This window comes from Candidatus Leptovillus gracilis (assembly GCA_016716065.1).
Taxonomy (GTDB): Bacteria; Chloroflexota; Anaerolineae; order Promineifilales; family Promineifilaceae; genus Leptovillus; species Leptovillus gracilis.
Genome location: JADJXA010000002.1, coordinates 634,387 through 1,023,828, shown reverse-complemented (window position 1 = coordinate 1,023,828; position 389,442 = coordinate 634,387). Strand labels below are relative to the sequence as shown.

Here is a 389,442-nt window from a genome sequence, read left to right as displayed (position 1 = left end):
GAACTGGTGCGAGTTGACGATTACCCATGAATTACTGGCGAACGCCTTTATCAAAACAGCTTTGTGACCAGTTTACGCCTGGACGCGCCTCTGGTCCAAGCTGTCCACTCCACGCTGGACGCGCCCGCTGGAAACATGAAAATGAGGGACATAATGTCCTGACCACCCACGGCTATCATATTAAGCACAATTTTGGTCATGGGCAAGAACATTTCGACGACCGTCATGTCACGCTTAATCTACTCGCCTTTTTCCTGCACACCTTTCTGGAGTTGGTGGATACGACCTACAAACGGATTCGTGCTGCTCTAGGTGCGCGTCGCCTTCTTTGAGATGCCCGGTCACTGATGCGTTGGCAAATCTTTTGAAAATTGGGAAGCCCTGATTCAATTTATGGCCGAGGGTCTAGAGAGCGGAACCCGCCCCTGACTAACTGTTTCGTTTCTTACGATTGGGCCATTGTTACTGGATGCTCACAAGTCGCCTCGGCAGAGGTGGCTAAATGCCGCGTTGCTATCATCTGGGTAATTACCTGGTTTTGAGGTCGTTACTGTACTCCGGAACCGTGCCACATAACACTGCACTTTAATCTGATTAGCGCAGAGTGCGACTCCTCGCTGATACATCGGCATTGCGCCGCTATTTTCCCGATACCCGTTTTCTACATTTAGAATTGCTGTACCGCCAGCACCGGCTTTTTGTAAAAAACGGCCGTGTGCTATAATCACAAGCTGGCTTTTCAGCTTCGGCTTTTCAAATAAATACTTATTGGCACTGAGGACTGAGGAGTGGGCTTTATGATGAAAAGCGCAATTCTCAGTCCTTCACTTTGAACAAACATGAAATTATCTGTCATCATCTGCTGCTACAACGAAAAAGCAACCATCCAGGAAGTTATCCACCAGACCCAGGCGGTGGATTTAGGCCCCGGTTGGGACCGCGAAATTCTCGTTGTGGACAATTTTTCCACCGACGGCACACGGGAAATCCTGCAACAAATCGCCGACCCGGAAATCCGCATCTTCTTCCATGAACGCAACATGGGCAAAGGCATGTCCATCCGCACCGGCATTGAAAACATGACCGGCGACTACATGATCATCCAGGATGCCGACAAAGAGTACGACCCGGCCGAACACGCCCGCTTCTGCCGCAAAGTGGAAGAGACCGGCGCTGCCGCCATTTTTGGTTCGCGCATTTTGGGTGGCCGGGCCATTTACGAATATGCCCACGCCTATTGGGGCATCCGCACCCTGACGGCCATGACGAATATTCTCTTTGGCGGCCACCTCACCGACGTGGGCACAGCCACCAAAATGGTCCGCGCCGACGTGGTAAAATCGCTCAACCTGACAACCACCGACTTCAACCTGGATTTTGAACTGCCGGACAAAATTTTGTTGGCCGGTTACGAAATTCTGGAAATTCCCATCAGCTACGACCCGCGCACCTACGCCGAGGGCAAGAAAATTACCGTCAAAGATGGCTTACGCGCCATGTTGACCATGCTGCGGGACAGGTTGGGGGTAACGGCCGTGCTTAAGAGCGACGTTAAGCCCCAGGCGCATAATAAGGTTGTCACCAGCCAGGCCAACCTGCGTGACTGACAAATTCCGGCCATAAAAGAAGTAAGTAACATGAAAATTGTCATCACCGGCTCCATCGCCTTCGATTATTTGATGCACTTCCCGGGCAAATTCACCGACTCCCTCGTCGCCGAAAGTCTGCACAAGGTCAGCCTGAGCTTCCTGGTAGACAGCATGAAAAAGCATCGCGGCGGCACAGCCCCCAACATCGCCTATACGCTGGCCTTACTCGGTTCGCGGCCCAGCATCTTAGCCACCGCCGGCCAGGATTTCGGCGATTATCGTCAGTGGCTGGATGGCCTGGGAGTGGATACGTCCCCCATCATCGAAATTCCCGACGATTTCACCGCCTCTTTTTTCGTCAGCACCGATGACGCGCAAAACCAGATTGCCACCTTTTACACCGGGGCGATGGCTCATGCCAAAAGCCTCACGTTTGCCCAATACGCCGCCGACGCCAACCTGGCGATCATCTCGCCCAACGACCCGGACGCCATGCGCGCCTATGCCCTGGAATGCAAAGCGTTGGGCATCCCCTACATTTATGACCCCAGCCAACAAACCGCTCGCCTGAACGGCGACGATTTGGCGCAAGGACTGGATGGCGCGGCGCTCCTGGCTGTCAACGATTATGAATACGACCTGATCCGTGACAAAACTGGCCTGAGCGACGCCGATATTCGGCAGCGGGTGGGTGGTTTGCTCATCACCAAAGGTAAAGATGGCGCTTATCTGCTGGCCGATGGGCAGGAGTACCTTGTGCCGATTGTGCCGCCGCGCCAGGTGGTGGAGCCAACCGGCGCCGGCGACGCCTTCCGCGCCGGGTTGATGCGCGGTATGGAATTGGGGCTGCCCTGGCCGGTAGCCGGGCGCATGGGCGCATTGGCCGCCACCTACGTGCTGGAACAAGTCGGCACGCAAAATCATTATTTCACGCCGGCCGAATTTGTGGCCCGTTATCGTGAGCATTTCGATGACGAAGGGGCGTTGGATTTGTTATTAGGAATTGGGGGATAGGAACAGGGGGTAATCTACAGCCCCTTCTCCCAATCCATTATGTTTTTTAGGAGAGTATTTACAGATGGACTTTGATATTAAGAATCCCGATTTAGCGCCCGGCGGGCGGCATCGCATGGAGTGAGCTGAGCAAGAGATGGCTGTCTTGCGCGGCATTCGTGATCAGTTTGGCGTGGAACGGCCGTTTGCCGGTATTCGCGTTGGGGCCACCATGCACGTCACCACCGAAACCGCCAACCTGATGATCGCCTTGCAAAGCGGCGGCGCTGACGTTGTTTTGTCGGCCAGCAACCCCCTCAGCACCCAGGACGACGTAGCCGCCGCCCTGGTGAGCTATTACGAAATCCCCGTTTTTGCCATCAAAGGTGAAGATAACGCAACCTACCACAAACATCTTAACGCCGTGTTGGATCACAAACCCCACATCATCATGGATGACGGCGCCGACCTGGTCAGCACCCTGCACAAATCGCGCCGCGACTGCTGCCCAACATCATCGGCGGCACCGAAGAGACGACGACCGGCATTGTGCGCCTGCGGGCCATGGCCAACGACGGCGCCCTGGAATTCCCCATGATGGCCGTCAACGACGCCATGACCAAGCACCTGTTTGACAATCGCTACGGCACGGGCCAGTCCACCATGGATGGTATCATCCGGGCGACCAATTTCCTGATTGCCGGGCGCACGGTGGTCGTGGGTGGTTACGGCTGGTGCAGCCGGGGCATCGCCATGCGCGCCAAGGGTTTGGGCGCGAATGTCGTCGTCACCGAGATTGACCCGCTGAAGGCGTTGGAAGCGGTGATGGATGGCTTCCGCGTGATGCCGATGATTGAAGCGGCTCCCATTGGCGACATTTTTGTGACGGCGACCGGCGACATTCACGTCATTGACGAGCGCCACCTGGCGGTGATGAAGGATGGCGCCCTTTTGGCGAACTCCGGTCACTTCGACGTGGAAATCAACAAAGTGGCCTTGCGCGCTTTGTCTGTGGACGACCCGAAGCAGGTACGGCCGTTTGTGCAGCAGTACACCACCAAAGACGGCCGTAAACTCAACCTGCTGGGCGAAGGCCGCCTGATCAACCTGGCCGCCGCCGAAGGCCACCCGGCCGCGGTGATGGATATGAGCTTCGCCGGGCAGGCGATGGCCGCCAAATACCTGCTGGACAACCAGGGCAAACTGGAAAACCGCGTCTACACAGTGCCAGAAGAGGTAGACCAGACCATTGCCGCCATCAAACTGCAATCCATGGGCATCCAGATTGACACCCTGACCGATGAACAGGTGAAATACCTGAACTCCTGGGAAGAAGGCACGTGAGATAAACGGGTGGCTGGGTGACAAGGTGAAACTGTCACCCAGCCACCCAGACACCCAGCCACCCAGCCACCCAGCCACCCAGTCCCCATGAGTACACCCCGCGACCACCACGAAGCCGACCGCACCGGATGGGTGCAAACTGCCCGCCTTTTTTCCAACATCGTCAGTCCGCCGGTGATGTTTGCCATTTTGGGGTTGGCGTTTGCCCTGTATGAACGGCCGTCTCTGGAAGGTTTCTTGTGGGCGGCCGTGTATGGTTTTTTTGTCGCGCTGCTGCCCATTCTCATTGTGCTCTTTTTACTGCGGACCGGCCGGATTGCCGAACTGCACATGAGCAACACCAAAGAGCGGCATCTGCCGTATGTGACGGCCGTTTTGTCTACCCTGCTGCTTTATTACCTCATCATCACCTTCGATGGGCCGGAACTGCTGCGCTGCCTGACGCTATTTAATGGCATCGAGCTGGTCTTATTGGGCCTGATTAACATCTTCTGGCTGGTCAGCATCCACGCCACCGGCGTGATGGCGACCATGCTGCTGGTGGGTCTGGTGTTTGGCTGGGCGGCCGGGCTGCTTATCCTGCCGTTGGTGGTGTTGGTGTGTTGGGTGCGGCTTTATCTGAAGCGTCACACGCCGGCGCAAGTTTTGTCCGGCCTGGCGTTAGGCGCAGGCGTCGTCTATGCCATGACGATGATGGGCTGTTTCTAGCCCAATCGTCAATGTCTCTGCCCGACAGCTTCGCCCCTGCCAATCGCCAATTCGAAATCCGAAATCGCCATGTTTGAACAAGATCGCGTCATTGTGCGCTTACAACAACGGGTGCTGACCGAATCAGATATAGTGGTCTGCTTTTTGGCCGGGTCATACGGCCGTCGCACTGACGACGCCTATTCTGACCTGGATGTGGCCCTGGTGTTCGCCGACGATGCCCGGCGCGAGAGCGCCTGGCGGCAGCGGCGCGAATTCGTCAAATCGGTGACGCCTTACGTACCCTGCCAATCGTTTGACGCAGCGCATGTACGGCCGTACTTCCACATCACCCTCTACAGCAACGGGACCAAAGCGGATTATCGCTATGAGACCAAAGAGGGGCTGACGCCCAACCCCTGGGACCGCGACCTGCGCATCCTGAAGGACGACAAAGAGGGGTGGGCCGCGGCTTATCAGGCACGCTGCGCCCAAACCGTGCTAACCCGGCCGCAGATGACCGCCGCCGAACTGACCGCCCTGGATGAACGCTTTTGGGTGATGTTCTGGGACGTGTACCGGCAGGTGCTGCGCGGCGATTATGACAAACCATTTACCGTCTACATGGAACTGCTGCATTTTTCGCTGCCACCGCTGCTGCACGTGCTGCCGCCGGAAGACCCGGTTTACCAGGGTATGCTGGCCGCCTTCTACTCAGCCGATACGAAAGCGACGGCCGTTCACCTGCGCCATTTGTTGGATGCGTATCTGGCGGCGCGTACGGCCGTTGTGCGGCGGCTAAATCTGGCGTTTATGCCCGACAGCGCCTTTGAAAACCAACTCAAGCGGTTGGTAGAGCGCACGAGCCGCTAACAACGAAGATTTGTCCAATCTTAAAGATTGGACAAATCTCACACCCACACCCACACCATGACACCCAAAGCAGTCATCTTCGATTTAGGCAGCGTGCTGGTGGATTATGACCACGAAAGCACGTGGACGGCCGTTGCCGCTGTCTCCCAGGCTTCTTTCAGTGAACTCGATAGGTTGGCTTCCCATCTGGCCGAGGATGCGGGGAAAGGGATTGTGAACGGCCGTCAACTACACCAAACCCTGGTCCAACAAGCCGGAACCACCCCCGATTACGACGAATTTGCCCGCGCCTTTTGCCGCCACATTTACCGCGACGAGGTGGCGCTGGCGTATGCAGTGGGATTGACACAACGGCCCAATCTGCGCCTGGGCATCATCAGCAACACCAACGCCGTGCATGTGGACTGGCTGCACATCCTCATCCCGGAGTTTACCCACTTCCAAAGTGTCATCCTAAGCAGCGACGTAGGGCTGCTAAAGCCGAACCCGGCCATCTACCACCTGGCCTTGCAGCAGCTAGGCGTGCCGCCCGAAGCGGCGTTGTTTGTGGATGATATTGTGGAAAATGTGGCGGGAGCAACGGCCGTTGGCCTACACGCCATCCACCACAAAGAGTGGAGCCAGACCCGGCCGGCTATCGAATCCTGGTTAAGCGCTTAAAAGAATTGGACGCGGATAAACGCGGAATAGACGGATTGGCGCGAATAATTTGAAAAATCTGCGCTAATCCGCCGACCACATCCACGTTTATCCGCGTCCTGTTTTTTACTCCGCTGCCGCCGCCAACATCATAAGCTGCTCAATGCGTGGCAGCATGGCTGTGGGATTGGGGTGCAGTCCTTCCTGCACCAGGGCGCTGTCGTACAACTGCTCAATGGACAGCTTCACCAATTCGCCATCCGGCTGCTCCATTGCCAGCCGGGCCAGATTGGCGATGAGCGGGTGCTGGCGGTTGACCTCCAGAATCTTCTTCGGCACTTCATACTCCTGGCCCAGCATCCGGTAGATGCGCTGCATCTCGCGGTTGGGCGCGTCCTCCGGTGAGACCAGCCGCACCGGGCTGTTTTTCAACACTTTAGACTGGCGCACTTCCACCACTTTATCGCCCAACGTAGTCACAAAACGGCCAACAAGCCGGTTAAAGTCGGCATCGGGCACGGCCGTTTCCTGTTCGTTAGCGGCTTCGTCCTGTTCCAGTTCTGGCAGTTCCAGGCCGGCGTCATCAATATTACGGAACTGTTTACCCTTATAGTCGGCCATCATCGGCGCGACAAATACATCCAGTGGGTCCACCCAGTACAACACTTCCAGATTACGCGCGCTTAAACGGGTCCAGATGCGGGCTGTTGGCCACAGTCCGCTTGTCGTCGCCCAGGACATAATAGATGTCGGTTTGGGATTCAGGCATACGCTGCACATAAGCGTCCAGCGAAATCGGCTCGTCTTCGGAATTGGACGAATGGTAGCGGAAAAAGGGCAGCAGCTCTTCTTTGGCCGCTGGGTCGGTGGCGATGCCTTCTTTGAGGGCACGGCCGTATTCGCGCCAGAAAGTCTGATACTTTTCCTGATCCGTGTCGGCCAGCTTGCCCAATTCGCGCAGCACCCGCTTGCGAATCGTCTTGCCCAGGTGCATCATCAACCGGTTGTTTTGCACCGTTTCCCGGCTCACATTTAGCGGCAAATCCTCCGAATCCACCACACCATCTACAAATCCCAACCAGTTCGGCAGCAAATCGGTGCAGTACTCCTGAATCAGCACGTTATGCGAATAGAGCATCAACCCCGGCTCTTTGCGCAGCGCCAGAATGTTCGGCTCCCGTTTGGCTGGGACAAACAGCAGCGCCCGCACCTGCACCGGCGCATCCGAGGTAAAATGGATGGTCGCCAATGGCTCTTCAAAATCCATCGTCATCTGCTGGTAAAAGCTCTTGTAATCTTCCGGCTTCACATCCGATGGGTTTTTGCGCCAGAGTGATTCCTGTTGATTGGCCTGCTGCTCGCCGACGTACACCGGGTAACGGACAAAGTCGGAATGCTTCTTCACAATTTGCCGCAGCTTCCACTCGTTGGCAAATTCTTCAGCCTCTTTTTTCAGGGTAATGTGGATTTCCGTGCCCCGGTCGCTCTTTTCGGCCGATTCGATGCGAAAACTGTCGCTGCCGTCAGACACCCAGGCGGCCGCTTCGGCCCCAGGCTGGTAGCTGCGCGAGACGACGCGCACTTCATCAGCCACCATAAACACGGAATAGAAGCCCACGCCAAACTGCCCGATCACGTCGCCAGGGTCCACGTCGCCGGCGCTAATTTTGGCTAAAAACTCGCGCGCCCCAGATTGGGCGATGGTCCCCAGGTTGCGGATCAACTCATCCCGCGTCATGCCCAGGCCGCTGTCTTGGACGATAATTTTCTTGGGTTCGCCTTCATCGGTTTGCGGCACGCTGATGTGAACAGCCAATTCGGCGTCGGGATCCAAAAAGTCACGGTTGGTCAGGGTTTCAAAGTGCAGCCGCGTCAGCGCGTCTGAGGCGTTGGAGACCAGTTCGCGCAGAAAAATGTCCTGGTCTTTGTACAAGGAGTGGACCAAAATATGCAGCACTTGCTTCACTTCGGTCTTAAAGTTAAATGCTTCGGTTGCCTGATGTTCTTCTACTGTCATGGTTACCACCTCTTCCTTAGAAATTAGAAAATAGAGATTAGATAGCGGTTAATTGTAGGCTCAATGTCGCTGTTCCGGCCAATTGTTTGGTTGTTTGTAAGACAAGATGATTTTAACGGCCGTTATCATACCCGCCTTCCATAAGAGCTGCATAAGATATTTTACCCAGATTGCCCGGACACAGGCTGCTGCTCACTTTACAACCACATTCGTTGACCACCAGCTTACCCTCATGTTACAATCGCCCTGTGACGTTTTTCACAGATATTAACCCGCTTCAGTACAGACAATCACTGCAGGGAGGCAGGCAAAAACATGGACTTTGACGAATTGACCGACGTAGATGACCCTTTTGGCGACATTATCAAAGGTAAGCAGCCTGGCAAAATTATCCACAAAGACGAAAAACGGAGTTTTGCCCTGATTGAAAATATCCGCCCGGAAGCGGCTGTTCACTGGTTAGCCGTGACTTTTGAAGGAGACGGTACAACAGAAGAGTTAAAACAAAGCGACCGGGAACGGTTTATGGACCTGATTGACTACGCCATTGAAACAACCAAAGCCCACATAAGCGAGCATCCTATCTTGCAAAGCGGCTTTACTATCAAATTCCATTGTGGGGCCTTTGAAACCATCCCCCACGCCAAACTGCACATCTTATCGGCCGAATAGTCGGCCACAGATTGACGGAAACACCGATGATAGTTCCCACACCGCCATTGTTTCCCCACATCTGGCAAAGCAAAAATCAAATGACGGCGAGACAAGAAAGCGCATAAAAGTGCTTGTCCGGGTCTCGCCGTTTTTTTATCCATCCCATTTACAGGAGACAACAAACCCACTATGTCCCACAAGTTACAAAACCTGCTAACCCCCGTACCCAGCGATATTGACATCGCCCAGGCGGCCGAACCGCTGCCCATCGCCCAGATTGCCGCCGAGGTTGGCCTGCTGCCGGAGGAGTTGGTTCCATACGGCCGTAACAAAGCCAAAGTCAGCCTGGCCGCGCGCGACCGCCTCCGCGACCATCCCAACGGTAAATACGTGCTGGTCACCGCCATCACCCCCACCCCCCTGGGCGAAGGCAAAACGACGACGACCGTCGGCGTCAGCCAGGCGTTGGGCGCGCATTTAGGCAAAAACGTATTCACCTGCGTGCGCCAACCCAGCCAGGGACCCACCTTTGGCATTAAGGGCGGGGCGGCCGGCGGCGGTTACAGCCAGGTCATCCCCATGGAAGATTTTAACCTGCACCTGACCGGCGACATCCACGCCATTTCCGCCGCCAACAATTTGCTGGCCGCCGCCATAGACACCCGCATCCACCACGAATCCTACCAGTCGGATGAATCGCTGTTCAACCGGCTCTGCCCGCCGGACAAAGAAGGCAGCCGCCGCTTTGCACCGGTGATGCTGCGCCGCCTGCGCAAGTTAGGCATTCACAAAACCGACCCCAACGAACTAACCGCCGAGGAAAAGGGGCGCTTTGCCCGGCTGGATATAGACCCGGCCACCATCACCTGGCGGCGCGTGGTAGACACCAACGACCGCTACCTGCGCGGCATCACCATCGGCAAGGGGCCGGAAGAGAAGTTCACCCGCGAAACCGGCTACGACATCGCCGTCGCCAGCGAGATCATGGCCATCCTGGCCCTGACCACCGACCTGGGCGACATGCGCGAACGGCTGGGGCGCATGGTCATCGGCGCCAACCACGTCGGCGAACCGATCACCGCCGACGATCTGGGCATTGGCGGCGCGCTGACGGTACTGATGAAAGACGCCATCATGCCCACGCTGATGCAGACGTTGGAAGGCACACCCGCTTTCGTCCACGCCGGGCCATTTGCCAACATCGCCCACGGCAACTCCTCCATCATCGCCGACCAGATCGCCCTGAAATTGGTGGGGCCAGATGGCTACGTGCTGACCGAAGCTGGCTTTGGCGCAGACATTGGCATGGAGAAGTTCTTTAACATCAAATGCCGCTACAGCGGATTGGTCCCCAACGTGGTGGTGTTGGTGGCGACGATTCGCGCCCTGAAAATGCACGGGGGTGGGCCAAAAGTGGTGGCGGGACGGCCGTTAGACCCCGCCTACACCGAAGAAAACCTGGAACTGCTGGAAGCCGGTTGCAGCAACCTGCGCGTCCACATCCGCAACGCTGTGCGCTTTGGCGTGCCGGTCGTCGTCGCCGTCAACCGCTTCAAAGACGACACCGACGCCGAAATCGAGCTGGTGCGCCGCATCTCCAAAGAAGCCGGCGCGTTGGACGCCGTGATGACCAACCATTGGGCCGAAGGTGGCAAAGGTGCGGTGGCGCTTGGTGAAGCGATCATCGCCGCCTGCGAACAGCCCAGCGACTTCCACTTCCTCTATCCGCTGGAGATGAGCATCAAGGAGAAGATCGAAACCATCGCCAAGAATATCTACGGGGCCGATGGCGTGGAATATTCAGCCGAAGCTGAAGCGAAAATTGCTCTATACACGAAAAATAGCTTCGATGATCTGCCCATCTGCATGGCAAAAACGCATCTCAGCCTCAGCAGCGACCCCAACCTGAAAGGCGCGCCCACCGGCTTCACCATCCCCATCCGTGATTTGCGGGCCAGTGTGGGGGCGGGGTTCCTCTACCCGCTGTTGGGCACGATGAGTACGATGCCCGGCCTACCCACCCGCCCGGCCTACTACGACGTAGACCTGGACCTGGAAACAGGCAAGGTGGTTGGTTTGTTCTAAATTAAAACGCTCCCGGAGGCGACCAGCTTCCGGGAGCATTTGCTTTCATTTTTGGCTCGGCAGCGATCTTTGGCGGCATGGAACGGCCGTAAACTCCGGGGCTTTGTGAACAAGTTCAGCATCCAGCAAAACAGCCGCCGCCGCAATCCAGGCGTCTGCCAAAGAAATGGCATAAGTAGCCTTTAATTCAACCGCCTTTTCCAGTAACCGCACATCTTCATGGACCCAGGTTATAGGCAAAGCCTGGCATTGTTCGTTGGCCAAACGCCCGGCTGTTTCTCCTTCATCTTTCCAGACACGATAAAATAACTCCATCAACGTAATAAAGCAGGCAAAACATTGGACCTGCCCTTGCTGTACCCGGTAGAGTAAATCAGCTACCTCCTCAGCGCCAGCTTCATCATCGCGCAGGGTAATCAGAGCCGAAGTATCCAGCAGGTAACGATTCATTCGCGGCTTTTATCCTGGTTTCGTTCGGCCAACAGACGGTCCACAGCCCCGCCGCGTCCCTGACCGCGAAAAGCGGCTACGGGATCCGCCTGAACAGGAATAATCCGAATGGTGTCATTTTCAATGACCCATTCCAACCGATCAGCCGGTGAAAGTTTAAATTGTCGTCGAATGGCGGCCGGAATAACAGTCTGGCCTCGTGCTGTAATGGTGCTAAGCATATGCCTGTCTCCCGTGAAAATGGGAGCGCGGACGTCCCGTCCGCCCCAGCAGGCGAGACGCCTGCGCTCCCACGGTTTTCATTCGTGGTGGCGGGTGCAGCCCACTCATGATGTCTCCTGTTGAATTACCTATTCCTGTAAATGGTAATTCATTTGGTGGGAAATATCAAGCAGACAGTCACGGCATCATGTTATGCGAATGCCTGATGAAAATGACACCGACCTCTGGCGCTAGATCACAATGTGGCGCAAGGTGTGTCAGGTGAAAGAGGCAGTTCAATGACAAACGTTGTGCCAACGCCCCTGGCGCTTTCCGCCCAAATAGACCCGCCGTGCATGGTCACCAGCGAGCGGGCAATCGCCAGCCCCAGTCCTGACTCACCTTGCGCCGCCCGCGACGGATCCGCTTTGTAGAAGCGATCAAATACGCGGGGCAAATCATCGGCGGCAATGCCCTGGCCGGTGTCGGTGACGCGAATGGCGAGCTTGTCTGGCTGAGTCTGAGCGGCGGCGAGGAGAATCTGGCCGCCTGATGGGGTATAGCGCAGGGCATTGCTGACCAGATTGCCCAACACCTGCTCCATGCGTCCTGGGTCCACTTCGATGGTCGGCAGCCCTTTGTCGGCGGCGACGCGCAGAGCAATGGTTTGCTGGTCAGCCTGGTGAGTGTATTTGGCGGCCACGCCGCGCAGCAAATCGGCGGGAGCGACAGTGTCGAACGCCAGGGAGAGTTCACCGGCTTCGGCCAGCGACAGGGTGCGCAAGTCTTGGACCAGCCGGTTCAGGTGCTGCGCCTCGTCGTGCAGAATGTCGAACGTGGCGGCGTCGGGGGACAAAATGCCATCGCGCAGCGATTCGGTGTAACCGAGAATGATGCTGAGGGGGGTGCGCAGTTCATGGGCGATGTCGGCGGTCATCTGGCGGCGCTGGCGGCTTGAATCTGGTTAAGTACGGCCGTTACTTCGGCCTCGGCGGCGGTGTCGCTGTTTGCCAGACCAACCGCTTCCAGCGCGGCCATCGCCCGTTCTTCCCGCGCCTTGGGCGAAAGCTGCCCTTCGCGCTTGTAAACCAGAGGCAGCATCACATTCCGCAAAGCGTCGGTGCGCGCGAGCAAGTTAAAAGATTGAAAGATAAAGCCGATGCGCCGGTTGCGAATGGCGGCAAGCTGCCCTTTGTTCAGGCCGCTCACGTCTTCACCGGCCAACAGGTAACGGCCGTTTGTCGGCCGGTCCAGGCAGCCCAAAATATTCATCAACGTACTCTTGCCAGAGCCAGACGGTCCCATCACGGCCACAAACTCCCCTTCGCCAATGCGAATGTCTACCCCGGCCAGGGCCTCTACTTGAATATCGCCCATACCATACACTTTGTGCAGGTTTTCGGTTTGGATGATTGTTTGGGATTTCGGATTTCGGAATACGCTACTTCGTCTGCACAATCCCGGTTGTCACTTCTTCGCCGGCGGCCACGCCAGAGATGATTTCGGCATAGGTGAAGTCCATGATGCCCACCTCGACCAGCCGCAGCTTCGGTTCACCGTTTTCCATGACAAAGACGGCATAGTCACCGACCGATAGTTCGCGCACCGCTTCCACCGGAACCAGGAGAGCGCCCTCAGCCCGGCCGCTAATCACTTCCACGGTGGCATTCATGCCTACCGGCAGGGTTTGGGGCTTGGCAAAGGAATCGAGTTGGACCAGGGCGCGCACGGCCGTTACCCCACTGGTATTGGTCAACTGCGGATCAACCAGGATAACTCGACCGGTGAACGTCTCATCCGGCAGGGCGTTAAACACCACATCCACCTCGTAATTCAACCCAACCATCGCCAGGTCTGTTTCGTCCAGGTACACCTCCAGCAGCGGCTGCGACAATTAGAATCTGTCAAGAAGCTGTGAAGAAAATGTTAAGATTTTGGCACGGTTCAAAAAACTGAAGCTATCCTTTACCTAGTAATATTCTGACTATATGGAATATCCTGGAATAATGTTGAAGTAAAGGGGCCTTTTATGCTAATATATTTATCATGAACGATCTTGATGAAGTTGACAGGCAAATCCTGGCGGCGCTGCAACAGAACGGCCGTATCAGCAACGTCGAATTGGCGCAAACCATCAACCTGTCCGCCCCCGCCACCCACGCCCGCGTCAAACGCCTGACCGACCAGGGTTACATCCGCCAATACACCACACTGCTGGACAAGAAAAAATTAGGCTACGACATAACCTGTTTCATCAGCGTCTCGCTGCAACTGCATCAACAAGAGGGATTAGAAGCATTCCGCGCCCGCGTCAGCCAAATGCCCGAAGTTTTGGAGTGCCATCATGTCACCGGCGAGTTTGACTATTTGCTCAAAGTCCTCATTCGAGACCGCCAAGATTTGGAACGTTTTGTCGTCAAAGGGCTGACGCCCATTCCCGGCGTCGCTCGCATCCATACCAGCCTGGTGCTGTCAGAAGTCAAATCCACCACCATGCTGCCCGTTGTAACCCAATTTCCCACCGGCGAGGCGCAGCCTTAAGAATAGCGGGCGACGCAAATTTCCCGCTGCGTCGCCGCGCCTCTCCGTTAACCCATTTCCCAGGAGGAACCAATGACCCGTAAAAAAGTAACTCTGACGACGTTGTTCAAAAAAGTAGCCGATGGTGAGCAGATCACCTGGCTGACCGGCTACGATTACCCGACCGCCCATTTCCAGGATGAGGCGGGCATAGACATGATCCTGGTGGGCGACAGCCTGGGCATGACGATGCTGGGCTACGACAGCACCCTGCCAGTGACCATGGATGATATGATCCGCCACACGGGGGCTGTGCGCCGCGGCGCGCCAAACGCATTTGTGATTGGCGATATGCCCTATATGAGCTACCAGCCAAGCGTGGAAACGGCCGTTCGCAGCGCCGGCCGCTTCATGGCCGAAACAGGCTGCGACGCCATCAAGCTCGAAGGGGGCCGCGAGATGGCCGACCGTATCGCCGGCATCGTCGCCGCCGGCATCCCGGCCATCGGCCACCTGGGGCTGACGCCGCAAAGCGCCAGCGCCCTGGGCGGCTTCCGCTTGCAAGGCAAGAGCGCCCTCCAGGCCAAAAAGATCGCCGACGACGCCAAAGCGCTGGAAAAAGCCGGCGCCTTCATGATCCTGCTAGAATTGGTCCCCGACCGGCTCTGCCAGCTCATCACCGAGCGGGCGGAAAACTGCATTATCATGAGCCTGGGGTCCGGGCCAAACGCCCACGGCCAACTGCTGATCTATCACGATTTGTTCGGCCTCTACCCCAAATTTACGCCACGCATGGCTAAAGTATATGGCAACGCCGGCGAAGTGATTCTGAACGGGGTAAAGCAGTACGTGGCCGAGGTGAGCGACGGCCGTTTTCCCCAACCGGAAAATTACTTCGGCATGAAGGACGACGAGTACAACGAACTGCTGGGGATGCTTGATTGACACTCTGGGAGCACAGGCCGCCCGCCGCTCCCGATGTCAGAGGAACAAAAGATGAACGACGACTTACGTGAACGATTACGAATTCCCCCAGACCGCTTAGAGACCATCAACGCGGTCTTGCTAAACCCCGACATGCGGGTGATCAATGATTTCCTGGCGGTGGTGGCGAAATATGGCACACCCGAAGAGATTAACGCCAAAGCGGCCGCGGCGCGCGCTATGCCTGCCCTGCGGGCCAAAGTGGCCGCCACCCACCCCGAATTCCTGGCCGACCTGGACTGGCTGGCGGAACAGCGCGACAACCGCGCCTTCATCAGTGTGGCCGATTATCGGCGCAGGGTGTTGGGCGACAAGGCGAACCAGATGACCTTCACCGATGACTTTGCCGTGACCCTGGAGGTAAGCGCGGCGCAGTATTTCCCCTGGCTGATAACGGCCGTGCGCCGCGCCATCGCCAACCAAGACCTGCTGCCTGGCCGCTTCATCCGCGTGCGCAAAATGAAAGAGCAAGAAGCCGACGGCGACCTGCCTGCCTTCGCCGCCGCCATGCAGATCATCGGCGCCAGCTACGTAGAAACCCTGGACACCAAAGGAACCGACGGCTCCAACATCCACCTCAATGGCCCGGCAACCATCACCGGCTACTTCGGCGGCATCGGCCAGCCCAACACCCACGCCCTGAAATGGCTGGATGAATTCCTCTACTACTACACCAATTACGGCGTGCGTCAGGTGTTAAACATCAATCCTGGTACCGTGCTGCTCGGCTATCTGCTGCACCGCCTGGGCGTGGACAACGAGTTCAAAATCTCTGTCTTCATGGGCAACGACAACCCCTACGCCGCCCTCTGGACCCTATTGGCGGCGAAATTGTTCGCCCGCGACGATGGCGCCTCGCCCCTGATCGGCTTCAACTGGGGCAACTCGATCAACAACGAGAGCATGGAGATCACCGCTCAATTCCGCCAGGAGCTGGGCTTTGAGGACGTGGTGCGCTTCGAGCATCACATCACCGAGACATGGAAGAGCATCGTGCGCCAACCCTACAATCGGCGCGACGAGTTGGTAGCGTTGGCCGACCATGTGGGCAACATCTCCGCCAAACACGAAGGCGGCGACCCGGAAGTAGACCAGGCTCGCGAGCATCCTTCAGACATCCTCGACTATTTCCGCGACAAAATGGAGATCATCGAATCGGGCGATTGGGCGCATCTGGAGCAGAATTTTCTGGACAAACTAGACGCCACCAGCCGCACGGCCTGGGCGCTGACGGAACACGGGCTTTCCTTCATCGCCGCGCAGAATTTGCACTGACAATATTCCAGACCCGCATTGAATTTGGGTGCGATTCATTGCAATTTTGGGCATGGTTCATCAAGCGAAACATCTTCTTTACAAATTTACGCTGAATTGTCATTCCTTCGGCGTTGCTCAGGACGAGGTCTGAGCGGAGTCTTCGGCCCTGAGCAACGTCGAATGGGGAAGCATCCCGCTCCCACCAGAAGATGGGAAGCTTCGGGGGATGCTTCGGCAAGCTCAGCACAGGCTCTCAGCATGGCGCGCTTTCTTGCCAAATTCGTAAAGCACATATCGCCTGTAATGAACCATGCCGAATTTTGTCATGTTATTGAACCGGATCCTCGGCCAGGATTTTGTCCAGGGTGTCTGCCAGATAATTGGCATCGGCATGGGTGAAGACGAGGGGGGGCTTGAGTTTGATGACGTTGTGCAGCGGACCGTCCGTGCTGAGCAGGATACCCTCTTCTTTCATGCGTTCAACGACGTAGCTGGCTTCCCAGGCGGCCGGTTCCAGCGTCTCGCGGCTGCGCACCAATTCAATGCCGATGAACAGCCCCAAACCACGCACATCGCCGACCAGCGAGTATTTGTCCGTCAGGGTGGTCAGGCGGGCCAGCAAATGGTTGCCCACGTCCAGCGCGTTTTGCTGCAAATTCTCCTCGACGATGACGTCTAGCACGGCCGTTCCCACCGCGCAGCTCACCGGATTCCCGCCAAACGTATTGAAATACTCCATGCCATTGGCAAACGAGTCGGCGATGGCCCGCGTGGTGGCCACGGCGGCCAGCGGGTGGCCATTGCCAATTGGCTTGCCCATCGTCACGATGTCTGGCACAACGCCCTGGGTCTCGAAGCCCCAAAAGTGGCTGCCCACCCGGCCAAAGCCCACCTGCACCTCGTCGGCGATGCAGACGCCCCCGGCGGCGCGCACGGCCGTAAACGCTTCTGGCAAATAGCCCTGCGGCAGCACAATTTGCCCGCCGCAGCCCAATACCGACTCCACGATAAACCCGGCCAGGGCAGGTTTTACCGCGGAGAGCGCGGAGGAAGAAGGAGAAACTCTGCGTTCTCCGCGCCCTCCGCGGTTTAATTCTTCCACAATTTCGGCAACATGTTGGGCGTAGGCGTGGCCGGCTGCACGGCCGTACCCCTTGTAAACACCGCGATACGGGTCGGGCATGAGCGCTTTGTGGACGTGGGGCGGCGTGCCTCTCCCACCAGGGCCATCATGCTTGTATGGGCTGATTTCGATGAGCGCCTGGGTGTTGCCGTGATAAGCCCCATCCACCACAATAAAATCGGCCGCGCCGCTGTGGGCGCGGGCCAGGCGCAGGGCCAATTCATTGGCTTCGCTGCCGCTGCACACCAAAAAGAGTACGCTCAGCGGCGGTGGCAGGGTGGCCAGCAGCCGTTCGGCGTAGGTGATGATGCTGTCGTGCAGGTAACGGGTATTGGTGTTGAGAACGTAGGCTTGCCCGGCCAGCGCCTGCACCACGCGGGGATGGCTGTGGCCAACGTGGCAAACGTTGTTGACCACATCGAGGTAGGCACGGCCGTTTTCATCATACAAATACTGCCGCCAACCGCGCACAATCTTGAGCGGCTGCCGGTAGGACAGGCTCAGCGACTTGCCCAGCGTCTCGCTGCGACGCGCCAGAATCTCGGTTTTGCTTCGTTCGGGCGAGGGGAAGATTTCGGCCGGCAGCCGGGCGATCAGGTTCGGGTCAGGGCTGAGGCCGCGCCAGACTTCGCGCTGGCTGGCCGGAGCCACGCCGGGGAAGTCGGTCCCCAAGTCGAGCAAATCGGTGATGATCTGGAAGTGGAGATGAGGCGGCCAGCCGCCGTTTTCGGCGCTGTCGCCCAGAGCGGCGATGGCTCGCCGGGCTGCACGAGGCGGCCAACCTGCCAATCGGCCATGGCGGCGCGGCTGAGGTGGCCGTAGAGGGTGTAGAAGGGACGGCCGTCATCGGTCTGATGGGCCAGGATGAGGACTGGGCCGTAATCTTGCGCGGCGCGATTGTCGGCGAAACGGTGGATGGTTCCGGCGAGGGGGGCGGTGACGGCCGTTCCCGCCGGCGCAAACAAATCCAGCCCCAGGTGGATAGTGCGCTGCTCACCCGTCTCGGTACGGAAGAAATCGGCCGTGTAAATCAGCCGCGCCTCGTCGTAGCGGCCAACACCGACGGCCGCGCCGGCTTCGTCGAGCAGGGTTTGCACACGTCGGCTGAATTTCTGCGGGTCGGCGAAGTCGGCCGGGCTGCCCAGCGTCTGGCTGCCGACGCTGAGGTCGAGGACCAGCGCTCCCCCGTCATGCTGAGAGCCTGTGCTGAGCTTGCCGAAGCATCCTCCGAAGCATCCCGTTCTATCCGTCTCATCTTGGCCATCGGGATACTTCGCCGCGCGCAGCATGACAGGGGCAAAGGTGGATTGGTTCGCGCGGAGGTGTTGGGTGATAAAGGCCGTTTCCGGCACAGCCGCCCATCCACAAGCAGCGCGAAAGGTGTAATGGGCCAGGCGCGGCTGGACGCGCTCCAATCGCGCCAACAGCGCCCAGGCGGGTTTCTCACTGATAACGATGTACGGGTCATCGGGGTGCAGGGTTTGCTGGTAGGCGGACATGACCACGCTGACGCAGATGCGGGCCAGGATGAGCGGATAGAGCAGTTCCAGTTCCAAATCAGCCAGGGGCAGGGCGGCGTGATAGCCAGCAACCAGATGACCGGCGGCGGCCAATGGGTCCGGCTTGTCCATCATCACGTAGGCGGCGGCGATAGCCAGCTCAAACAGGGTGCAGGAATGGACCATGTCGCCAAAATCTATCAGCCCGGCCAGGCGGCGTGGCCGACGGGTATCGGCCGTCACCAAGATATTGTAATCGTTGCCATCGCCGTGAATGGCGCTGCGGCGCAGTTCCGGCAGGCGCGGGGCGACATGGGCGACAAAATCGGTCAGCCGCCGCTCCACCAGAGCGCGGTGGTCAGGGTCGGCGATGTAATCCAGGTGGCGGCTGATGGTGTCGGCGGCGTGAGCCAGGTCCCAGGGCAGCGTGCGGCCCATGGCCGGATGGCTAAAACCGAGCAGGGCGGCATCCACTTCGCCCAAGACCCGGCCAACATCGCGCAGCAAGTCAGGGGTGTGAGGATTGACTTTCGCCAGGGGCGCGCCGGGTAGGTAAGTGACCAATCGCGCCAGATAGACGACGCCATTCGCGCCCATTACCGTGGGAATGGCCTCCCCATTCAACGCCAGGCGCACATTAGGCAGCAGGGGAGCCAGGTTCGGCTGGCGGCGCAAGTGAGCGAGGGCCTGATTTTGACAGTCCAGCGCGTCCTGCTGTTCGGCCGGTCCGGCGATTTTGAGGACGAATTGGAAGTCGGCGGTTGTGAGCAGGAAATTTTGGTCGCGGTCGCTGGGGAGGGAAACGGCCGTTCCCGCCAGACCATACACATCATAAACCAACTGCCCGGCTTGCACAGCCGAAAATTGGGGACGCAGCGCCATAAAACGCTCTCCTTCATACCAAATTTAGCCACTAATCGTATTGGCTAATAGGAAAGTTGACAAACAAGAACGCCTGTTCTAATATTAATGCCTGGGGTTTGCCAATAAAATGGGTGATGATGCGTGATAAAGCATCAACCACAGCCACGCGAATTCAAATAGACAGGTCAAGATAGGAGGCTAACATGAGTCAGGTAAAGGTGTTGGTAGGCACGCGCAAAGGCGCATTCATCCTTTCGTCGGACGAACGACGGCAGCATTGGGCGGTTAGCGGTCCCCATTTTGCCGGCTGGGAAATCTACCATCTCAAAGGCTCGCCGGTGAATCCCAACCGGTTGTATGCGGCGCAATCCACCGGCTGGTTCGGGCAGTTGATTCAACGCTCCGACGATGGCGGCCAGACGTGGCAGCCGGTGGGCAACGAATTTGTCTACGACGGCGTCCCCGGCACACACCAATGGTACGACGGCTCCCAACACCCCTGGGAGTTTCAGCGCGTCTGGCATCTGGAACCATCACCCAGCGAACCGGACGTGGTGTACGCCGGAGTAGAAGACGCCGCTCTGTTCCGTTCGCAGGATGGTGGATTAACATGGCAAGAGCTTCCCGGACTGCGCGCGGCCAAAGGGCATCTGTGGCAGCCGGGGGCCGGGGGCATGTGCCTGCACACCATCATTTTGGACCCCGCCAATCCGCAGCGGATCGTGGTGGCAATTTCGGCCGCCGGCGCATTCCGCAGTGACGATGGCGGCCAGACCTGGCGGCCGATCAACCAGGGCTTAAAGTCTGACTATGAACTGCCCGATGCCCATGCCGAGGTCGGGCATTGTGTCCATAACATCGCCATGCACCCGTCGCGCCCGAACGTTTTGTTTATGCAAAAGCATTGGGACGTGATGCGCAGCGACGACGCCGGGGCAATGTGGCATGAGGTCAGCGGCAATTTGCCCAGCGATTTTGGCTTCCCCATTGCCGTTCACGCCCATGAGCCGGATACCATTTACGTGGTTCCCATCAAGAGCGATTCCGAGCATTATCCGCCGGAAGGGAAGCTGCGTGTGTATCGCAGCCGCTCCGGGGGCAACGATTGGGAGGCGCTGACGAACGGCTTGCCACAAAAAGATTGTTATGTCAATGTGCTGCGCGATGCTCTGGCGGTGGATTCGTTGGATTCTTGCGGCATCTATTTTGGTACCACCGGCGGTCAGGTGTACGCCTCGGCCGATTCCGGCGATAGTTGGACGCCGATTGTGCGTGATTTACCGGCCGTGCTATCGGTGGAGGTATTGACAACGCCATGATCCGGGTTGTGCTGCCACACATTTACGGACGCTGGCGGGCGTTGGACGCGAGGTGGAACTTCAGGTTGAGGAGGTAGTAACGCCGCGGGCAATTTTGGATGCATTGGAAGCGACGTACCCGGTGCTGCGCGGGACCATCCGTGACCATGTGACGCAGCAGCGACGGCCGTTTATCCGCTTCTTCACCTGTGGGCAGGATTGGTCGCACCAGCCGCCGGATGCCCGGCTGCCCGACGAGGTGGCCGCCGGGGCAGAGCCGTTCCGCATTGTCGGGGCGATGGCCGGTGGTTAGCGCAGGGTCAGCGTACCCCAGGTGGTGGGATTGGTGAAGGTGCGGGTGGAGACGTGAGACTTCATCACTTCTTGCACGGCCGTTCCCGGCGTGTCGTTGTCGTTGGCGTTCAGCGACACACCCAGCACCAGGCCGCTAAATGGGGTAATGCTCAAATCGGCCCAGGGGATGGCGGCCTCCAGGTTGTAGCCAACGGCCGTCTTCTGCGCCGCCAGCGTGATGCGATGGCCGCCGGGCGCGTCTAAAATTTGCCCCTGGCTGGTCCCCTGAAAACGAAAGGCCGATGGGGCTAACCCGACAAAATCGCCTGGCGAAAAGGTAATCTGAAAATTGGATGGCCCCAACTGGCTGCTAGCCCGCGCCAGATTGGTTTCAAACTGCATGTCCACGCTGTCGCCGCGGAAAATTTGGTTACCCGTCTGGGTCTGCACGTGTACGTCATCGCTGACGGCGACGGCGATGTAGAGATTGGCCGCGTCCCAACCCAACCGCCAGACGGCCGTTAAGTCATCCGTGCCATTCCAGCCAGGGGCGCTGAATACCCGGTAGGTGGACTCATACGCGCCGATCCCCGCCCATTCGCTCAGGTCGCCGTTAATGGTTGGTGGGGAGGAAAGCGGGGCGGCCTGGACGCTGCCGGTAGGCGGTGGGATGGTGGCGACCGTAACGGTCGCCACCGTAACGGTGGCGGCCAGCGGCAGCGTGGCCGTAGCCAGAATAGGCAAGGTGACGGTGGCGGCGGGCAGGTTGGTGGATGAGGCGGGAACGGCCGTATTCGTCAACACAATCAATGGCGTAGGCACACTTGGTGTGCCTAGGCCAGGTGCGCCCACAACAGACGTAGCCATGCCGGGCGGCGGCAAAGGTGTAGACGTGCGCTGGTTAAACTGCCGCAGCAAAACAAAGAGGCTCGCCAGGCAAACAAAAAGCAAAATCACCCCGCCGATGATCCCCGCCCATACCAGCCCAGACCGCTGTTTGGGTTGCTCCGGTTCTAATCCTTGCCATTCATCGTCCAGGGACGGCCGTTGGTAGCCCATGGTTCACGCTCCTTCTAAAACCGCGAAGATAGTTTTTTGTCTGCCACCAGTATAGCGTGATTTGGTAAAGGATGTGTTTTATTTCGGCTAGAGGGACAGTCGCATCGGTCAGGGTGAGGGCGCCATTGTTGTAGATGCCGCCGCCGTAGCTGGCGTTATTGTTATCCAGGGTAACACGGCTGAGAACGGCCGTTCCCCCATCAATGCGCAGCCCGCCGCCAACATTGATGGCTGTATTTGCCGTGAGATGGCTGTCTGTCAGGGTCAGACAGCCGCTGGCAGACACCTGAATCACCCCACCCAAGTCCGCCTGACCTTGTGTCAGGGTGAGATGGCGGATTTCCACCGGATTGCCCGCTACCAGAAACGGCCGTACCGCGCCGCCGCCAGACAGAGTAATCAGATCGCCGCCATCTATGATAATGTCATCGGTCAGCGATTTGGTGCTGGTGAACTGGATGGCATGGGGATTTGCGCCGCAGCTAAACGTAATCGCGCCGCCCCTCCCCCAGCCGCTGCCAGCGCACTATCAAACACCGCTTCCGTACAGCTTGCCGGCGAGCCATCCCCCACCACCGCGTCCGCCGTGCCCTGCGGCCCAGGCCAGCATGAGTAAGAAAATGAGTGTCATGACTAAAAGTTGATTGTGTTTCATGTGTCTCCAGATGTTTTCGTAATCGGTGTTCCGTATTCCGTATTCCGTAATCCGTAATCGGTTCACGGCCGTACCGCCATCGGCAAATACACCCGCATCACATCCGCCCCATACTCCACCGCGCCCAGGTCGCACACCCCCACCCGGCCGCCGCCGCGCTGATCGGTAGCCCAGCAGGCAGTGGGGTCGCCGGCGTCAATCAGCGGGCTGCCAGCTTGAGGCAATAGGGTTTGCATGGCAAAATCGCCGCCGTTAAAAGCCAGCGAGCCGAGCAGCAGATCGCCGGAGTAGGCATCCTGGTCGGTGGGATGGCTGAGCGAAGCGCAGCTGCCCTGGCTGAGATTATGCCCCAGCGATTGGAACAAACCGCCATCACAATTGACCGCCTGCCCGAAGATGACGCTGTTGACAAGCTGCACCACGCCGGGTTCGGCCGGAGTCTGCGGCGAATCTTCATAAATGGCGTGGCCGGCGATGCCCGCCTGGTTATTGGCCAACGTGGCATTGGTCAGCACGGCATAACGGCCGTAATGATACAACCCACCTCCCAGCCCCGCCGCCACATTCCCGACGATGGTGACATTGGTCAACACCAGGTTGTCGTCGGACGCCTGGTAGATGCCGCCGCCGTTGCTGGTCGCATAGTTGCCCTGGATGGTGGCGTTGGTGATAAATGCTGTGCCACCGGCATGGTACAGGCCGCCGCCGTGCGGCGTGCCGCTGAGGCCGTTGGCATAATTGTTCACCAGGTTGACGTCACGCATTTCCAGCGTCGCGCCATAGCTGTTGACGCCGCCCCCTTCGTAGGCGAAGTTATTGGAGAAGGTACTTGTTTCGATAACGGCCGTCCCCCCATATTCCACAGCCCGCCGCCGCTGCCCGATGTATTGTTGCCGTCAAACAGGCTGTGCGTCACAGTTAATGCGCCGCTGTTTTCCACACCGCCGCCATAACCGGCCGTATTTTCGGTAAAGATGACGGCCGTTAACCGGGCAGTTGCGCCGCTGTCGTTATACAGGCCGCCGCCATCGAGGGCCGCGTTGGTCTCCAGGCGTGTATTGGTCAGCGTCAAATCCCCCAGTGGGCGATTCTCAATCGCCCCGCCCCGGCCGAAAGCGCCCAGCGCCTGGTTGCCCCGCAAGGTGGAGCCGCTGATCGTCATGGCGCAGCCATCGTTAAAAATGGCCCCGGCCGTGTCCGAGGCGTTGTGTTCCAGCAGGCTGTTGGTCATTGTCAGCGTGCCGTCGTAGCAGTAGATGGCGCCGCCGGCGACGGAACTGTAATTGTTGAGTAAGCGGACGTTTTGTAAAATCACCTGCGCCCCAGAGGCTTCAATGGCCCCGCCGCTAACCAGCGAATTGCCATCGCGCAGGGTGATATTTTGCAGGCGGAAGGTGACGCCGCTGCCGACAAAAAAGTGACGGTCGTTGTTGCTGCCGCTGAGGATGATGCGGTTCGCGCCGTCTATCGTCACGTTGCCCAGGTTCACAATTTTGCTCAGGCTAAAGGGGATGGTTGTCTCGGCCGCGCCACAATTGAAGGTGATGGTTCCGCCACCGGAAACGGCCGCTGCCAACGCCGCATCAAAGGCCGCCTCCGTGCAACTTGCCGGGGAGCCATCGCCCACCACTGCGTCCGCGGCGCGAGTCTGCCCCGCCCCCCACGCCAGCGCCAACAGACAGAATCCGACAACAAACCAAAAGAGGTGCTTTTTCATAAATTATTCCTTTGTTGCATGAAATTAAGAGCCGCCGGTTGAAAATTGACAATTGCCAATTGCCAATTAGCCATTGGCAATTGACTGTTTAGGGTTCCTGGCACGTCCAGGTTACTGTCAAATCCACCTGCGCGTCCGGGTCGGGGCTGCTGTTTTGCATAGAGGCCACTTCCACCAGGCCGGTAGCGGTGAATGCGCCGGAGCCATCGGCGGCGACTTGGGCAACGGCCGTTGCCCCCTCCCCGCGCTCAAACGTCCGGTCGCCAATTGACAGCACCGGGAACATATCCGGCAAAGCGCCTGTTTTGGTGTGCTGCATCGCATACTGACCCGGCCCGGTGTATTCGCCCAGCGCCGTTAACGCCACGATGACCACCGGCGTCTGCTCAAACGCCTGCACCATCGGCAAATCCAGGTGGCGCGACGCGCCCCCGGCGGCCCATTCGGCGCAGCTGGGAATATTGCCGCCGATGCCGCTGGTAAAATCGGCCGTGATGCTGCCGCTGATCTGGACATGGGTGCAAAAGGGGAAGTACTCTTCGCAGCCGGCGTCGGCGACCGGTTCAGGGGCGGCGGGTTGGGTGGTGGGAACGGCCGTTGGTGGGTTAACGGCCGTCTGGCTGCTGGCCTCCTGACCGCCCACAGCCTCCTGGCCGCCCATGGCCTCCTGGTCGCCACTGGCCTCCTGACCGCCCATGGCTTCCGAGCCACCACACGCCACGCCAGCGATCATGCTGCACAGCAACAAACACAAAACGAGAACTTTTTTCATCAGGCGTCACTCCTTGTTGGTTAATGGTGATCGTGGTCGTTTCGATTGTTTCAATCGTCAAAATCACCCGTTTCATTTCCATCGCGTTAAAATAACTGCTCCTTGCGTGACAAAGGTGACATTTTGTGACAACTGGCAGAGAAAAGATAGAATACGCGCCCAATGACACGACCAACCGGTAAACGGCCGTCTTTCAGGCAGTGCATCTCATCCAGCAGGTACACAAGAATATGACGCAAGATGTTTCTTCTATCATTCAGTCTATTGAACGGGGGCAAATAACGGCCGTTGCCCGCCAGGCCACCCAACGTCCCAGCCTACACGTCCAGGATTGGAAAGTGCGCCAGCTTGGCGGGGGTTTGGGCAACCCGGTCAGCGTGGGACTTTATCGCTTTGTCGGTGTGGGTCAGGATGGCGACGAGCCGGTAGACTGGTCGGTTGTGCTCAAAATCGTGCAGTCACCGGCCAATGTGGGCTGGGAAAACATGGGCGAAGGAACCGACCAGAGCCACTGGAATTATTGGCGGCGCGAACTGCTCATCTACCAGTCCGACCTTTTGCAGAGCCTGCCAGACGGCCTGGCCGCGCCGCGCTGCTACGGCACGGCCGAACTGCCCGGTCACATCGCCCTGCTCTGGCTGGAAGACATTCAAGACGCTTATGCCGGTGAATGGCCGCTGGCGCGCTATGGACTGGCGGCGCGTCACCTGGGGCGGTTGAATGGGCAATACGTGGCAGAACGGCCGTCTTACCCCTGGTTCGGCCGCCAAATCACCCGCCAATGGGTGACGATGCTCTCCCAATGGCAGACGATTCCCTGGCAGCATCCAGTCGTCTTGCGGCGTTATCCCCCGCCCGATACCAACTCATTCCGCCGCCTGCTGCTGGAAAACAAACGCTTTCTGGCGGCGCTGGACCAACTGCCCCACACCCTTTGCCACGGCGACACCTATCCCACCAACTTTATGTCGCGCCGTCTGCCGGATGGTCAGGAGCAAACAGTGGGGCTGGATTGGGCGCTGATGGGCATTGAACCGGTGGGTTACGACCTGGGCCAGCTTGTTTTTGGGGCGCATCTGAATTTAACGGCCGTGCCGCCAGGAGACATCACCGAAACCCTGTTTGCCCACTACCTGGATGGCTTGCGCGATGCGGTCTGCACCATTGATCCGCAGCAGGTGCGCCTGGGTTTTACCGCTTCAGCCGCCTTCCGTATTGGCCTGTTCCAGGTTTATTTGCTCAGCCAGACGCTCCACGATGCGCCTGAAGAAACGCCGGTCACGCTGCCTCCTGACTGCTTTGAACTGCTCATGGCCCGTGAGGCTTATAACCTGCTGTAAATCCGAAATCTATGCAACCAGCCGCTAACTTGCCTGACACGTTTGGCGCGGCGCTGCGCTTTTTGCGCAAACGCGCCCGCCTGACCCAAGATGAACTGGGGCGCGCCGTTGGCTACAGCCGCGAGCAAATCGCCCGCCTGGAAAACGGCTCCCGCCTGCCCGACCTGACCCTCATCGCGGCGCTGTTTGTGCCCGCGCTGCTGCTGGAACGGGAACGCGCCCTGGTGGAGCAGTTCCTGGCGCTGGCCGGGCAAACCCGGCGCGACCGGCAGATCACCATCACCCACACCAAAGAGACGCGCGTCCAACTGGTGCAGGAAACGATCACCACTTCCGCGCCCGGCCACACGCCGCCCGCGCCGCTGCTGCCGCTGCTCGGTCGGCAGACAGAGGTAAACGATTTAGCCCTTCGCTTGCAGACGGCCCGGCTCATCACTCTGGTGGGCGCGCCGGGCATTGGCAAGACGCGCCTGGCGCTGGAGGTGGCCCACGCCACTCTGGGGCAGTTTGCCGATGGGGTGGTCTTTGTGTCGTTGGCGGAGGCGCAAACGCCGGCCGACATTCCCTACGCCGTGTTACGCCAATTGGACATCGCCCCTGCGCCGCAGCAAACGGCCGTCGCCGCCCTACTTGCCTACCTTGCCCCCCGCAGCCTGCTGCTGGTGCTGGACAACTGTGAACATCTGCTGGAAAGCGCCACCCTCTTCACCGATTGGCTGGCGCAAGCGCCGCGCCTGAAGCTGCTTTGCACCAGCCGCACGCCCCTGGATTTGTACGGCGAACAGGAGTGGCCGCTGGCCCCGCTGCCTGTGCCCGATCTGGCGCAACGGCCGTCGCCCGCCTGGGCAGACACGGCGGCGATGCAGCTTTTGCTGGCGCGGGCGCAGGCCATAGACCCCGCCTTCGTCCTGAGCGACGATAATTTGCTACCCCTGGCAACGTTGTGCGCCGCGCTGGATGGGCTGCCGCTGGCGGTGGAATTGGCCGCCGCCCGCCTGCGCGATCATGATCCCGCCAATCTGGTGCAGCAGCTTCTCATGCTGCGCGGCAACAATCAACTCGCCTCTACCTGGTTGCAGCAGACGCGGCGCAACGTGGCCGAACGGCATCGCACGCTGCACGCGGCCATCGCCTGGAGCGCCCACCTGCTGCCGGCCGTCGCCCAAAACGCTTTTTATCGCCTGGGCGTTTTTGTGGGCGGGGGTGTGGCCGCGGCCGCCGAAGCCATTGCCCAGGCGGACGCCGCTTTGCTGGCGCAGTTGGCGCGGGCGAATCTGGTGTGGGTGAGTAACGGCCGTTTCCACCTGCTAGAAACCCTGCGCGCCTTCGCCCTGGAACAACTCGCCGCCGCCGGCCAATTGCCGGACTGCCAGCAGGCGCACGCCCATTACTTCGCCCAATTCACCCAGGAGGTGTTTGCCGGGCTGTTGGGCGATGAGCAAGGGGTCTGGATGGCACGGGCGCTGGCCGAACAGGATAACTTTTTGGCGGCGCTGCGGTGGGCGGTGGCGGTGGGGGATGGAGAAACGGCCGTTGCCATTGCCGGAAATCTGTGGTGGTTCTGGTATCGGCGCAGCCTGTTTGCTCTGGGGCGGGAACTGCTCACAGCCGCTTTGCAGCTTCCTTCCACCGACCTGTCGCAGCGCGCCCGCGCCCTCAATGGCCTGGCCTCCTTTTGCATGGAGCTGGGCGATTACGCCGCCAACCTGGCCTACCACGAGGAAGGGTTGGCCTTGCGCCGCCAGCTTGGTGACCGCCTGGGCATTGCCACGGCGCTGCATAACCTGGGCCTCAGGGCCTACAGCATGGGTGATTATGTCCTGGCGGCCGAGCGGCTGACAGAAAGCATGGCCGTTTACCCGGAAGGCGATCACGCCTCCGAATTGGCTCACTTGGGGCTGATTGCCCAGGAAACGCTGGATTTGGCCGGGGCGCGTGATTATTTGCAGCGCGCTTACGACGCGGTGCGAGAAACAGGCGATAGCTGGCTGCACGCCTTTGTCAGCAATTATCTGGCCGATGTGCTGCGCGAATTGGGGGATCTAGAGGCCGCAGAGCAGTTAGCGCAGGAAAGTTTGCGCATTTTCAGCGAGTTGGAAGACAGCCATTTCCAGCCCGACGCGCATCTGACGCTGGCGCAAATTGCCATGAATCGGGGGACGTATGACACGGCCGTTTCTCTGGCAGCGCTGGCATATGCGCAATATGCGGCGCGGGATGATGCCATCTTGATGGCCGCCGCCCTGTTGGTACAGGCGGAGTTAGCATGGGAAATAGGCGAGGCTGAAGAAGCGACGGCTTCATTTACGCGGGCACGGGCGCTGCGCCAGACGGGGAAACGGGACATATCCCCACACGAACGGGCGCAGTACACGATTCTGGCCGCGAAGTTGGGAGTGGCGGGTTAGCCATTTCTAGCAGCCTGTCGGAAAGAGAATTTTGGGACGCAGATTTGGCAGATTCACCCAGATTTTTGTCGCTTCTTGCCCCAAAATCAGCGTTTTTCAGCGTTTATGTGCATCCTATTTCGACTTCTCCGATGGGCTGCTAAGGCGACGGCGTGGACGACGGCCGTGGCGTGGGGGTAAGAGTAGGCGTCGGGGTGGGTACGGCCCCTTCCCAAACAAAAAAAGCGTCCCGGCTGCTTTGCCCGCTGTAAGTGTAAATGGGCAGGCCGTCAGCGCGCCAATCGGTAACGCGCACAATGCTGACCCCCCAGCGCAGACTGTGGGGTTCCGCCACGGGCGGCCGCCAGCTTGACGGAACTCGGAACGCATTGTCGCGCGTAAAGCCGCGATACGGCGCACTATCTAGCGCATTCAGATCGGTCAGCTCCACCATGTACCATTCATCGGCGGCCAGGTCCTTGACGGCTACCCATTGCAGCGCGACCGGGCTGTCGGGCGGGGAGATGACGGCATTCTGCACCGGGTACAACAGCCGAGGGCCGGACGGCGGTGGCGTCAACGATGGCGTCGGTGAGGGGCCGGGCGTGGGCGGCAAGGTAGCGTTGTAGACAATGGTCGGCACACACACAGTATCACCCGGCTGAATGATGGATTGGTTGGTAAGACGGTTGACCAGCAGGAACAAGTCGTAGTCCACGTCGAAACGGGCAGAGATGGCCGACAGCGAATCGCCAGAGACCACTTCATACCGCTGGCAGTTTGTCGGATCGGCGATAACCAGTTCGCCGTTGACCTCCACCCCCACGGGAATGAGCGGCGGCGTGGGCGTAGGATAAGGGATTTCCAGGGTTTGTCCGGCCAAAATGGGCGATTCGGGCGAGAAATTATTGGCGCTGGTGATAGACTCAACCGAAACGCGGTAACGCAGCGCCAGACCAAACAGCGTATCGCCGCTGTTGACGGTGTGCAGGCGCGGCGGCGGCGGCGTGTCGGTGGGGGCCGGCGTGTGGGTGATGGTCGGCGTGGCGCTGGGTGGCAGGGTAGCGGTAGGCAGCGGCGTGCTGGTTGGCGTGGTGGTGAACGTGGGCGGGATGGGCGTGGGGGTGGGAACGAGAGCCAGGACGAGGTTAGGGTCGCGGTACTGCCAGACCAGGCTACCCAAGACGAGAATGATCACGGCGAACACGGCCGTTAACCAAAACAGCGCCGACGACGGCCGTTCACGCAGCACCGATTCAAACACGTCGGGGATGGGCGCTGGGGCAGCGGGCGCTGGGGCAGCGGGCGCTGGGGCAGCGGGCGCTGGGGCAGCGGGCGCTGGGTCAGCGGGCGTTTCCGGCGCAGGACGCGCAGTCGGCGCCGTCGGTGGCTGCGCTGTGGTCGCCGCCGGACGGGCCGGAATAGCCGCGCCACACATCAGGCACACTGTCGCTTCGCCGGCCACCACACTGTCGCACCGGGGACAGCGGACCACTGGTTGGCTCACCGCCCCCTCGTTTTTATCACGCATACCAATCCTTTTTTCACTCAAAACAGGGCATTATACCCAACGTTGGGTGGGGTCACAATAACGGCCGTCCAATGCTTATGGGAACCTTATGCAGCGATGAACAAGCGATAAGCAAACAACGGCCGGGAACGCTGGCTGCCGCAAGCTGCCTTATACTACAGCCATGATGAAAGAACAAACAGATAACGGCCGTGCTGCGCAGCGCATCACCTACGTCGGTCACGCCACGGTGTTGATCGAAATGGACGGCGCGCGTCTGCTGACCGACCCAGTTTTACGCGGCCATCTGGCCCATCTGGCTCACCGCACGCGGCACATGCCACTGGCCGATTTCCAGGACATAGACGCCGTGCTGATCTCCCATCTGCACTGGGATCATCTGGATTGGCCGTCGCTGGACCGCCTGGGGCGGCACATACGGCTGATTGTGCCCGGCGACAGCGCGGTTTATTTTGCCCGCCAGGGATTCACCAACGTGGAGGAGCTGCGGGCGAATGAGGAAACGGCCGTAAACGGCCTGAAAATACGGGCAACCCCTGCGGTACACGACGGCCGTCGTCATCCCAAAGGCCCATCCGCTCAGCCCAATGGCTACCTGGTAGACGGCCGTCGCACCATCTACTTTGCCGGCGACACCGACATCTTCCCGGAAATGGCCGACCTGAGCGCGCAGCTAGACGTGGCCTTGCTGCCAGTGTGGGGCTGGGGACCCACATTGGGCAAGGGGCATCTCGACCCCGAACGTGCCGCCCTGGCCCTGACCCTGCTGCGGCCGCAAATCGCTATCCCCATTCATTGGGGGGCGCTGCACCCCATCGGCATGGGGCTGTTTAACCCCGCCTTCCTCCGACTGCCGCCGCTGGCCTTCGCCCGGCGCGCCGCCGAGTTAGCGCCTGAAGTCCATACTCACATTTTGTCGCTGGGGGATACACTTTCGCTGGTTGGCATTAACGCGGCAAATAACGGAGCGCCGGTAGGCTGACAAACGCCGCCAAACCGCTGATTAAAAAGGCTGTCGTCAGGCCATAACGGTCGGCCAGCAGACCAACCACCCAGATGGCGGCGGCGCGGATGAGGAAGTTGACAGCCAGATAGCTGCCATTTGCCAGAGCGCGGTGGTTGGGGAACTGGTCTTGGACAATAGCCAGGAAAACGGGCGGCGACGATAACACCGTCAGGCCAAGGGCCAGCAGCAGGGGCACAGCCAACCAGGAAGGGCCATACAAAAAAGCCAGAAGCAGCAAAGGCGAGACGGCTAACACGATGAAGAGGATGCGTTGACGGCCGTATTTATCACTCACCGTGCCGGAAATCAGAGCGCCGACCACCCCGGCCGCCTGCAAAATGGTCAACGAGGCGGCCGAGAGCCATAAGTTTGCACCCAATACATTGCTCATAAACAGGGGCAAATAGGTAGTCAGGGCCGCCTGAAGCAGCATCCCACCGGTGACAATCCAGGTCAGCGGCCAGAATATACGGCTGGCGGCCGGCCACATGTGCGAGACGGCCGTCAGCGCCGGATCACCGGCAGGCATCGCCGCAACGTGACGCAGGCGAAAATACAAAATCAACGACACCACCCAGCCGACAAACATCAGCCGCCACATGCCTTCCAGCCCCCACCAGGCGACAGCAGCGGCGGCCACCACCGGCCCCACCGTGCGGCCCAATTCGCCGCTGGCCATGAAGATGCTCATCCCCTTGCCCATACGGCGGCCGGAAATGTTGGCGATCATCGCCGGGGCGGGCGCGTGGAACGCGGCAATGCTGACGCCAGAAGCCAGCAGCAGCAGCGCCAGCGAAAGGTACGTAGAGGTCAGTCCCATGCTGCTCATCAGGGTAGCTGTTGCCGCCGGGGCCAGGATGATAAACCAGCGCAGGTTGGCTTTGTCGGCCAGGTAACCAATGAACGGATTGAGCAGACTGGGCAGTTGGGCGAAGATGGATAGGCTGCCCACCAGAGCATATCCCACGCTCAACCGCTCTTGCAGCACCGGCAGCAGGGGTGAGATGAAAGCCGTGTAGGTATCATGAACAAAATGACCACCGGCAATGGTCATCACCTGATCGGTTTGAAAGGCGTCGGCTGCGGCCGTTTTTTGCCCAACAATTTCGTCTATCGGCGCATCTAATTCCATGAGACATCCTTTTCCCAGGGCGCATTGCCGGGGGAGGGGAGTGTATCATAGACCGGATAAGCCTGGTAACGATTTGGTCGGCGCAACAACCTCAATGGCGGTCACCGGGCGTTTGCCTTGCACCTGCTCCAGGTGGCGGTTAGAATTTAAGCAACCCCTCAGAGTTCTCCGCAACCGCCCGGAGGAAAGACAAAGCGCCAGCAGGTTACAGGATTGCCTGACGGCCGTCTATCAGCCCAAGGAGATTAGCTCATGGATGATTCGGTAGAAACGCAACTCACGTCATCACCGAAAGAGAATATAACGCCAACTGATCTGAAAGGGCCACAAAGCAGCATACGTCCACCTATTTGGCAGCGAATCGCCTGGGGCAAAATTGGCCTCTTCATCGTCAGCTTGTTCCTCTTCATTTTAGGCATCACCCAAATGAAGGAAGGCGCACGCGACCTGGCGCCGCTGGTGCAAAACCAATTCGCCGTCACCAATGCCGTCAACAGCCTCGGTTTTGGTTGGCTCTTTGCCTACATAGTCATGAGCGGTTCACCGGTGGCTGCCGCCGCCCTAACCTTTTTCGACGCCGGGGTATTGGATGAATTGGGCACATTTACAATGATTACCGGCAGCCGGTTAGGCGCAAGTTTTATTGTGCTGTTTATCGGTTTCATTTACGTCTTACGCGGCCGGAACAAACGCGATAGTCTGGGAATGGGTTTGTTGTCGCTTTCGGTTACGGGCAGCACGTACCTGGTTGCCCTGGTTGTAGGCATTTATTTGCTGCAATCTGGTGTGCTGCATTCGTTTCAATTGCAATCTGGCGCACTTTTGAATTCTGTAACAGACCTGATTTTTGACCCCATGGTGAATTTTCTGCTGGCCCTGCTGCCGCGTTGGGCGCTGTTTCTGACTGGCCTGGGAACCATCATGGTTAGCTTCAGCCTGTTTGATCGCTGCCTGCCGCAGATGTCGGTGAAGGAAAGCCAGGTGGGCCAGATATCGCGGCTGATTTACCGGCCCTGGGTGATGTTTTTGCTAGGAGCTTCTATCACGCTCATCTCCATGTCGGTGAGTGTGTCGCTAAGTATTTTGGTTCCGTTGAGCCACCGCGGATTTGTACGGCGGGAAAATGTGATTCCCTATATCATGGGAGCCAACATCACGACGTTTGTTGATACCTTGTTGGCGGCCGTTTTGTTGAACAATCCCCCGGCTTTCACGGTGGTGCTGGCAGAAATGATCAGCATTACCATCGTATCTATTATCATATTGGCCTTTATCTATCAGCGTTATGCGCGGGCGATGTTGAATTTCTCTGGCTGGGTAACGAGAGATAACCGCAATTTAACATTTTTTATGATGTCTATTTTGATTATTCCGATTGTCTTGTTGTTGGTTTAAGGCGATGGGGTTGTTGGTTGGTTGACCAACGAACAAGTGAACCAACGACCTTGCCCGGTAATGGAGGAACACAACGTGATGCATATGTTGATTGCAACAGGAGGCGCACCCCATTCTGATACGGCCGTGCGCCTGGGTGGGCGGTTGACGGCAATGATGAATGGATCGGTTACGCTGCTGACTGTGGTGAAGCATGATAACAAAAGGGCGCAAGGCGCGGCCATTTTGGCCAACGCGGCCAATCTGCTGCCACAAGAAGGGATTACGGCCGTCGCCAGCAAAATTCGCATCGGCCGTGCCGTTGACGAAATCGCCCTGGAAGCCAGACAAGGAGCTTACAATCTGGTGGTCGTTGGGTCGCGCCCCATTCATCAACTGGTCAAACGCATGATCGGTCCGGTAGCCCAACGGGTGATGCTGCGCGCCGGCTGCCCGGTCCTCATTGCCAAAAGCGAACCGACCAGCCTGAACCGGCTGCTCATCTGCGAAAGCGGCCGCGAACCATCCCTGTTGCAGCGGCTTATGACACACCTGCCTAACTTGCTCCAAACAGGAGCAGACATCACCGTTCTGCACGTAATGTCCCAGATTGTCGCCGGGCCAGGCATTCCAGAATGGCAGTTGTATGCCAGCGCCGCCGAATTAATAGCCGAACACACTCCAGAAGGTGAACTGTTGAAAAACGATGTGGCGCTGTTAACGGAAAGCAAAAACGCGCCTCAGGTTAAAATTCGGCATGGATTGGTGGTGGATGAGATCGTCGCCGAAGCCAACTCAGGTGATTATGACCTGGTGGTGATTGGCACGCACATCGGCTCTGGCTGGGAGCGGCTCTTGCTAGACGACGTGAGCCACGCCGTGGTGACTCAGGTGAACCAGGCGTTGTTGGTCCTATAGGCGAGATGGGTCCAATCTGCGCAATTGGACTTATGGTTAAGCGTTGAGCCAACGGCCGACAGCGGACAGCACGGCCGTTTCCACCCCCACAGCCCCCATATCAAACCAGGTAATCGCCGGGTCATCTGGACGGAACCAGGCGCCTTGCTGCCGGGCAAAGCGGTGGGTCTCGAATTTGATGCGCTCGACCGCCGCCGCCAGATCCATTTCGCCATCCAGATAGGCCGCCAACTGCTGGTAGCCCAACCCACTCATCGCCGGAAGGGAACGGCCGTAGCCTTTTGCCCGCAGCGCCGCCACCTCGGCCAACAACCCATCGGCCATCATCTGGTCTACGCGCTGGTCAATACGCCGATACAGTTGATCCCGCTGGCGCGTCAGGCCAATGTGGTAGATGGCATAGGGTGGCGGCGTTTTGCGCTGCAATTCGGAGATGGGGCGGCCCATCACCAACGTCACTTCCAGGGCGCGAATCACCTGGCGGACATTGCGGGCATCTATGCGCACCGCCGCTGCCGGGTCTAACACGGCCAGCCAACGGGCCAATTCGGCGGCGGGCACGGCCGTTAACGCCTGGCGCAGCGTCGGCTGCGGCGCGACGCGAGGGATGCCCCACCCTTCCACCACCGCCCGGACGTATTGGCCTGTGCCACCGACCAGAATGGGCAAACGGCCGCTGCCCAATACCGCCTCAATCGTGCGATACGCCGCCTGCTGATAGTCGCCCAAAGTCATTGTTTCGTCCGGTTCACAGATGTCTATCAGGTGGTGGGGGACGATGGCGCGTTCGGCGGCGGTTGGTTTGGCCGTGCCCACATCCATGCCGCAGTAAAACAGGCGCGAATCGGCGGAGATGATTTCGCCGCCCAGCGTCTGCGCCAAACGCAGGGAGAGGGTAGTTTTACCAACGGCCGTTGGTCCCACAATGACCAGCAATCTGCCCTGCACCATCACCACCCCAACACCGCATTGGGCACATGGTCGCAGCGCAGCAGTTTGCCCGCTTTGTCCAGCTCCACTGCCACCAGATCAATACGCCAATCCACATCCAGATCATGGGCCAAAACATATGCCTGAGCGACGGCCAACAATTTTTTTTGTTTAACGGCCGTCAGCCCTTCTTCCGGCGTGCCCATATCATAGCCGCGCCGTGTTTTCACTTCGACAAAAACCCATTCCGCGCCCGCTTTGGCGACTAGATCCACTTCCCCATCACGGCAGCGCCAATTGCGGGCCACAATCTGGTATCCCTGGGCTTCCAGATAAGTCGCCGCCACCGATTCGCCCCATCGTCCCAACTTCTGTCGCTCATTCATAGGTCATCGTCTTATCCGTGGAAATTAGACCTTATGGGTTTTCTGAAGCCCTTAAAATCTTGCCCTACCGGGGCCAGCAGCAAACGATGCGCCAAACCGGCGATGTCTTCGGCCGCATGTGGCCGCGCCAACTCCCGACAAAGAGCGCGCATGGCCGCCAACTGGGCCGCATCAGTCAACAAGTCGGCAATCTGACCAGCCAGATGGTCAATTTCGGCAGCGCCAATCGCCGCGCAGCCTTCACCGGCCAGCCAAGCGGCGTTGGCCCGTTCCTGGCCGGGGCCAATGCCGGCCAACAGCAGCGGCAGGTCGCAGCTTAACGCTTCGGCCACTGTCAGGCCGCCGGGTTTGGTCAACATCAGGTCACTGGCGCGCATCCAATCGGCAACATTTTGCACAAAGGGCAGCAGCGTCACCGCCACCGGCAGCCGCCCGGCCAACCGTTGCAGCGCCGCCAGATTGTCCCGGTTTTGCCCGGTAATGACCACGATTTGCCATTCGGCGGCCAACGGCCGTTGTCCTCCAGCCCAATACTGAAACAACTGCCGCATCAGGCTGGCAATCTGCTCGTATGGTTCAATGCGCCAGCCACCGGTGATGGCTAACAAAGTTGGTTTGTCGGCCAGGGCGAACTGCCGACGCAGCGCGGCTCGCGGGCGCACCGCGCAGTGGAAGTGGTCGGCGATAGGGATGCCCAACGGATAAACCTGGTCGGCCGGAAAGCCGCGGGCAATCAGGCGACGGCGGGCCGCTTCGGCGGCGACCACGTAAGCGGCCATGCGCTCCACCGGCCAGAGGCCATTGACCATAAAATCGGTAGCGACATTAAGGGTGGGCAGAGAACGGCCGTCTTTTAGCCACAACAGGCTCAAAATCCGCGCCGGCAGGGCGTGGGTACACACACAGATGGCTGGCTGCATTTCGGCCAACATCTCGCGCATCAGACCTGGCAAATCGGCCAACAGCAGCAGCCGGTCCACGCCGCGCAGCGCCTCGTCATCGGCCCAATATTGATCGTAAAACGAGGCGGCTATTTTCAGCAGCAGGGCGCTCAGGCTGTTCGCCAGGTCGGGCAAGCGGGGTGACACAACCGATAACAAGTCTACTGTGTGGCAGCGCCAGCCAAACTGCCGGGCGAAGGTGTCGGCCAGGACTTCTGCGGCGCGCCGGTGACCGGAGCCAATCGAGACGTAGAGGATGAGCGCGTTCAAAAATAGGACCGGATGGTGATGAGTTGGTTGGTCACCAGGCAGATTCTGCCACAAAATCAAACATGGGTCAGCAGCCAGCGGTAGAGATGGGTCAACGCCAGGGTGCTGGCCCATTGATGAATATGTTCCGGGTGGCCGCCAAAGGAACGTTGGCTGACTGAAACGCCCTGCGCCGAAGCCAGATAGACGCTTAGCTGCACCCCACCGGGCATTATATCGTTGTAGATGAGGAGGGAGAGGTCAACGGCCGTTTGTCGCAGCATCATTTCCACCGCCCCACGACACCACTGAGACAGAGCCACAGCGGCGTCTGGCGCGGCGATGCCGATGGCCGCCGCCAGCTCGGCCGGGTGGGTGATTGGCAGGAATGTGACGCGGGGGGAGGGAACGGCCGTCTCTTCCCTCATCGCCTGCGCCAGCGCCTGGTCGGTGTGGCATTCGCCAATGGTCAGCGCGTAATCGCCTTTCGCCAACAGCGCCAGAACCACCGTTTCTAATCGGTCGTGGTTCTGCCCATACACATGGTCGCCTAAACGGGCCGATACTTCCTCCTGTAACTGGGCCAACTGCGCCTGTACCGCAGCCGGACTTTCGGCCACAACTCGCAGGCGCACATTGGTTTGCCCGGCGTAAGAATCAAAGCCAATCCATTGGTTCGGTTGCAGTGGTAAATCGGCCAACTGCTGGCGAAGGCTGCTCTCCATGACGCCGGCGGTGCGCAAAATGCGCAGGCCAGACTGCAAGTTGATTCGCGCCTGCAAATAAGGCAGCACTTCCGTTTCCAACAAATAAGACATCTCGCGCCGATCGCCAGGTAGGCAAACCAGTATGCCGGGCGCATGTTCCACAATAAAACCAACATTTCTGGAAGAAACCACGCCCAACTGGATGACGCCCACCAACGTCTGTTTTTGTGGGTCTATACGAATTTGAACGGCCGTTGCCACCGCCTGAGTCGTCAATTCATCAGGGCCATCCGCCAGACCGCCGGTGGTCAGCACCACGTCGGCGCGCGCCAGGGCAATGCGCAGCGCATCGGTGATGCGCTCCAGGTCATCACCCACTGTAACCTTGTAAATTAGCTCAACGCCCAATTCTTGCAGGCTGCGGGAAATATAAGCTGCATTGGTGTCCAAAACGTCGCTCATAAGCAGCCTGGTACCAATGCTAATGATTTCAGCTTTCATGGCCCCCTTGAAAATAGCTAGCAGCTTGTCGGAGAAGATACGTTTCTCCGAACAAAAATGATTTCGGTGTAAACTTTGGGTATGGCAAGAAAATTCAGAACTGCTGATTACGAAAAGACCCTGGACCTGCAAATCACCTTGCGCGATGTCCTGCCACCCGACCATTTGGCTCGCTTCATTGTCGCTGTCGTCGCCCAACTTGATTTGGGGATCATGTATAGAAAGTATAGCGAGCAGGGTGCGCCACCATACGCCCCGGAAGTGATGTTGGGATTGCTGTTCTACAGCTATGCCAGCGGCGTATTCAGTTCGCGCAAGATTGAACGCGCCACCCATGAGGTGATTCCCTTTCGTTTCATTACCGGTGACATGCACCCCGACCATGACACGATTGCGGCTTTCCGCCAACAATTTCTGGCTGAACTGAAAGAGTTGTTTGTCCAGATACTGTTGATTGCCCAGGCGATGGGCTATTTGCAATTGGGTAACGTCAGTCTGGATGGCAGCAAAATCCATGCCGATGCGTCCAAGAGCAAAGCGGTCAGTTACCAGCGGCTGTTGGCTATCGAAGCCTATCTGCAAGCCGAAGTCGAGGAGTTGTTCACTTTGGCTGAAGTTGCCGATGGAGGACAACTGCCCGAAGAGATGAACATTCCCGATGAGATTGCCCGACGCCAGCAGCAATTGGCGCGGCTGGCCGAAGCCAAGAAGGTGCTGGAGGAACGCGCCCAGGCCCGGTATGAAGCCGAGCAAGCCGAATACGAGGCCAAGATGCAAGCCCGGGCCGAAAAGACCGACCCACAGGGAAAAAAGCCGCCGGGCAAACCACCGCAGCCACCCACTCCAGGACCCAGAGATAAAGACCAGTACAACTTCACCGACCCCGAATCGCGCATCATGAAAAACGCCACCAACAGCGGCTTTGACCAACATTATAACGTCCAGGTAGTGGTTGACCATGACAGTCGTCTGGTAGTGGGCAATTGGTTGTGTGACCATACCAACGATAAACAGGCCGCCCTGCCAACTCTCGACACCGTACCACCAGTCGTGGGTCAGCCGAAAAAGGTCAATTTGGACACCGGCTATTTCAGCGAAAACAACATCGCCAGCTTGGAAGCGCGCGGCATTGACCCCTACATCGCCACCGGTCGCAGCCCACACCATCAGGGTTGGCGTGCCTTTTTCCTGGACAATCCCAACCCGCCACCCAATGATGCTTCCGTCAAAGAGCAAATGGCTTACAAACTGCAGACCACCCTCGGCAAAGCCACCTACCGTTTGCGCAAATCGACGGTTGAACCGGTTATCGGTATCATCAAGGAAACCTTGGGTTTCCGTCAGTTTTCTCTGCGAGGCCTGGTTGCTGCCGGTGGCGAATGGACATTGGTTTGTCTGGCTTACAACTTGAAACGATTGCATACCTTGCAGGTTGGTTGATGGGGGCGTTATTGCCCCCTGCCTGATGCCCGAAAACGGGCTGTAAAACCGTGCAAAATTCATGGTAATGAGGCCAATATGAGTTGCAAACTGCTTGTCTTGATGCTTTGAAATCGTTATTTGTCTATCATCGGGCCTTCAGAAGATATTTTTCCGACAGCCTGCTAGAGCTAGAGCTAGAGCTAGAGCTAGAGTATTGCCCGAATTCTTCTTCTCGCTCCAGCTCTTCCTCTCGCTCTCGCTCTTCCTCTCGCTCCAGCTCTTCCTCTCGCTCTCGCTCTCGCTCTCGCTCTCGCTCTCGCTCTCGCTCTCGCTCTCGCTCTCGCTCTCGCTCTCGCTCTCGCTCTCGCTCTCGCTCTCGCTCTCGCTCTAACTTTTCATTTTGGATTGGGAGAGCATTAGCTGCAATTGGCGCACCGTCAGATCGGTGTTGCGGATTTTGAAGGCCAGGTCGGCGGCCAGATTTTTCATCAGTTTATAACCCAATTCGGGGTATGTATCGCACAACAGCATCAGCCGATGGCGGGCAATTTTAAGCAGGTAGGTATCGTCGCGGCTGACCCGCACCGTAGCCGAGCGTGTGCCCTGGTCTACCAGCGCTACCTCGCCTGTCACCTGGCCCTGGCGCAGTTCTGCCAGTTTGATTGCCTCCAGGCCAGGCTGCGGGGCATCGCCAACCAGGTCTGGGCTGACGTAAATCTCCACACTGCCACGGGCGATGACGTATAAAGCGCTGCTGTTTTCATATTCGCGCAGCAGCACTTCCCCCTGCCGATACGTCCCCGGTTCGCAGATAGCCGCGACCAGTTCTAATTGCGTGGGGGTGAAGCTGTCAAAAATGTCGGTTACGGCCAGGATTGCGACAATACTTGGTTGCATGTTCTACCACCTTTGCTGCCCGGCAGACGAGCGAGCTATAGCTGACAAGATGACATCTGACAAGGTGACAAAAATGTCAGATTATGACCCTTGCGAGTATAACAGCCTATACCAGAAAAGATTGTAGCATAGGCCCATAAGCGGGGGCAATTCACATTCGGGCACTGCCAGCACCAGGGAATAAATTCCCGGGCTAAAACAGAAAGTACGCCGAAGCATACTCTGGTGGCGCAGCTAATTTGCGATGGCTGGGCGGCGTTTGCTGGCAATGGCGTCCATGAGTTGGCTAAAGGAGTGGGCAAAGGCGTCTACGCCTTTTTCTTGCAGTTGCTCAGTAACCTGGTCAAGCGAGATATTTAGTCTGTCCAGGTGGTCTAAAACGGACTGGGCGGCCGGCAGGTCTTGTTCCAGGGTGTAGGCCACACGGCCGTTGGCCCGAAACGCATCTACTGTCTCCGGTGGAATGGTGGAGACTGTCTGTGGTCCGATCAATTCGTCTATATACAGGGTGGGTGAATAGGCGGGGTTCTTGGCGCTGGTGGAGGCCCACAGCAGGCGCTGCACCATCGCCCCGGCGGCGGCCAGGTCGGCAAAGGCCGGACCGTGAAACAGTTCCTTAAAGCGCTGGTAGACGATTTTGCTGTTGGCGACGGCCGTTTTGCCCATCAGCGCCGGCACAGCCGGATCATCACGTTGGTTCAGTTCGGCGTCTACGGCCGTATCCACCCGGCTGACAAAAAAGGAAGCCACGGACGCCACTTTGCGCGGGTCGCCGCCTTTGCCCACCAGGTGGCGCAGGCCGTCTATGTAGGCATTGGCCACTGCTTCATAATGGGCCAGGCTGAACATCAGCGTCACGTTGACATTGATGCCTTCACCGATCAATTGGCGAATAGCCGGGATGCCCTGGGGCGTCGCCGGGACCTTGATCATCAGGTTGGGGCGGTTGACGGCCGTAAACAAACGCTGCGCCTCAGCCACCGTACCGGCCGTATCGCGCGCCAGGTAAGGCGACACTTCCAGGCTGACATAACCATCTTCCCGCTCCGAGAGGACGTACAATTCGGCAAACAGGTCGCAGGCGGTTTGAATATCAGCCAGGACCAGGGCTTCGTAAATAGCTGTTTCGTCGGCCCCATCGGCCACGAGCTGTCGCAGTTGGGCATCATAATCATCGCTGCCACCAATAGCTTTTTCAAAAATAGATGGATTAGAGGTCATGCCGCGCAAGCCATCTTCCACAATTAAATGCTGCAACGTGCCATCTTGCAGCAGCCTGCGACGGATATTGTCATACCAAAAACTTTGTCCGTAAGCGTGCAGTTCTACCAGGGGATTTTCCATGTTGTTTGTTCTCCTTGCATGAGGTGCAGTCAGACCTGGCAGATTTCTGAAAACCTATCAGGTCTTGATCAACGAATGGTTACGGTGCGTCAACGCGCAGCAGCGTCAGGGTTAAAAAGTCGTCTTGGGTGATACGGCCGTTCGCCGTCACCAGTTGCAGCCGCTGAAACTGCCCATCTTCCAGCGTGTACAAGCCAATAATGATGGGATACACATCGGCCGGCGTGTCGGCCGCCAGCGTGAGGGACATTAAGGTAGATTGTACCTCACCCACCGGCCACTGCGACGTGGGTTTAGGCAAACTTTCAGACGGCAAATCTTGCGCCGCCCAGCGGGTGGTGTCCGGGTCTACCACCTGAGCGAAGAAGGTGTAATTTTTGCTCAACGGCCGTATCGCCCGCCAATACAGCGTCAGGTCCACCGTCTGCCCTGGCAGCGCCCGGCGCGGCGCCAATGCAAAACCGACCAGTTCTAGTTGATTGCCAAAGTTAACCGATGTGGGGTTGGGATATGCGCCAGGCACGGCCGTTAACGCCACAGCGCCAATCTGCGCCGCGTTCTGGTTTGTCACCACTGACGGCGCGGCGGCGGTGATGGGCAGCCGCTGGCAGGCCGGGCAGGTGGCGTAATCATACAGACCGACCATCACCTGTAAATCGGCCGGAGCAACGGCCGTTACCGGCACGGCCAACCGGTAGCGGTTGACGATGCGCTGTCCCGGTTCCAACAGCCGCGTCGCCAGCAGCCCTTGTCCGGGATACATGTCACGTTGGGCGATGGGACGGCCCAGTACGGGGTCGTTCAGGTGGACAAAAACAGTCCAGTCCCGGTCCAACGGGGCCAGCGCTTCCCATTCCAACGTCAGCCACACCGCGCCGCCAGGGGCAGCGGCCGTGTCTTCCACCGCATACCCTACCAGCCGCAGCGCATCGCCAAAGGTGACGGCCGGCGCGGCCGGCAAAGCGGCCCAAACGGGCGGCTGGTAAGCCGGTTGAATCCACAACCAGGGGGCCAGCGCGGCCACGCCAAACATGAACAGGCCCAGGCCGCCGACGGCCCAACGCGCCGGGCGGCGTGGCAGCCAGCCCACCAAACCTAAGACCAGTAGAATAGATAGGGCAGAAACGGCCGTAAACACCAGCCGCCCCTGCGACGACCAGGTGGTGGTGGCCCACTGCACCAGGCCAAAGACCACCGCGAAGGCGAACAGCAGGCAGACCACCAGGCCAAAGCGGGAAGCGACGAAGTAGAGGAGATTGGCGATTGGCAGGGGCAAAGCCGTTGCGCAGCGACATTGGCGGTTGACAGGGGCGAAGCCGTCGCGCAGCGACATTGACGATTGGTCCTGAGCTTGCCGAAGGATTGACGATTGGGGATTGCGTTTTTTTGCGCCGATTTCCAACCGCCAACTGCGCAGCTCTTGCCCCAGATAGACCAGGAAGCCGAATACGGCCGTTAGCAATACGCCATTCAGCACGGTGTAAATCCACAGCGGCATCGGCACATTCACGCCGCCAAACAGGCCCCAAAAAGACATCATAAAACCGACGCGCTCGTCCCAAAGTTGGGCCAGGGAGGCGGGCTGGGCGCGGGAACCAAGCACGGCGATAAAAGCGTTCCAGCCCAAAAAGTCACCATACAAAACGATGTTGCGGTAATACCACCAACCGGCAATAAGCAGCACCGGAACCAGGAGCAAGGCAAAGTGCAGCAGCGAGCGGACCAATAGGCTGGCAAGCTGGCGGATGGAGAGGGTACGGCCGTTCTCCCCCACCTGCGCCAACCACAACGCCATAAAAGTCGTGCCCCAGGCCAACGGCAGCAGCGCAAACGTCCCCTCTTTGGTCAGCAGCGCCAGACCAATAACCACGCCGAGAAGAAGTTGGTAACCGGGCGCGGCCAATTTGGCCTCAGGCGTTGAACGCCGCAGTCCGCAGTCCGCAATCCGCAATCCACAATCCGCAATCCTCTTCACCATCAGCCATACGGCCAGCGAAGCCAGCAAAATCGCCAGGTTGTCGTTGTTCACCGCCCCGCTGATGAAGAGAAACATAGGTAAAAAAGCGTTCACTGCCGCTGCCCCCAACGCCACTTCCGGCCTGTCCGGGGCAATGGTTTTGGCGATGAGATACGTCAGCAGCACCGTGCCGGCGCTTAAGAACACCGAAAAAAGGCGCACAATGCGCACCGCCAGCAGCGTGCCCTGCCAGGGGTTCCAGGATGGGTCATGGATCGCCAGGTTGATGTTGCCGTCTTCGGTGATGATGCCGTTGTCCACATGGGGATTCAGCCAGCGCACCTCGGCCATGTCTGAGGTGTCTAGCCAAAAGGTGAGGGCCGCGCCGAGGTAGTAATAGAGCGGCGGCTGGCTGGCTTCCTGCTTCCACGGCCCGGCCAACGCCGGGTCGAACACCTGCACCGGCAGCGGATTGCCGTTCGCCAGATGTTGGATCATGGGGTAATGCCACAGTTCGTCAGACGCTTCAAACACCGGGGTGACGATGGCGTAGGTGACGCCGAGCAGCATGAACAGGCCCAAAATGACGGCCAGCAGTCGTTTTTCACTCATAAGCGCCCGATTCTACCGACAACTGCCCAAGTTGCCACCTGTGGAATTGACACGTTTTACCTATAATCAGGTTGCAGTCTATTGAATATAATGAGGGCTTGAACAATTTTTCACAATCAAACGCGGTGTTGGCGGAGCCGATTGAGCAGCCAGCTAACTGCAAAATTAACAAGAGGAACCTGATATGACTTTAGAAGCCTGGCTGGTTCTGGGCATTTTAATAACGGCCGTCATCCTGTTTTTGACGGAAAAACTGCGGGTGGACGTGGTCGCCATCGGCGTGGTTGTTAGCTTAATGGTAACCGACGTTCTGACGCCGGCCGAAGCGATTTCTGGCTTTTCCAATACGGCCGTTATCACCATTGTCGCCCTTTTTGTTGTTGGCGGAGCCATACTGCAAACCGGGCTGGCCGGCATGATCGGCCGGCGGGTGTTAGCCGTTGCCGGGACAGACGAGAAAAAGCTGACCATTGTCCTGATTTTGGCGGTAGCGCTGTTGTCTAGCTTCATGAGCGATACCGGCACAGTGGCCGTGTTGTTACCGGCGGTCATCATTCTGGCCCGCTCGGCCCACATCAGCCCATCCAAACTGTTAATACCACTGGCTTACGGCTCGCTGTTAGGCGGGGCGGTCACGCTCATTGGCACACCGCCCAACATTATTGTTAGCGAACTGCTGCAAGAAAACGGTTATCGCCCCTTCACTTTCTTCAGCTACACGCCGGTGGGTGTGGTATTAGTGGCCGTCGGGGCGGTCTACTTGCTGTTTGTGGGGCGTAAACTGCTGCCGGCGCGGTTGAAGCCGACAGCCGAACCAGAGCGAGAATCCACGACAGAGTTGGTGGAACGGTATCGTCTGCCCAACAACATCTTTCGTTTGCGCGTGCGGCTGTGGTCCCGGCTCATCGGCAAATCGTTGGCCGAGGCCCATTTGGGCGACCAATCGCACATCACCGTGCTGGAGGTGCTGCGGCGCGAAGAACCACGCCCGGCCTTACGCATTGTGCGCGGGCGCAACGGCCGTAACAGTCACCATCAGCCCCAAGAAATCCGCCGCCGCGCCCTGGTTCCAGAGGCCGACACGGTGTTGGAAGTGGATGACATTCTGGTGGTTCAGGGGGAAGGACGCCATGTGGGACACGCTGCGGCCGTCTGGAGTCTGGGCGTCCAGGCCATCAACAGCGCCGGCAGCGGCGAACACGAGTCGCACCTGGACGAGGAAGTCGGCGTGGCTGAAGTGCTGCTGCCGCCGCGCTCCAACCTGATTGGTCATACCCTGGTAGACACACGCTTTAGCAAAACATATGGCCTGAAGGTGTTGGGCATCAAATCGGCGACGGGTCAGGATGAGACCGACCTGCGCGAGCACAAAATGGAGTTTGGCGATACGCTGCTGGTACAAGGGCGCTGGCAAGACATCGTTGCCCTGCGCGACCGGCGGCGCGATTTTGTCGTCGTTGGCCAGCCGGAGACCATGCTGGCCCAACCCAAACGGCAAAAAGCGATGATCGCTCTAGGGGTGCTGCTGCTGATGCTGGTCTTTATGATTGGCGAAGTCTTGCCGTTGGTGACGGTAGCCCTGGCCGCCGGTCTGGTGATGATTCTCACCGGCTGCCTGACGATGGATGAGGCGTATCAGGCGATTGATTGGAAAAGTGTGGTGCTGATCGCTGGGATGATTCCGATGAGCGTGGCGCTGCAAAAAGTGGGGTTGATCAGCCTGGCGGCCACTGGGCTGGTAAACGCCTTCGGGCAATTTGGCCCGCTGGCGATTATGGCCGGGCTGTTTCTATTAACTTCGTTGTTTACCCAGTTTATCTCTAATACGGCAACGGCCGTTGTTGTGGCCCCCGTCGCGTTAGCCTCTGCCCAAACATTGGGCGTGGAGCCTTATGGCTTTCTGATGGCTGTGGGCATTGCCGCTTCGATGGCCTTTGCCACGCCGGTCGCCTCGCCGTCCAATACGCTGGTGATGGGCGCGGGTGGGTATCGTTTTTTTGATTATGTAAAAGTGGGTGTGCCGCTCATCTTCCTGACGCTCATCGTTACCCTGCTTATTTTGCCGCGGCTGTACCCATTTTAGCGCCGGCCGCCCTACCTGAGGAGACTTCATTCATAAGGAAGGAAAATCAAACAATAGACGTCCAGATTGGACCAATCTTGAAGATTGGTCCAATCTGGGCCATGTAATTTCTAGTTGATCATAAGTGGGCTGAACCCACCACCAGGAATGAATATCCACAGATTTCACAGGTGGACACAAATTTTTAATCTGTGAAATCGGTGTAATCTGTGGACTATTTTCAGGATAGAAAGCATTTAGCGGCCGACGAGCAGCGCGGCCGCGTTGTGAACCTCTAAACCGGCGCAGCGGCCGTGTCCTGCATACAACTCGCGCTCATGGCCGCCTTCCAGGGCGCAAAGCTGCACGTCTATGGCGGCCGTCAGGGTCTCTTCGACTCGTTTACCCATTTCTACCGTGGTCGGCCCTTTCAGCAGGCCGTACAAACTGGCCGCACCGCGCCGCGCCAGGATAGACAGTTGATGGCGTTTGTCGCGCAAGACCCACTGCACCGTCTCATCCGTCACGGCCAGTTCGGCCACGTGGGCGCCGGTGTAGGTGGCAAAACGATAGAGACGGCCGTCCAGCCACAGCCCCACGATAAAACCGGTAAACGTCGCCCGCTTCCAGGGAATAATGGCAACAGACCCGGTCAGGCAGACGCCTTGCCGCTCGAAATGGTTGCTTTGCAGCCACACCCACGCCTGCGGAAACGACTGCCCCCAATCCTTCTCAATATAGCCGCGACCGCCGTTGAAATCCACCCGTTCGCCATCCACCTCCAGGCCACCATGCAGCCCATGGTCCAGGCTGATGACGCCGTGATAACATTCCATCGTCGGGACCCAGGCATACCAGCCCATAATACCCGGCGCAGTCAGCGCCACCGGCCAGGGGACCAGGTCGCCCAGGCGTACCTCGCCGCGAATGGTCTGCGTGGGCGTGTCAACAGCCAGCGTCAGCCCATCGGCCGCAAATCGGCTGCCGCCAATGTGAATCTCAAAGCGGTTGTCGGACGCCCAAAACATCTCCAGGGGAAAGCGGTGATAATGGGCGGCGCCTGTTTGCCCGTTGAGCACCTGAATGAAGGCGTGGGGGTCCTGGCTCTTAAACACGCCGGGGATGATGGCATAACGCTGCTGCGTGGCCGCGTCTACCAGCTTAAAATACCACCCCTCAAAATAAGGCGCGCGCCGCCGAAAACCTTGATACCAGGCAGGATTTAAAATGGTGTGCATGTGTTTTAACATAGACAACGGCCGTCTCGACTACTGGTTTTTATGGGTCTCTGATGAATTCTGTGGCAGCCACAGGAAAGCTCAGAGAACCATTTTTATCTACAGTATGATACCAAACAAACCCCAATCCGCCCCCTCTCCCCTTCTCCCTGTCCCCTTGTCACCTTGTCTGCTATATTCTCGCCGTATGACAAAACCCACCTACCAGATACGGCCGTTCCACCCTACCGACCAACCAGCCGCCCAACAGCTCATCCTGGATGGTCTGCACGAACATTGGGGCACGCTGGACCCCACGCGCAACCCCGACCTGAACGACATCATGACCAGCTACATCCACGCCGGGCACGCCTTTTTTGTGGCCGAAGAGGCTGGCGTGTTAATTGGGACTGGCGCGCTGTGGCTGGAAGCGCCTGGCGTCGGACGCATCGTCCGCGTTTCCATCCGTCCGACCCACCGGCGGCGCGGGTTGGGCCGGGCCATTTCCGAACACCTCATCGTCGAAGCGCAGCGCCGCGGCTGCCACGAACTGCTCGTCGAAACCACCGATACATGGACGGCAGCCATTCGTCTCTACCAGGGATGCGGCTTTACCCCTTACGCCTGGGTGGATGGGGACGTGCATATGAAACGGCCGTTATATGCGCAAAGGGTAACATCTCCATAATCTGGGGAGCCTCTGAGAGGCTTGTCGTTACCATCACGGTCGTCTCTAGCCCCGTTTACGGGGCGTCGTTTTTTAGCCTGGGGCTTTAGCTCCAGGCGCAGCGAACAACCGGCGACGACCAGCGCTAAAGCGCCGGTCTACAAAACAAAGCCGGGTAAACCCGGCTTTTACCCCATCACCTTGCCAAATGTCACCTTGTCATCTTGTCAGGTATAGTTTAAGGAGTTGGTAAGAGTCTGCCGGCAGCCTTTGGGCGGTTGGTTGACTGCGCTATAATGCCCCAGGTTGGACACAAGGCAAATGAGCAGAAGAATCATCCTCCTACTAATCCTGATGGGAACTGTTTTGCTTGGCATACTGGTTACGCCAACGGTTTTGCGCGCTGTGCCGCCGCGCTATCTGGCCCGGCTGCCCAAACCGATTCAAGACATCGGTGCGCCGCCGCAGAAAGTCGCCATCCTGCCCACCGTCGCCATCACCGCCGACCTCAGTTTGCTGCTGAACCCCATCGCCACACCCGCCCCGCCAGCCACCCTCCTGCCGCCGACCAACACGCCGTTAGCCAACGCCAGCCAACTCTTGGCGACGGCCACGCCACCCGCCAGCCCTACCCTGCCGCCGACTCTGCCGGCCACCTTCACCCCACCACCGCCCACGCCAACGCTTATACCCATTCCCAGAACGGCCCGGCTGGAAGGCATCACCCATCAGTTTCAAGAGTGGAACAACTGTGGACCGGCGACTCTGGCGATGACCTTGAGCTATTTCGGCATCCGCATCAATCAGAACACAACGGCGGCCGTGCTGAAGCCCAATCCTGAAGACCGCAACGTAACGCCGCAGGAGATGGCCGCCTACGTGCAGAACCAGACCGACGTGGAAGCCATCACCCGCGCCAACGGCGACGCCTTCACTGTCCGCCGCCTCATCGCCGCCGGCTTCCCGGTGATCCTGGAAATTGGCATCGAGCCGCCAGGCGAGTTTCGCTGGATGGGTTGGTACGGCCATTACATGCTGGTGGTTGCCTACGACGACGACCGGCAGCAGTTCTGGGTCTACGATTCCTGGCTGGGCACGAGTGATGAACCTTTGCAAAACGCCGATGTAGACGGCCGTGACCTGCCCTACAGCACCGTCGCTGAATTCTGGCCGCACTTCAACCGCAACTACATCGTCCTTTACCCGCCGGAACGCGCCGCCGAAGTCGCCGAAATCATTGGCGAAAACATGGATGACGCCACCATGTGGCAAAACGCCCTGTACGCCATTCGCGCCGAAACGGCCGCCAACCCGGACAATGCCTTCAACTGGTTTAACCTGGGCACAACCTACAACGCTTTGGGCCAATACGCCGAAGCGGCCGCCGCCTTCGATCAGGCGCGGGCCATCGGCCTGCCCTGGCGCATGTTATGGTACCAGTTTGGCCCCTACGAGGCTTATTACCAGACCGGCCGCTACGACGACATCATCTTGCTGGCCGATGTGACGCTGGAAAATCGTCCTTATTTTGAGGAATCTTTTTACTACAAAGGTCTGGCTGAAGAAGCATTGGGCAATGTGCAATCTGCCCGGCAAAACTTGCAGCAAGCGGCCAACTTCAACCCCAACTTCGCTCCGGCCGCCGCCGCCCTGTCTAAAATCGAAAACGGAGGTAGTTGATTTACAATCGTCAATCCTTCGGCAAGCTCAGGACCAATTGTAAATCCTTCACGCTTATGAAAAATCGTACACGAAATCTTATTCTATTGATTGTTGGTATTCAGTTTGTGGTGATTATGGGGTTGTTGGCCCTACCCCGCGTGGTCCAGGCAATTCCTGGCCGTTACCGGGTGGCTTTGCAAGAACGCAGCCCGTTCCTGGGCAGCATCAGCGAAGGGGTGATTAAGCAGGTTGCGCCGGTGGCCGCGGCGCTGCCGGCCCCGGCGGCCGCCGACGCGGCCAGCCAGGTAGACATCAGCGCCCTGGTTGCTGCCAGACCAACGGACGCGCCGGTGGAGGCACCAACGGAAACGGCCGTACCCACCCAACCACCGCAAGCCGACACGGAAACGGCCGTAGCCGCCACCCCCGAACCCACCCAACCACCCACCGCCACCCCAACACCCACCCTCACCCCGACGCCCGAACCACTGCCGGAGCGGGTACTCCTGCCCGACATGGGTGTCATCAAACAAAGCTTTAACAACTGCGGTCCGGCCAACCTGACCCAGGTCCTCAACTGGTATGGCAACCCCGTCACCCAAGATCAGGTTGCCAGCTACCTGAAACCCAATCCCGAAGACCGCAACGTCAGCCCCTGGCAAATCGCCGATTATGTCAATGAGTTTACACCCGGCTTTAACGCCATCGCCCGCTCCGGTGGCTCGCTGGAGATGGTCAAGCGGTTCCTGGCGGCCGGCTACCCGGTAGTCGTCGAAAAGGGGTACGAACTGCCGGAATCTGGCTGGTGGGGTCACTATCTCACCGTCTATGGCTACGATGATGTGCGGCAAGAACTGTACAGCCAGGACAGCTATCTGGGTCCCTGGGATGGCAGCGGCCGCACCGACAGCTACGACGAATTAGTCGGCTATTGGCAGCAGTTTAATTACACTTTCTACGTTGTCTACAAACCAGAGCAAGAAAGTGAAGTAGCCGCTATTCTGGGCGAAGTGATGTTTGACGATCTGAAGATGTGGCAGTACGTCGCTTCCCTGGCCGAATCGGAAACCAAAGCCACCCCCGACGACCCCATGACCTGGTTCAACCTGGGCACAGCCCTGACACGCATCGCCAGCCTGACCGGCGATCAGCAATATTACCAGGGTGGCGCGCAGGCGTATGATCGGGCGCGAGAAATTGGGCTGCCGCCGCGCATTCTGTGGTATGAATTCATGCCCTACCTGGCGTATTGGAAGGCTGGTCGCGGCCAGGACGTATTGGACCTGGTTCAAGCGACATTGGATACGCAGGGGGGCCGCAATGTGGAAGAAACCTACTGGTATCAGGGGCACGTCCTACTGGAGTTAGGCCGCATTTCCGAAGCGCGACAGGCGTATCAATCGGCTCTGGCCGTCAACGAAAACTTCTACCCAGCGCAGATTTCGCTGGACTACATTGATTCCTTAGGCGGATAGTTTCAGTGTTCAGTAATCAGTGTTCAGTAGACTGAACACTGATTACTGATTACTGATTATTGATTACTGAACACCGTCCCCCCGCCCTACTCCAGCCCAATCGAAAACATCGCCGCCAGATCATGTTCGGAAAAGACGCGGAAGGCGATGAGCGTTTCCGAGTTGGTGATGCCGGGCACGCTGTGCATCTTTTCCGTCACCAACTGGGCCATTGTGTCATTGTCTTTGACGCGGATGATGGCTACCAGGTCATAACGCCCACCCACCGAAAACACCTCGCTAATGCCTTTCAACTCCGCCAGACGCGCCCCCACCTCGTTCACCTGTCCTGGTTCTACATTCAACAAAACCACTGCGCTTACCATATTGTGCCCTCTTTTATAGTTAATAGTTATTCGTCGTTTGTCATTCCTCGTTCAATGTTGATTATACCTCTACAAACGGCCGTTTCCCCAATCCCCATTTTGGCTATAATTAGAAAGATACGGGGCAGCCGCCCAAATTGCACACCAGAGGAAAGCGGCCAACACTTTTCAATCCGAAATCCGCAATCCACAATCCAAGATTTCACAAGAGGTAACGCATGACCCAACTATTTGACCCCTTTGGCGCGCGCGCCAAACTCCCTGGAACCGACGTTTATTACTATCAACTCAACAAACTAGGCGACGTCAGCCGCCTGCCCTTTTCCATCAAAGTGCTGCTGGAAGCGCTGCTGCGCACCTGCGACGGCTACCAGGTGATGCCGGCCGACGTGGAAAAGCTGGCAAAATGGCGCGCCGACCAGCCGGCGCAAGACGAAATCCCCTTCAAACCCGGCCGCGTCATTCTGCAAGACTTCACCGGCGTGCCGGCCGTGGTAGACCTGGCGGCGCTGCGGTCGGCCATGGCCCGCCTGGGCGGCGACCCCAAGAAGATCAACCCCACCGTGCCGGTGGACCTGGTTATTGACCATTCTGTGCAGGTGGACCAGTTCGGTTCCGCCGCCGCTCTCTTTTTCAATGTGGAGCGCGAATTTGTGCGCAACCGTGAACGCTATGAATTTCTGAAATGGGGCAAAGAAGCGTTCCAAAACTTCCGCGTTGTGCCCCCGGCCACCGGCATTGTCCACCAGGTAAACCTGGAATACCTGGCCAGCGTTGTCATGACCAAACCAGAGGGCGACGGCATCGTGGCTTTTCCCGACAGCCTGGTGGGTACCGATTCGCACACCACCATGATCAACGGCCTGGGCGTGGTGGCCTGGGGCGTGGGCGGCATCGAAGCCGAAGCGGTGATGCTGGACCAACCCATCTACATGCTCACTCCCGAAGTGGTTGGCGTGAAGCTGACCGGCAGCCTGCCCGAAGGGGCTACGGCCACCGATCTGGTGCTGGTCGTCACCCAACTGCTGCGGCAAAAGGGCGTGGTGGGCAAATTTGTGGAGTTTTACGGTCCCGGCCTCAGCAACATGACCCTGGCCGACCGGGCGACCATCGCCAATATGTGCCCGGAATATGGCGCGACTGTCGGTTTCTTCCCCGTAGACGCGGAAACGCTGAACTACTTGCGCAGCACCGGCCGCTCTGAGGAGCTGGTGCAGCTTGTAGAGACGTACACCAAAGCGCAGGGCCTCTTCCGCACCGACGACATGCCCGACCCGATTTACACCGACACGCTGGAACTGGACCTGGGCACGGTGGAACCAAGCCTGGCCGGCCCCAAACGCCCTCAAGACCGCATCACCCTGGCGGACATGAAGCAGCAGTACCGCGAAACGCTGTTGGCCCCCATGGGGCCGAAGGGGTTGGGCTTGAAGGAGGAAGATTTGGACAGAACGGCCGTAGTCGCCAACAACGGCCGTACCACCACCATCGGGCACGGGGCTGTCGTCATCGCCGCCATCACCTCCTGTACCAACACCTCCAACCCCAGTGTCATGATTGGCGCCGGGCTGCTGGCCAAAAAAGCGGTTGAAAAAGGGTTAACTGTGCCGCCTTACGTCAAAACCAGCCTGGCCCCCGGCTCACGAGTGGTTGAAGACTACCTGAACAAAGCCGGGCTGATGCCCTACCTGGAAGCGCTGGGCTTCCACATCGTCGGCTTCGGCTGCACCACCTGCATCGGCAACTCTGGCCCGCTGCCGGAACCCGTCGCCAACGCCATCAAAGAAGGCGACATCGTGGCCTCGGCCGTCCTCAGCGGCAACCGCAACTTTGAAGGGCGCGTCAGTCCCCTCACCAAAACCAACTACCTGGCCTCGCCGCCGCTGGTAGTGGCCTACGCCCTCGCCGGAGCCACCGACGTAGACCTGATCAACGACCCCATCGGCACAGGCAACGCCGGCGAGCCAGTCTATCTGCGCGACATCTGGCCCAGCAGCGCCGAAATTCAGGCGACAATGGCCGCCTCGCTGACGCCGCAGATGTTCAACGAGCAATACGCCAATGTCTGGGACGGCAGCGAAGAATGGAACGCCATCCCCGTCAGCGGCGGCGAGATTTATGATTGGAACGAGGAATCTACTTACATCCAAGAACCGCCTTTCTTCACTGACCTGACGCCGGAGATCAAACCCATCAGCAATATCGCCGATGCGCGGGTGCTGGTAAAAGTGGGCGATTCGGTAACGACGGACCACATTTCCCCGGCTGGCAACATCGCCCAGAGCAGCCCGGCCGGCCAATTCTTGCTAGAGCGCGACGTGGCGCCGCAGTATTTCAACTCCTACGGCTCGCGGCGCGGCAACGACCGGGTGATGACGCGCGGCACGTTCGCCAACGTGCGGCTGCGCAACCAGATGGCCGCCGGCACGGAAGGCGGCTGGACCACCTATCTGCCCAGCAGCGAGGTGATGACCATTTTCGACGCTTCCTTGCGCTACAAAGATGACGGCACGCCGCTGGTGGTGCTGGCCGGCAAAGATTACGGCATGGGCAGCTCGCGCGACTGGGCCGCCAAAGGGGTCTATCTGCTGGGCGCGCGCCTGGTCATCGCCGAAAGCTACGAGCGCATCCACCGCAGCAATCTGGTGGGCATGGGGGTGCTGCCGCTGCAATACAAAGCGGGCGAAAACGCGGCCACGTTGGGGCTGGACGGCACAGAAGCATTCTCCACCCTCAACCTGACCGATGAATTGAAACCGGGGCAGGAGATTACGGTGCAGGCGGTGAAGGAGGACGGCACGGCCGTTACCTTCCAAACTGTCTGCCGTGTAGACACGCCGGTAGAAGTAGATTATTATCGCAACGGTGGGATTCTGCACACCGTGCTGCGGAATTTTTTGAAGAAATAGCGGGTTCAATCGTTAATCGCCATGACTGAACAAGAAACGGCCGTTACCCAACTGTGTCACCAATACCAGGTGCAAATCCTTTACGTCTTTGGCAGCCGCGCCAAAGATGTGCGCGCCTGGGTGAAGGGGGAAACGGCCGTTCTTTCCCCCGACGATTCAGACGTAGACATCGGTGTGAAAACGGCCGTGTCTCTTACAGTCAGGCAAAAGGTCTTGCTCACCCAGGCGCTCGAATCGTTGTTTGGCGTGCCGCGGGTGGACCTGGTCATCCTGAACGATGCCGACCCGTTCCTGGCCGCCAACGTGATCCGCGGCGAACAGATCTTTGCCGACGATGAGTACCTGGCTGCCGAATATGATTTGTACGTGCTGCGCCGCGCCGGCGACCTGATACCATTAGAGCGTGAACGTCAGCAGCTTATCTTACAGGCCAAACGATGACGCCAAATTTCATTCTTAAGCGCTTGGTAATTGACCGACTCGATTGGGTTCAGAAAATGGTGGTCGAGATTCAAGCATTACCCTTGCACGATCCACAGCAGTTCTTTGCCGACAACCGCAACATCTGGACGGCCGAATCCTGTCTGCGCCGTGCGCTGGAAGCGCTGCTAGACGTTGGCCGTCACATTCTGGCCAAAGGATTTGCCAAAGGGGTCAGCGAATACAAAGAGATTGCCGATGAGCTGCAGCACGCTGGCGTATTGACTGATCACCAGGCAGGTTTACTACGCATGATGGCCGGGTATCGCAACCGAATGGCCCATTATTACCACGAAATCACGTCCGATGAAATTTACGAGATAGTCGCCAACCACCTTGAAGACCTGACCATCGTTCAACAAGCTTATTTGGCCTGGCTTGAGGCTAATCCTGACAAATTGGATGATCGGCTGTAACGGCCGTGTAAGCGTTCAGTCTCTTTTGGAATAGTACACAGATGAACACAGATTTCGGCTGACTTGAATCTGTGTTCATCTGTGAAAATCTGTGTCCCATTTATTTTGAAGTGAACGGTTACATGTCCGTTTGCTCAACCTATCTAACCTGACCACAGACGGATAAGCGCACGGTTTATCGCTTATCCGTCTTGTTGTGAAAACCGAAATAACGAGGGAGTTCTATGCGTAAATGGAGTTTACTGCTTCTGCTGGGCCTGGTGGTACTCACCGCCTGCGGCCGCAACCGGGATGGCGACCCGCAGGCCGCAGGGCCAGAAGCCTTTTTTAGCGCCAATTTGCGGCGAGACGGGGTGGCCGAGACAACGGCCGTAACCAACCCCGCCCCACCCAAATGGCAGTTCACCACCAACGATTGGGTCTTCACCGCCCCAGCCGTCGTCGAAAACACCGTCTACTTTGGCAGCTACGATGGCATCTTTTATGCCGCCGACGCCAGCACCGGCGCAGAAATCTGGCAGGCTGCCATCGGCGCAGCCGGCGACCCGATTATCTCCTCCCCGGCCGTATCCGGCGATGTTGTCTACGTGGGCGGCATGGATGGCGCGCTGTACGCTCTCAACCGCGCCGACGGCCAGGAAGTGTGGCGTTTTGCCACCCAGGGCAGCATCACCGCCTCCCCGGCCGTCGCCAATGGCCTGGTTTACGTCGGCAGCGAAGATGGCAACTTGTATGCCATCAACGTTCACAACGGGCAAGAAGCGTGGCACGTCGAAACCGGCAGCCCCATTTCCTTTGAAGCGGCCGTGGCCGACAACCTGGTCTATTTTGGCAATGGCGCTGGCGTCCTGACAGTCGTCAAGGGGATTACCGGCGAAAAAGTCTGGGAGTTCGTCGCCGACCAGGCCAGCTTCACCGCCGGCCCGGTGTTGGGCAGCGACGCCGTCTACTTCCCCATCTCCAACGACATGTTGATTGGCGAATTGCTCGCGGTTGATGTGGCTTCGGGCGAATTACGCTGGCGCATCCAGATGGGCGCCGAATCTTACGCCTCGCCGGCCGTGTGGAATGGCCTGGTATATGTGACCAGCCTGGATGGCAAGCTGTACGCCTTTGAGGAAAAAAGCGGCGTGGAACGCTGGCAGTTTCCCACCTCCGGCGTGGTCTTTTCGTCACCGATTATTGCCGAGGGTATTGTCTACTTTGGCAGTTGGGACCAAAATTTGTACGCGGTAGACGGCCGTAACGGGCAGCAGCGTTGGCTCTTCACCGCCAGCGGCGGCGTCTCCTCCCCCACCATCGCCGATGGTGTGGTCTATGTGGGCAGCGATGGCGGCGTGTTGTATGCCATACCGCAAGCAGAGCAGTAACCCATTTTGTGAATGCAAAGCACGGACTGTGGAACGTATGACAGATACATTAACAGCTATTAAACAGGCGGCGGCGGGGTTTAACGGCCGTTTTGCCCTCTCCGCCCTGAATTTACAGACCAACGAAACCATCCGCCTGCGCGCCGAGGAGATTTATCCCACGGCCAGCATCATCAAGCTGCCGCTGCTGCTGACCCTGATGCAGCAGGTGGAAGCGGGTCTCTACAGCCTGGATGCACCGCTGATGCTGCGCCGCGCCGACAAAATCGGCGGCAGCGGCCTGCTGCAACACCTCACCCCTGGCCTGACCATGCCCATCCGTGACTGGGCCTTTCTGATGATGAACATCAGCGACAATCTGGCGACCAATGTCCTGATTGACCATGTTGGGCTGGAAGCTGTCAATGAGTGGCTGCGCGAAAATGGCTATGAGGATGTACGGCTCCAGCGCAAAATAGATTTTGGCGCACTCGCCAAAGACCAGCGCAACCTGGGCACTGCCTCGCCAGAGAGCCTGACGCGGATGATGACGGCCGTTTTCCGCCGCCAACACGTCTCCCCGGCCGCCTGCGACGAGATGCTGCGGCTGATGGATGGCGTGGGCGCGGACCGGGTTGGCCGCTATTTGCCGTTCTCGCCCTATAGCTCAGAGGAACCGGAAGAAGAGAAGCTGCGGCTGGCGGGCAAAACGGGGTCGCTGATGGGGATGCGGGCGCAAACGGCCGTTGTCTGGCGCGGTTCCGGGCCTCAGGCGCAAGGTTTCGCCCTCACCGTCATGGCCGCCGACGACCCCACCCCGGAACGCTGGACCCCCGACGCCCCCGGCGTGCTGCTCATCGGCCGCATCGCCAAAGTCATCTACGATGTGGTTTGCGGAATTTAATATAGTGGAGACAAAAGCACAACGGGACAAACAAACACACAATAATCAACAATCCAAATCACGGTTAGGAGGTCGGTTTGAATAGACAAAGCAAGGGTGTTCTTGTGATTTTGCTGGCGCTGGGTATGGTATGCGGTCTAGCCGCTTGCGGCGGTGAAGAAGCGTTTTACGACGCAGACTCCACCGCCGACTGCCTGCCGGGCGACGAATTTGATCCCGATGAACAGGTCTGTTACGTGGGCGAGGCGACGGACGGCGTTGTGGCAGCAAGCAGTGAGTGGTGGGCAGACTACGCCGAATCGCCAGAAGATTGTTATGAAGATGAAGTGTACGATCCCGTTGACCAACTCTGCTATCTGGCTGATGGCGCATCGGCTGATGCATCGGCCGAATATGGCAGCCTGTTCGACGACATCCTGGCGACGTTTTGGGGCGACGAGCAAGATTATGCCGACATGGAAGAACTGGGCGAGAATGTCATCATCACCTATGAAGTGAACGGCAACACCATTGGCAGCCCGCAGGAAACGGCCGTTACCAGCGACCTGCGCCCCTACCAAACTGATACCGCCACCCACGAAGCCATTTGGATCTATTTTGCCAGTCTCATCCCCGTCGAACAACGCACCTACGTCAGCAAATACGCTATCTTCACCGATGGGCCAGAAAACGTCTACGCCGCCGTCACCCAAGACGGCGACAACCCCAACAGCTGGGTGCTGGCCATAGACATCGTAGACGCCACCGACCAGCAAGAATTGACCTACAGCCTCATCCATGAATTCGGCCACCTGCTGACGTTGAACGACTCACAGGTCAATCTGGACCCCACCCTCTTTTATCAGCAAGACGACGAAGCGCTGTACAACGAAGCCTACGCTGCCTGCCCCACCTATTTCCCCGGCGAAGGGTGCAGCCGCCCAGACTCTTACATCAACCTGTTCTACGACCGCTTCTGGGCCGATTTGGAGGACGAGGTTTGGGAGCTTGAGGCGATTGACGATGAAGGGGAATATGAAGAGGCTGTGTTCGCCTTTTACGAACGACACGCCGACCAGTTTGTCACCGACTACGCGGCGACCAATGTGGGCGAAGACATTGCCGAGTCGTGGACGGCATTTGTGCTTCAGAGTCGGCCCACGGGCCGCAGCATTGCCGAGCAGAAGGTATTATTCTTCTATGAATTCCCCGAACTGGTAAGACTGCGCAGTGAAATTAGCGCGCGCACTTTTTCGCGCTTGCGCCAACGGTAACTGCCTCAGGACCAGGCAGGTTCACGAAAGCCTGCCTGGTCTAATCGGGGCGCCTTACGGCCGTGCCGCAAACCAGCGCCGCACCAGTTCAACCTGGAAGCAGTAACCATCCCCGACAGCTTCGATGAGTTCACGCCGCTGCAAATAGACAAGTGATTCTTCCAGGGCCATCAGGCTGGGCACATAGGCCACCAGCTTTTGTCGCGGCGTGACCTCACCCTCGCCAGAGGTCGCCATCAGGCGCAGCACCTCCCGCCCCACCACATCCACCTGGTTTTGTTCGATGTCGGCAAAGAAGAAGCTGCCATGCTGCAACGCTTCGGATACGGCCGTTTCCACATCCGCCACCCGCGCCAACCGGCGCATCTCCGGTGGCTGCTCATTCTTCAGCGCCACAATCTCCGCGCACAACAACTGCACCAGAAACGGATGTCCTCTGGTCAGGGCGATCACCCGCTCTTGCGCCGCCGCTTCGTAGCGTAAGGCAAAATCACTCACCGGCTGGGTCACCAACTGGCGCGTCTCCGCCGGACTCAGGTAGCCGATATGGACTACCTGGACATTGATGAGATAACCCGCCCAACGCTGAAACTCATCCAACGTATGTGAGCCGGAAAGCAGCACCTTAAAACGGCTGCGATGTTGGATCAGATGGCGCACCATGCCCATGACGGTTACTTCGTCAAAACGCCTGCGCTCCAACGCATCGGCCAACACCTCGAACTCGTCCAGCATCAGCAGGGCCAGGCTGTCACCCAATGCCAACTCCACTGCGTCCAGCCATTCCTCAAACTGCGAAAACGGGTCAACCGCCAGATCATCGCGGGTTAGGGGTGGCAGCGCCAGGTCGCGCTGCCCGGCCGAGCGGACCAGAGCGCGGGCCAGGTTATACAAAAAACCGGCCTCGTCGCTGGCTCTGGTGGCCGGCCCTTGCAAATCCACAAACAGGGGGATGATGGTGCTGGGCAGCAGGCGGCCCAGGTTGTTCAGCAGCGAGGTTTTGCCCACCCGCCGCTGGCCGTAGAGCAGCAGCGGCGGCTGCCGCCGGTCCAACAAAAGCTGCTCAATGCGGGCGCTGACATCAGCGCGGCCAACAAAAATGGCCTGCCGCTCTGTCAGCGGCACGCCAATGATGTAAGGGCTGTCAATTTCCTGGCGCAGCTCGGCCTCGGCCACCAATTGTTGATGGGTCCCGGCGACCACTGCACGCCAGGCGGCGGCGATGGGGCGAAAACGGTCGGCGTAGCGCTCGCTGCTGCGGGTTAGTTCACGCAGCAGGCCATCCAACCGGTCTTCGACGGCATTGAGGGCCAGCCGTTGGTTGTAGGCGCTCTCCTGGTTCAGCGCGGCGGCGACGTCGCGGCTGATGCGGCTGAAGCTGCGCAGCAGGGCGCTGGCCGGGCCAGAAAGCTCGCCGGCAGCCAGAGTCTGGTATACCGCGCCAATGGACTGAATGTCCTGGCACGCGGCCAACTGGCGAGCGTCGGTCTCGATCTGCACCGCCTGGGCGGCCCAACGCTGCCGGCCATGACCGAGAAACTCCATTACGGCCGTGCCCTCGGCCGGGTCATACTGCCGCAGCAGCAAAATGTGCGTATCCAGGCCAGACAGCGGCAGCCGCTGCAACTCATCCCAAAACGCCGAATGCCAGCGAATGAGCGACGGCCGTCCCTGGGGCAAACGGCGCTCATCCAGGCGCAGCAGCAGCATATTCCACCCGGCGATAAAAGGATAACCCACCACCGGCCGCCACCAACCGAGCGTCAGCCCCAATAAAATGCCGGCCAGCGTAAACAACACAATGGGACCATACGCCTGGGTAGACGAAGCCAGCAAAAACAGGCCGCTGCCGCTGCCCAAGACCCCGGCCAACGCCCCAGCCCAGGGACCGGCGATGCGCTCGGCCAGCACATAGGGCAGGGCAAACAACGCCAACATCGTCGCCCCCAGGCGCAGCACGATTAGCGCCGCCCCCCAAAGCCCGGCTTCGGCCGGCGACAGTGCCAGCCCGGCGACCAGAGCGACGGCCAGACTGAGCAGCGCGCCCCACACCAATCCACGCCGCCAACTACGGGTACGCCAGCCAATTGCCAGGGCAAAGGGCAGCCCCAGGGCCAACCCGGTCAGCCATGATTCCGTCAGGCCACCCACGATAAAACCGCCGGCCATCCCCACAAAAACGCCCACGATGACGCCGCTAATCTGGCGCGGCAAGGAGTAAGCGGGGGCAAGATCGCGTAAACGGCCGGTAACGCCCATCGTTACGCCATAGGCCAGGCCGCCAGACAGCCCGCTGGACAGGCCAATCACCGTACCCAGCACCAGATCGAGGGAGAAGTTGGGCACGGCCGTCAATGGATTAGCCGCCTCGCCCAAAACTAGACCGGCGGCGATACCCGTCACCACGCCGGTTCCCAGGCCAACGGCCGTGCCGATGACCAGGCTGCCCACCAGACTGGCGGCCAGACTGGCCAGCAGCGCCACCCCCACGCCAACAATCACGCCCAGAGCAATGCTCTGCGTCGGCAGCCCCAACAGCCACAGGCTGGCAGCCACCAGCAGCATCAGCAAAAAAGGCCAGGCCAGAAACAGCATCACCATCAGCCGCCAAAAAGCGGGCCGCCGCCATTGAGCGCGGCTCAGTTCAGCCATACAAAAATCGGGCGACAGATGCGGATCAATAGCGGCGATGTGGGCGCGCCAGGCGGCCGGGTGAAAAAACAGCCAGAACAGCAGCCGCCAACTACCCGGCAGCAACCCGCCCGACAGCGCCGGCTCATCGGAATAGGCGAAGCGCGCCTTCATATTCAATCGGCCACTCTGGGAGGGCCGTCTGGCTCTTGCTCGCGGCGAAACGGGGCAATTTGGTACAGGGCATCGGCGCGCCAATCGTCGCCTGTTTCACCTTCGGTCAGGGAGAGCAGGCGCTCGCGGCAGAGAATTTGCAGCAGCATGGGCCAGCCGCCGCTTTCGGCCAGCATCCACTCCACGTCGGCGGGTGGGAAGGCGCGGGGCGAACTGGCAATAAGGGCGCGGGCTTCCTCTTCCTTGAGCGGGCCGAGGTTGGCGACGTAGCCAAAAATGTTAAAGAATGGGGAGCCGTGGCCGCTTTGGTTTGCCAGTTTGTCCGGCGTTTCAGCGGCGGACAGCACAAAAGCCAATTGGCCGCCAACCTGATTGGTCGCCAGGGAACGCAGGCTTTCCCAAAAGGCATCATCTAGCTGCGGATAGCGCTGCAAAGCGACGCCAATCTCGTCGAACAAGATGACGGTAGGGGCGCGCAGTTCATCGCTCACGATATCTAAAAATTGGTCCAGACCGCATTTTTCCGGCGCGGGCAGCTCCATTTGGGTGAGCAAGCGGTGCATGAGGGCCTGAGGATCGCCGAGGCGAGTGTCCTGAAAATCTATGAAGACCCAGCGGTAGAGTTGGGGCTGGGGCAGCCAGGCCTGGGTCTGGTCGGGGCGAAGTTGGCCGGGAACGGCCGTGCCGATGCTCTTCAAGTAATGGAGCAGGGAGGTTTTGCCGCTGCGGCGCGGCCCGATGATGGCCGCGTTTTGCATGGGCGCGTGGCGCAGCAGGTTAAACAGGCGCTTCAATTCCCGTTCGCGGCCAAAAAAGCGCGCCGGGTGGGTGATGGGCGGCCCGGCAATAAAGGGCGGCGGCGTGGCCGGGGGAGGCGGGGGGGACACAAAGACAGAGAGACCAGGCGCAGTGGAGAAGGGGAGCAAAGTATCGGTGCGGATTTGATCGCGCAGGAAAATAGTTTCGGCGGCCGGTTCAATGCCCAGGTCGGCTTGCAGGAGGTCGCGGCAGCGGTCGAACTGGTTGAGGGCGGCGCTGCGCTGGCCGCTGAGGGCCAACAGGCGCATGAGCTGGCGGTGGGCGGCTTCGTCGGTGGGTTCCAGGTTGAGGTGCAGGTGGGTAGCGGCAATACCTTCTTCATAAGCGGCTGTTTGCAGGCAAACGGCCGTCAGGGTTTGCAGCGCTTCCAGCATCAACTGGCGCAGCTCGGCGCGCTGCTGCATGACCCATTCTTCAAATGCCGGAGCCTGACGCAAATGAAAATCCTCCAGGAAGTCGCCCCGATAGAGGCCAACCGCCTGGCGCAGCTTTTCCGGCTGAGGCCGGGAACCAGCCGGCCGGGCCAACAGCGCCCGAAAAGTCTCCACGTCCAACGTATAGGCGCTGTCGCGGTTAAAGGCCAGACTGTGATGGCTGATCAACAGGTGGGGGTCTAAGTCCTGGCGCAGTTTCAGCACCACGCCGCGCAGGTTGCGCCGGGCGTCGGCTTCGGGCAGGTCGCCCCACAACAAACCGGCGAGAGCCTGACGGGAATACGGCCGTGCGGCCACCGCCAGGTAACAGAGCAACGCCTGCGCCTTCACCGAGACCAGTTCATGCAGCGGCAGGGCATCCTGGCTGATATGGATCGGTCCCATGACCGATAGGTTTAGTACTTTTGTCATGTGGCGATTTACCCAAACTCTACAAATAAACGCTTGATCAACGCCAGATCAACACACAAGCGACAGTGACTTGTTAAGATAGTATTCAGGTGAAGTTATTTAATAGCTTAAATCTAACACGCATCCAGCAAATAGGAAAAATTATCTATTCAACAACACTGGTTATCAGACTGAATTCATATATTATCATGGTAGCGAACAACTCTGCTGCACTCACAATGCCCACATTCGCGCCAAAAATGGAAACCCTATGATTAAAAGACACAAACACCCACGTTTTAGAGGCCAGGCTCTTGTTGAATTTGCGGTGATTGCCGCCGGGTTCCTCATGCTCATTTTTTTGATCATTGAGGCGGCGCGCATTTTATGGGCCTGGGGGACTGTACAGGCGGCGGCGCGCGCTGGCGCCCGTTACGCCGTTACCGGCAATTTTGACCCCACCTGCTCCACCAGCGGCATTGCCAAATACGCCAATCTGTGTCCAAACGTTGAATTACGCCGCCCCGCTTCGGTAATTAGAGCCGCTCATGACAGTCTGGCCGGTTTGCCGCTGAACGAGAGTACAACGGCCGTGTTTGAAGACATGGAATTTTACAACATCGAGGTGTTTGGCGTGGATCGGGTGGGGCAAATCCGCGGGACCAACCTGGCGCCGCCGATTGGGCCGGAACCATATGCCGGCGCGCCCAACCAACCGGTGATCGTGCGCGTGACCTATCGCGTGCCAATTATCACGCCGTTTTTCAGCCCTATCCTGCCGTCCATCCCCGTGTTTGGGCAGACGGTGTTGTACAATGAACCGTTTGGGCAGTTGGGGGGAACTGGGCAAAGCGCCGGCGTGCCACCACCCATCCCGCCGCTGCCAACCCCTGGCGTAACGCCATCGCATACACCCACACCGACGCCGGGAGCCACCAGCACCTCGACGCAAACAGCCACGCCCACGGCCACGGCCACCGTAGAAGCATGTCCCGTCCGGTACGTGTCTAGTCTGGTAGCTACCGTGCGGTTGGCGAACGTCACCGGCTTGTATGCCAACGGCGGTGTGCCTTATACCGTATCGTTTTATAACCTGACGGTGAATCCGAACGTAGTTATTGGTACGGCCGTGATGGTCCCCGATACCGGCAATATCCACGCCTGCGATGGGTTTGGCTCGACGGTGCTGCCTTTAGGCAGCATCAGCGGCGGCCACGTGGTGGAAGTGCGCCACCCGGATGGCAGTTCGGCGACCATCATCGTCCAGGCCGACCCGGACACACCCACGCCTACGCCTACTAATACAGCAACAGCAACCGTTGGCCCCACGCCCACCAATACACCTACCATTACAGCCACGCCGAACACGCCTTTTATTCAGGTTATCCCCAATTCTTGTGCCGTCGTGCCAGACGGAGGGGCAATCCCCGTGCAGGTGTTTGGTTATAACTGGGGAGCCGGTGCATCTGTTTCCGTCTTCATGAATTCGCAGTTGATTCAGACAATCGCCGCTGATTCGGAAGGCACATTTACGGTTTCCTGGACGCAAAGCATTGCCAACGGCAATACTTATACTATCCTGGCGCAAAAAGTGGGCGCTTCTAACACAAAATCCTTTTTTGTGCCCTGCCTGAACGTGACGCCGACGCCGGTTCTGGTGCCGCCAACACCCACACCTGTGCCGGCCGATCTGGTCATTGGCGAGTTGGTGATTGTCAGCACACCGCCAATTGTGGAATATTTGCCGGTGGATTTCCAGGTGGTCATCACCAATACCGGTGAAGTGGATGTCAACAATCAGTTCTTTGTGGATGTGTTTATTGACCCACCGACCGTGTACCCCGAATATATTCCCATTGGCGACAACCCGGCTTATATTGCGGTGGATGCGCTGGCGGGTGGGGGAACGGCCGTTCTCAACATCACTTCCTTCAACGGGTTTACCGGTGGCGCGACAGACCGGCAAGTGTACAGCATGGTGGATTCTTTGCGGGCCAACGGTGAGTCCAGCGAAACGAACAACATCGTGGGTCCGCTAGATGTGTCGGTCATCCCCTCGACGCGGCAGCCAACACCGACGCCCAATGGCAACCAGATCATTAGCGGCATTGTGCGTTCGTTTGTGGGGCAGGATTATGTGCCGCAACATCGGGCCATCGTCTGGCTGAAAAACGACACGACGGCGCAGTTGATTGCCGCCACCTCTACCAATGGCATCGGCTATTACCAATTCGCCAACGTGCCATTGGGGTCCACGTATACCGTGATTGCCTGTCTGCCACGCACGGCAACGCCGGATCACCCGGAGTTGTACTATGCCGGTGAGCGGCCGGGCGTCACGCCGCCATATACATTTGCCAGAGTGAATATGAATTTGTCGTTTGTTTGCTCGGCCAATTAGTACCGTATTCGGTAATCCGTTAGAAATTACATGGCCCAGATTGGACCAATCTTGGAGATTGGTCCAATCTAAAAAACAGGAAGTTATTCTTAGACGATTACTAAGGGTTCATTTGCAATTAACTTTGGAGTTTCCAGATTGGTCCAATCTCACCAAGTTAAAAACATATGAACCCTAAGATGAGGAAAAGTCTCTTGATAAACCAGGCGAAGTTTAGAGTACCGGCATGGCCAATCGTTTTGGCGTTGGGGCTGTTGGTGGCCGTATTGACCACCTATCGGACGACAACGGCCGTGCCTGCCGCGCCCGAAGCCAACCCGGTTTGGGGAAACGCCACGCTCCTTTCGGGAACCGGGCAGGATGGGCGCAAGCCGCGCATCGCCGCGTCGCCGGATGGCTCGCGCGTCCTGGTGGTTTACATCAATGAAAACGATGATGACCCCTATTACACCATCTCCACCAACCAGGGACAGACCTGGCCGCCGGCGACCAAAATAAATGCTTCCATAGATGTCTCGGCCCAGGTCATTGGGGCCTTTGATGGCAGCAACAAAGCGTTTGCCATATGGGTCGAAAAAATTACGCCGCAGCTAAATCGGCTGGTGTTTGCCAGCAAAACAGGCAGCAACAATTGGACAAGCCCGGTGATTATCACCACATCTTATGAGATTATCGATCCCAGTGTTTTTCTCGATCAACGGAACACGCTGCATCTGGTGTGGGTGCAAGAACAGCCGGCGCGGGTGCATTATGCCTATCTGACAAGCGGGTCCAGCAGTTGGTCTACGCCGATCAGCGTGGAAAACGTGCCGGGCGGCGACTCCAGCGAACCGGCGGTGGTGGTGGACCGTAACGACCGTCTCTATCTGGCCTGGTCTAATGACGCCGGAACCTTCGGTGACGAGCAAGAGGTTGTTTTTTCGCGCGGCACAGTCAGCGGCACGCCGGCGGCGCCGGTCTGGAATCCGCAGATTCAGAACTGGCCGCTGTCGCCAGCCGACATGCCCATCGCCGCCCACGCCGTCATGGGCGCATCCGGGAACAACCTGCATATCGCCTACACGCGCAAAATAGACATCCCAGACCCGACCGCCAATGACAAACAAGACATTTTTTACGCCACCTGTGCCATGCCCTGCGATACATTAGACAGCAGCGATTTCCGCACCATTTCCGGCGCTCTGGTGGAAGTGAACGGCAGCGATCCGTCTGAAGTGGTGGCGGCCCTGGCCGTTGACAGCCAGCGGGGAGCCGCGTATATCACTTTCAGCGGTATTGTCACGACCCTACTAAATCCCAATGAGGTGATTCAGGGGATACAAAGCTGCGATGGTTGGGCGAGCGGTTCTCTGCCTTACATCATTGAAAACAACCCGGATTACCGGTTTATCAAACCGGCCATGACCATCAGCCAGGGATGGATGCACCTGGTGTTTGATCGGATTAGCAGCGATACGACGCACGAAATTTTTCATCGGCGGGCGTCTGTTAGCTGTCCGGCTACGCTGTTACTGCCGATAATACGTAAATAAGAAGCGAGCTATGAGCCGATTTGAATGGATTTTAGGTGGGTTATTGGTGGTGCTGCTGGTGTTTGTGGCCGGGCTGGCATTTACGCTGTGGTTACGGCCGTCGCCAACCAATACCACCATCCAGCCAGTGCCGGGGGCGACAACCGGCGGGCAAACAGCGCTGGCGGCCCTGGCGGCGGCCAACAACCAGGCAGCCGCCTGGCAGCCCGACGCCCAACTGCTGAAGGCGACGGCCACCTGGTCGGCGCTTGACGGCCGTGCTTACATCAGCGGCGCCTCTTCCTGGGCATTTACCTATTACTCGCCAGGGGAAACGGCCGTCGCCCAAATCACCGTCGTGGAAAACAAACCCAGTCCACCGCTGGTTAGCCAGACAGATGTGCCGCTGACGCCCATGGACATCAGTGGTGGTTGGCGCATAGACAGCCCAACGGCCGTCAGCCAACTGCTAGACAACGGCGGCGCCGCTTTCCTGAACGGCCGCGGCGACACATCTATTACCCTGTCGCTGAATACTGTGACGGATAACGGCCGTATGGAATGGCTCGTCTCCTTATTCGATGACCAATCAGACGATTTTGTCGCCATGCGATTAGACGCAACCTCCGGGGAAGTATTAGAAATTGTACAAAAACCGTGAGTTATAGAAGGCAAAGATATGAACAAACAATCTCACCACCCCTCAACCTTTAGCAAAAGAGGACAAAGCCTGGTGGAACTGGCTCTGGTCCTACCCATCCTGCTGGTGCTGATCGCCGGCACAGTCGAGGTGAGCAATTTATTGATCACCAAAAACCGCATCGAAACGGCCGCGCGCGCCGCCGCCCGTTTCGCCTCCGATGGTGGCGTGGACGTGCATATCATCGCCCTCAACTCGGTCACCCAAACCCTGGACCTCAGCGAAGGGGTGTGGGACATCTTCACCATTCGCGGCCGTATCAACAACCAGGGGACTGCCTTCGACAACGCCAGTTGGGAAGTGGTGCATTTTGGCCTGGGGCAAACACGAGTCTACACCGATGTCTTGGCCCGGATAGAGGCTTCTTGCACCACCGACTGCCTGAAAGCCGAGATGATCGCCGAACTGCAAGGCAACCGGCAGGGAGTGCAATCTCAGGCCCTGGCCGCCGGGCTAGAAGTTGTCGGCGTCTACGTCATTCACGACATTGACTCCATTCTCGGCCTCAACGCCTTGCCCGGACTGGCGGGCATCAATTCCGTGCAGGGCTTCGGCGTTATGCGCCGCGCCAGCCTGACCAACATAGATCAGACCAATGGCTGCACGGCCGTTTTCCCCCTGGCCGTCAGCAATGGCATCCGCTCGATCACGCAGGCAGAATATACCACTGCCTTCAACAACATGACGTACCCCGTCCCCAAACCCACTTACGCCAGCTTCACCCAACATCGTCCCAACATCGCCCTGTCCGACGCTACCGAAGGGACCGTCTTCTTGTACGACATGGACCCGCTGCAGCTTGTCTTTCCTAAATGGAACAGCGGCATCGCCTCTGGCAACACCACCCTGAGCAACAGCCTGGTCTGGCCGGGCAACATAGCCAATTACACCAATTACAACGACCCCGGCGTGCCCATTCCCGGCATCGGCCATGTCGTGCGCGGTTTCGTGGAAGTGGGCGATCCCACAGATAGAGCCATCCACATTGCTGACCGCGTGGCGGTAAACGGCGATATCAGCAACTTAAATGGCATTACCACCCCCTTACAAAATCACATCACCAACCGTCGGACGCTGCGCCTGCTGGTGCTGAACAATACGGCGGAACAATATATCGGCGGCGTACCCTTTTACCAGGTGGATGGCTTTGCTATCTACCGGATCAGAGGCTACAGCCTGACCGAAAACTGGCTGCTGTTGGAGTTTATCCGCTGGGATCGATCTTGTGGTCAATCGTAGCGCCATTCGTCACGCGCGGTTGTAAAACGATTTGAAAAATCGTTTTGTGGGCGGTTTGGACAATCGCCTTACAAGCTGATTGCTGTAGTTGCAAAGAAGCGCACAAACGGAACAACCGACGTTCGCAGAACAAGGTGAAATTATGAATGAGCAAGAAAAACGCAGTAACAAAAAACGGATTGGTAAAGAGGAAGGACAAAGCATCGTCCTGGTCGCCCTGATGATGATTGGTATTTTGGCCTTTGTGGGCATCGCCGTGGACGTGGGTCTGATTTTTGCCCGGCGGTCACAGTTGAGCAAAGCGGTAGATTCGGCCGTGTTAGCGGCCGTTACCGAAGTGGAATCGTTAAGCTTGCTTAGCCGGGCCGACGATAAATCCGCCCAATTCCTGAATTCCAACCTGCCCCTGAGGAGTTCATTGGCCACCGCCCCGTCCCCGGCGCCTATCACTTTTGTCAGCGGCGCCGAAATCAATGAACTGGGGGCGTACCAATACTCTCTGACGGCAACCTGGCCGGTTGACCTTTATTTCCTCTCGGTCATTGGCCTGGATAACTTCGATGTGATGGTGTCGGCTGCGGCCGCTTATTTTCCTATCACCGATGTCTATGCCAGCCGCCGCGTTGAAGATGGCGCTCTTTCTACGTCGAATCAGGCTGTGTTTGGGCCGAAGATTTGCAGCGCCAATGGCGACCCGTTTTCACCTGATCTGCCCAACTGGACGCCGCTCAGTGAATCGGCCAAGTACAATGGTCTCTATTCTTACGAATACCGCATTCTCATCCCCGCCGATTACCCCAGTGATATTGTGCGGGTCGAGTTGTTCGATCCCGATTCCATCAATAAGCCCAACAACAATGGCAGCAGCTACCGCGCCGATGTGTCCCATACACAAGTATGGATAGATTCAGGAAGACCGGCCGTCGAAAATCTGACTTGTAGCAGTATTCAACAAAACCCCTGTCTGATTAACACAGGCGAAGTCGCTCAATTGGGGCTGCCCCTGGACATGGTCAACCCCTGGTGGTTTGTCCGCATTGATGAAAATCGTCGGCCCCGTTCTGACTGCGGCGCCGGCGGTGCTTACTCTGCCGCGGTGAACACCCAAACCACTTACGAACTGTTTTATTACCGGGAAAACATCTCCGATGGAACGATTATCAAAACCGATCTGGCGCGTTACACCGGTCAGACCGGGGATGGGGTTCGGGACAATGGCGGACACCTGACCGACATGCACTGGGTATCTCCTGGCGCGCAGATGATTTATGATCAACCGGCCAACGTGCCCACAACTGGTCCTGGTTCGACGGCTGGTGATTATGGCAGTTTTGAGATCAGCATCAGCAACGATCTCGTCAACATTTTGCGCGACCCAGACACAGGCTACCGCTATATTTACCTGGACGTCACAGCCATCACCGGTTCCTCGGAAAACGGGTTCGAGATTTGGGCCGGCCCTCCCGACTATGTTAATACCATTTCTAGCAATGTGAACTCGCGCAATGTGCAGGTTATTAACAATCCTGGCTCACATAGCTCCAGAGGGGTGACAGTATTTGGGTTAGGCAATTTGCCCATGAACTCCAACTATACGGCGCCGGTGGATATTCCATTGATTTACGTGCCGGCGGAATATGCCGGGCAGGAGATCAGCGTCAGCCTGTTCGATTCAGATTCGGGCGCACAGCCGCCGGTGGTCTTCTTCTTTGACTCTGTCTCTGAGGCGGATTGGAGCCTGACTTTTTCGGCCACCAGCAATCCAACCCAAGACCCGGACCATGACCCGGTGAATTATCCGACCAACGGCCGTTGCCGCATTGGCGCCTGCCAGAATGTGTGGATAGACCCACCTTACAAAATTATGGTGCCTACCTACGACCCGGCGCTGTGCAGCGCCAGCCCGACGAACAAAGCAGTGTGTACGCCATTTTTTGGCGGTCGGCTGGTAGCCCGCTACAAAGGCGGCCAGGACGACACCTACGGCTGGCAAATTCGTCTCAAAGGTTTGCCCTATCTCATCCGTTAAGTTTTGGACAAAAGACCCTGAGGGTTTCAGAAACCCTCAGGGTCTAAAAGATTCGGTTCTTCAGGATTTCACGGGGTAGACACCAGATGTAGGGGCGGGTCTTGTACCCCACGAGATCCGAAAGACCCAAAGACCACCTTCCTAGGGGACAAATGGGGCATAGGCAATCATCGTACAATTTTTTACACTTACGGCAGAATTCATTCAATCAGGTGTAATCTCATGGATAATCATTGCAAGTCCAAATCAAACCAGAAGTCGTCAGGACGAAATAGGGATCGTGGGCAGGGTCTGACTGAGTACGCGATACTGCTCTCACTGGCCGGTCTGGTCGTTTTTGCTATCATCACCCTGTTGGGGCCACAAATTCAGGGCGTGTTTTCGCGGTTGGTGCGCCAGGCGCCGGTGGGACCACCGTCGCTCATCTCTTACACCCCGCCACCCACCGCCACGCCAACCAACGGGCCGGGCACATATACGGCCACGCCCACCATCACCCAAACTCCCACCCAAACCAACACGCCAACCGTTACGAACACACCGACGCAAACGCCCACATCCACCAACACACCGACAAGCACGGCGACGGGCACGGCCACAAACACGCCAACCAATACGGTTACCAATACACCAACGAACACGCCCACGAACACGCCAACTAGCACAGCGACCAACACGCCGACCAGCACGCCGACCAGCACAGCGACAAATACCCCCACGAGTACGTCAACACCCACCAGCACGCCCACGGCCGCGCCGGTAACAATCGAAATCACAGGCAATGCCACCAATGATGGGTATATAAGAGCGACAAATAACACCAACACGACCGGCGGCCCAGTTACCAATAACAGCACCGATATACGGGTGGGTGATGACAGCAGCAATCGGCAGTTCAAAGGTATTTTGAGCTTTGATATGTCGGGTATTCCCGCCGGAGCGACCATTATAAGCGCGCAGTTAAGCGTCACCCGTAGGGGCACCAGTGGCACGCCGTATAGTTTGGGCAGCATACGGGTAGATGTGGCCCCTCTTGCCGGCTTTTTCGACAATCTAGCGCTGCAAGCAGAGGATTTCCAGGCAGCGGCCGCAGTAACCAACGTGTGTACCCTGTCAGCGGCGAATAGTAATAACGCGGCGGCAACCTGCACATTGGTCAGTGGCGGCATAGGCGCAATTAACAACACGGGCGCCGGGCATACACAACTCCGCCTTTATTTCTCAACTGCCTCAGACAGTGATAATGGCAATGATTACATTAACTTTTACCCGACCGAAACTGGTACTGCCTCGCGACGGCCGAAATTAACCATTGTGTATCAACCGTAACAACGGCCGTCTCCCCTCCTCCCACCATCTTCAATAAAAAAGGGCCGCTGGATAGAAATCCAGCGGCCCTTTTTAGCGCCTGCGCTAACTGGCGCGGCGCTGCCACCATACAACACCCCACAGCAAAACCAGCACCCCCAGCGCCGCCGCAAAGAACCAGTATGACGACACACCAGGCACGGCCGTTGGCGCAGCCGATGGGGCAGGTACGGCCGTTGCCATTATTTCTGTCGCCGTCGCCGCCGGCGCAGCCGTCTGGGTGGGCAGCGGCGTTTGGGTCGCCGTGGGCGTCGGCGTCTCGCTCGGCAGCGGCGTAAGCGTTGGCGTGCTGCTGGGCGTGGGCGAGGGCGTATCCACCGGCGTCGGCGTACTGCTCACCAACGGCGTCGGCGTAATTGTCGCCAGCGCCAGCGGCGCGGTCAACGCCGGAACATTGGTGATGGGCGCGCGCTGGTCGCGCTCCACCAGATAAACCGGCGGGCCGCCGATGTCGCACTCGCTGCGATAACATTTGCCGCCTTCCAATGTGAAGGTGTAGGCCCCATCTACGGCCGTTACCCCCAGCCGATGCCCCATATGCCCCACCAACTCCGCCTTGTCGGCCTGCGCCGGGATGTTGACGGTGACGGCCGTTGGCCCCTTGGCCCACAGCAGCCGCACCAGCCCATCGGGCATGGGAAACGCCACCTGGAAATAACCGCTGCCGCCGCCCGCCGCCTGCATCGTCACCGGGCCGACAAAGCCGCCCAACTCCTGCACCATCACCTGATAGGCGCGGTAAGCGGGACGCTGGCTCTTATCCGGCCGCAGCAGCCCCCACGATTCACCGCCCGGCGGCAGGTGAATATCAATCAACTTATAAAAGCCGGCCCGCTCGGCCCCGGCGGCAAACGCCAGGCCAAACGCCTGCGGCGTGTACCACGCCTGCTGCTCTAAATCCACAAAGAAGCGCACAACCTCCACCGGCCACGCCGGGTCCAGGCTGGGGCGGGCGTTGGTCTCGTTCATCCACACCGGTTTGGGCGGGTCTATGCCCAGCCCGGCCTGAATGTCATAGGCTTCTTCAATGAGGGTGGTGATGGTCTGCGGCCGAAAGTAGATGTGCAGCGTTAAGATGTCGAAGTAGTAATTGTTGGCTGCGGCCGTTGGATCAGCCGCCACCATCGTCAAAAATCGGCGCAAAAAAGAAGGGTCGTGCCAATAGGTCAGCGCTCCCAGGTGGATGACAGCTTCCGGGTCGGCCTCTTTCATCACCAGATAGGTCACTTGCAGCAGGCGATAATAGTCGGCCATGCTGCCGCCAAACTCGTGGCCGTAAGCATCGGCGGGGATGTCTGGCTCGTTCCACACAATCCAGTTGTGGACGCCCAGCGGCCCGTAATAGTCGGCGACGCGGCGCACGTAGTTGGCCCACAGGTTGTCGGGGTCGTCTATGGGCAAATCGAGGCCGCGCGGCACGCCGGCGTAGGCTTCGCCATCGGCCGCCCAGGGGGGCGTGCTTTTGAGCAGGCCAACAACGGTACGGCCGTTCTCTTGCGCATCCACCAGCCACTCTTCCAACACGTGCAGGGTGTTCCAATCATCCGGCCCGGTGGGCTGAATCTCATGCCATAGAAAGAGGATGCGGTCCCAGCCCACTTGTAAATCGGCGGCTTCGGCCGGTTCCCAGAAGGCTTCGACGACGCCGAAGCGATTGTCCGGGGGGACGGCCGTTGCCGTTGCCGCCACGCCAGACTGAGCGTTCGCCGGACGAGCCAACGCCAATCCACCCCACAAAAGCAGCGCCATGCCGCTAAATGCCAATACGCTTTGAAATCCTTTCATAGTATGCCACATCCACCAAATACAGAAGATTGGACAAATCTCAGGAGATTTGTCCAATCTAAACGTGTAAATTATTTAAATCTCGTTCCTTAGCCATGCGTTCGCAAAGAAGTGGCATTATAATACGAACAAACAGCAAGTGGTAAACGTTGCTAATGGAAGCAGCAATTCTCGATGGGATGTGTTTCAAATGAGTTGAGCAGGTAGGGGCGAGACAGGCGGGACGACATCTTTGCCAATCACCAATACCTCGCCCCCGCCTGTGTCGCCCTCTTCTTTGCCCGGCATAGGTGTTTGTTGGACGAGATGGCGCGGAGAAAATGCCGTCCGCTGCGGCGAATACCATCCCGCCCCAACCCAAGACATCACTGAAATGAAACACACCCAATGGCAAATCTGACATGATGAACTTACGTCCCGCCCAAGCCGATATTCTAACTTACCAGAACGGCCGTCTGGCCATCAGCGCCGTCCCTGGCAGCGGCAAAACCTTCACCCTCTCCCTGTTGGCGGCGCAAATCATCGCCGACGGCCGTATCACCGCCAGCGCCGGGCAGCAGGTCCTCATCGTCACCTACCTCAACAGCAGCGTCGACACCTTCCGCGCGCGCATCCGCAAACGGCTGGATGAGATAGAGCTGCCACCCACCGGCTTCGACGTGCGCACCCTGCACAGCCTGGCCCTGGAAATCGTGCGCCTGGCCGAAAGCGGCCTGGGGCAAGAGAACCCCGGCCCGGAGGTCTTAGACGACGTGCGCAGCGGCAGCGCCCTGGCCCAGGCGGTCAACCAATGGATCGAGAGCTATCCCGACCAGTGGTATGCCTTCCTCGATGAAGACACACCACAAATGCGCGCCCGCTGGCGCGACGTCACCGAACGCACCGCCCGCGCCTTCATCCGCGCCGCCAAAAACGAACGCTACCACCCGGAAGACATCTTGTCCCGCCTCTCCCCCTCTCCCAGTCTCCCAGTCTCCCCCTCTCCCCTACTCTTCATGATGGCCGGGATTTACGGCCGTTACCAAACTCTCATCACCCGCCAAGGGGCGTTGGACTTTGATGACCTCATCTGGCAGGCGGCCGATTTGCTGCAGCACCGCCCTCACTTCGCCGACGAACTGCGCCGCCGCTGGCCCTACGTCTTGGAAGATGAAGCCCAAGACAGCGTGCCGCTGCAAGAAGTGCTGCTCAACTTGCTCACCGGGCCGCAGGGCAACTGGGTGCGCGTCGGCGACCCCAACCAGGCCATCACCAGCACCTTCACCGCCGCCCACCCCCGCTTCTTCAACGCCTTCATAGACCGGCCAGACGTCGTTGCCCGGCCGCTGCCCAACAGCGGCCGCTGCGCCCCGCTGATCATGGGCGCGGCCAATGCCATGCTCCATTGGGTGCTGGACCATCATCCGGTGGACGAAGTGCGCGCCCACACCTTCCGGCGGCAAGACATCTTGCCCACACCGCCCGGCGACGCCCAACCCAATCCGCCGGACAGCGAAGCCCACATCGAGTTGAAGGTTTACAAACACCGCGAAGACGAAGAGCTGCCGGCCGTCGCCCAAAAAGCGCTGCGCTACGCCCAGGAACACCCCGACCACACCCTGGCCGTCCTGGTCCCCACCAATCAGACCGGCTACACCCTGGCCGACCACCTGGACGAACTGGACGCCGACTACGACAACCTGCTGCGCGGCGGCGGCCACGAACGAGAAATCGCCGCCGCCATGCACGCCATCCTGGCCGTGCTGGCCGAACCCCTGAGTACCAAAGCGCTGCTGGCCGCCCACGCCAGCCTGCACGAACTCCAGCACCCGGCCGCCTTATGCCCGGAGGAAGACCTGCCCCGCCTGCACACCATCCTGCGCAGCGTCCACCGCCCGGAAGCGCTGCTCTTTCCCTGGGATGGCGAGGATGTGGGCCGCGCCCTGCCGGCCGGTGTCGCCACAGAAGATGACCTGACGGCCGTTACCCGCTTTGCCACCTTCTTACAACGCATGTTTGCCCTACGCGCCCTGCCCATAGACGATCTGGCCCTCTCCCTGGGCGACGAACTATTCGCCAGGGGCGATGTTCACGAAGTAGATTTGGCGATTGCTTACCAGATTGCCACCATTTTGCGCCGCTGGCGCGACGAGCAGCCAGATTGGCGGCTGCCTGACCTGGTGGCCCAACTGGAGGATGTGGTGCAGGGTCGGCGCGGCCTGCCCATCACCGCGCCAACCGACATGGGCTACGAACCCAGCCCCGGCCGCATCACCCTGACCACACAGCACAGCGCCAAAGGGTTGGAATGGGACGCGGTGTTTCTGGTGGGTATTGATGGCTTTTGGATTCCTGGCAGTCTGGAGGCCCCTTTCCTGGGCGTGCATGATTTTCTCGGCGGCGACCCGACGGCCGAAGCCGTCGCCCAACTGCGTTATTGCATGGCCGGAGACGCGGGGATTTATGACGGCCGTTCGGCCACCGAGAGCGCTCACATCGAAATTATCAGCGAGCGGCTGCGGCTGCTCTATGTGGGCATTACCCGCGCCAAACGCAGCCTTTTCCTCAGCCGCAGCCGGGCGACGCGCCAGTTCAATAAGGACCGCGACGCGGAACCGGCGACGGTGTTGGGCGTTATCTACCGCTACCTGAAGACGCAAGCATAACGACTAACCGCAAGACACAGAGAGCGCAGAGAAGAAAAACGGATAACGGACGACAGATAACGGATAACGCCAGCGCATTTTACGAAAAGCGGGAAGCGCATTAAAATAGGATGCATGAGTACAGTCAATCCCTTTTACCATCGTGGCGCAATCCGGCAGGCAGCCCACTTTCACGGCCGTCACAACGAAGTCGAACAAATTTTAGGTCTGCTGCGCAACGGACAGAGCGTCTCGCTGATTGGCCCGCGCCGTATTGGCAAAAGCTCGCTGCTCATCCACCTTTGCCGCCCAGAGGTACAGGCCCAATGGAGCCTGGACCCGGCCAAAAGCTGGCTGATTCTAACCGACTGCCAGGAACTCGGCGGATCGCCGCCGGAAGAGGTGTACGAGACCCTGCTCAACGGCCTGCACCACGCCGCCAGAGAAGCAGGCATCGAGCTGGATGAGATGGGCGACGGCCCTGGCACATACCGCGCTCTGGACCGGGCGCTGTATCAGGTCAGCCAGAAACAGGTCAACGTGGTGTTTTTATTAGATGAGTTTGAGCTGCTGGCGGCCAACGAACACCTGACCCCCTACTTCTTTGCCCGCCTGCGTGGGTTAACGACCAAATACGGCCTGGCTTATCTGACAGCCAGTCAACGGCCGTTATTTGCCATCACCGCCGCCGAAGAAATCCTCAGTTCCCCCTTCTTTAACATATTTGTCACCCTGCCGCTGGGGCTGTACAGCGACGACGAAGCGCGCACCTTGTTCGACGCCCGGTTGGCAAACACCGACATTACCTTTAGCCCCATGCTGCGCGATTATCTACGCTTTCTGGTAGGGCCACATCCGTTTTTCCTCCACATTGCCGGTTATCACGCCTACCAGGCCGCGCTGCAAGACGCCAACCTGGAATCACCCGAAGCCCTCAGCCAGCTAGACCCCTCCATTGAAATGGAAGCCGACTCCCACCTGGGCTATCTGTGGCAAAACCTGACCACCGAAGAGCAGTACGTCCTGGCGATTGCCGATGGCTCCATAGACACCCTGCGCCTGTTGGAACAACAATGTTTGCTGGTCCATCAGGACGGCAAATATGGTTATGCCAACGAAATTCTGCGCCGCTACGTGCGCCGTCAGGAGGTGCGCGGCCTCATTCAGGCCGGGCCATTTGTCATAGACCAACAGCGGCATCAGGTATGGGCCGACGGCCAGGAGATCAATCTAACCACGTCGCAGTTTAATGTTTTGATCCGCTTGTGCCAGCATCCCGGCCAGGTGGTGCATGGCGACAGCCTGGAAACGGCCGTCTGGGGCGATGTGCTGGTAGATGACCCAGACCGCCTGAAGACCCTCATCAAACGCCTGCGCCGCGCCGTTGCCCCCTACGATGCCTGGATTATTAGCGAGCGAGGGGTGGGTTATGCGCTGCGCCCCCCGGATTAACCTCCTGCTGCCGCCTGTTTTGTCTTCCCGGCGCTGGCTGACGGCCGTTCCCCTCTTGCTGCTGGTCCTGCTCTGGCACAGCTTGCCGACTGTGGCGGCGCAGACGCAGGATGAGATCGTGCCGTATTGGCAGTATGCCGCTTCTGCCCGCCTGAGCCATCTGTGGCCGCTGGACGTGAACAACGACGCCAGCGATGAGCTGCTCATTGTAGATGAAACAGGGCGCGCCACCTTGCTGCAAGCCTCTGGCACGCGGCAGTGGACGTATGAGGCACAGGGGAGCGTAACGGCCGTTGGCGCAGTCCAGGCCGGGCGCAACAAAGCCATCGTTTTGGGCGGACCCAACCGGCTGATTCTGCTGTCCGATTCCGGCACAGAGGTATGGCAAAGGGAGCTGACGGCCGTCACGCCGCCGCTCTCCCTGTTCACCGCCGCTGGCGAAGAAGCAGCCCGCGTCTGGCAGGCGCAATATCCGGCCATCCCGGCGGCCATCCTACCGCTGCAATGGCTCCCGGCAGACAGTTCGTCACCTGGCGCTGCATCAACTGAGGAAACGCCACCCAATACGCCGCCGACCGCCGCGCCATTAGGCGAAACCCCGCAAAGCGACGCCAGCGAATATATTTTGGTCGTTTTGCAATCTGGTCAGATGCAGGTATGGGATGCCCTGGGCAACATGCAGTGGCGCTACACCCGCAACACCAACCCATCGCTGGATGCTTCGCCCCATGTCCTGGCAGCCGATATGAACGGCGACGGCCGTTCGGAAATCATTCTGGGCAGCTTTAACCCCCGCCGCTTCAGCCAACTAACCATGTTAGACGCACAGGGCAAGTTGATGTGGGAGCAGAACATCTCCGGTCGCATCACCGCGCTCACCACCATCCACTTCAACGGCGTGCCCTACGTGGCCGCCAGCACCTCGCGCGGCGAAATTCTGGTCTACAACCAGGCTGGGCAGCGCCTCTGGCTGCGCACGCTCAACAAACCGATCACCAGTCTGGTGACGATGAACCTGCCGCAAACGGCCGTGCTGCTGGCCGGTACCGAAGTCGGCACAGTGGTCGCCTTCACCGACGAAGGGCAGCGCCTCTGGACGCGCAGCCTGGCCCCTGAAGCCAATCGCCCCATCATTGCCCTATCGGTGTCGCCCACCGTTTCCGCGGAAGGCCAATCGCTGTTGTCGGTTATTCTGGGAGGGGCAAACAGGAGCAGCAGCCCGGCCGATGTGCTGCTGCTGAACCAGGAAGGGCGCGCCCTGACCCAATTGTCGGCTGTAGACACCACCGGCCTGACGCAGTTGGTAGACGTAAACCACGATGGACAAAGTGAAGTGCTGCTGGCCCGGTTTGCCACAGTGGAGCTGTTGGGGTTGAGCAGCGGGGCCAGCACCATCGCCAATGAATGGAATTATTCGGCGCTGTTTGCCGCGCCCAGCGCTGTGTTGGTGGTGGATTTTGACCAAGACGGCAGCGATGAAATTTTTATTGGGGCGCGTGACGGCCGTCTGCACCGGCTGGACAACGATGGCTCTTTGCGCTGGATTGCCGAGCCGGGCGGGGTGATCGTCCACCTGGACGCCATCGTGCAAAACAATGGAGAGCCGCCGCTCATCGTTGTCATCCACAACGACAGCCAGCCCGGCCTAAACAGCCAGGAACGCATCAAAGGGGTGATTGAGCTGCGCCAGGCCAACGGCGACAAAACGTGGCAGCACGAAGTTCCGGCGGAGATAACCGCCGTTCTCGTGGCCCAGCTCCAGGGTGACGATGCGCCGGAGATTATCATCGGCACGGCCGCCGGCAGCGTTTATATTTACGACCTGAACGAGCAGCGTTTATGGTCTACGGCCATAGACGGTCTGGTGAACCAATTTGTTGTGCAAACCAACCCCAACTTGAAAGCGCCAGAGCTGTTGGCCGTCAGTCAGAATCTTATCTATCGCCTGCGCGAAGGGCGGATTCCGGACATTATCACCGCTTATCCGGCCAATATCAGCCAGGTTTATCCAGCCAATCCACTAGCACCGGCGGTCGGCGCTGCCCTGATAGCCATAGGGCAAAATAACACCGTCAGCGGCCTCGATTGGCGCGGCGTTCCGTTGGCTCAGTGGCCCATTCATCTGTCCAGACGGCCGTCTGTCAGTCTGCCCATCACCATCCCCCCGCCAGACACCGACGAAAGCGTGGGGGCCAGCAGCGAAGCGCTGCTGATTGCCACTAACACCGGTGAGCTTCTGTACCTGGCGCTCAGCCCGGACACACCGCAAATAGCCTGGCGGCTGCCCGATTTGCCGGGTATCACCGCGCTGCATTGGGGCGATTTAGACAGCGACGATTTGCCAGAAATTGTCGTGGGCGACAGCAGCGGCAATATCTCCTTGTATACCACCACCGGCAACCCCACCCTTGCGACACGGCTCAACGTCCTCAGCGGCGTCCACAGCCTGAAAGCGCTGCAATCGGCCAGCCGACAAAGCGCCGACCTGCTGGTGGTGACGGAAAACGGCCTGGTACAGCTTTTCCGCGCCAAAGAAAACCGGCCGCCATTGCTCACCCATCCCCGCGTAGACCAATCGCAGACGTTGTATAACTTTAGCGTCGCCGTGCAAGACGTGGAACGGGACAACGTGGCCGTGCGTTTAGAGCTGTTTAACGCGGCTGATGATAAGTGGACGGCCGTTACCACCCAGAGCGTCAGCGGCAGCGGCACATTGTTCTGGCAAGGCGTGGACCCGCCGGGCAAAGAAACTGGCGTTCAGTACCGCCTGGTATACGACGATGGCTACCATGTGGGCGTTCTAACACCCCCACCGGCGTCGCCGCCGCCGGCCATCGGCAGCCCACCAGCGGCATCCCCTTTGGGTCTTGTTGCGCTGGGCGTTGTCCTGAGCGGAGGTATATTGTTCTATGGAGTACGCCAATCACAAACGGCCGCTGCCCGTGCCAGCCGCTTTTACCGCCAGCTGCAGCAGCAGCCCACCCAAACCCTGCTGCTGTTGGAAAACCAGTACACCCACAACAGCAATTCCACCGAGTTTCTTTTGAATTTGTCTAACCAGGCGCGCCAGGACAAAAACCCACTGCTTACCAGTCTTAGTGAAGGGCTGTACTTATTGTCGAACCGTCCCCAAACAGGCATGTCGCTCATTAACGTCTCCCTGGAGGACATTGCCCAACAATCGCCCCCGTGGGCGTGCTGCGCGCGCTGGACAGCCACCTTTAAGACCGGTCAGGCGTTGTTAGATGCGCCCACCATCACCGAATTGAGTCTGTTACAGCCGCAGTTGGTGGCCTTACTCGACGTGCTGGAAACAGCAAAGCGTCCATCACCGGTGATGGACGCCCTGCTGCCCATTCTGACTAACCTGCGCGACAGCCAGCGGGTGGAACGCAGCGATGACCGCCTGGTTTACCTGAATGAAGCCAACTTGCTGGTAGGGCTGCTGCGTGAGCAGCTGCCTGATTTTTCGACGACCATCGAGTGGATGCTGGCGCGGGCCATCGTTAAGCGCTGGTCTGGGCTGCTGAGCGCGGAGATTGAGGAGCTGCGTGGGCAGGCCGACCTGACGGTGCAGCTAAAAACAAAGCGGCTGGCGCCTAACGGCCGTACCGACATCGTCCTGCAAATCAGCAATAACGGCCGTGCCCCGGCCGAAAATATCCTGGTCATGTTAGACGAAAATCCGGCCTATCAGGTGCTGAGCGACCCGCGCCTCATTTCCAATTTACTGCCCGGCCAGAACTGGCAGGTCAGCTTCAACCTGGAACCGCGCGTCAAAGACCGCTTCCGCCTGGCCCTCAGCATCACCTATAACGACCGCAACAAGCGCGACAAACAAGTCGCCTTCGCCGATATGGTGCAGCTAATCATCCCCCAACGCAGCTTCAGCGCCATCCCCAACCCCTACTTGCCGGGCACGCCCCTGCGCCACGACAGCCTGCTTTTTTTTGGGCGTGAAGAGCTGTTCACCTTTGTCGCCGAAAACGCCGGGCGGTTCTCGCAGCGCAACGTGCTGATCCTGATCGGTCAGCGGCGCACCGGCAAAACTTCCTTCCTGCTGCGTCTGCGCCAAAATTTGCCGCAGCATTTGCTGCCCGTATATCTGGACTGCCAATCGTTGGGCGTCATCGCCGGGATGCCCGCATTCCTATACGAATTGGCCTGGCAAATTGCCGACGCCCTGGCGACGCGCCAACTCCAGATCAGCGTACCCGAACCCCATGTCTGGCAAGACGACCCGACCATTCATTTTCAGCGCCGTTTTTTGCCAGAGGTGCAGGCGCTGCTGCCGCCGGGAACCATGCTGCTGCTGGTGTTTGACGAATTTGAAGCATTCGAGAATCTGGTCAATGATGGGCTGCTGCCGCCGACCTTTTTTACCTACATGCGCCATCTGATGCAGCACAGCGAAGGTTTGAGTTTTGTGTTTGTGGGCACGCGCCACCTGGAAGAGATGAGCGCCGATTATTGGTCGGTTTTGTTTAACATTGCCCTGTATCAGAAAATTGGCTTTCTAAACGACACGGCCATGACGCATCTGATCTGCGACCCAGTGGCGCCCAATCTGGTATACGACGACCTGGCGCTGGACAAAATCCGCCGGGTAACGGCCGGACATCCCTATTTTTTGCAGTTGGTCTGTTATACGCTGGTCAAGCAGGCCAATTCGCGCCGCGCCAGTTACATCACCATTTCCGATGTGAATGCGGCGCTGGATGAGATGATGCGCCTGGGGGAAGTGCATTTTGCTTATTTGTGGCAGCGTTCTAGTTTTGCGGAACGGGCGGTGTTAACGGCCGTTGCCCATCTGATGGACGTGGAAATGCTCTTCCGCCCGGAAGACCTGATGCACTACCTGGGGGTGTATGGCATTGACCTGACGCCGACCGAAGTGACGACAGCGCTCAATTCGCTGGTAGAACGGGAAATCCTGGCCGAAGCGTCGGCCGGCGTCACGACACAGTATGAGCTAAAAATTGGGCTGGTGGGTTTGTGGGTGGCCCAACACAAGAGCCTGAGCAAACTGCACGCGGAGAAAGAGGCCAACCGCGCCCCTCTCACAGCTCTTTAGGCAGCCAGGTGGCTTTTAGTTGAGCCTTCAATTCGACCGTCGCTTCAGGCGCTACGTCTTGCCAGCGATCGACATGCAGGGCCACGTGGGCCAGCGCGGCCGTCGCCATGCGGACAAACTCGCCGGTTAGCTCTTCCACCAGCTCTTCCATGCCCGGATTATGCCCCACCACCATCACCCGTTGGTAACGGTCATCCAGGGTGGCCAGGACTTCCAGGTAAATCTCCGGGTCGGCATGATAAAAGTCCCGCGTTACGACAATTTCGTTCTCATAATCGCAGTTGCCGGCGACCAATTTGGCCGTAGCCAACGCCCGCGCCGCCGACGACGAGATGATCAGGTCGGGGACCAGTTCTTCGGATTGCAGCAGCCGCCCTATGCGCGGCGCGTCGGCTTTCCCTCGTTCGTTTAACGGCCGTTCATGGTCCGCTAGATAGGCGCTATCCCAACTCGACTTGGCGTGGCGCAAAATCAACAAACTTTTCATGGCAACTCCGTCAGACATCGTTTAGCAACCGGTAAGATTGGGCATGGTTCATCGGGCGAAACATCTTCTTTACAAATTTACGCGGCATTGTCATTCCTTCGGCGTTGCTCAGGACAAGGTCTGAGCGGAGTCTTCGGCCCTGAGCAACGTCGAACGGGGAAGCATCCCGCTAACGCCAGAGGAACGGGATGCTTCGGAGGATGCTTCGGCTTCGCTCAGCACAGGCTCTCAGCATGACACGCTTTTTTGCTAAATTTGTAAAGCACAAATCAACTGAAATGAACCATGCCTAAGATTGTAACATTGATTGCTGTTTTCGACAGAGCAGGCGGGTTGTAGTAGGAGGGTTGGCATATGGAACGGCCGTGTGATAGGTGGTATATTGGACGAAATTGCCGCCTATTATGCTTTAAAAAATAACCCGGTAATCGCCGCTCCACCCGGACGTAAACATCCGGGTATGAAACAACGCCGGGTAAACCCGGCTTTTGAGCCTTATTCTACAGATGCCAAAGCTTCTGTAATATACCGGCCCTCCTGATACCGGTTAAAGAGCAATGTCATGATTGAAGAATTAGCCAACCCAGATGACGCTATGCGCCGACAAGCGGAAGCAGCAGCCGCAGTTGCACTCCCCCAAATACCCACAGACCCGGCGGCTCTGTCGCCCGAAACGCTTTACCAGCTTCTGCACGAGCTGCAAACCAACCAGATGGAATTGCAGTTGCAAAACGAAGAGCTGCGCCGGACGCAGATGGAACTGGATCAGTCGCGGGCGCGTTACGCCGAACTGTATGATCTGGCCCCAATTGGGTATGTCAGCCTGAGCGAACAGGGGGTGATTTTGGAGGTCAATCTCACCTTCGCCAATTTGTTGGGGGTGGCGCGCGAAAGTTTAGAGCAACGGCCGTTTAGCCAACTCATCCTACCCGCCGACCAGCACATCTACTTCCAGCACAGCCGCCAGTTTTTTACCACGGCCACGCCCCAGGTCTGCGAACTGCGGCTGGCGCGGGCCAACAGCGATTTCTTTTGGGCACGGCTGGAAGGCGTGCAAGCACAAAGCGCCGACGGTGCGCTGATATGTCGCGTCGTCATCAGCGACATCACAACGCACCGGCAGGCGGAGCAGGCGCAGCGCGAAAGCGAAGATCTATTTGGCGAATTCCTGCAGCACAGCCCTATCTACGTCTTTTTTAAAGACCAGGAGATCAGAGCTGTCAAGTTGAGCCAAAATTACGAACACCTGCTTGGCAAACCCATCTCCGAGTTGTTGGGGAAAACCATGGACGAGCTTTTTCCATCTGCTCTGGCAAAAAGCATGGTGGCCGACGACCTGCGTGTGCTGCACGGAGGGAAACAGATAGAAGTCGAAGAAGAGCTAAATGGACGCTATTATTCGACGGTCAAATTCCCCATATACCGCGATGGGCAGCCGCGTTACCTGGCTGGCTTCACCAAAGACATCACCGAGCACAAGCTGGCAGAGTGGGCCATTCAGCGCAGCGAAAAGCGGTTGAAGGAGGCCGAAGCCGTTGCCCATGTTGGCTATGGGGAGATGGACCTTATCAGCGGCAAAACCTTCTGGTCTGAAGAAATCTTCCGCATCTTTGGTCTGGACCCGGCCGGCGACCCGCCCCCCATCACCGAATACCCGTCGCTTATCCACCCAGAGGATGTTGATGGGCTGTTTGCGACGTTTGCGGCATGTGTCCACACCCAACAGCCGTATGATCTGATCTACCGTATCTATCATTCCAGCGGCGAGATTCGCACTGTTCACAGCGTTGGCTACCTGGAAACCAATCCCACCGACGGGTCCATCAAACTATTCGGTACACTGCACGACATCACGGCGCAAAAACGCAGCGAGATGGCCCTGGAACAAAGTGAAAAACGGTTCCGGGCGCTGATCGAAAACGCGCCCGATGGCATCAATTTAATCAGCGCCGATGGACAACTGACCTATGCCAGCCCGGCGGCGCTGCGCATTCTGGGGTATACGGCCGACGATGTGCAAAACACCAATATGGCCGCCCTGACGCATCCTGAGGACTTACCGTCTCTCTTCCCCTTGCTTGCCGATTTAATCCATCATCCGGGCAAAGTGATTACCACAGAGTACCGCTTCCACCACAAAGAGGGGGATTGGCGCTGGCTGGAAAGCACCATTACGAACCTGCTCGCCGAACCGGGTATCGAGGCCATCCTCTTCAATTTCCGCGACATCACCCGGCGTAAACAAGCTGAAGAGACAGCCCAGCAGCAGCGCGAACAGATGCAGTTTCTCTACAGCGCCAGCCAGCGGCTCAACCGCACCCTGGACCTGGATGAAATTTACCGCACGATTTTTGACTTTTTAACGGCCGTTGTCCCCTGCGATAGTCTGCTTATCTCCGCCTTCGACCCGCAAACCGGGCTGATTACCTGCCGCGCCCATTGGCTGGAGCAGGGAATACGCAAGGATGTCAGCCAATATCCCCCCATTCCATTGGAAGCGGAAGACCAGGGCACGCAGAGCCGGGTGATTCGCACGGGGCGGGCGATGGTGGTCAATGATTATCAGGCGCTGTTAAAGAACACTCAGGCTATTTATTACATAAACGACGACACCAATGAGGTCTTGGTCGAAGCCGACCCGGAAGAGGAAGCAGCCCGTTCGGCGCTCATTGTTCCCATTAAAATTGGCGAACAGGTAATCGGGGTCGTCCAGGTGACAAGCTACCGGCTGAACGCCTACACGGAAAATCATTTGCAGTTTGTGGAGGCGTTGACACTGCATATCAATTCAGCCCAGACCAACGCCCTGCTGTATGCCCAGGTACAAAACGAGCTGAACGAGCGCAAGCAGGCCGAAGAGGCGCTGCAAAGAAGTTACGGCCGTCTGGAAAACGTACTGGACGAACTGCGCCAGACACAGGCGCAGCTTATTCAGCAGGAGCGGCTGGCGGCCGTGGGCCAACTGGCGGCGGGAATTGCCCACGACTTCAACAACATCCTGGCGGTTATCGCCCTCTTTGTGGAAATGAGCCTGGACACCCCTGATCTGTCTCCCCAACTGCACCAACGCTTAGAGACCATTAGCTACCAGGCCAAACGCGCCGCCCACCTGGTGCAGCAAATCCTGGATTTCGGCCGCCGCGCCATTCTACAGCCCGATTCGCTAAGCCTGACATTGTTCTTGCAGGAGCAGGTTGAATTGTGGCGGCGCACCATACCGGAATCTATCAAGATTCATTTCGATGCCGGGGCCGCCGATTGTGTCATCCATGCCGATGCGACGCGCATCCAACAGATGTTCACTAATCTGGTGCTGAATGCCCGCGACGCCATGCCTCAGGGTGGCGATTTGCGCGTCAGTCTGGCGCAGGTGCGGTTGAGTGACCAGGACGCCGCGTCCATGGCTGGGATGCCGGGCGTAGGCGATAACTGGGTGCAAATTATCGTCAGCGACACAGGCACAGGCATTGCCCCAACCATTTTGCCGCGTATTTTTGAACCATTTTTCACCACCAAAGAGCCAGGGCTGGGCAGTGGGCTGGGGCTGGCCCAGGTGTATGGCATTGTCAAGCAGCATCAGGGGCATATTGATGTGCGGACGGAAGAAGGCCAGGGCACAACCTTCATCATTTACCTGCCAGGGCTGGCAGTGGCGGCGCAGAAAGAAACGGCCGTTCCCACAACAAAACCGCTCCAGGGCCAGGGCGAGACTATCTTAGTGGTGGAAGACAACCCGGACTTGCGTGAAGCGCTGACCAGTGTGTTGAATTTGCTGAATTATGAGACATTGGCCGCAGCCAACGGCCGTGAGGCGTTGGCAATTCTGGAACAACAAAGCGTGGCTCTGGTGCTGAGCGACCTGATCATGCCAGAGATGGGAGGCAAGGAACTGCTGCAAGCGCTGCGCCAACGGGAGTTGAATCTGCCGGTGATCATCCTCAGCGGCCATCCGTTGGAAACCGAACGACAAACGCTGCAAAACGAAGGAATCGCCGACTGGCTGACAAAACCTCTGGACATGAACGATCTATCCCTCTCGTTGGCTCGCGCCTTGCGGGCAGACGAGAAACTATAGCGGCCGAGTTTCGAGTTCCGTTTTACGGATTACGGATTACGAACTACCGAATCAAAAAAACCGCCGAGGTCTAGTAGACCTCGGCGGTTTGTGCGTCAGCAGCTTATTGGACGCGCACGATGTTGGACAGAATGACCGGGCGCGATTGCGTCTTGTGGTAGAAGAAGTTTTGCAGCGTCTCGCGCACGGTGTCGTCGTGGTTACGGCCGTTGCGCTTCAACTCTCGCTTCAACTCCTGCCGCGCCGATTCCATCAACGCCATAGAGCTGTCCATGTGCAAGAATCCACGGCTGATAATAGTCGGCTCGCCAACCAGCTTTTGCTTTTTATCCACCGGCACGTAGACCACCACAAAGCCATCTTGTGCCAGCCGTTCACGGTCGCGCATCACCAACTCGCCAATTTCGCCCACCAGCGAGCCATCCACGTACACATCTTTGGCCGAGGGATGGAGCTTTCTTGCCACGCTTTGTCGCCATCTGTCACCCAGGTGGCCCCATTGTGCAGAATAAAAACATCCTCTGCCTGCATGCCATTGTCCTGCGCCAGACGAGCGTGCAGATGCAAATGGCGACCTTCACCATGCACAGGAATTAGAAAGCGCGGTTTGACGGCTTCCAACATGATGCGCATGTCTTCGCGGCTGCCGTGCCCGGAAACATGGACCGTCGCCAGCGAACCATAGATGACATTGGCGCCGCGAGCGAACAGATTGTTCAACATGCGTCCCACGTCTTCCTCGTTGCCGGGGATTGTGCCGCCAGAGACAATAATGGTATCGCCCTCATGAACCTGAATCTGGCGATGTTCGCCCTTAGCCATGCGGTTGAGCGCGGAGCGGGGTTCGCCCTGCGAACCGGTGGATAGGATGACCAGTTTGCCATCCGGCACGTTGTCGGCCACATCCACCAGCAGGTTTTTCGGCACTTTCATGTAGCCCAAATCGCGGGCCAGTTCCACATTTTGCTGCAAACTGCGGCCGGTGAGGGCGACTTTACGGCCGTATTTTTCCGCCAGCCGAATCACTTCTTGCAAACGCGCCAGCAGCGAAGAAAAGGTAGCGATGATAATGCGCGAGCCGGTCGCCTGGGCAAACAGCGTGTCCAGGGTATCGGCCACCAATTGTTCAGTGGGGGTACGACCGGGGCGGTCAGCATTGGTGCTGTCGCCCATCATGGCCACTACGCCATTGGGGGTTAATTTCCGCAGCCGCTTAAAGTCGGTAGTCCGGCCGCCGGTAGGCGTCTCGTCCAGCTTATAGTCGCCGGTATGCACCACCGCGCCGACGGGCGTATCTATTACCAACCCGACGGCCGCCGGAATGGAATGGGCGACGGCAAAGGGGCTGACGCGAAACGGCCCCAGGTGTAGGGTTTGTTTATCGTCTATTACTTCCAGGGTAGCGCGTTGGCGCACCCCGGCTTCTTCTAACTGGCGTTCCACCATGCCGATGGTTAAGGCAGTACCATAAATTGTCGTTTTGATGCGCTGAAGCAGGTAAGGTAAGCCGCCAATGTGGTCCATGTGTCCGTGCGTCAGCACGATGCCGCGTAGAATGTCCTGGTTTTGAACCACGTAGTCGAATTGGGGCAAGACCAGGTCAATGCCATACATGTCGCTTTCGGGGAACATGACTCCGCAGTCAATGATGATTTGGTTACGGCCGTATTCCAACAATGTCATGTTTTTGCCAATTTCTCCCAGGCCGCCCAGGGGAATGATCTTCAAATTTTTCGTCATAGTAAATGTACTTCTAAGTTTTCCTTTATCGTTTATGATTTTTTATGTTTCGTTTTAGCGTGCCCCGTCAGGGCACGGCCGTTTTTCAATGTGCAGCCCAGGCAAACAGGCAAAACAAATGGACCTGGGGCCTGGTTAATCAAAAGTTAAATACCTTTGCGGAACTATCGTTGGGTGGAATCAACTTGCGTTTGCGGAAGGCACGTTTTGGTACAACACGTAAAGGACTATACCACAAAATGATAAGTGTGGCATTAGCAAAAGAAAACGATAAGCCAGCGCCGCCAGGCCGCCGCCTAAGACCAACCAGACAGAATTGAGCTTAAAACGCAGCAGTAGAATGGCGGCCAGCAGCGCCAGCAGCGCGGTAAACCAATCCACAACGGCCGTGCGCCCTAACTGCCAGGTGACAGCGGCCATCAAGCCCAGGGCGGCCACATTCACGCCATCCAACAGCGCCGCCAACAGATCAGAGCGGCGCATTCGGGGGATGAGAGGGTTTAGCAGGGCGACAAACAAGAACGATGGCAGGAAAATCCCCACTGTCGCCACCACCGCGCCGGGAAAACCGGCCACCACATAGCCGACAAAGGTGGCTGTGGTGAACACTGGTCCCGGCGTAAATTGGCCGATGGCGATGGCGTCTAAAAGCTGTTGGTCGGTCAGCCAACCCAGGTTAACCACCAAATCGTTGCGCAAGAAGGCCAGCAGCACGTAACCGCTGCCATAGAGCAGCCCGCCAACTTTGAGAAAGACAAGAAACAAACGCCCCAGACTCACCGGCGCGTTTTGGGCCAACACAACCGTCGCAGCAGTCCCTAACCAGAGCATTGGAGCCATCATCGGCAGAGAACCCCGCGCCGCCAGGCGACGGCCGTACTGAACGGCCGTCACCAAAACCCCCGCGCCAAACAGCAGCAGCAGTTCATTCAGGCCCAACAAATACAAGACAAAAACAGCCACACCGACCGCGCCTAAAAATGGCCCCTTCACCGCCTTGCGCCCTAAACTCCACAGTGCCTGAAGCACAATGGCAATGATGACCGGCTTGATGCCATACAACAGCCATTCGGCGGTTGGCGTGGTCCCGTACCTCACATACAGCCAGGCCAGCGCCAGCACAATGGCAAACGCCGGAGCGATAAATCCGACGCCGGCAGCTATCAGCCCGGCATATCCGGCGCGAATATGGCCGACGTGGATCACCATTTCGGTGGAGTTGGGGCCGGGAATGAGATTGGTCGCCCCCAACAAATCCAGAAAGCGCTGTTCGTCCAGCCACCGCCGCCGCGTCACCACCTCGTCGTGCAGCATGGCGATGTGCGCCGCCGGGCCGCCAAAGGCGGTAAAGCCCAATTTCAGCGCCAGCCGGGCCACTTCGCCCACGGAGCCATCTGGCAAAGGAGATAAGTCATCTTCTGGCCGATATTCGATCATGAACTGTCCTCCGCAAAAGTGATGCAGGCATTTGGTAATTTGGCAATAGTACCAACAACAACCAATTCTACAACCAGTCATCGCGCATGATACAGCGCGCATGATACAACGCGCATGATACAGCGCGCATGATACAACGCGCATGATACGGCGCGCATGATACGGCGCGCACGGCCGTTGCCACTGCCCCATACGCTTAAGGGGATATGAAGCCGGACGGGACGGATAAGCCCGAAAGGTCAATTTGTGGGATAATGGCATTAGATACCATTAGTCTTGAACCAATTCTGGAGAAAACAGATGAGTCGTGACCCAAATGACATCCCCGAAGTATTCCGCCGAGCCATGCGCGACGCGGGCTGGGATTATGGCAATGAAGAAGATGAGGGCGGCCGGCCGCCATTTCCACCTCGACCTGAACGCCCCAGCGAACCGCTGCGCCCGAATCGCACGCTCTGGATTCTGGGGATCATCTTCCTTTTGATTATCAGTTTCAATTGGATAGTGCGCACGTATACGGATTGGCTGTGGTTTGGCGAAACGGGGTACACCTCCGTCTGGCTGACGCAGTTTGGTTGGCGCGTGGCCTTGTTTGTTATTGGCATGGTAACGGCCGTACTCATATTGTGGGGCAACTGGCATCTGGCACGCCAACGAGCCATCCGCAGCACATCCCCCTTGCAGCCGCAGCTTCTGAAAATCCCCGGCGCGCGCTGGGTTATTGCCGGCTTCGCCCTGTTTTTAGCTTTTGGCTTCGCCTCCAGCCTGTCGGCGCAGTGGGAAATGTTCCTGTTGTTCCTCAACCGCGTGCCTTATGGCGCCAGCGATCCAATTTTTAACCGGGACATCAGCTTCTACCTGTTTGTACTGCCCATTTACCAGCTGTTTCAGGGCTGGTTTGGCTCGCTGCTGTTTATGACACTGCTGGGCACAGCCGCCTTGTACGCCGGTAACAGCCTGCCCGATATTCAGCAAGGACGCTGGCGGCCGCAGAATATTCCGGCGGTGCGCCAACATGTGGCTATCCTGGTGGCTCTGTTGTTGGCCGTCTGGGCCGCCGGTCATTGGCTGAACATTTACCAACTGCTTTACTCGCCGGGCGGCGCTGTGTTTGGGGCGACGTATACGGACATCAATGCCAACCTATGGGCGCTGCGGGCGCAGCTGTTGTTCATGGCGTTGGCGGCTGTGGCGGCGCTGTTGAATGTGGTTCGCTTTCAGACACGGCCGCTGCTGGCGGCGGCTGGCTTGTGGCTGGCGGCGACGGTCATATTAGGCGGCCTGTATCCCGGCCTGTTGCAGCGCTATGCGGTCGAGCCAAACGAGTTAGAACGAGAACGGCCGTACCTGGCCTACAACATCAATTTCACCCGCATGGCCTATGGCCTGGACAGCGTACAGACGCAGCCGTTCGATACAGTGGCTATTCTGGACGAAGAGATATTGCGCGAGGAGAAAACGGCCGCCATTTTAGACAATATCCGCATTTGGGACTACCGTCTGCTGGGCACCGCTTACGAACAATTACAGGCGTTACGGCCGTATTACCAGTTTGGCGAACCCGATATTGACCGCTACCAGGTGAACGGCGAAACCCGTCAGGTAATGCTGGCAGTGCGCGAACTGAACAAAGCCAACCTCAACAACCCCACCTGGGTAAACCGCAACCTGGAGTTCACCCACGGCTTCGGCCTGGTGATGAACCCGGTAAACGAGACCACCACTGAAGGGCAGCCGCGCTTTTTCATTCAAGACATCCCCCCGGCCAGCGTAGCCGAAGAACTGGTGGTCACGCGGCCCGAAGTATATTATGGCGAGTTAATGAGCGATGTGGTGTACGTCAACAGCACCCGCCCCAGCTTTAGCTTTCCCAGCGGCAATGAAAACGTAGAAACCATCTACACTGGCGACGGCGGCGTGCCGCTGAACTCTTTCGTCAAGCGGCTGGCGTTTGCCGCCCGGCTGACCGACACCAATGTCATTCTGAGCGACGAAATAGACGTCAATTCGCGGGTGATGCTCTATCGCCAAATCCGCGAGCGCGTTACCAAGATTGCGCCGTTCCTGTCGTTGGACCGGGACCCGTACATTGTGCTGGATGATAACGGCCGTCTCTTTTGGATTTTTGACGCCTACACCCTCAGCGACAAATTCCCCTACGCCACACCCACCGCCCAGGGGCAAAACTACATCCGCAACGCCGTCAAAATCACCATAGACGCTTATAACGGCACGGTGACGTTTTATATCGCCGATCCGGCCGACCCGATCATTCAATCCTATGCCGCCGCCTTCCCCAACCTGTTTCAACCGTTGGAAGCCATGCCCACCGACCTGCTGGCTCACGTCCGGTATCCCGAAACGTTGTTCCGCATCCAAACCCAACAATATCTGAAATACCACATGACCGATGTGCGGGTTTTTTATAACCAGGAAGATTTGTGGGAAGTGCCCAACGAAATTTTCGATGGCAAACAGCAGCCGATGGAGCCGTATTATGTCAACATGCCCTTGCCGGGCACGTCGGAAGCCGAATATCTGCTGATTCAACCCGTCACCCCGGTAGGCAAATCCAACATGATCGCCTGGATGGCCGCCCGCAACGACTATCCAAATTACGGCCAGGTGCGGGTATACGAACTGCCCAAACAAGAACTGGTATTTGGCCCGCTGCAAATCGAAGCCCGAATTGACCAGGACCCGCAAATTTCGCAGCAGTTTTCGCTGTGGGACCAACGCGGGTCGCGGGTGATTCGCGGCAACCTGATTGTGATCCCCATCAACAACAGCTTCCTATACGTCGAGCCTGTGTACCTGCTGTCGGACAACAGCGCCTTGCCCGAACTCAGGCGCGTCATCGTGGCTTCAGACACGCGCATTACTATGGAGCCGACCATTGAGCAGGCATTGGCCGCGCTGCTGCGTGCTGCGCCGGGCGAAGTGGTGGTGGATGAGAGCGGGGAAATCGTGGCCGTGCCGGTTGAAGAAAGCACAGAACCGGGCCAGATTCAACTAGACGGCACGATAGAGGAATTGATTAGCGCCGCCGACCGCCACTTTGCCGCGGCCGAAGAGGCGCAGCGCAATGGTGATTGGGCAGCTTATGGACAAGAGCTAGAAGCGCTGCGGCAAACGCTGGATCAGTTGATGCAGCTATCGGAGCAGTAAAGAGTTATGCGTCATACGGCCAAAGATGTGACGTATGACGCATAACTTTATTCGCCCATAACTTGCAAGACCAGTTCGCGGCGGCGGGGGCGGTTGTCGAAATCTATAAAGATAATTTGCTGCCAGGTACCCAGGGTAAGACGGCCGTCTACAAACGGCACACTCAACGACGGTCCTAACAAGGCCGCCCGCACATGGCTGTGCCCATTGCCATCCCCCCAACGCGCATTATGCGCGTACTCCCGTTCCGGGTCTACAATCTCATCAAACAAGCGACGCAAATCGAGCAAACAGCCTGGCTCATATTCAATCGTTGTTACGCTGCTGGTAGCCGAGGGTGAAAAAATAGTCACCACGCCCTGCCGCAGCTTGGTTTGCTGCACAGACATCACCACTTCGTTGGTAATGTCCAATATATCGCCATGTCCTTTGGTGGGAAATTGAAGCACGTCAGTTTGCACAGTCATAAGAACCTCCTGAAAGAATTATCATCCACCTACCACATCCTGACAATGCAGACGTGACATGTTACCTATTTTCCGGTGACATACCTCACTACTCTTTTCAAAGGCCGCCTAATAATATAATGTCTCAATTGGTCGCCGCGAGGCAGCAGAGAGACGGCCGTGTCTCTGTTTCGAGGAGCCGTAAACCATAATCCGTTTTCCGTAATCCGTTTTCCGTGAACCGTTTTCCGTTAGCAGTTACCCGCAGCCGTGGCCCACGGACTACGGATCACCGATTACCGATTACGTACCAAGTCTTTCTTTTGTGGTTCATATGTCCCTGGAGGCATTCATATGGATGTAATCACCCTGGCTAGAATGCAGTTTGCCATCACCACCGTATACCATTTCTTTTTCGTGCCGCTTACGTTGGGGCTGTCCATCATCGTCGCCCTGATGCAAACGTTGTACGTGCGCACCAACCGCGATGTCTACAAACAGATGACCAAGTTTTGGGGCAAGCTCTTTGTCATCAACTTTGCCATGGGCGTTGTCACCGGCATTGTGCAAGAATTTCAGTTTGGCATGAACTGGTCAGAGTATTCCCGCTTTGTTGGCGACATTTTTGGCGCGCCGCTGGCAATTGAAGCGCTGATGGCTTTTTTCCTGGAGTCCACTTTCCTGGGCCTGTGGCTGTTTGGCTGGGACAAATTGTCCAAAGGCGTACATCTGGCGACCATCTGGTTAGTCGCCATCGCCTCCAACCTGTCGGCGCTTTGGATTCTCATTGCCAATTCCTTTATGCAGCAGCCGGTTGGTTATGTGTTGAACAACGGCCGTGCCGAAATGACCAGTTTCTCCGCTGTTGTCTTCAACCCCAACATCTGGACCCAATTCCCCCACGTCATCGCCAGCGGATTGAGTACGGCCGCTTTTTTTGTCCTGGGCATCAGCGCCTACCATCTGCTGCGCCCCTTGGCTAACAAAGACCTCTTTCGCCGCTCCTTCCAGATTGCCACCGTCGTCGGCTTATTGGGCGTAGTGGGCGTGGTGATGAGCGGCCACAGCCAGATGCAGCACCTCGTCGGCAGCCAGCCGATGAAAGTAGCCGCCGCCGAAGCGCTGTGGGAAACCGAAGACCCAGCCGGCCTCTCCGTGCTGACCATCGGCAACTTGCAAGGGGAAGAGGTTTTCTCCATCCGCGTCCCCAATCTGCTCAGCCTGCTGGCGCTAGACCAGGTGCAAGGCGAAATACGCGGCCTAAACGATTTACAGGCCGAGTTTGAAGCGCGTTATGGCCCCGGCGATTACACGCCACCTGTGTTTATCACCTACTGGAGTTTTCGTAGCATGGTCGGCGCGGGCGTGGTCATGTTGTTGGCGGTTGGTTACGCTTTGCTGCTAACCATGGGTGAGCAGCTAGAGGAAAAGCCCAAATTCCTGCGCGCCTTCATCTGGCTCATCCCCCTGCCCTACATTGCCAACACGACCGGTTGGTTCCTGACCGAGTTTGGCCGTTATCCCTGGATTGTGTACGGCCTGATGAAACTGGAAAGCGGCGTCTCGATCAGCGTGTCGGCTGGCATGGTCGCCCTGACACTAATCGGGTTTACCCTGCTCTACGGCGCACTGATGGCTGCCACCATCTACCTGCTGGCAAAGTATGCACGCTTACCCGGCCAACCAAAACTGGCCGACGAGATGGCGCCAGGGCAAACGGCCGTTGCCTTGATTGGCGAGTAGCGGCCGGCCGTAAGCCGTAACGGAACACGCACACAAACGAGGTCTCTCATGGACTTAAACGTACTCTGGTTCATTCTCATCGGCGTATTGTACGCCGGGTTCTTCCTGCTAGAAGGTTTCGACTTTGGCGTGGGCATCTTGCTCCCCTTCCTGGGCAAAAACGACAAAACCCGCCGCATGATGATCAACACCATCGGCCCCCATTGGGATGGCAACGAGGTTTGGCTGCTGACGGCCGGTGGCGCAACTTTCGCCGCTTTCCCCCATTGGTACGCCACCCTATTCAGCGGCTTCTACCTGGCCCTCTTCCTCCTGCTGCTCACCCTGATTGTGCGCGGCGTGGCCTTTGAATTTCGCAGCAAAGACGCCAACCTCAGGTGGCGCGCCCTGTGGGATTGGAGCATCTTCGTCGGCAGCCTGGTCCCACCGCTGCTGCTGGGCGTCGCCTTCGCCAACATGATACGCGGCATACCCATAGACGCCACCATGACATACACCGGCGGCTTCTTCAATTTGCTCAACCCTTACGCCCTGGTCATTGGGCTGATGGCGGTAGGCATTTGCGTGCTGCACGGGGCAATCTTCCTGTCGCTGAAAACGGCCGGCCCACTGCAAGCCGCCAGCCAAAAAACCGCCTGGCGCGTCTGGCCCGTCGCCGTTGTGTTGGTGGCGCTGGCAATCATCGGCACATACCTCTCCACCGGCATCGTCGCCAGCCTGGGCGTCAACCCCGGCATCGAACCTATTGCGGGAATGATAGCCCTCTTGTCGGCCGGCTATTTCATTCGCAAGAAACAAAACGCCTGGGCGTTTGTCATGACCGGCTTAACCATTGTCCTGATAGTGATGACCGCCTTCATGATTATGTTCCCCGCCGTGATGGTCTCCAGCACCGACCCGGCTTACAGCCTGACCATCTACAACGCCTCGTCCACCCCCTACACCCTGCGCGTCATGACCATCATCGCCCTGATTTTTGTGCCCATTGTGGTGGGTTATCAGGCGTGGAGCTTCTGGGTTTTCCGCGAACGTATCACCGAACAAAGCGCGCTGGAATATTAGCCAGCAGTTAGGCCAGGGGCTGGAGAGCAACCGCCCCAGTCCCTGGTCCCCAATCTCCGGCTCCCATCACCATGTTTGATCGGCGTTTGTGGCAAGAGGCGGAAAACGGCCGTTTCCTCCTCTTCCTCACCATCCTGCTCAGCGCTCTGGGCGGCGCGGCCACCATTCTGCAAGCCTATGGGTTGAGCCAGGTGGTGGCCCGCGTCTTTTTAAGCGGCGCAGCTCTGGCCGACGTGCGCGGTCCGATGGCGCTGCTGCTGACGGCCGTCATCGGGCGAGCGGCGCTGGCCTGGGGGCGCGAATGGGCGGCCAACCGGTTGTCCAGCGATATCAAAACCGACCTACGCGACCGGCTTTTTACCCACCTGCGCGCTTTAGGACCGGGCTATGTGCAGGGGGAGCAGACGGGGGAGTTAACGGCCGTTCTCACCCACGCCCTGGACGCCCTGGACGCCTATTTCAGCCAATACCTGCCGCAACTGTTCATCGCTGCCCTTGTCCCGCTTTCCATTCTGCTGGTCACGCTGCCTGCCGATTGGCTCTCAGCGCTGGTGCTGCTGCTGACCGCGCCGCTAATGCCTCTGTTCATGGTGCTGATCGGCCGTTACGCCGAGACGTTGACGCAGCGGCAGTGGGGACTGCTCAGCCGCATGAGCGCCCACTTTTTGGACGTGCTGCAAGGTCTGACCACGCTCAAACAGTTAGGTCAGAGTCAGCGTCAGGCAGCCAACATCGCCACAATCACCGACCGTTTTCGGGCGACGACGTTGGGCGTGCTGCGCGTGGCTTTCCTGTCGGCGCTGGTATTAGAACTGTTCTCGACCCTCAGTGTGGCGATTGTGGCGGTCTCTTTGGCGCTGCGGCTGCTGAACGGCCGTTTCCCCTTCGAGACCGCCCTATTCATCCTCATCCTGGCCCCAGAGTTTTACCTGCCGCTGCGCCAATTGGGACAGCGCTTCCACGCCGGCATGGATGGCCTGGCCGCCGCCGCCCGCGTATTTGCGTTATTGGCAGAGGGTTCACCACGGAGGCACGGAGAACACGAAAGGGAAGATTTTAAGAGCCTCGGTGCCCTCCGCGCCGCCGTGGTGCAAATCTCCTTTCACAACGTCAGCGTGACGTATGCCGGGCGCGGGCAGGCAGCGCTGCAAGAGGTGAGTTTTACGGCCGTGCCCGGCCAGACCACCGCCCTGGTGGGAGCCAGCGGCGCCGGTAAATCCACCATCGCCGGGCTGCTGCTGGGTTTTGTGCCGCCATCCGCCGGGCAGATTATGCTAAACGACAAGCCACTGGAATTGTGGGACACGGCCGTTCTCCGACAACAGATCGCCTGGGTCCCACAGCAGCCTTACCTGTTCGACGATACCATCGCCAACAACATTCGCCTGGCTCACCCCAGCGCATCGCTCGACGAGGTGATAGCCGCCGCGCAGCAGGCCCACCTGCACGATTTCGTGCAAAGCCTGCCTGACGGCTACGAAACGCGCATCGGCGAACGTGGGGCGCGTCTCAGCGGCGGGCAGGCGCAGCGGCTGGCTCTGGCCCGCGCCTTCCTCAAAGACGCTCCGCTGCTCATCCTGGACGAGCCTACGGCCCATCTGGACCCGCGCACCGAGGCCGACATCCAGACCGCCATGCGCCGCCTCATGGACGGGCGCACTACCCTGGTCATCGCCCACCGCCTACCCACCATCCGCCACGCCGCCCAAATCATCGTGCTAGACAACGGCCGTATCCTCGAAAGCGGCTCCCACGACGAACTGATGCAGCGCAACGGCCGTTACGCCGCCATGCAAACAGAAAATGCAGAACACGGAACGGGGAACACGGAACCGAGAACACAGAACGCGGAATCTTCCCCGCCTCGCCCCGCCTCCTTGTCGCCCGTTCTCCCCCTCTCCCCCATTCCCCTCTCCCGCCTCCTCCGTTTCCTCACACCCCATGCCCGATGGGTGGCCCTGGCGGTGCTGCTAGGGGCGCTGACGGTGGGCAGCAGCGTGGCCCTGCTGGCGACTTCGGCATACCTGATCAGCGCGGCGGCCTTACGGCCGTCCATCGCCGATTTAAGCGTGGCGATAGTCGGCGTGCGCTTTTTTGGCCTTAGTCGCGGCGTGCTGCGCTACCTGGAACGGCTGGTGGCCCACAATACCACCTTCCGCGTGCTGGCGCAGATTCGCGTCTGGTTCTACCAGGCCATCGAACCGCTGGCCCCTGCCCGTCTCCAGTCCTATCGCAGCGGCGATTTGCTCAGCCGCATCGTCGCCGACGTAGAAACGCTGCAAGATTTTTACGTGCGCGTCGCCGGGCCGCCGCTGGTTGCCGTCGTGGTTACAGCGGCAATGATGCTCTTCATGGCCGCCTTCGATCCAATGCTGGCACTGGCGCTGCTGATCGGATTGCTCCTGGCCGGGGCAGGCGTGCCCTGGCTTAGTCACCGTCTCAGCCGCGCCGCCAACGAAACGGCCGTTTCCCTCCACGCCGACCTGCAAACCAGCCTCATAGACGGGCTGCAAGGCATGGCCGATTTGCAGGCTTATGGGCAAGACCATGCCTGGGCCGACAAAATCCACCGGCAGGGCACAGCCCTGGCGCAAACCGAAAAACGGCTGGCGGCCGTCAGTGGTCTGCAAACGGGGCTGTTGGAACTGCTGACCCAGGGCAGCATGCTCCTGATTGTGGCGCTGGCCGTGCCCCTGGTTGCCACCGGACAGATCAACGGCGTTTACCTGGCGGCATTAGCAATGGCCGCCGTCGCCAGCTTCGAGGTGACGCCACCATTAGCCCAGGCCGCCCAGCAGCTGCCAGCCAGCCTTGCCGCCGCCCGCCGCCTGTTCGCCCTGGCCGACGCCTCTCCCGCCGTGCAGCCACCCGACAAACCGGCAAACCCGCCGATCGATCCGATCCACCTCAGCCTGCGTCATGTCGCTTTTCGTTACGAGACGGCCGTCCACCCCACCCTCCAAGACGTCAGCTTTGATTTGTCACCGGGCAAGCGGCTGGCCGTCGTAGGTCCCAGCGGGGCGGGCAAATCTACCCTGGTAAACCTGCTCCTGCGCTTTTGGGAGTATGACGATGGCGAGATTGTACTGAACGGCCGTTCTCTGCACGACTACAAGCCAGACGACATCCGCGCCTGTTTCGCCGTCATCCCGCAGCAGCCCTACCTGTTTAACGCCTCCATTTGGGACAACATCCGCATCGCCCGCCCCGAAGCCAACCCGGAAGCCATTATCGCCGCCGCGCAGCAGGCGCAGCTGCATGAGTTTGTCGGCCGGTTGCCGGCGGGCTACCAGACCAATGTCGGCGCGTTGGGGATGCAGTTGAGTGGTGGCGAGCGCCAGCGGTTAGCCATCGCCCGCGCTATTTTGCGCGACGCCCCCATCCTGCTGCTGGATGAACCAACCGCCAACCTGGACCCAGTGACCGAACAGGCGGTGCTGGACACAATTTTCCGGCTGGCAGAAGGCCGCAGCCTGCTGCTGATCACCCACACTCAAGCCGGGTTGGCGCAGATGGATGAAATCGTCAGGCTTTGATGCGGGTCATCGGGCTGCTGAGGACGGGTCAGAGGTTCGAGTTGGTGGCGCGGACATCAGGGCTGCAAAACCAGGCACGCCTCGCGCTGGAAACCAACAACAACCGTATCGCCGATGTTGGGCAGCGCGAGATGGGGATTGTTAAACTCGTCGAGGAAAAGGGCATTTTCTTGTAACCGCACCTGAATGCGCACAATAGACCCCAGGAAGGAGATGTTTTCCACCTGACCAGTGAGTTGATTTTCGGTTGGGGCATGACCGTTCAGGGAAAGCATTTCGGGGCGCAGGGCCAGGGAGAGACGGCCGTCATGCTCCATCTCCCGCTCCACCGGCCGGGCCGCGTGAATCTCCTGCCCATCCACCCGCACCAGGTCAGTGCCCGGCTGCACAATTTCCCCCGGCAAAATGTTCAGCGTGCCCACAAACGAGGCCACAAACAACGTAGACGGAAAATTGTAAATCTCAAAGGGCGTCCCCACTTGCTCGATACGACTTTCATTCATCACCACCACCCGGTCAGACAGCGACAACGCCTCTTCCTGATCATGGGTTACATAGATGGTGGTGATGCCCAACTGCCGCTGGATGGCCCGGATTTCCGTGCGCAGCGACAGGCGAATTTTGGCGTCCAGCGCGGAAAGGGGTTCGTCCAGCAGCAGCAGCTGCGGCCGAATTGCCAGGGCGCGGGCCAGAGCCACCCGCTGCTGCTGCCCCCCGGAAAGTTGATACGGATACCGGTCACCAAACTGCTCCAGTTTGACCAGGGCCAGCATCTCGGCCACCCGCGTCTGAATGTCGGCGCGGGGCTGCCCGGCCACTTTCAGGCCAAAGCCGATGTTTCCGGCTACCGTCATGTTGGGGAACAGGGCGTAAGATTGGAAGACCATGCCGATCTGGCGTTGATTCGGCCGTTTGTGGGTGATGTCCGCGCCGTTCACCCGGATTTTTCCCGATGTGGTCGTTTCAAAACCGGCGATCATGCGCAAGGTGGTGGTTTTGCCACAGCCGCTTGGCCCCAGGAAGGAGATAAACTCACCGCTCTCCACACTGAGGTTGAAATCGGTAACGGCCGTTACCTGCCCATACTGCTTGTTCACCCCACTCAACTCTAACGAACTCATGTCCTTTCCTTACGTAAAACCAAACAGGTTTGGGCAAACCTTGTAGGTTTGGGCAAACCTGCCAGGTCTAAATCCTCTTAATGTGTGCCGGCCAACTGGCTGCCCGCCTGACGGCCGCGCCCCAATAAATAAATCAGCCCCATCGCTACCCATGTCAGAGAAAAGCTCATAATCGCCAGGGCCGCCGGTTCATAAGCCCGGTCTTGCCCCAGCAGCGCCATATAGGGGCCAAAGGCGGGCCAGGAAAGCAGCGACGCCAGCGTAAACTCGCCAATGACAATCGCCACCGTCAAAAACGCGCCGCTCAACAGCGCCGCCCGCAAATTGGGCAAAATAATGCGGAACAAAATCGTCGGCCAGCCTGCGCCCAGGCTTTGCGCCGCCTCTGTCAGGCTGCGCACGTCCATGCTGCGCAGGCCGGTATCTACCGCCCGGTACATATAGGGCAGCGACAATACCACATACCCGGCCACCAACAGCACCGGGCTAGTTACCAACGCAAACGGCCCGCGGCTGTAGGTGCGAATCAGCCCAAAGACCAGCACCACCGCCGGAATAACAAAGGGCATCAGGGTGACTAATTCCACCACCGGTCGCAGCCGGGGCAGGCGCAAATGGACCCAATAGGCCGTCGGCACAATCAGCAAAATGCTGACAATAATGCTGATGAACGCCATTTCCAACGAAAAGGTGAAAGTGCGCACAAAGCGGGGGTCGCCCAAGACATTTTCATAAGCCAACAGACTCAGGACGCCGCGGCGCGCTTTTAGAGAAAACACCAGGGTAGCGTAGAGGGGCAGCAAAAAATAGAGAACCCCCAGGGCAAACCAGAACCAGGACCAGAGCCGCGCCCGTCTTGTCATGCCAGCCACCTTGCCGTGCGCCGCTGTAACAGCGAGTACAGGGCGATAGATACGGCCATAATCACCACCATGCCCAGGGCCAGCGCATACCCCAGACCGGGATTATGCAGCACATCGCCGCGAATTTGCGCGCCGATGAGAATAGGAACCAGGTTGAGCGAGCCGCCGGTGAGGGCATAGGCGGTGGCATAAGCGCCAAAGGCGTTGCCGAAGAGCAAAATCATGGTCCCCAGCAGAGAGGGCAGCAGCACCGGCAGGGCCACATGCCGCCAATATTGCCAGTTAGACGCCCCCAGGTTTTCGGCCGCTTCGCGCCATTCGCGCTTTAATCCCTCCAACGCCGGCGAGATGATGAGAACCATCAGGGGGAATTGGAAATAAAGATACGTCAGGCTGAGGCCGACAAAACTGTATAAATTGAAGCCCTGGTCGTAAATGTTGAAGCCAAACCACTGCTTAAACAGCGTGGTCACCAGACCAACCCGCCCCAGGGTAGCGATGAAGGCAAAGGCCAGGGGCACACCGGCAAAGTTGGAGGCCACGCCAGAGAAGGTAAGCAGCGCGGTGCGCGTCCAGCGGGGCAGGCCGCCCAAGACGGTGGCGTAAGCCAGCAAGAAGCCAAAGAGGCCGCCAAAAACGGCCGTTACCGCGCTAATCTGAATCGTCACCCAATAAGCCCGCAAAATGAACGGCTGCCCCAACGCCCGCACGTTGTCCAGGGTGAAATTACCCTGCGTATTCTGGAATGCCCCCACAAACAGCGATGTTGTCGGGGCAAACAAAAAAGCCAGGGCAAACAGAAAAAACGGAACCACCCCCAGCCACGTCCAGAGAGACTGAACGGCCGCAGGGCGGTTCATTTGGTTTCCTTCAACTGCTGTTGTTGCCATGCACAATAGCCTGTAATGAAGATGGATGTGCGACGCACTACAGAAAATGCGTCGCACATCCAGGTTTATCCAGGATGTGATTTTACTCGGTTACGTTGACGTTTACCACGCTGTCCCACTGTTCGGTGATCAAAGTTTTAGCCGTGTCGAGCTGGGCGATGGTGGGGAAAACCGCCTGGGCGTACAGTTCCGCCGAAGGCAGACGGTCGGCTATATCCTGTGGGATTACATTGCGGGCGACCAGGTCGTTGTAGCGGATGGGGTGGCAGTAGCCTTCCAACCAAATCAACTGCCCTTCATCAGAATAGAGGTATTCCATCCACAATTTAGCCGCGTTGGGATGGGGCGCGTAGGCGCTGATGGCCTGTACGTAAACGCCGCCCATAACGCCACTGGCCGGGACAACGATTTCCGTGTTCGGGTTGTCGCCAAAAGCGTCCTTGTCTGTCAGAACCAGGTAATCCCAACGGATAACGATGGGCGTTTCGCCGGTAGCCAGAGTTCCCTGTTTAGCGATCACCGGCACAAAGTTGCCCGCCTGATTCAGATCGCCAAAGAAGGCCAGCCCCGGCGCGGCATCGTCGAGAGACCCCCCATTCGCCAGCGCAGCCGCATAAACGGACAAGATGGCCTGGTTAGATGTGCGGGGATCGCCGGCCAGGGCTACCTGGCCTTTATATTCCGGCTTCAGCAAATCGTCCCAATCTTGGGGCAGTTCAGATACTACGTCTGTGTTTACCTGGAAGGCCAGGACGCCGTAATAGTCGCCATACCAATAGCCATCCGGGTCTTTGAGATCGGCGGGAATGGTGTCCCAGGTGGCGACCTTGTAGGGCTGGATCAAGCCTTCGGCCTGGGCTTGCGGACCAAAGGCAAAGCCTACGTCAATCACGTCTGGAGCCTGGGGGCCGGTGTTGTTTTTGTTGGCGCGAATGGCTTCCAGTTCATCACCCGATCCGGCGTTGGGGTCCAGTTCGTTGATGGCGATGCCATACTTTTCGCTGAAGGAACTAATCATCTCGCCATAGTTGCACCAATCATGGGGTAGAGCGATGGTGGTCAGGGTGCCTTCTGCCTGGGCAGCTGTGATGAGGGCGGCCAGGGCGTCTTCGGCGACGGGAGCGGTCGTTTGAGTGGTTGCCTGGGCAGCCGGTTCGCTGGTCTGGCTGCCGGAGCAGGCGACCATAATCGCCAACAGCGCCGACAGCAGGGCCAAACGGCCCAAAACGGACAATAGTTGTTTGGACATAGTTCTTCTCCTACAAACATAGAATTTAAGTTAAGGTTAACGGCCGTTACTATACCCCACCTTGACAAAAACGTGTCAACAACAGGTTAACTAATTGTTACGTTCCTGTTAACACCGGGGCAAGTCCTGGCTCATTGGTCGCAGCGCCAGACAGCCTTGATCTGGCTGGTTGACAGCTTAAATCCCGCTGTGCTATCCTGCCCCAGGTAAAAAGCTCACCAATTCCCCAAAAGGAGACCCCATATGCAAACAATTGATTGTCTGGAAACCTTAAAACATGGCCTGCCGACCACCGGCGCGCCGCCGCGCCATGTCATTGTGGTGGGTGCGGGCATGGCCGGGTTAACGGCCGCACTGCTGCTGCAAGAAGCCGGCCATACCGTCACCATTTTGGAGGCGCAAAATCGGCTGGGCGGCCGGGTCTATACCTATCACGGCTTTCCCGATAAGTTGTATGGCGAATTTGGGGCGATGCGCTTTCCGCGGCAGCACCGGCTGGCGCAGCACCTGATTCAAGAACGGTTTCGGTTGGCAACACGGCCGTTTCCCATGTACGACGAAGACACCTTCATCCACGTCAACGGCGTCAGTCTGCGCCGCAGCCAGTTTCACCCCGATATAGTTGATTTTAACCTGCCAGACCACGAAAAGGGCAAACTGCCCGACGAACTGCTGCGGACCGCCATGCAGCCCCTCTTCGACCTGATGGCCGGGCCGGACGGCTGGCAGCGGCTGGTCAACGAGTACGACGCGCTTTCCCTCTTAAACTACCTGCGCCAGAGCAACCTCAGCGACGCCGCCCTGGCGATGATCGGCCCCTTGCTAAATTTGGAAGGGCGCTTCCACTTTTCACTGGTGGAATGGTTTGCCCATTACTACGAAAATGTTTTTGGTGACCTGGTATTCATCGAAGATGGGGCAGATGCTTTGCCTTACGCCTTTGCGCCCTATCTCATGCCCACCATCCGCCTGGGCGCGGAAGTCCACGCCATCGAGCAAGACGAAACGGGCGTCACCGTCCACTTCCATGACCGCACCGGCTATTCCCAAAGCGTGCGCGGCGACGAATGTATTCTGACAATCCCTTTCACCCTGCTGCGCCATATGGAAATCACCGGGTTGGACCCCAACAAGTGGTACACTATCCGCAATGTCTATTATGACCGCGCTCACAAAATCTTCATGCAGTTCAGCGAGCGCTGGTGGCAAACCAAATACCAGATTTCGCACGGCGTCACCGTGACCGACCTGGCGATCCGCAACGTGGTCTATACGCCGGCCGGTCAGGATGAGCGTTTTAACCGGGGTGTGCTGATCGCGTCGTATGGTTGGGGGCAGGACAGCATGGCTTACAGCATGTTGAGCGAAGAACAGCGCATCAAACAGGCGCTGCAAGATCTATGCAAAATTCATCCAGAGGCGCGGGCAACATTTGAGTTTGGCATCTCCCACGATTGGGCGCTGGACCCTTACGCCGGGGGAATCGGCCCGCTGTTTCGGCCGTATGAGACCAGCGGCCGTTTTTACGACCACATCGTCCGCCCGGTTAACCGCGTCTGGTTTGCCAACGACGCCTGCGACCGCCGCAATCGTCGCTGGATTGAGGGCGCGCTGCTGTCGGCCGTCAAAAACGCTTATGCCATTCACCTGGGGATGCGGGACGAAGTGCCAGTGGATGTGAAGGAATAGATTGGCGGCAGGCGGTTGGGTGGTTGGTTAGTTGGATCAGATTCAGCCAACCAACTAAGTGATCATCTAGAAATTACATGGCCCAGATTGGACCAATCTTGGAGATTGGTCCAATCTAAAAAACAGGAAGTGATTCTTAGACGATTACTGACCAACCTCATCCCAACCAGCGTTTACGCCGTTTGTAATGTTTCACGTCGCGGTAGCTTTTGCGTTCCCCCACGCTGGTCAGCCCCAGGTAAAACTCTTTGATGTCGGCGTTTTGCGCCAGTTGGTCGGCGGAACCATCCAGGACGATACGGCCGTTTTCCATCACATACGCATAATCGGCCACATTCAGGGCGACGTTGGCGTTTTGCTCCACCAGCAAAATTGAAACGCCCGACTCCTGGTTGTAGCGGCGGATCATGGCAAAAATCGCCTGCACCAACAGCGGGGCCAGGCCCAACGATGGTTCATCCAACAGCAGCAGCCGCGGCCGGGCCATCAGCGCCCGGCCAATCGCTACCATTTGCTGTTCCCCGCCAGACAAATAACCGGCCGTGCGCTGCCCAAGCTGCACCAGCGGCGGAAAATATTCATACACCTGTTCCAACGAATGTTTAATCTCCGTTCGTTGATTGGGATGAATCAACGCGCCGGTCAGCAAGTTCTCTTCCACAGTCAGATGTTGGAACAGGCGTCGTCCTTCCAACACCTGGGCAATACCCAGGCGTGTAATCTCTTCGGCCGGCAGCCTGTCCAAGCGCTGTTCGCCAAACTCAATGCCGCCGCGTGTCACCGCGCCATTCTCGCGCAGCAGCAAGCCGGAAATAGACTTAAGCGTCGTCGTTTTGCCCGCGCCATTAGCGCCCAGCAGCGCTACAATCTGCCCCTCTTCCACCTGGAAAGAGATGCCGCGCAGCACAAGAATCACATCGCTGTAGACAACTTCAATGTTGTTGACTTTTAACATCATGAAAATAAGAGCGTGGAGATTCGATCAATCTCCACGCTCAATTGGCTGGTCTTATTCTTCGGGGCGCAAGTCGGGCATTTCTGTCCAATCTTGCAGCACGTTAAAGGCGTCTGGCCCGCCCTGAATCTGGCGAAGCTGTGACTGACGCGGCGCACGCACGCCATCAGAATAATCTACCCGCACCACACCCTCCAATGGGTCAATGGGACCCATGGTGGTCAGGGCGTTGTAAATGGCTTCACCGGTCAGGTTATCGAAACCGACTTCATCAATGGCCGTTTCAATGGCTTTAACGGCCATGTCTATCCCGGCGATAAGCAGCAGATAGCCGACGTTGTGCGCCCCGGCCGGCCGCTCGTTGGCCGCGAAAAGCGATTCGGCGTACTGAATGCCCGGATGGTCCGCATCGTTCCACCAGAGGTAGGGGAAGGGCGAAATAAAACCAACAGCCAGGGCGGGATCGGAGACAAAGGCGTAGGTCGCCAGGTCCATCGCCCAGTTGCAGCCGCCCAGGATAAATTCACCCTGCAAACCCAACGCGCCCAGGCCGTTCATCAACGCCGCCGGACCAAAAGCCAGGGAATTGGTCCAGATCACGTTGGCCCCGGCCGCCTGCGCGTTCAAGAGGGCAGTGGTGGTATCGGCCGTCGGCGACAGGTCGTAGGTCTCTTCGGCGACGATTTCCACGCCCAGGCTGTCGGCATAGGCGCGGGTTTCGGCAGTAAGCGCGCCTTGCCCAAATGCGCCCGGCCAGCTCAGATATGCCAATTTGACGTCATCGCCGGCGCCGGCCGGTTTGATTGTGTCCCAATTGGCCGTGACGTAATCGAGGAAAAGGCCAAACTGGTCGGTATAGATGGGACCCAGGCCAAACGTATAGCCGGATTCGGGGCCATAGAAGGCCAGGGCGCTGAGGCCGGCCGATAGGTTGACGATTTTGTCTTCGGCAAAGCGGCTGGCCAGAGCCTCGGCCTCGCCAGAGCCATAGGTGATCATGAGCATGGCGTTTTTGCCAGCGCCGGTGAAGCGTTCGTAGGCGGCAACGGCTTCATCCACGTTGCCTGCGGTGTCGGCAAATTCCACTTCAATCGTCGCACCGCGAATGCCACCGTTTTCATTGATGGCTTTCACGGCGTCTTCCATGCCAAATACCAGCGGGCCGGTGATGGACGCATACGGACCGGACAAATCACCGAAATGGTAGAAGGTGATGGTTTCGCCTTCCAGGTTTTGGGTGCGCAGTTCGGGTTCAGGGGCGGGTTCTTCGGTGGGCACGGCCGTTGGTGCGGCGGCGGGGGCTTCGGTGGGGGCGGTGGCGGGGGCTTCGGTGGGCGCGGCGGCGGGGACTTCTGTGGGGGCGGCGGCCGGGCTGCCACAGGCGACGAGCAGAAAGACGCCTAATAACACAAACAGTAACGACCAACGTATTCTCTTCATTTCCTCAATCTCCTTCTTGTTTATGGGACTATTTGTTTGCACTTACGGGATGGATTGACACAGCTGCCAGCGAGAAAAGGGTTTTTTGTGTGCTGTTTATCACCTCCTTTGTGGATAACCCAGGCTCAGACCCGACGGTTTTCAGCAAGCCTACCGGGGCTGAACTGCTTGTTAGCGGGCATACGGCCGTAACCGCCACGACGCCTTGATGAGCGTCCAACGGTAGGCCAGGCCACGCGGTTCAAAAATGAGAAAGAGCATCAGCGCCAAACCGAAGATTAACGGCCGTAACGCGGCCGTTACCCCCGCCGCCGAAGTCGGCAGCAGCGCCATTACCACCGGCGTCAACACCGTGGACAACTCCTCCAGCAGCGTCACCAGGGTGGCTCCAAAGACGGGACCCAGGTTACTGCCTAATCCTCCCACCACCAACATACCCATAAACAAAATCGAATCTACCAACCCTACCGTCTGCGAATTGATGTGCCGTAAGTTGTGCGCCAGCAGCGCCCCAGCCACCCCCGCATACACGGCGGCAATAAAAAAAGCGCGTAGTTTGTAAGCAAACAGATTCACGCCCAACAGTTCGGCCGCCAGGTCATTATCACGGATGGAAATCAACGCCCGGCCAAACCGGCTGCGCGAGATGTTCAACGCCACAACTGTGCTGATGATCAGCACCACCAGTGTGATATGCCAAAACTCCCTGGCTGTGGCAAACCGATAGACACAATTGCCCATCTCAGGAACATAGCGCGTACCTAAAAAGCAAGACCCGGCAAGCACAGGCAAAGAAAGCGTAGGAACCGGCACATTGATGCCTTGCGCCCCACCCAGCAGCCCAGGAAAGGTGTTACGCGCCAGCCAGGGAATGATAAACTGAGCGCTCAACGTCGCCATTACCAGATAAAAGCCTTTCACCCGCAGCGATGGTAGTCCAAACAACAAGCCGACCAGACCGGCGCCGAGTCCGGCCATAGGCAGCGCCAGAAAGAAATTCCAACCTGCCCGTTCCACCAACAGAGCCGAAATGTAGCCACCCACTGTCATGAACGCCGCCTGCCCCAAAGAAATCTGGCCGGTATAACCAGTGAGAATGTTTAAACCCTGCACAGCAATAAGGGCAATGCCGATGCGATTAATGAGCGAAACGGCCGGCTGCGGCGCAAAATAAGGCAAGGCAAACAACACGCCTAAAAGTAGGAAGAGCGCCGCCCAATGCCAGCGCTGCCGCAGCACAGCCATGTCGTGGGTATAACTGGTATCAAAATCACCGGCAGGTCGTAAAACGGCCATAAGGTATCTCCATAAAAGTAGATGGCTGAATGGTTGGTTCGCCAGCCAACGCGCAGCCGTAAACCGAAGCCCGTATGCCGTTTTCCGTTGGCATTTACCAAAGGTTGCGCCCTACGGAATACGGATAATTACCGAATACGTGTCCTAGATTCTCTCAATCCGCTTCTGCCCAAACAAACCATCTGGACGGATAACCAGAACAATCAACAACAAGACATAAGGCACTATTTCCGCCGAATTGCGGATGGCCTGGGCTGCCTGTGGTCCTAGAACAAAATCGTTGTTGGGCAGCCCTACCAGCCCTTGCACCAGCCCTACAATCAGGCCGCCAACGATTGCGCCGGGAATGGATTCCAGACCGCCCAGCAGCACGGCCGGGAAAGCAGCCAGCGCCACAAATGACAGGCTCAGGTCCAGACCACTGGCGGTAGCGATGAGAATACCGCCAACGGCGGCAATCATCCCGGCGATAGCCCAGGAAAGGCCGAATACCTGGTTGATGCGAATGCCCACGCTTTGCGCCGTCTCATGGTTTTCGGCCGTTGCCCGCATCGCCAGACCGGTGCGGGTATATTGGAAAAAGAGAACCAATAAGGTGACGCAGATCATGGCAACGACAAAGGACCAGACCAGATTTTGCTTGAGGATAACGACGATGGGGTTGTCGTTGTAGGTAAATGGCAAGGTAATGCGGTAAGGGTTGGTGATGGAGAAGATGACCGGGAAGTTGCGCTGGGTCGTTCCAAACGTCAAAATCGTCAGCCCTTGTAGAAACTGTCCTAAAGCCAGCGTCATCAGGATGATGGAGAGCAGTGGTTGGCCGGTCATGGGACGCAGGGTAAAACGTTCGATGAGCAGCCCCAGCAGCACGGAAACAGCCAGCGCTGCCACAACAGCCGCCCACAATGGCAGCCCCAGGCCATCTGGCGAGTTGAACCACCAGGTCGCCATCGCGCCAATGAGCAGCATTTGCCCATGGGCAAAGTTGAAAATCTCCGACGACTTAAAGATGAGGACAATGCCCAGGGCAATGAGGGCGATTGGCCCGCCGTTCAGCAGGCCGGTAATTGCAAATTGAGGAAGTAGCTGCCAGTTCATATGATTTCGGATGGGGGATTTCGGATTGCGGATGGAGAGGGTATTTATTCCGCAATCCGAAATCCGATATCTAAAATTAATTCAGGGATGCAATTTTGATGGAGGTTTCCATGCTGCTTTCGCTGCCGTCCTGGTAACGGACGGTGGCGCGCACGTCTATTGTTTCCTGACCGGCGTACATGGCTTCGATGATGTCGGCGTATTTGTCGTAGAGTACGTTGCGGCGCAGTTTGCGGGAGCGGGTCATTTCGGCTTCGTCGGCGTCGAATTCTTTGTGCATGAGGACGAAGCGGCGGACACGGCCGTTTTCCGGCAAGCTCCCATTCACCTCAGCCACCGCCTGGCTCACCAGGGCATACACCTCCGGCTTTTGCGACAGGTCAATAAAGGTGGTATAGCCCAACCCACGCCGTTCAGCCCAGTTGCCCACGTAGCCAAAGTCCATGACAATAAGCGCCGTCACCATGTCGCGGGTAGGGCCGCCAACGGCCATCACGTCACGGATATACGGATTAAACTTCAGCCGCCCTTCGATGAACTGCGGCGAAAAACGTTCGCCGTTTGCCAGGGTGATCATGTCCTTTACCCGGTCGAGGTAGATCAGATGGCCGTCGTCGTCCACGTAGCCGGCGTCGCCGGTGCGGAACCAGCGCTGATTCTGTTCGTCCACCCAGATCGCTTTGTCGGTGGCCTCCGGGTCCTTGTAATAGCCCTGAAAGACGACCGGACCGGCAAGCAAAATCTCGCTGGTGTCGGGGGCGATGTGAACGGCCGTACCCGGTACCGGCTGCCCCACGCTGGCAAATTTAATATCACCGTCGCGGTGCATTGTCAGCCCGCCGGTCACTTCGGTGGAGCCATAGATTTGCTTCAGGTTGACGCCGAGGGCGTGGAAAAAGCGGATTACGTCGGGCGACAGGGCGGCCCCGGCGGTGTAGGCGGTGCGGATGCGCGACAGGCCGAGTTTGTCACGTAAGGGGGCGAAAACGGCCGTTTCGCCCGCTTTGTACGCCAGTTTCAGCCCCAGGCCGGCCGGCTCCCGGCTGAGTTTTTTGTCGGCGTAGGCGTAGCCGACAGGTAGGAACAGGTCGAACAACTGGCGGTTCAGCCAGGTGGATTCTTTGATGTTCACCTGCACCATGCCCACCAGCGATTCCCAGAGCCGCGAATTGTATAAAATGCCCTCAGGGGCAATTTCGCGCACATTCTCGCGCACCGTCTCCGGCTCTTCGGGAAAGTTCAGGATAACGCCGGTATAGCAGTGCGGGGCAATGCCCAGAGCATGTTCACCAATCCAGCCCAACGGCAGCAAGCTGACGTGGTTATCGGTGTCGCGGCGAGGGTCTACCTGCTGGAAAAGCTGGCTGCTGGTCATCAGGTTATCATGGCTGAGCATGGCCCCTTTGGGTAGGCCAGTCGTGCCAGAGGTGTAACAGAGAACGGCCGTGTCCGCCCCACTCCCCAACCGCACTTCCGTCTCAAACCGCTCCGGTTCACTTTGCGCCAATTGCCGTCCCAATGCCTGCACATCGCTAAAAGAGACCAGCCACGGCTCATCATAATTCCACAAACCCCGGTCATCCCAATAAATCACCCGCCTCAACTGCGGCAGTTGGCCCCGAATTTCCAACAGTTTGTCGCACTGCTCCTGGTCTTTGGCCAGGGCAAAGGTAGAATCACTGTGCGCCGCAATGTACGCCACCTCATCAGGGATGGCGTCGGTATAAATGCCGACCTGTGTCGCGCCCACCGCCAACAAGCCCAAATAACCCCAAAGATAATGGCGGTCGTTGTCACCAATGGTGCAAATCTTATCGCCGCGCTGCACCCCCAAGACAATCAAGCCCAGGGCAAAGTCGCGCACCTGCTCATAAGATTCCTGCCAGCTATACTCGCGCCAGATACCAAACTCTTTCTGGCGCAGGGCGATTTTGCCCAAGCCGTACTTCTGTACCTGCTGCAAAAAATGTTGTGGAAGCGTCTGCGACTCATTCATAACTGACATTTGCTGACGTTCAATGATCCATCATCGTCAACGCGCCATCCGTTGCCAATTGACCATTGACAATTGACAATTTCTGACGCCCTACGCCTGTCCCAAATAAGCGTGAATCACTTTTTCATCGCTGCGCACCTGTTCCGGCGCGCCTTCGGCAATTTTGCAGCCGAAATCCAACACCACCACCCGATCAGAAATGTCCATCACCAAGCCCATGTCGTGTTCAATAAGAACGATGGTTGTGCCCTGACGTTCATGAATGTCCAGAATAAACCGGGCCATATCCTCTTTTTCTTCCACATTCATGCCGGCCATCGGCTCGTCCAGCAGCAGTAAATCTGGTTCCAACGCCAGGGCGCGGCCCAATTCCACGCGCTTGCGTAAACCATAAGACAGCGCCCCAACGATGGCTTTGCGGATATGGGCAATTTCCAGAAAATCAATGATCTCTTCGACACGGGCACGATGTTGCACTTCTTCGCGTTGGGCGCGACCCCAATAGATGGTGCTGGCCAGGCTGCTCTGCCGCATGTGGATGTGGCGGGCAGCCATCAGGTTGTCCAGGGTACTCAGACCGGTGTACAAGGCGATGTTTTGGAAGGTTCGGGCAATGCCCAGGGAAGCGATTTGATGGGTAGGGGTTTTGGTGAGGTCCTGGTCGCGGTAGAGGATGCGCCCATTTTGCGGCCGGTAAAAGCCGCTAATACAGTTGAGCATGGAGGTTTTGCCGGCCCCGTTGGGACCAATAATCGCCAGAATTTCTCCCTGGCAAACCGCAAAAGAAACGTCCAACAACGCCGCATTGCCACCAAAGTATAAACTCACGCCGTCAACTGTTAAAAAGGTGTCGCCACGAACCATGCTGCCTCAAATGGGAATAGGGCGAGACGGCCGTATGCCGTTTCACAGGTTTGATAGAGGCCCCGTCTACGTTGGCTCCCCCAGCCACGCAAAGTCGGTTCCCCTGATATATTCAACTATCCTCCGTGTTATTTCACGGTTCTAGAGTTTGAGGTACGGATGTGGGAATAAAAGCTATCATAATTAAACGTATCTGGCAAGACTATTTTGTACAAATTTTGCAATAGTCAAGAATCAATTGAAACGCAAAGAGCATAAAGAACGTACAGAACAAAAGAAAAACTTTGCGCCCATTACGCCTTTGCCATTAATAGTTAGTTACAGCGGGCAGCCAGCACACAAGACCAACATCTCACCCGGACAAAGGGTAGGCGAAATGGCAAAACAAGATAAGATGTAGGCTGATTTGATTATTTACTCAGCAAAAAGGAGAGTGACACGATATGAGTACATTTTGTCCCGGTATCTTGCTCGGCTTCCTCGGCTGGTTTTTCCTGCGCTACGTCATCAACGGATTCTACACTGTAGACCAAAACGAACGCGCCGTTAAAACCCGATTTGGCCGGGCTGTCCGCCTCAGCAAATCCACTACCCTCGATGATCCCATTTCCGAATCTCTGAACGAAAAAGACCGAGAGCGCTACAGCTATCCGCTGGTGCGTGTCATCCCGCCTGGTGGTCCCTACTTTCGCTGGCCCTGGGAAAAAGTCTACAAAGTCTCTGTCGCCACTGAAACCATTAACATGGCCCTGGACCTGGAAACACCTGAAGCCAACCATGCCGGAACTCAGCTAGACGCCGTCACCAAAGATCAACTCAACATTTCGCTCAACGGACAGATTCGGTATCGCCCCTCAGAACGCAATTTGTATGCCTATCTGTTTGGCGTCAAAACCCCCATCGTCCACGTGATGGGCTATTTCATTTCCATATTGCGCCAGCGCATTGCCAGCTTCGAGGCCAAAACAATAGGAATCGCCGAAGACGAGGTGGACATCAGCCTAATGAGCGGCGTGTCCATTAATGATCTGCGCAAGAATCTGAACGAGATCAACAACCACATGGAAATGGAATGCGCCTCGGCTGCCGCCCGCTATGGCGTAGAGCTAGATGCTTCCCTCATCACCGGCATTGAACCGCCCCATGAAGTCGAATCGGCGCTGGCGGCCATCAACACCGCCCACAACGAAGTGTCGTCGGAAATCAGTCTGGCGAAAGCGCAAGCCGACCAAACCATCGTGCAGTCCAAGCGAGCCGTTGAAATCGAGACCTTACGCGCCCAGGCAGAGGTAGAACCGCTTTCCGCCATGGCTGAGCAGCTTCGGGCGATTAAAAGCCATGGGCCGGAAGCGCTGGATGCCTATCTGCGTAACGTGCGGCTGGCGCTTTACGCCCAGGCCAAAAACGTCATTTTGGAGGTGCAAGAATGAACATAGTCACGATCATCGCTACTGCGGCGCTTTTCTTTGTCTTCTTTTTTATTGCTGAGCCGATTGTGCGCTTTTTGCTGCGTCTGTTTGGCGTGTATGCCATTGTGCAGGAAGGAACATGCCACGTTTACGTGTTGTTTGGCAATGTGGTCGCTATTCTGCAAGAGCCAGGTTTACAATGGCTGTGGCTGAAGATGGGGCCAAGCGCGCTGGTGGTCAACTGGTTGGGCACGCGGCGTATTTTGGATATGCGCCTGGACCAACAATATCTGCGCAGCCTGCCGGTTAACTCGGAGGAAGGCGCGCCGATGGGCATTGGCGTATGGTACGAGATGCAAATCAGCGATCCGGTGGCTTATTTGTTCAAGAACACGGATCCGCGTGGATCGCTGTCGGCCAATGTCAGCAATGCCAGCGTGCGCACGTTAAGCAACATGCCCCTGGAGGATATGCTGGAAACGCGGCACATCATGAGCCGCACCGTGCGGGCAGAAGTATCGCCCAAATCGGAAGAATGGGGCTACCGGTTGGGGTCGGTGTATATCCGCAAGGTTCATTTTCGGGATCGGGGCATGACCCGGCAAATTGAGGAAAAGGTGGTCAACCGCTTGCGACAGGTGACGTCGGCCATCCGGCAGGATGGCGCCAACCGGGTGAGCATCATCACCAACTCGGCCGAGCGCCGGGCGGCGATTGAGTTTGCCCAGGCCCAGGCCATGCGGCCCAAAATTGTTGGCGAAGCCCTGAAGCAGATCACCACCGACCCAGACGTGGCCGAGGCTATGTTTGATATTCTGGAGATCGAAAATATCTTGAAGGGTGACACCAAAATCACCCTGCTGCCCAAAGGCCAGGAACTAATGACGCAGTTGTTGGGCGCGGAATCAGTTCAGTAATTGAGTCTCCTGAAAAAAGCCTTTTTAACCGCGGAGAGCGCGGAGTTTTCCTCTGGAGATTTCAGCTCTCCGCGTCCTCCGCGCCCTCCGCGGTTAGTTTTTTTCAGCAGGCTCAGTAATTGGAGTGGAGCATGGTTGGGTGGTTGATACAGTAGCTAACCAACTAACCATGCTCTGACAAACCAACCAACTTTCTTCTGGGGTCTGAGTTATGGATCAACATGCAGATGTGATCATCATTGGCGGTGGTATTCATGGGGCCAGTCTAGCGTTCCATTTAACGCGATTGGGCGTGAAGCCATTGGTGTTGGAACGGTATTTCATCGCTTCCGGGGCGACGGGACGGTCCAGCGGCCTGGTGCGGATGCACTATGACCTGGAACCGGAATCGCGGCTGGCCTGGGCGTCGTTTGCTTATTTTCGTCATTGGGCGGAAATGGTGGGCGGCGAGTGTGGCTTTACGCGCACCGGTTTTGTGCAAATTGTCGCGCCAGAGTACAGCGAGCAACTGCGCGCCAATGTGGTGATGCACCAGGAAATTGGCATTCCGTCCTTCCTGGTGACGCCAGATGACGTGGCGCGGCTGGCGCCATCGTTTGTAACGCATGATTTTGACGCCGCCGCCTATGAGCCGGAATCGGGGTACGCGGACCCATCGGCGACGGTGAACAGCCTGTTAACGGCCGCGCGTCAGCGAGGGGCTGTGTTGGTGCAAGAATGCCAGGTAACGGCCGTTCACACCACCGCCAGCCGCATCACTGGCGTGCAGACCAACAAGGGCGACTTCCATGCCCCCATCGTCGTCAACGCCGCCGGTCCCTGGGCCAAACAGGTCGGCGACATGGTCGGCCTGAACCTGCCCATAGATACCTGGCGGCACGACACCCTGTTCATTCGCCGCCCGGCGGCCATCGGTCCCAGCCACCCGACGGTGATTGACATGGCTAATTCGCTCTATTTCCGGCCGGAAACCGGCGGCCTGACCCTGGTAGGGCTGGAAGACAACAACCCCATTGGCCTGTCGCCCGACGGTGACGCCGACCACGCCGCGCCGGGGTTTGTGGCGCGGGCGGTGGAACGCATTTGCCGCCGCGTGCCCCTGATGGAGCAGGGATCGCTGCACAGCGCCCACAGCGGCTTCGATGGCCTGACCACCGACCAACGCGCCATTTTGGGCGCAGCCGGCCCCGAAGGCTTTTATCTGGCCTGCGGGTTTAGCGGTACCGGCTTCAAAATTGGCCCGGCTGTGGGTGCGTGTATGGCCGAATTGATTGTGGAGGGGGCGGCGCGGACGGTAGACATTACGCCGTTCAATCTGGCCCGGTTTACGTCGGGTCAACTACTAAAGGGTGACCATGCGTATGCGGACGTCTGGCATTAGCAGCCGTATTCGGTAATCTGAAATCCGTATTCGGTGTTCATAGACGGCCGTTTGGAATTGATGATGTCAACTGTATCTATTTCTTCTATTCGTAAAAACTTTGGCCGCGTCGAGGCGGTGAAAGATGTTTCCTTTGAGGTGTACCCTGGCGAGATATTTGGTTTGTTAGGACCCAATGGCGCCGGCAAAACCACCACCATTCGCATGATGCTGGATATTTTTAAGCCGGATGCCGGGCAAATACTGGTGTTCGACGGCCGTATTGATGAAGCCCAGAAGCAGCGCATCGGTTATATGCCCGAAGAGCGCGGCCTGTACAAAGACCTGCCCCTGGAGCAAACTCTGGTCTTCCTGGCGACATTAAAAGGGCTGAGCGAAAGTGAAGCCAAACAGCGACTGGAAGGCTGGCTGAAGCGGTTGGACCTGTACGACCACCGGCAAAAAAAAGTCCAGGAACTCAGCAAAGGGATGCAGCAAAAGGCGCAGCTCATCGCCACGCTGCTGCACGAACCAGATCTAATCGTGGTGGACGAGCCATTTTCGGGCCTGGACCCGGTGAATACCCGCCTGGTGAAAGATATTATTGAAGAGCAGCGGCAGGCGGGCAAAACCATCATTATGTCTACACACCAGATGTACCAGGTGGAGGCGCTGTGCAACCGGATTGTGCTGATTGATAACGGGCGTACCGTCCTCTACGGCGAAGTGAGCAAAATCAAACGGGAGTTCTCCGGCAACGCCATCCTGCTGGAAGGGCAGGGCGACTTCGACGCTGTGCCTGGCGTGCTGGAAGCGCGCCGCCAAAATGGCGCCTGGCATCTGGCTCTGGGTGGCGGCGTCAACCCGCAAGACGTTTTTCGCCATCTGGCTGTGCAAGAAAACATAATGGTGGAACGTTTTGAAATCGCCGAGCCATCCCTGGATGACATTTTTGTGCGGGTGGTACAGGAAGGCAAAGAGGCCAGGGAGGCGGGTAATGCGTAACTTCTGGCTGTTAGCCCGTCATGAATACCGCAAACTGGTAGGCAAACGCAGCTTTCTGGTGGGCACGCTGGGCTTTCCCTTGATTCTGGTAACGGTGATGACCCTCAGCATCGTCATTGCCGTGCGCGGTGAACAGAACCAACCAATGGGTTACGTGGACCATGCGGGCATCATAGACCCGACCCTTGCGCCGCTGACCGCCCAGGGAGAAGAATTGTTGGCGCTGCGGCCGTTTTCCAATGAAACGGCCGTGTCCCAGGCCCTCCGCAGCCAGGAAATCCAGGTGGCCTTTATCATCCCCGCCAACTATCCACAAAACCTGGTGATAGATGTGATCACCTGGCAAGACCCGCCCAGCAACCGCGCCTACCGCGACTTCAACCGCTACCTGCGCGCCAATCTGGCCGCCGACTACCCGACAGACCTGCAAACCCGTCTGATCAGTGGAACCAGCCTCATCGTGCGCGCCGCCGATGGCAGCCGCGAATTCAACGAGCGCAACATCTTCAGCTTTTTTATACCCTTCATCGCCGCCTTCTTTTTCATCTTTGTGGTCATGAGTTCATCCGGCTATCTGCTCCAGGTGGTGACCGACGAGAAAGAAAACCGCACCATCGAAATCATGATGACCACCGTCTCCCCCGGCCAATTGATCGGTGGCAAAGCCCTGGGACTGCTGGCCGTCTCGCTGACCCAGGTGTTGATTTGGGCAGCAACCGGCGTCGCCGCCATTGTCATCGGCGCATCCTTCTTTGACAGTTTGCGCTATGTCAGCGTGCCCTGGTCGCTGCTGTTGGTGGTGGCGTTGTTTTTCGTTCCCGCCTTCGCCTTCATCGCCGGCCTCATGACGGCCATCGGCAGCGCTGTCAGCGAAGTGACCCAGGCGCAGCAGATTGCCGGGGTGCTGAATCTGCTGTTTTTGCTGCCCTTTTTCTTCATGGTCCTATTCATCAGCAATCCCAACAGCCCCATCCTGGTTTTTATGACCTTTTTCCCCACTACGTCGTTTATCACTGTGCTGCTGCGGTGGGGGATGAGCACCATTCCTACCTGGCAGCTGCTCCTTAGCTGGCTGCTGCTAACCGGATCGGCCGTGTTGAGCATCTGGGTAGCAGCGCGCATTTTCCACATGGGCATGCTGCGTTACGGGCAAAGCCTGTCGCTGCAAGATGTGGCTGCGGCCGTGCGCCCCAGGAGTTAACCTCATGCGCAAAATCCTTATCGTCATCAAATACGAGATTGTCACCACCCTGCAAAAGCGCTCTTTTTGGGTTATGACGTTTTTGTTTCCGGGGCTGATCATCGTTTTTAATCTGGGCATACAGGTGATGGCCCAGAATACCTTTGAGCAAGAAGACCTCCAGGGCATTCTAAGCGACATAACCACACAGCCCGAAACCACCGCCTATGTGGACCAGGCCGGCCTGCTGCGCCGTCTGCCAGCTTCGCTGCCGGCCGAGACGCTGCACGGCTTTGCCAGCGAAGCCGATGCCCGCGCCGCTCTTGCTGCCGGGCAGTTTGACTATTTCTTCCTGGTGCCGGCCGATTATGTCAGCCAGGGGGACTTGATCCTCATCACCAAAGATTTTCGGCCGTTAAACACGCCTAACGCCGAACTGCTGACCTTTGTGCTGACCTACAACCTGACCGGCGACGAGGCAACGGCCGTTGCCCTGCTAGACCCAACAACGGCCGTGCAGCCCCACGCCCTCGCCCCCCCAACCGACAATGACCAGAGCAACCCACTGACCTTTTTTGTCCCCTTTGCCACCATGTTCATCTTCTTCTTCCTCATCAGCATGAGCAGCGGCTTCATGCTGCAAAGCGTGACCCGCGAAAAAGAAAACCGCACCGTCGAAGTGCTGCTGCTCAGCTTACAGCCGCGTGAACTGATGTTGGGCAAAGTGTTGGGTCTCAGCGTCGTCGCCCTGATCCAGATGGCCGTCTGGCTGGGTGGCAGTCTATTGGTCCTCAACCGCACCCAGTCTGTATTCGCCTCCGTCAGCGCCTTTACCCTGCCGCCTGGTTTTGTCGCCTGGGCCTTGTTGTATTTTGCTCTGGGCTACTTGTTGTATGCCTCGCTGATGGGCGCGATCGGCGCGTTGGCCCCCAACGCCCGCGAAGGCGGCCAGTTCACCTTCTTTGTTCTGCTGCCGCTGCTCATCCCCCTGTGGCTTAATGCGCCGCTCATCCAATCGCCCCATGGCCCGCTGTCCACCGCGCTAAGCCTCTTCCCCCTCACCGCGCCCACCGCCATGATGACGCGCATGGCCTCTGGCGGTGTGCCCACCTGGCAGCTATTGACCAGTCTGGGCGGCCTGGCCCTCACCACCTACCTGTTTGTCAGCCTGGCCGCGCGCTTCTTCCGCGCCGACACCTTGCTGTCGGCCGCGCCGCTAAAATGGCAGCATTTCTTCACCCAACTGCGCCAGAGCTGACAGGTTCAAGAAAACCTGTCGGGTCTCAAGATTTTTTGGCAAATTGCCGCGCTTATGCTAACATACTTTCCCGGTGTGTAATCTTGGCGTAAGGAGAAATTAGCAATATGCCCAAATTCACCTGGGAGTGGCACAACAAAATAATCCGTTTGCTAATGCCAAATCTGGGCAATCCATAGCCTGATCCTTTTAGGGATCGGGCTTTTTTTTTGCCTGGGAGGAAATCAATCAGACGAATAGTCGGCTCCAAATCAACCGGCTAACCAACTGCAGGACTAACCATGACTACAATCACTTTGCCCGGATTGATTGACGTTCATACCCATTTGCGCGTGCCTGGCGGGGAACACAAGGAAGACTTCGCCAGCGGCACAGCCGCAGCCCTGGCCGGCGGCGTGACGATGATTTTGGGCATGCCCAATACCAATCCACCCCTGACAACGCCGGAAGTGCTGCGGGCCACCCGCCAACAGGCACAGGCCGACATCCGCTGCGACGTGGGCCTGTATGCCGGGGCCAGCGCCGAAGACGTGGCCCATCTACCGGCGCTGGCCGAATACGCGGTAGCCCTGAAAATCTATCTCAACGACACTTTTGGCAAGCTGCGCGTCGAAGATCTGCCAACGCTGGCGGCCTGCTTCAAAAGCTGGCCGCGCCACAAACCCATCGCCCTGCACGCCGAAAAACAGAGCGTGGCGGTGAGCATTGGGCTGGCGGCGACGTATAACCGTCCGGTCCACATTGTCCATGTCAGCCGCCGGGAGGAGATTGAGCTGATTGCCGACGCCAAAGCGCAGGGGCTGCCGGTGACCTGTGAAGTAGCGCCCCACCACCTGTTTATGGACCAGTCGGACGCGGCGCGGCTGGGGCCGCTGGGTGATATGCGGCCGGTGTTAGGCACGCCAGACGACGTGGCGGCGCTGTGGGCGCATATCAACAGCACAGTAGACTGCATCGCCACCGACCATGCGCCACACACGCTGGCGGAGAAACATTCGGCGGCGCCGCCGCCGGGGGTATCGGGCCTGGAGACGTCGCTGGGGCTGATGGTAACGGCCGTTACCCACAACCGTCTCTCCCTCGCCCGCCTCATCGAACTGATGCACAGCAATCCGCGCCGCATTTACAACCTGCCAGAGCAGCCAGACACCCACATCGAAGTGGACATGACCCCCACCACCATCCGCAATGAAACCCTGTTCACCAAATGTGGCTGGACCCCTTTCAATGGCGTAGAGGTAGCCGGAAAAGTAAGCCGCGTGGTGTTACGCGGCGAGGTGGTGTTTGAAAACGGCCGTGTTCTAGCAAAACCGGGGAACGGCCGTTTCTTAACCTGATCCGTTCCCAATTCACACTTCACAATTCAAAATTCACAATTCACAATTTTTAAAAGGAGACCCCATGACCATTCAAGAATTACCCTCCCTCTTCAACCTGGACGAGATGACGCAAAAGGTTGCCAACGCCAACCCGCTGCTCGGCCAGGACATTTTGTCGGTAGACCAGTTCGACCGCGACGCTCTGTCCTTTATTTTTCAGCGGGCGCGGGAAATGCGCGAGATGGTCCAGCGCGTCGGCGGCGCCGATCTGCTGAAAGGCTACGTGCTGGCCTGCCTGTTCTACGAACCCTCCACACGCACCAGTTCGTCGTTTATTGCGGCGATGGAACGGCTTGGCGGCAGCGTCATCCCCATCACCCAGGGCGTGCAGTTTAGCTCGGTGAGCAAGGGCGAAACCCTGGCCGACACGGTGCGCACGTTGGAGCAATACGCCGACGCCATTGTGCTGCGCCACCCGGAAATCGGTTCGGCCAAGCTGGCCGCCGATTATGCCAGCGTGCCGGTGCTAAACGCCGGCGACGGCCCCGGCGAACATCCGACCCAGGCGCTGCTGGACCTGTTTACCATCCGCGAAGAGTTGGGGCGGGTAGATGGCCTGAAAGTGGCGATGGTGGGCGATTTAAGATACGGCCGTACCGTGCAATCCCTCACCAAACTGCTGCTGCACTTCGACGTCAGCCTGCGCTTTGTCTCGCCAGAAATTCTGCGCCTGCCGCTGACCACCATGAACCATGTGATTGACGCCGGCGTCAACGTGCGCGAGACCCACGACGTGGCCGACGTCATCGAAAACGCCGACGTGCTGTATGTGACCCGCGTGCAAAAAGAGCGCTTCTCCGACCTGGCGCAGTACGAGGAAGTGAAAAACTACTATGAGATCACCCCAGAATTGATGGAAAAGGCGAAAGAAAAAATGGTGGTGATGCACCCGCTGCCGCGGGTGGGAGAAATTCATTACTCGGTGGACAAAGACCCACGCGCCGCCTACTTCCGCCAGGTGCAGAATGGCATGTACATCCGCATGGCGTTGTTAGCAGCCGTATTAGGCCGGGCGTAGACTCGGTTTTTACTGGAGTCTGGCGGCGTTATTGTCGCCAGGCTCCAGCAAATCACATTACAGCCCGGCCAAATCCACCGGTTCCAGTTCCGGGTTGTCGGCCGGGGCGCGGCCAATTTTAGCCATATCCACCCAACGGCCGTCTATCTTCACCCGAACCACATCGGCCGTAAAATCGTTGTTGGTTTCCTTGTCGTTAGACAGCAGCGACGACCCAACACCATAGATGTCTACCGGCACGTTAAGCTGCTCAAAGCGGGTGATTTTTTGCGGGTTAAAACCGCCGGTCGCCACAATTTTTACGTCGCGGCAGTAGCGCCGGGCCATTTGTACCTGCTCCGGACGCAAATCCCAGGATTCCCAGGCCGCGTCCAACGCCTGGCGCACGTTAAACACCAACCGGGGCGTCACGCCCAGGTCCAATGCCGGGTCGCCCAGCGGCGGCACGCACACGTCGCGCAGCGTGCCGCCGGTGTCCAGGCGCACGCCGTACAGCACGTAACGCTGCGCTTCCTCGCTGCGCCCTTCGGCCAGCAAATCGGCGCACCGGGCAAACATGGCGGCCATCACGCGCAGGCTGTCGCTGATGGAGTCGTTGTTGAAGTCCACCAGGGCAATGCGGGGAATTTCCGGCGGAACGTGTTCGGCGAAAGCCATCATGGTAGCGGCGGTGTCGCTGAGGAAGCAGGCGATGGCCGCGTGGGCCACCGTGCCACCGCCAGCGCCACCCCACCAATCACCCTGGGCATCGGTGGAGACAAAAGAGCGCAAGGCGCCGGCGAAGTCGTGGTTGAAGCGGGCGACAGCGATGTCGTAGGCGTAACCGTCGGCAGCCTGGACTTCGTGCAGGTCGAAGCGAGCGGGGAAAAAAAGGACCGGCTTACCCTTGGCGGCGCGCAGGGTTTTGTAGACGTTGGTGGCGATGCGGCTGCCCCGGCTGAGGATGCCGAGCATGGGAGTTTCCAGGAGGGCAAAATCACGGTAACGGCCGTGTACGCGAATAACCGGCTGCACATGCAGCGGGTCGCCGTGGTATTCGGTGATGGCGCCATCATGAACGGCCGTAACCGCCAGATTTTGCCACGTCTCCACCCACGCGCCGCTCTCGTCAAAATAACCGGTACAGTGGCGCAGCATTGCCAACGCCTTGTCCACACCCACGATCACCGTTTTGCCGGCGCGACGGGTGAAAAACTGCATCTCCACTTCAATGTCGCCGACGTTCAGGCCGGTTGCGTCCACGCCTACGTCACGCGCATACTGCCCCTGGAAGCCATTCGCCTGGCTGACGCCGCGCAGCATTGCCAAAATGTTGGCGAAGTATTGATCAGAATACCAGCCGCGGCGCATTCGCTCCACGTCTAGCTTAAACACCTCATTGGTCAACCGCTCGCCGTTAAATAAGCTCATAAAGTATTAACCTCCAACCGGAATGCGGTGCATCATTTTCTTATGCTCATTAGCCAGAATATGCTATCATAGCAAACGGTAGCTATCCCATCACACGTCCTGGAGAGTCAAGCTAACGCGCATGATCAAAATCGCCGCTTCTGCCCGTTTTTCTTTTATATTCCCTGCTGATCGTGTCACCACATACGAATTTTATAGCGACATTAACCGTCTGGTCAGATATCTGCAACATATTGACCTGGTGGATTCTAGCGCGGAGCATCAATATCGTCTGTATTACAGCACGGTTGAATTGGGTACTTACCACATTCACGTCTACGCCGACGTGCGTTTGGACCTGGTACCGGGCCACCACACCATGCGCATGGTCCCGATTGAAAACCTGCCGCCCATCGAAACAGAAGTCACTTTCAACTCGACCAAAACGCGCGGTTATTACAGCAGTGAAGCCTTTTTTCATGATGAAGGCGACCAGACCCGCGTGGAGTATTTGCTGAAAATGCAAGCCAAGCCACCGCGCCCCAAAGGAATGCGCTTCATGCCCGGCACGCTGGTGGATAAAATCGCCAACAACATCACCAACAATCGAATGCGAGAGATCGCCGAATATTTCATTGAAAGCTCGGTAGCCGATTACCCTAACTGGCTGGACGAGAAGGCTGCGCCGGCCGGTGATGATGCCTGATGGCCGGGAGACGGCCGTCACCCGGCCTCATACACTCCCCATCTCATCATCAATCCTTATAAGCCCACATCTCTAAAAAACGGGCACGGCAAGCATTACCGGAGCAGCTGCCTTGCCGCCTCCCGACGGCTGAAACGGCGGGAGAACAAAAGGCCAGACAGGTTTTTAAGACCTGTCTGGCCTGCTGCTTCTATTGCGCAAATTTTTGCCGCAGCACGTCAGTCAGAGTGGGCTGGCCGATCTCTTGCAATTCGTAGCGCACCCGCTGGTTGGGCAGTTGAATGTCAATCAGTTTTGCCAGGTCTATGGGGGTGGCGATAATGACCATATCGGCCGGGACTCGGTTGATGGTTTCGGCTAAATCGGCCATTTGTTCACGGCCGTAGCCCATGGCCGGCAGCACTGCGCCGGTAGATGGATATTTGGCATACGTCTCGGCGATGGTGCGCACGGCATAAGGGTGCGGGTCAATAATCTCGGCCGCATCAAAATACTGCGCCGCCACCACGCCCGCGCCATAGGCCATTTCGCCATGCGTCAGGGTGGGACCATCTTCAACCACCAGCACTTTTTTGCCCCGAATGGCTGCCGGGTCGTCTACAAAAATAGGCGAGGCGGCTTTGACGATAACGGCCGTTGGATTCACCCGCCGAATGTTTTGCTGGACGATCACCACATTGGCGTTATCGGCCGTGTCCACCTTGTTAATAACCACCACATCGGCCATGCGCAGGTTCGTCTCGCCAGGATGGTAACGCAGTTCGTGCCCCGGCCGGTGCGGGTCTGTCACCACAATGTGCAGGTCTGGCTTGTAAAACGGCACGTCGTTATTGCCACCATCCCAAATGATCACATCCGCTTCCTGCTCCGCCTGGCGCAGAATCGCTTCATAGTCCACCCCGGCATAAATCACCGCGCCCCGCTCTACGTAGGGTTCATACTCCTCGCGTTCTTCGATGGTGCATTCGTGCCGGTCCATGTCTTCATAGCTGGCGAAACGCTGCACCGCCTGCGCCGCCAGATTGCCATAAGGCATGGGATGGCGCACAGCGACGACGCGCTCAAACCCCAATTCGTTCTGTAAAATTTGCAGCACCCGGCGCGAGGTCTGGCTCTTGCCACAGCCGGTGCGCACCGCCCCCACCGACACCACCGGCTTGCTGGAACGGATCATCGTCTGCGCCGGGCTGAGGAAACGGAAGCCGGCGCCGGCCGCCAATACCCGTGAAGCCAGGTGCATCACATATTCATGGGACACATCTGAATAGGAAAAGAGTACTTCGTCTACCTGCTCGCGGCGAATCAGTTCGGTCAGTTCGCTTTCCGGTTCAATGGGGATGCCTTCGGGATACAGTTCACCGGACAGTTCTGGGGGGTAGCGACGGCCGTCTATATTCGGAATTTGGGTGGCGGTAAACGCGACTACACGATAATTCGGATCATGGCGAAAGGTCGTATTAAAGTCATGGAAATCGCGCCCGGCCGCGCCGGCGATAATAACACGTCGTGCATTTAAACTCATGGGATAAAAGTCTCCTGGTAAAGTGGGATTTTGGGGATTGCGGATGATTCATCACCCGACAAGTAGATCATAACAGCATTTCCCTGTTTTGCCAGATTCTTACTGTTAGCCCTGTTTGAGCGCCGGTCAGGACAAAATAGAGGTTCCGCTAATTCGTATAGGCCGGAAAAACCGCCAAAACAATGGATTATGTTGATTCATATTTGATCTTATGAAAAGTAATGCTATAATGCTTTTACGTTTAACTTACATAATCTTTTAACACCTTTAGCACAACGACCTTTCCGCCAACGGTCGTTCAGACCCAAGACCAGACTACATGATGCATAGGTCTTCGTAACACCCCATTTTGCTATTCTGTCAACAAGAGCGCGTACAGGGAAACTTCAAGAGCGTTTGTTGGCTATACGCAAAATGAGTCTTTAGGCCGATAGGAGCGGTTGGCGATGGAAGAGCAATTACAAGCCTTTCTGGACTTTCTACAATACGAATACAAATATTCAAGTAACACCACAGCGGCTTATCGCAACGACCTGGGTCAATTTATGTCATTTCTGAGCCGCAGCTACCCTGGGGTGACCAACTGGAGCGATGTGACCGTCGCCATTGTGGACAGTTACGTAGACTCTATGAAAGAGCAGCCCTATGCGTCTTCGTCGGTGGCGCGTAAAGTGGCGGCCGTTAAATCATTTTTTAATCATCTGTTTTCCCGCAGCGTGATTCATGAAAATCCAACGACCAACATAGATTCGCCAAAAGTAAAAAAGCGGCTGCCTAAAACCCTGAGCGCCGAGGATATTGAAAAGCTGCTGCAAGCGCCAAAACAGAAAAAACCAACGCCCAAACAACTGCGCGACATGGCGCTTCTGACAATGCTTTATAACACCGGAATGCGGGTGACGGAAGTGGTGTCGCTGACATTGGATGACGTGGACCTGGTGGATGATGTGCTGATTTGTCAGGGTAAAGACGAAACTTCCCGCGAACTCCCGTTGGATGAAGAGACCAAAGAGACGGTGGTGAACTACCTGGAAAACGGCCGTCAATATCTGGTAAAAAACAAAGATGAAGCGGCCTTGTTCCTCAACCATCGCGGCCAGCAGCTTACCCGGCAGGGGCTGTGGCTGATTATCAAAGCGTATGCCAAAAAAGCAAAACTCAGCGGTGAAGTGACGCCCCACACGCTGCGCCACAGCTTCGCCGCGCACAAATTGGATGGCGGCTCCAATCTCCAGGAAGTCCAACGACTGCTGGGACACGCCAATATCTCCACGACGCAGATTTACACACAGGTAAAAAGTGAGGACGAAGATGACCTGGAAGCCTCACCCGATTTTGCGCCAACAGACCTGCACTCATAAAAACCAATGATGACACACCCCCCCGAGCTTGACCTGCAAACGGCCGTTGCCACCATTCGCGCCCGCACCCAATATACCCCTAAAATCGGCCTGGTTCTTGGTTCTGGCCTCAGCGGCCTGGCCGACGCCGTGCAAAACGCCGACATCATCCCCTATGAAGAAATTCCCAACTGGCCCGCTTCCACCGTCATTGGGCACAGCGGGCGGCTGGTCATCGGCCAGTTGCAAGGGCAAACTGTCCTGGTGCAGCAAGGACGCGCCCACTTTTACGAAGGGTATTCGCAGGCGCAGGTTGTCTTCCCGGTGCGGGTGATGCGGGCCATGGGCATTCACACGCTCATTGTCACCAACGCTGCCGGGGGCATCAATCGCCGCTTCACACCAGGCGATTTGATGCTGATCACGGACCATCTGAACTTTGTCGGCATGGCCGGCAGCAACCCACTGCGCGGCCCCAACGATGAACAGGTTGGCCCCCGCTTCCCCGACCTGACCCAGGCATATGACCCCACTCTACGGCAAATGGCGCGGGCTACGGCCGTTGCCCAGGGACTAACCCTGCAAGAGGGCGTCTACGCTTATGTTGCCGGTCCCAGTTTTGAAACACCGGCCGAACTGCGTTTTTTGCACGCGGCCGGCGCGGACGCCGTCGGCATGTCTACCGTCCCCGAAGTGATTGTGGCGAAACATGGTGGGATGCGCGTATTGGGCATTTCCTCCATCACCAACAAAGCGATTCTGGACCCAACTCCAGAGGCGATGGTCTCCCATGAAGAGGTTCTGGAAACGGGCAAGCTGATAGTCCCCCGCCTGACCCAACTCCTCTACGGCATCCTGCCCCAGTTGTGACAATAACAAAGCCAGATACAATGGGGGGTGATGGAACGAGTCTACGTCTTCATCCTGCGCAATGACGTCTGGATATATATCCTCGTTGTATTGGGGCTGTTTTGGTATGGCAGCCAATACTTGCAGGCCCGGCGCAAATTACAGCAGGCCATGTTTGGCCTGGAACGAGAGCGCGGCAGCCAGATGCGCAACACAGCCATTTTTTTTCTGCTGTTCTTCTTCGGTTTGGGCGGAATCGTCTATTATGTCAATACCAGCATCGCCCCCACCCTGCCAGCGTCACTGCTGAAGCCGCCCACCCCCACGCCCAACATTTTCGCCACGCCGCTTTCATCGCCTACGCCGCTGGGCACGGCCGAAATTCGCCCACCAGAACCAACACCAGCCCTGGTTCCTACCATTACATTAGCCAGCCAACCAGGCGGCCTGACCGTCAGCGAAGCGGAAGCCACGGCGCGCCCCAATGCGCCTCCCACCCCCAGCGGGCCAACACCGACCCCCTTTGTAGATTGCACAGTCAATTTGAACATCCGTGAGCCGGCCAATGGCTCGGTTGTTTCCGGGTTGATCAACTTCACCGGCACGGCGGCCACGCCAAATTTTGGCTTCTATAAGCTGGAAGCCAATGGCCCAGAAACGGCCGGTTCCTGGGCGTCGCTGCTAGGGCGCACGGTAGACCGACCGGTGCGGGACGGATTCTTGGGCAATGTGAATTTGAGTGAATGGAGCGGCGGACCGTATCTGCTGCGGTTAACGGCCGTAGACATCAACGGCAGCGAGACAGGCCAATGTGTGATTCAGGTGACGCTGGACAATCAGTAAACAACCAGCTCGAAAAACAATAATTGGGTGTTGCCGTAGACACGCTGATCCGCCAGGGCCAAGTTGTGCAGCGACAATTCCTTGTACTCTTTGGGGTCTATTTGCACGACGACAAGGCCATCGGAGGATAAGAAGGTAGACGGCCGTTCGTCCAACAGCGCCAACACCTCCAGCCACAGCCCAAGATACTGCGGCGGGGCGACGTAGATCAGGTCGTAGGGCGCAAAGCTGCTTTGCCGCAGATAAGCAAACGCATCAGACTGGAGAACCTTCGCTCCGGCAGACAGCCCGGTACTTGCCAGATTGGCCTGAATCGTCTGAATCGCCGGCCGCACCTTGTCTACAAAGACAACGGCCGTTGCCCCCCGACTCAACGCCTCGATGCCCACCTGCCCCGTCCCGGCGAACAAATCCAGCCAACGCGCACCCACCACATCCTGGCCCAAGATGTTGAACAGGTTTTCCTTCACGCTGTCCATAATCGGCCGGGTGGTATCACCGGGAACCCGCTTCAGTTTTCGACCCCGCGCCTGACCGCTGATGACACGCATCGGAGAAGCCTTTTGTTAGTATTCAGTGTTCAGTTAACAAAACCTGAACACTGTTTACTGAACACTGAACACTGAACACTGTCTACTGCACCACCAGGTCCACTATATTATCCGGGTTGTCGGCCACCTGGACGCCAGCCTGGTTTAACGCCTGGATTTTGCTTTCGGCCGTGCCGCTTTTGCCCTCGACAATGGCCCCGGCATGGCCCATGCGCCGTCCTGGCGGGGCTGTACGCCCGGCGATAAAGGCCGTCACGCGCTTGCTCATATGTTGGGCGATGTAGGCGGCCGCTTTTTCTTCCGCATTGCCGCCAATTTCGCCAATCAGAATCACCTGCTCCGTTTCCGGGTCCTCTTCAAACATTTGCAGCACATCAATGAAGTCCGTGCCCTGGATAGGGTCGCCGCCAATGCCTACACAGGTAGATTGGCCGATACCCCGCTCCGTGAGGGCGTAGACCACTTCATACGTCAACGTACCACTCTTGGACACCACGCCAACATGGCCCGGCTTAACAATGCTGCCGGGAATAATGCCCACTTTGGCCTGTCCGGGGGTGATCAGACCGGGGCAGTTGGGGCCGATTAGGCGCGTATGCTTGCTGTCCAGGTAACTGCGCACCGCAATCATATCCAGAATAGGTATATACTCGGTGAGGCAGACAACCAGGGGAATGCCGGCGTCGGTCGCTTCGTAAATGGCGTCTACCGCAAAGCGGGCGGGGACAAAAATAATGGAAACATTGGCCCCGGTAGCCTCAACAGCCCCTTGGACAGAATCAAAAATCGGCACTTTCTGGCTCTGATCTTCAAACCATTGCCCGCCCTTGCCGGGCGTTACCCCAGCGACGACATTGGTTCCAAAAGCCAACATCTGTTCAGTGTGAAAGCTGCCCTCACGCCCGGTGATGCCCTGGACGACTAAACGTGTGTTTTTATCTACAAGAATGCTCATGGTTTACTCCTGTGTGGTTTTGTGGGTGGCTTTGGCGGCGGCAGCGACCGCTTTTTGGGCGGCGTCGGAAAGGGTTTCGGCCGTTTCCATCGCCGCATCAGCCAGAATGGCGCGGCCTTCTTTGGCATTGGTTCCGGCCAGGCGCACGACCATGGGCACGGCCGTTTCCACCTGACTCAACGCCTGCAAAATCCCTTTGGCGACCTCATCGCCGCGGGTGATGCCGCCAAAGATATTAATCAACACCGCTTCCACACTCGGATCAGACAAAATCAGGCGCAAACCGGTTGCCACCTGATCCGCTTTGGCCCCACCGCCGATGTCCAGAAAATTAGCCGGCTCGCCGCCAAACAGTTTGATAATGTCCATCGTCGTCATCGCCAGACCGGCGCCGTTGACCATACAGCCAATGTTGCCATCCAATTTGATGAAGTTGATGCCAGTCAGCCGCGCTTCACGCTCCGCTTCCGGCTCTTCGGCCACATCGCGCATTTCCGCCAGCCGAGATTGGCGGCTGAGAGCGTTGTCGTCAATGGTCATTTTGCCATCCAGAGCCATCAATTTACCCTCGCCGGTGATAACCAGCGGGTTGATTTCGGTCAGGGAGGCATCGTTGTTTTTGAAGCATTCGTACAGACTGAACACAATTTTGTGAAAATCGCGCCACAGGTCGCGGGGCAAATCAATCTGCGAGGCGATATAGGTAGTCTGGTAGCCACGCACGCCCAAAACAGGGTCTACATGAGCGGTAATGATTTTTTCCGGCGTTTTTTCAGCGACTTCTTCGATGTCCATGCCGCCGGCGGCGGAAGCCATAATCATGGGCAGGCGACGGCCGCGATCAATCAAAACCGCCAGGTAAATTTCTTGCACAATACCGGGGGATTGTTGGTCAATGAGTACGCGGCGCACCTTGAAACCCTTGATGTCCATGCCCAGGATTTGCTTGGCGTGGGCTTCGGCTTCGTCGGCGCTGTTGGCTAATTTGATGCCGCCCGCCTTGCCTCGCCCGCCGGTTAGCACCTGGGCCTTAACGACCACTTTGCCGCCCAATTCACGGGCAATCTGCCGCGCTTCGGCCGGGGTAGAGGCGACGTCTCCCTGAGGGATGGGCACGCCCTGTTCGGCGAACAAACGTTTGGCCTGATATTCATGTAGATTCATGCGCTCTCTCCTTGTGTCGTGGGAATTTCACAATGAAAAAGGGCGAACAGAATGCGTTCGCCCTTATGGATATTTAAAGTTCAGTGTAGCTGCTTACCACAGAGACATGGAGGGCACAGAGATTGAACCTGTAAAACTCCGTGTTCTCCGTGCCTCCGTGTTGAAATCTCAGAGAGGCTTGGTAGTTACAGTTCAGTGAAAAATTATAACATGCTCACGCAGCAGCGGCGACAAGTAACAAACGCAAACGCCAGATAATCAGCGGGTGATTATCTGGCGTTTGGATCACGTTAGACGGCCGTTTATCGGCTGTTATGGGCTTGGTACGGCCGTTGGCAGTTCCGGAGTTGGCGTGGCAGGGGTAAAGAACTTAGTGTCCAGCGCTGGCTGCAGCGGAACCCGTCCGCGCCAGGAATCCGACAGCGTCACATTGCTTTCGCGTAAATCGGCTAACAAAGCAGTTACCAGTTCCTGCGCATTGGCGTCAAAGGTAGACTCTGCCAGAGGCAGACGTTCGCGGCCGCTGGGCACAGCGATGAAGTAGCTGGCCGCGCCATCTTGCCCGATGACCTGCACGACAGGCGTGGGCGTGTTAAGGCTCTGGTTGAACACAGCCGTCGCAAATTCCGGGCTAAACGTCTGCGCCAGATCATCCTCTGTGCGGCGGAACAATTCCGAGGCAAAAGCGGTGGAAGTGGTATCCGGGTTGGTCTGTTGGCTGCTGATGCTGTTCCACACCCCCAGGAAGTTATCGGCCGTCAACCCGGCAGCGACCTCGTCGGCCTCGGCCTGGTTGTCAAAAACCAATACATAGAAGTTGATGTGGTCGGCCTCTCTGGACAGTTCTTGTTCCACAGCCAGCGCGTCCGCCAGACGTTCGCGGTACAACTGGCTGCGCACGCCGGCGCGGTACGCCGAGTCGGCGATGCCCAGAGCGCGGTACTGCTGCAACAATTCATCCAACTGCTGTTGGAAGGATTCGGCCGTCACCGGGGTGGCGGTTGGCGGTGGCGTGCTGGTTGGACCAAGCGTCGGCGTGGGGAAAGCGGTGGCAGTGGGCAGGAATTCGGTGATGACGGCCGTTGGAATAGGCGTCACCGAGGGCGTTGGCACGGCCGTTTGCGTGGCTGTGGGGAATGGCGTGGGCAGCCCACCATCAAAAAAGTTAAACGACCGCCCGATTTCCGCATCCACTTCCGCTTCAGACACGGTGATGCCCCGCTCCGCCGCCGCCTGCTCAATCAAATAGTCGTCCACCATTTGATTAAGCACCGTTTCGCCAAAAGCCTCGGCATTTGTCGGGTACAAATCTACCAGCAGTTGGTTGGCGAACTGCTGGATAATGCCAACATCACCGCCAAAGGCCGCCAGTTGATCTTCTAACAATACCACCCGCCGCGCGCGTTCATAGGCAACGCGCTCTTGAAACGTTTTCAGGCTGATTGTATCGTTATTGACGGTGGCGACCGTGCGGTTGGGCACAATCAAAAATTCATTAATGACCGCCACAAGCAGCACGATGGCAATCAGACCGCCGACAAAACCGAGGGCGATGCGTAATTGGCGCGTTTGCTGCGCCTGCTTTCTGGCAATCAGAACTTCTTTACGCGATTGGCGTAATTCTTCTTCTTTCGCCTTTATTGTCGTATTTTTTTTGCTCATGGCCTGGTTGTTGGGTGCAGATTATTCGACAGCAAAAGGCAGCAGCGCCAGATGGCGGGCGCGTTTCACGGCCACAGCCAGCCCACGCTGATGTTTGGCGCAGGTGCCGGTCTGGCGGCGCGGCCGCATCCGGCCAAATTCGGTCACGTAACGACGCAGATTTTCGGCGTCTTTATAATCAATAAAATCGCCGCCTTGCACGCAAAATTCGCAAACACGTTTGCGCTGAACAAACCGTTTGCGGTTTTGTCCCTGGCCTTGTCCCTGGCCTTGATTTTGACTCTGACCTTGATAAGTCATGGCAAACCTCCAATCGCAGCCAGCCTCTCACGATAACAGACTGCGTATGTTTTTATGTCACATCAATTTGATAAAGTGATAAGCTCCTGGGCAACAACTTCGGTGCGGAAATGCTTGCGGCCGGCCGTATCATCCCAACTGCGGGTCTGCAGACGCCCTTCGAGGTAAACCTGGCTCTCATTGCTGATTCGTTTTTCACAAATCTCTGCCAGGCCCCCCCAGGCCACAATGTTAAACCATTCCGTTTCTTCAAAGTGTTCCCCCTCGGTCGAGGTCCAATTACGGGGCACAGCCAGGGTGAACGCGGCAACCGGACGGCCGTTGGGCAGTCGGCGAATTTCCACCTCCCCATCCACCTGACCGATTAACAGAACTTTGTTTAAACCTTTGTTCATACCCTGCGTCTGTGCCAGGCCAGACAGGTTTTCAGAAACCTGCCCGGCCTAACCGATCCATTACGCTTCTTTGCGAATGACCAGATAGCGCAAAATGTCTTCGGCAAACTGGAAGTTGCGTTCCAGTTCCGTAATCTGGGCGGGATCCATCTTGGCTTCATAAAAGACGTAGTAGCCTTCTTGAAAATCCCTGATGTCGTAAGCCATGAAGCGTTTGCCCCAATGGTTCACAACCGGTGGCTCGGCGTCTTCCTGACCGTTGGTGATCCAACCCAAAACACGCTCCAACAATTCCTTGCGGGGCGCCTCCTCTAACTTTGGTTGTAAAATAAGGGTGATCTCGTACTCGCGCATGTTGCTATAAACCTCCTTTCCGTGGAATTACTCGGGCGAGTGATGCCCTTGATCAAGTCAAGAGCGGAAAGCAGCGAACATTCAATTTTTTGCTGCTGTGCAACGAGTGCGGGATGATAGCACAGTTTAAGAATTGGACAAGTTTTCTTTGCCCTTCGGGGTTCAACGATATAATGAGTGTCTTAAGGGTTCGTATGCAATTAACTTTGGAGTTTCCAGATTGGTCCAATCTCACCAGGTTAAAAACATATGAACCCTAAGATGAGGAGACAACGATGACAGATTTGAACGATATGCCAGAGGAAGCACCTGCCGTATTCACCGCCACACCACGACGAGCCGCCCGAACGCCCCAGGACACGAGCAGCCGCACCCCTTTTTGGGTGTTGATCGGCGTGGTGGTGGGCTTTATGCTGCCTATGTGCAGCTTTGTTGTTTTGTTGGGTACGGCCGTGCTTGGCAGCAGCATATTGGGCGCGGGCAGCGCGTCGCGCTTGAGCGGCCTCAACACCACCGACGCGGTCGCCGTCGTGCGCATCGAAGGGACCATCCTCAGCGACGACCGGTCTACCTCGACCAGTGACGCCGTTAGCAGCCGCGTCATCGCCGACTTGGAGGCCGCCGCCGCAGACCCGACCGTGAAAGCCATCATCCTGCGCGTTAACAGCCCTGGCGGTTCTGTCACCGGCTCGGCGCAAATTTGGGAAGCGCTGCAAGCCATCGAAAAGCCCATCGTTGCCAGTATGGCCAGCGTGGCCGCTTCCGGCGGCTACTACGTCAGCGCCCCCGCCGACTACATTATCGCCCGCCCGGATACCCTCACCGGCAGCCTGGGTGTTATCCTGACCCTGTATGACGCGACGGAACTGCTGGACACAGTTGGCGTCAAAGTGGAATACATCACCAGTGGACAGAACAAGGCGATGGGCAGCTCTTATGCCGAATTGACCATCGAACAACGCGCCATTCTCCAGGCGATTACCACCGAATCGTATGAAGAGTTTGTGCGGATCATCGCCGACGGCCGTCAACTGAACGAAGAAGAAGTGCGGCAGCTGGCCGACGGCCGTGTCTATTCTGGCCGGCAAGCGCTGGAAAACGGCCTGGTAGACCAGTTGGGTGATCTCCAAGAAGCCATTGACAAAGCGGCCGAACTGGGCGGCATCAGCGGCGAGCCGCGCCTGGTGGAATATCATGAACGAACACCCAACTGGCAAGATTTGCTGTTTGGCTTCTCCCGCCAACTGAACAAAACAGAAGCTGAACGCACCCTGGAACTGCTTAACACACTGACCACCCCATCACTGGAATACCGTTATGTAGGGCCGGGAGCCGAATAGCGGCCGTGTCCCATCCATTGCCTATGAACAAACAATTGACCCTTCTCTTTCTTATAATATGTACCCTGCTGTTGAGCCAGACGCAGCGCCCGCCGGTGGCCCAGGCTCAGGGGCAAACTCGTCTGGTGCTGGCCTTCTATTATGCCTGGTTCAGCCCCGATTCCTTTGGTGTGGGCCGAACCCCCTTCCAACCTGTCAATCCTTACTACTCCACCGATGCCGCCACCATCCAGCGCCAGGTCTCCGAGGCGCAGTCAGCGGGCATTGATGGCTTTGTGCAAAGCTGGTACGGACCAGAAACCAGCAACAACCAGACAGAAACCAACTTCCGTACCCTGCTCAACGTCGCTGGCGGCAGCGGGTTTAAAGCGGCCGTCCACTTTGAAGCTGGCAGCCCCTTCTTCGCCAACAACGACGACCGCATCGCCGCCCTACGCGCCCTCTTTGCCACCCATGCCACCCATCCCGCCTACCTGCGCGTAGACGGTAAGCCGGTGGTCTTCTTTTGGGCCAATTGGCTGCTCTCGGCCAACGATTGGGTGACAATTCGCAGCGCGGTAGACCCGGACCGCAACAGCATTTGGATCGCTGAAGGCGGCGACACCAGTTACCTGGGGGCGTTTGATGGCCTGCATCTGTACAACATCGCCTGGTCGGCCAACCCGGCGGGCACGGCGGCCAGTTGGGCGGCCAATACCCGCGCCGCCGCCGCGACCTATGGCGGGTACAAATATTGGGTCGCCACGGCCATGCCTGGCTGGGATGATACCCTGTTGGGGCGCGGTACAGCCGCGTTCTCGCGCAGCCGGGCCAACGGCGACTTTTACCGCGCCACGTTTGGCGGCGCGGCGGCCAGTTCGCCGGATATGCTGATCATTACCTCGTTTAACGAATGGAAGGAGGGCAGCCAGATTGAGCCGAGCCTGGAGTATGGCAACACCTTTTTGCAGCTTACGGCCGAATTGAGCGCCGGTTATAAAGCGGGCAATCTGGCCGCACCGCCGCTGCCGGTTGTTCAACCAACGGCCGTTGGCGCATCTTCCGGCGGCAGCCAGCCGCCGGACCAGACCCAACCCAGTGCCCTGTCTACGCCAGGACCTACCCTGGAACCAACCATTCCACCACCACCCACCGCCAGCAGCACGCCCATCGCCTCGCCCACGGCCATGCCCGACGGCCGTATCCTCTACACCGTAGCGCCTGGCGACAGCTTCTTGTACATCGCCAATCTGTTCAACGTGCCGTTGGGCGACCTGTACGCCTTCAACAATCTTGGCGAAGACGCCCTGCTGACCATCGGCCAGACATTGATCATCGGCTATTCGGTGCTGCCAGATGGCTCCACGCTGCTGCCCGGCTTCCCCCAGGCGCGGGTGAAACCAGACGGCCGTATCGTCCACATTGTGCAAGCTGGCGACACGCCCATCGGCATCGCCACCACCTATAATCTAACGATGGAAGCCTTTTACACAATCAGCGAACTGTCCGAAACCAGCGTCTTGCAGTTGGGTCAGGAAATTGTCGTGGGGCGCCAACCGCAGCCTGAAGAGGTGGGCGGCTCCACCAATCTACCGGCAGAACTGGCAACGGCCACGCCAACGGCCAGCCCGCCGCCCACCGCCACCTTGCCACCCACCGACACGCCTGCGCCGCCAACGATGACGGCAACGGCCGTTTCCGCCACCCCCGCCGCCATACCCACCAACGCCTTTGCCGGACCATCCACCGGACCATCGGCGTCTTTGCCCGGCATCAGCACCCTGGTATTCATCGCTGTGGGTATCATCCTTTTCATGGCTTTGTCCGGCGTGGTCCTGCTGCTGTTCAGCCGCCGGGGATAGAGCCTAAATCTTCATCGGATAAATTCCCTTCCCAACCCTCTCCCGGTGGGAGAGGGTTGGGGAGAGGGAAAATATGCTAAAGACCTATGCCAAGTTGTACTAAGCTGGCAGCAGCGCCGCCTGAATGGCTTCGGCCAGCGTGCGGCAGCCAATGACCTCCAGGCCGGGCGGCGTAGTCAGGCCGCTTTTACGGGTGGGGCGAGGCACGACGCAGCGCTTAAAGCCGAGTTTGGCCGCCTCGCGCAGCCGCACTTCGAGCTGGCTAACGGCGCGCAGTTCACCGCTTAGACCCACTTCACCCACAAAAGCCATATCGGCGTGGATAGGACGGTCTTTGACGCTGCTGGTCAGGGCGATGGCGATGGCTAAATCGGCGGCCGGCTCATCAATTTGCAGCCCGCCGATAACGTTGACAAACACGTCTTTGTCATACAGCGGCACGTTGACGCGGCGGGTAAGAACGGCCGTCAACAGCAGCAGCCGGTTATAATCAACCCCATTGGCCGTGCGGCGTGGGTTGGAAAAGGTGGTGGCGCTGGCTAAGGCCTGAACTTCAACCAGTAACGGCCGTGTGCCCTCAATTGTCACGGCAATCGCCGAACCAGGCGCATTCACCTGCCGCTCCGCCAGAAACGCCTCTGATGGATTCGGCACTTCCACCATACCGCGCTCAGCCATTTCAAACACCCCCACTTCGCTGGTCGCGCCAAAACGATTCTTCACGCTGCGCAGCAGGCGGTAGCGATGAAACGGGTCCCCCTCCAAATATAAAACAGTATCCACGATATGTTCCAACACGCGCGGCCCGGCGATGGCCCCCTCTTTGGTGACATGCCCCACCAGAAAAACGGTCACGCCGTTCAGTTTTGCCAATTCCTGAAAACGGCTGGCGCATTCGCGCACCTGGCTTACGCTGCCGGCCGTAGAGGTCAGGGCGTCATCATAGGTCGTCTGGATGCTGTCCACAATCAGCAGCGTCGGCTTCAGCCGCTCCACATGCCCCAACATCACCGACAGGTTGGTTTCTGTGACCAGGAACAAGTCGTGGGCCTGGATTGCCATGCGGTCGGCGCGCATTTTAATCTGGCGGGCGCTCTCTTCGCCGGAGACGTAGAGGGCGGCGCCGTGTTGGTTGGCAACCAGGGCCGCGACATCCAGGAGCAAGGTGGATTTGCCAATGCCTGGCTCGCCGCCCAATAAGACCAACGAGCCAGGGACCAGCCCGCCGCCCAGCACCCGCGCAAATTCGGTGATGGCGATGGACAGGCGGTCCACGCCGTCGGCTGTCACCTCGGCCAGGCGCTGCGGCTGGTCCTGGGTGTAGGTGTAGGCGCGGCGGTTTTTGGGGGAAACGGCCGTGTTCTCGGCCAGCAACACCTCTTCTTCCATTGTGCCAAACTCGCCGCACTTAGGGCATCGGCCCATAAACACAGGCGTCACCCGCCCGCAAGCGCGACAAATAAATTGCGATTGTTTTTTTGCCATTGGTCCTCAAACATTCCTTATGGAATCGTGTAATACAAATTGTAAACAAAACCTTCTACGCTACCGTTGGCGCCAACGCAGCGGCTAAAATGGGCAGCGCATAAAAGATTGCCGCGGCGAACAGCGGTGGTTTTGTGCCCATTTTAGCATATGCTATACTCAACGCTTGTGATCAACTGGTTTTCTGTCTTCATCAACAGCTTCTGGATAGTCGGATTGGCTCTGCTGTTGGCCGCTTTTAGTTACCATTATTGGTTGGCCGGCGACAGCCAACGGCCGTTGCGCACCCAGCTCGATGCACCCTCATTCCTGAAACCCTTCTGGCTCGGCATGGCCCTTGTTGGTATCGGCCTGGCCGGGACAAGCCAGCCGCTGTGGGAAACGGGTATATGGACCTTTTTCGCATTGCTCAGCCTCTACAACCTCTTTACACTTGTTAGAACAACCTGAATTCATCCAACTCACTCACTTAATTCCGATAGGAGCTGTCGTAAATCATGGTTATCAAAGATTATTTTTTGTTGGTCTGGCGCTGGGCATGGCTGATTATACTGGGTGTGGTGGTGGCCGGTGCGGCTGCCTTTATCGTCAACCGAAACACAACCCCAGTCTACCGCGCCTCGTCTCGGCTGCTGATTGACCAACCGCCGGGCAGCAATGCCGGCAACGACTATTCAAAAGTCCTGTTTGAACAACGTCTGGCGCAAACCTATGTAGAAATTCTGACAACGACGCCTATCCTGGAAAAAACCATTGAGCAGCTTGGTCTGCCCTTTACCGCCGGGCAGCTGCGCGGCAAGATCACCGTTTCTGCGCCGCAAGATACCCAGATTATCGCCATTAGCGTGGAAGATACAGACCGGGAACGCACTGCTGCAATTGCCAACACTCTGGGGCAGGTCTTTATCGCCGAAAACCAGGCCCGCGACCGGCTGCGCTATGCCGAACCCATTGCCAATTGGGAGAGTCGCTTAAGAGAGATTGGCGACACCATTCAAACGTTGGAAACGGACATCAATAACCTGAGCGGCGCCGAAGACGCCAGTGACCTGGCGGTGCGTTCGCGGCTGGAAACGCAGCTTAACGAGGCGCAAATTCGCTATACCGAAGCCTTTAACAATTTAAACGGTTTGCAAATCAACCAGGCCAAAGAGAGCAGCAACGTAGTACCCATCGAACCGGCGACCACGCCCATCGCGCCGATTCGTCCCCGTACCGTGACAAATACATTATTGGCGATGGTGGTTGGCGGTATGATAGCGGTTGGCCTCATCTTTTTGATTGAGTATCTGGATGACTCGATTAAATCGCCGGAGCAGATTTTGGAAGATACCGGGCTGACAACAGTGGGAGCCATCGCCAACATTAAGGCCGACAGTTTACCACAAACACTCATCACCCAATTGGCGCCGCGTGACCCCATTTCGGAGGCGTATCGGGTGGTGCGCACCAATCTCAGCTTTGCGGCGGTAGACGAAGGGCTGCACAGCATTCTGGTAACCAGTTCATCGCCGGGCGAAGGCAAATCTACCTCGGCGGCCAACCTGGCGACGGTGATGGCCCAAACCGGCAAACGCACCATCCTGGTGGACGCGGACCTGCGCCGGCCGGTGCAGCACAAAATTTTTGAAGTTGCCAATAATCATGGGCTGACAACGGCCGTGCTCGACAGCGAGTCGTCAGTTTTGCAGCATGTGCAGGACACACATATCCCTTATTTACGCATCATGTCCAGCGGCCCTATCCCCCCCAATCCGGCCGAACTGCTCAGTTCCCAACGCATGGTCCAGTTGATCCAACAACTGCAACAAGAAGCCGACATCGTCATCTTTGATACGCCGCCAGTGCTGACTGTCACCGATGCTTCGATCTTGGGCGCTCTGGTCAGCGGTTGTCTGCTGGTAATAGACACCGGCAAAACAAAACGCAATTCCTTCATCAACGCCACAGAACGGCTGCAAAGGACAGGCGCGAATGTGTTTGGTGCCATCCTGAACAAACTAAACCCTGACCGACGCGGTTATGGTTACTATTATTATTACAGCGCCTATGAATACAACAACCAGACCAAAAAACGGCGCTTGCATAAAGACGGCCGTACCAGCAAATTACCAAACTGGCTGGCCGGCCTAACAAGAAGATAAAATGGACCATACCATCGCCGAACCAAAGAGTAAATCAGCTTCGCTCATGGTGATGATGGGCATATTCTGGCTTTTTCTGGCCGGGGCCTTGCTGTTTTACCAACTTGCCAGTCCTGTAACGGTTAAAATCGAGTGGGATACGGCCACTGAATTGGATACGGCCGGTTTCTATCTTTATCGCAGCCAGACGGCCGATGGCGATTTTGAACGGGTGAACGATGTTCTGATTGACAGCCGGGGCAGCGCGGTGTCTGGCGCGGCTTACTCTTTTGTAGACCGAAACGTGGAACCGGGTAAAACCTATTATTACGTTTTGGAAGAAGTGCAAACCAATGCGGCGGTGAATCGGTATGAAGACGACATGTTTTCTTATACTGTGCCGCGAGTAACCTGGTGGGCAGTGGTGCTGACCGCGCTGACAATGGTGGTCGGTCTGGCGTTGCTGGTGTTTGGATTACGGGAAGGGCGGATATGAATGTAAAAACCCATAACGGCCGTCTACAAATTGACACTTCTTTAACCTGGCGTATCCTGGATGGCGACGCGGTCATTGTCTCGCCGCAAACAGGCAAAATCCGGGTTCTGAACCAGGTGGGCGCGTTTATCTGGCAGCGGATCGTCAACGGCTGCACGCTGGCCGATATTCTCGACGCACTGGTAGACCACTTTGGGGTTTCACCCCAACAAGCCCAAAGAGACCTGACGCTCTTTATTGATGATTTGATGCAGCGGAAACTGGTTTTCTGGGAGTCAGCCAGTTAACGTTACTTTGCTCCATGCCGCGTTGTCTGATCCTGGTTGTAAGCTAATTACGAGGAAAATGAAGATATGAAAATCAGGCGAATGATTCGCTTAGCGCTGGCTGCTGCTATGCCTGCTGCCATGCTGCTTTTTGTTTTTTGGCAGGCGCAAGCCTGGATGCCTCTCCCGGCGAACCAGACAACGGCCGTTTCCCTTCCTCTGATCAGCCAATTCACCCAGACAGACAAGGGCGTGAGCTTTGTTTTGCACACGGCCGTTTTTCAATCCACCGCCGACGGCCAAATCAGCGTGGGCGGTTTAGAGGACAATCTTAGCATTCCCAACGCGCCTATCCTGCCCTATTACACAACCTTTATCGCTGTGCCGCCGGGCGCCGCTGTATCCATCCGTGTGGAACCAGGTCAGACGATCAACCAACAGATGTCCGCACCTGTGCCCACCGCCGCCGAGCCATTTTTGGCATTTTCCAACGACGAGCAAAATTCGCTGCTGCCAGACACGCCTGCCGATGGCGCGCTAAGCGAATGGGTCCCGGAAACCGGCTACAGCCCGGATGATTGGTTCCCAACGGCCGTTTACCAACTCTCCGAGCCTGTTTATTACCGCGACATGCGCCTGGCGCAGTTGCAGCTTTTCCCGCTGCGCTACCGCGCCGCCGACAACCAGATGGCGCAAACAACTGAACTGCGCGTGTTTATCACCTTTGATGGGGCGACTGAGAACCAGTTACGGCCGTTAGCCGGTGACAACGACGCCTATTATCAAACCCTGCGCCAGGACATCCTCAACTTCGACCAGGGCAAGACCTGGCGCAGCCTGCCAGAAACCGCGCTAGACTGGACCGGCCCCGGCCTGCCTTTAGACACAGACACCTACAAAATCCACGTGGACAGCGACGGCCTTTATGCCATCACCGGCGCCGAGTTGGCCGCCGCAGGCATGAATCTGGCCCAGATCGATCCCAATACCATCCAGATGATGCACCGCGGCCAACCCGTCGCTTACCAATTCATCGGCGACCCCAACAACGGCTTCCAGCCCGGCGACGCCGTCCGCTTTTATGGGGCCACCTTCACCGGGCCGCGTCTGGAAACGCAGTTTGTCGGCGACAATATCTACTGGCTGTGGGGCGGCGGGACGCCCACCCCTATTACCCAGCGGGCCAATACGGCCGGTCAGGGCCAGCCGGTTGTCACCACTTTCCGCAGCACCATCACCCGCGAACCAGAAAATGTCCACCACAGCACCTGGACAAACCAGTGGAACCAATATCCCAACGAGCCAGACGCCTGGTACTGGGAACGGGTGACCCAAAATGTAAACATCCTCACCCGCACCTACCCCATCACCCTGCCCCACCCGGCACTGACCGGCGCCAGCGCCTATTACGAGGTGGAGCTGCTGCCCCGCGAAGCCAATACCTCCCCGACCAACTTCTTGTACGATGTTCGGGCGACGATCAACAATTACCCGGTGCAGGGGCAAGTGACCTGGCAGCGCCTGCGCAGCATCAACGTGACCGGGACTCAACCCATCACCACCTTGTTAGCCGGGGTAAATACCGCCAGCGTCATCTTTGCCACAGACCGCTCCGCCAGCCCCGGCGATCCCATTGTCTTCCTGAATCGCATTAGCGTATCTTATGACCGGCGGCTGACAGCCGATAACAACCAACTGTTGTTCGACAAGCAAAACAACCCTGGCGTTCAGCAGTTTGAGGTGAACAATTTCAGCCAAAACCAACTGTCGCAGATTTTGGTCTGGGACATTTCAGATCCTTTACGACCAGAGCAAATTAACCTGAGCAGCAGCGATATTTCTGGCAGCGGTCCTTATACCTACACCTTCACCGGTCTGGATGCAGCTGACGGCCGTTACCTGGCCACCACCTCCGCCAACGTCCGAAGCGTCAAACAAATCAGCCAATACATCCCCCACAGTCTGCAACCGGCCGGCGGCGCTGACTGGATCGCCATCAGCCACAACCTCTTCATCACCGAAGCGCAGCGCCTGGCCGCCCACCGCGCCGATCCCCAATTTGGCGGCCTGGCAGCCCACGTCGTAGACATCAACGACCTCATCAACCAGTTTGGCTATGGCCTGCCGCTGCCGGAAAGCATACGTCATTACCTGGGCTACGCTCTGGCGACCTGGCCCACTGCCCCCAGCTACGTCGTCCTTGTTGGCGGCGGCACCATTAACCCGCGCAACCTGCCCTGCCCGGTCTCAACGGCCGGCTGCCGCGCCCAGTGGGACCCCAACCAGCCCAATTTTGTCTTAACCGACATTGTGTTTACCGACCGCTTTCAGGGAGCCGTTCCTTCAGACCACACCTTCGTCACCTTAATTGGCGACGACCTGGCCCCCGATATAGCCATCGGCCGTCTGGTAGCCAACACCACCACCGAAGCCAACGCCATCGTCTCCAAAATCATTCGCTACGACCAAAACCTGCTCACGCCGGCCGACCCCCAACGTCATTTGCTCTTTGTCGCCGACAATGCCGACACCGGTGGCAATTTTTGCCTGGAAAATACCAACCTCGGCGCCAACCTTCCCCCCAGCTTGCTGCAAAGCCACGTCTGTCTGGACGTAGCCACCGAGGCCGATACCAACCGCGTGCGCGATGAGATGAAGTCGCATATTGATAGCGAAGGCGTCAACATTCTGAATTACCGCGGCCATGGCGGCGTGCAGTTCTGGGCTTCGCCGCCCATTTTCAACGTCAATCCTCTTTCCGGCGGCTATGCCGGTCTGGTTTACATCACCACGACAACGCCCATCTCTGGCTTTTGGGCCAATGTCACCCGGCCGCTCATCATCATCAGCGCCGACTGTCTGGATGGGCATTTTGGTTTCCCCGGCGAACCGGCCCTCAGCCGCACCTTCATGGCGATGGGCGGCGTGGGCGCGGCCGCTCATTGGTCCTCCACCGGTCTAGGTTTCACCTCCGAACACACCGTTCTGCTCAACAACCTGTATGCCGGCGCATTTGAACTAGGCTTACCCAGTCTGGGGCAGGCCATTAACCACGCCAAAATGGTCTACTATACCAACGGACAACATCCGTCGGAGTTGTACAGCTTCACCCTCCAGGGCGACCCGGCGATGCAGTTGTATCGCCCCGATCTCAATCTGGAAAAAAGCTCGCCGCAAAGCGCCCTGCCGGTATACCCCGGCGACGCGGTGACATTCCATCTGACGGTGCAAAACAATGGCCTGTACGCCAGCAGCATCAACCTGACCGATTCTTTGCCGGAAGGGCTGATATACCAAACCTACAGCGCCTCGGTCCCCGTCAGCCTGACGATCACCGGCAATGAGCTGAACTTCAGGCTGGATACGCCTCTGGCGTGGCATGAAAGCGCGGCTGTTACGGTGACGGCCGTTGTCACCAACGGCGTAGATGGGCTTGTCACCAACAGCGCCGCTGTACAAAGCGCCGGTTGGGACCTGAACCCGACCGACAATGAAGCCAGCGCTTCGATCCTCATTCGTGATTCGGAGGTGCGGCTGAGCAAAAGTTCGCCGCAAAGCGGCACAGCGCTCTACCCTGGCGACGAAGCGATTTTCCAACTGGTGGTGGGCAACAACAGCATTTACACCAACACCATCACCCTGACCGACTCGCTGCCGCTGGGTCTGGCATATCGGAGCTACAGCGCCACTGCGCCGGTTAGCCTGACACTACAAGGCAGCAACCTGACCTTTGTCCCGTTCAACCCGCTATCCGGGGGCGAAAGCATCACGGTCACCATCACCACCCAGGTAACCGGCAGCGCCGTAGGGCTATTAACCAATACGGCCGTTGCCGAAGGCGCAGCCGGCGATCTGGATGAAGCCAATGCCTCCGTTATGGTGTATTATCTCAATATGCGGCTGGAAAAAAGCTCGCCACAGAGCAATACGCCTCTGTATCCTGGCGACGAAGCGGTTTTCCACCTCGCTGTTTACAACGAAGGGATTCATGCCGGCCACATTACCCTGACCGACACCTTACCATCGGGCCTGCAATACCGGGCGTTTAGCGCATCGGTCCCGGTGAGCCTGACGGTCAACGGCCAGGATTTAACATTCACGCTCGACAACCCATTGACCAGCGGTGAAAGCGTCACCGTAACGTTGACAACCGATACTATGGATAACGCTGTAGGCGTGTTAACCAACACAGCCATCATTACCAACAACGACTGGATTCTGAACCCGCAGAATCAACAGGCCAGCGCGTCGGTGCAGGTTTTGCCAACACCGCCTCGCCTGGTTTATTTACCGGTCGTCATCAGAAAATAAGATGCAACAGAAATACCCTTTTATTCTTCCGTTTATTATTTTTATGGCGCTGGCGCTCATCTGGCCGGTGGGCGGGGTGATGTCGCAAACCCCGACGCCGAACAAACCAACCAGCGTCGGGTTGGTCAGTTTCACGGCCGTCACCCACAGCAGCGGCGTCCTGTTAACCTGGGAAACAGCCACCGAGCTGAACACGGCCGGATTTGTAATCCATCGGCGTACAGGCAGCGGCAATTTCACCTATTTAGAGGAAATTGGTTTTGTTGGCGCAGAGGGCGGTCCGGCGCAGGGGTATATTTACCAGGAAATAGATATAACGGCCGTTCTCGGCCAAACCTACACCTACCGCCTGATAGAAGTGGAAAACAGCAGCAATGAACTGACTCTGGGTGAAGTCAGCATCACTGTGGGGGCAACCGCGACCCCAACGGCGACCAACAGCCCTACGCCCACAGCAACCACCCAGGCCATCAACCCCACCAGCACCACCGCCTCGGGCGTCGCTACCGTGACCCCCACCCCAACGGCGACAGCGACAACAACAGGCAGTGCCGCGCCGCCAACGGCCGTTACCCAACCCACCGCCACCCGCATTATCTTCGCCACTGTCACCCCGGCCGCCGCCCCACCCACCACTCTCTCTACCGCAACACCCTCTGAGGCCGATTCAGCTGCCCAGCCCATCAGCCAGCCGGGCAGCCAACAGCCAACCGCCGAACCGACGCGCCCCGGCGCCACCGGCGGCCCAGGGGCATTTGCCCCCTCCTCTGCCCTGGCCCAGCCAGCAGAAACAGCAGCGCCGGTTCAGGACGCCCCGGTTGACAACAGCGCCAATGACAGCGCTGCGGACCCGAACTCACAAATCAACACCGGTTACCCGGTTGACGCGCAGCCATCGCCTGCGCCCAGCCCGACAACCAGCGGCGTGGCCGTCATCGGCAGTTCGCAGGGATATACCGGCGCTAATTCCGGCGCGGCAGCCGACCAGACAAACGAAGGCCCAGGAACCTTATTCCTCTGGCTCGGCTTTATTGTCGCTCTGCTCATCTTCATCACCGGCATTATCGGGTCCATTATTTTGTACACCCGCAAATCGGGGTAAGCCGCTCGATGTCACTTCTTGACCACATACGTTTACACCAGCCAGCCCGGCCGGGCCGGCTGCTTCTTTTGTTGGCCGGGCTGTTGTGGCTGACGGCTGTTAGCTGCCGTCCGGCCAGGCAGCCAACCGTTATCCCCAACAACCTCGCCACAGACCGCGTCAAACTGCTCGTCGAGCAGGATGGCTTCGTCCGCGTCAGCCAGGCGGAACTAGCCGCCGCCGGGCTGGAAATGCCCGCCTTCAACGCCGCCAACCTCCACCTCAGCCAGGGCGAAACGGCCGTGCCCTTCACCATTCAAAACGACGCCCTCATCTTCTACGGCCAGGCTCCCACCAGCCGCTACACCGCCCAACGCGCCTACCTCCTGTCCAGTGGGCAAGCGGGCCAGATGATGGGCGAAACGGCCGTGCTGCCGCCCACCACGCCGGCCAGCCTCACCGCCATCAGCCGCACCCTACACCTGGAAGAAAACCTGGTCTACAAATCCGAAGCGCGGCAGTTCCTGGACGACGCAGATCCATCCGCCGACCTCTGGTTTTGGCAGCCGCTGCGCCAGGGCAAAACGCTTCCCTTCGATTTTAACCTGCCCGCCACAGCCGATGGCTCCGGCCAGATTCGTATCCAGATGAAAGGGGAAACCTACAACGTCGAAGTCGAAAACGACCACGATTTCGACATCATCCTCAACGGCCAGACCATTGGGACCATCCGCTTCGATGGGCAGATTTACCACACCGGCAGCGTGATTGTGCCGCCTGGCCTGCTCAAAACCGGCGCCAACAACCTGATACTCGACAACGCGGTAGAAGGCGCGGCGTTTTTGGACATCATGGACCTGAACTGGATCGAAATCACCTACGCCGCGCCGCCCACGGCCATCCATGACGAACTGACCATCACGGGGCAAAGAGGCATTGTCCAACTCTCCGGCTTCAGCGGCGCGCCCGACTTGTATGACACAAGCCAGCCAGAACAACCACAGCGGCTCACCGGCCTGCCAGCCAACGACCCCACGCTGGCCGTGCAAGAGGGGCAAAGGGTGACGGCCGTTGGCCCGACCGGCTATCAATCAGCCACCATCCAACCCATCCGCGCCACAACCTGGCGCAGTCCAGACAACGGCGCCGATTTGCTCATCATCACCACCGACGCCCTGATCCCCGCGCTGCAACCCCTGGTCCAAGCCCGCCAGGCCGAAGGGCTGCGCGTGGCCGTCATTCCCACAGCCGAAATTTACGATGAGTTTGGCGCCGGCGCGGCCTCGCCCGACAGCATCCATGCTTTTGTCGCCTATGCCTATGAAAATTGGCAGCCGCCACAACCCCAATATCTTTTCCTGGTCGGCAGCGCCACGGCTGATTATCGCAACTACCTGGGCCTGGCACCGGTCAACATCGTGCCCGCGCCAATGGTCCCAGTGTCTTACAGCGGCGAAACGGTCAGCGACGCCCGGCTGGCCGACGTAGATGGCGACACACAGCCAGACCTGGCTGTTGGGCGCTGGCCGGTGGATTCGGCCGCGGCCGTCGCTTCCCTGGTGGCGCGCACGTTAGCTTATGAAGACGGCACGGCCGTTAACCAAATCCTCTTCGCCGCCGATGGCACCGAAGGCCAGTTCACCGATCTGGCCCAACGTCTGGTGCAAAACAGCGGCCTGGACGAAACGAGCGTCACTCTACTGACCGGCCCCACCGCCGACGAAGTTGTCACCCATTGGAACGATGGCGCCTGGCTGGCGACTTACGTCGGCCACGGCAGTCTGGCGCAGTGGGGCAAAGACAACGTCTTCACGTTGGACGCCGTGAACAGGCTGCAAAACAGTGCGCCGCCCATCGTCGTGCAGCTTACCTGCCTCACCGGCCTGTTCACCCACCCGGAGCAGCCCTCCCTCACTGAGGTGATGTTTAACCACGCCACCGGCCCGGTGTTGTCCATCGCCGCCACCAGCCTGACGCTTTCTTCGAGCCAGGAGCCGTTCGCTGCGGCGCTGCTGACTCAGTTGAACGATCCGGCCGTCAGCCGCATCGGCGACGCTTTTCAGACGGCCAAACGCACCCTGCCCGGCGCGACCAACACCAGCCTGCAAGAAATCAGCGACACCTTTACCCTGTTTGGCGACCCCAGCGCCCACATTGCCCGGCCCGAACACACCGCGCCGCCAAATTCTTGACACATGACCTGTCTCGTTGTAGAACCGGCGCTGAACTTTACACGCAAGGGGGTATTTTGATCGCTAAAGAACAGGAGCGCGTTTCCGGCCCACCACAACCCAATCCGGCTAAAAAGCTGCTCTCCTGGCTCAATGCCGCCGTTGGTCTGGCGCTGCTGGTGTGGGGCGTCTGGTATGTGCTGCGGCAAATTACCCTGGCGGAAATTGGCCGGGCGTTGGCGCAGGCGGAACCGGTGTTTATCGGTCTGGCGTTGCTCGTCTTTTTGCTGACGCTGCTGGCTAAGGCGTGGCGCTGGCAGCTTCAATTTGCGCCACCGTCGCCGCGCCCCACGTTTGGCGCGGCGTTTTGGGCATTGATATTGGGGCAGTTTGTGAATACGGCCGTCTCCTTCATGCGCCTCGGCGATCTGGCCCGCGTTTACGCCCTGCACCAACAGAGTGGCATCAGCAAAATGGCCGGTCTGGGAACTCTGGTGCTGGAAAAAACGCTGGACCTGATCATGCTGCTGCTGACGGTGGTTGCCATTCTCCCCTTTGTTATTGTGCCGGATTTTATTACCCAACAGGGCCTGGTGCTGGGCGTGGCCGCGCTGTTGGCCTTTGCCGTTTTGTATCTGATCGCTTACCAGAGCGAATGGGTGATACGGGTGGCGGAGGGGGTGTTACGGCCGTTCCCCCCCACTATGCAGCGCCGCCTGCGGCAATTTATCACCTCCGGCCTCACCGGTCTGGCCGCCATGCGCAGCGCCAAAACCTTGTTAGGACTGCTGGCCCGTTCCATTCTCATCGTCGTCTTGTCGGTGCTGATGCCCTACGCCTTGTTTCCGGCGTTCCACCTGCCCTTTGGCCTCACCGAAGCCGTCTTGCTTAACCTGGGCGTCACCGTCGCTGCCGCCCTACCCGTGCCCACGCCGGCCAAAATTGGCGTCTTTGAATTTGCCGTTGTTTTTATGCTGCGCCAATTTGGCTACACGAATGAAGCGGTTGCTATCAGTTACGCGGTGGTCTTTCATTTGCTCATCATTACGCCGCAGCTTCTATTAGGGGCCATCGCCGCCTGGCGCACAGATTGGCGATTGAGGTTTGGCGATTGACAGGGGCGAAGTTGTCGCGCAGCGACAGCGACATTGACCATTGACCATTGATTTCCAGACTATGATTTCCATCATCATCCCTGCCCACAATGCCCAGGCGATCATCGCGGAGTGTGTGACGGCCGTTTTGCAGCAGCGCGGCGTGCCGCAGCCCTATGAAGTCATCGTCGTAGATGATGGCTCCGACGACGAGACGGCACAGCGGGCCACCGCCGCCGGGGCGACGGTGATCCAGCAGCCGCCAAGAGGGCCGGCCGCTGCCCGCAACAACGGCCTGCGCGCTGCCCAGGGCGACATCATCTGCTTCACCGACGCCGACTGCGTGCCCCAGCCTGATTGGCTGGCGGCGCTGGTTGCGCCGCTGCTGGCGGATGAAGGGACAACGGCCGTCAAAGGCCGCTATATCACCCAGCAAAAAGAGCTGACCGCCCGCTTCGTCCAGTTGGAATACGAAGACAAATACGACAGGCTGCTGAATTACGACGCCATCAGCTTCATGGATTCTTATTCGGCCGCCTGCCGCCGCCAGGCGCTGCTGGACAACAATGGCTTCGACGAGCAGTTCACCACAGCCTCAGTCGAAGACCGGGAGCTGTCTTACCGGCTGGCTTCGCGGGGCTACAAAATGGTGTTCCAGCCCCGCGCCGTCGTTGCCCACACCCATGCCCATACGCTGCCGGCCTACGGCCGTAAAAAATTTTTCAACGGCTACTGGAACGCCCGTGTGGTGCGCCAGTTCCCCGAACGGCTCATCGAAGACACCTACACGCCCCACTCCCAAAAATTGCAGATTGCCCTGATGGGTGTGATAGTCGCCAGCACGGCCGTTTCCCTGCTTTTGCCGTTTGTCTGGCTGCTCACCTTCCTGCTGACAGTCATCTTCCTGGCCTCCACCCTGCCCTTCCTGGGCAAGGCATGGCGGCGCGATAAAGCGGTGATGTTTATCGCCCCCTTCATGTTGGGCTTGCGCGCTCTGGCCCTGGGGTTTGGTTACTTGTGCGGCCTGCTACAGATCGATCTGGGTTAGCTGACGCGCCGAATTGGGGCGCGGCCGTCTGGCTGCCAGCCATTTTCACCACGCTGGCGGCCCTGGTTGTCTACGGGCTAACGCTGGCCCCTGACCTGACCTGGGCCAACCATGGCGTAGACGGCGGTGAATTGATGACGGCCGTCTACACGCGCGGTCTGCCCCATCCTCCCGGTTACCCCCTGTATCGGCTGCTCGGCCAGATTGTCGTCTACCTGCCCTTCGACCCGGTCGCTTACCGCTTCAACCTTTTTTCGGCCATCACCGTCGCCCTGGCGGCCGGCGTGTTAACCCTGGCGGCCGCCCGCTGGCCGCTGCCCACCGCCGCCCGCCCGCTGTCGGCGATAACCGCTGCGGCCGTTGGCCTGACCTTTGCCTTCTCCAGTCTCGTCTGGAGCCAGGCGACCATCACCGAAGTGTATGGGTTGGCGCTGCTGCTGCTGGCTCTGTTTTTGTGGGCGCTGTTGACGAAACGGCCGTCCTTGCTGACCGGCTTTCTTCTCGGACTTAGCCTCACCGCCCACCCCACCGGCTGGTTCATGCTGCCGCTGGCCCTGGCCCAGACGCCGCGCGCCGGTTGGCCCCGCCTGCTGTTGGGCGGGCTGGTTGGGCTGCTGCCCCTGGTCCTGCTGCCCTGGCTGGCCCACCCCGCCAGCCCCGTCGTCTGGGGCGAGCCAACCACGCTGCGCGGCTGGTGGTGGCTGGTAAGCGGGCAGTTGTATCGCGGCTACGCCTTCGCCCTACCCCTGGCCGATTTGCCGGTGCGGCTGGCTGCCTGGCTGCCTATTTGGCTCAGCCAATTCACCTGGGCGGGCATCCCCCTCATTGCCGCCGGGGTGTGGCTGCTGCCCCGGCCGGAGCGACAGCAAGCGCTGTGGCTGGGAGGCACGGCCGTTCTCTACCTCTTGTTCGCCCTGGCCTATCTGCCCGACGACGCCATCATCCTGGCGCTGCCCGCCTGGCTGCTGCTGAGTCTGCTGCTGGCTCCGACTTATCATAAACTGGGCATCCTGGCGCTTTGCTTGCCCCTGATCCTGCTTTTGGTAAACTTTAATGAGCAAAATCTACGCGCCGATAAGCAGCCGATCAGGGGGCGCGCCGAAGCCTTGCTGGCCGCCATCCCGCCAGGCGCCGTCGTGTCTACACCGGGCGACCCGACGATTTTTGCGCTGTGGTACTTCCAGCACGTCGAGGGGCAGCGCCCGGACGTGATTCTGGTGGACGAAAATTTATGGGCTTTTGATTGGTATCGGGCGCGGCTGGCGCGGCTGCATCCGGGATTGGCCGGTCTGGAACAGCCAGACGCGGCCAATTTTGCGGCGCTGAATATCGAGGAACGGCCGTCCTGCCGCGCCAGTTTGAACACCCATTTTACCATCCCCTTCAATCTGACTTGCGCCGAGGAAATAGATTCATGACAACCGCCGACACAGGCGTCCCCACCGGGCGCAGCAAACGCAAATTCATCGGGATCACCATCCTGCTCGTTGGGCTGTTGGTGGTGGGCTGGTTGGGCTTAAAGGCCTGGCGCATCAATCGGGCCACCCAATCGCTGCTGGCGCAGCGCCCGCAGTTGGAAAGCCTGGCGGCCGCCGGGCTGACCGGCCTGGACCCGGACGCCGCCGAACAACTGGTGCTGGATGTTCGCCGAGACGTGTTGACCTTGAAAAAGGAAACGGCCGTCTTCATGCCCCTGACACCTTATCTGGGTTGGGTTCCCAGAGTGGGTTCTACACTGGTCATTGCCCCGCAGTTGCTGGAGATGGCGACAGCCGGGCTGGACACGGCCGCTTACAGCGTGCGCGGCCTGAAACCGGCGCTGACCATCATCCAGCAAGGCGGCGGCCCGCAAACCAACACCCTGGCCGCGTTGGTCCAGGTGGTGGCGGCCGCCGAACCGGATTTACGCGCCGCCAACGACGCCTTTACCAGGGTGGTCGCCGCCCGCGCGGCTGTTGGCGATACGGCCGTGTTGCCCGGCCAACTGCAAACCCTGTTTGCCCAGGCCGACGTCTATCTGCCGCTGGCCCAAGACGGCCTACAATTCGCCCTCATCGCCCCAGAGATGATGGGCATCAATGGACCACGCACTTACCTGGTGGTGGCCCAAAACGAAGATGAAATGCGGCCAACCGGTGGGTACATTTCCGGCGCCGGGGTGATCGCGGTGAGCGACGGCCGTATCCAGGATTTCGACTTTGACAGCGCTTTTGCCGTGGACAACTACCGGGACAAGCCTTACGACATCCCGCCCGAACCGCTGGAAAAATTCATGGGGCTGGACCTCTTCCTCTTCCGCGACGCTAATTTTTGGCCCGATTTCCCTACTTCAGCCGAGAAGATGATGGATTTGTATAGTTACGGCCGGGATTTGCCCCCCCTTGACGGGGCGGTGGCCGTGGACCAGCGCTTCTTGCACCTGCTCATCGAGGCCATCGGCCCGGTCGCCATCCCGGAAGACGACATCGTCCTCGATCAGAACAACCTCACGGAAGCCCTGCGGCAGGCGTGGGGCGCGGACGAAGGACAAACGGCCGTCGAATGGGTGGGCAATCGCAAAGATTTTTTGGGTCCTTTTGCCGCGGCCATCAAGAGCAAAATCGAAACTGACTTTGGCTCATTGGACCTGGCGCTGTTGGGCAAGAACATGGACACAGCCCTACAGACCGGGCATTTGCAAGTGTATTCGCGCTATCCGCAGGAGGAGGCGGTGCTGGATGAACTGGGGTGGAACGGCCGTCTGACCGCCGCGCCGCGCACCGATTTTCTGGCAGTGGTGGACACCAACGTGGGCTACAGCAAAGCCAACCTGTATGTCGAAATGAGCGCCGATTACCGGGTAAGACTTCAGCCGGAGGGGGCAGCGGCGGCCGACCTGAGGCTGCAATACACACACACGCACCCCAACAACGGCCAGGCCTGCGTCCATTACAACATAGACATCTACGCCCAACTGCCAGATTACCTGACGCTGGCTGACGCCTGCTTGTGGAATTACTTGCGGCTGTATGTTCCGGCCGGGAGCCAACTGATCAGCGCCACCGAACACATTATCCCCGGCGAAGCCCACCGTTTTGGGCAAACGTGGCAGGGAGCGGCCCAAACCATCCCGGAAATGCCCAACCTGACAACATTTGCCACCTATTTTCTGCTGCCCACCGGCCAGACAGTGAACAGCCAGTTTCAATACACGCTGCCCACAGTTGTTGAGGCGAGCGGTGATGGTCGGCAGACCTATCAGTTGAACGTGGTTAAGCAGGCCGGCAGCCGGGCTTATCCGTTGACCATCAGCGTGACCCTGCCGCCGGGCCGACAATTTCTTGCCGCCGCGCCCGCGCCGACGGCCGTTAATGGGCAAACAGTACAATTTCAGATCACGGTAGACACAGACGTGCTGATTACGCTACAGTATCAATAAACAAAAGGGGTACGGTATGTCACGACGATTCCTCATCTTCATTCTCCTGACCGGGTTAGGGCTGACAGTCCTGTATGCGCCGCGTCCAAACGCGCCGCGCGCCGCCAGCCTGCCTAATTTCACCATTCCCACGCGCACGCCGATTCCGCCGCCAACGGCCGTGCCCACCGACCCGCCACCCCCACCACCAACCGACCCACCGCCTGGCGCGACGGCCGTGCCGACCAATCCCCCGGCAGTCACCGCCACAAACACCCCCATCGCGGCGACGCTGGCTGCCTCGCCGGTTGGCGGCTTCTTGCCGACGGCCGTCGCCTGCGGCACACCACCAACTATTCAGACACGCGGCAGCACGCGAGTACGTTCCGGCCCCGGAACCGATTATGCCGCTATTGGCGACCTGCTCTCGCGGGAGGTACGGCCGATTGTGGGGCGCGCCGGCAGTGCCACCTGGTGGCTAATCACTCTGGCGAATGGACAAACCGCCTGGGTGTCTAACGAAGTGGTGCTGGTGCAGGGCTACACCGGCGATGTGCCCATCGTAGACGCGCCCCCCATCAATGGCCAGACGCCAACGCCCGGCGCGATATGGCAGCCAACGGCCGTGCCCGGCTGCCCCACATCCACCGCCACGCCGCTGCCACCCACCGCCACCCAACCGCCCACGCCGTCAACAACGCCAACGGCTGTGCCGCCAACCGCCGTGCCGCCAACCATCGAGCCGACGACCAACCCATTGGGTGCTGCGGCTGTGGCCGCGACGGCTACGTCTGTGGTCCCGGCGGGCGCGGCGACCATCAGCGCCCTGGACAGCAGCGCTGAGCCAACGGCGGCAGCGACGGCCGCACCTCTGGACGACGTCGGAAGCGCCGGCAGCGCTGTGCTGCCCTGCGCCAGCGCCATGATCGGCATGGCTGTCGTCGGTTTCCTGATCGGCCGGCGGTTCTGGTAGTTTGCGTAATTCAGCCGCCTTTACATTTGTGGTGTTTATCGGCCTGGCCTCGCTGGACAACGCGGCTGCCGGTATTTTGCCGCCTCTGTACGCCATCATCGCCCGCGAATTCCAGGCGAACGAAGCGGCATTGGGGGTGGTGACGGCCGTTTACATTCTCATTGCCGGGGCGTCGGCTGTGTTTTGGGGCTACCGCGGCGACCGCAGCAATCGGCGCCGGCTGCTGTTGGCGGGCACGTTGATGTGGGGAAGCGCCATGGTGCTGACCGGGTTGGCGGCGACCTTCGCCCAATTTGTGCTCAGCCAGATGATCACGGCCGTTGGTGTGGGCAGCATCGCCTCGGTTGGCTTCAGCGTGATCAGCGATGTTATTCCGGCGCAGCGGCGTGGTCTGGCGTTAAGTTTGTGGGGCATTTCCCAATCGCTGGGCGCGGCATTGGGGGCAATCCTGGCCGGTACGATGGGCGCATTCAACTGGCGCTACCCCTTTTGGTTCATCGCCGCCCTTGGATTTTTGTTCGCCTTCTTATACTTGTTTGTGCAAGAGCCGCGCCGCGGCCAGGCCGAGCCAGAATTGCAAAAGCTGTTTGCAACCGGACAAACATATGAGTACCGCATTACCAGATCGGACTTGCGCCATATTTTCGGCCGGCGGGCCAATATCTGGCTGACGCTGCAACATGTGTTTGCTACGCTGGCTTTTGGCTCCACCGTCTGGGTTCCACGCTGGGCCATTGCCCGCATAGAAAGCCTGGGTTACTCGCTGGAAGTGGCGACCATCGTGGGCAACTGGCTGGTCATTTTGTTTAGCAGCGGCCTGTTTTTTGGCATCGTCGCCGGACATCTGGGCGACCGTTGGCAGAGGTGGGATCCACACGGCCGGGCCAAACTGGCGATGATCGGCACAATTGGGGCAGTGCCTTTTTTCATCATCACCTTTTTTATGCCCATTCAGAACCTCCAACTGGCGGCCGACGGCTCTGTGTGGCAGTTAGCCTGGTCTGTTGTGGTAGCTCTGGTTACCGATGGCGAAATATTGGCGCTGTTTTTGTTCGCTTTTGTGGCCATGGCTTTGCTGGCAATCAATGGCCCCAATTGGGCGGCGTTGATCACCGAGGTTAATTTGCCGGAACATCGCGGCACAGTGATTGGCATGACCAAAGTGGCTGGCGCCGTGAGCAATGCGGCGAGCATCGCCCTAACCAGCCTGCTGCTGGCCTACCTGACACAGTGGGTTTCCCCGCCAGACAATTACGCCTGGGGACTATCCCTCTTCCAACTGTTCGCCATCCCTGCCGGTCTTTGTTACTATGGCGCCCGTCGGGCTATTCCCACCGACATACACAAAGTCCGCCAGACGCTGCAAGAACGGGCGATAACGGCCGTGCAAGCATAAATCCACATATTCAGGCACGGAGAACACAGAGGGAAGAGAAGTTGAACTGTTTTAAGTAATCGTCTAAGAATAACTTCCTGTTTTTTAGATTGGACCAATCTTGGAGATTGGTCCAATCTCACCAGGTTAAAAACATATGAACCCTTAGGAAATATAGGCTGACTTATGTCTACTCTTCGTTATTGGCTAAACCTCTGTTTGCTGTTGGGGGTGTTGGCGGCCTGCGGACAAGACGCGCCGGCTGGGCCGACGGCCTTTCCCAGCCCATCCCCGGCAGCCACACCCACGCCAGCAGCGCTGCAAACGGCCGTCTTGCCGATTGATCCACCCATTTACACCTACGAAATCATCAACGTCTATCCGCATGATCCGGCTGCTTTTACGCAAGGGCTGGTCTATCTGGATGGCATTTTATACGAAGGAACCGGGCTGTACGGCCGTTCGTCCATTCGCCAGACCAACCTGGAAACAGGCGAGGTTTTGTTGCAGCGAGACCTATCGCCAGACTATTTTGGCGAAGGCATTGCCATCTGGCAAGATCGGCTGATCCAGATCACCTGGCAGTCTGGCGTGGGCTTTGTCTATGATCGCGCCAACTTCGAGCCGCGGCGCAGCTTCAGCTACCCCGGCGAAGGCTGGGGCCTGACCCACGACGGCCAACGGCTGATGATGAGCGACGGGACCAACGAGATTCGCTTCTTAGACCCAGAGAGTCTAGCGGAGAACGGCCGTATCCAGGTAACTGACGCCAACGGCCCCATCACCCGATTGAATGAATTGGAATACGTCAACGGCGAAATATGGGCCAACATCTGGCAAACCAACCGCGTCGCCCGTATCGCGCCAGACACCGGTCAGGTGATCGGCTGGATAGACCTGACTGGCCTGCTAGACCCGGCAAGCCTTACCCAACCCATAGACGTCCTCAACGGCATCGCCTACGACGCTGCCCAAGACCGCCTGTTTGTCACCGGCAAATTGTGGCCCAGTCTCTTTGAAATCAAACTCGTGCCCGCAACCAATCCATGAGTTCCCGCCGCAATCAAACAAACGCCCTGGCGTCCCAATCGGGCAAACTGGCAAAAACAGCCGGATATTACGCCACCCTCCTGTGCATCGGTCTGGCCGCCGCCGTCTTGGGGCCGACGCTGCCTGGCCTGGCGGCAAACACCGGCGTCGAACTCAGCCAGATCAGCATATTGTTCACGGCGCGCTCAGTAGGCATTCTGGTGGGCGCGCTGGCCGGTGGGCGCATTTACGACCATTTGCCCGGCCATCCCACGCTGGCGGTCGGCCTGTTCATCATGGCTCTGACCATCGCCATCACGCCGCTGCTGTCGCTTTTATGGCTGCTGGCGCTGATATTGGTTCTAATGGGTTTGGCCGAATCTATGATAGACGTGGGCGCAAACACCATGCTTCCCTGGCTGCATCACGGCAACGTGGCCCCCTATATGAACGGCCTGCACTTCTTTTTTGGCGTCGGCGCACTGCTGTCGCCGATTATCGTGGCCCAGGTTGTGCTGCGCAGCGGCGAAATCACCTGGGCTTTTTGGCTGTTGGCGCTGGTCATGCTGCCAGTGGCGGCCTGGATAGCGCCGCAGAGCAGCCCGCGGCCGGTGGCAACGGCAACGGCCGTATCCACCACCGCCCGCCCCAATTACGCACTCATCAGCCTGATTACCCTGCTGTTTTTCCTGTACGTGGGCAGCGAAGTCAGCTTTGGCGGCTGGATTTACACGTATGCTGTCAATTCCGGTCTGGCTAACGTCACTGCGGCCGCCTATCTCACATCTTCGTTTTGGGGGGCGCTCACAGTGGGCCGGTTGTTGTCTGTGCCGCTGGCAAACGTGACCCGGCCGCGCAAAATTATCGCTCTGGGCATTGCCGGCAGTTTGTTTAGCATGGGCGTGCTGCTGCTGTGGTCGGCGTCTACCTGGGCTTTGTGGCTGGGCACGCTTAGCCTGGGCTTTTCATTTGCGCCTATCTTCCCTACCACCCTGTCGCTGGCCGAACGCAACATGCCGGTGACTGGCAAAACCACCGGCTGGTTTTTTGCCGGAGCGAGCGTGGGCGGCATGACGCTGCCCTGGTTGGTGGGGCAGTTGTTTGACGCGACCGGCCCTTATGCGGCAATGGTGGCGATTGGGCTGGGGGTGTTGGGCACGGCCGTTGTCTTTGTGGCGCTGCTGCTGTACCTAACGAGGTGACATCTGACAAGGTGACAAACATGTCAGATTGTGCCCTTTACGGGTTATACATGTTTAGATTGGACAAATCTTCTGAGATTTGTCCAATCTTCCGTACCACAGAGGTACGGAATTAAAATTGTAAACCCTCCGTGTTCTCTGTGCCGTCGTCGTGCAACTGCGGGCCGCTGCACCGTTTCGTGAACGATTAAAACCCTTCGGGTCTTCCGCTATCATATGGCGCACCACTTCTAGCAAGTCGCGCACAATATTGCTGGTGCGGCGGCTCTGGTTAACAATCTGGTCCAGGTCGCGCTCTATCTCCGGCGAGACGCCTTTGCGCTGCAATAACTGTGCATAAAGGATCGTCGCGGCAGGGGGTTGTTCGGCCATGCGCGCCAGATAGTAGACTTCGGTCTCTTTGTGTGGCGTGTCCGTGTAGAGGTGAAGAACGGTCGTATCCATGCCGGAAACATTTAGAGCCGCGTTCAAGCAAATGTCTATGGCGTCTTCCAGGCCATTGGCGGAACACAGCGCCAGGCTCAGTTCAAGCTGTTGGCGCAGCAGACGATGGGGGTCACTTTACCATACCGCCACCAATGTGGAGCGCGAAAATCCTGTTCGCCGGTAACGCCAAAAGACGGGTATGCGATTGCCCTGATTGAGATAGGGAAAACTTGACTCTATCGAACATATATTCTATTAGTGCTGCACGAAAACGCTCTAGAAGGGATTACCAGATTGTCTTCTTTTCAGCCACTCTTTCAACAGACCACAGAGCGTAGAGGACATAAAAATCAAATCCGAAAGATGTGTGCCCTCTGTGCCTCTTGGGTGAAATTTCGCAGAGGTCTGGCAGTTATGTTTTTAGGAGGAAACCGATGTCTACCCCCATTCAGTCTGAACATTTCCGCAGCGCCCTGTACAGCCTGCTCGATGAAACCTTCGACAATGTACAGGGAATCTATCTCGACAAAGGCACATCCATGTTTGAAACCCTGGTCGGCATTTCGGCCGCAGAAGCCTCCGTACCGGTAGGAGGGCAATGCGCCACGCTGGCAGCACAGGTCAAACACGTCGCTTTCTATCTGGATGTGCTGGAGAAAAACGTGCGCAGCCAGCAGTTTGAGCGCGTAGATTGGGGCCAAATCTGGCGCGAGACCAGCACTGTCAGCCCGCAAGAATGGGAGGCGATTAAGCAGGCGCTGCGCGAGAGTTACAACCGCATCAAAGCCCTCATCAACGACACGGCCGAATGGCCTACCGACTGGCACATTAGCGGAGCGATTGGCACCGTCGTCCACACGGCCTACCATCTGGGCGAAATACGGCAAGCCCTATGCACCCTAAAATCGGCGAGGTAAACCATAAAATGGACCCATCCACTCCCAAAAACATAGATGAATATATCGCCAGCTTCCCCGCCGATATTCAAGAGATTCTGACAAAAATCAGGCTGATCATTCGTGAAGCGGCCCCCGACGCCGAAGAGACCATTAAATATCAGATGCCAACCTTCGTGCTGAATGGCAATCTGGTCCATTTTGCGGCGTTCAGGCGGCATATCGGGTTTTACCCTGTGCCGTCGGGCATTGAGAAATTCCAGCATGAGTTATCTGCTTATGAAGGGGGAAAGGGTTCCGTGCAGTTTCCATTGAGCAAACCCATACCCTTTGACTTGATCAGCAGAATTGTGGCGTTCCGGGTGGAGGAGAATCTGGCAAAAGCAGCCAAAAAAGGGAAAAAACAAGGTGACGCCAGACAATGAAGACTATCCCCGACATTTTTGTCACCTTGTCAGATGTTACCTTGTCACCTTGTCAGGTATAACGGACCACATGAAGAATACTTTATCGGCGGGAATGTCTCGGCTACGGTCCTCTTTAGCCCCATTTACGGAGCGTCATTTTTAGCCTGGGGAAGTAGCTCCAGGCGCAGCGGACACCCGGCGACGACCAGCTAAAGCGCCGGTCTACAAAACAACGCCGGGCAAACCCGGCTGTTTCCCTTTGCCACCGATTGACCCCAAAATATTGAGAAGATACATTCAACCCATCAAGTCCCCAAGACCCATATTTTCTTTTGCATGGAAGGCTTCTATAATTGTAGGCAGCAACATAGCCGTGTTCAGGAGTCAGCAACCAGTTTGCCAACGCAGACGACCACTCACAAACCCCACCGAACACTGAACACCGAACACCGAACACTAAACACTGAATACTGTGACCCATGACCCGTCCTGAATCTAATTGACACCAAGACATTCCCATGTCACTGGGGGAGAATGATGGCCTTTCACTACGAAAAAGATGAACAAAATATCGTTACGCTGACGGTGGATATGCCAGGACGTTCGGCGAACGTGCTGAATGATGAATTTGGCGCGGGGTTCCGGGTGGCGCTGGACCAACTGGCGGCCGAAACGGAGCTAACCGGCGTCATTCTAACGTCGGCCAAGAAGACTTTTTTGGCGGGGGCGGATTTGGAAATGATTGTGGCGGCGACGGAGGCAACGGCCGTCTTCCACAACAGCCAACAACTCAAAGCCGGCTTTCGCCAGCTAGAGACGCTGGGCAAGCCAGTCGTCGCCGCGCTGAACGGCGCGGCATTGGGCGGCGGCCTGGAGCTGGCCCTGGCCTGCCACCACCGCATCGCCATCAACGATCCGCGCAGCAAATTCGGCTTCCCTGAAGTAACCCTGGGCCTCATTCCCGGCGGCGGCGGGATCGTGCGCCTGACACGCATGATCGGCTTGCAGCCGGCCTTCCCTATTTTGTCTGAAGGCCCACAGATGAATCCAGAGGCGGCCAGAGCGGCCGGCCTGGTTGACGACCTGGCCGCCGACCACGACGAGATGATGGACAAGGCGCGGGCCTGGATTCTGGCCCACCCCCAGGCCAAACAGCCGTGGGACCAGCCGGGCTACAAAATGCCAGGCGGGGATCCGCGACGGCCGTCTATCACCCAAATGCTGGCCATCGCTCCGGCCATCCTCAAAAAACAAACCTACGGCAACTACCCGGCCGCCGAAGCGATCATGGCGGCGGCCGTTGAAGGGGCAGTGGTGGATTTGGACACGGCCGCACGCATCGAATCGCGCTATTTCGCCCATGTCGCCACCGGCCAAACCGCCAAAAACATGATCAACGCCTTCTGGTTCCAACTCAACCAGATCAACGCCGGAGCCAGCCGCCCGGCAGACGCACCGCCACAGACAACACAAAAAGTCGGCGTGTTGGGCGCGGGCATGATGGGGCACGGCATCGCCTACGTCTCGGCTTATGCGGGCATGGATGTGGTGTTAAAAGATGTGGACCAGGCACGGGCGGAAGCGGGCAAGGCGCACATCGAGGCCATTGCCAACAAGCGGGTGGCGCGGGGCAAAATGAGCCAGGCGCAGAAGCAAGAAATTCTGGGGCGCATCACCCCCACCGGCGATGCAGCCGATTTACACGGCTGCGACCTGATCATCGAAGCGGTGTTTGAGGACCGGGAGTTGAAGGCCAAAGTGACGCAGGAGGCGGAGGCGCAGGTGGAGGAAACGGCCGTTTTCGCCTCCAACACCTCCACCTTACCCATCACCGGGCTGGCCGAACACTCTTTGCGGCCGGCCAATTTCGTCGGCCTGCACTTCTTCTCGCCGGTAGATAAAATGCGCCTGGTGGAAATCATCATTGGGGCACAGACCAGCCCGGAGACATTGGCGAAGGCGTTCGACTATGTGCTGCAAATTCGCAAAACGCCCATTGTCGTCAACGACAGCCGGGGGTTCTACACCTCGCGGGTGTTCAGCACCTACGTGCAGGAAGGGCAGGCGCTTCTAGGCGAAGGGCAGCACCCCCGCGCCATTGAGATGGCCGGGCTGCAAGCCGGGATGCCGGTTGGTCCACTGGCGCTGTCCGACGAGGTGAGCCTGGGGCTGATGCTGCACATCCGCGAACAAACGCGTAAGGACCTGGCAGCCGAGGGTAAAACCGTGGCAGCCCACCCCAGTGACCGGGTATTGGATGTGATGACCGGGGAATACGGCCGTTACGGCAAAGCCAAAGGCGCCGGTTTCTACGAGTACCCGGCCAACGGTGGTGGCAAGTATCTCTGGCCGGAACTGCAAACCCTCTTCCCCCTGCAAGGTGAAAAACTGTCGCAAACCGAAATGATCGAGCGCCTGATGTTTGTCCAGGCGTTGGAGACGGTGCGCTGCTACGAAGAAGGGGTGTTAACCTCGGTGGCTGACGCCAACATTGGCAGTATTTTTGGTTGGGGCTTTGCGCCGTTTAAGGGGGGCACGCTGCAATACATCAACGATTACGGCGTGGCAAAATTCGTCGCCCGCAGTGAGGAATTGGCTCAGAAGTACGGCGCACGCTTCCAACCACCCGCCTTGCTGCGAGAAATGAACGACAAGGGGGGAACGTTTTAGTACCCGTAAGCCGTAAGCCGTGACCCGTAGGGCGCTAACTCTGGTGGATGCCAACGGAAAACGGTATAGGGACTTCGGTTTACGGCTTCTGGCAGCCAGAACGTTGCCAGCCTCCGGCGCAGGCACATGCGTGCCCCAGGCCACCCATATTTTCAGGCAACGGCCGTCGCCTCAATCTCAATAGACATTATCCTAAATAAGATCGAGCAGGTTAATGGTCTCAACTGCATGACGGAATGAAACACGTAAATTGTGTAAACCGCAGGCTATGGCCATGACCAGGTCGTCAAAACTTGTTTTCCAATTACGTAAAACATCCTTAACAATCCGGCACCGCTTGACGCCAGCTATCACGTTTTCCACAATGATACGTCCAGAAGCGATAGCCTTATTCAAAAAGCGGGTAGTGGTTAACTGTTAACTGATAACCGCTGAATTATACTCATGAATAAATAGCCTGAGAGCAATTTCGTGATACTCGTCGGACTTAGAAAAGGACAAGGTCTTGCGAACAAAACGGGCCAGTCGCTGCCGTAAGGTATTGTTCCACCTCTCCACATGGGCAGTTTCACCTGTTTCTTTGCCCACTGATTGGTGGTTCTGGCCTAACAGACCAAAGACCGGCTGATAGGTCTCCCAGAAGTCGCTAAAGGTGTGGCAATGACGATAGGCCGGGGGAATCCATTGCCAAAGCCGCCAGCAGCTTTCTTCACCACAGTCGCCAATGAAAAAGGAAACGACCTGACGGGTACGCCGACAGAGGGCAATCCAAATCCAGCGCTTATTCTCTTTCTGGCCGACAAATGACCATAATTCATCCAGTTCCAAGACATCATCAGCTTGACTCTCAACCAGTGATTCAGTTAAAGGAGGCAGTTGCTCGGCTCTTTTTAAGCCATTGGGCGACCGTTTGGCGGCAGACACCAAAGGTGCGTTCCAAGCCGCGCAAGCTGGATCGTTCATGATAGGCCCGCAGAATCTTTTCTCGTCGTTCCGGTGGATATTTGACCTCTGGGTTCAAGGTGCCATAAGCACCACAGACACGACAGTGAAATTTCTGCTTACCCTGCTTCGTCTGACCATTCTTGACAATGTCAAGGCTACCGCAACGCGTACATTCATAAGTTATGGTTTCGTGAATCATACCCACTATTCTACATCTATCAGTCGTAAATTAACCACTACCCCGGGCCAAGCCCGGTATGAGCAAACTACCCTTTACAAATCTATTTCTATCAGGTTGTCACATGGTCCGGGCTATCTCGTCCAACCCACGCCCACAGCGCGGGCGTGGTCTACGTAGGTTTGCAGATGGGCACGGTTGGCTTCATGCATATTGGCCGACTCGTCGGCCGACGAGCCGGCTGCGGACTGGAAAATCTTATACCAACCGACAATTTCAGCCAGCGCTTTTTCCCAGTTGTACACCGGCCGCCAATCCAGCCGGGTGGCCGCTTTGTCCCAACTGAGGCGCAGGTGGCCTGTTTCTGACTTTTCCAATTCAGGATGGGTATGAACCCAGGAGCCAGACCCCCACAATTCAACCAGCCGCTCGGCCAACGCCCCGGCCGTGACTCCTTTTTGCTCCAACGGGCCAAAGTTCCACGGTTCGGCGAAGGCGGGACCTTCTTGCAGCAGTTTGACAGCCACCCACATATAGCCGCTGATAGGTTCTAAGACGTGCTGCCACGGCCGTACACTCAAGGGATTACGAATTTGAATCGCTTCGCCGGCCATCAGGGCGCGCATACAGTCGGGGACCAGGCGATAATCGGCAAAATCGCCGCCGCCAATGACGTTGCCGGCGCGCACGGTGGCGATGGCCACGCCATGTTTGTCATACGTCCGGGCGGGGAAATAAGATTCACGGTAGGAGGCGATGGCTAGTTCGGCCATCGCTTTGCTGGCGCTGTAGGGGTCATAATCGCCAAGGGGGTCGCTTTCCCGGTAGCCCCAAATCCATTCCTGATTGGCGTACACTTTGTCGGTGGTCACGCACACCACCGATTTTACCGAATTGGTTGCCCGCACCGCTTCCAGGACGTTGACCGTGCCCATGGCGTTGGTATCCAGCGTCAATTTCGGCTCGGCCAGCGAGCGGAAGACGATAGGCTGAGCGGCCAGGTGGAAAACAATCGTCGGGCGGTACGTTTCGATGACCGCCTGCACCGCCGCCAAATCGCGGATGTCGCCGCGCACGTCGGTGACGTGTTGGCTGAGGCCGGAGACGACGAAGTTGCTGGGGGTGGTAGGCGCTTCGTCCAGGCTAAAGCCGACTACGCGCGCGCCCAATTCTAACAGCCAGGCAGTTAACCAGGAGCCTTTAAACCCGGTATGGCCGGTAACCAGCACCGTCTGCCCTTCAAACGCATTGGCAAAGAGATCTTTCATGGTTCGTATGCCCTTTGAGATGGATTAAAAAGTAGAGAAAATCCGGCGGACTCTGTCCACGCTCATTTTGCTGCAAATGGTATCATGGTTGGCAGGATTGAACCAACAGGGGAGGATGGGCAACGGCCGTTCCCCATCCCAATCGGTATTATCACCTGGCGGCATTTTCGCAGCAATTTCTAAGACCACAAAAGCTGTTTTGTGATACCCTTATGAATAGTTAAATGGTCAGCAAATTAGTTCCACAGGTGTGGTGTGAAGGAGTAAATAAATGTCACAATCTACAGACAGCCCTGAATTGAACAACGATGCTCCCGAAGAAGAGCGGATGCGCGCACTGGTTGATTCGTTAAGCGCCTATATCGAACATTTTCACGGTGGCGCAGTGAAAATGGTGGCGTATGAAGGGCAGGTTTTGCAAGTACACATGATGGGCGCTTGTGATGGCTGTTCGTTGGCCCCGGTAACGCTGCACGGTTGGGTAGAGGGGACTGTAAGGCAGTTTTTCCCTGAACTCAAGGCGGTTGAGGCTGTTTAGAAATCAAAGTAACTGTTATGTTGAGTGGTCGGTCGGTCGGTTGGCGTAGATTTGAGCCAACACATCGCCGATTGGCGCAGTAATATCTACGCGCAGCGCTTCAGATATGTCCGGTGGCTCTAAGGCCGCAAATTGGCTGCGCAACATGGTGGCCTTCATGTAATGGGCGTCACGCTGCTGCAGCCGCCGCCAGATGAGATCGAACTCGCCGTGTAAGTAAACGAATTTCACCTGATCGGAGATGCGCAGCCGGTCGCGGTACTGTTTTTTTAGGGCAGAACAGGCGAACACGGCCGTTTCCTCTCTTCCTATCTGTTCCCCAATCAAGACCGCCAATTGGTCCAGCCAGGGTTCCCGCTCGGCGTCCGTCAGCGGCGCGCCACCAGCCATTTTGGCCACGTTTTCTGGCGAATGGAAATCATCGCCATCGTAAAAGGGGCAGTTCAACTGCGCCGCCAGCGCCCGCCCCACCGTACTTTTGCCGCAGCCAGAGACACCCATCAGGATGTAAACGGCCGTCATGTCAGGACACCTGAGCCACACGCCTGGGTTTGAGGCGCAGCACAACAAAAACCTCATCTCGCCACGCGGCCAGATCTTCTTCTGCTTTCTCCGCAGATTCGTAATGGTTGGTGATGCGCGCCGCCATGCGGTGGTCCGGGTCGTCTTCCACCGTCAGGTCGCCGTCAATCAGATAACCAGGGCTGCCAGCAGGATCGCCGCCAAGCGAGAGGCAGCCTTTGGGGTTCGCCAGAGCGTTTTTAACTTTGCGCGTACCGCGTAGGCTAAATACCAGCAAATCGTCACCATCCAGCATAAACCAGACCGGTACGGTGTGCGGATAGCCGTCCGGGCGAACGGTGCTGAATCTAGCAATTGTCGGCTGCATTAACAAAGTGCGGAGTTGATCATCAAACATCGTAGCCTCCAGGTTTAAGGGGGTAAGGGACAGCGGGTCGCCCCACTGAACACTGAACACTGAACACTGAACACTGAACACCAGCTTCCACTCACGGCCGCCGTGGCCCAATCTCCACTTGATCCAAAACAATATACTGGGCCGCTTCCCCGGTCTGGTTTGCCACCAGCAGCGGGCCGGCGGTCGTGTCAAAACCCAGGATGAGATCATAAACGCCAGGAACAGCCTCGGCGGGAATCAAAATGGCGCGCTGCTCCACCAGACAATCGCCCACTTCCCAAGAAGCCAGCGGCGCGCCAAAACGAATGGGGCCATCATACCCGTTAATGCTCCCGCCGGCCGAAATCAGGTGGACAAACAGGTGATGATATTCTGGCAAAGGCCCACGACGGCAAATGGAGAGCTGCACCCCCAGCGTGTCGTTGGGCGGAAACTGCTCCTGGCTTAGGCTGAAGCGGTCCAGGCCAAAGCTCTCGCCAAACTGGGCGTTGGCCGGCTGCCAGACCAGTGGCAGGGGCAAATTGGCATAATTTACCAATTCAAAGCCGCCAACCCAACTGCTGTTGGCCCGAAAAATCTGCTCATTTAACCACCATTCCAAATCCTTGCCGGAATTGTCTGGCAAAATGTGAACACGGTCCATGATCAGCGTTACCCGTTGGCCGCTGGTTTTTTGCAAAATCGGCGCAAAACCGTCCGTGGTGGTGGGCGAGTACCAATGATGGGTAAAGCGTCCTTTCAAGAAGCCCAGGTAGAAGTAAATGTGGAACTCGTTGGACATGGTGACCAACGTATAGGGGTTATTGTCGGTTCCGGCGGCCCAGCGGGCCAAAGCGCGCCCCTCGTCGGCTGTCAGGCCAGGATAACCGGGGGTGGCGGCCGAACCCCAGGCCAGCAGGACGGCCGTCGCCCACAGCGGCGGTAGAAGAAGGGTGACGGCCGTTACCCGCCCACGCAGCGCCAACCAGCCCAGGCCCAACGCCAGCAGCACGGCCGTTCCCCATCCAACCGCTAATCGGCCAGAAAAGGCCAGACGGCCGTCCAAGTCTGGGTGCAGCCAAAGCAAATCCAGCGCGTCTGAACCCCAACGCGCCAACTGCACCAGCGGCGGCGACAAGGCCACATTGGCCAACGCTAACCCCGTCGTCTCCTCTGGCCGCAGCGCCGACCGGTACAACGGTTCAGAACCAACACCCCAATCAGCGGTGGACACCGCCGCCTGCAACAACAACCCCAGCAGCAGCAGCCCAACAGTCAGGCCCCGCCAAACCGGATGGCGCAGATGGTCCCACAGAGCCGCCACGCCCAGAAAAAACAACGGCAAGGCCGGCAGCAAAAATCGTGGACCCCAAGATTGGCCGCCATACCAGGCGGCATAACCGCTGTAAGCCACAACCAGGGCTAACAGCGGCAGCCCGGCCGCCAGCGCTGCCGCCCGGTGGCGCGAAGCCAACCACACCAGGCCAAACGCCGCCAGCAATATGCTCGGCGAGTAAAAAATCAGCCCTTTGCCAGGGCTAAAAAGCTGCCCATAAATGCGCAGCAGCCCTCCCTGCCAGGCGTAATTGGTCCAATTTGCCAGGCTGGATGAGCCACCAAACCGCAATAAAAAAGCCGCCTGAAAAAGAACAGCAAAAACGACCATAACCACAGCCAGCACAGCGCCAACTTTGGCCCACTGCCGCTTACCATCCATACCCGCCAATGCCGCCAGCAAAACCAGCGGAATCCCGGCAATGGCTGATGATTTAACCAGGAGAGTCAGGCACAACGCCAAAACCCCGGTCACAGCCCACCGACGCTGCCCGCCATATCGCCAGGCCAGCAGGCCATATAAACCCACCATCCAGCCAAACCCGACCAATGGTTCGCGGTAAAAAGAACGGGCATACGGCCAGGCCAGGGTCGTCAGACCAAAAGCCAGGGCCGCCATAATACTCGCCGGGTGGGAGTAATTTAACAATCGGGCGGCAGCGTAGAGGAACACGGCCGTCAACGCCGTTAACAGCGGATTCAACAACATCGTCGTCTGGATGTTGTTAAAACGTTCACCACGCTGCGCCAGCCAATAAAGCGGCGCCGCCGCGATGGCATATCCTGGCTCGCTTGGCCCTACGGGATTATGGTAAGCGGCAAAATTGAGCTGCGGCGCAGTCCATTCGCCGTGCTGCACCAGGCTTTCGCTGTGTGCGTATAAGGATAGTTCGTCAATGGAGGTGAAACGGCCGTTAAACGTAAACAGATACATGCAATAAAGAAAAGCAAACAATGCCAGGGCCGCAACCATCACCTTCGGGGAACTTGTGGAATCACATTTCATTAACGCTATTTTTAACGGGTTTTACAAATTTGTTCAAATATTATGGCCTAAAAGAGTGACATATGAGCTTGATTAACACCAGAGAGCGCGTATTGCCAATACCACTAAACTCAGTATAATCAAGGAAAATGCTAGATCATATCTGGTACAAGAGAGGGCAAAACATCTTGGCAAGCAATTCAATTGGATCGGGGAGCGGTGTTGCGGAACACCTAATGGACTTCTTGTTACAGACTGATTTTAACCTACCGGTAGCTGGCGAAATCCGCTACGGATATGTTGTAGAACACCGCAACAACGAAGTATTAGTAGACATTGGCGCAAAATCTGAAGGTGTCATCACCAATCGCGAAGTCGAAACGCTCGACGAAAAAATGCGCGTCAATTTAGCCATCGGTAATAAAATCCCAGTTTTTATCGTGGACCCAGAAGATGAATCTGGCAACATTATCTTGTCTTATGTCAAGGCGGCGGCAGAACAAGATTGGCTGGATGCAGAAAATCTGTTGGATACCCAAGAAGTCTATGAAACGGTGGTGGTCGGTTTTAACCGGGGCGGCATTCTTGTTAAGGTGGGGCATTTGCGCGGTTTTGTACCGAATTCGCAGTTGCACCCATCCAATCAGGCTGCTGTCAAAAACGATACTGATCAACCCTCTTTTCACAAGCTGGTCGGCAAAAAAATATTCCTCAAAGTCATCGAAGCCAACCGCGAGCGCAACCGCTTGATCCTTTCTGAAAAGGCGGCCGCGCAAGAAGTGCGTGAAGCGCGCCGCGGGCAGCTTTTGGATTCTATTCAAGAAGGCGACATTCATGAAGGGCGCGTTGTCAATCTAGCCGATTTTGGCGCATTCATTGACATTGGCGGTATTGAAGGATTGGTCCATCTGTCTGAACTGAGTTGGAAGCGCGTCAACAACCCCGCTGAGAAACTAAGCGTCGGCGACACTGTACAGGTTTGCGTGCTTAAAATAGACCAGGAACGTCAACGGCTTGCCCTGAGCATCAAGCGACTAGAAGCCGATCCGTGGACATTGATCAAAGAAATGTACCACGAGGGGCAGTTGACAACAGCAACCATCACCAAACTGACCAAATTTGGCGCATTTGCTCGCTTGCATGACGAGTACGAACTGGAGGGACTTATCCACATTTCTGAGTTGTCGGGCGAACATGTCACCCATCCGCGCGAAGTGGTTAAACCGTCGCAAGAAGTCACCGTTCGCATCATTCGTATAGATTCGGATCAAAGACAGCTTGGTCTTAGCTTAAAACAGGTGGCGTCCGCTGAGTATCTAGAAGCTGACCTGGAGATGCTTAACTCTGCTTAAGTAAATCCGATCTCCTCTTTCAGCAAATTCGAGGTGAAAAACAGTGAACTCGAAAAATTGGGAACGTTTTACGCAACGCGCTCGCCGTGTTCTTAGTCTGGCGCAAGAGGAAGCTGAACGCTTAAATCACAGCTACATTGGCAGTGAACACGTTCTAATTGGCTTGCTGCGTGAAGAAGGTGGCGTGGCTGGGCGTGTACTGCGCGAGCTTGGTTTGGATGTGGTACGTGTGCAGGCCATGGTGGAACGCCTTTCCAGCGGCCCCAGCACCCGAACCCCCTTTACCAAGATTGAATTGTCTCCCAGTACCAAACGGCTGTTGGAGTTGGCCGTTGAAGAAGCCCGCCGCATGGGGCAGCATTACATCAGCACCGAACACCTCCTGCTGGGCATGGCGCGGCAAAATGAAGGCGTAGCCATTGATGTGCTGCGTAAATTTGGCATCAGCGCCGAACAAATACGCCGGCAAACCAAACAAATGTTGAAGGAAAGCCCGGTGGCAGCCGGAGAAACCCAGGTCCCCAGACGCAGCAGCGCCGCTAAAAAAGAAAAAAGCAAAACCCCCATGGTGGACCAACTGGCGACTGACCTGACAGCGCTGGCCGAAGAAGGCAAGTTAGACCCAGTTATTGGGCGTAACATGGAAATCGAACGGGTTATTCAAATTTTAGCCCGGCGTACCAAGAACAACCCGGCGCTCATCGGCGAGCCAGGCGTGGGTAAAACGGCCATCATTGAAGGGCTCGCGCAGCGTATTGTCGAAGGTCGCGTCCCGGAAATTTTGCACAACAAGCGTGTCTTGCAATTGGATGTGGGCAGCCTGGTGGCCGGTACGATGTATCGCGGCCAGTTTGAAGAGCGCCTGAAGCGCGTCATTGAAGAGTTGAAGTCCAGCGACGCTATCTTGTTTATTGACGAGGTTCATATGTTGGTGGGCGCTGGCTCGGCCGGCAGCTCGGTGGACGCGGCCAATATCTTAAAACCATCCCTGGCGCGTGGCGAATTGCAGTGCATTGGGGCGACGACGCTGGAAGAGTACCGCAAGTACATTGAAAGTGACGCCGCTTTGGAACGTCGGTTCCAACCCATTCGCGTGGACGAGCCGTCGTCTGAAGAAACAATTCAGATTTTGCGCGGCATCAAAGGGGCGTATGAGTCCCATCACAATTTATACATTACGGAAGAAGCGATTGAAGCGGCCGTTAACTTATCCACACGCTATGTCACTGAACGCTTTTTACCCGACAAGGCGATTGATCTGATTGACGAAAGCGCCTCGCGGGTGCGGATGTACCGTATGCCGCAGCCGGCCGACATCCAGATTGCTTACGAAGAGCTGCGCGACATCCGCGAAGAACGGGAATTAGCCATTGAGGAAGGTCGGCAGTTGGACATTGACCTTTGGTCTGGGCGCGAACAAGACGTCCAGAAACGTCTGGACCAGATGCGCGCCGCGTCGAGCGCGGAAGCCGGCGTCAACGTGACAGCTGAAGACATTGCTGAAGTGTTGGCGATGTGGACCGGCATCCCGGTCTATCAATTCACCGAACAAGAATCCGCGCGGCTGCTGCGCATGGAAGATGAACTGCGCCAGCATATCGTGGGGCAAGAAGAGGCGATTCAGGCTATCTCCAAAGCGGTGCGCCGCGCCAGAGCCGGTCTGAAAGACCCGGAACGCCCGATTGGCTCCTTTATTTTCTTAGGACCCACCGGCGTGGGCAAGACGGAACTGACCAAAGCGTTGGCCAGGTTCCTGTTTGGCAGCGAAGACGCCCTGGTTCAGTTAGACATGTCTGAGTTTATGGAGCGGCACAGCATCGCCCGATTGGTGGGTTCACCGCCAGGTTATGTGGGCTATGAAGACGCCGGTCAGTTGACCGAGGCGGTTCGGCGACGGCCGTATTCCATTGTCGTCTTTGACGAAATCGAAAAAGCCCACCCGGAAGCCTTCAATTTGCTGCTGCAAATCATGGAAGAAGGCCACCTGTCCGACGCCAAGGGGCAGCGTGTCAATTTCCGCAACACCATCATCATCATGACGTCCAACGTTGGCGCGGACACCATCCGCCGAGGTCCGAACATGGGCTTTGCCTTCCAACGAGACGAAGTGACCGAAGAAAAAGCGCAGTACGCCGAAATGCGCAAAACCCTGACCGACGAGTTGAAACGTCAGTTTCGCCCGGAGTTTATCAACCGCGTAGACAGCATCATTGTCTTCCGTCAGCTATCACCCGCAGACATTCGTTACATTGTGGACATTATCTTGTCTGAGGTAAAGGATCGCCTCATAGACCACGAACTCTCGTTAGAAGTAACCAGCGAAGCGCGGGCCTGGTTGGGCGAACATGGTTATGACGCTGAATTTGGCGCACGGCCGTTACGCCGCCTGGTACAAACAGAAATTGAAGACCTGTTGTCGGACGCCGTTCTATCCGGCAAGTTCCAATCTGGCGAAGTCATCGTCGTGGATGTGATAGAGGACAAAATTGTCCTCCTCCACCAGGAAGAGTTACCAGAAACAGAGTTGGAAGTCGAAGCGTTGCCAGTTATCTAGTGCCCGTAAGCGGTAATCCGTTATCGGTAATCCGTAGGGCGCTGCCTCTGGCAAATGCCAACGGAAAACGAGATACGGACTTCGGCCTACGGATATTAGTACCCCGGAATGTAAGCCAATCAAAAAAAGCCCGCTGTGACAGCGGGCTTTTTATATTGGCAGCTAACCTCGGTTTTACGGTGTAAAGGTGATCGGAATAACCAACGCCTGGCCCACCTTAATCAAATTCTGGTCCTCAATATCATTTACCCGTACCACATCTTCGGCCATTACGCCATAGAGGCGGCTTAGGCCGGCCAACGTGTCGCCAGGACGCACAACGTGAACATAGGTCACTGTGCCATCAGCCCCAGAAACAGGCAGCAAATAGAGATGACCCTGATGCGCCATGATTTCCGGTGTAAATGTCGGTGGCAGTGGTGGCGTAGGCGTCACTGCCACACGCGGGGCCGACGAGGGTACGGCCGTCTGGCTGTCCTCACTACCACCCGACAACGACGAAGGCAGAGTCAGGGAATCTTGCACGTTGCGGCAAGAGACCAACAGAAGCATCATCAATAAAACCAGGATGAATAACCGGCGCATAAGAGCCTCCTTTTTTCAGGACATCCAGTCCCCACTGGCCTTTGTAAGATATGTACCCTCCATTATAACAGAGCGTTCAACTATTTTGAAGGAGCCAGCCCTCACAAGGTAACATAAAGTTCACAAAAAGGGAAGATATTGCCTGAATCCTGGGCACGTAAATAGGAAGTAAATCCTATAAGGCGAACGTGAACAGGGCGCAAATATCATCTTGTAGGGACTTTTGGCCTATTTATAATCCAATGGATGCTACCGCAAACAATTGGCCGTTACCAGATCAAAGCAGAATTGGGGCGCGGTGGAATGTCTACCGTTTACCTGGCCCATGACCCCCACTTCGGGCGCGATGTAGCCGTGAAGCTGCTGCCACGCGAACTATTGCATCATCCCACCTTTCGCCGCCGCTTCGACCGCGAGGCGAAAATTGTCGCGGCGCTGGATCATCCGGCAATTGTGCCGGTGTATGATTTTGGCGAGCAGGATGAGCAGCCATTTTTGGTGATGCGCTTTATGGCCGGTGGATCGTTGAGCGACCGGCTAAAACATGGCCCTATGGCTTTGCCTGAGACGGCGCGTATTCTCAGCCGCCTGGCCCCGGCCTTGGATGAGGTTCACCGCCGCGGCGTGGTCCATCGAGATTTAAAGCCCAGTAACATTTTGTTTGATCAACGCAATGAGCCGTTTATTTCTGATTTTGGCACAGCCAAGTTTACCGATGAGCATACCAAGCTAACGGAAACGGGCGGAGCAGTGGGTACGCCGGCCTATATGAGTCCGGAGCAAATTCAGGGGGAAGTGGAGATAGACGGCCGTTCCGACATCTATACCCTGGGCGTCATTTTGTTTGAGATGCTTACCGGCAAGCATCCCTATCAGACCAGCACACCTATTGGGCTGGCCGTCAAACATATCTACGAGCCAGTCCCTAACCTGCAAGACACCCAACCCAACATCCCGGCGGCCTGCCAACCCGTTATCGTGAAGGCGATGGCCAAGCAGCGGGAAGTACGTTACCAGACGGCCGTCGCCTTTGCCAAAGCGTTGACGGCCGTTGCCCATCCACTTGCCTCAGACAGCCAGCCGTACTATGATGCCGCAACAGAGTTGGTGGTCGAAGACGCGGCCGTGGATCAGGCAATCGCGCCGCTGACTGCGCGGCGCTGGCGCTGGCTGGCGCTTTTTCTGTTGTTGGGACTGGTTATTTTAACGGGCGGAAGTATGGCTCAAGAAAACGGCCGTACTCCTTTAGCTATCTTCGCCCACAATTCGACCCCTGTGCCTGGTGGGGCGGCCACCGGTGGGGCGGCCACCGGTGGGGCGGCCACCGGTGGGGTGTCCACCGGTGGGGTGTCCAGGGCAACACCGTCGCCCACATCCCCGGCCACCCGACCCGTAGAACCCACACGCGCCACGAGCATACCCTCACTTACCTTACGACCAACGGCAGCCACAGCAACGGCCGTACAAACCACCGCCAACCTCACGGCGACCATCACCCTGCCCGCCAGCCTCTTCGCCGCCCCGGACAGCACGTCGGCCGAATTAGCCATCGCCGCTCCCGGCGAAGTGGTCACAATCATCGGCCGCGCGGCGGAAGGGAATTGGTTGTATGTCTTGGACAATCAATACAACCTGGGCTATGTGTTCGGCAGTCGGTTGGAGTGGTCAGGTGATTGGGAAGCCTTATCGGTCATGCCGGCCAACGGCAACGAGGCGACTGGTGGGACCAGGCGGTGCGCGCCGGGGACGTGCGCCGGGCTGACCCTGGACCTCTATCCAGTGAACGGCCGCTGCGAGGCTGGCATTGGCTACCGTACCATTTACTTGCAAGGACAGGGAGGCGACGGCCGTTTCACTTATTTTTGGAACAACACAAAACTGGCCGGGCCAATCAGCAGCGGATTTGGATTTGAGGTAAACAATTCCAGTGCAGCCACTGTTATTGGCACAGGCAAAGTTGTCTCCGGGGACGGTCAGATGGCGGAAAAAGTTCTTTTTGTGGCCGATTTCTCGTGTGGTCCATGACGTAAAGCGTTTGCTCCGTTGGCAATTTCATCTCAGAGAAGCCGTAGAGATAATGGTCTTTGTCTATATGATGCTTCAGCCGTTACTCAAAGAGCTTTGGCGCACAACGAGCGTGGGCAGCAGCTTGATAGGCTCGGCGGTGGGGTGTTCCGGGTTGTTGATGATGCAAATCAACTGCCGCACGCCCTCGCGCCCCATTTCAGATAAGTCCTGGTGGATGGTAGTGAGAGAGGGGTCAAAGTAAGGCGCTTCCGGGATGTCGTCGAAGCCGACGATAGCCAGGTCTTCGGGGATGCGTCGGCCCAATTGGCGGGCGCTTTTCATAGCGCCGAGGGCCATCTGGTCGTTGCAGGCAAAGACAGCATCCATTTCGGGATGCCAATCGAGCAGCATACGAATGCTGCGCTCGCCGCTGCCGGGGGTCCAATCGCCGTGGGTGATGTAACTTTCGTCTACGGAACGGCCGTTTGCCATCAATTCTTCACGCCAGCCCAATTCTCGCTGCCGCGCTTCCCACCAATTCATGGGGCCGGTAATAATGCCGATGTTCCGCCGCCCCTGCTCAAGCAGATGACGGGTCGCCAGTCTGCCGCCATGACGATTGTCAATAACGGCCGTTGTCAACATCGGCCGTGGCTGCACATTCAAAAAGGCAATCGGTACCGTCAGATTGGCTACCTCCTGCTGCACCCAATCCCTGTTTTGCCCAATTTCCGGCACAGCCCATAAAATCCCATCCACATGATAGGCCAAAATTCCACGCAGCAGCTTTTTGGCGTCATACACCTCAGCGTCGGGCAGAATATGCAAAATCAGGGAAAAACCCAACTGCTCCGCTGCTTCCTGAACTCCCTGCAAAACGAGAGACGGACCATACAGCCCTATGCTCGAACTGACAACCCCCAGAGAATAACTCTGCCCCTGGATGAGACTACGGGCAATCTTGCTCGGTTGGTAGTCTAGACTATCTATAACCGCCTGCACATGCTGGCGGGTTTCATGCGACACGTCAGGACGGCCGTTTACCACCCGCGATACCGTTTGCGTCGAAACCCCCGCCGCCTGGGCTACCTCTCTAATCGTGACACGTTTGCGACTCATAGTTTCTCACTCATTTGTCAACTTAGTATGTTAACGTTAACGATTTTCAGTGTAGCACAACGTTTTTTTCATGTCAATGCCAGCTTATTGTCCGCAATCCCGGCCCCACTTGCCAATATGGCGACCAGCCATCATCACAAAAAATCAAAAGTGACCAATGAATTTGGCGAGATTTACGGCAGATTGTACAATAAAAACTGGTTTCAGGGTTGACGGGGGATGTTGTGAATGCTAGAATGTTATCGTTAACGGGAACGATAACAGAGCAAAACTTAACATCCGTACACGAATCTCTGTTATTGATTCTCAAAATTTCAGAAGAAGGCAGTTCACAACTCTAAAAGGAAGAGAAAAAATGAAAAAATCAATCTTGTTTTTGTTGAGCATCCTGGTCTTTGCCTTGATGTTGAGCGCTTGCGGCGGCGACAATACCGCCCCAGCCAGCAGCACCGAAGCCACCAGCGCACCGGCCGCAGAAGCCGCTGCGCCAGAAAGCAGCCAAACTGCCCTGATCGGCATCTCCATGCCCACCAAATCATCCCAACGCTGGATTGATGATGGCAACAACATGGTGAAGTTCTTTGAAGAAAAGGGATACCAGACAGACCTGCAATATGCCGAAGATGACATCCCCAACCAGCTCGCCCAAATCGAAAACATGATCACCAAGGGCGTCAACGTGCTGGTCATCGCCGCCATTGATGGCGAAACCCTGTCTGACGTTTTGCAGCAGGCAGCCGACCAGGGTATCAAAGTCATCGCCTATGACCGCCTGATCCGCGGCAGTGAAAACGTGGATTACTACGCCACCTTCGATAACTTCCAGGTCGGCGTCATCCAGGCCAGCTACATTGAAAAAGCCCTCGGTCTGAAAGATGGCAATGGCCCCTTTAACATCGAACTGTTTGGCGGCTCACCCGATGACAACAATGCCTACTTCTTCTACGATGGCGCCATGTCCATTTTGCAGCCCTATCTGGACAACGGCCAACTGGTCATCCAGAGTGGTCAGCAAGGCATGGACAAGGTTTCTACCCTGCGTTGGGACGGCGCGACCGCCCAGGCTCGCATGGACAACCTGCTGAGCGCCTACTACACCGATGAGACCGTAGACGCCGTTTTGTCCCCCTATGACGGCCTCAGCATCGGCATTCTCTCCTCCTTGAAAGGCGTGGGTTACGGTACAGCCGAACTGCCCATGCCCGTCATCACCGGACAGGACGCCGAAACGCCCTCCGTCAAATCCATCATCGCCGGTGAACAGACAGAAACCGTCTTCAAAGACACCCGTGAACTGGCCCGCGTGGCTGTTGACATGGTGGACGCCATGTTGAAAGGCGTCGAAGTCCCAATTAACGACACTACCACCTACGATAATGGCCTCAAAGTGGTGCCCTCCTATCTCCTGGTACCGATTGATGTGGACATTACCAATTGGGAATCTGTCTTGATTGACAGCGGTTATTACTCCGCCAGTGAATTTGGTTTAGAAGAACGCACTGAAGAAGCCCCGGTCGACGCCCTGATCGGCATCTCCATGCCCACCAAATCATCCCAACGCTGGATTGATGACGGCAACAACATGGTGAAGTTCTTTGAAGAAAAGGGATACCAGACCGACCTGCAATATGCGGAAGACGACATCCCCAACCAACTCGCCCAAATCGAAAACATGATCACCAAGGGCGTCAACGTGCTGGTCATCGCCGCCATCGATGGTGAAACACTGTCCGACGTTTTGCAGCAGGCAGCCGACCAGGGCATCAAAGTCATCGCCTACGACCGCTTGATCCGGGGCAGCGAAAACGTGGATTACTACGCCACCTTCGATAACTTCCAGGTCGGCGTCATCCAGGCCAGCTACATTGAAAAAGCCCTCGGTCTGAAAGACGGCAGCGGCCCCTTCAACATCGAACTGTTTGGCGGCTCACCCGATGACAACAATGCCTACTTCTTCTACGATGGGGCCATGTCTATTTTGCAGCCCTATCTGGACAACGGCCAATTGGTCATCCAGAGTGGTCAGCAAGGCATGGACAAGGTTTCTACCCTGCGTTGGGACGGCGCAACCGCTCAGGCTCGTATGGACAACCTGTTGAGCGCCTACTACACCGACGAGACCGTAGACGCCGTTTTGTCCCCCTATGACGGCCTCAGCATCGGCATTCTCTCCTCCTTGAAAGGTGTGGGTTACGGTACCCCCGAACTGCCCATGCCCATCATCACCGGACAGGACGCCGAAACACCTTCCGTCAAATCCATCATTGCCGGCGAACAAACAGAAACCGTCTTCAAAGACACCCGTGAATTGGCGCGCGTGGCTGTTGATATGGTGGACGCCATGTTAAGGGGTCGGGAAGTACCAATCAACGACACCACCACCTACGATAATGGCATCAAAGTGGTGCCCTCCTTCCTTCTGGTACCGATTGACGTGGACATTACCAATTGGGAATCCGTCCTGATCGACAGCGGTTATTACTCCGCTGATGATTTCAACTAATAGAAACTGATTCTGAGAAGTGTGGGAATGATCAAATTCCCACACTTCTTTTTCTTGTATCTATGCAGGTGCAGCCTGAGCCTGTCGCAGGCGGAGCCGTGCTTCGATAAGTTCAGCCCTCGACTGGTTGTATAGTTAACCGTAGACAGGCTCAGGCAACACGACAAATCGTGAAAGAAGCGGCAAAAAAGGAGAATCAGGGTATGTCAGATGTAATTTTGGAAATGCGCAACATCACAAAGACATTTCCTGGTGTCAAAGCGCTGGATGATGTCAATTTCAGTGTGCAGCAGGGTGAAATTCATGCTCTCGTCGGGGAAAATGGGGCCGGAAAATCGACACTGATGAAGGTCTTGAGCGGTGTTCACCCTTTAGGCACTTACACGGGTGAAATTTATTACCAGGGCGAATTGTGCCAATTTAAAGACATCACTCACAGCGAAAAAATTGGCATCGTCATTATTCATCAAGAACTGGCATTGATCCCTTTTCTTTCGATTGCCGAAAACATCTTTTTAGGCAATGAACAGAAAAAAAGAGGCGTCATCAATTGGAATGAGACCGTTTCCAAAACGCAAGAACTACTCAACCTGGTTGGGTTGGAAGATGAATCTCCCCATACTTTAATCACCGATTTGGGAGTGGGTAAACAGCAGTTGGTGGAAATTGCCAAGGCTCTGGCAAAGGAAGTGCGGCTGCTTATTTTAGACGAGCCAACCGCCAGCTTAAACGAAGATGACAGCGAGGCTTTATTGCAACTGCTGCTGCAATTCAAGGCGCGCGGCATTTCGTCCATTTTAATTTCCCATAAACTGAATGAAGTTTCCAAAGTGGCCGACTCTATCACTATTTTGCGAGATGGGGCCACCATCGAGACCCTGGACTGCCATCAAGATACTGTCACTGAAGACCGAATTATCAGAGGTATGGTGGGGCGTGATTTAACCCATCGTTTCCCGGAGCGGGAACCCAATATCGGTGACACGATTTTTGAAATCAAGAACTGGAATGTCTATCACCCCATCCATCCGGATCGCAAGTCGATTGACAATGTGAACCTGTATGTACGCAAGGGCGAAGTGGTGGGCCTTGCCGGTTTAATGGGGTCTGGCAGAACTGAATTAGCCATGAGTGTATTTGGCCGGGCCTATGGCAGACACATCAGCGGGCAAGTCTATAAACACGGCACAGAACTCGACGTAAGTTCAATTGATAAGGCAATTGATTCCGGGATTGCTTACGTGACAGAAGATCGCAAACAGTATGGCCTGATTCTGATTCAGGACATTAAAAACAACATCACGCTGACAAATCTCAGAGCCATTTCCAAGAGCGCCGTCATTAATGAACCCAAAGAAATGGTTGTTACCAACGAATACCGGGACAAGCTCAACATTAAATGCTCCAGCATCTTGCAAAAAACCGTTAATCTTTCTGGCGGCAACCAGCAAAAAGTGGTGTTAAGTAAATGGCTGTTTGCCAATCCTGATGTTTTGATTTTGGATGAGCCAACACGCGGGATTGATGTGGGAGCCAAATTTGAAATTTACACCATCATCAATCAACTGGTAGCTGAGGGTAAAGGGATCATCCTCATTTCTTCGGAGCTGCCGGAGATTTTGGGCGTGTGTGACCGTATTTATGTCATGAATGAAGGCAGAATTGTTGGTGAAATGCCTGCAGAAAACGCCTCTCAAGAAAAAATTATGGGGTGCATCATGCAACAAGAGGTTGAACAATTATGAAAACCGCGATGACACTTTTCAGGAATAATACTCGCCAATACAGCATGTTGATTGCGCTGATTGCCATTATGCTGTTTTTCCAAATCATGACAGATGGCACACTGATGAAACCGGTGAACCTGACTAATTTGATTTTGCAGAACAGCTATATTGTGATTATGGCCATTGGGATGCTGTTGGTCATCGTTGCAGGTGGGATTGACCTGTCTGTGGGGTCTGTAGCGGCTTTTACGGGCGCTGTGGCGGCCGTGATGATGGTTGAGTACAAGATGAACTTCATTCTGGTCATCATGATCAGTCTGCTGATTGGCGCAGTCATTGGCGCGGCTCAAGGGTATTGGGTGGCGTATCAAAAGGTACCTGCTTTTATCGCTACTTTGGCCGGTATGCTTATTTTCAGAGGGCTGACGCTGGTCATTCTCCAGGGGCGCTCGATTGGTCCTTTCCCCACCAGTTTTCAAAAATTAAGTTCGGGCTTTCTGCCGGATGTTTTTGCCGGTGATTCATTACATATCACGTCGATTGTGATTGGCGTTATTATCTCTGCCCTGGTGGTCTATTTGGATTATCGCTCACGCAAAAACAAAGTGAAATACGGTTTTGACGTGTCTCCTATCAGCATTTTTGTAGTGAAGAATGCCATTCTTGTGGCAGTCATTCTCTACCTCAGCTATTTGATGGCTTCTTACAAGGGTCTGCCAAATGTGTTGGTGATTCTCTTCACTCTGATTGTTGTTTATTCGTTTATCACTAAACAAACTGTGATTGGCCGGCGCATTTATGCCCTGGGCGGGAATGAAAAAGCAGCGCAGCTCTCTGGTGTGAATACCAACCGTCTTAAATTCCTTACTTTTGTCAACATGGGGATACTGGCGGCTTTGGGCGGCCTGATTATTGCGGCGCGGTTGAATGTGGCGTCACCTAAAGCGGGGTCGGGTATTGAATTGGATGTCATCGCGGCCGTTTTCATTGGTGGCGCGTCGGCGTCTGGCGGTATTGGCACGGTGATCGGGGCGGTCATTGGGGCGCTGGTGATGGGCGTCATGAACAATGGCATGTCGATTGTGGGCATTGGCATTGACTGGCAGCAGGCGATTAAAGGTCTGGTGCTGGCATTTGCTGTCTGGTTTGACGTGCGGAATAAGAATAAGGCGTGATCATAAGTTTTCAGGCAACCATTCACCCCACGCCCCTTCGACAGGCTTAGGGGGCGTGGGGTGAACGATTAACGTTTTCAGATTATGTGTTTTCAGGTTATGGAGGATGGACATGAATCGAAACGATATCCAAAAAGCAATTGAGAACGGCAAGACTATTCTTGGCATCGAGTTTGGCTCGACGCGCATCAAGGCGGTGCTGATCGGTGCGGATCATATGCCGATTGCGGCGGGAAGCCATGAGTGGGAAAACCAATATGAAAATGGGGTCTGGACTTATAGTCTGGAAGATGTCTGGGCAGGTTTACAAGAGAGCTACCGGCAGCTCAGCCACGAAGTTTTAAAGAACTACAACACGCCGCTGCAAACCATCGGCGCTATCGGCTTTAGCGGCATGATGCACGGGTATATGGCATTCGACAAGGATGAAACTTTACTGGCCCCGTTTCGTACCTGGCGCAACACCATCACCGGGCAGGCAGCAGAGGAACTCACGGAACTGTTCCAGTTTAACATTCCCCAACGCTGGAGCATTGCCCACCTCTATCAGGCGATATTAAACCAGGAAACCCACGTTAAAGACGTCAGTTTTCTAACCACACTGGCAGGCTACGTCCATTGGAAACTGACGGGGCAAAAGGTGTTGGGGATTGGCGAAGCATCAGGCGTGTTTCCCATTGACAGCCAGACCAACGACTATGATGCAGGCAAGATCGAACTGTTCAATGAACGGCTCGAAGCAAAAAACATTTTGTGGAAGCTTCAAGACATCCTGCCCAAAGTTCTGGCAGCGGGGGATGCTGCGGGCGCACTAACCGCAGATGGCGCAAAACTCCTTGATCCCACGGGACAGCTAAAAGCGGGTATCCCTCTCTGTCCACCGGAGGGCGACGCCGGCACGGGCATGGTCGCCACCAACAGCGTGGCCGTGCGCACCGGCAATGTTTCCGCAGGCACATCCGTCTTTGCCATGATCGTTTTGGAGAAGGCGCTGTCAAAATTGTATCCTGAGATTGACATGGTAACGACGCCCACAGGCAAACCGGTGGCCATGGTCCACAGCAACAACTGCACCTCCGATCTCAACGCCTGGGTTGGTCTGTTCCAGGAATTCGCCGAGGCGGTGGGCGTGGAGATTGACCAGTCCAAACTGTTTGAAACGCTGTACCAAAAGGCGCTGACGGGCGAGGCGGATGGCGGCGGGCTGCTGGCCTACAACTATCTCTCGGGCGAGCATATCACCCACTTTGAAGAGGGACGGCCGTTGTTCGTCCGTACACCCGAAAGCCGTTTCACCCTCTCAAACTTCATGCGCGTCCATCTGTTTTCGTCGCTTGGGGCCTTGAAGATTGGCCTGGACATTCTTTTTGAGCAGGAGCAGGTAGAAATTGACCAGATTCTCGGGCACGGCGGCTTCTTCAAAACCAAGGAAGTGGGGCAAAAGATGATGGCGGCGGCCATGAATGTGCCTGTTACTGTGATGGAGACCGCCGGCGAAGGCGGCGCATGGGGGATTGCTTTGCTGGCGGCTTATTTGCGCCAAAAGGCAGAAAATGAAACCCTGGAAGCCTATCTCTCTAACAAGGTTTTTGCAGGCGAAGCTGGCACGACGATAGCGCCTGAGCCAGCGGATGTGGCTGGCTTTGCGGCTTTTATGGCGCGGTATAAAGAGGGGCTGATTATTGAGAGAACGGCCGTTACTGCCCTAAAGTAGAAGGTTCTTTAAGATTTCAAGGGATGACGCCGTGGCGCACCGCCCCCCTGCCTCGGCACCAAGTAGAAAATTTGACGCTACGGGAAGAAGCGATATGCTTGAAACACTAAAAGAAGAACTCGTGCAACTGCATTTTGAATTACCAAAAATAACCTGGTCGCCTGGACCAGCGGCAACATCAGCGCCCGTGATCCGGAGACCAATCTGGTGGTTATTAAACCGACCGGTATTAAATTTCCCGACCTGACAGCGGAGAGTATGGTGGTGGTGGATTTGGATGGCAATATCGTCGAAGGTGTTTACAAAGCGTCCTCAGACACGGCGTCGCACTGCTACATGTACCGCCACATGCCAGAGGTGAACGGCATCGTCCACACCCATTCGCGTTATGCCACGGCGTTTGCCACCCACGGGCGCGGCATCCCCTGCATCACCACCGCGATGGGCGATGAGTTTGGCGGGGACATTCCCTGCGGCGGCTTTGCGCTGATCGGCGGGGAAGAGATTGGACAGGTGGTGGTGGAAACGCTTAAAGGGAGCCGCAGTCCGGCCTGCTTGCTGCAAAGTCACGGCGTATTTACGGTGGGCGCAACGGCCGAAAAAGCGGTGAAAGCGGCCGCGATGACAGAAGACAACGCCGCTGTTGCCTGGGCGTCGCTGCTGCTGGGCGCGCCTCTAACCATTGCCCAGGCGGACATTGATAAGCTGTATGACCGGTATCAGAACGTATATGGGCAATAAGCCCAACAGATGACGGCTATTTTAGAAGTGACTGTCATCTGAGATCAACACGTTTTGGGCATTTTCTCCTCCTGCGCCAGGGCCGCGCCTTTGCCAAAGCCCTGGGGCGCGGGCCCGAGGCGAAGGTCCGGGAGCTCACCCCCCAGTCAAAGGTTCACATCAAAGGAATAATCAAATGAATACAGATATTTTTGCTCCATTGGAAGTGTGGTTTGTGGTGGGCAGCCAGCATTTGTACGGTCCGGCAGCGTTGGCGCAGGTAGCGGATAACGGCCGTTTCATCACCAACGCCCTCAACGATTCTCATAAATTACCCGTCAAGGTTGTGTTTAAACCCATCGTCACCCGTCCCGAAGAGGTGTATGGCGTGTGCCAGGAAGCCAATTCAGCCCCAAACTGCATCGGCCTGATTTGCTGGATGCACACTTTTTCCCCGGCCAAGATGTGGATTGCGGGCTTGCAGGCGCTGCAAAAACCCTTTGTGCAGTTCCATACCCAGTTCAATGCGGAAATCCCCTGGTCTACCATTGACATGGATTTCATGAATTTGAACCAGACGGCGCACGGTGGGCGGGAGTTTGGCTTCATCGGCGCGCGCCTGGGGTTGGCGCGCAAGATTGTGGTGGGCCACTGGCAGGATGAGGAAGTATTGGCGCGGCTGGACGTGTGGCTGCGCGCCGCCGCCGCCTGGCACGATGCGCAAGGGGCCAAATTCGCCCGTTTTGGCGACAATATGCGCGAAGTGGCGGTGACGGAAGGCAACAAGGTGTCGGCGCAGATGAAGTTTGGCTACTCGGTGAACGGGTATGGCGTGGGCGACCTGGTGCAATACATCCATGCGGTGTCGGAAACGGCCGTTACCGACCTCATCACCATTTACGAAGACAGCTACACCCTCGCCCCCTCCCTACAAACCGGCGGCAGCCAGCGCCAATCATTACGCGACGCCGCCCGCATCGAACTGGGTATGCGCGCCTTTCTGGAAAATGGCGGTTTCAAAGGGTTCACCACCACCTTTGAAGATCTGCACGGAATTAAGCAACTACCGGGCATCGCAGCGCAGCGGCTTATGGCCGATGGCTATGGTTTTGGCGCAGAAGGGGACTGGAAAACGTCTGCCCTGCTGCGCGCCATGAAGGTGATGGGCGCAGGCTTGAGCGGCGGGACTTCCTTCATGGAAGATTACACCTATCATTTCAGCAAAAATGGCGACAGAGTATTGGGCGCGCATATGCTGGAAATCTGCCCCAGCATTGCCGCCGGCAAACCATCGCTGGAAATTCATCCACTCGGCATCGGCGGCAAAGAAGACCCGGTACGGCTGGTTTTCGACTCTCAGACCGGACCAGCGCTCAACGCCTCCATCATTGACCTGGGCAGCCGCTTCCGTTTAATCGTCAACACGGTGGAAGTAGTACCCACGGAGCAGCCGCTGCCCAAACTGCCGGTGGCGCGCGCCCTGTGGACGCCGCAGCCCAACCTGAAAGTGGGCGCGGCCGCCTGGATTTTAGCCGGCGGGGCGCACCATACCGGGTTCAGCCTGTCCGTCACCACCGAACACATGGAAGATTTTGCCGAGATAGCCGGCATCGAATATCTGCTGATTGACGAAAACGCCACAGTTGCCAGCATTAAAAAAGAGCTGCACTGGAACCAGGTCTATTACACATTACGGTAAGTCCCGCTGCTTAAGATGACGCCTTGCGGCGGGGCGGTTCCGGGAGCCGCCCCGCCATTTGCTGCTCATTGAGCTTCATTGACGCTCAATTTGGGCTATGTTACACTGATTTCTTGCTGACTTGCATGGAACTGACGACCGGCAAGGAAAACTGCCGTTCCGTTCTTTCTCCCCATATCTACCAACTCCTGCGACATTGTGAAGGAAGAGGTACTGCATGGTATACAAAGTATTTTTAGTGGAGGACGAGGCCGCTGCCAGAGTGGGAATACGGGACAACGTAAACTGGCGAGCTGCCGGTTTTGAATTTTGCGGCGAAGCCCCTGATGGAGATATCGCCCTTCCCCTCATCGAAACCACCCAACCCGACCTTCTGATCACAGACATCAAAATGCCCTTCATGGACGGTTTGCAGTTGAGCAAACTGGTGCGGCAGCGCATGCCCTGGATCAAAGTGGTCATCCTCAGCGGGCATGATGAGTTTGAGTATGCCCAATCGGCCATCGAACTGGGCGTCTCGGAATACCTGCTTAAGCCGATAACGGCCGTTAAGCTGCACGAAGTCCTCACAAAAATTGCCGCGCTGCTGGACCAGGAACGGGAAGAGCGCGAAAAACTCAAACAACTGCAAAGGCAGCTTCAGGACAATCTGGCCTTACAGAGAGAAAGACTGCTGTTCCAACTCGTTGTGGGCGGTGTGCCGTCGGCCGAAGCCATTGAGCAATGTCAGCAGCTTGGTTTGAACATTATTGCCCCGTACTATCTGGTGGCCCTCATCAGAATCACGGCGCCAACAGCAGCGCAGCATCTCACCTACGCCGAGTACCAACAGATTCAGTCAATCGCAGCAGACCTGATCTACCCCCACCCCGGCACGTTTCTCACCCAAAAAAGCGTGGAAGAACTCCTGCTGATCATCACCGGGGACAGCCTGGACGAGCTGACCCAAGACGGCGCTTTTCTGACCGACTTGATTCAACAAGAAGTAGAAAACGCCGTCTCGTGCCTGGTGACCATTGGCATTGGTTCCCCCTACCAGCGGCTCACGGAAATCTCGCAGTCCTTTGCGGAAGCGCTCGCCCAGGTTAAGAATGCCGGAACCGGCGCCGCCATGAGTGATTGGCATAACGGCCGTGATTCCGTAGAGAAACTAAAACTGGAACAAACGGCCGTTGAACACTATCTAAAAGGGGGCGCCAACGAAGACTTCGCAGCCTTTTACAGCGCCCACCTCCACCCCCTCGCCAAAGCGGCCGCCCACTCCTATCTGGTCAAACATTACTTGTTTGTAGACCTCATCTTAACCACCGCCGAATTCATCAGCGAATTAGGCGGCGATCCCGCTCAGGTGATCCCCGAAATTCAAAATATAGAAAAGCTGCTGGCCGGCATTAAAACGACCGACCAGATAAGAGAAACAATCAGCAAACTCTTTACCCAGGCTTTCGCGTTTCGTAATAACCACACCTCGCACCAAAGAAACCGCAACATCCACGACGTGAAAGCCTTCATTGACGAACACTTTACCAACCCGGATTTGATGCTCAACGATGTCGCCGCTAAAGCAAACCTCAGCCCCAGCTATTTCAGCGCCATCTTCAGCGACGAATTCGGCGAGTCATACAAAGAGTACATTACCCGGCTCAGAATGGAACGCGCCAAAGAGCTGCTGTTAACCACAAATCTTAAATGTTCAGAAATAGCCTACCAAAGCGGTTACAACGATCCACATTATTTCAGCCATGTATTCCGCAAAAACACCGGACTCCCGCCGCAGCAGTTCCGGCAGCAGCCCCAGGCAAAATAAGCATACAGATAGAGGCAATCCTATGAATGCCGAACTGATTTCAAACGACCCCCCGGTTCTAACCCCAGGTTACATGGGCAAATTTGTCGCCTTGTTTGCCAGCGTACAGTTGTCACTTCGCGCCAAAATATTGCTCTCCTTCTTCACCGTCATCCTGCTGCTGTCGGCTGTCAACATCCTGCTCATCATGGAAATGCTGCGCTTTAACCGCCAATACGACGCCATTATCAACAATATCACCACGGCAAACAGCATCAATGGCTTCATTAAGCCAGCCATTGATACCGAAATGTGGGGCATCGTCTCCGGCCGAACAGAATTTGCAGAAGGGCAGCAGTACCAGATCATCGAACAAGTCAATACCCAAATTGATTTCCTCATGGCAAACGCCAATTCCGACAAATCACAAATCAAACTGGAAGTAATCCGGCGCACGATGGGCACGTTGACTTACTATGTAGACCTCATGGGAGAGCAGATTGAGCAGGGAAGCCGTGTCGCTAAAAACGAAGAAGTACTCGACAATATCCGCGGCGTTTCAACGGTTATTGAAGACAGCATTCAAGATTACATGTTGTTTGAAGTCAACGAAGCAGAAAAGCAGTATGACGAGAGCCAGGCGCGGTTTACTCGGCTTTCTGTCCTGTACACGATTTTATTGCCCGGCGTCATCGGTTTTTCCATTTTGGCGGCCTGGATCATCTCCGCCAGCATCTACATTCCCATCAAAAAGCTGCACGATGTCACCACCACCATCACCGGAGCAGACTTGCAAGGGCTGGTCACCAGCAACAACGTGGATGAGATCACCGAACTGGGCATCAGCTTCAACATCATGATCGGAAAAATCCGCGAACTATTGACTGCCAAAATCAATGAGCATGATAATTTACAGAAAGCAGAACTCAAAGCGCTGCAAGCGCAAATCAACCCCCATTTTCTTTACAACACCCTGGACACCATTGTCTGGATGGCTGAGGCAAACAAGAGCGACCAGGTCATAGAAATGGCCTGCGCCCTTTCCAGCTTCTTTCGCATTGCCCTGAGCAAAGGCAAAGACTGGATCACTGTGCAACAAGAAATTGAACATGTCAGGAGCTATTTGGCAATCCAAAAAATGCGCTATGAAGACATTCTGGATTACCAGATCGAAGTAGACGAAACGTTACTGGATCACACCATTCTCAAGCTGACGCTGCAGCCGTTGGTTGAAAACGCTCTCTATCACGGCATAAAAACCAAAAGAAATGGTGGGAAAATTTGTGTTCGTGTGAATCAATCGGCGAATAAAAACATGCTGCTGCTCCATGTGGAGGATAATGGCGTAGGTTTTACTCCTTATAAACTTGCCAAAATCCAGGCGATGCTCGCCGAAGATTCTGGGGAACCTCTGATGAAAGACAGTGGATTTGGCCTGGGTAACGTCAATAAACGCATCAAACTGTATTACGGGATGCAATATGGGCTGTCTATCAGCAGCCAATACCGGGATGGCACCCAGGTGACGATTGCCATTCCCAATCGGTATGAACCAATCGAAAAGAGTGAATGGGAGCCGGCATGATGAGTTTATTTCTGAGGTCATCGGCTAAACTGCTGGCGCTGTTCAGCCTCGGTTTTTTCATGGCAGCCTGCACGGCGGAATCGGGTTCCGACACGACGGAACTTACCCGGCTGCCCGAACAGATCAATGGTAAAAAAACTTACTCAGAGCTGGTTGTAGGGTATTCGCAAATTGGCGCGGAAAGTGAATGGCGCATTGGCAATACGGCTTCAATCTTGGAGTCAGCGGAGGATTTAGGTGTGGAGCTGCTTTTCTCCGATGGTCAGCAGCGGCAAGAAAATCAAATTCGGGCCATTCGCACCTTTATCGCCCAGCGGGTAGATGTGATTGGCGTATCACCGGTGGTGGAAACCGGCTGGGACTCTGTTTTCCAGGAAGCAAAAGACGCCGGCATTCCCATTATTTTAGTAGACAGAAGAGCGGCCGTTTCCGAGGACCTTTACACCGCTTATCTGGGATCTGATTTCCTTGAAGAAGGGAAAAATGCCGGCCGGGTCATGGTAGATTTATTGGGGGGGGAAGGGCATATTATCGAACTGGTAGGAACAGTTGGATCCGCGCCCGCCCTGGACCGTTTCGTCGGCTTTCGCGAAATCATCCAGGAGCATCCAGGGATGGAAATTATCGCTTCGGAATCGGGCGACTTTACCAGAGCAAAGGGCGAAGAGGTCATGGGGGATTTGCTCAAAATATATGGCAGCGAGATAGACGCGGTGTACGCCCACAATGACGACATGGCGATTGGCGCCATTCGGGCCATAGAGGCTTATGGTTTGAAGCCCGGCCAGGATATCAAGATTGTGTCTATTGACGCCATTCGAGATGCGTTTCAAATGATGATAGACGGCAAACTGAATGCCACGATTGAATGTAACCCGCTGTTAGGCCCCCAATTTTTCGAGCTGGCGCTGAAGGTGGCAAATGGAGAACCTGTGCCCAAATGGATCCCCTCTGAAGAAGGGGTGTTTTTCCCTGAAGATGCGGCTGAAATTTTGCCTTCACGCAGATATTAGGCGCCAGAAAACCGCCGGGTTTTATCACTGCGCCAGCCCAGGCCCTCGCGGTTTAAACCCTTTGATTCCAAGCAGTTAAACTATCCAGAAAGTCTTTTCCTGCAGTTGTAGGGCGATTTTCCAAATCGCCCAGTGAACGATTTTCCAAATCGTTCTACAAATTGGGCGAAGATTTCTCTGGACGCCTATATCATAAATTTCTTAACTGCTATCATAAAAATTTTAACCCTCTCAGCAGAGGGTTTTTTATTCCCTATGAAACCGAAATTTTTCCCCTAAAACTCCTGGTGAAACTCCAAGAACTCCCCACAAAAATGGATTGAGTTCAACCAGTCTTACCCAGTACCATTTATCTATTAACCGTTTCAGTTACATCCATGGTCATTACACCCATGGTAAAGGATAAGGAGATGAGAACCATGAAAAAATTTAGTTTAATCATGATTGCCCTGCTTATGTTTGTAGTGATAGTAGGCTGTTCGGGTGGAGAAGCAGAACCATCTGCCCCGGACGCAGCCGCCAAGAAGATGGAAGATTTGGTTGTCGGTTACGCCCAAATTGGCGCTGAAAGTGAGTGGCGGACTGCTAACACAGCCTCTATTCAAGAAACAGCCAAAAACCTCAATGTTGACCTCCGTTTCTCTGATGCCCAGCAAAAACAAGAAAACCAGATCGCGGCCATTCGTTCTTATATCGCTGAAGGCGTGGACGTGATCGGCTTTTCACCTGTTGTCGAAACCGGCTGGGAAACCGTGCTCCAGGAAGCCAAAGACGCCGGCATTCCTGTGATCATGGTTGACCGCCGCGCCGATGTGCCCCGGGAACTTTATGCAACTTACCTGGGGTCTGACTTTGTCGAAGAAGGCAGAAAAGCTGGCAACGAGATGAATAAACTGCTGTCTGATGGCGGCAAAATCGTTGAACTTGTGGGCACGGTTGGTTCTGCCCCGGCCAATGACCGTTATTCCGGTTTCCGGGAAACAGTCAACAGCAATATCCAAATCGTTGATTCGCAGTCTGGTGACTTTACCCGCGCCAAAGGTAAAGAGGTCATGGAAGCCTTCTTGAAGAAATACGGCAATGAAATTACCGGCCTCTATGCCCACAACGATGACATGGCGATTGGCGCCATTCAGGCCATCGAAGAATTTGGCCTGAAACCGGGCGTAGACATCAAGATCGTCTCCATTGACGCTGTGCGCGGCGCTTTTGAAGCCATGATTGCTGGCAAACTGAACGTAACCGTTGAGTGCAACCCGCTGCTCGGTCCGCAGTTCTACGAATTGGCGTTACGGGCGGTAAACGGCGAATCTCTGCCGGAATGGGTTCCATCTGAAGAAAGTGTGTATTATCCTGACAACGCAGCCGAACTGCTGCCGGAGCGCCAATATTAGTTGGACGGCCCGCTGCCATTAACATGGCTCCGTTTAGAATATAAGTAAAAGGTTGGGAGAGTAGCGATTGGCTACTCTCCCAACCTTCCATTATGGATTTCCGGGAATTCATTGAAGAGGAATCTCATGCCAGAAGATACAAGCAACCTTTTAATCATGCAGGGTATCTCCAAGGCTTTTCCAGGGGTGCAGGCGCTCGAAAATGTAGATTTTGACTTGAAGCCGGGCGAAATTCATGCGGTGGTGGGCGAAAACGGGGCCGGAAAATCCACGTTGATCAAAATTATTACCGGCGTGGAAAGACCGGACCGGGGTCAAATCACGCTGGGGGATGAGATCATTCATGTCAAATCACCACAACATGCCCAAACGTTAGGCATCAGCACGGTTTATCAGGAAATAAACCTGTGTGACAATCTATCTGTCGCTGAAAATATATTGTTGGGTCGTGAACCGCGAAAGTTTGGCAGAATTGATTGGCGCTCCATGCGCGAGCAGGCGCGGCAAATTTTGCTGCGCCTGAACGTAGATATTGATGTCAGCCTGGATTTGGGTGAATATTCGATAGCGCTTAAACAAATGACGGCCATTGCCCGCGCCCTGGAAATTTCTTCCGCCAGAATTCTTATTCTGGACGAGCCGACCTCCAGCCTGGATGCCCACGAAACGGAAAACTTGTTTGCGGTCTTGCGCAAGCTCAAAGAAGAAGGGCTGGGCATTGTTTTCATCACCCATTTTATTGATCAGATCTATGAAGTGACCGACCGGGTGACGGTTTTACGCAATGGCAAGTTGGTGGGAACTTTTGAAACGGCCGTTTTGCCCCGCTTAGAACTGATTGCCCACATGATCGGCAGAACACTTGGTGATTTCAACGACATGGCCCAAATCAAATTGAAAAGCGGCAAACAGGCCCAAGAAAAAGTAATACTCCAGGCGCGGCAGTTCGGCCGCAAAGGATCCATCGCTCCCCTCAATTTAAACCTGCACGCCGGAGAAGTCCTGGGTTTTGCCGGTCTGTTAGGCTCCGGGCGCACCGAAACCGCCAACCTGCTCTTTGGCGTAGACAAACCAGACGAAGGCACACTCTCCTTCGCGGGCAGCGATGTCAAGAAATTTTCACCAGCAGACTCCATCGCCAGAGGGGTGGCCTTCTGCCCGGAAGACCGCAAAGCCGATGGCATCGTAGACGAACTCACCGTCCGGGAAAACATCGTCCTGGCCCTGCAATCCAACCGCGGCTGGCTCAGGCAGTTAAGCAGACAGCAGCAGTATGACATAGCCGACAAGTTCATTAAGATGCTTAACATCAGCACACCTTCCCCAGAACAGACCATCAAAAACCTAAGCGGCGGCAACCAGCAAAAAGTCATCCTGGCGCGCTGGCTGGCGACCAACCCCCAGGTACTCATCCTGGATGAGCCGACGCGCGGCATAGACATTGGCGCCAAAGCCGAAATTCAAAAATTAGTGCTGGAACTGGCCGAAGAAGGCAAAGCCTGTATTTTCATTTCCTCAGAACTGGATGAAGTGCTGCGCACCAGTCACCGCATCATCGTCTTACGCGATCAAGAAAAAGTCAGCGAGTTTTCTGACCAGGTGGATGAACACACCATCATGGAAGCTATGGCAGGGAGCAGTGACCTATGAGACCAACTAATATCTCCTGGCAGCGCCTACGAGACAGCCAACTATTTTGGCCGTTGTTAGCGCTGGCTCTGATCATGCTCTTCAATGTATTTTTCACACCGGGTTTTTACAATGTGGAAATAAAAGACGGGCATCTCTCCGGATTTCTGATCGACATCCTCAATCGTGGTTCCATCCTGATGCTGCTCGCCCTGGGCATGACCATGGTGATTGCCACCGGCGGCGTTGACCTTTCTGTCGGAGCTGTCGTCGCCATCTCGGCGGCCACCGCCACCGTCCTGATTAATCCGGCGCTGGCAAAGCAGTTGATCAGTTCAGAAGAATTAATTAAAGATGTCACCTACACCCCCTTGTGGCTGTGCATCCTGACGGCGCTGCTGGCGGCAACCCTTTGCGGTCTGTGGAACGGCTTCCTGGTCTCCAGAGGGAAAATCGAACCGATGGTGGCGACCCTCGTCCTGATGGTCGCCGGCCGGGGCATCGCCCAACTGATCTCCAATGGGCAGATCATTACTGTTTATTACAGCCCTTATTTTTTCATCGGCAACGGATATCTTCTCGGGCTGCCATTTCCCCTCTTTATCGTCGCCTTCATCTACTTCCTGACCTGGCTTTTGGCAAGACGCACCGCTTTCGGCATGTTTGTCGAGTCTGTCGGCATCAACGCCCGTTCCAGCTTCCTCAGCGGCATTAGCGCCAAAAACATCAAACTGATTGTGTACACCATTTCCGGGTTTTGCGCCGGTATCGCCGGGATCATCTACAGTTCAAACGTCAAAAGCGCCGACGCCAACAATGCTGGTCTCAACCTTGAATTGGATGCCATCCTGGCGGTGGTTATCGGCGGCACATTGATGACGGGCGGCCGTTTTTCATTGTTAGCCAGTCTCATTGGCGCCCTGGTTATTCAAAGCACGACCACCACTATGTATGCCCTGGGTGTGCCGGCGATGGCCGCCTCCACCATCAAAGCCCTGGTGGTCTTGATTGTCATTTTGCTGTATTCAGATCAGACAAAGGTGGTTTTAGGCCGGTTGTTTGAAAGAGAAAGGGCCGGAACATGACAACAAAGTTGAAGATAAACCGGAAATTTGTTCCCGTGCTGACGACAATTGGCGTCTTTTTGGTGTTGTACTTTTACGGGTTCCTGCAATACAAAGGGATGCGCACACCTCAGGCATTTTTGAACCTGTTTGTGAACAATGCCTTCTTGCTCATCACCTCTATTGGCATGACATTTGTGATCCTGTCCAAAGGCATTGACCTTTCCGTGGGCGCGATGATCGCCCTGACTTCGGTGACGTCCGCCGCCCTGTTGGAACGCACCGGGCTGAGTCCACTCATTGTCATTCCCCTGATGCTGTTAATGGGCACGCTGTTCGGGGCGACCATGGGCATGATCATCCACGTTTTTAAGGTGCAGCCCTTTATTGTGACGCTGGCTGGTATGTTTTTTGCCAGAGGGATGTGCTTCTTCATCAGCCTGAACGCTATTCCCATCCGCGATCCCCTGTACCGGACGATGGCGCTGTACCGGCTGCAGCTCCCATTTTTTGAAAGAGCGTTCATCAGCCTGGGGGCAGTTACCGCCTTGATTGTTTTGATTGTGGGCATGTATGTGGCCCACTTTACGCGCTACGGCCGTTCTGTCTATGCGGTGGGCGGCAGTGAACAATCCGCCTTGTTGATGGGTCTGCCGGTCGGCCGCATTAAGATTTCTGTGTACGCCCTGAATGGTTTCTGTTCGGCGCTGGCAGGCATTGTCTTTAGCGTTTCGCTGCTCTCCGGGCATGGGCTGTACGCCACCAGTGTAGAACTGGACGCCATTGCTTCCGTAGTCATCGGCGGTACGCTGCTGACCGGCGGACAAGGCTACGTGTTTGGCACGCTGTTTGGTGTCCTTGTCACCGGGCTAATCCAGATGCTGATTCAGTTTAACGGCGAACTCAGCTCCTGGTGGACACGCATCGCCGTAGGCGCGCTGACCTTAATCTTCATCGGCGTGCAAAGCCTGTTTGTCAGCAGCCGGAAACGCCGGGCCATCACCAAACAAACTGTCAAAGAAACCATCCCTATCCGAAGCGCTGAAGGTTTGGCATAACACATCAACTGTGTCTGGAAAATGATTTTGTACAAATCAACCAAAAATCCACCCCTTCTATCGGGCATTTTTTCATCCGGCTGCCGGTTGACGCGCTTTGATCAACCTGATAAGATGCTGACTATGAAATTGCAGCTTGTCAATGGTTTTTACTTTTATTTTTTTGCTAACAAACTCCGGCCGCACCAGGCTGAGGAGGTTGTTTCGCTTTAGGTAAAAGCCAGGCAAACAAACGAACTCAACAAGACGCGGCCCTAACAGGCCGCGTCTTTTTTGTTTTACCCGGTGCGCCAGCAGGATGCTGGCGCTACCACAACACAGGAGGAGATTGATGAAAAACGGCCGTACCCCTACCACCCCCCATCTGCTGTGCCGTGGCGTGCGCGGCGCAACCACCGTCACCGTAAACAGCGCCGAGGCCATCCTCTGCGCCACCCGCGAGCTGCTGGTGACAATGGTGCGGGCCAATGGCATCACGCCAGACATGGTTGCCAGCGCCTATTTCACCACCACCACAGACATCAACGCCACTTATCCCGCCACAGCCGCCCGACAGCTTGGCTGGTTCGATGTGCCCCTGCTGTGCGGCCACGAAATGAACGTGCCCAACAGCCTGCCCCGCTGCATCCGCATCATGCTGCACTGGAACACAGACAAAACGGCGCAGGAAATCATCCACGTCTACCTGCACGAAGCCCACTCACTGCGCCCAGACAAAGAAGATATACCACCTGTACCGACGGAAGAAATCGAAATGATGATGCAGTTGGCTGTAAGCTAAGTGCTTGCAGTTTATAACCCAACAAAAAGGAAGAGGAGAATTATGATCGTCGTGATGCAACCAGCAGCCACCCAGGAACAGGTGGGCGCAATTATTGATCGCGTAGAGGCGGTGGGCTGCAAAACCCACGCCATTATTGGCGTCGAACGCACCGTCATCGGCGTCATCGGCGACGGCCGTGCCATAGATGCACGGCAAATCGGCCGGATGAGCGGCGTGGAGAGCGTGATGCCCATCTCCAAGCCCTACAAAGGGGCCAGCCGTGAGTTTAAACCCCAAGATACCATCATCCAGGTGGGCAATGTGACCATTGGCGGCCGCAGTCTGGTGATGATGGCCGGGCCTTGCTCGGTCGAAGGGCGCAGCCAGATCATCGAAGTCGCCCACGCCTGCCAGGAAGCCGGGGCGCACATCTTGCGCGGCGGCGCGTACAAACCGCGCAGTTCACCCTACTCTTTCCAGGGACTTGGCGAAGAAGGGCTGCGCTACCTGGCCGAAGCTCGCGAAGCCACCGGGATGCCGATCATCACCGAAGTGATGGAACCGGCGCTGGTCCCGCTGGTATGCGACTACGCCGACATCCTCCAGGTTGGCGCGCGCAACATGCAAAATTACGCCCTGCTCAACGCCATCGGCAAATCGGGCCACCCGGTGCTGCTAAAGCGCAGCTTCAGCGGAACGATTGAAGAATGGCTGATGAGCGCCGAATACATCCTGAGCCACGGCAACAACAACGTCATGCTGTGCGAGCGGGGCATTCGCGCCAATGAGACGGAAACGCGCAACACCCTGGACATCAGCGCCGTGCCGGTAATCAAACACCTGTCGCACCTGCCGATCATTGTGGACCCCAGCCACGCCACGGGCAAGTGGGAATACGTGGGCGCAACTTCCAAAGCAGCCGTCGCCGCCGGGGCGGATGGGGTCATTTTGGAGGTCCATCCGCAGCCAGATCAGGCCTGGTCAGACGGCCGTCAATCGCTCAAACCGGAAAAATATGCCGCCCTGGTGCGCGAGATGCGCGCCGTAGCGCTGGCCGTTGGCCGGGACATTTCAACCCCTGAGGCTCACGCCAAGTTGAATGGGCATGGGAAACGGCTTTTGCCGGCGGCCAGCGATTCTCATATTGCAATCCAGCCGTAGGGGCGGGACAGGCGGTACAGCGTCTTTGCCAATCACCAATGCCTTGCCTCCCGCCTGTCTCGCCCCTCTTCAGGGCGAGATGGCGCGGAAAAATGCCGTCCGCTGCGGCTGTTGCCTGTCCGCGCCGTCCCGCCCCTACCAACCACCATGACAAATGGAGAATTGCTGATTGGCAGGCTTGAGGCTGCGGCCGTTTATGAGATAATCAAGCGTCAAACGTCCCTGGTCACGTTTGACGCTTGACCTCTGACGCATGTCAATCTTAAAAAGACCTCCTAAACGCCTGGAACCCTATGTTAGCCGCAACTCAGTTAAGGTCAGCCCTGCGCTGGCTGATTCGGGCCGACCTACCGGCCCCACCACGCACCGACGCCGAAATCACGGCCGAAGTCGAACAAAATTATCGCTGGAATTTCACCGTCAATTTATTGGACGGTGTGGCTTTTTGGTTTGGCGCCAGCTTCATTTCTTCGGCGACCATTGTGCCGCTGTTTATTAGCCAGCTTACCGACAGCGCCTGGGCGATTGGCGTCGCGGCGATGATTGCGCAGGGGTCCTGGTTTGCGCCACAACTATTCACCGCCAACCACGTGGAGCGGTTGGCGCGCAAAAAGCCGGTGGTGGTGAATTTAGGCTTGTTCCTGGAGCGCATCCCACTTTGGTTAATGCCCCTGGCGGCGCTGTTGGCGGTGCGCTCGGCTGGGGCCGCGGTGCTGCTGTTCCTGTTGGCCTACGCCTGGCATGGCCTGGGGGCCGGCGTGGTCGCCACCGCCTGGCAAGATATGGTCGCCCGCTGTTTTCCGGTGGACCGACGCGGCCGTTTTTTGGGCATCACCATGTTCTTGGGGGCCGGTTCCGGCCTGGCGGCGGCCAGTTTAAGCGCCTGGTTTCTGGAACGCTTCCCGTTCCCGCTAAATTTTGCCTATTCGTTTGGGCTGGCAGCGCTGTTTATCAGCCTGAGCTGGCTGTTTTTGGCGCTGACACGTGAACCGGCGCAGCCATCCTTTGTGCCGCGCCAGAGCAGCGGCCAATATATGCGGACGCTGCCAGACATTGTGCGCCGCGATGATAATTTTCGGCGCTTTTTGCTGGGGCGGCTGCTGCTGGCGTTGGGTGGTATGGGCACGGGTTTTGTAACGGTAACGGCCGTACAGCGCTGGCAAATCCCCAACAGCACGGTTGGCTTATACACGCTGGCGCTGCTCATCGGCCAGACCGTTGGCAACCTGTTTTTTGGGCTGCTGGCCGACCGGCGTGGGCACAAACTGTCGCTGGAACTCAGTGGGCTGACCGGCATGGCCGCCTTTGTGGTCGCCTGGCTGGCGACGGAACCGGTCTGGTATTACGCCGCTTTTGTGCTGCTGGGCGTCACCTCCGGCGGCGTTATTGTGTCTGGCATTCTGGTGGTGATGGAGTTTTGCCAGCCGGAAAAACGGCCGACTTACGTGGGATTGGCGAATACGGCCGTTGGCATCATCAGCCTGCTCGCGCCACTGTTTGGCGCCGCCCTGGCCAGCTACAACGCCAATTGGCTGTTTGCCTTCAGCGCCCTGTTCTACGCGCTCTCCTTCATCATCCTGCGCTGGTGGGTCCGCGAACCCAGGTTTAATGATCAATAGTTAATGATCAATGGGTGTGTTTCCAATGAATTGAGATTGAAACGCACCCACTGCCAATTTCACAGATTCGCCACGAAGTAATCGCGGATACGCTGCTCCATGTAGATGCGGTCGGCCAGACCACGGGGGGAATGGCGCTCGTCGGGGAAAAGCAGCAGGTCATACGGTTTGCCGGCGTGGATGAGGGCATTGATCAGGCGGGCCGTGTGGCGGAAATGGACGTTTTCGTCAATCAGGCCATGCACCAGCAGCAGTTTGCCGCTGAGTTTTTCGCTGTGGGCCATCACGCTTGCCTGAGCATACCCTTGCGGGTTGTCCTGCGGCCGGCCCATGTAACGCTCGGTGTAATGGGTATCGTAGCCATCATAATGGGTGACGGGTGCGCCGGCGACGGCAACCTTAAAAGTCTCCGGGGCCTGCGCCAAACACATGGCGGCCATATACCCCCCATAGCTCCAACCATAAATGCCCACCCGCGCTGCATCGGCCAGACCTTGCGCCACCAGCCACCTCACCCCATCCACCTGATCTTGCACCTCAATCTGGCCCATGCGCCCTTTGATCCAGCTTTCAAAGGCCAGACCGCGCCGGGCGCTGCCGCGATTATCTAACAGAAACACCAGATACCCCTGCTGCGCCAGGTATTGGGCGCGCATGTTGGCCGTCAGCAGCCAACTGTCGGTGACGCGCTGGGCGTGGGGGCCACCATAGACGCTGACGATGGTGGGATGGGGGCCTGAGCCAAACAGGCTGGGCGGGCGAAAAATTGCACCGTAGAGCGTTTCGCCGTCGCGGGTAGGCAAGGTGACGATACGCGGCGTCTGGAGGGCTAATTCGGTCAGGCGGGGGTCGTCGTTGGTGTAGAGGGTGCGCAGCGCCGCGCCATCGGCCAGATTACGCAGGGTAACGGCCGTTGCCCGGTTTAGGCTGTGGTGGCTGTCCACGAAGCGGCGCTTTTGCCCGTCTATGACCACGCTGTGGGTTCCGGCCTCGGCCGTCAGGCGGCGGGGGTCGCCACCGCCAAGCGCCACAACGTACAGATGCGTCTCTAACGGGCCATCGGCCGTGCCCAGGAAGTAAACCAGGCCGGCTGCTTCGTCTACGGCGGCGATTTCGGTGACAAGCCAGTCGCCCTGAGTCAACGGCCGTTCCAACCCACCATCACCATCGTACAAATACAAGTGCATAAAACCGGTGCGCTCAGAACCCCAGAGGAAACGGCCGTCGGCCAACGGCCAAAACAGGTTGTGCAGGTTGATCCAGACGTCGCTGCTTTCGCTGATCAGGGTCCGTTTTGTCCCCGTCTGGATGTTAAATTCCACCAGGTCCAGCCGGGTCTGGGCGCGATTTTCGATTTGGGCTGTCAGACGGCCGTTGGGCAGCCAGTTCACCCGCGCCAGATAGATGTCGGCATCTTCGCCCAGGTCCAGCCAGATAGGGTCGCCACCGTCGCGGTGGACCCCACTGCCGCGGTGGACCCCACTGCCGCGGTGGACCCCACCGTCGCGGTGGGCCAAGCCCAGGCGCACTCTGGCGTTGTCCCGCCCGGCAAAGGGGTAGCGGTGGTCTTCTTGGACCGCATCGCCAGTCTGCGCCTTGCCCTGGTGAACGATGCGGTAGATGGGAATATGGCTTTCGTCCACTTCCGTGAAAGCCAGCCATTGGCTGTCTGGCGACCACCAATACCCTTCGCTGCGGCCCATTTCTTCCTGGGCGATAAATTCGGCCAGACCATGCGTTTGGCCGTCGCTGCCGCACGCGCCGCGCGTCAGTTGGCGTGGCCGGCCATCGGCGATGGGAACCACGTACAGTTCGGCGTCTTGCACAAAGGCCACCCACTGCCCATCGGGGGCGAAGCGGGCGTCCAACAAGGGTGTCCCGTTACCGGCGACCAACAGCCGCAGTTCGGTGTCTGGCCCATCTTGCACGTACAAATTGCCGCCCACGGGCAGCAGTAGGCGGCGGCCCTGGCCCCAGGCATAGCGGGTAACGCCCAGCCCATGCTGGCGCAGCCGCTCGCGCTGCAATGTTTCGGCCAAAGAGAGCGTGTCTTCGGCGTCGCCGCGGCCGGGGGGTAAGACCAACGACCGTGTTACGCCGCTGGCAGGATCAAAGGCCATCAATTGGCGGGTCAGGCTGCCCTCGGTGCTGTGCAAATAAGCAACAAGCATGTCATCAGGGCTGAAGGTGACGGCCGTTGGCGCGTTCATGCCCGGCAGCGGATATGTGGCAACATCAGCAGGTAAAATGGGACGATGGTTCATAATAACCCTTAATCCTGTGCATCAATCAGCTCATCGGCGCGTTAAATCTGGCGGCCACGTCGGCAAACGACGGCTTGTCGGACAACAGCAGCAGCGTATCGCCGGCCTGCACCACCGTGCCACCGCCGGGCAGCACAAACTCGCTGCCTCTGGCGATTAACACAATCAGCAGGCCGGCCGGCAGACCCAATTCAACAATAGACTTACCGACGGCCGGCGATCCGGCCGGTATGGGCAACTCCTTGAGTTCGCTTTTCAATCCATCCATCGGCATATACTCGATGGGGTACACCTGTTTGGGTATCGTTGGGGCATCCACCTTCAACCAGCGGGCGACCAGCGACAAAGTCGTTCCTTGCAGCAGCACCGACGTGAGGACAATAAAAAATACTACGTTAAAAATCAGGTCCGCCTGTGGCAGCCGGGCCAACAGCGGAAAGGTTGCCAGGATAATGGGAGCGGCCCCGCGCAGCCCGACCCAAGATAGATAGCTCTTTTCGCGCCAGGTTAATTTACTCGGCAGCAGGCTAACAAAGACACTGACCGGCCGGGCCACAAATATCAGATAGCCGGCAATCAGCAGACCCACACCCATAATAGGAACCACCCGCGACGGGAAAACCAGCAAACCCAGGGTCAAGAACATGGCGATCTGCATCAGCCAAGCCAGGCCATCGTGAAAACGCATCAGGCTGCGCTTATGGATGAAATCGTTATGGCTGAGGACAATGCCCGCCAGATAAACGGCCAGAAAGCCGCTGCCGTTCAGGCCATCGGTGAGAGTAAAGGTCAACAGAACCAGGGCCAACGTCAGAACGGGATACAGGCCCTCGTACCCTAATTTGACATGGTTGATCAAATACAGAATCGCCCGGCCCATCACATAACCCATCGCCGCGCCAATGCCCATTTGCAAGGCGAACAAACCGAGCAGGCTCACCGGAGAGGCATCTGGGTGGGTGAGTAGGTGAATGAACCCTACCGTGAGGAAGATAGCCATCGGATCGTTGCTGCCCGATTCCAGTTCCAACAGCGGCTTCAGCCGTCCCTTGAGGCTCAGCCCTTTGGAACGGAGAATGGAAAATACGGCCGCAGCATCCGTGGAGGAGACAATTGCCCCCAACAGCAGCCCCTCCAGCAGCGAAAAGCCCAGAAGGTAGGAGGTAAACAGACCGACAGTCAGGGCAGTTATCAAAACGCCAACGGTAGACAGCAGCAGTCCTTCTTTGAGGACCGGGCGGATGGTTGTCCAATCGGTGTCCAGGCCACCGGAGAATAAAATGAGGACCAGAGCGATGACGCCTAGGAACTGCGCCAGGGCGGGGTCGTCGAAGTAAATGCCACCCGGTCCATCGGACCCGACAAACATGCCCATGAGCAAAAACAGCAAAAGCGCCGGCACACCAAACCGGTCGGAGACCTTGCTGGCCAGCACACTGATCAGCAGCAGCAGGGATGCACTGATGAGAATATACTCGTTCACACTACCTTCCGGTTTCCGAGAGTTCCAACCAGCGGGTCTCGGCGATTTCCAGGGCGGCGCGCACGGCCGTTAACTCGTCCGACAAGGTTTGCAGGCGGGCATAATCCCCCCCAACCTGGTTGATGGCCGCCTCCAGTTGGGCGATCTGGGCTTCGAGCAGAGGAATCTGGGTCTCAACGGCCGTTAACTCCTGCTTCTCCTTCCACGTCAATTTGCGGACAACAGGCGGAGCGTGGCGCGCGGCCGGCGGCGGGCCGCTCCGCACTGGCCGTTCCTCGCTCGTCGTTCCCCGTTGTTCGTTCAGCAGCCGCCGGTACGTCTCATACGGCGTTGGGTAGCGCGTGCCCAACACGCCATCCTCAAAGCTGGCCAGGAAATCCACATTGCGATCCAAAAAATAACGGTCGTGGCTCACCACCACCAGACAGCCCTGAAAATAGTCCAAAAACTGCTCCAACACCGCCAGCGTTTCAATGTCCAGGTCGTTGGTCGGCTCGTCGAGAAACAGCACGTTGGGCTGGCGCACCAGCGTCAGCAGCAAATAGAGCCGCCGCCGCTCCCCACCGCTCAGGCTGCCGACATACGTCTGCTGGTCGGCGCGGCTGAACAGAAACCACTCCAACATTTGCGCCGCGTCTATACGAAATCCTTCGGCGTTTTTAACCAGCGGCGCAGCGTCGGCAATGGTATCAAACACACGCTGATCGTCGCGCAGACCGGCGCTCAACTGGTCGTAATACCCCAGTTCCACCGTTTCGCCCCAGGTCACTGTGCCGCTGTCTGGCGGCAGCTTGCCGGCCAGGATGTTGAGCAGGGTACTTTTGCCGGCGCCATTGGGTCCTAAAACGCCCACACGGTCGCCGGGGACCAGTTCAAAATCGAGACCGGCAAACAGCGCCAGGCTGCCAAACGCTTTGCTGAGGCCGCGCGCTTCCAGGACGCGCTTGCCCAGGCGGCGGCCGGCCAGCGAGATGGCCACTTGCGCCTCACGCCGGTCGTGGCGCAGGGTTTGCATTTCCTGGACGCGCTGGATGCGCGCTTTTTGCTTGGTGCTGCGGGCCGCCGGGCTGCGGCTGAGCCAGTCTAATTCGCGGCGCAGCAGCGCCTGCCGCTTTTTTTCGGTGGCGGCCAGTTGTTCATGGCGGACAGTGGCGAGTTCCAGGTAACGGCCGTAATTTCCCCCATAGCTCACCAACTGCCGCCGGTCCAGGTCCAGGATACGGTTGACCACCCGGTCCAGAAAATAGCGGTCGTGGGTCACCATCAGCAGCGCGCCGGGGCGATTTTTCAGGTACTCTTCCAGCCAGGCGATAGCCTCGGCGTCTATGTGGTTGGTCGGTTCATCCAGAATCAGCAGATCGGCCGGGGTGATGAGGGCATGGGCCAGGGCGACGCGCTTATGCTGCCCGCCGCTGAGAGTGGCGACCGGCGCAGCAAATTGGGTGACGCCTAATTTTGTCAGAATCGTTTTGGCTTCGGCTTCGGCCGCCCAACCATTGCTGCGGTCCATCACGGCCGTTGCCTCAGCAAAGGCCGCCTGCAATCCGGCGTCAGTCGGATTTCCTTGCAGCCGCTCATTGGCCGCCTCATAGTCACGCAGCACGCGCATCAACGGCGCGTCGCTGTGAAACACCGTCTCCAGCACTGTCAGGGATGGGTCTAGCTGCGGGTCTTGGGGCAGGAATTGCACGCCCACATGACCCCAAACGGTGATCTGCCCGGCGTCTGGCGCTTCCACGCCAGCAATCAGACGCAGCAGCGTGGTTTTGCCGCTGCCATTAGGACCAATCAGACCAATGCGGTCGCCATCGTTAATGAGTAAATTGGCGTTTTCCAGCAAGACGCGCTCGCTGTACTGCTTGCCGACGTTTTCCAGAGTAACAAAGTTCATGCTGCCAATTATCTCCAGACTACCCAACTCTTCAAGCCTTGTTCTGGGAATGAATTCCCAGGCTAAGGACATTGGTTACAAGTTAAGCAAATCCCAGGCATGTCAAAGACAATTGTCAACGAGCGCGGGCCGTAAAAGCCGGGTTTACCCGGCGTTGTTTTGTAGACCGGCGCTTTAGCGTTGGTCACCGGCGGCTATCCGTTGCGCCTGGAGCTAAAGCTCCAGGCTAAAAAACAACGCCCCGTAAACGGGGCTATAGCGTTTCGCGGTGTTTCCGTGCCAATTTTGCGCCTTGACAAAGATCAAAAAAACTTAACTTGTAGCCAATGGGCTAAGGAATGAATTCCCAGACTGAGACAAAAAACGTGCTGAAGCACGTTGAGGCGACACTCCCAACCCGTATTAACGGGTTTTGTGTCTCTCAGACGTCGGTTTCAACCGGTGTCAACAGCGCACCAGTTCCATAATTGGAATTACTGCTGAAGCAAAGGTTGTAATCTGGCATTTTTTGTAATGGTCAAGGGTTAGTAGAATCGTTGTCATTCTGACGAGTCTTCGAGGAAGAATCCCTTTCCCGTATACCAATAGGGATTCTTCGCTCCGAAGACTCCGCTCAGAATGACAATGCGACGCGATGTCCTTAACTTGATGAGTCTGACTAACCTATGACCATTGCATAATCTGGCATTTTTGTCACCTTGCCAGATGTCACCTTGTCACCTTATCAAGTACAAGAAGTTGTCTGAAAGCGGCTCCCCGTTGGCATACCTCGGCGGTCTTACGGACCCGGCAGTTTAGGCCGGGCGCAGGCACAGCTTGTAGATTTATTTGTTGTCATAAAACAACACCGCCAACATGCCCGCCAGATTTTGCGGCCAATCGGTATCGTCGTGGTTGATCAACTCGACCGTTATGGCTGGGATGCCTTGCGTAGTTAACCAATCACTGGCGTCGCCGGTGATGGCATAACTGGTAAATGCCTCAATAATCGGGTAGCCGCTGGCTAAGCCATAAACAGTCGCCAGGTCATAGGATGGCTGATAGGTGGTGGGGCAGCCGGAGGCGATGGCCGCATTGAGGGCGCTGTGCCAAAAAATGACCCCTTTGGGCTGCAGCGCCAGCAAATAATCGCGCAGGGCAATGGTCTCTGGCTCAGAAAACGGTTCACTCCCACCGCTTACCCTTTGGTCACGCCACAAAGCCCACTGCTGCCACTGACAATCCCAATTACGGTTCAGATCCACAGCGTTGCCGTTGAGCCGGCCGGGAAACGTATCACCGGAGACATGGCTTGGCGCAAATCGCCCCTCGCGTCCTGTCACCAAAAACTGCCCGTCCGGGTTAGCCGAAGGGATGATGTGCAGCGTGACGGCGTCGGGAATGCGATCCAGGTTAACCCGAAAATAGTCAATGGCCTCGTATGCCAACAGGATAGTATTCCATTCATACCCGCCGTGTATCCCACCGACAAAAACAACGTGGTTGGGTCCGTTTTTGAATTGATACGCTACGATGGGCCGCCCTTGAGTGGAAAAGCCAATCGTTTGGGTGATGGCGTTGGCCGGGGTGGTGGCCGTCGCCGGCGGCGTGTCGGTGGGGAATGGCGTGGGCGACGGCCGTTGCAGCACCGGCGTACTGGTGGGCACGGCCGTCTCCGTCACTGTGGGAATAAGGGTATAGGTGGGCGTGGGCTGGGGAGTAAACGTGCCCAACAACACGGCCGTCGCCATTGGCGTTGGCAGCAAAATTTCTGCCGGTTGGCAGCCCGATAGGAACAACAAAACCACAACCAGCCAAACGCCAGCAAACAAACCAGATCGCTTCATATGTCATCCATCAATGTGTAGAACGATTTTCCAAATCGTTTACTGGGCGATTTTCCAAATCGCCCGACAACCGCAGAATACAGCCCGACATCAACGGCCAAAATCGCGCAAGACGGCGCGAATCCCGGCCAGATTGTCGCGCCAATCCACCGTCACATAATCCGGCAAAATGACGGCAATGGCCGGGATACCCTGGCCGTCTAGCCAGTTTGTGCCGTCACCATTAAGAGTCTGATTGGTCAGATTCTCAAAATCGGCGATGGGATAACCGGCGGCGATGCCGTATGACTGAGCCAGGGGTACAGACACCTGGCTTGGCCCATCGCACGCGCCGGGAGAGGACAGTCCATTGGTGGTTCTGGCTTCCCAAAAAACCACAGCCCGCGCATCCACCGTCTGTATAAACTCGGCCAATGCCCTCGTTTCTGGCTCGGAGAAGGCGGCCGGGCCGCCCAGCCCGGGCACGGTGCTGCCGCGGAAGGTGGCGTCTTTGACCCAGCGGCAGTCCCAGTTGCGGTTCAGGTCTACACGATTGGCGTTGAGACGGCCGTCTAGCTCCCCTACCGCCGGCGGACTGTCTGGATTGGCGTTCAGGATGATATACAACGTGGCTTCCGGCGGTATTTCGGCCAGATTGGCCGAAAAATGAGTGACGGCCGTCTCGGCCAGGGTCACACTGCCGGGTACGGCCCCGGCATGCAAGCCGCCAATCATCACAATGGCCTGCGGACCGCCGCCCATGCGCACCACTTCAATCGGCCGATTCCCGGCCGAGTAGCCGATTGTCAGCCGCTCCGGACCGGGGTCAGGTGTTTCTGTGGGCTGGGGCGTGAAGGTGGGGTTCGCGGCGGGGTCGGGCGTTGGCGACAGCGTGGCGCTGGGCAGCGTGGCGCTGGGCAGCGTCACGACGGGCAGCGGCGTTTCTGGCGGTACTGTGGGCGAAGCGGGCGTGTTTTCCACGACGATGATGGCGGTGGTGGGCGTGGGCGTGGGCGTAGCCGCAGCTGCCAACCCGCCCCGCACACGCAGCGCCGCATAGCCGCCACCGCCCAGCAGCAGCAGCAAAATGACCACTACCAGGCCAATCAGCGCTCCTTTGCGGCTACCGGCGGCGCGCGGCACAGTCGGCTCGGTGCCTGGCGGCCAGCCGGGCGGCGCCAGGTTGGCCGGGCTGATGGTGTACTGGGCCATCGGCCCTGGCCGCCACGCGCCCGATGTGGAGATGCGCCCCGGTCCACCCTCGGCCTCAATGGCCTGGTCTATGGCATTGATCATATCGGCGGCCGTTTGGAAGCGGTGCATGGGGGTTTTCTGCATGGCGGCCTGCACCACGTAACGGGTGTGGGGCGTCAGGTCCTGGCGAATTTGTTCCAGGGGAATTGGCTCTTCGTAGACATGTTTGTGCAGCACGGCCAATGGGTCTTCGGCTTCAAACGGCCGTCGCCCGGCCAGCATCTCATACAAAATGACGCCCAGGGAGTAGAGGTCGGAACGGCCGTCTAGTCGTTCGCCACGCGCCTGCTCTGGCGACATGTAACTGGGCGTGCCGATGAGCGTGCCGGTTTGCGTCAGCTTGGGGGCGCTCTGCACGGCGGCGATGCCCAGGTCTACCAACATGGGCGTGCCATCTGGGCGCAGCAAGATATTGCTGGGCTTGATGTCGCGGTGGATAATGTCGGCGGCGTGGGCCACCCGCAGCGCGTCGGCCATCTGGCGCACAATCGCCAGCGCCTGCGTGGTGGGCAGCAAGCTGCCCCGCTTTTTGAGCAGCTCCAACGTTTCCCGCAGCGATCCACCCTCAATAAATGGCATGGCGATATACGGCCGTTGGTCCGGCGTCAGCCCAATGCCAAACACCTGAATGATGTTGGGATGTTCCAGCCGGGCGACAGTCTGCGCTTCGCGCCGGAAGCGTTCGACAAACTGCGAATCGGCCGAAAGCTGGGCCAACATCACCTTCAGGGCTACTTTGCGCTGCAACTGCACGTCGAACGCCTGGTAAACGTCGGCCATGCCGCCGCGGGCGATGTGGCTGGTCACTTCATATTGACCAATTTTCTGCCCAATGAGTTGTTTGGGGTCTGATGTCATGATGCCGTCCTAAAAACCGCGAGGGTTTCGCTGTCGCGCTAAGGAACGAAAGTTCAATTAAGTGCGAGACTCGTCATTCCCGCGAAGGCGGGAATCCATGTTTTGCAGGAGTGGATGCCTGCCTTCGCAGGCATGACGCCCTGAGGTTGCGGGGGTCATTTAATCCTGGTTCCTAAGGATCCGGGCAGGCCTGCCCTGGCTCTAGCTGTTGGACCTGGTCTAAAAATACCCAGCCCACCACCAGCGGATCGGCGGCGGATTGGACCTGGACAAACTCATCGGCGAGGCTGCACTGGCCGGGGACAGGCAGGCTGCGCGGTCCATCGCCGATCAGCATAACGCGGTCGCCGCTGACGAAGCTGTACTGGGCAACGGCCGTTTCGCAGCCACCGGCGGCCATCGCCGCATCCGGCCAGACAAACAACAGCCCAGGGGTGATGATGCACGCTTCTGGCTCGGCCGGCAGGGGCGTCGCCGACGGTTCTGGCGTGGGCGAGGGGGTGGGCGCAGGGGTGTCTGTGGCGGCCACGGTGGCGGTGGGTAAGGGGGTAATGGAGGGCACGGCCGTTTCCTGTTCCGCCGCGCTGTCTGTGGGCAAAACAACCGGCGCGTCGTCGCCGCCGCTCGCCGCCGACGGGCGGGTCGTCCACCAAACGCCAAACAGCCCGGCGACCACAGCGACCACCACTACGACAATGAGGATGAGCAGCCAAAGCGGCACGGAACGCCCAGCGGCCGCGGCGGGTGAGACCGAATCGGTCAGCGCGGCCTGAACAACAACGGCCGTTATATTGTCGCTGGCCTGGGCGGTGATGGCTGCCTGCACCAACGCCCTGGCGGCTGCCGGCGGCGCATCACCCTGCGTCAGCAAATCGTACAGGCTTTCTGGCGTCACCACGTCATACAAACCATCGGAACAAAGCAAAAGGGTGGCGTCTGGACCAAATGACTGGGGCTGGGTGATGTGGACGTTTACCTCTTCCCGGTTGCCCAATGCCTGCGTGACCACATTACGAAACTCATGTTTTTCGGCCATTTCTGGCGCGAGCAGGCCGGCGTCTACCTGATTCTGCACCCAAGTATCGTCGCGGGTTAACGGCCGCAGCTTGCGCCCGTCCACCAGATAGGCGCGCGCATCGCCGACGTGGGCCACCGTGACCTGCCCGGCGTCTACGACGGCGGCCACCACGGTAGCCCCCATTTTGGCGTCGCGGCTGGCAGCGTCATCAAAGACAGCCTGGTTGGCCTGTTCCACAGCCTCCTTCAGCGCGGCGGCAACCGGATGGCCTTGCTGTCTGGAACGATAGAAGACATCGGATAAGACGGCCGTTACCATGCGCGCCGCCTCCGCCCCATGTTCCTGCCCGCCAACGCCGTCGGCCACAACATACAGTGCGCCCAACCCGGTTGGCGTGGCCCGGTCTGGAACCCACAGGGCATCCTGGTTGCCCACGCGGGTTGGTCCCTGGTCGGTCACAGCGCCAACCAGGCGGGGATCGTAATTGTTTGTTTGTATAGACATAAAATTTATTAACCTGTCCAGGGTGTTCGGTATTCAGTGTTCAGTGCTCAGTGTGTATTTATAGCGGCAACGCCCACTGATTACTGATTCAACCTACGGCGCGGCAATGACCAGCATGTGGAAGACGGTGCGCCCCAGTTTGATCTGCATATTGTTATTCAAGACGGCCGTATTCACCCGCCGCCAGCTATAATCACCCACTTCCTTTACATAAACGCCATTCGTGCTTTGCAAGTCGTTGAGGGTAAAACGGCCGTTTTCCCAGGTGATAACCGCATGAACAGACGACATGGCGCTGTCCGGCAGGGCGACATCATTGGTGGGATGGCGGCCAATCAAAGTTTTGGCGAACAGGCGGTACTGCGAACCGGCCTGGTCGCCGTCGCGGATGACCAGCCAGGCCAGCGTTTCTGGCACGGCGGCAATCAGTTCGGTTTGTTCGCTGGCTGGGCTGCCCGGTGGTACGGGTGGGAAATCGGCAACGGCCGTTGCTGGCTCCGGTGATAGATCAGGCGTTGGGTTGAGGGCTATTTCCAGCGGGGGCAGGGTGACTGTGGGCTGTGGCTCGGCGTCCAGGTCCGCGGCCGTTGCCTGGCGCGGACGGACAATAGACACAACGCCACCGAGGAGGATGCCGACCAACCCGCCCATCGTCAGCCACAAACCCGGCTCATAAACAACCGTCATCAGCGGCGTGATCGTGAGGCGCAAGATGGCCCAGCGCCAGGCCAACAGCGCCAAACCGGAAACGGCCGTTAACACCACCCCCAAACCCAATAGCCGCGCCCACGGCTGTCTGGCAAAGGCCAAGCCCACCCAGAGCAAAGTCAGCAGCGCCACCCCAGGAACCACAAACAAAAATCGGTCGCCGGGCAGAGCGGGCAACGACGGCACACCCACCGCGTCAGTCCCCACAAACAGCGGCGCGCCAACGGCGAGATCATAGCCGGTAAACTGGCCAAGGGGCTGCCCACTGCAAGACACAGTGACCCAGGGTAAAAAGAAGAAAAGCAGCACCAACAACGCGGCCGGCCCTGAGATAAAATGTCCGCGCATCCTCATCTCCGAGAACAGGTTTCGAGAAATCACCTGGCGGTTGTGCGATTTGCCAAAATCGCGCCCAACGAACAGCAAACTAAACGCCAGGGTCCAGACTATTATACGCCATCGCCCGCATCCTTACAGTCTCCAGCCATTCCAATCAGCAGTTCTCAATTTTTGGTAAGGCGGCGCATTGTTGTTATAGTTGCCGCCATGTTACGTCGAATAATCCTGGCGATCCTATTATCTGCACTTATTTTAGGCGCGGGGAGCCACATCCAAGAAACGGCCGTATCTGCCCAATCCCCCACTGGCGACATTTTAACGCTGGTGAATGCCCTGCGCGCCTCGTATGGCCTGCCACCGTTTGAATACAATCCCACCCTGGCGGCGGCGGCGCAAAACCACGCCAATTGGATGGGGCAAACGGCCGTTTACAGCCACACCGGCGCCGGCGGTTCCTCGCCGCAAACCCGCGCCAACGCCGTCGGCTACCCCGGCTTTGTCAATGAAAACATCGTCGGCGGCACCAAACTCACGCCGCAGCAAGGCGTTACCTGGTGGCGCAACAGCGCCTCCCATTTCAATACGATGATTTCCACGCGCTACACCCAGGCCGGTGTCGGCTTCGCTCAGGGTCACGACCAGAATTTTTATGTCCTGGTAGTGGGCCAACCGGATGGCGCGGCGCTGACCGCCGCCAACCGGCAGGAAGAGGTGGCTTACCCCAACGCCCCGTTGTTTGTGGCTCCCATTGAGGTCAACGCGCCGCGCGAAGATGGCTCCATCTGGCATACGGTCGGCGAAGGGCACACCCTATGGGCCATCGCCGCCCGCTACGAAGTGACCATCGCCGACATCATGCTCTACAACAACCTCAGCGAAAGCTCTTCCCTGCATCCCGGCGACGAACTACTCATTCGGCTGGCCGAAGGGCAGGAACCACCCCCAACGCCAACACCGCCGGCCACGCATAAGGTGCGCCCCGGCGATTCGGCCTGGACGATTGCCGCCTGGTATCACCTGGACCTGGGGGAACTGTTGTGGCTGAACAATATGCAGCAGGATGACACGCTGCAACCGGGGGATGAGATTAAAATCCGGCTGCTGCCGGGGGAAGCCCCACCGCCAACGCCAACGCCGCAGTTGGCGCACATTGTAAAAAGCGGTGATACGCTTTGGGGTATTTCGCTGCGTTACGGACTGACGGTCGAACAGTTGTTGGCTTTCAACAACATCACGGAGAACAGCCTGCTGGCGGTGGGACAGGGGTTGTATATTGTCTCGCCGACGCCGCTGCCCACGCCGACCAGTGAACCTACGCTGACGATGACGCCGGTGATGGCAACGGCCGTTGCCACCACCCCCGCCCCATCAGCCACCTTCACGCCCTCGGCGCAGCCTACAGCCACGCCAACGGCCGTGCCCAGCAACAACACCGAAGACCTGGGTCAGGTCCTCGGCATTGGGGCGATGGCTCTGGCGTTGGGTCTGGTGTTGATTGCCGGGGTGGGGTTTGTTTTTTGGCGGCGGGAGTGAGTCAGGAAACGATTGACAATTGGCGATTGACGATTGGTCCTGAACTTGCCGAGGGATTGGCGATTGCCACCCTGTCAGATGTCATCTTGTCAATTGTCACCCTGTCAACTTGTCAGTTACATTTGGCTAATTGATCAAATCGAACGGGTTGACGTTGGAACGGATGCGTTTGTCGTAGACGTTGAGATGGGTGTGGTTGCCGCACCATTCGCGGTTGTAACAGAGATTGCCCTGCATATCCATGGTGTAGCCCTTATTGCTTTCCACGCCAACAACCTGACCGGCCTTCAGCTCGTCGCCAATCTGTACGCTGTAATCGCCATGCAGCAGCAAAACCACATACACCTCGTTTTCAATCTCCAGAGTAGGATTGCCATATTCATCGGTGTAGAGCGCCGATACCACGCCGTTGATAGGTGACAAAACCGGCTCGCCACGCCCGGCGGCCAGATCAATAGCCATATGGCCGTAAGAATAGCCATGCAGCCCCTGGGTAATCTGATAGTTGGCGTAAGGGGCCACCACAACTGTGGCGTCGCCACTGAGTTCGGGTTTGGGCTGGGGTTGGGGCTGCACGGGCACGGCCGTTGCCTGGCTTTGGGGGATGGCGCGGTTGGGGGTGGAGACGGCCGTGCGGGGCTGAACGAGTACACTATAGAACATAATCAGCAAAACCAGAAAACCGCCAACAGCCATCACATCTATCTGCCGCGAGCGCGGTAATTGCGCCGGAGAGAGGTAGACCATCTCCTCCTGATACGCATTGGCTCCCTCCCACATTTCATCGGCCTGGGTATAGAAGTCCTGGGTGGTTGTCGGTAGTTGAATATTAGCACTCATGTTCTAATTTTAACTGTTTTTCAGGCGCAGGCAACCTTTTGGTACGGCCGTTTTGCTTGAGTCACATGTGTAAACCGGCTATCATAAGCCCTATGATTGCAACTTTTATCATTCTCGCAGTGACCATTGCCTTGTTTATCTGGGACAAAATCCGCTCCGACGTAGTGGCGCTGTTGTCGCTGCTGGCGCTCTATCTGCTGCGCATCATCAATACCGAACAGGCGCTGGCCGGTTTTGCCGATTCGGCCGTGATCATGATTGCCGCCCTGTTTGTCGTCGGTGAAGGGCTTTCGCGCTCCGGCGTTACCGCCTGGGTCAGCCAGCAGATTTTGGCGCTTGCCGGTGACAGTCCGCGCCGCCTGCTGGTGGTGGTGATGCTGGGCGCGGCGCTGCTCTCCGCTTTCATCAGCAATACCGGCACGGTGGCGGCGCTGCTGCCGGCGGTTATCGCCATTGCGTGGAGCGTGAAAAGCGTGCCGTCTAAATACCTGATCCCCCTGGCCTTCGCCGCCAACGCCGGTGGCCTGCTGACGCTGACCGGCACGCCACCCAACATCATCGTCGCCGATTTGCTGACCAGACAGGGGTTGAAGCCGTTTGGCTACTTTGAATTTGCCCTGGTTGGCCTGCCGCTGCTGGCTATAACTGTGATCTACATGGTGGTCATCGGCCAGCGCGCCTTGCCACGCCGGGAGAGCGAAGAACAACCGGTAGACGTTCAGGCGTCTGTGGAAGCCATCGGTGATGTGTTTGCCCTGCAAGGCAAGCTGTACCGGCTGCGCGTATCGTTGGCTTCGCCGTTGGCGGGCAAGACGTTGGCCGAAGCAGCGCTGGGGCAAGAGTATAACATTTCTGTGCTGCGCATTGAGCGTGGGGAGGCTGGGAAACGGCCGTTTCTCAGCCCGGCAGAAGCGACTCGCCGCCAGGTACAGCGGGCGGTGGAGCAGCTGCAGACGGCCGAAATTCCGACGGCCGCTACCCAGCTCCGCGCCAACGATGTACTGCTGGTCAAAGGTACGCCAGAAGAGGTGCAGGCCGTTGTCACAGAACATCAGCTAACCGTCGAAGAGATTGACGTGGCCGAAACAGAGTTGGCCGACATCCTGGTCTCGCACGGTATTGGCGTGGCTGAGGTGCTTATCCCATCGCGGTCGGCTTACATCGGGCAAGACCTGCACGAGAGCCGCTTCAGCCAAAAATATGGCGTCCAGGTCATTAGCATTCGCCGCGAAAACAAGCTGGTGACGCGCCAGGGAACCCGGTTGGCGTTTGGTGATGCACTGTTGGTGCGCGGCCGTTGGGAAGATATTGAACTGCTGCGTAACGAGAGCCGCAACTTTGTGGTGGTGGGCCAGCCGGAGGCGATGTCGCGCCAGATTGTGGAGCTAAATCGGCAGGCGGTGATTGCCACGCTGTCCCTGGGGTTGATGGTGGGGCTGATGGTCTCCGGCGTTTTGCCGACGGTGATGGCGGTGTTGGTAACGGCCGTGATCATGATTTTAGGCGGCTGCCTGACGCCAAACCACGCCTACCGGGCCATCAACTGGCAAAGCGTGGTCCTCATCGCCAGCATGATCCCCATGTCCACCGCCCTGCAAATTACCGGCGGCGCAGACATGGCCGCCAACCTGCTGGTAACCACGTTGGGCAGTTGGAGCAACCTGGCCTTGTTGGCCGGCGTCTTTTTGCTGACGACCGGATTTAGCCAGATGATCAGCAACACGGCAACGGCCGTACTCATTGCCCCCATTGTCCTCACCGCCGCCCTCAGCCTGGGCGTCTCCCCCTACCCATTGATGATGACGGTGGCGATTGGGGCGTCCACCGCCTTCCTGACGCCCATCGCCTCCACCACCAACCTGATGGTCATGTCGCCAGGTGGCTACGCCTTCAAAGATTTCTTCAAAAACGGCCTGCCTCTGGCGATCATCTTCCTGCTCTTCACCTTGCTGCTGGTCCCGCTAATCTGGCCGTTTTAAAGGAGTTACTGTTCAGTGTTCAGTAGGCAGTGTTCAGTAGGCAGCTGAACAGTGACCACTGAACACTGAATAGTGACTACAGGCCGCCAACCCTCTACTCCCCCGCCTCCGCCGCCGGTTCCTCAATCGGCTTCAAGGAAATGCGGAAGTAACTTTCCGCGTGGCGGAAGCCCACCCGCTTACCCGTTTCAGCGCTCCATTCCTTGAGGCGCGGGCTGGGGTCCCAATCGCCCAACTGGCTGACATGCTGCTGCAACGCGGCAATCTTTAGTTCCAGCGTCTCGCTGATGTCTACAAAATAGTTCGGTTTTTGCGACGGCCAGGAGACATACACGTAATTGACTTTGTGCGGCGGCAAACCTTCCGCGTCCAGGTCCGGGTAAAGCAGGTGCATTTCGGCCGCCGGGAACACGGCGTCGATGGCCAACTGGCCGGCGGCGCGATGGTCGGGATGGTTGATATAATCGTCGCTGGGGAAATAAACTGTTGGATCGCCGCAGACCACCACGTTTGGCCGGTATTGGCGGATCAGGCGCACCAATTTTTTGCGCAGCTCCAAAGTGGGCTGCAGCAGGCCATCATGTTCGCCCAGAAACAGGCAAGCTGCGCCAACCACATTGGCCGCAGCGGTTTGCTCGGCGCGGCGAATTTCGGCCAGTTTTTCGGCCGTCATGTCGTCATCATGGCTGCCCACATTGCCATCAGTCAGCACCACGTAAGTCACCTCACAGCCATGTTTGGCCCATAACGCGGCCGTGCCGGCCACGCCAAACTCAATGTCGTCGGGATGGGCATAAATAAACATAGCCCGTTCAGGAATATACACATTGGTCATACGGTTTTGCTTGCCTCCGAAAATTGATGTGCCAGATTATACCTGCTCTTAAACGGCCGTGAACAACAGCCCCTATGGTCACAATAAAACTTATTGATATACTTATTTCTCATTGTTACCTGAAGTACCGGTAACACATGGCACACCAGACCCACAACCCCACAAAACAGGTAGGACGCATAGGTTCACTTATGAGCAATTGGTACACACTAGAACCGGAAGATGTGATTCAGGAATTACAAACTTCAGAGCAAGCGGGGCTGTCTTCCAGCGAAGCCAAACAACGTCTGGAGAAGTATGGACTGAATGAGTTAATAGACCGGGGCACAAAAAGCCCCTGGCTGATTTTGCTCGATCAGTTTAAAGACGCCATGGTGGTGATCCTCTTCATTGCGGCCATCGTCTCCCTGGTTCTGCGCGAATATCCCGACGTTATCGTGATCATGGCGATTGTGGTGCTGAACGCTGTCATCGGTTTTTCGCAGGAATACCGGGCTGAACAAGCCGTAGCCGCTCTGAAGAAGCTGGCTGTGCCCACCGTCAAAGCGCGGCGCGACGACCATATTGTGGAAATTTCAGCGCGGGAGCTGGTTCCAGGCGACATTGTATTGTTGGAAGCTGGCAACCTGGTCCCGGCCGACGGCCGTCTCATCAGCAGCGCCAACCTTAGAATAGAAGAGGCTGCCCTCACCGGCGAATCGGAAGCGGTGGAAAAAATCACCTCTGCCTTGTCCCAGAAAGACCTGGTTCTGGGCGACCAGCGCAACATGATATTTATGGGTACGGTGATTTCTTACGGGCGGGGTACGGCCGTTATCACCACCACCGGCATGAATACCAACCTGGGCGCTATCGCCGACCTCATTCAGGGCGTTGACCAGGAACAAACACCGCTGCAGCGCCGCCTGGGGCGGTTGGGGATCACGCTGGGGTGGGCCTCATTGGTGATCATCGCCGTCGTCATTGCCCTGGGGCTGCTGCGCGGCGAATCGTGGAGCGTCCTGGTCCTCACCGCCATCAGCATGGCCGTGGCTGTAGTGCCCGAAGGTCTGCCGGCCGTCGTCTCCGTTACGCTGGCCCTCGGTTCGCAGCGCATGTTGAAACGCAACGCCCTCATCCGCAAGCTGCCGGCCGTAGAAACCCTCGGCTCCGTCACCGTCATCTGCTCCGACAAAACCGGCACCCTCACCCAAAACCGCATGACCGTCACCATGTTCGACGTCGCCGGACACACCCAGGAACTAGAAGCCCTCATTGACAAGCGCGGCGCCATCCTCCACGCCGAATTGACCCCCACGCCCCACCAACCAACCGCACCCTCAGCCTGCTGATCAAAGCTGGCGCTTTATGCAACGATGCGGTCTTGCAGCAGGAAGATGGCATCGAACGGACCATCGGCGATCCCACCGAAGGCGCGCTGGTCGTGGCCGCGGCGCAAATGGGCTATACCAAAGAAGAATTGGAAGCGACATGGCCGCGTGTGGGCGAAGTGCCCTTCACCTCTGAGCGCAAGCGGATGACAACCATCCATCAAATCACCGGGACCTTCGCTTCCGGCACAGGCATTGAATTCCCATCGCCCTATATCGCCTTCGCCAAAGGCGGTGTAGACAGCTTGCTGGAAGTGAGCACCCACTTGTGGGAAGGTGAGGGCGCTACCATTGTGCCCATTGATGACGACGTGCGCGAGCGCATCCTGGCGGCCAACACCCGCTTTGCCCAACAAGGCCAGCGGGTTCTGGGCGTCGCGTTTCGTCCATTAGACACGCCAGACTATGTCAAAGAAGACGAGATCGAAAACGAGATGATCTTCGTCGGTCTGGTGGCGATGATAGACCCGCCGCGCCCAGAAGTGAAAGCGGCCGTGCAGGTTGCGCGCAAAGCTGGTATCCGACCGGTGATGATCACCGGCGACCATCCCCTGACCGCCCTCAACATCGCCGAAGGTCTGGACATCGCTCATAACGGGAAATACCTGACGGGCAAGCAGTTGACGCAGATGAGCTTGCAGCAGTTGGAAGATGTGGTGGGAGATGTGTCCGTCTATGCGCGCGTTTCGCCGGAACACAAGTTAAACATTGTCAATGCGCTCCAGGATCGGGGCGAGATTGTGGCGATGGTCGGTGATGGCGTCAACGACGCACCGGCCCTCAAAAAGTCGGAAATCGGCGTGGCTATGGGCATTACCGGCACCGATGTCTCCAAAGAAGCGTCCGATATGGTGCTGCTGGACGATAATTTTGCCACCATTGTCGCGGCCGTGGAAGAAGGCCGGGTCATTTTCGACAATATCCGTAAATTTATTAAATACACGCTGTCTAGTAACACCGGCGAACTGATCGTCATGTTGGCGGCCCCTTTCTTGGGCATGCCCCTGCCATTGGTTCCGCTGCAAATCTTGTGGATCAATCTGGTAACAGACGGGCTGCCCGGCCTGGCATTGGCCGTAGAAAAGGCAGAACGTGGCGTGATGGAACGGCCGCCCTTCGACCCCAAAGAAAGCATTTTTGGGCATGGTCTGGGCTGGCAAATTATCTGGGTTGGTCTCTTGATGGGGTTGGTTTCGCTGATAACCGGCTTCTTTTACTACATACCCGGCGTGTCGCTGCCAGAAGGCGATACCTGGCAAACGATGGTGTTTACCACGCTGACACTGGCGCAAATGGGCAACGCCCTGGCGATCCGCTCCAACGTAGATTCGGTCTTTAGCATTGGCTTTTTTGCCAACCGCACAATGGTCGTGGCGGTCACCTCTACATTCCTGCTGCAAATGGCGCTTGTCTATTTGCCGCCGCTGCAAGGTATTTTCCGCACCGTCGCTCTGTCACCCCGCGACCTGGCGATCAGTCTGGCCTTGAGTACGATAGTCTTTATCGCCGTCGAAAGCGTCAAATGGATCAATCGGGTTCGCACCCGGCAGCAGCCGTAAAGCGAAATCCGTCTGCCATATTTCGATACGCAAGATTGGACCAATCTTGGAGATTGGTCCAATCTAAAAAACAGGAAGATGTTCCCAGACGATTACTTAGCCAGCCACCAATTCCACCGGCTCCACCAGACCCCAATCAAAGTCGCCCAGGCGTTCCGGGCCTAATTGAACGACAGCCTGATGGTAGGCGTCGGCATTTTGCCGCAGCCGGGCGACGTTGACACCGCGACAGATGTCTGGCAGCGGCTCTAACCATTGGCGTACCCGCAGCAGCATCTTCACTGCGCCGCGATAATTCCCCCGCTGCACCTGATACAACGCAATGCCCACCTGCAAAATGCCCTGGTACAAATCACGGCCAGGCGTGTCGTCCTGCCGCCAGACTTCTTCCAGGTCGTCGTGGCATTGGTAGTATGCGCCAGCATTGAAGAGGGCAATGCCTGAACGGGCCAGATCGGGCAGGGGTTGGGCGCAGGTTTCGGCCAGGGCGGTGGCGTTGGGGACACGGCCGTATTTGGCAAACAACCCCGCCATGTCGCTGGTAAACTGGGAACGGGCCACCACCGCATCTGCCCCGGCGCTGCGGGCTGTTTGTGTGGCCGACACATCCATATGTGAGCCAAAACACAAAATGGGCAGGCGGCGCGTCGCCGGCGAAGATTTGAGGGCGGCTATCCAGCGCTGCCAGGGAATCGCCGTGTTGTTCAGGTCAAAGAGCAGCAAGGCGGGCTGCCAGGCGGTGATCTGGGCAAATAGCTGGCCGGTCTGGCCGTGTAACTGCTCGCCGGGTGATTCAGGGGTGGTAACGGCCGTATCCCCAGCCACAGCGGCCACATCAGGAATCCATACGATGGTATAACCTAAATGGCGGGCCACGTTGGCGATTCGCGGGGTAAACATCAGGTCGGCCACAAAGCCGACGATGAGTGGGGCATTGGGTTTTGTTTCCATGCCGCCATTGTAACAAAGGTGGGGGATGATCGGTAGAGAAACGGCCGTACCCGTGCTAAACTTACACATGTGGCAGAGCAATTGGCACACACAAGGCAGGTGAGGAACCGCGAAACAAAGGAGTGGCGAATGGCTGAGGATGAAGTATACAATCGGTTAGCGGAACGGTACGCAGAAGGCCGGGTTCCCTGGGACGACGAACTGCCCCCGCCGGAAGTCATTGAGATGGCCGATACATTACCGCCAGGGCGGGCGCTGGACTTAGGATGTGGCTACGGCCGTTCCAGCATCTATCTGGCGCGTCGTGGTTGGACGGTAGACGGCGTAGACTTCATTCCCCTGGCTGTCGCCAGGGCGCTGGCCCGCGCCGAGCAGTCCAGCGTCGCCGACCGCGCTCAATTTCATCTGGGCAAAGTGACCAACTTACATTTTTTATCGGCTCCCTACGACTTTGCCCTGGACGTCGGCTGTATGCATTCCCTCGACGAAGCCGGGCTGCGCCAATACCGCGACGAAGTCTATCGTCTGCTGCGCCCCGGTGGGCTGTATCTGCTGTTTGCCCACATTCGCAGCGATAGCGTCGAAGTGCCAGGACGCGGCGTCTATGAAGAAACCGTCCATCATCTGTTTGGCGACCATTTCACCCTGGATAAAATCGTGCGCGGTACAACTCAGGTGGAAAATCGGCCGCCGTGGGCCTCGGCCTGGTTTTGGTTCCGGCGGAATTAGTGGAAGTGTTCAGTGGGTGTTTACCAGAAGCAGCCCTTACTGAACACTGAACACCGGAACAGCCAAAATGAGCGCTTGTATAAACAGCCCAGTTAACGCTGCCGATACATTGGCAAAACGTGTGCAAATATCTTACAATCCTGGCGTTTGTCAGGCAAAATTAGAAAACGGCCGTTCACAACACAAACAAGCACATGACCGATCCAACATTACCCTTACCGCTTCTCATCATTGGCGCGGCTGCTCTCATTGCTGCCGCGTTTGGATTACCCAACCTCAACCGCCGGTTCAACGTCACCCGACTAAGCTGGCTGCTGACCCTGGCTCCCCTGACCGCCATGCTCCTGCTGCTCCAGCGCGTGCCCCAGGCCAACCAGGGCATCCTCTTCACCTGGCAGTGGACCTGGCTGCCCTCACTCGATCTGCGCCTCGGCTTTTACGTAGACAGCCTCAGCCTGCTCTTTGGCGGGTTAATCACCCTTATTGGCGCGGTGATTGTCATGTACACCGGCCAATACTTCAAAGGCGACCAGGGCGCCTGGCGTTTTCTGAGCTATTTGCTGCTGTTCATGGTCTCCATGCTGGGAATCGTCATGGCCGGAGATGTGCTGACGCTGTTCATCTTTTGGGAAGGGACCAGCATCCTCTCCTATCTGCTGGTGGCCTACAAAACATATGACGAAGAAGCCCGCTATGGCGCGTTCCGCGCCTTGTTCATCACCGGCGGCGGCGGCATCGCCCTGCTGGCCGGACTGCTGTTTGTCAGCTATGGCGCCGGCAGCACCGAATTTGCCACCATTCTCAACAGCGGCGACGTGCTGCGCAGCCACGATTATTACCCGGTGATGCTGGCTCTGGTCGCCTTTGGCGCGTTCACCAAGAGCGCCCAATGGCCGGCGCACATCTGGCTGCCGGGAGCCATGAGCGCCCCCACCCCGGCCAGCGCCTACCTCCATTCGGCAACCATGGTCAAGGCTGGCATCTACCTGATGGCCCGCATGAACCCTGCCCTGGGCTTCACCGATGCCTGGTTCTGGCTGCTGACTATTTTTGGTGGGATCACCATGTTGGTCGGGGCTTACCTGGGCCTGAAACAGCACGATCTCAAGGCGCTGCTGGCTTATTCCACCGTCAGCCAGTTGGGGGTCTTAATGATGCTCATCGGCCAGGATGTGCCGGAAGCGTATAAAGCGCTGGTGATTGGCATTGTGGCCCACGCATTTTACAAGAGCGCCCTCTTCCTGGTGGCCGGGATTGTAGACCATGAGACGGGCACACGGGATATTCGCCGCCTGGGCGGGCTGCACAAGGCCATGCCCTATACCTTTGCCATCGGCACGCTGGCGGCGCTGTCAATGGCCGGCTTGCCGCCCTTGTTTGGTTTCTTGGCAAAAGAGACGCTGCTGGTCACCATCACCAATATGCCGCCGTTGGTGGCCGGGCTGATTCGCTGGAGCGCGGTGTTGGCCGGAGCGCTGATGTTGGCGCAGGCGGGGTTGTTGATTTGGGAGACATTTTTGGGCCGGCCGAAAGATACAACCATCCACGCCCACGAAGCCCCCTGGCCTATGTGGCTGGCCCCCGGCATTCCGGCCGCCCTGTCGCTGATTCTGAGCATTTTGCCCGGCCCTAAAGATGAGGCCGCGTTCCTGGCCGGAGCAGCCCAGGCCGCCTTTGGCACAAAAGTCAAAGTCTCCACCGTTTTGTTTCACGGCCTGACGGTGGAATTAATGTTGTCGCTGGTGGCGATTTCTCTGGGCACGGTCATTTTTGTTTTCCGACGACCGATTCGCGCCTGGCAGCAGGCCATCTTGCCCACGCTGTCGTTTAATGGGTTGTATGCCGCGGTGCTGCGGGCCATAGACACCGCCAGCCAATGGGCGACGCGGCTGCAACAGGGACGGATACGGCCGTATCTCCTCATTATGCTGAGCGCCACTGTTGTATTGGTCGTTGGCTTTAGCTGGCAAAATTTCCACGTCATCCCGCTCGCCTCCTGGCCCAGCCTCGATTTCAGCGGCGAAATCGTCATTTTGCGCCTGTTCGCCTTACTCCTGGTTGTTGGCGCGTCATTAATGTCCGTCATTTTGGTGCGTGATTTCCACGCCATTTTGGCCTTTAACGCCGCCGGATTAAGCATGGCCCTGTTGTTTGTGCTGGAACCAGCCCCCGACGTAGCCCTGGTGCAAATTGTGGTAGACATTTTGGCCGTCGTGATATTGGTGCTGGCCCTGGCGCGCCTGCCCCGCCGCCAGCGCCGCAAAGCGCAGGAAGTGGCGGCCATTTTACGCCATTCGCGCTGGTCCATTGTCCGGGACGCAGTCATCGCCGGGGCGGTAGGCCTGGTGGTGATGCTTATCACCCTGAGCGCCTTACTGGAACAGCCACGAGCAAGCGTTGTGACCCCTTATTACGCAGCCAACGCCAAAACCATGACCGGCGCCAGCGATATCGTGGGCGCGATTGTGGTGGATTTCCGGGCGCTGGATACCTTGATAGAGATTTCGGTGTTTGGCATGGCCGGTTTAGGCATCTATACCTTGCTGCGTTTCGCCGCGCAAAAGCACGGCGACAACCACGCGAAAGACAAATCACCGTCACTCAAAGCGCAGAAGCGCATCACCTATGGCATTAGCGGCCTGCGTACATCGGCCTTTATACGCGCGCCGGCCTACGCAATGCTGCCATTGGCGTTGGTGTTAGCCATCACCCACATCATGTACGGCCACGATCAGCCAGGCGATGGTTTTACGGCCGGGGTCATCATTAGTCTAGCGGTGGCCCTATGGTATCTGGTTTTTGGTTACGAAGAGACCCACCGCCGCCTGCACTGGCTGCGGGCAACCACATTTGTCGGCGCTGGCATCTTGTTGGCCATGGTGACGGGCGGCGTGGCGGCTATCTACACCGGTGATTTTCTGGGTAATGTTGATTTCACGGCCGGTTGGACCATTTTGCCGTCCGGTTTCCACGTCAGCACCTCGTTTTTGTTTGAAGTGTCTATTTGTCTGGCCGTTTTGGGCAGCGCGGCGCGAATGCTGAACTCATTGGGACACCCAGAGGGGAGCGAGGGGACTGACGGACGTGGATAGTGTTCAGTGGACGATGAACGACTTACGGCTCACGACTTACGGCTCACGGCTCAAGGTGACACATGGAATTTCTCACAGCTTTAGCGGTTGGTTTATTATTTGCCATCGGCGTCTTCCAGATGCTGCGGCGCAACGTCATTCGTTCGGTCATTGGCTTGATGATTCTGGCCAATGCGGTAAACCTGTTTTTGTTGAGTACCGGCGCATATGAAGGGACGGCCGCCGCCTACACAACGGCCGTTGGCCTCCGCAGCGACGCCCTGCCCCAGGCCCTGATCCTGACGGCCATCGTCATCAGCATGGGTGGCACGGCATTTGTACTGGCGATGTTGTACATCATCTCGGCCCGTTATCAGACGGCCGATCTAGATGAAGTGAACGGGTTGAAGAACTAAAATGGTCAATAGTCAATTGTCAATTATCAATTGTCAATTGCGGAGGGTAGTGGTAGCTTGTTCGTGATAGCAAATCTGGCGCTGCTGCCGGTGGTGATTCCCCTGATGGGGGCAATGATAGGGCTGCTGCTGCGTAAGCAACGGCCGTTGCAAGCGTATTGGACGTTGGGGGCGATGCTCACATCTCTGGCGGCCAGCTTGGCGCTGCTGTTAACCGTCTGGCAAACTGGGCAGCCCATCGTCTACCAATCTGGCGGCTGGGCAGCCCCCTTTGGCATTGCCCTGGTGGGCGATTTACTCGCGGCCGTGTTTGTGTTCATGACCCAACTGGTGATGGTGACGGGCATCGTCTATGCGATGGGCAGCCAGGACAAAGTGGTGACTTATCCCACTTTTTTCCCCCTTTTCCTCACGCTGACCACCGGTCTTAGCGGGGCGATGATGACCGGCGATTTGTTTAACATGTACGTCTTTGCCGAGTTGTTGGTGATTTCCGGCACGGTGTTAACGGCCGTCTCCGACGACAAATATGGCACGGAAGCCGCCTACAAGTATTTCTACATCAGCCTGCTCGCCGCCTTTTTTATGCTGCTGGCAATTGGCAGCCTGTATGTTTCCTACGGCACATTAAACATGGCCGATATGGCGGCGCGGGTGGCCGTCAACAGCGGCCGACCGCTGCTGTGGCCAGGCATCGCCTTTCTGTTGGCTGCCTTCATGATCAAAAGCGCCGTGTTTCCCTTCCACTTCTGGCAGCCCGATTTCCACACCGCTGCGCCAACGGCCGTCAGCGCCATGTTATCATCGGTGGTGGTGAAACTGGGCGTTTATGGCTTCTTGCGCATGACCACCCTGCTGTTTGTGGCCCAGGCGCCGCTCATTCAGGCCGTACTGCTGGTGGCCGGCGTGGTCGGGGTGATATTTGGCGGCCTTTCGGCGTTGGGGACCCACAACGTCAAACGTATGTTGGCCTACTCCACCCTGGCCCAGGTCGGTTTCATCCTGGTGGGCATTGGTTGGGGAACCAACTTATCCATAGCGGCGGCCATCGTCTTTGCCTTCAACCACAGCCTGATTAAAGCAGCCATGCTGATGCTGGCCGGCTATGTCGCCAGCCGGGCGTCGGTAAAATCGGCCGCTTTTGCCGTGGTGACGGGGGTCGGACGGCCGTTACCCGCTGCCGGCATCCTCTTCTTTATGGGCAGCCTGGCCCTGGCTGGCATCCCCCCCACCAACGGCTTTGTAAGCAAAGCCCTGCTGTTCACCAGCGGCATTGCCGCCGAAGGCATGTGGACCCTGCTGCTGATTGGTCTCACCAGTATGTTTACCCTGGTGTACACCATGCGCGCCTTCCAGCGCATCTGGTGGCTCGCCCCGGCAGAAGGCATTACCACCAAACCCACCGGCGACCGGCTCATCGCCCCGGCGCTGCTGCTAACCATGATCGTCATCTTGGGTGTGTGGGCTGAACCACTGGTGGCCGTAGCCCAGGCCGCCAGCGCGGCAATCGCCGATCCGTCCATCTACATTCGCGCCGTATTGGGAGGTTAACGATGGCTTATTTGGGACGCACTGTTTTGTTTTTGACAATCGTCTACCTGACTTTAACGTCCAGATACCAGTTGAGTAACGTGCTGGTGGGTGGGTTATTGGCAGTGGGGGTTGTGTTGTTGCTGCGGCTGCGCGGCCAGGATAGAGAGGGGATGCGCGGGCTAACGGCCGTTACCGCCCTGGCACAATACGTCCTGGTGCTGGCCTGGGAGTTGCTGGTTAGCGGCGTACAGGTAGCGCGCATCGTACTGGACCCCAAACTGCCCATCCAACAAGGCATCATCGCCATCCCATCTGGCTGCCGGACTGAATTGGGCACAGCCCTCAGCGCCCATGCCATCACCCTGACGCCGGGGGAGATGGTAGTGGAAATTGACGACAATGGCGTGATGTACACCCATGCGTTAGACGTGTCGCAGGCGGAAACGGCCGTGTCCGCTGCCCAAAAACAGCGCAAAGATCTTCTAGACAAGATTTTCCCATAGGACCCAAAGGCAATGATGCTGACAAACATCTTATTATTAAGCGTTTACCTCTCGCTGCTCATCCACATCGTGCTGATTGCCCTGGCCGTCTGGCGCGTCTGGCGCGGTGAAAACGTGGTGGACCGCTTGATCGCTGTAGACCTGGTGGTACACTATTCTTGGCCATTCTGGTCTTATTGGCGCTGATTAACCGCGACAGCATTTACATTGATGTGGCTATTGGGCTGGCCGCGTTAGGTTTTATCGGCACGATGGCTCTGGCTAAATTCGTCGCCGACGAACAGATATTCTGAGGTCGTAAACGGACAATGGAAACTGTATTACAATTGATTACGCCATTCTGGCCATCGTCGTGGGTACGTTTTTTTCGGTGGTCGGTATTATCGGTTATATCCGCCTGCCGGATGTCTATACCAGGCTGCACGCCACCGGCAAGGTGGGGGTGTTTGGCGTGGTGCTGCTGCTGATTGCCGCGGTAGCCTGGACGCCATTGGGGTGGGGCAAGGGGTTGTTGTTGATTGTGCTGCTGATGGTCGCCGGTCCGGTTACCAGCCATGCCATTGCTTCAGCCGCCTATCGCCTTGGTTTGCGCATGCGAACCCGTGCGCGATGATTTGCAGGAAGTTTGATCTGGGCGATCCGTGAACGGCCAACCGCAGAGACACGGCCCACAAATTTTCTATCGGCCGGTATCGTGGACTATTTTCAAGGAGAGGAAACTTTGGATCCGATCAACATCGATGAATTTGAGCAACTGGCGCGGGAAAAGCTGCCGCAGATGGCCTACGATTATTACGCCAGCGGCGCCCATGACGAAATCACCCTGCACGAAAACCACGCCGCCTTCGACCGCATCAGGCTCTATTACCGTGTCCTGAAAGACATAAGCCGGCGCGATACGTCGGTGACGCTGTTAGGCGAAAAGATGGCCATGCCGGTGATGATAGCGCCGACCGCTTTTCATCGCATGGCGCATCCAGAAGGCGAGATTGCCACGGTGAAAGCGGCCGGCGCGGCCTGGGACCACCATGATCCTCAGCACCCTCTCCACGACCTCCATCGAAGACGTGCTGGCCGCGGCGCAGGGACCGGTCTGGTTCCAGTTGTACGTCTATAAAGATCGCGGCGCGACGGTCGGCCTGATTCGGCGGGCCGAGGCGGCCGGCTGCTCGGCGTTGGTGCTGACGGTGGACGCGCAAATCTGGGGCCGCCGCGAACGAGACGTACGCAACCGTTTCCAATTGCCGCCGGGTCTGTCGGTGAAGAATCTGATGCCGGCCGGCCAGGAGCAGTTTCCGCAAGATGTGCAAGATTCCGGCCTGGCGGCTTACGTGACTTCGCTGTTCGACCAGTCACTGTCGTGGCAGGATGTGGAATGGTTGTGCGCTACGAGCAAACTGCCGGTGTTTTTGAAGGGGGTGGTGCATCCGGCGGATGCGCGGCAGGCGTTGGATTATGGCGTAGCCGGCATTTTTGTCTCGAACCACGGCGGGCGGCAACTGGATACCGCTCCGGCGACGATTGAAGCGTTGCCAGAAATTGTAACGGCCGTTGGCGACCGCCTGCTGGTTCTCTTAGATGGCGGCATTCGCCGGGGCACGGACGTGATCAAGGCGCTGGCTTTGGGGGCGAAAGCGGTGGCCGTAGGGCGGCCGGTGCTATGGGGGCTGGCCTACGACGGCCAGCGCGGCGTGGAACGGGTATTGGATATTTTGCGCTTTGAGATTGACCTGGCGATGGGACTCTGCGGCTGCGCCCGCGTGGCCGATATTGACAAAACCCTCATTGCCCCGAATTGGCCTGTCTAAAAGTTCAACTTCTCTGGAGAAGTTGAACTTTTAGACAGGCCGGTGGTATCATCAGACGTTTAGACCCTGAATCGGATGTGGAGGAGTTGCCATGAGCGAATCAAGCGACAATGATACAGAATTGGAAACGGCCGTTCCCCAGGAATCGCGCCTCAATTTTGCCCTGTTACACAAACTGCCCCCTGGCGTCCAGCGTGTCATCATCGCTGCTTTGTTTATCACCACCTTGATTCTGGTGGTCGTCATCCGCGAACGCATAAAAGCAAAAAAACTAACTACGGAGGCCGAGAGCGCTGCCTGACGGCCGTTCTCTGAAACAATCTGCGTGTTTGCCAAACAAGGATATGACAACCTCATGAGCCGACGTAAATTTCTGGCCGCCGGGACACTGGCTGTGGGCGGCGCAGTCGCGGCTGCCGGTTTCCACATCACCCGCAGCGACGAATCCAGGCAGTTGGTCATCGAGCGCCAGACCCTGCCCATCAAAGGACTGGCTCCATCACTGGAAGGTTTCCGCCTGGCCTTATTAAGCGATTTCCACCTCTACCCCTTCACCCAACCCGATTTTGTGCGCGAAGCGGTGGCCCTGACCAACAGCCTACAACCAGACCTGACGGTGCTGACCGGCGACTATGTCTGGCACGAAGTAGACGCCATTTTTGACCTGGCCCCCATCCTGGCTGGGCTGGATGCCAGACACGGCGTCTTTGCCGTCATGGGCAACCACGACCTATGGACCGACGTCAACATCGTTAAAAAAGGCTTCGACGAGGCCCGGCTGCCTTACCTGATCAACCAGGGCGTGCCCATCAGCCAGGGCGGGGGCCACTTATACCTGGCCGGCCTGGATGATGGTTGGGCGGGGCAACCCGACATCGCCGCCGCTCTGGCTGGCGCGCCAGCCGACGCGCCAGTGGTGCTGCTGCTGCACGAACCAGACCTGGCCGACGAATACGCCCGGTATCCGCAAATTGCTTTGCAGTTGTCCGGCCATTCGCACGGCGGGCAGGTGCGTTTCCCGCGCCTGGGCGGAGCGCTCATTTTGCCCCACCTGGGACGCAAATACGACATGGGCCTGTTCCGCGTGCAGGAGATGTGGCTCTACACCAACCGGGGTATCGGCGTCACCAACGAGCCAATCCGCTTAAACTGCCCGCCAGAAATCACCGAAATCACCCTCGTTTCCGCCTGAAATCAGACAGACCCACAACCCACAACAACCCCCAAGCCGTGCCATTGTGGGGCAAAGCTCCTAAATCAGGGCACGTTCCAATGTCGCATCAAGCAATGATGCGATTGTGCTGTCCCCCACCGCCGAACTATTGCGCGCCCGTGGTCCACTCTCTATAATCCAGACATGGCAGCACAAACCCTGATCTCCCCGGACATCTACGAAGAGACCGAACAGGCCGAAGCATTGGAACCACCCTACCGCGTCCTCATCCACAATGACGAGGTAACGCCTTACGAGTTTGTCGTTCTCATCCTGCAAAAAATCTTCCAACTCACCTCGATGGAAGCTGAACACGTTACTTTTGTGGCCCACACCGCCGGCATAGCCTACGTGGCAACTTTGCCGCTTGCCGAGGCGCAAAAACGGGTGGGCAAAGCCCAATTTGCCGCCAACCTGGAAGGGTATCCCCTCCAATTTACCATTGAACCGGAGTAGCAGAGCCAACCGAACATCGTCAATCAGCGGAGAGCAGAGTCCCACCTCTGCGCCTCTGTATCTCTGCGTTAAGTCATTTCTAAGGAGTCAAGTCATGGTCATGAAGTTCAGTTTAAACGGGGCCGGACCCAAAGGGCAGGCCATCATTCAACGTGATCTGGCGAGTTTGTCGCCATCTTATACCCGCGAATACGCCCTGGTGGTAGATCGCGCCCAGGGTTCTGAAGTGTGGGATGTAGACGGCCGTCGCTACATAGATTTTATGGCCGGGGTCGCCGTTCTCAACGTCGGCCACCGCCATCCGGCCGTCGCCCAGGCGGTCCACGAGCAGGTAGACAAATTCTGGCACATCTGCCTGAGCGATTTTTTCTACCCCCAGGCCGTAGACCTGGCCGAAAAGCTGCAACAGATCGCCCCCATGCCCGACAGCATCGTTTACCTGGCAAATTCCGGCACCGAAGCGGTTGAATCGGCCATTAAGCTGGCGATGTACAAGACCGGCCGTTCCAAGTTTATCGGCTTCTTAGGGGCATTTCACGGCCGTACCCTCGGCTCCCTTTCCTTCACCGCCAGCAAAGCGGTGCAGCGCGAAAACTACAAACCCGGCGTCTACGTCCATCACCTGCCCTACCCCAACGACTACCGCCCGCTGCTGTCCGCCCAAGACGGCCAGAACGCCGGCGACGCCATACTAGACTACCTGGAAGAACACGTCTTCCACAGCCTGTTAGAACCAGAAGACATTGCCGGCATTTTGATCGAACCTATCCAGGGCGAAGGCGGCTATATTGTGCCCTCGTCCGGCTTTATGCGCCGCTTGCGAACTATCTGCGATGAATACGGCATCATGCTGATCGTGGATGAAATTCAAAGCGGCGCCGGGCGCACCGGCCGTTGGTGGGCCATTGAACACGAAGATGTGCAGCCCGACGTGGTCTGCTTCGCCAAAGGCGTGGGCAGCGGGCTGCCCATTGGCGGTATCATCGCCCGCAAAGAACACATGATCTGGCGGCCGGGTTCGCACGGCAGCACTTTTGGCGGTAACCCGGTCGCCGCCACCGCCGCCCTGGCGACGCTGAACGTGATCGAGCAAGAAGGGCTGCTGGCCCAGGCTGCCGCCACGGGTGACTGGATTATGCAATCCCTACGCGAAATGCAAGAACGCCACCCCAGCATCGGCGAAGTGCGCGGGCGCGGCCTGATGATCGGCGTCGAATTTATCGAAGAGCAGCAAAACAAAACGCGGGCTGTGGCCCTGCGCAACACCATCATTCAGGATGCGTTTGAAGAAGGGCTGCTGCTGATCCCCTGTGGCCGCAACGCCATCCGCCTGACCCCGGCGCTGAACATTCCCCAGGCGATGGTGGGCGAAGGGATGCAAATTTTTGAAAAATCGCTGACCAAAGCGGAGCAGATGCACCTGCCACTGCGGGCCAGGGTATAAACCAAGATCGGGGAACGGAGAATGGCAAAGTGAAGACGAAAATTGCACGATTGAAGAGCAGGTTGATACACGGCGTAACGCCGGCGATGGCGACGCCCATTGGCAATGATGGCTATTCGGTGAACACGGCCGTTATCCCCGCCCTGGTAGACTTTCTGATTGAACGGGGCGTTGGCGCGGGTGTGGGTGTAGGGGTGAAAGGGTTGTTTGCCGGGGGCAGCACCGGCGAAGGCATTGCCCTGGACCTGGCCGAGCGGCAAAAGCTGCATACGGCCGTCATAGATGCGGTAGACGGCCGTGTGCCGGTGCTGGTCCACGTTGGCGCACTGCGCACCGACCACGCCATCACCCTGGCCCGCCACGCCGAAGAGATCGGCGCGGATGCCATCGCCGCGATGACGCCTTATTTTTATGGCATGGACGATGGCAGCCTGGCGCTGTATTTTCAACAGATCAGCGCCGCCGCGCCCAATACACCGCTCATTCTCTACGACATCCCGCAGTTGGCCGTCAACGGTATCAGCCCGGCGCTGCTGGGCAAATTGGCCGACACCCTGCCCAACCTGGCAGGCATGAAGTCCAGCCGCGCCGACGCCGGGCAAATTCGCAGCCTGCTAGACGCCCGACCGGACGTTGTGGTGGCCCTGGCAGGCAACGAAACCATCGCCCTGGGGTTGCTGGCGCTGGGCATGGATGGGCTGCTGAGCGGATTGAGTACGGCCGTTCCCGAACCTTTCGTGGCCCTGACCGAAGCGTTTGCCGCCGGGGACCTGGCCGAGGCGCAGCGGCAGCAAGCCATTATCCGACAGATTTTGGCGCTGACGCCGAATGGGCAGCGACTTGGCTGGATTAAGGCCATTTTGGCGGAGCGGGGCGTGCCGGTGGGACCGCCCATGCTGCCGCGCACCACACCCGTCGGCCCGTTCTGGCCGGCAATCGAACGACTGTTGGCCCGATGAAGCGCTTAATCCTGTTCGACATTGATGGCACGCTGATTCGCAGCAATGGCGCTGGCCGCGCCGCGATGACCTATGCCCTGGAGCAAGTATGTGGCACGGCCGGCCCCATCGAAAACTACCGCATGGACGGCAAAACGGATGCGCGCATCATCACCGATTTGCTGCAAGCGGCCGGATTTTCAGCCGCCGATATTCAAAGCAAACTGCCGATGATTTATGATGTGATGACCGCCCAGGCGCGGGAGACCTTTCCCGACAAAGGCATTCAACCCTGCCTGGGCGTGCCGGAACTGTTGGCCGCCCTAAACCAGCGCGATGACATGGTCTTGGGGCTGCTGACAGGTAATATCGTCAGCACGGCGCCGCTTAAGCTGAGCGCCGCCGGGCTGGAAACGAACCAATTCCGCATCGGGGCCTATGGCTCGGACCATATGGACCGCAATCAACTGCCGGAGATCGCCATGCAGCGGGCCAGCGGCTTAACGGGCGAGGGTTTCACCGGCGAAAGTACGATCATTGTCGGTGATACGCCGGCCGATATTTTGTGTGCGCGGGCCGGAAAGGCAACGGCCGTTGCCGTAGCCAGTGGTTGGCACGCCGCCGCCACTCTGGCGCAGTACAAACCAGATTACCTCTTGGAAAACTTGAATGATACCGCTACAGTTGTGGCAATTTTAGCCGGTGATCATTTGTTGGTTTAAACGCGGTCATCCAATCAAGGAGGGATTATGCACGCTGAAGAAACCATCGTCGCCAATGTCACTTTGTCTACTTCGCAGCCAACGACATTAACTTTTCACCAGCTAGATGGCTGGGTGATCTGGCAGTTCCCCCGGAAAAAAAACGCGGGGTTATCTGGCGCGGTACGGCCGTCTATCGCCAAACATGGCTGGTATCCGGCGGTTATCTACCCCAGAGAGAAACAAGTGCAGGTACACGCCCACCTGGACACGTTGTACGCTTCGCCGGAAGAGGCGAGCGATTCTTTGAGTTGATGGTGGCGGGAGACGAGTCCGGTAAGCACGGCTGTTTTGCTTGCTTTGTCTGGCTAATGATTCAGCGGAGTTGAGGCTAAAGGTTATGAACGACAAACAACACATTTTCGATGCCGAGACGTGGGCGCAGCTCCCCTCTTTTATCGAACACTTGCCAGAGCCTTTGCACCTCATCGTTTGGGGGGATGAAAATGCCAGCCAACGGGAAAGAGAAGCCGGGCAGCTTTGCCGCGCCCTGGCCGACCGTTTCGCCAATATTTCCTTTCAAATGCTGCCGCAGCGCATTAACTATCCCTACTGGCCAGTCATGGGGGTGATGCGTGGCACACCGGACGAGTATGAAGATGTGGGCGTGCGCCTGGTGGGGCTGCCCGCCGGCTACCAGATGACGTCGTTTGTTACGGCCATACAGGCGGTGGCTTTTCGCGGCAGTGGCCTGGAGGCCAAAACGCGGGTGCAGCTGCATGGGCTAAAAACAGAAGTGAACCTGGAATTGATTACGGCCGTAAACAATGAAAGCGGTCCCCTCATGGCCCAACCCGTTTTCAACATGGCTGCCTTCAGCCCTCACATCCGCGCTTACCTGATCATGGGCGACATGTTCCCCCAGGCGGCCTGGAAATATTCGGTATTTGCCTACCCGCACCTGGCGATTAACGGCCGTGTTCACATCCAGGGTATCGCCAACGAAGAAACCATCGTGCAGCACATCGCTAAAGCAATTTAGTCTATTCGCCCTTTTGACTTCTTGCCCACCTGCCACACCACCCAGGCCGCCAACCCGGCGGTTAACAAAAACATACCGGCAAAAGCCAGCTTGAATGCCCCAGGAATCGGAGGTGGAAATGGGGTTGCGCGGATGCAGCAGCAAAGGCGCGCTGTAAGTCAGCCAGAAGATAATCAGCGGCAAGATCACGTGCAGCAGCCCCCGCAGCCGCGCCCAGGGAATCCAGACATTAGCCGCCAACACAACCACCGCCACCGCCAGGCCGTTAAAAGCAGCGGCCATCCGCGGTTCCTGCCAGAACACATTGCCCCAATTCACCTTAGACGCCCAGGCGCTCATGGCAATACCGGCGGCGTAAAAGCCAAAAGCCACCCAGCCCAATGTCTGCATCCAGGCGGCAAACCGCTGCCTACCGCTGAGCAGCGTCAGCAGCCCCAACAGCCCGGCAATCACAAAACCGGCCATGCCCGTCCAGGTGAGGGCCACGTGGACGTACACGATCCGGATACCCTGCCCCAACGTCGCCTCCTCCGGCGCCAGACAGAGCAAAAAGCCCGCCATCGTCAGCAGTCCGCCCAGGACCAACCAGGGCCATTGATTACGCCAAAATGTTGGTGGTTGCGTCGGATTGTTCATGCGTCCATATTAACACGTCCCCACCCGCCAGACGACCTTTATGCGTCATTATCTTTCGCCGTTCTTCGTTTCCTATCTTTCTCCTGGCGACGTCCCGCAACCGCGCATCGGGCGTGGGCGAACCGCCCAGAAAGGCCGCCACCTTGCGCCGCCAACGCTTCAGCCGTGACCGGCCACGGGCGACGATGTACCTGGCCCGTTTCCATTCCCGATCCAACCGGCGCACTTGTGGCGGCGTGACGTCCCACTTTAGCACGTTGGCCCCCCAGGTGAGTCCACCGCCAAAACCGACAAACACCACGTTATCGTTTGGCCGCAGCCGTCCTTCGTTCACCGCCTGGCAGAGAGCGATAGGAATCGAGGCGGCGGAGGTGTTGCCGGTTTGGCCTACATTTACATAAAACTTTTCGTAGGGGATTTTCAGCCGTTTGGCCGACGTTTCGATGATCCGCACGTTAGCCTGATGAGGCACAATCAGGGCCACGTCGTCTATGCTCAGATCAGCTTTGCGCAGCACCTCTTTGACCGACGAGGCGATGACCTGGGTGGCAAAACGGAAAACCTGGCGGCCATGCATATCAATTGTATTTTTCTGGTGGCCGTTGTGATAAAAATCCGACCCCAACTGCGGCACAGGGTTGTGGTACAGGGCCGGTAAACTAAGCAGATCGCCGCCGGAACCATCAGAGCGCAAGGTGGAAGCCAGCACACCGCCGGGTATGGTCGAACCTTTCAGCACCACCGCCCCCGCCCCATCGCCAAACAAAATGCAAGTCGAACGGTCCTGCCAGTCCAACACCCGCGACATGGTTTCCGCGCCAATCACAATGGCATTACGCACCGAACCAGTGGCGATGGCCTGCGCTGCCATTTCCAGGCCATAGACAAAACCAGAGCAGGCCGCGCCCAGATCAAACGCCCCCGCCCGCGTCGCGCCCAGGTAATCTTGCACCAGGCAGGCTGTCGAGGGGAACATGTGCTCCGGCGTGGAGGTGGCGACGATGATCAAATCTACCTGCGAAGGGTGCAGATCGGCGACCACCAGGGCGCGGGCGGCCGCTTCAAAGGCCAGCGTGGATGTGGTTTCCGCTTCACCGGCGATGTGCCGTTGACGAATGCCGGTACGGGCGTGAATCCAGTCATCTGTGGTATCTACGATCAGGCCGATTTCGTCGTTGGTCATAATGCGGTCGGGCAGATAGCAGCCCCAACCGACAATGTGGGCATATTTCATAATTGTCTTGCACCGCCATTGGTTCGATGTGAATAAACCTGGCGGATCCCGCCAGAATCAGCGCCATCCGCCAGCTCCCCTGCCTTACCCGATAATCAATCGCGCCTGGCCCTGCAAAGAAAGCAGGGGAATCTCGTTCGCCTGGGGAGAATATACCCTTTGTAGAATAAGTCATGCCTTGTCTCACAGCAGCTTGTAAATTTTTCCGGTTGGTGATTGTGGCTCACGGCCGTTTCCCCTCATCCTGCTGCTCTCCCGCCTGTGGTCTGGTGCAGCAGCCCATCCCCACTCCCATCACCACACCGCCACCAGCCAGCGCTTATGAAAGCCTGACGGCCGTCGCCACCGCCGCCGCTCCACCCCGTGACATGACCGACCTGAGCAATCGCTTCCAGGGCAGCAGCACCCCGAACGTGGCCCAAATCGCCGCCACCCCCTACCAGGTGGGTGATGCAGCGCCGTTTTGGGTGAAGGATACGGCCGTTAACCAAACCAAACAAATTCAGGCCGAACTGGTTTACCGCTCCGACGCCCTGAACCTGTGGGCCGAAACCGGGCTGAATCTGAAACCGGCCGACGTGGCCGCCGCTGCCACCCGCCTGGAAAACGAGATTTTGCCTACCAGCCGCGCCTTCTTTGGCACAGAATGGCAGCCGGGCGTAGATGGCGACAACCGGCTAAACATTTTACACTTGAAAGAAATCAGCAACATCGGCGTGGCCTATTTTTGGTCAGGCGATGAGGTGGTAACGGCCGTCAACCCCTACTCCAACCAGCGCGAACTGCTCTATGTCAGCCTGAAAGACGCCCGCCTGGGCAGCGACAACTATTACCACGCCATCGCCCACGAACTGCAACACCTCATCCAATGGCATATAGACCCCAATGAAGAAGGCTGGCTAAACGAGGGCCTGGCCGAACTATCCGCCCACGTCAACGGCTTTACCGTCAACCGGGCCGCCGACTTCATCTATAAAACCGACACCCAACTGACCACCCTCAGCCACGACCCAGAGCAAATTGGGGCGCATTACGCCAACGCCTTTTATTTTGCCGCTTATTTCCTGGACCGATTTGGCGCGGCGGCGACGCAGGCGTTGGTGCAGCAGCCAGCCAGCGGACCGGCCGGGATTACGGCCGTGCTGCAAACCCTCGACACCAGCTTCACCTTCGACGATCTGTTTGCCGATTGGGCCGTCGCCAACGTGCTGCACAGCCTGGGGCGCGGTGAAGGCGTTTACCAGTACAACTCCATCACCTTTGGCGCAATGAACCCACAGAAATTTGGCGAAATGCCAGTGGCACAAACCCACAGCGACACCGTACACCAATACGGGACCGATTACTTTAACATCAGCAGCCCAGACCCGGTGACGGTGGTGTTTACCGGCACGCAGCAGGTGAAACTGGTAGACGCCGCCCCTTACAGCGGCGATTATGTCTACGCCAGCCTACCGGCCGACGAATCGGAAATGACGCTGACCCGCGCCTTCGACCTGACCGGGCTGGATCAGGCCACGCTGACCTTCTGGACCTGGTACGACATTGAGGCAGGTTGGGATTATGCTTACGTAGCGGCGTCGGTGGATGACGGCCGTACCTGGCAGCTTCTGGCCACCAATTCCACTACCACGGACAACCCCCAGGGCAACAGCCTCGGCCCCGGCTACACCGGCATCAGCGGCGGCGGCGATAAACCAGTCTGGCAGCAAGAAACGGCCGACCTCACCCCCTTTGCCGGGCAAGAAATCCGGCTGCGTTTCCATACCATCACCGATGGCGCGCTCACCGGCCAGGGCTTCCTGGTAGACGATATCGCCATCCCTGAGTTAGGCTACCTGGACGACGCCGAACAGCCAGGCCAATGGACAGAAACCGGTATGCTGCGTCTGACCAACACCCTGCCCCAATCCTTCATCGTGCAGCGCATCCTGATTGGCTTCGACGGCGTGCAAATCGAACGCTTACCGCTGGATGAGAATCAACGCGCCCAGTGGTTATTTCCTATGGACAGAAACCACAGCGAAGCTATCCTTATAGTGTCAGGCAGCACGCCCGTCACCAGGCAAACAGCGCCGTATCAGTTTGCCATCATTCCGGAGAAATAGTTGATAGTCGTTAGTTGGTAGTTGTTAGCTGCTGACAATTGGCTATTTTCACGAGCTTATGCGACCAAGCAACCAACCAACCAATAATACTTTCTGGCTCCTGCTCGGCGGCTGCCTGGTTTTGGCGATCATGGCCGTGTGCACGACGGGCATTTTGGGCGCGGGCGCGATTGTCTGGCTGCGCTATGATCAGCAGGTGAACCAGGAGGCTGGTACGGCCGTTGCCCTTATCCCGCCCACCACCACGCCAACCAGCCCATCCCCCACCCGGCCAACCAACCAACCAACCAACCAACCAACCCCCGAACCAACCAACCAACCGGCCAGCGAACCAACCAGCCAGCCTTCCCCCACGCCGTTCATCTTGCCGCCCGACGCCATTCGTCAGGACCAGATACCACCTCGCGGCTGGCTGGATTTGCAGACGCTGCTGGAGACCAACTACCCACCCCACGACTATTTTGAAAGCAGCCAACGCCTATCCAACAACAAAGCCAACGAACGGACCACAACTGCGCCGGTTTATCGCCTGGGCGACCGGCAAACCTTTTTCACCGACAACGGCCGTATCCAGGCCACTCTGCTTGGCATAACCGAACACACCTATTTCTGGGTAGAAGACAGCCTGAGATTCAATCAAAGAGAGGTTCAGACGGCCGCTGATCGGCTGGAAACAGAATATTATCCACGTCTGGTCACCTTATTCGGCCAGGAATGGCAGCCGGGCATAGATAACGACCCCCATTTCACTGTGCTGCATCTGGCCGGAACCAACACAAGCAGCGAATTGGGCTATTTCAGCAGCGTCAACCAATATCCGCGCAGCCTCTACGCCGAATCCAACCAACAAGAGATGGTTTATCTGGTCATGGGCAACCTGGATTTGGGCGAAGATTTGTATTACGGGACGCTGGTCCATGAGATACAGCACCTCATCCAGTGGTACCTGGACCCCAACGAAGACACCTGGCTCAACGAGGGCCTGTCGCAGCTTGCCGAAATCTATCTGGGCTTCGACACGGCGACCGCGCTGGACTACACGCGCCGCCCACACACACGCCTGAACACCTGGGATTACGACGCCGACTATGTGGACGCCCACTACAGCGCCGCCTATCTCTATATGGTTTATCTATGGGAACAGTTGGGCGAAACGGCCGTGCAAGAATTGTCGCGCCATCCGGCCAACGGCCTGGCGGCCGTGTCGGCCATTTTGCGCGGCCACGCACCCGACCGCAGCCTGACCGATTTTACGGCCGATTGGGTCGCCGCCAATTTTCTGGACAGCCCGGCCGCCGGACCACGTTACAATTACCAGAACCTAGACCTGGGACGGCCGTCTTACCAATGGCGTATCAAACAACTGCCACAAGAAACCACCGATGAGCTAGGCCAGTTTGCCACCCACTACGTCGAATTGAACCTACGCGGCCCCGTCACCCTGACCTTTGCCGGCGACTCTACCGCCGACCTGATAGACAGCGCCCCGCGCAGCGGCGAACAAATGTGGTACGCCCCCGCCCAGGATGATAGCAACGCCCGGCTAACGGCCGTCTTCGACCTCAGCGCCCTTTCCAGCGCCAGCCTTAATTTTGCCACCTGGTACGACCTGGAAGAAGAATACGACTTCGCCTACCTGTCCATTTCCAGCGACAGAGGACAAAGTTGGGAACTGCTCGTGCCCAATCATGCCACGTCCGGCGAATATGGCCCGGCGTTTAGCGGCCGTTCCGCCGACGCCCGCGACCAGCGCGACGGCTGGGTGAAGGAGCAGATTTCTTTAAACCGCTACGTGGGGCAGCAGGTGTGGCTGCGCTTTGAGGTACTCACCGATTCCGCCGTTCCCGGTCGTGGGTTTGCCCTGGATGACATCAGCGTGCCAGAATTGGATTACCTGAACGATGCCGAGAGCAGCAGCCCAGAGTGGCAGGCTGAAGGTTTTCTGCAAACTGGCTGGCAGCTTCCCCAACAGTGGGTCGTGCAGTTGATAGAGGGCGGCCCCATTCCCAGCGTCACCCGACTGCCGTTGAATGAACTCAATCAGGGCCGCTGGGAACTGGAAATTGGCAAAGGGGGCGGGATACTGGCTATCACCCCGCTCACCCCTTTCATCGAACAATCGGCCAACTATTGGCTGAAATTGGAACCGTAAAGAGCTGAGAGGTTTGAGGAAACCTGTCAACTCTTTAATTTTACTGAACGGCCGTCATATTCTTAAACTGGCCTTCCAACTCCTGGCGGCGCTCTTCCATGGCCTGCCGCCCTTCATTCAAAGCCGACTGCCAGCGATCATTGGCTGCTTGCAGCAAATCTTCGCCGGAAGCTGGCGTAAACAATAGAACCAACACCCCACCCACCAATGCGCCACAAATGGCGCCAGCCGCAAAACTAAACACTTTATTCATACAGTAACTCCCGATGCCTGGAAGACCCTGCGGGTTTTATACCTGACAAGGTGACAAAAATGTCAGATGATGACCTTTGCGCGTATACAAACCTTTAGGGTCCAAATGATCTTCGAATTGGGCACGATTATACTCAGGAATGCAGCACTTTAAAAGGGCGAATGCCCTGATGGACCATGAACCCATCCGGCAGCCGGCAAGCGGGCGACCTGCCGCCGCTTACCACAGCAACAACCACAAAACCCCGTTTATCACTACCGCGCTCAACACGATAACGGCCGCACCAACCAACCAGCGTTTGCTGGCTTTGCCGCGTTGAATAAGACCCAAGACCACCCCCAGCCCAATGCCCCACATCACGCTGATGGGCAGCAAGCCAATCTGGGCATACCCCAAAACCATCAGCGTACTTTCATTGCGGGCCAACGACATAAACAAAAACCAGATTGCCAGCCAGACGATGGGAGCCACCACGCCCAGCGTAACTACAAAAAGAACGGCCGTACCCAATCGCCTGCCTGTTTCCGACAAAATAGGCGAAGCTGTCGAAGATTGCCGACCATCTTTCATGTTGATCAGGTCCTTTGCTTAATTTTTCCCAACTTTATACTACAATTGCCTTATGAAACCACTTATCGGCACTGACCTCAAACGCTTCTTGCGCGATTACAAACGCGCCCATCCCCTGACCCATGATCTGGCCGTTTTGCTGCAAAGCATCGAATATCCGGCCAATGTCGGTTCCATCTTTCGCGCCGCCGACGGCGCCGGCGTTTCCCAGCTTGTGCTGGCGGGCATTACGCCCACGCCGCCCAACCCCACCATCGAAAAAGTAGGCCGCTACAAAAGCCTGAGTATGCCCTGGCGCTACGAGAAAGACACGCTGAAAGCCATCGCCGATTTGAAAGCCGAAGGCTACCACATGGTGGCGGTGGAGTTGTCGGATACGGCCGTTCCCTATTACGACTTTGCCTACCCACAAAAGACCTGCCTGGTCGTCGGCCACGAAGACCACGGCATTACCAAAGCGACATTGGCGGCTTGCGATACGGCCGTTTTCCTGCCCATGTATGGCAAAGGCCAATCCCTCAACGTCCACGTCGCCCTGAGCGTTGTGCTGTACCATATTCGGCACGGAAGTATCCAGTAGACAGTGTTCAGTATCCAGTACCCAGTTTTCAGTAACGCTCCACTGAACACTGAACACTGATTACTGATTACCGATTACCCAAAACCCTTCCCATTTCCCCATTTGTCTGTTATACTATCTTCACCGCCACATGCGGGGTATTACAACAAAACTTTTTCGGGAGAAGCGCCATGAAAATTTCCTGCTTGCAAGAAAATTTAGCCAAAGGGTTTAGCATTGTCGGGCGGGCGGTGAGCACGCGCTCTACCCTGCCGGTGCTGGCGAATGTGCTGCTGTCTACGGATAACGGCCGTCTCAAACTCTCCGCCACCAACCTGGAAATTGTCATCACCTGCTGGATTGGGGCCAAAGTGGAAGACGAAGGAGCTATCACTGTGCCCGCCCGCACCCTCAACGACCTGGTCAGCGCCCTGCCCCAGGAACAAGTCCATCTCGCCCTGAACGAAAAGACCCAGACCTTGCACATCTCCTGCGCCCGCACCGAAGCCAATATCAAAGGCATAGATGCCCAGGAATTTCCCCTGGTCCCCGAACCAGACCGCGACCATCGCATCCGCGTTGAAGCCGACGTCTTCAAGCAAATGATCGGCCAGGTAGCCTTTGCCGCCGCTGTGGACGACACGCGCCCCACCCTCACCGGCGTCTCCACCAAATTCAACGAAAGTCAGGTCACGATGGCCGCCACCGACGGCTTCCGCCTCTCCGTGCGCTCGGCCCACATCCCCGGCCATGTCGAACGCCCCACCAGTATCATCATCCCCTCCCGCGCCCTCAACGAAGTCGCCCGCGTCACCAGCGACGACACGGAGGCGATTTACATCTCTCTGCCGGAAGGGCGCAACCAGGTCATTTTCGACCTGGACAGCATCGTCATTGTCTCGCAGTTGATTGACGGCAACTTCCCCGACTACACGCCCATCATCCCCAAACGCCACGCCACCCGCACCGTGATGGGCACGGCCGATTTCCGCAAAGCGTGCAAGACGGCCGAAATCTTCGCCCGTGAATCCAGCCACACCGCCCGCGTGCGGGTGGAGCCGGGCGACGAGATTACCCCTGGACACGCCGTTATTGCCGCCACCAGCAACGAAACCGGCGACAACGTGGCCCAAATAGACGCCAGCGTAGACGGCGACGGGGTAGAAATCGCTTTTAACGTCAAATACATGGCCGACGTATTGAACGTGATTGACACGCCGCAGGTAGCCCTGGAAACAACCACGCCCATGGAACCGGGCGTCCTCAAACCGGTGGGCGATAATGATTTTGTCCACATCATCATGCCCATGCACTTTGGACGCTAACAAGAAATTTCGGATTTGGGATTTCGGATTTCGGATTTCGGAGTGAATGTATCTTGCCTCCGAAATCCGAAATCTAACATCCGACATCCGAAATCCTCAGTCCAACCCCTCTAACACTGCCTGATACAACGTATCGGCGCGCAAATCTTCCAGCGCGTGGCAGGGGCCGTCTAGCTTCTGCGCCAGCAGCCGCGCCAATCCCTGGTCGAAAGCGGCGTGTTCCATGTTTATCACCATCGAGCGAATCTTGGTGTCGCGGATCAGCGTGGCAATGCGGTGCGCTTCCTCCTGCGGCGGCAAGTCCGATAGACTCACGTTGCCCGCGCCATCGGTCAGCAGAATCATCAACGGCATCACATCCGGGTGGGTGTAAGATTCCTTGCGGAACACCTCATAGGCCAGCAGCAGCCCGGCCGACAGCGGCGTTTTGCCGCCGACGGCGATGTCGGCCAATGCCTGTCGGGCCAACTGCACCGAATTGGTTGGCGGCAGCACCAGATGCGCCTCGTTTTTGTTGAAGACGATCAGCCCCACCCGGTCACGCCGCTGGTAGGCGTCTGTTAGCAAGGACATGATGGCCCCTTTGGTGGCCTCCATGCGTTCGGCCACCGCCATGCTCCAACTGGCATCCACGACGAAGAGGATGAGGTTGGCGGAACGACGGACGCGCACTTTTTCGCGCAGGTCTTGTTTTTCCAAAGCCAGGGCTACGTCGTCGCGCTCGCGTTCACGCTGATGGGGCGCGGCGGCGCGCAGGGTGGCGTCGAAGGCCAGGTCGGTCACGCGGTCTTTTTGCGGTAGGCGGGATTGAATGTAACGGCCGCGTTTACGTTCAGTCTTGGTGACAGAGCGGCGGCCGGCCTGGCTGCGCGTCAGGCGGTCTAACTGGGTGTCCAGCCGGCGAGCGGTAAATTCAGTTTTGGACTTGATTTTTTGGCCGCCCTCCCACCACTCACCCTCCTGAGCGGATTTGGGGACAGTCTGGGGGCCGGCTTCTGTTTGGGCGACGTCGGCCCCATCATCCAGTTCCGATTCAGAATCTAAGGCTTTTTTTTTTCGACGGCCGTTTCGTTTTGTTCTTCGCTGGGTTCCCCCTCTTCGGCCATGCCCAGGTCGGTCTGCACGTCTTCCAGACGTTGTTCAAGTTCGGCGGCGCTCATGGCAGTTTCCTGGAACGGCCGTCCCTTAATGCGATGCGGCAGCGCCAATTCAGCCGCCAGCACAATATCTTCGTCACTAATTTGCGTGCGCCCCTGAAGAGCTGCATGGGCCTGCGCCCCACGCAAAATCACCAGGTCGGCGCGATGACCGTCCACCTTCAGCGAAGAAGTCAGCCCGGCGATAGACAGCATGTCGCGGCGGGTGTACAAGACCTTGTTCACCTGTTTCTTGGCCCGCGCAATTTTCTCCGACAACTGCCGCTCTTTTTCCATCCACTTGTCGTAAAAGCCATCGGGATCCACTTCAAAAGCGATGCGCCGTTCCATAATCGCCACCCGCTGTTCCGGGTCGTTCAGGCCGGACATATGCACGGAAAAGGCAAACCGGTCCAGCAGCTGCGGCCGTAAATCCCCTTCTTCCGGGTTCATCGTGCCCACCAGGATAAACTTAGCCGGATGGGTAAAGCTGATGCCTTCGCGCTCCACCACGTTCACGCCCATCGCCGCCGAGTCCAGCAGCAAATCCACGACATGATCATCCAGCAAATTCACCTCATCCACGTATAACAGCCCGCGATTGGCCGAAGCGAGAACGCCCGGCTCGAAATGTTTTTCCCCTTTTTGGATCGCTTTCTCAATATCCAGCGTGCCCACGACGCGGTCTTCGGTGGCGCTGACAGGCAAATCCACAAAAGGAGTGCGGCGGGTGATGGTTTCTAGCTGGCCGTCGGCGTGGCGCACGCGGCAGTCGTCGCACCATTCGTTGGGCCGTTCGGGGTTGCAGCCAAAGCGGCAGTCGGCTACGGCCGTAATGTCCGGCAGCAGATAGGCCAGGGCGCGGGCGGCGGTGGATTTGGCCGTGCCGCGTTCGCCGCGAATCAATACACCGCCAATCTGCGGGCTGACGGCATTCAAAATCAGGGCGCGTTTCATGCGTTCTTGCCCAACGATGGCGGTAAAAGGAAAAACTGCTCGGCGAGGCATAGGAATCTCCGTAATCAGTGTACAGTAATGAGTGGTTGATCAAGTCTTACCAACCGGTGATTATACTTCATGGGCGATGTCGGGCAACCGGGGTTGAAAAGATTTGTAGGATTGCGGGGTTCGCTTCATAATTTGAGCATGAAACTGATTTTACACATTACCACACGAATGGAATGGGAAACGGCCGTTTCCCCCGCCACCTATTCTCCCCCCAGTCTGTCTGCCGAAGGCTTCATTCACTGCTCCACGCCGGAACAAGTGCTTGGCGTCGCCAATAACCTGTTTCACGGCCAATCCGGCCTGGTTTTGCTCTGCCTGGATGAAGACCGGCTGGACGCCAGCGTGGTCTACGAGGATTGTTACGAAAGCGGAACGAAGTTCCCGCACATTTACGGGCCAATCAACCCGGAAGCGCTGCTCGGCGTGGCCGATTTTCCGCCGGGCGCAGACGGCCGTTTTGCTCTGCCGCCTCTGGTGGCGCTGGCAGCCGCGCCTATCCTGGAATTTGACCCGTCGCCGCAAGCGATGATTCAGCCGGAACGGGTGCTAAACCCAATAGACATTGCCGAACATTGCGTGTTTTGCTTTTTTCAGGACGTGATTACGGCGCTGCGGGAAGACGGCCGTTTGCGCCCCATCCACACGCTCTATTCCGAAATCGGGCCGAACCCGGTGTACGAGATGGAGGTGGACGGCCGTCGCCTGGCGGTGATGCATCCGGGTCTAGGCTCGGCGATGGCGGCCGGTTTTATGGAAGAAATTATCGCCCTGGGCTGCCGCAAGTTTATCGCCTGCGGCGGCGCGGGCGTACTGGACGGCACGCTGGCTTTAGGCCACGTGGTGGTGCCGGATACGGCTGTGCGCGATGAGGGCACATCGTACCACTATTTACCGGGAACGGCCGTGGCGGTGGCTTCGGCAACGGCCGTGGCCGCCATCCAAAACACGCTCACGCGCCACCACGTCCCCTTCGTCGTGGGCAAGACTTGGACCACAGACGGCGTATACCGGGAAACGAAAACCATCGTCGCCCGGCGGCACCGCGCAGGCTGTCTGACTGTAGAAATGGAAACGGCCGCATTCTGCGCCGTCGCCCAACTGCGCGGCGTCCTCTTCGGGCAGATTCTGTACGGCGGCGACGACCTGACCGGCGACGAGTGGGACAATCGCGGCTGGCAGTCCCGCGCCGACATACGCCAGAATCTCTTCCAACTGGCCGCCGAAGCGTGCCTGAGCTTATAACTTACAACATTTCAGCTTTCGTTTTACAACTTACGGCATGGTTCATTCCAGGCGATATGTGCTTTACAAATTTGGCAAGAAAGCGCGTCATGCTGAGGTCCCCCGAAGCATCCCCCTCCTCTGGCGGGAGCGGGATGCTTCGCTCCGAAGACTCCGCTCAGCATGACAATGCCGCGTAAATTTGTAAAGATGATATTTTGCTCGATGAACCATGCCCAATTTACGGACGTAATACGTTTTTGTTATCGATAAGGAAATCGTATGACCGAAACAGTTTCAGTTTCCCCTAAATTCCAGGTTGTCATTCCCAAAGCCATTCGAGAAGCGCTGGATATTCAACCGGGTCAAAAGATTCAGGTCATTCCTTACCAAAACCGGATCGAACTTATTCCTGTCTGGCCTCTTAAAAAGGCACGCGGGTTCCTAAAAGGCATTGATACCACTATCGATCGGGAAGAGGATCGTCTGTGAACATTGTAGATTCTTCTGGTTGGTTGGAGTATTTCGCCGACGCGCCAAACGCCGAATTTTGCACCCGGTATTGAAAATGGCTCAGAATTACTCGTGCCTACTGTTAGCTTATACGAAGTGTTCAAACGTGTTTTGCAACAAGTAGGTGAAGACAAAGCTCTCCAGGCCGTGAGTTTCATGATGCAGGGCCAAGTAGTAGAGTTGGATGTCGTTCTGGCGATCAACGCCGCGAAGCTTTCTCACCAGTTCAAAATACCCATAGCTGACAGTATGATCCTGGCTACAGCCCGCCACCACGGCGCCGTTTTATGGACACAAGACGCGGACTTTGCGACCATACCAAACGTGCAATATATCCCCAAAACATAACAACTGATAATTTTTCGATTTTTTGCGACCGCTCTACTCCACCAGTAAACCGGCAATCCGCTCATCTTTAGCCAACTTGACGACGGGTTGGGCCTTAGTGGAATCTTCCAGGGGAAGTTTGTCCGTGGCTAGCGGCAGGAAGCGCGCCGCGGTGATGGCCTGCAAGCGGCGCTCCGAAGACCACACGGCCGTTCCCACCACCGCGCTCCGCCGGGAGACCAGCGATTTCCCTTTCTGATTGGGCCGCTCCGGTGCAAACAGCCATTCGGCGCGCAAACGACGGCCGTAACCATCGGCCAGCACCACCACCAGCTCATCAGCAGGCTGGGCCAAAACAGCGCTCGTCACCCGGTCGTCGCTGTCCAGGTTGATGGCCTGTGTGCCAGAACCGCGCAAATCGGCCACCGGCCAGCGCACGGCACGGCCGTCGCGGGTAGCCACCACCAGCGTTTCTTTACCGCTCGCGCCCAAGGCGGCCACCACCACCCCGTCCAACGCATGGTCAAATTTAAAGGGGACCGGGGCCTGAATGTTGCCTTGCAGCACGTTGATGGGATACGGCCGTGCCAGTCCCGAACTCGTCACCAGCAGCAGCTTGGGCAGTTGGCTAATGGTCGCCCAAGAAGCCAGGGCGCACACCTGCTCACCGCGCTCCAGCTTGTGCAAGTCGCCCAACTTCAAGCCCAGGCGCTGCGCATCGGCCAATTGGCGCGGCGTCAGCAGCAAAAAGCGGTAATGGGTGGTGATGAGCAGCAGCGGCTCGTCCACGTCGGCCACCATCGCCTGCGCCACCGGGCCGTCTACACCCCATTCAAATGGCCCCCTCCCCTCTGCGTCAATGCGCCGCTGCGTTAAAACCACCCCATCCCGCCCCAACAACACCAACTGCGGCCCGGCATCGGGGACAACGGCCGTTTCCCCCCCGTCTTCCACCGCTCCTTCGGCCATCACAATGCGCCGCTGCACCAATTCCAGGTTGATGGGGCTGACGTGCGGCTGATGGGCGGCGGTGGGTGATGGCGACTCGCCCGGCGTATAGCCATGCGCCTCTATCTCGCCCCGCTCTATGCCGTAGGCGATAACCCCCAGGCCGGCGGTGACGCTGCTGAAGGTATCTATCGCCTGCACCTTTTCCGGGCCAAACAGGCGCCCCAACATCTCATGAAAGGCAGGGATTTCCGACGAGCCGCCGGTGCGAATGACGGCATCTATCTGGCCGGGCTGCAAACCAGACGCGGCCACTATCTCCTGTAAATGTTCCTCAATGGCCCGAATTTCGGCGCGGATGATGCCCTCAAACTCGCCGCGGGTAACAAAATCGCGCACGTGGAAGCCTGGCCCGTCCAGCAAAATCTCCGCGCCCCGCCGTTGGGAAAGCTGCTTTTTGGCTTCCTCAACAATGTCGAACAACTTGAGGCCGTAATTGCTGGAAACCATGCTCAGGAGCATGTCAATCTGGTAGCGGCGGCGGGCCGTGCGGGCGATGTCTTCCAGCGTATGGCGGTTTTCGGCCGTTTGCAGCTCCAACAGCTTTTGCCAGTCGGAGAAGGAATCATAAATCCATTTGGGTGTGGTGAGGGATTTGTGGCGGTCGCCGTAGAGGCTGCCTTCGCCAAAATGGCGCGGCAGCTTGGCGCGTACCAACTTCTGGTCGAACACGTCACCGGCCACGGGGATGCCCCCGGTCGCCAGCACCCGGCGATTGGCCGGGTCGCCCAGCCGCATGACGGTGATGTCCAGCGTGCCGCCGCCAAAGTCGAAAATCAACACATTTTGCGGCTGGGTGATGGTGGTTTCATAGCTGTAGGCGGCGGCGATGGGTTCGTACTGGAAGTATACTTTTTCGTAGCCGGCGCGAAAGGCGGCTTGCAGCAGACGGGCCTGCGCCAGACGGTCATGTTCGGGGTCTTGGGCGAAATGCACTGGCCGCCCCAGCACAATCTGGCGTAGTTCTTGCCCCAACTGCTGCCCGGCGCGGACTTTGACGGCCGTTAAATACAACGCGATCAACTCTTCCAACGAGTAGTAAAACTGGCCGACAACCGTGCCCGCATAGCTTTCGTCGCGCAGGCTGGTCTTAACGGAGAGAAACAGGCGGCCCGGCGACAGCACATCCACAAAGGCATATGAATCGGTGACGTAGTACATGTCGCCGCCAAACACTTCCAGTTCGCCGATCCACACTTTACGCAGCTTTACCGCCCGGCCGATGTTGTGCTGGTAATACAAATCTATCGCCGCCCGGCCAATGGTAACGGCCTGCTCGTTGGTGATGTAGACGGCCGTTGGCAGCACGCGCGGATTGGTATTGGATGGGTCCAGGGGCAGCACACGCACGGTACGGCCGTCGTAGACCGCCATGCCCGAATTGGTCGTGCCGAAGTCCATTCCCACAATCATGGTAAACGCCTCCTTTCGTCTGTCAGTTGGTTTGTACGTTGGCTTGTTGGTTGGTAAATGGGCGAACGAGAAGTTTAAGGGGAAACGGCCGTTTTAGCAAAAAGTCCCCGCCATTTCTGAAAATGCCGGGGACTCTCCACCGTTTTTATCGGCTGCGTATTATTTCCTATCCTGCGACAAAATCAGGGCAGAATACGGCGCCAGGGTGACATTGCCCAGGCAGGGCAGCCCATCCAACGCGCGCGCCGCATCACGCGCCGGGGCAGCGATAACGTCCGGGCAGTCGTGGCCGGTAAAATGACGGCCGTAAGCCTGATCATCGCTGTTAAAGCGCACCTTCCAACGCCCGGCGCGCGGCAGGCCAATCGTATACCCTTCCAGCGCACGATGCGACAGGTTCGCCACCACAATCACATCATCGCCCGGTCCGCCGTTCAGCCAGCGGTGGTAGGCGATAATTTTTTCGGTGTTGTTCACGTTGAAGACGTTTACATGTGCGCCTTGCAAGCCCTGTGTCTGGCCGTTTAGGTTACGGCGCAGACCAATCAACTCACGATAGAGGCGTAAAATCCCGTTGTGGTCTTGCGCCTTCCGCCAATCCAGCGGCACGTGGTCATCAAACCAGCCGCTTTCCAGAAATTCTTGCCCCTGAAAAATCATGGGGATACCCGGCGTGGTGAATAGTAGAACCGCGCCGAGGGTAGAACGCTTTTGGGCGAAAAAGCTGTCGGCCTGACCACTGCTGATTTCCTCCGGCACGCGGGCTTTGCCGTTGGCGACTTCGTCATGGGATTCAGTGTAAAGGATGCGCGACCAGGGATCGTCGCCGTAGCGGGCGCTGATGGCCGCGGCTACGGCCGTTACCTCTCGCGCTTCATCCAACGGCGTAATCACTGCCTGGCGGATGGGGTGGACAAATTGGGCGTCCCATTGCGCCGCAAACCCCAGACCACCGAGGGCTGCTGGCAGGGTAACGGCCGTGTTGTTCTGCAAATCCTCGGCGATGAGCAGCTTACCCGGCAGCTTCTCCTGGACCTCGGCGTTGATGGCCTGCATGAGCTGCCAGCCTTCGGCGATAGCCCCGCCTGGGTCGCCATCGTGCCCGTGGGCATTGCGGATGAAGTTGGTGGCGTCCCAGCGCAGCCCATCCACGCCAAACTCTTCAAACCACATAAACACGTTGTCGCGGATAAACTGGCGCACTTCGGCACGGCCGTAATCGGGTCGCGTATCTGCCCAGGGCGTTTTGGCGCGCCAATCATTGTAGAAATAAATACCGCCCTGCCCGTCCTCATGCCAGCCATCGAACTGCCACAAGCTCAGGTCTTGTGGGCCAAAATGGTTGTACACCACGTCCACAATCACCCCAATGCCCTGGGCGTGAGCGGCAGCGACCAGTTGTTGCAACGCCTCGCGCCCGCCGTAGGTATGGGTGATGGCAAAGGGAAAAGCGGGGTTATACCCCCAGGAATAGTCACCGGCAAATTCAGCCACCGGCATGATCTCAATGGCATTGACGCCTAATTCAGCCAGGTAGGGCAGCTTCTCCATGACGCCCTGGAATTGCCCGACCACGTGTGGCTGAACTACATTGAACGTACCGACGTGCAACTCGTATATCACCAGTTCGTGGCGCGTGGCCAGTTCAAAGCTTTCCCCTGGCGGCGCAGCCGGCGGCAAGACGACGCCATTTAAATGCGGCCCACTGACGGCGCGAGCGTAGGGATCGGCCCGTAAGTGTGTTTGGCCGTCATGATGGATGAGGAATTTATAGGTATCGTGGACGGCCGTTTTGTCGGCCGCCACCGACCACAATCCATCCCCTTCGCTGGCTAACGGCGTGCGCCAGGGTGACCAACTATTAAAGGAACCGGTCACAAACACGCCATCGGCGTGGGGCGCCCAAACGCGAAACGTGGTTTTTTCGCCATGCAGCGTGACGCCCATACCCGCCACGTCAGAAGGTTGCACCGGATTAAAAGTATGCCGCGTGTGATAAAGTACGCGGTCCAGAAAAACGCGCCAACCCGGCGCGATAGGCGTTTGCTTACTCATTTTTCACCTTCGTTTTTGTGTTATGTTAAACGGCCGTTCACCAGAACGACCCACAAAGGCGGCAGTGTACCCTGTTTGTATTAAATTTGTGTTAACGAGTGATAGACGCAAAGCGTCAAGCATCATGATTTCCGTTCAATTTTGTAACGATCAGTGCTTGGTAGAACCTGGTCATTCTGACGAGTCTTCGAGGAAGACTCCTTTTCCCGCTGTTCCGTCCAACTTATGGCGTGGCGCAACCTTTTTTTGAGGGTCACGTATAAAGGGATGTGTTGTACAATAAGACCACGGCGTCAGGAGAAAACGCATTACAACTGAACAGAGGTGGACGAGAGATGATCAATCCCTGCCAATCTCCCTTCCCCGTCTCTTAATTAAAAGGAATAGACCATGAGTGCAAAAAAAACAGATAAATACGAAGAGTTACGCGCGTCCCTGGGAACCCTGCCCCACGTCAGCCCGCCCCAGGTGGACACCTGGGTGGATTTGCAGCGCACCATAGACGGAACCCGCGATTACCTGATTCGCGCCGTGCCGCAAGCGCAGTTCAGCATAGACGAAGCGCAAAAAATCCTGGCCCAGCGGACTTACACGCTGGTCTTTTTTGGCGGCACCGGTGTAGGCAAAAGCACGTTGATCAATGCCTTGCTGGGCCGTAATTTGCTGCCGACCGGGGCGGTAACGGCCGTTACCGGCACCATTGTCTACATTGAACAAGCCGAAGAAGGTCAGGCCGAATCTCTCATCCTCACCTACTGGAGCAAAGAGGAATTTGCCGAGCGCGTGCGCCGTCTCTGCCAGTTGGCCGACATTGACGCCTTCGACATCACCAACGAAGGCGAACGCGACCAGGCCCGCGAAACCATCAAAAGCGTCGTCGAAGCCGGCCGCGACAACGCCAAAACCGAGCGCGACGAATACCTGGACATCCTGGTAGACTGCCTGGACTCCTACGACCATAACAAAAACCTCTACCAAAACGGCGGCGCTCCCGCCCCCATGAGCCTGGCCCTGGAAGACGAAAACTCCCTGCGCCACCTGCGCGAAGACGGCTTCAAAGGCAGCACCCAGCGGCAAATCCGTCTGGTCAAATCCGCCACCTTCAAGATTCATCCGCAGGCCGGTTTGCCCAACCTGCTCATGAACGGCTATCTGCGCATCGTAGACGTGCCCGGTCTGGGCGCTGGCATGAAGCTGCACGAAGCCATCACCCTGGAAGAGATGAAGCGCGAAGACGCCATGATCGTGCTGGTCACAGACGCCGGCCGCCAGCGCGTGGACGAAATGAAATCATTGTCGGCCGTCAACTGGATCAAAGAAAATCGTCTCTTCGGCCTCAGCGGCGCTGATTTAGACGAAGCCGCGTCCAAGATTTTCCTGGCTGTCAACGGCGGCAATATCCGCCAGGCGTTCGACCGCCTCAACTCCGGCCTGCCCCAAGCCGAGTTGGAAGTGAAAGAAGTCACCCGCTACATCGCCCCCAACTACTGGGAAAAATACCGCGATCGCGGCCAAAACCGCCCCTATTTCCTGGTGATGGCTCCATCGGCGCTGTACGTGCAAGACCCCGACCACGCGCCTTCCGAATTCGCCAGCGAAACCGAGCGCATTCTGAAGGTCTTCAAAGACCAGCTTGGCCCGGTTAGCGGCAGCGATCCGCTTGACCCAGACACCAAAGCCGCGCTGCTCAAACTGAGCGAAGTTGACCTGCTGCGTGAACGATTGGTAGACTTCATCAAAACAGAGCGCGTGCGCGGCCAACTACGTGAAGCAGCCACCCGCATCCGCAACGCCCTGCAAGCGCTGCGCTTCTACTACGAAAAGCAGTTGGCGGCGCGCGGCGTGCAGCCCCCCTTCGCCAACAGTTGGGAACAACTGCAAGAGCGCCGCTTCGAGAATGTGCTGCTGCGCCAGCAAAAAGATCTGCCACGCGCCTTCCACAACGCCTTGCTGGAACTGAGTATGCGCACCAACAACGACACGCGCTTCCGCAACCTGCTGCGCCCCACCCTGGAGGGCGTCAAAGGCATGGTCAGCGATTCGGTGCGGCGCGAGGTGGAGACCCTGTTGGAAAGTTACGGCACAGAATATTGGGACGACCGCGACGTGACCTACGACAACTTGATCTGGGGAACCAGCGGCATCGAAATTCCGATTAAGCGCATCCTGTACCAGGTGGAACTGATCATGCAGGATTCCGTCTCCAAGTTCATGCCGGAAGTGGCCGATGTGATGGGCGCGGAGCTGCAGCGCACGTTGGAAGCGCATGAAATCTACAGCCGGCTAGAGCGGGCCAGCTACGGGCAGGCGTACACCTACGCCATCCCCAACGCCGCCGAAGCGCTGGACCTGAACGGCGCGTATGAGGCCATCATCGGCCAGGTGGGGGCGAATTTCCGCCACATCTGCCGCCAGGCCACCATGTACGAACTGATGAAGCCCACCCGCTCGGTCCACGACCGGCTGGATCAGGGTGAACGGGAATTGGCACTGCCGACCAACGAACGGCTGCTAGACGTGGCTCTGTTGGGACCGGAAGTGGTGCGCCAGCAGATGGCCGCCAGCCAACCGGCTCCGGCGGCGGTAGGGAACAGCCAGACGGCCGTTACCCCCCAACCCGCCGAAGAAGAATTCGCCATCAACATCCTGGACGAACCGCTGACCGGTTCGCAGCCTGACTTCGACATCAGCTTCCTGGGTGACGAACCGGCGGGCAAGGCCATCCCGGCGGCCGAACTGGAAACCAGCTACGCCGACATGTTGGACAACGTGGCCGTGAAGGTGAACCGCATCTTCGCCGCTATCATCGAAGACCTGTTCAGCGACGACGAACTGCTGCCGCGCCTGCGCCGCCTGTTCTGGCTGGAAGCCACCAAAGCGGAGCGGGACTTCAACAACCAGCTTGTAAAGCCGATGCTGAAGCAGCACGACCGCAACCTGCAAAGCGCCGAACTGCGCCAGGCGATGGAAATTGACCTGGAATCGGTCTCTGACCTGGAAGGGCTGATGCGCGTCTGGGAAGGCTTGCACAAGCTGGAAACCAGTCTGGCGATTTAAGATTTTTACCGCAGAGCGCGCGGAGGACGTAGAGGTTTTTCTCTGCGCCTCTGCGCCTCGGCGTTAGAAAAATCAGGAGAAGATATGATGCCGGATTTAACGACTAAATTAATCCAGGCCATTCCAGACCGCGACCATCTGGCCCTGTTTGCCCAGCGGCTGCGAGGCTGGCTGATTGCCGACCAATCGGAAAACGCCGCGTTCACCGAATCGCGGGCGAAAGCCCTGCTGCGGGTGACCAATGCGGTGGATGATGCGACTCTGCACGATTTCACCCGGCTGATGGAACAGGAAACGGCCGTGCGCCTTTCCCTCCACCACCTGCTCAAGGCCACCGATCTGGCCGAAAACCCGGAAATCAGCGCCCTGTCTGCTGCCACGTCCCAATCCGAAATCCGCAATCCAAAATCCGAAATCGAATGGTTGTCGTTGGCGACGGCCGTGTTCGCCTGGAAAAGCGAATACCCGCTGCACCAACTCGATCCCGCCGCGCCACCGGACACCTACAGCCCAGCCGGTCTGGTGGTGAAGCAGACGGCCCATTTTCTGCGCCAACAGGTGCAGCGCAGCGCCACGGAACGGGACAAGCTGGGCCGCCAACTGGCGCATAATCCGACAGCCGCCGGGACGCCGACGCTAGACACCATGCCGCCAACCGGGGAAATCCCGCCGCTGCCGCCTTATTATCGGCCGCCCATCCCGGTGAATTACCCAGAAGTAGCGCGGGAGACCGTGCGGATTGAGGGCAATGAGGAGCCAACACCGGGCACGGCCGTTACCCGCAGCGCCCCCCTCACCATCACCGAAGACGACCTGCGCCCGGATGCCCTGCCCAACAACGTCACCCGGATGCCCTCCATTCGTATCAGTCAGGACCAGCTTCCGCAAACAGCGCCTACCCCGCCATCACGGGTGGTTACGCCGCGCAGCCCGGCCGGCAGCAGCGCCGACTTCTCGGACAGTGTGCGCCGCTCCTTTGGCCGCAAAGAGCCAATGGTCGCCACCAAGCTGCGGGTCGTGGTGCAGGAATACCCAGACGGCCCTGGCCTGTACGGGCTGCAAGTACGTGTCACCTGTAAGGGCATCAGGAGCTACGTAGCCGGGACCACCAACCGCGAGGGCAATTTTCTCTGCGAACTGCCTGTGCGCGCCCATTCTGGCCTGACCTATGACGTGGACGTGACCTGGCCGCGAGAGATGAACAACGAAATCGAGCGCAAATCGGTCACACTCAACGCCGACCGCACCGAGTTCCGGCTGCCGTTTTATCGAACTTTATCGCCGGAAGACAAAGGTTAACCCCTACCGAGTTATGTCCGAGCGTTTACGGTTGACGGAAGAGGATATCGCGGGCGTACAGCAAACTGTTTCGGCGGGGTTGGTGCGGATTACGGTTGATGATTTAACGGCCGTTCCCCCCCAACCCGACACCTTGCCCAACCTGGACGCGCTGGAAACGCTCATGTTCAATATGGTCAACGCGGCCCGGCTGGAGCATGGACAGCGCTGGCTGCCGAACAACCAGTTGAAATGGCACCCAGGGTTAACGGCCGTCACCCGCGGCCATTCCGCCGATATGCTTAAGCGGCAGTACATAGAACACATCTCGCCCGATGGCGTGACCGCCGCCCAACGCATTACCCGCTACGGCATCACCTATTTGGCCTGCGGCGAAAATATCGGCGTGGTTTATGGCGCAGCCAGTCACAGCGAGGCCGGCATCTACGAGATTCAGCACAAGTTTATGAACCAACCGCATAAATTCAGCAACCATCGCGGCAACCTGCTCAATCCCTTGTGGACCCACGTGGGTATTGGCCTGGCCTACGCGCCCAGCGGCGCTCTGGTAGCCACACAGAATTTTATTGCTGCAATTAGTGGATAGTTGGGAGTTGATAGTTGATAGCAGCCCATCCCACTAACAACTATCAACTCCCAACTATCAACTTCCCAAAGGAAACTATGACCGAAACCGAAACCATTGTCATCACGGATCCCGATGCCGACCGCTATCACACGTTTAGCTACATCAGTTGGTGGCAGCAAGAGGTGGTACGTAACGCCCGTGTCTTGGTGGTCGGCGCGGGCGCATTGGGCAACGAAGTCCTGAAGAACCTGGCCCTGATGGGCATCGGCAACGTAATGATCGCCGATTTTGACACCATCGAAGACAGCAACCTCAGCCGCTCTGTCCTGTTCCGGGCGAAGGACAACGGCCGTCGCAAAGTAGACGCTGCCGCCGATGCCGTCAAGGAAATCAATCCCGACGTTAAGGTCCTCACCTGGCACGGCGACATCAACTTCGAGCTGGGCATGGGCGTCTTCCGCCACATGGACGTGATCATCGGCTGCCTGGACAACCGCGAAGCGCGGCTCTCTATCAACCGCATGAGTTGGGCTGTTGGCAAGCCGTGGGTGGATGGGGCCATTGAGGAACTCATGGGCATTGTGCGCCTCTTCTGGCCCGGCCAGGGGGCGTGTTACGAATGCACCCTCACTGACTTCGATTACCAGCTCATTGGCCTGCGTTATTCCTGCCCGCTGCTGGCGCGGAACAACCTGCTGCAAGGCAAAGTGCCCACCACACCCACCAGCGCCTCCATCGTCGCCGCCTTCCAGACCCAGGAAGCGCTGAAGCTGCTGCACGGCCTGGAAGTGCAGCCGGGCAAGGCGATGATCATCAACGGCCTGACCAACGACATCTACACCACCGAGTACCCGGTGAAGCAAGATTGCCTGAGCCACAGTCGCCTGGAACCGATTGTGGAACTGCCGGAAATGAGTACGGCCGTTACCACCATCGCCGAATTATTAGCCGAAGCCCAACAACGACTCGGCCCGGAAACTGTGCTAGAATTTAATGGCGAATTGGTCGTTTCCATGCGCTGCCCCGACTGCGGCCAGGAAGAATTCATCTTCAAGAGCATGGCCCGGCTGTACGAAAGCGCCGCCGACTGCCCCAACTGTGGCGGCCACCGCGACATGAACCTGACCCACCGCATCAGCGGCGACGAATCCTTTCTCGGCCGCAGTCTGGCCGATATAGACATACCGCCCCTGAGCATTATACGCGCCCGCAACGGCCGTGAACGTATCTATCTGGAACTGACAGGCGATGCGGAAACCTTTTTGGCATTTGCGTAAACCGTAGTCCATAGTCCGTAAACCGGAATACGGAACACGCAACCCTACACCCGAATTTACGTAATTAACAATGATATTCGCTTAGTAAACCAATGGAGGCTTAAACAAATGGCAAGCATCAAAGTAATCATTTACGATCCCACCGGTTCTAAAAAGACCCCGGTTGAACTCCCGGCCGACGTGCCAATGCGCCGTCTGATCCCGGCGTTGGTCAGCAAAATGGGCCTGCCCACCAACCAGGGCGCCAATCCCATCACCTACCGGTTGGACCACCGCGCTTCCGGCAAGCGCCTCTCCGAGGATGATTCCCTGGCCGGCGCCGGCGTGCAAGAAGACGACATCTTGAGCTTATTCCCCGAAGTTACCGCGGGGTGAAAAATTTGTGAATTGTGAATTATGAATTGTGAACGGCCGTTTGCAATTCATAATTCATGCGTTCCGTTTGAGGACAACATGGCATTCGACATCCGTGAAACTCGGCTGCGCAACGATTACAAAAATATCCGTGAACTGGTCAACCGCAGTGAATTTATCCATGTGGTCACCACCGATGGCGACCCGCCGGAAAAATACCTGATCCAATTCACCTGCCGAGGCGTGGAAAATATCAAAAGCAGCGGCGAACCGATTTATCGCACCGACCACAAGGTGAGCATTTACCTGCACGCCGAGTATCCGCTGAAACAACCACAGTTAAAGTGGATGACCCCTATCTTCCACCCCAACATCCACGTGACCGGCGCGGTGTGCATCGGCGCATGGTGGGCGGCCAAAACGTTAGACGAACTGCTGCTGACGTTGGGCGAAATGGTTCAATACAAAAATTACGATCCACGCGACCCAATGAACTCTAAGGCGGCTTCCTGGGCGCTGCGCAACAAAGGGCTGTTCCCAGTAGACAAGCGCAGCCTGAAAGGGCAATCGTTGGAAGAGTTGATTGTGTTGGGGGATACGGAGACCGAACGCGATGACTTCGGCATCAACATCCTCTAAAACGGCCGTTCCCCCCGCACCAACCACCAACGACGCCAAACCGCTCGCGCCGGAACTGGGCCAATTAGGCAGCAAACAGCCGCCCAACCTGGATGAGAAGGGCTATTTACACGGCCGTACACCCGGCCCGGCGCAGGTGCAAATCATCGTCAGCCAGGCGGCGCTGCAACAGATAGACAGTCACGGCCGTTCCAACCTGTATACCGAATTAGGCGGCGCGCTGTTAGGGCGCGCCTACCAGTTTCAGGGCCAGGTCTTTGTCGAAATCCAGGCCGCCCTGCCCGTCGTCAGCGCCGACCATGGGCCGGTGCATTTCACCTTCACCGCCGACACCTGGCGCCAACTCCACCAGGATCGGGAGCAAAAATACCCCAACCTGGAAATCGTCGGCTGGTTTCATACCCACCCCTACCTGGGCGTGTTTTACTCCGGCGACGATGTGGTGGTGCATTCGGCCGCCTTTACGCTGCCCTGGCATGTGGGCCTGGTAGTAGACCCCGGCCACGACGAAGCCTGTTTTTTCGGTTGGGACACGGGCGAACTAGTCCCCTTCCCCGGCTTTTATGAACTATTGGACAGCCAGACGACGCCCTATGCCCGTTGGCGGGTGGTGCGCACCTCGGTGTGGAAAGACACCAGCGAGGCAGAATTGGCGCGGCGCGCCCCAGCCGGCCCGGAACCAACCACCGTCTACGCGCCGCGCAGCGTCAACCCATCGTTCAACCCCGGAATTGGCCTGATTGTCGGCAGCCTGGGGCTGCTCCTGAGCTTTTTTTTGCTCGTTGGCTGGGTGCTGCCGCTAAGCCAACAGGTCAACCGCCTGGAAAACGTGGTGCTGATGCTGGCCGATGAATCCCTGGCGGCCAGCAACGCCGCCGCCTGCCCGGACGCCCGCCTGCGCATCTTGTCGCCGCTAACCGGACAGCGCTACCAGACCGGGGCGACGATTGAGGTGATAGGCACGGCCAGCCACCCCAACGCCGACCGGTATCGCGTGGAAGCACGGCCGTCCGGCGCTGAAAACTGGGTTCCGCTGCGTACCCTGAACCGGGACACCACCCTGGGCACGCTGGCCCGCTGGGATACCACTACTTACGCGCCCGGTGGGTATGAACTGCGGCTGACGGCCGTTGACCCCAACAACATCCGCCTGGCAAACACCGACCTATGCGAATTGCAAATCGAGCTAATTCCGTAAATTCAGACCTGATAGGTTTCAGAAACCTGTCAGGTCTCGCTAAAACTCATGACCGACGAACCTGTTTACGCCGCAATCATTACCATTAAAGTCCCGGAATCGGGCCAAACCGCTTCGGTGACGGTGGTGCTGACGCCGCCCGACACAGTGACGGTAGACGGCCGTGTCAAAACGCTGGCCGACTGCACCTTGCAAGACCTGCAAGCCTTTGCCGACGAACTGGAAGCCGACGTGTGGGACGCTTACGAAGCCATCACCTTGCTGGAATTGGACGAGCAGGACAAGGCGGAAATTGAAGTGACCGTGCAAGACCGCAAAGGACAAACGCGCTCGTTGGCCGACGTGTGGCGGCGGCAGGTCATCATTTTGCCGGCCGTAGATGAAGCCGAAGGCGACGTTGTGGCTGACGCTGTGGCCGACACCCACGGTGAAACCGCTGACGCTGCGCCGGCCGAAATCAGCGAGGCCGAACCGGAGATTGTGCTGGAAACGGCCGTCGCCCCCGTCAGCCAAACCGAAGCGGAGCCAGATGTGCGCGTGGCCGATTCTGAGCCGGTATATGCCGAGCCGGAAGAAACGGCCGTTTCTGGCCCAGACGCCACCGTGATCGCCCCCAGTCGGGCGCGGGTGCAAATTGCCGGACGAAGGCTGCCCATCGGTTCGCGCACCTGGATGGCCGCCGACATTTTGCTCGACGAATCCGCATTACGCGCCGCCCAGGCCCACGCCCTCAGCAGCCCCAACCGGGAGGTAGCGGGCGTGTTGATTGGCCCGCGCCCGGAAAAACAGCCCGACGGCCGTTACGTCGTCCACGTCATTGACACCATCATCGCCAAACACACCGTCATGCAAGGGGCCAGCGTCACCTACACGCCGGAAAGTTGGCGCTACATGAACGATAAACTGGCCGAACGCTACCCGGATGAAACGGCCGTGATGGTCGGCTGGTATCACACGCATCCCGGCTTTGGCATCTTTTTGTCCGGCATGGACCAATTCATCCACCAGAACTTCTTCACCCAAATCTGGCACGTGGCCTTTGTGCTGGACCCACAGGCGCGCACCAGCGGCTTCTTCTGCTGGGACCGGCAAAAGACGCGCGTCAGCCCGGTGGAGTTTGAATGGCCCACCTGGGCTGCCCGCTCCTGGTAAAATTTCATCCAGACAACTTTTCTGGGAGGGCGCCACGAAGGCACGGAGAACACAGAGATTTAAAGAATCCTCCGTGTTCTCCGCGCCTCCGTGGTAAATAAACGCTTACAGAATTTCGACCAGAGACGCCGCCAGATTGATGTATAATACGGGTTGGATGGTTGGTTAGCTTGTTCGTTGGTTGGGGCACCTCTAAACAAACCAAACAAGCCAACAAACCAACAAACTAAAACTATGGCAGAACAGGAATTACCCCTGATTGAAATAACCTCGGACGACATCAGCGAAGCCAATCGGTTGAGCCTGCATTGTCCGATCTGCGCCGGCGCGGTGGAAAACAACGTGCGCGACCGTTCTTTGATGCCGGTGGTGTGCAGCAAGTGCGGCACGCTGTATCACCGTGCCTGTTGGGAGCGCAGCGGCGGCAAGTGCGCCATTTTGGGCTGCGAATGTACGGAATATTACGTTTACGGCCGTAACCGCGACCCCGCCCTCACCATCACTTACTCCGATCTGCCTGCGCCCTCGGCCAACGGCCGTGGACCGGCCGTCAGCCAGCAAACCAAACGCCTCAAAGCCGAGCAAGCCCGCGAAGTGGAGCGGATGCGCCAGCCCGGCTTCTGGCAGCGCCTGTGGCAGTGGCTGTTGGACCAGATACAGGTTGGCTGAACAGGAACCGTAATCCGTTATCCGTGAATCGGAACACGGAACACGGAACACCTCCGCCATGATCCGCCCCCTCAAAGTTAGCCAAAACTCCGCCTTTATTGACCAGCCGTGTGCGCTGTGCAAAGAGACGTTTGTCGCCGGTGACGAGATTGTCATCTGCCCGGAAGATGGGGCGCGCCACCATGCGCAATGTTGGGAAGCCAATGGGCATAAATGTTCGGCGTTTGGCTGCACGGGCAACGGCCGTTTACAATCCCCATCCACCCCGCTGCCGCCTCCCAATCGTCCCCGGGTCATAGACGCCCCCATCGAAGAGCCAGAATCCCGCTCCAAAGTGCGCGTGCTGCCCAGCAGCAGTCTGGGCTGCGCCCAAACCTGCCTGCTCCTCAGCATCGCCCTGGCAATCATCATCATGGCCTTTGGCTGCTTTGGCCTGTGGGCCATTGCTGATTACATTCTGCTGGAAAAGCTGGGCTGGTCTTACCGCGCCCCCCTGGGCGGCCTGATTTTGCCGCAAATGCTTCTGCTCTGGCCTCTATAGCGCCAATGTTCTTACGCGACGGCTCGCCCCCTGCCAATCGTCAATCCTTCAGCAAACTCAGGACCAATCGTCAATCGTCAATCGTATTGCCGCCCCCTGACCACTCTGATACGATATGAGTATGATACAAGACATTCAGCGCTTCGCGGAAGAAATAATCGGCAACGTCGAGCGCGTGATCATTGGCAAGCGCGACGTGCTGGAACTGCTGTTGGTTGCTTTGTTATGCGAAGGTCACGTCTTGCTGGAGGATGTGCCCGGTGTGGGCAAAACCATGCTGGCGCGGGCCATCGCCATCAGCCTGGGGGTGGATTTTAAGCGGCTGCAATGCACCCCCGACCTGCTGCCCAACGATGTGACCGGCGTTTCGGTGTTCGACCAGAAACAGCAGGCGTTTACCTTTATCCCCGGCCCGACCTTCACCCACATTTTGCTGGCCGACGAGATTAACCGGGCCACGCCGCGCACCCAATCGGCGCTGCTGGAAGCGATGGGCGAGCGGCAGGTGACGGTGGATGGGGTAACGCGGGAGTTGGAACGGCCGTTTTTTGTCATGGCGACGCAAAATCCGGTGGAGTACGAAGGGACCTTCCCCCTGCCAGAAGCCCAGCTAGACCGCTTTTTTATGAAGTTGAGCCTGGGCTACCTGGACGAGGCCACTGAAAACCAGATGCTGCTCAACCTGGGCGGCGTCCACCCCATCGAAACCATTCAAGCCGTGCGCGACGGCCGTCAACTACCAGATTTAGCGTCCCAGGTTTGGCAGATTCACGTAGACGACAGCCTGCGGCAGTATATCGTCAGCCTGGTGTTTGCCACCCGCCGCCACAAAGCGGTGTCCCTGGGCGCCAGCCCGCGCGGCAGCCTGGCCCTATACCGGGCATCCCAGGCATACGCGGCGCTGCACGGCCGTGAGTTTGTTTTACCCGACGACATCAAAAAGCTCGTCATCCCCGTGCTGGCCCATCGCTGCATCGTCCACCCCGAAAGCGCCCTGCGCGGCACAAAAATCGAAACAATCCTGGCCGATATCTTGACTGAAACGCCGCTGGAAATCGGGAATTTATAAGCGTCAGGCGTGACGATTGACGATTGACCGTTTCTCTGTCTCCTATGGGTCAATTTACCACACTGATTTTTATCTTGCTGCTGGTCGCCTTTTTGCTGCGCGTAGACTTCATCTTCTACATCGTCTACGTCAGCATTGGGCTGTATGCCTGGAACCGTTGGTACACGCCGCGAATTCTTGGTGGTGTTTTGGCGCAGCGCAAATTTACCGACCACGCTTTCTGGGGCGAAGAAGTGGCCGTATCTATTGAGGTGGAAAACACCAATCGCCTGAGCATCCCCTGGCTGCACCTGCGAGAATCGGTAGCAATTGAACTGACGGCGCGCCAGCCTACCAATCAGGTCATTTCGCTGCGCCGCCGCGAAACGGCCCAACTGCTGTACCAGGTGCGGACTGGCCGCCGGGGTTATTACCGCCTGGGGCCGCTGCGCCTGAAAACCAGCGACTTGTTTGGCCTGTTCCCAGAGCAGACCGGCAGCCTGCCGGCCGATTTTCTGACCGTTTACCCACGCATCTGGAGCCTCAGCCATCTCAATTTGCCTTCGCGCCTGCCATTTGGAACCATTGCCAGCCACCAACGTCTGTTTGCCGACCCGGCCCGGCCTATGGGGACGCGCCCGTTTCGTTCGGGCGACTCGCTGCGGCAGATTAACTGGAAAGCCAGCGCCCACACACACGATTTGTTGGTAAAAACCTTTGAACCGGCTATTTCGTTGGAAACGGCCGTCCTCCTGAACCTGCACCTGGGCGATTATGTCAGCAAAGACCGAGCCTACACCACCGAATGGGCCATTGAAGTGGCCGCTTCGCTGGCCGCCCACCTCATCAATTTGCGCCAGCCCGTCGGGTTGATCAGCAATGGCATTGACCCGTTGTACCAACCACAAGGCGGCCCGGTTGAATTTGACGAAAAGAGCGGCCGCCTCCTGCTGGCTCAACCGGGGCAAAACGGCCAACCGGCCACGCCGCCGCTGATTGCCCCGCGCCCCGGCCGGCCGCATCTGATGAAAATCCTGGAGCGGCTGGCCCGGCTGGAAGCAGGGCAAACGGTGTCGTTAGCGCAGTGGGCGGCCACCGCCTGCCTGGATTTAAGCTGGGGCGTCACCATTTTGGCGATTACACCCACCGGTGACGAAGCCACCTGCCACACGCTGCACCGGCTGGTGCGCGCCGGGTTTAACCCTATTTTATTGGTTGTGGAACCAGACCATGCGTTTGGTCAAGTACGCGACCGCGCCCGGCGCCTTGGTTTTGCCGCGTATCAGGTCCTGGAAAGACAAGACCTGGAGCGGTGGCAACGGCCGTTTCCCAACTAGCCATAGCCATGCGCAGCCAACCAACCAACGTCCCCTTTTCCTGGTCGCAAAGCGTCGTCCAACCGGCGCTGGTCATCATCAACACTCTGGCGCTAATCAGCGGGCCTCTGTTTGTGGTGCGCCGTTTTGATGCGGAACGGCCGTGGTTGGTCATATTGCTCATCTGCCTGCTGTTTGCCGTGGAAGGGTACACCACCACCATCTGGCTGCTGCAACCGGCGCGCCGCCTGCTCAATCATGGCTATTATCGGATCGCCGAACTGCTGGTGCTGTTTGTGCTGCTGCGTCTGGCAGCCTGGGGCATTGCCGGCAATTGGCCCAGCGCTCAGTGGTGGACAGCGCTGTTGTTTAATCCGCTCTTGCTGATCGAAGACGCTTTTTTCATCGTGGCGTTGGTGGCGGCGTTTCTCACCTGGTCGCGCACACTGGCGATAAGCAACATTTTCATTCGTCTGGCTCCCGACACCGCTGAACAGCAGTATTACGCCATCCTACGGTCAGAACGCAGCGAAGGCAACCAGCCCATGCCGGCCAACCGGGTGGCACTGCAACGCAGTTTTGCCCAGCAGTTCCTGGTGGGCGCAATCATCCTGCTGGTTTGCACCGCGGCGATGTCTATTGAGATGGCGACTATCGGCGCGATTCGCAATCCACTAATCGAAGGGATCGGCCGTTTGCAGCTTCCGTCTGGCCTGTTAGCGGGGTTGATAGGCTACTTTTTGACCGGTTTTTTGCTGTTTAGCCAGGCGCGGCTGGCGATGATGGAGGCGCGCTGGCTGGCGGACGATGCTGTCAAAAGTCCGGGGATTGAGCGTATCTGGTCGCAGCGTACTGCCTGGATTTTGCTGGCGGTTGGATTGGCGGCCGCTTTTTTGCCGTTGGGTTCAACATTCCTGTTTAGCCGACTGGTAAGCTGGCTGATATGGGCGGTGATGTGGGGGGTAACGGCCGTTTTCCAAATTCTCTCCTTCCTCTTCCTGATGCTGTTCAGCTTCCTGATGCCCAACAGAACACCCCCTGAGGTAGAACCAGAACTCCTGCCGTCTGTGCCACCCTTTCAACCGCCGCTGCCCCAGCCAACCAACCCGGCGCAAACAGATATCCTGGCAATGATCCTTACCTCGGCTTTTTGGGCGGTGGCTATCGTCATGGGCGTTCTGGCTTTTTCTTATTTTTTGCGCGAGAGAGACGTGCAGCTAAACTCGGCGCTGCCGCGTCAGGCGTGGCAGGCCTTCCTGGCCTGGTGGCGCGCCCTTTGGCAGGGAATTAAATCCCAGGTTGATGACATTCGCCAGACGCTGCAAACACGCCGCCAGAGCGACGCAGCGCCCAAAACCGCACATGCCAGCCGATTTGTGCGCCTCAATGCCCTATCGCCGCGGGAAAAAGTGCGCTATTTTTACCTGTCTACGGTTAAACGCGCCGGCCGCGAAGGGGTTGTGCGGCAAGAAAGCGAAACACCATCCGAATATGCCGCGGACTTGAGAGAGAAGTGGCCGGAAGCCAGCCCAGATATTGACGGGCTGACCGAGGCGTTTTTACAAGCGCAGTACGGCCGTCAACCCGTGACAGAAACAGACATCCCCCCCATCAAGGCGCAGTGGCAGCGCGTGAAAGCCAGTATTCGCCGCCGCGTGGGGCGGTGGGCCGTAGACGGTAGGCCGTAGACAGTAAGCGGTGAGCCGTGTTCGGAATTAGAAAGGCAGGCTCTCAACGCCCCACAATGGCGGTCAAAACGCCCCAGATGAGCAGGCCGGTCATGAACCTGAACAGCGTGGGGTTAAAGACAAAGCCGAGTTCGGCCAAAATCCATTTAAAAGCTGCGCCGACCAACGCACCAAACAACACGCCAACAATAGCGCCTTTCAGAGCCTTCTCCGGCACAGTCAGGGCAACGCCGATCACCGCGCCGGCCAGGATGGCGTACAGCGTGTAGATAATGCCTTGCAAAATCATCTGGCCGACCACCGTGCCTTTGGCGCCATCCAGGGAATTGAGGATGGCCCCCATCGAAGCGCCGGTCACTGCGCCGATGCGCACAAGCTGATAAACCGCCATGCCCAGGCCCAACAGCAGACCAATCAGCAAAGAGCGGCCCAGGGCATCTGGCGTTTGGATGATGGGAATGACAATCGCCCCCACGATCAGCCCGGCAATAAGCCCATCAAAAGCCCCCGATGCCAGGGTTGTCCAGACATCTAGCAGCACAGCGGCCACAATTCCCAGGCTAAACGATTGGTTTAAGAACAAATTTATCATAGCTTTTTACCTCTCGTACCCCACGTATATGAATCTGAGGAGCCAGCACCTTTGAAGCATACCTTCTATTGCCGCCAAAGGTTAGCTGAATTATAGCGAAAGAATGCCATCCCTTAAAATTGCTGGCATTTACGGCCGTGACGCATAGAATTAGGTGTTCGAGATAGATTGGCGCAGATAAGCTAAACCGACCCAAATCGGGAAAACAACGCTGACTATTTAAGGAAAGAATTTCTATGAACCAACTTGTGGAATGTGTGCCGAATTTTAGCAACGGCCGTCAACCTGAAATCTATAACCGCATCGCCGACGCCATCCGGGAAGTGGCTGGCGTCCAGGTGCTGGACGTCAGCGCCGACGCCGACCACAACCGCACCGTCATCACCTTCGTTGGGACCCCGGCCGGCGTGGAAGAAGCTGCTTTCCGGGCCATCGCCACTGCCGCCCGCCTGATCAACCTGGACAGCCACCAGGGAGAACACCCGCGCATTGGCGCAACCGATGTCTGTCCCTTTATCCCTATCGCCAACGTCACCATTGCCGACTGTGTGGCTCTGGCGAACCGCCTGGGCGAGCGCGTGGGACGAGAATTGGGCATCGCCGTTTATCTGTATGCCGACGCCGCCACCCGGCCAGAGCGCAAAACTCTGGCGGCCATCCGCAAAGGGGAGTATGAACTGTGGCAGCAAGAGGTTGCCACCAACCCGGCGCGGCTGCCCGATTATGGCCCGGCCGAACCCAAACCCTGGGGCGCGACGGTGATTGGGGTACGGCCGTTTCTCATCGCCTACAACATCTACCTCAACAGCGACAAAGCGGAGGTCGCCGAACAAATCGCCCGCAATGTGCGCTTTATCGGCGGTGGCCTGCGCTTTGTCCAGGCCAAAGGCTTCCTGGTAGAAGGCCAGGCCCAGGTAAGCATGAACCTGACCGACTTTGAGAAAACGGCCGTCCACCACGCCCAGGAGATGGTACGCCGCGAAGCCGCCCGTTACGGCCTCAGCATCACCAAAGCCGAACTAATCGGCCTGACGCCGCAAAAGGCGCTGCTAGACGCCGCCCAGTGGTACCTGCAACTGGATGGCTTCAAGCCCGAGCAAGTCCTGGAAAACCGCTTGCAGGCTGCGGCCGCAGCCGAAGCAGCCACGGCTGACACGGCTGACACGGCTGACACGGCAGCTACGGCTGACACGGCAGCCGCCACGCCCCACGATTTTATCGCCGCCACGGCCGAAGCCAGCCCCACGCCCGGCGGTGGCTCCGTGGCCGCCCTGGCTGGCGCATTGGCTGCCGCCCTGGCGCAAATGGTGGCCGGATTAACCATCGGCCGAAAAAAATACGCCGACGTGCAAGACCAGGCGCAGGCTGTGCTGGTCGAAGCGGAACAACTGCGCCACCAATTAACGGCAGCCATCGCCGAAGACGCGGCCGCCTATGGCCGGGTCATGGCCGCCTACCGCCAGAAAGATTTAGACGAGACCAGCCGCGCCGCAGCCATCGAAGCAGCCACCATTGGCGCGGGCGAAACGCCCCTGCGCGTGGCCTATTTAAGCCGGGACGTGGTACTCCTGGCCCAAACAATCGTGGCCGTTGGCAATGTGAATGCCGTCACCGACGCCGCCGCCGGGGCGCTGTTGGCTCAGGCGGCCGTGCGCGTGGCCGGCCTGAATGTGAAAGTCAACGGCGTCCATCTGCAAGACCAAGAGTTGGCCGCCCGGTGGCAGGAGCAGGTCGCCAACCTGGAAGCCGAAGTCAACCAATTGATCGGCGATATTCTGGCGACAACGGCCGTGCGCGGCGGGTTTGCAGTATGAGACGGCCGTTTGCCCCCTATATTCTGGGTATCTTGGGCTTGTCGGCGCTGTTGGGTGGGGTTGGCTGCCAGCAGCAGGCGGCAGCCAATCCGGCGGGCAGCCTGGAGATGGTCGCCGTCGGTCAATCGCTGCCCGCGGCAGCCAGCACCGCCACAGTGACGCCCATCCCCCCACCGCCCACCATTATTGTCACTGCCACGCCGGAATTTAAGCCACCTTCCTTTGCTGTGGTGGATCCGAATGAGCTGGCAAATGCCAAAATAATTGGGGAAACGGCCGTTCCCGATAAAGCGGGGTCCACCGCTACGGGGTCCACCGCCACGGGGTCCACCGCTACGGCCGTGCCCCCCGATACCGCCACACCCCAACCCACCTTCACCCCGCCTGCCCTGCCCTACACCTCCCACGAAGAGCATTATTGGCTCCAGCGCCCCATCGCCGAAGGCGGTACCGTCTGGACCGACAAGACCTATCCCTACGGCAGCACACGCGGTGGTTCGCTGCGGCCCCATCACGGCGTGGAATTTTACGTACCAAATGGCACGCCTGTGCTGGCGGCCGCCAGTGGCACGGTGGTGGTAGCCGGCAACGACAGCGTGTTTGCCTACGGCCCCCACACCAATTTCTATGGCAATCTGGTGGTCATCCAATTGGATTCAACGCTGAATGGGCAGCCGGTTTACATCTTGCACGGCCACCTCTCGCAGCTTCTGGTGGCCGAGGGACAGCGTGTCAACGTTCTGGAACCCATCGCCCTCTCCGGGGCCACCGGCATCGCCGATGGACCACATCTCCATTTTGAGGTTCGCCTGGGGCAAAACAGCTATGGCAGCACCCGCAACCCACTGCTCTGGCTCTACCCCTTCCCCGATTATGGCGCAGTGGCCGGCCGCGTGACGCGGCAAAATGGCTCGCTGGTCGAAGAAGCGCCCATCTCCTTGCGCCGCCTGGACGCCCCCTCGCGCTACCTGGCGACCACCTCCTACGCCGGAACCACCGTCAACCCAGACGACCAATGGCTGGAGAACTTTGCCTTCGACGACGTGCCCGCCGGTTATTACGAGATTACGGTAGGCAGTGGCAAAACCAAAGTGACCCAGGAAATGTGGGTATTCCCTTATCGCACTAATTTTGTGGAAATCAAAATAGAAGATTGAGCTAGAAAAGGAAAAGTTCAACTTTTTCAGAAAAGTTGAACTTTTAGATGCTATTCGCCGTAAAACATCTCGCGGATGAGCGCCGATGCCTTCTGGTTGTCCAGAATCAGCACTTGCGCGCCAGTTTCCGTCAGATAGCTGGAAACGTAGTCATAGTCCAGCACTTCGTTGCGGATTTGTTCGGCGGGGATGTCGCTGACGGTTGTAGCCAGCGAAATCATCTGCTCCAGGCTCAGATCTGTGCGGATGCCATTTTCGAGCTGTCTGTACAGCGATGGCGCGCGCGACAGAAGCCCGGTGAAACCCAACGAGAGGGCTTTATTGCGGGCGGCCAATATCACCTGCTGCTGCCGCCCGGCCCGGCCAAAATCGCTGTCGGCATGGCGGGTACGGGCGTATTTAAGCGCCGTCGCCCCATCTAAATGCTGCATCCCGGCCGAAATGTAAAACGGATCATAGCCATAATTCATGTCCGGGTAGGTGGGGTCGCTGATGTCTCTGGCTACGTACACGTCAATCCCGCCCAAAATATCAATGCCTTTGGTGACGGCGCTAAAATCCACCAAGATGTAATGGTCAATGGGCACGCCCAAATTATAGGCCACCGTCTGGATAGCCAGCGACGCGCCGCCTTCCGGGCTGTCGCCGGCCGAGCCATAGACAAACGCCGTGTTAATACGGTCGCGCCCGCGCCCGGGAATGACGACGTACAAATCGCGGGGGATAGATAAGATGGACACCGTGTCGTTGGCCGGGTCCACGGAAACGATCATCATCGAATCCGTGCGCGAGACAAACGCCTCGCCGGGACGACGGTCTATGCCCATCAACAAGATGTTGACACGGCCGTCACCTGCCCAGGGTTCCTGAGTCGGGAACAGCGTCGGCGTGGGCAGCCCGGCTACGATGGTCGGCGGCACGGCTGGACCAATTTGTTCCAACTGCAAATCAACGCCAGCCACCTCGGCGGCTGCCTGTTCAATAGGGTTTAGCGGCCGGTTCCAGATCACCTGGAACGTGAGATAAGCAAAAATAATGACCGCAATGCCAGAAAACACAAAAGCGGTTGACAAAGTAAATGCCAACCAGCCTGGAATCATGCTTGATGATTGTCGCAAAATAAAACTCCTCGTTTACCGACCACCGGATGAATCATGGATTAAGACCCGATGATCGGTTTGCCACACAGTGTATCAGAGTGGATTATACCTACAAACAAGACAACGACAGGACGGATACCGGCCGATTGGCCTACTAATTATCAACCATTCATGGTCATCTCAAAAAGGGTAAACCTTTCACCAGCAATTCCCATTTCGGGTCCTGGTGGTTGTGAATTAAAAAGAATTTATTCATAAAAAGTCTTTGACTTACCCAACAAAAAGAGGTAGATTTCAGGGGACAATTCCCAACTGAAAGGAATCCCATGTCTCTGGACCGCTTTGGCCGTAACATCAACTATCTACGCATCTCTCTCACCGATAGATGCAATTTGCGCTGCGTTTACTGTATGCCGGAAGATATTACCTTCCGGCCACGCCAGGAACTGTTGCAAGATGATGAAATAGTTCGTCTGACACTTATTTTCGCCGAGCTTGGTTTTCGCAAGTTCCGGCTGACAGGGGGCGAGCCAACGGTGCGGGCGAACGTGGTGGACATTGTGCGACAGATTGCCCACACGCCCGGCGTAGAAACGGTAGCCATGACCACCAATGGCCTGCTGCTGGATAAACTGGCGGAGCCGCTGGCAGCAGCCGGTTTGCAGCGGGTGAATATCAGCATTGACACGCTAAACCCGGAGAAGTTTAAGAAACTAACGCGCTGGGGCGACGTGGAAGACGTGTGGCGCGGCGTGGAGGCGGCAACCTCGGCCGGTTTGGGAATTAAGCTGAATGCGGTGGTGGTGCGTGGCTATAACGACCAGGAAGACGTGGTGGACCTGGCCCGTCTGACGCTGTACCAGCCCTGGCAGGTGCGCTTTATTGAGATGATGCCGTTTGGCGACGTAGCTGATTTTCAGCAGGCCGGGGTGGTGAGTGAAGCGGAGCTGCGGGCGACAATTGCCGCCGAGTTGGGGGAATTGGCAATGGTGGACGACGGCCGTCTCGATGGCGAAGCGCGTCTGTATCGTCTGCCGGACAGCCTGGGTGAGTTGGGGTTTATCAGCTCTGTGACCCAACCATTCTGCGCCAGCTGCACCCGGGCGCGGCTGACGGCCGACGGCCGTTTGCGCCTCTGCCTGCTGCGTGAAAAAGAGGTTAACCTGCTGGACCCGCTGCGCGCCGGAGCCAGCAACGCCGAGATGAAAGCCATCATTGAGGCCGGCATCTGGTGGAAGCCATGGGGGCACGGGCTGTCGCAAGACGTGATTCCGCTGAATCGGGTGATGTCGGAGATTGGCGGATGAAGGGATGACAAGGTGACTTGTCACCCAGTCCCTCTACACATCCGGTAACAGTATCTCAAACGTGCTGCCCTGCCCAATGCCGGGGCTAACGGCCGTTACCACCCCCCCATGCGCCTCGACAATCGCTTTGACAATCGCCAACCCCAGGCCGGCGCCGCCCTGGTCACGGCTGCGGGCGCTGTCTGTGCGGTAAAAGCGATCAAAGACATAAGGTAGATGAACAGCCTCTATGCCTGCGCCGCTGTCGCGCACCCGAATACACAGCGTCTCGTTTTCTGTCACCACCGTCACCCAAATCTGCCCATTTTCCGGCGTGTGGCGCAGGGCATTGTTCAACAAGTTGTGGACCACCTGCCGCATCCGGTTGGCGTCCACCAACAAATAGGGGGTCGCGCCCAGCAGTTCCACCGTCAGACGGATGTGTCTGGCCGCCGCGACGGGTTTGAAGGCAACGGCCGTTTCTTTCACCAAATCGGCCATATCGGTCAGCTGCTTGTGCAGCGGCATCTGGCGCGCCTCCGCCTGAGCCAGATCATGCAGATCATCCACCAGCGTGGTCAGCAGCCGGGTTTGGTCCAGCAGGCGGGCAATCTCCTCTTTGCTCAACGGGTATACGTCATCCAGAATGGCCTGCAAATTACCGCGCAAGACGTGCAGCGGATTGCGCAGCTCATGGGCCACATCGGCCAGCAGATTGCGCCGCAGCAGTTCCGCCTGGTCTAACTGCACCACCATCTGGTTAAAGGCTCGCGCCACGGAGCGGATTTCCTGGCTGCCCTCCACTGGAACCCGGTAGGATAAATCTTGGTTGGCGATGGCTTTGGCCCCCGTTTCTAACGCCTGCAGCGGCGCTGTCAGGCTGCGGCTTAACAAAACGCCAATCAACGCGCTAAACAACAAAGCCCCCACCAGAGAACGTGAAAAATAGTTCTGGGCAAATCTCTGCATTCGCTCGTCGAACTGCGCCTGAAGCTCTGGTGGCAGCGCGGCGCGAATGTCCTCTAGCTGCCCGATGGCATTGGGACCGGCGATGACTTCCTGTTGAACAGACACGTTATACAAAACCGGCAGCAAGGCCACCAGCATCAACATGCCGGTAACCATCAACGTAAAACGAACCCATAGACGATTCATGACTTGTCTTCCAGGCGATAGCCGACGCCATAGACGGTTTGAATGTAGCTGGGATTTTTAGGATCGGGTTCGATTTTGCGGCGTAAGTTGCGGATGTGGCTGTCCAGGGTGCGCTCGATGCCCTCATAATCAGCCCCCAGTCCCTTTTCCACCAGTTCGCTGCGGGTAAGTACATAGCCGGCCTGTTCCAGCATGACATGGAGCAGATTAAATTCGGAAGGGGTCAGGTCTACGGCACGGCCGTTTACCTGCACTTCTCGTCGGCCAATGTCCATCTCTAACTGGCCCACTTTCAACACTTGCGGCTGGAAGGCGTCCGGGCTGCGCAGCCGGGCGCGCACGCGGGCCACCACTTCACGGGGGTTATACGGTTTGGTCACATAATCATCGGCGCCCATTTCCAGGCCGACTATTTTTTCGGTATCTTCGATGCGAGCCGTTAACATAATAATGGGCGTGGCCGACAAATTGGGATCGCTGCGTATCCGCCGGGTGATTTCCCACCCATCCAGGCGGGGCAGCATCAGGTCCAACAAAACCAGGTCTGGTTTGTCATGGCGAAGGCTGTGAACGGCCGTTTCCCCATCATAAGCTACCAAAACCTCGTAGCCCGCCTGAGCCAGATACGCCTGCATCAGCCGCACCACATCTTTATCGTCATCAACTACCAGAACCTTCTGCTTACTCATTGGCTACCTTGTCCAATTGACCATCTGGCAAAAAACCGGTACATTCCCGGTCGAATCATCGCCGTATAAAAACATCATAGTATTCGTAGGCCGAAGTCCGTATCCCGTTTTCCGTTGGCATTTGCCAGGGGTGGCGCCTAAGGATTACCGCTTACGGGCAATAGCAATAACATACAGCCGCCTGAAACCCTCAGCGGCCTGCTGCTCTACGTTGATTTTCTATTGAGGACCCTACCATGCAGCTATACATTATCCGACACGCACAATCTGTCAACAATGCCATCTGGGCGGAAACAGGCAGGGCCGACGGCCGTTTCCCAGACCCACCGCTGACCGACCTGGGGCATCAGCAAGCCATCCATCTGGCGAAATACCTGGCAAGCAAGCAAAATGCGACGGCCGTTGCTGCCAACACCCAAGACCATTTCAGCTACCACCTGACCCACCTCTATTCCAGCCTGATGCTGCGCGCCGTGCAAACCGCCCACTACATTGCCGAGGCGCTGCGCCTGCCGCTCCATGCCTGGGAAGTAATTCACGAATGGGGCGGCCTCTACGAAAATGATGCACTCACCGGTGAACCGCGTGGCCTGCCAGGCCCCAACCGCGCCTTTTTTGCCGAACAGTTCAGCCACCTTGTCCTGCCCGAAACCCTGAACAACGAAGGTTGGTGGAATCGGCCGTTCGAACCGCCGGAAAACACACCCCAGCGCGCCGCCACGTTTGTTCAGGAACTACTGGCAAAACATGGTGGCACAGAGGACCGCGTTGCCATTGTGACGCATGGCGGCTTTTTCCAGGCGCTCATGCGCCACATCGTCGGCAGCTGCGAGCCAAACATGCTGCTCAATCAGACCACCGACGTCTGGTTCCGCGTCAACAACACCTCGATCACCCGCATTGATTTTGACGATGCCAGCGTCAGCATTGCCTACCTCAACCGACTGAATCATTTGTCGGCGGACATCATAACCTGAGACATCATCTGTCATTCGTCACCATCACTCGTTTAGAAGTGATGGTGACGAAAGTTTATTCATAACGCAGCGCCTCAATGGGTCGCAAACCGGCAGCGCGCCAGGCAGGGTAAATGCCAAAAACCAACCCTACGCCGGCGGCAAAGCCGGTCGCCAGGGCAATCGTGCCGGCGTCCACCACTGTTTCCAGGTCAATCAGCCGCCCGGCAATGGTCGCCATCGTCCAGCCTAACAAAATGCCCAGCAGGCCACCAACCACACTCAACAGAATAGATTCCATCAAAAACTGCACCAGAATATCCCGCTTTAACGCGCCAACAGCCTTACGGATGCCGATTTCGCGGGTGCGCTCGGTAACACTGACCAGCATGATGTTCATAATGCCAATGCCACCCACTACCAGAGAGATTCCGGCGATGGCCCCCAGGAAAGCTGTCAATGTGCCGGTAATCACATTAAACGTATCCAGCAAATCCGACTGGCTGATGATGGTAAAATCGTCTTCGTTGGCATAGGTGATGCCGTGCAAATTACGCAATGTCTCGGTAATCTGGTCAATGGCTTCGTCGGTGACGTTTTCATTAGCCGCCTGGGCTGTAATGCCAGTGATCGCTTTTTCGCCGCTGCGGGTACGCTCGGTGAAGAGCCGGGCGTGGGCGGTGGTGAGGGGGATGAATACGGCCGTATCCGTCTGGCTAAAACTGCTCCCGGATTTCTCCATAATCCCAATCACCTCATAGCCCACGCCATTAATACGCACACTATTGCCCACCGGATACTCATCTTCAAACAGATTTTCAGCCACCGTATAGCCTAAAACAGCCACACGCGCCTGAGTGTCGTAATCTTGCTGCATCAGCAAACTACCGGCGGCGATTTCTTCAACATTGTTGACGGCAAAATAATTAGGCGTCACACCAGATACCGTCACCCGCGACGTATTGCCGCCATAGACCACTTCCTGCACCCCCTGAACCACCGCCGAAACGGCGCTGAGGTCTGGCGCATTAAAAGGATCTTCCAGTGCTGCCACATCCGCCAGGCTAAGGGCCTGATAACCGCCGCTGCCATCAAAATCAGTCGAAACACCGATCAAGTTAGTGCCAATAGATTGGATCTCGCCAGTGATCGAGGCGCTCACGCCGTTACCAATAGACATCAGGGCAATAACGGCCGCTACGCCAATAATCACCCCCAACATCGTCAACACCGCCCGCAGCTTATTCGCCAACAGGCTGTCCAGAGCCGTCAAAAAACTTTCACTAAGATTCATGGTTATGCGCCTGCCTGCCGCCCCTATCTTCCTGAATCATACCATCCCGAATCCAGATGGTACGCGCCGCATGTTCGGCAATCTCCGGATCATGGGTGATCATGATGATAGTAATGCCCTTTTCTTTGTTCAACTTCTCAAAAATACCCAGAATCTCGTCGCCGGTTTGCGTATCCAGCGCCCCGGTCGGCTCATCGGCCAGGATGATGGCTGGGTCGTTAGACAAGGCACGAGCAATAGCCACACGCTGCTGCTGCCCGCCCGACAATTCATCCGGCCGGTGGTCCATACGGTCGCTCAGACCCATCAATTCCAGGGCGGCTTTGGCTTTAGCCAACCGTTCTCCCCGGCTGATGCCGGAATACATCAACGGCAAAGCCACTTGCTTGATGGCTGGCGTGCGCGGCAGCAAATTAAACTGCTGAAAGACAAAGCCAATGCGCTTATTGCGCACACGCGAACGGTCATCCGAACTCATATCGCTCACATCAATACCATCCAGCTTATAGATGCCGCCGCTGGGCGAATCCAGGCAGCCGAGCATATTCATCAACGTGCTTTTGCCGGACCCCGACGGCCCCATGATAGCCACAAATTCCCCTTCGGCGATGTTCAAATCAACACCACGCAGGGCGTGGACCACCTGGTTGCCCATTTCATACATTTTGGTGACGTTCTTCATTTCGATCATCATATTATTACACTCCGTGATTACACCCTGATAACTACCCGCCACCAAATGGACCACCACCGTCACCCGCGCCCGGCGGCGGCCCACTGCCAAATTGGAAGACCGGGGCGACGTTGCCGATCAGCAGCACGTCCCCTTCCGCCAAACCACTGGTGATTTGGGTGAAGGCCCCATCGCGCAGGCCAATAGTCACTGGAACCACGTCAACAGTCTGGCTGCCATCGCTGTTGGTTGTCACCCGGTTTACGGAATATGTCCCCCGGCTGCGGTCGGCATTGATGGCCGCGTTGCCAACCAGCAGAACGTTTTCGTAGTTGTTGGTGCGCAGATTGGCGTTGGCGGTCATGCCCACCCGCACCGGCAGGTCTGTTTCACCCAAACTGAGAAACACTTCGTAACTGACAACGGCGCTGTTGTTTTGCATGGCGCGGGGGGCAATGGAAACCACTTCGCCAGACAAAACGGTATCAGGCCAGGTTTCCAGGGTGATCTCGGCCGGCTGACCGATGGCAATATCGCCTACGTCCACCTCATCCACAGACAGCGATACTTCCAGGCTGGCAGTATCCACCATTTCGACGAGGATGCCGCTGGCAGTTTCACCAGGGTTGACATAGACGGCCGTAACCACCCCAGCAAACGGCGCTGCCAACGTGGCATTCGCCAGGTTTCGCTGCGCCCGCTGCAAGCCAATCCGCGCCTGTTCCACCGCCACCTCAGCCGCCGCTGCCTGCGCCGCCGACGGGCCACTCACCAACGCATCCAGGTTGGCCTGGGCTTGCGCCAGCGATGCTTCCGCCGCCACAATCTGCGCCTGAGAGACGCCGCGCAAGAGCAGTTGGTGGTTGGCGCGCGAGGCTTCCAATTGGGCGCTGGCCGCCGCCAGGCTGGCCTGGGCAATTGCCACAGAATTGGCATCCGGCCCGCCCAGCAGCGCGTCCAGTCGGGCCTGGGCGGTGGTTGCGTTGGCGTTGGCTACCGCCAACGAGGAGCGGGTTTGCTCTTCCGGGTCGCCCAGGCCGGGGCAAATGCTAAAGCTTTGCCCATCCGGGGTATTGATGTCGAAACATTCGGTGAGCTTGTCATACAACTCTTGGGTGGCGCTGCGATTGCCCAGTGCGCCGATTAGCTCGGCCTGGGCCGAGGCGATTTCGGATTGACTGGCCCCACTTTGCGCCAGTTGCAACTGCTCGTTGGCTGCCCACACATTGGCCTGGGCTGCCCGCACATTGGCCTCTGACGCGGCGATTTCGGCTTCGCTGGGGCCGGCGCGCAAACCATCTAGCTGCGCCTGGGCCGAGGCCACAGCCGCCTCAGACGCGGCCAACGCGCTGGCGGTTGGCGCAGCCAACAAGGCGGCCAGATTGGCCTGTTGAATCAGCAGCGTTTGTTCGGCTGACTGCACGGCGCGTTCTATCACGGCCGTATCCAGCGTCAATAACGGCTGCCCGGCCGTCACCTGGTCGCCGGCGGCGACATGCACTTCGGCGACTTCGCCCGAAGCTGTCAGCGCCAGGCGCGCATCCCGCTGCGCCTTAATCTGGCCGCTGGCCGCAGCGTTGGCCGTCAGGTCGCCGACGAAAGCGGTTACAGTCTGACCGGTGCTAACGGCCTGGTTTTGTTGGCGGGCAAGCAGTTGTTCGCCAAAGAGCAGGGGCGCAGCCAACACAGCCGCCACCAACAGAGCCACAATTCCAATACCGATCCATATCCATCGTTTACGATTCGTGCGTTTACCTTCGTTCATGGTTTTCATCCAGTAGGGGCGCACCTTGTGGTCGCCCTCGTCAGTTAGCCTATTGTCCAGGTCCGGTCATAAAATCCAGGCGGGGGGCGGCATTGCCCACCACCAACTCGTCGCCTACGTTTAGACCGCTGGTTACTTCCGTGTTACGGCCGTCGCGCAGTCCAATGGTAATCGGCGTTTCCTGTGTCTGGCCGTCGGCCAACAACAAATTGACGCTGTATCGCCCCGAGACGCGATCGACATTGATCGCCCGGTTAGGAACCAGCAGCACGCCGGTTTTTTCGGCGGTGATCAGGTTGGCGTTGGCCGTCATGCCTACCAGCACCGGCAAATCTGTTTCACCCAAGCGGACATGCACCTCATAGACCACCAGCGAACTGCCAGGCGAGGTAGTCGCGCCCGGAGCGATGGCTAGAATTTCGCCGGGGATTTCCTGATTGGGCCAGGTTTCCAGGGTCATGCTGGCCGGTTGTCCTACTTGCAAACGGCCGACATCAATTTCGTCTACTTGCAGCACCACTTCCAGGTTCTTGTTGTCCACCATTTCGATGACCGTGCCGGTGACCAATTCACCTTCGCTGAAATGAACGGCCGTAATCACCCCGGCAAATGGCGCCTTCACCGTCATGGTGTCCAGGGCCGCCTGCGCGTCGGCCAGACTAATTTCTGCCTGGGCGACCTCAGCCTCGGCAACCAGGCGCTGCTCCTCGGTCGCGCCGCGCAGCAGGGCATCCAGGCTGGCTTGCGCCTGGGCCACCTGCGCCTGCGCCGCCGCTACCTGCGCCGCCGTCGGGTCTGCCGTCAACCGGTCCAGATTAGCAGCCGTGGCGTCGCGCTGAGCCACCACCGCCGATAAACCTGCCTGTGCGCTGCCCAACTGATTGGCGTTGGGACCCTGTTTTAGTTTATCCAGGGCTGCCTGCGCCGCCACCACCTGCTCGCGCGCCTGGGCCAGGGCGGTATTGGCCTGGATATTGTCGGGGTCCGGGTTACGGGTGTACTGCATTTCCACACTGTTCAAATTGGCCTGGGCGGCCACCAGACCGGCTTCAGCGGCGGCAATGTCCGCCGGTTTGATGGCGTTCTGCGTCTGACTCACCTGGGCCGAAGAAGACCAGACATTGGCGTTGGCGGCCGCCAGATTGGCTTCCTGAGCGGCGATTTCTTCGGCAGTCGGCCCGCCAAGCAAATCATCTAGCTGGGCCTGGGCGCTGAGAACGGCCGTTTGCGCCGCCGCCAGTTCCCAAGAAGTGGGGTCAGCCAGCAAGTCGGCCAGACTGGCCTGTTTCAATTTTAAGTTCTGCTCGGCGGCAGCCACGTTCAAGGCCATGTCGGCGGCGTCGAGCTGCATCAAGATATCGCCGGCCTGCACCACGTTACCAACGCGCACGTTCACCTGCTGCACCCGACCTGGCGTCGTCACAGACAGCGCCGCTTCGCGCCCGGCCACCACCGCGCCGCTGGCCGTCGCGCTGGCCGACAGGTCGCCGACAAAGACGGTGACTGTTTCGGCCGTTGTCGGCGCAGTCTGGCTGGCCTGGCCGCGCGAGACCCAAAAAGCGCCCATGACCGCCAGAAGGACCACAACGCCAATAATGCCATAAAGGCGATTCCGTTTTTTCTTGTTTTCCATGCAGACAGCTCCTATCTCACAAGAACGACGCCCCTTTTCAGAGGCGTCGTTCTACTTTTGATCAGTTTTAGACCAGAATTGTACTGTTAAAATCTGCAAAAGTTGTGCAGAAATGATGAACATTCTGTGTAATAAATGACTTCAACCAAATTGTGACCACTACAATTTTCATTCTATGAAGTCTTCCAGGTATTTGTTAAGCAGTACGCTTTTTAGAAACTGGGGTTGTGAGCAGGGAAAGAAAAAACCCGGCAGGTTTTTGAGGACCTGCCGGGTTTAAGGGGAGTTAAACGTCGGTGGGCTTGTCGTCGTAGCCCCAGGTTTGCTGTACCAGGTATAACGGCCGTCCCTTCACCTCGTCATAAATGCGTCCCAAGTATTCACCAATAATGCCCAGGCTGATCAACTGAACGCCGCCTAAGAACAACACGGCCACCAGCGTTGTTGCCTGCCCCACTAACGGGTTGTGCGGGCCAAAAAGGCGCAGCAAGATCACCGTCAGAATCGCCAGACCAGCTATGGCGGCAATGGTGAAACCGAGATAAGTCGCCAGCTGCAGCGGCACGTAGGAGAAGCTGGTGATGGCGTTCATGGCAAAGCGAAACATACGCCGGACTGAGCTGTATTTAGCCTCGCCGGCATAACGGGGGGCGCGCTTAAAATGGACGCCGGTCTGCCGGTAGCCCACCCAGGGGACCATGCCGCGTAAAAAACGATTACGCTCGCGCATACTGCCCAGAGCGTCCACCACGCGCCGATCCATCAGCCGAAAGTCGCCGGTGTCCAGGGGAATGTTGACACTGGTGATGCGGTGGATGAGGCGGTAGAACAGCTTGGCGGTGGTTAGTTTGAACCAGGTCTCGCCTTCGCGTTCGCTGCGCACGCCATAGACCACGTCGTAGCCTTCGCGCCACTTGGCAATCATTTCTGGAATGACTTCCGGTGGGTCTTGTAAGTCGGCGTCGGTCAGGATGACCGCCTGACCCTGGGCATAATCCATCCCAGCGGTGACAGCTTCCTGAAAACCAAAGTTACGCGAAAAACTCAGCCCCCTGACGCGGGCGTCTTTCTGATGCAGTTCGGCAATAACGGCCGCCGACTGGTCCCGGCTGCCATCATCTACCAGGACCAGTTCCCACGGTTCGCCAACCCCTTCCATCACTTCGTGAATGCGCTGGTAGAGGGTGGGCAGGACAGGTTCTTCGTTGTAAACCGGGGCTATAATCGAAAAGGTGGGTTTCATGATACCTCGTCAGTACGTTCAACCAATGTATACAGCGCCATTCCAGAAGTGGCTGCTCAGTGCGCCAGACTGCAATTATTTATACACCATTGTCGGCATTTTGCCTTATGGCGACCGGGTTCCTCAAATTTCCACGGTGGCCTGGAGGCCAACGTGGTCTGAGGGGTAGAGGGTGTGGTCTGCGGCGGCGGGTTGGTGGCAGAACAGGGAAACGGCCGTTACCCGCACCGCCGGTGAGACAAAAATATAATCCAGGCAGGCAGCCACTATTTCCGGATCAGCTTCGTCCAGCAGAAAAGGTTCTATCAAGGCAGTAGGAAACGTCGCCAGTGGCTCATGGTCATAGACCAGTTGATAGGCGGAATGAAAGCCCTGTTTCATGCGCTCAATCGCCAGGCCGTTGGGCCTTTCGTTGAAGTCACCGGCGATAATCTGGTGGGTGATGTGCCGCCGGTCGCGCAGCCAACCCAAGAGGCGCATCACTTGTTCCACCCGCGCTTCCTTCTCATAGGGAACGTGGTGCAGGTGGGTGGAGATAAAATCCAACGTCTGGCGGTCTGGCAGTTCCACGTTAACGCGCAAGGCTACCCGCCCGCCATACCCCAAAGTCAGCGCGTCGTGGTAGCGCACCGGCAGCCGGGTGAGGATGCCGATGCCTTCGTAGTAGCCTTTGACCGGGTGGGCTTTGCGGCGCTGGATGAGGCGATACGGCCGTTTCACGGACCCCGTCAGGCGCATGTTGATCTGGTTGCGCAGCCAGAAACCCTGGCGAATGGGCAGCGACACTTCTTGCAGACTGATGAGGTCGGGCGCGCTGTCCACGATCTGGTTGACCAGCAGATGCCGTCGTTCGCTCCAGCGGTCGGCGCGGTTGCGCAGGTTGATGGTGGCGACGGTTACAGCAGTCATGGAAGGATTCTTAAGCCGTGGTCCGTAAACGGATTACGGTTTACGGCTAAGTCAGGTCTATGACCGTTACGCCGACGGGCACGGCCGTTTGCAAATTCAGGCTGCCATCACGAATGACCAATGTGAAGGGAACGTCTGTGTTCACCGTCACCTGGGTTTGGTCGCCCAGCAGCTCCAGCGTGCCTTCCTGCCCCAGCGGATAATTGCGCACGCCATAGAGCGCTGCCGTTTCCAAACGGCGGTCCCACGTCACCCGGCGCAGCGGCCAATCCACGCTCAGGCCAATCACATCTTCCAGCAAAATGGCGATGGGCGACAGGCCGGACGGCCCCACAAAATCAGCCCGCGCCGGTTCGCCGGGCGCGGCTTGCTCCGGGGCATAATTCTCCCAAAAGGTATCGGTATGCTGGTAGACGTCCCAAACGTTTTCCAGGTGGTTGGCCGCAATGGTGTGGGCCAGAGCAAACTGCCCCACGTTGCGCAGGCCGCGCAAGACCATGTAGTTAGTCGGCGGCCAGACGCCGCCGCGCCAGGCATTGCCGGTTCCGGCGTTATATCCCTCGCTGTCGGCCGACTGGCTGGGGATGCGGTGGGCTACTTTAAAGGCCCAGCCTTCGCGCAAATGCTGTATAAACGGCCCCAGGCGCGCATCGGGGATGATGCCCGCGTCGAGCAAGGCCCAATACGCGCCTATGCTTTTCACCTGGCTGAAACGGCCGTTTGCGTCCACATCCAGGTAAAAATTGGTCTCGTCGTTCCACAGCTTGTCGTTGACCCGTTGAATAAGCCGGACACGTTCTTCGGTGATGTCTTTCACCGCGTCGGGCAGTTCCAGCAGCGCGCCCATTTGTTCCAGGATACGGCCGTTGACAATGGCTTGCACGGTGGCGTCTATCCAGCTCCAATGGCGATGGTGATATTTACTGTCGGGCACACGCGGCTGATTATCCATGCCGCTGCTCAGGCCGGTGGCCCAATACAGGCCGTTGGGCCAGGTGCGATTGGCGCGTAGCCAATGATGGTAAGCCACGAGGGGGTAAAATACATCGGCCAGACGGCCGTCGTCGCCCGTCGCCCGAAAATAACGCCATTCAGTCCAGGCCAACAGATTTGGTCCGGCGCCGTTGGGATCAAACGGGTAAAAGAAATCTTTGCCGGTGGTGGTGTTGATTTCGCGGCAGATGCAACCATCGTCGTGCTGCCGGGCATAGAAGTTGCTCAGGCTGCCCATGCAGTCGAACGCGCGACGGCCGTACCAGCCGTATTGCACGGCAAAGGCACTGTCCCACAAACTGATGCTCTCGGCCGGCAGCGCCATAAAGTTAGCCACAAAACCGCTGTCCGCTTTGGGGCGGCGCAAGTTAGACCAGGCCATCTCCCAGGCGCGCCAATACATCTCCACCCAACCGGGCTGCTCTGGCAAGACCGGCTCAGGCAGCCGCAGCCGGGCCTCGGCAAAAGGGAGAATCGAGCTGGGTTGATACATTCGCTGGCGGAAAGGGTTCCTATCAACCAGGGGGTGCGGTGGTTGGCTAAACTTGGAATGCGGCATGACGACAGAACTCCATGTATCAAGGCGCTAAGGTCCCGCCGTAATCATTCACTCCCGCCCCCTGAGCCTGTCGGTTTCGACAGGCTCAACCGACAGGTGGTGAACAGTTACAACCAGGCGCTAAAACAACGAAGGTTTACCGGGGCGCGTCCACCCACAATTCGGCCGTGCCAGTGAGGCGCAGATTTTGCTCGTTTAACGTGGTGACGCGCAAGTTATAAGCCAGATGCACATTATCGCGGATGCGGCCGGTCCAGACGAAGGAATCGCCCAGCGCCAGGTAGGGGTAGCCAGACATGCCAGACATGCGGGCAAAGCGGGCGGTTTGGCTGCCCTGACCACGCTCTTCAACGCCGGTGAATACGGCCGTTGTCCCCGGAACCTGATACCCTACCGGAATTGTGTAATCGGCCACCACATGGCTGTAGCGATACGTACCAGAGTTGGCCGGAATCCCCAACTCTTCGACGGGCTGCGGATTCAGGACAATCAGTTCCACCAGCCCGGCCACCGGCAGGCTGCCGAATACAGAAGCAGTGAGGCGCAAATTGAAGTTGGCAAATACACCGGGAGCCAGTACACCGCTCCAGAAAAAGGAATCTCCGGCTCGTTTCAACGCCGTTTGGCCGTCTATGCTCACCTGATACGCATCTACCTGCCGGTCTATAAACTTTAACCCAGTGCCGGGCACACCGTCGCCTGGCGCCAGGTTGGCCGCATAGGCCGGGATGGTGAAAGTGATGCTGTCGCCCAGAGGCGTGGGCGTGGGCGCTGGCGCAGACGGGCCGCTGCCCGGCAGGGCGCAGGCCAGCGCCGTTACCATCAACATCAAGACAAAGCCCAACAAAGCCCACGAGTTATGTTTCATCTGTTACCGCGATTGTTGCTGAAACCCTGGCAGCAGTGTTCAGTGTTCAGTGTTCAGTGTTTTCCAGAGGTAACGCCGACTTAAAACTGGTTACTGGTTACTGAATACTGAATACTGATTACGGCTGCCAGGGGTTTCAGGCAGTTATGGCTGCGTTTCAATGATCACTGTATCTATTTTATCGCCGGGAGGAGCATTGGGATTCGTCGCTGGGTCGCGTGGCGCAATGGACTGTACCACGTCCATGCCCTCAATCACCCGGCCAAAGATGGTATACCCGCCATCCAACTGACGGACGTCGGCCAGGGTGACATACCACTGGCTGCCGTTGGTATCCGGGCCGGAGTTGGCCATAGCCACCATGCCGGCCGTGTCGTGGGACAGGGCGGGATCAATTTCGTTGGGGATGGCGTAGCCGGGACCGCCGCCGCCTGTGCCGGTGGGGTCGCCCGTCTGGGCGACAAAACCGGGCAAAACACGGTGGAAGGTGACGCCGTTAAACCAGCCTTCATTCGCCAGGAAAACGAAATTATTGACGGTCAGCGGCGCGGATTCGGGCAGGAGTTCGATGACAAATTCGCCGCCATTTTCCAGGCGGACGCGGGCGAAATAGCCCGCGCCTTCTTCCAGGGCCAGCGCCGGCGGGGCGTCGTATTGGCGGTCGGCCAGGGTTTGCAGGGCGGCGGTGGAATTGATGTACTGCTGCCAGACGGAGATTTCGCGGGGGAGTTGGGTAGCGATACGGCCGTTGACAATTCCCGTTGGCGTGCCCGGCAGCCCCAACTGCATGGCTTCCTGTTCTGAAGCGGTCACATACTCGGCGTAAACGCCATCGTCCAATTCCTGGGTGAAGCGGGCGGCGTCCAAGTTTAGCTCAGCGGCCAGAGCAATGAAGTAGTCGTGGGCCGCGGCCGCATCCAACCGGCTCCACTCCCCCTGCCGGGCAAACAGCAGATCGTGATACTCCCAAAATGCGCCCTGCGCGCCGGCCGCTTCACTGGCTTCGGCCGATTTTTGGGCGTTGGGATGGATTTGGTTCAAGGGGAAATGGCGGTATACCAGTTGTACCTGGTCTGGATAGGCTTCTACCAGGCTGTCGAGTATGGGCGAAATGGCCGCGCATCCAGGGCATTGAAAATCAGCGTATTCGATGATCGTGACGACCGGGGTGGTGGCCCCTTTCACCCAGTCCTGTTCACGCACAATGCTGGCCTGGGCCAGGAACGAGTCGGCGTCGGCGTCTGTGACGGGAACAGCGGTGGGGGGAACGGCCGTTGCTGCTTCATTATCCGGCGTAGAGGGGGGAACGGCCGTTTCCGCCGCGCCGCAAGCCACTAAAAACAGCAGACCTATCAACAACCATACAAATCGTTTCATGCCTCTCTCCTCGCTGATCCTCCAACAAATTAGTGAGGCATTCTACCATGTTCATTGCAAAACCATAAAATCTCTAACCTGGCACAGCAATTCTCATTGGTATCTATTCACCACAACGACATGGAGGGCTGAAGCGCCCACCACTATCCAAACCACAAAACTCACCTGGCAGCCAACGCAAAACGGGGACGATTGAATCAATCGCCCCCGTTTTAACACCGAAGTCAGAACCAACAAACCGTTAAAACGGCTCGTCTTCGTTGATGAACTTGCCTGTGGTTGTGCCAGACTCGGTCTCTTGGGGCATGACAATCCATAAAATGACATAAACCCAAAAACCGCCGCTGGCAAAGAGGAACATCAGGACGAACAACAGGCGGATAATCGTCGGATCGATATTCAAATACTCGCCTAACCCACCGCACACCCCGGCTATTTGCCGATTATGCCGCGAACGAACAAATCTTTTTTCATTTTGTGCCATCATTTACCTCCATAGTTTCTCAGCCTTTATTGGCTGCCAATAATCTTTGCAGAGGTCAATACGTCAAACTTTGCGCCCGGTTGCGCGCAAACCTACCAGCTTCACGGGGTTACGGGTAAAATGGCTTGGTTCACGTTAAGGCGATATCCCAATCGCTCTTTATTTGAGGAGGTTAGTTGCGATGAGAATGTTAACGCTCGCTTTGCTACTGGCACTACTGTTTGTCGCTTGCGGCCCGGCCACGCCAACACCCACCAGCGCACCGGAGGTCATCCAACCGGCGCGGTCTACACCCACGTCTGACCCATCTCTGATAACCCCCAATGCCAACGAGCCGGGCAGCCAGGTTGGCTACCCACCACCGCCGCCCACCCTTACCCCCCTGCCAGAAGGTTATCCCGCCGCGCCAACCCTGGAAGCGGCCAACCCATATCCCGCCGCCGGAACCGTGTGGGTGCTTCAGGCGCTTGGTCTACAGTGCGCCGATACCAGCACGTACCAGCTTGCCAACGTTCAAGCAGCGCGGGCCAGCCTGACGGCCGCCGGTATCACCGTTCAGACGATACAAACCGTCGAATTGGGGGTGTGCGAGGCGTGCGACTGCCCCACCAGCACCCATTACCGGGCGCAAATCGCCGCCGCCGATCTGAATAAGGCGTTGGCCCTGGGCTGGCGAAGCGAGTAGGGCAAGACAAGGCGATGGGAGACCTGGAGAAGGGGAGATAGAGAAGGAAAACCTTATGCTTCGTTTTTTAACCGCTGGTGAATCGCATGGACCGGAATTGACGGCCGTTCTGGAAGGCCTCCCCGCCGGTCTAACAGTAGACATGGACGAACTCAACCGGCAGATGGCCCGTCGCCAACTTGGCTACGGCTCCGGCGGCCGCATGAAGATTGAAAAAGACACGGTGCGCATTTCCGCCGGATACATGGACAACCAGACCACCGGCGGTCCACTGGCCCTGCACCTGACCAACCGTGATTTTGCCAAATGGCGCGACCGGCAAATCGCGCCGATCACCGTGCCTCGCCCCGGCCACGCCGACCTAACCGGCGCGGTGAAATATGGCTACCGCGAACTGCGCCTGGCGTTGGAACGGGCATCGGCGCGGGAAACGGCCGCGCGCGTGGCCGTCGGCGCGGTGTGCCAGCAGTTGTTGGCCCAGTTTGGCGTGACAATTGGCAGCTACGTGGTGAGCATTGGCGTGGTAACGGCCGTTATCCCCGACGACATGCCCTACAACGAACGCTTTGCCACCGCCGAGAGTAATGACGTGCGCTGTCCATTGGATACGGCCGTACCCCTCATGCGCCAACACATCAGCGAGATTATGCAGGCCAAAGACACCATTGGCGGCGTGTTTGAGATTGTCGCCCTGGGCGCGCCGGCCGGGCTGGGCAGCCACGTCCATTGGGACCGCCGCCTGGACGCCCTGCTAATGGCCGCCGTCGGCTCCATCCACGCCGTGAAAGGCGTCGAGATCGGCCCGGCCTTCGCCAACACCCAACGGCCCGGCTCTCAGGTCCACGACGAAATCTACCTGGCGGCCGACGGCCGTACCCTCGTCCGGCGCAGCAACCACAGCGGCGGCTTTGAAGGCGGCGTCACCACCGGCGAACCCATCGTCGTCCGGGCAGCCATGAAGCCTATCTCCACTGTCCTCAACCCGCGCCACTCCGTAGACCTGGCAACCGGCGCAGAGGCCGCAACAGTCTACGAACGTTCTGATTTTTGCGCCGTACCCCGCGCCGGGGTCGTCGGCGAAGCGATGGTGGCCTATACCCTGGCCAACGCCCTGCTGGAAAAACTGGGCGGCGACAGCCTGGCAGAGATGCAGCCCCGTTTTACCGCCCTGCGCCGCGCCCACCTGGACGACCTGCCGATGGACAATACCCCCTGGAACTTCGGCTACGAATAATGTCCAACGTTCACCACCAAGAGGCCAGAAACACGAAGACAGCGCGCAAACCCCTTTCTAGCCTGCGTGTCTCTGTGGTGAATGGCGAGACGCTGGCGCTGCTGCTGATTGTGCTGTTGGCCGGCTGGCTGCGCCTGGGCTGGCCCGGCGTCAATTCGTTTGGCTTTGACGAAGCGCGGGTAAGCGACATGGCGCTGCAAATGGCCCGCCAGGGCAAATTTGCCGCTTTGGGGATGCAGTCGTCTACCGGCGTGCCCAATTTCGCCGCCTCGGTCTGGCTCTTCACCTTGCCCTATGCCCTGTCCACCAATCCGCTGGCAGCGACCAGCCTGGTCGGCTGGCTGAATACGTTGGCTGTGGTGGGCATGTGGTGGCTGGGGCGCGACGCCTGGGGCAAAACGGCCGGCCTGGTTGCGGCGCTGCTGTATGCCGCGTCGCCGTACCTGGTGTTTTACAGCCGCAGCATCTGGAGCCAGAATTTGCTGGCGCCGCTGGCGGTGTTGTGGGCGACAGCCATCGTCGCCGGGCTAAAACAGGACAAGCCGTGGTTGATTGGCCTGCACGCGTTTCTGGCCGGGTTTGTGGGGCAGGTTCATTTTGCCGGGTTTGCCCTGGCGTTGGCTTCATTGTGGATTGGCTTTCGCTTCCGGCTGTGGCGCTGGTGGACGGCCGTTACCGTGGGCCTGCTCCTGGCCGGGCTGATGGCTTTGCCGACCATCACCATCATCTGGCGCAGCGGCGATGGGGCCAAAGCCGTCATCCGCGATTTATTGGCGCAGGGCACAGCCAGCGAAGCCGACCGGTTTGCCGCCTGGCGGCAGATCGGCCAGTTGAGTATCGCCCAGGATTGGGAGAAGTTTTGGCTGAATGTGGATTGGACCTGGCCGCCGCTGTTGGCCGCCGGTCTGCAAATTGGCAGCCTGCTGCTGGCGGCGCTGGCAATCATCGGCGCAATTTGGGTTCTGAAACGGAAAACGGGAAACGGCTTACGGCTGCTAGACGGCTTTATCCTGGTCTGGGCGCTGGCCGCGCCGCTGCTGTTTATGGTCCCGCGCACGCCGGTGTATCCACAGTATCAACTGGTGGGGTTGCCGGCCGTTTTGCTGCTGGCGGGGGCGGCGGCGGCCTGGCCAAAGCCGGGTTGGCGGCTGGTGGTGGCGCTAACGGCCGTACTCATCGCCAGCTTCCAGGTAACGGCCGTGTCGCAAACCCTGTCCACTATCGCCGAAACCTTTGTGCCGGGGGGGATGGGTACGCCGCTGCGCTACCCACAAGCGGCCACGCGCCAATTGATGGCCGACGGCCGTCCGATTGTGGTGGAAACTTTTGGCGACATACCGGAATTTGACGGCGACGCGGCCATGTTTAAGGTGCTGCTGTGGGACTATCCGGCGCAAATTGTGGATGCCCGCCATGTGCTGCTGCTGCCGGATGAACCGGCCCACCTGCTGTTTACCTATGACAATTTACCGGCCTGGGAGGTGGCAACGGCCGTTGGGCTGACCAGCGGCGTGGTGCAAGACCTGCCCCGACGCGAAGGCGAGATGCCTTACGTGGCGCTGACGGTTGCTGAAGCAGCGTTGGTCGGGTTTCAGGGGGTGGAACGGCCGTATCAACTGGCAAACGGCGCCGAACTGGTAGGCTGGCAAATACAAGAACTGCCAGACAGGAATCAGATTCGCCTCATCACCCATTGGCGCATCAGCGGTGAGCCGCAGGAAGGGCACTTCCAGCAGTTTAACCATCTCTACCTGCCCGGAACCGACGCCCCCGCCCAGGTGCAAGACGTATACACCTCCTCGCGCGCCTGGCAGTCCGGCGACCACCTCATCACCTGGGTTGAATTTGCGCGCCCAGAAACCCCGCCAGCCTATTTCCATGTGGGCATGTACACCTGGCCAGACTTACAGCGCTCCCCAGTTCTCAACCGCGACGGCGTGGACCCGCTGTACCCCATTCAATTGACGATTGACGATTGACAATTGGTCCTGAGCTTGCCGAAGGATTGGCGATTGGTCCTGAGCTTGCCGAAGGATTGACGATTGCACTTTTATGCGCTCTCGCCTTCTACTGGTTTGCCGCTTTCACGCCAGGCGCGTTTGGCGTCTTCGTAGCCCATTTCGTACAATTCTTCGTGCCCTTTGCGGGTGTAGCGCACGATTTGTTCAACAGGAATCGGCCGTTTGGGCGAGACGATGATCGGGTCGGGCAAGGCGTGAAATTTGTCCTGAAACACGTCAGGAATGCCATCGCCATTTTCATCCACCAGGTCCACGTCTTCACCGTACTGAAGCTGTTCGATCAACAGCGAATTGATGGCCCGCAGACGCGCGTTCTCCACTTCCAAACGCACCAGGTCGTTAATGCGCCGGAACATCTTCAGGTCGGCCTGGAAAGAGGCCAGCAAGGCCCATTCCAGCATCACGCTGGCGGCCGAAAGCATATTGCGCGGCGTTTCCGTCTGGTTCTCCTCGTCTTCCTCCCAGGGCGTCATAATCACCACCACAATTTCCTCCGCCCCGGCGTCAATAGCCGGTCCCAGGGGCGTGTTGGCAACGGTAGCGCCATCCCAATACAGGTTGTCATGCAGTTGGGTGGCCGGGTAAACAATGGGAATGGAGCAGCTGGCGATGATATGATCGAGGCCAAGTGGTTCGCGGCGCATCCGGCTGGGATACACGTCGGTGGAATTGCCAAAGACATGCAAATGCCCGGTATTGACTTCGGTGGCGGTGACGCGTAAATGGACTTTGGCCTCGGCTGAGTTAATGCGCTCGAAGTTGACCCAACCCTGGCGCTGCAACGTTTCGCGCAGGGGGGATGTGTCTAGTAAGTAGGGGCTGCCCAGGTTGAGATGGGCCTTTTGCACATCTTGGGTGCGCAGGCGTTTCCAGAGCGACCAGAGGGAATAGGCGTTGTGGCCGGAAGCGATGGCCGCGCCATTGACCGCGCCAATCGAAGTGCCAACGACGACGTCTGGCAGCCATTCGTGTTCTTCCAGGAAGCGCAGCACACCGACGTGGTAGGCGCCGCGCCCGCCGCCGCCGGATAAAACCAAAGCTCGTTTACGGTTTTCAGTGGGCATTCTCTATCTCCCTTGAAATTGGGAGCGCAGGCGTCTCGCCTGCCAGGGCGGACGGGACGTCCGCGCTCCCAGCATTGCCATTTGTGATAGCTGGTGGATGAACGGCCGTAACTGCGGCTGGAACTTCCTGGCGGTTAGCCAATGAGCCAGGAAGGGCGGTTGCTGATTTTGGCTTTAGCCATTTGCTCCTTGGCTTCTGGCGAACAGACCGGGAGGGTGACGTGAAAGCGGCTGCCGGGGAAACGGGCTTCGTCTTCGCCATCGGATTCTACCCAGATACGGCCGTTATGCGCTTCCACCACCCCCTTCACAATGGGCAAACCCAGGCCCGGCCCCGCACCCTTGAACTTGGTGCTGCCGGTAGAGTGTAATTGTGGGTCGCCAATGCGAAAGAATTTCTCAAAAATCAGCTCATGATAACGGGCGTCAATGCCGATGCCCGTATCAGCAACAACAATTTCGATATGGTCATCCTCCCCATTTTCGCTGGGGATGGCGATGCCTTCCACCATGATGCTGCCATAATCGGGGGTATATTTAATGGCGTTGCCCAGTAAATTGGTAAACGCTTGCACCAGACGTTTAAAATCGGCGTGGATGGGTGGCAGTTCGGCCAGACCCGTTGTCGTCAGGCTAATGCGGCGGTCGCGCAGCGCATGATTCAGGGGTTCTAGCGCCAATCGGATGATGGTCTCCATCTTGGCTTCCATGTAGGTAAGCTGCATCCCATCTACATCAATCTGACTGGCGTCTAACATCGCGCTGATCAGGCTTTCCAGGCGAATGGTCGCCCGGTTGATATGGCCGACTATCTCTTTGGTCTGCTCCTGAGTCAGGGAGTTGGTCTCGTTCATTGCCGCCAGGATGTCGGCATAACCCTTTACTTGGGTCAGTGGTGTGCGCAGTTCGTGGGAGGCGATGGTGATGAAGTCTGATTTGACCTGGTCCATGATTTCCAGCCGTTCATTTTGCCTGACCAAGTCTACGTTGAGGGTGTTGATTTGTTCATTTTGCCCTTCCAATTCGGTGTATAGGCGGGCGTTTTGCAGGGCGACAACAGTCTGGTCGGCCAGGACCTGAATCAGGTCTAATTCGCCTGGCTGGTAGGGCACGCCGGAACGTTTGGGGCCGATGGCGATGACGCCATCCAGGTCACTGCCGGCGCTGACCGGGACGTAGGCTTCCATTGCCATTTCTTGCAGCCAGGAAACGGCCGTTTCCCCCATCGCCTGATACGCAGGATTAAAGTCCAGCTCATATTGCAGCACCGGCTGATGCTGCCGTACCAGAGAGGCGACCAGCAAATTATCGGTGGCCAACAAGACAGTACGGCGCGGAACAGTCCCGATGCCGGGGACCGGTTCAATTTCCACGTTGCCATCCGTTACCGTTACCAGCATGAGCGCGCCTCGATTGGTCCCGAATTTATCGCTGAGGATGCCCAAAATAAGCTCGGACAACTGCTGCACATCCAACGTGCGTGAAATAGCCTGGCTGTAATCGCGCACGATCTGGTTGGGGTCGAACCCCTCGCCAAACAGGTAACGGTAAGTTGTCCGTTCGACAACGCCGCGCAAAGGCTGATAGACAACGAAGCTCAGCACCACGGTGACGCTGGTGACAATGAGGGTCGTGCGGAATTGGTTTTGCGTCAGGCGCTGCACCAAAATAATGAGGGCGGTTAGCGGCAGCGCGGAAATCAGGACAATAATAAAGTAAGCGATGCCCCGCCGCACCCGCGTGCGCACATCAAAGATGCGATAAGAGGCGACGGCATAGGCCAGTCCAACGACGCCCAGGTAACGAATCACCTGACCGGCGATGGTCAGACCGGTGAAACGAAAGAAGGTCAGCGCCTCGCCGGTGAAGACAAGCAGCAGGGTGAGCGACCAAAAAAGCAGGCGGTTGGCGTGCCAGGGAAAATCGGTACGGCGATAATCATGCCAGGCGCGCAGCAGAATAAAGGCGCTGAGAGCAAACCAGGTTAGGAAAGAGATGGCGCTGCTAACGGTGACGGTGGCCCAGGCGGAAGCGGCCAATAGACGAAAAGGTTCGTTGGGAATCAATACATCCACAACGATGGTGGCCAGGATGGCCGCGCCGGATAGGAGGAGCCAGGTCTTTTGTTGGGGCCATTTGACGTAAACGGCCGTTGTCATCCCCAGAAACGTCGTGCCCACCAACAGGGCTTTCATGGGCAGGTTAGGCGGCAAACTGGTGTAGGGCACAAAAAACAGCAGGATTTGCCAGATGATGGACGCACCCAAAAAAGCCAGGAACCATTTCAGGGCCGACTCTTGCCGGCTGCGCCGCAGAGAGGGAGCAATCAGCACAAACGTATAGGCGACGGCAGCCAAAAGGGGAAAAATCGAGACAATCTCAGATGTAGTCATAGACTGCTTGCCTACGTTTGTTTGTCCGCGGGCGCATCGGCCACGAACGCTGCGCTGCACAAAGTCTGGGTTCGCTGCAAACGTTGTTTATTGTAACGGCCGTTTCTAGCGCTGGCAATGAAGCAGCCCGCCGAGAAAGAAAAAAGGCACAGTGATGAACTGTGCCTCTTCAGCGGACGGGGTGGGATTCGAACCCACGGTACGGTTACCCGTACACAGCATTTCCAGTGCTGCACCTTCAGCCTCTCGGTCACCCGCCCAAACGTCAGTTGTGCAAGACACGACAGATTATAATGCGAGTTTACCAACAGTCAACCCAACCTTGATAGGTGCAGCAATTCTCATTTTGCAATCCAGCCGTAGGGGCGGGACAGGCGGGGCAACATCTTTGCCAATCACCAATACCTTGCCTCCCGCCTGTCTCGCCCCTACGATAACACCAGGGCAAATTGAGAATTGCTGTGATAGGTGATGGGCAGCCAAACGGCCGTTCTTGCCCCAAACCTTCTTACCTTCTACAATTTGCTCACTTAGCCATCCTACGGATAGAAGAGGTATGACATGGAAGAACTTGTGAAGCAGTTAACGGCCGCCCAGACAGAGCTTGCGCCGCAGTTTAAGGCTTTGCGGGACGTGATGGGCGCTTTAAACACGGCCGTGCGTCTGGCTGCCGCCGAAAAAGCTGATGCCCTGCCCATGCACAAAGCCCTGAGCAAACTGGAAATGACCGCCGCCGAAGTAGACAGCGCAACATTGGATCAGGCTGTTGCCGCCTTTGCCGCTGTGACCCAAACCGCCCTGGACGACCTGGCCTTCGACTTTGCCAAAGATTTGCGCGACGAATTTGGCAAACGCGGTGAAACGGTAGACGGCCGTCCGCCCATCCTCGGCGTTGGCCTTCTTGTCTTCAAAATAGACATGGCCGCTCGCAAAGGACAGTGGTTTTACGGCCGTGAACCGCTCACCAGCGCCATTCCTTTGTCGCTTACCGGCATCCTCAAGGCCTATGACCAGCAGGTGAAGCGCGTTGTCAACCGTAGCCTGGAGAGCAATTTCCTGCCCGATTTGCAGAAAGCATGGCAAGATTGCAAGGATGAACGCAAACAACGGCCGTCTGGTGGACGCATCAACATCATCGAAGTGTACAGCAAACTCACCATGAACCGGCAAAGCGCCCGCTTTTGGAACCAGCCCTCGCGCAGCACCTTCAAAGATTACGAGCGCGTCCTCTTCGTGCGCGACCTGGTTCTGGTCCAGGCGCAAGGCGATCCGCCTTTCCGTCTAGGCGTCGCCACCAAAAGCCAGGCCGAACAATCCAGCCGCTCTATCTGGCTGCCGGAAACGGCCGTAGACGGCCAATATTACAGCGACATTACCTTTGACTAATTGTGAATTGTGAACGGTGAATTGTGAAGTGTGAATGATTTTCGGTTCACAATTCACAATTCAAACTTCACAATTCCTATGAGCGAAGCGAATCTCTCCCCCTCTCTGGCCCGGCATATCATTGAGACGCTGGGCAGTTTTGGCACGCCGCCGGCGCGTGGCATCCAGCATTTTAACGTGGGCAACCAGTCCATTTTAGACGCGCTGGACGAATTTTACCTTTCGTCTTACCTGCAAGATGGCGGCGCGGCTTACAAAATGGTCATCGGTGATTATGGCAGCGGTAAATCCCACTTCCTCTACTGCCTGCGCGACGTGGCCTGGGCGCGCAACTTCGCCGTCGCTAAAGTAGACCTCAGCCCGGTGGAGACGCCTTATGACGACCAGAAAAAGGTCTACGAAGCCGTGGCCCAACATATCATCTGGCACGAAATCGGCGAAGGGTTGAGCGATGAGACGGGTTTGACCCGTTTCCTGCAAGGCACGCTGGAGCGGGTGGTCGGTGGCGAGTTGAGCCTGGAAACGTTAAACCATCCCCTGTATCGGGGCCTGGTGGACACGCTGGAAGCCAGTGTGGTGGATAGTCCGGCGTACCAAACGGCCGTACTCGCCTACTTCGACGCCCTCATCCGCGACAACGAAGAACGGCTGGATTCCCTCTCCCGCTGGCTGCTGGGCGAAACCACCAGCCCCGACGACACCAAAATCCTGCGCGAAGTGGGCGTGACCGGCAAAATCAACAAACCCAACGCCTTTCGCATGTTGCGTTCGCTTTGTCAGGTTATCCGCGCCCTCAGTTACAGCGGCCTCATTCTCCTCTTCGATGAAGTAGACCGCATGGCCTCTGTCGGCGGCAAGGCGGAAAAGCTGGCGACCGACACCCTGCGCGAAGTGATAGACCGCACCCGCGAAGATTTGCCCGGCGCGATGTTTGTCTACGCCGTGCCGCCGCAGTTCATCAACGACGTTGTGCCCAAATACCCAGCGCTCCAGCAGCGGGTGCGCGCCCCCGGCCATTTCAGCCGCGTCAACCACTTCAGCCCGCTCATCAACCTGGACCATCTGGACCTGGACGAAAACGATCTGATGCTGGCAATTGGCGAGAAGCTGATCCCTATTTACGAAGCGGCTTTCGATGCGCAGTTGGACCACGCCATCCAGCGGGCCAATGCGGTCATTTTAGCCAACGTCGCCCGCGATGTGTTTTTAGACATCAGCCATCGCCGCTTGTTTGTGAAGTCGTTTGTGGTGGAATTGTCGCGGCAGCATTACGGCCGTCAGCACACCATCACCGAAGAAGAAGCCCAGGCCCTCCTGCGCGGCCAGATTGATGAATTATCGGGCGGCGAAACGCCGCCGTATTAATCGCCAATGGTCAATGGTTAATTGTCAATTGTCAACGCCTATTCCGTTGACCGTTGACAATTGGCTATTGACTATTAACAATTGACAATTTTTATGATCGGAAAACATGTCACACATCCGCAGTTTGGCGCGGGACAGGTAACGGCCGTTTATCGCAACGGCGCTGAATGGTTGGTGCGCTTTGAAAACGGGCTGCGCTTCCGCCGCCCCAGCCGCGAATTTATGGCCGATGGTCTTCCCGTCGGTGATGGACAGGCCATCGCTGAACCGTCGCCGACGTTTGCCCTGGCCTACCACTCCCCAGACCCCATGCCCCAATCCCAACTACAAGCCCGCCAACTCGTCGAATCGCTGCGCGTGGGCATCGCCCCGGCGCAGCACGTAGGCGAGCTAACCATCAACCTGCGGCCAGAGCGGGAAAGTCTGGTTCGCGCTCTGAATCAGGCGCACCAGCAAGGCGGCGCAGTTCGCGCTGTGGTGGGGGAGTATGGTTATGGTAAAAGCCACATGGTGGAATTGGCAACGCAGGAAGCATTGTCCCGTAATTTTTTAGTGACGACGATCAGCCTGGATTTGCAAGAACTGCCACCACACCGCGCTTTTGACATTTACCGCGAAGCCATGCGTCACTTGCGCTACCCGGACACTGACGAACGGGGGTTGGGACCACTGCTGGGCAAAACGGCCGTTCTCCCCCACACCCTGAGCCAACTGTCAGCCCTTACCCCGATAGAAAACGACCCCCTCAGCTTCGCCCTACAAGCCCTCGCCGCCACTGCCTCCTCGCGTCAGCGGCAGGCGTGGTTGAACTGGCTCATGGGCGGTCGGCGCGTCAGTCAGATGAACAAGGCCATGCCACGCGGCGTCAAATTCCCCTCCATCTACACCGTCGGCGCTAACGCCCGGCAAATTGCCTACCTGCTCACTGGCGTTTCGGCGCTGGCCCGGTTGGGCAATTACAGCGGCCTCTGCGTGTTGGTAGACGAGGCCGAAAGTTATTCGCTGCTCAAACCGTACCAGCGCCCCAAAGCCAGCCTCTTCTTCCAGGCGATCATCTACGCCGCGCTGCGCCAAAACCAGGCCAAACTCCACGAAGATCAGTTCCCCCAACATCGCTGGCGCGACTATCCCCTGGCTTACGACCAGGGGCAGTCGCTTTTTTTTCTCTTCACCGTCACCCGCAGCGATAACCGCCTGCCGCTGCAAGATTGGCTGACGGCCGATGACATCTTCTACCTGGAACCGGACGCCGACCCGCAAGAAGTGGGCCAATTTTTGCAGCGTATTCTGACTTACCACGCCCAGGCGTATGGCTACGAACCGGGCGAGCGGCAGGGACAGGTACGACGGGGCGCGGCGGAACATTTAGCGATGGGGGTGAGGAACGGCCGTTTCTCCATGCGTACCGTCGTCAGACTTTCCGTCGAACTGTTCGACCTGCTCTACCTCTACCCCGACTACGACGTCGCCACCCTGCTAGACGAACTCCGCGCCCAGGTGCGCTGATGGAAGAAACCATGATGAATGAACGTGAAGTCCAGGCGTGCATACCTGTTACCGTAAATGCGGCTTTCCTCAACCCAGATTGCGTTTTACCTTATGGTCTCACAATTGGGCATGTCCATCAGGCCATGAGCGATTTCACCGAATTTCTTGGATTCATCAACCAGCAGTTACGCACCAAGCAGATACCCCGGTTGGAAAGTTTCCTCATGCCCGCTAATTTCAGCAGTATTGTCGGCGAATTTATGACCATGAGCATCCCCAAATATTGTCCTGGTCTGGTGAAAAATCAATACCACAATGGGCATCCAGACCTGATTCCAACAGGAATGTTCCCGAATGATGCCGCGCAACATGTCAATGAGGGCATAGAAGTAAAGGGGTCTCGTCATTCCGGTGGTTGGCAAGGACACAATCCAGAAGCGGTTTGGCTCATGGTTTTTCATTTTGGGAGCAATACGGGGAATGACGGCCGTAAAGGAATTCCACCTGCACCTTTTCGCTTTCACGGCGTCTATGCGGCACAACTGGAAAAAGAGGACTGGTCGTTTTCTGGGCGCTCTGCCACAAGCCGTAGGACAATTACTGCCAGCGTTACCAAAAATGGCGTAGCAAAAATGAAGGCCAATTGGGTCTATCGTGAATCAGACTAAAGCCAGGGGTAATTGTAGTTCTTTGGTTCCTAACTCTGCGAGTTTGGGGATGGCTGACTGGCTCATCTCGAAATAGGCCAGGTGGCGCTCCAGGCCAATACTGGCGTAGCCCATTGCCTCAGCCGCGGCAATGGTTGATCCAGACCCCATAAAAGGGTCTACCACAATACCTTCCCCCAACGGTAGAGAGGCATACACTACCTGACGCATAAAAGATTGTGGCTTTAAGCTAGGATGGTCGGCGAGTTCTCGTTCACGTTGGGATGTACGTTCACTCTCGATCACATCTTCAAACGGATTACCGTCTGGTTTGCGCCTTAACCCCCCGGTCTGATAAGCACGCAAGCAATCACTCACGGTCATGCCATGCAGCAGAGGTTTGCGAAAAATTCCCCAGGGTTCATAACATCCTCTGGGCATCGTGCAAACGTCTGGGAACTCTTTCTCGGCGTTTTTTGGCCTGTCACCGCCGCGCAGCGTTCGGACCAGACGCACAATTTGACCGCGAAATTCAAACCCCGCTTCAACAATCGCCGTAAAAACAATTTGCGACAAAAATGTATTAGACGCAAGAATAACATGCCCACCGGGTCGTAAGATACGCAAAGCTAAGGTGGCCCAGTCAAAGAAATAATGTTGCACTTTTTCTCGTTCAGCCGTATTCAGGGCGGTAAAACGTGGCAGGGGTGAGCGCTCGTTCCCGTCAAATGAAGGTGGAATACGCCAGATACCTCCATTGCCGTTTGTTCTTTTATCTAGTTGATCAGGTTCATACTCTTTAACTCCATAGGGCGGATCGGTGACAATGGAATGGATGCTTTCCGCTGGAATCTCTGCCATCCAGGCGAAACAATTGGCATGTAGTAACATAGAGTTCCCAATGAACTGGTGATCGTAGTTTATCATGAACGTGTTGAAAGCGGTATTTCCTTTCATTCGTTGCCTTGCCTTCAATTACCGGCCGTCATCTTGTTCGTTGAGGATAGGTTCGCCTAGGCTGTAAACGGGGACAAGTTCACGCACCAATTTAGTGAGCTTGTTTTGCTCATCATGATTCGCCAGGATTTGCTCGAAGTCACTCAGACTTAGCAGGATTGCCTGTGGCGAATGATGCCGTTTCACAATGTAGCGGGTGTTATTTTGAATAACGTCGTTTAGAATGCGGCCAAAATTGTTTTGAGCTTCTGTTGAGGCAATTGTTTTTGTGTGCATAAGAATTGTTTACAGAATTAGCTAATTTAGCTATATTATACAATTTATGATTGATGAAAGTCAAATGATGCATGGGTTTTCCCAAGAGCAGGTTAAAGCGCGTATTCTCCACACCTGGCCGTTGTTTTTTGCCCGGCACGGCCGTTTCACCCCCATCCAACACCAGGCCATTCCGCCCATCCTGGATGGGAACGACGTTCTCGTCATCGCCGCCACGGCTTCCGGCAAAACGGAAGCCGTTATTGCTCCGCTGTTGGAGCGCCTCTGGACCAACCTGCACGCGCCCCTGACGATTCTCTACATTTGCCCCACGCGGGCGTTGGTGCGCGACTTGTACAATCGCCTGCAACCGGCGCTGGCCGATACCGGCGTCCGCCTGGGCATGAAAACCGGCGACGCGCAGCCCGGCGTGACGTTACCGGCTGTCCTCATCACCACCCCGGAATCGGCTGATTCCCTGCTGACCCGCACCCCCAAAACCTTTGCCAATGTGCAGGCCATCGTTTTGGACGAAATTCACCTGTTCGACAATACGCCGCGCGGGGACCATGTGCGCTGCCTGCTGCCGCGCATCGAGCGCATCCGGCAGTATGCCCGGCCAGACGTGGAATCGGCGCAGCGGGTGGCCTTGTCGGCCACTGTGCCGGACCCGGCGGGCGTGAGCCGACGCTACTTGCGCAATGGGACGATTGTGGCCGTGCCGGGTGGGCGGGAAATCGTGGCGGAGATTGCGCCGTTGTATGATTTGCGGGAGTTGGTGCAGGCGCTGCGTGAACGGCCGTCACGCAAATCTCTCATCTTCTGCAATTCACGGGACGAGGTGGAGCAAACGGCCGTTGCCCTGCGCCACGCCCTGCCTCATCACGCCGACATCTTCGTTCACTATAGCAATCTGGACGCGGCCATGCGCCGCGAGACGGAAGAACGCTTTGCCCAGGCCGCTGTCGCCATCTGCGTGGCCACCTCCACCCTGGAACTGGGCATAGACATCGGCAGCGTGGACGATGTGGTGCTGCTCGGCGCGCCGCCCAATGTCAACGCCTTTACGCAGCGCGTGGGCCGGGGCAGCCGCCGCGCCGCGCAAACGCCCGTCCTCTGTATGCCCAAATCCCCCGGCGAATGGGCGCGGTTTGAGGCGCTGTTGCAGTTGGCGGAGAATCGCCAATCATTCATGGTCAATCGTCAATGGCAAACTGCTTTTCGCCCGTCCGTCCTGGTGCAGCAAATCTTCAGCCTGCTCCGGCAAAGCCCCACCGGCAGCGTGCGTCTGGCCGACGTACGCCGGATCGCCCCGCCGGAAGTGACCAGCGAAGACGTCCGTAAGATTGTGTCTTACCTGGCGTTGAGCGGCTATTTGCAGCCTGGCCGACCGGGTGAATGGAAGCCCGACGAGAAGCTGAATGTACTGCTGGACCAGCACGAAATTTACAGCAACATCGGCGGCGACGTGGGCGGCATCACGGCCGTAGACGCCCACACCGGCCGGACCATCGCCCACACCGGCCAATCGTACCCGCCGGGCACAATTTTGCTGTTTGGCGGCCGTTCGATGCAGGTGGTTTGGGTGGAGCGGTATCGGTTTGGCTTAACGGCCGTGCCCGACCAGCCACCCGCCGACATCCTGCGCCAGCGCAAATCCTTCGCTGCCATCCCCTTCGATGTGACGCAAGCCGTCGCCCATTCGTTGGGAGTGGCGGCCGGCGAGATGGCCGCGCTGCCGCAAACGCCGGGCCTGTTCTTGTTTCATTTTTGGGGGTCGGTGGTGGGGGGAAGTACTGACGGCCGTTCTCCTGGCGCAAGGCGTAGCCGCCGAATCGGTCAATGAATATTGTCTGTACGTCCACCAACCTCTGGCGCAACTGCCACCCAGCGACGCCAGGACCATCCACAAAGCAGCGCGTAAACGGGTCGAGATGCTGGCGAACTGGCTGGAGATGGGTCGCTTTCAAAGCTTGCTGCCCGCCGACGTGGCCGCCGATGCTGTGTTACGCCAATTAAACCTGGAAGAGTTCAGTCAGACCTACCACACCGCCCAGATCGTGAATCAACCGGATGTGTACGGCCGTCTTGAACTACTACTCTAGCCGTAATCAGTGACCAGTGTTCAGTGTTCAGTCGTGTTACCTCTAAAACACGCACTGAACACTGAATACTGAACAACCCCTCCCATTCACTATTCCCCCGCCCCCTGCACCTGCTGCAACCACGTCTTTAACTGCCGGTAAACGGCCGCTGCCCCCACCAGATGCGGCTCGGTCAGTTCTAGCTCAGAGGGGTACAGCAGAAACGGCCGTGTCTGATACCCCCCCAACCCGCCATGACAACCAATCAACTCCTCAAACGCCGCCACTTCATTGCTTGCCGCATCATAAAAGCTGTTCAGGTAAATGTCCGGCGCGTCGGGAAATTCGTCGTAGCGGCGCAAATGGTCGGCGGCATGGAGACCAAAGCCGGTCAGTGGGTTTTCGCCTTCAATGTGGTCGGTGGCGAGATAGTAACGGCCGTTCTGCCCAATCACCACCGGCCCATGCTCCGCTGAATGCACCATCAGCCAACCCACCCCTTCATGCTGCGCCAGGCCGGCCAATAAACCAGGGTAAATGCTCTCAATCTGTTCCAGAGTCGCCCGTTTTTCCAACCGGGTCCCATAGACCAACCCCAAATTGCCCGATGCCAACACCAAAATTTGCGCGTCTGCCGCCAGTTCTTCATCTTCCTCATCTGGCCCCAGGTTCACCCCATCACCGTCGGTCTGGCTTTGCGTCACCCGCTTCAGCGCTTTGCTAGAGCGTTTATCATTGCGGATAGCATCGTTCACCAACACATTCACGTGCCCCCAGGCTTCGTTACTTTCCATGATGCCCTGAACGCGAAATGCCTGGGCGGACTGCTGCACCAACTGCTGCAAATCGAGGCCATACCGCTGCTTAAACGTCGCCCCACCGCTCTGGCCGTGATCAGCCAGGACAACCAGATGATACGGCCGTGGCGCATCCTCCGCCGCGCTCTGCAAACGGGCAAACTGGCGGTCCAACTTCCGCAGCGTATCCAACGCATCCACCGATTCCACACCCGAATGATGGGCCACCTCGTCGTAGCCCACAAATGTGGCATACGCGGAAGAGACCCCGGCATACATGTCGCCAATCAGGGTATAAATGTTCAATTCGCGCATGATGACGGTGGTAAACACGCGCAGCAGTGGGTATTTGCCGCCACGCTTCTGCTTATCCAAAATCGGATACACATTATTGCGCCGCGCCTGCCAGAACTGCCATTTTTCCAACATCAAATCCCACACCATCAGGAGCAGGGTGCGCGTCAGGTTGTAGGGATTGACAAAGTAAGCGTAAAAATCGGTCAGATGTAGGCGCGACAGGTCTTTCATGGTGCTGGCGGTCATGCTGACGATGGGCGCGTCGCCAGACAGCAGATTACCCCGGCTGGCCCCCTGGTCCACCAGCAGGCCGTTGCCATCAGAGTGAACCTGTTCCAGGCGCGCCACCTCGCGCGGGCTGCTGGAGGAGATCACTTCTTTGCGCTGGCGGTCGTACCAACGAAACGCGGGGATGTTGTGGTTGTTGCCGTGTAAAATACCAGCCTGACCGGCCGAAGTTTGCGAAGAGAGGTCTGTTTCCCACTCCGTCAATACATGATTGCCCTCTTCAATCCACTGTTTCAGGGTTGGGGCGTAGCCATCACGCATCGCCTTTTCCAGCACCGGCCGGGCCAGACCATCTATCTCCAAAAACAGAAAGCCAGGCACGTCGCTTTTTACCGGGCGCGCCATCCGCTTAACCCGCCGCCGGACGACGTTGCGATACCACGAGCTGTCGTCGTCTATGGTCAGCAGGGAACTGGCGATGGTGTTTACGGCCGTTAACCCCAACGCCGCCAACACCGCCGACCCCAGGCTATCCACCGCAAAGCCATCCACCAGATCAGCCGCCAGCAGGATAATCACCCCGTTCAGAGCCAGCGCCGCCAACCCCAACGTCAGCACGGCAAAGGGCAGAATCAGATAACTCAGCAGCGGCCAGAGCAGCGCGTTGAGCAAACCAATGGCCGCCACGGCCACAAAGGCGGCGGCCACGGTGTCAACCTGCAACCCGGTCATCAGCAGATTAAGCAGCAGCAGGGCCACCGCTTCAATCAGCCAGATGATGAAAATGCGAATCAGGGGATGTTGTCCGTGTAAGCGTTTCATGTGTCTCCATGATTGGCGAACCTGACATCTCCAGCAGGCTGTCGAAGAACTCAGGGTAGGTACACGGATTGAACGGATTTGACGGATTTTTACGGATAAATCACCAGAAAATCGGTGTAAATCCGTTAAATCCGTGTCATCCGCGTATCCATTTCTACTTTTCCGACAACCTGCCAGTGAGCGATCAGGTGGCAAGCAGGTGATGATACAGGTCGGTGGTAACGGCCGTTGGCTGCACCCCCAGTTCCCTTTGCAAACAATCCACACAACGATGATAAGCGCGCAGCGCCTGCGCCCGATTACCCAGATGCTGGTAGGCCAACATGATCAGCCGGTAAGCCTGCTCCCAGCAGTTGTCCTGAGCCAGAATCACCTGGCACACCTGAATAACCTCTTCCCACAGCGCGGCGTTGGCTAATGCCTGCGCCAGCCGGTCAGCCGACCGCAAATAGAGGGCGATGAGCCGTTCGCGCTCCTCACTGCACCATTCCTCATAGCGGCATTCACTCAGAAAATCACCCTGGTACAAGCGAAGCGCCTGGCGGTAAGCATGAATGGCTTGGGCGACATCCGTTTCCAGGCAGGCGTCGCCGGCGGCCGCAGCTTCTTCAAAGGCAGCCACGTCCAGCCACACATCCGCTTCCGGGCGCAAACCATAAAGCGCGCCGTCGCGCAAGACAAACGCCGATGGCGCGCGCGCCGGACGCCGCGGTTCAAGCGCCTGGCACAGCGCGTTAAAAGCAATTTTGAGATTGCGACGGCCGTTTTCCGCATCCAACTCCGGCCACAACAAATCAACAATCTGGTCCCGGTCTAACACATCGCGCCGGTGGGCCAACAAAAGCTGCAACAATTGGCGCGCCGCCTTGCGCTGCCAATCGCGCGTCGTCACCAATTCCGCACCGCGCCAGACAACAAACTGCCCCAATGTTTGCAGACGCAGTTGGTAGCCCGGATGCAGCGTCAGGGCAGACAATCCCAATTGTTTCAGCAAATTCTGGGCGTAAGTCGCTTCGATGTCGGCGTCGCGGGCCGCCAGCAGCAGCGGAACCAGGGCGCGCGTATCTGGCGGCCCCACAATGGTGCGGCGCGTAAAGAGATAATCGTAGCCATACACGCGGGTCAGACGCAGCAAATCGGCCAGAGCAGGCAGCAGCAGTTTGGTCGCTTCCTGGCGATGCCAGACCAGGCAGTGCCACAGCAAAGCCAGCGCCTCGCCGTGTGTATCGCTGCATTCGCGTAGGGCTAACAGGGCCTCCGCCAGTTCGCGGTTGGCGTCGGTCATCTGGTCGGCCAGGGCATAACTCGCGCCCAACGACAGGCGAATGAGTGCTTCGATCCATTCATCACCGGCGCTTTGGGCGATGGCAATGCCCTGATCGGCGGCATGGGCAGCTTCGGCCAGGTGGCCGCGAAAGCCATGTACCTGGCAAATACCCCAATACGATTCCACTTTCAGACGCGGAACCATCAACGTCTCGCTGATGGCGATGCTCTGTTGAAAACAGCGGAACGCCTCTTCGTAGCCTTGTTCGTCTTTTTGCAGCAGCCAGGCGTGTCCCTGGCGCATGTGGCCAACGGCCGTAATAAATGGCGATTGCAGCATTTGCCCCCGCTGCATCCCCTGAACGGCAAACGCATGAGCTTGTTCTTGCTCGCCCTGAAACGCCAGGACCAACGAGAGCAGCAGCGGCGTCTCTCGATGGGCGCGGGGACGCAGCACCGGCTCTTGCTGTTCCTGGCGGACGCGCTCTTGCAACAGTTGGCGCACTTCGGCCAACCGGCCAGTACGCAGCAGCACGCGCATAGACAATTCCGCCTCGGCCGGCCCCTCCTGGCGTAAATCGCGCGCCTGTTGGCGATATGCTTCCGATTCTTCCATGTGACCCAGGTTGAGCATATTTTCGGCCAGCAGTTCCAACAGGCGAGCGCGGCTTTCGCGGTCTTCCAGGCCATCGGTGATGCGCATCGCTTCGTGCAGCAGTTGTTCCGCCTGGCTGGGGTTGACCGTATCCAGGTAGACGCGGGCCTGGCCGCGCAGCGCCTGGCCTACTTCGCGCAGATTGCCGTAAGCGCGGGCGCGGGTCTCGGCCTGCTGATACCAGCCCAGGGCTTCGTCGAAGCGGCTGTGCAGCCGGGCCACGTCGCCCAGGCAAACCAGCAAGGCGGGATGGATTTCCAGCACGTCGGGAGGCAGGCTGCCAATCCAGCTTGCCAGTAAATGCAGCCGACCGGCGCGGACCATACGCCGGCCGGAATCGTCGAGGATAACGGCCGTTTCTTCAAAATCGCCGGCCGCCAACAGGTGGTGGATGGTCGCCTCTTCATCGTTCTGCTGGTGGTAATAGGCGGCGGCGCGCCGATGGAGGGTTTGGGCGACGGCCGTGTCTAGTTGGTTGTGCAGCAGTTCGCGCAGCAAATGGTGGTAACGCAGCCGGCCATCGCCGGTGTTGGCGATGAACAGGCTGGTTTCTTGCAGGTAACGCAAGATTTGTTCGCTGTCGGTGGCCTGGCGTAAGGCGTTACAGGCAGCGGCGTCCATTTCACGCAGTACGGCCGTTTGCCGCAAAAACGCCTGAATGTCTGGCGCTTGCTGCGCCAGCACCTCCTGTACTAAAAAGCTAAACAGATCGCTGCCAGAGCCAGATAGTTGGTCCAATGCCCCATGCAGCGTGGTTTGGGCGTCACTTTGCCAGCGCTGCCACACCAACTGCAAGGCGATGGCCCACCCTTCGCTTTTAGCGGCCAACTGCGCCACCTGGTCGGGCGTCAATGCCAGGCGGTACTGTTCCTGAAAAAGCGCCTGGATTTCAGTGGGGGTGAAGGCCATCTCCGCCTGGTTAATTTCCAACATCTCGCCGCGCACTTGCCAGTTCAGCCAGGAGGGCAGCCGCAGTGGATAGCGGGTTGCCAGAATCGTGTGCAGGTTGGCCGGAGCGCGTCCAATCAGCCGGTCTACAATGCGCAGAGCGTCGCCGGCCGCTTCTAGCAGGTGAACATCGTCCAGCACCAGGAAAACAGCCGGGGCATCGCATTCAGCCAGGGCGTTGCTGAGCATGTCTACGGCCGTTGCCCAGGGCAGCGGCGCGCTGCTGCGGTCCCACGTTTGCAAAAAGGTCAGCGGGGCGGTGGCAAACCCGGGCAGGGCAGCGGCAAAGCCATGATACAAATGCAGCAGCAGCCGCAGCGGGTCCACGTCGCCATCATCCAGGTGATACCAGACGAGATGGGGGGTAACGGCCGTTAACGCCGCCAACGCCGTACTTTTGCCATAACCCGCCCCGGCCTGCACCACCGTCAGCCGGTAGTCGGCCGCTTCCAGCAGGCGCTGCGTCAGCCGGGCGCGCACCAGCGTCCGTCTGGCCGGATAAGGCGGCATCAATTTAGCGCGAACGACGTAAACGTCTGGATACACAGGGCAATCTCTCTCAGGAATGAAAACTTGAATACCATGTCACCCTGTCACTTTGTCAGGTAAGGCTGGTAGCGCAAGATGAAGATAAGATCGTTGACATTGGTCCCGGTGGGGCCGGTTTGCACCAGACAGGCTGGCGTGCGGTGGGCGGTGTGCTGGTCTAATTGTTGGAAAAAAGGATAGCTGTCGTGGCGGTGTAGGTGGGCAACGGGGTCGAGATGACAGCGGTGGGCGTAGACGGCCGTTTCGCCCGTCACCACCGCCCCGGCGGCCGCGGTGGGGCCATCTTCGCCATCGGTAGCCAGCGAGGACAGGACGACTTGCGGCTGCCCACCCAGGGCGACAGCCGCCGCCAGCGCCGTTTCCAGATTGCGCCCGCCCAGGCCAGCGCCGGATAATGTCACCGTCGTTTCGCCCGCCAGGATGAAGCAGTGGTTGGGCGGCGTGTCTTTGGCGATGGCCGCGGCGACGCGCCCCACTTCGCGCGCTTCGCCGGCCAACTGGGCCGTCAGAATTTGCGCGGTAAAGCCCAATTCGGCGGCGCGGTTCTGCGCCGCCAGGGCCGCCTGCCGCGCATCGCCGACGATGACATGGGCCGCGGGCGGCAAAGCGGCGGGCGGTGGCGGCTGCTGGCTGAGGGCGGCGTGGATGCGTTGGTAAACGGCCGTGTCCAGCCGCTCCGCCACCCCATAACGCGCCAACACCGCCAGGGCGTCAGCCGGCGTGTCGTCACTCACCACCGTCGGGCCGCTGCCGATAACAGGCAGTGGATTGCCCACAACATCACTCAAAATCAGGCTGATGCAGCGGGCCGGCGCAGCCCAACGGCGCAGCCCACCCCCTTTGACGGCGTCCATCTGGCGGCGCACAGTGTTAAATTCCTCTATGGCGCAGCCCGAAGCCAGCAGCGCCCGATTCAGCGCCTGCCAATCGGCCAGCGACACCAGCGGTTGGCTGAGCAGCGCCGACGTTCCACCGGAAATAAGGCAGAGGACCAGATCGTTGGCGGCGGTGGTTTGCAGCAGGGTGTGTACGGCCGCTGCTGCCCGCAAACTGTCTGGGCCGGGCACGGGATGACTGCCGGTATACACGGCAATTTTGTCTGGGGATAGGGTCAGCTCAGCGGGCAGCGTTTTGGCGACGACGATACCGGCGTGCAGCGCTGCGCCCAGCGCCTGGCTGGCGGCCTGGGCCATCGGCACGGCCGCTTTGCCCACGCTGACCAAAAAGATGCGTCCCTGAGCCAGATCATACTGGTGCGGGCCGCTGATGAGCGCCTGGCTCGTAAGATGGAGGTGGGCATGGACGGCCGCTGCCGGGTCTACGGCCGTTAACGCAGCCTGGAATAATGCTAAAACGTGGCGGCGATACTCCTCATAGCGGGGGAACATGGGCGACCTTGTGTCACGGGCTGACGGCGGCGACCGCTTCGGCAGCGGCGACGGCCGGTGTTTTGGTCAAAGAGACCACGTCGAAGACGGCGTTTTCCAGGGCTGGCATAATGATGTTAGCGGTAGACAGCGGCATGGGAATGGCGCGCTGAAGTTCGTTTTGGGCGAAATTGGCATACACATTGTCGTCTGGCCAGACGGCAAAGGCCGCCGGCATAGCCGGTAAAATCCGGCTCTGCTGGCTCCAACTGCCTAAGTTTTCCGGCGTGGTCAGGCTGGCGATCAGCTCGGCGGCCAGCGCTTTTTTCTGCGCATCCGGGGTGGTGATGACCCAGGCCCAGCCGTTAACCAGCACCGGCAGCGGCTCACCCAGGCCGGGGATGGCGGCAAATTGGGGGACATACCCGGCGGAGATGCTTTGCAAAAAAACGTCGGAGGAGGTGAGGGCATAGTCGGTGGAGCCGTCTTGTACCAGGCGCGCGCCATCGGCCAGGGTGTTGATGTTGCTGCTTTGCTGCAAGATGAAGCCGTTGGTACGGCCGTTGTACAACTGCTGCAAAGCCAGGGTCAAGGGTTCTAGCTCCAGGCCAGGTTGTCCGGCTTCGTTGGTCAAACGGCCGTCGGCCGCCAGATAAAATTGCAGCGCCAACCGCGCGCCATCAGCCCCGGCTGCCGGGAAAACCATGTGCCGGGTGGTGTCGGAGATGAACCCACTCCATTCCAGCGGCACGGGTTCGGTGATGACGCTGCTGTATTCCAGGTGCAGCATTTCTGTCAGGACAAAGGGAATGCCAACCAGGTGGTTAGCGTTAAACGCCCAAGTCCGAGCCAGCGGGAACAATTGATCCGCCAGCGCCGGGTCCAAAAAATCCTCCATGGGGAATATGAGTCCCTCGCTGGCGGTGGCGGCCAATTGGGTCGTGGGGATGGCCAGCAGGTCTGGCAAAATGGTCGAGGCAATGTTGCGCCCTGTTCGTAGATAGTTTAAGGCCCCGCCCTGGCCGTTGATCGGCTTTTGTTCAACGATGATTTCCAGGTCAGGATGGGCGCTGTTGAAGGCCAACAGTTGGTCAGACAGGGTGACCGCGCCGGCTTCGGTGCGCGAGGCAATGGCTGGCGGCAGCCAGATGATGAGGGAGTTTCGGGTCGGCGTGACGGTGGGGGCGATGACAAAACTGGGCGTGTTCTGGCTAACCGGCGTCTGTTGGGGCGGTGTGGGGGTGAGGGCAACGGCCGTTGCCACTGGCGCATCGGCGCTGCCGCGCAGGAAATCACAGGCCGTCAGCCAGAGGGCAAAAATGAGAAGTATTTGTATCAGCAGGAAACGTCGCATGGCATCGGCTCGCAGCGCAACCAGTAGTCGTAGGCGGTCATCCGCGGCGTCGTTTTACGACCACTTTGTGACCGCTGTTTTGTAGGTCACCGCCCCTGGCAGGGGCCTACGGAAAACGGCATACGGACTTCGGATTACGGGTACTAATCATCCAGATTGGTAAGGGTGATGGGGTCTTGCTGCGGTTTGCATTGGCCGCACCAGACAGCCCCGGCCACAACAAAGGCTTTGTAGATGTTGGCGGCCGTTCGATAGGTGTGGATGATGTAAGGCATCTCTTGGGCATGGGTTTTGCATACCGCCCGGCCACAGAAACGGCAGATCGCGTGTGACGGCCGTTCACAAATCCAGCATTCCATCAGATCACTCGGTTAAATCCAGGTCTTTGTTGGCAAAAAGGTCGGCGGCCAACATGATCAACAGGGTGGCATACAGCAGCAAAACGGCTGGGGCCAACGCCTGGGAGGTGTTAAAACTGCCCACAACCACCGCATCGGCGATGGCCCGAAAAGGCCAAAAAGGCAGGCTGAAAAACTGCTGCAAGCGGCCCACACCATCTTGCTGCAGCCAGCCAGCCAGATTATTGAGGGGTGTGGCCCAGGTCAGTTGGCCGGCGCCCATCAGGGAGCGGCTCAGGTCGTTGAGGCGCAGGATGATCCAGGTGTTCAGGCCGCTCCTGCTGTCTAGGCTTTGCCCAAACAGGAATATGGCGATGAAACCAAAGAGGTAAACACGGGACCAACCGGTGGCGGAAAAATCGGAGGCGTGCAGGGCAAGAACGGCCGTTAACACATTCAGCGCCAACCAGACAGGGGGAATTAGCAAAATCTGGCCCCAGGACAGGTCTGGGCCGCGCAGCAAGGCCAGCAAGGCAACCAGAACTTGCAGGGTGGTCGCAAACAGGAGGGCAGATAAGAGAACGGCCGTGAGATATTCCACCCGACTCGGCAGCCGCACAATCCACGGCGCATGGCCCGCCTGATTCGCTCGTGAAGCAATAGACAATGTGCCTAAAAAGGTCAGGCCGACACCCAACACCGCCAACGCCAAAATATAATAAGAAGCCTCAGGCGTCCGTTGTCCGGGCGGAAATGCCACCCACCAATAAGCCAATCCGCCGAGCAAGTACAACATCCCCGGTAATGAAGCCATCAAACTACGCAAAAAATAATCGGTCAGAGCCACAATACGCTGCGTCATTGCACGGCCTCGGTATAAATTTCAGACAAAGAAACCCGGTTATGCTCCACCCGCAGCACGTCGAATCCGGCTTCCAACAGCATCACCAACACCTGCCGTCGCATCAACATCGCCTCTCCCTTCAAGTAAACCACATCATTTGCCACTTCGATTTGATTTTGCAGGGCGGACAACACACGTCCGAACTCCAGCAATGGCTTGTTAACGCGAATACGAATGTGCGACTGCGCTGCCATCGCCTGCTCAACGCTGTTTACATAATGGACCCGGCCTTGATTCAAAATAACCATATGTGTACACACCTGCATGACTTCGGGCAAATGGTGGGTGCTCATAATGATGGTTTTACCGGCCTGGTGCAGATTCTTAATGCAGGCGTGAATTTCCTCCTGACCAATCGGGTCCAATCCATTGCTCGGTTCATCCAGCAGCAGCAGCGGTGGGTCGCCAATGAGAATCTGCGCCAGCGCCAGCCGCTGGCGCATTCCTTTGGAGCATTCCTTGATTCTTTTGTTGGCGGCGTTTTGCAGGTTAACACGTTCCAGGCTTTCAGTTACAACCCGATTCATCTGCCAGGTGGGCACATTGCTCAACCGCGCCACCTGCCGTAAATATTGGTTCACCTGCAACTGATTAGGAAACAGCAAGCGTTCCGGTTTATAGCCGATTGGCGGCCATGCGCCGCCAGCCGGACGAACGGTTCCGGCCGTTGGCGAGATAATGCCCGCAATCAGCTTAAACAGGGTGGTTTTACCGGCGCCATTTGGTCCCAACAAGCCGACTACTTCACCGGCGGGAATCTGCAAGGAAACATTATTAAGCGCGGTAAGGTTAAAGTATTTCTTGGTGACGTTTCTGATTTCGATCACGAGCTGACCTTACAATCAATCCATATTCATGTCGTTTACACGCCGGGTAGTTTACCACAGGCAGAACGGGTGGCAATGGTTGTCTGTGGCAGCAGAGACCTATCAGCTCTCCGTTAGAGAAGCGGTTGCAGATTCGACGCCGATCCGGGAGGCTGTTATAATGCCCGCTTGGTTCTTCTGGGACTCGCCTTAGCCCGGCGATGCTCCTGGTAAAACATAGATTACTTAAAACTTAAAGAGGTAGCAGACATGCAAACATGGGCCCCCTATTTGGGAGTAATTCAAATTATTTTGGCGATTGTGCTGACCATTCTGGTGCTGATGCAAACCAAAGGTGGCGGTCTGGGCAGTTTTATGGGTGGCAGTGACAGCGGCGGCAATTTCCGCACCCGCCGCGGCGTCGAGGCGACCATCCACCGCGTGACAATTGCCGTTTCCGTTCTTTTCTTCATCAATACGATCGTGGCGTTCCTGGCCTGGGGCCAGATCGTTTAGCGGCCCGCGCATCGGCCTGCGTTCAGGCAGCGAAGCGAGAAACGCAAAACAAAGCGCCACTGATCGGCGCTTTGTTTTGCGTTTTTATGTATCATGAGAATAAATCTTCGGTGGCAGTTGTTGCTGGCAGTTGTCGCTTTTGCTCTGGTTATCTCATTGGTAACATTCCAGGTGCAGTCGGACAGTTTTTGCTCGGTGAGGGTTCCGGCGGCCGGCGGCGCATTTGTGGAGGGGATTGTTGGCGCACCGCGCAGCCTGAACCCACTGTTAAGCGATGCGTACCCCGTTGACCGTGAGCTGACCAGCCTGATTTTTGATGGGTTAACGCGCTATGACGCTTCTGGCGTGTTGGTCCCGTCGCTGGCCGAGGGCTGGACGGTAAGTGAGGATGGCTTGGCGGTGCAGTTTACCCTGCGCCAGGATGCTTTTTGGCATGATGGGGAGCCGGTAACGGCCGTTGACGTTCTCTACACCATTGGCCTGCTGCAAGACGAAGCCTTCCCCGGTTCACCCGCTCTATCACAGTTCTGGCGCACAGTTGGCGTCAGCCTGGTTGACCCCTACACGGTGGAATTTGTACTGCCGGAATTGTATTCCCCGTTTTTAGACGCCACCACGCTCCCCATCTTGCCCGCCCACTTGTTAGCTGACGTAACGGCCGCCGAACTACCGGACGCCGCCTTTAACCTGGCTCCGGTGGGCACAGGGCCATTTATGGTGGACCCCAGCCTGAACTGGCAGCAAAACGGCCGTCTGCGGCTCATCCCCAATCCGGCCGATTGGCGTCAGGGGACACAAATCGCCGCCTTAGAATTTCAATTCTTCCCCGACGATGCCGAACTCATCAAAGCCTTTGCCGCCGGCGCGATACACGCCATCAACCGGGTCAGCGCCGACGCTCTGCCGGCTGTGGCTGCGCTGCCGCAGGTGCGGTTGTTCACCGCCCCGGAACCAACGTACAGCGCTCTCTGGTTTAACGTAGGCCAACCGATCAATGAATTGGGGCGGACGCTTTCCGGCCGTCAGGCATTGGCGGCGGTGCTGGACCGCGCGGCGCTGCTTGATGTGGCCTTAAATGGGCAGGGATTGCTGTTTGAAGGCCCTTATCTGTCCTCCAACTGGGCCTATAATCCGGCCATTTCCACGGCAAAGGCGTACAGCCCGGCGACGGCCGCATCGCTGTTGGACACGGCCGGCTGGACCTTTGCCGCCGATTCACCACTGCGGCAAAAAGAGGGACGGCCGTTAAGCCTGACACTAATTGCCCTGGCCGCGCCCCAGCCGACGGCCGTCGCCCAGGCCATCCGCGACCAATGGGCGGCGCTGGGCATCGAGACACAAATCACCCTGGCCCAAGACGTGACCGAACTGCGCCAACTGCTGGCCGATGGCGCCTACGATGTGGCTCTGCTCTCCTTTACCCCGTCTGGCGACCCCGATTTGTATGATTTTTGGAGCCAGGAAGCGATCATTCGTGGGCAGAATTACACCGGCTGGAACAATCGCCGCGCCAGCGAAGCATTGGAGCAAGGGCGGCAGGTATGGGGCATGGAGGGGAGACGGCCGTCTTACGACGCCTTCTTGCGCTATTTCGACCAGGAAATACCGGCCCTGACGTTGTATCAGGATGTGACGACGTATGCGCTGAGTACGGCCGTGAACAAAGCTGAAATTGGCCTCATCAACCAGCCCCGCGACCGCTACAAAACGCTGGCCGATTGGTTCCTGTTGTACCGTGACGTAACGGTGGCTTGCCCACCGGGCGAGGGAGAAAACAATTAATACGGCCGTTACTTAAAGCCACTTTTTGTTATAATGGCTTGGGGAAAAGGCAAATAAGATAAGTTTTTGCGTAACGGCAGGACGATTTTGCAGATCGTCCTCAAGGCGATTGGAAAACGGAAAATCGCTTGATAACCCCTTGAAGAACATTCGGAGAAATAACATGCCAACTTTAGGTGGATGGGAATGGGTCATTATTTTAGTGATCGTGATTCTAGTTTTCGGTGTCGGTCGAATTAGTAAATTGGGCAGCGAATTGGGCAAAGGCATTAGTGCTTTCCGCACAGGGCTGCAAGAAGGCCAGACCAACAACGCCAAGAAAGATGAAGAGGACAAGCAGCCCAAATCGGACTAGTATCCGTATTCGGTAATCCGTATTCTGTAGGGGCGCTTCTGGTAAATAGTAACGGGAAATGGCATTCGGACTTCGGTATATGGCTGTTAGACGCCAGAACAACCAGGAAGCACTCAATCATTTGCGTACAAGTTGACGGCTGATTATGGATAGTTTTTTTGGCATTGGCGCGCCAGAGCTTGTTCTTATCTTGCTGCTGGCGGGTCTGGTAATGGGGCCGCAGCGTATCCGTCAGGTGGCCCACTGGCTGGGCAAAACCACGGCCCAGTTGCAGGCCATCGCTCGCGGTTTTTCGCGCCAACTGAACGCGGAATTAGACGCGGTTGACGGCGGCGAAGACGTGCGCGCGGCCATGGAGGAAGTGCAAGAACTGCGCCGCCAAATGGCGGAACTGCGCCGTGACGTAACCTCGATAGCTGTGCAGCCATTTGAAGACGGCCGTCGCGGACTACAAAACAGCCAAAAAGCCATCGGACAAAGTATCAAACCCCCAAATTTAGGCGAACCGACGCCGGCCGATACCCAAACGACCCTGCCCAAACCGGTAAACGTGGTAGATGACCCCGACTAATTCATGAGCAAAACTGAAGACACTCAAGAAAGATTCATTGAACAATCCGTGCTGGAACATCTCAATGAGCTGCGCAAACGCACCACCTGGGCGGCTGTGGCGCTGATAATTGGCACGGTAATTAGCTTCATCTTTGCCCAAGACCTGCTGCTGTTTTTGCTCCGACCCTATGATGCGCAGTTGCAAACCCTGCGCCCCACCGAAGGCATCGAAACCTTTTTTAAGGTCGCCCTGGTATCCGGCTTTATCGTTTCCATGCCAGTGATTCTTTACCAATTCTGGCTGTTTATTGCCCCCGGCCTCACCAAAAAAGAGCGGCGTTACGTTTATCTGTTTATACCGGCTGCCCTGAGCCTATTCTTGCTGGGCATTTTGTTTGCCTGGTTTGTCCTGGTTCCGGCGGCCGTTGCCTTCCTTTCCTCATTCATGCCTGAAGTGTTCAGGACCGAATGGACTGGTCAAGAATACATCAGCTTCATCCTGGCAATGCTCTTCTGGCTAGGCGCAAGTTTCCAGATGCCGGTGATCATTTACCTGCTGTCCATCGTTGGGCTGGTGAATGGGCCGATGCTGCGCGACCAATGGCGCGTGGCCGTGGTGGGCGTGGCCGTGCTGGCGGCGGCCATCACCCCGTCCATTGACCCCGTAACCATGCTGCTGACGATGGCCCCCCTGCTGGTCCTTTACTTTTTGAGCATCGGTCTGGCATACATTGGCTACCGGCGGTTCGAACGTTCGATGGCGATTGAGAACGATCAGACCAGTGATTAACCAGGAATAGGATTTACCACAGGAAAGCTCAGAGAACCATAAGGGTTCGTTTGCAATTAACTTTGGAGTTTCCAGATTGGACCAATCTTGGAGATTGGTCCAATCTCACCAGGTTAAAAACATATGAACCATAAGATTTTTCGTCAATCAAGTCGGCAGAGGTTTCTCATGACTGGAATGCCCACCCACCACCCGCCCCATCAAGGCCAGCCGGTGCTGACGGCTGGCGCGCCGTTGGCCCAGGCCAAAGCGGCGATGATTCTGGTACACGGCCGTGGCGCTTCCGCTGCCGACATCCTCACCCTGGTCCCGCAATTGCAGCAGCCCGATTGGGCCTATCTGGCGCCGCAGGCAGCCGGCAATACCTGGTATCCCTACAGCTTTTTGGCTCCCATCGCCCAAAATGAACCGGGGATTTCGTCGGGGTTAACGGCCGTATCCGACCTCCTCGCCCTCATCTCTGCCGCCAACATCCTGCCAGAGCGCATCATTCTGCTTGGTTTCTCGCAGGGGGCTTGTCTGGCATTGGAGTTTGCGGCGCGGCACGCTCGCCGCTACGGCGGTGTGGTGGGCCTCAGCGGCGGCCTTATCGGGCCAGACGACACGCCGCGCGACTACGGCGGCTCGCTGGCTGGTACGCCGGTTTTTCTGGGGTGCAGCGATGTGGATTTTCACATTCCCAAAGCGCGGGTGGAGGAAAGTATGGTTGTTTTACAGCGGTTAGGCGGCCATGTCACCATGCGCCTCTATCCCGGCATGGACCACACCATCATCCAGGACGAAATCCTGTTTGTGCGCCAGATGATGGCCGAAGTGGGGCAGCATGTCTGAAGAACCACCACCCACACCAAATGAAGAACGGCCGTCTTTTGGCGAAGAAGTCTGGACCTTTCGCGGCTACCAGATGCGTTCGGGCGAGTTTAACACCGCCATGGTCCATTTCTACCGCGCCGAAGTGCAGCGGGCCAACGTCTGGCGCAACCGGCTGGATACCACCACCAATTGGGCTGTGGTGGCGGCCGGCGCGGCCATCTCCTTCACCCTTTCCGACCCCGGCAACAACTTCGGCGTGATCATTCTCAACACCCTGCTCGTCACCCTGTTTTTGTGGATTGAGGCGCGGCGCTATCGTTATTATGAACTGTGGAGCCTGCGCACGCGCCTGATGGAGACCGACTTTTTTGCCGCGATGCTCATCCCCCCGTTTGCGCCACACCCGGAATGGGACGAAGCGCTGGCTGAAAGCCTGCTTCAACCCCAATTTCCCATCACCGTGTGGGAAGCGTTCGGGCGGCGGTTTCGGCGTAACTATCTATGGATTTATCTGATCCTGGCTGGTTCCTGGGCGCTGAAAACGTTTCTGCATCCAACCCCAGCGGCGACATGGGCCGAATTTGTGTCTCGTTCGGCTCTGGGAACCATTCCCGGAGAAATCGTTTTGTTGATCGGCTTGCTCTTCAACGGCATTATCTTTGCTGTGGGTTTTCTGAGCCTTTCGCTGACCGAGGCGTCGGGTGAAGTGCTGCCCAAGTATCCTCGCTTTCCCAACTTTTGGTCGCCTAAAAAAGGGGCGCCGGCAAGCGCCGACACACTACGGTCCAATTGGATAGATGCGCTGCGCCCGGCGCGTCAGCGGCAGCAGCTGCTGGTGCTGGTGGTCGCCCAGAACCCACAAGCCATAGCCGACCGGGTGCAAAAAGAGATGAATCGGGGAGTAACTGCCTTGCACGGGCGCGGGATGTACCACAAGCAAGATCGGGACGTATTATTGATCGCCGCCAGCGTGCTGGAAATTGCCGGTCTAAAAGCCATCGTCCGGCAGGAAGACCCGGACGCCTTTGTGATTGTGACCCCGGCCAAAGAGATTCTTGGCGGCGGGTTTCAGCGGTTTACGGACGATTGATCGCAGGGGCTTTCTGCAGCTCCTGAGGGACCGGGGCTTGAACGCTTAACGCAAATCTTCCGGCCCGATGCGTATCATATCGTCGTCCCAATGGTCAGGGGCAGACGGCCGTTTCGCCAACAAATAAGCCGCCACGCCACCACCGACAAAACCAAACAGGTGTCCCTGCCAGGAAATGCCATTACCCTGGGGCAGCACGCCCCACAACAGACTGCCATATAACAGAAAGACCAGCACGGCCCACAAGACGGCCGTTAAACTGCGCTCGAAATATCCCCCCAAAACCAGAAAACCAAAATAGCCAAACACCAACCCGCTGGCGCCAATGTGAACCGAATTGGCCGGGCCGATCAGCCAGGTTCCCAGGCCGCTAATCACAATGGAAACAATCGTAACAACGGCAAAGGTGCGCGTGCCACGCAGCAGCACAAACCAGCCCAACACCAGCAGCGGAATCGTATTGGCCATCAGGTGGGCAAAGCTGCTGTGCAGCACCGGCGCAAACAAAACGCCTTGCAAGCCATCAAAATTGCGCGGGCGAATGCCATACATATTCAGCCCACCGCGAAAAATGAAGACGTTGACCAGTTCAATCAGCCACAACAAGGCCACAAAACCGCCCAAAATGATCAGGTGCGACTTGAGTGTCTCGCCGATTTCGCGCAAATTGGTGTCTCGTCCATTATTGCTGGGGTAGTTGTCTTGCATCAGGTACTCTCCACAGTTAATCGTTTTGCGTTATGCTGAATGCAATACGTGCTGGAGGTTGTTGGGTAGCGAATGAATTATGGGTCTCTGATGAATTCTGAGGTTGCCACAGCAAAGCTCAGAGAACCTGAATCGTCTGGCGGCCAACGACGCGATGGGTATACGGATGGAACGGATGTGACGGATTTTCACGGACAAACCAGAGAAAAATCCGTCTCAATCCGCTAAATCCCTGTCATCCGCGTATCTATTTCTAAAGGGGGATAACGGCCGTATATCCACACCCACTCATCGCCTCCAACCCATTTTCCGTCATCAGGCACAGCTCTTCCAGGCGAACGCCGCCCCAGCCCGGCACATAGATGCCCGGCTCCACCGTGACAACCATCCCGGCGGCCAACGTGTGCGCCGTTCCGACCGGCGTGAAGGTGAAAAATGGCCCTTCGTGGATGTCCAGCCCCACGCCATGCCCCAACCCGTGGCCGAAGAAGTCGCCATACCCGGCTTCCTGGATGACACTGCGGCCCAGCGCGTCTACTTGATTGCCGTTTTGGCCGGTGCAGGCGTGCTGCAAAACGGCCGTTTGCGCCGCCCGCACCACCGCAAAAATCTGCTGAAACTGCGCGTCTGGTTCCGCGCCCAGGAAAAAGGTGCGGGTCAGGTCGCTTTTATAGCCGTCCACCTGCGCTCCCATGTCCACAATAAGCGCATCGCCAGGTTGTAACGGCCGTTCCCCAGGATGATGGTGTGGCAGAGCGGCGTTTGGCCCACTGGCGACCAGCACGTCAAAGGCCATTGCCTCTGCACCCGCCTGGCGCATCACCTTCTCCAATTCCCAGGCCAGCGCCCGCTCCGTCTGGCCTGGCTTTACCAACTGGGGAACCAGAGCCATCGCCCGGTCGGTGATGGCCGCCGCCGCCCGAATGTTTGCCAGCTCGCTGGCGCTTTTGCGCTGGCGCAGCGGTTCCAGCGACGGCGCGATGGGAACCCAGGTAATGCCTTCCACCTTCTTCAGGCGGTCGGCTTCGCTGAGCGTGGTGTGGTCGGCTTCCAGACCGATGGTGGCTGTGTTGACGGCCGTCAGGTATTTCTGGTTGTCCTCATCGGTGCGGTTGTGCCGGAACAGGCTGAAATGAGGCGCCTCAGCCTGCGCCTGCTCCCAATAGCGGAAATCGGTCGCCAGCAGGGCCTGCTCCTGGGTTATCAGCAGGCTGCCAGCAGAGCCTGTGAAGCCGCTCAGCCAGCGCCGGTTAGCCGGACTGGTGATGAGGATGGCCAGGGCGTCCCAGGTGTGCAGATGTTGGCGCACGGCCGTTAACCGCGCCATCAATTCGTCTGGTTGAGATGGAATGTTCATAGGTTCTTTCCAATTGATTTCGCACTCCGCATTCCGTAATCGGCCTACGGCTTACACCGCCCAATCTCCGTCGTCAAAATCGCCCGCAAAACGGCCACCGTCGTCGCATACGTGGCGTCCATGCCAAAATAAGACAGATTTTGCGTGCCCAGATTTTTGCCCTTGCTAAAGGGCGTATCCGAAGCATAATGCAAAATTCCTACAGGGAATGGGTTATTGTACAAATTCACAATCTGGTCATAGGGATGACGCTTGGGACGTACCATCTCGTAAACACTACTTAGATATGGTCCTGCTTCCATCTCCATGTCTGTATATCCCTCCTGGTAAAAAACCGACATGTAGCCTTCGTTCTGCAAAAACGTGCCTGGCACAGTTATGGCCTTCTGGTTGTCCATCACCGAACCATACACCAGATAAGGAGCCACGTCGTCGGCGGCGAAGCAGTTGTCGAACATGTACGTGTTCAGCGAATGTTCGTCGTGGACCACGCTGGGGATCATCACATCGCCGATGCCACCGTTCAGGGTAGCCGCTTTACCCATGACGTACACGCCGCAAATTTCGTCTACGTTGCGGGCAATTTCCGTCAGGACCTGGTAAGCGGCCATACCCAACGGGTAATCTATATTGACGATGAGCGCCTGGCTGTGGGCCAGTTTCTCAATGCCGGGCACAGACAGGCGGCTGTCCATCTGGGTCACATCCAACTGGTTCAGAGCAATCACCTGGACTTCAATGTCGAAGGCGTGTTCGCTGGGGACGCGGGTGATGCCCACCAACCGCTCGTGGGCCAGGCGGTCTTCGCGCACGCCAGGGTGGGCGCTTTCGTACTTTTTAAGGACGTAGTAGAGGAAGTTCTCCAGGCTGCTGGGGATGTTGCGATCCACAATGTCGCGGTACTCTTGCCGCAGTTCTTGGGAACCGCTGGCGCTGAGAAAGAGTTCCAGCGCCCGTTCAATTTGCAGACCAAAGCCGCTCAGCATGTTGGGCAGGCTGTGGGGATTGCTGGAAACAAAATAGACCGGCCGTTCATCGAAGGCGATGTGGGGTGTGGTTTTTTCCACGTTGCGCCACCAGCGCCGGGTGGCCCGTTTGTAATCGGCCAGTGACCCGGCCAATGATCGGATGGCGATTTCGCTGCGGTTTTGGGCGATGTCCAGCAGTTTATCTGGCAGCCGCGCCTGCCAGATGCGGGTTAGTTTGTCCAGGTCTTCGGCGGGAATGCCAGTGGCCTCAGACAGTCGGGCCAGATGGTCGGCGGAGGGTTCTTGCCCGGCCGATTCGCTGCTAATTTGCTGCAAGAGTTGTACGGCCGTTGGCCGATGCAGCAAATTGTACAGTTTGCGCCGCTCAATCTGGTAGGCCACCAAAATGGGAACCAGGTCATCTATGTCCGAGCGGCTGGCAATGTAAACAGCCAGTGTAGATTGGCCGTCGAAAAAGCTGCGCCGCCGCCGGCCCGGCGCACCCACCTGCGTCCACGATTCCACCTGGGGGTAGCCATGCTCGGCAAACACCCGCGCCGACTGGCCCATAACCACCAACCGCACGCGATCTATACAGTCGGGCACGCGCAAGATGGTGTAGAGAAAAGCGGCCATGTCAATGGTCGGCTCGTCGGCATCCACGTGCAGGGCGGAATTCATCCGCTTGTGGGCTTCTAGCAGGGTTTTGAGCTTAACTTCGCGGGTGCTGCGCAGTAGGGAATAGTACGTCCGCAGGTAGAGGTTGATTTCTTCGTTGCCGGAACTGGGAACGGTTCGGTCCATAAAACTCCTACATCGTCAATTGTCAATATAAACATGTCCGCTGCCGGGGGTGACTGCGCCGACGACAACGGCCGTATCACATCCCGCCTGCATCGTCGCCACCTGGTCTGGCGACACAGCCACCAGCAATCCGCCAGAGGTTTCTGGCGTCCAGAGCATGTTTTGCACCAGTTCTGTGACGCCTTCAGCAAAAGTGACGTGGGGATGAAAAAAGAGCTGGTTATTGCCCCGCCCACCGGGGAACGCACCGGCTTCGCCATAAAGCAGCGCGCCAGGCAGCCAGGGCAGCTTGTGGGCTAAGAAACGGAAGTCTACACTGCCTTGCGCGGCCATCTCGTGGGCATGGCCCAGCAGGCCAAAGCCGGTGATGTCCGTCATGGCGTGGGCCTGGGCGCGCAGGGCCGCTTCTGACGCTTGTCGGTTGAGGGTACTCATGGAGACAACGGCCGTTGCCACATGCGCCGGATCGGTAATCTGTCGTTTCAGGGCGGTGGTAACAACACCCACACCCAGCGGCTTGGTCAGCAGCAGCACATCGCCGGGCAAAGCGCCCCCTTTGCGCTTCACCAGCGCCGGGTCAATCATGCCGGTGACGGCCAGGCCATACTTCGGTTCCTTGTCGTTGACGCTGTGGCCGCCCGCGATGACGCCGCCCGCTTCGGCCACTTTCTCCGCGCCGCCACGCAGCACCTCGCGCAGCACATCCCCGGCCAGATTGTCTGGGAAAGCGACCAGATTAATGGCAAACAACACCTGCCCACCCATCGCATAAATATCCGACATGGCGTTGGCAGCGGCAATCGCCCCAAAATCGTAGGGGTCGTCTACCACTGGCGGGAAAAAGTCGGTGGTGGAAATAATGGCCTGGTGGTCATTGATCTGATATACGGCCGCATCGTCGGCTTTTTCCAGGCCAACCAGCAGGTTGGGATATTTAGTTGGGTCGAAGATTGCGCGTAATGGCTGCAACACGTGCGCCAGGTCCGTAGGACTCAATTTAGCCGCTCAACCCGCGCAGGAAGCATACGCCGTCAGGCGAATTTGTTTGCCGGTCATGTGGGTTTCCTATCTGTCCCGTGTTTATGTTTAGTATCCGGTATCCAGTGTTCAGTGTTCAATAGGTGCAAACTACTGAACACTGAACACGGACCTTCGTCGCCAATTGTTAATGGTAACTGAACGTTTGGTCATGGGAAGTATACCGGATGCCTACGGGCGGGCAATTGCAATTGACGGCTGAATCTGCGAAACTATAATCGCCTATTGTCCTGTTAGGGAATACGTTTCCCTGATGGGCACGGGAAGACCTATGATCAAACGATTTCACATTTCTGAATTTGAAGCACGGGCGCAGCGGTTGGTGGAAGGCTCTTTTGGCCGGCTGTTGGGCGGCGAACTGGAGTCTTTGGATGTCGCTAACCTTCTGGCAAAAGCGTTGGAAGACAGCCGGGAAGACGGCCGTGTGGCCGACATCTTCACCATCTCCTTGCATCCGCAAGACACAGCCCGCATTTTGGCCGAGCAGCCAGACATTGAGCAAACCCTGGCCGATTACGTGGCGCAACTGGCGCGGCAGTCCGGCTGGCGGCTGCTGGCACGGCCGTATGTCACCCTGGCAGCCGACGCCAACAACTCGTCCCACGCGGTGAACGTGTTGGCCGAACACAGTCAGGCCGTCCACCCCACTACCGAATTTCAGTCGCCACGCCAGGAAATAGACGGTGCCGCGCAGGAAATTCTGGCGGCGCTGCGGGCCGTGGACGCCTATTTGATTGTAGATGGCGAGCGGCACGTGGCGCTGGACCGGCCGTTGATTGGCCTGGGACGACGCATGGATAACGAAGTGGTGCTGGATACGCCAACCATCAGCCGCCGCCACGCGCAAATTCGCTGGCGCTACGGCCGTTTCGTGTTGTATGATCTCAGCAACCGGCCAGGGCGAACGGCCGTCAACGGCCAGCCGGTGCAGGAATACGCCTTGCAGCCCGGCGATGTTATCGCCCTGAGTACGATCAAACTCATTTACGGTGAAGGTCAGGACCAGCCAAACGGCAGGCATCGCGCCGACCGGGCATTTGTGGAAGAGGAAACCCGACCTCGCTCTGGCATTTCAATGGGGTCATGATGGATCCGCTGATCGTTTTGTTTTTTCTGCGCATCGCCACCGCCGCCCTGTTGTTAGGGTTGTTAGGGCTGTTTGCCTGGCTAATTTACCAGGATTTGCTTCTGACGCGGGCGGTTCTAGCCATGCAGCAGCAAGTAACGGGCGGTTTGCGGGTGGTAAAGAGCGAGTCGGGCGAACCGGCAGTGGATAGGGTGTATGCGTTACGGCCGTTAACCAGCATCGGCCGGACCAAAAGCAGCATCATTTTGCTGGATGACGGCTACGTCTCCAGTGAACACGCGCTGATCGTGCAGCGGTTTGGGCAGTGGTGGTTGGAAGATTTGGGCAGCCGTAATGGCACGCTGCTGAATGGCGCGCCGCTGGAGGAAACGGCCGTACTCAGCGCCGGCGACATCATCAGTATCGGTGGCACAGAATTAAAGGTGGAACTGTAACCCCACTATCCGTGTCGTGGGCGAATTTGCGCCGGGTGAGCAGGCTGTTTCTCGTTTGTTGGATGGGTTTGTGGTGGAGGTAACGGCCGTTTTTGCCGCCGCCAGTTAGTTCAAAAAACCTGACAGGTCATAGAAGACCTGTCAGGTCAGGTTTGCAAAATCAGATCAGGCCGTATCAGATTCTTCCGACGGCGCGTCGCCCTTTTCCTGCGGCGTAAATTGATTTGCCAGCTCGCCCAGACCTTCAGACAGCCAGCGTAAGCCCTGCACAAACCCGGTGCGCGCCCGCGTGCCAATGTCCGAAGTTTCGACGCGGGTCTTCAGCTCTTCGGCCTCACCCTTAATCTTTTCCGTCGTCTCGCTGGCTTTTACCTCGCGGATAACCTGGTCCACTTCCTTAACAAAGGACTGCATCCCTTCGCGGACCTCTTTCTCCACCCGCTTGCGCTCTTCGCTGTCCCAGGCCGATTGCAATGTTTCCGCAAATTGGCGACCCAGTTTCTGGAATTCAGCGGCTATATCCAATCTGCTCGTCTTGTCCTTCACTTCATCTTCTTCGATCACGATGTGTTCGGTGTTCAATTTTTCTTGTGCTTTTAAGTCGTCCACATTGGGGGTTTGTTGATCATTCATGTTATGTCACTCCTTGTCTTGCCTGATAACTTGCGGGCAGCCAATTGTGGCGCTGCCCGGTATTCTATACGCCTGTTACAAAACCAGGTTGCATATTAACCAAACCTGATTTTTTTGCTGCTGCCAGTGCAGCGCCAGACTGCGCCAGACTTCGGACATTAATCTTCGGCGCGGCGCAAGGACCAATCATCCAGGAACCAGCCGTTGTTGGCGATAGCGTGGTTGCCACGAATAGCCGCGCCCAGGCGCACTGTTTGCGCCTCGCTGATGGTGAAGGGGTAGGTAAAGCTGTTTTTCCGACCAAATGTCGGCCGCAGCCAGCCATCAGCCGCGGGAGCGATAAAACGGACCTCACCCGATTCCGGATCGTCGGCCCAGATTTTGCGGTCGCCGTCCCAAGCCATCACCAGGTCGGGGAAAAGGTTGATTTCTAACTTGTACTGACCCGGTTCCAGGTAAACGTCGCGGAACAGGCGAAAGCTGATAGCGCCGTTGCCTTTGAAGGCTTTCACGGTGTAACGGCCGTCCCAAATAAACAGCGCATGTTCGTAAGCCGGCAGAAACTCGGCCGACAACACGCGCACTTCCGGGCGGCGGTACACATCCCACACCTCCACGCCAAAGCCGGTAGGGCCTTCGTCGTATTCAAACGACCAGCCATTGGGCAGCTGCAGTTCCGCCTGCCCACCCATCAGATAATCCCCTTCTTCAAAAGAAGAATTAGGCAATAAATTACCACCCCAGACCAGGTTGTTGGGATCAGAGGTGGCGCTGGGTAAGGGTGTGGGGGTGTCTGTGGGCGGCACGGCCGTCGCCGTGGCCGGGGGTGTGCTGGAGCTAACCGGTGTGCGCGTCGGGGGGAATGTGGCCGAGGGGGCAGCTGTGGCGCGGGCCGCAATGGTCGGGACAGTGGTGGCAGAGTGTACCTCAGGGGCAACGGCCGTCCAGGTGGGTGGTACATTCAGGCCAACTGCCTCTGCCGAAGGCGCAGCGGCGGCAACAGCGGCAACAGCGGCCCGCGTGGGTAGAGCTGTCGCCGGCGTTTCCGCCCGGCAGCCGGAAATAGTCAGGATACTCAGCCAGACCATAACGTATGTGAATAAACCCTGTGAGCGCATGGTTTGCCGCTGCATGGATACGCTGCTCCTTACGGCCGTTGGCAAAATTGCGGGTACGGCCGTCGGAAATAACAATCCTGCCTAAGCCACACTTGACAATTGAGCAAGGTTGGTTATTAATAGTAGCAGATAACAGGCGGGATAACCTCAATAAATTACCCCCTTTCACATCAAATCGCAGACGAACAGACATCTCCGCGAATGACGTTTAACAAGCCTGTACGATTGGACAACCAGACGCAGCCACCGGTATGCGTTATTTTGCGTCCTTGAACAACCGGGCCAGCCGTAACGCGGCAAATTCAAAAACGGACTGGAAGTATAAAATAAGGTAGAGAGTATGCAATCAACAACACAATTTTCGGGCCTGACCATGCCTGTTTTTACAGCCTTTGGTTGGGCAGGTGAAGAAACAGCCATCAAATACGCTCTGGCGCAGTTAGAGCTTTTTATCGCTGAGCTGCACCGCGTCTTACCGCGGCAGGTTCAGGAGCGTTTTCCCCACCATGGGCTGAACAAAGAAAGCCAGTTGGTCTATCTTTCAACGGCCGAAAACGCCAGCGACGATATCGCCATCTCCTTTTTTGCCCGCCCCATGAGCCTGGAACTGCAACTGACTGTCTCTAACGAGGCCATCTTAACCAAGATATACCGTCAGGCAGAAAAAGAACCCGCTTTGTGCCATCGCCTGATCACCGAAATTGGGCCAGAGTGGTCTTTACGTGTGCAGCAGACGCAGGTAGATGCAGATTCGCAGGAAACGGCCCATTATCAGGATTTGTTCAAAGACAGCGTGGCCGCCCTGGACGAAGCCACATCAATGGCCGTGATGAGTAAAGCCAGCTATCTAAACAGCGATCCGCGCTGGTTGGTTCCCCTTTATCTTTCCCGGCGATTTGAGTCGGAACGGGTGGCGGCCATGGGCACGGCCGTTACCCAGGTCCTGAGCGAACAAGTAGCCCGGCTTATGCCTGTTTTGGATTTCCTCACCGGTAAAACGGCGCGCAAAAAGCCCAGACCAAAAACCCGAGTCCGAGCCATCGTCGAAACGGCCGTTGATCTGGAAGAAGACCAACCAGACACAGCCGAGATGTTCACCTACGTAGCCGAACTAAAACCGCTCCATTTGCGCCAGGGTTTTATCAACCTCACCCCTAAACATTGGCCCTTTTTCCAGGTTAATTCGCGCACAGAGACACGGCCGGTCACCGTCTATTACGAAGGGATTTACGACAAAGAGTGTTCCGTCTGGCGGCTGCTGCCCGATGACCGGGCGCGCCTGGTACTTAGCCCATCGCTGCATGAATGGCTGGAAGAGAACTTCACCCTGCAAGACCAGATTCACGTTACAGCGCGCAAATTAGGCGAAAATGAGATTCAGATCTCCCTGCGAGCGGTAAAGGAAACGACCGAGTAACGGCCGTCGCCCACCCCCCATCTTTACCCATCACAAAAGGGCGTTTACATCAACGCCCTTTTTATTTGGGCAAAACGCCGCAACGTGGTAACTTTCAACCGTCGGGCGTGTTATTGGCAGTGGACCAACAACACCCACAGATAAATAGGAAAAACCAGTTATGGCTAGAACAAAAATCGTCGCCACCATCGGCCCGGCCAGCAGCAACCCAGAGACCATTCGCCACATGCTGGCTGCCGGCATGACCGTTGCGCGTATCAACTTCTCTCATGGCGATCACGCCTCCCACACACACACCATCAACATGCTGCGGCGCGTCGCCACCGCCGAAGGCAAAGTCCTGGCAATTCTGGGCGACCTGCAAGGCCCCAAAATTCGCCTGGGACACGTTAAAACCGGCGGTATTCAGCTCGCCCTGGGCGACGAAATCGTCTTCACCCCTCACCGCGGCCAACCCGCCATGATCCATCTGCCCCATCCCAACCTCATCGCAGTGATTCAACCAGGCAAGCGATTGGTCATTGGCGATGGCGAAGTGGAATTGGTGGTAGACGAAAAAAAAGGGGATACGTTGCGCTGCGTTGTCACTGTCGCCGGTCTGATGGAGTCACGCAAGGGGGTGAACGCCCCCGGCACAGACCTGCCCATCTCCAGCATCACCGACAAAGACAAAGAGGATTTACGCCTGATTTGCGAACTGGCGTTGGACTACGTCGCTCTCTCCTTTGTGCGCTCGGCGCAAGACGTGTATGAATTACAATCCTTAATGGATGGGCTGGGAATGCAAATTCCGATCATCGCCAAGATTGAAAAGGTCGAAGCCATCACCGAACTGGAGTCTATCCGCGACGCCGCCGATGGCATGATGGTTGCCCGCGGCGATTTGGGCATCGAAGTGCCGCCGCAGGAAGTGCCTGTCTTGCAAAAGCGCATCATTCGCTGCTGCAACGATGTGGGCAAACCGGTCATTACCGCCACCCAAATGCTGCAATCCATGATCGAACACCCGCGCCCCACCCGCGCCGAAGCCAGCGACGTAGCCAACGCCATTCTGGATGGCACAGACGCGGTGATGCTGTCCGGCGAGACTGCCACCGGCAAATTCCCTGTCGAAGCCGTGATGATGATGCAGCAAATCGGTGAAATTATCGAGAAGGAGTTTCCTTACAACGAATGGCGCCAGCGGCGACAGCGCGCCTCCAAAACCAGCGTCACGCGCGCCATGAGTACGGCAAGCTGCGACGTGGCCGAGCAAATTCAGGCGCGGGCCATCGTTTGTTCTACCATGACCGGATACACGGCGCAGCAAATCGCCCGCCACCGCCCCCCTATTTCCATTCTGGCCGTCTCGCCATCACCGATAACCCAGCGGCGGCTGGCGCTGGTCTGGGGCGTGGAATGCTTGTTGGTGGATGATGTTCAAGATACGGACGATTTACTGGAGCAGACAATTGGGGTGTTACGGCCGTATGGCCTGGAAAATGGCGATGCTATCGTCATCACCGCCGGCGTGCCTTTTGGCTCCAACGCCCAAAGCAACCTGATCCAGGTTCACGAGTTTGTGTAATAGCGGTGAGCCGTAAGCCGTAAGCCATGAGCCAAACACGGAACACGGAATACGGGATACGGAATACAGAACACCCGCCCGTTACTTTCCCGGCCTGAATCTTGTATAATCTAAATGTGCCCTTGTCGGTCCATAGGAGAAAAAAGATGGTTCAAGATTCACAGACGAACTATTCCCGCTCAGAGTGGGAGCCACCCACTGTTCAGACGTTGGAAGATACCGGCCTGACCGCCGGTTTTGTACAAGACCTCACCCTAAAAGTCATGTATCTGCGCGGGCAAGTGACCGGGCGAGCCATTGCCGAAATCATTCATTTGCCTTTTCAGGGGGTCGTCAGCCCTGGTCTCGACTTTTTGAAGCGGGAGCAGATGTGCGAAGTCAAGGGCGCCGGCAGTCTGGGACCCGCGTCTTATGAATATGTCATCACCACCAAAGGCATGGCCCGCACCCGCGAACTCATGGAGCGCACCACTTACGTCGGTCCCGCGCCCGTGCCCTGGGAAGAGTATATAAAAGCCATCGAAGCGCAAAAAGGGCGCCGCCTGGCAGTGAACCCCGTCTCGATGAAAAAAGCGCTCTCCCACCTGACTTTAGAGGAATCGGTCTTTAATAAAATTGGGCCGGCCGCCAACTCTGGCAAATCTATGTTTTTGTATGGGCCGCCGGGCAATGGCAAAACCACCATTGCCGAAGCCATTGGCCGGATGATTTTGAAAGATGATATGTACATCCCCTACGCCGTGGAAGTGGATGGACAAATCATCAAAGTTTACGACGAAATCAACCACAAAGCCGTCATAGAGGCGGCCGAGCGGAGCAATACTGGTTCATTAAGTGGGCGCAGACTGGATGCGCGCTGGATTCGCATTCAACGGCCGGTCATCATGGTCGGCGGCGAACTGACCCTGGATGGTCTGGAATTGAACTACGACCCAATCAACAAATACTATGAGGCCCCTTTCCAAATGAAGGCCAATGGCGGCATGTTCCTGATTGATGATTTTGGTCGGCAGCAGGTACGTCCGCGCGACTTATTGAACCGCTGGATTGTGCCGATGGAAAAAAATATAGATTTTTTGTCGCTGCACACCGGCCGTAAGATGGAAGTGCCTTTTGCCGTGTTGATCGTTTTTTCAACCAATTTACCACCCCGCGACCTGGTGGACGAGGCGTTTCTACGCCGCATCCGCCACAAGATTGAAATTTCGTCGCCTTCTTTTGATGGCTACCGGGAAATTTTCAAACGCGCCTGCCAGCAGCGCAACGTGCGCTACGACGAGCAAATTGTGCGCTATTTATTGCAGGAATATTACATCAAGCGCAATCAGAAATTACGCGCCAGCCACCCACGAGACCTGCTGGACCAATTGGCGGACATCGCCGATTATCTGGGCGTTGAACCGCAGTTGACCAAAGAGATGATTGACCGGGCGGCCGATGCGTATTTTGTGAACTTATGACGGCGAGGTTGGTGAGTTGGTAGGCTGAAAACCAATGAACGCACCAACCAACTTGCCCAATCAATTCTCATCCATGACAAACTGGTTTACCTCTTCAACCTCGTCTTCAGACCCATTGGTGATTGGGCATCGTGGGGCCAGCGCCGACGCGCCGGAGAATACGATGGCGGCTTTTGCCCTGGCGCTGACGCAAGGGGCAGATGGCATTGAGTTCGACGTACAGCTCTCGGCTGATGGTGTGCCAGTGGTGATGCACGACGCGGATGTAACCCGAATGACCACGGGCGACGGCCGTGTAGCCAATCTCTCTTTGGCGGCGCTGCAAAGCCTGGAAATGGCTCAGGGCCAGCGCATCCCCACCCTGGACGACGTGCTGGGCGCATTTGGGCGGCAGTTGTTGTACAACATTGAAGTGAAAGATTTTGGCTGGCGTGAACGAGGCACGGAAACGGCCGTTGCCGACCGTATCCGCGCCCATCACCTGAAAGACAACGTCCTGGTATCCTCTTTCAACCCCCTGGCTCTGCGCCGCTTGCGCCGCTGCCTGCCGCCGGGCGTGCCCATCGCCCTCATCCGCGACGCTGGCTGGCGGCAATATGGCTACCTGCTGGCCGATGGCGCAGCCGACCACCCCCATCACGCCCTGGTAGACGCCAGGTACATGGCCTGGGCCAGGCAGCGCAGCTATCGGGTCAATGTCTGGACGGTGGATGATCCGGCCGAAGCGCGCCGTCTGGCAGCATTAGGCGTTCATGGCCTCATTACCAATCAACCGGCGAATATTCGGGACAACCTGAACCGCCCATAACAGGAGGGTTCTGATGCGGGTAAAAGTGATCTTAAACCCTTACGCCAACCGTTGGGGAGCGCAAGAGCGGCAGACGGCCGTCGCTGCGGCCTGCCGCGCCGCAGGCCTGGAATTTGACATTCATGTCACCCACGGACCGGGCGAAGGGACCGAAGTAGCAAAAACGGCCGTATCTGAGCAGTATAGCGCCGTCATTGCCGCCGGCGGCGATGGGACCATCAGCGAGGTCGCCAATGGTCTGCTGGCTGTCGCCTCCGAGGGTCAGCCGACCCTTCCCCTGGGCATCTTTCCCATTGGCTCAGCCAACGACTTTGCCAAAATGCTGAACTATCCGCTGGAATTGGAGGCGACAGCCCGTTATATGGCCAGCGGCAAAACGCGCCAGATTGACGTGGGACGGATGAACGTGGACGGCCGTATCCATTACTTCAACAACAACAGCGCCCTGGCCATGGAACCGATGGTCACGCTGGAACACATCAAAATCACCCGCATCAGCGGCGAACTGCGCTACCTGGTGGCCCTGCTGCGCGGCATCATCAAACTGAAAGCGTGGCAAATGGAGATTGTCTGGGACGACGGCCGTTACGATGGCCCCACATTCCTGCTGTCTGTGTGCAACGGTCCACGCACCGGCGGTTTTATGATGTCACCCGGCGCCGAATTTGACGACGGCCTGCTCAACTATGTGCTGGCGCCAGAAGTGTCTAAGGGCACGTTTTTGGGGATGCTGCTGCGTTTGATGAAGGGAACCCATCTGTCCCACCCCAAAGTTATCTCCGGGGCGACACGCCGATTGGCAATTCGCAGCCAACCCGGAACGCCCATTCACGCCGACGGCGAAATTCTCAGCGAAACGGCCAAGGTCATTACCTATGAAGTTTTGCCGGATAAGCTGACCTTATTGGGGGGATGAAATGAGACTGGGTGGGTTTGCCTAAACCCTTGAGGGCTGTCTATATTCGCAAAAATCATAATCTGACATTTTGTTACCTTGTCAGATGTCACCATCTCAGACCTATTTTAGCTCCTGGTACAGACGGCGCAGATTGGCTTTGTGCAGGTCTACCACCAGGCCATTGAGCGGGATGCGCGACTTGCCGCACGCTTCAATGTCTATGCTGTCCAGCGCGTCAAGCGATTTGCCCCGTTCCAGGATTTGGGAAACGGCCGTTTTAATCGCCGCCAGATAAGCCAGATCATCGTCTATTACCGCCTGCACTTCACCGCGCAAAATCACTTCGCCGTGGCCGCGCACCACCGTGTCTGGCTCCAGCGCCAGGATGGCGTGCAGCGATTGCACCAGGTCGGTGTAGCGGCCATCAAAAAAAGTGGGGACTGGCATGGCATTATCGGCGGCAAACAAAATGCGATCATTGGTGACGAATACGGCCGTTATATCCAGGCTGTGTCCGGGATGATGATGCAAAGCAATCATCTTCCCCCCCACGTACAGATTCATCACGCCATCGGCATAAACCATGTCTGGCAGCACAATATGTACATCGGCCAGGTCGGTCTGCTGCGTTTTGGCATCTTCCAGCCCTTCCCGCCCCAACGTGTCCAACAATTCCCGGCACAAAACATGGCTGATAACCTGGGCGCGGGGAAACAGATACGTGCCTTGCGAATGGTCAGCGTGATAATGGGTATTGATCACATACCTCACCGGATAACCCAGACGCTCTTCGAGAAATTCCTTAATCGCCAGCGTCTCTTCCGGGTAGTAAAGTGTGTCAACGAGTACAACGCCTTCCTTTGTGATAATGGCGCCTGCTGTCACCTGGGCGTAACGTTTGCTCGTAAAGACATAGATGTCGTCAGCAATGCGCTCACGAATCATAAGCGAATTTAAAATCCCTTGTTAGGCCATTGGAGGACGGTGATAGAGGAAAGGATTGAACCCAACGCCCTTACCTCTATACGCAAAATTCCAATGTAATTTTTAGAAACAAAAGCCCCTGATACAAAATCAGGGGCTTTAACCTGTTCTCATGAAGAGTGGTTAGCCCTCTTTTCATAGAAAAGAGGGACACCCCGCCATGCCGTGTGAACCTCAGATGCTTGAACCTGCTGAAGCAGGTGGGAACGTTTTCGCGAGGACTCTGCCTGGCCGCTAGGCTACTACATCCCCTCTGCGTATTGTCCGATTCCCTATCAAGTGGCGTTGGCTCAACTTTGAAATCCATCACGCACATCGCAGGGATAAGGTGGATACTAGCACACTCAACAGGCGGGCGCAAGATTTCTTAACGAAGCAATGTAGTCCTTTGGTCTAGTTGTGGCAAACGTATGACAGCTGGTAAGGCGCGGAAACGGCCGTTACCCATTCCCTGTCTCCGGCAGACCACACAACGCCACTATCGCCGCTTTGATGGTCGGGTTAACCGGAAAATGTTGTTCCAGGAAGGTGAGAATGGCGCAGGCGGCCGCCGGGCTGTGGTCGTAGCCGGGCATAAAGGCTGGCAACTGCTGCGCCAGTTGGGGGAACCGTTGTTCCAACCGCCGCTCCGCCGCAAATGGGTCGGGAAAGGTAGGCTGGGCGGTCTCCAACAGGGGCGTCAGTTCGATGAGACGGTCTACGGCATACCCCTGGATAAAACGCATGGCCGACAGCTTTTCGCCGCGCTGGAAGCGACCCAGGCCAACGTAGAGGTTGGTGAGCGCTTCCCCGACCAACCAGTCGGCATTGGCTGGGATTGGGGTGGGAGACGGCCGTTCCCCTTCCACCAGCCACCGTTCTGCCACAAAATCAGCCGCCTGCCACACAATGCGGCCGGCCGTATACACCGCGCGCGCCACTTCCTCCGGCTCAAAAACAGCAAATTCACAGAATATGCCATCGCTGAACAACAGCTTGTAGCCATCGGCGGTATTGCGAAAAACATAACCGACCGGGGCTATATCCGACAGCCAACTTAAATCCTGCAAAAAGCGCTCTTTGCTGCCCGGCTGCACAACAGAGAAAAAATCCAGGTCAGAATAAGCATCCAGCCGCGCCAAGTCCGTGCCGCAGGAACCCAACCCCAGCAGCGCCAAGCCCCGGCCGCTGCGCGCCAGCGACCGGCCAATGTCATCCAATCGTTCCAGGAGGGCTTGTGGTGTTTGGGGCATAGGTCCAGTGCGTTTCAACGGCGTCCTATTTTGACTTCTCTTGCAACCTGTTACTGGCCGTAAACCGAAGTCCGTAGCCCGTTTTCCGTTGGCACTTGCCAGAGGTAGCGCCCTACGGAATACCGACTACGGTTTACCGAATACGTGTACTAGCTGTTGGGAAAGATGACAGCTTCTTTGCCGGCGAGTTTGTCCTGAATGCGCTCGATGACGATATCTAGATGGCGCGGCTGCTGCACAAAATTCAGATCAGCCGTGGGGATGGTGAGGACGGGGCAGAGATCGAAGTTGTTCAACCACTCGTCGTAAAAACTTTCCAGCAGGCCCAGGTATTCGGTCGAGACGCCGCTTTCGATGGCCCGGCCGCGGCTGCGAATGCGCTCCATCAAAACCGGCACGGGGCATTGCAGGTAGAGCAGCAAGCTGGGCGCGGGCAGCCCGCCGACCACCAGATCATACACCTGGCGATAGGCGTGATAATCGCGCTCGTTGAGGTTGCCCATATGGTGCAAAGCGCGGGCAAAGATGAAGGCGTCTTCGTAGATGCTGCGGTCGGCGATGGCCGATTCCGGCCGTTCGGCCATCTCCAGGTGCTGCTGCGCCCGGTGGCCCAGGAAAAACACCTGCAAATGGAACGACCAGCGGCGCATGTCGGCGTAAAAATCGGGCAGGTAAGGATTATCGGACACCGATTCGTAGCCGGCGCGCCAGCCCAACCGCGCCCCAATGCGTTCGGTAAGTGATGTTTTGCCGGCCCCAATGTTGCCGGCGACGAGGATGAAGCGTTTCATGGTTAGTTGGGAGTTGGGAGTTGTTAGTTGATAGCTTCTTCACGAACCACTATCAACTGCTCTTCTGCACTTTCGCCCAGGTGTCGCGCAGGCCGACGGTGCGGTTGAAGACGAGGTTGTCCGGGGTGCTGTCGCTGTCTACGACAAAATAGCCCTGGCGCATGAATTGGAATGTGTCGCCTACTCTGGCTGCGGCTAGATCAGGTTCCAACTGGCAGCCAGTGAGGGTTTCTAGCGAGTTGGGGTTGAGATTGGCGGTGAAGTCCCGGCCTTCGGCGGCGTTTTCGGGGAAGGGATCGGTGAAGAGACGGTCGTAGAGGCGCAGTTCGGCGGTGACGGCGTGTTGGGCGGAAACCCAGTGGATGGTGCCTTTGACTCTACGGCCGTCACTCGGATTCCCCCCTCTCGACGCCGGATCATACGTGCAGTGCAAGGCCGTTACATTACCAGCAGCGTCTTTCTCGGCCGAGTCACAGGTGACGAGGTACGCGCCCAAGAGTCGCACTTCCCGGCCCGGTCCCAGCCGGAAGAAATTGCTGGGTGGGTTGTCCAGGTAATCTTCCTGCTCGACATAAATTTCGCGCGAGAAGGGCACAATGCGCGTTTCGCTGTTTTCTTTGTCTTGCGGATGGGTGGGTACTTCAAACTCTTCCACCATGTTTTCCGGGTAGTTGGTGATGATGAGTTTTAACGGCCGTACCACTGCCATCGCCCGCGGCGCAAACTGGTTCAAATCATCGCGCAGCACATGTTCTAGCATTTCAATTTCAACGGTGCTGTTGGCTTTGGCGATGCCGATCATCTCGGCAAATTTTTGCAGCGTTTCCGGCGTATAGCCCCGGCGGCGCAGGCCGCGAATGGTCGGCATACGCGGGTCGTCCCAGCCATCCACGTATTTTTCCTCCACCAGGCGGCGCAGTTTCCGTTTGCTCATCACGGTGTACGTCAGGTTCAGGCGGGCAAATTCGATTTGCTGCGGCGCGTGGATGCCCAGGTTTTCAATGAACCAGTCATACAAGGGCCGGTGGTCCTCAAATTCCAACGTGCAAATCGAATGGGTAATGCCTTCGATCGAGTCGGATTGGCCGTGCGCCCAATCGTACATGGGGTAGATGCACCATTCGCTGCCGGTGCGCGGGTGTTCGGCGTGCAAAATGCGGTACATCACCGGGTCGCGGAAGTTGATGTTGGGCGAAGCCATATCTATTTTGGCGCGTAAGACGCGGGAGCCATCGGGGAATTCCCCCTTTTTCATGCGCTCAAACAGGTCCAGGTTTTCAGCGATGGGACGGTCGCGGTAGGGGCTGTTTTTGCCTGGCTCTGTCAGCGTGCCGCGATATTGGCGGATTTCTTCGGCCGTCAGGTCATCCACATAGGCTTTGCCGTCTTTAATCAGTTGGATGGCCCATTGGTAAAGCTGCTCGAAGTAATCGGAGGCGTAAAACAGCCGGTCTTCCCAATCCGCGCCCAGCCAGCGCACATCGTCGGTGATGGCGTCTATAAATTCTTGCTCTTCTTTCAGCGGGTTGGTGTCGTCGAAGCGGAAGTTGAATTTGCCGTTGTAGGCGCGGGCAATACCGTAATTGAGCAAGATAGACTTGGCATGACCGATGTGCAGGTAGCCATTGGGTTCAGGTGGGAAACGGGTTTGGACACGGCCGTTAAAACGGCCGTTCGCCATATGTTCATCAATTATATTGGTAATAAAGTTGGAACTGCTTATCTCTTCACTCATGGTTTGCTTCCGTTGCTGTCTGTGAATTGTATCGGGCGAGTTGTTCGGTGTTCGGTGTTTTAGTGACGGACAACGGCCGTCTCGCCCAACCCGCAGGATTATAACCGAGCAACCTGGACTCTGCACGCCATCCACTTAGCTGCCTCTCATGCCTGCTATACAAAATCTCAATCCCACCTTTACCTTTTCTTTACAATTGTCCGCTATCGTAGTGAGTATGAACAACCGAGGCCAATGGCTGGCCTCCGCCCTGAGGGGCGCAATTCTAAACCGTACAAGGAGATTCAACATGATCAAAAGTCTAATGTATATGTTTTTAGGTGGGATCGTTGCCCTGGGCCTGGTGTTTGGTGGCTACGCCGCCTTTGCCCAAACAACGGACGAAGGAACGGCTGCGCCAGACACATCCGGCGACAGCATTCAACAAGACACAGTGCCCGGTCTTTCAATGCCCGGTTTTTCGCTGCGCGGCAACGGCCGTTTCGGTGGCTCCCATGGCCCAGGTAATCGCAGCGGTCTGGCTGTAGACAACGATGCTCTCTTAGCCGAAGCTCTGGGCATTACCACGGACGAATTACAGACCGCCAAACAAACCGCCCACGCCGCCATCATCGCCCAGGCCGTCGCTGATGGCTTGTTAACCCAAGACCAGGCAGACGCGATGTTGAATGGTGAGTTTGGCCGCCACGACGGCTTTGGCTTTGGCGGACGCGGTTACGGGTTGGGCAGCGCGGATCATGCCACCTACCTGGCCGAAGCGTTGGGCATCTCGGTCGAAGCGCTAAACGCCGCGCAAGAAGCGGCCCGCGCCGCCGCCCGACAGCAGGCGCTGGACGAAGGACTCATCACCCAAGAGCAGTTGGACCTGATAACGGCCGCGCAAACACTCAAAGACGCCACTGATCAGGACGCTATAATGGCCGAAATCTTGGGCGTGACGGTGGAAGAATTCCAGGCAGCCAGAGAAGCGCGCACCGTGCAAGACCTGGTGGACGCCGCCGGCTTGACCCAGGCTGAGTTGATAACGGCCGTACAAGCAGCCCACCAGGCCGCCCTCCAACAAGCCATCGCCGATGGCCTCATCACCCAGGAACAGGCAGACGCGCTGAGCAGCGGCCGTGGTTTTGGTCTGGATGGGTTGGGCGGTGGCCGTGGCAACGGCGGGCACGGCGGTATGCGCGGCTTCGGCGCCGGCGACTGCAACCCTGGCAGCAGCACAACGCCCGACACATCTGCCCCGGCGAACACAGCATCTTCCTCCAATGCGTAGAGTTGTTAGCTGTTAGTTGTTGGTTGCGAATAGCTTACTCATCACCCCGGAACGTCGTGTTCCGGGGTGATTTTTCTTTAGAAAGCTGTAAACATGGATAGCCAGGGCTGGTTTCTTTCCGTAAAATAACGGCTATGAAATCAGAACCTGGAGAAAATGCTTGAACTTTTGGCAAAAATCATTAACGGCCGTCCCCCTTTGCCTCCTTTTCCTGATGACCGGCTGCCGACAAACCGACCCATCACTCGCACCCCTGGCGCAGCAGCCATCGCCAAAGGCTGCCTTCACCCTGACTGCCACACCACTGCCAACCGCCTCGCCAACGCCGCCGCCCACCGCCAGCCAGACACCGGTTCCCTCTCCGACGCCATCGCCCAGCCCCACGGCAACGGCAACCGCGACGGCCGTTCCCCTCAGCCTCAACGGCAATCCGCGCGCCGCCCAATTAGCCAATCTGCCTCCCCCCCAACGCGCCGCCGCCTGCGGCGTTGTGGACATTCTGGACTTCCCCATAGACCCACCAGACGCCGCCAACGTCAGCCGCGGCGGCGGCGACTTTGGCGTCTTCCGCGACCGTTACGGCAAATACCACGCCGGGGAAGATTGGGGTGCGCCGGGCGGTTTGTCTAACTTTGGGCATCCGGTCTACAACATCGGTCACGGCCGGGTGATGTATGCCGAGTCAGAAGGGTGGAACCGCGACAAAGGGGTGGTCATCATCGAGCATGTGCTGGCCGACGGCCGTTCCTTTTACTCCTTCTACGGCCACCTCGACCCGCCTTCGGTGCTGCTAGAGCCAGGCGACTGCATCCAGCGCGGCCAAACCGTCGGCAATATCGGTCGGCCGCGCTCCTCGCCCCACCTGCATTTTGAGGTTCGCACCCACATGCCCTATACGCCCGGGCCAGGCTATTGGCCCGAAGACCCGACCACCGCTGGTTGGCTGCCGCCGTCACAAACCATCTGGAACCAGCGCATGGCTGGCGCGCCGGGCGTGCTGTGGTTACGGCCGTTTCTCCCCAACAGTGTGGATCCCATCGGGCAGCCCGACGCGGCAACCTTCCTGCTACGCGAAGGCGAACAGGTAACAGCGGTAGGATTGGCTGACGGCCGTTGGCAGCCCCTCCGTCTGGACGGCGAAGCCGTGTACAGCGCCGTATTGTCCGGCGAGGTGCTGATTGTGGCCGACCGGGAAGGTCAGGTGCGCGCCTTCGGCTGGCTCAATGGCACGGCGGAACCAATGTGGCGCGTAGATTTAGGCGTCAATGGCGCGCTGACATTGTGGCCGCTGCCTGGCGGTGGCCTGGTCGCCGGGCTGGGCACGCGGCTGTGGGGGCTGGCTGATGGCGCAGTGCAATGGACGACGGATGAGGGCGCACGGCCGTTGGCCTGGGCCGCCACCGACGACGCCTTGCTCCTCTCTACCACCGGCAGCGATGAGGCGCTCTGGGCCATCACTGGCGCACATCCACCGCAAAAAATCGCCCCGTTTAGCGGCTATCCACTGGTTGCGGCAGGCGTTCCCTGGTTGGTATCTGCCAATGGGCTGTATCGGCTGGCGGAAGGGAGCGCAGCCGAACTGGTGATGGCGCTGCATCCGGCCCAACTGCGGCGCAGCACGGCCGCTGCCCTGCCGGACGGCGGCCTGCTGCTGGCCCATTCCGACCCCTTCGACCAACGCCTCATCGCCCTGGATGGCAATGGATCCCTACGTTGGCAGCGCTCCTTCGCCGGGCTGTCGGCCAGCCAGGTAACGCTGCTGACCACCAACAGCAGCGCATATCTGGCGGCGCGGGGCGGCAATGGCGAGTTGAAAGTGTATGCGGTGGATGCGGAAACGGCCGTGCTGACGCACATCTTCACCGGCGGCACACGGTCTGGAGGATGGGGGGATGGCTGGGTAACGGCCGTGGGTGACAACCTGCTGCTCTACCCCGGCGGCGGTTCTATCCTGACGCTGGATCCAGAATCCGCACAGGACCAGATAAACGCTATCAGGCCATAGTAGTCCATCAAATAAACTTTGACGATTGACGAAAAAAGAGGCATTCTTTTCGAAAACAAAAAAGAGGAAGAGATGCCAGCAAAGATATACCGAGTTACTTTAACAATTGAAGAACGTGAATCACTAACCACTCTGGTCAATAAAGGCACTTCGTGCTGATAACCGTAGATTGCCAATTGGATGCGCAATTCCGGGCGGGTACAGAGCAGGTGACGCAACGCAACCTGAATAACCGCTTATTCATTTTCGTACAGTCGTGCGCGAACAAAATCTTCAACTTGTAGCATGATTTACCCCGTAACCCAGATAGAACCATTGTAACCCAGGTTGCGGTTTTCTAGCGGGCGAGCAGGGTGAGGACGGCGCCGCTGATGAGCAGGGCAACGCCGACGAGTTTGGGTGGCGGTAATGGTTCACCTAAAAAGCGCCAACCGAGAAAAACGGCCACTACCAGACTAAACTGGCGCAATGTGCCCGCGTAGGTGGCTTTGCTAACAGTGAGGGCGTACAACACCATCACATAGGTCAGCACGTCCAGGATGGCAACCAGGACGATGGCGCGCCCGTGGCGCTGCCACTCCTGGCGGATTTGGGGGCGAGGGAAACGGCTCAGCAGGACCAGGTAAAGCAGGCAGGACACGGCCGTATAGCTGTAGTAATACACAAACGGGTGGAAATGGGACACGGCCGTTTTGTCCCACAAGGTATACCCGGCCACCGTCAGCGCCGTCAGCAGGGCAAACACGATGCCCGGCTGGCGCATTTGGCCGAGCAGACGGCCTACGTCGTCGCGGTGAAAGGATTTTAGTTGGATGACCAGCACGCCAACAACTACCAGAGCAACGGCCGTTGCCCCTACCACGTCAATCGTCTCCCCCAGAAAAAAGTAGGCCAGAAAGGGCAAAAACAAGACGCTGGAGCGAGCGACAGGGTAGGCGACGGACAAATCCACCCTCTTGTATGCCTGGGCCAAAAAAATGTAGTAGGCAAAAATAAGCCCGGCGGCCACCAGGATATACAGCCAGATGCGCCCGTGGTAGCCGGGGGGAGCGAAGCCATTGCGCGCCACAATCCAGCCAAACGGCAAAACAAACACGACGACTTCGGCAATTTTGCTGAGGCCAAAAAAGATGTCTTTCTGGTCGGCGCGTTTGGCGAGAAAGTTCCACCAGGCATGGGTGAAGGTAGAAAGCAAAATGAGGGCAAAGGGCCAGAGAGTCATAGGCTGAGTCGGCGGCAATGTGATGACATGCCCGGATTCTATCGCATTTGAGCCGGTTGATCAGTTCTTCACCTCTTTGTCCCTTTGTATAAACTCCCCAAACAGTGACAATTGGCGCACATGTGAATGATAAACGGCCGTTTCCCCCCAGCCCTCAATCAACGATAATACCTTCTGCCATAGGCGGCTTTATCAATGGAGGACAATGACGTGGAAAAGACAATCATCATCATTGGCGCCGGCGTGGCCGGGCTGGCTGCCGGATGTTACGCCCAGATGAACGGCTATCGTTCGCAGATTTTTGAACTGCACGAGATTCCTGGTGGTTTGTGTACCGCCTGGGAACGCAAAGGGTATACCGTAGATGGCTGCATCCATTACCTCTTTGGCTCCGCGCCGGGGCAGCCGTTTTACCGCGTATGGGAAGAATTGGGCGCGATTCAGGGCCGGCCGATGATCAACCATGACGAGTTTATGACCATAGTGGACGGAAACGGCCGTGCTTTCACCGCTTACGCCGACCCCGACCGCCTGGAAGCCCACATGAAGGCGCTCTCGCCGGCCGACGCCGACCTGATCGAAGCCTTTTGCGCCGGCGTGCGGCAGTTTCAGCAGTTCGACATGGCTTTGATGCAGAAAAAGCCGCGCCAACTGATGAACCCGGCCGACTGGCTGGAATTTAACCGCAAAATCGTGCCCTATGCTGTGCCATTGGCAAAATGGGGCATGACCTCGGCGCAGGAATTTGCCGCCAAATTTCAGGACCCCCTGCTGCGCTGCGCTTTCCCGCTGATGTTTGGTTGGGCGGATATTCCAGTGATGGTGGGCATGTCGGTGCTGGCGTATATGGCCACGGGCAACGCCGGTTTCCCGGCGGGCGGCTCGCTGGCCTTTGCCCAGGCCATCGAGCGGCGTTATTTGGCGATGGGCGGCGAGATTCGCTACAAGGCGCAGGTGGAGAAGATTTTGGTGGAAAACGGCCGTGCCACAGGTGTGCGTCTGTACAACGATGAAATCCACCAGGCCGATTATGTGATCTCCGCCGCCGATGGGCGGGGCACGCTGTTCGACATGCTGGGCGACGAGTTTGTGACGCCCAAGGTGCGCAAATTATACGACGGCCGTTTACCCATCCATTCGCAAATCCTGGTCGCCCTGGGCGTCAACCGCGACCTATCGGCGCTGCCCCATTGGACGACCTACCTGCTGGACAAACCGCTGCTGATCGCCGGCGAAGAGCGCACGGCCGTAGCCGTGAAACATTTTTGCTTCGACCCCAGCCTGGCCCCGGCGGGCAAATCTGTCATCCACCTGACCCTGGAGAGCAATCATGGGTATTGGCAGCGCATATACGGCCGTCGCCTCTACGACACCGAGCAGCTTCAGGTAGCCGACATTTTGATTGACTTTCTGGAAACCAAATATCCAGGCATCCGCGCCGACATTGAGATGAAAGACGTGGCGACCCCCCTCAGCTACGAACGCTACACCGGCAACTGGCTCGGCTCCACCTGCGGCTGGCTGCTCACCGACAAAACGATGATGATGATGGTGAAAGGCATGAGCAAAACGCTGCCCAACCTGGAGGGTTTTTACATGGCCGGGCAGTGGGTGGAGCCAGGCGGCAGCGTGCCCATCGTCGCCATGTCTGGGCGCAACGTGATTCAGTTGATTTGTCATCGGGATGGGCGGGAATTTGTGACGGCGACCGCCTGAACGGAGAAGCTGGACTAAACACAAAGGGCGCAAAAAGCGCAAAGTTTATTTGCGTTTTTTGCGCCCTTTGTGGCCAAAAAACCGGGACTAGACGGCCGTCTATTTAAACAATCGCTGCCAGAAACCGCGCACCTTCGCGCCAACGGATTCATCGCCCGCCTTGGGTTTGGCCTGTTTGCCACTCTTCTTCCCGCTGCCGCTAAAACCTTTGGCCTGACGATTTTTTTGCACTTCTTTGTCAAAAACCTTCTTTGTCATCCATCCTCCATCAAATTCCACCAAGTGATTGCAATGATTATACAAAGCTGTGTGACAAGAACATAGAAATTGGTCAGGCAATTTTTGTGGCCGGCATTGTCAGAATTTCCAGTTGGGTCAGGTAAATCATCGCCTCGGCAAATGTTGCGCCGCACATCTCCGGGTCGGGCCTTAACCGACGGCAAACTTCAGGGTAATTGGCCTGGCCGTGAATAGTACACTCGTTGTCGGCGGACAGATTGACGCAGCGTACACCGGCCGGTTTGCCGCCGGGCATACCAGGAATGGGTGACGATATGGAGATAGCAATACAACACGCCCCGCAGCCACGCCGACAATCCATCATTTGCCTCGTAAAACGCAATACCTGCTTTTGAGTGATAACAAAAAAGACTCGCATAAGCGAGTCTTTGGCCTGAGCTGAGGGACCTGGATTCGAACCAGGAACGACGGAGTCAGAGTCCGCTGTTTTACCGTTAAACTATCCCTCAAAGAATGGGCTGCATTGTACCAAAAGGTACAATGCCCGGCAAATGCGTTTTAACCAGATGTGTCAGCCATCAGGATTTGCAGCGCCTCGTCCAACCGCACGGCCGTGCGCGCCCGCCCCAACGCCAACATAGACTCAAACACCGGCGGCGACACCTGCTGCCCGGTAATCGCCAACCGCAGCTTGCCCAGGAACGGCCCGGCTTTGCCGGTGGTCGTCACACGTTCACCAATCTGGGTGATGGCGGCGCTGATGGTTTCCAGGTCGTAGACGGCCGTTTGCCGCACAAATTCCCGCACCTGTTCATATCCCTGCACGGCCGCTGCCAAGGGCAGTTGATTATGGGTCAAATCAGCCACCGTTAATACCAGTGGCTCATCGTCGGCAAAGAGGAAATGCAGCAAATCCACCGCCTCCGTCAGGCGCTTCAGGCGCACGCGCATCGCCGGAACCACCGCCAGCAGGGCTGCCACATTGACCTCATAACCGGCCGCCTCCAGAAATGGTTTGATGGCTTTCACCAGGTCCAATGGGTCCATTTGCTGAATGTGCTGGCCGTTGATCCAATCCAATTTGGCATAAGGCAGGCTGGTCGGCGCGGCGTTTACATCCTGCAAATCAAAGCGCGGCACAATGTCTTCCACCGTAAAAATTTCCTGGTCGTCGCCCGACGACCAACCCACGTTGATCAAAAAATTGTTGACCGCTTGTGGCAGGTAACCTTGCTCTTCAAATTCTTCCACGCGGACCAACACCTGCCACTGCCCATCCTGAAAGGATTGGCTGCGTTTGCTCAGTTTGCCCTTACCACTAGGGTTGAGGATGACGGGCATATGGGCGTAATACGGCCGTTCCCAACCAAACGCCTGCCACAACTGAAAATGCAGCGGTGCGGTACTCAACCACTCATCCCCGCGCGTGATATGGCTGATCTTCATAAAATGGTCATCAACCACATGCGCCAGATGATAGGTCGGCAGACCGCTGGATTTGAGCAGCACATAATCAGTCAGTTGGCTGTTTTCAAACGTCACCGGGCCGCGAATCATGTCTTCCACCACCGTCACGCCATCCAGCGGCATTTTGAAGCGGATGACATAAGGCTTGCCCTGCGCTACCAGTTCCGCTGCCTTGTCCGCCGGATAATCGCGGTAGCGCCGGTCATAGCCAGACATGTCCCCTTTGGCCTGAAGTACCACGCGCATCTCTTCCAGCTCTTCGGGGGTGGCAAAACATTTGTAGGCGTAACCATTATCCACCAGCCAATGCGCCCATTCCTGGTAAAGCGCGGCCCGCTCGGTTTGCACATAAGGGCCATAAGGGCCACCCACGTCTGGGCCTTCATCCCAGGTAATGCCCAACCAACGCATAGAAGCCATAATGTTTGCCGCCGCGCCGGCGACTTCTCTCTTTTCATCCGTGTCTTCAATGCGCAATACGAACTGCCCGCCAAAACGCCGGGCAAACAGCCAACCAAACAGAGCGGTGCGTGCGCCGCCGATGTGCAAATACCCCGTCGGACTAGGGGCAAAACGTAAACGAACGCTCATATGAAAACAATCACCTTTTGGAATTTTAAGAGGGGGGGAGTATACAGTGTTCAGTGTTCAGTGTACAGTGTACTGGTCACTGAATACTGAATACTGAACACTGGACACTATCCAAAATCCTGCTTACGATGGCGCATCAGGACAGACTGCACCATCCCAATGGCGATAAACAACGTGACCAAAGAGCTGCCGCCATAACTAACAAATGGCAGGGTCAGACCGGTGACGGGCAAAATGCGCACATTCATACCCACGCTTACCACTGTTTGGAAAAAGAGGATGGCCGCGATACCGGCCGTTAGATACTTTCCGGCCGGGTCAGGCGTTAGCTGCGAGACGCGCAGAATACGCAGCAAAATAAAGCCCATCACAAACAAAACAGGCAGCGCGCCAAACATTAAGCCCATTTCTTCCGTAAGCATAGAGAAAATAAAGTCGGTGTGCTGCACGCGCAAGAAACCAAGCTGACTCTGTGTACCCTGCATATAGCCCTTGCCAAACAGCCCACCCGTACCCACACTCACCTCTGCCTGGTCCACGTTAAAGACAGATTCAGGATCGGCCGCTTCTGGGTTCAAGAAAGTGGTGATACGATCTTGCTGATAAGCAGCCAGGTTGGGATAGATAACAACCGCCGCCGAGATGCCTAGAGCTGCCAAAATCAAAAAGTGGGACAGTGGCAAACCGGCCAACCAGATCATCACAAACCAGACAACCAGGAATAGAATGGACATCCCCAAGTCTGGTTGAAGGAAAATCAGGCTGATTGGCAAACCGACGTACAGCAGGGTAAGGATAGTATTAGAGAAACGATGCATGAGATGCTGGCGGCTCGCCAGAAATTGGGCAAAGGTAATGGCCAGGAAAATACGCCCAAACTCAGACGGCTGAATTTCGATGAAGCCCAGACTGATCCAGCGACGAGCGTCGTTGTTAATTTGTCCACCAACGATGACAAACAGCAGCGCAGCCACAAATGCGCCGTAAATGTACCAATGGGAAGACGTGAAGAAACGGTAATCTATAGCCGCTACAACGAGCATGACGACAAAACCGATCACCGCCCATTGAAGCTGCAACTGTGGATGTTGTTGCAGAGCCGGCGCGCCGGTGACGGCGCTGCGAATCATCAGAATGCCATAGGCGGTTATCAGCAGCACGGCCGCTGTCAGCCAGATGTCAAAATGACGCCAGGTTGCGCGATTAAAATTCATAATCACGCATTGTAATCTCTTTTAAAAGGTGGGGCGAGGGGACACGGCCGTTTCCCAGCATTTTTTCATATTCCTCGTCCGTGCGCCCAATGTCCGTGCGAAAAGTTTTACCTGGCCCACAGGCTGCTATACTTGGAAGCGGATTCTGTTGTACAAATAACCTCGAAGGATACCACACACATGTCACCTCGCATCCAATTAATCGCCCTCGATCTCGACGGCACACTGCTTTCTGATGATGGGACTGTTTCGCCGCGTAACACCTGGGCGGTGCGAACGGCCGTTGCCCAAAACGTCCAGGTCATCCTGGCAACCGGCAAAACCCGCAGTTCGGCCGTGGCGCTGCTGCCCCAACTAGGCATATCCAGTCCCGGCGTTTTCACCCAGGGCCTCGTCATCCACAACGCCGATGGCTCAGTGCGCCATGAAACATGGTTGGATCAGGAAACGTCCGTGCAAGCCATCACCTTTGCCCTACAACAACAGCTTGCCCACCACGCCTACTGCGGCAGCAACATCTTCACCGCCTACGACAACCCCTACAGCCACCGCCTGCACGAACAGTACCACGAACCCCTACCCCAGGTCATCGGCCCCTTTCTGGCGCAGATAGACGGGCTGCGCATCAACAAGTTCCTCGTCAGCGACGAACAAAACAACGACGTCACCCGCCGCCGCCTCACAGACCTGCTGGGCGACCGCGCCGTCGTCACCCAGGCGGTGTCTGGTTACATCGAGATTCTACCGCCCGGCGCGTCTAAAGGGCGCGGCGTGCAGCGGCTGCTGGCCGACCTGGGCATCCCGCCATCGGCCATGTTAGCCATTGGCGATGGCGAAAATGACCTGGAAATGCTGCAAATGGCCGGCGTCGGTGTGGCCATGGGCAACGCCAAGTCCACCGTCAAAGCTGTCGCCGATTATGTCACCGCCGACAACAACCACAGCGGCGTCGCCGAAGCCATTGAGCGGTTTGTGTTGAACGTCTGAACGAGTTTGGTGTGCGGTTGTAGGGCGATTTGGAAAATCGCCCCAAGAACGATTACCTGCCCATGACCTCCCATCCTACAGCTCCCTACTACCTGGCGTTTGATTTTGGCGGCACAAAACTATCGGCGGCGCGTCTGGCGGTGGGCGAGACGGCCTGGCAAGCGCGGCGGCGCGTCCTTTCGCCGCCTGGCGCAGACGCGGCCTACGATATTGCGACGATGATCCGGCTGGGGCGGGAATTGTCCAGTGGGCAACGGCCGTTCGCTATCGGCGTCAGTTTTGGTGGCCCGGTCAACCATCAGACCGGCACAGTCTACCTCTCCCACCACGTGCCCGGCTGGACCAACACCCCGCTGCAAGCCATCCTCGAAGAGACCTTCGCCGCGCCCACCCGCGTGGACAACGACGCCAACACCGCCGCCCTGGGCGAATATCATTTCGGCGCGGGGCGGGGTGTGGACAGCCTGCTGTACGTCACCGTCAGCACTGGCGTGGGCGGCGGCTGGATTCTCAACGGCCGTCCCTGGCGCGGTCATCAAGGGCTGGCCGGCGAAATCGGCCACACCGTCGCCGATCCGGCCGGGCCACAGTGTCTCTGTGGCAAACGGGGCTGCGTCGAACGGCTGGCTTCCGGCCCCTACATGGCCCAGGATTTGGCGGCTCGCGGCATTATCAGGCAGACTGAGCCTCTCACCGGGCAGCAGGTGGCCGAATTGGCCACGCAAGGCCAGCCCGATGCCCGCGCGATATTGCGGCGCGGGGCATGGGCGTTGGGTATAGGACTCGGACACGCCGCCAACTTGATCAACCCGCAGCGCTTCATCCTGGGCGGCGGCGTCACCAAGTCCGGCGACCTGTGGTGGGATGTGGTGCGGCAAACGGCCGTCGCCACCGCCCTGCCCGAATTCCACTTCGATATCGTTGCGGCCACCCTCGGCGACGACGCGCCGCTGTGGGGCGCCATCAGTCTGGCACATGATGGATGACCGACAGCTAATAATGTTCACTGTTCACTGTTCAGTGCGCGTTTTGCAGAGGTAACGCCGACGGGAAACGGGTCATGATAACTGATCACTGATTACTGAATACTGAATACTAATCACGGTAACGGCCGTAAGATATGCCGGCTGTGCCCTGTGGTCAATTCAGCAAACTGGTCTACAATCCCGACTGTGATACAAACACCGCAATACCCTTTGCGTCCGCTGCTCTGGCTGCTGGCGCTGCTAACCATCACCGCCTGTCGCCCGGCCATCGCCGCCAGCAACACGCCACCCGCCTCCTCCCCGATACCAACAGCCTACCCGCCTACCGCCACCCATCACTCGCCACCGGCCACTGCCTACCCGCCACCGGCCACCTTAACGCCGCCGGCCACCCCTACCACCGCGCCGACGGCCGTCGCCACCGCCACGCCCGTCCCCCCACCGCCCACCTTCGCTAATCCACCTGACGACAACCTGGGACAAACGGCCGTCGCCTTCAACGCCGAACTCATCCGCCCCGAACCGACCAATACCGGCCTCTGGCAGTACACCGCCGACAGCTTCATTCATCCATTGGCTCTGGTAGTAGGGATGGGGCAAGATGTGGCCTACCTGCTGGATGGCGGGCGCGTGTTGGCCCTGAACCTGGCGCAGCCTGCGCCGCCAGAAATTGTGCTGGCTCCCGGCGATGTGGTGGAGGGCGTTACCGTGCTGGAGCCGCTGGACCTGTTCGCCGCGCCCGATGGCCTGCTGGCGCTAGACCGCGCCGGCGATGTATACCGGCGCGATTGGGGCAGCCAAACCTGGGCGCTGGACCGCTACGACCGGCCGATCAGCGACAAATCCAGCCATTATTACGTGGCGCTGGATGGGGCGGCCAACGGCCGTTACCTCCTGGAAACCAGCTATGATTATGTCTTGCTGTATGCCAATGGCGCACAGCAGGCGCTCTGGGTGCTGCCCGAAGAACGGGGCGTAGACCTGGTCGCCAGCGGGGGCAGCGTCTACGTGCTGCTTCAGGCAATGGATACTGAGAGCGGCAGCCTGCGCCTGTACCGCGACACGGCCAGCGTCACCAGTTTTCGCCCACCCGCCATCATCCACCAACCGCGCCAGGTATTGGCCGATGAAACGGCCGTCTACGTGTTAGATGAAAACGGCCGTCGTCTGCTGGTGTTGGCCGCCGATTCCGGCCGGCTGCTGCAACTCTGGCAGATGCCAACGGCCGTCAGCGCCATTGGCCTCACCCCCCAGGGCGACCTGCTGCTGGCCGGCCGCGACCGACTTTACTTCGCCAACCAGCCGCAGCAGTTGGCGGCCATCGGCGGTGGAACACCCCTCAGCGGCGCGCAGCCCCACGACCCAGACTTCCTGGCCGGGATTGATGGTTTCGTTTCGCCCATCGGCCCCAATTTGGCCGCCCGCGACTTGCAAATGCCCGGCGCGCCGCGCCATTACCGCCTGGGCGTCCATCAGGGCGCAGACTTTTACTGGCGGCTCGATTCGCCCGTATATGCCGCCGCTGATGGCACCGTGATTCGGGCCACGCTGGATTACGCCCCGCCCTTCCCGGCCGATTTTTTCGCCTGGCAGACAGAATCGCAGCAGTTGGGCTATACCTCGGAAGCCGGGCTGGATTTTTACCGCGGGCGGCAGGTGTGGATTGAACATACCGGCGGCCTGGTGTCGCGTTATATTCATCTGAACAGCATCGCCTACGGCATTCAGGAGGGGCAGCCCATTGCCCAGGGACAACTTCTCGGCACAGTGGGTAATTCCGGCTCGCCCGCCTCGCTGGAAAGCGCCGAAGCTGACGCCCACCTGCATTTTGAACTTTGGCTGGGCGATCATTACGTCGGCCAATATCTGCGCCCGGTAGAGACGCGCTACTGGCTGGAGCGCATTTTGTTAGGCAAATGAGCGAGATGGGGAGACAAGGAGACAAGGAGATGGGGAGACGGGGAGACAGGGTGACAACGAATATGACGCCTAAAGAAGCTCGATGCAGCGCGCTGGGGCGCCAGATTGCCCGATTGGACGGCCGTCTGGCAGCGCTGCGCCTTGCCAGCGACCGGTTGGCCCGGTGGCGGTTAGCGGCGTTTCTCACGGCCGTCATTCTCTCCGTCCTCACCCTGTTCAATTGGGGGATTGGGGCCTGGGCGGTCGTGACGGCCGCTGCCCTCATCCCGTTTATCCTCCTGGTACGCGCCCACCGCATCATCGAGGCGGCCAGCGCCCGGCACACCATCTGGCGGCGGCTGAAGCAAACCCATGTGGCGCGCATGACCCTGGATTGGGCCACCATCCCCGCCCCACCCACACCGCCCCGCCTGGAGCATCCCTTTGCCCTGGACCTGGACCTGTTGGGCGAGCGGTCGCTGCTGCATTTGTTGGATACGGCCGTGTCGCAGGAAGGCAGCGCCCGCCTGCAAAACTGGCTGCTGGAAACCGACCCGCAGTTGGCGACCATCGCCGCCCGGCAGCCGCTGGTGGCCGAACTGGCGGCCATGCCCCGTTTCCGCGACCGGCTGAGTCTGGCAGCCACCCAGGCCACTGCCGACGAAAAATGGGCCGGTCAGCCTGTTTTGGATTGGCTGGCAAACGGCCGTGACACGGCCGCGCTGCGACCCGTTTTATGGCTCTTGGCCGCTCTGTCGCTGGTCAACATCACCTTGTTGGCGCTAAATCTGGCTGGCGTGCTGCCAGCGTTATGGCCCTTCTCCTGGCTGCTCTATGGCCTGATTTTTGCCACACGCTTTGGCGACGCCGCCCCGCTTTTTGCCGACGCCTATTTTTTGGAAACCAATTTGCGCCGCCTGGGTCTGGTGTTTGGCTTTTTGGAGACCTATCGCTATGGACGGCGGCAGCGGGTGACGGCGTTATGCGCCCCATTTTTAGACCCGGTGGAACGGCCGTCGCGCCATCTACGCGAAGTGACCAAAGTCTTGGCTCTGGCCGGGCTGCGCCAGAATCCCTTTCTCTGGTTGTGGCTGAACGCCTTCATGCCCTGGGATCTGTACGCGGCCTACCGGTTGGGGCAGTGCCGGGCGGCGCTGCAAAAGCGGCTGCCCAGTTGGTTAGACCGCTGGTTCGAGTTGGAAGCGGTCAACAGCCTGGCGACCTTTGCCTATCTGAACCCGGAGGCCGTTTATCCCCGGGTTGTGGCTGAGGGCGAGCCGCTGCTGCTGGCAACGGCCGTCGGCCATCCGCTGATTGGCGATGCAGAACGAGTTGGCAACGATTTTTGCATCAACCATCTGGGCGATGTGGGCATTATTACCGGCTCCAATATGGCCGGGAAAAGTTCGTTTTTGCGCGCTTTGGGCGTGAATCTGGCACTGGCCTACGCCGGTGGGCCGGTGGCCGCCCAATCCTTCCAGACGCGGCTGTTTCGCCTCTACACCTCCATCCGCGTCGCCGATTCGGTGACCGATGGGTTTTCTTATTTTTATGCCGAGGTGCGCCGTTTGCAGGGCTTGTTGGCGGCATTAGACGATGAGGACGAACGGCCGTTGTTCTTCTTGATTGACGAGATTTTCCGGGGGACCAACAACCGAGAGCGGCTCATCGGCAGCCGATCGTTTGTGCGGGCAGTTGTCGGGCGGCGCGGCGTGGGGCTGATTGCCACCCACGACCTGGAACTGGTAAAACTAGCCGAAGAGCGTACGGCCGTGCATAATTTCCATTTCCGCGACGACGTGCGCGATGGGCAGATGGTCTTCGATTACACCCTGCGCCCCGGCCCCTGCCCCACCACCAATGCCCTGAAAATCATGCGCCTGGCCGGCCTGCCCATTGACGGTTGACGATTGATCCTGAGCTTGCCGAAGGATTGACGATTGACGACTATGAAACAATACCAGATAGACCTACCCGCCTTCGCCGGGCCGCTGGATTTACTGCTGCACTTGATTGAGCGAGAGGAATTGGACATTACGGCCGTTTCCCTCAGGCAAATCACCGGTCAATATCTGGCCCAGGTGGAGCAGCTCAAGGAAGAACGGCTGGAGGAATTGATAGATTTCCTGGTGATTGGTGCGCGTCTGGCGCTGATCAAGAGCCGCGCCCTGCTGCCACAAACGCCGGCACAGTACCGCAGCGCCGAGGAAGAAGAAGACCCGGCCGAGGCGTTGGTGCGCCAACTGCGGCAGTACAAGCAATTTAAGCAGGCGGCCAATTGGCTGCACCAGCGAGAAGAGCAAAACTTGCGCGCTTATTTGCGCGTGGCCCCGCCGCCCAAATTGGAAGGGCGGCTGGATATGACCGGCATCACGCTAAACAGTCTGGTAACGGCCGTGCGTGATGTCCTCTCTCGTGTCGAAAACATGGAAGAAAGCGTGGCCATCATCCAGCCGCGCCAGATTACCATCGAAGGGCAGATGAAACGGCTGCGCTGGCGGCTGAAACAGCCCACCCCCTTCTTGTTCCAGGAAATGTTGTCGCCCGAAAGCTCGCGCGTCGAAATTTCGGTGACACTGTTGGCTGTGCTGGAACTCATCAAACAACGCGAAGCACAAGCCCGCCAACCAGAGCTGTTTGGCCCCATCGAAATCCGCGCTCAGTCGGAAGAAGTTCACCACAGCGATGTGGGGGACACAGAAATTTAAAAGAATCGGGCCCGGATTTTCACGGATGCGGCGGCGTTGTAAAGCGTAAACAGCTTACGGCTTACAACAGCCCGACATAACTGCCGCCGTCCACCTGAATCATCACCCCGGTGACATAGCTGGCGGCCGGGGAAACCAAAAACGCGGCCACGTTGCCAAATTCTTCCGGCCGGGCCATGCGCCCCATCGGAATAGAATGGGTGATTTTTGCCCGTTCGATTTCCACCGTCGTGCCGTTGGTGGCGGCGCGGTATTCAAAGATGTGGTTGACGCGATCCGTTGCTGTCCAGCCGGGCAAGATGGAGTTGACGCGGATGTTCTCCGGGGCCAATTCCAGGGCCAGACTTTTGGTCAGGCCGACCACACCGGGGCGCAACACGTTGGACAGCAGCAGCCCGGCAATCGGCTGCTTCACCGAGACGCTGGTGACGGTGAGGATGGCCGGAGCGGAACTGCGCCGCAGGTGGGGCAGCGCGGCCTTCACCAGATGTACCACACTCATCAGCGTCAGGTCTATGGCGCTGCGCCAGGCGGCCAGGTCGGTGGTGTCAAACGTGCCACCGGGCGGCCCACCAGCATTGGTGATGAGGATGTCCAGGCCGCCAAAGGCGGCGGCGGTTTGTTCTACCAAACCGGTTATCTGGTCAGCGTCGGTGACGTCACAGGGAATGGCAAGAACGGCCGTTTCCCCCTCTCCCGCCAACGCCTGCAATTCAGCCGCCGCCTCAGCCAATCGCTCCGCCGACCGGCCACATAGGGCCACCTTTGCCCCCTCCAGAACCAACTGCCGCGCCACCGCCAGACCTAAACCGGTAGACGACGCGACGACCAATGCTGCTTTCCCTTCCAATCCCAGGTTCATAATTCGTATAACTCCACCAACACGCCGCCCGTCCCTTTGGGATGGACAAAGGCGTACTTTTTGCCATCTCCGGCAACGTTCGCCGTTTCGTTAATCAGCGGGATGTCGGCCGCTTTCAGGCGTGCCAGAGTCGCTTCGATGTCATCCACTTCAAAACAAAGATGGTGCAGCCCTGCGCCGCGCTTTTCCAGGTAACGCGCCACGCCGCTTTCCGGGTCAGTGGGCTGCAACAGTTCAATCTCGCTGCCGCCTACGGGTAAAAAGGCCACGTCCACCCCTTCCCGGTCCACGTGTTCTACCCGCTCCAATGTCAGGCCAAAGGCTTCGACCCAAAATTTCATCGCCGCATCTAAATCCGGCACAACAACGGCAATATGGTCAACTTTTTTGATCATGGTTCTCCTGTGAAAATGGGAGCGCGGACGTCCCGTCCGCCCCGGCAGGCGAGACGCCTGCGCTCCCAGGGTTTTCATTCGTGCTGGGGGTAAACCACCAGCAATTCCAATGATGAACCTGCTCGTAGGGACGGGACAGGCGGGCCAACGTCTCGGCCATTCGCTAACATCTCTTGCCGCCTGTCTCGCCCCTACCAAAATTGGAATTGCCGGTAAAGCACTCGTGATATCTTCTGTAATTCACCACGGACGCCTTCCACGCCTCCGCAATCCGCAATCCGAAACATGTGGCGCCTGCCGCCTCGCATTACATTTCAAAATTGGGCTGGTATTCGCCCCAGACGCCGCGTAGGGTGTGGCAGATTTCGCCCAGGGTCAGGTCGTTTTCAACGCAGGTCACAAACAGGGGCATCAGATTTTCGTCGGTTTGGGCGGCCTGGGCGAGTTGGGCGCGCAGTTCTGCCACTTTGTCGTTGTCGCGCCGGGCGCGCAGAGCGGCCAGGCGTTGGCGCTGGGCGGCCTCCACGGCCGGGTCCAACTTCATCATCTCGATGTTCAAGGTTTCGTCCTTTTGCACAAAACGATTAACGCCGACGACAGTCTGGGTGTTGGCTTCTAGCTCTTGCTGAAAGCGGTAGGCGGCATCTTGAATCTCGCGTTGGATGTAGCCGTTTTCGATGGCCGCCAGGACGCCGCCCATGCCTTTGATGGCTTCGATATAGGCAAAGGCGCGTTTTTCCAACTCGTCGGTCAGGGATTCGACATAGTAGGAACCGGCCAGGGGGTCTATGGTGTCGGCGACGCCGCTTTCGTAGGCGATGATTTGTTGGGTGCGCAGGGCGATTTGCACCGATTCCTGCGTGGGCAGGGAGAGGGCTTCGTCACGGCCGTTGGTATGCAAGCTCTGGGTTCCGCCCAAAACGGCGGCCAACGCCTGCAAGGCCACCCGCACCACGTTGTTTTCCGGCTGTTGAGCGGTAAGGGTGCTGCCGGCCGTTTGTGTGTGGAAGCGCAGCCGCCAGCTTTTGTCGTCTTGGGCGTTGAATTGTTGGCGCATGATTTTGGCCCACATGCGCCGCGCCGCCCGGAATTTGGCGACCTCTTCCAGGAAGTTGTTGTGGGCGTTGAAGAAAAAGGAAATCTGGTCGGCGAAGCTGTCTACGTTGAGACCGGCGTCTATGGCCGCCTGGACGTAGGTCATGCCGTTGGCCAGGGTGAAGGCGATTTCTTGCACGGCCGTGCTGCCCGCCTCCCGAATGTGATAGCCCGACACCGAAATTGTGTTCCAATGGGGCACTTCGCGGCTGCAATACGCAAAAATATTAGTGATCAGACGCATCGAAGGCCGGGGCGGGAAGATATAGGTTCCGCGGGCGATATACTCCTTCAAAATGTCGTTCTGAATCGTGCCGCGCAGCTTGTCCGGCGCTACGCCCTGGCGCTTGCCGATGGCAATGACCATCGCCAACAGCACGGCCGCCGGCGCGTTAATGGTCATGCTGATGCTCACCTTGTCCAGTGGAATGCCATCCAGCAAAATCGCCATGTCGTCCAGGCTGGGAATGCTGACGCCTACTTTACCTACCTCGCCCAGGGCCATCGGATCATCTGAATCATAGCCAATCTGGGTTGGCAAATCGAAAGCCACAGACAGGCCGGTCTGTCCCTGGTTGAGCAAAAATTTGTAGCGCTCGTTGGATTCGGCGGCCGTGGCGAAACCGGCGTACTGGCGCATAGTCCAATAACGCCCCCGGTACATAGTAGATTGCACGCCACGAGTGAAGGGATACTCGCCCGGAAAGCCCAGTTTGGCCTCATAATCGGCGTCTACCTCTGCCGGACCATACAGGCGATCTACCGGAATAGCGGAACTGGTCGCAAACGACGGCCGTCGCTCGGGAAAGCGATCGATCACCGGTAGAACCAGTTTTTCTTCCCAACGTTTTTTACTTTCATCAAAAGTAGTCATAGGCATCACCATTATGTTTAATCTCAGGTTTGTCCGCGGGACAATTATTCCACAATGTAAATGGATTTACACACGATTTGTAAGCGGACAGCCAGCCACCGCCCACAGCGGCGGGTATACTTGCTTTATCAATTGAGGCGGCCGACTCGAACTGAAAGAGCCATTGCAGTCGAAAAGCGGCCCCGACGAAGTGCAAACTTGCGGTCAACGGGTTTAGTATATTCGCTCAATGCAAGATAGCAGCCATTAGGCCGCCCAATTTTTTAACTAACAAACCATCTTCTATAACATTTCCTCTTTTTTCTCCTCTTCTCCTCTTCCACAAAAAGCCTTGCAGTTGCAAGGCTTTTTGTGGTTTAAAGCAACAGAGGACATTGTTGCCAATGTCCTCTGTTTTTCATGAGGACCTGACAGATTCGGGGAAACTTGTCGGGTCTTAGGCGAATTCCGAGAAATAATGGAGTGAAAATTGGATGTATTTCGGAATTCGCTTGAGGCATTTTCGGATTGAAGGCTTATTTATTTTTCCGAAAATGCCTTACCTAAAGCATCTCGGCGACGATGTCGCGCTCTTCGCGCAGTTCTTCCAGGGTAGCCTGAATCTTGGCTTGGGCAAAATCGCTCCAGGGCAAATCCTGAACGATGGACCAGCCTCCTTGCCCGTCGCTCTGGACGGGGAAGGAGAAGATGAGGCCCTCATCTATGCCATAGCTGCCATCGGAGGGCACAGCGGCGGAGAACCAATGGCCTTCGGGCGTCTTCTGCTCGAAGCTGCGAACGTGGTCCAGCGAGGCGTTGGCTGCTGAAAGGGCGGAGGATTTGCCACGGGCGGCGATGATGGCCGCGCCCCGTTTTTGCACCACGCTGATAAATTCGCCGCGCAGCCATTCGTGGTGGGTGATGACTTCCATGGCCGGACGGCCGTTAATCTTCGCATTTTCCGCATCCGGGTATTGGGTGGCGCTGTGGTTGCCCCAGATGGTTACGTTGCTCACCTCGTTGACGGTGACGCCCGCTTTGGCCGCTAACTGGGCATATGCGCGGTTTTGGTCCAGCCGGGTCAGGGCGGCAAAGCGGCCCGCCGGTACATCTTTGGCGTTGTTCATGGCGATGAGGCAGTTGGTATTGGCCGGATTACCCACCACCAACACCCGCACATCGGCCGCCGCCCGTTGCAAGGCGCGCCCCTGGCCAACAAAAATATGGCCGTTTTCTGTCAACAAATCACCCCGTTCCATTCCCTGGCCTCTGGGTTTGGAGCCAACCAGCAGCGCCCAATTCACGCCATCGAAGGCCACGTTGGGGTCATCGGTGATGACGACGTTGTCTAACAGAGGAAAGGCGCAGTCGTCGAGTTCCATGACGACGCCGGCCAATCCGCCCAGAGCGGGCGTAATTTCCAACAGATGCAGGGCGACTTTAGTGTCTGGGCCAAAGACTTCGCCGGATACCAGGCGGGGTAAGAGTGAATAGCCAATCTGACCGGCTGCGCCGGTGACGGCAACTTTAACCAAACGTTTTGACATGTGATTTCTCCTATTGGTTGATGATAGGACTTACGTTCAGGGCAGGCGATAAAAGCCTGCATAACGTGGGTCCTCAATGGGTAATTGAACAGCCCTGGGTTATTTGTTCGTGGGCAATGGATGGCGTAATTATCGCCAAACCGGGCAAACTGGCAAACAGAAACGGCCGTTACAGCATATCTTCCGGCAGCCGCCAGTTTTTGATCCACGTGGCCGCATCGGGGAAGGTGCTGTTGGCCGCCGCCTGGCGCACCCGATCCACATCCACCGGCACGCGGCGCAGGTCAATGCCCAACACCCCCTGTTCGAAGCTGACGATGGCATATTCGGCCCAGGGCAAGTAACGGGGCGCGTGGACAAAGAGGGCCTGTTCAAAGGGCATGCCCACGCTGCCGGCGTTGACCAGCATAATGCCTTTATGCTGCCGCATCATTTGCATGTGGGTGTGTCCACCGGCCATCACGGTGGCCCGGTAATCACCCAACAGCTCATCTACGTTGGTGGGCGGTGTCATAGCCAGGATAATGTCCGTGTTTGATTTTGGGGAGCCGTGGAAACAAAGCAGTTTGTGGGATGCGTCCAGAGAGATTTCCAACAGAGGTTTAAAAGTGCGGATAAATTCAAAATCATCGACGCTGAGCTGCTCAATGCACCAGGTCACCGATTCGGCGAACCAGGGGACATCCATGTAATCGTATAAAATGGCTGGTTCCAGAACAAATTGATCGTGATTGCCGATGATGCAGGGGCAGTTTAACGCTTTTAACCGCTGTATAACACGACTCGGTTCCGGGCCTAAGGTAGCCACATCGCCCAGGCAAACGATTTGATCAACTTTTTCACGTTCGATGTCGGCCAGAACAGCCTCAAAGGAGACCAGATTGCCGTGAATATCGGAGAGTAAGGCGATTCGCATGTGGCTTCATACCTCATTGATTCTTGCGTATGGCTGAATTTTGTGATGCAACAAGCGATATGGGTCATCCTGGCTGCGGGCTGCGTTGGCGAACCACTTCGTAGAGCAGCAGCGCGGTGGCGACGGATAAATTGAGGCTGTCTACGACGCCGTGCATGGGAATGACAACCTGCTGCTCTGCCGCTTGCAGCCAGGCGCGGCTGAGGCCATGCGCTTCGCTGCCCAGGAGAATGGCAACGGGTCCGGTGAGGTCTACGGCCGTATACGGCCGTGTCCCCTCTGGCGTAGCGGCGATGACCGGGATGGCTTGTTCCCGCAGCCATTGTTGGGCACGGCCGTTGGTCGTGGCAACGGTTGGCACGGCAAACAGCGCCCCCAGGCTGGCCCGGATCACATTCGGGTTATGAATGTCCGTGCCCTCGCCATCATCACCACAGACGATCAGGCCATCTACCCCGGCCGCGTCGGCGGTGCGCAAAATTGCGCCAAGATTGCCCGGCTTTTCCACAGCCTCCACCACCACCAGGAATGGCGGCCGACCAACAGGCAGATCGGCCAAAGTCAGCGGCAGATACGGGACCACCAACACAATGCCGCCGCTCTCGCCGCGATAGGCGATCTTGGCAAATACGGCCGGCGTCACTTCAAAAAGCTCTATCTGCCCCCGATTCGCCAGGTCGGCCAATGCCGCCAGACACGCGGCTGCCTCAGCGTCCGCTAAGAGTTCAGGGCAGACATACGCCTCGTAAGGCGTCAGCCCAGCCGCCAATGCGCGCGAGACTTCACGAACCCCTTCAACGACAGTGCGCTGTTGCTCATCCCGTTGACGTCGGTTGTTCAGTTTGACGGTTTGCTTGATGCGCTGGTTTTGTAGACTACTGATAAGCAAAGGCATGGATGCGTGCTGCGTGTGTGCGTAGGACTCGTTTAGTTGTTATCGGCTGTGGGTGAAAGCATGATGAAGCCGGGTTCTTTCAGCCCCTTGGTTACTGCATCTTGATATTGGTGGTTGAAGAAATTGATGATTTGGACAAACACGGCGTCGTAAAATGGGGCTAAATCGCCGCGCCGCTCTTCGTGAATTTTAATCTCTTTGCCCTGAGCGCCTAGTTTTACAATAAAATGTGGGCCTACTTTTTTGATGAAAAAGCTCATCAAGAACGGCAGCGGATAAGAGCCTCCCGGTTCCTCAACTGTCAGTTCCAGAGCAAAGTGCCAGAATGATTCGTCGTCCATTTGCATGGCGCCGGCGAGGGCATAAAAGCGGTTATTGGGGGTCCAGTTCTTCGCCCAAGGGAATGTAGGTGATTTCCTGATTTTGCGGCCAATCGAAATACTCGATCATGCCATCCACTACATCACGGGCAAACGCCTGACATAAGTTTTCATAATCAAGGGAGAGTTTTCTGGATTTGCGGTATGTCAGACAGATTTCGTCGTATTTGCTCTTTTTCACCACAGGCATTGCTCCGATCTCCTGGAACAAAAAAATTGGCGACGGCCGTTTCATTGGGCTGCGTCAGGCATCACATTTCCCCGCCTGTTCCCATAAAAGGCTGCTCGTTTTCCCCATTGTAACAGCACGATCAATTATTCCGCAACGAAATGGGGTGGGTTTTTGTTCGTTTTCCGCAGCAAGTTTAACGTGGGCTGCTTACAATCAAAATGAACTAAGTAATCGTCTAAGAATAACTTCTTGTTTTTTAGATTGGACCAATCTTGGAGGTTGGACCAATCTGGACCATGTAATTTTTAGATGATTACTAAGGCAAAAAGCTGTTGGGGCTAGAGGCGGTTGAACAATGCTGTAAATGCAGCGGCCGTTACCCCGGCCACACCCAACGGCCGTTCCACCCCATCATGGCAGTCCGAGCCACCGGTCATCAGCAGGTCATAGCGCTGCGCCCACTGCGCCAGCAGCGCCCGATGCGCCGGAATATGGCCGGGGTACTGCACTTCCAGACCATCCAATCCCAAGACAGCCTCATCCAAAAATTCTGGCAGCAGCTTTTCCACAATGTCCAGCGGCGGCAGCACCTCGTTGTACAAACTTTCGCCGGGGAAAGAGCCGGCGGCCGGGTGGGCAAAAACGCGTACCAGCTGTGGATAGCGGCGCAGCAGCGGCGTCAACTGCGCCGGTTCAATGCCCGATGGCACATAAGCGCGGCTGTCGTTGCCAATCAGTTGATTGACCTGCTCATGGTCCAGGCCATGATTTGCTTGTAAGGCCAGGGCAAAATGGCGGCGGGTGATATTGGGCGCCAACGCCTCAATTTCGGCAGCCGTCAGGTCGCGGCGCAGCAGCGGCGTTTCGCCCTGTGGACCAAAGGCGGCGTTGATGGCCGCCACCCGCCCCCGGACCAACTCGCCGCCACGCCCCTGGCTGAAAATGGCGGCGGCCATCTGGCGAAAAGCGGGGTCGGGCAGCAGGGCGTAGGGGATGTAGAGCAGATAATGGAGCGTGCCGGTGAAATACGGCCGTCTAAATCGCAGCGACACCTCCACCCCCGGCACAACCCAAATGTCCAATGCGTCCCCGGCGTTCAGCGCCTCGTCCAGGCCGTCCAACGTGTCGTGGTCGGTAACGCCAACAGCCTGCAAGCCGAGGTTGGCGGCCTTTTGCACCAGTTCGGTGGGTGAATAGGCGCCGTCTGACGCAGTGGTATGGTTGTGCAAATCGGCGCTGAAATCTAAAGCCATCAGGATGCCAACCTTTTCATCAACCAATACCCCAGCGCCGCCAGAACTGCGCCGGACAACAAGATGCTGCCGGTCCACAACAGGGCAAAATCAAACCAGAACTGCTCCGGGAAGAGGCGGATGAGCGAATCGGTGTACAGGAAGGTCCAGGTTCCGGGGTCGAAGAAGACGTCGTGGAAAAGGGTGAAGAAAAAGTTCCAGGCAATGCCGATGAAGACCAGGACGACAAGAACGGCCGTGCCCGTAAAAACCCCTCCCTGGAACAACGCCCTCGCCCCCTGGCAGCGCGTTTCTGGCCGGGCAAACAAGAGTATCAGCCCACCCACCACCACCATCAGCAGGGCCCACAAAGCGGTCTTAAAAGCGTCGGCCACTATTTTTACATCCAGCATATGGCCGATTTCCGCCGGGTTGTAGAGCGGCTGGTCTGTGCCGGGGATGCGCAAATCCTCCAGCAAATAAATCACGTCTGGGGCCGGTTCTGGCCGCTGCAAATAATCCAGCGTCGCTTCAGCCAGTTCCAGCCGTTCGGCGGGGGAAAAACCATAGCGGTCGGGTTCGATACGGCCGTATTCCCAGGCCGGGTAGCTGGGGCTGTTCCAGGCAATCAGCAGCCGCACAGTCAGCACCGTCAATAAAAAAGGCGTGGCAATGACCACCAACCAACGAATGATGTTAGTAAGAAAGTTGTTCATACTCTTTTGTCTTGCAGTTTTGTATAGTTCCTGACCAAGTCTCCCCATCTCTCCTCACTCCCCCAGGCCAGGCAGGCCGGCCGGCCCTTCTTGCAGCAGATAACGCAGCACCAGAGTATCTACGATGGTTTCCACCGGCGCGCGTTCGTCGGTGAAGAGAACGTCTGAGGCGGTGATGGGGGCGGGATGGGCGACGGCCGTTTCCAGCGCCGCCCGCAGCAAGGGGTCTACAGCCGCATCCAGACCAGCCAGATTCGCCGCCAAATTTTCTGGCGACGTGGGCTGCATGGTCGCCACCAGGATGGTATTCAGCGCGCCGGGCACGTCTATGGCGTGGACGGTGGGGAAGACGGCCAACAGCGTAGCCGACATGGCATCTACCAGAGAGCGGTCTTGCGGCGCGCGGCCGACGTTGACCGCCACCACGCCCGTCGCGCTGAGATGCGCCCGCACCTCCTGGAAAAATTCGCGGGTGGTAAGATGCCAGGGGATGTAGGGCACTTTGTAGGCGTCTATGGTGATCAGATCGTAGGTGGTGGGAAGTTGGTTGAGTTGGTAACGGCCGTCACCCACAATCACGTTCAGGTTTGGCTCGGTCATGGCAAAATAATCGCGCCCGGCCTGCACAATGACCGGGTCAATCTCGATGCCATCCAGCGGAACAGCGCCAAAAACGCGCGTCATCTGCTTGGGGATGGTCCCCGCCGCCAGCCCAATAATCGCCGCGTTGTCTACCGTTACCGGCCCGGCGTTGAAATATGGCGCGGCCAGCATGATGCTCCACACCGAAACATTGGGCACGTAGCCATCGTCGCAGTAGAAAGAGTGATACGCCTGTCCTTCGTTCAGCAGCAGGTAATTGCAGTCGCCCTGGCGCACCACCTGGACGTAATTATAGGCCGATTCAGTCTCGAAAAGCTGGCCTTCGTAAGCCTTAATGCCGCCGGATGTCCAGAGCAGCACCACCGGCAGCAGCAGCAGCCCGGCGGCCACGCCCATCATGCCTTTTTGCCGACTGGTCTGCCACAAGCCGATCAATCCAACCATGAAGAGGAGTGAACCGAAGAGAACGGCCGTCACCCGCGACCCGACCAACGGAATGGTCACCAGCACCGGCAGGTAGGTTCCCAACAAACTGCCCCAGGTGGAGATGGCGTAAATGCGGCCGCTGACGCGCCCCGCCTGACCCACGTCTTGCACCGCCAACCGGATGGCAAAGGGGGAAATGCAGCCCAGCAGCGTGATGGGCACAGCCAGAGCCAGAATCACGCCGACCAACGAGCTGACCAACGCGCTGACGTTGATGGCCGCCATGGCTGCGGCGGCCGTTTTGAGGATGACGCTGGTGAGCAGCAAGAAGAAGACGCCAGCCAACCCGGCGGCGCTGACCAGGGCGTAAAAGGTGGTGAGGTACGGCCGTTTATCCGCCCACCACCCTCCGATGAAGTAACCCAACGTCAGAAACAGCAGCACCAATCCAATGACGTTGGCCCACACCAGGTTAGACGTGCCATACACGGTCTGCAACATGCGACTGGTGGTGAATTCCAGCGCCAGGGTAGACATACCGGCGACAAAAACCGTCAGATACAGGTATTTTGGATTGCGGATGGCGGGTTGCGGATGGGTAATTGCAAACCTCTCGTTTTAGAACAGGCGCTTAACGGCCGTCCTCAATCCGCCGCCACCGGTTCCTGCCGGATGATGGGCTGCTGTGTGGCGCATTGGGTACATTCAGCCGTCTCGTTGTTCACCTGAACCAGAAGACCGCCACAGACACGGCACGGTTGTTTTAACGGCCGTTTCCAACTCGTCCACTCACACGCCGGATAACTGGCGCAGCCAAAAAACACTTTGCCCTTGCGTGTCCGTTTCTCAATCAGGTCGCCGCCGCAGCGCGGGCAGGGAATGTCCAGCTTAGTCAGGATTTGCTCGGTAAAGCGGCAGCTTGGGAAATTGCTGCACCCCACAAACCGACCAAAGCGCCCTTCGCGGTACACCAACGGTCGGCCGCAGGTAGGGCAATCTCGCCCTACCAGGTCCAGCTCTTTTTTCAGTTCAATTTTGGGGATAGCAGCATCTGCTTTCGCCAGGTTGTCTTCAAAACGGCCGTAAAAACCGGCAATCACCGGAACCCACGGCTTACCCTCGGCAATTTCGTCCAGCTCATCTTCCAGCCGCGCCGTAAAATCCACCGACAGGATATTGGGGAAATATTCCACCAAAATATCGGTGACGATCTGCCCCGTCTCGGTAGGCTGCAACCGCTTGTCCACAATCTCCACATACCCCCGCGCCTGCACGGTGGAAATGATAGAGGCATAGGTGCTGGGTCGGCCGATCCCATTTTCCTCCAACTCGCGCACCAGGGTCGCCTCGGTGAAGCGGGGCGGCGCCTGGGTAAAATGCTGTTCTGGCCGCAGCCGCAGCAAATCCAACAGTTCGCCGGTCTGCAAATCGGCCGGGACACGCGCCTCGCCGTTTTCGCTGGGGCGGTCTTGCGGCTCGGTTTCTTCGTAGAGGGCCAGAAAGCCAGGGAAACGCAGCGATGAACCGGTGGCGCGGAAGAGATACGGCCGTTGCTCCGCCGCCAGCTTCGCCTCACCCGCCCACACGTCAGCCGAAACAGTGTCATAAACGGCCGGCGACATCTGGCTGGCGACAAAACGGTCCCACACCAACTGATACAGCCGGTATTGGTCCCGCGAGAGGGAAGGTTTCACCGCTTTGGGGGCGCGCATCACCGACGTGGGGCGCACCGCTTCATGCGCTTCTTGCGCCATTTTGGAGCGCGTTTTATAGATGGGCGGGCTGTCCGGGGCATAATCGCGTCCATAATGCTGCAAAATGTACGCCTGTGCTTCTTTCTGCGCTTCCGTCGAGACAGTCACGCTGTCGGTACGCATGTAGGTGATCAGGCCCACCGCGCCGTCAGCGTCGCCCAGGTCTACGCCTTCGTACAACTGCTGCGCCACGCGCATGGTTTTGGTGGTTCCAAAGCCCAGCTTGCGCGACGCTTCCTGCTGCATGGTGCTGGTAGTAAAGGGGGCCGCCGGACGGCGCGTGCGCGTGCCCAGCCGCACATCGCCCACCTGCCAATGGGCTGTTTCCAGGGCATTCAGATGGGGCAGCACATCCGCTTCGCTGTTGAGGACCGGGTCATCCCCTTTGTATTTGAAGAGTTTAGCCAGAAAAAACGGCCGTTCCCCACCCTTGCCAACCTTTTGCTGGCTCAATTCCGCCGCCAACGTCCAATACTCCACCGGCGTAAACTGCTCAATCTCTCGCTCGCGCTCCACCACCAACCGCACCGCCACCGACTGCACCCGGCCGGCCGACAGCCGACCGCGCACCTTACGCCACAGCAGCGGGCTGAGCTTGTAACCCACCAGCCGGTCCAAAATACGGCGCGCCTGCTGCGCATTCACCCGGTCCATGTCAATTTCGCGCGAGTTTCCAAACGCCGCCTGCACCGCCGGTTTGGTAATCTCCTGAAACACAACGCGCCGCGTACGTTTGGGGTCCATACCCGCCGATTCTAAAACGTGCCAGGCAATGGCTTCCCCTTCGCGGTCCGGGTCAGTCGCCAGGTAAATCTCTTTGGCTTTGGCGGCCGCTTCGGTCAACTCTTTCACCACTTTGCGCTTGTCGTTGGTCACACGATACTCCGGCGCAAAATCGTTATCCACGTCCACGCTCAGCCGCGACTTGAGCAAATCGCGCACGTGGCCCACACTGGATTTCACCGTGTAGCCGCGCCCCAGGTAACGACCAATGGTTTTGGCTTTGGCCGGGGACTCCACGATCACCAATTTACCAGACAATGTCCCCGGCTTCTCGGCCACTTTGTCCGTCTTTTTGGACGGCTTGGCCGCCGGAGCTGCTGGCGCTTTAGCCGATTGGGTGGTCTTTGTTTTAGCAGCTTTGCCCGATTTTTTAGCTTTGGCCTTCCGGCCCGATTTTTTCTTGGGCGTGGATGTTACTTCGGGCTTAGGCAGCACGTCATGGGTCGGCGTATGACCACGCCGATAAATCGTAGCGCCGCATATCGGGCAGGTTCCACGAGTGGCCGGTGAACCATTCGCCGCCCATTCTGGTTTCGGATTGTCAATAATCCGTTTATCTTTACATTTGAGGCAGTAGCCTTCTAATCTCTGTTCTTCACTCATACAATTAGCTGTACTTTTCCAGTTCTGTGCCGTCCAGTCCGTCAACCAACGCTTTGACTAGTGGAATCTGGTCTTTGTGGACGACGAGCAAGGCGTCGTCCATGTTAACAACGACAAGACCCTCCACGCCTATCACCGCCACGAGTTTGCCAGCCTGCTGATTGTAGACCAGACAGTCACTGGCCTGTTTGGTCAGGACCAGTCCCTCGGTGACGTTGGCCGTTGGATCGGGATTCAGCGCTTCCTTTAGCGCATACAGCGTGCCTGGATCGCTCCAGCCCATGCTGCCATGCAGCACGGCTGCTTCTTCGGGCGCAATATATTGTAAAATCGCATCGTCGAAACTGAGCGACTCAATCTGCGGATACACGTGACGCAGCACAGCCAGGTAATCGGCATGGCCGATGCGCTGACCAATTTCCGTAAGTTGCTGCCATATTTTTGGCTGCTGCTGCTGGTACTGCTGTTGGACAAAACCAATGGTTGTCACGAAGTAGCCAGTATTCCACACATGGGTTTTTTCCGCAAACATTTGCTGGCAGTGGTCCAGCGGCGGGCGGTAGCTGAGAGAGGCAAACCGGTAATACGGCCGTTCCCCCACCTCGCCCAATCTCTCCCCCAGGCCAATCCAGCCCAGGTTTTCGTTGGCAAAACGCGGCGTCTCGCCGACAAACAAAATGGCCGCTTTGCGCTGCCGCAGCAATGTTTCTGCCGCTGCCAGGACACTGCGAAAGGTGTCCACCTGGCTCATGTAATTGTCGCCCCACAAAATCGCCACCGGTTCGTCAGGGGAATCCGTCTGGTGGGCCAGGTGCGTCAGGGCCAGACCGACGGCCGCGGCCAGGTCGCGCCGCGCCGGTTCGCCGATGATGTTTTGCGGCGGCAGTTGGGGAAGCTGCTGGCGCACCAAATCCACATACCGTTCATTGGTGGAAATGAAAATGTTGGCCGCGCCATACACATCCAACACACGCTCGACGCCGAGCTGCAGCGTGGAACGGCTGCCCAGGATAGGCTCGAACTGTTTGGGTGATTTTTGGCGGCTGAGCGGCCACAAGCGGCGGCCAGAGCCGCCGGCAAAAATGATGATTTTCATGGCAAATCACTTTTTTCCTTATCGGGTGTTACCTCGTAGATAGGGTCTGGTTCCCGCCCCAGGACATAATTCATGCCGCCAACCTGGCGGACCATGCCCTTCAGCTCCATCAGCGTCAGGGTGCTGCTGATGACGCTGCTGGCAAGGCCGGTAGCCCGGCTGAGGTCATCTATGTGGACCGGTTGGGCGGTGAGGTGGGTGTAGAGGGCGACTTCTTCGGCCGTTTCGGGCAGGGCAAGCTGCACGGCCGTATGCTCCACCACCATCTGCAAATTCAGCTCTTCCAACACGTCTTCTACGCAGGTGACCAACTTGGCCCCCTGCTGGATGAGCCGGTTGGGGCCGCGGCTGACCGGGCTGTTGACGTTGCCGGGCACGGCAAATACCTCGCGGTCTTGTTCGATGGCAAACTTGGTAGTGATCAGCGCGCCGCTCTGCTCGCCGGCCTCCACCACCACCACACCCAACGACAGGCCGCTGATGACGCGGTTGCGCGGTGGAAAGTTTTTGGCTTCGGGCTGCACACCCAGGCCATATTCGCTGAGGACAGCTCCACTGCCGGCGGCAATTTGCTGCGCCAGGGCGCGATTTTCGGTGGGGTAAATATGGTCCAGACCAGAACCTAAGACGGCCAGGGTACGGCCGTTCATTTCCAGCGCTGTTTTGTGGGCCACAGCGTCAATCCCCCGCGCCAATCCGCTGACAATGGTGACGCCATTTTTTACCAGTCCGGTTACAAGATCACGGGTGACCTGACGGCCGTAAGCCGTTAATCGCCGCGTACCCACCACCGCCACCGCGAATCGATCTACTTCCTTGATCTCGCCCCACAGGTAAAGCACCGGCGGGGGCATCGGAATTTCACGCAGATAGGTAGGGTAGGCTGGGTCATCCCAGGTTAAGAGCTGGATGCCGTTTTTTTCTACCTGCTGCCAGGCAGCGTCCAGGTCCAGCAAAGAGCGGGTTTCCAGCAAGCTGTTGATGGCCCGTTGGTCAAAGCCGAGTTTTTTGAGTTGGGCTTCGGTGGCTAACCAGGCGGCTTCCAGACTGTCGAAGGCGTCCAGGAGCGCCTGCATCTTGGCCGAGCCAATGCCCTTGACCAGGTTGAAGCCAAGCCAATATTTTTTGTCAGACATGCGGCTAACATACCATGCAGAATAGGCTCGCGCAATTGAAATTAAGAAAAACCGACGCTCAGCACGAGGCGCGGGAAAACAGGGTCGGGAGTGCAAGAAGGAGTGTTCAGTGTTCGGTGTTCAGTGGTTGGCGAGAAGCGGCGGTCCGTACTGATTACTGAACACTGGTTATTGGAAACTGGTCTTAGCCAAGCAAACCCGGCAGCAGATGGGCGGTGATACGGCCGTTGTCAAAATCAATGTCCACAATCACGTCTTCGATGTCTGGCAGCAAAATTTCCTGCTTCTCTTTGGTGACGACAAACACATTGTTAGCGCCGGTTTCTAACACCTGGGTTAACTCACCCAGGTGTTCGCCCTCGTCGCTAAAAACGGCCAGACCAATCAGTTGGTAGAGGAAATATTCCCCCTCTTCCAGCGGAATCGCCTCAGATTCGGGCACTTGCAGCCACATGCCACGCAGCGAATCGGCCGCGTCACGGTCATCATACCCGGCCAGCTTTAGCAGGACGAGGTTTTGATGCAGCCGCGCTGCTTCCACCGCCACCGGCCGTGGGTTATTTTGCCCCAGGTAGACCGTTTCCAGCCAGGTGAAGCGCTCCGGCAAATCGGTATGCGGCAAGACGCGAACTTCGCCGCGCACCCCATGCGGCTTCATCACTTCGCCGATGACCAAAAAACGAGGCTCGGCAGAATCATCATCTGCCAAGCCTCGCTGCTGATTTTTCTCTTGACGCGGTGTTTGTTTCTTGGTCAAAGAGACTCCACTCCGTTAGCGGCCGTCGGCTTCCAAGACTTCCAGGGAAACTTGTTGGCCTTCTTTGTCGGCTAACACTTGCAGCAGGGCGCGGATGGAATTGATAACGCGCCCATTTTTGCCAATGACGCGCCCCATGTCGGGCGCAGCAACGGATAATTCCAACGTGGTGGCCGAACGGTCGGCGTACTCAGAAACGTGTACGGCGTCCGGCTCGTCCACCAGCGATTTGACGATATATTCAACCAGTTCTTTCATATCCGGGCCTTTGCGGCGTTAACGGCCGTGCCAGAAAAATATCTACTATCCGTATTCCGTATTCCGTAGGCCACTGGCTCTGGCAAATGCCAACGGAAAACGGCACGCTGCTACTCTTCTTCGGCAGCCACAACCCAGCGACAACAGCGACAGCGCGGTTGCGGCGGCGACGGCCGTTGCGTCTACCGGTTCATCGGGCAGCGCGACGCCTTCATATTCGGCGACCAGTTTTTCCAACGACTCCCCACCATGAAACCGCTGCAAGCGGCCCATCGTGCCCTGTTTTTCCAGCAAAAGGCGCACGGCGTCTGAGGGCTGTGCCCCCACGCTGAGCCAATGCAAGGCGCGGGCTTCCTGAATTTTGTATTCAGCCGGGTCTGTCAGGGGATTGTAATGGCCGATACGTTCTACAACACGGCCGTCACGCTTCGAGTTAATATCCGCCACCACCACACGGTAGCTGGGCTGACCTTTTTTACCAGTTCGACTTAAGCGAATTCGCAGCATTTCTTATTTCTATTCTCCATTCTATGTCATTTAGTCTGTTAATCTGTTAGTCTGCCAGTCTGTTAGCCAGCAAGGACGGTGACCAACTACCAGACGATTCAACTACCAGACCATTTGACTATCCCTAAAAACGGCCGCCAAACATATTCATCAAACTTTTACGCCCGCGGCTGGTACGTAATTGCTTCATCATGGTTTGCATCTCTTGAAACTGCTTCAAGAGGACGTTCACGTCTTGAACGGTTGTGCCAGACCCAACGGCAATGCGCCGCTTGCGGCTGGCCTTGATGATCTTGGGATTGCGCCGCTCTTCCAAAGTCATGGAGCGGATCATGGCTTCGATACGTTTCAAATCCCCTTCAGCCTGGGACATATCCACGTCTTTGGCCATCTTGTTCATGCCCGGAATCATTTCCATGATCTGGGCGATAGGACCCATACGTTTGATTTGCTGCATCTGCCCCAGAAAATCTTCCAGGTCAAATTTGCCTTCCATCATCCGCTCGCCGGCCCGCTGCGCTTCGTCCTGGTCCATCTCCGTCTGGGCTTTTTCGATGAGAGTCATCACATCGCCCATGCCCAGAATACGATTGGACAGACGGTCTGGGTGGAACACCTCTATGGCGCTTAGTTTTTCGCCGGTCCCCAGGAATTTGATGGGCACGTTGGTCACTTCGCGCATGGAAATGGAAGCACCACCACGCGCATCGCCGTCAATTTTGGTCATGATCAGGCCAGTCAGGCTGACGGCGTTGTTAAAGTCGGTGGCGACGCGCACCGCTTCCTGGCCGGTCATGGCGTCGGCGACGAGCAGGGTTTCAATGGGGGAAACGGCCGTTTTAATCGCCCGTATCTCATCCATCTTCATCTCGTCAATGTTCAAACGGCCGGCCGTGTCTATAATCACCACCGTCACGCCGCTGCTGGCCCCCTGCTTCACCCCATTGCGGGCGATGTTCACCGGGTCGGCCTGTATGCCTTCAGCATAGACGGGGATGTCTAGCTGCTTGCCCAAAGTTTGCAGTTGGTCAATGGCCGCCGGCCGATAAACATCACAGGCGACAAGCAACGGCCGTCTGCCCTGTTTGCGCAAGTGCAAGGCCAGTTTGGCCGCCATCGTCGTCTTACCTGCGCCTTGCAGCCCCACCAGCATAATCACCGCCGGCGACTGCATCCCCAGGTTCAGGCGGCCCGGCTCACCCAAAGTTGTTACCAACTCATCGTGAACAATCTTGACAACCTGCTGCCCTGGCGTCAGGCTGCGCATCACTTCTTGCCCCACAGAGCGCTCGCGCACCCGCGCCACAAAGCTTTTAACAACCTTAAAGTTCACGTCCGCTTCCAACAAAGCCAGACGGACCTCGCGCATGGCGGCGTCTACGTCTTCTTCCGTCAGTTTGCCGCGGCGCTGTAAATTGTCGAAAACAAGTTGTAGGCGCGAACCTAAGGACTCAAACACAAGCTCACCTGATAATGATGCTCCCGCAGGCGAAATGCCGGCCCATCATCTGAGCCGTACTCACATCCACATGCGGGAGGCATTATACTCTTAATGATGCCAAGCAAGACAGGCAATTCTAACGCAGCCCAAGACGGGCGTCAAATTGCGAAAAACAACCGGGTATAACAACGTTTGGCGGCCTATGATTTGTAGCGGTGTTACACACAATCGCCTTTAGCGTTCGGTTAAATATTTCACTCTATTTTGGCAGCAGCCCATTCTTATGAGAGAATCGGAGGGAGATGTGAATTGAATTTTTTGAAAGGAAGGTTTAACGCATGGCAAAAAGAGCTGTAAAAAGACGAAACCTCAAGGCCGAAGAACGCAAGACAAACTGGCTGCTTATCGGTGGCATCATCGGTGTGGGCGTTGTCGGTTTATTTGGCTTACTGTTTGCGTCGCTGCAAGGCTCCGGACCACCGACCCCGGCGCCAACCGCTACGCCTAGCTTCGTCTTGGAAGATTATTGCACGGCCAATCCCGGCAATTGTATCGTAGACGGCGCGGCCGACGCGCCCATCACTGTTGTTGAAGTTTCAGATTATGGCTGCGGCCACTGCGCCAACTTCAACCTGAATTCGGCCGATATTTTGAAGGCGCAATACGTGGATTCCGGGCAGGTACGTTGGATTACGGTTCCCTACGCTCTGGGTGGGCAGACGGGTTACCCGACCCTGCCATCTTCGTCGGCGGCGCTGTGCGCTAACGAGCAGGGGCAGTTTGAACCATTCCACAAAGCATTGTTCGCCAATCAGGGAACGTCTCGCTTTAATACGCGGGACGGGTTCTTAGATGCCGCCAGTACGCTGGGATTAGACGTGGAAGCATTTGCGGCTTGCATTGATGACGGCCGTTACCAGGCCACCATCACCAGCAACATCCAGGCTGCCAGCCTCAGTGGCATTAATTCCACGCCCACGTTTTTTGTCAACGGCGAAATGGTGCTTGGCAACCTGCCCGTCGCCAACTTCCAGCAGCTTCTAAACGCGCGGCTAGGCTCCTAAGGCTTCTATGCAAAAACCGGACGATTGGCAACTACGCTTGATTCAACTGCTGGCGGTTGTCGGCATGTTTGTGGCTTATTTCTTGCTGCTTTACCACAATGGCGTTCTGCTCAGTGTTTGTGCACCAAACGGCTTCGATGACTGCGGGCAGGTTAGCGGCCCAGGTGCGCCTTATGCCTCTATCGGCCCCATCCCGGTGGCCCTTATCGGACTGTTGGGCTACATCACCATGTTCATGGTGATTTGGCTCAAAGATTGGCTGTCCATTTTGCAAGATTATGCACCAGAGATCATGGTGGGGCTGACCGGGTTGGCTTTTGTGTTCACCGCATACCTCACCGCTTTGGAGATATTTGTCATTCATGCCGTCTGCCGTTATTGCCTGATTTCAGCGGCCATCATAACCGTGCAGTTGATTCTATCTATCATCTATATGCGCAGCATCGGCAAGGCGGCCGATTAACCGTTCTGGCGGAGGCTTTTCAGGGTTCACAAATATGATTTCCCGTTAAGACCTGGCAGGTCTTAACGGGATTCAATCGTTTACACACCCGCAGCGCTTCCAAAAGACAATCAGGAGGGAACCCATGAAGCTGGAACTGGTCAACGAGTGGATGACACGCGACTTGATCACGATTTCGCCGACGGCATCGTTACCCGACGCCTACGACCTGATGACCAGCCACAAAATTCGTCGGCTGCCGGTGGTGGATGAGAACGGCCGTCTGCTGGGTATTGTCACCTACGGCGATGTGCGCGGCGCACGGCCGTCGCCGGCCACCTCCCTCAACATCTGGGAACTCAACTTCATGCTCGCCCGCCTCAGTGTCGCCGAAATAATGACCCCCGACCCCCTCACCATTTCTGAACACGCCACCATCGGCGAAGCGGCGCAAATGCTGCTAACCCATACCATCGGCAGCCTGCCGGTAGTCAACGCCCAGGGAACATTGGTCGGCATCATCACTGAATCAGACATTTTCCGGCTGGTGGTGCATGAATGGCAGCGCGCCCAGGGGGATTCCCCAGAGCCATATGCCCGTTATGGTTCCTAAACCCAACCGTTAGCGTGACCCGTCACGCTCTATTTCCCATTTTGCAAAAGGAAGCGCACCATGGAATTTGGAGTCCCAAAAGAAATACGTGATCTAGAAATGCGGGTGGGGTTAACCCCGCCAGGCGTGCTGGCGCTGACCCAGGCCGGCCACACCGTCTACGTAGAACGCGACGCCGGTCATGGAGCCGGTTTCACCGACGAGCATTACCGCCAGGCTGGCGCGCAAATTGTCTATTCCACCGCCGAAGCCTACGGCCGTGCCGATGTCGTCGCCAAAATTGCCCGTCCCACAGCCGCCGAACACCGCCTCTTTCGGTCAGGGCAGATCATCTGCTCTTTCCTGCACCTGCGCGTGGCCTCCCCGGACCTGCTCAACGCGCTGACCGAGCATGAAATCACCGCCATTTCCTATGAAGAGCTAGAAGAAGATGACGGCGTGCGCCCAGTGCTGCTGCCGGCCAGCGAAGTCGCCGGGCGCATGGCTCCAATCATCGCCGGAAATTTGCTGCGCAGCGGCCAAAGCCTGCCAGGGCAGCAAGGATTGGGCATGTTGTTAAGCGGGCTTCCCGGTGTACCGGCAGCGGCTGTGGTCATTGTGGGCGCTGGCGTGGTGGGCAGCAACGCCGCTCACGCATTTTGCGGTGTCGGCGCGGCCGTCACCGTGGTCGGACGGGATATTCCGCGCCTGCGCCAAATTGAAGAACGGAGTAACGGCCGTGTCACCACCATGCTCGCCAACGAATTTAACCTCAAACGCGCCGTGCAGTTCGCCGACGTACTGGTAGGAGCCATTTTGGAACCAGGCAAACGCGCCCCCGTTCTCATTTCCCGCGAAATGGTCCGCAGTATGCGGCCCGGTTCCATCATCATTGATTTTTCCATTGATGAAGGTGGCTGCGTAGAAACCAGCCGCCCCACCACCCTGCGCGACCCCATCTACATGGCTGAAGGGGTTATCCACCACTGCGTGCCGAACATCACATCGGCCGTCGCCCGCACCACCAGCTACGCCATCACCAACGCCGCCCTGCCCCACCTGCTGTCCATCGCCGACAATGGGCTGCTGGGCGCTGTGCAAAAACGCGCATCCCTTCTGCGCGGCGTCGTTTTGTATCATGGCAAACTCACCCACCCGGACATTGCATCCACGTTGGACCGTGAAGTTCAGGTCCATCTATCGCCAGGAGGCTCCGCATTTAAGGAAGTTTTACGATGAACTGGGAAACCCTATATCGCAGCAAAGTCACTGACGTCGCCACAGCTCTCAGTGTTATTCAATCCAATGATCGGCTGTACGTCGGCGGCGGCGCCGGCGTACCGGTCGAACTCACCCAGGGCCTGACCGCCCGCGCACCAGAACTACACGACGTAGAGCTGACACATATATTAACCTTTGCCCCGGCCCCCTACTGTGACCCGGCCTACCAGGACAGCTTTCGCGTTAACGCTCTGTTCATCGGTCACAATGTGCGGCAGGCGGTGCAAGAAGGGCGCGCCGATTTTACGCCTATCTTCTTAAGCGAAATTCCCGGCTTGTTCCGCGATGGCTACTTGCCCATAGATGTGGCCCTCATCTCCCTCTCCCCGCCAGATGAGCATGGCTTTTGCAGTTTCGGCGTGGAAGTGGGCACAACCAAACCGGCGGCCGAAGCGGCGCGCATCATCATCGCTGAAGTCAACCAGCAAATGCCGCGCACCCTGGGCGACAGCTTCATCCACCTCAGCCGCCTGACCCACATCGTCGAGGTGGATTACCCTTTGCCCGAAGCGCCGCAGGGTGGCGGAACCGCAGACCACCTCCAGGTGGGTGCGCATATCGCCGAGATGATCCCCAACGGCGCAACCCTACAAATGGGCATCGGCAGCATCCCGGACGCTGTGCTGCAAAATTTAGGCAATCACAAAGACCTGGGCATTCACACTGAATTGTTCTCCGATGGCGTGGTCGAAATGGTCGAACGAGGGGTGATCACCTGCTCACGCAAGACATTCCATCCGGGCAAAATCATCGCCGGGTTCCTGTTTGGCACGAAGGTTCTGTATGATTTCATCCACAACAATCCGCTGATCGAACTACACCCGACCGATTATGTCAATGACCCGTTCAACATCGCCCAAAACAACAACATGGTCGCCATCAATTCCGCTTTGGAAGTGGACCTGACAGGGCAGGTGTGCGCCGATTCGATTGGTCCGCGCCTGTACAGCGGCGCGGGTGGGCAGGTAGATTTCATTCGCGGCGCGGCGCGGTCGAAGGGTGGGCTGCCTATTGTGGCGCTGCTGTCCACAGCCAAAGGGGGCGCGCTGACCCGCATTGTGCCGATGTTGAAGCATGGCTCTGGCGTGGTGACAACACGCAGTGACGTGCATTTTGTGGCGACGGAGTTTGGCATAGCGGCATTATATGGCAAGTCTATCCGGCAGCGGGCGCAGGCGCTCATCGGCATTGCCCACCCCGATTTTCGGGATGAGTTGACCTTTGAAGCCAAGAAACTTGGTTATCTCTAACAATGGAAGGGAACGGCCGTTAGGCATCTTTCACTAATCTCACAATTTGGGGTGCATCGCTGAAATCAGTTGGATACAATCATGAAGTTATGAATGGTTTCATGCCCAATCGGCTGTGGTGGCCGTGTATTCGATGTTCTACATTGGCGCTGTGGCACGGATTTGGCACAGCATTACGCCTGAACCGAAACCAGCCCCTCACTTTTTACCGGCAATCTGACAATTAAACAGTCACCTTACTCCCGCTCAATGTCCACACATGAAGCGGGAGTTTGTTTTTGTGAGGAGAAGAGATGACAGTGCAGACAACGCAAGAAGATATTGCCGTTTCCCCAACCAACCCAACCACCTTTCGCATTGACATAACCCCCCGCCTGGAAGACGGCCGTCTGAACGGCCGTGCCTATCTTGAGGCCGCCCACCAACTCGGCTACAGCCAACTGACCGGCTGTCACGCCGCCCGCATCATCTTTTTGCAAGGTCAATTAAGCGCCGAAGATGCAGTAAAAATCGCCGCCCAACTCCTGGCCGACCCAGTGACGGAAGAATGGTCAATGGTCAATAGCCAATTGCCAACGTTGACAATTGACAATTGGCAATTAACCATTGACCATTTTCTTGACGTCTCCCTCTTCCCCGGCGTCACCGACCCGCCGGGCGACAACCTGGTAAAAGCCGCCCATCTATTGGGCATAACAGGGCTGGAACGGGCGGCCAGCGGCCAGCGCTTCTATTTGCAAGGCGACCTGGACGAAGCAACCCGCCAGGCCCTGGCGGCCGAAATCTTCGCCAATCCGGTCGTGCAGCGTTTCACCATTAACGAAGCCATCAGTCCGCCCTTTTTTGCCCATCAGCCGGCCGACGCGACAGTCGAGACTATTTGTCTACGCGAAGCGGATGAAGTGGCGTTGTTAGCCATCAGCCAGGAGCGGCGGCTGGCGTTGGATCTGGCCGAAATGCAGGCGGTGCAAACCTATTACCGCGCCGAAGAGCGCGACCCGACCGACGTGGAACTGGAGATGATCGCCCAGACCTGGAGCGAACATTGTGTCCACAAAACCTTTAAGGCGCTGATTGATTACACCGGGCCGGACGGCAAAACGGAGCAAATCAACGGCCTGCTCAACACCTATATTCGCGCCGCCACCGACAAACTCAACAAATCCTGGGTCCATTCCGCTTTTGTGGACAACGCGGGCATCATCGCCTTCGACGAACAGTTTGACCTGGCGTTTAAGGTGGAAACCCACAACCATCCCTCGGCGCTGGAGCCGTTTGGCGGGGCGAATACGGGCGTGGGCGGCGTGGTGCGCGACGTGCTGGGCGTCAGCGCCCGCCCCATCGCCAACACCGACGTGTTGTGTTTCGGCCCGCCCGACCTGCCCCACGACGACCTGCCGACCAACGTGCTGCACCCGGCGCGTATCGCCGATGGCGTGATTCACGGCATCGAGGATTACGGCAACAAAATGGGCATCCCGACAGTAAACGGCTCCATCCATTACCATCCCGGCTACACGGCCAATCCGCTGGTCTACTGCGGCTGCCTGGGCATTTTGCCGCACGGTTCGCACCGCACAAAGGCGCAGCCGGGCGACCTGATTGTGGCGATTGGGGGGCGGACGGGGCGCGATGGGCTGCGCGGCGCGACCTTTTCCAGCATGGAAATGGACGTGGCGACGAGTGAGATTGCGGGAACGGCCGTGCAAATCGGCCATCCCATCATGGAAAAACAGGTGCAGGAAGTGGTCTTGCGCGCCCGCGACGAGGAACTTTACACAGCCATCACCGACTGCGGCGCGGGTGGCTTTAGCTCGGCGGTGGGCGAGATGGGCGAGAAGTTGGGGGCGACGGTTCAGCTTCAGGCCGTAAAACTGAAATATCCCGGTCTGCGCCCCTGGGAAATCTGGCTCAGCGAAGCCCAAGAGCGCATGGTGCTGGCCGTGCCGCCGGCCAACTTCGCCCGGCTGGCCGAAATTTGCGCCGGGCAAGACGTGGAACCGACGGTATTGGGCACGTTTGGGGATAACGGCCGTCTGCACATCTATTACGGCGAGGCACTCGTCGGCGAACTGGACATGGAGTTTCTGCACAACGGCATCCCGCAGCGAAGATTAATTGCGGATTGCGGATTGCGGATTGCGGATTGTGAACCGCCAATCCAAAATCCGCAATCAGCAATCCGCAATCCCAAAGAGGCGCTCCTTCGCTTGCTGGCGCACCCTGACATTCGCTCGAAGGAGGCGGTGATTCGGCGGTATGACCATGAAGTGCAGGGCGGAACGGCCGTTAAACCCCTCACCGGCCACGCCAACCACGGCCCCAGCGACGCGGCCGTCATTGTCCCGCAGGGAACAATTGCGGATCGCGGATTGCGGATTGCGGAATCCTCTCAATCCGCAATCCGCAATCCGCAATCCGCAATCAAGGGCGTTGCCCTCAGCAACGGCATCAACCCCCACTACCGACCTCGACCCGTACCACATGGCCTTTGCGGCTGTGGATGAGGCGCTGCGCAACGTAACGGCCGTGGGCGCAGACCCCGATCAGGTGGCGATTCTGGACAATTTCTGCTGGGGCAACCCCAATCTGCCCGACCGCCTGGGCAGTCTGGTGCGCTGCGCCCAGGGCTGCCACGACGCGGCCCTGGCCTACCAGACCCCCTTCATTTCTGGCAAAGACAGCCTGAACAACGAATACACCGGCAGCGACGGTCAGAAACACGCCATTCCCGGCACGCTGCTCATCTCCGCTCTGGGCATCGTGCCAGACGTAGCCAAGACGGTGACGATGGATTTGAAGCGGGCGGGCAATTTTCTGTTCATCATCGGCGAAACGGGGGCGGAGTTGGGCGGCAGCCACTTTGGGCTGGTTGGCGGAAAGGTTCAGCCGCAGCACGCCAACGTGCCAAAGGCGAAAACAGGCGCGCTGGACGCCTTCCGCAAGCTCCACCGGGCGATGCAAGCCGGATTGGTGCAGGCGTGCCACGACTGCGCCGAAGGCGGATTGGCCGTGACGCTGGCGGAAATGTGCCTGGCGGGCGGTTTGGGGGTGGAAATTCACCTCAGCCACGCGCCCCGCGATCCATATTGGGCCTACTCGTCCGACGAGGCGATTTTGTTCGCGGAGAGCCTGAGCCGCTTTGTGGTCGAAGTGCGCCCCGAACATTCCGACCTGTTCCGCGCCATCATGGCCGGGACGCCGCATGAGTGTTTTGGGGTGATTGGGGGAGAGGTGTTCAGGGTAAACGGCCGTGCCGCCAACCCATCCTGGAAGCCCCCAATCCGAAATCCGAAATCCGAAATCCGAAATCAAAAAGCGCCGAAGGTGCTGATCCTGCACGCCAACGGCACGAACCGCGACCACGACGCGGCGCTGGCGGTGGAACTGGCGGGCGGCCGGCCGGAGATTGTGCATATCAACCAACTGCTGGCCGGGGAGCGGCGGCTGTTGGATTATGCGATGCTGGTGGTCGCCGGGGGTTTCTCCTATGGCGACGATTTGGGCGCGGGCGTGTTGTGGGCGGTGGATTTGCAGCGGCGGTTACAGGAGGAGATGGGGGCGTTTGCGAGTAACGGCCGTCCTGTCCTGGGCATCTGCAACGGCTTCCAGGTCCTCGTCAAAGCCGGGCTGCTCCCCGCATTCCGCAATCCGCAATCCGCAATCCGCAATGTCACGCTGACGTATAATCAGTCGGGGCATTTTGAGTGCCGATGGGTGCTGTTGGAACCCAATTCGGCCAGCTCCAGCCTGTTCACGCAGGGACTCACGGAGCCGATCTACTGTCCTGTCGCCCACGGCGAAGGCCGCCTGGCCGTGAAAGACGCCGACGTGCTGGCCGAATTGCAAGGCCAAAACCTGATTCCCCTGAAATATGTGGCGGGTAGCGAGTGCGGGTAGCGGGTGAAGAATCCACAATCCGCAATCCGAAATCCGAAATCGCCTATCCCTTTAATCCCAACGGCTCCGTGGCCGATATTGCGGCGCTGTGTAACCCGGCAGGCAACGTGATGGGGCTGATGCCGCACCCGGAGAACCACATTTTCCCCTGGCAGCACCCGCGTTTTCATCGCGGCGAGCGGGGGATGAGCGGGTTGGGGTTGTTTGTGAACGGGGTGAAGAATGCTTAACGCAGAGATTTTTGACGCAGAGACGCAAAGACACAGAGAACCCATTTCCCTCTGCGCCTTTGCGTTAAAGGAGTAACTTATGTTAACCCATGAGCAAATCATCAACGCGATACCGGAATGCCTGGACCAGACTAATTTCCCGGAATTAGGCGAGAAATATGAAGGGAAGGTGCGTGACGTGTATGTGAAGAACGGCCGTCGCACTCTCATCACCACCGACCGCATCAGCGCCTTCGACCGGGTGCTGGGGTTGATTCCATTCAAGGGGCAGGTGCTTAATCAGTTGAGCGCCTGGTGGTTCGCCCAGACGGCCGACATCGTGCCCAACCACCTTATCAGCGTGCCCGACCCCAACGTCACCATCGCTTACGAGGCTGAACCACTGCCGGTGGAAATCGTCGTGCGCGGCTACATCACCGGGGTGACGAAAACGTCGTTGTGGTATTTGTATGAGCAGGGGGAGAGACGGCCGTATGGCATCTCCCTGCCCGACGGCCTGCAAAAGAACGACCCGCTGCCGCGCCCGCTGATCACCCCCACCACCAAAGCGCCGCAAGGCGGCCACGATGAACTGCTGACCGTGCATCAACTCAGTCGCGGTCTCGTGCCGGGCATCTCGCCCAGCCTGTGGAAAGAGATTGAGCAGGCGGCCTTGCGTTGTTGTTCGGGCGCGGCCAGGCCGTGGCTGCGCCGCCGGGTTGGTGCTGGTGGATACCAAGTATGAGATGGGGTTGATTAACGGCCGTCTCGCCCTGATTGACGAAATCCACACCCCCGACTCCAGCCGCTACTGGCTCGCCAGCAGCTACCAGCCGGGGACGGAACCGGAAAACTTCGACAAGGAATTCCTGCGCAAATGGTACGCGGCGCAGGGCTATCGTGGGGATGGAACGCCGCCGACCATGCCGGATGATTTTGTGGCGATGGTGGCCGGGCGCTACATTGCCGCGTATGAGAAGTTAACGGGGGAGAGTTTTGTGCCGGGGGAACGGCCGGTTTTGAAACGGATGAGGAAGAATTTAACGCAGAGGAACGGAGGAACAGAGGAGCAGAGGGAAAGCACAAGATGATTATCGTCAAAAGCCCTCTGTTTCTCTGCTCCTCTGCTTCTCCGCGTTAAAAATACTGGAGAAGAACCTGTGACAGATAACCCACTTGTTGGCGTGATTATGGGCAGTACGTCGGATTGGGAGACGATGCGACACGCTACGGAAACTTTAGAGGAGTTTGGCGTGCCGTATGAGGCGAAGGTGGTATCGGCGCACCGGACGCCGGCGTGGATGGCGGAGTATGCGCGCACGGCCGTTTCCCGCCACCTCGAAGTCATCATCGCCGGGGCCGGGGGGGCCGCCCACCTGCCCGGCATGGTCGCCGCGCAGACGGTGCTGCCGGTGCTGGGCGTACCGGTGCAAAGCCACGCCCTCAACGGCCTGGATTCCCTGCTCTCCATCGTGCAGATGCCCGGCGGCGTGCCCGTCGGCACATTGGCGATTGGCAAAGCGGGCGCAAAAAACGCCGCGCTGCTGGCAATTGCCATCCTGGGCAACAAATACCCCGAATACCGCGCCAAACTTGAACAGTTCCGCCAGTCTCAAACCGACAAAGTTCTCAGCGACACACTGCCACCACAATAAACTGCAACTACCAATGAATGGTACATTTGTCATCATCGGAATATTGTCAATATATGTTTTTGCTGCACTACTTATAGACAGAATCAGCGGCCCTGTTCCACCTCCATATCCCTGGTTCACGAAAAAACATCAGAGGATTCTCTATTTGCAAACGATAGCTCTTTCTCTCTCAGTCTTGATTTTTACCCTGCTTTATCTTATTCAGCCGAATACACGGGCTATCTGGCTGGTAGGTACAATTGGAATTTATTATGCAAGCATTAGTGCGATGGTTCGACGTATTGCGGTAGGCAGATTTTCAGGGAGAAGGACGAAAGGTTGGTATAGGCCTTCAATTGGTATTCACGCAATGGTGGTTGCTGTCTTTTGGTTAGGAATAGCGTTATTCATATCATATTTGGTGTTGTTCGATCCTGAGTGGGTATTGGTTCCTCTGCAACGACCAATCCCCATTCCTTAGCACAGGTAGTCGAGAGATCACTTCCGATGTTCTCAGGTAACATGAATCGTCCATTTCTTCCTCCCAGTACCATCGGCATTCTCGGCAGCGGGCAGCTAGGCCGGATGCTGGCCCTGGCCGCCCGGCAAATGGGCTACCGCGTCCACGTCTTCTCGCCGGACCGCCATTCGCCCACCGGCCAGATTGCCGACCAGGAGTTCACCGCGCCCTACAACGATTTGGACGCGGTGCGACAGTTCGCCCAGAGCGTGGACGTGGTGACGTATGAATTTGAGAACGTGCCGGCGGCAACGGCCGTTACCTGCGCCCAATTCGCCCCCCTCCACCCCGGCCCCCAAGCCTTGCACATCGCCCAAAACCGGTTGCGCGAAAAGGAGTTCATGGTTAAGCACGGGCTGCCGGTTACGCCGTTTGTTGAAGTTGGTTCGTTGGCTAGTTTGTTGGTTGGTTTAGAAGAGATTGGCGCGCCGGCCATCCTCAAAACCGCCACCTCCGGCTACGATGGCAAAGGACAGGAAAAAATTGTCAATCATCAATCGTCAATCGTCAATCGTCACTGGGATGCTATCGGCCAGCAGCCTGCCATCCTGGAAGCGTTTGTGGAATTTGAACGCGAGGTTTCTGTCGTGGCGGCACGCGGGGCGGATGGCAGCTTTGCCCATTTTGGCGTGATTGAGAACGACCATGCCAACCACATTTTGGATGTTTCGACTGCCCCGGCGAACGTGCCGCCAAAAGTGGCACAAGACGCGGTAGAGATGGCGCGAGTGGTATTAGAGGCGCTGAACGTGGTGGGGGTTTTGTGTGTAGAATTCTTTCTGACGAGCAACGGCCGTCTCCTCATCAACGAAATCGCCCCCCGCCCCCACAACAGCGGTCACCTGACCATCGAAGCGTGCGCCACCAGCCAGTTCGAACAGCAGCTCCGCGCCATCTGCGGCCTGCCCCTGGGCGACCCAACCTACCTGAAACCCGCCGCCATGGCCAACCTGCTGGGCGACTTGTGGTTTCACCCAAACAGCCCAAAAGCGCAAAATCCGAAATCCGAAATCCGAAATCCGAAATCGCCAAACTGGACGGCCGTTCTCGCCCACCATCCGGCCATCAAACTGCACCTCTACGGCAAACAAACGGCCCGCCCCGGCCGCAAAATGGGGCACATCACCGCTTTGGCCGCTACCGGGGAGGAAGCCGCCCATATTGTGCGTGAAGCTAGAGCTAGAGGAGGATCCTTACTCTAGCTCTCGCTCTAGCTCTAGCTCTTCGGAGGAGAACCTATGAACGTAGATTTTTTAACCAACGACAAACCCCATGACGAGTGCGGCGTGGTAGGCGTCTATGCGCCAGGGCGCGAGGTGGCCCGGCTGGCCTTTTTTGGCCTGTATGCCTTGCAGCATCGTGGGCAGGAAAGCGCGGGCATCGCCACCGGCGACGGCCGTATCGCCCACCTCCACAAAGGCATGGGCCTCGTCGCCCAGGTCTTCAACGAAGACAACCTGCGTCCGCTCAAAGGCCACCTGGCGATTGGGCAAAACCGTTACTCCACCACTGGCTCCTCCCACCTGCGCAACGCCCAGCCCTTCCTCATCGAAACCATCCACGGGCCGCTTGGCGTCGCCCACAACGGCAACATCACCAACGCCCGCGACCTGCGCAAGATGCTGCTGCAGCGCGGCGTTGGCCTCTCTTCCTCGTCAGACAGCGAAGTGATCACCCAAATGCTGGCCGCGCCGGCCAACGCTTACACCAACACCCCCGAAAGCGAAGGTGAAACAGACCG

Annotated in this window: 315 protein-coding genes, 2 tRNA genes, 1 other RNA gene and 9 pseudogenes (1 of these 327 only partly in view); 186 read left to right on the top strand and 141 right to left on the bottom strand. The window is 57.7% G+C overall.

The genetic code is table 11. The features are described from left to right. The first annotated feature begins 26 nt into the window (after nt 1-26). The 7 genes and pseudogenes from IPM39_08775 (at nt 27) to IPM39_08745 (ending at nt 6,146) form a co-directional block, all read left to right on the top strand. Nucleotides 27-332, top strand: a complete 306-nt coding sequence (locus tag IPM39_08775) for a hypothetical protein (protein MBK8986160.1) — start codon at nt 27-29, stop codon at nt 330-332. 507 nt (nt 333-839) lie between these two features. Continuing rightward, complete coding sequence (locus IPM39_08770) at nt 840-1,607, top strand: glycosyltransferase family 2 protein (GenBank protein ID MBK8986159.1); 768 nt, start codon at nt 840-842, stop codon at nt 1,605-1,607. Between the two features lie 30 nt (nt 1,608-1,637). Next, nucleotides 1,638-2,603: a carbohydrate kinase family protein gene (locus tag IPM39_08765; protein ID MBK8986158.1), complete on the top strand. Its 966-nt coding sequence runs from the start codon at nt 1,638-1,640 to the stop codon at nt 2,601-2,603. Nucleotides 2,604-2,667: 64 nt separating this feature from the next. Further along, nucleotides 2,668-3,926 (top strand): annotated as a pseudogene (locus IPM39_08760) (adenosylhomocysteinase). Nucleotides 3,927-4,013: 87 nt separating this feature from the next. Next, nucleotides 4,014-4,634: a hypothetical protein gene (locus tag IPM39_08755; protein ID MBK8986157.1), complete on the top strand. Its 621-nt coding sequence runs from the start codon at nt 4,014-4,016 to the stop codon at nt 4,632-4,634. Between the two features lie 69 nt (nt 4,635-4,703). Then, complete coding sequence (locus IPM39_08750) at nt 4,704-5,486, top strand: hypothetical protein (protein ID MBK8986156.1); 783 nt, start codon at nt 4,704-4,706, stop codon at nt 5,484-5,486. 57 nt (nt 5,487-5,543) lie between these two features. Next, nucleotides 5,544-6,146, top strand: coding sequence for an HAD family phosphatase (locus IPM39_08745; protein MBK8986155.1), 603 nt, complete (start codon nt 5,544-5,546; stop codon nt 6,144-6,146). A gap of 105 nt (nt 6,147-6,251) precedes the next feature. Here IPM39_08745 and htpG read toward each other — a convergent pair. Beyond that, nucleotides 6,252-8,142: pseudogene (htpG, locus tag IPM39_08740) on the bottom strand (molecular chaperone HtpG). 315 nt (nt 8,143-8,457) lie between these two features. Between htpG and IPM39_08735 the strand changes: the two are divergent. Continuing rightward, a complete protein-coding gene (locus IPM39_08735; protein MBK8986154.1) occupies nt 8,458-8,814 on the top strand; it encodes a hypothetical protein in 357 nt (118 codons plus the stop codon). 171 nt (nt 8,815-8,985) lie between these two features. Next, the gene (locus tag IPM39_08730; protein MBK8986153.1) at nt 8,986-10,881 is read left to right on the top strand and encodes a formate--tetrahydrofolate ligase; all 1,896 of its coding nucleotides are present in this window, start codon (nt 8,986-8,988) and stop codon (nt 10,879-10,881) included. A gap of 45 nt (nt 10,882-10,926) precedes the next feature. Here IPM39_08730 and IPM39_08725 read toward each other — a convergent pair whose 3' ends face one another. The 5 genes from IPM39_08725 to IPM39_08705 all read right to left on the bottom strand — a co-directional run bounded on the left by IPM39_08725 (nt 10,927) and on the right by IPM39_08705 (nt 13,426). Continuing rightward, complete coding sequence (locus tag IPM39_08725; GenBank protein ID MBK8986152.1) at nt 10,927-11,331, bottom strand: PIN domain-containing protein; 405 nt, start codon at nt 11,329-11,331, stop codon at nt 10,927-10,929. Further along, entirely contained in the window at nt 11,328-11,552 is a 225-nt protein-coding gene (locus IPM39_08720) for an AbrB/MazE/SpoVT family DNA-binding domain-containing protein (GenBank protein ID MBK8986151.1), read from the bottom strand. Before IPM39_08720 ends, IPM39_08725 begins: the two co-directional genes overlap by 4 nt. Before the next feature lie 236 nt (nt 11,553-11,788). Then, the gene (locus IPM39_08715) at nt 11,789-12,469 is read right to left on the bottom strand and encodes a HAMP domain-containing histidine kinase (GenBank protein ID MBK8986150.1); all 681 of its coding nucleotides are present in this window, start codon (nt 12,467-12,469) and stop codon (nt 11,789-11,791) included. Further along, on the bottom strand, nt 12,466-12,909 hold the full coding sequence (locus tag IPM39_08710; GenBank protein ID MBK8986149.1) for an ATP-binding cassette domain-containing protein: 444 nt from the start codon (nt 12,907-12,909) through the stop codon (nt 12,466-12,468). Before IPM39_08710 ends, IPM39_08715 begins: the two co-directional genes overlap by 4 nt. Before the next feature lie 64 nt (nt 12,910-12,973). Then, complete coding sequence (locus tag IPM39_08705) at nt 12,974-13,426, bottom strand: hypothetical protein (GenBank protein MBK8986148.1); 453 nt, start codon at nt 13,424-13,426, stop codon at nt 12,974-12,976. 152 nt (nt 13,427-13,578) lie between these two features. Between IPM39_08705 and IPM39_08700 the strand changes: the two genes are divergently transcribed. The 3 genes from IPM39_08700 to IPM39_08690 all read left to right on the top strand — a co-directional run bounded on the left by IPM39_08700 (nt 13,579) and on the right by IPM39_08690 (nt 16,311). Beyond that, entirely contained in the window at nt 13,579-14,073 is a 495-nt protein-coding gene (locus IPM39_08700) for an Lrp/AsnC family transcriptional regulator (protein MBK8986147.1), read from the top strand. A 72-nt stretch (nt 14,074-14,145) separates the two neighbouring features. After that, the gene (gene panB, locus IPM39_08695; protein MBK8986146.1) at nt 14,146-14,997 is read left to right on the top strand and encodes a 3-methyl-2-oxobutanoate hydroxymethyltransferase; all 852 of its coding nucleotides are present in this window, start codon (nt 14,146-14,148) and stop codon (nt 14,995-14,997) included. Between the two features lie 51 nt (nt 14,998-15,048). Then, entirely contained in the window at nt 15,049-16,311 is a 1,263-nt protein-coding gene (locus IPM39_08690) for a hypothetical protein (GenBank protein ID MBK8986145.1), read from the top strand. A 310-nt stretch (nt 16,312-16,621) separates the two neighbouring features. Here IPM39_08690 and IPM39_08685 read toward each other — a convergent pair whose 3' ends face one another. Both IPM39_08685 and IPM39_08680 read right to left on the bottom strand, forming a co-directional pair. Then, nucleotides 16,622-18,097, bottom strand: coding sequence for an aminotransferase class III-fold pyridoxal phosphate-dependent enzyme (locus IPM39_08685; protein ID MBK8986144.1), 1,476 nt, complete (start codon nt 18,095-18,097; stop codon nt 16,622-16,624). Further along, on the bottom strand, nt 18,010-19,797 hold the full coding sequence (locus tag IPM39_08680) for a phosphotransferase (protein MBK8986143.1): 1,788 nt from the start codon (nt 19,795-19,797) through the stop codon (nt 18,010-18,012). Before IPM39_08680 ends, IPM39_08685 begins: the two co-directional genes overlap by 88 nt. Before the next feature lie 185 nt (nt 19,798-19,982). Between IPM39_08680 and IPM39_08675 the strand changes: the two genes are divergently transcribed. Next, complete coding sequence (locus IPM39_08675) at nt 19,983-21,098, top strand: exo-alpha-sialidase (GenBank protein MBK8986142.1); 1,116 nt, start codon at nt 19,983-19,985, stop codon at nt 21,096-21,098. After that, nucleotides 21,095-21,390 (top strand): annotated as a pseudogene (locus tag IPM39_08670) (MoaD/ThiS family protein). The gene IPM39_08675 and the pseudogene IPM39_08670 overlap by 4 nt, the downstream one beginning before the upstream one ends. On the opposite strand, the gene IPM39_08665 reads toward IPM39_08670, so the two are convergent. Next, nucleotides 21,387-22,430, bottom strand: a complete 1,044-nt coding sequence (locus tag IPM39_08665) for a hypothetical protein (GenBank protein MBK8986141.1) — start codon at nt 22,428-22,430, stop codon at nt 21,387-21,389. The pseudogene IPM39_08670 and the gene IPM39_08665 overlap by 4 nt on opposite strands. Further along, on the bottom strand, nt 22,399-22,776 hold the full coding sequence (locus tag IPM39_08660; protein MBK8986140.1) for a hypothetical protein: 378 nt from the start codon (nt 22,774-22,776) through the stop codon (nt 22,399-22,401). The genes IPM39_08665 and IPM39_08660 overlap by 32 nt, the downstream gene beginning before the upstream one ends. Between IPM39_08660 and IPM39_08655 the strand changes: the two genes are divergently transcribed. Next, the gene (locus IPM39_08655; protein ID MBK8986139.1) at nt 22,762-23,046 is read left to right on the top strand and encodes a hypothetical protein; all 285 of its coding nucleotides are present in this window, start codon (nt 22,762-22,764) and stop codon (nt 23,044-23,046) included. The genes IPM39_08660 and IPM39_08655 overlap by 15 nt on opposite strands. A gap of 101 nt (nt 23,047-23,147) precedes the next feature. Here the strand turns inward: IPM39_08655 and IPM39_08650 are convergent, their stop codons facing one another. The 3 genes from IPM39_08650 to IPM39_08640 form a co-directional block, all read right to left on the bottom strand. After that, nucleotides 23,148-23,849 carry a hypothetical protein gene (locus tag IPM39_08650; GenBank protein MBK8986138.1) on the bottom strand — a complete coding sequence of 234 codons (702 nt, stop codon included), beginning with the start codon at nt 23,847-23,849 and terminating at the stop codon, nt 23,148-23,150. Continuing rightward, complete coding sequence (locus IPM39_08645) at nt 23,828-24,802, bottom strand: hypothetical protein (protein ID MBK8986137.1); 975 nt, start codon at nt 24,800-24,802, stop codon at nt 23,828-23,830. The genes IPM39_08650 and IPM39_08645 overlap by 22 nt, the downstream gene beginning before the upstream one ends. A gap of 88 nt (nt 24,803-24,890) precedes the next feature. Beyond that, nucleotides 24,891-25,574 (bottom strand): hypothetical protein, encoded by a 684-nt coding sequence (locus tag IPM39_08640; GenBank protein MBK8986136.1) that lies wholly within the window; start codon nt 25,572-25,574, stop codon nt 24,891-24,893. 230 nt (nt 25,575-25,804) lie between these two features. On the opposite strand from IPM39_08640, the gene IPM39_08635 reads away from it, so the two are divergent. Together IPM39_08635 and IPM39_08630 are read left to right on the top strand one after the other, a co-directional pair. Next, a complete protein-coding gene (locus IPM39_08635; GenBank protein ID MBK8986135.1) occupies nt 25,805-26,914 on the top strand; it encodes a phosphotransferase in 1,110 nt (369 codons plus the stop codon). 11 nt (nt 26,915-26,925) lie between these two features. After that, nucleotides 26,926-29,322, top strand: a complete 2,397-nt coding sequence (locus IPM39_08630) for a tetratricopeptide repeat protein (GenBank protein ID MBK8986134.1) — start codon at nt 26,926-26,928, stop codon at nt 29,320-29,322. 139 nt (nt 29,323-29,461) lie between these two features. Here the strand turns inward: IPM39_08630 and IPM39_08625 are convergent, their stop codons facing one another. Continuing rightward, on the bottom strand, nt 29,462-30,832 hold the full coding sequence (locus tag IPM39_08625) for a LysM peptidoglycan-binding domain-containing protein (protein ID MBK8986133.1): 1,371 nt from the start codon (nt 30,830-30,832) through the stop codon (nt 29,462-29,464). 163 nt (nt 30,833-30,995) lie between these two features. On the opposite strand from IPM39_08625, the gene IPM39_08620 reads away from it, so the two are divergent. After that, the gene (locus tag IPM39_08620; protein ID MBK8986132.1) at nt 30,996-31,814 is read left to right on the top strand and encodes an MBL fold metallo-hydrolase; all 819 of its coding nucleotides are present in this window, start codon (nt 30,996-30,998) and stop codon (nt 31,812-31,814) included. On the opposite strand, the gene IPM39_08615 is transcribed toward IPM39_08620, so the two are convergent. After that, the gene (locus IPM39_08615) at nt 31,780-32,970 is read right to left on the bottom strand and encodes an MFS transporter (GenBank protein MBK8986131.1); all 1,191 of its coding nucleotides are present in this window, start codon (nt 32,968-32,970) and stop codon (nt 31,780-31,782) included. The genes IPM39_08620 and IPM39_08615 overlap by 35 nt on opposite strands. A gap of 252 nt (nt 32,971-33,222) precedes the next feature. Between IPM39_08615 and IPM39_08610 the strand changes: the two genes are divergently transcribed. Together IPM39_08610 and IPM39_08605 are read left to right on the top strand one after the other, a co-directional pair. Next, nucleotides 33,223-34,365 carry a hypothetical protein gene (locus IPM39_08610; protein MBK8986130.1) on the top strand — a complete coding sequence of 381 codons (1,143 nt, stop codon included), beginning with the start codon at nt 33,223-33,225 and terminating at the stop codon, nt 34,363-34,365. Nucleotides 34,366-34,449: 84 nt separating this feature from the next. Next, nucleotides 34,450-35,262 carry a universal stress protein gene (locus IPM39_08605; protein MBK8986129.1) on the top strand — a complete coding sequence of 271 codons (813 nt, stop codon included), beginning with the start codon at nt 34,450-34,452 and terminating at the stop codon, nt 35,260-35,262. A gap of 36 nt (nt 35,263-35,298) precedes the next feature. On the opposite strand, the gene miaA is transcribed toward IPM39_08605, so the two are convergent. The 4 genes from miaA to IPM39_08585 are packed head-to-tail and all read right to left on the bottom strand — an operon-like array spanning nt 35,299 to nt 38,937. Further along, nucleotides 35,299-36,213: a tRNA (adenosine(37)-N6)-dimethylallyltransferase MiaA gene (gene miaA, locus IPM39_08600; protein ID MBK8986128.1), complete on the bottom strand. Its 915-nt coding sequence runs from the start codon at nt 36,211-36,213 to the stop codon at nt 35,299-35,301. Next, nucleotides 36,213-36,578: a YraN family protein gene (locus IPM39_08595; protein MBK8986127.1), complete on the bottom strand. Its 366-nt coding sequence runs from the start codon at nt 36,576-36,578 to the stop codon at nt 36,213-36,215. The genes miaA and IPM39_08595 overlap by 1 nt, the downstream gene beginning before the upstream one ends. 11 nt (nt 36,579-36,589) lie before the next feature. Then, a complete protein-coding gene (locus tag IPM39_08590) occupies nt 36,590-37,789 on the bottom strand; it encodes a hypothetical protein (GenBank protein ID MBK8986126.1) in 1,200 nt (399 codons plus the stop codon). A gap of 56 nt (nt 37,790-37,845) precedes the next feature. Beyond that, the gene (locus IPM39_08585) at nt 37,846-38,937 is read right to left on the bottom strand and encodes a hypothetical protein (protein MBK8986125.1); all 1,092 of its coding nucleotides are present in this window, start codon (nt 38,935-38,937) and stop codon (nt 37,846-37,848) included. A 120-nt stretch (nt 38,938-39,057) separates the two neighbouring features. On the opposite strand from IPM39_08585, the gene IPM39_08580 reads away from it, so the two are divergent. Next, nucleotides 39,058-40,416, top strand: coding sequence for a transposase (locus tag IPM39_08580; GenBank protein MBK8986124.1), 1,359 nt, complete (start codon nt 39,058-39,060; stop codon nt 40,414-40,416). Between the two features lie 196 nt (nt 40,417-40,612). Beyond that, the gene (locus tag IPM39_08575; protein ID MBK8986123.1) at nt 40,613-40,789 is read left to right on the top strand and encodes a hypothetical protein; all 177 of its coding nucleotides are present in this window, start codon (nt 40,613-40,615) and stop codon (nt 40,787-40,789) included. On the opposite strand, the gene IPM39_08570 is transcribed toward IPM39_08575, so the two are convergent. From IPM39_08570 to IPM39_08560, 3 genes are all read right to left on the bottom strand, one after another. After that, the gene (locus IPM39_08570) at nt 40,786-41,295 is read right to left on the bottom strand and encodes a cyclic nucleotide-binding domain-containing protein (protein MBK8986122.1); all 510 of its coding nucleotides are present in this window, start codon (nt 41,293-41,295) and stop codon (nt 40,786-40,788) included. The two genes, IPM39_08575 and IPM39_08570, sit on opposite strands and share 4 nt — an antisense overlap. A 234-nt stretch (nt 41,296-41,529) precedes the next feature. After that, entirely contained in the window at nt 41,530-42,639 is a 1,110-nt protein-coding gene (gene tal / locus IPM39_08565) for a transaldolase (protein MBK8986121.1), read from the bottom strand. Between the two features lie 79 nt (nt 42,640-42,718). Beyond that, entirely contained in the window at nt 42,719-45,208 is a 2,490-nt protein-coding gene (locus IPM39_08560) for a hypothetical protein (protein MBK8986120.1), read from the bottom strand. Nucleotides 45,209-45,392: 184 nt separating this feature from the next. Between IPM39_08560 and IPM39_08555 the strand changes: the two genes are divergently transcribed. After that, the gene (locus tag IPM39_08555) at nt 45,393-47,291 is read left to right on the top strand and encodes an SLC13 family permease (GenBank protein ID MBK8986119.1); all 1,899 of its coding nucleotides are present in this window, start codon (nt 45,393-45,395) and stop codon (nt 47,289-47,291) included. Between the two features lie 236 nt (nt 47,292-47,527). On the opposite strand, the gene IPM39_08550 is transcribed toward IPM39_08555, so the two are convergent. Next, on the bottom strand, nt 47,528-48,508 hold the full coding sequence (locus IPM39_08550) for a hypothetical protein (protein ID MBK8986118.1): 981 nt from the start codon (nt 48,506-48,508) through the stop codon (nt 47,528-47,530). 187 nt (nt 48,509-48,695) lie between these two features. On the opposite strand from IPM39_08550, the gene IPM39_08545 reads away from it, so the two are divergent. From IPM39_08545 to IPM39_08535, 3 genes are all read left to right on the top strand, one after another. After that, the gene (locus IPM39_08545; protein MBK8986117.1) at nt 48,696-49,175 is read left to right on the top strand and encodes a GNAT family N-acetyltransferase; all 480 of its coding nucleotides are present in this window, start codon (nt 48,696-48,698) and stop codon (nt 49,173-49,175) included. 300 nt (nt 49,176-49,475) lie between these two features. After that, nucleotides 49,476-50,834, top strand: coding sequence for a C39 family peptidase (locus IPM39_08540; protein ID MBK8986116.1), 1,359 nt, complete (start codon nt 49,476-49,478; stop codon nt 50,832-50,834). A gap of 497 nt (nt 50,835-51,331) precedes the next feature. Next, a complete protein-coding gene (locus tag IPM39_08535) occupies nt 51,332-52,291 on the top strand; it encodes a C39 family peptidase (protein ID MBK8986115.1) in 960 nt (319 codons plus the stop codon). Nucleotides 52,292-52,377: 86 nt separating this feature from the next. On the opposite strand, the gene IPM39_08530 is transcribed toward IPM39_08535, so the two are convergent. After that, entirely contained in the window at nt 52,378-52,656 is a 279-nt protein-coding gene (locus tag IPM39_08530) for an Lrp/AsnC ligand binding domain-containing protein (GenBank protein ID MBK8986114.1), read from the bottom strand. Between the two features lie 218 nt (nt 52,657-52,874). Here IPM39_08530 and acnA point away from each other — a divergent pair, with 218 nt between their 5' ends. The 6 genes from acnA to IPM39_08500 all read left to right on the top strand — a co-directional run bounded on the left by acnA (nt 52,875) and on the right by IPM39_08500 (nt 59,967). After that, on the top strand, nt 52,875-55,565 hold the full coding sequence (gene acnA, locus IPM39_08525; GenBank protein ID MBK8986113.1) for an aconitate hydratase AcnA: 2,691 nt from the start codon (nt 52,875-52,877) through the stop codon (nt 55,563-55,565). Between the two features lie 21 nt (nt 55,566-55,586). Then, nucleotides 55,587-56,006: a hypothetical protein gene (locus tag IPM39_08520; protein MBK8986112.1), complete on the top strand. Its 420-nt coding sequence runs from the start codon at nt 55,587-55,589 to the stop codon at nt 56,004-56,006. Next, nucleotides 56,003-56,461 carry a DUF86 domain-containing protein gene (locus IPM39_08515; protein ID MBK8986111.1) on the top strand — a complete coding sequence of 153 codons (459 nt, stop codon included), beginning with the start codon at nt 56,003-56,005 and terminating at the stop codon, nt 56,459-56,461. The genes IPM39_08520 and IPM39_08515 overlap by 4 nt, the downstream gene beginning before the upstream one ends. A 224-nt stretch (nt 56,462-56,685) precedes the next feature. Next, entirely contained in the window at nt 56,686-57,831 is a 1,146-nt protein-coding gene (locus tag IPM39_08510; GenBank protein ID MBK8986110.1) for a PQQ-binding-like beta-propeller repeat protein, read from the top strand. A 37-nt stretch (nt 57,832-57,868) separates the two neighbouring features. Next, nucleotides 57,869-58,714 carry a serine hydrolase gene (locus tag IPM39_08505; protein ID MBK8986109.1) on the top strand — a complete coding sequence of 282 codons (846 nt, stop codon included), beginning with the start codon at nt 57,869-57,871 and terminating at the stop codon, nt 58,712-58,714. Nucleotides 58,715-58,791: 77 nt separating this feature from the next. Then, nucleotides 58,792-59,967, top strand: a complete 1,176-nt coding sequence (locus tag IPM39_08500; protein ID MBK8986108.1) for a hypothetical protein — start codon at nt 58,792-58,794, stop codon at nt 59,965-59,967. A gap of 54 nt (nt 59,968-60,021) precedes the next feature. Here the strand turns inward: IPM39_08500 and IPM39_08495 are convergent, their stop codons facing one another. Together IPM39_08495 and IPM39_08490 are read right to left on the bottom strand one after the other, a co-directional pair. Then, nucleotides 60,022-62,778, bottom strand: coding sequence for an ATP-binding protein (locus IPM39_08495; protein MBK8986107.1), 2,757 nt, complete (start codon nt 62,776-62,778; stop codon nt 60,022-60,024). Then, nucleotides 62,775-63,770, bottom strand: coding sequence for an ATP-binding protein (locus IPM39_08490; protein MBK8986106.1), 996 nt, complete (start codon nt 63,768-63,770; stop codon nt 62,775-62,777). The genes IPM39_08495 and IPM39_08490 overlap by 4 nt, the downstream gene beginning before the upstream one ends. A gap of 916 nt (nt 63,771-64,686) precedes the next feature. On the opposite strand from IPM39_08490, the gene IPM39_08485 reads away from it, so the two are divergent. The 6 genes from IPM39_08485 to IPM39_08460 all read left to right on the top strand — a co-directional run bounded on the left by IPM39_08485 (nt 64,687) and on the right by IPM39_08460 (nt 73,624). Next, entirely contained in the window at nt 64,687-66,816 is a 2,130-nt protein-coding gene (locus IPM39_08485) for a pilus assembly protein (protein MBK8986105.1), read from the top strand. A gap of 194 nt (nt 66,817-67,010) precedes the next feature. Continuing rightward, the gene (locus IPM39_08480) at nt 67,011-68,348 is read left to right on the top strand and encodes a hypothetical protein (protein ID MBK8986104.1); all 1,338 of its coding nucleotides are present in this window, start codon (nt 67,011-67,013) and stop codon (nt 68,346-68,348) included. A gap of 10 nt (nt 68,349-68,358) precedes the next feature. After that, the gene (locus tag IPM39_08475) at nt 68,359-68,988 is read left to right on the top strand and encodes a hypothetical protein (protein MBK8986103.1); all 630 of its coding nucleotides are present in this window, start codon (nt 68,359-68,361) and stop codon (nt 68,986-68,988) included. A gap of 18 nt (nt 68,989-69,006) precedes the next feature. Further along, nucleotides 69,007-70,266: a pilus assembly protein gene (locus IPM39_08470; GenBank protein ID MBK8986102.1), complete on the top strand. Its 1,260-nt coding sequence runs from the start codon at nt 69,007-69,009 to the stop codon at nt 70,264-70,266. 142 nt (nt 70,267-70,408) lie between these two features. Next, entirely contained in the window at nt 70,409-72,295 is a 1,887-nt protein-coding gene (locus IPM39_08465) for a Tad domain-containing protein (protein ID MBK8986101.1), read from the top strand. A gap of 222 nt (nt 72,296-72,517) precedes the next feature. Beyond that, nucleotides 72,518-73,624, top strand: a complete 1,107-nt coding sequence (locus IPM39_08460) for a DNRLRE domain-containing protein (GenBank protein MBK8986100.1) — start codon at nt 72,518-72,520, stop codon at nt 73,622-73,624. Nucleotides 73,625-73,708: 84 nt separating this feature from the next. Here the strand turns inward: IPM39_08460 and IPM39_08455 are convergent, their stop codons facing one another. Then, the gene (locus IPM39_08455) at nt 73,709-75,448 is read right to left on the bottom strand and encodes a hypothetical protein (protein ID MBK8986099.1); all 1,740 of its coding nucleotides are present in this window, start codon (nt 75,446-75,448) and stop codon (nt 73,709-73,711) included. A gap of 401 nt (nt 75,449-75,849) precedes the next feature. On the opposite strand from IPM39_08455, the gene IPM39_08450 reads away from it, so the two are divergent. From IPM39_08450 to IPM39_08440, 3 genes are all read left to right on the top strand, one after another. After that, nucleotides 75,850-78,093 carry an ATP-dependent helicase gene (locus IPM39_08450; GenBank protein MBK8986098.1) on the top strand — a complete coding sequence of 748 codons (2,244 nt, stop codon included), beginning with the start codon at nt 75,850-75,852 and terminating at the stop codon, nt 78,091-78,093. A gap of 114 nt (nt 78,094-78,207) precedes the next feature. Then, nucleotides 78,208-79,524: a winged helix-turn-helix domain-containing protein gene (locus IPM39_08445; protein MBK8986097.1), complete on the top strand. Its 1,317-nt coding sequence runs from the start codon at nt 78,208-78,210 to the stop codon at nt 79,522-79,524. Further along, the gene (locus tag IPM39_08440; protein MBK8986096.1) at nt 79,502-84,598 is read left to right on the top strand and encodes a PQQ-binding-like beta-propeller repeat protein; all 5,097 of its coding nucleotides are present in this window, start codon (nt 79,502-79,504) and stop codon (nt 84,596-84,598) included. Before IPM39_08445 ends, IPM39_08440 begins: the two co-directional genes overlap by 23 nt. Here IPM39_08440 and IPM39_08435 read toward each other — a convergent pair. Then, nucleotides 84,585-85,085 (bottom strand): histidine phosphatase family protein, encoded by a 501-nt coding sequence (locus tag IPM39_08435; GenBank protein ID MBK8986095.1) that lies wholly within the window; start codon nt 85,083-85,085, stop codon nt 84,585-84,587. The two genes, IPM39_08440 and IPM39_08435, sit on opposite strands and share 14 nt — an antisense overlap. A gap of 562 nt (nt 85,086-85,647) precedes the next feature. On the opposite strand from IPM39_08435, the gene IPM39_08430 reads away from it, so the two are divergent. Beyond that, a complete protein-coding gene (locus IPM39_08430) occupies nt 85,648-89,160 on the top strand; it encodes a PAS domain S-box protein (GenBank protein MBK8986094.1) in 3,513 nt (1,170 codons plus the stop codon). 103 nt (nt 89,161-89,263) lie between these two features. On the opposite strand, the gene IPM39_08425 is transcribed toward IPM39_08430, so the two are convergent. The 3 genes from IPM39_08425 to chrA form a co-directional block, all read right to left on the bottom strand. Next, nucleotides 89,264-89,626 (bottom strand): hypothetical protein, encoded by a 363-nt coding sequence (locus IPM39_08425; GenBank protein ID MBK8986093.1) that lies wholly within the window; start codon nt 89,624-89,626, stop codon nt 89,264-89,266. Next, a complete protein-coding gene (locus IPM39_08420; protein MBK8986092.1) occupies nt 89,548-90,900 on the bottom strand; it encodes a ribonuclease J in 1,353 nt (450 codons plus the stop codon). Before IPM39_08420 ends, IPM39_08425 begins: the two co-directional genes overlap by 79 nt. Before the next feature lie 180 nt (nt 90,901-91,080). Then, nucleotides 91,081-92,337, bottom strand: coding sequence for a chromate efflux transporter (gene chrA / locus IPM39_08415; GenBank protein MBK8986091.1), 1,257 nt, complete (start codon nt 92,335-92,337; stop codon nt 91,081-91,083). 300 nt (nt 92,338-92,637) lie between these two features. Between chrA and IPM39_08410 the strand changes: the two genes are divergently transcribed. Next, complete coding sequence (locus tag IPM39_08410) at nt 92,638-95,505, top strand: UPF0182 family protein (protein ID MBK8986090.1); 2,868 nt, start codon at nt 92,638-92,640, stop codon at nt 95,503-95,505. 47 nt (nt 95,506-95,552) lie between these two features. Here IPM39_08410 and IPM39_08405 read toward each other — a convergent pair whose 3' ends face one another. After that, nucleotides 95,553-95,972, bottom strand: a complete 420-nt coding sequence (locus tag IPM39_08405; GenBank protein ID MBK8986089.1) for a YjbQ family protein — start codon at nt 95,970-95,972, stop codon at nt 95,553-95,555. A gap of 333 nt (nt 95,973-96,305) precedes the next feature. Between IPM39_08405 and IPM39_08400 the strand changes: the two genes are divergently transcribed. The 3 genes from IPM39_08400 (at nt 96,306) to cydD (ending at nt 102,292) form a co-directional block, all read left to right on the top strand. Further along, on the top strand, nt 96,306-97,694 hold the full coding sequence (locus IPM39_08400; protein MBK8986088.1) for a cytochrome ubiquinol oxidase subunit I: 1,389 nt from the start codon (nt 96,306-96,308) through the stop codon (nt 97,692-97,694). A 48-nt stretch (nt 97,695-97,742) separates the two neighbouring features. Then, a complete protein-coding gene (cydB, locus tag IPM39_08395; GenBank protein ID MBK8986087.1) occupies nt 97,743-98,756 on the top strand; it encodes a cytochrome d ubiquinol oxidase subunit II in 1,014 nt (337 codons plus the stop codon). 71 nt (nt 98,757-98,827) lie between these two features. Further along, nucleotides 98,828-102,292, top strand: coding sequence for a thiol reductant ABC exporter subunit CydD (cydD, locus tag IPM39_08390; protein ID MBK8986086.1), 3,465 nt, complete (start codon nt 98,828-98,830; stop codon nt 102,290-102,292). Between the two features lie 56 nt (nt 102,293-102,348). Here the strand turns inward: cydD and IPM39_08385 are convergent, their stop codons facing one another. The 4 genes from IPM39_08385 to IPM39_08370 all read right to left on the bottom strand — a co-directional run bounded on the left by IPM39_08385 (nt 102,349) and on the right by IPM39_08370 (nt 106,352). Further along, a complete protein-coding gene (locus IPM39_08385) occupies nt 102,349-103,413 on the bottom strand; it encodes an ABC transporter ATP-binding protein (protein ID MBK8986085.1) in 1,065 nt (354 codons plus the stop codon). 77 nt (nt 103,414-103,490) lie between these two features. Beyond that, complete coding sequence (locus IPM39_08380) at nt 103,491-104,276, bottom strand: ABC transporter permease subunit (protein MBK8986084.1); 786 nt, start codon at nt 104,274-104,276, stop codon at nt 103,491-103,493. Continuing rightward, nucleotides 104,273-105,166, bottom strand: a complete 894-nt coding sequence (locus tag IPM39_08375) for an ABC transporter permease subunit (protein ID MBK8986083.1) — start codon at nt 105,164-105,166, stop codon at nt 104,273-104,275. The genes IPM39_08380 and IPM39_08375 overlap by 4 nt, the downstream gene beginning before the upstream one ends. Nucleotides 105,167-105,248: 82 nt before the next feature. Then, nucleotides 105,249-106,352, bottom strand: a complete 1,104-nt coding sequence (locus IPM39_08370; protein ID MBK8986082.1) for an extracellular solute-binding protein — start codon at nt 106,350-106,352, stop codon at nt 105,249-105,251. A gap of 306 nt (nt 106,353-106,658) precedes the next feature. Between IPM39_08370 and IPM39_08365 the strand changes: the two genes are divergently transcribed. Further along, nucleotides 106,659-108,104, top strand: a complete 1,446-nt coding sequence (locus IPM39_08365) for an FAD-dependent oxidoreductase (protein ID MBK8986081.1) — start codon at nt 106,659-106,661, stop codon at nt 108,102-108,104. A 157-nt stretch (nt 108,105-108,261) separates the two neighbouring features. Here the strand turns inward: IPM39_08365 and IPM39_08360 are convergent, their stop codons facing one another. The 6 genes from IPM39_08360 to IPM39_08335 form a co-directional block, all read right to left on the bottom strand. Further along, on the bottom strand, nt 108,262-109,059 hold the full coding sequence (locus tag IPM39_08360; GenBank protein ID MBK8986080.1) for an ABC transporter ATP-binding protein: 798 nt from the start codon (nt 109,057-109,059) through the stop codon (nt 108,262-108,264). A 54-nt stretch (nt 109,060-109,113) separates the two neighbouring features. Beyond that, nucleotides 109,114-110,499 (bottom strand): ABC transporter substrate-binding protein, encoded by a 1,386-nt coding sequence (locus tag IPM39_08355; protein MBK8986079.1) that lies wholly within the window; start codon nt 110,497-110,499, stop codon nt 109,114-109,116. 171 nt (nt 110,500-110,670) lie between these two features. Beyond that, a complete protein-coding gene (locus IPM39_08350; protein MBK8986078.1) occupies nt 110,671-111,795 on the bottom strand; it encodes a branched-chain amino acid ABC transporter permease in 1,125 nt (374 codons plus the stop codon). A gap of 144 nt (nt 111,796-111,939) precedes the next feature. Further along, entirely contained in the window at nt 111,940-112,893 is a 954-nt protein-coding gene (locus IPM39_08345; protein ID MBK8986077.1) for a branched-chain amino acid ABC transporter permease, read from the bottom strand. A 76-nt stretch (nt 112,894-112,969) separates the two neighbouring features. Beyond that, nucleotides 112,970-114,898, bottom strand: a complete 1,929-nt coding sequence (locus IPM39_08340; GenBank protein MBK8986076.1) for an AMP-binding protein — start codon at nt 114,896-114,898, stop codon at nt 112,970-112,972. An 81-nt stretch (nt 114,899-114,979) separates the two neighbouring features. After that, nucleotides 114,980-115,753: an ABC transporter ATP-binding protein gene (locus tag IPM39_08335; GenBank protein MBK8986075.1), complete on the bottom strand. Its 774-nt coding sequence runs from the start codon at nt 115,751-115,753 to the stop codon at nt 114,980-114,982. A gap of 443 nt (nt 115,754-116,196) precedes the next feature. On the opposite strand from IPM39_08335, the gene IPM39_08330 reads away from it, so the two are divergent. The 8 genes from IPM39_08330 (at nt 116,197) to pyrB (ending at nt 125,279) form a co-directional block, all read left to right on the top strand. Beyond that, on the top strand, nt 116,197-117,183 hold the full coding sequence (locus IPM39_08330; protein ID MBK8986074.1) for an SPFH domain-containing protein: 987 nt from the start codon (nt 116,197-116,199) through the stop codon (nt 117,181-117,183). Next, complete coding sequence (locus IPM39_08325; GenBank protein MBK8986073.1) at nt 117,180-118,079, top strand: SPFH/Band 7/PHB domain protein; 900 nt, start codon at nt 117,180-117,182, stop codon at nt 118,077-118,079. Before IPM39_08330 ends, IPM39_08325 begins: the two co-directional genes overlap by 4 nt. 211 nt (nt 118,080-118,290) lie before the next feature. Beyond that, on the top strand, nt 118,291-119,460 hold the full coding sequence (locus IPM39_08320) for an FAD-binding oxidoreductase (protein MBK8986072.1): 1,170 nt from the start codon (nt 118,291-118,293) through the stop codon (nt 119,458-119,460). Between the two features lie 63 nt (nt 119,461-119,523). Then, nucleotides 119,524-120,444, top strand: coding sequence for an ATP-binding cassette domain-containing protein (locus IPM39_08315; protein ID MBK8986071.1), 921 nt, complete (start codon nt 119,524-119,526; stop codon nt 120,442-120,444). Further along, entirely contained in the window at nt 120,437-121,645 is a 1,209-nt protein-coding gene (locus IPM39_08310; protein ID MBK8986070.1) for an ABC transporter permease, read from the top strand. The genes IPM39_08315 and IPM39_08310 overlap by 8 nt, the downstream gene beginning before the upstream one ends. Nucleotides 121,646-121,649: 4 nt before the next feature. Beyond that, nucleotides 121,650-122,882 (top strand): ABC transporter permease, encoded by a 1,233-nt coding sequence (locus tag IPM39_08305; protein MBK8986069.1) that lies wholly within the window; start codon nt 121,650-121,652, stop codon nt 122,880-122,882. 281 nt (nt 122,883-123,163) lie between these two features. Then, a complete protein-coding gene (locus IPM39_08300; GenBank protein ID MBK8986068.1) occupies nt 123,164-124,219 on the top strand; it encodes an amidohydrolase family protein in 1,056 nt (351 codons plus the stop codon). A gap of 106 nt (nt 124,220-124,325) precedes the next feature. Beyond that, a complete protein-coding gene (gene pyrB / locus IPM39_08295; GenBank protein ID MBK8986067.1) occupies nt 124,326-125,279 on the top strand; it encodes an aspartate carbamoyltransferase in 954 nt (317 codons plus the stop codon). Nucleotides 125,280-125,336: 57 nt separating this feature from the next. On the opposite strand, the gene IPM39_08290 is transcribed toward pyrB, so the two are convergent. Further along, nucleotides 125,337-126,689 (bottom strand): nicotinate phosphoribosyltransferase, encoded by a 1,353-nt coding sequence (locus IPM39_08290; protein MBK8986066.1) that lies wholly within the window; start codon nt 126,687-126,689, stop codon nt 125,337-125,339. 121 nt (nt 126,690-126,810) lie between these two features. Between IPM39_08290 and IPM39_08285 the strand changes: the two genes are divergently transcribed. After that, entirely contained in the window at nt 126,811-127,374 is a 564-nt protein-coding gene (locus IPM39_08285) for a DUF1997 domain-containing protein (GenBank protein ID MBK8986065.1), read from the top strand. A 190-nt stretch (nt 127,375-127,564) separates the two neighbouring features. Here the strand turns inward: IPM39_08285 and IPM39_08280 are convergent, their stop codons facing one another. After that, nucleotides 127,565-128,896, bottom strand: a complete 1,332-nt coding sequence (locus IPM39_08280; GenBank protein MBK8986064.1) for a GTPase — start codon at nt 128,894-128,896, stop codon at nt 127,565-127,567. Nucleotides 128,897-129,342: 446 nt separating this feature from the next. Between IPM39_08280 and IPM39_08275 the strand changes: the two genes are divergently transcribed. Genes IPM39_08275 through IPM39_08265 form a run of 3 tightly spaced genes read left to right on the top strand, consistent with a single transcriptional unit; the run spans nt 129,343 to nt 131,928 of the window. After that, nucleotides 129,343-130,257: a tyrosine recombinase gene (locus IPM39_08275; protein MBK8986063.1), complete on the top strand. Its 915-nt coding sequence runs from the start codon at nt 129,343-129,345 to the stop codon at nt 130,255-130,257. A 9-nt stretch (nt 130,258-130,266) separates the two neighbouring features. Then, nucleotides 130,267-131,106, top strand: a complete 840-nt coding sequence (locus IPM39_08270; GenBank protein ID MBK8986062.1) for a purine-nucleoside phosphorylase — start codon at nt 130,267-130,269, stop codon at nt 131,104-131,106. Between the two features lie 30 nt (nt 131,107-131,136). After that, nucleotides 131,137-131,928: a hypothetical protein gene (locus IPM39_08265; protein ID MBK8986061.1), complete on the top strand. Its 792-nt coding sequence runs from the start codon at nt 131,137-131,139 to the stop codon at nt 131,926-131,928. Here the strand turns inward: IPM39_08265 and rsmD are convergent. The 7 genes from rsmD to rpsF form a co-directional block, all read right to left on the bottom strand. After that, nucleotides 131,922-132,479, bottom strand: a complete 558-nt coding sequence (rsmD, locus tag IPM39_08260) for a 16S rRNA (guanine(966)-N(2))-methyltransferase RsmD (protein ID MBK8986060.1) — start codon at nt 132,477-132,479, stop codon at nt 131,922-131,924. The two genes, IPM39_08265 and rsmD, sit on opposite strands and share 7 nt — an antisense overlap. An 82-nt stretch (nt 132,480-132,561) precedes the next feature. Beyond that, on the bottom strand, nt 132,562-133,434 hold the full coding sequence (gene sucD, locus IPM39_08255; GenBank protein MBK8986059.1) for a succinate--CoA ligase subunit alpha: 873 nt from the start codon (nt 133,432-133,434) through the stop codon (nt 132,562-132,564). Between the two features lie 3 nt (nt 133,435-133,437). After that, nucleotides 133,438-134,598, bottom strand: coding sequence for an ADP-forming succinate--CoA ligase subunit beta (gene sucC / locus IPM39_08250; protein MBK8986058.1), 1,161 nt, complete (start codon nt 134,596-134,598; stop codon nt 133,438-133,440). A 312-nt stretch (nt 134,599-134,910) separates the two neighbouring features. Beyond that, nucleotides 134,911-136,260 carry a SurA N-terminal domain-containing protein gene (locus tag IPM39_08245; protein MBK8986057.1) on the bottom strand — a complete coding sequence of 450 codons (1,350 nt, stop codon included), beginning with the start codon at nt 136,258-136,260 and terminating at the stop codon, nt 134,911-134,913. 21 nt (nt 136,261-136,281) lie between these two features. After that, nucleotides 136,282-136,560, bottom strand: a complete 279-nt coding sequence (locus IPM39_08240; protein MBK8986056.1) for a 30S ribosomal protein S18 — start codon at nt 136,558-136,560, stop codon at nt 136,282-136,284. 62 nt (nt 136,561-136,622) lie between these two features. Next, nucleotides 136,623-136,955 (bottom strand): single-stranded DNA-binding protein, encoded by a 333-nt coding sequence (gene ssb / locus IPM39_08235; GenBank protein MBK8986055.1) that lies wholly within the window; start codon nt 136,953-136,955, stop codon nt 136,623-136,625. 60 nt (nt 136,956-137,015) lie between these two features. Next, nucleotides 137,016-137,309, bottom strand: a complete 294-nt coding sequence (gene rpsF, locus IPM39_08230; GenBank protein MBK8986054.1) for a 30S ribosomal protein S6 — start codon at nt 137,307-137,309, stop codon at nt 137,016-137,018. 275 nt (nt 137,310-137,584) lie between these two features. Between rpsF and sppA the strand changes: the two genes are divergently transcribed. After that, nucleotides 137,585-138,649, top strand: coding sequence for a signal peptide peptidase SppA (gene sppA, locus IPM39_08225; GenBank protein MBK8986053.1), 1,065 nt, complete (start codon nt 137,585-137,587; stop codon nt 138,647-138,649). A 23-nt stretch (nt 138,650-138,672) separates the two neighbouring features. Further along, nucleotides 138,673-140,490, top strand: coding sequence for a LysM peptidoglycan-binding domain-containing protein (locus tag IPM39_08220; GenBank protein ID MBK8986052.1), 1,818 nt, complete (start codon nt 138,673-138,675; stop codon nt 140,488-140,490). Between the two features lie 99 nt (nt 140,491-140,589). On the opposite strand, the gene radA is transcribed toward IPM39_08220, so the two are convergent. Continuing rightward, a complete protein-coding gene (radA, locus tag IPM39_08215; GenBank protein ID MBK8986051.1) occupies nt 140,590-141,975 on the bottom strand; it encodes a DNA repair protein RadA in 1,386 nt (461 codons plus the stop codon). A gap of 168 nt (nt 141,976-142,143) precedes the next feature. Between radA and IPM39_08210 the strand changes: the two genes are divergently transcribed. The 15 genes from IPM39_08210 to IPM39_08140 all read left to right on the top strand — a co-directional run bounded on the left by IPM39_08210 (nt 142,144) and on the right by IPM39_08140 (nt 162,541). Beyond that, complete coding sequence (locus IPM39_08210; protein MBK8986050.1) at nt 142,144-142,425, top strand: hypothetical protein; 282 nt, start codon at nt 142,144-142,146, stop codon at nt 142,423-142,425. Nucleotides 142,426-142,472: 47 nt separating this feature from the next. Beyond that, entirely contained in the window at nt 142,473-144,119 is a 1,647-nt protein-coding gene (locus IPM39_08205) for a polysaccharide biosynthesis tyrosine autokinase (protein MBK8986049.1), read from the top strand. A gap of 1 nt (nt 144,120) precedes the next feature. Next, nucleotides 144,121-144,594, top strand: coding sequence for a hypothetical protein (locus tag IPM39_08200; GenBank protein ID MBK8986048.1), 474 nt, complete (start codon nt 144,121-144,123; stop codon nt 144,592-144,594). After that, nucleotides 144,591-144,881 carry a PqqD family protein gene (locus IPM39_08195; protein MBK8986047.1) on the top strand — a complete coding sequence of 97 codons (291 nt, stop codon included), beginning with the start codon at nt 144,591-144,593 and terminating at the stop codon, nt 144,879-144,881. Before IPM39_08200 ends, IPM39_08195 begins: the two co-directional genes overlap by 4 nt. Before the next feature lie 66 nt (nt 144,882-144,947). Continuing rightward, nucleotides 144,948-149,171: a DUF11 domain-containing protein gene (locus tag IPM39_08190; GenBank protein MBK8986046.1), complete on the top strand. Its 4,224-nt coding sequence runs from the start codon at nt 144,948-144,950 to the stop codon at nt 149,169-149,171. Nucleotide 149,172: 1 nt separating this feature from the next. Beyond that, nucleotides 149,173-150,273 carry a hypothetical protein gene (locus tag IPM39_08185; protein MBK8986045.1) on the top strand — a complete coding sequence of 367 codons (1,101 nt, stop codon included), beginning with the start codon at nt 149,173-149,175 and terminating at the stop codon, nt 150,271-150,273. Between the two features lie 8 nt (nt 150,274-150,281). Then, nucleotides 150,282-152,444: a hypothetical protein gene (locus tag IPM39_08180; GenBank protein ID MBK8986044.1), complete on the top strand. Its 2,163-nt coding sequence runs from the start codon at nt 150,282-150,284 to the stop codon at nt 152,442-152,444. Between the two features lie 56 nt (nt 152,445-152,500). Continuing rightward, nucleotides 152,501-153,538: a flippase-like domain-containing protein gene (locus tag IPM39_08175; protein ID MBK8986043.1), complete on the top strand. Its 1,038-nt coding sequence runs from the start codon at nt 152,501-152,503 to the stop codon at nt 153,536-153,538. A 61-nt stretch (nt 153,539-153,599) separates the two neighbouring features. Further along, entirely contained in the window at nt 153,600-154,565 is a 966-nt protein-coding gene (locus IPM39_08170; protein MBK8986042.1) for a glycosyltransferase, read from the top strand. After that, entirely contained in the window at nt 154,535-155,983 is a 1,449-nt protein-coding gene (locus tag IPM39_08165; protein MBK8986041.1) for a DUF2723 domain-containing protein, read from the top strand. Before IPM39_08170 ends, IPM39_08165 begins: the two co-directional genes overlap by 31 nt. Beyond that, entirely contained in the window at nt 155,980-157,983 is a 2,004-nt protein-coding gene (locus IPM39_08160) for a DUF4012 domain-containing protein (protein ID MBK8986040.1), read from the top strand. Before IPM39_08165 ends, IPM39_08160 begins: the two co-directional genes overlap by 4 nt. Before the next feature lie 16 nt (nt 157,984-157,999). Beyond that, nucleotides 158,000-158,935 carry an SH3 domain-containing protein gene (locus IPM39_08155; protein MBK8986039.1) on the top strand — a complete coding sequence of 312 codons (936 nt, stop codon included), beginning with the start codon at nt 158,000-158,002 and terminating at the stop codon, nt 158,933-158,935. Nucleotide 158,936: 1 nt separating this feature from the next. Further along, nucleotides 158,937-160,331, top strand: coding sequence for an MFS transporter (locus IPM39_08150; GenBank protein ID MBK8986038.1), 1,395 nt, complete (start codon nt 158,937-158,939; stop codon nt 160,329-160,331). A 165-nt stretch (nt 160,332-160,496) separates the two neighbouring features. Continuing rightward, on the top strand, nt 160,497-161,360 hold the full coding sequence (locus IPM39_08145; protein MBK8986037.1) for a glutaminyl-peptide cyclotransferase: 864 nt from the start codon (nt 160,497-160,499) through the stop codon (nt 161,358-161,360). Continuing rightward, nucleotides 161,357-162,541 carry an MFS transporter gene (locus IPM39_08140; GenBank protein MBK8986036.1) on the top strand — a complete coding sequence of 395 codons (1,185 nt, stop codon included), beginning with the start codon at nt 161,357-161,359 and terminating at the stop codon, nt 162,539-162,541. Before IPM39_08145 ends, IPM39_08140 begins: the two co-directional genes overlap by 4 nt. A gap of 54 nt (nt 162,542-162,595) precedes the next feature. Here IPM39_08140 and IPM39_08135 read toward each other — a convergent pair whose 3' ends face one another. Next, nucleotides 162,596-162,985 carry a hypothetical protein gene (locus IPM39_08135; GenBank protein MBK8986035.1) on the bottom strand — a complete coding sequence of 130 codons (390 nt, stop codon included), beginning with the start codon at nt 162,983-162,985 and terminating at the stop codon, nt 162,596-162,598. 416 nt (nt 162,986-163,401) lie between these two features. Between IPM39_08135 and IPM39_08130 the strand changes: the two genes are divergently transcribed. The 3 genes from IPM39_08130 (at nt 163,402) to IPM39_08120 (ending at nt 166,940) form a co-directional block, all read left to right on the top strand. Then, a complete protein-coding gene (locus IPM39_08130; protein ID MBK8986034.1) occupies nt 163,402-163,884 on the top strand; it encodes a hypothetical protein in 483 nt (160 codons plus the stop codon). A gap of 8 nt (nt 163,885-163,892) precedes the next feature. After that, nucleotides 163,893-164,288, top strand: a complete 396-nt coding sequence (locus tag IPM39_08125) for a DUF1801 domain-containing protein (GenBank protein ID MBK8986033.1) — start codon at nt 163,893-163,895, stop codon at nt 164,286-164,288. Nucleotides 164,289-164,807: 519 nt separating this feature from the next. After that, nucleotides 164,808-166,940, top strand: coding sequence for an enoyl-CoA hydratase/isomerase family protein (locus tag IPM39_08120; protein ID MBK8986032.1), 2,133 nt, complete (start codon nt 164,808-164,810; stop codon nt 166,938-166,940). Between the two features lie 192 nt (nt 166,941-167,132). Here IPM39_08120 and IPM39_08115 read toward each other — a convergent pair whose 3' ends face one another. The 3 genes from IPM39_08115 to rfbG all read right to left on the bottom strand — a co-directional run bounded on the left by IPM39_08115 (nt 167,133) and on the right by rfbG (nt 169,331). Further along, nucleotides 167,133-167,303 carry a hypothetical protein gene (locus IPM39_08115; protein MBK8986031.1) on the bottom strand — a complete coding sequence of 57 codons (171 nt, stop codon included), beginning with the start codon at nt 167,301-167,303 and terminating at the stop codon, nt 167,133-167,135. A gap of 54 nt (nt 167,304-167,357) precedes the next feature. Beyond that, nucleotides 167,358-168,084 (bottom strand): IS1 family transposase gene (locus IPM39_08110; GenBank protein ID MBK8986030.1). Its coding sequence is split into 2 segments (ribosomal slippage): nt 167,358-167,807 and nt 167,809-168,084, totalling 726 coding nucleotides; the frame shifts between segments, so codons are not numbered across the junction. Nucleotides 168,085-168,197: 113 nt separating this feature from the next. Further along, complete coding sequence (gene rfbG, locus IPM39_08105; protein MBK8986029.1) at nt 168,198-169,331, bottom strand: CDP-glucose 4,6-dehydratase; 1,134 nt, start codon at nt 169,329-169,331, stop codon at nt 168,198-168,200. 271 nt (nt 169,332-169,602) lie between these two features. On the opposite strand from rfbG, the gene IPM39_08100 reads away from it, so the two are divergent. After that, nucleotides 169,603-169,869, top strand: coding sequence for a NifU family protein (locus IPM39_08100; GenBank protein ID MBK8986028.1), 267 nt, complete (start codon nt 169,603-169,605; stop codon nt 169,867-169,869). A gap of 15 nt (nt 169,870-169,884) precedes the next feature. On the opposite strand, the gene IPM39_08095 is transcribed toward IPM39_08100, so the two are convergent. The 3 genes from IPM39_08095 to IPM39_08085 form a co-directional block, all read right to left on the bottom strand. Next, nucleotides 169,885-170,391 carry a gluconokinase gene (locus IPM39_08095; protein ID MBK8986027.1) on the bottom strand — a complete coding sequence of 169 codons (507 nt, stop codon included), beginning with the start codon at nt 170,389-170,391 and terminating at the stop codon, nt 169,885-169,887. A 1-nt stretch (nt 170,392) separates the two neighbouring features. Next, nucleotides 170,393-170,788: a pyridoxamine 5'-phosphate oxidase family protein gene (locus IPM39_08090; protein ID MBK8986026.1), complete on the bottom strand. Its 396-nt coding sequence runs from the start codon at nt 170,786-170,788 to the stop codon at nt 170,393-170,395. 91 nt (nt 170,789-170,879) lie between these two features. Beyond that, the gene (locus tag IPM39_08085; protein ID MBK8986025.1) at nt 170,880-173,075 is read right to left on the bottom strand and encodes a hypothetical protein; all 2,196 of its coding nucleotides are present in this window, start codon (nt 173,073-173,075) and stop codon (nt 170,880-170,882) included. A 248-nt stretch (nt 173,076-173,323) separates the two neighbouring features. Between IPM39_08085 and IPM39_08080 the strand changes: the two genes are divergently transcribed. After that, nucleotides 173,324-174,439, top strand: coding sequence for a S1 RNA-binding domain-containing protein (locus IPM39_08080; GenBank protein MBK8986024.1), 1,116 nt, complete (start codon nt 173,324-173,326; stop codon nt 174,437-174,439). 43 nt (nt 174,440-174,482) lie between these two features. Beyond that, entirely contained in the window at nt 174,483-176,993 is a 2,511-nt protein-coding gene (locus tag IPM39_08075; GenBank protein ID MBK8986023.1) for an ATP-dependent Clp protease ATP-binding subunit, read from the top strand. A 174-nt stretch (nt 176,994-177,167) separates the two neighbouring features. Here IPM39_08075 and IPM39_08070 read toward each other — a convergent pair whose 3' ends face one another. Beyond that, a complete protein-coding gene (locus IPM39_08070) occupies nt 177,168-177,578 on the bottom strand; it encodes a LysM peptidoglycan-binding domain-containing protein (GenBank protein ID MBK8986022.1) in 411 nt (136 codons plus the stop codon). Between the two features lie 246 nt (nt 177,579-177,824). Between IPM39_08070 and IPM39_08065 the strand changes: the two genes are divergently transcribed. Beyond that, on the top strand, nt 177,825-179,603 hold the full coding sequence (locus IPM39_08065; GenBank protein MBK8986021.1) for a protein kinase: 1,779 nt from the start codon (nt 177,825-177,827) through the stop codon (nt 179,601-179,603). Nucleotides 179,604-179,678: 75 nt separating this feature from the next. On the opposite strand, the gene IPM39_08060 is transcribed toward IPM39_08065, so the two are convergent. Next, nucleotides 179,679-180,704 carry a LacI family DNA-binding transcriptional regulator gene (locus IPM39_08060; protein ID MBK8986020.1) on the bottom strand — a complete coding sequence of 342 codons (1,026 nt, stop codon included), beginning with the start codon at nt 180,702-180,704 and terminating at the stop codon, nt 179,679-179,681. Nucleotides 180,705-181,059: 355 nt separating this feature from the next. Here IPM39_08060 and IPM39_08055 point away from each other — a divergent pair. The 17 genes and pseudogenes from IPM39_08055 (at nt 181,060) to IPM39_07975 (ending at nt 203,314) form a co-directional block, all read left to right on the top strand. Beyond that, a pseudogene (locus tag IPM39_08055) lies at nt 181,060-182,172 on the top strand (sugar-binding protein). Nucleotides 182,173-182,241: 69 nt separating this feature from the next. Further along, nucleotides 182,242-183,207, top strand: coding sequence for a sugar-binding protein (locus IPM39_08050; GenBank protein MBK8986019.1), 966 nt, complete (start codon nt 182,242-182,244; stop codon nt 183,205-183,207). A 203-nt stretch (nt 183,208-183,410) separates the two neighbouring features. Next, nucleotides 183,411-184,952 (top strand): ATP-binding cassette domain-containing protein, encoded by a 1,542-nt coding sequence (locus tag IPM39_08045; protein MBK8986018.1) that lies wholly within the window; start codon nt 183,411-183,413, stop codon nt 184,950-184,952. Continuing rightward, nucleotides 184,949-186,109, top strand: coding sequence for a sugar ABC transporter permease (locus tag IPM39_08040; protein MBK8986017.1), 1,161 nt, complete (start codon nt 184,949-184,951; stop codon nt 186,107-186,109). The genes IPM39_08045 and IPM39_08040 overlap by 4 nt, the downstream gene beginning before the upstream one ends. 106 nt (nt 186,110-186,215) lie before the next feature. After that, a complete protein-coding gene (locus IPM39_08035; GenBank protein MBK8986016.1) occupies nt 186,216-187,823 on the top strand; it encodes an FGGY-family carbohydrate kinase in 1,608 nt (535 codons plus the stop codon). 94 nt (nt 187,824-187,917) lie between these two features. Next, nucleotides 187,918-188,564: pseudogene (locus IPM39_08030) on the top strand (L-ribulose-5-phosphate 4-epimerase). A 175-nt stretch (nt 188,565-188,739) separates the two neighbouring features. Continuing rightward, nucleotides 188,740-190,242: an L-arabinose isomerase gene (gene araA, locus IPM39_08025; protein ID MBK8986015.1), complete on the top strand. Its 1,503-nt coding sequence runs from the start codon at nt 188,740-188,742 to the stop codon at nt 190,240-190,242. 217 nt (nt 190,243-190,459) lie between these two features. Next, complete coding sequence (locus IPM39_08020; protein MBK8986014.1) at nt 190,460-192,049, top strand: helix-turn-helix domain-containing protein; 1,590 nt, start codon at nt 190,460-190,462, stop codon at nt 192,047-192,049. A 22-nt stretch (nt 192,050-192,071) separates the two neighbouring features. Next, nucleotides 192,072-193,613 carry a sensor histidine kinase gene (locus IPM39_08015; GenBank protein MBK8986013.1) on the top strand — a complete coding sequence of 514 codons (1,542 nt, stop codon included), beginning with the start codon at nt 192,072-192,074 and terminating at the stop codon, nt 193,611-193,613. Then, nucleotides 193,613-194,626, top strand: a complete 1,014-nt coding sequence (locus IPM39_08010) for an ABC transporter substrate-binding protein (GenBank protein MBK8986012.1) — start codon at nt 193,613-193,615, stop codon at nt 194,624-194,626. The genes IPM39_08015 and IPM39_08010 overlap by 1 nt, the downstream gene beginning before the upstream one ends. Before the next feature lie 419 nt (nt 194,627-195,045). Further along, nucleotides 195,046-196,020: an ABC transporter substrate-binding protein gene (locus IPM39_08005; GenBank protein MBK8986011.1), complete on the top strand. Its 975-nt coding sequence runs from the start codon at nt 195,046-195,048 to the stop codon at nt 196,018-196,020. A gap of 126 nt (nt 196,021-196,146) precedes the next feature. Beyond that, on the top strand, nt 196,147-197,670 hold the full coding sequence (locus IPM39_08000; protein MBK8986010.1) for a sugar ABC transporter ATP-binding protein: 1,524 nt from the start codon (nt 196,147-196,149) through the stop codon (nt 197,668-197,670). Beyond that, on the top strand, nt 197,667-198,734 hold the full coding sequence (locus tag IPM39_07995; protein ID MBK8986009.1) for an ABC transporter permease: 1,068 nt from the start codon (nt 197,667-197,669) through the stop codon (nt 198,732-198,734). Before IPM39_08000 ends, IPM39_07995 begins: the two co-directional genes overlap by 4 nt. After that, nucleotides 198,731-199,771 (top strand): sugar ABC transporter permease YjfF, encoded by a 1,041-nt coding sequence (yjfF, locus tag IPM39_07990; GenBank protein ID MBK8986008.1) that lies wholly within the window; start codon nt 198,731-198,733, stop codon nt 199,769-199,771. Before IPM39_07995 ends, yjfF begins: the two co-directional genes overlap by 4 nt. Nucleotides 199,772-200,102: 331 nt before the next feature. Then, a complete protein-coding gene (gene aroH, locus IPM39_07985) occupies nt 200,103-200,552 on the top strand; it encodes a chorismate mutase (GenBank protein MBK8986007.1) in 450 nt (149 codons plus the stop codon). 42 nt (nt 200,553-200,594) lie between these two features. Further along, nucleotides 200,595-201,695: a 3-deoxy-7-phosphoheptulonate synthase gene (gene aroF, locus IPM39_07980; protein ID MBK8986006.1), complete on the top strand. Its 1,101-nt coding sequence runs from the start codon at nt 200,595-200,597 to the stop codon at nt 201,693-201,695. A 293-nt stretch (nt 201,696-201,988) separates the two neighbouring features. Next, complete coding sequence (locus IPM39_07975; protein MBK8986005.1) at nt 201,989-203,314, top strand: MFS transporter; 1,326 nt, start codon at nt 201,989-201,991, stop codon at nt 203,312-203,314. Nucleotides 203,315-203,373: 59 nt separating this feature from the next. Here the strand turns inward: IPM39_07975 and IPM39_07970 are convergent, their stop codons facing one another. From IPM39_07970 to IPM39_07940, 7 genes are all read right to left on the bottom strand, one after another. After that, nucleotides 203,374-205,578: a S9 family peptidase gene (locus IPM39_07970; protein MBK8986004.1), complete on the bottom strand. Its 2,205-nt coding sequence runs from the start codon at nt 205,576-205,578 to the stop codon at nt 203,374-203,376. 25 nt (nt 205,579-205,603) lie between these two features. Beyond that, nucleotides 205,604-207,061, bottom strand: coding sequence for a potassium/proton antiporter (locus IPM39_07965; GenBank protein ID MBK8986003.1), 1,458 nt, complete (start codon nt 207,059-207,061; stop codon nt 205,604-205,606). 1 nt (nt 207,062) lies between these two features. Beyond that, entirely contained in the window at nt 207,063-208,952 is a 1,890-nt protein-coding gene (locus IPM39_07960; GenBank protein MBK8986002.1) for an ABC-F family ATP-binding cassette domain-containing protein, read from the bottom strand. 824 nt (nt 208,953-209,776) lie between these two features. Then, on the bottom strand, nt 209,777-210,778 hold the full coding sequence (locus IPM39_07955) for a hypothetical protein (GenBank protein ID MBK8986001.1): 1,002 nt from the start codon (nt 210,776-210,778) through the stop codon (nt 209,777-209,779). Nucleotides 210,779-210,868: 90 nt separating this feature from the next. Continuing rightward, entirely contained in the window at nt 210,869-212,869 is a 2,001-nt protein-coding gene (locus tag IPM39_07950) for a protein kinase (protein MBK8986000.1), read from the bottom strand. A 172-nt stretch (nt 212,870-213,041) separates the two neighbouring features. Further along, a complete protein-coding gene (locus tag IPM39_07945; GenBank protein MBK8985999.1) occupies nt 213,042-214,391 on the bottom strand; it encodes a serine/threonine-protein phosphatase in 1,350 nt (449 codons plus the stop codon). Between the two features lie 93 nt (nt 214,392-214,484). Then, nucleotides 214,485-215,447 carry an FHA domain-containing protein gene (locus IPM39_07940; protein ID MBK8985998.1) on the bottom strand — a complete coding sequence of 321 codons (963 nt, stop codon included), beginning with the start codon at nt 215,445-215,447 and terminating at the stop codon, nt 214,485-214,487. A gap of 198 nt (nt 215,448-215,645) precedes the next feature. On the opposite strand from IPM39_07940, the gene IPM39_07935 reads away from it, so the two are divergent. Then, nucleotides 215,646-216,971: a LysM peptidoglycan-binding domain-containing protein gene (locus IPM39_07935; protein MBK8985997.1), complete on the top strand. Its 1,326-nt coding sequence runs from the start codon at nt 215,646-215,648 to the stop codon at nt 216,969-216,971. A gap of 126 nt (nt 216,972-217,097) precedes the next feature. Here IPM39_07935 and IPM39_07930 read toward each other — a convergent pair whose 3' ends face one another. Then, on the bottom strand, nt 217,098-217,811 hold the full coding sequence (locus IPM39_07930; GenBank protein ID MBK8985996.1) for a M23 family metallopeptidase: 714 nt from the start codon (nt 217,809-217,811) through the stop codon (nt 217,098-217,100). 92 nt (nt 217,812-217,903) lie between these two features. Here IPM39_07930 and IPM39_07925 point away from each other — a divergent pair, with 92 nt between their 5' ends. Continuing rightward, nucleotides 217,904-219,790 carry an SLC13 family permease gene (locus IPM39_07925; GenBank protein MBK8985995.1) on the top strand — a complete coding sequence of 629 codons (1,887 nt, stop codon included), beginning with the start codon at nt 217,904-217,906 and terminating at the stop codon, nt 219,788-219,790. Nucleotides 219,791-219,884: 94 nt separating this feature from the next. Here the strand turns inward: IPM39_07925 and IPM39_07920 are convergent, their stop codons facing one another. Next, nucleotides 219,885-220,595: a PIG-L family deacetylase gene (locus IPM39_07920; GenBank protein ID MBK8985994.1), complete on the bottom strand. Its 711-nt coding sequence runs from the start codon at nt 220,593-220,595 to the stop codon at nt 219,885-219,887. 221 nt (nt 220,596-220,816) lie between these two features. Between IPM39_07920 and IPM39_07915 the strand changes: the two are divergent. Beyond that, nucleotides 220,817-223,554, top strand: a pseudogene (locus tag IPM39_07915) (cation-translocating P-type ATPase). Nucleotides 223,555-223,650: 96 nt separating this feature from the next. On the opposite strand, the gene IPM39_07910 reads toward IPM39_07915, so the two are convergent. Next, the gene (locus IPM39_07910) at nt 223,651-224,574 is read right to left on the bottom strand and encodes a DUF309 domain-containing protein (protein MBK8985993.1); all 924 of its coding nucleotides are present in this window, start codon (nt 224,572-224,574) and stop codon (nt 223,651-223,653) included. A gap of 60 nt (nt 224,575-224,634) precedes the next feature. Here IPM39_07910 and IPM39_07905 point away from each other — a divergent pair, with 60 nt between their 5' ends. The 16 genes and pseudogenes from IPM39_07905 to IPM39_07830 all read left to right on the top strand — a co-directional run bounded on the left by IPM39_07905 (nt 224,635) and on the right by IPM39_07830 (nt 237,632). Beyond that, on the top strand, nt 224,635-225,234 hold the full coding sequence (locus IPM39_07905) for a class I SAM-dependent methyltransferase (protein MBK8985992.1): 600 nt from the start codon (nt 224,635-224,637) through the stop codon (nt 225,232-225,234). Nucleotides 225,235-225,428: 194 nt separating this feature from the next. After that, on the top strand, nt 225,429-228,326 hold the full coding sequence (locus IPM39_07900) for a DUF4040 domain-containing protein (GenBank protein ID MBK8985991.1): 2,898 nt from the start codon (nt 225,429-225,431) through the stop codon (nt 228,324-228,326). A gap of 62 nt (nt 228,327-228,388) precedes the next feature. Then, nucleotides 228,389-228,721 carry an NADH-quinone oxidoreductase subunit K gene (locus IPM39_07895; GenBank protein MBK8985990.1) on the top strand — a complete coding sequence of 111 codons (333 nt, stop codon included), beginning with the start codon at nt 228,389-228,391 and terminating at the stop codon, nt 228,719-228,721. Between the two features lie 57 nt (nt 228,722-228,778). Beyond that, entirely contained in the window at nt 228,779-230,272 is a 1,494-nt protein-coding gene (locus IPM39_07890) for a hypothetical protein (protein MBK8985989.1), read from the top strand. A 2-nt stretch (nt 230,273-230,274) separates the two neighbouring features. Then, nucleotides 230,275-230,757 (top strand): Na+/H+ antiporter subunit E, encoded by a 483-nt coding sequence (locus tag IPM39_07885; protein ID MBK8985988.1) that lies wholly within the window; start codon nt 230,275-230,277, stop codon nt 230,755-230,757. A 12-nt stretch (nt 230,758-230,769) separates the two neighbouring features. Then, nucleotides 230,770-230,943, top strand: a complete 174-nt coding sequence (locus IPM39_07880) for a hypothetical protein (protein ID MBK8985987.1) — start codon at nt 230,770-230,772, stop codon at nt 230,941-230,943. Then, a complete protein-coding gene (locus tag IPM39_07875) occupies nt 230,916-231,050 on the top strand; it encodes an MrpF/PhaF family protein (GenBank protein MBK8985986.1) in 135 nt (44 codons plus the stop codon). The genes IPM39_07880 and IPM39_07875 overlap by 28 nt, the downstream gene beginning before the upstream one ends. Nucleotides 231,051-231,109: 59 nt before the next feature. After that, nucleotides 231,110-231,370, top strand: a complete 261-nt coding sequence (locus tag IPM39_07870) for a monovalent cation/H(+) antiporter subunit G (GenBank protein ID MBK8985985.1) — start codon at nt 231,110-231,112, stop codon at nt 231,368-231,370. A gap of 165 nt (nt 231,371-231,535) precedes the next feature. Further along, nucleotides 231,536-232,565: pseudogene (locus tag IPM39_07865) on the top strand (alpha-hydroxy-acid oxidizing protein). Nucleotides 232,566-232,656: 91 nt separating this feature from the next. Beyond that, the gene (locus IPM39_07860; GenBank protein ID MBK8985984.1) at nt 232,657-232,866 is read left to right on the top strand and encodes a hypothetical protein; all 210 of its coding nucleotides are present in this window, start codon (nt 232,657-232,659) and stop codon (nt 232,864-232,866) included. Between the two features lie 54 nt (nt 232,867-232,920). Beyond that, nucleotides 232,921-233,757, top strand: coding sequence for a metallophosphoesterase (locus tag IPM39_07855; GenBank protein MBK8985983.1), 837 nt, complete (start codon nt 232,921-232,923; stop codon nt 233,755-233,757). A 165-nt stretch (nt 233,758-233,922) separates the two neighbouring features. Beyond that, nucleotides 233,923-234,234 (top strand): ATP-dependent Clp protease adaptor ClpS, encoded by a 312-nt coding sequence (locus IPM39_07850; GenBank protein MBK8985982.1) that lies wholly within the window; start codon nt 233,923-233,925, stop codon nt 234,232-234,234. Nucleotides 234,235-234,328: 94 nt separating this feature from the next. Further along, complete coding sequence (locus IPM39_07845; GenBank protein ID MBK8985981.1) at nt 234,329-235,678, top strand: acetyl ornithine aminotransferase family protein; 1,350 nt, start codon at nt 234,329-234,331, stop codon at nt 235,676-235,678. A gap of 29 nt (nt 235,679-235,707) precedes the next feature. Further along, complete coding sequence (locus IPM39_07840) at nt 235,708-236,637, top strand: dihydrodipicolinate synthase family protein (GenBank protein MBK8985980.1); 930 nt, start codon at nt 235,708-235,710, stop codon at nt 236,635-236,637. Continuing rightward, nucleotides 236,634-237,338, top strand: coding sequence for an HAD hydrolase-like protein (locus IPM39_07835; GenBank protein MBK8985979.1), 705 nt, complete (start codon nt 236,634-236,636; stop codon nt 237,336-237,338). The genes IPM39_07840 and IPM39_07835 overlap by 4 nt, the downstream gene beginning before the upstream one ends. Nucleotides 237,339-237,365: 27 nt before the next feature. Then, entirely contained in the window at nt 237,366-237,632 is a 267-nt protein-coding gene (locus tag IPM39_07830) for a hypothetical protein (protein MBK8985978.1), read from the top strand. A 76-nt stretch (nt 237,633-237,708) separates the two neighbouring features. On the opposite strand, the gene IPM39_07825 is transcribed toward IPM39_07830, so the two are convergent. The 3 genes from IPM39_07825 to IPM39_07815 are packed head-to-tail and all read right to left on the bottom strand — an operon-like array spanning nt 237,709 to nt 240,229. After that, nucleotides 237,709-238,098, bottom strand: a complete 390-nt coding sequence (locus IPM39_07825) for a hypothetical protein (GenBank protein MBK8985977.1) — start codon at nt 238,096-238,098, stop codon at nt 237,709-237,711. Nucleotides 238,099-238,101: 3 nt separating this feature from the next. Beyond that, the gene (locus tag IPM39_07820; protein ID MBK8985976.1) at nt 238,102-238,995 is read right to left on the bottom strand and encodes a hypothetical protein; all 894 of its coding nucleotides are present in this window, start codon (nt 238,993-238,995) and stop codon (nt 238,102-238,104) included. Continuing rightward, complete coding sequence (locus tag IPM39_07815) at nt 238,958-240,229, bottom strand: ketoacyl-ACP synthase III (GenBank protein ID MBK8985975.1); 1,272 nt, start codon at nt 240,227-240,229, stop codon at nt 238,958-238,960. The genes IPM39_07820 and IPM39_07815 overlap by 38 nt, the downstream gene beginning before the upstream one ends. A gap of 173 nt (nt 240,230-240,402) precedes the next feature. Between IPM39_07815 and IPM39_07810 the strand changes: the two genes are divergently transcribed. Together IPM39_07810 and IPM39_07805 are read left to right on the top strand one after the other, a co-directional pair. Next, the gene (locus IPM39_07810) at nt 240,403-242,337 is read left to right on the top strand and encodes an immune inhibitor A (protein ID MBK8985974.1); all 1,935 of its coding nucleotides are present in this window, start codon (nt 240,403-240,405) and stop codon (nt 242,335-242,337) included. A gap of 58 nt (nt 242,338-242,395) precedes the next feature. Then, nucleotides 242,396-244,489 (top strand): immune inhibitor A, encoded by a 2,094-nt coding sequence (locus IPM39_07805; protein MBK8985973.1) that lies wholly within the window; start codon nt 242,396-242,398, stop codon nt 244,487-244,489. A 40-nt stretch (nt 244,490-244,529) separates the two neighbouring features. Here the strand turns inward: IPM39_07805 and IPM39_07800 are convergent, their stop codons facing one another. Continuing rightward, entirely contained in the window at nt 244,530-244,742 is a 213-nt protein-coding gene (locus IPM39_07800) for a YtxH domain-containing protein (GenBank protein MBK8985972.1), read from the bottom strand. A gap of 219 nt (nt 244,743-244,961) precedes the next feature. Then, nucleotides 244,962-245,312 (bottom strand): hypothetical protein, encoded by a 351-nt coding sequence (locus IPM39_07795; GenBank protein MBK8985971.1) that lies wholly within the window; start codon nt 245,310-245,312, stop codon nt 244,962-244,964. A gap of 52 nt (nt 245,313-245,364) precedes the next feature. Between IPM39_07795 and IPM39_07790 the strand changes: the two genes are divergently transcribed. Then, nucleotides 245,365-245,892, top strand: a complete 528-nt coding sequence (locus tag IPM39_07790) for a tRNA methyltransferase (protein MBK8985970.1) — start codon at nt 245,365-245,367, stop codon at nt 245,890-245,892. Between the two features lie 170 nt (nt 245,893-246,062). Next, nucleotides 246,063-247,196 (top strand): DNA polymerase III subunit beta, encoded by a 1,134-nt coding sequence (dnaN, locus tag IPM39_07785; GenBank protein ID MBK8985969.1) that lies wholly within the window; start codon nt 246,063-246,065, stop codon nt 247,194-247,196. A gap of 96 nt (nt 247,197-247,292) precedes the next feature. On the opposite strand, the gene IPM39_07780 is transcribed toward dnaN, so the two are convergent. Together IPM39_07780 and IPM39_07775 are read right to left on the bottom strand one after the other, a co-directional pair. Further along, on the bottom strand, nt 247,293-248,072 hold the full coding sequence (locus tag IPM39_07780; protein MBK8985968.1) for a VWA domain-containing protein: 780 nt from the start codon (nt 248,070-248,072) through the stop codon (nt 247,293-247,295). A gap of 164 nt (nt 248,073-248,236) precedes the next feature. Continuing rightward, on the bottom strand, nt 248,237-249,340 hold the full coding sequence (locus tag IPM39_07775; GenBank protein MBK8985967.1) for an ATP-binding protein: 1,104 nt from the start codon (nt 249,338-249,340) through the stop codon (nt 248,237-248,239). Between the two features lie 138 nt (nt 249,341-249,478). Here IPM39_07775 and IPM39_07770 point away from each other — a divergent pair, with 138 nt between their 5' ends. The 3 genes and pseudogenes from IPM39_07770 (at nt 249,479) to IPM39_07760 (ending at nt 251,422) form a co-directional block, all read left to right on the top strand. Further along, the gene (locus IPM39_07770; GenBank protein ID MBK8985966.1) at nt 249,479-250,582 is read left to right on the top strand and encodes a DUF952 domain-containing protein; all 1,104 of its coding nucleotides are present in this window, start codon (nt 249,479-249,481) and stop codon (nt 250,580-250,582) included. 261 nt (nt 250,583-250,843) lie between these two features. Then, nucleotides 250,844-251,053 (top strand): AbrB/MazE/SpoVT family DNA-binding domain-containing protein, encoded by a 210-nt coding sequence (locus IPM39_07765; protein ID MBK8985965.1) that lies wholly within the window; start codon nt 250,844-250,846, stop codon nt 251,051-251,053. Then, nucleotides 251,050-251,422: pseudogene (locus tag IPM39_07760) on the top strand (type II toxin-antitoxin system VapC family toxin). Before IPM39_07765 ends, IPM39_07760 begins: the two are co-directional and overlap by 4 nt. Before the next feature lie 33 nt (nt 251,423-251,455). On the opposite strand, the gene IPM39_07755 reads toward IPM39_07760, so the two are convergent. Together IPM39_07755 and IPM39_07750 are read right to left on the bottom strand one after the other, a co-directional pair. Beyond that, nucleotides 251,456-253,822 carry an Hsp70 family protein gene (locus IPM39_07755; protein ID MBK8985964.1) on the bottom strand — a complete coding sequence of 789 codons (2,367 nt, stop codon included), beginning with the start codon at nt 253,820-253,822 and terminating at the stop codon, nt 251,456-251,458. A 159-nt stretch (nt 253,823-253,981) separates the two neighbouring features. Beyond that, the gene (locus IPM39_07750) at nt 253,982-255,769 is read right to left on the bottom strand and encodes an alpha amylase C-terminal domain-containing protein (protein MBK8985963.1); all 1,788 of its coding nucleotides are present in this window, start codon (nt 255,767-255,769) and stop codon (nt 253,982-253,984) included. A gap of 498 nt (nt 255,770-256,267) precedes the next feature. Here IPM39_07750 and IPM39_07745 point away from each other — a divergent pair, with 498 nt between their 5' ends. The 13 genes from IPM39_07745 (at nt 256,268) to IPM39_07685 (ending at nt 270,683) form a co-directional block, all read left to right on the top strand. Then, nucleotides 256,268-258,934 carry a dynamin family protein gene (locus IPM39_07745; GenBank protein MBK8985962.1) on the top strand — a complete coding sequence of 889 codons (2,667 nt, stop codon included), beginning with the start codon at nt 256,268-256,270 and terminating at the stop codon, nt 258,932-258,934. An 84-nt stretch (nt 258,935-259,018) separates the two neighbouring features. Continuing rightward, nucleotides 259,019-260,233 carry a hypothetical protein gene (locus IPM39_07740; protein ID MBK8985961.1) on the top strand — a complete coding sequence of 405 codons (1,215 nt, stop codon included), beginning with the start codon at nt 259,019-259,021 and terminating at the stop codon, nt 260,231-260,233. Nucleotides 260,234-260,246: 13 nt separating this feature from the next. Beyond that, complete coding sequence (locus tag IPM39_07735; protein ID MBK8985960.1) at nt 260,247-260,819, top strand: CAP domain-containing protein; 573 nt, start codon at nt 260,247-260,249, stop codon at nt 260,817-260,819. 77 nt (nt 260,820-260,896) lie between these two features. Then, nucleotides 260,897-262,078, top strand: coding sequence for a ThiF family adenylyltransferase (locus IPM39_07730; GenBank protein MBK8985959.1), 1,182 nt, complete (start codon nt 260,897-260,899; stop codon nt 262,076-262,078). A 108-nt stretch (nt 262,079-262,186) separates the two neighbouring features. Continuing rightward, a complete protein-coding gene (locus IPM39_07725) occupies nt 262,187-262,453 on the top strand; it encodes an EsaB/YukD family protein (GenBank protein MBK8985958.1) in 267 nt (88 codons plus the stop codon). Nucleotides 262,454-262,531: 78 nt separating this feature from the next. Further along, complete coding sequence (locus IPM39_07720; GenBank protein ID MBK8985957.1) at nt 262,532-263,071, top strand: hypothetical protein; 540 nt, start codon at nt 262,532-262,534, stop codon at nt 263,069-263,071. Continuing rightward, nucleotides 263,046-264,269 (top strand): Mov34/MPN/PAD-1 family protein, encoded by a 1,224-nt coding sequence (locus IPM39_07715; protein ID MBK8985956.1) that lies wholly within the window; start codon nt 263,046-263,048, stop codon nt 264,267-264,269. Before IPM39_07720 ends, IPM39_07715 begins: the two co-directional genes overlap by 26 nt. Nucleotides 264,270-264,317: 48 nt before the next feature. Further along, nucleotides 264,318-265,421 carry a Mov34/MPN/PAD-1 family protein gene (locus IPM39_07710; GenBank protein MBK8985955.1) on the top strand — a complete coding sequence of 368 codons (1,104 nt, stop codon included), beginning with the start codon at nt 264,318-264,320 and terminating at the stop codon, nt 265,419-265,421. Nucleotides 265,422-265,655: 234 nt separating this feature from the next. After that, nucleotides 265,656-266,090: a hypothetical protein gene (locus IPM39_07705; protein ID MBK8985954.1), complete on the top strand. Its 435-nt coding sequence runs from the start codon at nt 265,656-265,658 to the stop codon at nt 266,088-266,090. A gap of 58 nt (nt 266,091-266,148) precedes the next feature. After that, a complete protein-coding gene (locus IPM39_07700; protein MBK8985953.1) occupies nt 266,149-266,631 on the top strand; it encodes a hypothetical protein in 483 nt (160 codons plus the stop codon). Nucleotides 266,632-266,746: 115 nt separating this feature from the next. Beyond that, nucleotides 266,747-267,700 carry a MoxR family ATPase gene (locus IPM39_07695; protein ID MBK8985952.1) on the top strand — a complete coding sequence of 318 codons (954 nt, stop codon included), beginning with the start codon at nt 266,747-266,749 and terminating at the stop codon, nt 267,698-267,700. A gap of 44 nt (nt 267,701-267,744) precedes the next feature. After that, the gene (locus IPM39_07690; GenBank protein MBK8985951.1) at nt 267,745-269,016 is read left to right on the top strand and encodes a DUF58 domain-containing protein; all 1,272 of its coding nucleotides are present in this window, start codon (nt 267,745-267,747) and stop codon (nt 269,014-269,016) included. Next, nucleotides 268,992-270,683: a DUF4129 domain-containing protein gene (locus IPM39_07685; GenBank protein ID MBK8985950.1), complete on the top strand. Its 1,692-nt coding sequence runs from the start codon at nt 268,992-268,994 to the stop codon at nt 270,681-270,683. The genes IPM39_07690 and IPM39_07685 overlap by 25 nt, the downstream gene beginning before the upstream one ends. 43 nt (nt 270,684-270,726) lie before the next feature. Here IPM39_07685 and IPM39_07680 read toward each other — a convergent pair whose 3' ends face one another. Next, nucleotides 270,727-271,275 carry a hypothetical protein gene (locus IPM39_07680; GenBank protein MBK8985949.1) on the bottom strand — a complete coding sequence of 183 codons (549 nt, stop codon included), beginning with the start codon at nt 271,273-271,275 and terminating at the stop codon, nt 270,727-270,729. Between the two features lie 236 nt (nt 271,276-271,511). Here IPM39_07680 and ftcD point away from each other — a divergent pair, with 236 nt between their 5' ends. Together ftcD and IPM39_07670 are read left to right on the top strand one after the other, a co-directional pair. After that, nucleotides 271,512-273,089 (top strand): glutamate formimidoyltransferase, encoded by a 1,578-nt coding sequence (ftcD, locus tag IPM39_07675; GenBank protein ID MBK8985948.1) that lies wholly within the window; start codon nt 271,512-271,514, stop codon nt 273,087-273,089. After that, entirely contained in the window at nt 273,086-274,246 is a 1,161-nt protein-coding gene (locus tag IPM39_07670) for a peptidoglycan DD-metalloendopeptidase family protein (GenBank protein MBK8985947.1), read from the top strand. Before ftcD ends, IPM39_07670 begins: the two co-directional genes overlap by 4 nt. A 50-nt stretch (nt 274,247-274,296) precedes the next feature. On the opposite strand, the gene IPM39_07665 is transcribed toward IPM39_07670, so the two are convergent. After that, entirely contained in the window at nt 274,297-275,364 is a 1,068-nt protein-coding gene (locus tag IPM39_07665; protein ID MBK8985946.1) for an LCP family protein, read from the bottom strand. A 308-nt stretch (nt 275,365-275,672) separates the two neighbouring features. Here IPM39_07665 and moaA point away from each other — a divergent pair, with 308 nt between their 5' ends. Then, nucleotides 275,673-276,653, top strand: coding sequence for a GTP 3',8-cyclase MoaA (gene moaA / locus IPM39_07660; GenBank protein ID MBK8985945.1), 981 nt, complete (start codon nt 275,673-275,675; stop codon nt 276,651-276,653). A 33-nt stretch (nt 276,654-276,686) separates the two neighbouring features. Here moaA and IPM39_07655 read toward each other — a convergent pair whose 3' ends face one another. Both IPM39_07655 and IPM39_07650 read right to left on the bottom strand, forming a co-directional pair. After that, a complete protein-coding gene (locus tag IPM39_07655; protein MBK8985944.1) occupies nt 276,687-277,787 on the bottom strand; it encodes a HAMP domain-containing protein in 1,101 nt (366 codons plus the stop codon). Beyond that, a complete protein-coding gene (locus IPM39_07650; GenBank protein ID MBK8985943.1) occupies nt 277,784-278,476 on the bottom strand; it encodes a response regulator transcription factor in 693 nt (230 codons plus the stop codon). Before IPM39_07650 ends, IPM39_07655 begins: the two co-directional genes overlap by 4 nt. A 236-nt stretch (nt 278,477-278,712) precedes the next feature. On the opposite strand from IPM39_07650, the gene IPM39_07645 reads away from it, so the two are divergent. Then, nucleotides 278,713-279,453 carry a histidine phosphatase family protein gene (locus tag IPM39_07645; protein ID MBK8985942.1) on the top strand — a complete coding sequence of 247 codons (741 nt, stop codon included), beginning with the start codon at nt 278,713-278,715 and terminating at the stop codon, nt 279,451-279,453. A 55-nt stretch (nt 279,454-279,508) separates the two neighbouring features. On the opposite strand, the gene IPM39_07640 is transcribed toward IPM39_07645, so the two are convergent. From IPM39_07640 to IPM39_07595, 10 genes are all read right to left on the bottom strand, one after another. Next, entirely contained in the window at nt 279,509-280,726 is a 1,218-nt protein-coding gene (locus IPM39_07640; protein MBK8985941.1) for an ABC transporter permease, read from the bottom strand. After that, nucleotides 280,716-281,417 carry an ABC transporter ATP-binding protein gene (locus IPM39_07635; protein MBK8985940.1) on the bottom strand — a complete coding sequence of 234 codons (702 nt, stop codon included), beginning with the start codon at nt 281,415-281,417 and terminating at the stop codon, nt 280,716-280,718. Before IPM39_07635 ends, IPM39_07640 begins: the two co-directional genes overlap by 11 nt. Before the next feature lie 34 nt (nt 281,418-281,451). Beyond that, nucleotides 281,452-283,164, bottom strand: a complete 1,713-nt coding sequence (locus tag IPM39_07630) for an HlyD family efflux transporter periplasmic adaptor subunit (protein ID MBK8985939.1) — start codon at nt 283,162-283,164, stop codon at nt 281,452-281,454. Between the two features lie 49 nt (nt 283,165-283,213). Beyond that, nucleotides 283,214-284,797 (bottom strand): HlyD family efflux transporter periplasmic adaptor subunit, encoded by a 1,584-nt coding sequence (locus tag IPM39_07625; protein ID MBK8985938.1) that lies wholly within the window; start codon nt 284,795-284,797, stop codon nt 283,214-283,216. A 286-nt stretch (nt 284,798-285,083) separates the two neighbouring features. Beyond that, nucleotides 285,084-286,040 (bottom strand): glycosyltransferase family 2 protein, encoded by a 957-nt coding sequence (locus tag IPM39_07620; protein MBK8985937.1) that lies wholly within the window; start codon nt 286,038-286,040, stop codon nt 285,084-285,086. Between the two features lie 123 nt (nt 286,041-286,163). Then, a complete protein-coding gene (locus IPM39_07615) occupies nt 286,164-286,949 on the bottom strand; it encodes an endonuclease/exonuclease/phosphatase family protein (protein MBK8985936.1) in 786 nt (261 codons plus the stop codon). Nucleotides 286,950-286,995: 46 nt separating this feature from the next. Further along, nucleotides 286,996-288,501, bottom strand: a complete 1,506-nt coding sequence (locus tag IPM39_07610) for a glycoside hydrolase (protein MBK8985935.1) — start codon at nt 288,499-288,501, stop codon at nt 286,996-286,998. 136 nt (nt 288,502-288,637) lie between these two features. Then, a complete protein-coding gene (locus tag IPM39_07605; protein MBK8985934.1) occupies nt 288,638-289,369 on the bottom strand; it encodes a hypothetical protein in 732 nt (243 codons plus the stop codon). A 144-nt stretch (nt 289,370-289,513) separates the two neighbouring features. Further along, a complete protein-coding gene (locus tag IPM39_07600) occupies nt 289,514-290,746 on the bottom strand; it encodes a peptidylprolyl isomerase (GenBank protein MBK8985933.1) in 1,233 nt (410 codons plus the stop codon). 241 nt (nt 290,747-290,987) lie between these two features. Further along, nucleotides 290,988-291,230, bottom strand: a complete 243-nt coding sequence (locus tag IPM39_07595; protein ID MBK8985932.1) for a PspC domain-containing protein — start codon at nt 291,228-291,230, stop codon at nt 290,988-290,990. Between the two features lie 181 nt (nt 291,231-291,411). Between IPM39_07595 and IPM39_07590 the strand changes: the two genes are divergently transcribed. The 3 genes from IPM39_07590 to IPM39_07580 are packed head-to-tail and all read left to right on the top strand — an operon-like array spanning nt 291,412 to nt 295,128. Beyond that, nucleotides 291,412-291,915 (top strand): hypothetical protein, encoded by a 504-nt coding sequence (locus tag IPM39_07590; GenBank protein ID MBK8985931.1) that lies wholly within the window; start codon nt 291,412-291,414, stop codon nt 291,913-291,915. A 55-nt stretch (nt 291,916-291,970) separates the two neighbouring features. Continuing rightward, nucleotides 291,971-293,149: a chorismate synthase gene (aroC, locus tag IPM39_07585; protein ID MBK8985930.1), complete on the top strand. Its 1,179-nt coding sequence runs from the start codon at nt 291,971-291,973 to the stop codon at nt 293,147-293,149. Further along, a complete protein-coding gene (locus IPM39_07580; protein ID MBK8985929.1) occupies nt 293,149-295,128 on the top strand; it encodes a hypothetical protein in 1,980 nt (659 codons plus the stop codon). The genes aroC and IPM39_07580 overlap by 1 nt, the downstream gene beginning before the upstream one ends. A 71-nt stretch (nt 295,129-295,199) precedes the next feature. On the opposite strand, the gene IPM39_07575 is transcribed toward IPM39_07580, so the two are convergent. The 3 genes from IPM39_07575 to IPM39_07565 form a co-directional block, all read right to left on the bottom strand. Next, nucleotides 295,200-296,234 carry a patatin-like phospholipase family protein gene (locus IPM39_07575; GenBank protein ID MBK8985928.1) on the bottom strand — a complete coding sequence of 345 codons (1,035 nt, stop codon included), beginning with the start codon at nt 296,232-296,234 and terminating at the stop codon, nt 295,200-295,202. A 134-nt stretch (nt 296,235-296,368) separates the two neighbouring features. Next, nucleotides 296,369-298,627 (bottom strand): GAF domain-containing sensor histidine kinase, encoded by a 2,259-nt coding sequence (locus IPM39_07570; protein ID MBK8985927.1) that lies wholly within the window; start codon nt 298,625-298,627, stop codon nt 296,369-296,371. Between the two features lie 173 nt (nt 298,628-298,800). Continuing rightward, nucleotides 298,801-298,887: transfer RNA gene (locus IPM39_07565), tRNA-Ser, on the bottom strand. 301 nt (nt 298,888-299,188) lie between these two features. Here IPM39_07565 and IPM39_07560 point away from each other — a divergent pair. The 4 genes from IPM39_07560 to IPM39_07545 all read left to right on the top strand — a co-directional run bounded on the left by IPM39_07560 (nt 299,189) and on the right by IPM39_07545 (nt 303,534). Then, nucleotides 299,189-300,013, top strand: coding sequence for a hypothetical protein (locus IPM39_07560; protein MBK8985926.1), 825 nt, complete (start codon nt 299,189-299,191; stop codon nt 300,011-300,013). Between the two features lie 78 nt (nt 300,014-300,091). Further along, on the top strand, nt 300,092-301,378 hold the full coding sequence (locus IPM39_07555; protein ID MBK8985925.1) for a DUF2791 family P-loop domain-containing protein: 1,287 nt from the start codon (nt 300,092-300,094) through the stop codon (nt 301,376-301,378). Nucleotides 301,379-301,471: 93 nt separating this feature from the next. Next, nucleotides 301,472-302,884, top strand: coding sequence for a DUF2791 family P-loop domain-containing protein (locus IPM39_07550; GenBank protein ID MBK8985924.1), 1,413 nt, complete (start codon nt 301,472-301,474; stop codon nt 302,882-302,884). Between the two features lie 125 nt (nt 302,885-303,009). After that, entirely contained in the window at nt 303,010-303,534 is a 525-nt protein-coding gene (locus tag IPM39_07545; GenBank protein ID MBK8985923.1) for a hypothetical protein, read from the top strand. Here IPM39_07545 and IPM39_07540 read toward each other — a convergent pair. Together IPM39_07540 and IPM39_07535 are read right to left on the bottom strand one after the other, a co-directional pair. Further along, the gene (locus tag IPM39_07540) at nt 303,526-304,470 is read right to left on the bottom strand and encodes a site-specific DNA-methyltransferase (GenBank protein ID MBK8985922.1); all 945 of its coding nucleotides are present in this window, start codon (nt 304,468-304,470) and stop codon (nt 303,526-303,528) included. The two genes, IPM39_07545 and IPM39_07540, sit on opposite strands and share 9 nt — an antisense overlap. An 18-nt stretch (nt 304,471-304,488) precedes the next feature. Next, a complete protein-coding gene (locus tag IPM39_07535; GenBank protein ID MBK8985921.1) occupies nt 304,489-304,746 on the bottom strand; it encodes a type II toxin-antitoxin system Phd/YefM family antitoxin in 258 nt (85 codons plus the stop codon). A 64-nt stretch (nt 304,747-304,810) separates the two neighbouring features. Between IPM39_07535 and IPM39_07530 the strand changes: the two genes are divergently transcribed. Together IPM39_07530 and IPM39_07525 are read left to right on the top strand one after the other, a co-directional pair. Beyond that, nucleotides 304,811-306,571 (top strand): DEAD/DEAH box helicase, encoded by a 1,761-nt coding sequence (locus tag IPM39_07530; protein MBK8985920.1) that lies wholly within the window; start codon nt 304,811-304,813, stop codon nt 306,569-306,571. 109 nt (nt 306,572-306,680) lie between these two features. Beyond that, nucleotides 306,681-306,830: a hypothetical protein gene (locus IPM39_07525; protein MBK8985919.1), complete on the top strand. Its 150-nt coding sequence runs from the start codon at nt 306,681-306,683 to the stop codon at nt 306,828-306,830. Between the two features lie 89 nt (nt 306,831-306,919). On the opposite strand, the gene IPM39_07520 is transcribed toward IPM39_07525, so the two are convergent. The 7 genes from IPM39_07520 to IPM39_07490 form a co-directional block, all read right to left on the bottom strand. Continuing rightward, nucleotides 306,920-308,953: a phage holin family protein gene (locus tag IPM39_07520; GenBank protein ID MBK8985918.1), complete on the bottom strand. Its 2,034-nt coding sequence runs from the start codon at nt 308,951-308,953 to the stop codon at nt 306,920-306,922. A 184-nt stretch (nt 308,954-309,137) separates the two neighbouring features. Next, nucleotides 309,138-312,368: a transcriptional regulator gene (locus IPM39_07515; GenBank protein ID MBK8985917.1), complete on the bottom strand. Its 3,231-nt coding sequence runs from the start codon at nt 312,366-312,368 to the stop codon at nt 309,138-309,140. A 47-nt stretch (nt 312,369-312,415) separates the two neighbouring features. Continuing rightward, the gene (locus IPM39_07510; protein MBK8985916.1) at nt 312,416-313,759 is read right to left on the bottom strand and encodes a DUF4147 domain-containing protein; all 1,344 of its coding nucleotides are present in this window, start codon (nt 313,757-313,759) and stop codon (nt 312,416-312,418) included. 13 nt (nt 313,760-313,772) lie between these two features. Then, a complete protein-coding gene (locus IPM39_07505) occupies nt 313,773-315,092 on the bottom strand; it encodes an extracellular solute-binding protein (GenBank protein ID MBK8985915.1) in 1,320 nt (439 codons plus the stop codon). Between the two features lie 143 nt (nt 315,093-315,235). Continuing rightward, nucleotides 315,236-315,451 carry a hypothetical protein gene (locus IPM39_07500; protein ID MBK8985914.1) on the bottom strand — a complete coding sequence of 72 codons (216 nt, stop codon included), beginning with the start codon at nt 315,449-315,451 and terminating at the stop codon, nt 315,236-315,238. 4 nt (nt 315,452-315,455) lie between these two features. Next, nucleotides 315,456-316,292, bottom strand: a complete 837-nt coding sequence (locus IPM39_07495) for a hypothetical protein (GenBank protein ID MBK8985913.1) — start codon at nt 316,290-316,292, stop codon at nt 315,456-315,458. Beyond that, nucleotides 316,289-317,161: an ABC transporter ATP-binding protein gene (locus IPM39_07490; GenBank protein MBK8985912.1), complete on the bottom strand. Its 873-nt coding sequence runs from the start codon at nt 317,159-317,161 to the stop codon at nt 316,289-316,291. The genes IPM39_07495 and IPM39_07490 overlap by 4 nt, the downstream gene beginning before the upstream one ends. A gap of 249 nt (nt 317,162-317,410) precedes the next feature. On the opposite strand from IPM39_07490, the gene secG reads away from it, so the two are divergent. From secG to IPM39_07455, 7 genes are all read left to right on the top strand, one after another. Next, nucleotides 317,411-317,656, top strand: a complete 246-nt coding sequence (gene secG / locus IPM39_07485; GenBank protein MBK8985911.1) for a preprotein translocase subunit SecG — start codon at nt 317,411-317,413, stop codon at nt 317,654-317,656. 93 nt (nt 317,657-317,749) lie between these two features. Further along, nucleotides 317,750-319,438, top strand: a complete 1,689-nt coding sequence (locus IPM39_07480) for a peptide ABC transporter substrate-binding protein (GenBank protein MBK8985910.1) — start codon at nt 317,750-317,752, stop codon at nt 319,436-319,438. 163 nt (nt 319,439-319,601) lie between these two features. Continuing rightward, nucleotides 319,602-319,793 (top strand): twin-arginine translocase TatA/TatE family subunit, encoded by a 192-nt coding sequence (gene tatA, locus IPM39_07475; protein ID MBK8985909.1) that lies wholly within the window; start codon nt 319,602-319,604, stop codon nt 319,791-319,793. 145 nt (nt 319,794-319,938) lie between these two features. Then, complete coding sequence (locus tag IPM39_07470; protein ID MBK8985908.1) at nt 319,939-320,364, top strand: twin-arginine translocase TatA/TatE family subunit; 426 nt, start codon at nt 319,939-319,941, stop codon at nt 320,362-320,364. 3 nt (nt 320,365-320,367) lie between these two features. Beyond that, a complete protein-coding gene (tatC, locus tag IPM39_07465) occupies nt 320,368-321,135 on the top strand; it encodes a twin-arginine translocase subunit TatC (GenBank protein MBK8985907.1) in 768 nt (255 codons plus the stop codon). A 177-nt stretch (nt 321,136-321,312) separates the two neighbouring features. Beyond that, nucleotides 321,313-321,966 (top strand): dienelactone hydrolase family protein, encoded by a 654-nt coding sequence (locus tag IPM39_07460; protein ID MBK8985906.1) that lies wholly within the window; start codon nt 321,313-321,315, stop codon nt 321,964-321,966. Next, on the top strand, nt 321,959-323,038 hold the full coding sequence (locus IPM39_07455; GenBank protein ID MBK8985905.1) for a DUF2270 domain-containing protein: 1,080 nt from the start codon (nt 321,959-321,961) through the stop codon (nt 323,036-323,038). The genes IPM39_07460 and IPM39_07455 overlap by 8 nt, the downstream gene beginning before the upstream one ends. Nucleotides 323,039-323,083: 45 nt before the next feature. Here the strand turns inward: IPM39_07455 and IPM39_07450 are convergent, their stop codons facing one another. The 4 genes from IPM39_07450 to selD form a co-directional block, all read right to left on the bottom strand. Continuing rightward, complete coding sequence (locus IPM39_07450; GenBank protein ID MBK8985904.1) at nt 323,084-323,746, bottom strand: rhomboid family intramembrane serine protease; 663 nt, start codon at nt 323,744-323,746, stop codon at nt 323,084-323,086. 253 nt (nt 323,747-323,999) lie between these two features. Then, nucleotides 324,000-325,103, bottom strand: coding sequence for an aminopeptidase P family protein (locus IPM39_07445; protein ID MBK8985903.1), 1,104 nt, complete (start codon nt 325,101-325,103; stop codon nt 324,000-324,002). Between the two features lie 44 nt (nt 325,104-325,147). After that, nucleotides 325,148-326,875: a hypothetical protein gene (locus IPM39_07440; protein MBK8985902.1), complete on the bottom strand. Its 1,728-nt coding sequence runs from the start codon at nt 326,873-326,875 to the stop codon at nt 325,148-325,150. A 15-nt stretch (nt 326,876-326,890) separates the two neighbouring features. After that, nucleotides 326,891-327,931, bottom strand: coding sequence for a selenide, water dikinase SelD (selD, locus tag IPM39_07435; GenBank protein ID MBK8985901.1), 1,041 nt, complete (start codon nt 327,929-327,931; stop codon nt 326,891-326,893). 253 nt (nt 327,932-328,184) lie between these two features. Here selD and IPM39_07430 point away from each other — a divergent pair, with 253 nt between their 5' ends. Both IPM39_07430 and IPM39_07425 read left to right on the top strand, forming a co-directional pair. Beyond that, complete coding sequence (locus IPM39_07430) at nt 328,185-329,000, top strand: DUF3662 domain-containing protein (GenBank protein MBK8985900.1); 816 nt, start codon at nt 328,185-328,187, stop codon at nt 328,998-329,000. Continuing rightward, a complete protein-coding gene (locus IPM39_07425; protein ID MBK8985899.1) occupies nt 328,997-329,434 on the top strand; it encodes an FHA domain-containing protein in 438 nt (145 codons plus the stop codon). Before IPM39_07430 ends, IPM39_07425 begins: the two co-directional genes overlap by 4 nt. Before the next feature lie 165 nt (nt 329,435-329,599). On the opposite strand, the gene IPM39_07420 is transcribed toward IPM39_07425, so the two are convergent. Both IPM39_07420 and IPM39_07415 read right to left on the bottom strand, forming a co-directional pair. Then, entirely contained in the window at nt 329,600-330,067 is a 468-nt protein-coding gene (locus IPM39_07420; GenBank protein MBK8985898.1) for a hypothetical protein, read from the bottom strand. A gap of 158 nt (nt 330,068-330,225) precedes the next feature. Then, a complete protein-coding gene (locus tag IPM39_07415; GenBank protein MBK8985897.1) occupies nt 330,226-331,260 on the bottom strand; it encodes a hypothetical protein in 1,035 nt (344 codons plus the stop codon). A gap of 265 nt (nt 331,261-331,525) precedes the next feature. Here IPM39_07415 and IPM39_07410 point away from each other — a divergent pair, with 265 nt between their 5' ends. The 5 genes from IPM39_07410 to IPM39_07390 all read left to right on the top strand — a co-directional run bounded on the left by IPM39_07410 (nt 331,526) and on the right by IPM39_07390 (nt 337,353). Further along, nucleotides 331,526-332,602: a hypothetical protein gene (locus tag IPM39_07410; protein MBK8985896.1), complete on the top strand. Its 1,077-nt coding sequence runs from the start codon at nt 331,526-331,528 to the stop codon at nt 332,600-332,602. 160 nt (nt 332,603-332,762) lie between these two features. Further along, the gene (gene pyk / locus IPM39_07405) at nt 332,763-334,169 is read left to right on the top strand and encodes a pyruvate kinase (GenBank protein MBK8985895.1); all 1,407 of its coding nucleotides are present in this window, start codon (nt 332,763-332,765) and stop codon (nt 334,167-334,169) included. Nucleotides 334,170-334,315: 146 nt separating this feature from the next. Beyond that, complete coding sequence (locus IPM39_07400; protein MBK8985894.1) at nt 334,316-335,629, top strand: ATP-binding protein; 1,314 nt, start codon at nt 334,316-334,318, stop codon at nt 335,627-335,629. Nucleotides 335,630-335,663: 34 nt separating this feature from the next. Continuing rightward, nucleotides 335,664-336,437, top strand: coding sequence for a glycerophosphodiester phosphodiesterase (locus tag IPM39_07395; GenBank protein MBK8985893.1), 774 nt, complete (start codon nt 335,664-335,666; stop codon nt 336,435-336,437). A gap of 13 nt (nt 336,438-336,450) precedes the next feature. Beyond that, nucleotides 336,451-337,353 (top strand): diacylglycerol kinase family lipid kinase, encoded by a 903-nt coding sequence (locus IPM39_07390; GenBank protein MBK8985892.1) that lies wholly within the window; start codon nt 336,451-336,453, stop codon nt 337,351-337,353. Between the two features lie 102 nt (nt 337,354-337,455). Here IPM39_07390 and IPM39_07385 read toward each other — a convergent pair whose 3' ends face one another. The 5 genes from IPM39_07385 to IPM39_07365 all read right to left on the bottom strand — a co-directional run bounded on the left by IPM39_07385 (nt 337,456) and on the right by IPM39_07365 (nt 342,077). Next, a complete protein-coding gene (locus IPM39_07385) occupies nt 337,456-338,280 on the bottom strand; it encodes an MBL fold metallo-hydrolase (protein MBK8985891.1) in 825 nt (274 codons plus the stop codon). Nucleotides 338,281-338,467: 187 nt separating this feature from the next. Then, nucleotides 338,468-338,646: non-coding RNA, 6S RNA (ssrS, locus tag IPM39_07380), on the bottom strand. 113 nt (nt 338,647-338,759) lie between these two features. Next, nucleotides 338,760-339,551, bottom strand: coding sequence for a hypothetical protein (locus IPM39_07375; GenBank protein MBK8985890.1), 792 nt, complete (start codon nt 339,549-339,551; stop codon nt 338,760-338,762). Nucleotides 339,552-339,700: 149 nt separating this feature from the next. Continuing rightward, on the bottom strand, nt 339,701-340,342 hold the full coding sequence (locus IPM39_07370; protein MBK8985889.1) for a deoxynucleoside kinase: 642 nt from the start codon (nt 340,340-340,342) through the stop codon (nt 339,701-339,703). A 52-nt stretch (nt 340,343-340,394) separates the two neighbouring features. Next, complete coding sequence (locus IPM39_07365) at nt 340,395-342,077, bottom strand: glutamine--tRNA ligase/YqeY domain fusion protein (protein ID MBK8985888.1); 1,683 nt, start codon at nt 342,075-342,077, stop codon at nt 340,395-340,397. Between the two features lie 289 nt (nt 342,078-342,366). On the opposite strand from IPM39_07365, the gene IPM39_07360 reads away from it, so the two are divergent. Both IPM39_07360 and IPM39_07355 read left to right on the top strand, forming a co-directional pair. Next, entirely contained in the window at nt 342,367-343,347 is a 981-nt protein-coding gene (locus IPM39_07360; GenBank protein ID MBK8985887.1) for a hypothetical protein, read from the top strand. A 160-nt stretch (nt 343,348-343,507) separates the two neighbouring features. Continuing rightward, complete coding sequence (locus IPM39_07355) at nt 343,508-345,352, top strand: peptidoglycan DD-metalloendopeptidase family protein (protein ID MBK8985886.1); 1,845 nt, start codon at nt 343,508-343,510, stop codon at nt 345,350-345,352. A 337-nt stretch (nt 345,353-345,689) separates the two neighbouring features. On the opposite strand, the gene IPM39_07350 is transcribed toward IPM39_07355, so the two are convergent. Further along, complete coding sequence (locus IPM39_07350; protein ID MBK8985885.1) at nt 345,690-346,574, bottom strand: EamA family transporter; 885 nt, start codon at nt 346,572-346,574, stop codon at nt 345,690-345,692. A 195-nt stretch (nt 346,575-346,769) separates the two neighbouring features. On the opposite strand from IPM39_07350, the gene IPM39_07345 reads away from it, so the two are divergent. Beyond that, nucleotides 346,770-348,290, top strand: coding sequence for an NAD(P)/FAD-dependent oxidoreductase (locus IPM39_07345; GenBank protein ID MBK8985884.1), 1,521 nt, complete (start codon nt 346,770-346,772; stop codon nt 348,288-348,290). Between the two features lie 99 nt (nt 348,291-348,389). On the opposite strand, the gene IPM39_07340 is transcribed toward IPM39_07345, so the two are convergent. The 5 genes from IPM39_07340 to IPM39_07320 form a co-directional block, all read right to left on the bottom strand. After that, on the bottom strand, nt 348,390-348,548 hold the full coding sequence (locus IPM39_07340) for a hypothetical protein (GenBank protein MBK8985883.1): 159 nt from the start codon (nt 348,546-348,548) through the stop codon (nt 348,390-348,392). A 73-nt stretch (nt 348,549-348,621) separates the two neighbouring features. Next, the gene (locus tag IPM39_07335) at nt 348,622-348,891 is read right to left on the bottom strand and encodes a YkgJ family cysteine cluster protein (GenBank protein ID MBK8985882.1); all 270 of its coding nucleotides are present in this window, start codon (nt 348,889-348,891) and stop codon (nt 348,622-348,624) included. Nucleotides 348,892-348,968: 77 nt separating this feature from the next. Next, a tRNA-Gln gene (locus IPM39_07330) sits at nt 348,969-349,039 on the bottom strand. A 49-nt stretch (nt 349,040-349,088) separates the two neighbouring features. After that, nucleotides 349,089-350,588: a glutamate--tRNA ligase gene (locus IPM39_07325; protein ID MBK8985881.1), complete on the bottom strand. Its 1,500-nt coding sequence runs from the start codon at nt 350,586-350,588 to the stop codon at nt 349,089-349,091. A gap of 107 nt (nt 350,589-350,695) precedes the next feature. After that, nucleotides 350,696-351,802, bottom strand: a complete 1,107-nt coding sequence (locus IPM39_07320) for a rod shape-determining protein RodA (protein MBK8985880.1) — start codon at nt 351,800-351,802, stop codon at nt 350,696-350,698. Between the two features lie 180 nt (nt 351,803-351,982). Here IPM39_07320 and IPM39_07315 point away from each other — a divergent pair, with 180 nt between their 5' ends. The 5 genes from IPM39_07315 to IPM39_07295 all read left to right on the top strand — a co-directional run bounded on the left by IPM39_07315 (nt 351,983) and on the right by IPM39_07295 (nt 358,382). Beyond that, on the top strand, nt 351,983-352,789 hold the full coding sequence (locus IPM39_07315) for an HAD family hydrolase (protein ID MBK8985879.1): 807 nt from the start codon (nt 351,983-351,985) through the stop codon (nt 352,787-352,789). 62 nt (nt 352,790-352,851) lie between these two features. Continuing rightward, nucleotides 352,852-353,775 carry an ROK family protein gene (locus IPM39_07310; protein MBK8985878.1) on the top strand — a complete coding sequence of 308 codons (924 nt, stop codon included), beginning with the start codon at nt 352,852-352,854 and terminating at the stop codon, nt 353,773-353,775. A 186-nt stretch (nt 353,776-353,961) separates the two neighbouring features. Continuing rightward, nucleotides 353,962-355,695, top strand: coding sequence for a M23 family metallopeptidase (locus IPM39_07305; protein ID MBK8985877.1), 1,734 nt, complete (start codon nt 353,962-353,964; stop codon nt 355,693-355,695). Between the two features lie 62 nt (nt 355,696-355,757). Further along, nucleotides 355,758-357,581: a hypothetical protein gene (locus tag IPM39_07300; GenBank protein ID MBK8985876.1), complete on the top strand. Its 1,824-nt coding sequence runs from the start codon at nt 355,758-355,760 to the stop codon at nt 357,579-357,581. A gap of 33 nt (nt 357,582-357,614) precedes the next feature. Continuing rightward, nucleotides 357,615-358,382 (top strand): segregation/condensation protein A, encoded by a 768-nt coding sequence (locus IPM39_07295; GenBank protein ID MBK8985875.1) that lies wholly within the window; start codon nt 357,615-357,617, stop codon nt 358,380-358,382. A 61-nt stretch (nt 358,383-358,443) separates the two neighbouring features. Here IPM39_07295 and IPM39_07290 read toward each other — a convergent pair whose 3' ends face one another. The 18 genes from IPM39_07290 to ffh form a co-directional block, all read right to left on the bottom strand. After that, nucleotides 358,444-359,244 carry an SDR family oxidoreductase gene (locus IPM39_07290; protein ID MBK8985874.1) on the bottom strand — a complete coding sequence of 267 codons (801 nt, stop codon included), beginning with the start codon at nt 359,242-359,244 and terminating at the stop codon, nt 358,444-358,446. Further along, nucleotides 359,241-359,639 carry a methylmalonyl-CoA epimerase gene (gene mce / locus IPM39_07285; protein ID MBK8985873.1) on the bottom strand — a complete coding sequence of 133 codons (399 nt, stop codon included), beginning with the start codon at nt 359,637-359,639 and terminating at the stop codon, nt 359,241-359,243. Before mce ends, IPM39_07290 begins: the two co-directional genes overlap by 4 nt. 307 nt (nt 359,640-359,946) lie before the next feature. Then, nucleotides 359,947-361,608, bottom strand: coding sequence for a methylmalonyl-CoA mutase family protein (locus IPM39_07280; protein ID MBK8985872.1), 1,662 nt, complete (start codon nt 361,606-361,608; stop codon nt 359,947-359,949). A 542-nt stretch (nt 361,609-362,150) separates the two neighbouring features. After that, complete coding sequence (locus tag IPM39_07275) at nt 362,151-363,134, bottom strand: malate dehydrogenase (protein MBK8985871.1); 984 nt, start codon at nt 363,132-363,134, stop codon at nt 362,151-362,153. A gap of 169 nt (nt 363,135-363,303) precedes the next feature. After that, the gene (locus tag IPM39_07270; protein ID MBK8985870.1) at nt 363,304-364,050 is read right to left on the bottom strand and encodes a metallophosphoesterase family protein; all 747 of its coding nucleotides are present in this window, start codon (nt 364,048-364,050) and stop codon (nt 363,304-363,306) included. A gap of 64 nt (nt 364,051-364,114) precedes the next feature. Next, nucleotides 364,115-364,945, bottom strand: a complete 831-nt coding sequence (locus IPM39_07265) for an RNA methyltransferase (protein MBK8985869.1) — start codon at nt 364,943-364,945, stop codon at nt 364,115-364,117. Between the two features lie 32 nt (nt 364,946-364,977). Beyond that, nucleotides 364,978-365,292, bottom strand: coding sequence for a hypothetical protein (locus tag IPM39_07260; protein ID MBK8985868.1), 315 nt, complete (start codon nt 365,290-365,292; stop codon nt 364,978-364,980). Nucleotides 365,293-365,317: 25 nt separating this feature from the next. After that, entirely contained in the window at nt 365,318-365,515 is a 198-nt protein-coding gene (locus IPM39_07255) for a hypothetical protein (protein ID MBK8985867.1), read from the bottom strand. Nucleotides 365,516-365,835: 320 nt separating this feature from the next. After that, nucleotides 365,836-366,750, bottom strand: coding sequence for a PHP domain-containing protein (locus tag IPM39_07250; protein MBK8985866.1), 915 nt, complete (start codon nt 366,748-366,750; stop codon nt 365,836-365,838). Beyond that, entirely contained in the window at nt 366,750-367,445 is a 696-nt protein-coding gene (locus IPM39_07245; GenBank protein ID MBK8985865.1) for a TIGR01906 family membrane protein, read from the bottom strand. Before IPM39_07245 ends, IPM39_07250 begins: the two co-directional genes overlap by 1 nt. 54 nt (nt 367,446-367,499) lie before the next feature. After that, complete coding sequence (locus IPM39_07240) at nt 367,500-369,011, bottom strand: fused MFS/spermidine synthase (GenBank protein MBK8985864.1); 1,512 nt, start codon at nt 369,009-369,011, stop codon at nt 367,500-367,502. A gap of 107 nt (nt 369,012-369,118) precedes the next feature. Next, nucleotides 369,119-371,269 carry a type I DNA topoisomerase gene (topA, locus tag IPM39_07235; protein ID MBK8985863.1) on the bottom strand — a complete coding sequence of 717 codons (2,151 nt, stop codon included), beginning with the start codon at nt 371,267-371,269 and terminating at the stop codon, nt 369,119-369,121. A gap of 349 nt (nt 371,270-371,618) precedes the next feature. Further along, nucleotides 371,619-372,710, bottom strand: coding sequence for a mannose-1-phosphate guanylyltransferase (locus IPM39_07230; GenBank protein MBK8985862.1), 1,092 nt, complete (start codon nt 372,708-372,710; stop codon nt 371,619-371,621). Then, nucleotides 372,707-373,846: a DNA-protecting protein DprA gene (gene dprA / locus IPM39_07225; protein ID MBK8985861.1), complete on the bottom strand. Its 1,140-nt coding sequence runs from the start codon at nt 373,844-373,846 to the stop codon at nt 372,707-372,709. The genes IPM39_07230 and dprA overlap by 4 nt, the downstream gene beginning before the upstream one ends. Before the next feature lie 184 nt (nt 373,847-374,030). Then, complete coding sequence (gene rimM, locus IPM39_07220) at nt 374,031-374,504, bottom strand: 16S rRNA processing protein RimM (protein MBK8985860.1); 474 nt, start codon at nt 374,502-374,504, stop codon at nt 374,031-374,033. Nucleotides 374,505-374,618: 114 nt separating this feature from the next. Continuing rightward, nucleotides 374,619-374,861, bottom strand: coding sequence for a KH domain-containing protein (locus tag IPM39_07215; protein MBK8985859.1), 243 nt, complete (start codon nt 374,859-374,861; stop codon nt 374,619-374,621). Nucleotides 374,862-374,906: 45 nt separating this feature from the next. Beyond that, nucleotides 374,907-375,368, bottom strand: coding sequence for a 30S ribosomal protein S16 (gene rpsP, locus IPM39_07210; GenBank protein MBK8985858.1), 462 nt, complete (start codon nt 375,366-375,368; stop codon nt 374,907-374,909). Between the two features lie 124 nt (nt 375,369-375,492). Then, a complete protein-coding gene (gene ffh / locus IPM39_07205) occupies nt 375,493-376,827 on the bottom strand; it encodes a signal recognition particle protein (GenBank protein ID MBK8985857.1) in 1,335 nt (444 codons plus the stop codon). Between the two features lie 320 nt (nt 376,828-377,147). Between ffh and IPM39_07200 the strand changes: the two genes are divergently transcribed. The 12 genes and pseudogenes from IPM39_07200 to purF form a co-directional block, all read left to right on the top strand. Next, complete coding sequence (locus IPM39_07200; GenBank protein MBK8985856.1) at nt 377,148-377,873, top strand: DsbA family protein; 726 nt, start codon at nt 377,148-377,150, stop codon at nt 377,871-377,873. 7 nt (nt 377,874-377,880) lie between these two features. Further along, nucleotides 377,881-378,336, top strand: coding sequence for a vitamin K epoxide reductase family protein (locus tag IPM39_07195; GenBank protein ID MBK8985855.1), 456 nt, complete (start codon nt 377,881-377,883; stop codon nt 378,334-378,336). 124 nt (nt 378,337-378,460) lie between these two features. Further along, nucleotides 378,461-378,928, top strand: a complete 468-nt coding sequence (locus IPM39_07190; protein MBK8985854.1) for a CBS domain-containing protein — start codon at nt 378,461-378,463, stop codon at nt 378,926-378,928. A gap of 60 nt (nt 378,929-378,988) precedes the next feature. Further along, nucleotides 378,989-380,146 carry an alanine dehydrogenase gene (locus IPM39_07185; protein ID MBK8985853.1) on the top strand — a complete coding sequence of 386 codons (1,158 nt, stop codon included), beginning with the start codon at nt 378,989-378,991 and terminating at the stop codon, nt 380,144-380,146. Then, nucleotides 380,143-381,438: an acetyl-CoA hydrolase/transferase family protein gene (locus tag IPM39_07180; GenBank protein MBK8985852.1), complete on the top strand. Its 1,296-nt coding sequence runs from the start codon at nt 380,143-380,145 to the stop codon at nt 381,436-381,438. Before IPM39_07185 ends, IPM39_07180 begins: the two co-directional genes overlap by 4 nt. Nucleotides 381,439-381,731: 293 nt before the next feature. Then, entirely contained in the window at nt 381,732-383,945 is a 2,214-nt protein-coding gene (locus IPM39_07175; GenBank protein ID MBK8985851.1) for a hypothetical protein, read from the top strand. Then, nucleotides 383,923-385,338: a phosphoribosylformylglycinamidine synthase subunit PurQ gene (locus tag IPM39_07170; GenBank protein ID MBK8985850.1), complete on the top strand. Its 1,416-nt coding sequence runs from the start codon at nt 383,923-383,925 to the stop codon at nt 385,336-385,338. The genes IPM39_07175 and IPM39_07170 overlap by 23 nt, the downstream gene beginning before the upstream one ends. After that, nucleotides 385,329-385,568, top strand: coding sequence for a phosphoribosylformylglycinamidine synthase subunit PurQ (locus IPM39_07165; protein MBK8985849.1), 240 nt, complete (start codon nt 385,329-385,331; stop codon nt 385,566-385,568). Before IPM39_07170 ends, IPM39_07165 begins: the two co-directional genes overlap by 10 nt. 79 nt (nt 385,569-385,647) lie before the next feature. Further along, a pseudogene (locus IPM39_07160) lies at nt 385,648-386,638 on the top strand (phosphoribosylaminoimidazolesuccinocarboxamide synthase). Between the two features lie 99 nt (nt 386,639-386,737). Beyond that, on the top strand, nt 386,738-387,202 hold the full coding sequence (purE, locus tag IPM39_07155) for a 5-(carboxyamino)imidazole ribonucleotide mutase (protein ID MBK8985848.1): 465 nt from the start codon (nt 386,738-386,740) through the stop codon (nt 387,200-387,202). A gap of 501 nt (nt 387,203-387,703) precedes the next feature. Then, the gene (locus tag IPM39_07150; GenBank protein MBK8985847.1) at nt 387,704-388,903 is read left to right on the top strand and encodes a 5-(carboxyamino)imidazole ribonucleotide synthase; all 1,200 of its coding nucleotides are present in this window, start codon (nt 387,704-387,706) and stop codon (nt 388,901-388,903) included. A 36-nt stretch (nt 388,904-388,939) separates the two neighbouring features. Further along, nucleotides 388,940-389,442 carry the 5' portion of an amidophosphoribosyltransferase gene (gene purF, locus IPM39_07145; protein ID MBK8985846.1) on the top strand. Its footprint extends 982 nt past the window's final position, so only the first 503 of its 1,485 coding nucleotides appear in the window; its start codon is at nt 388,940-388,942; its stop codon lies beyond the right edge, outside the window.

What these genes read in the sequence shown, in the direction of transcription:
- IPM39_08775 (MBK8986160.1), top strand. Translation starts at nt 27, where the DNA reads ATGAATTACTGGCGAACGCCTTTATCAAAACAGCTTTGTGACCAGTTT.
- IPM39_08770 (MBK8986159.1), top strand. Translation starts at nt 840, where the DNA reads ATGAAATTATCTGTCATCATCTGCTGCTACAACGAAAAAGCAACCATC.
- IPM39_08765 (MBK8986158.1), top strand. Translation starts at nt 1,638, where the DNA reads ATGAAAATTGTCATCACCGGCTCCATCGCCTTCGATTATTTGATGCAC.
- IPM39_08755 (MBK8986157.1), top strand. Translation starts at nt 4,014, where the DNA reads ATGAGTACACCCCGCGACCACCACGAAGCCGACCGCACCGGATGGGTG.
- IPM39_08750 (MBK8986156.1), top strand. Translation starts at nt 4,704, where the DNA reads ATGTTTGAACAAGATCGCGTCATTGTGCGCTTACAACAACGGGTGCTG.
- IPM39_08745 (MBK8986155.1), top strand. Translation starts at nt 5,544, where the DNA reads ATGACACCCAAAGCAGTCATCTTCGATTTAGGCAGCGTGCTGGTGGAT.
- IPM39_08735 (MBK8986154.1), top strand. Translation starts at nt 8,458, where the DNA reads ATGGACTTTGACGAATTGACCGACGTAGATGACCCTTTTGGCGACATT.
- IPM39_08730 (MBK8986153.1), top strand. Translation starts at nt 8,986, where the DNA reads ATGTCCCACAAGTTACAAAACCTGCTAACCCCCGTACCCAGCGATATT.
- IPM39_08725 (MBK8986152.1), bottom strand. Translation starts at nt 11,331, where the DNA reads ATGAATCGTTACCTGCTGGATACTTCGGCTCTGATTACCCTGCGCGAT.
- IPM39_08720 (MBK8986151.1), bottom strand. Translation starts at nt 11,552, where the DNA reads ATGCTTAGCACCATTACAGCACGAGGCCAGACTGTTATTCCGGCCGCC.
- IPM39_08715 (MBK8986150.1), bottom strand. Translation starts at nt 12,469, where the DNA reads ATGACCGCCGACATCGCCCATGAACTGCGCACCCCCCTCAGCATCATT.
- IPM39_08710 (MBK8986149.1), bottom strand. Translation starts at nt 12,909, where the DNA reads ATGGGCGATATTCAAGTAGAGGCCCTGGCCGGGGTAGACATTCGCATT.
- IPM39_08700 (MBK8986147.1), top strand. Translation starts at nt 13,579, where the DNA reads ATGAACGATCTTGATGAAGTTGACAGGCAAATCCTGGCGGCGCTGCAA.
- panB (MBK8986146.1), top strand. Translation starts at nt 14,146, where the DNA reads ATGACCCGTAAAAAAGTAACTCTGACGACGTTGTTCAAAAAAGTAGCC.
- IPM39_08690 (MBK8986145.1), top strand. Translation starts at nt 15,049, where the DNA reads ATGAACGACGACTTACGTGAACGATTACGAATTCCCCCAGACCGCTTA.
- IPM39_08680 (MBK8986143.1), bottom strand. Translation starts at nt 19,797, where the DNA reads ATGGCGCTGCGTCCCCAATTTTCGGCTGTGCAAGCCGGGCAGTTGGTT.
- IPM39_08675 (MBK8986142.1), top strand. Translation starts at nt 19,983, where the DNA reads ATGAGTCAGGTAAAGGTGTTGGTAGGCACGCGCAAAGGCGCATTCATC.
- IPM39_08665 (MBK8986141.1), bottom strand. Translation starts at nt 22,430, where the DNA reads ATGGGCTACCAACGGCCGTCCCTGGACGATGAATGGCAAGGATTAGAA.
- IPM39_08655 (MBK8986139.1), top strand. Translation starts at nt 22,762, where the DNA reads ATGGCGGATTTCCACCGGATTGCCCGCTACCAGAAACGGCCGTACCGC.
- IPM39_08650 (MBK8986138.1), bottom strand. Translation starts at nt 23,849, where the DNA reads ATGCGTGACGTCAACCTGGTGAACAATTATGCCAACGGCCTCAGCGGC.
- IPM39_08645 (MBK8986137.1), bottom strand. Translation starts at nt 24,802, where the DNA reads ATGAAAAAGCACCTCTTTTGGTTTGTTGTCGGATTCTGTCTGTTGGCG.
- IPM39_08640 (MBK8986136.1), bottom strand. Translation starts at nt 25,574, where the DNA reads ATGAAAAAAGTTCTCGTTTTGTGTTTGTTGCTGTGCAGCATGATCGCT.
- IPM39_08635 (MBK8986135.1), top strand. Translation starts at nt 25,805, where the DNA reads ATGACGCAAGATGTTTCTTCTATCATTCAGTCTATTGAACGGGGGCAA.
- IPM39_08630 (MBK8986134.1), top strand. Translation starts at nt 26,926, where the DNA reads ATGCAACCAGCCGCTAACTTGCCTGACACGTTTGGCGCGGCGCTGCGC.
- IPM39_08625 (MBK8986133.1), bottom strand. Translation starts at nt 30,832, where the DNA reads ATGCGTGATAAAAACGAGGGGGCGGTGAGCCAACCAGTGGTCCGCTGT.
- IPM39_08620 (MBK8986132.1), top strand. Translation starts at nt 30,996, where the DNA reads ATGATGAAAGAACAAACAGATAACGGCCGTGCTGCGCAGCGCATCACC.
- IPM39_08615 (MBK8986131.1), bottom strand. Translation starts at nt 32,970, where the DNA reads ATGGAATTAGATGCGCCGATAGACGAAATTGTTGGGCAAAAAACGGCC.
- IPM39_08610 (MBK8986130.1), top strand. Translation starts at nt 33,223, where the DNA reads ATGGATGATTCGGTAGAAACGCAACTCACGTCATCACCGAAAGAGAAT.
- IPM39_08605 (MBK8986129.1), top strand. Translation starts at nt 34,450, where the DNA reads ATGTTGATTGCAACAGGAGGCGCACCCCATTCTGATACGGCCGTGCGC.
- miaA (MBK8986128.1), bottom strand. Translation starts at nt 36,213, where the DNA reads ATGGTGCAGGGCAGATTGCTGGTCATTGTGGGACCAACGGCCGTTGGT.
- IPM39_08595 (MBK8986127.1), bottom strand. Translation starts at nt 36,578, where the DNA reads ATGAATGAGCGACAGAAGTTGGGACGATGGGGCGAATCGGTGGCGGCG.
- IPM39_08585 (MBK8986125.1), bottom strand. Translation starts at nt 38,937, where the DNA reads ATGAGCGACGTTTTGGACACCAATGCAGCTTATATTTCCCGCAGCCTG.
- IPM39_08580 (MBK8986124.1), top strand. Translation starts at nt 39,058, where the DNA reads ATGGCAAGAAAATTCAGAACTGCTGATTACGAAAAGACCCTGGACCTG.
- IPM39_08570 (MBK8986122.1), bottom strand. Translation starts at nt 41,295, where the DNA reads ATGCAACCAAGTATTGTCGCAATCCTGGCCGTAACCGACATTTTTGAC.
- tal (MBK8986121.1), bottom strand. Translation starts at nt 42,639, where the DNA reads ATGGAAAATCCCCTGGTAGAACTGCACGCTTACGGACAAAGTTTTTGG.
- IPM39_08560 (MBK8986120.1), bottom strand. Translation starts at nt 45,208, where the DNA reads ATGAGTGAAAAACGACTGCTGGCCGTCATTTTGGGCCTGTTCATGCTG.
- IPM39_08555 (MBK8986119.1), top strand. Translation starts at nt 45,393, where the DNA reads ATGACTTTAGAAGCCTGGCTGGTTCTGGGCATTTTAATAACGGCCGTC.
- IPM39_08550 (MBK8986118.1), bottom strand. Translation starts at nt 48,508, where the DNA reads ATGCACACCATTTTAAATCCTGCCTGGTATCAAGGTTTTCGGCGGCGC.
- IPM39_08545 (MBK8986117.1), top strand. Translation starts at nt 48,696, where the DNA reads ATGACAAAACCCACCTACCAGATACGGCCGTTCCACCCTACCGACCAA.
- IPM39_08540 (MBK8986116.1), top strand. Translation starts at nt 49,476, where the DNA reads ATGAGCAGAAGAATCATCCTCCTACTAATCCTGATGGGAACTGTTTTG.
- IPM39_08535 (MBK8986115.1), top strand. Translation starts at nt 51,332, where the DNA reads ATGGGTGTCATCAAACAAAGCTTTAACAACTGCGGTCCGGCCAACCTG.
- IPM39_08530 (MBK8986114.1), bottom strand. Translation starts at nt 52,656, where the DNA reads ATGGTAAGCGCAGTGGTTTTGTTGAATGTAGAACCAGGACAGGTGAAC.
- acnA (MBK8986113.1), top strand. Translation starts at nt 52,875, where the DNA reads ATGACCCAACTATTTGACCCCTTTGGCGCGCGCGCCAAACTCCCTGGA.
- IPM39_08520 (MBK8986112.1), top strand. Translation starts at nt 55,587, where the DNA reads ATGACTGAACAAGAAACGGCCGTTACCCAACTGTGTCACCAATACCAG.
- IPM39_08515 (MBK8986111.1), top strand. Translation starts at nt 56,003, where the DNA reads ATGACGCCAAATTTCATTCTTAAGCGCTTGGTAATTGACCGACTCGAT.
- IPM39_08510 (MBK8986110.1), top strand. Translation starts at nt 56,686, where the DNA reads ATGCGTAAATGGAGTTTACTGCTTCTGCTGGGCCTGGTGGTACTCACC.
- IPM39_08505 (MBK8986109.1), top strand. Translation starts at nt 57,869, where the DNA reads ATGACAGATACATTAACAGCTATTAAACAGGCGGCGGCGGGGTTTAAC.
- IPM39_08485 (MBK8986105.1), top strand. Translation starts at nt 64,687, where the DNA reads ATGATTAAAAGACACAAACACCCACGTTTTAGAGGCCAGGCTCTTGTT.
- IPM39_08475 (MBK8986103.1), top strand. Translation starts at nt 68,359, where the DNA reads ATGAGCCGATTTGAATGGATTTTAGGTGGGTTATTGGTGGTGCTGCTG.
- IPM39_08470 (MBK8986102.1), top strand. Translation starts at nt 69,007, where the DNA reads ATGAACAAACAATCTCACCACCCCTCAACCTTTAGCAAAAGAGGACAA.
- IPM39_08465 (MBK8986101.1), top strand. Translation starts at nt 70,409, where the DNA reads ATGAATGAGCAAGAAAAACGCAGTAACAAAAAACGGATTGGTAAAGAG.
- IPM39_08460 (MBK8986100.1), top strand. Translation starts at nt 72,518, where the DNA reads ATGGATAATCATTGCAAGTCCAAATCAAACCAGAAGTCGTCAGGACGA.
- IPM39_08455 (MBK8986099.1), bottom strand. Translation starts at nt 75,448, where the DNA reads ATGAAAGGATTTCAAAGCGTATTGGCATTTAGCGGCATGGCGCTGCTT.
- IPM39_08450 (MBK8986098.1), top strand. Translation starts at nt 75,850, where the DNA reads ATGATGAACTTACGTCCCGCCCAAGCCGATATTCTAACTTACCAGAAC.
- IPM39_08445 (MBK8986097.1), top strand. Translation starts at nt 78,208, where the DNA reads ATGAGTACAGTCAATCCCTTTTACCATCGTGGCGCAATCCGGCAGGCA.
- IPM39_08440 (MBK8986096.1), top strand. Translation starts at nt 79,502, where the DNA reads ATGCGCTGCGCCCCCCGGATTAACCTCCTGCTGCCGCCTGTTTTGTCT.
- IPM39_08435 (MBK8986095.1), bottom strand. Translation starts at nt 85,085, where the DNA reads ATGAAAAGTTTGTTGATTTTGCGCCACGCCAAGTCGAGTTGGGATAGC.
- IPM39_08430 (MBK8986094.1), top strand. Translation starts at nt 85,648, where the DNA reads ATGATTGAAGAATTAGCCAACCCAGATGACGCTATGCGCCGACAAGCG.
- IPM39_08420 (MBK8986092.1), bottom strand. Translation starts at nt 90,900, where the DNA reads ATGACGAAAAATTTGAAGATCATTCCCCTGGGCGGCCTGGGAGAAATT.
- chrA (MBK8986091.1), bottom strand. Translation starts at nt 92,337, where the DNA reads ATGATCGAATATCGGCCAGAAGATGACTTATCTCCTTTGCCAGATGGC.
- IPM39_08410 (MBK8986090.1), top strand. Translation starts at nt 92,638, where the DNA reads ATGAGTCGTGACCCAAATGACATCCCCGAAGTATTCCGCCGAGCCATG.
- IPM39_08405 (MBK8986089.1), bottom strand. Translation starts at nt 95,972, where the DNA reads ATGACTGTGCAAACTGACGTGCTTCAATTTCCCACCAAAGGACATGGC.
- IPM39_08400 (MBK8986088.1), top strand. Translation starts at nt 96,306, where the DNA reads ATGGATGTAATCACCCTGGCTAGAATGCAGTTTGCCATCACCACCGTA.
- cydB (MBK8986087.1), top strand. Translation starts at nt 97,743, where the DNA reads ATGGACTTAAACGTACTCTGGTTCATTCTCATCGGCGTATTGTACGCC.
- cydD (MBK8986086.1), top strand. Translation starts at nt 98,828, where the DNA reads ATGTTTGATCGGCGTTTGTGGCAAGAGGCGGAAAACGGCCGTTTCCTC.
- IPM39_08385 (MBK8986085.1), bottom strand. Translation starts at nt 103,413, where the DNA reads ATGAGTTCGTTAGAGTTGAGTGGGGTGAACAAGCAGTATGGGCAGGTA.
- IPM39_08380 (MBK8986084.1), bottom strand. Translation starts at nt 104,276, where the DNA reads ATGACAAGACGGGCGCGGCTCTGGTCCTGGTTCTGGTTTGCCCTGGGG.
- IPM39_08375 (MBK8986083.1), bottom strand. Translation starts at nt 105,166, where the DNA reads ATGGCAACAACAGCAGTTGAAGGAAACCAAATGAACCGCCCTGCGGCC.
- IPM39_08370 (MBK8986082.1), bottom strand. Translation starts at nt 106,352, where the DNA reads ATGGTCGCCTGCTCCGGCAGCCAGACCAGCGAACCGGCTGCCCAGGCA.
- IPM39_08365 (MBK8986081.1), top strand. Translation starts at nt 106,659, where the DNA reads ATGCAAACAATTGATTGTCTGGAAACCTTAAAACATGGCCTGCCGACC.
- IPM39_08360 (MBK8986080.1), bottom strand. Translation starts at nt 109,059, where the DNA reads ATGTTAAAAGTCAACAACATTGAAGTTGTCTACAGCGATGTGATTCTT.
- IPM39_08355 (MBK8986079.1), bottom strand. Translation starts at nt 110,499, where the DNA reads ATGAAGAGAATACGTTGGTCGTTACTGTTTGTGTTATTAGGCGTCTTT.
- IPM39_08350 (MBK8986078.1), bottom strand. Translation starts at nt 111,795, where the DNA reads ATGGCCGTTTTACGACCTGCCGGTGATTTTGATACCAGTTATACCCAC.
- IPM39_08345 (MBK8986077.1), bottom strand. Translation starts at nt 112,893, where the DNA reads ATGAACTGGCAGCTACTTCCTCAATTTGCAATTACCGGCCTGCTGAAC.
- IPM39_08340 (MBK8986076.1), bottom strand. Translation starts at nt 114,898, where the DNA reads ATGTCAGTTATGAATGAGTCGCAGACGCTTCCACAACATTTTTTGCAG.
- IPM39_08335 (MBK8986075.1), bottom strand. Translation starts at nt 115,753, where the DNA reads ATGGTTCGTGGCGACACCTTTTTAACAGTTGACGGCGTGAGTTTATAC.
- IPM39_08330 (MBK8986074.1), top strand. Translation starts at nt 116,197, where the DNA reads ATGAGTACATTTTGTCCCGGTATCTTGCTCGGCTTCCTCGGCTGGTTT.
- IPM39_08325 (MBK8986073.1), top strand. Translation starts at nt 117,180, where the DNA reads ATGAACATAGTCACGATCATCGCTACTGCGGCGCTTTTCTTTGTCTTC.
- IPM39_08320 (MBK8986072.1), top strand. Translation starts at nt 118,291, where the DNA reads ATGGATCAACATGCAGATGTGATCATCATTGGCGGTGGTATTCATGGG.
- IPM39_08315 (MBK8986071.1), top strand. Translation starts at nt 119,524, where the DNA reads ATGTCAACTGTATCTATTTCTTCTATTCGTAAAAACTTTGGCCGCGTC.
- IPM39_08310 (MBK8986070.1), top strand. Translation starts at nt 120,437, where the DNA reads ATGCGTAACTTCTGGCTGTTAGCCCGTCATGAATACCGCAAACTGGTA.
- IPM39_08305 (MBK8986069.1), top strand. Translation starts at nt 121,650, where the DNA reads ATGCGCAAAATCCTTATCGTCATCAAATACGAGATTGTCACCACCCTG.
- IPM39_08300 (MBK8986068.1), top strand. Translation starts at nt 123,164, where the DNA reads ATGACTACAATCACTTTGCCCGGATTGATTGACGTTCATACCCATTTG.
- pyrB (MBK8986067.1), top strand. Translation starts at nt 124,326, where the DNA reads ATGACGCAAAAGGTTGCCAACGCCAACCCGCTGCTCGGCCAGGACATT.
- IPM39_08290 (MBK8986066.1), bottom strand. Translation starts at nt 126,689, where the DNA reads ATGAGCTTATTTAACGGCGAGCGGTTGACCAATGAGGTGTTTAAGCTA.
- IPM39_08285 (MBK8986065.1), top strand. Translation starts at nt 126,811, where the DNA reads ATGATCAAAATCGCCGCTTCTGCCCGTTTTTCTTTTATATTCCCTGCT.
- IPM39_08280 (MBK8986064.1), bottom strand. Translation starts at nt 128,896, where the DNA reads ATGAGTTTAAATGCACGACGTGTTATTATCGCCGGCGCGGCCGGGCGC.
- IPM39_08275 (MBK8986063.1), top strand. Translation starts at nt 129,343, where the DNA reads ATGGAAGAGCAATTACAAGCCTTTCTGGACTTTCTACAATACGAATAC.
- IPM39_08270 (MBK8986062.1), top strand. Translation starts at nt 130,267, where the DNA reads ATGACACACCCCCCCGAGCTTGACCTGCAAACGGCCGTTGCCACCATT.
- IPM39_08265 (MBK8986061.1), top strand. Translation starts at nt 131,137, where the DNA reads ATGGAACGAGTCTACGTCTTCATCCTGCGCAATGACGTCTGGATATAT.
- rsmD (MBK8986060.1), bottom strand. Translation starts at nt 132,479, where the DNA reads ATGCGTGTCATCAGCGGTCAGGCGCGGGGTCGAAAACTGAAGCGGGTT.
- sucD (MBK8986059.1), bottom strand. Translation starts at nt 133,434, where the DNA reads ATGAGCATTCTTGTAGATAAAAACACACGTTTAGTCGTCCAGGGCATC.
- sucC (MBK8986058.1), bottom strand. Translation starts at nt 134,598, where the DNA reads ATGAATCTACATGAATATCAGGCCAAACGTTTGTTCGCCGAACAGGGC.
- IPM39_08245 (MBK8986057.1), bottom strand. Translation starts at nt 136,260, where the DNA reads ATGAGCAAAAAAAATACGACAATAAAGGCGAAAGAAGAAGAATTACGC.
- IPM39_08240 (MBK8986056.1), bottom strand. Translation starts at nt 136,560, where the DNA reads ATGACTTATCAAGGTCAGAGTCAAAATCAAGGCCAGGGACAAGGCCAG.
- ssb (MBK8986055.1), bottom strand. Translation starts at nt 136,955, where the DNA reads ATGAACAAAGGTTTAAACAAAGTTCTGTTAATCGGTCAGGTGGATGGG.
- rpsF (MBK8986054.1), bottom strand. Translation starts at nt 137,309, where the DNA reads ATGCGCGAGTACGAGATCACCCTTATTTTACAACCAAAGTTAGAGGAG.
- sppA (MBK8986053.1), top strand. Translation starts at nt 137,585, where the DNA reads ATGACAGATTTGAACGATATGCCAGAGGAAGCACCTGCCGTATTCACC.
- IPM39_08220 (MBK8986052.1), top strand. Translation starts at nt 138,673, where the DNA reads ATGAACAAACAATTGACCCTTCTCTTTCTTATAATATGTACCCTGCTG.
- radA (MBK8986051.1), bottom strand. Translation starts at nt 141,975, where the DNA reads ATGGCAAAAAAACAATCGCAATTTATTTGTCGCGCTTGCGGGCGGGTG.
- IPM39_08205 (MBK8986049.1), top strand. Translation starts at nt 142,473, where the DNA reads ATGGTTATCAAAGATTATTTTTTGTTGGTCTGGCGCTGGGCATGGCTG.
- IPM39_08200 (MBK8986048.1), top strand. Translation starts at nt 144,121, where the DNA reads ATGGACCATACCATCGCCGAACCAAAGAGTAAATCAGCTTCGCTCATG.
- IPM39_08195 (MBK8986047.1), top strand. Translation starts at nt 144,591, where the DNA reads ATGAATGTAAAAACCCATAACGGCCGTCTACAAATTGACACTTCTTTA.
- IPM39_08190 (MBK8986046.1), top strand. Translation starts at nt 144,948, where the DNA reads ATGAAAATCAGGCGAATGATTCGCTTAGCGCTGGCTGCTGCTATGCCT.
- IPM39_08185 (MBK8986045.1), top strand. Translation starts at nt 149,173, where the DNA reads ATGCAACAGAAATACCCTTTTATTCTTCCGTTTATTATTTTTATGGCG.
- IPM39_08180 (MBK8986044.1), top strand. Translation starts at nt 150,282, where the DNA reads ATGTCACTTCTTGACCACATACGTTTACACCAGCCAGCCCGGCCGGGC.
- IPM39_08170 (MBK8986042.1), top strand. Translation starts at nt 153,600, where the DNA reads ATGATTTCCATCATCATCCCTGCCCACAATGCCCAGGCGATCATCGCG.
- IPM39_08160 (MBK8986040.1), top strand. Translation starts at nt 155,980, where the DNA reads ATGACAACCGCCGACACAGGCGTCCCCACCGGGCGCAGCAAACGCAAA.
- IPM39_08155 (MBK8986039.1), top strand. Translation starts at nt 158,000, where the DNA reads ATGTCACGACGATTCCTCATCTTCATTCTCCTGACCGGGTTAGGGCTG.
- IPM39_08145 (MBK8986037.1), top strand. Translation starts at nt 160,497, where the DNA reads ATGTCTACTCTTCGTTATTGGCTAAACCTCTGTTTGCTGTTGGGGGTG.
- IPM39_08140 (MBK8986036.1), top strand. Translation starts at nt 161,357, where the DNA reads ATGAGTTCCCGCCGCAATCAAACAAACGCCCTGGCGTCCCAATCGGGC.
- IPM39_08135 (MBK8986035.1), bottom strand. Translation starts at nt 162,985, where the DNA reads ATGGATACGACCGTTCTTCACCTCTACACGGACACGCCACACAAAGAG.
- IPM39_08130 (MBK8986034.1), top strand. Translation starts at nt 163,402, where the DNA reads ATGTCTACCCCCATTCAGTCTGAACATTTCCGCAGCGCCCTGTACAGC.
- IPM39_08125 (MBK8986033.1), top strand. Translation starts at nt 163,893, where the DNA reads ATGGACCCATCCACTCCCAAAAACATAGATGAATATATCGCCAGCTTC.
- IPM39_08120 (MBK8986032.1), top strand. Translation starts at nt 164,808, where the DNA reads ATGGCCTTTCACTACGAAAAAGATGAACAAAATATCGTTACGCTGACG.
- rfbG (MBK8986029.1), bottom strand. Translation starts at nt 169,331, where the DNA reads ATGAAAGATCTCTTTGCCAATGCGTTTGAAGGGCAGACGGTGCTGGTT.
- IPM39_08100 (MBK8986028.1), top strand. Translation starts at nt 169,603, where the DNA reads ATGTCACAATCTACAGACAGCCCTGAATTGAACAACGATGCTCCCGAA.
- IPM39_08095 (MBK8986027.1), bottom strand. Translation starts at nt 170,391, where the DNA reads ATGACGGCCGTTTACATCCTGATGGGTGTCTCTGGCTGCGGCAAAAGT.
- IPM39_08090 (MBK8986026.1), bottom strand. Translation starts at nt 170,788, where the DNA reads ATGTTTGATGATCAACTCCGCACTTTGTTAATGCAGCCGACAATTGCT.
- IPM39_08085 (MBK8986025.1), bottom strand. Translation starts at nt 173,075, where the DNA reads ATGGTTGCGGCCCTGGCATTGTTTGCTTTTCTTTATTGCATGTATCTG.
- IPM39_08080 (MBK8986024.1), top strand. Translation starts at nt 173,324, where the DNA reads ATGGACTTCTTGTTACAGACTGATTTTAACCTACCGGTAGCTGGCGAA.
- IPM39_08070 (MBK8986022.1), bottom strand. Translation starts at nt 177,578, where the DNA reads ATGCGCCGGTTATTCATCCTGGTTTTATTGATGATGCTTCTGTTGGTC.
- IPM39_08065 (MBK8986021.1), top strand. Translation starts at nt 177,825, where the DNA reads ATGCTACCGCAAACAATTGGCCGTTACCAGATCAAAGCAGAATTGGGG.
- IPM39_08060 (MBK8986020.1), bottom strand. Translation starts at nt 180,704, where the DNA reads ATGAGTCGCAAACGTGTCACGATTAGAGAGGTAGCCCAGGCGGCGGGG.
- IPM39_08050 (MBK8986019.1), top strand. Translation starts at nt 182,242, where the DNA reads ATGCCCACCAAATCATCCCAACGCTGGATTGATGACGGCAACAACATG.
- IPM39_08045 (MBK8986018.1), top strand. Translation starts at nt 183,411, where the DNA reads ATGTCAGATGTAATTTTGGAAATGCGCAACATCACAAAGACATTTCCT.
- IPM39_08040 (MBK8986017.1), top strand. Translation starts at nt 184,949, where the DNA reads ATGAAAACCGCGATGACACTTTTCAGGAATAATACTCGCCAATACAGC.
- IPM39_08035 (MBK8986016.1), top strand. Translation starts at nt 186,216, where the DNA reads ATGGACATGAATCGAAACGATATCCAAAAAGCAATTGAGAACGGCAAG.
- araA (MBK8986015.1), top strand. Translation starts at nt 188,740, where the DNA reads ATGAATACAGATATTTTTGCTCCATTGGAAGTGTGGTTTGTGGTGGGC.
- IPM39_08020 (MBK8986014.1), top strand. Translation starts at nt 190,460, where the DNA reads ATGGTATACAAAGTATTTTTAGTGGAGGACGAGGCCGCTGCCAGAGTG.
- IPM39_08015 (MBK8986013.1), top strand. Translation starts at nt 192,072, where the DNA reads ATGAATGCCGAACTGATTTCAAACGACCCCCCGGTTCTAACCCCAGGT.
- IPM39_08010 (MBK8986012.1), top strand. Translation starts at nt 193,613, where the DNA reads ATGAGTTTATTTCTGAGGTCATCGGCTAAACTGCTGGCGCTGTTCAGC.
- IPM39_08005 (MBK8986011.1), top strand. Translation starts at nt 195,046, where the DNA reads ATGAAAAAATTTAGTTTAATCATGATTGCCCTGCTTATGTTTGTAGTG.
- IPM39_08000 (MBK8986010.1), top strand. Translation starts at nt 196,147, where the DNA reads ATGCCAGAAGATACAAGCAACCTTTTAATCATGCAGGGTATCTCCAAG.
- IPM39_07995 (MBK8986009.1), top strand. Translation starts at nt 197,667, where the DNA reads ATGAGACCAACTAATATCTCCTGGCAGCGCCTACGAGACAGCCAACTA.
- yjfF (MBK8986008.1), top strand. Translation starts at nt 198,731, where the DNA reads ATGACAACAAAGTTGAAGATAAACCGGAAATTTGTTCCCGTGCTGACG.
- aroH (MBK8986007.1), top strand. Translation starts at nt 200,103, where the DNA reads ATGAAAAACGGCCGTACCCCTACCACCCCCCATCTGCTGTGCCGTGGC.
- aroF (MBK8986006.1), top strand. Translation starts at nt 200,595, where the DNA reads ATGATCGTCGTGATGCAACCAGCAGCCACCCAGGAACAGGTGGGCGCA.
- IPM39_07975 (MBK8986005.1), top strand. Translation starts at nt 201,989, where the DNA reads ATGTTAGCCGCAACTCAGTTAAGGTCAGCCCTGCGCTGGCTGATTCGG.
- IPM39_07970 (MBK8986004.1), bottom strand. Translation starts at nt 205,578, where the DNA reads ATGAACCATCGTCCCATTTTACCTGCTGATGTTGCCACATATCCGCTG.
- IPM39_07960 (MBK8986002.1), bottom strand. Translation starts at nt 208,952, where the DNA reads ATGAACTTTGTTACTCTGGAAAACGTCGGCAAGCAGTACAGCGAGCGC.
- IPM39_07955 (MBK8986001.1), bottom strand. Translation starts at nt 210,778, where the DNA reads ATGAAGCGATCTGGTTTGTTTGCTGGCGTTTGGCTGGTTGTGGTTTTG.
- IPM39_07950 (MBK8986000.1), bottom strand. Translation starts at nt 212,869, where the DNA reads ATGACATCAGACCCCAAACAACTCATTGGGCAGAAAATTGGTCAATAT.
- IPM39_07945 (MBK8985999.1), bottom strand. Translation starts at nt 214,391, where the DNA reads ATGTCTATACAAACAAACAATTACGATCCCCGCCTGGTTGGCGCTGTG.
- IPM39_07940 (MBK8985998.1), bottom strand. Translation starts at nt 215,447, where the DNA reads ATGCGCGGACATTTTATCTCAGGGCCGGCCGCGTTGTTGGTGCTGCTT.
- IPM39_07935 (MBK8985997.1), top strand. Translation starts at nt 215,646, where the DNA reads ATGTTACGTCGAATAATCCTGGCGATCCTATTATCTGCACTTATTTTA.
- IPM39_07930 (MBK8985996.1), bottom strand. Translation starts at nt 217,811, where the DNA reads ATGAGTGCTAATATTCAACTACCGACAACCACCCAGGACTTCTATACC.
- IPM39_07925 (MBK8985995.1), top strand. Translation starts at nt 217,904, where the DNA reads ATGATTGCAACTTTTATCATTCTCGCAGTGACCATTGCCTTGTTTATC.
- IPM39_07920 (MBK8985994.1), bottom strand. Translation starts at nt 220,595, where the DNA reads ATGTTTATTTATGCCCATCCCGACGACATTGAGTTTGGCGTGGCCGGC.
- IPM39_07910 (MBK8985993.1), bottom strand. Translation starts at nt 224,574, where the DNA reads ATGTGTAAGTTTAGCACGGGTACGGCCGTTTCTCTACCGATCATCCCC.
- IPM39_07905 (MBK8985992.1), top strand. Translation starts at nt 224,635, where the DNA reads ATGGCTGAGGATGAAGTATACAATCGGTTAGCGGAACGGTACGCAGAA.
- IPM39_07900 (MBK8985991.1), top strand. Translation starts at nt 225,429, where the DNA reads ATGACCGATCCAACATTACCCTTACCGCTTCTCATCATTGGCGCGGCT.
- IPM39_07895 (MBK8985990.1), top strand. Translation starts at nt 228,389, where the DNA reads ATGGAATTTCTCACAGCTTTAGCGGTTGGTTTATTATTTGCCATCGGC.
- IPM39_07885 (MBK8985988.1), top strand. Translation starts at nt 230,275, where the DNA reads ATGGCTTATTTGGGACGCACTGTTTTGTTTTTGACAATCGTCTACCTG.
- IPM39_07880 (MBK8985987.1), top strand. Translation starts at nt 230,770, where the DNA reads ATGATGCTGACAAACATCTTATTATTAAGCGTTTACCTCTCGCTGCTC.
- IPM39_07860 (MBK8985984.1), top strand. Translation starts at nt 232,657, where the DNA reads ATGAGCGAATCAAGCGACAATGATACAGAATTGGAAACGGCCGTTCCC.
- IPM39_07855 (MBK8985983.1), top strand. Translation starts at nt 232,921, where the DNA reads ATGAGCCGACGTAAATTTCTGGCCGCCGGGACACTGGCTGTGGGCGGC.
- IPM39_07850 (MBK8985982.1), top strand. Translation starts at nt 233,923, where the DNA reads ATGGCAGCACAAACCCTGATCTCCCCGGACATCTACGAAGAGACCGAA.
- IPM39_07845 (MBK8985981.1), top strand. Translation starts at nt 234,329, where the DNA reads ATGGTCATGAAGTTCAGTTTAAACGGGGCCGGACCCAAAGGGCAGGCC.
- IPM39_07835 (MBK8985979.1), top strand. Translation starts at nt 236,634, where the DNA reads ATGAAGCGCTTAATCCTGTTCGACATTGATGGCACGCTGATTCGCAGC.
- IPM39_07830 (MBK8985978.1), top strand. Translation starts at nt 237,366, where the DNA reads ATGCACGCTGAAGAAACCATCGTCGCCAATGTCACTTTGTCTACTTCG.
- IPM39_07825 (MBK8985977.1), bottom strand. Translation starts at nt 238,098, where the DNA reads ATGCAGCTGCACCCGCGTTTTGGCCTCCAGGCCACTGCCGCGAAAAGC.
- IPM39_07820 (MBK8985976.1), bottom strand. Translation starts at nt 238,995, where the DNA reads ATGAACAATCCGACGCAACCACCAACATTTTGGCGTAATCAATGGCCC.
- IPM39_07815 (MBK8985975.1), bottom strand. Translation starts at nt 240,229, where the DNA reads ATGAAATATGCCCACATTGTCGGTTGGGGCTGCTATCTGCCCGACCGC.
- IPM39_07810 (MBK8985974.1), top strand. Translation starts at nt 240,403, where the DNA reads ATGCCTTGTCTCACAGCAGCTTGTAAATTTTTCCGGTTGGTGATTGTG.
- IPM39_07805 (MBK8985973.1), top strand. Translation starts at nt 242,396, where the DNA reads ATGCGACCAAGCAACCAACCAACCAATAATACTTTCTGGCTCCTGCTC.
- IPM39_07800 (MBK8985972.1), bottom strand. Translation starts at nt 244,742, where the DNA reads ATGAATAAAGTGTTTAGTTTTGCGGCTGGCGCCATTTGTGGCGCATTG.
- IPM39_07795 (MBK8985971.1), bottom strand. Translation starts at nt 245,312, where the DNA reads ATGAAAGATGGTCGGCAATCTTCGACAGCTTCGCCTATTTTGTCGGAA.
- IPM39_07790 (MBK8985970.1), top strand. Translation starts at nt 245,365, where the DNA reads ATGAAACCACTTATCGGCACTGACCTCAAACGCTTCTTGCGCGATTAC.
- dnaN (MBK8985969.1), top strand. Translation starts at nt 246,063, where the DNA reads ATGAAAATTTCCTGCTTGCAAGAAAATTTAGCCAAAGGGTTTAGCATT.
- IPM39_07775 (MBK8985967.1), bottom strand. Translation starts at nt 249,340, where the DNA reads ATGCCTCGCCGAGCAGTTTTTCCTTTTACCGCCATCGTTGGGCAAGAA.
- IPM39_07770 (MBK8985966.1), top strand. Translation starts at nt 249,479, where the DNA reads ATGAAACTGATTTTACACATTACCACACGAATGGAATGGGAAACGGCC.
- IPM39_07765 (MBK8985965.1), top strand. Translation starts at nt 250,844, where the DNA reads ATGACCGAAACAGTTTCAGTTTCCCCTAAATTCCAGGTTGTCATTCCC.
- IPM39_07755 (MBK8985964.1), bottom strand. Translation starts at nt 253,822, where the DNA reads ATGATTGTGGGAATGGACTTCGGCACGACCAATTCGGGCATGGCGGTC.
- IPM39_07750 (MBK8985963.1), bottom strand. Translation starts at nt 255,769, where the DNA reads ATGGGCGTCACGCTGCATGGCGAAAAAACCACGTTTCGCGTTTGGGCG.
- IPM39_07745 (MBK8985962.1), top strand. Translation starts at nt 256,268, where the DNA reads ATGAGTGCAAAAAAAACAGATAAATACGAAGAGTTACGCGCGTCCCTG.
- IPM39_07740 (MBK8985961.1), top strand. Translation starts at nt 259,019, where the DNA reads ATGATGCCGGATTTAACGACTAAATTAATCCAGGCCATTCCAGACCGC.
- IPM39_07735 (MBK8985960.1), top strand. Translation starts at nt 260,247, where the DNA reads ATGTCCGAGCGTTTACGGTTGACGGAAGAGGATATCGCGGGCGTACAG.
- IPM39_07730 (MBK8985959.1), top strand. Translation starts at nt 260,897, where the DNA reads ATGACCGAAACCGAAACCATTGTCATCACGGATCCCGATGCCGACCGC.
- IPM39_07725 (MBK8985958.1), top strand. Translation starts at nt 262,187, where the DNA reads ATGGCAAGCATCAAAGTAATCATTTACGATCCCACCGGTTCTAAAAAG.
- IPM39_07720 (MBK8985957.1), top strand. Translation starts at nt 262,532, where the DNA reads ATGGCATTCGACATCCGTGAAACTCGGCTGCGCAACGATTACAAAAAT.
- IPM39_07715 (MBK8985956.1), top strand. Translation starts at nt 263,046, where the DNA reads ATGACTTCGGCATCAACATCCTCTAAAACGGCCGTTCCCCCCGCACCA.
- IPM39_07710 (MBK8985955.1), top strand. Translation starts at nt 264,318, where the DNA reads ATGACCGACGAACCTGTTTACGCCGCAATCATTACCATTAAAGTCCCG.
- IPM39_07705 (MBK8985954.1), top strand. Translation starts at nt 265,656, where the DNA reads ATGGCAGAACAGGAATTACCCCTGATTGAAATAACCTCGGACGACATC.
- IPM39_07700 (MBK8985953.1), top strand. Translation starts at nt 266,149, where the DNA reads ATGATCCGCCCCCTCAAAGTTAGCCAAAACTCCGCCTTTATTGACCAG.
- IPM39_07695 (MBK8985952.1), top strand. Translation starts at nt 266,747, where the DNA reads ATGAGTATGATACAAGACATTCAGCGCTTCGCGGAAGAAATAATCGGC.
- IPM39_07690 (MBK8985951.1), top strand. Translation starts at nt 267,745, where the DNA reads ATGGGTCAATTTACCACACTGATTTTTATCTTGCTGCTGGTCGCCTTT.
- IPM39_07680 (MBK8985949.1), bottom strand. Translation starts at nt 271,275, where the DNA reads ATGATAAATTTGTTCTTAAACCAATCGTTTAGCCTGGGAATTGTGGCC.
- ftcD (MBK8985948.1), top strand. Translation starts at nt 271,512, where the DNA reads ATGAACCAACTTGTGGAATGTGTGCCGAATTTTAGCAACGGCCGTCAA.
- IPM39_07670 (MBK8985947.1), top strand. Translation starts at nt 273,086, where the DNA reads ATGAGACGGCCGTTTGCCCCCTATATTCTGGGTATCTTGGGCTTGTCG.
- moaA (MBK8985945.1), top strand. Translation starts at nt 275,673, where the DNA reads ATGTCTCTGGACCGCTTTGGCCGTAACATCAACTATCTACGCATCTCT.
- IPM39_07655 (MBK8985944.1), bottom strand. Translation starts at nt 277,787, where the DNA reads ATGAATCGTCTATGGGTTCGTTTTACGTTGATGGTTACCGGCATGTTG.
- IPM39_07650 (MBK8985943.1), bottom strand. Translation starts at nt 278,476, where the DNA reads ATGAGTAAGCAGAAGGTTCTGGTAGTTGATGACGATAAAGATGTGGTG.
- IPM39_07645 (MBK8985942.1), top strand. Translation starts at nt 278,713, where the DNA reads ATGCAGCTATACATTATCCGACACGCACAATCTGTCAACAATGCCATC.
- IPM39_07640 (MBK8985941.1), bottom strand. Translation starts at nt 280,726, where the DNA reads ATGAATCTTAGTGAAAGTTTTTTGACGGCTCTGGACAGCCTGTTGGCG.
- IPM39_07635 (MBK8985940.1), bottom strand. Translation starts at nt 281,417, where the DNA reads ATGATCGAAATGAAGAACGTCACCAAAATGTATGAAATGGGCAACCAG.
- IPM39_07630 (MBK8985939.1), bottom strand. Translation starts at nt 283,164, where the DNA reads ATGAACGAAGGTAAACGCACGAATCGTAAACGATGGATATGGATCGGT.
- IPM39_07625 (MBK8985938.1), bottom strand. Translation starts at nt 284,797, where the DNA reads ATGGAAAACAAGAAAAAACGGAATCGCCTTTATGGCATTATTGGCGTT.
- IPM39_07620 (MBK8985937.1), bottom strand. Translation starts at nt 286,040, where the DNA reads ATGAAACCCACCTTTTCGATTATAGCCCCGGTTTACAACGAAGAACCT.
- IPM39_07615 (MBK8985936.1), bottom strand. Translation starts at nt 286,949, where the DNA reads ATGACTGCTGTAACCGTCGCCACCATCAACCTGCGCAACCGCGCCGAC.
- IPM39_07610 (MBK8985935.1), bottom strand. Translation starts at nt 288,501, where the DNA reads ATGCCGCATTCCAAGTTTAGCCAACCACCGCACCCCCTGGTTGATAGG.
- IPM39_07605 (MBK8985934.1), bottom strand. Translation starts at nt 289,369, where the DNA reads ATGAAACATAACTCGTGGGCTTTGTTGGGCTTTGTCTTGATGTTGATG.
- IPM39_07600 (MBK8985933.1), bottom strand. Translation starts at nt 290,746, where the DNA reads ATGAAACGATTTGTATGGTTGTTGATAGGTCTGCTGTTTTTAGTGGCT.
- IPM39_07595 (MBK8985932.1), bottom strand. Translation starts at nt 291,230, where the DNA reads ATGGCACAAAATGAAAAAAGATTTGTTCGTTCGCGGCATAATCGGCAA.
- IPM39_07590 (MBK8985931.1), top strand. Translation starts at nt 291,412, where the DNA reads ATGAGAATGTTAACGCTCGCTTTGCTACTGGCACTACTGTTTGTCGCT.
- aroC (MBK8985930.1), top strand. Translation starts at nt 291,971, where the DNA reads ATGCTTCGTTTTTTAACCGCTGGTGAATCGCATGGACCGGAATTGACG.
- IPM39_07580 (MBK8985929.1), top strand. Translation starts at nt 293,149, where the DNA reads ATGTCCAACGTTCACCACCAAGAGGCCAGAAACACGAAGACAGCGCGC.
- IPM39_07575 (MBK8985928.1), bottom strand. Translation starts at nt 296,234, where the DNA reads ATGCCCACTGAAAACCGTAAACGAGCTTTGGTTTTATCCGGCGGCGGC.
- IPM39_07570 (MBK8985927.1), bottom strand. Translation starts at nt 298,627, where the DNA reads ATGACTACATCTGAGATTGTCTCGATTTTTCCCCTTTTGGCTGCCGTC.
- IPM39_07560 (MBK8985926.1), top strand. Translation starts at nt 299,189, where the DNA reads ATGGAAGAACTTGTGAAGCAGTTAACGGCCGCCCAGACAGAGCTTGCG.
- IPM39_07555 (MBK8985925.1), top strand. Translation starts at nt 300,092, where the DNA reads ATGAGCGAAGCGAATCTCTCCCCCTCTCTGGCCCGGCATATCATTGAG.
- IPM39_07550 (MBK8985924.1), top strand. Translation starts at nt 301,472, where the DNA reads ATGATCGGAAAACATGTCACACATCCGCAGTTTGGCGCGGGACAGGTA.
- IPM39_07545 (MBK8985923.1), top strand. Translation starts at nt 303,010, where the DNA reads ATGAGCGATTTCACCGAATTTCTTGGATTCATCAACCAGCAGTTACGC.
- IPM39_07540 (MBK8985922.1), bottom strand. Translation starts at nt 304,470, where the DNA reads ATGAAAGGAAATACCGCTTTCAACACGTTCATGATAAACTACGATCAC.
- IPM39_07535 (MBK8985921.1), bottom strand. Translation starts at nt 304,746, where the DNA reads ATGCACACAAAAACAATTGCCTCAACAGAAGCTCAAAACAATTTTGGC.
- IPM39_07530 (MBK8985920.1), top strand. Translation starts at nt 304,811, where the DNA reads ATGATGCATGGGTTTTCCCAAGAGCAGGTTAAAGCGCGTATTCTCCAC.
- IPM39_07525 (MBK8985919.1), top strand. Translation starts at nt 306,681, where the DNA reads ATGGGTCGCTTTCAAAGCTTGCTGCCCGCCGACGTGGCCGCCGATGCT.
- IPM39_07520 (MBK8985918.1), bottom strand. Translation starts at nt 308,953, where the DNA reads ATGAAACGCTTACACGGACAACATCCCCTGATTCGCATTTTCATCATC.
- IPM39_07510 (MBK8985916.1), bottom strand. Translation starts at nt 313,759, where the DNA reads ATGTTCCCCCGCTATGAGGAGTATCGCCGCCACGTTTTAGCATTATTC.
- IPM39_07505 (MBK8985915.1), bottom strand. Translation starts at nt 315,092, where the DNA reads ATGCGACGTTTCCTGCTGATACAAATACTTCTCATTTTTGCCCTCTGG.
- IPM39_07500 (MBK8985914.1), bottom strand. Translation starts at nt 315,451, where the DNA reads ATGGAATGCTGGATTTGTGAACGGCCGTCACACGCGATCTGCCGTTTC.
- IPM39_07495 (MBK8985913.1), bottom strand. Translation starts at nt 316,292, where the DNA reads ATGACGCAGCGTATTGTGGCTCTGACCGATTATTTTTTGCGTAGTTTG.
- secG (MBK8985911.1), top strand. Translation starts at nt 317,411, where the DNA reads ATGCAAACATGGGCCCCCTATTTGGGAGTAATTCAAATTATTTTGGCG.
- IPM39_07480 (MBK8985910.1), top strand. Translation starts at nt 317,750, where the DNA reads ATGAGAATAAATCTTCGGTGGCAGTTGTTGCTGGCAGTTGTCGCTTTT.
- tatA (MBK8985909.1), top strand. Translation starts at nt 319,602, where the DNA reads ATGCCAACTTTAGGTGGATGGGAATGGGTCATTATTTTAGTGATCGTG.
- IPM39_07470 (MBK8985908.1), top strand. Translation starts at nt 319,939, where the DNA reads ATGGATAGTTTTTTTGGCATTGGCGCGCCAGAGCTTGTTCTTATCTTG.
- tatC (MBK8985907.1), top strand. Translation starts at nt 320,368, where the DNA reads ATGAGCAAAACTGAAGACACTCAAGAAAGATTCATTGAACAATCCGTG.
- IPM39_07460 (MBK8985906.1), top strand. Translation starts at nt 321,313, where the DNA reads ATGCCCACCCACCACCCGCCCCATCAAGGCCAGCCGGTGCTGACGGCT.
- IPM39_07455 (MBK8985905.1), top strand. Translation starts at nt 321,959, where the DNA reads ATGTCTGAAGAACCACCACCCACACCAAATGAAGAACGGCCGTCTTTT.
- IPM39_07450 (MBK8985904.1), bottom strand. Translation starts at nt 323,746, where the DNA reads ATGCAAGACAACTACCCCAGCAATAATGGACGAGACACCAATTTGCGC.
- IPM39_07445 (MBK8985903.1), bottom strand. Translation starts at nt 325,103, where the DNA reads ATGAACATTCCATCTCAACCAGACGAATTGATGGCGCGGTTAACGGCC.
- IPM39_07440 (MBK8985902.1), bottom strand. Translation starts at nt 326,875, where the DNA reads ATGGACCGAACCGTTCCCAGTTCCGGCAACGAAGAAATCAACCTCTAC.
- IPM39_07430 (MBK8985900.1), top strand. Translation starts at nt 328,185, where the DNA reads ATGATCAAACGATTTCACATTTCTGAATTTGAAGCACGGGCGCAGCGG.
- IPM39_07425 (MBK8985899.1), top strand. Translation starts at nt 328,997, where the DNA reads ATGATGGATCCGCTGATCGTTTTGTTTTTTCTGCGCATCGCCACCGCC.
- IPM39_07420 (MBK8985898.1), bottom strand. Translation starts at nt 330,067, where the DNA reads ATGAATGATCAACAAACCCCCAATGTGGACGACTTAAAAGCACAAGAA.
- IPM39_07410 (MBK8985896.1), top strand. Translation starts at nt 331,526, where the DNA reads ATGCAATCAACAACACAATTTTCGGGCCTGACCATGCCTGTTTTTACA.
- pyk (MBK8985895.1), top strand. Translation starts at nt 332,763, where the DNA reads ATGGCTAGAACAAAAATCGTCGCCACCATCGGCCCGGCCAGCAGCAAC.
- IPM39_07400 (MBK8985894.1), top strand. Translation starts at nt 334,316, where the DNA reads ATGGTTCAAGATTCACAGACGAACTATTCCCGCTCAGAGTGGGAGCCA.
- IPM39_07395 (MBK8985893.1), top strand. Translation starts at nt 335,664, where the DNA reads ATGAACGCACCAACCAACTTGCCCAATCAATTCTCATCCATGACAAAC.
- IPM39_07390 (MBK8985892.1), top strand. Translation starts at nt 336,451, where the DNA reads ATGCGGGTAAAAGTGATCTTAAACCCTTACGCCAACCGTTGGGGAGCG.
- IPM39_07385 (MBK8985891.1), bottom strand. Translation starts at nt 338,280, where the DNA reads ATGATTCGTGAGCGCATTGCTGACGACATCTATGTCTTTACGAGCAAA.
- IPM39_07375 (MBK8985890.1), bottom strand. Translation starts at nt 339,551, where the DNA reads ATGCCCCAAACACCACAAGCCCTCCTGGAACGATTGGATGACATTGGC.
- IPM39_07370 (MBK8985889.1), bottom strand. Translation starts at nt 340,342, where the DNA reads ATGAAACGCTTCATCCTCGTCGCCGGCAACATTGGGGCCGGCAAAACA.
- IPM39_07365 (MBK8985888.1), bottom strand. Translation starts at nt 342,077, where the DNA reads ATGAGTGAAGAGATAAGCAGTTCCAACTTTATTACCAATATAATTGAT.
- IPM39_07360 (MBK8985887.1), top strand. Translation starts at nt 342,367, where the DNA reads ATGATCAAAAGTCTAATGTATATGTTTTTAGGTGGGATCGTTGCCCTG.
- IPM39_07350 (MBK8985885.1), bottom strand. Translation starts at nt 346,574, where the DNA reads ATGACTCTCTGGCCCTTTGCCCTCATTTTGCTTTCTACCTTCACCCAT.
- IPM39_07345 (MBK8985884.1), top strand. Translation starts at nt 346,770, where the DNA reads ATGGAGGACAATGACGTGGAAAAGACAATCATCATCATTGGCGCCGGC.
- IPM39_07340 (MBK8985883.1), bottom strand. Translation starts at nt 348,548, where the DNA reads ATGACAAAGAAGGTTTTTGACAAAGAAGTGCAAAAAAATCGTCAGGCC.
- IPM39_07335 (MBK8985882.1), bottom strand. Translation starts at nt 348,891, where the DNA reads ATGGATTGTCGGCGTGGCTGCGGGGCGTGTTGTATTGCTATCTCCATA.
- IPM39_07325 (MBK8985881.1), bottom strand. Translation starts at nt 350,588, where the DNA reads ATGAGCGTTCGTTTACGTTTTGCCCCTAGTCCGACGGGGTATTTGCAC.
- IPM39_07320 (MBK8985880.1), bottom strand. Translation starts at nt 351,802, where the DNA reads ATGAATTTTAATCGCGCAACCTGGCGTCATTTTGACATCTGGCTGACA.
- IPM39_07315 (MBK8985879.1), top strand. Translation starts at nt 351,983, where the DNA reads ATGTCACCTCGCATCCAATTAATCGCCCTCGATCTCGACGGCACACTG.
- IPM39_07310 (MBK8985878.1), top strand. Translation starts at nt 352,852, where the DNA reads ATGACCTCCCATCCTACAGCTCCCTACTACCTGGCGTTTGATTTTGGC.
- IPM39_07300 (MBK8985876.1), top strand. Translation starts at nt 355,758, where the DNA reads ATGACGCCTAAAGAAGCTCGATGCAGCGCGCTGGGGCGCCAGATTGCC.
- IPM39_07290 (MBK8985874.1), bottom strand. Translation starts at nt 359,244, where the DNA reads ATGAACCTGGGATTGGAAGGGAAAGCAGCATTGGTCGTCGCGTCGTCT.
- mce (MBK8985873.1), bottom strand. Translation starts at nt 359,639, where the DNA reads ATGATCAAAAAAGTTGACCATATTGCCGTTGTTGTGCCGGATTTAGAT.
- IPM39_07280 (MBK8985872.1), bottom strand. Translation starts at nt 361,608, where the DNA reads ATGACTACTTTTGATGAAAGTAAAAAACGTTGGGAAGAAAAACTGGTT.
- IPM39_07275 (MBK8985871.1), bottom strand. Translation starts at nt 363,134, where the DNA reads ATGTCAAAACGTTTGGTTAAAGTTGCCGTCACCGGCGCAGCCGGTCAG.
- IPM39_07270 (MBK8985870.1), bottom strand. Translation starts at nt 364,050, where the DNA reads ATGCGAATCGCCTTACTCTCCGATATTCACGGCAATCTGGTCTCCTTT.
- IPM39_07265 (MBK8985869.1), bottom strand. Translation starts at nt 364,945, where the DNA reads ATGCCTTTGCTTATCAGTAGTCTACAAAACCAGCGCATCAAGCAAACC.
- IPM39_07260 (MBK8985868.1), bottom strand. Translation starts at nt 365,292, where the DNA reads ATGCAAATGGACGACGAATCATTCTGGCACTTTGCTCTGGAACTGACA.
- IPM39_07255 (MBK8985867.1), bottom strand. Translation starts at nt 365,515, where the DNA reads ATGCCTGTGGTGAAAAAGAGCAAATACGACGAAATCTGTCTGACATAC.
- IPM39_07250 (MBK8985866.1), bottom strand. Translation starts at nt 366,750, where the DNA reads ATGGCTTTAGATTTCAGCGCCGATTTGCACAACCATACCACTGCGTCA.
- IPM39_07245 (MBK8985865.1), bottom strand. Translation starts at nt 367,445, where the DNA reads ATGAACAACTTTCTTACTAACATCATTCGTTGGTTGGTGGTCATTGCC.
- IPM39_07240 (MBK8985864.1), bottom strand. Translation starts at nt 369,011, where the DNA reads ATGTCTACCCTGGCGCTGGAATTCACCACCAGTCGCATGTTGCAGACC.
- IPM39_07230 (MBK8985862.1), bottom strand. Translation starts at nt 372,710, where the DNA reads ATGAAAATCATCATTTTTGCCGGCGGCTCTGGCCGCCGCTTGTGGCCG.
- dprA (MBK8985861.1), bottom strand. Translation starts at nt 373,846, where the DNA reads ATGTCTGACAAAAAATATTGGCTTGGCTTCAACCTGGTCAAGGGCATT.
- rimM (MBK8985860.1), bottom strand. Translation starts at nt 374,504, where the DNA reads ATGAAGCCGCATGGGGTGCGCGGCGAAGTTCGCGTCTTGCCGCATACC.
- IPM39_07215 (MBK8985859.1), bottom strand. Translation starts at nt 374,861, where the DNA reads ATGAAAGAACTGGTTGAATATATCGTCAAATCGCTGGTGGACGAGCCG.
- rpsP (MBK8985858.1), bottom strand. Translation starts at nt 375,368, where the DNA reads ATGCTGCGAATTCGCTTAAGTCGAACTGGTAAAAAAGGTCAGCCCAGC.
- IPM39_07200 (MBK8985856.1), top strand. Translation starts at nt 377,148, where the DNA reads ATGGCAAAAAGAGCTGTAAAAAGACGAAACCTCAAGGCCGAAGAACGC.
- IPM39_07195 (MBK8985855.1), top strand. Translation starts at nt 377,881, where the DNA reads ATGCAAAAACCGGACGATTGGCAACTACGCTTGATTCAACTGCTGGCG.
- IPM39_07190 (MBK8985854.1), top strand. Translation starts at nt 378,461, where the DNA reads ATGAAGCTGGAACTGGTCAACGAGTGGATGACACGCGACTTGATCACG.
- IPM39_07185 (MBK8985853.1), top strand. Translation starts at nt 378,989, where the DNA reads ATGGAATTTGGAGTCCCAAAAGAAATACGTGATCTAGAAATGCGGGTG.
- IPM39_07180 (MBK8985852.1), top strand. Translation starts at nt 380,143, where the DNA reads ATGAACTGGGAAACCCTATATCGCAGCAAAGTCACTGACGTCGCCACA.
- IPM39_07175 (MBK8985851.1), top strand. Translation starts at nt 381,732, where the DNA reads ATGACAGTGCAGACAACGCAAGAAGATATTGCCGTTTCCCCAACCAAC.
- IPM39_07170 (MBK8985850.1), top strand. Translation starts at nt 383,923, where the DNA reads ATGGCCTTTGCGGCTGTGGATGAGGCGCTGCGCAACGTAACGGCCGTG.
- purE (MBK8985848.1), top strand. Translation starts at nt 386,738, where the DNA reads ATGGGCAGTACGTCGGATTGGGAGACGATGCGACACGCTACGGAAACT.
- IPM39_07150 (MBK8985847.1), top strand. Translation starts at nt 387,704, where the DNA reads ATGAATCGTCCATTTCTTCCTCCCAGTACCATCGGCATTCTCGGCAGC.